At 65.8% G+C, this 457,912-nt stretch carries 428 protein-coding genes, 8 tRNA genes, 1 other RNA gene and 1 riboswitch (2 of these 438 only partly in view); of the genes, 297 read left to right on the plus strand and 140 right to left on the minus strand.

Going from position 1 to position 457,912, the window contains the following annotated elements; genetic code table 11:
* Both ASC63_RS10580 and ASC63_RS10585 read right to left on the minus strand, forming a co-directional pair.
* Nucleotides 1-554, minus strand: partial view of a TIGR04282 family arsenosugar biosynthesis glycosyltransferase gene (locus tag ASC63_RS10580; protein ID WP_082487506.1) — the 5' portion only. Its footprint begins 121 nt before the window's first position; 554 of the gene's 675 nt are visible here — the first part of the coding sequence; the start codon lies at nt 552-554; its stop codon lies off the left edge, out of view.
* On the minus strand, nt 551-1,216 hold the full coding sequence (locus ASC63_RS10585) for a glycosyltransferase family 2 protein (RefSeq protein ID WP_055812874.1): 666 nt from the start codon (nt 1,214-1,216) through the stop codon (nt 551-553). Before ASC63_RS10585 ends, ASC63_RS10580 begins: the two co-directional genes overlap by 4 nt.
* A 140-nt stretch (nt 1,217-1,356) precedes the next feature.
* On the opposite strand from ASC63_RS10585, the gene ASC63_RS10590 reads away from it, so the two are divergent.
* From ASC63_RS10590 to ASC63_RS10690, 21 genes are all read left to right on the plus strand, one after another.
* Nucleotides 1,357-2,088, plus strand: coding sequence for a response regulator transcription factor (locus tag ASC63_RS10590; RefSeq protein WP_055812877.1), 732 nt, complete (start codon nt 1,357-1,359; stop codon nt 2,086-2,088).
* On the plus strand, nt 2,085-3,233 hold the full coding sequence (locus ASC63_RS10595) for a sensor histidine kinase (protein ID WP_055812881.1): 1,149 nt from the start codon (nt 2,085-2,087) through the stop codon (nt 3,231-3,233). The genes ASC63_RS10590 and ASC63_RS10595 overlap by 4 nt, the downstream gene beginning before the upstream one ends.
* A 222-nt stretch (nt 3,234-3,455) precedes the next feature.
* Nucleotides 3,456-4,508, plus strand: coding sequence for a TerC/Alx family metal homeostasis membrane protein (locus ASC63_RS10600; protein ID WP_082487507.1), 1,053 nt, complete (start codon nt 3,456-3,458; stop codon nt 4,506-4,508).
* Nucleotides 4,505-5,332, plus strand: coding sequence for a PP2C family protein-serine/threonine phosphatase (locus tag ASC63_RS10605; RefSeq protein ID WP_055812884.1), 828 nt, complete (start codon nt 4,505-4,507; stop codon nt 5,330-5,332). Before ASC63_RS10600 ends, ASC63_RS10605 begins: the two co-directional genes overlap by 4 nt.
* An 11-nt stretch (nt 5,333-5,343) precedes the next feature.
* On the plus strand, nt 5,344-6,705 hold the full coding sequence (locus tag ASC63_RS10610) for an FHA domain-containing protein (RefSeq protein ID WP_055812886.1): 1,362 nt from the start codon (nt 5,344-5,346) through the stop codon (nt 6,703-6,705).
* The gene (locus tag ASC63_RS10615; protein ID WP_055812888.1) at nt 6,705-8,336 is read left to right on the plus strand and encodes a serine/threonine-protein kinase; all 1,632 of its coding nucleotides are present in this window, start codon (nt 6,705-6,707) and stop codon (nt 8,334-8,336) included. Before ASC63_RS10610 ends, ASC63_RS10615 begins: the two co-directional genes overlap by 1 nt.
* A gap of 59 nt (nt 8,337-8,395) precedes the next feature.
* A complete protein-coding gene (locus ASC63_RS10620) occupies nt 8,396-9,037 on the plus strand; it encodes a hypothetical protein (protein WP_442915068.1) in 642 nt (213 codons plus the stop codon).
* Nucleotides 9,038-9,155: 118 nt separating this feature from the next.
* Nucleotides 9,156-14,447 (plus strand): Ig-like domain-containing protein, encoded by a 5,292-nt coding sequence (locus ASC63_RS10625; protein ID WP_157487655.1) that lies wholly within the window; start codon nt 9,156-9,158, stop codon nt 14,445-14,447.
* Nucleotides 14,448-14,494: 47 nt separating this feature from the next.
* Complete coding sequence (locus ASC63_RS10630; protein WP_055812896.1) at nt 14,495-19,810, plus strand: Ig-like domain-containing protein; 5,316 nt, start codon at nt 14,495-14,497, stop codon at nt 19,808-19,810.
* Nucleotides 19,811-19,925: 115 nt separating this feature from the next.
* Nucleotides 19,926-25,316 carry an Ig-like domain-containing protein gene (locus tag ASC63_RS10635; RefSeq protein WP_157487656.1) on the plus strand — a complete coding sequence of 1,797 codons (5,391 nt, stop codon included), beginning with the start codon at nt 19,926-19,928 and terminating at the stop codon, nt 25,314-25,316.
* A 25-nt stretch (nt 25,317-25,341) separates the two neighbouring features.
* On the plus strand, nt 25,342-26,310 hold the full coding sequence (locus ASC63_RS10640) for an AAA family ATPase (RefSeq protein WP_055812901.1): 969 nt from the start codon (nt 25,342-25,344) through the stop codon (nt 26,308-26,310).
* 5 nt (nt 26,311-26,315) lie between these two features.
* The gene (locus ASC63_RS10645) at nt 26,316-27,608 is read left to right on the plus strand and encodes a DUF58 domain-containing protein (protein ID WP_055812904.1); all 1,293 of its coding nucleotides are present in this window, start codon (nt 26,316-26,318) and stop codon (nt 27,606-27,608) included.
* Entirely contained in the window at nt 27,605-30,037 is a 2,433-nt protein-coding gene (locus tag ASC63_RS10650; protein ID WP_055812907.1) for a transglutaminase family protein, read from the plus strand. Before ASC63_RS10645 ends, ASC63_RS10650 begins: the two co-directional genes overlap by 4 nt.
* A 7-nt stretch (nt 30,038-30,044) precedes the next feature.
* Nucleotides 30,045-30,674 carry an FHA domain-containing protein gene (locus ASC63_RS10655; protein ID WP_055812910.1) on the plus strand — a complete coding sequence of 210 codons (630 nt, stop codon included), beginning with the start codon at nt 30,045-30,047 and terminating at the stop codon, nt 30,672-30,674.
* 175 nt (nt 30,675-30,849) lie between these two features.
* On the plus strand, nt 30,850-32,331 hold the full coding sequence (leuC, locus tag ASC63_RS10660) for a 3-isopropylmalate dehydratase large subunit (RefSeq protein ID WP_235492149.1): 1,482 nt from the start codon (nt 30,850-30,852) through the stop codon (nt 32,329-32,331).
* Complete coding sequence (gene leuD / locus ASC63_RS10665; protein WP_055812914.1) at nt 32,331-32,927, plus strand: 3-isopropylmalate dehydratase small subunit; 597 nt, start codon at nt 32,331-32,333, stop codon at nt 32,925-32,927. Before leuC ends, leuD begins: the two co-directional genes overlap by 1 nt.
* A gap of 1 nt (nt 32,928) precedes the next feature.
* The gene (gene murA / locus ASC63_RS10670; protein ID WP_200936845.1) at nt 32,929-34,299 is read left to right on the plus strand and encodes a UDP-N-acetylglucosamine 1-carboxyvinyltransferase; all 1,371 of its coding nucleotides are present in this window, start codon (nt 32,929-32,931) and stop codon (nt 34,297-34,299) included.
* Between the two features lie 43 nt (nt 34,300-34,342).
* Nucleotides 34,343-35,101 (plus strand): lysophospholipid acyltransferase family protein, encoded by a 759-nt coding sequence (locus ASC63_RS10675; RefSeq protein WP_055812915.1) that lies wholly within the window; start codon nt 34,343-34,345, stop codon nt 35,099-35,101.
* Nucleotides 35,067-36,224, plus strand: a complete 1,158-nt coding sequence (locus ASC63_RS10680) for an NAD(P)H-dependent glycerol-3-phosphate dehydrogenase (protein ID WP_055812918.1) — start codon at nt 35,067-35,069, stop codon at nt 36,222-36,224. The genes ASC63_RS10675 and ASC63_RS10680 overlap by 35 nt, the downstream gene beginning before the upstream one ends.
* Nucleotides 36,127-37,224, plus strand: coding sequence for a D-alanine--D-alanine ligase family protein (locus ASC63_RS10685; RefSeq protein ID WP_055812921.1), 1,098 nt, complete (start codon nt 36,127-36,129; stop codon nt 37,222-37,224). Before ASC63_RS10680 ends, ASC63_RS10685 begins: the two co-directional genes overlap by 98 nt.
* Nucleotides 37,225-37,252: 28 nt before the next feature.
* Nucleotides 37,253-37,633, plus strand: a complete 381-nt coding sequence (locus ASC63_RS10690) for a hypothetical protein (protein ID WP_055812924.1) — start codon at nt 37,253-37,255, stop codon at nt 37,631-37,633.
* A 42-nt stretch (nt 37,634-37,675) separates the two neighbouring features.
* Here the strand turns inward: ASC63_RS10690 and ASC63_RS10695 are convergent, their stop codons facing one another.
* Nucleotides 37,676-38,194, minus strand: a complete 519-nt coding sequence (locus ASC63_RS10695; RefSeq protein WP_055812926.1) for a DUF3515 family protein — start codon at nt 38,192-38,194, stop codon at nt 37,676-37,678.
* A gap of 19 nt (nt 38,195-38,213) precedes the next feature.
* On the opposite strand from ASC63_RS10695, the gene thiL reads away from it, so the two are divergent.
* Nucleotides 38,214-39,233, plus strand: coding sequence for a thiamine-phosphate kinase (gene thiL, locus ASC63_RS10700; protein ID WP_235492161.1), 1,020 nt, complete (start codon nt 38,214-38,216; stop codon nt 39,231-39,233).
* Nucleotides 39,234-39,274: 41 nt separating this feature from the next.
* Here thiL and ASC63_RS10705 read toward each other — a convergent pair whose 3' ends face one another.
* The gene (locus ASC63_RS10705) at nt 39,275-39,856 is read right to left on the minus strand and encodes an RsmD family RNA methyltransferase (RefSeq protein WP_055812932.1); all 582 of its coding nucleotides are present in this window, start codon (nt 39,854-39,856) and stop codon (nt 39,275-39,277) included.
* Nucleotides 39,857-40,051: 195 nt separating this feature from the next.
* Here ASC63_RS10705 and ASC63_RS10710 point away from each other — a divergent pair, with 195 nt between their 5' ends.
* From ASC63_RS10710 to ffh, 15 genes are all read left to right on the plus strand, one after another.
* On the plus strand, nt 40,052-42,331 hold the full coding sequence (locus ASC63_RS10710) for an ATP-dependent DNA helicase RecG (protein WP_055812935.1): 2,280 nt from the start codon (nt 40,052-40,054) through the stop codon (nt 42,329-42,331).
* Between the two features lie 90 nt (nt 42,332-42,421).
* Nucleotides 42,422-42,904 (plus strand): pantetheine-phosphate adenylyltransferase, encoded by a 483-nt coding sequence (coaD, locus tag ASC63_RS10715; protein ID WP_055812938.1) that lies wholly within the window; start codon nt 42,422-42,424, stop codon nt 42,902-42,904.
* Nucleotides 42,901-44,004, plus strand: coding sequence for an AAA family ATPase (locus ASC63_RS10720; RefSeq protein ID WP_082487511.1), 1,104 nt, complete (start codon nt 42,901-42,903; stop codon nt 44,002-44,004). The genes coaD and ASC63_RS10720 overlap by 4 nt, the downstream gene beginning before the upstream one ends.
* Before the next feature lie 5 nt (nt 44,005-44,009).
* Entirely contained in the window at nt 44,010-45,353 is a 1,344-nt protein-coding gene (locus ASC63_RS10725) for a DUF58 domain-containing protein (protein WP_157487657.1), read from the plus strand.
* Entirely contained in the window at nt 45,346-47,616 is a 2,271-nt protein-coding gene (locus ASC63_RS10730; protein WP_162242893.1) for a transglutaminase TgpA family protein, read from the plus strand. Before ASC63_RS10725 ends, ASC63_RS10730 begins: the two co-directional genes overlap by 8 nt.
* A 5-nt stretch (nt 47,617-47,621) precedes the next feature.
* Entirely contained in the window at nt 47,622-48,167 is a 546-nt protein-coding gene (locus ASC63_RS10735; protein ID WP_055812948.1) for a YceD family protein, read from the plus strand.
* Nucleotides 48,168-48,169: 2 nt separating this feature from the next.
* Entirely contained in the window at nt 48,170-48,373 is a 204-nt protein-coding gene (gene rpmF, locus ASC63_RS10740) for a 50S ribosomal protein L32 (RefSeq protein ID WP_055812951.1), read from the plus strand.
* A gap of 16 nt (nt 48,374-48,389) precedes the next feature.
* Nucleotides 48,390-49,097: a ribonuclease III gene (gene rnc, locus ASC63_RS10745; RefSeq protein ID WP_055815380.1), complete on the plus strand. Its 708-nt coding sequence runs from the start codon at nt 48,390-48,392 to the stop codon at nt 49,095-49,097.
* A gap of 9 nt (nt 49,098-49,106) precedes the next feature.
* The gene (gene mutM, locus ASC63_RS10750; protein WP_055812955.1) at nt 49,107-50,024 is read left to right on the plus strand and encodes a bifunctional DNA-formamidopyrimidine glycosylase/DNA-(apurinic or apyrimidinic site) lyase; all 918 of its coding nucleotides are present in this window, start codon (nt 49,107-49,109) and stop codon (nt 50,022-50,024) included.
* Between the two features lie 123 nt (nt 50,025-50,147).
* Nucleotides 50,148-50,849, plus strand: a complete 702-nt coding sequence (locus tag ASC63_RS10755) for a TetR/AcrR family transcriptional regulator (protein WP_055812958.1) — start codon at nt 50,148-50,150, stop codon at nt 50,847-50,849.
* On the plus strand, nt 50,846-51,820 hold the full coding sequence (locus ASC63_RS10760) for an aldo/keto reductase (protein WP_055812960.1): 975 nt from the start codon (nt 50,846-50,848) through the stop codon (nt 51,818-51,820). The genes ASC63_RS10755 and ASC63_RS10760 overlap by 4 nt, the downstream gene beginning before the upstream one ends.
* A 132-nt stretch (nt 51,821-51,952) precedes the next feature.
* Complete coding sequence (gene smc / locus ASC63_RS10765) at nt 51,953-55,564, plus strand: chromosome segregation protein SMC (protein WP_055812963.1); 3,612 nt, start codon at nt 51,953-51,955, stop codon at nt 55,562-55,564.
* Between the two features lie 24 nt (nt 55,565-55,588).
* Nucleotides 55,589-56,464, plus strand: a complete 876-nt coding sequence (gene ftsY, locus ASC63_RS10770) for a signal recognition particle-docking protein FtsY (RefSeq protein ID WP_055812966.1) — start codon at nt 55,589-55,591, stop codon at nt 56,462-56,464.
* A gap of 9 nt (nt 56,465-56,473) precedes the next feature.
* The gene (locus tag ASC63_RS10775) at nt 56,474-56,974 is read left to right on the plus strand and encodes a DUF2004 domain-containing protein (RefSeq protein ID WP_055812969.1); all 501 of its coding nucleotides are present in this window, start codon (nt 56,474-56,476) and stop codon (nt 56,972-56,974) included.
* 26 nt (nt 56,975-57,000) lie between these two features.
* Nucleotides 57,001-58,575 carry a signal recognition particle protein gene (ffh, locus tag ASC63_RS10780; RefSeq protein ID WP_055812972.1) on the plus strand — a complete coding sequence of 525 codons (1,575 nt, stop codon included), beginning with the start codon at nt 57,001-57,003 and terminating at the stop codon, nt 58,573-58,575.
* Between the two features lie 21 nt (nt 58,576-58,596).
* Here ffh and ASC63_RS10785 read toward each other — a convergent pair whose 3' ends face one another.
* The 6 genes from ASC63_RS10785 to ASC63_RS10810 form a co-directional block, all read right to left on the minus strand.
* Entirely contained in the window at nt 58,597-60,327 is a 1,731-nt protein-coding gene (locus ASC63_RS10785; RefSeq protein ID WP_055812975.1) for a dipeptide ABC transporter ATP-binding protein, read from the minus strand.
* Nucleotides 60,324-61,223 carry an ABC transporter permease gene (locus ASC63_RS10790; protein WP_082487513.1) on the minus strand — a complete coding sequence of 300 codons (900 nt, stop codon included), beginning with the start codon at nt 61,221-61,223 and terminating at the stop codon, nt 60,324-60,326. Before ASC63_RS10790 ends, ASC63_RS10785 begins: the two co-directional genes overlap by 4 nt.
* Nucleotides 61,220-62,203 carry an ABC transporter permease gene (locus tag ASC63_RS10795; RefSeq protein WP_235492176.1) on the minus strand — a complete coding sequence of 328 codons (984 nt, stop codon included), beginning with the start codon at nt 62,201-62,203 and terminating at the stop codon, nt 61,220-61,222. The genes ASC63_RS10790 and ASC63_RS10795 overlap by 4 nt, the downstream gene beginning before the upstream one ends.
* Nucleotides 62,193-63,824, minus strand: a complete 1,632-nt coding sequence (locus ASC63_RS10800) for an ABC transporter substrate-binding protein (RefSeq protein WP_162242894.1) — start codon at nt 63,822-63,824, stop codon at nt 62,193-62,195. The genes ASC63_RS10795 and ASC63_RS10800 overlap by 11 nt, the downstream gene beginning before the upstream one ends.
* A 121-nt stretch (nt 63,825-63,945) precedes the next feature.
* Nucleotides 63,946-64,626, minus strand: coding sequence for a response regulator (locus ASC63_RS10805; protein ID WP_055812984.1), 681 nt, complete (start codon nt 64,624-64,626; stop codon nt 63,946-63,948).
* Complete coding sequence (locus ASC63_RS10810) at nt 64,623-65,762, minus strand: sensor histidine kinase (protein WP_055812987.1); 1,140 nt, start codon at nt 65,760-65,762, stop codon at nt 64,623-64,625. The genes ASC63_RS10805 and ASC63_RS10810 overlap by 4 nt, the downstream gene beginning before the upstream one ends.
* A gap of 209 nt (nt 65,763-65,971) precedes the next feature.
* Between ASC63_RS10810 and ASC63_RS10815 the strand changes: the two genes are divergently transcribed.
* A complete protein-coding gene (locus ASC63_RS10815; RefSeq protein WP_055812990.1) occupies nt 65,972-66,667 on the plus strand; it encodes a hypothetical protein in 696 nt (231 codons plus the stop codon).
* Between the two features lie 28 nt (nt 66,668-66,695).
* Here ASC63_RS10815 and ASC63_RS10820 read toward each other — a convergent pair whose 3' ends face one another.
* Nucleotides 66,696-67,505, minus strand: a complete 810-nt coding sequence (locus tag ASC63_RS10820; protein ID WP_055812993.1) for a spermidine synthase — start codon at nt 67,503-67,505, stop codon at nt 66,696-66,698.
* Between the two features lie 254 nt (nt 67,506-67,759).
* Here ASC63_RS10820 and rpsP point away from each other — a divergent pair, with 254 nt between their 5' ends.
* Genes rpsP through rimM form a run of 3 tightly spaced genes read left to right on the plus strand, consistent with a single transcriptional unit; the run spans nt 67,760 to nt 69,124 of the window.
* Entirely contained in the window at nt 67,760-68,233 is a 474-nt protein-coding gene (gene rpsP, locus ASC63_RS10825) for a 30S ribosomal protein S16 (protein ID WP_055812996.1), read from the plus strand.
* Nucleotides 68,234-68,235: 2 nt separating this feature from the next.
* A complete protein-coding gene (locus ASC63_RS10830; RefSeq protein ID WP_055812999.1) occupies nt 68,236-68,472 on the plus strand; it encodes an RNA-binding protein in 237 nt (78 codons plus the stop codon).
* Between the two features lies 1 nt (nt 68,473).
* Nucleotides 68,474-69,124 (plus strand): ribosome maturation factor RimM, encoded by a 651-nt coding sequence (gene rimM / locus ASC63_RS10835; RefSeq protein WP_055813002.1) that lies wholly within the window; start codon nt 68,474-68,476, stop codon nt 69,122-69,124.
* Here the strand turns inward: rimM and ASC63_RS10840 are convergent.
* The 4 genes from ASC63_RS10840 to ASC63_RS10855 all read right to left on the minus strand — a co-directional run bounded on the left by ASC63_RS10840 (nt 69,095) and on the right by ASC63_RS10855 (nt 75,002).
* Nucleotides 69,095-70,828 (minus strand): FAD-dependent oxidoreductase, encoded by a 1,734-nt coding sequence (locus ASC63_RS10840; RefSeq protein WP_327063349.1) that lies wholly within the window; start codon nt 70,826-70,828, stop codon nt 69,095-69,097. The genes rimM and ASC63_RS10840 overlap by 30 nt on opposite strands.
* Complete coding sequence (locus ASC63_RS10845) at nt 70,825-72,933, minus strand: molybdopterin oxidoreductase family protein (protein WP_055813005.1); 2,109 nt, start codon at nt 72,931-72,933, stop codon at nt 70,825-70,827. Before ASC63_RS10845 ends, ASC63_RS10840 begins: the two co-directional genes overlap by 4 nt.
* A 20-nt stretch (nt 72,934-72,953) precedes the next feature.
* Nucleotides 72,954-74,360 (minus strand): MFS transporter, encoded by a 1,407-nt coding sequence (locus ASC63_RS10850; protein ID WP_055813008.1) that lies wholly within the window; start codon nt 74,358-74,360, stop codon nt 72,954-72,956.
* Between the two features lie 168 nt (nt 74,361-74,528).
* Nucleotides 74,529-75,002 carry a GNAT family N-acetyltransferase gene (locus ASC63_RS10855; protein WP_055813011.1) on the minus strand — a complete coding sequence of 158 codons (474 nt, stop codon included), beginning with the start codon at nt 75,000-75,002 and terminating at the stop codon, nt 74,529-74,531.
* Nucleotides 75,003-75,077: 75 nt separating this feature from the next.
* On the opposite strand from ASC63_RS10855, the gene ASC63_RS16125 reads away from it, so the two are divergent.
* Both ASC63_RS16125 and ASC63_RS10865 read left to right on the plus strand, forming a co-directional pair.
* On the plus strand, nt 75,078-75,419 hold the full coding sequence (locus ASC63_RS16125; protein WP_268765174.1) for a winged helix-turn-helix transcriptional regulator: 342 nt from the start codon (nt 75,078-75,080) through the stop codon (nt 75,417-75,419).
* A 162-nt stretch (nt 75,420-75,581) separates the two neighbouring features.
* Nucleotides 75,582-76,835 (plus strand): hypothetical protein, encoded by a 1,254-nt coding sequence (locus ASC63_RS10865; protein WP_157487658.1) that lies wholly within the window; start codon nt 75,582-75,584, stop codon nt 76,833-76,835.
* Between the two features lie 250 nt (nt 76,836-77,085).
* Here ASC63_RS10865 and ASC63_RS10870 read toward each other — a convergent pair whose 3' ends face one another.
* Genes ASC63_RS10870 through nirB form a run of 3 tightly spaced genes read right to left on the minus strand, consistent with a single transcriptional unit; the run spans nt 77,086 to nt 81,633 of the window.
* Nucleotides 77,086-78,237, minus strand: a complete 1,152-nt coding sequence (locus ASC63_RS10870; protein ID WP_082487514.1) for a uroporphyrinogen-III synthase — start codon at nt 78,235-78,237, stop codon at nt 77,086-77,088.
* Between the two features lie 4 nt (nt 78,238-78,241).
* Nucleotides 78,242-79,015, minus strand: a complete 774-nt coding sequence (cobA, locus tag ASC63_RS10875; protein WP_055813019.1) for a uroporphyrinogen-III C-methyltransferase — start codon at nt 79,013-79,015, stop codon at nt 78,242-78,244.
* On the minus strand, nt 79,012-81,633 hold the full coding sequence (nirB, locus tag ASC63_RS10880; RefSeq protein WP_055813021.1) for a nitrite reductase large subunit NirB: 2,622 nt from the start codon (nt 81,631-81,633) through the stop codon (nt 79,012-79,014). The genes cobA and nirB overlap by 4 nt, the downstream gene beginning before the upstream one ends.
* Before the next feature lie 226 nt (nt 81,634-81,859).
* Between nirB and nirD the strand changes: the two genes are divergently transcribed.
* The 12 genes from nirD to ASC63_RS10940 all read left to right on the plus strand — a co-directional run bounded on the left by nirD (nt 81,860) and on the right by ASC63_RS10940 (nt 91,046).
* Complete coding sequence (gene nirD, locus ASC63_RS10885; protein WP_082487517.1) at nt 81,860-82,270, plus strand: nitrite reductase small subunit NirD; 411 nt, start codon at nt 81,860-81,862, stop codon at nt 82,268-82,270.
* On the plus strand, nt 82,267-83,064 hold the full coding sequence (locus ASC63_RS10890) for a sirohydrochlorin chelatase (protein ID WP_082487519.1): 798 nt from the start codon (nt 82,267-82,269) through the stop codon (nt 83,062-83,064). Before nirD ends, ASC63_RS10890 begins: the two co-directional genes overlap by 4 nt.
* A gap of 72 nt (nt 83,065-83,136) precedes the next feature.
* Nucleotides 83,137-83,847 (plus strand): tRNA (guanosine(37)-N1)-methyltransferase TrmD, encoded by a 711-nt coding sequence (gene trmD, locus ASC63_RS10895; protein ID WP_055813025.1) that lies wholly within the window; start codon nt 83,137-83,139, stop codon nt 83,845-83,847.
* 34 nt (nt 83,848-83,881) lie between these two features.
* Nucleotides 83,882-84,367 carry an MFS transporter gene (locus tag ASC63_RS10900; protein ID WP_157487659.1) on the plus strand — a complete coding sequence of 162 codons (486 nt, stop codon included), beginning with the start codon at nt 83,882-83,884 and terminating at the stop codon, nt 84,365-84,367.
* Between the two features lie 171 nt (nt 84,368-84,538).
* Nucleotides 84,539-84,889 (plus strand): 50S ribosomal protein L19, encoded by a 351-nt coding sequence (gene rplS, locus ASC63_RS10905; RefSeq protein WP_055813033.1) that lies wholly within the window; start codon nt 84,539-84,541, stop codon nt 84,887-84,889.
* 74 nt (nt 84,890-84,963) lie between these two features.
* Nucleotides 84,964-85,707 (plus strand): signal peptidase I, encoded by a 744-nt coding sequence (lepB, locus tag ASC63_RS10910; protein ID WP_055813036.1) that lies wholly within the window; start codon nt 84,964-84,966, stop codon nt 85,705-85,707.
* Nucleotides 85,708-85,709: 2 nt separating this feature from the next.
* Entirely contained in the window at nt 85,710-86,372 is a 663-nt protein-coding gene (locus ASC63_RS10915) for a ribonuclease HII (RefSeq protein WP_055813039.1), read from the plus strand.
* A gap of 12 nt (nt 86,373-86,384) precedes the next feature.
* Entirely contained in the window at nt 86,385-86,708 is a 324-nt protein-coding gene (locus ASC63_RS10920; RefSeq protein WP_055813042.1) for a DUF2469 domain-containing protein, read from the plus strand.
* A 114-nt stretch (nt 86,709-86,822) separates the two neighbouring features.
* Nucleotides 86,823-87,179 (plus strand): YraN family protein, encoded by a 357-nt coding sequence (locus ASC63_RS10925; RefSeq protein WP_055813045.1) that lies wholly within the window; start codon nt 86,823-86,825, stop codon nt 87,177-87,179.
* Nucleotides 87,179-88,711, plus strand: a complete 1,533-nt coding sequence (locus ASC63_RS10930; protein WP_055813048.1) for a YifB family Mg chelatase-like AAA ATPase — start codon at nt 87,179-87,181, stop codon at nt 88,709-88,711. The genes ASC63_RS10925 and ASC63_RS10930 overlap by 1 nt, the downstream gene beginning before the upstream one ends.
* Complete coding sequence (gene dprA / locus ASC63_RS10935; RefSeq protein ID WP_055813051.1) at nt 88,708-90,042, plus strand: DNA-processing protein DprA; 1,335 nt, start codon at nt 88,708-88,710, stop codon at nt 90,040-90,042. Before ASC63_RS10930 ends, dprA begins: the two co-directional genes overlap by 4 nt.
* A 50-nt stretch (nt 90,043-90,092) precedes the next feature.
* Nucleotides 90,093-91,046: a tyrosine recombinase XerC gene (locus tag ASC63_RS10940; protein ID WP_055813053.1), complete on the plus strand. Its 954-nt coding sequence runs from the start codon at nt 90,093-90,095 to the stop codon at nt 91,044-91,046.
* 46 nt (nt 91,047-91,092) lie between these two features.
* On the opposite strand, the gene ASC63_RS10945 is transcribed toward ASC63_RS10940, so the two are convergent.
* Nucleotides 91,093-91,557 (minus strand): M23 family metallopeptidase, encoded by a 465-nt coding sequence (locus ASC63_RS10945; protein ID WP_162242895.1) that lies wholly within the window; start codon nt 91,555-91,557, stop codon nt 91,093-91,095.
* Nucleotides 91,558-91,712: 155 nt separating this feature from the next.
* Between ASC63_RS10945 and ASC63_RS10950 the strand changes: the two genes are divergently transcribed.
* The 11 genes from ASC63_RS10950 (at nt 91,713) to ASC63_RS11000 (ending at nt 101,980) form a co-directional block, all read left to right on the plus strand.
* Nucleotides 91,713-93,335, plus strand: coding sequence for a sugar porter family MFS transporter (locus tag ASC63_RS10950; RefSeq protein ID WP_268765152.1), 1,623 nt, complete (start codon nt 91,713-91,715; stop codon nt 93,333-93,335).
* Between the two features lie 210 nt (nt 93,336-93,545).
* A complete protein-coding gene (gene rpsB / locus ASC63_RS10955) occupies nt 93,546-94,475 on the plus strand; it encodes a 30S ribosomal protein S2 (protein ID WP_055813059.1) in 930 nt (309 codons plus the stop codon).
* A 45-nt stretch (nt 94,476-94,520) separates the two neighbouring features.
* Nucleotides 94,521-95,348, plus strand: a complete 828-nt coding sequence (tsf, locus tag ASC63_RS10960; RefSeq protein WP_055813061.1) for a translation elongation factor Ts — start codon at nt 94,521-94,523, stop codon at nt 95,346-95,348.
* A gap of 112 nt (nt 95,349-95,460) precedes the next feature.
* Nucleotides 95,461-96,189 carry a UMP kinase gene (gene pyrH, locus ASC63_RS10965; protein ID WP_055813065.1) on the plus strand — a complete coding sequence of 243 codons (729 nt, stop codon included), beginning with the start codon at nt 95,461-95,463 and terminating at the stop codon, nt 96,187-96,189.
* Between the two features lie 47 nt (nt 96,190-96,236).
* Nucleotides 96,237-96,791 (plus strand): ribosome recycling factor, encoded by a 555-nt coding sequence (frr, locus tag ASC63_RS10970; protein WP_055813068.1) that lies wholly within the window; start codon nt 96,237-96,239, stop codon nt 96,789-96,791.
* A 115-nt stretch (nt 96,792-96,906) separates the two neighbouring features.
* The gene (locus ASC63_RS10975) at nt 96,907-97,812 is read left to right on the plus strand and encodes a phosphatidate cytidylyltransferase (protein WP_055813070.1); all 906 of its coding nucleotides are present in this window, start codon (nt 96,907-96,909) and stop codon (nt 97,810-97,812) included.
* A 13-nt stretch (nt 97,813-97,825) separates the two neighbouring features.
* On the plus strand, nt 97,826-98,377 hold the full coding sequence (locus tag ASC63_RS10980; RefSeq protein WP_200936847.1) for a DivIVA domain-containing protein: 552 nt from the start codon (nt 97,826-97,828) through the stop codon (nt 98,375-98,377).
* A gap of 150 nt (nt 98,378-98,527) precedes the next feature.
* The gene (locus ASC63_RS10985) at nt 98,528-99,109 is read left to right on the plus strand and encodes a hypothetical protein (RefSeq protein ID WP_055813073.1); all 582 of its coding nucleotides are present in this window, start codon (nt 98,528-98,530) and stop codon (nt 99,107-99,109) included.
* A 51-nt stretch (nt 99,110-99,160) separates the two neighbouring features.
* Complete coding sequence (locus ASC63_RS10990; RefSeq protein ID WP_055813076.1) at nt 99,161-100,894, plus strand: cation:proton antiporter; 1,734 nt, start codon at nt 99,161-99,163, stop codon at nt 100,892-100,894.
* 33 nt (nt 100,895-100,927) lie between these two features.
* Nucleotides 100,928-101,227, plus strand: a complete 300-nt coding sequence (locus ASC63_RS10995) for a hypothetical protein (RefSeq protein WP_055813078.1) — start codon at nt 100,928-100,930, stop codon at nt 101,225-101,227.
* Between the two features lie 42 nt (nt 101,228-101,269).
* On the plus strand, nt 101,270-101,980 hold the full coding sequence (locus ASC63_RS11000) for an alpha/beta hydrolase (RefSeq protein ID WP_055815406.1): 711 nt from the start codon (nt 101,270-101,272) through the stop codon (nt 101,978-101,980).
* An 8-nt stretch (nt 101,981-101,988) separates the two neighbouring features.
* Here the strand turns inward: ASC63_RS11000 and ASC63_RS11005 are convergent, their stop codons facing one another.
* Complete coding sequence (locus ASC63_RS11005) at nt 101,989-103,044, minus strand: AI-2E family transporter (protein ID WP_055813081.1); 1,056 nt, start codon at nt 103,042-103,044, stop codon at nt 101,989-101,991.
* Nucleotides 103,045-103,075: 31 nt separating this feature from the next.
* The gene (locus tag ASC63_RS11010; protein WP_055813084.1) at nt 103,076-104,722 is read right to left on the minus strand and encodes a hypothetical protein; all 1,647 of its coding nucleotides are present in this window, start codon (nt 104,720-104,722) and stop codon (nt 103,076-103,078) included.
* 270 nt (nt 104,723-104,992) lie between these two features.
* Between ASC63_RS11010 and ASC63_RS11015 the strand changes: the two genes are divergently transcribed.
* From ASC63_RS11015 to ASC63_RS11025, 3 genes are read left to right on the plus strand one after another with little or no spacing between them, the layout of a single operon-like run.
* A complete protein-coding gene (locus tag ASC63_RS11015) occupies nt 104,993-106,909 on the plus strand; it encodes a hypothetical protein (protein ID WP_055813089.1) in 1,917 nt (638 codons plus the stop codon).
* On the plus strand, nt 106,909-107,874 hold the full coding sequence (locus tag ASC63_RS11020; RefSeq protein WP_055813091.1) for a tetratricopeptide repeat protein: 966 nt from the start codon (nt 106,909-106,911) through the stop codon (nt 107,872-107,874). Before ASC63_RS11015 ends, ASC63_RS11020 begins: the two co-directional genes overlap by 1 nt.
* Before the next feature lie 30 nt (nt 107,875-107,904).
* A complete protein-coding gene (locus tag ASC63_RS11025; RefSeq protein WP_055813094.1) occupies nt 107,905-108,705 on the plus strand; it encodes an SDR family oxidoreductase in 801 nt (266 codons plus the stop codon).
* Nucleotides 108,706-108,735: 30 nt separating this feature from the next.
* On the opposite strand, the gene glgB is transcribed toward ASC63_RS11025, so the two are convergent.
* Together glgB and ASC63_RS11035 are read right to left on the minus strand one after the other, a co-directional pair.
* Nucleotides 108,736-110,952 (minus strand): 1,4-alpha-glucan branching protein GlgB, encoded by a 2,217-nt coding sequence (gene glgB, locus ASC63_RS11030; RefSeq protein ID WP_055813097.1) that lies wholly within the window; start codon nt 110,950-110,952, stop codon nt 108,736-108,738.
* Nucleotides 110,949-112,919, minus strand: a complete 1,971-nt coding sequence (locus tag ASC63_RS11035) for a maltotransferase domain-containing protein (RefSeq protein ID WP_055815408.1) — start codon at nt 112,917-112,919, stop codon at nt 110,949-110,951. Before ASC63_RS11035 ends, glgB begins: the two co-directional genes overlap by 4 nt.
* Before the next feature lie 175 nt (nt 112,920-113,094).
* On the opposite strand from ASC63_RS11035, the gene glgP reads away from it, so the two are divergent.
* A complete protein-coding gene (gene glgP / locus ASC63_RS11040; RefSeq protein WP_055813099.1) occupies nt 113,095-115,656 on the plus strand; it encodes an alpha-glucan family phosphorylase in 2,562 nt (853 codons plus the stop codon).
* Between the two features lie 110 nt (nt 115,657-115,766).
* Here the strand turns inward: glgP and ASC63_RS11045 are convergent, their stop codons facing one another.
* Nucleotides 115,767-116,663, minus strand: a complete 897-nt coding sequence (locus ASC63_RS11045) for an alpha/beta hydrolase (RefSeq protein WP_055813103.1) — start codon at nt 116,661-116,663, stop codon at nt 115,767-115,769.
* A gap of 103 nt (nt 116,664-116,766) precedes the next feature.
* Here ASC63_RS11045 and ASC63_RS11050 point away from each other — a divergent pair, with 103 nt between their 5' ends.
* From ASC63_RS11050 to ASC63_RS16750, 4 genes are all read left to right on the plus strand, one after another.
* Nucleotides 116,767-117,195 carry a MarR family winged helix-turn-helix transcriptional regulator gene (locus tag ASC63_RS11050; protein WP_055813105.1) on the plus strand — a complete coding sequence of 143 codons (429 nt, stop codon included), beginning with the start codon at nt 116,767-116,769 and terminating at the stop codon, nt 117,193-117,195.
* Nucleotides 117,196-117,282: 87 nt separating this feature from the next.
* Nucleotides 117,283-117,468 carry a VOC family protein gene (locus tag ASC63_RS11055; protein ID WP_055813108.1) on the plus strand — a complete coding sequence of 62 codons (186 nt, stop codon included), beginning with the start codon at nt 117,283-117,285 and terminating at the stop codon, nt 117,466-117,468.
* A gap of 138 nt (nt 117,469-117,606) precedes the next feature.
* Complete coding sequence (locus ASC63_RS11060) at nt 117,607-117,822, plus strand: hypothetical protein (protein WP_235492321.1); 216 nt, start codon at nt 117,607-117,609, stop codon at nt 117,820-117,822.
* Nucleotides 117,823-117,893: 71 nt separating this feature from the next.
* Nucleotides 117,894-118,022 carry a hypothetical protein gene (locus ASC63_RS16750; RefSeq protein ID WP_268765154.1) on the plus strand — a complete coding sequence of 43 codons (129 nt, stop codon included), beginning with the start codon at nt 117,894-117,896 and terminating at the stop codon, nt 118,020-118,022.
* A gap of 64 nt (nt 118,023-118,086) precedes the next feature.
* On the opposite strand, the gene glgX is transcribed toward ASC63_RS16750, so the two are convergent.
* On the minus strand, nt 118,087-120,141 hold the full coding sequence (gene glgX, locus ASC63_RS11065) for a glycogen debranching protein GlgX (RefSeq protein WP_055813116.1): 2,055 nt from the start codon (nt 120,139-120,141) through the stop codon (nt 118,087-118,089).
* Nucleotides 120,142-120,159: 18 nt separating this feature from the next.
* On the opposite strand from glgX, the gene ASC63_RS11070 reads away from it, so the two are divergent.
* From ASC63_RS11070 to ASC63_RS11115, 11 genes are all read left to right on the plus strand, one after another.
* The gene (locus tag ASC63_RS11070) at nt 120,160-121,395 is read left to right on the plus strand and encodes a cysteine desulfurase family protein (RefSeq protein ID WP_055813119.1); all 1,236 of its coding nucleotides are present in this window, start codon (nt 120,160-120,162) and stop codon (nt 121,393-121,395) included.
* 74 nt (nt 121,396-121,469) lie between these two features.
* Complete coding sequence (locus ASC63_RS11075) at nt 121,470-121,775, plus strand: ArsR/SmtB family transcription factor (protein ID WP_055813122.1); 306 nt, start codon at nt 121,470-121,472, stop codon at nt 121,773-121,775.
* Nucleotides 121,776-121,806: 31 nt separating this feature from the next.
* Nucleotides 121,807-122,013 (plus strand): hypothetical protein, encoded by a 207-nt coding sequence (locus ASC63_RS11080; RefSeq protein ID WP_157487660.1) that lies wholly within the window; start codon nt 121,807-121,809, stop codon nt 122,011-122,013.
* Nucleotides 122,014-122,037: 24 nt separating this feature from the next.
* Nucleotides 122,038-123,141, plus strand: a complete 1,104-nt coding sequence (gene mnmA / locus ASC63_RS11085; RefSeq protein WP_200936851.1) for a tRNA 2-thiouridine(34) synthase MnmA — start codon at nt 122,038-122,040, stop codon at nt 123,139-123,141.
* Nucleotides 123,142-123,182: 41 nt separating this feature from the next.
* On the plus strand, nt 123,183-125,477 hold the full coding sequence (gene ligA, locus ASC63_RS11090) for an NAD-dependent DNA ligase LigA (RefSeq protein WP_055815411.1): 2,295 nt from the start codon (nt 123,183-123,185) through the stop codon (nt 125,475-125,477).
* Between the two features lie 211 nt (nt 125,478-125,688).
* Nucleotides 125,689-126,942, plus strand: a complete 1,254-nt coding sequence (locus ASC63_RS11095) for an alpha/beta hydrolase (RefSeq protein ID WP_235492188.1) — start codon at nt 125,689-125,691, stop codon at nt 126,940-126,942.
* 70 nt (nt 126,943-127,012) lie between these two features.
* Complete coding sequence (gatC, locus tag ASC63_RS11100; RefSeq protein WP_055813134.1) at nt 127,013-127,309, plus strand: Asp-tRNA(Asn)/Glu-tRNA(Gln) amidotransferase subunit GatC; 297 nt, start codon at nt 127,013-127,015, stop codon at nt 127,307-127,309.
* A 2-nt stretch (nt 127,310-127,311) separates the two neighbouring features.
* The gene (gene gatA, locus ASC63_RS11105; protein ID WP_055813138.1) at nt 127,312-128,859 is read left to right on the plus strand and encodes an Asp-tRNA(Asn)/Glu-tRNA(Gln) amidotransferase subunit GatA; all 1,548 of its coding nucleotides are present in this window, start codon (nt 127,312-127,314) and stop codon (nt 128,857-128,859) included.
* Entirely contained in the window at nt 128,859-130,361 is a 1,503-nt protein-coding gene (gene gatB / locus ASC63_RS11110) for an Asp-tRNA(Asn)/Glu-tRNA(Gln) amidotransferase subunit GatB (protein WP_055813140.1), read from the plus strand. The genes gatA and gatB overlap by 1 nt, the downstream gene beginning before the upstream one ends.
* A 79-nt stretch (nt 130,362-130,440) precedes the next feature.
* Nucleotides 130,441-130,581, plus strand: a complete 141-nt coding sequence (locus tag ASC63_RS16520) for a hypothetical protein (RefSeq protein ID WP_200936853.1) — start codon at nt 130,441-130,443, stop codon at nt 130,579-130,581.
* Between the two features lie 25 nt (nt 130,582-130,606).
* Nucleotides 130,607-132,160, plus strand: coding sequence for a DUF7059 domain-containing protein (locus ASC63_RS11115; protein WP_055813142.1), 1,554 nt, complete (start codon nt 130,607-130,609; stop codon nt 132,158-132,160).
* Here ASC63_RS11115 and ASC63_RS11120 read toward each other — a convergent pair.
* A complete protein-coding gene (locus tag ASC63_RS11120; protein WP_055813145.1) occupies nt 132,135-132,812 on the minus strand; it encodes a DUF1345 domain-containing protein in 678 nt (225 codons plus the stop codon). The genes ASC63_RS11115 and ASC63_RS11120 overlap by 26 nt on opposite strands.
* A gap of 40 nt (nt 132,813-132,852) precedes the next feature.
* On the opposite strand from ASC63_RS11120, the gene ASC63_RS11125 reads away from it, so the two are divergent.
* The gene (locus ASC63_RS11125) at nt 132,853-133,371 is read left to right on the plus strand and encodes a PaaI family thioesterase (protein WP_055813148.1); all 519 of its coding nucleotides are present in this window, start codon (nt 132,853-132,855) and stop codon (nt 133,369-133,371) included.
* 59 nt (nt 133,372-133,430) lie between these two features.
* On the opposite strand, the gene ASC63_RS11130 is transcribed toward ASC63_RS11125, so the two are convergent.
* The 3 genes from ASC63_RS11130 to ASC63_RS11140 all read right to left on the minus strand — a co-directional run bounded on the left by ASC63_RS11130 (nt 133,431) and on the right by ASC63_RS11140 (nt 136,518).
* Nucleotides 133,431-135,140, minus strand: a complete 1,710-nt coding sequence (locus ASC63_RS11130) for a long-chain-fatty-acid--CoA ligase (protein WP_055813151.1) — start codon at nt 135,138-135,140, stop codon at nt 133,431-133,433.
* Between the two features lie 24 nt (nt 135,141-135,164).
* Nucleotides 135,165-135,734 (minus strand): TIGR03086 family metal-binding protein, encoded by a 570-nt coding sequence (locus ASC63_RS11135; RefSeq protein ID WP_055813154.1) that lies wholly within the window; start codon nt 135,732-135,734, stop codon nt 135,165-135,167.
* Between the two features lie 124 nt (nt 135,735-135,858).
* A complete protein-coding gene (locus ASC63_RS11140) occupies nt 135,859-136,518 on the minus strand; it encodes an SDR family oxidoreductase (RefSeq protein ID WP_055813159.1) in 660 nt (219 codons plus the stop codon).
* A gap of 106 nt (nt 136,519-136,624) precedes the next feature.
* Here ASC63_RS11140 and ASC63_RS11145 point away from each other — a divergent pair, with 106 nt between their 5' ends.
* Nucleotides 136,625-136,927, plus strand: a complete 303-nt coding sequence (locus ASC63_RS11145; RefSeq protein WP_157487661.1) for a DUF6412 domain-containing protein — start codon at nt 136,625-136,627, stop codon at nt 136,925-136,927.
* Nucleotides 136,928-137,026: 99 nt separating this feature from the next.
* A complete protein-coding gene (locus ASC63_RS11150; RefSeq protein ID WP_055813166.1) occupies nt 137,027-137,821 on the plus strand; it encodes a YidC/Oxa1 family membrane protein insertase in 795 nt (264 codons plus the stop codon).
* Nucleotides 137,822-138,067: 246 nt separating this feature from the next.
* On the opposite strand, the gene ASC63_RS11160 is transcribed toward ASC63_RS11150, so the two are convergent.
* Both ASC63_RS11160 and ASC63_RS11165 read right to left on the minus strand, forming a co-directional pair.
* Nucleotides 138,068-138,319: a hypothetical protein gene (locus ASC63_RS11160; protein WP_055815414.1), complete on the minus strand. Its 252-nt coding sequence runs from the start codon at nt 138,317-138,319 to the stop codon at nt 138,068-138,070.
* Between the two features lie 164 nt (nt 138,320-138,483).
* On the minus strand, nt 138,484-138,993 hold the full coding sequence (locus ASC63_RS11165) for an EXPERA domain-containing protein (RefSeq protein WP_082487527.1): 510 nt from the start codon (nt 138,991-138,993) through the stop codon (nt 138,484-138,486).
* Between the two features lie 48 nt (nt 138,994-139,041).
* Here ASC63_RS11165 and ASC63_RS11170 point away from each other — a divergent pair, with 48 nt between their 5' ends.
* Complete coding sequence (locus ASC63_RS11170) at nt 139,042-139,674, plus strand: hypothetical protein (RefSeq protein ID WP_055813172.1); 633 nt, start codon at nt 139,042-139,044, stop codon at nt 139,672-139,674.
* Nucleotides 139,675-139,699: 25 nt separating this feature from the next.
* Here the strand turns inward: ASC63_RS11170 and ASC63_RS11175 are convergent, their stop codons facing one another.
* Nucleotides 139,700-140,704 carry an aldo/keto reductase family protein gene (locus ASC63_RS11175; protein ID WP_055813176.1) on the minus strand — a complete coding sequence of 335 codons (1,005 nt, stop codon included), beginning with the start codon at nt 140,702-140,704 and terminating at the stop codon, nt 139,700-139,702.
* A 57-nt stretch (nt 140,705-140,761) separates the two neighbouring features.
* On the opposite strand from ASC63_RS11175, the gene ASC63_RS11180 reads away from it, so the two are divergent.
* The 7 genes from ASC63_RS11180 (at nt 140,762) to ASC63_RS11210 (ending at nt 146,449) form a co-directional block, all read left to right on the plus strand.
* Nucleotides 140,762-142,039: a DNA polymerase IV gene (locus ASC63_RS11180; RefSeq protein WP_055813179.1), complete on the plus strand. Its 1,278-nt coding sequence runs from the start codon at nt 140,762-140,764 to the stop codon at nt 142,037-142,039.
* A gap of 9 nt (nt 142,040-142,048) precedes the next feature.
* Nucleotides 142,049-142,387 (plus strand): spore germination protein GerW family protein, encoded by a 339-nt coding sequence (locus tag ASC63_RS11185; RefSeq protein WP_055813182.1) that lies wholly within the window; start codon nt 142,049-142,051, stop codon nt 142,385-142,387.
* Between the two features lie 15 nt (nt 142,388-142,402).
* Nucleotides 142,403-142,513, plus strand: a riboswitch (TPP riboswitch).
* A 65-nt stretch (nt 142,514-142,578) separates the two neighbouring features.
* Nucleotides 142,579-143,247 (plus strand): ECF transporter S component, encoded by a 669-nt coding sequence (locus tag ASC63_RS11190; RefSeq protein WP_055813185.1) that lies wholly within the window; start codon nt 142,579-142,581, stop codon nt 143,245-143,247.
* A 4-nt stretch (nt 143,248-143,251) separates the two neighbouring features.
* Nucleotides 143,252-144,784, plus strand: coding sequence for an ABC transporter ATP-binding protein (locus ASC63_RS11195; protein ID WP_082487529.1), 1,533 nt, complete (start codon nt 143,252-143,254; stop codon nt 144,782-144,784).
* Nucleotides 144,781-145,575, plus strand: coding sequence for an energy-coupling factor transporter transmembrane component T family protein (locus tag ASC63_RS11200; RefSeq protein WP_055813188.1), 795 nt, complete (start codon nt 144,781-144,783; stop codon nt 145,573-145,575). The genes ASC63_RS11195 and ASC63_RS11200 overlap by 4 nt, the downstream gene beginning before the upstream one ends.
* Before the next feature lie 10 nt (nt 145,576-145,585).
* Nucleotides 145,586-146,140 (plus strand): AAA family ATPase, encoded by a 555-nt coding sequence (locus ASC63_RS11205; protein ID WP_055813191.1) that lies wholly within the window; start codon nt 145,586-145,588, stop codon nt 146,138-146,140.
* Nucleotides 146,141-146,188: 48 nt separating this feature from the next.
* On the plus strand, nt 146,189-146,449 hold the full coding sequence (locus tag ASC63_RS11210) for a hypothetical protein (protein ID WP_055815422.1): 261 nt from the start codon (nt 146,189-146,191) through the stop codon (nt 146,447-146,449).
* Between the two features lie 10 nt (nt 146,450-146,459).
* Here ASC63_RS11210 and ASC63_RS11215 read toward each other — a convergent pair whose 3' ends face one another.
* From ASC63_RS11215 to ASC63_RS11235, 5 genes are all read right to left on the minus strand, one after another.
* On the minus strand, nt 146,460-147,698 hold the full coding sequence (locus tag ASC63_RS11215) for a hypothetical protein (protein WP_082487531.1): 1,239 nt from the start codon (nt 147,696-147,698) through the stop codon (nt 146,460-146,462).
* Nucleotides 147,699-147,980: a metallopeptidase family protein gene (locus ASC63_RS11220; RefSeq protein WP_082487789.1), complete on the minus strand. Its 282-nt coding sequence runs from the start codon at nt 147,978-147,980 to the stop codon at nt 147,699-147,701.
* A 1,197-nt stretch (nt 147,981-149,177) separates the two neighbouring features.
* Nucleotides 149,178-149,253, minus strand: a tRNA-His gene (locus tag ASC63_RS11225).
* Nucleotides 149,254-149,304: 51 nt separating this feature from the next.
* Nucleotides 149,305-149,925 (minus strand): oligoribonuclease, encoded by a 621-nt coding sequence (gene orn, locus ASC63_RS11230; protein WP_055813198.1) that lies wholly within the window; start codon nt 149,923-149,925, stop codon nt 149,305-149,307.
* A gap of 10 nt (nt 149,926-149,935) precedes the next feature.
* Nucleotides 149,936-150,994, minus strand: coding sequence for a patatin-like phospholipase family protein (locus ASC63_RS11235; RefSeq protein WP_055813201.1), 1,059 nt, complete (start codon nt 150,992-150,994; stop codon nt 149,936-149,938).
* A 191-nt stretch (nt 150,995-151,185) separates the two neighbouring features.
* On the opposite strand from ASC63_RS11235, the gene ASC63_RS11240 reads away from it, so the two are divergent.
* From ASC63_RS11240 to ASC63_RS11250, 3 genes are read left to right on the plus strand one after another with little or no spacing between them, the layout of a single operon-like run.
* Nucleotides 151,186-151,626: a DUF6069 family protein gene (locus ASC63_RS11240; protein ID WP_055813204.1), complete on the plus strand. Its 441-nt coding sequence runs from the start codon at nt 151,186-151,188 to the stop codon at nt 151,624-151,626.
* The gene (locus ASC63_RS11245; protein ID WP_055813207.1) at nt 151,623-152,180 is read left to right on the plus strand and encodes a class I SAM-dependent methyltransferase; all 558 of its coding nucleotides are present in this window, start codon (nt 151,623-151,625) and stop codon (nt 152,178-152,180) included. The genes ASC63_RS11240 and ASC63_RS11245 overlap by 4 nt, the downstream gene beginning before the upstream one ends.
* Before the next feature lie 45 nt (nt 152,181-152,225).
* A complete protein-coding gene (locus ASC63_RS11250) occupies nt 152,226-152,486 on the plus strand; it encodes a thioredoxin family protein (RefSeq protein ID WP_055813210.1) in 261 nt (86 codons plus the stop codon).
* Here the strand turns inward: ASC63_RS11250 and ASC63_RS11255 are convergent.
* Nucleotides 152,483-153,118: a TMEM175 family protein gene (locus tag ASC63_RS11255; protein WP_055813213.1), complete on the minus strand. Its 636-nt coding sequence runs from the start codon at nt 153,116-153,118 to the stop codon at nt 152,483-152,485. The genes ASC63_RS11250 and ASC63_RS11255 overlap by 4 nt on opposite strands.
* 114 nt (nt 153,119-153,232) lie before the next feature.
* Between ASC63_RS11255 and ASC63_RS11260 the strand changes: the two genes are divergently transcribed.
* Nucleotides 153,233-153,305, plus strand: a tRNA-Arg gene (locus ASC63_RS11260).
* Here the strand turns inward: ASC63_RS11260 and ASC63_RS11265 are convergent.
* Nucleotides 153,267-154,616, minus strand: a complete 1,350-nt coding sequence (locus ASC63_RS11265) for an MFS transporter (RefSeq protein ID WP_082487791.1) — start codon at nt 154,614-154,616, stop codon at nt 153,267-153,269. The genes ASC63_RS11260 and ASC63_RS11265 overlap by 39 nt on opposite strands.
* A gap of 181 nt (nt 154,617-154,797) precedes the next feature.
* Here ASC63_RS11265 and ASC63_RS11270 point away from each other — a divergent pair, with 181 nt between their 5' ends.
* Together ASC63_RS11270 and nadE are read left to right on the plus strand one after the other, a co-directional pair.
* Complete coding sequence (locus ASC63_RS11270) at nt 154,798-155,652, plus strand: LysR substrate-binding domain-containing protein (RefSeq protein ID WP_055813216.1); 855 nt, start codon at nt 154,798-154,800, stop codon at nt 155,650-155,652.
* 61 nt (nt 155,653-155,713) lie between these two features.
* Nucleotides 155,714-156,535 carry an ammonia-dependent NAD(+) synthetase gene (gene nadE, locus ASC63_RS11275; RefSeq protein ID WP_055813218.1) on the plus strand — a complete coding sequence of 274 codons (822 nt, stop codon included), beginning with the start codon at nt 155,714-155,716 and terminating at the stop codon, nt 156,533-156,535.
* Between the two features lie 24 nt (nt 156,536-156,559).
* Here the strand turns inward: nadE and ASC63_RS11280 are convergent, their stop codons facing one another.
* Nucleotides 156,560-157,267 (minus strand): hypothetical protein, encoded by a 708-nt coding sequence (locus ASC63_RS11280; RefSeq protein ID WP_055813222.1) that lies wholly within the window; start codon nt 157,265-157,267, stop codon nt 156,560-156,562.
* 96 nt (nt 157,268-157,363) lie between these two features.
* Complete coding sequence (gene mgrA / locus ASC63_RS11285; protein WP_055815428.1) at nt 157,364-158,377, minus strand: L-glyceraldehyde 3-phosphate reductase; 1,014 nt, start codon at nt 158,375-158,377, stop codon at nt 157,364-157,366.
* A 225-nt stretch (nt 158,378-158,602) separates the two neighbouring features.
* Between mgrA and ssb the strand changes: the two genes are divergently transcribed.
* From ssb to ASC63_RS11305, 4 genes are all read left to right on the plus strand, one after another.
* Nucleotides 158,603-159,136, plus strand: coding sequence for a single-stranded DNA-binding protein (ssb, locus tag ASC63_RS11290; RefSeq protein ID WP_055813225.1), 534 nt, complete (start codon nt 158,603-158,605; stop codon nt 159,134-159,136).
* Nucleotides 159,137-159,203: 67 nt separating this feature from the next.
* Nucleotides 159,204-159,761: a DUF6993 domain-containing protein gene (locus ASC63_RS11295; protein WP_055813228.1), complete on the plus strand. Its 558-nt coding sequence runs from the start codon at nt 159,204-159,206 to the stop codon at nt 159,759-159,761.
* 50 nt (nt 159,762-159,811) lie between these two features.
* On the plus strand, nt 159,812-161,494 hold the full coding sequence (ettA, locus tag ASC63_RS11300; protein ID WP_055813230.1) for an energy-dependent translational throttle protein EttA: 1,683 nt from the start codon (nt 159,812-159,814) through the stop codon (nt 161,492-161,494).
* An 8-nt stretch (nt 161,495-161,502) separates the two neighbouring features.
* Nucleotides 161,503-162,000, plus strand: a complete 498-nt coding sequence (locus ASC63_RS11305; protein WP_055813233.1) for an acyl-CoA thioesterase — start codon at nt 161,503-161,505, stop codon at nt 161,998-162,000.
* 24 nt (nt 162,001-162,024) lie between these two features.
* Here ASC63_RS11305 and ASC63_RS11310 read toward each other — a convergent pair whose 3' ends face one another.
* Nucleotides 162,025-162,516 carry a DUF2231 domain-containing protein gene (locus ASC63_RS11310; protein ID WP_055813235.1) on the minus strand — a complete coding sequence of 164 codons (492 nt, stop codon included), beginning with the start codon at nt 162,514-162,516 and terminating at the stop codon, nt 162,025-162,027.
* A gap of 13 nt (nt 162,517-162,529) precedes the next feature.
* Nucleotides 162,530-163,030 (minus strand): Rieske (2Fe-2S) protein, encoded by a 501-nt coding sequence (locus ASC63_RS11315; protein ID WP_055813239.1) that lies wholly within the window; start codon nt 163,028-163,030, stop codon nt 162,530-162,532.
* A 156-nt stretch (nt 163,031-163,186) separates the two neighbouring features.
* Between ASC63_RS11315 and ASC63_RS11320 the strand changes: the two genes are divergently transcribed.
* The gene (locus ASC63_RS11320; RefSeq protein WP_055813242.1) at nt 163,187-163,711 is read left to right on the plus strand and encodes a sigma-70 family RNA polymerase sigma factor; all 525 of its coding nucleotides are present in this window, start codon (nt 163,187-163,189) and stop codon (nt 163,709-163,711) included.
* Complete coding sequence (locus tag ASC63_RS11325; protein WP_055813246.1) at nt 163,708-164,454, plus strand: anti-sigma factor family protein; 747 nt, start codon at nt 163,708-163,710, stop codon at nt 164,452-164,454. Before ASC63_RS11320 ends, ASC63_RS11325 begins: the two co-directional genes overlap by 4 nt.
* Nucleotides 164,455-164,462: 8 nt before the next feature.
* On the opposite strand, the gene ASC63_RS11330 is transcribed toward ASC63_RS11325, so the two are convergent.
* On the minus strand, nt 164,463-165,335 hold the full coding sequence (locus ASC63_RS11330) for an acyl-CoA thioesterase (RefSeq protein WP_055813248.1): 873 nt from the start codon (nt 165,333-165,335) through the stop codon (nt 164,463-164,465).
* Nucleotides 165,336-165,380: 45 nt separating this feature from the next.
* Here ASC63_RS11330 and ASC63_RS11335 point away from each other — a divergent pair, with 45 nt between their 5' ends.
* Complete coding sequence (locus ASC63_RS11335) at nt 165,381-166,058, plus strand: hypothetical protein (RefSeq protein ID WP_055813251.1); 678 nt, start codon at nt 165,381-165,383, stop codon at nt 166,056-166,058.
* A 22-nt stretch (nt 166,059-166,080) separates the two neighbouring features.
* Here the strand turns inward: ASC63_RS11335 and ASC63_RS11340 are convergent, their stop codons facing one another.
* The 8 genes from ASC63_RS11340 to pepN all read right to left on the minus strand — a co-directional run bounded on the left by ASC63_RS11340 (nt 166,081) and on the right by pepN (nt 175,800).
* Complete coding sequence (locus ASC63_RS11340; protein WP_055813254.1) at nt 166,081-167,736, minus strand: FAD-binding dehydrogenase; 1,656 nt, start codon at nt 167,734-167,736, stop codon at nt 166,081-166,083.
* Between the two features lie 75 nt (nt 167,737-167,811).
* Nucleotides 167,812-168,261 carry a globin gene (locus ASC63_RS11345; protein WP_082487533.1) on the minus strand — a complete coding sequence of 150 codons (450 nt, stop codon included), beginning with the start codon at nt 168,259-168,261 and terminating at the stop codon, nt 167,812-167,814.
* On the minus strand, nt 168,254-169,360 hold the full coding sequence (locus tag ASC63_RS11350) for a mechanosensitive ion channel family protein (protein ID WP_442915057.1): 1,107 nt from the start codon (nt 169,358-169,360) through the stop codon (nt 168,254-168,256). Before ASC63_RS11350 ends, ASC63_RS11345 begins: the two co-directional genes overlap by 8 nt.
* Nucleotides 169,361-169,418: 58 nt before the next feature.
* Entirely contained in the window at nt 169,419-170,090 is a 672-nt protein-coding gene (locus tag ASC63_RS11355; RefSeq protein WP_055813257.1) for a response regulator, read from the minus strand.
* A complete protein-coding gene (locus ASC63_RS11360) occupies nt 170,087-171,355 on the minus strand; it encodes a sensor histidine kinase (RefSeq protein ID WP_055813260.1) in 1,269 nt (422 codons plus the stop codon). Before ASC63_RS11360 ends, ASC63_RS11355 begins: the two co-directional genes overlap by 4 nt.
* A 10-nt stretch (nt 171,356-171,365) precedes the next feature.
* Nucleotides 171,366-172,238, minus strand: coding sequence for an ABC transporter permease subunit (locus tag ASC63_RS11365; RefSeq protein WP_055813262.1), 873 nt, complete (start codon nt 172,236-172,238; stop codon nt 171,366-171,368).
* Nucleotides 172,235-173,146, minus strand: a complete 912-nt coding sequence (locus ASC63_RS11370; protein WP_055813265.1) for an ATP-binding cassette domain-containing protein — start codon at nt 173,144-173,146, stop codon at nt 172,235-172,237. Before ASC63_RS11370 ends, ASC63_RS11365 begins: the two co-directional genes overlap by 4 nt.
* A gap of 113 nt (nt 173,147-173,259) precedes the next feature.
* The gene (gene pepN, locus ASC63_RS11375; RefSeq protein WP_055813268.1) at nt 173,260-175,800 is read right to left on the minus strand and encodes an aminopeptidase N; all 2,541 of its coding nucleotides are present in this window, start codon (nt 175,798-175,800) and stop codon (nt 173,260-173,262) included.
* A 99-nt stretch (nt 175,801-175,899) separates the two neighbouring features.
* Here pepN and ASC63_RS11380 point away from each other — a divergent pair, with 99 nt between their 5' ends.
* Genes ASC63_RS11380 through ASC63_RS11400 form a run of 5 tightly spaced genes read left to right on the plus strand, consistent with a single transcriptional unit; the run spans nt 175,900 to nt 179,746 of the window.
* On the plus strand, nt 175,900-176,889 hold the full coding sequence (locus tag ASC63_RS11380) for a DUF2332 domain-containing protein (RefSeq protein ID WP_055813270.1): 990 nt from the start codon (nt 175,900-175,902) through the stop codon (nt 176,887-176,889).
* Nucleotides 176,890-176,930: 41 nt separating this feature from the next.
* On the plus strand, nt 176,931-177,548 hold the full coding sequence (locus tag ASC63_RS11385) for a mycothiol-dependent nitroreductase Rv2466c family protein (RefSeq protein WP_055813274.1): 618 nt from the start codon (nt 176,931-176,933) through the stop codon (nt 177,546-177,548).
* Between the two features lie 9 nt (nt 177,549-177,557).
* Complete coding sequence (locus ASC63_RS11390; RefSeq protein ID WP_055813276.1) at nt 177,558-178,046, plus strand: ribose-5-phosphate isomerase; 489 nt, start codon at nt 177,558-177,560, stop codon at nt 178,044-178,046.
* An 11-nt stretch (nt 178,047-178,057) separates the two neighbouring features.
* Nucleotides 178,058-179,068 carry an Fpg/Nei family DNA glycosylase gene (locus tag ASC63_RS11395; protein WP_055813279.1) on the plus strand — a complete coding sequence of 337 codons (1,011 nt, stop codon included), beginning with the start codon at nt 178,058-178,060 and terminating at the stop codon, nt 179,066-179,068.
* Nucleotides 179,069-179,089: 21 nt separating this feature from the next.
* A complete protein-coding gene (locus ASC63_RS11400; RefSeq protein WP_055813282.1) occupies nt 179,090-179,746 on the plus strand; it encodes an FMN-binding negative transcriptional regulator in 657 nt (218 codons plus the stop codon).
* Here ASC63_RS11400 and ASC63_RS11405 read toward each other — a convergent pair.
* The gene (locus tag ASC63_RS11405; protein ID WP_055813285.1) at nt 179,736-180,224 is read right to left on the minus strand and encodes a Dps family protein; all 489 of its coding nucleotides are present in this window, start codon (nt 180,222-180,224) and stop codon (nt 179,736-179,738) included. The two genes, ASC63_RS11400 and ASC63_RS11405, sit on opposite strands and share 11 nt — an antisense overlap.
* A gap of 178 nt (nt 180,225-180,402) precedes the next feature.
* Between ASC63_RS11405 and ASC63_RS11410 the strand changes: the two genes are divergently transcribed.
* Together ASC63_RS11410 and ASC63_RS11415 are read left to right on the plus strand one after the other, a co-directional pair.
* A complete protein-coding gene (locus ASC63_RS11410) occupies nt 180,403-181,851 on the plus strand; it encodes a sensor histidine kinase (protein ID WP_235492199.1) in 1,449 nt (482 codons plus the stop codon).
* A 4-nt stretch (nt 181,852-181,855) separates the two neighbouring features.
* On the plus strand, nt 181,856-182,524 hold the full coding sequence (locus ASC63_RS11415) for a response regulator (protein WP_055813288.1): 669 nt from the start codon (nt 181,856-181,858) through the stop codon (nt 182,522-182,524).
* Nucleotides 182,525-182,549: 25 nt separating this feature from the next.
* Here ASC63_RS11415 and ASC63_RS11420 read toward each other — a convergent pair whose 3' ends face one another.
* The gene (locus tag ASC63_RS11420; RefSeq protein WP_157487662.1) at nt 182,550-186,296 is read right to left on the minus strand and encodes an SCO7613 C-terminal domain-containing membrane protein; all 3,747 of its coding nucleotides are present in this window, start codon (nt 186,294-186,296) and stop codon (nt 182,550-182,552) included.
* Between the two features lie 112 nt (nt 186,297-186,408).
* On the opposite strand from ASC63_RS11420, the gene ASC63_RS16525 reads away from it, so the two are divergent.
* Together ASC63_RS16525 and ASC63_RS16130 are read left to right on the plus strand one after the other, a co-directional pair.
* Entirely contained in the window at nt 186,409-186,567 is a 159-nt protein-coding gene (locus tag ASC63_RS16525; protein ID WP_200936857.1) for a hypothetical protein, read from the plus strand.
* A 109-nt stretch (nt 186,568-186,676) separates the two neighbouring features.
* Nucleotides 186,677-186,850, plus strand: coding sequence for a CsbD family protein (locus ASC63_RS16130; protein WP_082487535.1), 174 nt, complete (start codon nt 186,677-186,679; stop codon nt 186,848-186,850).
* An 88-nt stretch (nt 186,851-186,938) separates the two neighbouring features.
* On the opposite strand, the gene ASC63_RS11425 is transcribed toward ASC63_RS16130, so the two are convergent.
* Nucleotides 186,939-187,009: transfer RNA gene (locus ASC63_RS11425), tRNA-Gly, on the minus strand.
* A gap of 126 nt (nt 187,010-187,135) precedes the next feature.
* Between ASC63_RS11425 and ASC63_RS11430 the strand changes: the two genes are divergently transcribed.
* The 6 genes from ASC63_RS11430 (at nt 187,136) to ASC63_RS11455 (ending at nt 192,617) form a co-directional block, all read left to right on the plus strand.
* A tRNA-Pro gene (locus ASC63_RS11430) sits at nt 187,136-187,210 on the plus strand.
* Nucleotides 187,211-187,264: 54 nt separating this feature from the next.
* On the plus strand, nt 187,265-188,698 hold the full coding sequence (gene tig, locus ASC63_RS11435; RefSeq protein ID WP_055813295.1) for a trigger factor: 1,434 nt from the start codon (nt 187,265-187,267) through the stop codon (nt 188,696-188,698).
* A 152-nt stretch (nt 188,699-188,850) separates the two neighbouring features.
* Nucleotides 188,851-189,441 carry an ATP-dependent Clp protease proteolytic subunit gene (locus ASC63_RS11440; protein ID WP_200936859.1) on the plus strand — a complete coding sequence of 197 codons (591 nt, stop codon included), beginning with the start codon at nt 188,851-188,853 and terminating at the stop codon, nt 189,439-189,441.
* Between the two features lie 30 nt (nt 189,442-189,471).
* The gene (locus tag ASC63_RS11445) at nt 189,472-190,137 is read left to right on the plus strand and encodes an ATP-dependent Clp protease proteolytic subunit (RefSeq protein WP_055813298.1); all 666 of its coding nucleotides are present in this window, start codon (nt 189,472-189,474) and stop codon (nt 190,135-190,137) included.
* 142 nt (nt 190,138-190,279) lie between these two features.
* Entirely contained in the window at nt 190,280-191,554 is a 1,275-nt protein-coding gene (clpX, locus tag ASC63_RS11450) for an ATP-dependent Clp protease ATP-binding subunit ClpX (RefSeq protein WP_055813301.1), read from the plus strand.
* 31 nt (nt 191,555-191,585) lie between these two features.
* Nucleotides 191,586-192,617 carry a S66 family peptidase gene (locus ASC63_RS11455; protein WP_055813304.1) on the plus strand — a complete coding sequence of 344 codons (1,032 nt, stop codon included), beginning with the start codon at nt 191,586-191,588 and terminating at the stop codon, nt 192,615-192,617.
* A gap of 29 nt (nt 192,618-192,646) precedes the next feature.
* Here ASC63_RS11455 and ASC63_RS11460 read toward each other — a convergent pair whose 3' ends face one another.
* The gene (locus ASC63_RS11460) at nt 192,647-194,695 is read right to left on the minus strand and encodes a M3 family metallopeptidase (protein ID WP_055813306.1); all 2,049 of its coding nucleotides are present in this window, start codon (nt 194,693-194,695) and stop codon (nt 192,647-192,649) included.
* Between the two features lie 106 nt (nt 194,696-194,801).
* On the opposite strand from ASC63_RS11460, the gene ASC63_RS11465 reads away from it, so the two are divergent.
* Together ASC63_RS11465 and ASC63_RS16325 are read left to right on the plus strand one after the other, a co-directional pair.
* Nucleotides 194,802-195,413 carry a helix-turn-helix domain-containing protein gene (locus ASC63_RS11465; protein ID WP_055813309.1) on the plus strand — a complete coding sequence of 204 codons (612 nt, stop codon included), beginning with the start codon at nt 194,802-194,804 and terminating at the stop codon, nt 195,411-195,413.
* A complete protein-coding gene (locus tag ASC63_RS16325; protein ID WP_157487663.1) occupies nt 195,410-195,619 on the plus strand; it encodes a hypothetical protein in 210 nt (69 codons plus the stop codon). The genes ASC63_RS11465 and ASC63_RS16325 overlap by 4 nt, the downstream gene beginning before the upstream one ends.
* Before the next feature lie 88 nt (nt 195,620-195,707).
* Here ASC63_RS16325 and ASC63_RS11470 read toward each other — a convergent pair whose 3' ends face one another.
* The 4 genes from ASC63_RS11470 to valS form a co-directional block, all read right to left on the minus strand.
* A complete protein-coding gene (locus ASC63_RS11470) occupies nt 195,708-195,968 on the minus strand; it encodes a hypothetical protein (protein WP_235492207.1) in 261 nt (86 codons plus the stop codon).
* Between the two features lie 8 nt (nt 195,969-195,976).
* Nucleotides 195,977-196,423, minus strand: a complete 447-nt coding sequence (locus ASC63_RS11475; protein ID WP_055813315.1) for a GNAT family N-acetyltransferase — start codon at nt 196,421-196,423, stop codon at nt 195,977-195,979.
* Between the two features lie 113 nt (nt 196,424-196,536).
* Entirely contained in the window at nt 196,537-196,983 is a 447-nt protein-coding gene (locus ASC63_RS11480; RefSeq protein WP_055813318.1) for a GNAT family N-acetyltransferase, read from the minus strand.
* Nucleotides 196,980-199,580 carry a valine--tRNA ligase gene (valS, locus tag ASC63_RS11485; RefSeq protein WP_055813321.1) on the minus strand — a complete coding sequence of 867 codons (2,601 nt, stop codon included), beginning with the start codon at nt 199,578-199,580 and terminating at the stop codon, nt 196,980-196,982. The genes ASC63_RS11480 and valS overlap by 4 nt, the downstream gene beginning before the upstream one ends.
* A 106-nt stretch (nt 199,581-199,686) precedes the next feature.
* Between valS and ASC63_RS11490 the strand changes: the two genes are divergently transcribed.
* Together ASC63_RS11490 and ASC63_RS11495 are read left to right on the plus strand one after the other, a co-directional pair.
* Nucleotides 199,687-200,541 (plus strand): pentapeptide repeat-containing protein, encoded by an 855-nt coding sequence (locus ASC63_RS11490; protein WP_055813324.1) that lies wholly within the window; start codon nt 199,687-199,689, stop codon nt 200,539-200,541.
* 66 nt (nt 200,542-200,607) lie between these two features.
* Entirely contained in the window at nt 200,608-200,997 is a 390-nt protein-coding gene (locus tag ASC63_RS11495; protein ID WP_235492215.1) for a DUF6176 family protein, read from the plus strand.
* Between the two features lie 34 nt (nt 200,998-201,031).
* Here the strand turns inward: ASC63_RS11495 and ASC63_RS11500 are convergent, their stop codons facing one another.
* From ASC63_RS11500 to ASC63_RS11530, 8 genes are all read right to left on the minus strand, one after another.
* The gene (locus ASC63_RS11500; protein ID WP_055813329.1) at nt 201,032-202,255 is read right to left on the minus strand and encodes an HNH endonuclease signature motif containing protein; all 1,224 of its coding nucleotides are present in this window, start codon (nt 202,253-202,255) and stop codon (nt 201,032-201,034) included.
* A gap of 86 nt (nt 202,256-202,341) precedes the next feature.
* Nucleotides 202,342-202,467, minus strand: a complete 126-nt coding sequence (locus ASC63_RS16755; protein WP_268765156.1) for a hypothetical protein — start codon at nt 202,465-202,467, stop codon at nt 202,342-202,344.
* Nucleotides 202,468-202,581: 114 nt separating this feature from the next.
* A complete protein-coding gene (locus ASC63_RS11505) occupies nt 202,582-203,829 on the minus strand; it encodes an amidohydrolase (RefSeq protein ID WP_055813332.1) in 1,248 nt (415 codons plus the stop codon).
* Nucleotides 203,830-203,989: 160 nt separating this feature from the next.
* Nucleotides 203,990-204,493 carry a GNAT family N-acetyltransferase gene (locus tag ASC63_RS11510; protein ID WP_055813335.1) on the minus strand — a complete coding sequence of 168 codons (504 nt, stop codon included), beginning with the start codon at nt 204,491-204,493 and terminating at the stop codon, nt 203,990-203,992.
* Between the two features lie 39 nt (nt 204,494-204,532).
* On the minus strand, nt 204,533-206,167 hold the full coding sequence (locus tag ASC63_RS11515) for a dipeptide ABC transporter ATP-binding protein (protein ID WP_055813337.1): 1,635 nt from the start codon (nt 206,165-206,167) through the stop codon (nt 204,533-204,535).
* On the minus strand, nt 206,164-206,973 hold the full coding sequence (locus tag ASC63_RS11520; protein ID WP_235492217.1) for an ABC transporter permease: 810 nt from the start codon (nt 206,971-206,973) through the stop codon (nt 206,164-206,166). Before ASC63_RS11520 ends, ASC63_RS11515 begins: the two co-directional genes overlap by 4 nt.
* Complete coding sequence (locus ASC63_RS11525) at nt 206,970-207,911, minus strand: ABC transporter permease (protein WP_055815438.1); 942 nt, start codon at nt 207,909-207,911, stop codon at nt 206,970-206,972. Before ASC63_RS11525 ends, ASC63_RS11520 begins: the two co-directional genes overlap by 4 nt.
* Before the next feature lie 53 nt (nt 207,912-207,964).
* Entirely contained in the window at nt 207,965-209,620 is a 1,656-nt protein-coding gene (locus tag ASC63_RS11530; protein ID WP_055813340.1) for an ABC transporter substrate-binding protein, read from the minus strand.
* A gap of 127 nt (nt 209,621-209,747) precedes the next feature.
* On the opposite strand from ASC63_RS11530, the gene ASC63_RS11535 reads away from it, so the two are divergent.
* Nucleotides 209,748-210,350 (plus strand): TetR/AcrR family transcriptional regulator, encoded by a 603-nt coding sequence (locus ASC63_RS11535; RefSeq protein ID WP_055813343.1) that lies wholly within the window; start codon nt 209,748-209,750, stop codon nt 210,348-210,350.
* A gap of 29 nt (nt 210,351-210,379) precedes the next feature.
* On the opposite strand, the gene ASC63_RS11540 is transcribed toward ASC63_RS11535, so the two are convergent.
* From ASC63_RS11540 to ASC63_RS11610, 15 genes are all read right to left on the minus strand, one after another.
* Nucleotides 210,380-212,335 carry a nuclear transport factor 2 family protein gene (locus ASC63_RS11540; RefSeq protein ID WP_055813346.1) on the minus strand — a complete coding sequence of 652 codons (1,956 nt, stop codon included), beginning with the start codon at nt 212,333-212,335 and terminating at the stop codon, nt 210,380-210,382.
* Between the two features lie 11 nt (nt 212,336-212,346).
* On the minus strand, nt 212,347-213,483 hold the full coding sequence (locus ASC63_RS11545; RefSeq protein ID WP_235492218.1) for an ABC transporter ATP-binding protein: 1,137 nt from the start codon (nt 213,481-213,483) through the stop codon (nt 212,347-212,349).
* On the minus strand, nt 213,480-214,556 hold the full coding sequence (locus tag ASC63_RS11550) for an ABC transporter ATP-binding protein (protein WP_082487541.1): 1,077 nt from the start codon (nt 214,554-214,556) through the stop codon (nt 213,480-213,482). The genes ASC63_RS11545 and ASC63_RS11550 overlap by 4 nt, the downstream gene beginning before the upstream one ends.
* On the minus strand, nt 214,553-215,428 hold the full coding sequence (locus ASC63_RS11555) for an ABC transporter permease (RefSeq protein WP_055813348.1): 876 nt from the start codon (nt 215,426-215,428) through the stop codon (nt 214,553-214,555). Before ASC63_RS11555 ends, ASC63_RS11550 begins: the two co-directional genes overlap by 4 nt.
* The gene (locus tag ASC63_RS11560) at nt 215,415-216,446 is read right to left on the minus strand and encodes an ABC transporter permease (protein WP_082487801.1); all 1,032 of its coding nucleotides are present in this window, start codon (nt 216,444-216,446) and stop codon (nt 215,415-215,417) included. The genes ASC63_RS11555 and ASC63_RS11560 overlap by 14 nt, the downstream gene beginning before the upstream one ends.
* On the minus strand, nt 216,443-218,218 hold the full coding sequence (locus ASC63_RS11565; protein WP_082487543.1) for an ABC transporter substrate-binding protein: 1,776 nt from the start codon (nt 218,216-218,218) through the stop codon (nt 216,443-216,445). Before ASC63_RS11565 ends, ASC63_RS11560 begins: the two co-directional genes overlap by 4 nt.
* Nucleotides 218,219-218,464: 246 nt before the next feature.
* Complete coding sequence (locus ASC63_RS11570) at nt 218,465-219,619, minus strand: sialidase family protein (RefSeq protein WP_055813354.1); 1,155 nt, start codon at nt 219,617-219,619, stop codon at nt 218,465-218,467.
* Between the two features lie 43 nt (nt 219,620-219,662).
* Nucleotides 219,663-221,249, minus strand: a complete 1,587-nt coding sequence (locus ASC63_RS11575; protein WP_162242896.1) for an ABC transporter substrate-binding protein — start codon at nt 221,247-221,249, stop codon at nt 219,663-219,665.
* 24 nt (nt 221,250-221,273) lie between these two features.
* The gene (locus tag ASC63_RS11580) at nt 221,274-222,452 is read right to left on the minus strand and encodes a sialidase family protein (RefSeq protein ID WP_055813360.1); all 1,179 of its coding nucleotides are present in this window, start codon (nt 222,450-222,452) and stop codon (nt 221,274-221,276) included.
* Nucleotides 222,449-223,360: an amidohydrolase family protein gene (locus tag ASC63_RS11585; protein WP_200936863.1), complete on the minus strand. Its 912-nt coding sequence runs from the start codon at nt 223,358-223,360 to the stop codon at nt 222,449-222,451. Before ASC63_RS11585 ends, ASC63_RS11580 begins: the two co-directional genes overlap by 4 nt.
* A gap of 53 nt (nt 223,361-223,413) precedes the next feature.
* Nucleotides 223,414-225,027, minus strand: a complete 1,614-nt coding sequence (locus ASC63_RS11590; RefSeq protein WP_082487548.1) for an ABC transporter substrate-binding protein — start codon at nt 225,025-225,027, stop codon at nt 223,414-223,416.
* Nucleotides 225,028-225,104: 77 nt separating this feature from the next.
* Nucleotides 225,105-225,881 (minus strand): ABC transporter ATP-binding protein, encoded by a 777-nt coding sequence (locus ASC63_RS11595; RefSeq protein WP_055813369.1) that lies wholly within the window; start codon nt 225,879-225,881, stop codon nt 225,105-225,107.
* Nucleotides 225,871-226,782 carry an ABC transporter ATP-binding protein gene (locus ASC63_RS11600; protein ID WP_055813372.1) on the minus strand — a complete coding sequence of 304 codons (912 nt, stop codon included), beginning with the start codon at nt 226,780-226,782 and terminating at the stop codon, nt 225,871-225,873. The genes ASC63_RS11595 and ASC63_RS11600 overlap by 11 nt, the downstream gene beginning before the upstream one ends.
* Nucleotides 226,779-227,639, minus strand: a complete 861-nt coding sequence (locus ASC63_RS11605) for an ABC transporter permease (protein ID WP_055813376.1) — start codon at nt 227,637-227,639, stop codon at nt 226,779-226,781. Before ASC63_RS11605 ends, ASC63_RS11600 begins: the two co-directional genes overlap by 4 nt.
* 71 nt (nt 227,640-227,710) lie before the next feature.
* The gene (locus ASC63_RS11610; protein WP_055813378.1) at nt 227,711-228,700 is read right to left on the minus strand and encodes an ABC transporter permease; all 990 of its coding nucleotides are present in this window, start codon (nt 228,698-228,700) and stop codon (nt 227,711-227,713) included.
* A 277-nt stretch (nt 228,701-228,977) separates the two neighbouring features.
* On the opposite strand from ASC63_RS11610, the gene ASC63_RS11615 reads away from it, so the two are divergent.
* The 5 genes from ASC63_RS11615 (at nt 228,978) to ndk (ending at nt 235,562) form a co-directional block, all read left to right on the plus strand.
* Entirely contained in the window at nt 228,978-229,715 is a 738-nt protein-coding gene (locus tag ASC63_RS11615) for an IclR family transcriptional regulator (RefSeq protein WP_055813381.1), read from the plus strand.
* Between the two features lie 313 nt (nt 229,716-230,028).
* Nucleotides 230,029-233,376, plus strand: a complete 3,348-nt coding sequence (gene ileS / locus ASC63_RS11620) for an isoleucine--tRNA ligase (protein ID WP_055813384.1) — start codon at nt 230,029-230,031, stop codon at nt 233,374-233,376.
* Nucleotides 233,369-234,739: a bifunctional folylpolyglutamate synthase/dihydrofolate synthase gene (locus ASC63_RS11625; protein ID WP_055813387.1), complete on the plus strand. Its 1,371-nt coding sequence runs from the start codon at nt 233,369-233,371 to the stop codon at nt 234,737-234,739. The genes ileS and ASC63_RS11625 overlap by 8 nt, the downstream gene beginning before the upstream one ends.
* The gene (locus tag ASC63_RS11630) at nt 234,739-235,146 is read left to right on the plus strand and encodes a DUF4233 domain-containing protein (protein WP_055813390.1); all 408 of its coding nucleotides are present in this window, start codon (nt 234,739-234,741) and stop codon (nt 235,144-235,146) included. The genes ASC63_RS11625 and ASC63_RS11630 overlap by 1 nt, the downstream gene beginning before the upstream one ends.
* Complete coding sequence (ndk, locus tag ASC63_RS11635; protein WP_055813394.1) at nt 235,143-235,562, plus strand: nucleoside-diphosphate kinase; 420 nt, start codon at nt 235,143-235,145, stop codon at nt 235,560-235,562. Before ASC63_RS11630 ends, ndk begins: the two co-directional genes overlap by 4 nt.
* A gap of 39 nt (nt 235,563-235,601) precedes the next feature.
* Here the strand turns inward: ndk and ASC63_RS11640 are convergent, their stop codons facing one another.
* A complete protein-coding gene (locus ASC63_RS11640) occupies nt 235,602-236,201 on the minus strand; it encodes a vitamin K epoxide reductase family protein (RefSeq protein ID WP_055813396.1) in 600 nt (199 codons plus the stop codon).
* 313 nt (nt 236,202-236,514) lie between these two features.
* On the opposite strand from ASC63_RS11640, the gene ASC63_RS11645 reads away from it, so the two are divergent.
* Nucleotides 236,515-239,037 carry an Rne/Rng family ribonuclease gene (locus ASC63_RS11645; RefSeq protein ID WP_055813399.1) on the plus strand — a complete coding sequence of 841 codons (2,523 nt, stop codon included), beginning with the start codon at nt 236,515-236,517 and terminating at the stop codon, nt 239,035-239,037.
* Here ASC63_RS11645 and ASC63_RS11650 read toward each other — a convergent pair.
* Complete coding sequence (locus ASC63_RS11650; protein WP_055813403.1) at nt 239,025-239,300, minus strand: DUF4031 domain-containing protein; 276 nt, start codon at nt 239,298-239,300, stop codon at nt 239,025-239,027. The two genes, ASC63_RS11645 and ASC63_RS11650, sit on opposite strands and share 13 nt — an antisense overlap.
* A gap of 233 nt (nt 239,301-239,533) precedes the next feature.
* Here ASC63_RS11650 and rplU point away from each other — a divergent pair, with 233 nt between their 5' ends.
* The 11 genes from rplU (at nt 239,534) to ASC63_RS11705 (ending at nt 247,951) form a co-directional block, all read left to right on the plus strand.
* Nucleotides 239,534-239,842 carry a 50S ribosomal protein L21 gene (gene rplU / locus ASC63_RS11655; protein ID WP_082487554.1) on the plus strand — a complete coding sequence of 103 codons (309 nt, stop codon included), beginning with the start codon at nt 239,534-239,536 and terminating at the stop codon, nt 239,840-239,842.
* 34 nt (nt 239,843-239,876) lie between these two features.
* The gene (gene rpmA, locus ASC63_RS11660; protein WP_055813409.1) at nt 239,877-240,134 is read left to right on the plus strand and encodes a 50S ribosomal protein L27; all 258 of its coding nucleotides are present in this window, start codon (nt 239,877-239,879) and stop codon (nt 240,132-240,134) included.
* Nucleotides 240,135-240,218: 84 nt separating this feature from the next.
* Nucleotides 240,219-241,796 (plus strand): GTPase ObgE, encoded by a 1,578-nt coding sequence (gene obgE, locus ASC63_RS11665; RefSeq protein WP_055813412.1) that lies wholly within the window; start codon nt 240,219-240,221, stop codon nt 241,794-241,796.
* A gap of 9 nt (nt 241,797-241,805) precedes the next feature.
* Complete coding sequence (proB, locus tag ASC63_RS11670) at nt 241,806-242,588, plus strand: glutamate 5-kinase (RefSeq protein WP_055813415.1); 783 nt, start codon at nt 241,806-241,808, stop codon at nt 242,586-242,588.
* Between the two features lie 10 nt (nt 242,589-242,598).
* Nucleotides 242,599-243,867 carry a glutamate-5-semialdehyde dehydrogenase gene (locus ASC63_RS11675; RefSeq protein WP_055813417.1) on the plus strand — a complete coding sequence of 423 codons (1,269 nt, stop codon included), beginning with the start codon at nt 242,599-242,601 and terminating at the stop codon, nt 243,865-243,867.
* Between the two features lie 66 nt (nt 243,868-243,933).
* Nucleotides 243,934-244,179 (plus strand): hypothetical protein, encoded by a 246-nt coding sequence (locus tag ASC63_RS11680; protein ID WP_055813420.1) that lies wholly within the window; start codon nt 243,934-243,936, stop codon nt 244,177-244,179.
* A gap of 12 nt (nt 244,180-244,191) precedes the next feature.
* Nucleotides 244,192-244,794, plus strand: a complete 603-nt coding sequence (gene nadD, locus ASC63_RS11685; RefSeq protein WP_055813423.1) for a nicotinate-nucleotide adenylyltransferase — start codon at nt 244,192-244,194, stop codon at nt 244,792-244,794.
* Nucleotides 244,791-245,972, plus strand: a complete 1,182-nt coding sequence (locus ASC63_RS11690) for a hypothetical protein (RefSeq protein WP_157487664.1) — start codon at nt 244,791-244,793, stop codon at nt 245,970-245,972. Before nadD ends, ASC63_RS11690 begins: the two co-directional genes overlap by 4 nt.
* Nucleotides 245,972-246,349: a ribosome silencing factor gene (gene rsfS, locus ASC63_RS11695; RefSeq protein ID WP_055813429.1), complete on the plus strand. Its 378-nt coding sequence runs from the start codon at nt 245,972-245,974 to the stop codon at nt 246,347-246,349. Before ASC63_RS11690 ends, rsfS begins: the two co-directional genes overlap by 1 nt.
* A gap of 94 nt (nt 246,350-246,443) precedes the next feature.
* Nucleotides 246,444-246,516: transfer RNA gene (locus ASC63_RS11700), tRNA-Ala, on the plus strand.
* 85 nt (nt 246,517-246,601) lie between these two features.
* Nucleotides 246,602-247,951, plus strand: a complete 1,350-nt coding sequence (locus ASC63_RS11705; protein ID WP_162242897.1) for an MFS transporter — start codon at nt 246,602-246,604, stop codon at nt 247,949-247,951.
* 16 nt (nt 247,952-247,967) lie between these two features.
* Here the strand turns inward: ASC63_RS11705 and rimK are convergent, their stop codons facing one another.
* The gene (gene rimK, locus ASC63_RS11710; protein WP_055815445.1) at nt 247,968-249,158 is read right to left on the minus strand and encodes a 30S ribosomal protein S6--L-glutamate ligase; all 1,191 of its coding nucleotides are present in this window, start codon (nt 249,156-249,158) and stop codon (nt 247,968-247,970) included.
* Between the two features lie 25 nt (nt 249,159-249,183).
* On the opposite strand from rimK, the gene ASC63_RS11715 reads away from it, so the two are divergent.
* The 10 genes from ASC63_RS11715 (at nt 249,184) to ASC63_RS11760 (ending at nt 258,614) form a co-directional block, all read left to right on the plus strand.
* Complete coding sequence (locus ASC63_RS11715; RefSeq protein WP_235492219.1) at nt 249,184-249,666, plus strand: ATP-dependent zinc protease family protein; 483 nt, start codon at nt 249,184-249,186, stop codon at nt 249,664-249,666.
* Between the two features lie 50 nt (nt 249,667-249,716).
* A complete protein-coding gene (locus ASC63_RS11720) occupies nt 249,717-250,520 on the plus strand; it encodes an IclR family transcriptional regulator (protein ID WP_055813433.1) in 804 nt (267 codons plus the stop codon).
* 91 nt (nt 250,521-250,611) lie between these two features.
* Complete coding sequence (locus tag ASC63_RS11725; protein WP_055813437.1) at nt 250,612-251,829, plus strand: 4-hydroxybenzoate 3-monooxygenase; 1,218 nt, start codon at nt 250,612-250,614, stop codon at nt 251,827-251,829.
* Nucleotides 251,826-252,599 (plus strand): protocatechuate 3,4-dioxygenase subunit beta, encoded by a 774-nt coding sequence (pcaH, locus tag ASC63_RS11730; RefSeq protein ID WP_055813440.1) that lies wholly within the window; start codon nt 251,826-251,828, stop codon nt 252,597-252,599. Before ASC63_RS11725 ends, pcaH begins: the two co-directional genes overlap by 4 nt.
* Nucleotides 252,592-253,164, plus strand: a complete 573-nt coding sequence (gene pcaG, locus ASC63_RS11735; RefSeq protein ID WP_055813443.1) for a protocatechuate 3,4-dioxygenase subunit alpha — start codon at nt 252,592-252,594, stop codon at nt 253,162-253,164. Before pcaH ends, pcaG begins: the two co-directional genes overlap by 8 nt.
* The gene (locus ASC63_RS11740) at nt 253,157-254,623 is read left to right on the plus strand and encodes a lyase family protein (RefSeq protein WP_055813446.1); all 1,467 of its coding nucleotides are present in this window, start codon (nt 253,157-253,159) and stop codon (nt 254,621-254,623) included. Before pcaG ends, ASC63_RS11740 begins: the two co-directional genes overlap by 8 nt.
* Nucleotides 254,620-255,870 carry a bifunctional 3-oxoadipate enol-lactonase/4-carboxymuconolactone decarboxylase PcaDC gene (pcaDC, locus tag ASC63_RS16820; protein WP_200936865.1) on the plus strand — a complete coding sequence of 417 codons (1,251 nt, stop codon included), beginning with the start codon at nt 254,620-254,622 and terminating at the stop codon, nt 255,868-255,870. The genes ASC63_RS11740 and pcaDC overlap by 4 nt, the downstream gene beginning before the upstream one ends.
* Nucleotides 255,871-255,872: 2 nt before the next feature.
* Nucleotides 255,873-256,691, plus strand: coding sequence for a CoA transferase subunit A (locus ASC63_RS11750; protein ID WP_055813451.1), 819 nt, complete (start codon nt 255,873-255,875; stop codon nt 256,689-256,691).
* Between the two features lie 4 nt (nt 256,692-256,695).
* On the plus strand, nt 256,696-257,376 hold the full coding sequence (locus ASC63_RS11755) for a CoA transferase subunit B (RefSeq protein ID WP_082487560.1): 681 nt from the start codon (nt 256,696-256,698) through the stop codon (nt 257,374-257,376).
* Complete coding sequence (locus tag ASC63_RS11760; protein WP_235492220.1) at nt 257,373-258,614, plus strand: acetyl-CoA C-acetyltransferase; 1,242 nt, start codon at nt 257,373-257,375, stop codon at nt 258,612-258,614. Before ASC63_RS11755 ends, ASC63_RS11760 begins: the two co-directional genes overlap by 4 nt.
* Nucleotides 258,615-258,645: 31 nt before the next feature.
* Here the strand turns inward: ASC63_RS11760 and ASC63_RS11765 are convergent, their stop codons facing one another.
* Together ASC63_RS11765 and ASC63_RS11770 are read right to left on the minus strand one after the other, a co-directional pair.
* Nucleotides 258,646-259,665, minus strand: a complete 1,020-nt coding sequence (locus ASC63_RS11765) for a VOC family protein (RefSeq protein WP_055813456.1) — start codon at nt 259,663-259,665, stop codon at nt 258,646-258,648.
* A 101-nt stretch (nt 259,666-259,766) separates the two neighbouring features.
* Nucleotides 259,767-260,693, minus strand: a complete 927-nt coding sequence (locus tag ASC63_RS11770; protein WP_055813459.1) for a LysR family transcriptional regulator — start codon at nt 260,691-260,693, stop codon at nt 259,767-259,769.
* 133 nt (nt 260,694-260,826) lie between these two features.
* Between ASC63_RS11770 and ASC63_RS11775 the strand changes: the two genes are divergently transcribed.
* From ASC63_RS11775 to ASC63_RS11795, 5 genes are read left to right on the plus strand one after another with little or no spacing between them, the layout of a single operon-like run.
* On the plus strand, nt 260,827-261,822 hold the full coding sequence (locus ASC63_RS11775; RefSeq protein WP_157487665.1) for a fumarylacetoacetate hydrolase family protein: 996 nt from the start codon (nt 260,827-260,829) through the stop codon (nt 261,820-261,822).
* Nucleotides 261,815-262,807: a cyclase family protein gene (locus tag ASC63_RS11780; protein ID WP_235492223.1), complete on the plus strand. Its 993-nt coding sequence runs from the start codon at nt 261,815-261,817 to the stop codon at nt 262,805-262,807. The genes ASC63_RS11775 and ASC63_RS11780 overlap by 8 nt, the downstream gene beginning before the upstream one ends.
* Before the next feature lie 31 nt (nt 262,808-262,838).
* Entirely contained in the window at nt 262,839-263,975 is a 1,137-nt protein-coding gene (locus tag ASC63_RS11785; protein ID WP_055813465.1) for an FAD-dependent monooxygenase, read from the plus strand.
* On the plus strand, nt 263,972-264,985 hold the full coding sequence (locus tag ASC63_RS11790; protein WP_055813468.1) for an amidohydrolase family protein: 1,014 nt from the start codon (nt 263,972-263,974) through the stop codon (nt 264,983-264,985). The genes ASC63_RS11785 and ASC63_RS11790 overlap by 4 nt, the downstream gene beginning before the upstream one ends.
* On the plus strand, nt 264,982-265,968 hold the full coding sequence (locus tag ASC63_RS11795) for a fumarylacetoacetate hydrolase family protein (RefSeq protein WP_055813470.1): 987 nt from the start codon (nt 264,982-264,984) through the stop codon (nt 265,966-265,968). Before ASC63_RS11790 ends, ASC63_RS11795 begins: the two co-directional genes overlap by 4 nt.
* 27 nt (nt 265,969-265,995) lie before the next feature.
* On the opposite strand, the gene ASC63_RS11800 is transcribed toward ASC63_RS11795, so the two are convergent.
* Both ASC63_RS11800 and ASC63_RS11805 read right to left on the minus strand, forming a co-directional pair.
* Nucleotides 265,996-267,255, minus strand: a complete 1,260-nt coding sequence (locus tag ASC63_RS11800) for an MFS transporter (protein WP_055813474.1) — start codon at nt 267,253-267,255, stop codon at nt 265,996-265,998.
* 166 nt (nt 267,256-267,421) lie between these two features.
* A complete protein-coding gene (locus tag ASC63_RS11805; protein WP_055813477.1) occupies nt 267,422-268,648 on the minus strand; it encodes a multidrug effflux MFS transporter in 1,227 nt (408 codons plus the stop codon).
* A 187-nt stretch (nt 268,649-268,835) separates the two neighbouring features.
* On the opposite strand from ASC63_RS11805, the gene ASC63_RS11810 reads away from it, so the two are divergent.
* Nucleotides 268,836-269,681: an SDR family NAD(P)-dependent oxidoreductase gene (locus ASC63_RS11810; protein WP_055813480.1), complete on the plus strand. Its 846-nt coding sequence runs from the start codon at nt 268,836-268,838 to the stop codon at nt 269,679-269,681.
* Here ASC63_RS11810 and ASC63_RS11815 read toward each other — a convergent pair.
* Nucleotides 269,656-270,489 (minus strand): UbiA family prenyltransferase, encoded by an 834-nt coding sequence (locus ASC63_RS11815; RefSeq protein ID WP_055813483.1) that lies wholly within the window; start codon nt 270,487-270,489, stop codon nt 269,656-269,658. The two genes, ASC63_RS11810 and ASC63_RS11815, sit on opposite strands and share 26 nt — an antisense overlap.
* A gap of 71 nt (nt 270,490-270,560) precedes the next feature.
* Between ASC63_RS11815 and ASC63_RS11820 the strand changes: the two genes are divergently transcribed.
* The 5 genes from ASC63_RS11820 (at nt 270,561) to ASC63_RS11840 (ending at nt 276,699) form a co-directional block, all read left to right on the plus strand.
* Nucleotides 270,561-271,568, plus strand: coding sequence for a LacI family DNA-binding transcriptional regulator (locus ASC63_RS11820; protein ID WP_055813486.1), 1,008 nt, complete (start codon nt 270,561-270,563; stop codon nt 271,566-271,568).
* Between the two features lie 155 nt (nt 271,569-271,723).
* Nucleotides 271,724-273,376, plus strand: coding sequence for a glycoside hydrolase family 13 protein (locus ASC63_RS11825; protein ID WP_200936867.1), 1,653 nt, complete (start codon nt 271,724-271,726; stop codon nt 273,374-273,376).
* 58 nt (nt 273,377-273,434) lie between these two features.
* Nucleotides 273,435-274,823 (plus strand): ABC transporter substrate-binding protein, encoded by a 1,389-nt coding sequence (locus ASC63_RS11830; RefSeq protein WP_055813492.1) that lies wholly within the window; start codon nt 273,435-273,437, stop codon nt 274,821-274,823.
* 2 nt (nt 274,824-274,825) lie between these two features.
* Nucleotides 274,826-275,785, plus strand: coding sequence for a carbohydrate ABC transporter permease (locus tag ASC63_RS11835; RefSeq protein WP_235492225.1), 960 nt, complete (start codon nt 274,826-274,828; stop codon nt 275,783-275,785).
* Nucleotides 275,782-276,699, plus strand: a complete 918-nt coding sequence (locus ASC63_RS11840; protein ID WP_200936869.1) for a carbohydrate ABC transporter permease — start codon at nt 275,782-275,784, stop codon at nt 276,697-276,699. The genes ASC63_RS11835 and ASC63_RS11840 overlap by 4 nt, the downstream gene beginning before the upstream one ends.
* 18 nt (nt 276,700-276,717) lie before the next feature.
* Here the strand turns inward: ASC63_RS11840 and ASC63_RS11845 are convergent, their stop codons facing one another.
* The 3 genes from ASC63_RS11845 to ASC63_RS11855 are packed head-to-tail and all read right to left on the minus strand — an operon-like array spanning nt 276,718 to nt 279,936.
* Nucleotides 276,718-277,755, minus strand: a complete 1,038-nt coding sequence (locus tag ASC63_RS11845) for an FUSC family protein (RefSeq protein ID WP_055815461.1) — start codon at nt 277,753-277,755, stop codon at nt 276,718-276,720.
* The gene (locus ASC63_RS11850) at nt 277,755-278,864 is read right to left on the minus strand and encodes a winged helix DNA-binding domain-containing protein (RefSeq protein ID WP_055813497.1); all 1,110 of its coding nucleotides are present in this window, start codon (nt 278,862-278,864) and stop codon (nt 277,755-277,757) included. The genes ASC63_RS11845 and ASC63_RS11850 overlap by 1 nt, the downstream gene beginning before the upstream one ends.
* A 4-nt stretch (nt 278,865-278,868) precedes the next feature.
* Nucleotides 278,869-279,936, minus strand: coding sequence for an App1 family protein (locus ASC63_RS11855; protein ID WP_055813501.1), 1,068 nt, complete (start codon nt 279,934-279,936; stop codon nt 278,869-278,871).
* 177 nt (nt 279,937-280,113) lie between these two features.
* On the opposite strand from ASC63_RS11855, the gene ASC63_RS11860 reads away from it, so the two are divergent.
* The 9 genes from ASC63_RS11860 to holA all read left to right on the plus strand — a co-directional run bounded on the left by ASC63_RS11860 (nt 280,114) and on the right by holA (nt 291,175).
* Entirely contained in the window at nt 280,114-280,773 is a 660-nt protein-coding gene (locus ASC63_RS11860; protein ID WP_055813504.1) for a TetR/AcrR family transcriptional regulator, read from the plus strand.
* Nucleotides 280,774-280,874: 101 nt separating this feature from the next.
* Nucleotides 280,875-281,759, plus strand: a complete 885-nt coding sequence (locus tag ASC63_RS11865; RefSeq protein WP_055813508.1) for an ABC transporter ATP-binding protein — start codon at nt 280,875-280,877, stop codon at nt 281,757-281,759.
* Complete coding sequence (locus tag ASC63_RS11870; RefSeq protein ID WP_055813510.1) at nt 281,756-282,445, plus strand: ABC transporter permease; 690 nt, start codon at nt 281,756-281,758, stop codon at nt 282,443-282,445. The genes ASC63_RS11865 and ASC63_RS11870 overlap by 4 nt, the downstream gene beginning before the upstream one ends.
* Nucleotides 282,442-283,191: an ABC transporter permease gene (locus ASC63_RS11875; RefSeq protein WP_055813512.1), complete on the plus strand. Its 750-nt coding sequence runs from the start codon at nt 282,442-282,444 to the stop codon at nt 283,189-283,191. The genes ASC63_RS11870 and ASC63_RS11875 overlap by 4 nt, the downstream gene beginning before the upstream one ends.
* A gap of 70 nt (nt 283,192-283,261) precedes the next feature.
* Entirely contained in the window at nt 283,262-284,191 is a 930-nt protein-coding gene (locus ASC63_RS11880) for an ABC transporter substrate-binding protein (RefSeq protein WP_055813516.1), read from the plus strand.
* Nucleotides 284,192-284,233: 42 nt separating this feature from the next.
* The gene (gene leuS / locus ASC63_RS11885) at nt 284,234-286,861 is read left to right on the plus strand and encodes a leucine--tRNA ligase (protein WP_082487566.1); all 2,628 of its coding nucleotides are present in this window, start codon (nt 284,234-284,236) and stop codon (nt 286,859-286,861) included.
* 107 nt (nt 286,862-286,968) lie between these two features.
* Nucleotides 286,969-287,679, plus strand: coding sequence for a ComEA family DNA-binding protein (locus tag ASC63_RS11890; RefSeq protein WP_235492230.1), 711 nt, complete (start codon nt 286,969-286,971; stop codon nt 287,677-287,679).
* Nucleotides 287,676-290,108, plus strand: coding sequence for a ComEC/Rec2 family competence protein (locus tag ASC63_RS11895; RefSeq protein WP_055813522.1), 2,433 nt, complete (start codon nt 287,676-287,678; stop codon nt 290,106-290,108). Before ASC63_RS11890 ends, ASC63_RS11895 begins: the two co-directional genes overlap by 4 nt.
* Nucleotides 290,109-290,140: 32 nt before the next feature.
* On the plus strand, nt 290,141-291,175 hold the full coding sequence (gene holA / locus ASC63_RS11900; RefSeq protein WP_055815466.1) for a DNA polymerase III subunit delta: 1,035 nt from the start codon (nt 290,141-290,143) through the stop codon (nt 291,173-291,175).
* A 56-nt stretch (nt 291,176-291,231) separates the two neighbouring features.
* On the opposite strand, the gene rpsT is transcribed toward holA, so the two are convergent.
* Together rpsT and ASC63_RS11910 are read right to left on the minus strand one after the other, a co-directional pair.
* A complete protein-coding gene (gene rpsT / locus ASC63_RS11905; protein WP_055813524.1) occupies nt 291,232-291,492 on the minus strand; it encodes a 30S ribosomal protein S20 in 261 nt (86 codons plus the stop codon).
* A 160-nt stretch (nt 291,493-291,652) separates the two neighbouring features.
* Entirely contained in the window at nt 291,653-292,546 is an 894-nt protein-coding gene (locus ASC63_RS11910) for an NAD-dependent epimerase/dehydratase family protein (protein WP_055813527.1), read from the minus strand.
* A gap of 87 nt (nt 292,547-292,633) precedes the next feature.
* Here ASC63_RS11910 and ASC63_RS11915 point away from each other — a divergent pair, with 87 nt between their 5' ends.
* Genes ASC63_RS11915 through hemW form a run of 9 tightly spaced genes read left to right on the plus strand, consistent with a single transcriptional unit; the run spans nt 292,634 to nt 301,865 of the window.
* A complete protein-coding gene (locus ASC63_RS11915) occupies nt 292,634-293,599 on the plus strand; it encodes a siderophore-interacting protein (protein ID WP_055813530.1) in 966 nt (321 codons plus the stop codon).
* Nucleotides 293,600-293,646: 47 nt separating this feature from the next.
* Nucleotides 293,647-294,699, plus strand: a complete 1,053-nt coding sequence (locus ASC63_RS11920) for an iron-siderophore ABC transporter substrate-binding protein (RefSeq protein ID WP_055813533.1) — start codon at nt 293,647-293,649, stop codon at nt 294,697-294,699.
* A 4-nt stretch (nt 294,700-294,703) separates the two neighbouring features.
* The gene (locus ASC63_RS11925) at nt 294,704-295,693 is read left to right on the plus strand and encodes a FecCD family ABC transporter permease (RefSeq protein WP_055813536.1); all 990 of its coding nucleotides are present in this window, start codon (nt 294,704-294,706) and stop codon (nt 295,691-295,693) included.
* Nucleotides 295,690-296,721 carry a FecCD family ABC transporter permease gene (locus tag ASC63_RS11930; RefSeq protein WP_055813539.1) on the plus strand — a complete coding sequence of 344 codons (1,032 nt, stop codon included), beginning with the start codon at nt 295,690-295,692 and terminating at the stop codon, nt 296,719-296,721. The genes ASC63_RS11925 and ASC63_RS11930 overlap by 4 nt, the downstream gene beginning before the upstream one ends.
* Nucleotides 296,721-297,515: an ABC transporter ATP-binding protein gene (locus ASC63_RS11935; protein WP_055813542.1), complete on the plus strand. Its 795-nt coding sequence runs from the start codon at nt 296,721-296,723 to the stop codon at nt 297,513-297,515. The genes ASC63_RS11930 and ASC63_RS11935 overlap by 1 nt, the downstream gene beginning before the upstream one ends.
* 37 nt (nt 297,516-297,552) lie before the next feature.
* Nucleotides 297,553-299,403 (plus strand): translation elongation factor 4, encoded by a 1,851-nt coding sequence (gene lepA / locus ASC63_RS11940; protein ID WP_055813545.1) that lies wholly within the window; start codon nt 297,553-297,555, stop codon nt 299,401-299,403.
* Nucleotides 299,404-299,408: 5 nt separating this feature from the next.
* Entirely contained in the window at nt 299,409-300,056 is a 648-nt protein-coding gene (locus ASC63_RS11945) for a DUF1990 family protein (RefSeq protein ID WP_055813549.1), read from the plus strand.
* A 2-nt stretch (nt 300,057-300,058) separates the two neighbouring features.
* Nucleotides 300,059-300,640 (plus strand): DUF1990 family protein, encoded by a 582-nt coding sequence (locus tag ASC63_RS11950; protein ID WP_055813552.1) that lies wholly within the window; start codon nt 300,059-300,061, stop codon nt 300,638-300,640.
* Nucleotides 300,641-300,644: 4 nt separating this feature from the next.
* Nucleotides 300,645-301,865 carry a radical SAM family heme chaperone HemW gene (hemW, locus tag ASC63_RS11955; RefSeq protein WP_055813555.1) on the plus strand — a complete coding sequence of 407 codons (1,221 nt, stop codon included), beginning with the start codon at nt 300,645-300,647 and terminating at the stop codon, nt 301,863-301,865.
* Between the two features lie 7 nt (nt 301,866-301,872).
* Here the strand turns inward: hemW and ASC63_RS11960 are convergent, their stop codons facing one another.
* Nucleotides 301,873-302,253 (minus strand): DUF4870 domain-containing protein, encoded by a 381-nt coding sequence (locus ASC63_RS11960; RefSeq protein ID WP_055813558.1) that lies wholly within the window; start codon nt 302,251-302,253, stop codon nt 301,873-301,875.
* A 9-nt stretch (nt 302,254-302,262) separates the two neighbouring features.
* A complete protein-coding gene (locus ASC63_RS11965) occupies nt 302,263-302,688 on the minus strand; it encodes a DUF4870 domain-containing protein (RefSeq protein WP_082487805.1) in 426 nt (141 codons plus the stop codon).
* 163 nt (nt 302,689-302,851) lie between these two features.
* Between ASC63_RS11965 and hrcA the strand changes: the two genes are divergently transcribed.
* From hrcA to ASC63_RS16330, 19 genes are all read left to right on the plus strand, one after another.
* A complete protein-coding gene (hrcA, locus tag ASC63_RS11970; protein WP_055813561.1) occupies nt 302,852-303,874 on the plus strand; it encodes a heat-inducible transcriptional repressor HrcA in 1,023 nt (340 codons plus the stop codon).
* A 30-nt stretch (nt 303,875-303,904) separates the two neighbouring features.
* Nucleotides 303,905-305,011, plus strand: a complete 1,107-nt coding sequence (gene dnaJ, locus ASC63_RS11975) for a molecular chaperone DnaJ (RefSeq protein WP_055815471.1) — start codon at nt 303,905-303,907, stop codon at nt 305,009-305,011.
* A 19-nt stretch (nt 305,012-305,030) separates the two neighbouring features.
* On the plus strand, nt 305,031-305,759 hold the full coding sequence (locus ASC63_RS11980; protein ID WP_055813564.1) for a 16S rRNA (uracil(1498)-N(3))-methyltransferase: 729 nt from the start codon (nt 305,031-305,033) through the stop codon (nt 305,757-305,759).
* A 20-nt stretch (nt 305,760-305,779) separates the two neighbouring features.
* Nucleotides 305,780-306,148, plus strand: a complete 369-nt coding sequence (locus tag ASC63_RS11985) for a histidine triad nucleotide-binding protein (RefSeq protein WP_055813567.1) — start codon at nt 305,780-305,782, stop codon at nt 306,146-306,148.
* Between the two features lie 43 nt (nt 306,149-306,191).
* Entirely contained in the window at nt 306,192-307,205 is a 1,014-nt protein-coding gene (locus ASC63_RS11990; RefSeq protein WP_082487569.1) for a PhoH family protein, read from the plus strand.
* A gap of 3 nt (nt 307,206-307,208) precedes the next feature.
* A complete protein-coding gene (ybeY, locus tag ASC63_RS11995; protein WP_055813573.1) occupies nt 307,209-307,670 on the plus strand; it encodes an rRNA maturation RNase YbeY in 462 nt (153 codons plus the stop codon).
* Between the two features lie 8 nt (nt 307,671-307,678).
* Nucleotides 307,679-308,956, plus strand: coding sequence for a hemolysin family protein (locus tag ASC63_RS12000; protein WP_055813576.1), 1,278 nt, complete (start codon nt 307,679-307,681; stop codon nt 308,954-308,956).
* Complete coding sequence (gene era / locus ASC63_RS12005) at nt 308,953-309,846, plus strand: GTPase Era (protein WP_055813579.1); 894 nt, start codon at nt 308,953-308,955, stop codon at nt 309,844-309,846. The genes ASC63_RS12000 and era overlap by 4 nt, the downstream gene beginning before the upstream one ends.
* A gap of 110 nt (nt 309,847-309,956) precedes the next feature.
* The gene (locus tag ASC63_RS12010) at nt 309,957-311,759 is read left to right on the plus strand and encodes a sensor histidine kinase (protein WP_055813582.1); all 1,803 of its coding nucleotides are present in this window, start codon (nt 309,957-309,959) and stop codon (nt 311,757-311,759) included.
* The gene (locus tag ASC63_RS12015) at nt 311,756-312,433 is read left to right on the plus strand and encodes a response regulator (RefSeq protein ID WP_055813585.1); all 678 of its coding nucleotides are present in this window, start codon (nt 311,756-311,758) and stop codon (nt 312,431-312,433) included. The genes ASC63_RS12010 and ASC63_RS12015 overlap by 4 nt, the downstream gene beginning before the upstream one ends.
* A 90-nt stretch (nt 312,434-312,523) precedes the next feature.
* Entirely contained in the window at nt 312,524-313,285 is a 762-nt protein-coding gene (locus ASC63_RS12020) for an ABC transporter ATP-binding protein (RefSeq protein ID WP_055813588.1), read from the plus strand.
* Nucleotides 313,282-314,697 (plus strand): ABC transporter permease, encoded by a 1,416-nt coding sequence (locus tag ASC63_RS12025; RefSeq protein ID WP_055813592.1) that lies wholly within the window; start codon nt 313,282-313,284, stop codon nt 314,695-314,697. The genes ASC63_RS12020 and ASC63_RS12025 overlap by 4 nt, the downstream gene beginning before the upstream one ends.
* Nucleotides 314,698-314,817: 120 nt before the next feature.
* Nucleotides 314,818-316,110, plus strand: a complete 1,293-nt coding sequence (locus tag ASC63_RS12030; RefSeq protein ID WP_055813595.1) for an alpha/beta hydrolase-fold protein — start codon at nt 314,818-314,820, stop codon at nt 316,108-316,110.
* Nucleotides 316,110-318,617: a bifunctional lysylphosphatidylglycerol flippase/synthetase MprF gene (locus ASC63_RS12035; RefSeq protein ID WP_235492232.1), complete on the plus strand. Its 2,508-nt coding sequence runs from the start codon at nt 316,110-316,112 to the stop codon at nt 318,615-318,617. Before ASC63_RS12030 ends, ASC63_RS12035 begins: the two co-directional genes overlap by 1 nt.
* Before the next feature lie 167 nt (nt 318,618-318,784).
* Nucleotides 318,785-320,557 carry a 2-isopropylmalate synthase gene (gene leuA / locus ASC63_RS12040; protein ID WP_055813601.1) on the plus strand — a complete coding sequence of 591 codons (1,773 nt, stop codon included), beginning with the start codon at nt 318,785-318,787 and terminating at the stop codon, nt 320,555-320,557.
* A gap of 37 nt (nt 320,558-320,594) precedes the next feature.
* Complete coding sequence (gene recO, locus ASC63_RS12045) at nt 320,595-321,392, plus strand: DNA repair protein RecO (RefSeq protein ID WP_082487571.1); 798 nt, start codon at nt 320,595-320,597, stop codon at nt 321,390-321,392.
* Nucleotides 321,389-322,201 carry an isoprenyl transferase gene (locus tag ASC63_RS12050; protein WP_055813604.1) on the plus strand — a complete coding sequence of 271 codons (813 nt, stop codon included), beginning with the start codon at nt 321,389-321,391 and terminating at the stop codon, nt 322,199-322,201. The genes recO and ASC63_RS12050 overlap by 4 nt, the downstream gene beginning before the upstream one ends.
* A 21-nt stretch (nt 322,202-322,222) precedes the next feature.
* Nucleotides 322,223-322,918 carry a DsbA family oxidoreductase gene (locus ASC63_RS12055; protein WP_055813608.1) on the plus strand — a complete coding sequence of 232 codons (696 nt, stop codon included), beginning with the start codon at nt 322,223-322,225 and terminating at the stop codon, nt 322,916-322,918.
* Nucleotides 322,915-323,061: a hypothetical protein gene (locus tag ASC63_RS16330; RefSeq protein ID WP_157487666.1), complete on the plus strand. Its 147-nt coding sequence runs from the start codon at nt 322,915-322,917 to the stop codon at nt 323,059-323,061. Before ASC63_RS12055 ends, ASC63_RS16330 begins: the two co-directional genes overlap by 4 nt.
* A 102-nt stretch (nt 323,062-323,163) precedes the next feature.
* Here ASC63_RS16330 and ASC63_RS12060 read toward each other — a convergent pair whose 3' ends face one another.
* The gene (locus tag ASC63_RS12060) at nt 323,164-323,649 is read right to left on the minus strand and encodes an aminoacyl-tRNA deacylase (protein ID WP_055813611.1); all 486 of its coding nucleotides are present in this window, start codon (nt 323,647-323,649) and stop codon (nt 323,164-323,166) included.
* A 36-nt stretch (nt 323,650-323,685) separates the two neighbouring features.
* Here ASC63_RS12060 and dusB point away from each other — a divergent pair, with 36 nt between their 5' ends.
* From dusB to ASC63_RS12115, 11 genes are all read left to right on the plus strand, one after another.
* The gene (gene dusB, locus ASC63_RS12065; protein WP_055813613.1) at nt 323,686-324,876 is read left to right on the plus strand and encodes a tRNA dihydrouridine synthase DusB; all 1,191 of its coding nucleotides are present in this window, start codon (nt 323,686-323,688) and stop codon (nt 324,874-324,876) included.
* Nucleotides 324,877-324,879: 3 nt separating this feature from the next.
* Entirely contained in the window at nt 324,880-326,169 is a 1,290-nt protein-coding gene (locus tag ASC63_RS12070) for a deoxyguanosinetriphosphate triphosphohydrolase (RefSeq protein WP_055813616.1), read from the plus strand.
* A gap of 10 nt (nt 326,170-326,179) precedes the next feature.
* The gene (locus ASC63_RS12075; protein ID WP_055813619.1) at nt 326,180-326,698 is read left to right on the plus strand and encodes a DUF4282 domain-containing protein; all 519 of its coding nucleotides are present in this window, start codon (nt 326,180-326,182) and stop codon (nt 326,696-326,698) included.
* Between the two features lie 38 nt (nt 326,699-326,736).
* Nucleotides 326,737-328,626 (plus strand): DNA primase, encoded by a 1,890-nt coding sequence (gene dnaG, locus ASC63_RS12080; RefSeq protein ID WP_055813623.1) that lies wholly within the window; start codon nt 326,737-326,739, stop codon nt 328,624-328,626.
* 3 nt (nt 328,627-328,629) lie between these two features.
* Nucleotides 328,630-329,484: an ATP-binding cassette domain-containing protein gene (locus ASC63_RS12085; protein ID WP_235492234.1), complete on the plus strand. Its 855-nt coding sequence runs from the start codon at nt 328,630-328,632 to the stop codon at nt 329,482-329,484.
* A complete protein-coding gene (locus ASC63_RS12090; RefSeq protein WP_055813627.1) occupies nt 329,481-330,503 on the plus strand; it encodes a D-isomer specific 2-hydroxyacid dehydrogenase family protein in 1,023 nt (340 codons plus the stop codon). Before ASC63_RS12085 ends, ASC63_RS12090 begins: the two co-directional genes overlap by 4 nt.
* 96 nt (nt 330,504-330,599) lie before the next feature.
* Nucleotides 330,600-330,672: transfer RNA gene (locus tag ASC63_RS12095), tRNA-Asn, on the plus strand.
* A 123-nt stretch (nt 330,673-330,795) separates the two neighbouring features.
* Entirely contained in the window at nt 330,796-332,040 is a 1,245-nt protein-coding gene (locus tag ASC63_RS12100; RefSeq protein ID WP_157487667.1) for a sensor histidine kinase, read from the plus strand.
* Nucleotides 332,037-332,699: a response regulator transcription factor gene (locus ASC63_RS12105; protein WP_055813633.1), complete on the plus strand. Its 663-nt coding sequence runs from the start codon at nt 332,037-332,039 to the stop codon at nt 332,697-332,699. The genes ASC63_RS12100 and ASC63_RS12105 overlap by 4 nt, the downstream gene beginning before the upstream one ends.
* A 138-nt stretch (nt 332,700-332,837) precedes the next feature.
* Nucleotides 332,838-333,191: a hypothetical protein gene (locus tag ASC63_RS12110; protein ID WP_055813636.1), complete on the plus strand. Its 354-nt coding sequence runs from the start codon at nt 332,838-332,840 to the stop codon at nt 333,189-333,191.
* 73 nt (nt 333,192-333,264) lie between these two features.
* The gene (locus ASC63_RS12115) at nt 333,265-334,164 is read left to right on the plus strand and encodes a sensor histidine kinase (RefSeq protein ID WP_235492235.1); all 900 of its coding nucleotides are present in this window, start codon (nt 333,265-333,267) and stop codon (nt 334,162-334,164) included.
* A 9-nt stretch (nt 334,165-334,173) separates the two neighbouring features.
* On the opposite strand, the gene def is transcribed toward ASC63_RS12115, so the two are convergent.
* Nucleotides 334,174-334,740, minus strand: coding sequence for a peptide deformylase (def, locus tag ASC63_RS12120; RefSeq protein ID WP_055813639.1), 567 nt, complete (start codon nt 334,738-334,740; stop codon nt 334,174-334,176).
* Nucleotides 334,741-334,781: 41 nt separating this feature from the next.
* On the opposite strand from def, the gene ASC63_RS12125 reads away from it, so the two are divergent.
* The 7 genes from ASC63_RS12125 to ASC63_RS12155 all read left to right on the plus strand — a co-directional run bounded on the left by ASC63_RS12125 (nt 334,782) and on the right by ASC63_RS12155 (nt 340,899).
* Complete coding sequence (locus ASC63_RS12125) at nt 334,782-335,693, plus strand: DMT family transporter (RefSeq protein WP_055813642.1); 912 nt, start codon at nt 334,782-334,784, stop codon at nt 335,691-335,693.
* A 171-nt stretch (nt 335,694-335,864) separates the two neighbouring features.
* Nucleotides 335,865-337,148, plus strand: a complete 1,284-nt coding sequence (locus ASC63_RS12130; RefSeq protein ID WP_235492323.1) for a glycosyltransferase — start codon at nt 335,865-335,867, stop codon at nt 337,146-337,148.
* A tRNA-Ile gene (locus tag ASC63_RS12135) sits at nt 337,126-337,199 on the plus strand. Before ASC63_RS12130 ends, ASC63_RS12135 begins: the two co-directional genes overlap by 23 nt.
* 169 nt (nt 337,200-337,368) lie before the next feature.
* The gene (locus ASC63_RS12140) at nt 337,369-338,379 is read left to right on the plus strand and encodes a response regulator (RefSeq protein WP_055813645.1); all 1,011 of its coding nucleotides are present in this window, start codon (nt 337,369-337,371) and stop codon (nt 338,377-338,379) included.
* Nucleotides 338,379-338,759 (plus strand): response regulator, encoded by a 381-nt coding sequence (locus tag ASC63_RS12145; RefSeq protein ID WP_055813648.1) that lies wholly within the window; start codon nt 338,379-338,381, stop codon nt 338,757-338,759. Before ASC63_RS12140 ends, ASC63_RS12145 begins: the two co-directional genes overlap by 1 nt.
* On the plus strand, nt 338,756-339,154 hold the full coding sequence (locus ASC63_RS12150; RefSeq protein WP_055815479.1) for a response regulator transcription factor: 399 nt from the start codon (nt 338,756-338,758) through the stop codon (nt 339,152-339,154). Before ASC63_RS12145 ends, ASC63_RS12150 begins: the two co-directional genes overlap by 4 nt.
* Nucleotides 339,151-340,899 (plus strand): sensor histidine kinase, encoded by a 1,749-nt coding sequence (locus tag ASC63_RS12155; protein ID WP_055813651.1) that lies wholly within the window; start codon nt 339,151-339,153, stop codon nt 340,897-340,899. Before ASC63_RS12150 ends, ASC63_RS12155 begins: the two co-directional genes overlap by 4 nt.
* On the opposite strand, the gene fdxA is transcribed toward ASC63_RS12155, so the two are convergent.
* On the minus strand, nt 340,896-341,243 hold the full coding sequence (gene fdxA / locus ASC63_RS12160; RefSeq protein ID WP_055813654.1) for a ferredoxin: 348 nt from the start codon (nt 341,241-341,243) through the stop codon (nt 340,896-340,898). The two genes, ASC63_RS12155 and fdxA, sit on opposite strands and share 4 nt — an antisense overlap.
* An 89-nt stretch (nt 341,244-341,332) precedes the next feature.
* Between fdxA and ASC63_RS12165 the strand changes: the two genes are divergently transcribed.
* On the plus strand, nt 341,333-341,767 hold the full coding sequence (locus ASC63_RS12165) for a group III truncated hemoglobin (protein WP_055813657.1): 435 nt from the start codon (nt 341,333-341,335) through the stop codon (nt 341,765-341,767).
* 31 nt (nt 341,768-341,798) lie between these two features.
* Here ASC63_RS12165 and ASC63_RS12170 read toward each other — a convergent pair whose 3' ends face one another.
* Nucleotides 341,799-342,467 (minus strand): helix-turn-helix transcriptional regulator, encoded by a 669-nt coding sequence (locus ASC63_RS12170; RefSeq protein ID WP_055813660.1) that lies wholly within the window; start codon nt 342,465-342,467, stop codon nt 341,799-341,801.
* Nucleotides 342,468-342,543: 76 nt separating this feature from the next.
* Complete coding sequence (locus ASC63_RS12175; RefSeq protein ID WP_055813663.1) at nt 342,544-342,867, minus strand: hypothetical protein; 324 nt, start codon at nt 342,865-342,867, stop codon at nt 342,544-342,546.
* Between the two features lie 108 nt (nt 342,868-342,975).
* Here ASC63_RS12175 and ASC63_RS12180 point away from each other — a divergent pair, with 108 nt between their 5' ends.
* Both ASC63_RS12180 and ASC63_RS12185 read left to right on the plus strand, forming a co-directional pair.
* Nucleotides 342,976-344,667, plus strand: a complete 1,692-nt coding sequence (locus ASC63_RS12180; RefSeq protein ID WP_157487721.1) for a bifunctional 3'-5' exonuclease/DNA polymerase — start codon at nt 342,976-342,978, stop codon at nt 344,665-344,667.
* A gap of 70 nt (nt 344,668-344,737) precedes the next feature.
* Nucleotides 344,738-345,589, plus strand: a complete 852-nt coding sequence (locus tag ASC63_RS12185; RefSeq protein ID WP_055815481.1) for a DUF1684 domain-containing protein — start codon at nt 344,738-344,740, stop codon at nt 345,587-345,589.
* Between the two features lie 2 nt (nt 345,590-345,591).
* On the opposite strand, the gene ASC63_RS12190 is transcribed toward ASC63_RS12185, so the two are convergent.
* From ASC63_RS12190 to ASC63_RS12200, 3 genes are read right to left on the minus strand one after another with little or no spacing between them, the layout of a single operon-like run.
* On the minus strand, nt 345,592-348,432 hold the full coding sequence (locus ASC63_RS12190; protein WP_055813670.1) for an FtsX-like permease family protein: 2,841 nt from the start codon (nt 348,430-348,432) through the stop codon (nt 345,592-345,594).
* The gene (locus ASC63_RS12195) at nt 348,429-349,178 is read right to left on the minus strand and encodes an ABC transporter ATP-binding protein (RefSeq protein WP_055813672.1); all 750 of its coding nucleotides are present in this window, start codon (nt 349,176-349,178) and stop codon (nt 348,429-348,431) included. Before ASC63_RS12195 ends, ASC63_RS12190 begins: the two co-directional genes overlap by 4 nt.
* Nucleotides 349,175-349,801 carry a PadR family transcriptional regulator gene (locus ASC63_RS12200; protein WP_055813675.1) on the minus strand — a complete coding sequence of 209 codons (627 nt, stop codon included), beginning with the start codon at nt 349,799-349,801 and terminating at the stop codon, nt 349,175-349,177. The genes ASC63_RS12195 and ASC63_RS12200 overlap by 4 nt, the downstream gene beginning before the upstream one ends.
* A 268-nt stretch (nt 349,802-350,069) precedes the next feature.
* On the opposite strand from ASC63_RS12200, the gene ASC63_RS12205 reads away from it, so the two are divergent.
* Complete coding sequence (locus ASC63_RS12205) at nt 350,070-350,573, plus strand: DUF3145 domain-containing protein (protein ID WP_055813678.1); 504 nt, start codon at nt 350,070-350,072, stop codon at nt 350,571-350,573.
* Between the two features lie 138 nt (nt 350,574-350,711).
* Here the strand turns inward: ASC63_RS12205 and ASC63_RS12210 are convergent, their stop codons facing one another.
* The 6 genes from ASC63_RS12210 to aceE all read right to left on the minus strand — a co-directional run bounded on the left by ASC63_RS12210 (nt 350,712) and on the right by aceE (nt 358,349).
* Nucleotides 350,712-351,950 (minus strand): beta-ketoacyl-[acyl-carrier-protein] synthase family protein, encoded by a 1,239-nt coding sequence (locus ASC63_RS12210; RefSeq protein WP_055813680.1) that lies wholly within the window; start codon nt 351,948-351,950, stop codon nt 350,712-350,714.
* A 111-nt stretch (nt 351,951-352,061) separates the two neighbouring features.
* The gene (locus tag ASC63_RS12215; protein ID WP_055813683.1) at nt 352,062-352,310 is read right to left on the minus strand and encodes an acyl carrier protein; all 249 of its coding nucleotides are present in this window, start codon (nt 352,308-352,310) and stop codon (nt 352,062-352,064) included.
* Between the two features lie 40 nt (nt 352,311-352,350).
* Nucleotides 352,351-353,355, minus strand: coding sequence for a beta-ketoacyl-ACP synthase III (locus tag ASC63_RS12220; RefSeq protein WP_055813686.1), 1,005 nt, complete (start codon nt 353,353-353,355; stop codon nt 352,351-352,353).
* Nucleotides 353,356-353,376: 21 nt separating this feature from the next.
* Nucleotides 353,377-354,297, minus strand: a complete 921-nt coding sequence (locus ASC63_RS12225; RefSeq protein WP_055813688.1) for an ACP S-malonyltransferase — start codon at nt 354,295-354,297, stop codon at nt 353,377-353,379.
* Between the two features lie 92 nt (nt 354,298-354,389).
* Entirely contained in the window at nt 354,390-355,592 is a 1,203-nt protein-coding gene (locus tag ASC63_RS12230) for a PucR family transcriptional regulator (protein WP_157487668.1), read from the minus strand.
* A 30-nt stretch (nt 355,593-355,622) separates the two neighbouring features.
* Nucleotides 355,623-358,349: a pyruvate dehydrogenase (acetyl-transferring), homodimeric type gene (gene aceE, locus ASC63_RS12235; RefSeq protein WP_055813694.1), complete on the minus strand. Its 2,727-nt coding sequence runs from the start codon at nt 358,347-358,349 to the stop codon at nt 355,623-355,625.
* Nucleotides 358,350-358,557: 208 nt separating this feature from the next.
* Here aceE and ASC63_RS12240 point away from each other — a divergent pair, with 208 nt between their 5' ends.
* Entirely contained in the window at nt 358,558-359,028 is a 471-nt protein-coding gene (locus tag ASC63_RS12240) for a peroxiredoxin (protein ID WP_055813697.1), read from the plus strand.
* Between the two features lie 342 nt (nt 359,029-359,370).
* Here the strand turns inward: ASC63_RS12240 and ASC63_RS12245 are convergent, their stop codons facing one another.
* Nucleotides 359,371-360,294, minus strand: a complete 924-nt coding sequence (locus tag ASC63_RS12245; protein ID WP_055813700.1) for an oxidoreductase — start codon at nt 360,292-360,294, stop codon at nt 359,371-359,373.
* A gap of 102 nt (nt 360,295-360,396) precedes the next feature.
* Between ASC63_RS12245 and ASC63_RS12250 the strand changes: the two genes are divergently transcribed.
* The gene (locus ASC63_RS12250; protein WP_055813703.1) at nt 360,397-361,266 is read left to right on the plus strand and encodes a helix-turn-helix transcriptional regulator; all 870 of its coding nucleotides are present in this window, start codon (nt 360,397-360,399) and stop codon (nt 361,264-361,266) included.
* Between the two features lie 99 nt (nt 361,267-361,365).
* On the opposite strand, the gene ASC63_RS12255 is transcribed toward ASC63_RS12250, so the two are convergent.
* Nucleotides 361,366-361,438 (minus strand) — tRNA-Val (locus ASC63_RS12255).
* A gap of 134 nt (nt 361,439-361,572) precedes the next feature.
* Here ASC63_RS12255 and ASC63_RS12260 point away from each other — a divergent pair.
* Nucleotides 361,573-361,902: a YciI family protein gene (locus ASC63_RS12260; RefSeq protein ID WP_235492327.1), complete on the plus strand. Its 330-nt coding sequence runs from the start codon at nt 361,573-361,575 to the stop codon at nt 361,900-361,902.
* A gap of 18 nt (nt 361,903-361,920) precedes the next feature.
* On the opposite strand, the gene fliW is transcribed toward ASC63_RS12260, so the two are convergent.
* From fliW to ASC63_RS12280, 4 genes are read right to left on the minus strand one after another with little or no spacing between them, the layout of a single operon-like run.
* Entirely contained in the window at nt 361,921-362,304 is a 384-nt protein-coding gene (fliW, locus tag ASC63_RS12265; RefSeq protein ID WP_055813710.1) for a flagellar assembly protein FliW, read from the minus strand.
* Complete coding sequence (gene flgL / locus ASC63_RS12270; RefSeq protein ID WP_055813713.1) at nt 362,301-363,185, minus strand: flagellar hook-associated protein FlgL; 885 nt, start codon at nt 363,183-363,185, stop codon at nt 362,301-362,303. Before flgL ends, fliW begins: the two co-directional genes overlap by 4 nt.
* 2 nt (nt 363,186-363,187) lie before the next feature.
* The gene (gene flgK, locus ASC63_RS12275; protein WP_055813715.1) at nt 363,188-364,609 is read right to left on the minus strand and encodes a flagellar hook-associated protein FlgK; all 1,422 of its coding nucleotides are present in this window, start codon (nt 364,607-364,609) and stop codon (nt 363,188-363,190) included.
* 10 nt (nt 364,610-364,619) lie between these two features.
* Entirely contained in the window at nt 364,620-365,105 is a 486-nt protein-coding gene (locus ASC63_RS12280; RefSeq protein ID WP_055813718.1) for a flagellar protein FlgN, read from the minus strand.
* A gap of 350 nt (nt 365,106-365,455) precedes the next feature.
* On the opposite strand from ASC63_RS12280, the gene ASC63_RS12285 reads away from it, so the two are divergent.
* From ASC63_RS12285 to ASC63_RS12435, 30 genes are all read left to right on the plus strand, one after another.
* Nucleotides 365,456-366,286 carry a sigma-70 family RNA polymerase sigma factor gene (locus tag ASC63_RS12285; RefSeq protein WP_055813720.1) on the plus strand — a complete coding sequence of 277 codons (831 nt, stop codon included), beginning with the start codon at nt 365,456-365,458 and terminating at the stop codon, nt 366,284-366,286.
* Nucleotides 366,287-366,399: 113 nt separating this feature from the next.
* Entirely contained in the window at nt 366,400-367,251 is an 852-nt protein-coding gene (locus tag ASC63_RS12290) for a flagellin N-terminal helical domain-containing protein (RefSeq protein WP_055813724.1), read from the plus strand.
* 130 nt (nt 367,252-367,381) lie between these two features.
* Nucleotides 367,382-368,770 carry a flagellar filament capping protein FliD gene (fliD, locus tag ASC63_RS12295; protein ID WP_055813728.1) on the plus strand — a complete coding sequence of 463 codons (1,389 nt, stop codon included), beginning with the start codon at nt 367,382-367,384 and terminating at the stop codon, nt 368,768-368,770.
* Nucleotides 368,758-369,207, plus strand: a complete 450-nt coding sequence (gene fliS, locus ASC63_RS12300) for a flagellar export chaperone FliS (RefSeq protein WP_327063355.1) — start codon at nt 368,758-368,760, stop codon at nt 369,205-369,207. Before fliD ends, fliS begins: the two co-directional genes overlap by 13 nt.
* On the plus strand, nt 369,200-369,502 hold the full coding sequence (locus ASC63_RS12305; protein WP_157487669.1) for a hypothetical protein: 303 nt from the start codon (nt 369,200-369,202) through the stop codon (nt 369,500-369,502). The genes fliS and ASC63_RS12305 overlap by 8 nt, the downstream gene beginning before the upstream one ends.
* A gap of 160 nt (nt 369,503-369,662) precedes the next feature.
* Nucleotides 369,663-370,004, plus strand: a complete 342-nt coding sequence (gene flgB, locus ASC63_RS12310) for a flagellar basal body rod protein FlgB (protein WP_055813734.1) — start codon at nt 369,663-369,665, stop codon at nt 370,002-370,004.
* Nucleotides 370,004-370,393 (plus strand): flagellar basal body rod protein FlgC, encoded by a 390-nt coding sequence (locus ASC63_RS12315; RefSeq protein ID WP_055813737.1) that lies wholly within the window; start codon nt 370,004-370,006, stop codon nt 370,391-370,393. Before flgB ends, ASC63_RS12315 begins: the two co-directional genes overlap by 1 nt.
* 2 nt (nt 370,394-370,395) lie before the next feature.
* Complete coding sequence (gene fliE / locus ASC63_RS12320; RefSeq protein ID WP_055815485.1) at nt 370,396-370,701, plus strand: flagellar hook-basal body complex protein FliE; 306 nt, start codon at nt 370,396-370,398, stop codon at nt 370,699-370,701.
* Entirely contained in the window at nt 370,701-372,296 is a 1,596-nt protein-coding gene (fliF, locus tag ASC63_RS12325) for a flagellar basal-body MS-ring/collar protein FliF (protein ID WP_055813742.1), read from the plus strand. The genes fliE and fliF overlap by 1 nt, the downstream gene beginning before the upstream one ends.
* A complete protein-coding gene (gene fliG / locus ASC63_RS12330; RefSeq protein WP_055813745.1) occupies nt 372,293-373,312 on the plus strand; it encodes a flagellar motor switch protein FliG in 1,020 nt (339 codons plus the stop codon). The genes fliF and fliG overlap by 4 nt, the downstream gene beginning before the upstream one ends.
* Nucleotides 373,302-373,916 (plus strand): FliH/SctL family protein, encoded by a 615-nt coding sequence (locus ASC63_RS12335; RefSeq protein ID WP_055813748.1) that lies wholly within the window; start codon nt 373,302-373,304, stop codon nt 373,914-373,916. Before fliG ends, ASC63_RS12335 begins: the two co-directional genes overlap by 11 nt.
* Nucleotides 373,913-375,244: a FliI/YscN family ATPase gene (locus ASC63_RS12340; protein ID WP_055813751.1), complete on the plus strand. Its 1,332-nt coding sequence runs from the start codon at nt 373,913-373,915 to the stop codon at nt 375,242-375,244. The genes ASC63_RS12335 and ASC63_RS12340 overlap by 4 nt, the downstream gene beginning before the upstream one ends.
* Nucleotides 375,245-375,246: 2 nt before the next feature.
* Nucleotides 375,247-375,681, plus strand: a complete 435-nt coding sequence (locus tag ASC63_RS12345; protein ID WP_055813753.1) for a hypothetical protein — start codon at nt 375,247-375,249, stop codon at nt 375,679-375,681.
* Nucleotides 375,648-376,358, plus strand: coding sequence for a C40 family peptidase (locus ASC63_RS12350; protein WP_235492237.1), 711 nt, complete (start codon nt 375,648-375,650; stop codon nt 376,356-376,358). Before ASC63_RS12345 ends, ASC63_RS12350 begins: the two co-directional genes overlap by 34 nt.
* Nucleotides 376,355-377,800: a flagellar hook-length control protein FliK gene (locus tag ASC63_RS16135; protein WP_082487577.1), complete on the plus strand. Its 1,446-nt coding sequence runs from the start codon at nt 376,355-376,357 to the stop codon at nt 377,798-377,800. The genes ASC63_RS12350 and ASC63_RS16135 overlap by 4 nt, the downstream gene beginning before the upstream one ends.
* Before the next feature lie 51 nt (nt 377,801-377,851).
* Nucleotides 377,852-378,325 carry a flagellar hook assembly protein FlgD gene (locus ASC63_RS12365; protein ID WP_055813761.1) on the plus strand — a complete coding sequence of 158 codons (474 nt, stop codon included), beginning with the start codon at nt 377,852-377,854 and terminating at the stop codon, nt 378,323-378,325.
* Between the two features lie 13 nt (nt 378,326-378,338).
* Nucleotides 378,339-379,517, plus strand: coding sequence for a flagellar hook protein FlgE (locus tag ASC63_RS12370; RefSeq protein WP_055813764.1), 1,179 nt, complete (start codon nt 378,339-378,341; stop codon nt 379,515-379,517).
* Nucleotides 379,518-379,658: 141 nt separating this feature from the next.
* Nucleotides 379,659-379,967 (plus strand): flagellar FlbD family protein, encoded by a 309-nt coding sequence (locus ASC63_RS12375; protein WP_082487579.1) that lies wholly within the window; start codon nt 379,659-379,661, stop codon nt 379,965-379,967.
* Complete coding sequence (locus ASC63_RS12380) at nt 379,967-380,731, plus strand: motility protein A (protein WP_055813768.1); 765 nt, start codon at nt 379,967-379,969, stop codon at nt 380,729-380,731. The genes ASC63_RS12375 and ASC63_RS12380 overlap by 1 nt, the downstream gene beginning before the upstream one ends.
* The gene (locus ASC63_RS12385) at nt 380,728-381,630 is read left to right on the plus strand and encodes an OmpA/MotB family protein (protein ID WP_055813772.1); all 903 of its coding nucleotides are present in this window, start codon (nt 380,728-380,730) and stop codon (nt 381,628-381,630) included. Before ASC63_RS12380 ends, ASC63_RS12385 begins: the two co-directional genes overlap by 4 nt.
* 70 nt (nt 381,631-381,700) lie before the next feature.
* Nucleotides 381,701-382,600 (plus strand): flagellar motor switch protein FliM, encoded by a 900-nt coding sequence (locus ASC63_RS12390; protein WP_235492239.1) that lies wholly within the window; start codon nt 381,701-381,703, stop codon nt 382,598-382,600.
* A gap of 5 nt (nt 382,601-382,605) precedes the next feature.
* Nucleotides 382,606-383,322 (plus strand): flagellar motor switch protein FliN, encoded by a 717-nt coding sequence (fliN, locus tag ASC63_RS12395; RefSeq protein WP_055813775.1) that lies wholly within the window; start codon nt 382,606-382,608, stop codon nt 383,320-383,322.
* Between the two features lie 5 nt (nt 383,323-383,327).
* Entirely contained in the window at nt 383,328-383,831 is a 504-nt protein-coding gene (gene fliO / locus ASC63_RS12400; RefSeq protein WP_055813778.1) for a flagellar biosynthetic protein FliO, read from the plus strand.
* Entirely contained in the window at nt 383,831-384,682 is an 852-nt protein-coding gene (gene fliP / locus ASC63_RS12405; RefSeq protein WP_055813782.1) for a flagellar type III secretion system pore protein FliP, read from the plus strand. The genes fliO and fliP overlap by 1 nt, the downstream gene beginning before the upstream one ends.
* Entirely contained in the window at nt 384,682-384,957 is a 276-nt protein-coding gene (gene fliQ, locus ASC63_RS12410; RefSeq protein ID WP_055813785.1) for a flagellar biosynthesis protein FliQ, read from the plus strand. Before fliP ends, fliQ begins: the two co-directional genes overlap by 1 nt.
* The gene (locus ASC63_RS12415; RefSeq protein WP_055813787.1) at nt 384,957-385,715 is read left to right on the plus strand and encodes a flagellar biosynthetic protein FliR; all 759 of its coding nucleotides are present in this window, start codon (nt 384,957-384,959) and stop codon (nt 385,713-385,715) included. Before fliQ ends, ASC63_RS12415 begins: the two co-directional genes overlap by 1 nt.
* On the plus strand, nt 385,715-386,803 hold the full coding sequence (locus ASC63_RS12420; protein ID WP_055813790.1) for an EscU/YscU/HrcU family type III secretion system export apparatus switch protein: 1,089 nt from the start codon (nt 385,715-385,717) through the stop codon (nt 386,801-386,803). The genes ASC63_RS12415 and ASC63_RS12420 overlap by 1 nt, the downstream gene beginning before the upstream one ends.
* Before the next feature lie 51 nt (nt 386,804-386,854).
* The gene (locus ASC63_RS12425; protein ID WP_055813791.1) at nt 386,855-388,909 is read left to right on the plus strand and encodes a flagellar biosynthesis protein FlhA; all 2,055 of its coding nucleotides are present in this window, start codon (nt 386,855-386,857) and stop codon (nt 388,907-388,909) included.
* Nucleotides 388,884-389,783, plus strand: coding sequence for a hypothetical protein (locus ASC63_RS12430; protein WP_157487670.1), 900 nt, complete (start codon nt 388,884-388,886; stop codon nt 389,781-389,783). The genes ASC63_RS12425 and ASC63_RS12430 overlap by 26 nt, the downstream gene beginning before the upstream one ends.
* A gap of 26 nt (nt 389,784-389,809) precedes the next feature.
* A complete protein-coding gene (locus ASC63_RS12435; RefSeq protein ID WP_055813798.1) occupies nt 389,810-390,058 on the plus strand; it encodes a carbon storage regulator in 249 nt (82 codons plus the stop codon).
* 135 nt (nt 390,059-390,193) lie between these two features.
* Here ASC63_RS12435 and ASC63_RS12440 read toward each other — a convergent pair whose 3' ends face one another.
* Nucleotides 390,194-390,682, minus strand: a complete 489-nt coding sequence (locus ASC63_RS12440) for a dihydrofolate reductase (RefSeq protein WP_055813801.1) — start codon at nt 390,680-390,682, stop codon at nt 390,194-390,196.
* Entirely contained in the window at nt 390,679-391,497 is an 819-nt protein-coding gene (locus ASC63_RS12445; protein WP_055813804.1) for a thymidylate synthase, read from the minus strand. Before ASC63_RS12445 ends, ASC63_RS12440 begins: the two co-directional genes overlap by 4 nt.
* A gap of 87 nt (nt 391,498-391,584) precedes the next feature.
* Here ASC63_RS12445 and ASC63_RS12450 point away from each other — a divergent pair, with 87 nt between their 5' ends.
* The 9 genes from ASC63_RS12450 (at nt 391,585) to dhaK (ending at nt 400,130) form a co-directional block, all read left to right on the plus strand.
* Complete coding sequence (locus tag ASC63_RS12450) at nt 391,585-392,496, plus strand: LysM domain-containing protein (protein ID WP_157487671.1); 912 nt, start codon at nt 391,585-391,587, stop codon at nt 392,494-392,496.
* A gap of 90 nt (nt 392,497-392,586) precedes the next feature.
* Complete coding sequence (locus ASC63_RS12455; RefSeq protein WP_055813806.1) at nt 392,587-393,417, plus strand: Nif3-like dinuclear metal center hexameric protein; 831 nt, start codon at nt 392,587-392,589, stop codon at nt 393,415-393,417.
* A 57-nt stretch (nt 393,418-393,474) separates the two neighbouring features.
* Nucleotides 393,475-394,209 carry a zinc ribbon domain-containing protein gene (locus ASC63_RS12460; protein WP_055813809.1) on the plus strand — a complete coding sequence of 245 codons (735 nt, stop codon included), beginning with the start codon at nt 393,475-393,477 and terminating at the stop codon, nt 394,207-394,209.
* Nucleotides 394,210-394,223: 14 nt separating this feature from the next.
* Nucleotides 394,224-394,609, plus strand: an RNA gene (gene rnpB, locus ASC63_RS13865) — RNase P RNA component class A.
* Nucleotides 394,610-394,735: 126 nt separating this feature from the next.
* The gene (locus ASC63_RS12465; RefSeq protein ID WP_055813812.1) at nt 394,736-396,553 is read left to right on the plus strand and encodes a hybrid sensor histidine kinase/response regulator transcription factor; all 1,818 of its coding nucleotides are present in this window, start codon (nt 394,736-394,738) and stop codon (nt 396,551-396,553) included.
* 189 nt (nt 396,554-396,742) lie between these two features.
* Nucleotides 396,743-397,603 (plus strand): class II fructose-bisphosphate aldolase, encoded by an 861-nt coding sequence (locus ASC63_RS12470; protein WP_055813815.1) that lies wholly within the window; start codon nt 396,743-396,745, stop codon nt 397,601-397,603.
* Nucleotides 397,604-397,606: 3 nt separating this feature from the next.
* Nucleotides 397,607-398,410, plus strand: coding sequence for an HAD-IA family hydrolase (locus ASC63_RS12475; RefSeq protein ID WP_055813818.1), 804 nt, complete (start codon nt 397,607-397,609; stop codon nt 398,408-398,410).
* An 8-nt stretch (nt 398,411-398,418) separates the two neighbouring features.
* A complete protein-coding gene (gene dhaL, locus ASC63_RS12480; protein ID WP_055813821.1) occupies nt 398,419-399,069 on the plus strand; it encodes a dihydroxyacetone kinase subunit DhaL in 651 nt (216 codons plus the stop codon).
* 65 nt (nt 399,070-399,134) lie between these two features.
* A complete protein-coding gene (gene dhaK / locus ASC63_RS12485; protein ID WP_055813825.1) occupies nt 399,135-400,130 on the plus strand; it encodes a dihydroxyacetone kinase subunit DhaK in 996 nt (331 codons plus the stop codon).
* An 8-nt stretch (nt 400,131-400,138) separates the two neighbouring features.
* Here dhaK and ppgK read toward each other — a convergent pair whose 3' ends face one another.
* On the minus strand, nt 400,139-400,936 hold the full coding sequence (ppgK, locus tag ASC63_RS12490) for a polyphosphate--glucose phosphotransferase (RefSeq protein ID WP_055813827.1): 798 nt from the start codon (nt 400,934-400,936) through the stop codon (nt 400,139-400,141).
* Between the two features lie 37 nt (nt 400,937-400,973).
* Nucleotides 400,974-401,840, minus strand: a complete 867-nt coding sequence (gene map / locus ASC63_RS12495; protein WP_055813830.1) for a type I methionyl aminopeptidase — start codon at nt 401,838-401,840, stop codon at nt 400,974-400,976.
* 12 nt (nt 401,841-401,852) lie between these two features.
* Between map and ASC63_RS12500 the strand changes: the two genes are divergently transcribed.
* Nucleotides 401,853-402,041 carry a hypothetical protein gene (locus ASC63_RS12500; protein WP_055813833.1) on the plus strand — a complete coding sequence of 63 codons (189 nt, stop codon included), beginning with the start codon at nt 401,853-401,855 and terminating at the stop codon, nt 402,039-402,041.
* A 151-nt stretch (nt 402,042-402,192) separates the two neighbouring features.
* Nucleotides 402,193-403,326 carry a DUF1611 domain-containing protein gene (locus ASC63_RS12505; RefSeq protein WP_055813836.1) on the plus strand — a complete coding sequence of 378 codons (1,134 nt, stop codon included), beginning with the start codon at nt 402,193-402,195 and terminating at the stop codon, nt 403,324-403,326.
* 28 nt (nt 403,327-403,354) lie between these two features.
* Here the strand turns inward: ASC63_RS12505 and panB are convergent, their stop codons facing one another.
* Nucleotides 403,355-404,188 (minus strand): 3-methyl-2-oxobutanoate hydroxymethyltransferase, encoded by an 834-nt coding sequence (panB, locus tag ASC63_RS12510; protein WP_055813839.1) that lies wholly within the window; start codon nt 404,186-404,188, stop codon nt 403,355-403,357.
* Nucleotides 404,189-404,278: 90 nt separating this feature from the next.
* Here panB and ASC63_RS12515 point away from each other — a divergent pair, with 90 nt between their 5' ends.
* The 3 genes from ASC63_RS12515 (at nt 404,279) to ASC63_RS16335 (ending at nt 409,182) form a co-directional block, all read left to right on the plus strand.
* Nucleotides 404,279-405,619 (plus strand): glutamine synthetase family protein, encoded by a 1,341-nt coding sequence (locus ASC63_RS12515; RefSeq protein WP_055813842.1) that lies wholly within the window; start codon nt 404,279-404,281, stop codon nt 405,617-405,619.
* A gap of 24 nt (nt 405,620-405,643) precedes the next feature.
* Nucleotides 405,644-408,673: a bifunctional [glutamine synthetase] adenylyltransferase/[glutamine synthetase]-adenylyl-L-tyrosine phosphorylase gene (locus ASC63_RS12520; protein ID WP_055813847.1), complete on the plus strand. Its 3,030-nt coding sequence runs from the start codon at nt 405,644-405,646 to the stop codon at nt 408,671-408,673.
* A gap of 119 nt (nt 408,674-408,792) precedes the next feature.
* Nucleotides 408,793-409,182 carry a hypothetical protein gene (locus tag ASC63_RS16335; protein WP_157487672.1) on the plus strand — a complete coding sequence of 130 codons (390 nt, stop codon included), beginning with the start codon at nt 408,793-408,795 and terminating at the stop codon, nt 409,180-409,182.
* Nucleotides 409,183-409,348: 166 nt separating this feature from the next.
* On the opposite strand, the gene glnA is transcribed toward ASC63_RS16335, so the two are convergent.
* Nucleotides 409,349-410,773 carry a type I glutamate--ammonia ligase gene (gene glnA, locus ASC63_RS12530; RefSeq protein WP_055813852.1) on the minus strand — a complete coding sequence of 475 codons (1,425 nt, stop codon included), beginning with the start codon at nt 410,771-410,773 and terminating at the stop codon, nt 409,349-409,351.
* A 170-nt stretch (nt 410,774-410,943) separates the two neighbouring features.
* Between glnA and ASC63_RS12535 the strand changes: the two genes are divergently transcribed.
* A complete protein-coding gene (locus ASC63_RS12535; RefSeq protein ID WP_055813855.1) occupies nt 410,944-411,357 on the plus strand; it encodes an RDD family protein in 414 nt (137 codons plus the stop codon).
* A gap of 31 nt (nt 411,358-411,388) precedes the next feature.
* On the opposite strand, the gene ASC63_RS12540 is transcribed toward ASC63_RS12535, so the two are convergent.
* Genes ASC63_RS12540 through lipB form a run of 3 tightly spaced genes read right to left on the minus strand, consistent with a single transcriptional unit; the run spans nt 411,389 to nt 413,764 of the window.
* Nucleotides 411,389-412,093, minus strand: coding sequence for a DUF4191 domain-containing protein (locus ASC63_RS12540; protein WP_055813859.1), 705 nt, complete (start codon nt 412,091-412,093; stop codon nt 411,389-411,391).
* Nucleotides 412,094-412,142: 49 nt separating this feature from the next.
* Complete coding sequence (gene lipA, locus ASC63_RS12545; RefSeq protein ID WP_055815496.1) at nt 412,143-413,132, minus strand: lipoyl synthase; 990 nt, start codon at nt 413,130-413,132, stop codon at nt 412,143-412,145.
* Nucleotides 413,129-413,764: a lipoyl(octanoyl) transferase LipB gene (gene lipB / locus ASC63_RS12550; protein WP_055813862.1), complete on the minus strand. Its 636-nt coding sequence runs from the start codon at nt 413,762-413,764 to the stop codon at nt 413,129-413,131. Before lipB ends, lipA begins: the two co-directional genes overlap by 4 nt.
* Nucleotides 413,765-413,892: 128 nt before the next feature.
* Here lipB and ASC63_RS12555 point away from each other — a divergent pair, with 128 nt between their 5' ends.
* On the plus strand, nt 413,893-415,617 hold the full coding sequence (locus ASC63_RS12555) for a protein kinase domain-containing protein (RefSeq protein ID WP_082487583.1): 1,725 nt from the start codon (nt 413,893-413,895) through the stop codon (nt 415,615-415,617).
* Nucleotides 415,618-415,621: 4 nt separating this feature from the next.
* Here ASC63_RS12555 and sucB read toward each other — a convergent pair whose 3' ends face one another.
* The 3 genes from sucB to ASC63_RS12570 form a co-directional block, all read right to left on the minus strand.
* Nucleotides 415,622-417,127 (minus strand): 2-oxoglutarate dehydrogenase, E2 component, dihydrolipoamide succinyltransferase, encoded by a 1,506-nt coding sequence (sucB, locus tag ASC63_RS12560; protein WP_055813867.1) that lies wholly within the window; start codon nt 417,125-417,127, stop codon nt 415,622-415,624.
* Between the two features lie 72 nt (nt 417,128-417,199).
* Nucleotides 417,200-418,576, minus strand: coding sequence for a dihydrolipoyl dehydrogenase (gene lpdA, locus ASC63_RS12565; protein ID WP_055813870.1), 1,377 nt, complete (start codon nt 418,574-418,576; stop codon nt 417,200-417,202).
* 106 nt (nt 418,577-418,682) lie between these two features.
* Nucleotides 418,683-420,197, minus strand: coding sequence for a leucyl aminopeptidase (locus ASC63_RS12570; protein WP_055813874.1), 1,515 nt, complete (start codon nt 420,195-420,197; stop codon nt 418,683-418,685).
* A gap of 87 nt (nt 420,198-420,284) precedes the next feature.
* Between ASC63_RS12570 and ASC63_RS12575 the strand changes: the two genes are divergently transcribed.
* The 7 genes from ASC63_RS12575 to ASC63_RS12605 all read left to right on the plus strand — a co-directional run bounded on the left by ASC63_RS12575 (nt 420,285) and on the right by ASC63_RS12605 (nt 428,036).
* A complete protein-coding gene (locus ASC63_RS12575; protein ID WP_055813877.1) occupies nt 420,285-421,214 on the plus strand; it encodes a proteasome assembly chaperone family protein in 930 nt (309 codons plus the stop codon).
* Between the two features lie 51 nt (nt 421,215-421,265).
* Nucleotides 421,266-422,597 (plus strand): MFS transporter, encoded by a 1,332-nt coding sequence (locus ASC63_RS12580; protein WP_055813880.1) that lies wholly within the window; start codon nt 421,266-421,268, stop codon nt 422,595-422,597.
* Nucleotides 422,598-422,737: 140 nt separating this feature from the next.
* Nucleotides 422,738-424,099, plus strand: coding sequence for an RNA polymerase sigma factor (locus tag ASC63_RS12585; RefSeq protein WP_442915058.1), 1,362 nt, complete (start codon nt 422,738-422,740; stop codon nt 424,097-424,099).
* A gap of 75 nt (nt 424,100-424,174) precedes the next feature.
* On the plus strand, nt 424,175-424,876 hold the full coding sequence (locus ASC63_RS12590; RefSeq protein ID WP_055813886.1) for a coenzyme F420-0:L-glutamate ligase: 702 nt from the start codon (nt 424,175-424,177) through the stop codon (nt 424,874-424,876).
* Nucleotides 424,877-424,933: 57 nt separating this feature from the next.
* Nucleotides 424,934-425,959 carry a sugar-transfer associated ATP-grasp domain-containing protein gene (locus ASC63_RS12595; RefSeq protein WP_055813887.1) on the plus strand — a complete coding sequence of 342 codons (1,026 nt, stop codon included), beginning with the start codon at nt 424,934-424,936 and terminating at the stop codon, nt 425,957-425,959.
* Nucleotides 425,956-426,930 (plus strand): alanine racemase, encoded by a 975-nt coding sequence (locus tag ASC63_RS12600; protein ID WP_055813891.1) that lies wholly within the window; start codon nt 425,956-425,958, stop codon nt 426,928-426,930. Before ASC63_RS12595 ends, ASC63_RS12600 begins: the two co-directional genes overlap by 4 nt.
* The gene (locus ASC63_RS12605) at nt 426,927-428,036 is read left to right on the plus strand and encodes an alanine racemase (RefSeq protein ID WP_055813893.1); all 1,110 of its coding nucleotides are present in this window, start codon (nt 426,927-426,929) and stop codon (nt 428,034-428,036) included. The genes ASC63_RS12600 and ASC63_RS12605 overlap by 4 nt, the downstream gene beginning before the upstream one ends.
* A 74-nt stretch (nt 428,037-428,110) precedes the next feature.
* Here the strand turns inward: ASC63_RS12605 and ASC63_RS12610 are convergent, their stop codons facing one another.
* Nucleotides 428,111-428,347, minus strand: a complete 237-nt coding sequence (locus tag ASC63_RS12610; protein WP_055813895.1) for a DUF7455 domain-containing protein — start codon at nt 428,345-428,347, stop codon at nt 428,111-428,113.
* A 254-nt stretch (nt 428,348-428,601) separates the two neighbouring features.
* Between ASC63_RS12610 and ASC63_RS12615 the strand changes: the two genes are divergently transcribed.
* The gene (locus tag ASC63_RS12615; RefSeq protein ID WP_055813898.1) at nt 428,602-430,683 is read left to right on the plus strand and encodes a DNA gyrase/topoisomerase IV subunit B; all 2,082 of its coding nucleotides are present in this window, start codon (nt 428,602-428,604) and stop codon (nt 430,681-430,683) included.
* Nucleotides 430,684-430,688: 5 nt separating this feature from the next.
* Here ASC63_RS12615 and ASC63_RS12620 read toward each other — a convergent pair whose 3' ends face one another.
* Complete coding sequence (locus ASC63_RS12620) at nt 430,689-433,163, minus strand: DNA gyrase/topoisomerase IV subunit A (protein WP_055813902.1); 2,475 nt, start codon at nt 433,161-433,163, stop codon at nt 430,689-430,691.
* A gap of 190 nt (nt 433,164-433,353) precedes the next feature.
* Between ASC63_RS12620 and ASC63_RS12625 the strand changes: the two genes are divergently transcribed.
* Nucleotides 433,354-434,406 (plus strand): alkaline phosphatase family protein, encoded by a 1,053-nt coding sequence (locus ASC63_RS12625; protein ID WP_235492241.1) that lies wholly within the window; start codon nt 433,354-433,356, stop codon nt 434,404-434,406.
* A 45-nt stretch (nt 434,407-434,451) separates the two neighbouring features.
* Here ASC63_RS12625 and sepH read toward each other — a convergent pair whose 3' ends face one another.
* The gene (sepH, locus tag ASC63_RS12630; RefSeq protein ID WP_055813908.1) at nt 434,452-435,546 is read right to left on the minus strand and encodes a septation protein SepH; all 1,095 of its coding nucleotides are present in this window, start codon (nt 435,544-435,546) and stop codon (nt 434,452-434,454) included.
* A gap of 206 nt (nt 435,547-435,752) precedes the next feature.
* On the opposite strand from sepH, the gene ASC63_RS12635 reads away from it, so the two are divergent.
* A complete protein-coding gene (locus ASC63_RS12635) occupies nt 435,753-436,046 on the plus strand; it encodes a DUF4193 domain-containing protein (protein ID WP_055815499.1) in 294 nt (97 codons plus the stop codon).
* On the opposite strand, the gene ASC63_RS12640 is transcribed toward ASC63_RS12635, so the two are convergent.
* Nucleotides 436,043-436,513 (minus strand): DUF3093 domain-containing protein, encoded by a 471-nt coding sequence (locus ASC63_RS12640; RefSeq protein WP_055813909.1) that lies wholly within the window; start codon nt 436,511-436,513, stop codon nt 436,043-436,045. The two genes, ASC63_RS12635 and ASC63_RS12640, sit on opposite strands and share 4 nt — an antisense overlap.
* 38 nt (nt 436,514-436,551) lie before the next feature.
* Here ASC63_RS12640 and dut point away from each other — a divergent pair, with 38 nt between their 5' ends.
* From dut to ASC63_RS12675, 7 genes are all read left to right on the plus strand, one after another.
* Nucleotides 436,552-437,010, plus strand: a complete 459-nt coding sequence (dut, locus tag ASC63_RS12645) for a dUTP diphosphatase (RefSeq protein WP_055813912.1) — start codon at nt 436,552-436,554, stop codon at nt 437,008-437,010.
* Nucleotides 437,007-437,636 carry a DUF3710 domain-containing protein gene (locus tag ASC63_RS12650; RefSeq protein WP_055813915.1) on the plus strand — a complete coding sequence of 210 codons (630 nt, stop codon included), beginning with the start codon at nt 437,007-437,009 and terminating at the stop codon, nt 437,634-437,636. Before dut ends, ASC63_RS12650 begins: the two co-directional genes overlap by 4 nt.
* A 16-nt stretch (nt 437,637-437,652) precedes the next feature.
* Nucleotides 437,653-438,402: a DUF3159 domain-containing protein gene (locus ASC63_RS12655; RefSeq protein ID WP_055813918.1), complete on the plus strand. Its 750-nt coding sequence runs from the start codon at nt 437,653-437,655 to the stop codon at nt 438,400-438,402.
* A gap of 4 nt (nt 438,403-438,406) precedes the next feature.
* Nucleotides 438,407-440,779 carry an HAD-IC family P-type ATPase gene (locus ASC63_RS12660; RefSeq protein ID WP_055813921.1) on the plus strand — a complete coding sequence of 791 codons (2,373 nt, stop codon included), beginning with the start codon at nt 438,407-438,409 and terminating at the stop codon, nt 440,777-440,779.
* A 171-nt stretch (nt 440,780-440,950) separates the two neighbouring features.
* Complete coding sequence (acnA, locus tag ASC63_RS12665; RefSeq protein WP_055813924.1) at nt 440,951-443,761, plus strand: aconitate hydratase AcnA; 2,811 nt, start codon at nt 440,951-440,953, stop codon at nt 443,759-443,761.
* A 39-nt stretch (nt 443,762-443,800) separates the two neighbouring features.
* Entirely contained in the window at nt 443,801-445,729 is a 1,929-nt protein-coding gene (gene dxs / locus ASC63_RS12670; protein WP_055813926.1) for a 1-deoxy-D-xylulose-5-phosphate synthase, read from the plus strand.
* A 121-nt stretch (nt 445,730-445,850) separates the two neighbouring features.
* Nucleotides 445,851-446,180 (plus strand): YciI family protein, encoded by a 330-nt coding sequence (locus tag ASC63_RS12675; protein WP_055813930.1) that lies wholly within the window; start codon nt 445,851-445,853, stop codon nt 446,178-446,180.
* A 44-nt stretch (nt 446,181-446,224) separates the two neighbouring features.
* Here ASC63_RS12675 and ASC63_RS12680 read toward each other — a convergent pair whose 3' ends face one another.
* The 4 genes from ASC63_RS12680 to ASC63_RS12695 all read right to left on the minus strand — a co-directional run bounded on the left by ASC63_RS12680 (nt 446,225) and on the right by ASC63_RS12695 (nt 451,418).
* Nucleotides 446,225-448,360 (minus strand): 3-hydroxyacyl-CoA dehydrogenase NAD-binding domain-containing protein, encoded by a 2,136-nt coding sequence (locus ASC63_RS12680; RefSeq protein ID WP_055813934.1) that lies wholly within the window; start codon nt 448,358-448,360, stop codon nt 446,225-446,227.
* A 2-nt stretch (nt 448,361-448,362) separates the two neighbouring features.
* Nucleotides 448,363-449,559 carry a thiolase family protein gene (locus ASC63_RS12685; protein WP_055813937.1) on the minus strand — a complete coding sequence of 399 codons (1,197 nt, stop codon included), beginning with the start codon at nt 449,557-449,559 and terminating at the stop codon, nt 448,363-448,365.
* Between the two features lie 73 nt (nt 449,560-449,632).
* Nucleotides 449,633-450,829, minus strand: a complete 1,197-nt coding sequence (locus ASC63_RS12690; RefSeq protein WP_055813941.1) for an HRDC domain-containing protein — start codon at nt 450,827-450,829, stop codon at nt 449,633-449,635.
* Nucleotides 450,822-451,418, minus strand: a complete 597-nt coding sequence (locus ASC63_RS12695; RefSeq protein WP_055813944.1) for a DUF3000 domain-containing protein — start codon at nt 451,416-451,418, stop codon at nt 450,822-450,824. Before ASC63_RS12695 ends, ASC63_RS12690 begins: the two co-directional genes overlap by 8 nt.
* A 23-nt stretch (nt 451,419-451,441) precedes the next feature.
* Between ASC63_RS12695 and ASC63_RS12700 the strand changes: the two genes are divergently transcribed.
* On the plus strand, nt 451,442-452,614 hold the full coding sequence (locus ASC63_RS12700) for an alpha/beta hydrolase family protein (protein ID WP_055813946.1): 1,173 nt from the start codon (nt 451,442-451,444) through the stop codon (nt 452,612-452,614).
* A gap of 12 nt (nt 452,615-452,626) precedes the next feature.
* Here the strand turns inward: ASC63_RS12700 and ASC63_RS12705 are convergent, their stop codons facing one another.
* Nucleotides 452,627-453,070, minus strand: coding sequence for a SufE family protein (locus ASC63_RS12705; protein WP_055813949.1), 444 nt, complete (start codon nt 453,068-453,070; stop codon nt 452,627-452,629).
* A 27-nt stretch (nt 453,071-453,097) separates the two neighbouring features.
* Nucleotides 453,098-453,997, minus strand: coding sequence for a sulfurtransferase (locus ASC63_RS12710; protein WP_055815501.1), 900 nt, complete (start codon nt 453,995-453,997; stop codon nt 453,098-453,100).
* Between the two features lie 155 nt (nt 453,998-454,152).
* Between ASC63_RS12710 and zapE the strand changes: the two genes are divergently transcribed.
* The 4 genes from zapE to ASC63_RS12730 all read left to right on the plus strand — a co-directional run.
* On the plus strand, nt 454,153-455,211 hold the full coding sequence (zapE, locus tag ASC63_RS12715; protein WP_055813952.1) for a cell division protein ZapE: 1,059 nt from the start codon (nt 454,153-454,155) through the stop codon (nt 455,209-455,211).
* 137 nt (nt 455,212-455,348) lie between these two features.
* Complete coding sequence (locus ASC63_RS12720; RefSeq protein ID WP_055813955.1) at nt 455,349-456,593, plus strand: ammonium transporter; 1,245 nt, start codon at nt 455,349-455,351, stop codon at nt 456,591-456,593.
* Between the two features lie 72 nt (nt 456,594-456,665).
* On the plus strand, nt 456,666-457,508 hold the full coding sequence (locus ASC63_RS12725; protein WP_055813959.1) for an SMP-30/gluconolactonase/LRE family protein: 843 nt from the start codon (nt 456,666-456,668) through the stop codon (nt 457,506-457,508).
* On the plus strand, nt 457,498-457,912 hold the start of the coding sequence (locus tag ASC63_RS12730; RefSeq protein ID WP_055813962.1) for a tellurite resistance/C4-dicarboxylate transporter family protein. 659 nt of this gene lie beyond the right edge of the window; only the first 415 of its 1,074 coding nucleotides appear in the window; the start codon lies at nt 457,498-457,500; its stop codon lies beyond the right edge, outside the window. The genes ASC63_RS12725 and ASC63_RS12730 overlap by 11 nt, the downstream gene beginning before the upstream one ends.

Raw genomic sequence — 457,912 nt, forward strand, 5'->3', positions numbered from 1 at the left:
TCCAGGGAGCGCACAGTGTCGATGTCGGTCAACTCGGGTAGATCGCGTACCTGCAGTCCGGCATCCACGAGACGTTTGCGTTGGATGCTCCCCGTGTCGCGCCGGGACATTGGCACGCCGCGCACGAGGTCGCCGCGCGGCTCGGCAAGGGCGAGCGCCCAGAAGCCGCCGTCGGCGGCGGGCCCGAACCACGCGTCCGTGCCCTGCGGCCACGGCTCGAACACGCAGCCGAGGTTAGACGCTGCGATCTGCGGGGTATCCATTCCGATCAGCACTGTCGGCCCGGAACACGCGTCGAAAACCGAGCCGATTCGCTCGTCGAGAGAGCCCTGTGGCTGCGGCCACACTTCGTAATCCGAGGCCTCGACGGGCGGCTCATCGCCTTCGAAGAACAGGATGCGTCGTGTCGCAGGCAGAGTGTCGGCAGCGTTGAGGGTGTCCGTCAGGCTCGCGTGCGCGATGCGTGCGGCATCTGCGAGGCTGAACGGCGGGTGCAGTCTCGTCTTGACGCGTCCGGGCAGGCATTGCTTGGCGATGATCACGAGCGTCGTCATCGCGATGCCGTCAGGAGCCGTGACATGTCCCGCACCGCGGTGAGAGTGCCTCGAACGGTTCCGGTCACCTTCGATCGGCCGATTCGCGGATGATAATCCACGTCGATCTCCGCAATTCGCCAGCCGGCATCCGCTGCGCGCAGCACCATCTCCAGGGGGTATCCGCTCCGCCGATCCTGCAGGCGCAGCCCCAGAAGCCCCTCACGGCTTGCGGCACGCAGCGGGCCAAGATCGTGGAGTGATGCCCCGGTTATGGCGCGGAGACGATGGGCGAGTATGGCGTTGGCGAGGCGGGCATGCAGCGGCCAGGCACCGGCCGTGACGGCGCGACGGCGTCCCAGCACCAACTGTGCGACGCCTGCTCGTATCGGATCAACCACACGGTTCAGCTGCACGGGATTGAAGGAACCGTCCGCATCGCAGAATGCGACGATGGGCGCGGTCGCGGCCAGCAGACCCGCGTGGGCCGCGGCGCCGAATCCGCGCCGCGGCTCGAAGACCACGGTCGCGCCGTACTCTGTGGCGACCCGTGCCGAGGAATCCGTCGACCCATTGTCGACCACAATCGCGTGGAACCCTGCTGGCATGCGGCTGAGCACGCCGGGCAATGCGGCCTGCTCGTTTAGACACGGCAGGACGACATCCACGACGGCGATAGGCATGTCTCGACCTTATGAATGTGCGTGAGAGAGATCCCAGCAGAAAGTCTTACGATCCGGAAACGTGACGGCTCTCACGCAGAGTTCCCCTCCACCGTGGGGCTGCAGCCGCTCTAGTCTGAGGGAATGAGGAGTGCGAGTCGATGACGAACCCATCGCGGCCGGATGCGCAGCAGGCCGATCCACTGCTCGGTCGGCGCGTTCTCGTCGTGGAGGACGACCCGACGGTTCAGGAGGTCGCAAGCAGTTACCTGAGCGCGGCAGGATTTCTCGTGGACCGGGCCAACGACGGGTTCACGGCTCTGGAGATGGTGAGGCGCGTCGCGCCCGATTTGATTGTGCTCGACCGGATGCTGCCGGGCATCGACGGGGCGGAGGTATGCCGACGCATCCGCGAGCGATCGAGCACGCCGGTCATTCTGCTCACCGCGTTGGACGCAACGGAAGATCGCATTGTCGGCCTGGAGGCGGGCGCCGACGACTACCTGACCAAACCGTTCTCGCCGCGCGAGCTGGTGTTGCGTGTGCAATCGATCTTGCGTCGCAGTGTGACGGAGCTAACTCCGGAGGCCCCGTTCGAGCTCGGTCCGTTCCACCTCGACCCTTCAGCGCGTATCGCGGCGAAGAACGGTGATGAGCTGGCGCTCTCGGCACGTGAATTCGAGCTGTTCGCATTTTTGCTCAAGCACCCCGGGCAGGCGTTCGGGCGTGAGACGCTGTTGCGATCGGTGTGGGGCTGGACCTTCGGCGACCTTTCCACCGTGACGGTCGCGGTACGACGGCTGCGCGAAAAGATCGAAGACGATCCGACAAGACCCACCATCCTCCGCACGGTGTGGGGCGTTGGATATCGACTGGAAGTGACAGCATCGTGATTCCATTTTCCGATCTCGTCGCGATCCTTTCGATAGCGCTGGTGTGCGCCCTCGTGATCGGTGCTTTCGGCCTGGCGGTGTTACGCCTCGCGCGCCGCGCACCGTTGCTCGCCCAGCTCTGCGTCGTCGTGGCAACCGCCATCGTCTCTGTCACCGTCGGGATGATTGCGGTCGCACAGGAGATGTACCTGTCGCCACACGATCTGGTCGTCACCTTTTATGTCGCGGGTGTCGCCGCGCTGGTCTCGCTGGGGGTGGCCTTGGTGCTCGGGCGGGCCTTCACTCGAAACGCCGTTCGATTGCGTGAAATCACTCGCTCGATCAGCGAGGGGCAGCGCATCCAGTTCACAGCCGACGACAGTCAAAACGCCGAGTTCGGTGACCTTGCTGCCGACCTTGCCGAGACGAGCCGCAGACTTGCCGAATCCCGCGAGGAGGTAGCCGCGATGGATGCCTCCCGGCGGGAGCTGATCGCCTGGATCTCGCACGACCTTCGCACTCCTCTGGCCGGCCTGCGAGCGATGGCGGAGGCGCTCGAAGATGGCATGGCTGAGGACCCACAACGCTTCCACCGGCAGATGCGCCTCCAGGTGGAGCATCTCTCGGGCATGGTCGATGACCTGTTCGAGCTGTCGAAGATTCAATCCGGCACCCTGTCGCTCGCGCTTGAGCCGATTTCGGTATACGACCTGGTCAGCGATGCGGTTGCCGACGTTGCAACCCTTGCCGCGTCCCGGTCTATCACGCTGCGTGAAAGCACCGCGGAGGGCCTCAGCGTGCTCGGCGACGCCCGTGAACTCACCCGCGTGGTGGGGAACTTGCTGATGAACGCCATCCAGCATTCACCGGCCGGCGCCGAGGTCTCCATCAGCGCGCAACCGGATGGCGCGGGCAGCGCCGTGCTGTCGGTGCAGGACAGCGGAGGCGGCATTTCCGAGCACGACCTGTCCAAGATATTCGAGCCCGGTTGGCGCTCGAGTGCGGCCCGCGGCCCGGGGGATGCGTTCGGCTCCGCCGGCGCAGGACTTGGACTCGCGATAGTGCACGGCATCGTCACTGCGCATCAAGGGGCCATCGCCGTCAGAAACATCGCAGGAGGATGCCGATTCGACATCAGTCTGCCGGCAAACGGCCCGGAGTCTTGAGCCGGGGGAAGAAGCGCAGACTCACGGAGTGGGAGAGGCCCACAGCCACCGGTTAGACTTGCGCAATCGAAGGGGAGTATTCCGGAGGGCGCGCACCGTGCGCCCACGCCATTCTCGTCAGTACGGGTCGTGTCATCGCGGCCCCGGGGGCGGCGGCACCATCATGGGTGCGGGAGAGACTTTCGGGCCATCGCGCGTGAGCGTGCCCGAAGAGAGGAACCCATGGAACTCGCCCTTCCGCTCTGTTTCGAGATCACATCCTTCATCGTCCTGATTGTGATTCTTGTGGCGGACCTTGCCCTGATCATCAAACGACCGCACGTGCCGAAGCCGCGCGAGGCCGCACTGTGGATCTCGTTCTACGTAGCGCTCGCTCTCCTCTTTGCGTTGCTGATATTTCTGCTCGGCGACGCCGAGCACGCGGGGCAATTCATCACCGGCTGGATCACCGAATACAGCCTGAGCATCGACAACCTGTTCGTGTTCGTGGTGATCATGAGCCGCTTCAAGGTGCCGCGATCCTCGCAGCAAGAGGTGCTCATGGTGGGCATCGTGGTCGCGCTCGTACTACGCGGAATTTTTATTCTGGTCGGGGCTCAACTCATCGCGAACTTCGCCTGGATCTTCTATCTCTTCGGTGCATTCCTGCTCTACACCGCCGTTCACGGCCTGTTCGCGCACCCGTCGGACGAGAGCGAAGACAACGCAATCGTTCGGATGCTGCGACGCAGGCTGCGCATCTCCGAACAGTACGACGGATTCAAGCTGCGCACGACGGTGAACGGCCGCAGCATGCTCACCCCGCTCATCATCGTGTTCCTCGCACTCGGCACCACCGATCTGCTGTTCGCCCTCGATTCGATTCCCGCGATCTTCGGCATCACCACGAGCCCGTTCATCGTGTTCACGGCGAACATCTTCGCCCTCATGGGGCTGCGGCAGCTGTACTTTCTGCTCGGCCACCTTCTGGAGAAGCTGGCGTACCTCTCCTACGGCATCGCGTTCATCCTCGCCTTCATCGGCGTCAAACTGGTCTTTCACGCGATGCACGCGAATGCCGTACCATTCCTGAACGACGGCCGGCCTTTTGAGTGGGCGCCCGACATCGGAACCTGGACCTCGCTCATCGTCATTGTTGCGGCGATGACGGTTGCTACCGTCGCGAGTCTGTTGAAGTTGCAGTGGGATACCCGTCATGCAGGTAAGAATGGTCTAGAACAGAGTGACCCGCATACGGGGGGCGCACAGCAGTCTCAGGAGGAAAAGGGTCAGTGAACGTGAACGTCGAGGCAAGTGCACGCAGCGATGTGGGCAGTGTGCGCAAGGTCAATGAAGACAGCTTCGTGGCGAGAACTCCGGCATTTCTGGTGGCGGACGGGATGGGCGGCCACGCTCGTGGCGACAAGGCGAGCCAGGCCGCCGTGCGGGTGCTCGGAGAGTTTCTGCCGGCAGGATACGACCCCAGCCCCGACGAGGTGGTTGCGGCCGTACACGCTGCCAACGATGCCGTTCGTGCCCTCTCCACCGTTGATGACTCGGGCGTGGCCGTGGCCGGAACGACGCTCACCGGCGTCGTGCAGGTGCACGCCGACGACGAGCCGCGCTGGATGGTCGTCAACGTGGGCGATTCGCGGGTGTACAGCTGGGACGGCAGAACGCTCGGCCAGCTGACCGTCGATCATTCTGCCGTGCAGGAGCTTCTGGATGCCGGTGCGATCAGCGTCGGTGAGTCGCTCATCCACCCCGAACGCAATGTGATCACGCGCGCGCTGGGTGCCGATGACACCATTGAGGTGGACGTCTGGTTGCTGCCGGTGACGGGCACGCAGACGTTCCTGATCTGTTCAGACGGACTCTGCAAAGAGCTCGACGACGAGGCCATCGCCATGATTCTGGCCGATACCGGTGCCGGCCACACGGATGCCGCGAGCGTCGCCGACGCTCTGGTTGACGCCGCGCTCGAGGTTGGTGGGCGGGACAATGTGACGGTAATCGTGGTTGAATCGCAGGCGGGGGATGTCGCCGACGATCCGGATTCGACCCGGGACCGACCGGCGACCGCGCATGAATTCCTCGAAGACACCAGGCCGAGAGGGTAGGGGCGAGAGTCGTGCTTGAGGTTCAACATGCGGCAGCAGGGGGCTGGCTCGCGGTGGTTGCCGCGGGACGACTGCTGGTCGTGAACAGTCAGGATGCGTTCTCGACGGCAGACATCCGTGCGCTCTGGGATTCAATCGCGCGCCCGGACGGCCTGCGTACCTCGCTCGAATCGCTCACGAAGAAGGGACTGTCGGCCACGCCGCCGTTCGCCCTCGTGGAGTGGGAGGGCGACCCGATTGCCGCACCGGCGAGTGTGCGCTGCATTCTGCGCGGGGATGTGAGCCTCTCCCTCGACACCGTCGCCGGAGATCGCGACCTTTCCGGCGCAGCCGTCTCGACGTGGTTCGAGCAGTCTGTCTCCGGTGTCACGGGTTTTCGGTTGCAGTGCGGAGACGCACCGCAGGTATCCGACGCCGTGTTCCTGCCGTTGGCCGAGGGCGCCTCGTGGGTCAGCGGGCTGCGTCTGGGCTCATACGGTGAAGCGGATGCCGACCATACGGTTGTGCTGCCGCCTCGCGCAGCAGCCACACCAGCACAGGTGCCGACCGCCGAGGTGCCGGTCGTCGATGCAGCCGAACCACCAGCCGCACCCGAACCGACAGCCACGCCCGATTCGCACGAGGAGCGCGCGAGCGAGGAGACGATCGTCGAGGCTCCCTGCGCCGAGGGCGACGCGGCCCCGGGCGACGCGGTACGGGGTGACGCGGAGGCATCCATCGACGAGCAGTCCGGCTATGACCATCTCTTCGGCGCCACCCAGATGCGCAGCGTCGAAGACGCGGCCGTGCGCGCCGGCGAAGAAGCCGAGCCCGACGAGGTCGACGTGCAGAGCAAGAAGATCGATCTCCCCGCCTTCGTCACCGGGGCTGACCCGCTGGGCGAGGCGGAGGGCGATCACGACGGCCTCACCGTCTTCAGTGGAGACATCCAGAAGCTGCGCAAGGGCAGGAAGGCCAAGCGCGACGCGTCGGGGAAGAAGAAGGGTGCCGATGCGCCCGGCGAGGACAACGCCGCACCGGAAGCGCCGAAGAGTCCGGATTTCTACCTCACCCTCATGAATGGAACCAAGGAATATCTGGGGCAGCCGGTGCTCATCGGGCGCGCACCGAGCGTCAGCAAGGTCTCCGGCGGGCACATGCCGCGTCTGGTGACGGTCGGCAGCGCCGATCAGGACATCTCGCGCAATCACGTGCAGCTTTCCGTCGAGGGGGACACCGTGGTCGTGACAGATCTGCACTCGCGCAACGGCACGATAGTGGTGCTGCCCGGTAAGGCGCCGCAGAAGCTTCGGCAGGGCGAGCCGACCTCGGTGATAGTGGGCACCGTCGTCGACCTGGGCGGGGGAGTGAGCATGACGGTGTGTGAAGAGTGATGCGCCGGGCCGCCTCCCAGCCACCCGAGCTTCCCGGCTATGACTATGTCAAGGTTCTGGGCTCCGGCGGGTTCTCCGACGTGTTCCTCTATGACCAGCAGCTGCCGCGCCGCAAGGTGGCGGTCAAGGTGCTGCTCACCGAGGAACTGAATGCGGCCACGCGTGCCCAGTTCGTCGCCGAGGCCAACCTCATGGCGCAGTTGTCTGCGCACCCGTATATCGTCACGATCTATCACGCGGATGTCGCATCCGACGCCCGGCCGTATTTCGTCATGGAGTACTGCTCCGGCCCCAGCCTGGCCGACCGCTACAAACGCGATACCTTCAGCGTCGAGGATGCCTTGCGCACGGGGGTGCGCCTCTCCAGTGCCATCGCGACCGCGCACTCGGCGGGCATCCTGCACCGGGACATCAAACCGGCCAATGTGCTCACGAACGCCTTCGGCTGGCCGGCGCTGACAGACTTCGGCATCTCGTCCACCCTCGAGGAAGAGCTGCCGGTACACACCACCACGGCGGAGAAGATTCGGGAACAGGCCACTGACACCGGCACCGGGTCGGGCCAATCCGTGGGCATGAGCGTGCCGTGGTCACCGCCGGAGATGTTCGAAGACGAACCGCAGCCGGATGTGCGCAGCGACGTGTTCTCGCTCGCGGCCACGATCCACACCCTGCTCGCCGGGCGAACGCCGTTCGAGGTCGTCGGCCGCTCGAACGGAACCCTCGACCTGATCGGGCGCATCGAGCGCGGCGTGATCACGCCCATCGGGCGCGAGGACATTCCTCGGTCGCTCGTCGCCGTGCTGCAGAAGGGTATGGCCACGCGCCGTACCGACCGATTCTCCAGCGCGGTCGACTTCGCTCGTGCGCTGCAGCGCGTCGAGCTCGAGCTCGGTTACACGCCCACCAGCATCGAGGTGCCCAACCTCGTGGTCACGCCGGAGGCGCGCCCGGAGGGCGGAGAGGACGCCGACGAGACCCGGGTTCGCTCGGTCTCCACCATCGCGGTTCAGAAGCCGGGCAACACCGATAAGCCTGAGCGCCCCGTCGCCCGTGCAGCCGCGACACCCGTGCCCGAAAGTCCGCAGGAGTCCACTCGCCTGCGCACCCCGGTGAGCGTCGAACAGACGGTCATGCGGCCGCGCCGGGCGCCAGCCGAGGCAGAGGTGCTGCCGGCCGAGCACGCGCCCGTGACGGATGCCGCGCACGGAACCCGTCGCCTCGGCATCCTCATCGCCTGCATCGTGGCCGTGCTGCTCGTGGCCGGTGGGGTCACGGCCGCCGTACTTCTGCCCACGCTCGGCGGCGATCCGAAACAGACCACCGGCCCCGATCCGGTTCAGGGTGGTGGGGGCGGTCTCGACATCTCCACGATTCCCTCGCCGAAGAAGGGCACGGCAACGCCCAGCGCCGACGGTAAATCGGTGACGTTCGTCTGGACGAACCCGAAGCCGCAGAAGGACGACAAATACCTCTGGGCCGCGGCTGAGACGCCGGACAATAAGAACCTTGTCGTCGAACCGAAGGCCGTCGTGACGGGGGTGGTGCCGGGCTCGCGCGTCTGCATCAATATCGTTGTGCTGCGCGACGGGCAGACCTCGCCCAATCCGTTGAAGGTGTGCGACAAGTGAAACCCCTGAAGGTCGAGTTCTGCGGCGAGTGGTTCACCGTCGACGAGAGCCACGATTTCATGATCGGTCGCGAGGGCGACCTGGCCATCGACGACAACCCGTACCTGCACCGGCAGTTTCTGCGCATCTATAAGGATTTCGACATGTGGTGGCTGGGCAATGTGGGCAATCTGCTCTCCGCAACCGTCACCGACACCACCGGAACCGTGCAGGCATGGCTCGCGCCCGGCGCAAAGCTGCCGCTGGTCTTCCAGAAGATGCATGTCATGTTCAGCGCGGGTTCCACCACCTACGACTTCGCCATCCAGGCCGAGGACGACTACTTCAACACCTCGGTCTCGCTGAACACGACGGCGGGCTCCACCACCATCATGCCGGTGACGCTGACCGTCTCGCAGAAGCAGCTGATCCTCTCGCTCGCCGAAGACATCCTCACCCAGCAGGTGCCCGGTCGCGGCACCATGCCCACCTCGGCGGATGCCGCGAAGCGGCTGGGCTGGAGCATGACCACCTTCAATCGCAAACTCGACAATGTGTGCGACAAACTCGACAAGATCGGGGTCTCCGGGCTGCGCGGAGGCAAGGGCAAGCTGGCCAGCAACAGGCGTGCACGCCTGGTGGAGTACGCGGTGGCCACGCACCTGGTCAGCAACGAAGATCTACCCATGCTCGAGTGGCCGCGCGACACCGACGACGTCTGAGCGGCCCGAGGATTCCCGCCGCCCACGCTCTGGAACGCACCGGGAAGCCGTGTTAGCGTTGTCGAGGTTTTCCGCCGCCCCTTTCGGGGGGCGAACGAGCGGTCGTGGGGAGTGAGACGTGGGGGCGTTGTCGTCGTGGATGCGCGGGCGAAAGGCCCTCGCATCCGGCGTCGTGCTTGCCGTGCTCGCCGGTATCCCGGTGTCTGTGGCCCTGTTGCATCCGGGTTATCCGGTCACCGATGTGAATCTGAACACGCGTGACGTCTGGGTGACGAATGGTAAGTCGCTTCTGGGTGGACGTATCAATCATCAGATCGGCGAGCTCGATGCCAAGGTGAACGGCTCCTCGGGGCATCTGGACGTGTTACAGGATGGCGGGGCAACGTTGTTGACGGATGCCTCGCAGGGCACCGTGCAGGTCATCGATCCCGCGTTCGTGTCGTTGACGGAGAAGATCACGGTGCCGGTGGGTGCTCAGTTGGCGTATGGCAAGGACACGCTGGCGATCCTCTCGACTCAGGGAAAGCTGTGGGTGCTCGACACCTCTGAACACCTCAAGTTCGACGCGTCAACGACGACCGCGGATGCGAAGCTCGGCACGGATGCCCAGGTGACGGTGAGCAAGTCGGGCACGGTCTTCGCCGTGTCGCCCACGACGAAGAAGCTCTACACGATCGATACCCCGGGCGCCCAGGCGAAAACTGTCGCGTTTGCGGCACTCACGCACTATCAGCTCTCGGCGGTGGGCGATCATCCGGTGGTGTTGGACACCTCCGCCAATACCCTCCTCACCGAGAACGGCTCGGCCGAGAAGCTGCCGGCGAAGGGGCTGCGCATCCAGCAGGCGGGCCCGGACAGCGACACAGCCCTGGTGGCGACGGCGACGGGTTTGTTGCGGGTGCCGCTCGGCGGCGGCGACATCGCCACGGTTCCGGCACGGATCGAGCGCGGCATCACGAGTGAAAAGGATGTCTCCGCACCGGTATTTTTGAACGGTTGCGACTATGGCGCTTGGGCGGGCGCGCAGAAGTATCTCTACGCCTGCCAGGGCGGCAAAGCGGTGGCCCAGGCCATCGACCAGCCCGTGCAGGGCAGTGACCTGGTGTTTCGCGTCAACCATGGGGTGATTGCGCTGAACAACCTGGAGAACGGCAACGCCTGGCTGGTCTCCTCGAATATGCGACTCGTCAACAACTGGGCACAGGTGAATCCAGATGTCGTCACCAAAGACGGCCAGACCGGCAAGGAGCGCCCCGTCAAGGCGTCGTTCGAAGACGCCGTGGCGCATCGAACCACGGTGAACAAGCCGCCCGTCGCCGTCGCCGACAACTTCGGCGTGCGACCCGCGCGAACGACGGTGCTTCCCGTGTTGAGCAACGACACTGACCCCGATGGCGATGTGCTCACCATCACGACAGTCGATCCCGTCGAGGCCAGGCAAGGCAAGCTCGACGTGATCGACGGCGGCAGGGCCGTGCAATTCACGCCGGCGCAGACGGCATCCTCCACGGTCTCGTTCCGGTACACGATCACCGACGGGCGTCAGGCGTTCGCCACGGCGCAGGTCAACGTGACTCTGCGGCCGAACACGGTCAATGACGCCCCGGTCGCCACCAGGTCGAGCACCGCGACCGTCGAGGTCGGCCAGTCGATTCGCTACAACGTGCTGAACGACTGGATCGACCCCGACGGCGACGACGTCTACCTTGTCGGTGCATCTGCCACCACCTCCGACGCTGTACAGTTCACGCCGGACGGCTTCGTCACTTTCACGAGCAAGACCGGGCAGAGCGGGTCGAAAGAGGTGGCCTTCACGGTTTCCGACGGTCGCACCACCGCCAGCGGCAAGCTCACGGTCAATGTAAAGCCGGCGGACTCGCTCGATCCGGTGGCCGTGCCCGACTTCGCGACAGCATTCACGGGATCGAGCGTGGTCATCCACCCCCTCGAGAACGACCTCTCGCCGTCCGGCGGCACCCTCTCACTGCTGGGGGCCAAGGCCGATAACGGTACGGACGCCACCGCGACAGCCGACCAGGACCGCTCGACCATCAGTTTTGAGGCCAACGCGACGGGCGCCTACTACCTCACCTACACGCTTGCCGCAGGCTCCCACACCACGCAGGGTCTCGTTCTCGTCAACGTGAGCGATCCGCCGGCCTCGAAGAAGCCGCCGATAGCGGTCAAGGACACCGCATACGTGCGACCGGGGGAGCCGAGCACCGTCAACGTACTCGACAACGACGTGTCGCCATCCGGTCGCGTGCTCGTCGTGCAATCCGTGGCGAAGGGGGCGGATGCCGATTCCCTCAATGTCGAGGTGCTCGCGAATTCGGTCATCAGGGTGACGGCCCCGGGTGTGCTCGCGCGCCAGGTGCAACTGAGCTATACGATCTCGGATGGCTACGCCACCTCGACGGCGGGAATCACCGTGGTTCCGATCCCGCCGCTGGTCAATCACCAGCCGCCGGTGGCCGAGCCGGATGCCGTGACGGTGCGTGCCGGAGACGTGGCCACCGTGCACGTTCTCGACAACGACAGTTCGCCCGACAACGAGCCGTTCACCCTCGACTCCGCGCTGAAGAATACCTCGAAGATGGGCGCGGGAGCCGAGGCGTTCATCAGCAAGAAGGTCGTGCGCTATCAGGCACCGAACAAGGCGGGTGTCTACACGGTCGGCTATGGCATCACCGACAAGTTCAACCAGACGGCGACGGCGACGGTCACCTTCACGGTGCTTGCGGCATCCAAGGAGAAGGACAGGGCGCCGCAGCCCCAGGAGCTGACGGCGCGAGCATTCGCGGGAGCGGCCGTCGACGTGGTTATTCCTCTCGACGGGCTTGATCCCGACGGTGACTCCGTCTCGCTCGACGGGGTGCAGAGCGCGCCGACACTGGGCCGCATCACCAAGACGACGGCTACCTCGCTGACCTACCAGGCGTATCCGACCTCCGTGGGTACGGACACGTTCAGCTATGCACTCATCGACACCTATGGAAAGAGCGCGACCGGCACCGTGCACATCGGCATCGTGCCGAGGCCGTCGACCGTGAAACCGCCGACGGCCGTGGATGATCGTGTGGAGGTGAAGCCGGGCAAGGTTGCCTCGGTGCCGGTCCTGTTGAACGACTCCGACCCCAACGGCTACGTGATCAGCCTTCTGCCGAGGCTGCCCGAGGTGCAGGCTCCGTTGAGGGCGAAAGTTTCCGGCGGCAACGTGTTGGTGACGGCGCCATCGACCGAGGGCGCGTTTGTCATTCGGTATCAGATCAGTAACGGTCAGGGTGGTTCGGCGACGGCGTTCATCCAGGTGCTGGTGACGAAGGATGCCACACCCGTGTACCCCACCGCAGCCGACCATGTGATCGAGATCGGCCAGCTCGCGGGCAAGAGCAGCGTCGGCGTCGACGTGCTCGAGGGGGCGCTGAACCCCTCGGGACCGGTCGGCAATCTGACGGTGGCCGTCGAGGGCCCTCACGCGGGCGCGGCGAAGGTCGGCAACGATGGCACCGTCACCGTGACGCCGGGTGCGCACCGCATGGCCATCACCTACTCGCTCACCGATCCCGCGAGCAAGCTGGCCGGCAGGGCCTTCATCATCGTGCCGCCGAAACCCGGATCGGCCGACGCCTCCACCGCTCCACCGCACATCAAGCCGGGCCTCGCACAACAGGTGGTCACCATGAACGGTGAGAAGACCTGGAAGCTGTCACAGATCATCGACGTGCCGTCGGGGCGTTCCTTCAGCATGACGGGCGCGGGCGGAACGTCATCGTCCCACGGAACAGGTACCTCCCCGTACGTGAATGCGCAGACACTGACCTTCGCCGCGGCCAAGGATTACCGTGGGCCAGCCGCCATCACCTTCCGGGTCAATGACGGCAAGGATCCGGGAACGACGAAGGACCGCATTACCCTTCTGACCCTTCCGATCACCGTCGGAAGCCCCGACCAAAGCGATGTTCCGCCCACCTTCACGCCGCCGAACCTCACCATCGAGGCGGGCGAGAAACCTCAGACCATCGACCTGCGCAGCTCGAGCTTCCACCCCAACCCGCAGGTACTGAGCCAGCTCGGCTACCACGGCCTCACGGGAGCGACGAAGGACGTCGCGGCGAGCCTGAGCGGCTCCCAGCTCACGGTCTCCTCGCCCCTCGGCGTGCAGCCGGGTGCCACGGCGCGGCTGAGATTCACCGTGACATACAAGAACTTCTCAATTCCGGGTTCGGTCAATGTGCGGGTGGTCTCGTCGACCAGGCCGGTCGCCTCCCAAAAGAATGCGCCGCAACAGCGTGAGCTCAAACGTGGCACGGCCGGCGGCGTCACGGTGAACAATGCCGTCTCAGACAGCTACTGGATCAACCCATTCCCCGAGAAGCCGCTGGTCATTCTCGACGCCACCGCCGTCAGCGCGCCGAAGGGCGTCACCGTGCGGCACACGGCATCGTCGATCACCGTCGAGGCGGGTACCGCCGCTGCGGCCGGCCGCGTGAACATTCAGTACCACGTGCAGGACGCCACGAAGGACCCGCAGCGTGTGCAGATCGGCCAGCTCACCGTGAGCATCCACGATGTTCCCGATCAGCCGCCTGCGCCCTCGAATGTCAAGGCCTCAGACGCCCAGGCGACCATGCAGATCTCGGCGCCGCGCAGCGACAACGGCAAGGCGATCAACTCCTATCAGGTGGCGTGGAACGGCGGAAGCGCCACGACCGGAACCGGAACATTCACGGCCACAAAGCTGAGCAATGGAACGCGGTACTCATTCAAGGTTCGTGCGCACAACGCCGACGGCTGGGGAGCATGGTCGTCCCTCAGTGCAAGCGTCACGCCGTACGGCACGCCGAGCGCCCCGACGAACGTCTCCCTGAAGGGCTCCGACCAGTACGCGACGAGCCTCAGCATGACCTGGAGCGCACCCAGCGTGACCGGTGGCGGCCCGGTGCAGTACTCCTACAGTTTCGACAGCGGCAACTGGAGCACGTGGTCGACGGCGAAAACCGCGACGCGCAAGGCCGCAGTGGGAAAGCACTCATTCACAGTTCGCGCCAGGAACGTGGGCAGCGGAAAGGTCGGCCGGAGCGCGGCCTCGAATGTCTGGCAGATCAACAAGACGCCCGTGCCAAAGCGGGCGGTCACCATCGCCAAGGGTTCCTCTTTCGTTGGAAGCGGCTGCAACGTTGGCTGCTCGTATTACAAGGTCACAATCGCGCACTTTGCGAAGGGCTCCTACACGATTCACTATTATTGCCCTGGGCCGTCTGCCGTGTCGTACACCGACACGATCAAGGCGGGCAGCAACGGCTCCGGTTCCTTCAACTCCGAGAATGGCTCACACTTCCGGTGCGGTTACAACACCTACGTCAAGGTCGACGGCGTCACGAGCAACACCATGAATTTCAAACCGTGATGCACCGCGCTGACTGTGAGGCCGATTAAATGAGGGGATCCGGGGGAATGGTGTCTTCGTGGCTGCGCGGTCGCAAGGCCGTCGCATCCGCGATTGCGCTTGCATTGCTCGCCGGCGTGCCGGTGTCACTGGCCGTGTTGAATCCGGGCTTTCCCGTCACCGACGTCAATCTCAACACGCGTGACGTGTGGGTGACCAACGGGCACGAGCTGTTGGGCGGTCGCCTGAACCATCAGATCGGCGAGCTCGACGCCAAGGTGAACGGCTCGTCGAGTCACCTGGACGTGCTGCAGGATGGCGGGGCAACGCTGCTGACGGATGCCTCGCTGGGCACCGTGCAGATCATCGACCCCGCTTTCGTGTCACTGACGGAGAAGATCACGGTGCCCGTCGGAGCGCAGCTCGCCTACGGTGAGAACACCCTCGCCATCCTGTCGCCACAGGGCAAACTCTGGGTGCTCGACACCTCAGCGCATCTCACCTTCGACCAGTCGGCGACCCCGCCAGCCGTGAAGCTCGGCCCGGATGCCCAGGTGGCCGTGAGCAAGTCGGGCATGGTTTTCGGCGTCTCGCCCACGAAGAAGAAGCTATACACCATTGAGCACGTGGGGGCGGCGGTGACAAGCACGCCGATGCCTCTCGCGAAACACTTCCAGCTCTCCGCCGTCGGCGACCACCCGGTGGTGCTGAACACCGATGCCAATACCCTCGTCACCTCCGACGGCGCCGGCCACGCGCTGCCCTCGAAGGGCCTGCGCATCCAGCAGGCGGGCCCCGACAGCGAGGCCGCCCTGGTGGCAACGGGAACCGGACTGCTGCGCGTGCCGCTCAATGGCGACAAGCCGCAGACCATCACCGCGCAGCTGCGGGGCGCTGTCACGAGCGAGGACGCGGTCTCGGCACCCGTCTATCTGGGCGGCTGCGCGTATGGCGCATGGGCGGGCGCGCAAAAGTATCTCTACGCGTGCGACGGTGCCAAGCCCGTCGCACGTGACATCGACCAGGCGGTACAGAACAGCGAACTCGTCTTTCGGGTGAATCACGGCGTGATAGCCCTGAACGACCTACAGGACGGCAACGCCTGGCTGGTCTCCTCGAACATGCGCCTGGTGAATAACTGGGCGCAGGTGAACCCGGATATCGTCACCAAGGACGGCGACAAGGGCAAGGAACGGCCGGTCAAACAATCCTTCGAAGACGCCGTCGCGCATCGCACCACGGTGAATCAGGCGCCGGTCGCGGTAGCCGATTCGTTCGGCGTGCGCCCGAACCGCACCACGATTCTGCCCGTGCTCAACAACGACACGGATGCCGATGGTGACGTTCTCACCATCACGAAGGTCGACCCGATCGAGAAGGCACAGGGCCGGCTCGATGTGATCGACGGTGGTAGGTCGGTGCAGTTCACGCCCGCGTCGACGGCATCGACGACGGTATCGTTCCGATACACCATCACCGATGGCCGCGACGCCTACGCGACCGCCCAGGTGAACGTCTCTGTGCGGCCGAACACCGTCAACAAGGCGCCAGTGGCGACACGATCGAGCAGTGCAACGCTCGAGGTGGGCCAGTCCATTCAGTACAACGTGCTGAACGACTGGATTGATCCGGATGGTGACGCGATCTATCTGGTGGGTGCGGCATCCACGACAGCGGACACGGTGCAATTCACCCCGGACGGTTTCGTCACCTTCACGAGCAAGACCGGTCAGACCGGTTCGAAGCAGGTGACATTCACCGTCTCCGATGGCCGAACGAGCTCGACGGGCAAACTGCTGGTTGAGGTGAAGCCGGCCGATTCGCTCGATCCCGTCGCGGTTCCCGACTTCGCAACAGCGCTGACCGCCGAAGCGGTGGCCATTCACCCGCTCGAAAACGACCTGTCACCTGCCGGAAGCCCGCTCTCGCTCGTCGGCGCGAAGCTGAGCGAGGGTAAGGCGGCAACCGTCACGAGCGACCAGGGCACCTCGACCATCACCTTCAGCGCCTCGGCTCCGGGGGCCTACTACCTCACCTACAAACTGATCGCCGGCTCGCACTCGAGCGAGGGGGTCGTGCGGGTGGATGTCGCGAACCCGCCGACAACCAAGACACCGCCCATCGCGGTGAAGGACATCGCCTATGTGCGGCCGGGGGAGCCGAGCACGGTGAACGTGCTCGAGAACGATGTGTCGCCATCCGGTCGCGTGCTTGTGGTGCAGTCGCTCACCAAGGGGGCCGATGCCGATGCCGTCAACGTCGAGCTGCTGGCCAGTTCGGTCGTGCGCATCACGGTGCCCGGTGTGCTGGCGCGGCAGGTGCAGTTGAGCTACACGATTTCGGATGGCTACTCCACCTCGACCGCGGGCATCACCGTCGTTCCCATTCCGCCACTCGTGAACCACCAGCCGCCCGTGGCCGTGGATGACGTGGCAACGGTGCGCGCCGGTGATATCGTCACCGTGCCGGTGCTGGCCAATGACACCTCGCCGGACAACGAGCCGTTCACCCTCGATGCCGCCCTGAAGAGCACCGCCAAGGCAGGCAAGGGGGGCGACGCCTTCGTGAGCGGCACGTCCGTGCGCTACCAGGCACCGCAGAAGGCCGGGGTCTACAGCGTCACGTATGGCATCTCAGACAAGTTCAAGCAGGCGGCGACCGCCACGGTGACCTTCACCGTCACGGCCGCGAACGCGAAGACCAACCGTGCCCCGGTGCCGCAGGAACTCACGGCACGGGCATTCGCCGGCTCCGCCGTCGAGGTGGACGTTCCGCTCGACGGCATTGACCCGGACGGCGACTCCGTCACCCTCGACGGCATCAAGACCGCACCGGGGCTCGGCCGGGTGGCGGATGTGACGACCTCCTCGTTCACCTATCAGGCGTACCCGCTGTCGCTGGGTACAGACACTTTCACTTACACGGTGCGGGATGTCTATGGCAAGACCGCCGTCGGAACGGTGCACATCGGTGTGGTGCCGCGCCCGTCGACCGTGAAGCCTCCGACGGCCGTGGACGACAAGGTGGAGGTGAAGCCGGGCAAGACGGCGTCCGTGCCGGTGTTGTTGAACGACTCCGACCCCAACGGTTACGTGATCAGCCTGTTGCCGAAGCTGCCCGAGGTGCAGGCGCCTCTCAAGGCGAAGGTCTCCGGAGGCAATGTGCTGGTGACGGCGCCGCCGAAGGAGGGGGCGTTCGTCGTGCGCTACCAGATCACCAACGGCCAGGGGGGTTCGGCCACCGCGTTCATCCAGGTGGTGGTCACCAGGAACGCCACGCCCGTCTACCCGACGGCAGCCGATCACGTCGTCAGCGTCGGGCAGCTGACGAGCACGTCGACGGCGACGGTGAACCTGTACTCCGGCGCGCGCAACCCCTCCGGGTTGGTCGACGAGCTGAAGGTCGCGGTGGAGGGCGCACATGCCGACGCCGCGAGCATCCGCGGCGGCGGTGAGCTCGTCGTGAAATTAAGCAATCAGCGCTTCGCCGTCACGTACTCGCTCACGGACCCGACCACGGGGCTGGCAGGCAAGGCGTTCGTCATAGTTCCGCCGAAGCCCGGCTCCACGCCGCCCGACAGCGGTTCGACCGCCCCGCCGAAGGCGCCCACGGGAGCGCCGCGCATCAAGCCGGGTCTGGCACAGCAGATCGTGACGATGAACGGCACGAAGACTTGGAAACTCTCCGACATCATCGATGTGCCGTCCAAGCGGCCCGCGAAAATCGCGAGCGCGGGCGGGGCATCCGCAAGCAACAGCACCGTCTCGCCGTATGTCGATGCCCAGACCCTGAGATTTGCTGCGGCAAAAGACTACCGGGGGCCCGCCGCCATCACCTTCCAGGTGAACGACGGCCGCGACCCCGGCGAGAGCGCCGACCGCATCACGCTGTTGACCCTGCCCATCACTGTGGGCAGCGCCGACCAGAGCGATGTACCGCCCACCTTCACTCCGCCGGAGGTGAAGATCCAGGCCGGCGAAAAGGCGCAGACCATCGATCTGCGCGATTCGAGCTATCACCCGAACCCCGCGGTGCTCGCGGCCCTGAGCTATAGGGGCCTGGGCGGGCAGACGAAAGATGTCGCGGCCAGTCTCAGCGGCTCGGTACTGACGCTCTCCTCCCCGCTGGGCGTGCAGCCCGGAACCACGGTGAAGCTCACCTTCACCGTGAACTACAAGAATTTCTCCATTCCCGGATCGGTGACCGTGAAGGTCGTCTCCTCCGAGCGCCCGATGGCCTCGCAGAAGAACGCTCCCCAGACCAGGGAACTGCAGCGGGGCACGGCCGGCGGCGTCACGCTCGACAACGCCGTCGGCACTGACTACTGGATCAACCCGTTCCCGGAGACCCCACTCGTGATCATGGATGCGACGCTGGTGAGCGCACCGACGGGCGTCACCGTCTCGCACACCGCGTCGTCGATCAGCGTTCTCGCCTCAACCGCGGCGAAGGCGGGAACCGTGACGGTGCAGTACCACGTGCAGGACGGCACCAAGGATCCACAACGGGTGCAGATCGGCCAGTTCGCCGTCACTATCCACGACGTTCCGGACCAGCAGGGTGCCCCCACGGCGACCGCCGATGGGGACGGCGCCGCGAAGGTGAGCTTCGGCGAGCCGGGCAACAACGGAAAGGTGATCGACAAGTACGAGGTTCGGGTCAACGGCGGCTCGGCCGTCAGCTTCACCACGGCGGGAACTCACGGCATCGCCGTCACGAACGGCACCCCCACGACCTTCACGGTGAGGGCGCACAATTCGGACGGCTGGAGCGCGCTCTCGGCTGCGAGCAATTCCATCACCACCTACGGCACCCCGGCCACGCTGGGTGCGCCGAGCATCTCCGCGAGCGGCTACAGCCCGGCCACGCTGACGTGGAGTTGGGGCACCGCAGACACCCGTGGCGGATTGCGAACATATGAATGGCAGTTGGCCTTCAACGGCGCTGCCGGCGCGACCGGCCAAACGACGGCGAACTCGGCCTCGTCCGGAGGCGCCGGGGCCGGCGCGTGGCAGGCCCGCGTGCGCCAGCAGAACACGGGCGGCATCTGGAGCGAGTGGAGCGCGTGGTCCGGGGCGGCTGCAGTCTCCCCGCCACCGCCCACCGTGACCTTGGCAACGGGCAACCCCTCCGGACCGCAACCGGGCTGCAGCTCAGGATGCGAGTATTACCGCGTCTCGGTCAGTCACTTCCCGGCCGGCAACAATCACACGCTTTCGTACTGGTGCAATACAGACCACATCCGCACCATCAACAACTTCGTGGTCGACGGAAACGGAAATGGCTACATCGACACGCAGACGGCCCAGTGGCGGCCGTACTGCAACGGTCCCAACAGCCACGTGGAAGTCGACGGTATCTCCAGCAACTACGTCGACTTCTAGGGCCTCGACGATGCCGTGCGAGTGCTGACGCGTTGCCGGAGCGTGTTAGCGTTATCGAGGTTCTGAAAGCACCCCCGTTCAGGGGCAGTCAAGGTTTGTGAATTCGGGGGAGTTCGTGGGGGCGTTCACGTCGTGGCTGCGCGGGCGCAAGGCTCTCGCATCCGGTATCGTGCTCGCCGTGCTTGCCGGCGTGCCGGTGTCGCTGGCCGTGCTGCACCCGGGCTACCCCGTCACCGATGTCAATCTGAACACGCGGAACGTGTGGGTGACGAACGGTAAGGCGCTTTTGGGCGGTCGCATCAACCATCAGATCGGCGAACTCGACGCGAAAGTGAACGGTTCTTCGAGCCGTCTGGATGTGTTGCAGGATGGCGGGGCGACGCTGTTGACGGATGCCTCGCAGGGCTCGGTGCAGGTCATCGATCCGGCGTTCGTATCGTTGACGGAGAAGATCACGGTTCCGGTCGGCGCGCAGCTGGCCTACGGCAATGACACCCTCGCGATCCTCTCGACGCAGGGCGAGCTCTGGGTGCTCGACACCTCCACTCATCTCACCTTCGACCAGGCAGCAACCCCGCCGGCCGCCAAACTCGGCACGAATGCTCAAGTGACGGTGAGCAAGTCGGGCGTGGTGTTCGCTGTCGCGCCGAGCTCGAAGAAGCTCGTGACGATTCAGCGCCCCGGCGCCATGGTCACGACCGCACCATTTCCGGCGCTGAAGCACTACCAACTCTCGGCGGTCGGCGACCGTCCCATTGTGCTCGACACCGCCGCGAACACCCTCGTCACCGAGAGCGGCTCGGCGCAGAAGCTGCCGGCGAAGGGTCTGCGCATCCAGCAGGCCGGGCCCGAGAGCGAAATGGCGCTCGTCGCAACGGGAACAGGACTGCTGCGGGTGCCGCTGAACGGCGACAAGCCGCAGACGCTCGACGCCGAGTTGCAGAGTGCCGTCACGGGAGAGAGGAATGTCTCGGCCCCCGTCTACCTGAACGGCTGCGCATACGGCGCCTGGGCTGGCGCGCAGAAATACCTCTACGCCTGCGATGGCGCGAAGCCCGTCGCACAGGACATCGAACAGGCGGTGCAGGGCGACGATGTCGTCTTTCGCGTGAATCACGGCGTGATAGCCCTGAACAATCTGCAGGACGGCAACGCCTGGATCGTCTCCTCGAATATGCGGCTGGTCAACAACTGGGCGCAGGTGAACCCCGACCAGGTGACCAAAGACGGCGACAAGGGCAAGGAACGCCCGGTCAAGGCGTCATTCGAAGACGCTGTCGCGCACCGCGCGACGATCAACCAGCCGCCGGTCGCCGTGCCCGACACCTTCGGCGTGCGCCCGAATCGCACGACGGTTCTGCCGCTGCTCAGCAACGACACGGATGCCGACGGCGACGTTCTCACCATCACCAAGGTCGACCCGATCGAGGCCAGGCAGGGCCGGCTCGATCTCATCGACGGCGGCAGGGCGGTGCAGTTCACCCCGGCGGCAACGGCATCGTCGACGGTCTCCTTCAGATACACGATGACCGACGGCCGGAAGGCATATGCCACGGCGCAGGTAAACGTGACGCTGAGGCCGAACACGCTCAACGCCGCGCCGGTGATGACCCGTACGAGCACGACGACGGTTGAGGTCGGCCAGTCGATTCAGTACAACGTACTGAACGACTGGATCGACCCCGATGGTGACGCGATCTATCTGGTGGGCGCGGCATCCACGACGGCGGATGCCGTGCAGTTCACGCCGGACGGTTTCGTCACCTTCACGAGCAAGACCGGACAGACCGGCGCCAAGAAGGTGGCGTTCACGATCTCGGATGGCCGCGTCACGGCGACGGGAAACCTGGACGTCACCGTCAAGCCCGCCGACTCCCTCGACCCGGTGGCTGTACCCGACTTCGCGACGGCGCGCAGCGGCTCGTCGGTCACCATTCATCCGCTCGAGAACGATGTCTCGCCGGCGGGCAGCCCGCTCTCGCTCGTCGACGCGAGGCTCAGCGAGGGCGCTGCGGCGGCCGTCACCGTCGATCAGGACCGCGGAACCATCTCCCTGCACTCCGATTCCGCCGGGGCTTTTTATCTGACGTACACCCTGGCCGCGGGTTCGCACACGAGTAAGGGTGTCGTGCGCGTGGATGTGACGGAGCCGCCGACCACCAGGGCGCCGCCGATCGCTGTGAAAGACATCGCGTACGTGCGGCCGGGGGAGCCGACCACGGTGAACCTGCTCGAGAACGACGTCTCGCCATCCGGTCGCGTGCTGGTGGTGCAGTCCGTCAGCAAAGGCGACAGTGCAGACGCGGACGGGCTCAACGTCGAGGTGCTGGCCAACGCGGTCGTCAGAATCACCGCCCCCGGTGTCTTGGCTCGTCAGCTGCAGTTGAGCTATACCATCTCGGATGGCTACTCCACCTCGACCGCGGGCATTACGGTGGTGCCCATCCCCCCGCTGGTCAACCACCAGCCTCCCGTCGCCGAAGACGATGCGGTGACGGTGCGCGCCGGAGACATCGCCAGCGTGCCGGTGCTGGCCAACGACAGCTCTCCCGACAACGAGCCGTTCACGCTCGATGCGACGTTGAAGGACACCTCGAAGGCCGGCCCCGGCGGCACCGCCTTCGTGAGCGAATCCCTGGCGCGCTACCAGGCCCCGCGCAAGGCCGGTGTCTACAGCGTCAGCTACGGCATCACCGACAAGTTCATGCAGATCGCGGCCGCCACCGTGACCTTCACCGTCACCGCCGACGACGGCGTGAAGAATCGCCCACCGCGGCCCGAGGAGCTCACCGCACGCGCCTTCGCCGGCTCGGCAGTCGAGGTCGTCATTCCGCTCAACGGCATCGATCCGGATGGTGACTCGGTCACCCTGGACGGCATCGCGACGGCGCCGACGCTGGGCCGGGTGGCGGATGTGACGACCGCCTCGTTCACGTATCAGGCGTACCCGACGTCGCTCGGCACCGAAACCTTCACCTATACCGTGCGGGATGTCTATGGCGCCACGGCCACCGGAACCGTGAACATCGGTGTGGTGCCGAGGCCGATTACACCCAAGCCGCCGACGGCTGTTGACGACCGCGTCGAGGTGAAGCCGGGCAAGGTGGCTTCGGTGCCCGTGCTGCTGAACGATTCCGACCCCAATGGCTACGTGATCAGTCTGCTGCCGAAGCTGCCCGAGGTGCAGCTGCCGCTGAAGGCGACGGTTTCGGGCGGCAATGTGTTGGTGACTGCGCCGCCCCAGGAAGGCGCTTTCGTGGTGCGCTACCAGATCAGCAATGGTCAGGGTGGTTCGGCGACGGCGTTCATCCAGGTGCTGGTGACGAAGGATGCCACCCCGATCTATCCGACCGCGGCTGACCACATTCTCACCGTGCAGCAGGTGACCAAGAGGTCGAGCGTTCCCGTGGACGTGTTGAGCGGGGCGCATAATCCTTCCGGCCTCGCGGGTGACTTGACGGTCGCCGTCGAGGGTGAGAACGCGAATTCTGCTAGCGTCGCCGGTGACGGCACCGTGGTGGTGAAGCCATCCGACCACCGTCTGGCCATTACCTATTCGCTCACCGATACCGTCAGCGGGCTCGCGGGCAAGGCTTTCATCATCGTTCCGGCCAAACCCGGCTCGAAGCCGCAGCCGACGAAACCGGGCGAGAAGCCGAATACACCGAAGCCGTCGAACAGCCCTGCGCCGGTCAAGGCGCCCACCGCGCCGCCGCACATCAAGGCCAACCTTGCACAGCAGGTGGTCACGATGAACGGTGAAAAGACCTGGAAGCTCTCCGACATCATCGACGTTCCCTCGAAACGGTCGGCGAAGCTCAGCGGGCCGGACGGGGCATCCGCCACCAACAGCACGGTGACCCCGTATCAGGATGCGCAGACCCTGACGTTTAAAGCAGCGAAGGATTACCGCGGTCCTGCCGCCATCACCTTCGAGGTCAATGACGGGCGCGATGACGGCGCCACGACGGATCGCCTCACCCTGCTCACCCTGCCGATCACGGTCGGCAGCGCCGATCAGAGTGACGTCGCGCCCACCTTCACGCCGCCCGCGGTGAAGATCGAGGCGGGGGAGAAGGCGCAGACGATCGATCTGCGCGATTCCAGCTACCACCCGAATCCGAAGGTTCTCGAGCAGCTCAGCTATTCGGGACTCAAGGGCGCCACATCGTCGGTCGTGGCGAGCCTCGGCGGATCCATGCTGACCATCTCCGCCCCGCTCGGTGTGCAGCCCGGAGCAACCGCAAAACTCACCTTCACCATGAAGTACAAGGCGTTCTCGGTGCCCGGCTCGGTGAAGGTGACGGTCGTGTCATCGACCCGCCCCGTCGCCTCTCAGAAGAGTGCGCCGCAGCAGCTCGAGTTGCGTCGCGGCACCGCGGGCGGCGTGACGCTCAGCGATGCCGTGGGAACCGGTTACTGGATCAACCCCTTCCCCAACAAGCCGCTCGTGATCCTCAGCGCCTCAGCGGTGAGCGCCCCGAACGGTGTCACGGTGTCGCGTACGGCGTCATCCATCACAATGCAGGCCGGCACGGCCGCCTCGACCGGCCGGGTCAACATCCAGTACGTGGTGCAGGACGGTACGAAGGACAAGCAGCGCAACCAGGTCGGCCAGCTCACCGTCACCATCCACGATGTTCCGGATGCGCCGCCCGCTCCGAGCACCGTGAAGGCCACGGATGCGACGGCGACCATGACCATCGCCGCACCGAGGAGCGACAACGGCAAGACGGTGACGCAGTACCGAATCTCCTGGAAAAACGGGGGATTAGGCACGATGAACGGGCCGGGCACGTTCACCGCGACGGGCCTGACGAACGGCGACTCGTACAACTTCACCGTGCGGGCGGTCAACTCCGACGGGCAGAGCGCGCCTTCAGCATCGAGCGCGTCGGTGATACCGTATGGAACGCCGAGTGCACCCTCGAGTGCGACGATCAAAAACAACGGTGGGTTTGCGCCGACAACCCTGCACTTGGCTTGGGGTGCATCGAGCACCAGCGGTGGGGGAGCGGTGAGCTATCGGTACAAGTTTGCGACTGACCCATGGAGCGGCTGGACGCACGCGATGAGCACGAATACGCGCTCGGTCGGTGCTGGAACATACTCTTTCGAGGTGCAGGCGCGCAATGACGGCAGCGGAAAGACGAGCGGCATCGTGACGTCGGCGAAGTTCGGCGTCTCGAACAAGCCGCCGGACCCGCCGAAGAAGCCGAGCGCATCCGTCGTCAAGGGGCAGCCGAACAACGGCAGACACATGCTCTGTGCCAGCTATTCGAACGTGCCATACGACACCTACGTCATCACGCCGCTCATCAACGGTGACTCGGGCTGGGCGAGCTCCCGCTCCATCACCCTGAGCGGCAGCGGAACAGTCTGCAGCTACGGCACCCTCGGCAGGCGCAACAGCGACCTCATTCAGGTGGCTTTCAATGGAAAAGTCGACTTCACGGCGAGCACGACCAGCTGGGACTCGCTTCCGGTGACGAGTAATGGATTGTGATGAAACACGACAAGAAAGAGATGACATGGCAGTAACACAGGAACAGGCCGACTGGTTCCAGACCGCATTCACTCAGTTGGTCGGCAACGTCGACCAGGCAATCCTGGGCAAGCAGCACACCATTCGTCTCGTGCTCACCGCGATGCTCTCCGACGGCCATGTGCTGCTGGAAGACGTGCCGGGAACGGGTAAGACCGTGCTCGCCAAGGCGCTCGCGAACACGGTGGACGGCACGCACTCGCGCATCCAGTTCACCCCCGACCTGCTGCCCTCGGATGTCACGGGTGTGACCATCTATGACCAGAGCAATGGTCGCTTCGAGTTTCACCCCGGGCCGATCTTCGCCTCGGTGGTGCTGGCAGACGAGATCAACCGGGCCAGCCCCAAGACGCAGAGTGCGCTGCTCGAGGTCATGGAGGAGGGCGTGGTCACGGTCGACGGCGTCGGCCACCCCGTCGGTGCGCCCTTCGTGGTCATCGCCACCCAGAACCCCGTTGAGCAGGCCGGAACCTACTCGCTGCCCGAGGCCCAGCTCGACCGCTTTCTCATCAAGACCTCGCTCGGCTATCCCGACCACGACACGACGGTGAGCCTGCTCATGGATTCGTCGAACCGCGCACGCGCATCCGCCATCCAGCCGATCATCGCCTCCGAGTCGATAGTGACGATGGCGAAGCTCGCCAGTGAGGTGCACGTGGACGGTTCCGTCATGGGCTACGTGAGCGAGATCGTTTCGGCGACCCGCAACGACAAGGATGCCGCGCTCGGCGTGAGCATCCGCGGTGCGCTCGCGCTCGCACGGGCCGTCAAGACGTGGGCGATCGCCGCAGGCCGCACCTTCGTGACCCCCGATGACGTGCGTGAACTCGCCGAGCCGGTGCTGGCCCACCGCATCATCGTCGACCCCGAGTCCGAGTTCGCCGGTGTGACCGGAGCCGAGATCGTCGGTCGCGCCATCGTCGAGGTGGAACCGCCGGCATACCGGGCCGCCTGAACACGATGACCGACGCTCAGACACGAACACCGTCGCAGACGCTGCAGGCTCTGCGGCAACTGTGGCGCGCCATGCTGTCGGGGCTGCGCGGCCTGCTGGGCGTTTTCGCGCCCGCATGGGCCGCGATCAGGCGCGTGCTGGGGCCGGCCGCATCCGCCGTCAGCACCATCGGCTGGCTGGTGCTGGCCGCCGCGGCCGTTTCCTTTCTGCTGAGCATCGTGCTGGGCTGGGTGGAATTCACCTTCCTGGGCGCCACGCTGCTCGCCGGCTTTCTCATCGCGGTGTGCTTCGTCTTCGGGCGCTCCACGTACTCCGTGCTCATCGAACTGAACCCACGTCGCGTGGTGGCGGGTGATCGCGCCCTCGGCCGCATGCTTGTCACGAACTCGGGTGGCAGGGCGGTGCTGCCCACGCGCATGGAACTGCCCGTCGGCGCCGGCGTTGCCGAGTTCATGGTGCCGCGCCTGGCGCCCGGGGCAGAGAGCGAAGAACTGTTCGCCATGCCAACGCACCGGCGCGCCCTGATTCTGGCCGGGCCGGCCATCTCGGTGCGCGGCGACCAGCTCGGTATCGTGCGGCGCACCGTGAGCTGGACGGAACAGGTCGAACTCTTCGTGCACCCACAGACCACCCGCCTGCTCGCCACCGCGCGCGGCCTCGTGCGTGACCTCGAGGGCCAGACCAGCGCCGTGATCACCAACAGCGACCTCGCCTTCCACGCCCTGCGCCAGTACGAGGCGGGCGACGACATTCGCAATGTGCACTGGCGCACCTCCGCGCGCACCGGCCAACTCATGGTTCGCCAGTACACGGAGACCCGGCGCTCCCAATTGCTGCTCGTGCAGAGCGCCGAGACCACCCACTACGCCTCGGATGACGAATTCGAACTCGCGATTTCGGTGATGGCGTCGATCGGCAGCCAGGTGATTCGAGAGAAGACCAATCTCAACGTGGTCTGGGAGAAGGCCACGTTGCGCAATCGCAGCGTCACCGCGCTGCTCGATGATTCCTGCCGCATCCAGCCCGTCTCGGGCGAGCACGCGAGCCTGCGGGATTTCGTGCGCGCCGCGACGCGCAAGCTGCCGGTGCCGTCACTGACGGTCGTCGTGGTCGGTTCGCAGGCATCCACTCAGGAGGTGCGTTCCGTCTCGACGCTGTACGGCCAGGACACCGTGCTGATTGCCGTTCGGGTCGAGCTGGGAGCGCAACCGGCGCTCGCCAAAATCGGAGGAACAATGCTGGCCACCGTCGGCAAGCTCAGCGATCTTCCCGCCATTCTCGATCGGACCGGCCGATGAGCGCGACAGCTACCACGACCGCCACGACGACAGCCACGGGGCGCGGCGGCATCGGCGGCATCGGCGGCGCTCTCGCGGCCGTCTCCCGCAACACGTGGATCGATCTCGCGGTTGTGAGCGTGCTGAGCCTCGTCGCCATCGTGGGCTTCGAGCCGGCGTTCGGGCCATACAACTACCTACTGGCCGCGTTCGGCGGTCTCATCGTCGGCACCGTCGCCGCGCTGGGCTGTTATCTGCTGCGCATCAGTGTCCTGCCCACGGTTCTGGTGGCGTTGCTGCTGTACTTCGTGTTCGGATCGCCGTTGACCATGCCGGCACACACCATCGCCGGCGTGCTGCCGAGCGGCATGAGCCTGGCCGGGCTGGTGCAGGGTGCGGTGTTCGGCTGGTCCGACATCGTCACGCTGCAGACCCCGGTGCAGGCACCGGCCTACATTGCCGTGGTGCCATATTTCGCCACCTGGCTCGTCTCGCTGCTCTGCGTCAGCCTTGCCCTGCGGTGGCTGCCGCGCAAGCCGCGCACTCCGCTGCGTGCCAGTGTGCTGCTGATAGCGCCGGCCGCGCTGTATCTGGCGGGCATCCTGCTCGGTACCAGCGAGGCCTACCTGGCCGGCGTGCGCGGCGTCGCCTTCGCGTCAATTGCCCTGGTGTGGCTGGGCTGGAGGCGCAAGCAGCAGGGTGCGGTGGCCATCACGGTCGACGGCGCTGTCAGGCGGCGCAAGCTCATCGGCGTCGCTGTGGTGGTGCTGGGTGCCGTGGTGGTTGGCGGGGCAGGGGGAATCATCCTCGCGCCACCGGCGAGTTCGCGCTTCGTGTTGCGGCAGGAGGTCACTCCTCCGTTCGATCCGCTCAACTACCCGAGTCCGCTCTCGGGATTCCGTAACTTCACGAAGGCGGGCGCCAAGACCGATCTGTTCCAGGTCACGGGGCTCAGCGAGGGCCAGAAAATCCAGATGGCCGCGCTCGACAGCTACGACGGCCAGGTGTGGAGTGTTGCCGGCCCCGAGACGCAGACGAAGGGCTCGGGCGGTTTCGAGCTGCTGGGGCGTGACATTCCCCGGCCGCCGCTGTCGAAGGTGGGTGCGGCATCCGACCTCTCGTTCACCATCAGGGGCTATGACGATGTCTGGCTGCCCACCTCGGAATATCCCTCGACCCTGGACTTCACCGCCTTCACCGGCGTTGACCCCACGACGACGGTGCGCATCAACACCACGACAGGCACCGCGGCGGTGACCAGCGGTGTGAGCAAGGGCATGAAATACACGGTCGGTGTCACCGAGCCCGTGATTCCCAACGACAAGAAGCTGGCGGATGTGCCGGTAGCGCGTCTGCAGATGCCCCCGGTGTCGAATGTGCCGGACGTGGTCTCCGCCAAGGCCGAGGAGTATGCGGGCAGTGCCAAGAGTGCCATCCAGCAACTGCGCAACATCGAACGCTCGCTGAAGACCGTCGGTTATCTCAGCCATGGCCTGGCCAGCGACCCCGTGCCGTCGCGCGCGGGGGAGGGCGCCGACCGCATGGCCGAGTTGTTCTCCAAGGAGCCGATGGTCGGCGACCAGGAGCAGTACGCATCCGCGTTCGCGCTGATGGCCCGACACCTGGGCTACCCGGTGCGGGTGGTGATGGGATTCGCGCCCAAGGTGAAGAAGGGCGACACCGTCGTCACCGTCAAGGGCAGCGACGTCACGGCCTGGGACGAGGTCGCATTCGAGGGCGTCGGCTGGGTACCCTTCTACCCCACACCGACGAAGACGGATGCTCCGAAGGAGCAGACCACCAAGCCGAAGCTCGAACCGCAGCCCCAGGTACGCCAGCCGCCGCGGTCGAACCAGAAGCAGGACGAACTGCTCACCCCGGTGAAGATCAGCGACAAGAACCCGAAGGACAAGAAGAAGGGCTTCGAGGTTCCTGTCTGGGCATACTGGGTCGCGGGCGTCGTCGGCATTCCGCTGGCGGCATACTTCATTCCGTTCCTCATCATCGCGGGCCTCAAGCGAGCGCGTCGCCGCCGTCGACTGCGCACCGGGGCGCCGCATCTGCGCGCCGCCGGCGCCTGGGATGAACTCGCAGACGAATACGGCGAACTGGGCATGGAGATTCCCGGGAGGTCGACGCGAATCCAGACGGCGCTCTCCATCGACGCCCAGGCCGCCGAGCAGGGGCTCGCGCTGCCCGAGAACGGCCTGCAGCCGCTGGCGGCACACGTCGACGCCGCGGTCTTCTCGGGTGTCGAGGTGGATGAGCAGACGGCGAACGAACTCTGGCAGCAGGCGGATGCCGCAACGGCGGCCTCGCGCACATCCGCGGGCTGGTTGCGTCGTCGTATCGCGTCATTCCGATTCCGTCGGCGCTCGCGTCATGAGCGCAAACGTGCCCAGCGCCCGGGCAGAAGGGCACGGGCAGAGGCCGCCGCCTCCGCCCTATGATGATCGAGTGGACAAGCCAGGATTCATCACACCGCCGCCCGGGCTGATTCCTTCCAGCCCCACCGAGACCTCCGAAACGGTGCGCCTCACCGACCGCCGGCCGAGCCTGCCGGTCTTCGTGCCGGCCGGGCCGGGCGGCATTGCGCCGCCGGCCGCGACGCCGAAGCCGAGCGTGGAAGAGAACACGGTGCAGCCGCCGCCCCGGGATGCGGAGGCTGAGGCGCCAGCCGAGCAGCCCGCCGCCGTCGAACCGGAACCGCAGGCACCGGCACGGCCACCGCGTGCACAGGAGCGCACCAGCGCGCCGCCGCAGTGGAGCCTCACCCTGCACGACGGTTCGGTCATCCACGCCTCAGGCACGTTGCTGCTTGGTCGCGACCCGGGCCGGGTTGAGTCGTGGCAATCGGCCTCGCTCGTGCGCATCAACGACCCAGAGAAGTCGGTGTCGAAGACCCACGCGGCCATCGATTGCAGCGGTGACGAACTCTGGGTCACCGATCTGCATTCCACCAACGGAGTGGCCGTCTACGACGCGTCGGGCGAGGAAACCATCCTGGAGCCGGGCATCCGTTTCTCGGTGGCGCCCGGTGCAACCGTGGAACTCGGCCGATACCGCATTCAGGTCTACCGCCAATAACAGCTCTACCGCCAATAACAGCTCTACCGCCGATACTGCGGCGAAGTGATAATCTGGAACGGTGTTGTTCGGTCTGCTTCTCCTTAGCTGCCGCGACGAGTCCTAGTTATCCAGGCCTCCCTCGTCGCGGAGTTTGTTGTCGGCTGACCACCATTCATCCAAGGAGAACGAACACATGAGCATCGAAGCGGATATCGCACGCGTTTCGCACACACCGCCTTCCGAAACGCCGGCCTCGCGCACGCTGGCCGAGAAGATCTGGGCCGACCACCTCGTCGTCAAGGGCGAAGAGGGCAGCCCCGACCTCATCTACATCGACCTGCACCTGGTGCACGAGGTCACGAGCCCGCAGGCCTTCGACGGGCTGCGCATGGCCGGGCGGCCGGTGCGTCGCCCCGATCTCACCATTGCCACCGAAGACCACAACACACCGACGCTCGCCATCGACAGGCCTATCGCCGACCTGACCAGCCGCACCCAGATCGACACGCTGCGCACCAATTGCGAGGAGTTCGGCGTACGCCTGCACTCGCTCGGCGACATCGAGCAGGGCATTGTTCACGTTGTGGGGCCGCAGCTGGGGCTCACCATGCCCGGAATCACCGTTGTCTGCGGCGATTCGCACACCTCGACGCATGGCGCGTTCGGTGCCATGGCCTTCGGCATCGGCACGAGCGAGGTCGAGCATGTCATGGCCACGCAGACGCTGCCGCTCAAGCCGTTCAAGACCATGGCCATCACGGTGGAGGGCGAACTGCGCCCCGGAGTGACGGCCAAGGACATCATTCTCGCCGTCATCGCGAAGATCGGCACCGGCGGCGGTCAGGGCTACGTGCTGGAGTACCGCGGCAGCGCCATTCGGGCGCTCTCCATGGAGGGCCGAATGACGATCTGCAACATGTCCATCGAGGCCGGGGCACGTGCCGGCATGGTGGCTCCGGATGAGACGACGTTCGCCTACCTGAAGGGGCGGCCGCACGCGCCGGCCGGTCAGGACTGGGACGACGCGGTCGAATACTGGAAGACCCTGGTGACCGATGACGACGCGGTGTTCGACGCCGAGGTCTACCTCGACGCGAACGAGCTCGAGCCCTTCGTGACCTGGGGAACGAATCCGGGCCAGGGGGTGTCGCTGAGCGAGTCGGTGCCCGATCCCTCGAGTTACGCAGATGCCAACGACCGTTCCGCCGCTGAGCGCGCGCTCGAGTACATGGACATCGCGGCGGGAACGCCGATGAAGGATATTCGCGTCGACGCCGTCTTCATGGGCTCGTGTACGAACAGCCGCATCGAAGACCTGCGCGCGTTCGCATCCGTCATTCAAGGCCGCACCAAGGCCGAGGGCGTTCGCGTCATGGTCGTGCCGGGCTCGGCCCGCGTGCGGCTCGAGGCCGAAGCCGAGGGACTCGATAAGATCTTCACCGACTTCGGTGCAGAGTGGCGCTTCGCCGGTTGCTCGATGTGCCTGGGCATGAACCCCGACCAACTGGCTCCGGGGGAGCGATGCGCCTCCACCAGCAACCGCAACTTCGAGGGCAGGCAGGGCAAGGGCGGTCGCACGCACCTGGTCTCGCCGCTCGTCGCGGCGGCCACGGCCGTGCGCGGCACCCTGTCGAGCCCGTGGGATTTGCAGAACGCCGGAGAGGTGAACGCGTAATGGATAAGATCTCGACTCTCACGGGAGCGGCCGTTCCGCTCAAGCGATCCAACGTCGACACCGACCAGATCATCCCCGCGGTGTTCCTCAAGCGCGTTACCAAGACCGGCTTCGACGACGCCCTTTTCTACGCCTGGCGTCAGGATCCGGAATTCGTGCTCAACCAGGAGCCCTACCGCCACGGTGGCATTCTCATCGCCGGGAGTGACTTCGGCACGGGCTCCTCGCGTGAGCACGCCGTGTGGGCACTGCGCGACTTCGGTTTCACCGCGGTGCTCAGCCCGCGCTTCGGCGACATCTTCCGCGGCAACTCGGGCAAACAGGGCCTGCTGGCGGGGCAGATTTCCGAGGAAGACACGCAGCGCCTCTGGGCCGCCATCGACGCGCATCCGGGAATAGAGGCGACCGTCGATCTGGTTGCACGTACTGCCGCCATCGGTGATCTCACGGTTTCATTCGAGATCGACGATTACACTAGGTGGCGATTGCTCGAAGGGCTGGACGACATCGCACTGACCCTGCGCGACGAGGCGCACATTACAGAATTCGAAGCCCGTCGCGAAGCATGGCGGCCTAAAACATTGCCGGTGAAATAGTTTGAACACACTCGTGACGGATGCGTCGAAGGCAGGTGCCAGCGTGGGACTCGCCGGTGACAAGATCACGATCCAGGGGGGTCGGCCGCTCAAGGGGCGCATCGAGGTGCGCGGGGCGAAGAACCTGGTCACCAAGGCGATGGTTGCTGCCCTGCTCGGGGAAAGCCCGAGCACTCTGCGCAACGTTCCCGACATCAGCGACGTGCGCGTCGTGCGCGGGCTGCTCGAGGTGCACGGGGTCAAGGTCATCGACGGCGACGAGCCCGGCGAGTTCGTTCTCGACCCGGTGAACGTCGAGAGTGCGCACATGGCCGACATCGACGCCCACGCCGGCTCCAGCCGCATCCCGATCCTGTTCTGCGGGCCGCTGCTGCACCGTCTCGGCGAGGCGTTCATTCCCGATCTGGGCGGATGCCGCATCGGCGACCGCCCCATCGACTTCCACCTCGAGGTGCTGCGCAGGTTCGGTGCCATCGTCGAGAAGCTGCCCAGCGGCATCCGCATGTCGGCGCCGAACGGTCTCAAGGGCACGAAGGTCGAACTGCCGTACCCGAGTGTGGGCGCCACCGAGCAGGTGCTGCTCACCGCGGTGCGTGCCGAGGGCATCACCGAACTCAAGAATGCGGCCATCGAGCCGGAGATCATGGATCTCATCAACATTCTGCAGAAAATGGGCGCCATCATCACGGTCGACACCGACCGCGTGATCCACATCGAGGGCGTCGAGCGGCTTGAGGGCTACAACCACACGGCACTGTTCGACCGCAACGAGGCCGCCAGTTGGGCCGCGGCCGCACTCGCGACAGACGGCGACATCTACGTGGGCGGTGCACGCCAGGCCGAGATGATCACCTTCCTCAACGTGTTTCGCAAGGTCGGTGGCGCGTTCGAGATCATGGACGACGGCATCCGCTTCTACCACCCGGGCGGCGAGCTCAAGCCGGTTGTGATCGAGACGGATGTGCACCCCGGCTTCATGACGGACTGGCAGCAGCCGCTCGTGATAGCCCTCACCAAGGCACAGGGCGTCTCCATCGTGCACGAGACCGTGTACGAGCAGCGCTTCGGCTTCGTCGACGCGCTCGTGGAGATGGGGGCGACCATCCAGATTCACAAGGAGTGCCTTGGTGGCCACCCGTGCCGCTTCGGGCAGCGCAACTTCAACCACTCGGCGGTCATCACCGGCCCGAGTGTGCTGCACGGCGCCGACATCGAGGTTCCCGACCTGCGTGGCGGCTTCAGCCACTTGATCGCGGCGCTCAGCGCACAGGGAACATCGACGGTGAGCAACGTGGGCATCATCAGCCGCGGCTACGAAAACTTCATCACCAAGCTCCAGCAGTTGGGAGCGGACTTCGTTCTCGAAGGATAATAAAGTCGTGCCCCATCCTTCTTCAGCGCCCCAGTCTTCTTCAGTGCCGGGGGCGCCCCGGGTGCGTTCCGAACGCTCCCGCCCCTCGATCTTCTGGGTGCTCGCGTCGCTGGTGATCCCTGTTGTGGCCGTGATGGCCCGATTCCGGGTCGAGAATGCTGACAAATTGCCCAAGCATGGCGCGTATGTCATTGCGCCGAATCACTACAGTGAGATCGACCCGGTGATGGTTGGTGCCGTCGTGTGGAAACTGGGCCGGGTGCCGCGCTTTCTCGCCAAGGGCAGTCTGTTCCGAGTGCCGGTGGTGGGCTGGTTTTTGCGCACGAGCGGACAGATTCCCGTTGAGCGTGCGGGTTCCGCGCGCGGCAGCGAGCCGCTGAAGGCCGCCGAGCGCGTCGCTGACAGTGGCCAGCTCGTCATTGTGTATCCGGAAGGCTCGCTCACCCGCGACCCCGACCTCTGGCCGATGCGAGGCAAGTCCGGCGCCGCCCGCATGGCGCTGCAGCACAACATCCCGGTCATCCCCGTCGCGCACTGGGGTACGCAAGCGGTCATGGCGCGCTATTCGAAGAAGATCAGCTTCTTTCCGCGCAAGACCATACGCATGAAATTCGGCGACCCCGTTGACCTCTCCGCCTTTCGCGACAGGCCTATCGACTCGGCAACCCTGAACGAGGCAACGGCGGTGATCATGGATGCCATCACGCGGCTGCTCGAGGAGTTGCGCGGCGAGAAGGCTCCCGCGGATCGCTGGGACCCCTCGGCCCATGACCAGAAGGAGACCGGCCGTTTTGACGCCTAAAACCAAGCCAGCCCCGGCCCGCCGTGTCGCCGTTCTCGGAGCCGGCAGCTGGGGAACGACCTTCGCCAAGGTGCTCGCCGACAGCGGGGCGGATGTCACGATCTGGGCGCGCAGGCCGGAGCTCGCGCGCGAGATCAGCGAGGCCCGTCGCAACAGCGACTACCTCTCCGGCATCAACCTGCCGCGCAATCTGCGCGCGACCAGCGTGCTCTCCGAGGCGCTTTCCGGCGCCGAGCAGATCTACATCTCCATTCCGAGCCAGTCGCTACGCGAGAACCTCGCGGCCATCGTGCCGCAGCTGAACGAGTCGACGATTCTCGTGAGCCTCATGAAGGGCATCGAGAAGGCCACGGGAATGCGCATGAGCGAGGTGATCGCCGCGGAACTGCCGATCGATCCTGATCGCATCGCCGTGGCATCCGGGCCTAACCTGGCGCTTGAGATAGCTCGTGAGCAGCCGACGGCGGCCGTCGTGGCATCCAGCAGCCTGGAGACGGCACAGATGGTGGCGATGACGGCGAGCAACCCTTACTTCAAGTGTTTCGTGAACACCGATGTCATCGGCACGGAATTCGGCGGCGTACTCAAGAATCTCATCGCCGTCGCGATAGGCATCGTCGACGGCGTGGGCTACGGCGAGAACACGAAAGCCTCCATCATTACCCGCGGCCTGGTTGAGATGACGGACTTCGCCGTGGCATACGGCGGGCAGGCCGAGACTCTGGCCGGGCTGGCCGGGCTCGGTGACCTTATCGCCACGTGCGAGTCGTCGCTGTCGCGCAATAACACCGCGGGGCGCCTGCTCGGCCAGGGCTACAGCTTCGCCGATGTCGTGAAGCAGATGAACCAGACGGCGGAGGGTCTCGCATCCGTTCGCCCGGTACTCACACTCGCCGAGGCGCGGGGGGTGGAGATGCCCATCGTGCGTCAGGTGAGTCAGGTTCTGGCGGGTACGCTCGATCCGAAAGATATCGCGCCGCATCTCACCACGGATTCGGACGAGCCGCAAGGCGAAAGGACCACGGATGACGGACAAACTCGCGGTAGTTCTCCTGTTTGGGGGGCGTTCAAGCGAGCATTCCATCAGCTGCGCGACGGCGGGCGGGGTACTGGCCGCGATTGATCGCGACCGCTACGACGTCATTCCCGTCGGCATCACGCGCGACGGCGCTTTTGTTCTCGAGCGCGACGATGCCGAGGCATTCACGCTGAATCCGGATGCGCTGCCCTCCGTCACCGACAACGGCACGCGGGTGCGCTGGCCCGAGACCGCGACAAGCCGCGAACTCACGGTGCGCGAGGCCGACGGCACCGAGCGCTCGCTCGGCGCCGTGGACGTAATCTTTCCCATCCTGCACGGGCCGTACGGCGAGGACGGCACCATCCAGGGCCTGCTCGAACTCATCGATCTGCCGTTCGTCGGTTCGGGTGTGCTTGCGAGCGCTCTCGGCATGGACAAGCACTTCACCAAGACCGTACTGCAGGCCGCAGGCATCGAGGTGGCGCCCTGGCTCACGGTCACGAGCGGCGACTGGCAGCGCGGGCGCGAGCTGTGGCGCACGCGCGTCATGGGGCTGGGCCTGCCCGCATTCGTCAAACCGGCCCGGGCGGGCTCCTCGGTCGGCGTGAGCCGCGTGGACGACTGGAACCAGCTCGACGAAGCGCTTGCCATCGCTTTCGCCGAAGACGACAAGGTGCTCATCGAGCAGGCGATTGTCGGCCGCGAGATCGAATGCGGCGTGCTGCAGTCCCGCGACGGTGGGGCGCCCCGCGTCTCCGTTGCTGGCGAGGTGCGGGTGACGGGCCGCGACTTCTACGACTTCGCCGCCAAATACCTGGATGCCCCCGGCATTGAGCTGGTGTGCCCGGCCGAGCTCAACGAAGGCGAGCTGCGGGAGATGCAGCGCATCGCCGCGCGCGCCTTCGAGGCGATAGGGGCCGAGGGCCTCGCCCGTGTCGACTTCTTTCTCACGCCTACCGGTTTCATCGTGAACGAGGTGAACACGATGCCCGGCTTCACGCCGATCTCGATGTTCCCCAAGTGCTGGCAGGCGAGCGGCCTCGAATACCCGCGCCTGATCGACGAGCTGATCGAGTCGGCCCTGGCCTCACGCGGTCGCTGAGGCTTGGCGGCTGCTAGCGTGGCATCCCATGGTGGCTGACGACTGGATCGAGCATCGCCGCGGCGACCGCGAACTCGTGGGCTGGATCGTTCCGCGTGGCGAAGATTTCGTGGTGAGAGACCTGCTGGGTCGCCAGCGCGGTGGCCCCGTCGACTGGCTCACCGCGGAGGAGACGCTCGAGGAGCTCGGCATCGGATACCTCGCCGACATCTACATGCTCACCCTCGACGACGGCAGGGACCTCAGGGTGCGCATCGCCGAGGTGAGCCCGGCAGGCGTCACGGTCAAGAAGGACGATTTTGGCGCCGTGGGCGTGCCCCAGCTGTACTATTCGCTGGGCTTTCCGGCGCCACCGACGCTGCGTCCGATCCGAGCCGATGAGGCTGGCGTGCTCTCACCGGACTTCTGACGATTCCTGAGGCAATTGCCTACTGCTGAGTGCGTCCCGCACTCACGGAGTCGGCGCGGGGATCGGCGTGTTGGTGCCGTTCACGTCGGAGACATCGAGACATTTTCTCGTCTGCGGAATAGTTGAGATCGCGGGCTGCAGATCGGCCAGCACCGTCGAATCGGAGACCTTGGTGTGGTCGAGCACGATCTCGATGGCGGGGTTGCGACCGAAGGTCACGTAGCTGACGGCCTTCTGGTTGGAATCGTCGATGACCCAGTCGATGCCGAGCGCCGAGACGCACGGCAGCGTCGTGGGGCCAGGATCGGCCACCCCGCAACGCAGCAGAACGGATGCGGGCGTGCCCCACGCGCCGGTCGCCTGGGCGTCCGTCTCGCGTTTCGCGAGGCCGGCTACCGTGTCGGGCAGCCGCACCGTCACATCGGCGCAACGGGGCGAGCCCGCGTCTGCCGCGGGGGTGAGCGCGACGGTGGGTGCGCATCCGGCCAGCAGGGTGACGGTGGCGGTGGCTGCCAGAAGCAGGGCCGCACGAATGCGGCTCGGTCGGTGGATCACAATCATTCAGGCTACCGTTTGATGCATGACGAAGGCTGAGCGCGCGCACCCCTCTGAGCGCATGGAACCAGGGGCCACGATCGGCGAGGTCGCCGAACTGGAGACCCTGCGCCGCATCTTTCCGCGCCTTCCGGAAGCTGACTCGGCGCTCGTCGGCCCCGGGGACGACGCCGCGGTGCTCTCTGCGCCCGACGGCCGCTACGTCGTGACCACGGACATGATGATCCACGGGCCCGACTTTCGTCTGGCATGGTCGAGCCCGCACGACCTCGGCTGGAAGGCAGCCGCCACCAATCTCTCGGATGTCGCCGCCATGGGCGCGCGACCGACGGCCCTTGTGGTGGCCATCGCGGCGCCCACGAGCACGCCCGTCAGCGATCTCGAGGGCATCGCCGATGGGTTGCGGGAGGCGTGCGAGGCGCTCGCTCCCGGCTGCGGCGTTGTCGGCGGGGACCTGTCGGTCTCCGACACACTCACCCTTGCCGTCACGGCGTTCGGCGATCTTGAGGGAAGAGAGCCCGTGCTGCGCTCGGGCGCACGACCCGGCGACATCGTGGCCATCTCCGGCGAGCTGGGGCTGGCCGCCGCCGGGCTCCGCCTGCTGTTCGAGCGCGGAGTCGATTCCAGCGGGCAGCCGGATGCCGCGCGCGCCGCCGCGCTCGCCGCCGAGTTTCCTGCACCCATCGCCGCCCAGCTCGCCCCGTGCCCGCCGCTGGCGGACGGCCCGCTGGCGGCCATCGCGGGCGCCACAGCGATGCTCGACCTGAGCGACGGGCTCGCGCTGGATGCGCGCCGTGTCGCGGCGGCGAGCGGCGTGGCCATCGAGCTGCAGGCATCCGCGCTGGGGGAAGACGTGGGCCTGGCACTCGACGGGGGAGAGGACCACTCCCTGTTCGCGTGTTTTCCGCCGCATGCCGCGCTGCCGGGTGGATTTCGAGCCATCGGCGTCGTTACCGAGGGCGAGGGCGTTCACGTTGACGGCACGCGTTACGACCGGCCGGGCGGATGGGACCCGTACCGCGGCTGGGATGGTCGCGTCGGCTGAACGGCGGCCAGCGCGCGTGCGAGGTGGCGCGTGCGAGGCGCTCAGGCGGGGCGGGCCCACCAGAGCATCGTCTCGCCATAGGCGCGGCTGCGGTCGACCGTGAGAGAGGCGGGCCAACCGGGTTCGGGGGAGCGGGTGCTGCGCTCGACGAGCACTATCGCATCCGGCGCCAGCAATGGCCCGAGGGCGTCGAGCGCGCGCGCGAGCTCGCCCTCGTCGAAGTCGTACGGCGGGTCGATCATGGCCAGGTCGACGAGCACCGGGTATGTGGGCACAGCCGCACCCTCGAGATAGCCCTGTACACCGCTCGTGCGAACATCGATCGTGAGCGCCGAGGCGCGCGGGGCAGAGCGCAGTACCGCTGCAGCATTGCGACGGCACACCGCGGCGGCCGGAGCGTTGCGCTCCACCAGAACGACGGATGCCGCTCCCCGGCTCGCCGCCTCCAGCCCGAGCGCGCCCGACCCCGCGTAGAGATCGAGCACGTGTGCCCCCGCGAGGGCGTCCCGCGACTCGAGGGCCGAGAAGATGGCCTCGCGCACGCGATCGCTCGTGGGCCGGGTACCGGACTTCGGAACCGCGAGGGAGAGCGAACCCGCGAAGCCCGCCACGATTCTGGTCATGAACCCCACGCTATCCGACTGGGAATTTCGTGGATCCGCTCGGTCAGGGCCGCCCGTTCGCCCGGCTGCTTTTTCGGGCACCGGAAATTTCGCGCTAAACCGGACGAATCGCCGAGATCTTCCGGTTTAGCGCGAAACTTCCGGTCTGTGGTGACACGACAGGCGGGGTCGGTGGGCCCCCGTAGACTTTTGACCATGACCGCAGCACCCGCGCCCGCCGAGGGCGAGGCGGCGACCCCGGCCGCGGTTTCGGCACCGGCCCCGGGCTCCTTCGACCTCGACACGAGGCTCAGCGGAGCCGTCGGCGGGCGCACGGCGGGTGCCCTGCAGAAGGCCTTCGGCGCGCTGACCGTGGGCGATCTGCTCAGCCATTACCCGCGTCGCTATGCGCGCCGTGGTGAGCTCACGGCACTCTCCAAGCTTCCCATCGACGAGAACGTGACCATCGTCGCAGAGGTTCGCGAGGTGCGGGAACGGTCGATGAAGGCGCGGCGCGGCACCATCCTTGAGGTGCGCATCACCGACGGCGAGGGCTTTCTCACGCTCACCTTCTTCAACCAAGCGTGGCGTTCACGCGACCTCAAGCCGGGCGTGCGCGGAATCTTCGCCGGCAAGGTCTCCGACTACCGTGGAGCGCTGCAGCTCGCGCATCCCGACTACGAGCTCTTCGAAGAGGAGACCCCGCTCTCGGGCGCGAACACGGATTCCGCGCTGCGCTGGGCGCAGACCCCCATCCCGATCTATCCGGCGACCGCGAGTGTCGCCAGCTGGCAGGCGCAGAAGGCCATCGAACTCGTGCTCGACGGCCTTGGCGATGTGCCCGACCCGGTGCCAGCAGATGTGCGCACCGCGCGTGACCTGGTGCCGTTCCGCCGCGCTCTCGAACTCGTGCACCGCCCCGAGAAAGACGCCGATTGGCAGCGCGCCCGTGACGCGTTGCGCTTTCAGGAGGCGTTCGTGCTGCAGGCGGCGTTGCTCACCCAGAGGGCGGATGCGCGGGCGCAGTCCGCGACACCGCGCCGAGCGGCATCCGGCGGACTTCTCGAGCGCTTCGAGAAGACCCTGCCGTTCTCGCTCACGGGGGACCAGCGGCTGGCCGGCGAGGAGATCTTCAGTGACATCGGGCAGGATGCCCCGATGAACAGGCTTGTGCAGGGCGAGGTCGGTAGCGGCAAGACCCTGGTCGCGCTGCGGGCCATGCTCGCCGTCGCCGAGTCGGGCGGCCAATCCGCGTTGCTCGCGCCCACCGAGGTGCTGGCGGCCCAGCATCTGCGGTCCATCGCGGCGGTGCTCGGTCCCGAGCTGTGTGCCGAGCTGATGCCCACGCTGCTCACCGGGCAGCTCAGCACAGCCGAACGCAAGCGGGCGCTGCTGCGCATCGTCTCGGGGCAGGCGCGCATCGTCGTGGGCACACACGCGCTCATTGGGGAATCCGTCACCTTCTTCGACCTGGGCCTGGTGGTCGTGGACGAACAGCACCGCTTCGGAGTCGAGCAGCGCGAGGCGCTGCGATTGAAGGGCACAACGCCTCCGCATGTGCTGGTGCTCACCGCCACCCCGATTCCGCGCACCATCGCCATGACGGTCTTCGGCGACCTCGACGTCTCCACCATCGCCGAGCTGCCGCAGGGCCGTCAGGCGATCGAGAGCTTCGTGGTTCCGCTGGCGGAGCATCCGGGCTGGGAGCGGCGCATCTGGGAACGCGCGCACGAGGAGATCGAGCGCGGCCACCAGGTGTTCGTGGTGTGCCCGGCGATCAGTGCGACGGTACCCGAGGCGGGGTCGGTCCCCGAGCCTGCAGAAGGGCCCGATCGTGCGCATGCGGCGGGCGCTTCTGCAGGCTCAGGGACAGCAGGCGAGGGCCCCGCATCCGTCGAGGCGGTCGAGGCCCGACTACGTCGCAATCCGCTGCTGGGCGGCACGCGCATCGGAGTGCTGCACGGCAGGCTCTCCAGCGAGGAGAAGGATGCGATCATGCGTGCCTTCGCCGGCGGAGAACTCGACCTGCTGATAGCCACGACGGTGATCGAGGTCGGCGTCGACGTGCCGAACGCCTCCGCCATGGTGATTCTCGACGCCGACCGATTCGGGGTCTCGCAGCTGCACCAGCTGCGCGGCCGGGTGGGGCGCGGCGCCGTCGCCGGCCTGTGTCTGTTCGTCACACGCGCCGAAGCCGAGACCCTCGCCCGGGAGCGGGTCGAGGCGGTGGCAGCCACGCTCGACGGCTTCGAACTCGCGCAGGTGGACCTGGATCTGCGGCGCGAGGGAGATGTGCTCGGCACCACCCAGTCCGGGGGACGTTCCTCGTTGCGCCTGCTTCGGGTGGCCCACGACGGCGATCTCATCGCCGAGGCCAGGCAACTGGCACACGAGGTGCTGGAATCCCCGGGCGGGCTGGGGAGTCATCCGGCGCTCAAGGCCGCCATCGACCGGCGGCTGGACGACGCGGAACGCGACTTTCTGGCGAAGAACTGACACCGTGCCGGTGCCCACACACAGGGCTTCATCCACCGGATCGCCGATTGTAACGAAACGATAACCCCGTTCCGGCTATTCTGGAGATCTATGAACAGGATCGCCGTTGTCCCTGGATCGTTTGACCCCGTCACGCTGGGTCATCTCGATGTGATCGAGCGTGCGGCCGGGCTGTTCGATGAGGTGCATGTTGTTGTCGTGCACAACCCCGACAAGAACGCGTTGCTGCCCATCGCCCAGCGGGTTTCGCTCATTGAGCGTTCCATCGCCGACGCGGGTGTCGCCGGCACTATCGTCGTCGCCTCCTGGAGTGTCGGTCTTCTGGTGGACTACTGCACGGATGTCGGTGCACAGGTGCTGATCAAGGGCATCCGTTCGCAGATCGACGTTGCGTACGAGACGCCCATGGCCATCGTCAACCGCAATCTCGCCGCCGTGGAGACGGTTTTCATGCTGCCCGACCCCTCGCACGCGCACGTCTCGAGCTCACTGGTTCGGCAGGTCGCCGCGCTCGGTGGCGACGTTCGGCCGTATGTGCCGGCGGCGGTCTATGAATTCCTGCAGAAGACATGAACAGTTTCGCGGCGCAGGAGCCAGCCGACTTTCCCCTCTCCGCTGTGGGGGAAAGCACGGAGGAAAGCGCGGAGGAAAGAACCGGGGAGAGCGCTCGCATCCGGACCACAGTCGCCGAGAGTGATGTCACGATAAGCCTCGACCGCTTTCGGCGCGCCGCCGACGCCATCACGGCCAACGTCGAATCCGTCATCGACGGCAAGCACGATGCGGTGCAGACGGCGCTGACCGTGTTGCTCGCCGGGGGCCACCTGCTCATCGAGGATGTGCCGGGCGTGGGCAAGACCATGCTTGCCAAGGCGCTGGCGCGAAGCGTGGACTGCACGGTGAGTCGCATCCAGTTCACCCCGGATCTGCTGCCGAGCGATGTCACAGGGGTTTCCGTCTACAACCAGGCCGAGCGACGTTTCGAGTTCAAGCCGGGCGCGGTCTTCGCCAACATCGTGATCGGTGACGAGATCAACCGGGCAAGCCCGAAAACCCAGTCGGCACTGCTCGAGTGCATGGAGGAGGGGCAGGTAACCGTTGACGGCACCACCTACCCGCTGGGGAAGCCGTTCACCGTCGTCGCCACACAGAATCCAGTAGAGATGGAGGGCACATACGCCCTGCCGGAGGCCCAGCGCGACCGTTTCATGGCCCGCATTGCGATGGGGTACCCGGATGACGCATCCGAACTCGCCATGCTCAACACCCGGGACATCACCAACCCGCTCAGCCAGATCACTGCCGTCGTGACGGCGGATGAGTTGCGCGGCATGATGCGGGCTGCCCGGGCCGTGTTTGCCTCGCCCGCCGTCAAACAGTATGCGGTCGATCTGGTGCGTGCCACCCGCGACGACCGGGACCTGCGGCTCGGCGCGAGCCCTCGCGCCACCCTGCAACTCGTGCGAGCGGCCAAGGCGCGCGCCGCCCTTCAGGGGCGCGAGTTCGTGCTGCCGGACGATGTCGACGCCCTGGCTGTCTCCGTACTCAGCCATCGGCTGCTGCCCACCAACCACGCGCTGGGTCATCACCACGAGAGTTCGAGCGTGGTCGCCGAGATCGTGGAGCGCATTCTCGCGGCCACGCCGGTGCCGACAGGCGCCGGATCAGCCTGACTATCGTGTTTCGACGCGGTCGCGCGCGAATGCTCGTGCATGGGCCCCGCCCGACCGCACGCGGGTGGGCGATCTTCGCAGCAGGACTGGTGGTTCTCGCCGCCGCGGCCACGTGGGGGCGACAGGACCTGCTGTTGATCGGGCTCGCGCTGGCGCTGCTGCCGCTTGGTTCGATGATGATCGTGGCGCTGACCCGCCCGCGGCTTGGCGTGAGCCGCTCGATCTCGCCGGGGGTCATCGCAGCCGGCGACGAGGCGACCGTCTCCATGACGCTGACGAACCCGCAGGGGCAGCTCACGGCATCCACCGCGTGGCGTGATCTGATGCCGGGGGGCATTCAGGCGCAGCGGGCCGAGCGGCTGCGTCTGGCCGGGGCCTCGGGAACGCGGTTCCTGAACGGCACAGGGCCGCTGGCCGTGCAGCACCGCGTGCGGGCGAACGCACGCGGAATCTACGACATCGGGCCCATGGTGATCATGCGCCGTGACCCCTTCGGGCTGGCCGGATGCGAATACGCGCTCGGTCCCGTGAAACAGCTGGTGGTGACTCCGATCATCGACACGACGGCCGACGAGGAGCCCGTGACGATCGGTGGCGACGGCAGCGAGCACCAGGTGCTGCGGCGCACGAGTCCGGGCGCCGACGAGCTGATAGCGCGCGAGTACCGCAACGGAGACCCGTTGCGCCGCGTGCACTGGCGGGCCACCGCTCGCCTGGGCGAGCTGATGGTGCGCCAGGAGGAGCAGCGCAGCAATCCCGAGGCCTGGATCGTGTTCGATACGCGGCGTGCGGAGCCGGGCGAGGCGCGGCATCCGCTGGCGACGGATTCGACGGATGCCACCTTCGAGCGGGCGGTGACGCTCGTCGCCTCGCTCGGGGTGAAACTCATCAACGCCGGATATCGGGTGAATGTGCTCGAGACCGGCGCCGCGCAGTTGGCTGTGCGCGGTGGATCCAGCCGCAGCGGGCGCGCGGGGGGACTGGCGCCGGCATTCGAAATGCCGGGCGGGGAACGCTCGTTGCTCGTGGGACTGGCAGGAATCCGCCAGCGTCGCACACAGAACCCCGGCTACGCGGCGGAGCTGATGGGATCCCTGCATCGTGCAGGCGGTGCCGTGCCGGTCTTCGCGGTGATACTCAACGAATATGACGGCATGGCCGCGTCGCTGGCGCCGGTTGCGGCCGTCAGTGACGTCTCCGTGGCGTTTCTTCTCGACGCGGGTGCCGCAGACCTCGACACTCCGCTCACGGCGGCGGGCTGGCACTGTGTGCCGTTCGGGCACGGTGCCGAGCTCGGCACGGCCTGGCGGGCGGCCCGTTTCAGTCGGCAGGCGGTGGATCGTGTCTAGCGCGGCCGACACGCAGGGGCAGAGCCGGGCGTCGCGGGGGCAATGGCGCCTTACCGGTGTGCTCTATGTGCTGCTGCTCGCCGCGGCCGCCACGCTCACGGGCGTCTTCGCCGGGGCGGGCTGGTGGTGGCTCATGGCGTTCGTGGGCGGCCTGGTTCTGTTTGCCGGGGCCGGCCTGCGCGCCGCTGGAGTGTCGAGAAGCCTCAGCCCTGTGTTCAGTGCACTCATCCTCATCGGCACGCTCACGGCGATCTTCGGCGGCGGCGCGGGATTCCTTCTCGTCATTCCCACTCCGTCCAGCATCGCTCGGCTGCTCGAGCTCGCCGGCCAGGTGGTTCCGACCATCAGCACCCAGGGGGTTCCGGCCCAGCCGGTTGAGGAGTTGCTCTTCCTGCTCGCGGCGGGAACCGGGCTGGTGGCGCTCGCCCTTGAGCTTCTGGCCGTAGCGCTGCGCCTGCCCGCGATGGCGGGCATCCCGATTCTGATGGTGCTCAGCGTTCCGGTGATCTTTCTCGATGGCGGCATCAACCTGTTCTGGCTGGTGCTGTGCATCGCTGCATACGCCTGGTTGCTGCGTATCGACGTGCGGATGCGACGCTTCGCTCCCCGGGGCGCCTTCGCCTCGATCTCCGCGGCAGCTTCCGTCATCGTCGTCGCGCTCATCGTTGCGGTGACGGCCCCGGGATTCGCTCCGGACGGTTCGATTCCCTTCTCGGTCTCGGGCGTGATAGTCGGAAACGGTGTGAACCCGCTGATCGACCTCGGCAAAGATCTGCGCAGGCCCCAGGCCACAACGGTGCTGAGCTATTCGACGACGTCCACCGATCAGGCCTATCTGAAGCTGACGACGCTGGACAGGTTCACCGGGGCGACGTGGACGCATGCACGCAGCGAGACGAAGGCGCTGCCCGACGACGACAGCATCGGGCCCGCGCCCGGCCTGAACGATTCCGTGGAGCGCACGAAGATTCGGACGCGTGTTTCGGTCGGTGATCTGCGTAGCCCGTGGCTTCCCGTGCCATACCCCGTGCTCGGTGTTCACGGGCAGACCGGGGCGTGGACCTGGGCGCCGAGAGATCTCACGATTGCCAGCACGTCCGCCAGCGCAGGCCAACAGACGTATTCGGCGACGAGTCTGATAGTGAAGCCCAGCGAGGAGCAGTTGCGTGCGGCCAACAGCTTCATCCCGCAGTCGGTACGCGCCGATCTTGAGCTGCCGGGTTCGGTGCCCACGATCATTACCAAGGCCGCGGAGAAGGCGACGAAGGGCGCGACATCGGAGTACGAGCGCGCGGTGGCGCTGCAAAACTACTTTCGCAATTCGGGATTCGAGTACTCGCTGCAAACCCCGCTCGAGCAGGGCTATGACGGAGACGGCCTCGCGGTCATCGCCACATTCCTGACCAAGAAGTCGGGCTATTGCGTGCACTTCGCCTCGGCCATGGCTGTCATGGCGCGGGTGCTGGGAATTCCCGCCCGCGTGGCCATCGGATACCTGCCCGGCACCGGCACGGCCACCGATTCCAGCGGTCGCACCGTCTATACGGTCACCTCGGACGAATTGCACTCGTGGCCCGAACTGTACTTCGCCGGTGTCGGCTGGCTCGCCTTCGAGCCCACCGTGGGCCAGGGCGTGGTGCCGTCGTACACGATTCCGCAAAGCGACCCGTCTGGCCCCGCACCGACGAGCACGGCGACGGCGGGTGCGAGCGCACCGACACCGTCGACCGGCTCCAGGCTCCCCGATCAAAACGGGTCAGCGTCGACGCCCGGCGCCACCACAACGGATGCGACGCTGCCGGCGTTGCTCATCGTTCTCGCCGCGTTGATTCTGGCGTTGCTGCCCGCAGGCTCGCGGCTGATCGTGCGCAGGCGCAGACGCTCGAGAGTGATCACGGGAGAGCTGCCCGCGAGCGTTGCGTGGCGCGAGCTGCGTGATACCGCGCGCGATCTGCGCGCGCCGATGTACTCGACGCAGACGCCGCGTGCCTTCGCCGATCACATCGCATCGAGGCTGCGCGATCCGAATGATACGGATGCGTTGACCCGCGTGCGCGACGCCGTCGAACGCGAGGCCTTCGACCGGCAGGCACCCCCTGATACCGACGAGCGTCGCGCGCTCGTACGCGATCTCGATGCGGTCGTGGCCGGGCTCTACCGAGACGCCCCCACCATGGCCCGATTTGTCGCACGGTTCAGCCCGGTCTCGCTGGTTCCTGCGCTGCCGGGCTCTGACGGCTCGCGCTCAGCGCACAACGCGTAGGATTGATGGCCGTGAGCAGCTTTCGAACCACCCCGTACACCCTTGAGGTGCACGACATCATGCATCGTGCCGGCCAGATGCGCGAGCGTTCCCTCATCATGCCCGTCACCGAACGCCTCGGCGAGGGCCTGGTCAGCATTCCGGCCGGTTCGCAGGTCGACGCCGAGGTGCGGCTGGAGGCGCTGCACGACGGAATTCTGGTGACCGCAGAACTGCAGGCGCAGACATCCGGAGTGTGCGGCCGATGCCTGATCGACATCGAGCAGCCGCTCCAAGTCGATTTTCAGGAGGTTTTCGCGTATTCTTCTGACGAAGCTTTTGATTATGAGGTTCACGACGACCACGTGGATCTTGAACCTCTGATCAGGGATGCGGTGGTGCTTGCACTGCCGTTCCAGCCGGTGTGCCGGCCTGACTGCCCGGGTCTCGATCCCGAGACCGGGGAGAGGCTGGCCGATCAGCCGAATTACACCCCACGAGAAGTCATCGATTCCCGATGGTCTGCGCTCGCGGGATTCGAAGCCTCCGAAGACGACAGAGAAGAGAAGTAGCCATGGCCGTTCCGAAGCGGAAGATGTCCCGCGCGAGCACCCGTATGCGCCGCGCGCAGTGGAAGGCGACCGCACCGACGCTCGTCAAGACCGTCGAAAACGGCAAGGTGACGTACAGCCTGCCGCACCGTGCCAAGGTCGTCGAGGACTCCGCGGGCACCCCGCAGTTCCTCGAGTACAAGGGTCGCAAGGTCGCCGACGTCTAGTCAGGCGCATCACAGCATCCGGCGCGCTCCGCAGGGGGAAGACCCCGAGCGGGGCGCGCTGTTTGCGATTCTCGGCATCACCTTTGACGCGGAGTTGCTTGAGCTTGCGCTGACCCATCGCTCGTACGCATACGAGCACGGCGGCAGCCCGCACAACGAGCGCCTCGAATTTCTCGGCGACTCCATTCTGGGCCAGGCCGTCACGGTCAAGCTGTTTCGTGAGAACCCGCACCTCGACGAGGGCGATCTCGCCAAGCGACGCGCCAGTGTGGTCAGCACCGTTGCACTCGCGCAGGTGGCGCGCGCCATCGGCCTGGGTCCATTCATTCTGCTCGGCAGGGGTGAGGACGCCAGCGGCGGCCGCACCAAGGCGTCGATTCTGGCCGACACCGTCGAGGCGATCATCGGTGCGTGCTACATCGGTGCCGGACCGGATGCCGCAACCGCGCTGGTACTGCGGCTGATCGAGCCGCTGTTGGAGGACCCCACCCGCTTCGGCGCGGCCATGGACCCGAAGACGAGTCTGCAGGAGGCCTCGGCACACCGTGGCGCGGGCAACCCGGTCTATTCGGTCACGAACACCGGCCCCGACCACGACAAGACCTTCCACGCCACGGTGACGGTGCCCGGTCTGGTGACCGCGACGGGCGAGGGCACGAGCAAGAAGCACGCCGAAATGGCCGCCGCCCTCACCGCCTGGACGATGCTGAACAAACACGATTGAACGAACACAGTGCCGGAGCTTCCTGAGGTCGAGGTCGTGCGCGCCGGCCTTGAACCGGCGGTCACGGGCGCGCTCATCTCGGCCGTGGAGGTCTTCGAGCCGCGTTCGCTGAGACGTCACGACCCCCTCGGCGGCCCGTTCGCGGCCCAGCTCGAGGGGCGGCGGATGCGCGCGGCGGTGCGCCGGGGCAAGTTCCTGTGGTTGCCGCTCGAGCCGCGCATCTCGGCGCCGGCAGGGTCGGCGCCGAGGGCGCTCGTGGCGCATCTGGGGATGAGCGGGCAGGTTCTGCTGCGGCAGCCGGGGGCGAGCGATGACCGCAACACGCGCATCCGGCTGAACGTGGAGCATCCGGTGCACGGTGAGCTGCGCATCGACTTCGTCGACCAGCGCATCTTCGGCTCCATGGCCGTCGATGCCCTGGTCGCGACGGTGGACGGACGGGCGGGCGGTTTGGGCGACGACCAGGCTCTCGTGCCCCGCCAGGTGGCGCACATCGGCCGCGACCCGCTCGACCCCGCCTTCGACAAAGCCGCGTTCGTTCGCGCGTTGACGCTGCGATCGAGCGGCATCAAGCGCGTGCTGCTCGATCAGAGCCTGGCCAGCGGCATCGGCAATATCTACGCCGACGAAGCGTTGTGGGCGGCACGCATCCATTTCGAGACGCCGGCACGCTCGCTGAGCCGTACGAAGGCGCAGCTGCTGCTGGCCGAAATTCGCCTCGTGCTGACGAAGGCGCTCGCCGAGGGCGGAACCAGCTTCGACGCTCAGTACGTGAACGTGAATGGGGCATCCGGTTACTTCAGCCATTCCCTTAACGTTTATGGCCGGCAGAGCAAACCCTGTCCACGATGCGGAACGGCTATCGTGCGTGAGAGCTTCATGAATCGCGGCTCCCACTTTTGCCCGCGTTGCCAGCGCAACAGATAACGGCGCATGGTGTGATTTGAGCTATAGAAACCGCCATACCTTCACCGGGCAGTTTTGCGGGGAGGTCTGAGCGGACTCGTATCAACTGTATAGGTGTGAATCATTCTGCTGTACTGTCGATACATGACTTCTGGGCGGACGCGACTGTTAGATGCAGCTTCCAAGCTGTTGGTAGCCCAGCCCGCGCATGAGCCGAGCACTCGCGAGCTGTACGAGGCGTCGGGTGTCGCAGCCCCGACCCTGTACCACCACTTCGGGACGAAGGAGGGTCTGCTCGACGCAGTGGTGGAGCAGACGTTCGGGGATTACTTGCAGCGAAAGCAGGGCCTGCTCCGCACGGGGGACCTCATCGAAGACTTCGGCGCCGGGTGGGATCTGCACATCGAGTTCGGCCTCACGAACCCGACGCTGTATGCGCTGATGTACTCGCCCGGGCGCACGAGCGCCGCCGCCGCGACGGCAGACGCCCATCTTCGCGCTGGTCTGGAGCGGATGCGCGACGCCGGACTGCTTCGCGTCGATGTCGACACTGCGGCATCGATGACAACCGGCATGGCGATCGGCTGCGTCACGCAACTCAACCGGCAACACGGCTCCATCGATGACCCCGCGGCAGAAGCGACCCGCGCCGCGCTGATCGAACAACTCACCGGACAGCCGTCCGCCCGGACGACACCCGCCCAGGCCGCTCGCGTGCTGCTGCGCGAGTTGCCGAAAAGATCGCGGGTATTCACCACCGCTGAATCCGCCCTCTTCGGGCAATGGTTGCTTGCCATCGCGGAGGACGAGCCCACTACCCCGACACCTGAAGGAAACCGAGCATGACCGACCTGGATGGCACCGCTCAGTTCGATCCGACCCTCGCCATTGGAGACCTCGCCGTGCCCCGACTCGGGTACGGGGCCATGCAACTCGCAGGGCCCGGCGTGATCGGCCTGCCCGACGATCCGAACAGCGCGATCGACGTGCTCCGTTACGCCGTCGACCGCGGTGTACGGTTTTTCGACACTGCCAACGCCTACGGGCCTCGAACCGTGAACCAGCTGATCGGCCGCGCGCTGGCCCCGTTCGGCGATGACGTCATTATCGGCAACAAGGTCGGTGCGACACGGGGTCCGCGGGGCGAATGGCTCACTGACAGCCGTCCCGAAACTATCCGCACCCAGGTCGAGGACGCCCTCCTCGATCTCCGCACCGAACGCAGCAGCCTGACCTACCTCCGGCTCTGGGGCGACAGCGATGGTCGCGCCGGCTCCATCGGCGAGGACGTGCCGTTGGAAGAGTCCCTCGGCGTCCTCGTCGACCTACAGAACGAAGGAAAGATTGACCGCATCGGAATCTCCGGCGCCACCTCCGAGCTCCTCGCGCAGGCACGACGGGTCACGCGAATCACAGCGGTGCAGAACCGGTACAACCTCATCGACCGTTCCGGCGTCGAAGTCCTCGACGCCTGCGAACGCGACGGCATCGCGTTCGTGCCATACTTCCCACTCGCCACCGGCGGCCCCGACGGACTCGTCGCGCTCACCGCAGCTGCCCGCCGACTCGACGTCACGGAGTCCACCGTCGCGCTTGCTTGGCTGCTCAGACGCTCCTCGGTCATCGTCCCGATCCCCGGCACGAAGTCCATCGGGCACCTGGAGGACAACCTCCGCGCCGCCGCAGTCGCCGCGGAGCTGAGCGACATCGAGGTCGAGGCACTCACCGCCGCCGAGGACGAGACAACAGCCACCCTGACCGCGATGCCGGCCCGGATGCTCGACGCGCTACGACGACCAGGCGGCACGAACGGCTGACGACGACCCACAGAAACTGCGCGTCTGGCGTGCTGCCCGCGTGGTCAACAGCCCGCTCGCGCTGCCGGGGAGAACGGCCGGAGTCCGGTACCGTGTAACCAGGTATCGCGCAGCGACGAGGAAAGGCATCGGGTGTATCTGAAGAGCCTGACCCTGAAGGGGTTCAAGTCCTTCGCACAGCCGACCACATTTGCGTTCGAGACCGGCGTGACCTGCGTGGTAGGGCCCAACGGCTCGGGCAAGTCCAACGTGGTCGACGCTCTCGCCTGGGTGATGGGCGAGCAGGGCGTGAAGACGCTGCGCGGCGGCAAGATGGAGGACGTCATCTTCGCTGGCACGTCCACGCGCGGGCCCCTCGGCCGCGCGGAGGTGACGCTCACCATCGACAACGCGGATGGCGCCCTGCCGATCGAGTACTCCGAGGTCACGATCAGCCGCACGCTGTTCCGCAACGGCGGTAGCGAATACGCCATCAACGGTCAGAGTTGTCGCCTGCTCGACGTGCAGGAGCTGCTCAGTGACTCGGGGCTCGGCCGGGAGATGCACGTCATCGTCGGGCAGGGGCAACTCGACGCGGTGCTGCGGGCCAGTCCCGAGGAGCGCCGCGGCTTCATCGAGGAGGCCGCAGGCATTCTCAAGCACCGCAGGCGCAAGGAGAAGACCCTCCGCAAGCTCGAGGCCATGCAGACCAATCTCACCCGACTGAGCGACCTCGCCGGGGAGATCCGCCGCCAGCTCAAGCCGCTGGGCCACCAGGCGGAGATAGCCCGTGAGGCGCAGTCGATCGCCGCGATAGTGCGCGATGCCAAGGCTCGGCTGCTGGCGGACGAGGTGGTCACGCTGCGCACGGCGCTCGACGATCATGGACGCACTGAGAGCGAGCGACACAGTGAGCGCATCGTGCTGCAGGAGCAGCTGGAACAGAAGCAGTTGCGCATAGCCCGGCTGGAGCAGGCGCAGGTGGGTGACGCCGTTGATGTGGCCCGGCGCACGAGCTTCGGCCTCGAGTCGGTGCAGGAACGGCTGCGCAATCTCTACACGCTCGCCAATCAGCGGCTCGCACTGCTCGGATCCCAGGCAGACGACGGCGAGTCCACCCCGAGTGTCACGACCCAGATGGTCGATGACGCTCGCACGGAGGTCGAACGCCTGCGTGAGGTGGTCACCGCGGCGGAGGCGGCCTGGCAGCTGGCCCAGACGGCGACCCGCGGGGCGCGGTCCCGGCTCGACGGCATCGACGAGGAGATCGCCGCGCAGAGCGCGCTCGTCTCCCGTCACGACCTCGAGATCACCAAGCTCACCGGGCAGGCGGATGCCGCCGGCTCGCGCCTCGCAGCGGTGCGCGGCGAGGTGCTGCGGCAACAGAATGCGCTGGATGCCGCGACCGAACGTCGCGAGAGCGCGCACGCCGAATTCGTGCTGCGCGAGAGCGAGGCGGCAACGGCGGATGCCGGTGAGACCGACCTCGACGAGGCGTACGAGCTGGCGCAGAACACGGTGTTCGAGGCCGAGGCCGAAATCGAACGACTGCGCGAGGAGCTGCATGTGCTCGAGCGCGAACGTGACGCCCTCGCCGCCCGCACCAGCGCTCTCTCCTCCGCGCTCGACCAGAAGGACGGCTCGAGCGCGCTCGTGGCGGCGAAGTTGCCGGGCATCCGTGGCCTCGTCGCCGAACACGTGCAGGTGCAGCCCGGTTATGAGGCCGCCATAGCTGCAGCCCTCGGCACGCTGGCGGATGCCGTGCTCGCCGATGATCTGAGCGCGGGCATCGACGCCCTCCAGCGGGCAGAAGCCGAGCAGATGGGCCGCATCGAACTGCTGCTGGCAGATACCCCGCTGGCTGAGGCCGCCCGCGGCAGTCTCAAAGCCCCCGAAATCGCAACCGCTGATGACGGCGCCGTCCGCGCAACCTCCGTCGTCACCGCCCCGCCCGGCGTGCTCGGCATCCTCTCGCACGTCGTCATAGCCGACGACCTCGAGACCGCGCGGCGTCTTTGGGCCAGAGTGAAGGGCGAGCCCGCAGCATCCGTCACCGTCATCACGAAGGCGGGCGACGTGCTCAGCCGCTACGTGCTGCGCGGCGGCTCGGGAGCCAAGCGCAGTCGACTGGAGCTCGTGGCCGACCGTGACGCGGCATCCGATCGGCTGGGCGAGGTGACCTCGCTCATCGACCGCGCGAAGTTCGCGCTCGCCGAGCAGCGCGGTGTGCTTCAGGTGGCCAAGGAGCAATCGCAAGCGGCGCTGACCGCCCTGCGGGAGTTTGATTCCCGGCTGGCCGCACAGACCGAGCAGCTCAACCGGCTGAGGGTTCAGTTCGAGGCCTCGCAGGCGGAGTCCGAGCGACTTGAGGCGTCGCTGGCGCTGGCGAGCACCGCCGTGGCCGAGGCCGAGGCCGCTGCCGAGAAGGCGAAGGGCGAGCTGCAGACGGCGTCGAGCCGGCCCCGGCCGATCCTGGATGTGAGCGCTCGAGACGCGCTCTCGGCCGAGCTGGATGCGGCGCGCGAGGCGGAGGTCGAGTCTCGGCTGGCCGTCGAGACCGCGCGCGAGCGGGTGCGGGCCGAGCAGGCTCGTGGCGAGAGTCTGGCCCGCCGTCTCGAGGCCGATCGGGCAGCGGCCGAGGAGGCAGCCCGGCGGGCGGTCATCCGCCGTCACCAGGTGGATGCCGCCACCGCCGTGATCGAGGCGCTGCCGGCCGTGCTCGACTCCGCGGATCGCTCGGTTGCCGAGGCGCGCGTCGAGCTCACGACGGCCGAGGCCCAGCGGGCGAGCCAAAACGAGGAACTGTCGAGCCTGCGGCGCGAGGAGAGCGCGCTGCGCGAGCGGCTGCAGGCCATCACCGAGAACGTGCACGGGCTGGAACTGCAGATCTATGAGAAGAAGCTGCACCTCTCCGGTCTGCTGGAGCGCGCCGGCAGCGAGCTCGGTCTCGTGGAAGACGTGCTCGTGGCCGAATACGGGCCAGAGGTGCCGGTCCCTGTGGACGATCCCGCCGGTCGAGTAGCGAGCGCCAGCGAGAGTATCGAGACCCCCGAGGCACTCGAGACCCCGGGCACCGCCGAGGCGCCCGAGACCATTCCCTTCAACCGCGAACAGCAGCAGTCCCGTCTCGCCAAGGCCGACCGCAAGCTCGCCCAACTTGGCCGCGTCAACCCGCTGGCGCTCGAGGAGTTCGCCGCCCTCGAGCAGCGCCACAAGTTCCTTACCGAGCAGCTCACCGACCTCACGAACACCCGCAAAGACCTGCTGACCATCATCGATGAGATCGACGAGAAGATGCAGGCGATTTTCGCCAGTGCCTTCGACGACACGCAGGCGGCGTTCGCCGAGGTTTTCCCCATTCTCTTCCCGGGCGGAACCGGCAGCATCCAGCTCACGAACCCCGACGATCTGCTCACGACGGGCATCGAGGTCTCGGTGAAGCCCGCGGGCAAGAAGATTGAGCGACTCTCGCTGCTCTCCGGCGGGGAGCGCTCGCTGGCCGCCGTGGCCCTGTTGATAGCGATCTTCAAGGCACGCCCCAGCCCGTTCTACATCATGGACGAGGTCGAGGCCGCGCTCGACGACTCCAACCTGGGCCGGCTGCTCACGATCTTCGAGGATCTGCGCGAAACCAGCCAGCTCATCGTCATCACGCACCAGAAGCGCACCATGGAGATCGCGGATGCCCTCTACGGCGTCTCGATGCGCCAAGACGGCGTCTCCGCCGTCGTCGGCCAGCGCGTCGCCGAGCGCGAATCCGCCTGAGCCTGCGCGAATAGACTGGGCGACATGGCAGAACGCACCCCGTGGTCCCTTTCCGGCGCACTGCGCGGCATGTTCACGAAGAAGACGATCGACGCCGAGACCTGGGATGATCTTGAGGATGCGCTCATCAGCGCCGACTTCGGCCCCGACATCACCGATGCTGTCGTCTCCGAACTGCGCGCCAAGGTCGACCGCTTCAAGACCACCGACCCCGCAGATCTGCAACGGATGCTGCGCGAGAGCCTCGAAGAGCGCCTCTCCAAGCTGAATCCCACGCTCAAGCTCACCGACCGCCCCGCCGTTGTCATCGTCGTGGGCGTCAATGGCGTCGGCAAGACGACGACCATCGGCAAGTTCGCGAAGTTCCTGGGCACCTACGGCCGCAGCGTGGTCGTCGGCGCCGCGGACACGTTCCGGGCCGCAGCGGTGGAACAGCTCGCGACGTGGGCGGATCGTGCCGGCGCGCAGATCGTGCGGCCGCAGCAGCAGGGGCAGGATCCGGCATCCGTCGCCTTTCAGACGGTCGAATTCGCCAAGACGAACGAGATCGACGTCGCCATCATCGACACCGCCGGCCGCTTGCAGACCAAGGGCGGGCTCATGGACGAACTTGCCAAGGTGAAGCGGGTCGTCGAGAAGCAGTCGTCCATCGCCGAGGTGCTGCTCGTGCTCGACGCCACCACCGGCCAGAATGGCCTGGCCCAGGCGCAGGCCTTCATCGAGCACGCGGGAGTGACCGGCCTGGTGCTCACGAAACTCGACGGCTCAGCCAAGGGTGGCTTCGTGCTGGCCGTGCAGGAGAAAACCGGCATCCCCATCAAATTGGTCGGCCAGGGCGAGGGCATCAACGACCTCACCGGCTTCACCCCGCACGTCTTCGTGCAGCAACTCGTGGGTTAGGAGACACCGATGGCCATCGAGCATGACTACTTCGGCATCATCGACGAAGACGCGTCCGGCGCCCTGAGCTGGTCGGATGTCGTCGAGCTCGCCGAGCAGCCCGTCACCGTGGAACTCACGGCAGACGATGAGAGCGCCGTCAGCGAGACGGCGCTCAATTCGGCCTCGGCGATGCTGCTCGCGGTGGAAGGTTTCGACGCGCGTGCCCGAGACGCGCTGATCGCCCAGCTCTCTGAGCGGGGCTCCGCCACATCGAACTACATCGACACCCACATGGACGAGATGGGGGAGAGCCTGCTCGACCTGCTCGTGCACAACTCCGGCGATATTCCCATGGACGTGCTGCGGTCGCTGCAACTCGCGCGCATCGCTCTCTACCCCGAGCGTGACGACGAGGGCGAGGCCTTCGCGGTCTTCGACTACTCGATCAGCCCCGAAGACGTTCAGTACCTGCTCATGGTGAGCTTCGACATCCGTGGCAGCGTCGTGGCCATCGAGATGGAGAACTGAGCCGGGCAGGTTAAACTGGCTGCACCATGGCTACTTTCGGAACTTTGTCTGACCGTCTCGCAGACACCTTCAAGAACCTTCGCACCAAGGGCAAGCTTTCGGCGGCGGATGTCGATGGCACCGTTCGCGAGATTCGTCGCGCGCTGCTCGACGCCGACGTCTCGCTCGATGTCGTCAAGGCGTTCACCGCCACGGTGCGCGAGCGCGCGCTCAGCGACGAGGTCAACAAGGCGCTGAACCCTGCACAGCAGGTGGTGCAGATCGTCAACGAGGAGCTCATCACGATTCTGGGCGGCCAGCAGCGCCGGCTGGAGTTCGCGAAGAAGCCGCCGACGGTCATCATGCTCGCCGGCCTGCAGGGAGCCGGTAAGACCACCCTGGCGGGCAAGCTGGCCAAGTGGCTGGCGAAAGACGGCCACACGCCCGTTCTCGTCGCCGCGGACCTGCAGCGCCCGAATGCGGTCACGCAGCTGCAGGTGGTCGGTGAGCAGTCCGGCGTTCCCGTGTATGCGCCTGAGCCCGGCAACGGGGTCGGCAACCCGGTGAAGGTCGCCCGCGACGCCGTGAAGTTCGCCGAGCAGAAGCTCTACGACGTCGTCATCGTCGATACGGCCGGCCGTCTCGGCGTCGATGCCGAACTCATGAAGCAGGCGGCAGACATCCGCAAGGCGGTCGATCCCGACGAGGTGCTCTTCGTCATCGACGCCATGATCGGGCAGGATGCCGTCGCGACGGCGAAGGCGTTCCAGGACGGCGTGGACTTCACCGGTGTCGTGCTCACCAAGCTCGACGGTGACGCGCGCGGTGGTGCCGCGCTGTCCGTGGCATCCATGACGGGGCGCCCGATCATGTTCGCGTCGACGGGTGAGGGTCTCGATGACTTCGAGCCGTTCCACCCCGACCGCATGGCCAGCCGCATTCTCGATCTCGGAGACGTGCTCACCCTTATCGAGCAGGCGCAGGGTGCCTTCGACGAGGAGGAGGCGCGCGCGGTCGCCGAGAAGTTCGCGACAGACACCTTCACGCTCGACGACTTTCTGAAGCAGATGCAACAGCTGCGCAACATGGGCTCCATCAAGAAGATGATGGGCATGTTGCCGGGCGCCGGTGGCATGAAGCAGCAGCTCGAGAACTTCGACGAGAAGGAGATCGTGCGCACCGAGGCGATCATCCAGTCGATGACGAAGACCGAGCGCACCAATCCGAAGCTGCTGAACGGATCGCGCCGCCTGCGTATTGCCCGCGGTTCCGGAATGACCGTCACCGAGGTGAACCAGCTCGTCAACCGCTTCGAGCAGGCCGCGAAGATGATGAAGACCGTCGCGAAGGGCGGGATGCCCCAGGTTCCGGGCATGGGCCCGATTCCCGGCGCGGGATTCAGTGGCGGCCGCGGCAAGCAGCAGGCCAAGAAGAAGGGTTCGCGCTCGGGAAACCCGGCCAAGCGGGCGGCAGAGAACGCGGCGCTCGCGTCGGGGGAGAAGCCCGCGGGCAGCGCGGTTGCCGCCGGTTCAGGCTTCGGACTGGGCGGCTCGAAGAATGCCGCGAAGGGCGCTCCGAGCGAGGAAGAACTCGCCACGCTGCAGAAGTTCCTCGGGCGCTGACGCGGGAGTAGCGCCGTCGGCTCAGAGCGCGGCTGCTGCCGAGTTAAGCCGGGGGATCGCCGCCAGCAGCTCGCGCGTGTACGGATCGCTCGGGTTGTGCAGCACGTCGGCGGCGTCGCCCTGCTCCACGATGCGCCCGTCTTTCATCACCAGCACCCGATCGGCGACGTGGTGAATCACGCCGAGGTCGTGGCTGATGAACAGGTACGCGACACCAGTGGTCTTCTGAATATCGGCGAACAGGTCGAGCACCTGGGCCTGAATCGACACGTCGAGTGCGGAGACCGGCTCGTCGCACACGATGACCGCGGGTCGCGGGGCGAGCGCCCGCGCTATCGCGACGCGCTGCCGCTGCCCGCCCGAGAGTTGCAGTGGGCGCCGCTCGAGGTGTTCTCGACCGAGGCCCACGAGCTCGAGCAACTCGACACTCTGCGCGAGAGACTCACGACGAGAACGAACACCGGATGCGCCGAGCGCCTCGCGCAGAATCCTCGCCACCGTGTGCCGCGGATCAAAGGTGCTCAAGGCATCCTGGTAGACGGCCTGAATGCCCAGACGTGCGGCCCGCAGCGCGGGCCCGCGTAGCTCGGGCCACGCGCGGCCGCCGACCTCTATGCGTCCCTCTCCTGGCGTATCCAGCCCGAGAACCAGGCGGGCGAGAGTGGACTTGCCCGAGCCCGACTCGCCCACGATACCGAGGGTCTGGCCCCGGCGCAGGGCGAACGAGGCATTGGCCACGGCAACGTGGCTCTCGCCCGAGCGGGAACGAAACTCCTTCGACACGTGCTGCGCAGACACCACGACATCGGCGTCGCCAGCGTCACCGGTGCCACCGGCATCCACGGCGCCCGACGACCCGCGTGGCCGAACGGTCCATGCTGCACCGGACGTGCGCTCACCGTAGGAGCTCGGCGGCTCGGGGGAGAGTCGTGTGCCTTTGGACGCCGCCGAGGGAACCGCCTGCAGCAGCTGCCGAGTGTATGGATGCTGCGGTGAACGCAGCACTTCGCTGACGGCTCCTTGTTCGACGATGCGACCCGCCTGAACGACGAGCACGCGGTCGGCGATCTGCGAGACGACGGCGAGGTCGTGGCTGATCAGCAGCAGGGAGCGGCCTGCGTCGACAAAGCCGCGCAGCAGGGCGAGCACCTGGGCCTGCACCGTCACATCCAGCGCTGTGGTCGGCTCGTCGGCGATGATCAGTTCGGGATCCGCCGCGATGCCGGTGGCGATCAGCGCGCGCTGGCGCAGCCCGCCCGAGAGCTCCTGGGGTATCTGCCTGGCGCGTCTTCTCGCATCCGGTATGCCGACGGATGTCAGCAACTCGAGCACCCGGGCACGTCGCTCGGCCACGCTCAGGCTCGTGTGCTGGGCCAGTACTTCCTCGACCTCCTTGCCGACCTCGCGCAGCGGGTCGAGTGAGACGAGCGCATCCTGCAGGATGAAGCCGATGCGCCGCGCACGCAGGCTGCGCCAGCCCCGCTCGCGCACACGCAGCAGGTCGATGCCGTCGAAGGAGAGCTGCGCCGCCTGCACGGTGGCGCCGTCGCCCGGGAGACCAATCACCGTTCGCGCCGTGACGCTCTTGCCCGATCCTGATTCGCCGACGATGGCGAGGCACTCGCCCCGGGCGATGGTGAAGGAGACGCCGTGCACGACCTGCGTGAACTCAGCAGAGGAGCCGAACCCGACGTGCAGATCGCGCACCGACAGCAGGGGCGAAGGCGCGCCAGAGGCATCCGCGGCGGTCATCGTGACCGCCCCTCGAGTCGCCGCTGCAGCCAGTGACCCACGACCGTGACGCTCACGACCATGAGGGTGATGGCGAGGCCGGGAAAGATGCCGTACCACCACGATTGGCCCAGAAAGTTTCGGGCCGTCGAGAGCATGACTCCCCACGACGGTGCGGGCGGTGGCGTGCCGAGACCGATGAAGCTCAGGGCGGCGCCGGCTATCGTGGCGGTGCCGACGCCGATGGTGGCGAGCACCAGAATGGGTCGCAGCGCATTGGGCAGGATGTGCCTGAGCACGATGGCCGGCTCCCTCAGCCCGAGGGCACGCGCCGCGTCCACGTATGCGGCCTTACGGATGCCCAGCGTCTGCGCTCGCACCAGCCGGGCGAAGCTGGGAATTCCGGCCACCCCTATCGCGATGAGCGCATTGACCGTTCCCGCGCCGCTGACGGCAATCACGACGAGGGCGAGCAGCATCTCGGGAAAGGCCAGGCCGATGTCGATGAAGCGCATGACGACGGTCTCGACGAAACGATTGCCCAGGCCGGCGAGAATGCCGAGAATCGAGCCGCCGACCACCGAGAGCGCTATGGCCCCGAAACCGAGCATGAGCGATTCGCGGGCCCCGTAGACGATGCGACTGAACACGTCGCGGCCGTTCTCATCCGTTCCCAGCGGATGCGCCGCGCTGGGCCCCGCGAGCACGTGGGTGGTGACGGCGAGCGGGTCGCTCGTCGCGATCCACTGCGGAACTATCGTCGAGAGCGCGAGGAAGGCGAGAAAGGCCAGCGCAAGCACGACCGCGAGCGGCACGCCGACGCGAAACCGTCGCGAGCGCAGTGCCGTGGCCGGCGTCGAGACCTCCGGTGCGGCGAAGGACGAGGGCGCCTCGGTGGTGAGCAGATCGGATGTCATGCGAGCCTCCGAAGGCGCGGGTCGATGAGCGGGTAGAGCAGGTCGACCGCCAGGTTGGTTATCACGTACACGCCCGCCGAGAGTACGACGACGGCGATGACGATGGGCAGGTCTTTGCCGTTGACGGCGGCGAGGAGCAGCCGCCCCAGCCCTTGGCGGTTGAAGAGTGTCTCCGTCACGACGGCGCCGCCGAAGAGCCCTCCGACGAGAAAGCCGGCCATCGTTGTGAGCGGGATCAGCGCGTGCCGCAGCGCGTGCCGAACCCGCACATACGCGTCGGACAACCCTCGTGCCCTGGCGCTCTGGATGAACGGCTGGTCGAAGACCTCCTCGAGCGCGTTACGCAGCACCTGCGTGAGCACGGCTGCGAGGGGCAGCGCCAGCGTCACCGAGGGCAGCACGAGCGACTGCCAGCCCTTGTTGCCGATGGCCGGAAAGACGTGCAGGCCGTAGGAGAAGGCGCTGAGCAGCAGAATGCCCAGCCAGAACGACGGCATGGAGGCGAGCGTCAGGTCGATGGCGCTGGATGTGCCGCGAATCCAGCGGCGACGGTGCGCAGTCAGCGTCGCCACGACGACGGCGATGAGGATCGCCAGCGTTCCGGCCGTCACGGCCAGCTGAACCGTGCCGCCGATTTGCTGGCCTATCGCCTGCGAGACCGGCTCCTTGAGCTGGTACGACCGCCCCAGATCGCCGTGTACCAGCTTCCACAGGTACGTGCCGTACTGCACGTACCAGGGCTGGTCGAACCCGTACTCGTGGCGAATCTGCGCGAGCACGGCGGGCGAAGGGTTCGCCTGCTCCCCGCCGAGCACGGCGTATGCGGGGTCACCCGGGCTGAGGTAGATCGCGAGGAAGGCCAGTGTCGCCGCGCCCCAGAGCACGCCTATCGCGCCGACCACGCGCAACAGAACAGTGCCGGCGAGACCCCCTCGCCGTACCACCCTCAGCCCGGATGCCGCCGTCATCTCAGTTGCCACTCGTCCACGCGTCGAAGACGTATGGCGCCGGGTACGCGGTCTCGAGGCTCAGACCGTGCACGGTGTCTTTGTTGTATGCAACGACGCGCTGATCGTCGAACAAGGGGATCGCCGGGGCGAGTTCGATCAGACGCGCCTGTGCCTTTTCGTACAGTGCCGCCTGTGTGCTTGCATCCGTCGTCTCGCGCGCCTCCTGCACGTACTGGTCAACCTTCGGGTCCGACAGGCGCGAGGAGTTCAGCCCGATGCGTTGCGGCGTCGTGATGTTCTTCGAGTCGTACTTCAGCCACAGGATGTCCGGGGTGTTCGTTCCCCAGATGCCCGAGTTGATGTCGTAGTCGCCCGAGATGGTGCGCTCGCTCAGCTGTTGTGCCGTCGGGTACTGAATCTCGATATCGACGCCGAGCTTCTTGGCCTGGGCCTGAATCTGCTCGGCGATCTGCACGCGGTAGGCGATGGCGCTCGACGTCGGGTAGTAGGCGGTGAGGCGCTTGCCGTCCTTGGTGCGGTATCCGGCACTGTCGCGCTTCGTCCAGCCAGCCTCGTCAAGCAGCTGATTCGCCTTCGTCACGTTGAATGGAATGTCGTTCTTGGCGTAGTCGAGCGTGGACGAGGTCAGAAACCCCGTGGCCGTCTTGTACTGGCCGAAGAGCACGGATTTCACGATCTGGGCGCGGTCGATGCCCGTCACGAGTGCCTGGCGCACCTTCAGATCGTTGAATGGGGCCCTCGTGGTGTTGAGCCACCAGGTGAACGGATGCCCCGGCGTGGTCGCCTGCAGAATGCCGATGCTGGAATTCTGTTTGGCCGAGGCGATCGACTGCGCCGGAACCCAGTCGACGGCATCCACCTGGCCGGATGCGAGCGCGTTGTACCGCGTGGCATCCTCGGCGAGGATCAGCACGGTATACGTCTTCAGGTAGGCCGCACCCGTGTGGGTGCCGGGAGGACCCCAGTTGTACGCATCGTTGCGCGTGTACTCGACGCTCTGGCCCTTGGTCCATTTGACGAGCGTGAAGGGCCCCGTGCCGATCGGGTCGGCGCAGATGTTGCCCGGGGCATCCGCTATCTCCTTCGGCGAGACGACGCCGAAGAAGCCCTGGGCGAGCACCCGCAGGAAGGCGGAATACGGGGTGCTGAGGTGCACCTTCAGGGTGTCGGCGTTCACGACGGTCGAGCCGGCATACGGTGCGATGTACGAGGCCGACATCGGCGACTTGGTGGCCGGGTTGACGATGTAGTCGAGATTCGCCTTGAACGCGGCGGCATCCCACTTCTGCCCGTCACTGAAGGTGACGCCCTTGCGCAGGGTGAAGGTGTAGTCGAGGCCATCAGGGGAGATCGTCCACGACGAGGCGAGCCACGGCTCGAGCTTGCCGGTCTTCGGGTTCTCGTAGATGACGGAGTCGGTCAGCGGGCGAGAGAGCTCGGGCCCGTTGAGCCCGGCGTTCTCGGCTGGCGCGATGCACGGCGGCTCCTGCCCATTGGTGCCGATCGTCAGCGAGCCGTTGCGCACGGGCGTCGAGCTCTCCGACCCGGACGGGCCGGCGCCCCCCGCGCAGGCGCTCAGCAGAAGCAGGAGGGGAGCGAGGGCGAGAGCGGTCCAGGTTTTCTTGTTCACGAGGGTCATCCTGACAAGCGCGCGGCCCCGGCGGGCGAACATGACCGTGCGTGACCTTGTGTGAAGTAACACAGCATTCCGGCTTGACGGGATGCGCGCGGATGCGCGATAAGTGCCGCGCTTATGCAGGAGGGATGCCGTGCGGGGCCTCACCAGGCTGAATAAAACCGCTCTCGTACGCGAGAACGACGGCCTGGACGCGGTCCCGTACCTCCAGCTTTGCGAGCAGCCGGGCGACGTGCGTCTTGACCGTGGCCTCGCCGAGATATAGCCGACGCGCCAACTCCGCGTTCGACAGACCCTGTGCCAGGAGTCGGAGAACCTCCTGCTCACGCGAGCTGAGTGAGGCGACAGCGACGGGGAGCACATCGCTTGGCGACGGCAGCCGCACGAATCGCTCGATGAGCCGTTGGGTGACGGAGGGGGCGAGCAGCGACTCTCCGCGCGCCACGGCGTGCACGGCGGCAATGAGCTGCTCGCGCGGTGCATCCTTCAGCAGAAAGGCGCTCGCGCCCGCCCGCAGCGCCTCGTAGACATATTCGTCGGCATCGAACGTCGTGAGAACAAGAATCCTCGACGCCGAACCGGCCGCGCTGAGGCGCCGGGTCGCTTCGATGCCATCGAGCACCGGCATCCTGATGTCCATCAAGACGACATCAGGATGCGTGCGAGCGACCAGACGCACGGCCTCCTCGCCGTTCGACGCCTCCCCGACGACCTCGATTCCCGGCTCAAGGTCGAGGATCAGACGAAAACCGGTGCGCACGAGTTCCTGGTCGTCGGCCAGCACCACGGTCGTCATGCGAGCCTCGCGGGTAGCGGGATGCGCGCGGAAACCTGGAAGCCGCCATCCGGCGTTGGGCCGGTCGTCAGCGTGCCGTCGACCGAGGCGACCCGCTCACGAATTCCGATGAGCCCGTAGCCCGGCGCGGACGGTCGGCGCTTGCCCTGTCGTGAGCCGACGTTCGCGATGTCGAGTCGCAGCGCAGCCTCACCGCGAGAGAGATTCACCGTTGTGGCCACGAGCCCGGCGTGTTTGATGACATTGGTCAGGGCCTCCTGAACGATGCGGTAGACCGCAGCCTCGAGAGGCGCGGGGAGGAGCGTCTCGCTCGCATCCGCACGAAGCACCACAGGCAGCCCCGCGCTGGCCGCCGTCGCGACCAGTTCGTCGAGGGTAGCCCGCCCGAAGGCGGAGGGCACCGGGTCGTCATCGTCCCGCAGCGCCTGCAGCAGTTGCCGGATCTCGCCGAGAGAATCCCTGGCCGTGGATCGGATGGCGTGCAGGGGTGCGCGCGCCAGTTCGGGGCGCGCCGCGAGGGCGGCCTCGGCCGCATCCGATTGCACAGAGATCACGCTCAGGCTGTGAGCCACGATGTCGTGCAGTTCGCGCGCAATGCGCACACGTTCCTCGGCGACGGCGAGGCGCGCAGTGTCTCGTTCGCGCTGTTCGGCGTGCGAGACGCGTGTGCGCCAGAGCCTGCTGGCCCGCCCGAGCAACCACAGGCCCCCGAACAGCACGACGACGAAGAGATAGTCGACACCGTTGTCGATGCGTTCCTCGATGATCAGCTCGGCCACCAGGATCACACCGGCGAGAGCGGCCCGGCCTTCCGTGTAGGTCGACGCGGTGGAGTACATGACTATCGCGTACAACACGAGAGACCACAGGGATCCCGGCACCTCGGCCAGCAGGGACTGGGTGAGTCCGGAGACCACAAGGATGCCCACGGCGACGAAGGGAGACCGCACCCGCCAGGCGAGCGAGAGCGGTGCGACGATCGCCACCGGCAGCGTCACAGCCAGGGGCCCCTCGGCGGGATTTCCCGTCGCGGTACTGAGCACGGCGATCACGAGCATGATGATGGCCAGCGCGAGATCCGGCGCCGGGAATCCAGCGATCCTCATGCGCCATAACGCCGCGATGCGCTCGTGCATGGCCTCACTCTATTGCGCGCACGCCGAGACGGTCGTACGCATTTCGGCGGGGGCGCCTCACCCGAATTGCGGATGCCGGCGCGCCGCAATCCCACCAGGCTGCGGTGGCCGCTCGCCCTCGCGGACGACGCGCTCGACAGCGGTGCAAGAGCAGCCTCGAATCGTACGGGCCGGCGACACCGGCACAGCAGGCAACGACAAGGAGCATCATGAACAACGCACGGGAGAAAACCCTCCGCATCATCGGCGTGACCGGGCTCGCGGCCGGCCCCGCGAGTCTCATCGCTACCACCGTCATCCAATGGATGCTGCAATCGGGCGACTCGTCGGCGACGGTATTCGACGCCGTGCGGCAGAACCAAGGCCTCTGGCAGATCGCCGGTTTCCTCGCCGTGTTCGGGCCGCTGCTCTGGATCTGCGGTATGCCGAGCGCGATTGGCCTGGCACGTTCTCGCGGCTGGGTGATGACCCTCATCGGCGGAGTGCTCACCGCGCTGGGTCTCGCCGTCGCGATAGGCCACCTGGCCCTGTACTTCGGTGTGTTCGGTGATATCGCCCTCAGCGGTGTCTCCACCGAGGCAGCAAAGGCGATGGCTCGGGCCGACGACGCGAGCGCCCTCACGACGTTCCTTCTGCTGTCCTTCCTCGTCACGTTCTCTCTCGGTCCGATCGTGCTCACGCTGGGGTTGCGGCGCGCGAAGGTCGTGCCGGTATGGGTTCCTGTTGCGGCGATCGTGATGACGGTCGCCAACTTCGCTGGCGGGCCGATTGCGGGAACGGTGCAACTCGTCGCGCTCGTGCTGACCTTCGTGCCGATCATCGTGGCCGTCATTCGGCGACGGTCTAACTCACCGATCCCGGCGGCAGACGATTACAGCGCACTCCGCGTCGCCGATGCCGGGTAGGCAGGGCTGAGGCGGCGGTAGCGTCGGCCTATGCTTCGTCGTGGCGCACGAGGCCGTCGCGGGCGAAATCGGCGACCGCAGCCTCGGAGAACGTCTGTGCCGGGCGGGGCCACGACGCGGCCTGCGCAGCGAGGTCGGGCAGCTCGATCGGCCGGCGCGATGCGGCCAGAACGATATTGCCGTTGCGTTCTCCGGCGACGACCGCCTGCGGTGCGACGGCAACAACGTGCGGAAACAACGAGCTCAGCGTGACGGCAGCATCGTAAGTGAACGGCAGGCCATGCGAGGTGAGCGTGTTGACTATCACGACGCCGTCGGGGGAGAGGGCATCCGCGATCATCGAATAGAACTCGCTCGTCGAGACGTGGCGGGGGGCGATGCTGCCCGAGAAGACGTCGACCGTCACAAGATCCCACACGGCTGAATCGGTGCCCACGTGCTCCTCCACCGCGGTGCGGGCATCCCCGACAACGAGCTCGAGGTCGACGTCGGATGCCAGCGGCAGGTTTTCGAGTACGAAGTTCAGCAGATCACCGTGCAGCTCCACCACGCGCTGACGCGAACCCGTTCGCGTCGCGCCAACGTACCGCGGAACCGTCAGGGCGCCCCCACCCAAGTGCAGAGCGTTGAGGGGCCGGATGGCCGGGAAAGCCGCCTCGATCAGCCCGGCGATGGCCCGCACATAGTCGAGCTGCAGGTCGCGGGGATCCTCAGGGTTGACGTGGGATTGGGTGGTTCCGTCGATGACGAGAGAGAAGCCCCCATTCGTGCCGCGATTCGGCACAATGGAAGCGTTCACCTGGTCACTTGTGAGGGTCACCGACGTGGCCGATTGCATAACCAGACACTACGTGCTTCACCGTTGTCGCGTCCAACACGGCGCGCGGGATGCGGCGGCGAATGTGGCGCGCACCGCATCGAGCCTCGCGCGATTACCGCAACGGGTGCAAATCTGGCAGAATGGCCAGTCGAGCTACGTTTCGCCCGACCCTCTAATCAGGCATCCGAAACTCCCATAGACCTCCTGCCGAGTGTGCCCCCACGCTCACGGCAGTCAGTTCGAGAAAACATCCCATACAACACAGGAGAATTGTGGCTGTCAAAATCCGTCTGAAGCGTCTCGGCAAGATTCGCGCGCCGTACTACCGCATCGTTGTCGCCGACTCGCGCACCAAGCGCGACGGTCGTGTGATCGAGGAGATCGGTCAGTACCACCCCACCGAGGAGCCCTCGTTCATCAAGGTCGACTCCGAGCGTGCGCTGTACTGGCTGGGCGTCGGCGCACAGCCGAGCCCGCAGGTCGAGGCCATTCTCAAGCTCACCGGTGACTGGGGAACGTTCAAGGGCGAGAAGAACCCGAAGAACACGGTGAAGACCAAGGAAGAAAAGGTCGCCTTCGTCGCCGACGAGAAGAAGAAGCCGGTGCTGAAGCCCAAGGCGGAGAAGCCGGCCGCCAAGGCCGAGGCTCCCGCCAAGGCCGAAGCCGCCGAGACCGTGGCTTCCGAGAACGGGCCGAGCGAAGAGGTCGCGGCTGAAGCCGAGACCACCGAGACCGAGAAGGCCTAGTCTTGCTCGCTCCCGCTCTGCAGCACCTTGTCAAGGGGATCGTCGATCACCCTGACGACGTTCACGTCGTGGCAAAGAATTCACCCCGTGGCGAGGTTCTCGAGGTTCGTGTGAACCCCGAGGACCTCGGTCGGGTCATCGGCCGCTCCGGTCGTACCGCCAAGGCGCTGCGCACCCTCGTGGCTGCGCTCGCCGACGGACGCCGCGTGCGGGTCGACGTCGTCGACACCGACGCCTAAGGTGTCGGCGAAGAAAGAGCCCAGGACCCAGCTGCGGGTCGGCCGCCTCATGAAGGCCCACGGCCTCAAGGGCGGCATCAAGCTCGAGCTGTACACCGACGAGCCGAACGAACGTTTCGTTCCGGGCGCCGTGTTCTCGCTGCAGGTACCGAGCGGCACACAGTGGCACGGCAAGAGCATCGAGCTCACCGAGCTGCGCTGGTACAACTCCCACGCGGTTGGCTTCTTCAAGGGAGTCACCGACCGCACCGAGGCCGAGAGCCTGATCAAGGCCATTCTGTGGATCGATCAGGACCCCGCGCAGCTTCCGAGCGAAGACGACGCCTGGTACGACCACCAGCTCGTCGGGCTCGTCGCCCTGCGCGACGGCGTGAACGTGGGCGTTGTCTCCCGTGTCGACCACCTGCCCGCGCAAGACCTGCTGGCCATCGAGACGGATTCCGGCGAGGTGCTCGTGCCGTTCGTGAAGGCCATCGTGCCTGCCGTCGACATCGCAGCGGGAACCGTGACTATCACCCCGCCGAACGGGCTCTTCGAGGAGCTTCCCGACGAGGACAGCGATGCGGATCCGGCTGAGCCGGCCGCGACAGCGACAGCAGCGGCTGACGACGATTCAGACGACTCAGACGCCGATCGCGACAGGATCGCCTGAGGCGCTGAACCGGTCGATCAGTTCGGCGATGCGCCCCTTGCAGCCGCCGCACCCCGTGCCGGCGCGTGTCGCCGAGCCGACGCACGCGACGGTCGTGTTGCCGTCGTCGATGGCATCGTGGATGTGACCGACGGTCACCGCGTTGCACCAGCACACCGTCTCATCCGCTGATAGCTCGCCGGTCACCGTGGTCGAAACCTCGTCCGGTCCGTCGTGGCGTAGCAGGATGGAGCGATCGGCGGGCAGCTCGCTGCCGCGCTCGAACAACAGCATGAGCTCGGCCCCCGTGCGCGGCATTCCGACACTCACCATGCCCTCGAGCACCCCGCCGCGGGTCACCATCTTCACGTAGCGGCCGTGCTCGGGATCGGCCCACTGTGAGACCTGCCTGCGGGCTGCCGGATGCGCCGCGTCACCGGATGCGGCCAGCTCGCTGTTCTGCGGCTCCCTGTCCCACGGTTCCGGGTCCACGACGCCGGCCGAGACCACGTCGATGCCCTCCGCCTTGAGCATGACGATGGCGGGCCGTTCGGCGGCGAGCGCGGGCAGGGGCGTGCCGCCGACCGCCTCGCCGGCCAGGCGGCCGGCAAGCCACTCGGCCTGACGCCAACCCGGCCCGATCAGGCCGGAGGGCGCACCGTGCACGCCCTCGGCCGCGCCGTCATCGGGCCGCGCCGCAACGTGGGCGCAGTCGCCTATGGCGAACACATCGTCGTCGCCCCAGGAACGCAGTTCGGTGTCGACGAGGATGCCGCCGGCGGTGGGCAGGCCAGCGAGAGTTGCCAGCTCGGTGCGCGGGCTCACCCCACACGAGAGCACCAGCAGATCGCCGGCGATGATCTTGCCGTCGGCGCAGCACAGCGCCTCGAAACGTTGCGCGCCGCTGTTGTTGGAGGCGCTGTCGTCGCCGATGGCTTCGGGGCTGCCCAGCAGCACGCTTTCGGCCCGGCTGTGGGCTATCACCTCGATGCCCGCCTCGCGCAGGCTGTCGGAGAGCACGGTGCCGCCGCCGCGGTCGAGGTTGCGCGGCATCGGGTAGCCGCCGTGATGCACCACACTCACCTGGGCGCCCTGACCGGCGGCCGCGAGTGCAAGTTCGAGTCCGAGCACGCCTGCACCCAGCACGATGAGCCGCTGCCCGGCCTCGACGATGGCGCGCACGCGCTCGGCGTCGGCCAGATCGCGCAGCACCGTGACGCCGGCGGGCAGGCTCGGGTCGTGGGCTATCGCATCCGCGCCCGCACGCAGCAGCGACGGCCGGTCGCGCGCTGTTCTCTCGATGCCGTCGAGGGTGGGGATGTTCGCCCGGGAACCCGTCGCGAGCACGAGGCGGTCATACTCGACGCGCTCAGTGCCGGGCAGACCGGCAGTGGCGCCGGTGACGACGACAGTGACGTTGTGTGCCTCGGTGTCGATGGCCGTCACTCGGGCGCCGCGCAGCATCCGAACGCCGGCATCGATGGCCGCAGGCGTGTCGGTCACCGTCAGCGCAGCACGGTCGGTATGCCCCACGGCGTATTCGGCGATGAGCACCCGGTTGTACGCATCCGCATCTTCGGCACCGACCACTGTCACCTCCACGGTGCCGCCGCGCACGGAGGGCAGCAACTCCTCTACGAAGCGCGCGCCAACGGGCCCGTAGCCGACGAGCACGACGCGCAGCGGCCGGCTCATGTCGGGCCGGCTCATGTCGGGCCTGCTCATGTCAGCGCCGCCTCGCGCAGGGGGCGCACATGCACGGCCGTGGTCTTGAATTCGGGCATGCCCGAGATCGCATCCGTGGCATCCTGCGTCAGCAGATTGGCGCACTCATCGCCGGCGTAGTGGAACGGCAGAAAGACCGTGTCACGACGGATGTCGCTGCTCACCCGGGCGACGCAGCGCACGGTTCCGCGCACGTTGCTCACCTCGACATTCGCCCCGTCTGTGATCTCGAGTCGGGCGGCGGTTGCGGGATGCAGCTGCAGGCGTGCGCGCGGCTGTGCGGTGTTGAGTTCCTCGACGCGGCGGGTCTGCGAGCCGGATTGGTACTGCTCGAGTAGCCGTCCGGTAATGAGCGTGAGCATGCCGTCCCGGTAGAGCGGCTCGGCGGTTGCGTGGGGCGCAACAGCGACGATGCGCGCCTTGCCGTCGGCGTGCGCGAAGCGCTCGGTGAAAAGGCGCGGCGTGCCGGTCGATCCGGCAGGATACGGCCAATATGCGGGGGTTTCGCCATCCAGCAGGGCGTAGCTGAGCCCCGAGTAGTCGGCGATTCCCCCCGCGGATGCCCGGCACAGCTCATCGAAGACGGTCCCGGGGTCGGCGCTGAACGTCGATGGCGAGTTCAGCCGTTTGGCGAGCTCGTGCATGATCCACAGCTCGCTGCGCACCCCCGACGGCGCATCGATGGCTCGACGGCGGCGCAGCACGCGGCCCTCCAATGAGGTCATCGTGCCCTCCTCCTCCGCCCATTGCGTGACGGGCAGCACGAAGTCGGCCAAGGCGGCGGTCTCGGAGAAGAAGAAGTCGCAGACCACGAGCAGCTCGAGCGATTCGAGACCTTTGCGTACGCGGGCGGCATCGGGGGCAGAGACGACCACGTTGGAGCCGTGCACGAGCAGGCAGCGGATCATGCCGGGTCTGCCCAGGGAGTTCAGCAGTTCGACGGCAGGTACCCCTGGGCCGGGCAGCGTCTCGGGGTCGACACCCCATACTCGAGCCACATGCTCCCGGGCTGCCGGGTCGGTGATCTTGCGGTAGCCGGGCAGTTGATCGGCCTTCTGTCCGTGCTCGCGCCCGCCCTGGCCGTTGCCCTGCCCCGTGAGGGTGCCGTAGCCCGAATGGCTGCTGCCGGGCAGGCCGAGGATGAGGCTGAGGTTGATGGCGGCGGTGGCGGTATCCGTGCCGTCGACATGTTGCTCGACGCCGCGACCGGTGAGAATGTACGTGCCTCGGCCCGCGGAGAGGCGCCGGGCGAGTTCCCGCAGTGCCGCGACGGGCACGCCCGTCATGGATTGCACTCGCTGCGGCCACCAGGCACTCACGCTGGCACGCAGCTGGGCGAAACCGAGGGTGCGCTCGGCCACGTACTCCCTGTCGTAGAGCCCCTCGGCGAGAACGATGTGCGTGAGCCCGAGCAGCAGCACCAGATCCGTGCCCGGCGCGGCCTGCAGATGCGCGCCGGCGCCGTCCTCGGTGAGTCGCGCCGTCGCCGTGCGACGGGGGTCCACCACGAACAGCCCTCCCGCCGCCCGCGCCCCGGCGAGGTGGGCGATGAACGGCGGCATGGTCTCGGCCACATTGGAGCCGAGCAGCAGGATGGTCTCGGCCGCGTCCAGATCGGCGACGGCGAAGGGCAGGCCTCGATCGAGCCCGAACGCACGGGTTCCCGCCGCGGCTGCCGACGACATGCAGAACCGCCCGTTGTAGTCGATGCGCGAGGTGCCGAGTGCCACCCGGGCGAACTTGCCCAGTTGGTAGGCCTTTTCATTCGTGAGCCCGCCGCCGCCGAAGACGCCGACCGAATCAGCCCCGTGCACGCGCCGGCTGCTCGCCAGCCGCTCGGCGATAATATCGAGAGCTCGTCCCCAGCCGACGGGGGAGAAGCGTCCGTCGTCCCCACGCATCATGGGCTGCAGGATGCGTTCCGCCGAGTCGAGAAGCTCCGCCGAGGTCCAGCCCTTCTTGCACAGGCCGCCGCGGTTGGTGGGAAAGTCGCGTCCGCTCACCGTCAGTGTGGACGCGGAGGACGCGGCGGCATCCGAATTCGAGTGCAACGTCATGGCGCACTGCAGCGCGCAATACGGACAGTGTGTGTCTGTCGCCGTCATGGTGAGAGCAGGCTCGGCGCTCAGATGCGCTGACGCCCGGCCGCGGTGCTGCGACGCAGGTAGAAGACGACCGTGAGAGCGAGCATGATCGCGTATCCGGCGATGAACCAGGCGAAGCCGGTGGTGTACGAACCGGTCGACGATTTGGAGAGGCCGAGCGCCTGCGGAATGAGGAACCCACCGTACGCGCCGATGGCCGAGATCAGGCCGAGTGCAGCCGCCGTGGTGCGTTGCACCGTCACGCTGCTGCCGGTGATGTGCGCATCCGGTGTACCGGCGCGGGCCGCGAACACGGTCGGGATCATGCGGTAGGTCGAACCGTTTCCGATTCCGGATGCGACGAACAACAGCAGGAAGGAGGCCAGGAACAACCAGAAGCTGCCGAGCGGCAGTGTGACGATCACCAGAAGCGTGCCGAGCGCCATCGTCGCGAAGGAGACGACAGTCACGACCGCACCGCCGAAGCGGTCGGCGAGGCGCCCGCCGTATGGCCGGGCGAGCGAGCCGACCAGCGCACCCAGGAAGGCCAACGAGACGGATGCCGTGCCCACCTGCAGGGCGGAGAACGCAGGGAACTGGTCGGCGATGAGTTTGGGGAACACCCCGGCGAAGCCGATGAAGGAACCGAAGGTGCCGATGTACAAGAACGCGAGCAGCCACAGGTGCGGTTCGCGCACGGCGGCGATGGAGCCGGAGAAATCGACCTTCGCGCTGGAGAGATTGTCCATGTAGCGCCACGCCCCGAAGATCGCGAACAGGATGAAGGGAATCCAGATCCAGCCGGCGAGGGGGAGGCTGACCGCGCTCGCCGCGCCGATGGTGATGGCGATGGGCACGACGAACTGGGCGACAGAGGCGCCCAGGTTGCCGCCGGCCGCGTTGAGTCCGAGTGCCCAGCCCTTCTCCCGCTGCGGGTAGAAGAACGTGATGTTCGACATCGAGCTGGCGAAGTTGCCGCCGCCGAAGCCGGCCAGGCCGGCGGCGACGAGCAGCACCCAGAATGGCGTCTCGGGGTTGCCGACGCAGACCGCGAGCGTGATGGCGGGGATGAGCAGCAGGCCGGCCGAGATCATCGTCCAGTTGCGTCCGCCGAAGCGCGGCACCATGAAGGTATACGGAAAACGCAGGGTCGCCCCGACGAGACTCGGCAGTGAGATGAGCCAGAAGATCTCACCGGTGCTGAGGGTGAAGCCGGCCTGGGGCAGAAAGACCACCACGATGCTCCAGAGCTGCCAGACGACGAAGCCGAGAAACTCGGCGAAGATCGACCAGCCGAGGTTGCGTGACGCGATGGCCTTGCCGCTCGCCTGCCAGAACGCCGTGTCTTCGGGGTTCCACCCGTCGATCCAGCGGCCCGGCCGGCGTTCGAGAACGGTCGAGGGAGGGGCGGCGGTGTCGGTTGCGTTGTCGGTGCGCAGGCTGCTCATGGGCTCTCCTTGCATGGGTGTCTATGCGTATTCCGACGCTATTGAGGCCGTGTTACAGCGAGTGCGGCGACGCGTAAACGTTGGGTCTCCGAGTTCTCACACAGGGTTTCGCGCGTGCTGAGGTGGAATTAACGCGAGGGTTACCGAAAATCGGCCGCTGCGGCGGCGCTAGCGGCTGAGCCGGTAGATGTGCTCGACGACATCGCGGCCCAGGCCATCGGCATACGACGTCTCTGAGCCGATCTCCAGGAATCCGGCGCGCAACAGCACCGTGGCGGAGCCGAGATTGTGCACGGCGACCCGCGCGAGCAGCGGCCGGGTCGGATCGAGCTTCAGGAAAGCGCTGAGGGCTGCCGATGCGATTCCCTGGCCCCATCGCCCGGGGTCTATCCAGTAGGTGACCTCACGCTCACCATCCATGGTGAAGCTTCCGATCGTTCCCACGAGGCCGTTGCCGTTGTCGATGGCCCGCAGGACAACTGAGGGGTCGTTTCGGATGCGCTCATAGTGGGCATCGAACGCGCCCCGATCAGATGGGTCTGCCCGCGTGAACGCTGCCATCTCAACTGCCGCACGGTCCTGTTCCCACTCGAAGAGCAGATCGAGCTCGCCGTCTTCAAGCTCACGAAGCACTATCGTCATGCACTCAGCGTAGAGACTCGCTCAGACATCGAGCCGATAGCCGCGTTTGACCACGGTGGCGATGAGACCCGTATCCTGGGCGAGGGCGATGCGCGTTTCTCCCAGCTGCGCCGCCGTGTTGAGGGTGTCTCACAGAAGATGCTGGCTCATAGCCTCCGTGGGCTGGAGCGCGACGGTCTCGTGCGCCGCACCGTGTACCCACAGGTTCCGGTGCAGGCGGAGTGCGGGCTCACCGACGCGGGGCGCACACTGCTCGAGCCTCTCCGTGCGCTCGAGGAATGGTCGATCGAACACCCGGGCGATGTCTCTGCGTCGCGGGAAGCCTACGACCGCGTGGATTGTGGATTGATGACGAGAGCTCGCGGCGGTCATCCCGCTCCAGGGCATATACGCACGAGGTTCGTGGCTAATCGCTAATACGACCGTATAGATTGCCGGTTCTGCTGCCGTGTGCCGAGGGGCGCGACAAATGAGGCAACGAATACTGCTACGAGGAGGTTTCCTATGAGTCAACGCGCTATGTACGAATTAGGAATTCTGCGCTAATGTGCGACTTAAAGTCGAAGGAGAGGCGATTTCATGGGCGTGCGACGCAAGGCAGTCCTCATTGGCGCGGCACTCGTTGCATTGGCTCTTGCAGGGTCGCCACTGGCAGCGGGCGCAGCGACCCCTGAGCCCACGGCGACACCCTCGCCGAGCGACGCAAAGGCGGGTCTGACCAACACGTCTCCTGACCCTGCCACCGATGCGATGTTCCCTCCCTACCAGACTCAGTTTGCAGTTCTTAATGAGCCCTTGGCGGATCTCGTCAACACGTTCCCCGACATCGTCGGCAAGAGCGCCTGGGATGAGGTGTCAAGGACCGCAACGATGGACTACTACACCGGAGCGGAGCCCGCGGAAGAGTCGGCCTTCCTGGCTGCCACGCGTCGAATTGTCGTTCCGCCGCCGCTCAACCTCGTCTGGCGCCCGGTGGGCTGGAGCCTCAGTGCGCGCGGTTCTCTCCTGCAAAAGATCACCGGAAACCCCGACGCATGGACGTCCTTCTTTGGGTCGGCGCCGGAAAGCGGTTACATCGACGAGTCGGGTAACGTCCACGTGTCTTTGGCGGATCCGAGCAAGGTTCAATCGGCTCCGGCCCGGTCTGGGGTACTCCCGGATGGCTCCGCGTTCGTCGCCGATCCGCCGTCGAAGGTCGATTGGCAGGTTGGGCGCACTTCTGACTTCTCGCCTTGGAGCTCTGGTGACAGGATCACGGCCGGGATTTATGAGTGCACGTCGGGTTTCAACTGGAAGAAGTGGGGAACCGGCGAATATGAATATATGGGCATGACCGCCGATCATTGCGCCGTAGCCGGTGGCCTGACATGGAAGACGGCCGGGGTGTCGTGGGGCACGGGCGTGCAATCGGACCCCGTGAAGGATGCCATCTTGATGCGTGCGGCCAGCGGCTCCAGCTTCAACACGGCGACCGCCTACGTTGGAGGGGCCACCACCTCGGACTTGCGGCGGGTCTACACGTTCAGGGCTACGCCCATGTTCAACGACATCGTCGCCCTCAGCGGGGCGACCAGCGGCCTCGGTAACGGGAAGATTATAAAAACAGACTTCTCGGCCAGCGGAGTCTTTCCGATCGTTCTCGTTAACTACACCGGGTGCATGAGTGGAGATTCCGGTGGCCCTTGGCTCACCACCCAAGCCGGCACCGGGTATGTTGAAGCTTGGGGACAGCACGAAGGTAAGTTCCTCTACCAGGGAGCCTACTATTGCGGGTTCATGCCGCTGAACCCGATCAGCACAGCTCTTCAAGCATCGATCCTTATCAACCCCTAGTCAACCGAGGGCAGTCCCTCCATTCCAAGCGGCGTTCCCACAAAAGATGCCGACAGGACTTTCCCCTTTCCGGTTGCCGAGCCATTGACGGTCTGCGTTGCGCCAGACCGCATGGCCGCCGTAATCCAGGGTGCTCCCAGCGTGTGTGAAAAACTCGGCCTGACACAGAAGCCTGATTAGACGTAGATCGCGCTCGGTGCCGAGCTTGGGCCGCGGGGCGCAACCGGCTCACGGCGGATTAGTATGTCGCTCAGACGTCGAGCCGGTAGCCGCGTTTGACCACCGTGGCGATGAGGCCCGGCGTGCCGAGCGACTGACGCAGGCGGCTGAGGGCCACCTCCATGGCGTGGTCATCGGCTGGCCCCTGCAGCAGCGTCGCGAGTTGGCTGCGCGAGACGACAGCACCGCGGGCGCTGACCAGGGCATGCAGCAAGGCCAAGGGGGTCGGCGGCAGGTGAACGCCGGCGCCGGCGACTAGGGCCGTCGAACCGCGCAGTTCCACCACACCGTGGCGGGTCGTGACTCGCTGTACGCGGTGCTGCTCCAGATGCTCACACACGAGACGGATGAGAGCCCCCATGCGAAAGCGCTCCGGCTGAATCGGCTTGATGCCTGTCGCCCGCAGCGGTGCGGCCGTGATGGGGCCGACGGCCGCCGCTATCACGACGGTTTTCAGGGCTTCGACGAGGTCGGGCAGGCGCCCACCGGCCTCCGCCGCGGCGAAGAGGGCGTCGACGGCCGGTGCGCTCGTGAACGTCACGCAGTCGAGCAGTCCGGAGCAGACGGCGTCGATGAGGCGCGTCACGCGTTCGTCGTCCTCGGGCTGCTCCCAGCGATAGGGGGCCACGGTGAGCACAACGGGAAACGCCGCGCGCAGGCGATCCAGCTGGGCCTGATCGGTGTAACCGTGCAGCTGCACGACGATGGTGCGCGCATCCGGAAAATCGGTGAGGGCCCGGGTGACGAGCGACGCAGTGGTCTCGTCGTCGCTCATGCCGGCATCCGTGAGTCCGGCGGCGCGGATGCTGCCGCGCGCCTTGGGCCCACGCACGAGAATCGCGGATGCGCCGAGCGCGTCGGTCAGCGCGGAACCGAGCCCCGCGGCATCCGCCGTCTCGAACCAGCGGCGCATGCCGTAGCTGGTGGTGGCGAGCACGACGTCGGGTCGGGCGGCGATGACGGCCCTGGTGTCGTCGACGAGTGGCGCATCCAGTTCGGCGTGGGCGGTGCGCAGGGTCGGAGCGTGCAGCACCCAGGCGCCGCGGCGTTCGAAGGCGTCGATGAGATCTTCGCTGCGCCGGTCGCTCGTGACCCCGATGCGAAAGCCCTCGAGCTGATCGCGCCGAAAGCCCGGCACGGGAATGGGCGGGGAGCCCGGCACAGTAGACGGCTCGGCGCTCATGGGCTCACCCTCCCGAGCCCGCGGAGGCGGCGCTCGCCAGCGCACTGATCGCCTCGCTGTCACCGTCGTGCGCGAGCCGCACCACCTCGCCGATGACGAGCACGGCGGGTGAGGAGACTCCGCGGGTCGCCGCCTCGGTGAGGATGCTGCCGAGATCGGCGATGGTGGTGCGTTGCGCAGCGCTGTACCCGCGTTCGATGATGGCGACGGGCATCGCCGCGCTCATTCCGAAGCGCAACAGACCCTGGGTGAGCGAGGGCAGCGTTCCGATCCCCATAAGCACCACGATGGTACCGCCGAGGCCGGCGAGGTGCTCAAGCTCGGCGGGGCTCAAAGGGGCATGCCCCGAGACCACGGTGAACAGCCGGCTGATGCCCCTGTGGGTGAGGGGTATGCCCGCGGCGGCGGGCACCGAGATGGCGCTCGTCACACCGGGAATGACCGTCACGTCGATTCCGGCGGCACGACACGCGATGACCTCCTCGCCGCCACGCCCGAAGACGTATGGGTCGCCGCCCTTCAGACGCACCACGCGGGCGCCGGTCAGGGCGTGCCGCACAATGAGTTGCTCGATGCCTTCCTGCCCGACCGGATGATGTCCGGGCCGCTTGCCCACGTCGATGAGGCTCGCGTGCGGGGCGAGCCGGGCGAGGCCCTCATGCGGGGCGAGCCTGTCGTAGAGCACCACGTCGGCGTCGCGCAGGGCGGCCACGGCGGCCAGCGTGAGCAACTCCTCGCGGCCGGGGCCACCCCCGACGAGCCACACGTGCCCGGTCATCCTTGTGCCTGCCTCACAGGAATGCGCGGCCCGGCCAGCAGAACGGATGTGTGCTCCCGCTCGTCGGTCGTCGCCGGCCGCGACTGTTCGCGCTCCGGTACCCGAACAATGCTCGGGTCGGGTGTCGACGGTGCGTTCACGAAGGACCGGAACCGGCGCAGCCGCTCCGGATCGGCGAGGGTGGCCGCCCATTCGTCCTCATAGCCGTCGATGTGCAACGCCATCGCCGCCTCAAGCTCCTCGGCCAGCCCGAGCGAGTCGTTGACCACCACGTCGTACACGTGGTCCAGACCCCCGTCGAGGTCCTCCATCCACCGCGCGGTGCGCTGCAGGCGATCAGCGGTGCGAATGTAATACATCATGTAGCGGTCGATGAAGCGGATGAGCGTCTCATCGTCCAGGTCGCTCGCCAGTAGTTGCCCGTGTGAGGGCTGGAAGCCGCCGTTGCCCCCGACATACATGTTCCAGCCGGTCTCGGTGGCTATCACTCCCACATCCTTGCCGCGCGCCTCGGCGCATTCGCGCGCGCATCCGGAGACTCCGAACTTGAACTTGTGCGGAGCCCGCAGCCCCCGGTAGCGCAGCTCGAGCTGGATGGCCATCGACACCGAGTCCTGCACCCCGAAGCGGCACCACGTGGATCCGACGCAGCTCTTCACGTTGCGCAGTGCCTTGCCGTAGGCCTGGCCTGACTCGAAGCCGGCCTCCACGAGCACCTTCCAGATCTCCGGAAGCTGCTCCAGCCGTGCCCCGAACATGTCGATGCGCTGGCCGCCGGTGATCTTCGTGTACAGCCCGTAATCCGTGGCGACCTGGGCAATCACGGCGAGTTTCTGCGGCGTGATCTCACCGCCGGGAATGCGAGGCACCACCGAGTACGTGCCGTCCTTCTGCATATTCGCCATCGCCCGGTCGTTGGTGTCCTGCAGCGTGCCGCGGCCGGCATCCAGAATGTAGCCGCTGTTCTGGCTGGCGAGAATGGATGCGACGGCGGGCTTGCACACATCGCATCCGCGGCCGGTGCCGAAGCGTTCCACGATCTCCTCGAAGGAGGTCAGCTCGAGCACCCGGATGGACTCGAAGAGCTCCTGACGGGAGAGGGCGAAGTGCTCGCACAGTGCGTGCGAGACGGCTATGCCGCTGCGCGTGAGCTCCGCCTCCAGCAGTCGCTTCACGAGTGGCACGCACGAGCCACACTGCGTGCCGGCCCTCGTGCAGGCCTTGAGCTCGCCGAGATCGGTGCAGCCGGGTGCGCCGTCGACGCCGTTCACCGCGGCGCGGATCGTGCCGGCGGTGACGGTGTTGCATGAGCAGACCAGCGCGTCGTCGGGCAGCTCGAGTTTCGCGGGTGCCTCAGCACCGGCCGCTGACAGGAAGGCTGCGGGTTCGGCGCCCAACTCCCGGCCCACCATGGGTCGCAGGCTCGCATACGGCGTGGCGTCGCCGACGAAGATGCCGCCGAGCAGCGTCTTCGCATCGTCTGTCACGACGAGCTTCTGGTACAACCCGCGAGCGGGATCCGCGAAGACGATCTCGAGAGCGCCCTCTGCGGTGCCCAGCGCATCGCCGAAGCTCGCCACATCGACGCCGGAGAGCTTGAGCTTGGTCGCGTCGTCGATGTTCGTGAACTCCGCCGTACCGCCCCGCAGTCGGTCGGCCACGACCTCGGCCATGGTGTTCGCGGGGGCAACGAGACCGATGCACCGGCCCTGAATGCAGGCGACCTCGCCGATCGCCCAGATGTGTTCGTCGCTGCTGCGGCAATCGCTGCCCACCACGACGCCGCCGCGCTCGCCGATCTCCAGTCCGGCCTCGCGGGCCAGCTCATCGCGTGCCGCGATGCCTATCGCGAACACCACGATGTCCGCGTCGATCACCTGGCCGTTGCTCAGGCGAACACCGGTGACCACACCGTCATGATTCCGGATGTCACGGGGCCGGGTTCCCAGATGCAGCGCGAGACCCTGCGCCCGCATGATGCGCCCCAGGGCCTGCCCGGCACCCTCGTCGAGCTGTGCAGACATGAGCCACGATCCGGAGTGCACGAGCGACACCTCAGCCCCGAGACGCTGCAGGCCGCCGGCCGCCTCCAACCCGAGCAGGCCGCCACCGGCGACCACGACGCGGGCCGGACGGCCGAAGGTCGAGGCGAGGGATTCGGTCTCGGCGAGCAGCGCATCCACGTCGTCGATCGTGCGATAGACGCGAGCACACTCGCTGCCGGAAATCTCGGGAACGGGGGCACGCGACCCCGTGGCGAGCACGAGTTCGTCGTAGGGCAGGCGTTCGCCCGAGACGGTGGTCACGGTGTGGTTCGTGCGATCGATGGCGGTGGCGCGCTCGTTGCGGCGAAGAACGGTGTGCTCGTTCTGCCAGACCTCGGCGGGCAGCGTCAGATCGGCACCGCCCATGAGTCTCGTGCTGAGGGCGACCCGGTCGTACGGAGTGTGGCTCTCCTCCGAGAGCACCGTCACGCGCAACGCGCCTGCCGTGTCGCCGGCGCCGAGGGCGCTGACCAGACGGTGCGCTGCGGGGCCGCCTCCGATGACGACGATCTCGCGGGCGGGAGCGCGCGTGGCAACGGGAGAGGCGAGCGATTCTGCGTTGGTCTCTGGCATGATTCTCGTCCTCGTCCTCGTCCTCGTCACTCGCGTCAATCGGCTTGAGCCGAGCGTATGGGGGAGTGATTTCGGTTCGGTTTCGTCGGTGTGACCCCGCATTAACAAACCCCACACCGCGCAGCGACGCGAATGTGAGGCGGGTTTCACCGGGGCGAAACATTCCCGTGCCGGTGGGGAAACACGCGGCGCATAGCGTTTCGGGTATCGAGAAGGAGCGTGCGAGATGACGATGACGGTGAACCCCACGACGGTGCCCCCCACGACAGCGACCAGTGCAGCCGACGAGACGAGCGTCCGCGATCAGAGCGGCGCCTGGGAGCGCGCCTGCCGCATCGACGACCTCGAGCCGTCCTGGGGCGAGGCCGCGATGATTCGTGCCAAGCAGATCGCACTGTTCCTGCTGTCACCGCACGAGGTGTACGCGGTGGCGCATCGCGATCCGCACACCGGCTCCTCGGTGATGGCGCGCGGCATCGTGGGTTCCAAGGGTGACCGGCCCACCATCGCGTCGCCGCTGCACAAAGAGGTCTACGACCTCGGCACGGGGGAGTGTTTCACCGATCCCGAGTTGTTTCTGCAGACCTATCGCACGCGCGTCGTCGGCGGGTTCATCGAGGTGGAGGTAACCCCATGAGCCCGAGCGCGGCATCCACGACGCGTGCCCACGACGTGCCGGCCGAGGAGCGCTTCGAGCGACGGCTGGCACACACGCTGCAGGCGCCCGCACTCGTGGCCATCTCACATGGCACCTCGTCGCCGACCGGCCAGGCCGCCGTCGCCTCGCTGCTGGCAGCGGTCCGCGAAAGCCGCCCTGACCTTCAGGTCTCCGGCGGTTTCGTCGATGTGCAGCAACCGGATGTCGCCGCCACGCTCGCCGCGGTGGCAGACGCGGCGCCCGCAGTTGTGGTTCCCCTGCTGCTCTCCGCCGGCTTCCACGTGCACGTCGACCTCGTGAATGAGGTGCGTGGCACCGTCGGCCGCAGCACGGCTCTTTCGGCGGCGCTTGGACCGGATGACCGGCTCGTTACGGTACTGGTCAGGCGACTGCGCGAGGCGGGGCTGCGAGCCGGCGACGAGGTGGTCATGGCCGCAGCCGGATCCACGGATGCGCGCGCCGTCGCCGACTGCCTCGAGACCGGGCGGCTGCTGGCCGACCGGCTCGGCCGTGCGGTGACGGTGGGCTTCATCTCGGCAGCACGACCCTCTCTCGAGCGGGCCGTGCTGATGGCCAGGCAACGCACCCCCGGCGCACGCGTTGTCGTTGCCACCTATCTGCTCGCGCCCGGGTATTTTGCAGACTCCGCCGCACACCTCGGCGATGTCGTGAGCGCCCCACTGCTTGCCGTCGGTGAGGCGCCACCGCCCGAACTGGTGCAGCTCGTCGTGGCTCGTTACCGCGAGCTGAGCGCGTTTGCACCCCTTTTCTGAATGCCGATGACAGGGCTCTGAACGCCGTCGGGCGCCTCGGCTGACGCCGACGGCCGCGCATACAATCGGGGAATGCGCATTGACGTCGTGACGATTTTTCCCGAGTACTTCGACGCGCTCGATATCTCGCTGCTGGGCAAGGCGCGCTCGACCGGCCTGATCGATCTGGGCATACACGACCTGCGCGAGCACACCCATGACCGGCACCGCACCGTCGATGACACTCCGTACGGCGGTGGAGCGGGCATGGTCATGAAGCCGGAACCGTGGGGCGAGGCGCTCGACGGCATCCTCGACGGGGCTGCCGAAGGGCCCGGCGCTGACCCCGTCGTCATCTTCCCCTCACCGGCCGGAGAGCTCTTCACCCAGGCGACCGCGCGCGACCTCGCGAACGAGCAGCATCTGATCTTCGGATGCGGTCGCTACGAGGGCATCGATCAGCGCGTCGTCGACGACACGGCCCGTCGTGCCACGGTGCGCCTGATCAGCCTCGGCGACTATGTGCTCAACGGCGGTGAGGTGGCGGTACTGGCCATGATCGAGGCGATAGGGCGGCTCATCCCGGGTGTGGTCGGCAACCCCGAAAGCCTCGTTGAGGAGAGCCACGAAGACGGCCTTCTCGAATACCCGAGTTACACCAAGCCGGCACAGTGGCGCGGGCTGGATGTGCCGCCCGTGCTGCTCAGTGGCAACCACGGTGCGATTGCCGCCTGGCGCAGGGAACAGCAGTTGGAGCGCACCGCCCGAGTGCGACCCGATCTTCTGCCCCCGGCGAACATCTAGCCCGCATTCAGCAAGCCACGGCTAGCCTGAGTGCATGCTGCTTCGACGGATGTTCTACCGGTGGCAGGTCGTGGCCGCCATCGTGCTTCCGCTGTGGCTCGTCGTCGGCACGGCCATCTTCGGCGGCTCGGCCGGCGGGGCACTCTCGCTTCTTCTGGTGGCGCCGCTGCTCGGTGTGGCGATGCTTGCCGTTGCAGGCCTCATCTTCGCGCGAAAGTCCGTGCGCACGACCAAAGCCGTCTCGTGGTCGGATGTCGGCGTGCTCGCCGTATGGCAGGCATCCGTCATCGTCACAGGTCTTCAGCTGCCCGGTGCGGCCTGGTACGGCGCGCTTGTGCTGGTCGCCGGCCTCGGGGCATTCTGGCTGGCCGTGTGGGAGCTGGTCACCGAGACGCGTCGCCGGGTATCCGGGGCGATGGAGGCGTTCGCGCAGGCCGCCGCGCCGCGTCAGGCGTCTCGCCCGTCGCCGTCCGTGGCCTCGAACGGGCCCGTGATAGTGGTCGAGGAACACCGACCCTAGGCCGTACGGCGCCCACGCTTTGCCATGGAGAGCGAATCCATGGCAGAATTAGCGTTTGTGCCACGGCCGGGCTCTGCCACAGGGGAGCTGCGCGAATTACGTGGGCACCATTCCTTTTCGAAACTTAATCAGACGTAGTCGACCCGTGGCGGCTGCAGAGAGCGAAATATCATGAACCACATTCTCGACCAGGTGGACGCTGCCTCCCTTCGCAGCGACATTCCGGAGTTCCGTGCCGGCGACACCGTCAAGGTTCACGTCAACATCGTTGAGGGTACCCGCTCTCGTATCCAGGTCTTCCAGGGCGTCGTCATCGGCCGTTCGGGCGAGGGCGTGCGCGAGACCTTCACCGTGCGCAAGGTGAGCTTCCAGGTCGGCGTCGAGCGTACCTTCCCGGTGCACTCGCCCATCATCGACCACATCGAGGTCGTCGTTCGCGGTGACGTGCGCCGCGCCAAGCTCTACTACCTGCGCGACCTGCGCGGCAAGAAGGCCAAGATCAAAGAGAAGCGCGACGCGTAGGCGCCACGCAGCCACAAGACGTCTTTCACTGAGCTCCCGCCACCTAGAATGGTGCGGGAGCTCAGGGACGTTAAATGACAGATGACACGACGGCGACGCGCGCAGAAGGCGTGAATCGCGACAGGCGCAAGAGGCAGCGCAGCCTCAAACTCTTCCTTCGTGACATCCTCATCATCTTCGTCGTAGCAGTTCTCGTCTCCTTTCTCATCAAGACGTTCCTGATCCGCTCGTTCTACATCCCTTCCGGGTCGATGGAGAACACGCTGCAGATCAACGACCGCATCGTCGTCAATGAGCTCGAGCCCAATCTCGTGCCTATCTCGCACGGCGATGTCGTGGTCTTCCGCGATCCGGGCGGCTGGTTGCCGCCGAAGGTCACGACCCCGCAGAACCCGCTGGCCGCAGCCGTCGACTGGGCGCTCTCGGTGGTGGGCCTGTCGGCCTCCGACAGTGACGACCACCTGATCAAACGCGTCATAGGCCTGCCCGGCGACCACGTCACGTGCTGCAACACGCTCGGGCAGCTGAGCGTCAACGGTGTTCCGATCAAGGAGCCATACATTCTGCTGCCGGCAGGCGAGACCAACGCCTCGCATCCGTTCGATGTTGTCGTTCCGAAGGGGGACCTGTGGGTGCTCGGCGACAACCGCTGGCGTTCGCAGGACTCGAGCCTCAACCAGGGCCTGCCCGGCAAGGGGTTCGTTCCGATCACGGATGTCGTCGGTCGCGCCGTTCTCATCAGCTGGCCCGTGAGCAGGTGGTCGGTGCTCGACGACTACCCCGGCGTCTTCGCCGGCGTCGGCGAGACGAAGAAGTAGTCATGGTCGTCGCGGATCCGACCCTTCTCGTGGAGGCTCAGCTGCACGCCGGCGGTGCCCGCCTGGTGATCGGGTGCGACGAGGTGGGGCGTGGCGCACTGGCTGGTCCGGTTGCCGTGGGAATGGCTGTCGTGGACGTGTCGATTGGGCCGATGCCGACGGGCCTGCGCGACTCCAAGATGCTGAGCGAGAGGCGCCGGGAGACGATGGCCCCGCTCTGCTCCGAGTGGGTGCTGCACTCCGCGGTCGGTCTCGCCTCGGCCAACGAGGTGGACAGCCTCGGCATCACGGCGTGCCTGGGGCTTGCGGGCAAACGTGCGCTTGCCGCGTTGCACGCGGGGGGCGTGGATATTCTCGCGGCCACGGTGCTGCTCGACGGGCACCACGACTGGCTGAACCCCGCGTTGCGCTCGAGGCTGCCCGTGGTGACCCGAATCAAGGGCGACAGGGACTGCGCGTCGGTTGCCGCGGCATCCGTCATCGCCAAGGTGCACCGCGACCGCATCATGATCGCGAGCGACACCGATTTTCCCGGTTACGGTTGGGCGGGCAACAAGGGCTACGGAAGCGCGCAGCACCTGGCCGCCATAGCCGAGCTCGGGGCGACCGAGTTGCACCGGCGCACGTGGCTGAAGGAGCCTGCATTGCGCAGCCCGGCAGCATAGACTTGTCGAACGATGGATGAAGACGAGTTCGACGACTACGACCGCGAGGTCGAGCTGGCCCTGTATCGGGAGTACCGTGACGTCGTCTCACAGTTCAAATACGTAATCGAGACGGAGCGGCGCTTCTACCTGGCCAACGAGGTGGAGTTCGTGCGCAGGGACACCGAGCACGACTTCTATTTCGAGCTGACCATGAATGATGTGTGGGTGTGGGATGTCTACCGCTCCGACCGCTTCGTGAAGAGCGTGCGCGTGCTCACCTTCAAGGACGTCAATATCGAGGAGCTCTCCTCGAAGGACTTCGAGCTTCCCAAGGAACTCGCGCTCGACGAATAGGCTCCTCGCGTCTCCTCCTGCACCGCTCTTGATTCCGGCGAAAACTCCACGGATGCCGCCTCTGGCCATTCTGACCGGCTCGCCCTCCGCCACTCTCGGTGGTGGGAGGCACACATGGCGGCGAAAGACATTCTCGGCAAGCGTGGCGAAGACCTGGCGGCCGGGTACCTGACGGAGCACGGCTATCGGCTCGTGGCCCGCAACTGGCGGTGTCCGCAGGGCGAGATCGACGTGATAGCCGAGCTCGGCGGCGAGACGGTATTCGTCGAGGTCAAGACACGTACGTCGACGGCTTACGGGCATCCGTTCGAGGCCATCACTCTGAGCAAGCTGGCACGGTTGCGGAGGTTGGCCGCCGCGTGGTGCCGGCAGTCGGATGCGGCGGCCGGGCGCATCCGCATCGACGCGATTGCCGTGCTCGCTCCGCGCGGGCAGACGCCGACGATCGAGCATCTCCAGGGGGTGTACTAGTGGCGCTGGGCCGCACCTTCTCCATAGCTCTCATCGGAATGAGTGGCGCCGTGGTCGAGGTAGAGGCCGACATCTCCGCGGGCCTGCCCTCGTTTGTGATCATCGGTTTGCCCGACACGGCATTGGCCGAGGCACGCGACAGGGTGCGGGCGGCAGCGGTGAACTCCGGATGCCCCATCACCGGTCACAAGCTCACCATCAACCTGTCGCCGGCCGCGCTGCCCAAGCATGGCTCGGGCTTCGATCTCGCCATAGCGGTGGCGAGCCTGGCGGCGGCGGGCGATGTCTCGGCCTCCTCCGTGCAGTCTGTCGTGCACCTGGGCGAATTGGGGTTGGACGGCCGGCTGCGTCCAATGGCTGGCGTGCTGCCCGCCGTTCTCGCTGCGTTCCGAGCGGGCCAGAGAACGGTAATGGTTCCGGCCGGCAACGCCGACGAGGCGTCGCTCGTTCCCGACATGAGGGTGATTCCTGTTGCCTCCCTGCTTGAGGCGGCGATCTGGCATGGCGGCGAGTTCGAGCCCGTTGTCGTGGAGCCAATCATGGTGGCCGCGCCGCTCGCCGCCGAAGAGCCGACACAGGACCTTTCCGATGTCGTGGGCAACGAGGAGGCCATCAAGGCGTTGCTTGTCGCCGCGGCTGGTGGCCATCATCTCTTCATGCTCGGCCCGCCGGGGGCAGGCAAAACCATGCTCGCCGCGCGCCTGCCGGGCATTCTGCCCGACCTTGAAGGGGCAGCGGCGCTCGAGGCCACGTCGATGCGCTCGCTCGCGGGAGGCGTCGTCGGCGCGGACCTCATGCGTCGGCCGCCGCTGGAGGCGCCGCATCACACGGCGACCGCGGCGGCCATGGTCGGCGGAGGCAGCGGCCAGATTCGGCCAGGGGCCGCGGCGCGGGCCTCCCACGGCGTGCTGTTTCTCGACGAGGCGCCCGAGTTCGCCTCCTCGGTGCTCGACGTGTTGCGGCAGCCGCTCGAGTCGGGCACCATCAGCATTCACCGCGCCAATGCCGTCGCGCACTTTCCCGGCCGCTTTCAGCTCGTGATGGCCGCGAACCCGTGCCCCTGTGGGCAGTATGGGGCGATGGACTCCGAGTGCAGCTGCACTCCGAATCTGCGCAGGCGCTATCTTGCCCGGGTCTCCGGACCGCTGTTGGATCGCATCGACATCCAACTCTGGCTGCGCCGCATCACGGCCGCCCAGCTCCGATTGGCCGATGAGACCCGTATGACCAGCGCGGACGCTCGCGCGCGGGTCGTCGAGGCTCGTGCTGCCGCTGCCGCGCGGCTCTCAGACACGCCGTGGTCGCTCAACGGGCAGGTCTCGGGCCCCTGGCTGCGCGACCGCAGACGCCGCCTCGGCCGCATGACCACTGCCTCCCTGGATCGAGCCCTGGAACGCGGTGGCATCACCATGCGCGGTTATGACCGCGTCTTGCGCCTGGCCTGGACTGTCGCCGACCTGGCCGGCAGCACGGCTCCAACCGCCGAACACATCGGCACGGCACTCTACCTGCGACGAGGAATGACCCCATGAAGACATTTGGACTGGAAACGAGCCGAGTTCGAGCGCTGGTCGATGCTGTGGCGGTACCCTCGGCATCCGATGAGGAGTCGGCTGGACCCGAGCCGCGGGCGGGTGCCGAGCAGAACCCCGTTGAACAGAACACCGTTGAACAGAACACCGTCGAGCAGATAACCGCCGAACAGAGCACCGCCGAGCGATTCGCGCTCGGTGCCTGGTCGACGCTCGTCGAGCCCGGTGACGGCGACGCGGGCGTGCTCGTCGCCGCACTCGGGGGCGCGGCGGCATTGAGCGCCGTCATTGAACAGCATCCGGCCGAGCGAATCGCCGCGGCGATCGCCGAACGCGATGGAGAGCTGGCCGAACGCATCGTCACAGAGCTGCCGGAGGCGCTCGCCCGCTGGCGGCCGCGTCTGCAGTCAACCGCCACGGTGCACGCCTTCGAAATGGCGGCGCGCATCGGTGCGCGCCTCATCACCCCGGCCGATCCGGCCTGGCCGAGCGGGCTGCACGGCCTCGGAGCCCATGCGCCGCTCGCTCTCTGGCTGCGCGGCACGACGGATGCCTGCGAGAGGATGCAGAGATCCATCGCCCTGGTCGGCGCGCGCGCGGCAACCGGATACGGCGAGCATGTGGCGATGGAAGCTGCGGCCGGGCTCGTCGACCGCGGTTTCGCGATCGTCTCCGGTGCCGCCTACGGCATCGACGGAATGGCCCACCGATCGGCTCTGGCGAGCAAGGGGGACACGATCGCTTTTCTCGCCGGTGGGGTCGATCGCTTCTATCCAAGCGGGCACGACGCCCTGCTCACCCGTATCACCGAGCACGGGGCGGTGCTCTCGGAGATGCCCTGCGGGGCCGCCCCCACAAAATGGAGGTTCCTGCAGCGCAATCGGTTGATTGCTGCGGCGAGCCAGGCCACGGTCGTGCTTGAGGCGGGCCGGCGTTCCGGTTCTCTCAATACCGCAGGTCACGCCGCGGCCCTGGGCCGGCCCCTGGGGGCGGTTCCCGGGCCGGTGACGAGCCCTGCCTCCGCCGGCTGCCATCGTCTCATCCGCGATTACGATGCCGTGTGTGTGACTGGCCCTGCCGAGATGGCCGAATTGGTGGAGGGATTTACCGATGCCGAAGGCGCGCAGCGGCTCAATACCTCGATGTTGCGATCGGCGGAGGAGACCCGAGTGCTCGATGCGCTGAGTCGACGAAGCGCACGGCCTCTCAACGACATCGCGCGCCGTGCGGGCATGACCGTCGCCGCGGTTGGCTCGGTACTCGGCATCCTTCAGCTCGAGGGCGGCGTGGCCGAGCGCACCTCCGGCTGGATCATCGCAGCGAAACGATGATCAGGGCGTGGCGGTGGCACAAAACGGGGCAGTGAGGCGATGCTGGAGGAATGGAGATCGGGCGCGCGATAGACGACTTTACGTCGCATCTCGCCGCGGAGCGTGGCTATTCGCCGCAGACCGTTCGCGCCTATCGCTCCGACCTGACGGCGCTGCACGGCTTCGCGGCGCAACGCGGCGTCGCATCCACAGCTGAGCTCGACCTCGAGCTGTTGAGGGACTGGCTGTGGCAGGCGTCGCAAGACGGGCTGGCCAAGGCCACTCTCGCGCGTCGCTCCGCATCCGCGAAGAGTTTCGGCGCCTGGCTGGCGCGCACCGGCAGCATCAGCACCGATGTGTCATCACGGCTGCGCGCACCCCGACCCGACCGAACCCTTCCGCGCGTGATCAATCGGGAACAGATGGCGGCAATGCTGGCCGGACTCGCCGAGAACGCCGCGCAGCCTGGCGAAAACCGCCCGGGCGCACTGCGCGATCTCGCGATCATCGAGCTGCTATACGCCTCCGCCCTGCGCGTCTCTGAACTCACCGGGCTCGATCTCGACGACGTCGACCTCGACCGGCTCACAGTGCGAGTGCTCGGCAAGGGCTCCAAGGAACGAGTGGTGCCATTCGGCGTTCCCGCGCAGTCCGCGATAGTCGACTACGTGCGGCTGGGGCGGCCCGCGCTCGCCGCCGGACAGGGCACGCGGAACGGCTCCACGGCACTCGGGGGCCCGGATGCCACGCACGCCCTGTTTCTCGGCGCACGCGGGCGCCGGCTCAACTCCCGCACCGTCTACCAACTCGTGACAGGGCTGCTGGCGGATGTTCCGGGAACGGGTCCGTCAGGACCGCACGCGCTGCGGCACACCGCCGCAACCCACCTGCTCGACGGCGGGGCGGATCTGCGTGCCGTTCAGGAGATGCTCGGCCACGCCAACCTGGGCACCACCCAGATCTACACGCACGTCTCCACCGAGCGGCTCAAAGAGAGCTACCGGTTGGCGCATCCGCGCGCCTGAGGTCCCGTGTAGCGCAACCCCTGCGGCACTCTTCGCAGCGCATACCTCAATCCAGCGGCAGCAACACCGCCCGTGGCACCCCACCGAAAAAGAGCAACGGGGAGACGTACTCTCCCTCCCGTCGCACCCCGAAGTGCACACAACGTTGGTCGCAGTGCCCTCCGGATGCGACGCGGGCCACCTCCTCGCCTCGCGCCACCGGCTCACCCTTCGCGAGCGTGGTCTTTACCGGTTCGAAGCTGAGCAGCAGGCCATCTGAGCTCTGCAGCGTCAGCACCGGTCGCCCGGCGACCATTCCGGCAAAATACACCGTGCTTGAGGTGGGGGAATGGATAGCATCGGCGAGCTGCGCGGGCATGTCGATTCCACGATGCCCCGCCGAATAGTGCGTCTTCGGGGCCTCGAACCCACGGAGAACGCGCCAGGGCGGCGTGAGCGGCCAGGCCCACGCGGTTGTGGCATCCTGCGCGGCGGCGCCCATGGCGGCGGCGTCGGCCCGGGGAGTCGGCAAGCTCGTCCCAGGGCTTGCGTGCGCCGCGCTTGCTGCCCCGGTCACGCACAGGCCGACCGTGACGAGCAACGCCACTCGGCGTGTTCGCCGGCCGTTCCGTCTCCTGAACCGTGACGCATTCATAGCTCCTGATTGTGGTCGGCGATCGAGGCAGCGTGCGCCGAAGTGAGGCGTTCGGTGCACCGACGCGTGACGGGGCACTCTGTGCAGGAGGAGACAGCGCAGGAGAAGACACGGCGCGCGCAACCCCTTGCTCGTCGTTGAACGCGGAGTACCGTGAAAACGAAACGAAGGGGGCTCACGTGTCGAATTCAGATGCAGGTCAAGGTTCGAACGGCGCGGGGGAGGGCTCGGCCCCGTCGCATCGCGGAAAGGTTCTGGGCGTCACTCTGGCGGCTGCCCTCGGTGGTCTTCTGTTCGGATTCGATACCTCCGTCATCAACGGTGCCGTCGACTCAATCAAGTCCGACTTCCATCTTGGATCTGCCGCCGTCGGTATCACGGTGGCCATCACGCTCATCGGCTGTGCGATAGGTGCTTGGTTCGCCGGGCAACTGGCCGACGCGTGGGGGCGCAAGCCCGTCATGCTCCTGGCGGCCGTGTTGTTCGTCGCCAGTTCGATCGGATCCGGCTTCGCCTTCGCCGACTGGGATCTCATGGCATGGCGGCTCATCGGCGGCCTCGCGATAGGAATCGCTTCGGTGATAGCTCCCGCATACATCGGTGAGATCGCGCCTGCGAAGTACCGCGGCGGGCTCAGCTCGCTCCAACAACTCGCCATCACCCTCGGTATCTTCCTTGCCCTGCTCTCGGATGCAGCGCTGGCCGGCTCGGCAGGAGGCGCGGCAAAGGAATTGTGGTGGGGCCTGCCCGCCTGGCGCTGGATGCTCCTCGTCGGCGTCATCCCCGCACTCGTCTACGGCATTCTGTCCCTGACCATTCCTGAGTCGCCGCAGTTCCTCATCCGCAAGAAACGGAAGGACGACGCTCTTGAGGTCATCCGCAACGTCACCGGTGCATCCGACCCCCAGAAGCGCATGGATGAGATTGAGGAAAGTCTCGAGAACGAGAAGCGGGCAAGCTACCGCGATCTGCGCGGTAAGGCGCTCGGACTGCAGCCGATTCTCTGGATCGGTATCGGCATGGCGGCCTTCCAGCAGCTGGTCGGCATCAACGCGATCTTCTACTACTCGACGACGCTCTGGAGGTCTGTCGGGTTCAGTGAAAGCGACTCGTTCGTCACCTCGGTGATCACCGCCGTCATCAACGTCGTGCTCACCTTCGTCGCCATTTTCTTCGTCGACAAGGTCGGCCGCAAGAAGCTGCTGCTGATCGGTTCGGTCGGCATGTTTGTCGGACTCGTCGCCGCGGCGATCTCCTTCACCCAGGCCACCGGATCCGGTAACAACATCAGCTTGCCCCAGCCGTGGGGCGTGATCGCCCTGTTCGGCGCGAATCTGTTCGTCATCTTCTTCGCCGCGACGTGGGGACCCGTCATGTGGGTGGTGCTCGGCGAGGTGTTCCCGAACAAGATTCGTGGGTTGGGTCTCGGCATCGCCACGGCGTTCAACTGGATCTTCAACTTTCTGGTCACCCTGCTGTTCCCGATCTTCAGCCAGGCCGTCGGGCTCGGCTTCGTCTACGCGGCATTCGCCCTCTTCGCGGCGCTGTCCTTCTGGTTCGTGGCCGCGCTGCTGCCCGAGGTCAATGGGCTCGAACTGGAAGACAAGGGCAAGCTCGAGCGGGGCGTACGGAAGCCGCAGACGACCTCGTCCTGAGGCGCATCCGCGGATGATATGATTTCTGCTGCACCCCGCTTGCCGGGGTGACTACGCGTGCCTGCTTACGGCAACGCATCCTCCGGTCCCCGACTCACCTCGGGGCGGATGCGTGCCACGGCACCAGGAGTGGGGATCGACCGATCCCACACAGATAACCGATTGGTCTTCTCAGGTGCGCCCGAGAAGAACCGGAACAGGAGAACGGCCATGGCCGTCGTCACCATTCGCCAGCTGCTCGACAGCGGCGTGCACTTTGGACACCAGACCCGCCGCTGGAACCCCAAGATGAAGCGATTCATCCTTACGGAGCGCTCGGGCAGCCACATCATCGACCTGCAGCAGTCGCTTGCCTACATCGACAAGACCTACGACTACGTCAAGGAGACGGTCGCCCATGGCGGCACGATTCTCTTCGTCGGCACCAAGAAGCAGGCCCAGAACGCCATCGCCGAGCAGGCGCAGCGCGTCGGCCAGCCGTTCGTCAACCAGCGCTGGCTGGGTGGTCTGCTGACCAACTTCCAGACGGTCTCCAAGCGTCTTGCCCGCATGAAGGAGCTCGAGGAGCTCGACTTCGAGGGAACCACGAGTGGTTTCACCAAGAAGGAACTGCTGATCAAGAAGCGCGAGCTCGACAAGCTGCACAAGTCGCTCGGCGGTATCCGCAATCTCACCAAGACGCCGAGCGCGCTGTGGGTTGTCGACACCAAGAAAGAGCACCTGGCAATCGACGAGGCTCGCAAGCTCGGCATCCCCGTCATCGCGATCCTCGACAGCAACTGTGACCCCGACGAGGTGCAGTACCCGATCCCGGGTAACGACGACGCCATCCGCTCCGTCGGCCTGCTCACGCGCATTGTCGCGGATGCCGCGGCCGAGGGCCTGATCCAGCGTCACCAGAAGCCTGAAGATTCCGATGCACCCGTCGAGCCGATGGCCGAATGGGAGGCAGAGCTGCTCAAGGCTTCCGAGAGCGACAGCTCGCAGCAGGCCAGCGCTGAGACCGAGAAGGCCGCAGACGCCGACCTCGCCGAGGCCAAGGCGGATTCCGCCGAGGTCGCATCCGAGGCCGAGGCCGTCGTTGCGCCCGAGGCAGAAGCCGCATCCGAGGCAGAGGCCGCGCCCGCCGAGGCCAAGTAGCCCGGTCACCACATACATCTTCGAAAGACAAGGTTTTCAACCAACATGGCAAACATCAGCATCGCTGACATCAAGGCCCTGCGCGAGCAGCTCGGCACGGGCATGGTCGACACGAAGAAGGCTCTCGAGGAGGCCGACGGTGACCTCGAGAAGGCCACCGAGATCCTGCGTCTCAAGGGTGCGAAGGGCAACGCGAAGCGTGCCGATCGCTCCACGAGCGAAGGGCTTGTCGCCGCGAAGGAGAACGGAACAAGCGCCACTCTGATCGAGCTCGCCTGCGAGACCGACTTCGTGGCCAAGGGCGAGAAGTTCATTGCGCTGGCCGACAAGGTTCTCGACGCGGTAGTTGCCGCCGGTGCCACCACGGTGGCCGAGGCCCTCGCGGCCCCGGCCGGCGCGGGCACCGTGGCCGAGCTGATCGACGGTGAGGCCGCGATCATCGGTGAGAAGTTCGAATTGCGCCGCCTGGCGGTCATCTCCGGCGAGCACTTCGCCATCTACCTGCACAAGACCTCTAAGGATCTGCCCCCGCAGGTCGGTGTGGTCGTCGGATACAGCGGAGACGACGCAGAGACCGCACGCAGCATTGCGCAACACATCTCGTTCGCCAATCCTGAGTACCTGACGCGCGACGAGGTTCCTGCCGAAGCGGTCGAGAACGAGCGCCGCATCGTCGAGGAGATCTCGCGCAACGAGGGCAAGCCCGAGGCCGCACTTCCGAAGATCATCGAGGGCCGTCTGGGTGCCTACTTCAAGCAGGTTTCCCTGCTCGAGCAGGACTACGCCAAGGACAACAAGCTCAACGTCGGCAAGGTCGTCGCCGAGGCGGGGCTGAGCCTGTCGGGCTTCGCCCGCTTCAAGGTCGGCGCCTAAGCATCGTGCAGGGGTCCGGATCGCGCACTGCGATCCGGGCCCCTTTTTTCTGCGCGAACGCGCTCATCCCAGTACCTTAGAAATGCCCCTAACCGCAAAGGACGTTGAACGCATGTCAGAAGTCTCGAAACGACGCAGGGTCCTTCTCAAACTCTCCGGTGAGGCGTTCGGTGGTGGCAGCCTCGGCGTGAATCCGGATGTCGTCGGCTCGCTTGCGCGTGAGATCGCCCAGGCCGCGACCGACGTGGAAATAGCGATAGTCGTCGGTGGCGGCAACTTCTTTCGTGGGGCGGAACTCTCGCAGCGCGGCATGGACCGCGGCCGGGCCGACTACATGGGCATGCTGGGCACCGTCATGAATGCCCTGGCGCTGCAGGATTTTCTCGAGCAGGCCGGCGCGGCCACGCGCGTGCAGTCGGCGATCTCGATGACGCAGGTTGCCGAACCGTACATTCCGCGCCGAGCGGAGCGTCATCTGGAGAAGGGGCGAGTCGTGATCTTCGGTGCCGGTGCGGGGCTGCCCTACTTCTCCACAGACACCGTTGCGGCCCAGCGGGCGCTCGAGATCGGCGCCGATGTCGTGCTGCTGGCCAAGAACGGGGTAGACGGCGTCTACTCGGCCGATCCGCGCACCGACCCGACCGCGGTCAAGATCGACCACATCACCTACCAGGAGGCGCTGCAGCAGGGCCTCAAGGTCGTGGATTCGACGGCCTTCAGCCTGTGCATGGACAACAGTATGCCCATGCAGGTGTTCGGCATGCAGCCCGACGGAAACGTGACGGCGGCCATCCTCGGCCAGGAACTCGGCACACGCGTGTCGAATGACCGCGTCAACTAGACTTGCCCCCAGGGCACTGCCCACCTCTCATCCCCAAAGGAGTGACCGTGATCGCGGATGTACTTTCCGATGCGACCCAGCGCATGAGCAAGACCCTGGAAGCGGCGAAGGATGACTTCGGCACGGTGCGTACCGGCCGCGCGAACCCCCAGCTCTTCCAGAAGATCCTCGTGGAGTACTACGGCACGCCGACGCCGCTTGCCCAGCTCGCGTCACTGCAGAACCCGGAAGCGCGCACTCTGCTTGTGACGCCGTACGACAAGACGGCGCTCAAGGAGATCGAGAAGGCACTCGTCAACGTTCCGAACCTGGGTGCAAACGTCGGCAACGACGGCGAGATCGTGCGTGTCACCCTGCCTGAACTTACCGAGGAACGCCGCCGCGAGTTCGTGAAGATCGTGCGTTCGAAGGGCGAGGAAGCCAAGGTGTCCCTGCGCAACATCCGGCGGAAGGCCAAGGATGATCTCGACGCGCTCAAGAGCGAAGTCGGCGACGACGACGTGGCGCGCGGTGAGAAAGAGCTCGAGGCGGTCACGAAGACTCACGTCGACGCGATAGACGAGGCGCTGCGGCGCAAGGAAGCCGAACTCCTCGAGGTGTGAGGCAGCCGCCACCATGACACAGGATTCTTCGGGCGGTCGGGAGCCTTCGAACCCCCCGGCTAAGCGAGAGCGCGCCCGGCGTGAGCATCCCGGGCGCAGCGAGTTCAGTGCACAGATGAAGGCCACACGGGCCGACATCGAACGTCAGGTTCAAGTGCGGCGTGCTCAATTGGATGCCACGAACGAGCGCATCGAGGCGCGCACGGGGCGCAACCTCATTCTGGCGATTCTGATCGGCCTGGGTCTCGGGCTGCTCATGCTGTTCAGTCTCATCGTGATCAAAGAGCTCTTCATGGTCGTGGCCATGGTGTTGGCGGGGTTCGCCACCTTCGAGCTCGCCGGAGCACTGAAGGTCTCCGGGCGTCAGGTTCCGCGTATCCCGACCGTCGTCGCGTCCCTCGCGCTCGTGCCGGCGACGTATTACTGGCATGCCCAGGGGCAGCTGGCCGTGCTGGGCGCCGGCATCCTTCTCGTCTGGCTGTGGCGGCTGGCGGAAGGCTTGAAGCGCTCGCGCCGCATACCCTTGCCCGCGCTGCTGAGGGATCTGGGTGCAGGAGCATTCATTCAGGTCTATGTCGCATTCCTCGCCAGCTTCTCGGTGCTCTTGCTCGCGGAAGACGGTGGTCAATGGTGGACCCTGGCATTCCTGCTGGTGGTCATCCTGATCGATATTTCCGCGTACGCCAGCGGGCTGTTGTTCGGCAAGCATCCGATGGCCCCGACGATCAGCCCCAAGAAGACCTGGGAGGGCCTCGCAGGGGCCGCGCTGGTGAGCATCGTCGCCGGCATCATCCTCTCGACCTTCATGCTGGGGGAGCAGTGGTGGTTCGGATTCATCTTCGGCCCGGTGTTGCTCTTCACGGCGACGATGGGAGATCTTGCGGAGTCGCTGATCAAGCGTGATCTCGGTATCAAAGACATGAGTTCGTGGCTGCCCGGCCACGGCGGTTTCCTGGACAGGCTCGACTCGATCCTGCCCTCTGCCGCGGTGGCGTACGCCCTCTTCCTCATCCTGGGGTGAATGTTTTGACAGAATGGATCGCGTGAGTACATTTCCCCACGCCCGCAAATCCCGACCGGGCTACAACGTCGATGAGGTCGACGCCTTCCTGCAGAAGGCACGCCAGGCCTATGACGGCATCGATCGCGTTTCCCTGAGCAGTGACGACATACGCCACACGGCGTTCGGCATGCGTAAGGGCGGCTATGCGACCGCCGAGGTGGATGTCGCCCTCGAGCGACTGGAAGACGCGTTCGCGTCTCGAGAGCGAGATCTCGCCAAGCGCAGCGTGGGCGAACGCCAATGGCTCGAAACGGCACGCGAGGATGCCCGACAGATCGTGGCCCGCCTTGACCGGCCGGCGAAGCGGCGTTTCCGCCACACCGGCATCCTCAGTCTGGGTTACAGCATCCGGCAGGTCGACGACTTCGCCGAGCGCCTGAAGCTCTATTTTCACGACGGAAAGCCGCTGAACGTCAATGATGTCCGCGCGGTCGTTTTTCAGCCCCAGCGTGGCGGTTACCGCGAGGCGCAGGTGGACCTTCTGCTCGACAGCGTCACGAAAGTCATGCTGGCGGTTCGCTGAGACCCGGCGGTCTGCCTTGGCGAATCGAGCGAAGTCCGTTATGGTTTTGTGATCGTGGGTAGGCATTCTGGAGTGATAGTGCCCCTGACACCGTCAAATCCGGTGGGGGTGTCTCGTCGCAGACCCCATGTGCGGTCTCGAATTCCGCTGGTGCTGTTCTCATTCGTCGCCGCAATGGGCTTTCTGCTCGTGAATGTCGTCGACCCCTACGCCGGCGCAGTGGCCTCCCCGACGTTCAATGCGGCAGATCGATTCGCGGGTCAGGATGCGCAGACCTTTGTGGTCTCGGGGGTCGTTCAGGCGGCCTCGGTGAAGCGCGACAGCTATTCGGTGAAGGAACCGCCCCCGCCACCACCACCGCCGAAGGCCTCCACCTCACATTCATCAGGCGGCATTTCACTGCCGAACGTCGTACCCAATCCGGGCTCCGCGCAGGCATATGCACACACGCAGGTGCTGGCACGCGGCTGGAGCGAGCAAGATTTCAGTTGCCTGGTCGCCCTGTGGAACCAGGAGTCGGGCTGGCGTGTGAATGCCATGAACACGTCGATGGGAAGCAGCCCTTCCACTGCTCCATACGGTATTCCGCAGGCATATCCCGGGGGAAAGATGGCGTCGGCCGGAGCGGACTGGGCCACGAATCCGAGAACCCAGATCAACTGGGGTCTCGGCTATATCGCCGCACGAGGTACCCCATGCAGCATCTGGAACAGCTACGGCGGATCGTACTAACTTACGTGACGTGCTGACGGCGTGATCGGCCGACACCCCTAAGCTGTTCGCATGGAATTCGCCCTGATCGGGGTTGTGGCGATTGTCACGATCGTCGCCGTCGCGGCGTTCGCGAAACAGCTCGGGATCGCTGCACCGCTCGTGCTGGTCGTCGTCGGCATCGCGTTCTCGTTCATCCCCGGCGTGCCGCTGCCGTTCGCAGTGCCGTCCTGGGTGATCCTCTCGGCCGTGCTGCCGCCGTTGCTGTATTCCGCGGCCATTCAGGTTCCCGTCGTCGATCTGCGTCGAAACCTGGGGCAGATCTCGGTGCTCTCCGTGATCCTGGTGATCGTCACCTCCTTCGCGGTGGGCTTGCTGCTGTTCACACTGCTGCACGGCCTCGATCTCGGCGCGGCCATCGCGCTGGGGGCGATAGTGAGTCCAACGGATGCCGTGGCAGCGACATCCATCGCCAAACGTCTCGGACTGCCCACCCGGCTCGTAACGATGCTCGAGGGCGAGGGACTCGTCAACGATGCGTCGGCACTCGTGCTGCTCAAGGCGGCGATCGGCGCGACCGGGGCGGGAATCAGCCTGTGGAACGTGGCCGGCAACTTCGCCTTCTCGGTGGCGGTGGCCATCGTGATGGGACTCCTGGTCGGTTTCGTGACGGTGCGCGTGCGCTCCAGGCTGCGTGACTCGGTGCTCGATACGGCCATCTCGTTCGCCGTGCCTTTCATCGCGTACATTCCCACGGAGGAGCTCGGAGCATCCGGTGTGCTGGCCGTCGTCGTTGCGGGTATCTACTCCGGGCATCACGCCGCAAGTTCCTTCTCGGTGCAGACGCGTCTGAGCGAGAAGCTCAATTGGCGAACCGTGCAGTTCCTGTTGGAAAACGGCGTCTTCCTTCTCATGGGGCTTCAGTTGCGAACCATCGTCGGCAATGTTCCCGACAACGAATTCGGATTGCTGCAGTCGGTTGTCATCGCGCTGCTGCTCTGTGCCGTCATCCTGGTGATCCGGGTTATCTTCGTCGTGCCGCTGGAGTGGAGAATGGCGCGCACGCAGAAGCGAGTGACGGAGTCGGGCGGTCGCATAGCCTCCAGACTCGATGAGCTTCGTGGCAGACCGCAGCCGAAGGGCGAGAAGGGAGCACGTCGCTGGAGCCGTATGCTGCGGTTCTTCGATCGCCGGGAGGCCGATCTTCAGGACATCGTCTCCGATCCGGCGAACTGGAGAGGCGCCGTCGTGCTCAGCTGGGCCGGCATGCGTGGGGTGGTCACCGTTGCCGCGGCTCAATCCCTCGACGGCGATACGCCGTATCGGCCGCAGCTCATCCTCATCGCGTTCACCGTTGCGATCGTCACACTGATCCTGCAGGGCGGAACGCTGCCGTGGCTCATTCGTCGACTCGGTATCCGCGGTTCGGACATTGCCGCGGATCGGCGCTCGCTGGCGCAACTGATTGATGAGATGAGCGAGTCGGGTCTCGCAGCCCTGGAGACGGAGATTCCCGAGAACGACGGGGAGAAGGCCGATGCCGATGTGATCGAGCGTGTGAAGCAGGACACGCTGTTGCGTAGCGCGGCGGCGTGGGAGCGCGCTGAGCGAGCGGAAGTGGACGATCCGGAGTCTGGCCCGCATTACCAGTACCGTGCGCTGAGAAGCCGTGTGATAGCCGCTGAGCGTGCCGCTCTTCTGGATGCACGCAGCAGGGGCAGCTATCCCTCACGGGTGCTGTGGCGTGCCCAGGAGCTGCTGGACGCCGAGGAGGCACGCCTGGCGCAGGGCTTCGGGAGCGCGTGAGGGGCGGGCATCCGTCGATCTAGACTGGTATTCATGCCACGCAGTAACCGACCCCGGGGGCGTCGATCGTCTTCGGCCGACGAGGGCGAACTCGAATTCTCGAGCATGACGACCGGCTGGCGTCGAGTCGAAACCCGGCGTGGCGTCTCGTGGAATGTGCAGCCGGTCTCGGCCGTGAAGGCCGTCAAGACCTATGTCTGCCCGGGCTGCGGCCTCGAGATCACACCGGGCGGCGCACACCTCGTGATCTGGCGGGCGGATGGAGTGCTCGGCGACGCTGCCGATCTCGCCGCCAGGCGGCACTGGCACACGCACTGTTGGAAGATCGGGTAGGGAGCCCCCCACGTGACAGAGACACTCGGCTCGAGCGATCCCGTGGAGATTCGTGGCGGCATCGAGTTGCCCGCGCGCCGTGAAGACATCGAGTTGCACACCAGCGACGGCCTGCGGCTGGTCGGCGAGCTTGCCCTGCCGCAATCCGGCGAACCGGTGGCGACGCTCGTGACGCTGCACCCGCTGCCCACGGGCGGCGGGTTCATGGATTCGCATATTCTGCGCAAGGCGGCCAATCGTCTTCCGGCGCTGGCCAACCTGGCGGTGCTGCGTTTCAACTCCCGCGGAACGCATTCGCCGCGCGGCACCAGTGAGGGTCGCTTCGGTGACGGTGTCGACGAGCGCCTCGATGTTGACGCGGCCATGCGATTCGTGCAGGAGCGCGGCCTGCCGCACCCGTGGCTGCTCGGCTGGTCGTTCGGCACGGAACTCGCCCTCAAATACGGCAGAAAGCAGCCCGTCGACGGAGTGATCCTGCTCTCACCTCCGTTACACAGAACCACGGATGCCGACCTCGAGTCCTGGGCGAATGATCCGCGCCCGCTCATCGCGCTGATACCGGAGCACGACGACTACCTGCGGCCCGCAGAGGCCGCCGAACGCTTCTCCGTGGTGCCCGGTGCCACGCTGATAGCGGTGGCGGGCGGCCGTCATCTCTGGGTGGGGGAGACGCAGACCCGACGGGTGCTCACGGAGATCGTGGCTGCCGTCAATCCCGCGGCGCTGCCGCTGCCGACAGAGATCACCGCCTAGCGGCGTGCCTACAACTCATTCTGTCGGGGAATGACCACCTGCTTGATGATCAACAGGATGGAGGCGGCGACAGGGATGGCGATGAGTGCGCCGAGAATTCCCAGCAGGGAGCCACCGGCCAGCGCGGCGATCACGACGATGGCGCCGGGAACGGACACTGCGCGATTCATGATGTTCGGGCTGAGCACGTATGCCTCGACCTGCATGTAGATGATGTAGTAGATCGCGGCGACCAGAGCGGTGAGCGGAGAGGAACCGACACCGGGAATCAGACAGGTCAGCACGATGATCACCGAACCGGAAAGCGTGCCGACGAGAGGGATCAACGAGAACAGGAACGCCACGACGGCGAGCACGGCCGTGAACGGCGCCCCGATGATCGTCAGGAAGATGAAGCTGAGCACACCATTGCAGAGTGCCAGCGCCACTTGGCCCATCACGTAGCGCCCCACCGACTGGGTGATCTGTTCGCTGATGTCCGCGAAACGCGCGCGCTTGGATGCCGGTACCAACTGGTACATGCCACGTTTGATCGACGGCAGCGACGCCGTGAAGTAGATGGTGAGGATCACGATGATGAGACCACCGAACGCCCCGCTGACGATCGAGAAGCCGACGGCGAGCACTCCGCTGGCCAGCCCGGAGATCTTCGAGGGGTCTGTCACGAAGGCGGTGATGCTGTTGATGACGGAGTCGACGTTCTCCTTGCCGAATTGGTGGTTCAGCGCCCCGATCCAGTCCTGCTTCTGAACCGTGTCGACGATGCCGGGAATCTGGCGGACCAGTTCGCCGATCTGTGTGGTGATGATGGGCACGATGGCCAGCAGCACCCCGACGAATGCCGCGAGAACGACGACGAGCACGGTGAGGATCGCCGCCCAGCGCGGAAAGCGGAGCTTCTCCAGCAGCGTGATGGCAGGGTCAAGGCCCAGTGAGATGAACAGCGCCGCGCCGATGTAGGTGATGATCGTCGTGAGGCTGACGATCGAGGTCAGGATCAGAAAGCCGAGCCCGACCCCCAGCGTGCCAACCAGGCCCAGACGAAATGCGTTCTGAATCTTCATAGTGTTCCCCGTCCCCCGGTGAAGTCGAACGTCAGCTCGGTTCTGCAGTCGCCTTCTCCGCCTGCGTCAATACCCCGCGCAGGGATTCGAAATAGCCGGCAACGGCATCTCGCTCGATCCTAATCTGTGAGAGCCGATCTTCGGCATCCGCCACGAGGGTTCGCGTTCGCTGTTCGGCCTCTTCGATCAGGGCGTCGGCGCGCTCCTGCGCCAGTGCGACGATCTCGGATGCTTCAGACTGCGCCTGGGCGCGCGCCGCTTTGACCTCGGCACGGGCAGCCTCCTCGACGCTGTCAGCCTCTGTCCGCTTCTCGGCGGCGTGGCTCGTGGCCGCGGACAACTGCTCGTTGGCGTCATCGAGGTATTTCTGCGTCTGGGACACGGCCTCCTGGTGTCGGGCGAGGTGCTCCTTCTCGGCCTCGTCCCGGCGCGACTTGAGTTCGATGTCGAGGTCGATCCTGGCCTGCTCGATCTCGCGAGTGCGCTTGTCAACGTCGTCATATGCCACCGTGCGCATCGACGAGAGCTCGGCCTCCAGGTCGATCCTGGCCTGTTCGCTGGAGCGAACAAACTCTGCTCGCGCCGTGTCGATCTCCTGCGTGAGCTCGGCTCGGGCCTGTTCGGCCTCTTTCGCCAGATCGGCGCGCAGCTGCTCGGCCTCAGCCGTTGCCGTCGCTCGGCCCTGCTCGGTCTCGGTGGCAAGCGCCGCGGCATTCTGTTCGCGTTCGGCGGCCAGGGCCGCCCGGGCCTGTTCGGTCTCATTGGCGAGGTCGGCTCGGGCCTGAGCGATCTCACCGGCGAGATCGGCGCGTGTCTGCGCCGATTCGGCGGCCAGGTCGATTCGAGTCTGTTCGGCATGTTTGGCCAGATCGAGCCGGGTCTGCTCGGTCTCGGCGGCCAGATCGTGCCGACTCTGCTCCTGTTCGCTCGCGAGAGCGATGCGGGCCTGTTCGGATTCGTGTGTCCATTCCGAGCGCTGCTGCGCCAGTTCACGTGCGACGCGCGCGCGCGTCTCTTCCGTTTCGCGAGAGAGCCCCTCTGCCTCGTCGCGCGCGGAGGCGGCCGTTCGGGCAGCCACTACCGTCATCTCAGCCGCCTCGCGCTCCGCATCGGCGCGCAGGGCGGCGGCCTCCCTCTTGCTCGTCGCTCGCAACTCCGCAGCCTCCGTGGCTACCGCACCGCGAATCGCCGCCGCCTCGCGCAAGGCATCCTGAACCAGCGTTTCCTTCTCGTTCTGTGCCTTGACGAGAATCTCGTGCGCCTCGATGCGAGCGTCTTCGAGGGTGGTCTCGGCGCGCGCCTGGGCGTCGGAGAGCGCACGCCTGGCCTGTTGCGCGGCGGTCTCGCGGATCTTCTCGATCTCGGCTGTCACAGAACCGCGCAGCTTCTCGGCGTCGATGTCGGCCTGGGCGATCAGGCGTGTCGATTGCTCCTCGGCTACGCGCAGGGTGTTCTCGAGTTTCGTGCCCAGACCGGAGAAGGTCGGGCTGCCGACCTCTTCGATCTCCGCGTTGAGTTCATCGATACGCGCGGAAAGTCGTTTGATCTCTTTGCTCGAATCGGCGCTCTGCGTGTTCGCCTTGATCAACTCGCGACGAAGGTCCTGAACGGCCCTCTCGACCTCGTCTTTGTCATAGCCTCGGAATACCTGCGTGAACTCTGCGTCGTCGGTAGCCACTGTTTCTCCCGGTTCCTGGGTGTGCAGGCGGGGATCAGCCCTGCAAGTCTGAGACGATTTTAGTCGCCAGCACCCTCCGCCGCATCCGCGGTGCGCCAGACGGTCGATACAGGCCGCGTTTAGGCGGCACTCAGACTCGCCCGGTATCGTTGACTGTCTTTGTTGTTGCCATTCGCCGTGCGACCGTTTTCCGATGATCGTTCGCCTCGCGCATCCGCGCCCCGCCAACCGGGAGCGGCCCCTAGGAATGGCACCACAGGAAGGGTTCAAGTGCGTTTCGTACTCGCAATCGTGGCGTTCGTCGTCGCGGCAGCCATGATCGGTGTGGGCCTCGCCCAACGAACGGTATGGGCGCCTTCCAGCGACATCAGCGTCGAGACGACGGTTGCCGGCGGTGCCCCGTTCACGGTCATCGACGGCTCCGTCCTGAACTCGCACCCGAACCAGCAGACGCTCACGGTTTCCGGCTCTTCGAAGGCCTTCGTGGCATACGGCCGCACCGATGACGTGCGGGCCTGGCTGGGCGATCAGCCCTACGCGAACCTCACATACAACGCGGCAGACAACGTGCTGAGCTCCAAGCTGGTCAAGCCGAAGGCGCAGAACTCGACGCCCGGCGACAACTCGACGCCCGATCCGACCAGTACGACACCCACCAGCTCACCGCCGGCCAGCACAGCATCGACGAGCACCGCGCCAGCGACGTCGACGCCCGCGCCGAGTGAGGCCGCGGCCACGCCCGCACCGAATCCGGCGGGATCCGACCTCTGGCTGGAGGAATACACGGGCACGGATGCCGCGGTCACGCGCATGAACATCCCCGACGACGTGAGCGTCATCATCGCCAGCGACGGAACGGCACCCGCGCCCGACAGGGTGCGCATCCGCTGGCCCGTCGACACGGCAACGCCGTGGGCCGGCCCGCTGATCGCGGGCGGCGTTCTCGTGCTCCTCCTCGGCTTTGTGCTGCTGTTTCTCGGACTGAACAACATTCGTCGCTCGCGCGGCCCGCGTCGATCGAGCGGCCCCAAGATGCCCAAACTGCCCAAGGCCCCGAAGTATCGGCCGAGCAAGGTCACGGAGTCCAGCCGTCGAGGCCGGCGTTCACGGCCGCGCCCTCGGCGGAGAATGGTTGCGGCGTTCTCGACTCTCGGGCTCACGGCGCTGCTGCTCTCGGGGTGTTCAGCCGATTACTGGCCCGATTTCTCCGCCGGTTCGACGCCGGTCGCGACGCCGACCGCGCTGAACACGGATGCTGCATCACTCGGTAAGAACGCACCGTTGCCGGTGGTCACCGTGCCGCAACTGCAGAAGATCGTCGCAAAGGTCTCCACCCTCGCGGCCACCACGGATTCCAACCTGAAGTCTGCAGACCTGGCCAGTCGATTCGCAGGCCCCGCCCTCGCGCTGCGCACCGCGAATTACGCCGCACGCGCCAAGAATTCGAAGATTCCTGCTCCCGCCGCCATTCCGGCCGGCCCGCTTGAAGTCTCACTTCCGCAGGCGACGGATGCGAAGACCTGGCCGCGTGTGGTGGAAGCCGTGGTTCAGAACACGGGAGACGCGAAGCAAGCGCCCATCGCCCTCGTGCTCGTGCAGCAAACGCCGCGAGAGAACTACCTGGTGAACTACGCAATAACGCTGGAACCGCACACCTCGCTGCAGGACCTTGCCCCGGCCAGCATCGGAACGCCTCTCGTGCAGCCGGACTCGAAATTCCTGCTCATGCCACCGGCCCAGATCGCCAGTGCTTATGAAGACATCCTGACGAACGGGGACAAGAGCAAATACGCACCGTTGTTCGACGAGAAGAAAGACCTGCTCGCCGTCGATGTCGGTGCCGCATACAAGGCCAAGAAGAAGGCGGCCCTGTCCAAGACGGCCTCGCTGACCTTCAGTAGTGCTGTCGGCACGGCACCGCCCATCGCGCTGGCCACCAACGATTCGGGAGCCATAGTGACCGTTGAACTCACCGAGAGCGAAACGCTCAAGGTGGTCGAATCCGGGGCCGAGGTGAACGGTGGTGAGACGGCGGCTGCGTTGACCGGAAAGACCACCAGCAAGACCGGTTTCGTATCGACATACGGTTATCAGCTCATGTTCTACGTTCCGCCGGCCGGATCGACCAAGAAGATCACGCTGCTCGGCTTTAGCCAGGGCATCATCGCAGCTACGGAGTTGAAATAGTGAGTAACGTTCCCCCCTCGGTCGGCAACCTGCGCGGAGCCGTCGATCTCTCGTCCCTCGTGAACAGGGCTGCCGCGCCGGCATCGGGCACAGCCGCGGCACCGTCGACAACGGTTCCGCTTCCCGGTCTGGTTTTCGAGGCGACCGACGCCACGTTCAACGATTTTCTCGACCTGTCGATGACGGTTCCACTCATCGTGGAGTTGTACTCGCCGAGAAGTGAACCCGGTACGCAGTTCTCGGTGACCCTCCAGCGTGTGGTGACCGAGTACGCGGGGCGTCTCGTGCTTGTGCGCGTCGACGCCGATGCCAATCCGCAGCTCACGCAGGCCTTCCAGACGCAGGCCGTTCCCACCGTCGCGGCCCTCATCGGAGGCCGCCCGGTCGCCCTGTTCAGCGGCACGGTTGACGAGCAGCAGCTGCGTGAGGTCTTCGATCAGGCGCTTCAGCTGGCCGCCCAGAACGGCGTCACCGGCGCGGCGGTTGTCGAGGGGTCTCCGGATGCCGGCACCGAGGCATCCGCAGAACCGGCGGAAGAGACGCCGACGCCGCTGCCACCGCACCACGCCGAGGCGTATGCGGCCATCGAGCAGGGCGACTACGACACGGCCATCGAGGAATACAAGACGGCCATCGCCCAGGATCCCCGTGACACCATGGCGGTTGCGGGGCTTGCCCAGGTGGGGCTGCTGGCCCGGCTGAAGGGTACGGCGGCCGCGCAGATTCGTGCCGCCGCCGCCGAGGCGCCGAGCGATCCGCAGGCGCAATTGCTCGTTGCCGACCTCGATGTCTCGGGCGGCCACCTCGAGGATGCGTTCGGTCGCCTGCTCGACCTGTTCCCGAAGCTCGACAAAGACGCGAAGGACGCCGTTCGCGTGCGCCTGCTGGATTATTTCGAGATCGCCGGTGTGGATGACCCTCGGGTGGCCAAGGCCCGGTCTAGGCTGGCGGCGCTGCTCTACTAATCCGTTCGTCGCCCGCAGGGAGTCCCACAGGTGTCACGTGTTCTTGTCGTCGGAGGAACAGGACTGGCCGGACGCGCAGTCGTCACCGAGGCATTGAGCCGTGGCCACCAGGTCGTCGTCGCCAGTCGTCGCGTTCCCGCCGAGGGGAGCGAGGCTCGGCTCGATGGCGCCGAATATTATGCGGTCGACCTGGTTGCGGCATCCGGATTCGACGAGGCGCTCGAGGGTGTCGACGTGCTCATCGACACCACGAACGGCATGTCCCGCTCGTCGCGGGAAGTCTTCACGGTCGGTGCCCTTAATCTGATGCATGCGGCGGCCCGCTGGGGAATCGAGCGCGCGGTGCTGCTGTCGATAGTGAATGTGGACCGCTCCAACTACGTCTACTACCGGGCCAAGACGGCTCAGGAGAACGTGTACAGGCAATCGCTGCTGGAGACGCGCGTGGTTCGGGCGACGCAGTTTCACAACCTCGTCGGGTCGATCTTCAAGGCGGGCGCCCGCCGCGGGCTGATACCTGCCTTCTCGGGCATCCGGCTGCAACCGATCGACGTGGCCGACGTCGCTCGCATCCTCGTGGATACGGCGGAGGGCGTCGGACCGGCCAACACGACGTTCACCGTTGGCGGCCCTGAGGTGCTCGGCATGCGCGACATGGCGGTGCTGTGGAAGCACGCCGTCGGCTCCCGTGCGCTGATCGCACCGCTGCGCATGCCCGGCGAACTCGGTAAGCTCTGGCGCTCCGGTGGCGCGCTCGTGATCGAGCACTCGGTCGGGCAGACAACGTTCTCGCAGTGGCTGGCGGCGCAGACCGCGTCGCGCACGCCATAGTCGCTACCGTCGCCGGTCACCGCGCCGGGGTTACCGTACCGGGCGCAGCCAGAGTGCTCCGAGCGGTGGCAGCGTCAGCTCGGCGGATGCCGGCCGTGAGCCCCACGGTTCCGCGCTTGCCGTGACCCCGCCCAGATTGCCGACACCGGAGCCGCCGAACTCGGCGGCATCCGTGTTCAGGGCCTCCTCCCAGCGCCCGGCGAAAGGCAGACCGACCCGGTAGTTGTCGTGTGGAACCCCGGAGAAGTTCATGATGGCCACGAGTGGCTTGCCCTCGCGATCCCAGCGCAGGAACGAGACAACGTTGCGTTGCGCATCGCCGCCGTCGATCCACTCGAAGCCGCCGGGCTCGTTGTCCCGTGCCCAGAGCGCGGGAGTGTCGCGGTAGACCCGGTTCAGCTGTGCGACGAGCTCGAAGAGGCCGCGATGCGCCGGCTGGTCGAGAATCCACCAGTCCAGCCCGCGTTCCTCGCTCCACTCGCTGGGCTGGCCGAATTCCTGACCCATGAACAGCAGTTGCTTGCCGGGGTGCGCCCACATGAAGGCGAGATAGACGCGCACATTTGCCAGCTGCTGCCAGTGATCTCCCGGCATCTTGCCCAGCAGGGAGCCCTTGCCGTGCACGACCTCGTCGTGGCTGATCGGCAGCATGAAGTTCTCGCTGAACGCATAGACGAACGAGAAGGTGATCTCGCTGTGGTGGTAGGCGCGGTACATCGGGTCTTCCTGCATGTACTGCAGCGAATCGTGCATCCAGCCCATGTTCCACTTGATGCCGAATCCGAGCCCGCCGCTTGAGGTGGGCGCCGTCACGCCGGGCCAGCTCGTGGACTCCTCGGCGATCATGAGGGTGCCGGGGTTGCGCTTGTACGCGGTGGCCGTCACCTCCTGCAGCAGCGCGATGGCCTCGAGGTTCTCGCGCCCGCCGTGGATGTTCGGTTCCCACTGGCCGTCTTCGCGCGAGTAGTCCAGGTAGAGCATGGATGCCACGGCGTCGACGCGCAGACCGTCGACATGGAATTCCTCCAGCCAGTACAGGGCGTTGGCGACGAGAAAGTTGCGCACTTGGCTCTGGCCGAAGTCGAAGACGTATGTGCCCCAGTCCTGGTGCTCGCCGCGGCGCGGGTCCGCGTGTTCATACAGCGCCTGGCCGTCGAAGCGGCCCAGCGCCCACTCGTCCTTGGGAAAGTGGCCGGGAACCCAGTCCATGATCACGCCGATGCCGGCCTGGTGCAGCCGGTCGATGAGATAGCGCAGGTCGTCCGGATGCCCGAAGCGGCTCGTCGGTGCGTAGTAGCCGGTCACCTGGTAGCCCCAGGAACCGCCGAACGGATGCTCCGCCAGGGGCAGGAACTCCACGTGCGTGTACCCGAGCTCGCCCACGTACTCAATGAGGTGGTCGGCGGCCTCCCGGTAGCCGAGCCCCGGCCGCCAGCTGCCGAGGTGCACCTCGTAGACGCTCAGGGGGCCGTCGTGCGGGTCGTTCGAGGCGCGGGCGGCCAGCCACGCGGCATCCGCCCATTCGTAGCTGCTGGAGCCGATGACGGATGCGGTGGCCGGCGGCACCTCCGTGAATCGGGCCATCGGGTCGGCTCTGCGCACCCATTCGCCATTCTGGCCGAGCAGCTCGAACTTGTATGTACCCGCGGTGAGGCCGGGCACGAACAGCTCCCATACGCCCGTGGGCCCCATGGAGCGCATAGCGTGCTTGGTGCCGTCCCAGCCGTTGTGGTCGCCTATCACGCGCACGGCACGGGCATGCGGGGCCCACACGGTGAACGCCGTGCCGCTCGTCGCCTTCTCGATGCCGGTGTGCTCGATGATGTGCGCGCCGAGAGCGCTCCAGAGCTGCTCGTGCCGGCCCTCACCGATGAGGTGCAGATCGAGTTCGCCGATCGTGGGGGAGTAGCGGTATGGATCGTCGTCGAGCCACGCCGGGGCATCCGGGTAGCGCGCCTCGATGAGGTAGTCCTGCAGGCCGAGCAGGCTGAACCCCTGCCAAATTCCGTGAGCCAGATGACTGAGCTCGATGCGGGCGCCAGTGGCGAGCACCGCCGTCACCTCGGAGGCGAGCGGGCGCAGCGCACGGATGACCGTCACAGGGTCGGCCACGCCAGCCGCGGCAACGAGATGCTGGCCGAGCACCGCGTGCGGGTCGTGGTGGGCGCCGGCGGCAACCGCGGCCAGCATCCCGTCATCGAGCTCTGGCAGGGCGAGGGCGGCGTGGCCCTCGGGAATGACGGTCATTGCTCTGCCTTCCTGGAGAGAGAGGGGCTCTGTCGAACGTGAAGAATATGCACCGGCTCGCCGAAGGCATCCAGCCGAACGTAGTTGTCAGCGCCCCAGATCCAGACGGCGCCCGTCACCAGGTCCTCGACCTCGAATGTCGCGCCGGCCCGGATGCCGAATTGCTCGACATCGAGATGCACGATCGTCTCGCGCACGGAATGCGGGTCGACGTTCGCGACGACGATGATCGCATCCGCCTCGCCGTCCGCCGTGAACGCGCCGTCGAGATACTTGCTGTAGACGAGAATCGACGTATCGTCGCTGTCGTGCACGTGCAGGTTGCGCAACTGCCGCAGCGCCGGATGCTCACGCCTGATGCGGTTCAGCAGCGCGAGAGCCGGGGCGAGCGAGCGGCCCTCTGCCTCCGCACGGGCGTAGTCGCGGGGGCGGAACTCGAACTTCTCGTTGTCGATGTACTCCTCGGCGCCCGCTCGAGCCACCGATTCGAAGAGCTCGAACCCCGAATATACGCCCCAGATCGGGGCCGCGGTTGCGGCGATGGCGGCGCGAATCCAGAACGCCGCAGGGCCGCCGAACTGCAGGTACTCGGTGAGAATATCCGGGGTGTTCACGAACAGGTTCGGGCGCAGAAAATCAGCCGTCTCGTGGGCGAGCGAGTCGAGAAACTCCTCGAGTTCCTCGCGCGTGTTGCGCCAGGTGAAGTAGGTGTACGACTGCTGAAAGCCCACCTTCGCGAGTGAATGCACGATGTCCGGCCGGGTGAACGCCTCGGCCAGGAAAATTACGTCGGGCTGCTCAGCGTTCACCGTGTGAATCAGCCACTCCCAGAAGTCCAGCGGCTTGGTGTGCGGGTTGTCGACACGGAAGATGCGGATGCCGAGAGCCATCCAGTGTCGAACGATGCGCAGCACCTCGGCGCGGATGCCTTCGGGGTCGTTGTCGAAGTTCACCGGGTAGATGTCCTGGTACTTCTTCGGCGGGTTTTCCGCGTAGGCGATCGAGCCGTCGGGCAGCGTCGTGAACCATTCCGGATGCGCCGCCACCCACGGGTGGTCGGGCGAGGCCTGCAGAGCCAGGTCGATGGCCACCTCGAGGCCGGCGGTCTTCGCCCTGCCGAGGAAGAACCTGAAGTCCTTCTCGCCGCCGAGTTCGGGGTGAATCGCATCGTGGCCGCCGTCGGTGGAGCCGATGGCCCACGGTGAGCCGGGGTCGTTGGCGCCGGCGGTCAGCGTGTTGTTCGGCCCCTTGCGAAAGGCCGTGCCGATCGGATGTATCGGCGGCAGATAGACCACGTCGAAGCCCATGGCGGCGATAGCGGGCAGCCGCTTCGCCGCGGTGCGGAAGGTGCCCGACTTCCACGAGCCGTCCGCGTTCTTCTTCGCCCCCTCCGAGCGGGGAAAGAACTCATACCAGGCGCCGACGCCGGCGCGGTCCCGCTCCACGAGGATGCTGCGGCTCGCCGAGAACGATTCGAGGCTCGCAAGCGGGCGAGTGTCCGCGGCTCGCTGCAGTTTTGGGTCAGAGAGCAGGGCGAAGCGGGTTTCGGGCGGCGTGGTCGCGTCGGCAAGCGTCGCCGCGGCCGCCGCGAACAGCCGCCGTTCGGCGGCCGGTCGCGTCTTGTCTACTGCGGCCGTGGCAAGCATCCGCGAACCGATGGCGTACATGACCTCCACGTCGATCCCCGCGGCAATCTTGATGCCCGCATCGTGCACCCAGGTGGCGAAATCGTCGGCGTATGCCCGCACGCGGTACGTCCACGTGCCCTGCTCGTCAAGCCGCACCTCGGCCTGCCAGCGATCGAGGCCCTTCGTGACAAGCGACATGCGGTGCTCGCTCGTGGTGCCTGCCGGGCTCGTCAGCAGCAGGGTGACCCCGATGAGGTCATGCCCCTCGCGGAACGCCGTCGCACGAAACGGCACCACCTCGCCTTCGAAGGCCTTCGCGGGCCAGAGTCCACCCTCCACGGCCGGTGTCACGTTCAGTATCGGTATGCGGCCGATCGCCGGTCTGAAGGCCGCGCTCGCGGCATCCGGTGCCGGCACGGCCGGCTTCGTCGTGCGTGCAGTTTCCCCAGTCTTTGCCACAACTTCGACCGTAGTGCCCTGCGCCCGAGTTGGCACGCTCGCATAGGCTGGGCGGGTGAAGGCAATCCGTCGACTTACCGTCCGTTCCGTGCTGCCTGAGGCGCTTGCCGCGCTGCGGGAATTGTCCGGCAATCTGCGCTGGTCGTGGCACGAGCCCACCCGCGAGCTGTTCGCGGCGATTGACCCCGAGTTGTGGCAGCAGACGCACCATGATCCGATAGCGGTACTGGCCGGCGCGAGTGCCGACCGGCTGCAGCAGCTGGCGGGCGACAGCGACTATCTCGACGCGCTCGCCCGGCAGCGTGACGAGCTGCGCGGCTACCTCGACCAGCCTCGCTGGTACCAGTCGCTCGACGAGCGCGCCCCGGCCTGCATCGCCTATTTCTCGCCGGAGTTCGGCATCGCCGCCGCGCTGCCGCAGTACTCGGGTGGGCTGGGGATTCTGGCCGGAGATCACCTGAAGAGCGCATCCGATCTGGGCCTGCCGCTCGTGGGCGTCGGGCTGTTCTATCGTTCGGGCTACTTTGCGCAGGCCATCTCGGCCAGCGGCTGGCAGGAGGAGAGTTATCCCGCGCTTGAGGCCGACGGACTGCCGCTGACGACGCTGCAGCGGGCCGACGGCAGCACCGTGTTGATCACGCTTGCCCTGACCGACGGCCGCGTGCTGCACGCCCGCATTCTGCAGGCCGCCGTGGGCCGTGTGCGCCTGCTGCTGCTCGACACCGATATCGACGAGAACGACGAGACGCTGCGCGCCGTCACCGATCGTCTCTACGGCGGCACGGGCGAACACCGGCTGCTGCAGGAGTTGCTGCTCGGCATCGGCGGCGCGCGGGCGGTGGAGGAGTGGGCAACCATCTCCGGCGCCCCGCGCCCCGAGATCTTCCACACCAACGAGGGGCACGCGGGTTTTCAGGGCGTGGAGCGTATCTCCCGCCTCATTGGCGAGGGGCTCGACTTCGGCCAGGCCCTGCAGCTCGTTCGCGCGAGCACCGTCTTCACTACGCACACGCCCGTCGCCGCCGGTATCGACCGTTTCGACCGCTCGCTTGTCGAGCGATACCTCACCGGCGATCTGCTGCCCGGCGTCTCCGCCGCCGATGTGCTGGCGCCGGGGGAGGAGAACTACGAGGGCGGATCGGCCGGGGTCTTCAACATGGCGGTCATGGGGCTGCGGCTGGGCCAGCACGCCAACGGCGTCTCCAAACTGCACGGTGAAGTCTCCAGGGGCATGTTCGGCGGGCTGTGGCCGGGCTTCGATGCGGCCGAGGTGCCCATCGATTCGGTGACCAACGGCGTGCATGCTCCCACCTGGACCGACCCGATGCTGCGGGCGCTCGCCGAAGAACGCTTCGGTAACCCGGACACGACAACGGTCGACTGGCGCTCGGATGCGCTCAGTGACGGTGACCTCTGGACGGTGCGCGGCCGCATGCGGCAGCAGATGGTCGACGACGCCCGGCGCCGCGTCACGGCCTCATACGGTCGCCGGGCGCCGGGCGGCATCGCTCCCGGCTGGGTCGCCGAGATGCTGGACCCGGCGGTGCTCACCATCGGATTCGCGCGCCGTGTGCCGACGTACAAGCGGCTCACGCTGATGCTGCACGATCCGGATCGCCTGCGCGCGATTCTGCTGAACGCCGAACGACCGGTGCAGCTGGTGATAGCCGGCAAGGCGCATCCGGCCGACGAGGAGGGCAAGCGGCTCATTCAGCAGATGGTGCAGTTCGCCGCAACGCCCGAGCTGCGTACCCGCATGGTGTTTCTGCCCGACTACGACATCGCGATGGCGCAGCAGCTCTATCCCGGCACGGATGTCTGGCTCAACAACCCGCTGCGTCCCCTGGAGGCGTGTGGCACCTCGGGCATGAAGGCGGCCCTGAACGGCGGCCTGAATCTCTCGATACTTGACGGCTGGTGGAACGAGTTCTACGACGGCGAGAACGGCTGGGCGATCGCCTCGGCCGATGGCGACGGCGACGGCGCTGAACGCGACGCAATCGAGGCGGATGCCCTCTACGATCTCATCGAGAACCAGATCGTGCCCCGCTTCTACGACCGCAACGCCGACGGGGTGCCCGAACGCTGGGTGCAGGCCATCCGCCATACGCTCGCCACACTGTCGCCGGCGCTGAGCGCCGATCGTATGGTGCGCGAGTACGTCGAGCGCTTTTATGTGCCCGCCACCGCACTGCAGCGCGCGCTACGTGCCGACGGTTACCAGCCGGCCCGCGACCTGGCCGCCTGGAAGGCACGCGTGAGCGATGCCTGGCCGGGCGTGGCCGTCGTTCACGTCGACGCGAACTCGGAGTCCCGGCTCGGCGAGGAATTGCGCGTGGACGCTCGCGTGCGCCTGAACGGGTTGACGCCCTCCGACGTGAGCGTGCAGCTCGTGTACGGGCGCACGGGCAGCGGTGACGAGCTCACGGATGCGCGCACGCACGAGCTGCAGCAGGTGCCTGGCAGCGAGTTCCCGGCCGAGGCGGACGAGCTCGAGTATCGAGGTACGTTGCCCCTCGATCACACGGGGGCCTTCGGCTACACGGTGCGCATCGTGCCCCGCAACGCGCTGCTCATCAGCCCCGCCGAGCTCGCCCTCGTCGCCTACGCCGGTTGAGGAGCGCGGTGGAACTTGGAGAATCGCGCCAGCGATTCGCGACCCCAGCACCGAGCGAGCTTGCGAGCGAGGGCTCTTACCCGCGGTCGTCTCGAAACCGCCCTCGTCGCCTACGCCTTCGGTAGGTGCCCCCGCACAAACGCTCCCGCTCGCGTGAGCGCCTCCTCTGCCTCGTCGAGCATCGCCGAGAACGCCTGGAAGACGTGCGAGACCTGAGGAACGACATCGAGGGTCACCGCCACCTCGTCCGACGCGGCACGCGCGGCCAGCCGTGTGGCGTCATCCAGCAGCACCTCGTTGGAGCCGGCCTGAATCAGAAGCGGCGGAAGACCGCTGAGGTCCCCGTAGATCGGGCTCACCCGCGCGTCGCGCGGGTCGGCGCCCGCCAGGTAGTCGTTCGCCCTGGTGCGCATGCCGGCGCTGGTGAGCGCCGGGTCGAGGTCGGCCTTCGTGCGGTTGCTGTCTCCGGTTCCCTCAAGATCGGTCCACGGGGACATCAGCAGCGCCGATGACGGCTGCGGCAGCCCCGCCTCCCTGATGGCCAGAAGGGTCACCACGGCGAGGTTTCCGCCGGCGGATTCGCCCGCCAATGCTATGCGAGACGGGTCGCCCTCGATCTCCAGCAGGGCGCGATAGGCGGCAAGGGCATCGTCGGGTGCAGCCGGAAACGGGTGCTCCGGAGCCAGACGGTAGTCGACGGTGATGACCTTCATCTGTGCCCGGCGGGCCAGGTCGGATGCGAGGCCAACGGATGCCGCGGCCGTACCCATGGCGTAGGCGCCACCGTGAAAATACAGGACAGTACCGAGGGGTTCCTGCCCGTCGATGGTGACGGTCACGACGGGAACGCCGCCCAGAACGCCCATGGTGGTCGTGACGTCGTTGGGTAGGGGGGCGTGCGTGAGCATCTGTTCGAGTACCGGGCGCTGCTCACGCAGCTCGCCGCCGATATCGAACGGGTTCGCCCGCATCATTTGATCGAGTGCTTCGCGCTGTTGCTGGGACATCTGGTTCTCCTTAGTCGAGTTGGGTGGACGTTCTGACCACCGTGAACTAGAATAGCACTAAGTAACTTAGTACTAATGTAAATCTGAAGGAAGACAGGAAATCATGGAGCTTCGTGCGGTCTTTGATGATCTGGTGCGGTTTGAGACCGAGCTGTGGAACGCGCTGGACTCTCTGCTGCAACAGCAAGCGGGGGTGTCGTTGGGAACCTTCAACGTGTTGTCGATCGTCGACGAGACCCCGTCGTGTCGCGTCAACGACATCGCCGAGAAGCTTTCGATAACCGTCGGTGGCGCCAGCCAGGCAGTGGACCGCCTGGTCAAGCGGGGGCTCTGCCTGCGCCAGCAGCATCCAAGCGACCGTCGGTCATCGATCGTGCAGTTGACCGATTCAGGCATGAACGCGTTCGTTCAGGCCGGCCCGGCGTTTGACGAAGGGCTTCGCACCTGGTTCGCGGAGCCAGTATCCGACGAGGCGCTGGGCGCTTTTGCGGATGCGCTTTCTGTACTGCGGAAGGCTGCCGCCACGCGGTAATCATCCTCGGAATTGCCTGGCGAGCAGTTCCTTGCCGGGCCGCAGGCGGGGCCCTAGTCTGTGCATGAGGATGAAAGAAGGCCCCACATGGCCACGGTACGCATTCGTTACATAGCCAATGACGTCGACGCGCTGCGCAAGGCCGGAGTGCACTTTCGCAATGACATCGTCACCGGCGTCGGCGGAAAGCAGATCCTGGTCGAGGGCCCGTCCGGTAACCCGATCGAGCTGTTCGAGCCCACCATTCCCGAGGCTCGCCTCGCCCGTGGCTGATCGCTATTCGCCGCGGAAGGGACTCTGATGGCCAAGCGACACGACGCTCTTGCAGAGCGGCTTCGAACCCTTCTCGCCGGCCGTGACGTGCGAGAAGTGAACATGTTCGGCGGACTCTCCTTCATGGTCGATAACAGGATGCTGGTCGCGGCCCGGCGCGATGGCGACCTGCTCGTGCGTATCGATCCGAGCCGGCATGACGAGCTCCTTCAGCACCCCGGAGCGCGAGACTCCATCATGGGTGCCGACCGCCCGATGGGACCCGGATGGATCACCGTGTCCGGCCTGCATCTCGAGACGGCTGAGGAGCTCGCCTTCTGGACCCAGATCGGTCTCGATCATCACTCCGCGTAGCTTTGTCGATCGCTCAGGGGGTGCCAGGCCGAGCCACGATTTCAGAGCGCAGAGAACTTGTGGGGTTCGAAATGTTCGACATCATCTTTGGCGCTTTCATACTTGCGCCGGAACTGCTGCCGCTTGTGATCGTGGCTCTCGCCAGCATTTGGTACGTGCGTGATCGCATCCGCCGCCGCACCATCGACAGACCGCGATAGGCGCAGGAGGCGACTCTGATGGTGCCCGAATCGGGTAGGCGCAAGAGGGCCTGCCCGCGGCCGCTCAGGCGCCGTTGGCGCGGTAGAGCTGCATGGAGGTGCCGGCGACGGAACGGGATGCGCCCGGCTCGCACGGCGTCGCATCCTCGTCGATCGGCACCTCGGTGGTGCTGTCCCACAGCAGCGTGTACGACTGCACGCCCTCGTGCACGGGCAGCGAGACCGTCACGTCGTCCTCGACACCGTGCACGATGAGCAGAACCTGGTTGGAGGCCTCATGCTCAGGCGTGCTCGCCACGAGGTATTGCAGCGTGCGGTTCTCGGGGGAGTTCCAGTCCTCGTCATCCATCAGGTTGCCGCCGCCGTCGAACCAGTTCATGTGGCTGGCGTTCTCGATGACCTCGCCGGCCACCGCGTATCGGCTCGGTCGCAGGGCGGGGTTTTCCCGTCGAAGCTCAAGCAGCCGTCGCGTGGTGTTGCGCAGTTCGGTCTGCTCCCGGCCGAGAAGCCAGCTCATCCACGTGAGCTCGCTGTCGTGACAGTAAGCGTTGTTGTTGCCGCGTTGGCTGCGCCCGAACTCGTCACCGGCCGTGATCATGGGCATGCCGGCCGACAAGAGCAGCGTCGCCATCAGGTTGCGCATGGCCTTGCGGCGTGTCTTCAGCACGCCTTCATCGGCGGTGGGGCCTTCGACTCCGTGATTGAACGAGTGGTTGTTGTCGGTGCCGTCGCGGTTGTTCTCGCCGTTGCCCAGATTGTGTTTCGTGTCGTATGCGGCCAGGTCGGCCATGGTGAAGCCGTCGTGCGCCGTGATGAAGTTCACGGATGCGAGCGGTCCGCGTTCCGGCGAGAAGGTGTTCGAGGAGCCCGCCAGCCGGGTGGCGAAGCCGCCGATGCCGGTGGGCGCGGCGCCGGTCGCGCGCGCCTGCGCGATATCCCCCAGCCAGAACGAGCGCACCCTGTCGCGGTAGCGGTCGTTCCACTCCGAGAAGCCGTCGGCGAAGTTGCCGGTCTGCCAGCCTCCGAGTCCCACGTCCCACGGTTCTGCGATGGTCTTCACGCCTGCCAGTTCGGGGTCGCTCAGAATGCCTGCGATGAGCGGATGCTCGCGCGAGTACTCGGCGTTCTCACCCCTCGCCAGCGTGGTCGCCAGGTCGAAGCGGAAGCCGTCGATCTTCACCTCGTTGGCCCAGTAGCGCAGCGAGTCGAGAACCAGCCGTCTCGGAACGTCGTTTGAAAAGTCGAGGGTGTTGCCGCATCCGGTCGTATCGATGTACGCACCGGTGTCGTCCTGGCGGTAATACGTGGAGTTGTCGATGCCGCGCAGGCTCGAGCGCGGTCCGCCCAGGCCCTCCTCGGAGGTGTGGTTGTAGACCACATCGAGAATCACCTCGAGCCCGGCCTCGTGCAGCAGCTTGACCATGCCCTTGAACTCACGCAGCACGGCTTCCGGACCCGCAGCCTGGGCGCTGCGGGAGGCGTACGCGGCATGCGGGGCGAAGAAGGCGAGGGTGTTGTATCCCCAATAGTTGGTGAGCCCCTGCTGCACGAGACGCTGCTCGGACACGAAGGCGTGCACGGGCAGCAGCTCCACGGCCGTAACACCGAGATCTTTCAGGTAGGCGATGGTGGACTCATGCGCGAGCCCCGCATAGGTTCCGCGCAGTTCTTCGGGCACGGCGGGGTTGAGCTTGCTGACGCCCTTGACATGCGCCTCGTAGATGACCGTCCGGTCGAGTGGGGTATGGGGCTTGGCGGAGTCGCCCCAGTCGAATCCGTCCTCGACCACCACCGAGATCCAGTCGCCCGAGCGGTTGCGCGTGAGGCCGCGGGTGTACGGGTCGAGCAGCAGCGTCTCGGAATTGAAGGAATTGCGGGGAGCCTTCGGCCCGGAGGCCCGAATCGAATATCGGCGGCCGGGGGAGAGCGTGCGGGAGCGGCCGGTCCACACATTGGCGTCGTCGCGGGTCATCGGAACGGTCTTGACCAGCCAATTGGGGTCGTCATCGTCGAAGATGCAGATCTCCATGGCATCCGCATTCGCCGAGAACACGCGCAACTCGCCGCCGCGCTGGGTGAGCTTCACGCCGAGATTCTTGAGGGGGTCGACGCTCGTCATGCGATCTAGAGTAATTGAGTGCAGGTCTATCTCGATCACGCAGCGACGACACCGATGCTGCCCGAGGCCATCGCGGCCTATGCCGAGGCGATGGCCGTGGTCGGCAACCCCTCCTCGATTCACAGCCAGGGGCAGCAGGCGAAGCGGATGCTCGAGGAGGCTCGCGAGAGCGTCGCGGCCTCGCTCGGCTGCGACCCCATCGAGGTGGTGTTCACCTCGGGCGGTACCGAGGCCATCAATCTCGCCATCAAGGGCCTGTACTGGGCGCGCAAGCCTCGCCCGCGCATCCTCGTTCCCGGCGGCGAGCATCACGCCACGATCGACACGGTCGAATGGCTCGTCGGTGCCGAGAACGCGGCGGCCGAATGGCTGCCGCTTGACGCCGAGGCGCGCATCCGTCTCGACGTGGCGAGGGCCGCGCTCGAGAACGACCCTGCCTCGATCGCTCTGCTCACCCTGCTGTGGGCCAACAACGAGGTGGGCACGATCCAGTCGGTCGCGTCGCTCGCCGCGCTCGCGGCCGAGCACGGGGTTCCGATGCACGTCGATGCGGTGGCCGCATATGGGCACCTCGCCATTGACTTCGCCGAACTGCGCGCCCACACCGGCAGCGGCACGGCCGGACTGGTCGCGCTGAGCGTCTCCGCGCATAAGATCGGCGGCCCCGTGGGCATCGGCGCGCTGGTACTCAGCCGACAGGCATCCGTCGTTCCGCTCGTGCACGGGGGCGGGCAGCAGCGTGACGTGCGTTCGGGAACGCAGGATCTCGCTGCCGCGGTGTCATTCGCGGTTGCCGCGCAGCACGCATCCGCTCGCCGCGTTCAGGAGTCGCACCGGCTCGCTCGGCTGCGCGATCGCCTGATCGCCGGAGTGCACGCCGCGGTACCGGACGCCCGCCTCAGCGGCCCCGCGGTCCCTGAGGCTGCCGAGGGGCCTGCCGCCGAGCGCCTGCCGATGAACGCGCACTTCACCTTCCCCGGCGCACAGGGCGACTCGCTGCTGTTCCTGCTCGACGCATCCGGGGTCTCGGTGTCAACGGGGTCGGCCTGCCAGGCCGGCATACCCGAACCGTCACACGTGGTGCTGGCGATGGGTCGCAGCGAGGCGGATGCGCGCGGCGCCCTGCGCATCACCCTCGGCCACACCACCACCGACGCGGATGTCGATGCCTTCCTCGCGGCGCTGCCCGCCGCCTACGCGCAGGCCTCTCGCGCAGGACTCGCCGACCGCACAACCCGCCTCGGCGCCCGCTGAGCTTGGCTTGCGCGGGCGGCCTTTCACCTGTAATGTAAAACTTACAGGTGCAAGATGAAAGTCGAAGGAGTGCAATGAACGCGACACAGCTCATTGCGCGCCTCGCGGCTATCGCCAACCCGCATCGCTTCCGCATCATCGCCACGCTGGCCGGCGAGACGCTGCACGTCAGCGAACTCGCACGGCGGCTCGGCATGTCGCGGGCGCTGCTGTACATGCATCTGCAACGGCTGGAGGAGGAGGGCTACGTGAGCGGTCATCTCGAGCTCTCCGACGACGGCAAGGCCATGAAGTACTTCGAGGTCGTCGATTTCGACCTCACCCTTGACGTGCCCGCGATAGTCGCGGCCGTCGCATCCGACACAGAAAGTGGGCAGTGACATGCAGTGGTGGGGTTTTATTTGGGTCCTCGTGCCCGTCGCCGGCATCGTGGGCTGGGCAATCAGGGAGAACGCGAAATACCGGGCCCAGGGCCGTTCTGCCGACTTGGCAGGAACATCCGAACTGAAGTCCGTCGTCGAGCAGAACACGGCCGTCAACAAGCAGTTGCTCGAGAAGCTCGACAGCCTCGAGGGCCGGCTCGCCAGCGTGGAGAAGACGCTGAACGACATCCCGTAGTGCGTGCGCGTTTACACTTGACCGGTGAAGGTTTTAGCGGCGATGAGTGGGGGAGTCGACTCCGCGGTGGCGGCGGCGCGCGCCGTCGAAGCGGGTCACGACGTGGTTGGTGTGCACTTGGCGCTCAGCAGGATGCCGGGAACGTTGCGCACCGGCAGTCGCGGCTGTTGCACCATCGAAGACTCCATGGATGCCCAGCGTGCCGCCAACCTCATCGGCATCCCGTACTACGTGTGGGACTTCTCCGAGCGCTTCAAGCTCGACGTCGTCGACGACTTCATCGCCGAATACTCGGCCGGCCGCACGCCCAACCCCTGCATGCGCTGCAACGAGAAGATCAAGTTCGCCGCGCTGCTGGAGAAGGCGCTCGACCTGGGCTTCGATGCCGTCTGCACCGGCCACTACGCGAGCATCGTGACGGATGCCGACGGCAACCGTGAACTGCACCGCGCGAGCGCGTGGGCCAAAGACCAGTCCTATGTGCTCGGCGTGCTCACGGCCGAGCAGATCGCCCACTCGATGTTCCCGCTCGGTGCCACCCCGTCCAAGGCCGAGGTGCGCGCCGAGGCCGCCGAGCGCGGCTTCAGCGTGGCGAGCAAGCCCGATTCGCACGACATCTGCTTCATTCCGGATGGCGACACCCGCGGCTGGCTCGCCGAGCGCGTCGGAGCCGAGACCGGAGACATCCTGGACCGTACGGGAAACAAGATCGGCGAGCACGAGGGCGCGCACGCGTTCACTGTCGGCCAGCGTCGCGGCCTGCAGATCGGCATGCCCGCCGATGACGGCAAGCCCCGTTTCGTGCTCGAGGTGCGCCCGGTGACGAACACCGTGGTCGTCGGCCCCAAGGAAGCACTCGACATCGCGCAGATCGCTGGCTCGCGCTTTACCTGGGCAGGGCAGGCGCCCGAGCATCCGGATGTGGCCTTCGACTGCGAGGTGCAGATTCGCGCCCATGCAGACCCTGTTCCTGCCGTTGCCGTCGTCGAGAACGGCGAGCTGGTGATCACCCCGACGACGCCGCTCAACGGTGTCGCGCCCGGCCAGACAGCCGTCATCTACATCGGCACGCGCGTGCTGGGCCAGACCACTATCGATCGCACGATCAGCGCGGTTCCCGTCGGCTGAAAAGCCGCGTGAATGTCGGCGGCTCTGCCTATGCTTGGTGCGTGGCGAATGAGACGGCAACCGAAGAACTGAGTCTCGAGCAGGCGGCCGGGCAGGCAGGCGAGCTCACCGAGCGCATCCTCGCGGCGCGTGACGCCTACTACGACCGAGATGCAGCGATCTACTCCGACCAGGAGTACGACGGCTTCATTCATCGGCTCGAAGAACTCGAGCGGCTCTTCCCCGAACTGCAGAGTCAGGACAGTCCCACCCAGACCGTCGGCGGTCGGGCCGAGACGACGCTGTTCGACCCCGTCACGCACGCCGAGCGCATGCTCAGTCTCGACAACGTCTTCTCCATTGAGGAGTTCGAGGCGTGGGCGGCCAAGACCGAGCGCGATTCGAATCGGCACGTCGACTATCTCTGCGAACTGAAGATCGACGGTCTGGCCATCAACCTGCGTTACGAGAGCGGAGTTCTTGTCAGCGCCGCGACCCGTGGCGATGGTGTGGTCGGCGAAGACGTGACCGACAACATCCGCTCCGTGAAGTCGATTCCGACCCGGCTGAAGGGCACCGGGCATCCGTCGATCGTCGAGGTGCGCGGCGAGGTCTTTTTCGAGGTCGAGACCTTCCGTAGGCTCAACGCCATGCAGGCCGAGGAAGGCGAGCGTATTTTTGCCAACCCCCGCAATGCCGCGTCGGGAAGCCTGCGACAGGTTCGCGAGAACAAGAGCCAGGCGCAACTCGACCGCATGTACCGCAGGCTCGAGGGGCTGTCGATGCTCGTGCACGGCATCGGTGCCTGGGCCAACCCACCGGTGGCGAGCCAGTCGGGCACGTACGAACTGCTCAAGACCTGGGGGCTGCCCACCTCGACGCATTATCGCGTCGTCGATTCCGCACGCAAGGCATCCGAGTTCATCGAATACTTCGGCGAGCATCGCGGCAGCGTCGAGCACGAGATCGACGGAATCGTCGTCAAGGTCGATGAGCTCGAGCTGCACGATGAGCTCGGCGCCACCAGCCGCGCGCCGCGCTGGGCAATTGCCTATAAGTACCCGCCGGAACAAGTGAACACGAAGCTGCTCGACATCGTCGTGAGCGTGGGGCGCACCGGGCGTGCCACGCCGTTCGCCGTCATGGAGAAGGTGCGGGTGGCCGGCAGTGAGGTGCGTCAGGCCACGTTGCACAACCAGGATGTGGTCAAGGCGAAGGGCGTGCTCATCGGCGACACCGTCGTGCTGCGCAAGGCCGGCGACGTGATTCCCGAGGTGCTCGGGCCGGTGGTGGAGTTGCGCGACGGCAGCGAGCGCGAGTTCGTGATGCCCGCAAACTGTCCGGAGTGTGGCACGCCGCTGAAGCCCGCGAAAGAGGGAGACATCGACCTGCGCTGCCCGAATGCGAAGAGCTGCCCCGCCCAGGTTCGCGGTCGCGTCGAACACATCGGCTCGCGCGGTGCGCTCGATATCGAGGCGCTCGGTGAGGTGTCAGCGGCGGCACTGACGCAGCCGCTCGTGCCCGAGGTGCCGCCGCTGGTGACCGAGGCCGGGTTGTTCGCCCTCACTATCGACGATCTCGTGGGCATCGAGGTGATCGTCAAGGACGCTGAGACGGGTCTTGAGCGGCTTGACGATGACGGCGAGGCCCGTCGGCGTGCGCCGTTCCAGCGGGTGACGCTCGAGTATCCACCGGAGGCCGACGGCCTCGATGCCGCGCAACGCCGCAAAGCGGGGCTCAGAAAGAACGTTCGCGTTGTGCACCCTTCGGCGCAGGCGGAGACCCTGCTGCGAGAACTCGAACTCGCCAAGACCAAGCCTCTCGCGCGTATTCTCGTCGCGCTCAACATTCGCCACGTCGGGCCCGTTGCCGCTCGAGCCCTGGCCAGCTATTTCGGCTCGCTCGACGCCATCCGTGCCGCGAGCCGTGAGCAGCTCGCCGAGGTCGATGGAGTCGGCGGCATCATTGCCGACGCCCTCATCGACTGGTTCACCGTGGACTGGCATCTCGAGATCGTGGACCGCTGGACGGCGGCCGGCGTGCAGTTCGCGACCCCGGGGCATCCGGGGCCGGGCGCTGCGGCTGCCGCAGGCGGCGTGCTGGCCGGGCTCACCGTTGTCGCCACAGGGTCTCTCGAAGGTTTCACCCGTGAGGGCGCACAGGAGGCGATAGTGGCTGCCGGAGGAAAGGCCGCATCGAGCGTCTCGAAGAACACCGATTTCGTCGCCGCCGGTCCCGGCGCCGGTTCCAAGCTCGCCAAGGCCGAGCAGCTCGGTATTCCGCTGCTCGATGCAGACGGATTCCGCCGACTTCTCGAAGGGGGTCCCGACGCCGTGCGCGACACGAAACCCCGGTGAACAGCGGTTTTCGTACCCCGAAGAGGGGGTGGAACGTCATGAATATCCCTCGCTTTAGGGCGGTAGTATCTAAAGCGTGCACGCTCCTCGGAGCGGGCAGCGATAATGCACTGCTCGTCGCTCTCGGAGGGACTCGGTCGGAGTGCTGGTCGGCGTTGCGGCAATACTCGCAGTGACCTCCGTTTTAGGAGGCGTTGGCGAGGTCGGTGTCGTGCCCGGAACATCCGACATTCCGCACGCTGTGGCCATCTCGCTCGCTGATGCGCCGACCGCGGGCAGCGGCGATTCGGTCTTCGGCACCAAGACCATGCTCGGCATTCTCAGCCAACTCGACCCCGCACGTATCTCGCAATACGTTCAGGGGCATTCGGATGCCGTCAGCACGCTGCTGGTGAATCCTCCGGCCGCCGCGAAGGTGGGGGCGGGATGGGCGGCGCTCGGCGCGCGCGAGAAAGACGCGCTCGTGAACGGCGCGCCCGGACTCATCGGAAACCTCGATGGTGTGCCGTTCTCCGTGCGCAACCGGGCCAACACGCTGGAGCTGAATCGCACGATCTCCGACATGGAGACGCAGCTCAAGGGCCACCTCGGCAAGGGGGTTCGGTTGCAGATGCAGCGCAGCCTTCAGACGCTGCGCAGCGTGCAGAAGGCCGCAACGACGCCCGCAGGTGGCGCCAGCCGGTCCCTGGTGATTCTCGATGTCAGTGGTGAGACGCGGGCCGCCATCGCCGTCGGCGACCTCGCTACAGCGCGGTTCGTCAGCTATCTCGTTCCGGGCATGTACTTCTCGGTCGAAGAGCAGGTCGTCGATTGGGCGAAGACGGCCGACACCCTCTACGCCGAGCAGAAGCAGTGGCTGCGTCGCTCCTTCGGATGCCGGGCGTGCGCGGGAACGCCGGGCGTCGCGACGGTCGCCTGGATCGGCTACCAGACCCCGCAGTTGCTCAACGTGGGCGGTTTGCAGCTCGCAACCGAGGGGTCGGACTATCTCGAACACGCGCTCGACGGCATCCGGGCGCTGCGTAGCGGCGACGAGCCCTATGTCACGATTATGGCGCATTCCTACGGCTCAACGGCGGCGCTGATGGCGCTGGAGCGGCACACCGTGGCCGTCGACGCACTGGCGTTGCTCGGTTCTCCGGGCAGCGACGCGCAATCCGTCGCCGATCTGAATGTCGCGAACAACAACGTGTATGTCGGCCAGGCGGGGTTCGATCCGGTCGTGCACACGGCCTTCTTTGGCAGCGACCCGGGATCGGCCTCCTACGGCGCCATTCCGATGGGCGTCAACGGCACGATTGACCCCTTCGGCGGCGGCGAGCTCGGCGCGTCCACGGGGCACAACGGCTATTTCGAGGCAGGCAGCGAATCGATGCGCAATCTTGCCCTGATCGGCATCGGGCAGGGCTCACTCGTGGCCTCCGGTACCGACACCACCACGCAATTGGCCGACGGCAAACGCTAGCGCGGCCAGCGGTGCGCATCACGCGAATAGAATTGAAGGCATCCACCCTCGCACTACACGACGGAGAAGCATGCCCGACATCAGCGCGGAGCAGGTTGCGCACCTGGCCGGCCTCGCACGAATCGACCTGAGTGCCGAAGAAATCCAATCCTTGACCACGGAACTCGGCCAGATCGTCGAATCCGTCGCCAAGGTGAGCGAGGTGGCGACGCCCGATGTGCCCGCGACGAGCCATCCGGTTCCGCTGGCCAACGTCTTTCGTGACGACGTGGTCGTGCCCTCTCTCACGGTCGAGCAGGCCCTCTCCGGCACCGCAGACCGTGACGGTGACAAATTTCGCGTGCCCGCGATTCTGGACGAGGAGTAGCCATGACCGACCTGACCAGACTCTCCGCCTCCGAACTCGCGACGTTGCTTGCCTCGCGTGAGATCAGCAGCGTCGAGGCCACCACAGCCCATCTGAACCGCATCGGCGCCGTCGACACCGACGTGCACGCCTTTTTGCATGTCGCCACGGATGCCGCGCTCGAGACCGCGGCGCGGCTCGACGAGCGACGCGCCGCGGGCGAGGCCCTCGGCCCGCTCGCCGGCGTTCCGATCGCCATCAAGGATGTGCTGGCCACCCGAGACATGCCCACCACCTCGGGCTCGAAGATTCTCGAGGGCTGGCTGCCGCCGTACGACGCCACGGTCGTGCGCAAGCTGCGCGACGCCGACCTCATTCCGCTCGGCAAGACCAACATGGACGAGTTCGCGATGGGCTCATCCACGGAGCACTCCGCGTACGGCCCGACCCACAACCCCTGGGACCTGGAACGCATTCCGGGCGGCTCCGGAGGCGGCTCCGCGGCGGCGGTCGCAGCCTTCGAGGCGCCGCTGGCACTCGGCAGCGACACGGGCGGCTCGATCCGCCAGCCTGCCGCGGTGACGGGTTCCGTCGGCGTGAAACCCACCTACGGCGGAGTCAGCCGGTATGGGGCCATCGCTCTGGCCAGTTCCCTCGACCAGGTCGGCCCGGTCTCGCGCACGGTGCTCGACGCCGCGCTGCTGCACGACGTGATAGCCGGGCACGACCCGCTTGACTCGACGTCGTTGTCTGACACCTGGCCGTCCATGGCCGCCGCGGCGCGCGCCGGCACTGCCGACGCCGCGCTGAAGGGCATGCGCATCGGTGTCGTGAAGCAGATCGCCAGCGAAGGCTTCCAGGCCGGCGTGAAGCAGCGCTTCGAGGAGGCCCTGGCGCTGTTCACTGCGGCCGGCGCCGAGGTCGTCGAGGTGAGCGCGCCCAGTTTCGAGTATGCGGTGGCCGCGTACTACCTGATTCTGCCCGCCGAGGCGTCCAGCAACCTGGCCCGCTTCGATTCGGTGCGCTTCGGCATCCGCGTGAATCCAGAATCTGGCCCCATCACGAGTGAGCGCGTCATGTCCGCCACGCGCGACGCGGGCTTCGGGCCCGAGGTCAAGCGCCGCATCATTCTGGGAACCTATGCGCTCAGTGCCGGCTACTACGACGCCTATTACGGCAGCGCCCAGAAGGTGCGCACCCTCATTCAGCGTGACTTCGACACGGCGTTCGGCCAGGTCGATGTGCTGGTGAGCCCGAGCGCGCCCACGACGGCGTTCAAACTCGGCGAGAAGATCAACGACCCGCTGGCGATGTACCTCAACGACATCACCACCATTCCGGCGAACCTTGCCGGCGTGCCCGGCATGGGTCTGCCCATCGGCCTCGCCCCCGAAGACGGTCTGCCCGTTGGCCTGCAGATCATGGCGCCCGCCCGATCGGACGCGCGCCTGTACACGGTGGGCGCGGCCCTCGAGCGGCTGCTGGAGGCGCAGTGGGGCCACACCTTGCTGAGCCAGGCACCCGAGCTGGCTCAGTCTGGGATGTTCGCACATGAAGAAGGAGCGCTCTGATGGCGAAGAAGGCCGAGCTGATGGACTTCGATGAGGCGCTGGCGAAGTACGAGCCCGTGCTCGGCTTTGAGGTGCACGTCGAACTGAACACCAAGACCAAGATGTTCTGCGGTTGCGCGAACGAATTCGGCCAGGGAGCCAACACCAACACGTGCCCCACCTGCCTCGGCCTGCCCGGCGGACTGCCGCAGGTGAACGGCAAGGCCATCGAGTCCAGCATCCGTCTGGGTCTTGCACTCGGCTGCGAGATCGCGGAGTACTCGCGCTTCGCCCGCAAGAACTACTTCTACCCCGACACCGCCAAGAACTTTCAGACCTCGCAGTACGACGAGCCGATCGCGTTTGAAGGCTCGCTCACGATCGAGCTGGAGAGCGGGCGCCAGGTGACGGTGGCCATCGAGCGTGCCCACATGGAGGACGACGCCGGCAAGCTCACGCACATGGGCGGGGCGACCGGTCGCATCCAGGGTGCCGAGTACTCGCTCGTCGACTACAACCGCGGCGGCGTGCCGCTCGTGGAGATCGTCACGCACATGATCGAGGGTGGCGAGGCGGATGCCCCCGAGATCGGTCGCACCTACGTTGCGGCCATCCGCGAGATCGTGAAGGCGCTCGGCGTCTCCAACGCGCGCATGGAGGAAGGCAACGTGCGTTGCGACGCCAACGTGTCCCTGCGCCCGCGCGGCTCCGGCGTGCTCGGCACGCGCACCGAGACCAAGAACGTCAACTCGCTGCGTTCGGTCGAGCGTGCGGTGCGCTACGAGATCCAGCGTCAGGCGGCCGTTCTGGATGCCGGTGGCAGCATCACGCAGGAGACCCGGCACTGGCATGAAGACACCGGCACGACCAGTGCGGGGCGACCCAAGAGCGACGCCGACGACTACCGCTACTTCCCCGAGCCCGACCTCGTTCCCGTCGCGCCCAGCCGTGAGTGGGTCGAGGAACTGCGGGCGACCCTGCCCGAGCCTCCCGCCGCGCGACGCAAGCGTCTGGGGGACGCATGGGGCTTCACCGCGCTCGAGTTCCAGGATGTCGTCAACTCGGATCTGCTGGATTCGGTGGAGGCGACCATTGCGGCCGGGGCGACCCCGGCATCCGCCCGCAAATGGTGGACGGGGGAGATCGCCCGCCTTGCCAACGCGCAGGGAGTCGACGCGGCCTCGCTGGTGTCACCGCAGCACGTGGCCGAACTCGTGACGCTCGTCGACGCGGGGACCCTCACCGACCGCCTGGCCCGCCAGGTGCTCGAGGGCGTCATAGCGGGCGAGGGCGCTCCGCAGCAGGTTGTGGATGCCCGCGGCCTGGCTGTGGTCTCCGACGACGGTGCTCTGATCGCCGCGATCGACGAGGCACTGGCCGCACAACCCGATGTGCTCGCGAAGATTCGCGACGGCAAGGTGCAGGCCGCCGGTGCGGTCATCGGCGCCGTCATGAAGGCCATGCGCGGTCAGGCGGATGCCGCACGCGTGCGCGAATTGGTTCTGGAGCGCGCGAACGCATAATTGGTAGCCGTCTGACAGCGAACCCGCGTAGGGTTGCGACAACGGAGCCACTCAGGCTTCCTGATGAGGGAGCGCAACGATGTCCGATAAGTCACCCAAGAAATCCTCGGCCAAGACGGCCGCAACGAAGACGCTGAAGGAAAAGCGCGCCGATAAGCACGCCAAGGCGGCGTCGAAGTCGTCCAGCGGCGACATCACGGCGACCACCAACAAGCGCTAAGCCGTTCAGGCGGTTGAATGGGGGAATGACTTCTCCCATTCAATCGCTTCGCTCAGATCTGACGGCCGCCGATTTCACCGTCGACGGCCTTGGTGCGCTGTGGGGTGAGGATGCCGCGGCAGCCCTGTTTCGTGGGCACCGTGTTCCCTCGGTGCGCGCCCTGGAGGCACGTCGCGACCGGGCCGGGCTGCTCGATGCGGCGGCAACGCTCGCGAGACTCTTCGTGCTCGGCCTGCCCGTTCGGTCAAACGAGCTTGAACGCGCATTGCCCTCCCTCGGATGCCGCGGCGCGGTCGAGTTGGGGTTGGTTGCCGTGGAGGTTTCTTCAGGCGATATGACGCCGCTGCTCGATCTGCGACCGTACGCGTTCACCGACGCGCGCGGCGCCGGCGAATGGTGGATAGCATCCGACCTCGGCGAACTCGCGCTCGGGCAGGCGATACCCGAGGCACACGTGCTGGGCGTGGGCGGAGCGTCGCTGACGCTCGCCAGTTTGATCATCGCCGACCCCGTGCACAGCGCCCTTGATCTCGGCACCGGATGCGGTATTCAGGCCATGCATGTTTCACGGCACGCACACCGGGTCGTTGCGACCGATATTTCGGAGCGGGCTCTCGAGCTGGCCCGCCTCAACGCCGAGCTGAACGGCATCGAGAACATCGAGTTTCGGCTCGGCAGCCTGTTCGAACCGGTGGCGGGGGAGCGCTTTGACCAGATCGTGTCGAACCCGCCCTTCGTCATCACACCCCGCGGCGACGGGGTGCCCGCCTACGAATACCGCGACGGTGGAATGGTGGGCGATGCGCTCGTCGCCGAGGTGATCCGGGGCACGGCAGCCCACCTGAACCCCGGCGGCGTGGCCCAGATGCTGGGCAACTGGGAGTATCACGGTGAGATGGATGCCTTCGAACGCCTCACACGCTGGCTCGACGGCACCGGTCTCGACGCGTGGATCGTCGAGCGCGAGGTGCAAGGCCCCGCGCTCTACGCGGAGACCTGGATTCGAGACGGCGGTACCCGGGCGGGAACGACGGAATTCGATCGGCTCTCCAACGCCTGGCTCGACGATTTCGGCCAGCGCCAGGTGACACGCGTCGGCTTCGGCTACGTGACGCTGCGACGCCCGCGCGCCGGCGAGCCCACCCTGCGACGCCTTGAACGCCTGGGTGGTGCGATCGGCGACAGCGCGACGGGCCTCGGCGTGCACCTCGCGGCGAGCCTCGCCGCGCACGACTGGCAGCATGCTCGCGGTGACGACGAACTGGCCGACGTCGCTCTGAGCCTCGCCGGCGACGTCACCGAAGAACGTCACTATTGGCCGGGCGACGACGATCCGACCGTGATGACCCTGCGCCAGGGCGGTGGATTCGGCCGGTCCGTGCCGCTCGACACCGGCCTTGCCGCGCTCGTCGGCGCCAGCGACGGTGAGTTGAGTGTCGCAGCGATCATTGCCGCGATCGCCGAGCTCCTCGGGGTGAACGAAGGTGAGTTGCGCGCCGAACTGCTTCCGCGCATCCGGCAACTGATCGTCACCGGATTTCTTCTGCCACCCCTCAGCCCAGGCCGACCACAAGGTTGATGGTCGTGGCAAGCACCACCGCGCCGAACAGATACGAGAGCAGCGTGTGCGAAAAAACGATCTTGCGCAGTTCGCTCGTCTGCAGGGCCGTGTCTGAGACCTGATACGTCATGCCCAGGTCAAAGGCGAGGTAGGCGAAATCGGTGTATTGCGGCGCCTCCTTCTGGTTGTAGTCGATGCCGCCCACCGGTTCGGTGTAGTACACGCGGGCGTAGCGCAGGGTGTACAGCGTGTGAACGAGTCCCCACGAGAGCGCGACGCTTGCCACCGCCAGGGCGGCGAGTCCCGCCCGCGCGCCGCCCTGTTCGGCCTGGCCGCGAATGAGCACGATGGCCACAGCCGCGAGGCTGGCCACACTGGCACCGAGCATGAGCAGATCACCGATGGCACGATTCGGATCTTCCCGCGTCGCGTGTGCCTTCGTGTCGTCGGGGTTGAGGCGCCAGACGATCAGCCACACCCATACAAGGTAGGTCAGACAGGCCGCGGCCCAGCCGGCAACGGGCGCGTACCACCACGAACTGAGCAGGCCGACGATCACCCCAACGACGATGAAGGCGAGCGCCATCGCGGCGAGCCGGCGTCGAGAGCGAGCATTGGTGATCAGATCGGATGCCACGTGCTGATCGTGCCACGCGGCGGCGGCAGGCATCAGCAGCCTCTCGGCGCGCCGAACGCATAGGATTTCTTGCATGGCAACCGCAGAGCATGCGCCCGAGCCCATTCGTGAACGAACGGTGCGCTGGCAGGATCCCCTCGTCGGTGCCGCGTTGATTCCCACCATGAGCGGCCTCGACTATGTACGTGGCATGATCGACGGTCGTGTGCCGCCGCCACCGATCGCCTCGCACATGAATATGCGCGTCGTGGCCGCAGAAACCGGTTCAACGACGTTCGAATTCGAGCCAGACGAGTCGCACTACAACCCGATAGGCACTGTGCACGGCGGCCTCGTGTGCACGCTGCTGGATTCAGCCGTCGGCTGCGCGGTGCAGACCACCTTGCCGCAGGGGCAGGGCTACACCTCGATTGAGATCAAGGTGAACTACCTGCGCCCCGTGTACGGCAATCTGGGCACGCTCACCTGCATCGGCACCGTCACGAAGCCGGGCCGCCGGGTGGCCTTCGCCGAAGCCCAGGTGATGGATGCCCACGGCGTGCTGCTCGCGACGGCGAGCAGCACGCTCCTGGTTTTTCCGCTGGTCGAGTAGCGACGAAGGAGCGTATCGAGACCCGTCGCCCGAGTCTCGATACGGTCGAAAAGCGCTCGCTACTCGACCCCCGGCGTGCGGGCGAGCAGCGCGTCGCGCACCTGGCGGCGCACCACCTTGCCGACGAGAGATCGAGGCAGCTCGTCGAGCTCGAATACGTGCCGCGGCACCTTGTATGCGGCGAGACTTTCGCGGGCCCACGACCGGATGGCGTCCTCGTCGAGTGAGGCGCCAGCCTCGAGTACCACGGCCGCCACGACGTCTTCGCCGCCGCGCTCCTGCGGCAGGCCCACGACCGAGACGTCGGCGATGCCCGGGAATGCGCGCAGGGCATCTTCGACCTCGCTCGGCGACACGTTGAAGCCGCCGGTGATGATGAGATCCTTGATGCGGTCCACGACGGAGACGTAGCCGTCGGCATCCATCGTCACGATGTCGCCGGTGCGAAACCAGCCGCCGTCGAGCAGCACGGCGGAGGTCTCCTCTGGCTTGTTCCAGTAGCCCGAGAACACCTGTGGGCCACGAGCGATGAGTTCGCCCTCCTCGCCCGGTGCACGCACCGTGTCGGTGTCGTCGGGATCGACCACACGAATCTCGGTGCTCGGCAACGGAAGCCCCACCGTTCCGGCGCGACGCGTGGAACCGACCGGGTTGGCCATGAGCACGGGGGAGCATTCGGAGAGTCCGTAACCCTCGACGAGGTATCCGCCGGTCTTCGTCTCCCACAGATCCACGATGGGCTGCGGCAGATTCATGGCCCCCGAGATGGCAATCTCGATGCCCGCCAGCGAAACCTTGCGCTCGGCCGCGGCGTGCACCAGGCGCTCATAGATGGGCGGAACGGCGGGCAGGAAGGTGGCAGGCCGCCTTTTCACCACATCGAGAACAAGATCCGGGTCGAACTTGGGGAACAGCACGAGCCGTGCACCCATGCTCATGGCGAAGGTGAGGCAGAGCGTGAGCCCGTACGCGTGAAACAGCGGCAGCACCGCGTAGACGACGGATGATCCGCGCTTGATTGCCGGAACCCAGGCGCGAGCCTGCGCCGCATTCGCTGTCACGTTGGCGTGCGTGAGCATGGCGCCCTTCGGAACCCCGGTCGTTCCGCTCGTGTACTGGATGAGCGCCAGATCGTCGGCGGCGGGGCGGGGAACGGACTTCTTGATGCGGCGATTGCCGAGCAGCTTCTCCCAGCTGATGGTGCCGCGCACCGAGGTCGTGAGCTGCCCGCGAGCCCTGCGGGCAGCGGGAACGGGCAGTCGAAGCGCGGCGCGTTTGCTGAGCGGCATCGCTCGCGTGATGTCAACCGAGACGACGGTTTCCACACCGAGGTCGGCCGGCAGATCCTGCACCATCGCGCTTGCCTTGTCCCACACGATGGCGAGATGCGCACCATGATCTTCGAACTGGTGGCGCAACTCCCGCGGCGTGTACAGCGGGTTGTGCTCGATCACTATCGCGCCCAGGCGCAGCACGGCGTAGAACGCCACGACGTGCTGCGGGCAGTTGGGCAGCACGAGGGCAATGCGGTCGCCCCTGCGCACCCCCGCGCGACGCAGGCCCTCGGCCGCGCGCTCGATCTGTTCGCCCAACTCGGTGTATGTCGTCGTCGCGCCGAAGAACTCGAGCGCCACATGCCTGCCGTAGCGCTTGACCGAATCCTGAATCAGGTGTGAAAGCGACCCGGTGGGCACATCGATGTCGTCGGGAACACCGGGAGCGTAGCTGGAGAGCCAGGGGCGATCGTCGTTGTCAGTCGTCACGCTCAAAGCCTACGCGTGGATGCGAAAGGGCTAGGCGGCGACGCGAGAATCCCTGCCGGTCAGCGCGAGCAGTTTCACCTGCAGCGGGGCGAGGTCCTCGACGGGAACAGGGGAGTTGAAGAGACCGCTGGCCTGAAGCGTGTCTTTCTGGGGGGCGAAGATGCTCCAGGCCGCCTCCACCAGCTCGTCGCCGAGGTCCTCGTCTGCCCCTATCGCGCGGGAAAGATCCCAGGTGTGCACAATGACGTCGGAAACCTGTTCGCTCAGGTAGTCGATGACGTCGACCGTGTCATAGGAGAGCTGAACCTTGGCGTGTAGATCCCTCGTCTGCCAGGCCTCCGTGGCCGCGTTCGAGTAGCGATCCCATTCCGCTTTCAGGTCATCGCCCAGGGGGTCGATGCGGGCCTGAGCCTCGCGCACAGAACGTCCGTCGAGAAGCAGCGGAATCCACTGCTGTTCTTCGATCACATGCGAGACCAGGGCGCGCACATCCCACTCGACGTCAGGCGTGGGCGCCGTCCAGTCGGTCACGCTCGCCACGCGCTCGCCGAACGTTCGGTGGGCCAGGGTTTGCACCTGCAGCCAGTCGATTTTTCCCATAGCTCGTCTCTTCGATTCGTGATGCCTGTTTTTGCCAACGCGTCGGCTGGACCGCTTGTTCCCGTGTTGCCCCGTGTGCCGCCCGATATGAGTGCTGGCTCGCCGTGCCGGGCGATCCGATGGCCTACGCCACAGCCTTCGAGACGGCCTCGGCAACAGGAGTCGGGCCTGAAGTGGCCTCCCATACCTTTCCGTGAGTACGCGGCTCGTCGAGAGCGGCGATGATCAGCGCAGCGACGTCCTCCCGAGAGATCGAGCCGCGATCGACGTGCTCGCCAAGGGTCACCTGGCCGGTCGGCGCGTCGTTGGTGAGGCCGCCGGGCCGCAGAATTGTCCAGTCGAGCTCGCTCTGCATGAGTGCGGCATCCGCGTCTCGTTTCGCCGCGACATACGCGGCCCAGACCTCATCGCCATCGTCGCCGATGTTCTGGTCGACGCCCCAGGCGGAAATCTGAATGAAGCGACGGATGCCTGCCAGGCGTGCAGCCGCAGCCGACTTCACTGAGCCGCCGTAGTCGACGGTGCGCTTGCGCTCAATTCCGGAGCCGCCGCCGGCGCCCGCGGCGAACACCACCGCATCCGCCCCGGCGAAGGCCTCGGCGAGTTGCTGTTCGCTGGCCTTCTCGATATCGAGAATCACACCCTCGCCGCCGAGGCGGTAGATGTCTTCGGCATGATCCTTGCTGCGCACAATGCCGACGAACTCATCGAATCGGTCATAGAGAAGATGCATGAGCTGTTGCGCGACCTGACCATGGGCACCGACGATTGCAATCCGAGACATGCTTCCATCATCCTCCTGAACCAGAATTCGCCCAACGCGAAATGGTCGCGCTGTGATGCCGGGCGATTGGTAGTCTCGGCACAACATATTTCTGGGAGGCTTGGCCGTGCAGCACATCGAGTTTCTGGCGCGATTCTTCGCAGCCGGCCTCGAGAGCGCTTGGGCTGGCACCTCCATCACGAGTGCTCTCGCAATCGTGGGCCTCATCGGCGCCATCGGCCTGACCACACTCGCTGTTGCCGTTGCGGCTCGCTTCGTCACGGCTCTGGTCGCCTCTCTGCAGCAGTCCGCGGCGCCGCGACACGCGGCGGCAGGTGCCGATCTCGGCACCCTGCTCAGTCAGAGCGATCCGGATGCCGATGGTCGCCCGCGCCCTCGAGCACCGTCGCGTTCCCTCGCGACCGCGTAGCGCGCGCTCGATCCACCCCGCTATTCGGGGAACTTCTGTGCGCGCCCGCGCGGTCATACGACATCACCCATTCGTATGACAGGCAAGGGAATACATCTCGTGGACATCTTTTCGTTCGGCCCCATCGCGGGCATTATGGGCGGCGCCTACGCGCTCGTCACGGCTCTGGGCGATATTCTCGCCCCGGTTTTCGGCACGGCGGCCGCCGCAGCCGCCATTGTGCTGCTCACGCTTCTGGTGCGGGCAGCGTTGATTCCGGTCGGCGTCTCGCAGGCGCGGGCCACCCTCACCCGGCAGCGCCTCGCGCCCAAGCTCGCCGAGCTACAGCGCAAGCACGGCAAGGATCGCGAGCGCCTGCAGCGTGAGACCATGGCGTTGTATGCCGCCGAGAAGGCCTCACCCTTCGCCGGATGCCTGCCCCTCCTCCTGCAGGCGCCGGTTCTGTCGATTGTGTACGCGCTCTTTTTGCACCCGAGCATCAACGGTCAGGCGAACGCGCTCCTGGCGCAGCATCTCGGGGGAGTGCCGCTGGGAACGGGGCTCGTGCAGCTGCTGGGCGCGGCATCCGGTGCGGTGTGGCCGTCGATCGTGGTGTTTGTGATCGTGCTCGGGCTGATCGCCGCGGTGGCGGCGGTGTCGCGGCGCGTGCTGGCCGTCGCACCCGTGGCGCCGACCGCAACGGCCTCGGCCGGCCAGACCGCTACGACGGCGACGCTGACCCGCGTGCTCTCCTATCTGCCGTTCATCACGGTGGTCTTCGCCGCCTTCGTGCCGTTGGCTGCCGCCCTCTACCTGCTCACGACGACCACGTGGACGCTGGCCGAGCGCCTCATCCTGCGCCGCGTGATCGGCGGCGCAACGCCGCCGAGCGAGTCGCGTATTGCCGCAGCCTGAACCTTGCGAAGCACCTGCTTACGGGCCGGTTCGAATGTCGGTGGTCGGGTATTGACTTGGTCCATGCAAGAGGCGCCGTCGCTGTTCGATGATTCCCGGCCCGAAGATCGGGTCGGGTTCGGCATCGCCATCCGCACCACCGACCCACCACCCTTCTAGACCGGGGATGCAGGACGGCGGCTGGCCATGCCCGGTGCCGGGAATCTCAATTTCTGCGAAGTCGGAGACGGTAGCGCGGTGAAACACTCAGTGGGAGGGAGTTTCATCGGGACCGTTCGGCTCGTCACAACCGCCGACCGTGTGTCCCTTTCCGCCTGCAGCGAAAGCGATGGCAAAGGCGACTCCGATCGCCAGGCCTATCGCGATACCGGCCCCGAGGTTGTGCATCGCGGTCCCCAGCGCTACTCCGATCGCCAGGCCGATCGCAATGCCTCCACCCCACCCTCCGTGCGTCTGCTTCCCGTTGGCGTCGTGTTTCTCGTTCTCCTCCTGTGTCATGACCTCCACGATACGAAACCAATGGATACGTGACATCCCTCGCTCGACGGAGGGCTCGCACCGTCGCCGTGGCGGCGCGGGCCGCTCAAGCCGCCCACGATCTTTTTCAATGGCGTGGGTCGAAGTCATACGTACCGATGTAGTTCACGCGCGGTGCGAAGTAGCTAGAACCGGCGCGCGAACGGGGCTGGGCGTCGCATCCGGATAAGCAGCAGGATCGGGATGAGCACGTACGGCAGGTTGAACGCCAAAAACTTCACCGGATTGGGGGTGACCCACTGGGCCTCGCCGAAAAACTCGACCCCGAACACGATGATGCCGGTGATCGAGGCGATCATCGTCGCGTAGATCACGCTGGGCAGCTGAATCCAGTTCCAGCCGCGAACCAGCGAGAGGACGAGTACGACGTAGAACGGCATGTAGACGAATGCCGAGAGCCCGGTCACGATGCGCATCCACACCGGTGGCGTCATGAACAGCGGATCGGTGTCGTGCACATACCACCAGTTCGAGTTCACGAAGAAGTTCGCCGACGGCTGCGAGATGTCCACGCCGATGGTCGGCAGCAGGTCGCTGATTAGCGAGGTGACGGTGAATGCGGAGAAGATGATGATGAAGAAGACGTCGATGGGGCGCTCACGCAGGCGCAGCATCCGAATATCGGTGGCAGGCATAATCCGCTCACTCTAGCGGCGCGAGCACGGCGATTCTATGCTGGCATCATGTTCGTCGAGGGCACCCTTCGATGGCAGGTCACCGAGGATTGCCCGTGGGACCTGCTCATGGCACTGTGCCTGCGCGATCTGGCCAATCTGACGGATGCCGGCTCGCCGCCCCTTCCGCCCGTCACGCCCTCGGTCGCGAGCGTGCGGGAGTCCGCCATGGCGCGAATTTCGCGCGTGCACCACACGGTGCAGACCGATACGGATGCCCTGCGCAGCCAGTGGACGGGATGGTGGCAGCGCACCCTCGTTCGCGAGGCGCGCCCCGTCGTCAGCCAGCTGCGCCCGCCGCACTTCACGATTTTCGATCGCGAACTTGAACTGCAGGACCTTGTCGAGGAGTTCTACGATGACGCCTTTGCCTGGACGAGCGCGCGTCACGACGAGTATTCCCGAAACGGCATACAAACGCGCCAGAGGTACTCCGCCGACATCGTTGACGTGGTACGGGAGCGCGAGCATGTACTGAAACGCCAGGCCGGATACTTTCGTCTCGACCTCTGTGTGCTGCCGCTGGCCACGAGCGGGGCGTGGATCGTCGCCCCGCACACCATCGCCATGAGCCAGAGCATGCGCGACGATTCCGCCGCGTTCAGGCGCTGGTTCACACCGCTCGTGCACGCGCTCGTCTGAGCGCGCACCCGAGCGAACGGGCGATCTAGGAGGGGCGCTTCTCGGGCGAAACGGTCTTCGCCGGGTCGCGCTCGGCCAGGTCGCCGATCGCGTCGTCGATGCGCGCGAGCACCGAAGCATCCAGCGTCACGCCGGAGGCCTGGGCGTTCGAGGCCACCTGCTCGGGCTTCGAAGCTCCGACGATGGCGCCGGCAACGTTCGGATTCGCCAGCACCCATGCCACAGCCAGCTGCGCCATGGTGATGCCGAGGTCGTCGGCGATGGGCTGCAGCTCCTGCACGCTCGTGAGCACCTCGTCGGTGAGGAAGCCCTTGATCGTGCTCGCCCCGCCCTTTTCGTCCGTCGCGCGGCTTCCCGCCGGCAACTCCGCGCCCGGCTTGTACTTGCCGGTGAGCACTCCTTGCGCCACCGGCGACCAGACGATCTGCGAGATGCCGAGTTCCTCAGAGGTGGGAATCACCTCGGACTCGATCACGCGCCACAGCATGGAGTACTGCGGCTGGTTCGAGACGAGCTGGATGCCCAGGTCCCGTGCCAGTGCACGCCCGGCCCGCAGCTGATCGGCATTCCATTCGCTGACGCCGATGTACAGCGCCTTGCCGGCCCGCACGACATCGGCGAACGCCTGCATCGTCTCTTCGATCGGGGTCTCGTGGTCGAAGCGGTGGGCCTGATACAGGTCGACGTAGTCGGTGCGGAGACGGGAAAGCGAGCCGTCGATGGACTCGAGAATGTGCTTGCGCGAAAGCCCGCTGTCGTTGGGGCCCTTGGGTCCCGTCGGCCAGTACACCTTGGTGAAGATCTCGATTGAGGCGCGTCGCTCGCCTTTCAGCGCGTCGCCGAGCACACTTTCCGCCGCGGTGTTGGCGTAAGCATCCGCGGTGTCGAAGGTGGTGATGCCGGCATCGAGCGCCGCGCGCACGCTCTGTGCGGCCACGTCATTCTCGACCTGAGAGCCGTGAGTCAGCCAGTTTCCGTAGATGATCTCTGAGATTTTGAGGCCGCTATTGCCGAGATATCTGAATTCCATTGTGCCAACGTTACGCGCTTTCGGGGTGTTGTCGGTTGCGGGTGAAAGACTGACGCAATGGGGCGAAACGATGGCAGCGAGCGGCAGGTGAGCGCGCCGGGTGTCGACGACGCCACAGCCGTGATCCTGCACGTCGACATGGACGCGTTTTTCGCGGAGGTCGAGCTGCTCGACAGGCCGGAGGTGCGAGGCAAGCCGGCGGTCGTCGCCCACGCGAGCGGCCGCTCGGTCGTGACGAGTGCGACATATGAGGCGCGGCGTTTCGGCGTGCGTTCGGCCATGCCTCTCTCGCAGGCGCTGCGGTTGTGTCCGGGTGCCATCGTGCTCGAGCCGCATCATGAGAAATATCGCGAATACTCTGCGCGGGTGATGAAGATCTTCGCGGAGGTGACGCCGCTGGTGGAGCAGCTCAGCATCGACGAGGCGTTCCTCGATGTCTCGGGCGCCCGACGCCTGCTCGGCAGCCCGGCGCGCATCGGGGAGCGCCTGCGCGAGCGCGTGCGAGACGAGACAGGGCTGCCGTGCTCGATCGGGGCCGCCGCCACCAAATTCGTGGCGAAGCTCGCCTCCGGCCGTGCCAAGCCCGACGGCATGCTCGTGATCCCCGAGGGCCAGACGCTCGCGTTTCTGCACCCGCTGCCGGTCGGCGCGCTCTGGGGGGTTGGCGTCAGCACGCAGGAATCGCTCACGCGGCTCGGGCTACGCACCGTCGGCGACCTGGCCGCGACGCCGCTGGCGACGCTGAGTAAGGCGGTGGGGCAGGCATCCGGCGGCAAGCTGCACGACCTGGCCAACGGCATCGACCCGCGACCGGTCACCACAGAGTCGCGTGAGAAGAGCGTTGGCCATGAGGTCACCTTCGAACACGATGTGACGGATGCCGAGGCGTTGCGCCGCGAGTTGCTGCGGCTTTCGACGCAGACCGCCGCACGGCTGCGACGATCGTCACTCACCGGGCGAACCGTGTCGCTCAAGCTGCGCTTCGCAGACTTTCGCACCGTGACCCGCTCGAGAACACTTGCTGAGCCGACCAGCGTGGGTCGGCGCATCTACGAAGAGGTGGTCGCGGCGTACGACGCCCTTCAGCTTCAGGGCGTGCCGATCCGTCTCATCGGCGTGCGGGTGGAACAGATCGAGCCCGACGGCGGCTCCTCACTCGCGCTCTGGGATCAGGACGAAGGGTGGCGTGACGCCGAGCGCACCATCGACCAGGTGAGCGCCCGCTTCGGGCGCGACGTGCTCGGCCCGGCCTCCCTGGTGAAGAAGGCCGGGCGGCGTGTGGGCGAGACCTCGGCCGTGTCTCCGGGCCTGTTCAGCGGGCCGCGCGACGGGTAGCGTTGGGCCATGACAAATCTTGCCGAGCGACTGGCCGATACCGTTTCAAAGCTCGGGGTGAAGACCGCCTACGGCGACCCCGTCGAGGTGAACGGTGTCACCCTCATCCCCGTCGCACTCGTGCAGTTCGGCTTCGGCGCGGGCAGCGACGCCGCAGGAGGCGACTCAGAGGAGGGCGCCAGCGGTGGCGGTGGGGGAGGTATGAGCATTCCGCTCGGCTCCTATGTGCGCGACATCAACGGCATGCGTTTCGAGCCGAACATCATCACTCTCATGGCCGTCGGCATCCCGTTCCTCTGGGTCGCGGGCAAGGCCGGTGCGCGCCTCATCAAGGCGCTCAAGCGCTAACGGCGGGCTATACTCGAAAACGAACACGGGAGTCCGGTGAGCCGGGCTGAGAGGAAGCTTCTCCAAGCTTCGACCGTCGAACCTGATCTGGATCATGCCAGCGCAGGGAGGCCAAAACACTCTCCGGTTCACGGCATTCGCCGCGAGCCACACCCGTGCCCTCATAACACTCCAGTGAAGGGGCACGAAAAGTGCACGCAACAACAGCATCACTTTCCACATCAACCCAGCCGAATGCAGGCAAACGTAAGCGTGCCTATCGGTGGCGCGTCGTCGATATTGTCGTCGCCAGCGTTCTCGGGGTCGCATCCGGCGTCATCTTCTGGGCCTGGGGACTCGCGTGGCCCTCACTGAGTGCCGTGCTCGCATTTTCACCCGGCCTCGACGGGCTTCTCGCTGGCGGCTGGATCTTCGCGGGTGTGCTCGGTGCGCTCGTGGTGCGCAAGCCCGGTGCCGCGCTCTACACCGAGGTCGTCGCGGCCGTCGTCTCGATGCTGGTCGGCACCCAGTGGGGTTTCTCCACGCTGATCTGGGGCATCGTCGAGGGGCTGGGTGCCGAGATCGTTTTCGCGCTCTTCCTCTATGGCAGCTGGCGCCTGGGCGTTGCGCTGCTGGCGGGCGCCGGAGCAGGTCTTGCCACCGGGCTGCTCGACACCAGCTTCACCAGCATGGCGGCGCTCGAGGTCGGGGTCAAAGCCATCTACATCGTCTCCGCCGTGGTTTCCGGTGTCGTCATTGCTGGTCTACTCTCCTGGCTGGCCGTGAAGGGTCTGGCCCGAACGGGTGCGCTGAGCCGCTTCGCCGCGGGTCGTGAGGCGCGCGCCGTGGAGGCGCAGGCATCCGGCTCGCTCGCCGCGTAGCGCCATGATCCATTCCGGTTCTGCCTCCACCCCCGTCGGCGGTGTGCGCATTCGTGCCCGCGGCTGGGGCTGGAGGCACGCCGGACGCCGCTCGATGGCGGTCTCCCGGCTCGACGTCGACATCGAACCCGGCCAGCGCGTGCTGCTGCTCGGCGCGAGCGGAGCGGGCAAGAGCACGCTGCTGCAGGCCCTGGCCGGCGTGCTCGGAGGCGATGAAGACGGTGACGAATACGGCGAATTGACGCTTGACGGCACCAACCCGGCGGATGCCCGCGGGCGGGTCGGAATGGTGCTGCAGGATCCCGATTCCCAGATTGTGCTCGCACGCATCGGCGACGATGTCGCGTTCGGGTGTGAGAACCTCGGTGTGCCTCGTGACGAGATCTGGCGACGGGTTGCAGAAGCGCTCGACGCCGTCGGCCTTGGCCTGCCGCTGAATGCGCCGAGTTCGGCACTCTCGGGCGGCCAGAAGCAACGGCTTGCGCTCGCGGGAGTACTGGCCATGCGGCCGGGGCTCGTGCTGCTCGATGAGCCGACGGCCAATCTCGACCCGGATGGCGTGCGCGAGGTGCGCGAGGCCGTCGAGCGTTCACTCAGCGCCTCGGATGCGACGCTCATCGTCGTGGAGCACCGCGTGGCCATCTGGCGGGATCTGGTCGACCGGGTGATAGTGCTCGACGCCGCCGGTGGTGTGCTGGCGGACGGATCTCCTTCGTCGGTGCTGACCGTGGAGGGGGAGCGTCTCGCGGCGGCTGGCGTGTGGGTGCCGGAGTTCCCGCCCGCTCGTCCCGTACGCCAGATCGCAGCGTCCTTCGCCGGCGCGTCGCTTCTACGGGCCCAGGATCTTTCGGTGGGCCGCACGCCGTTCGCGTCGAAGCACCCTGTGCCCGTGGCGGCCGGCATCGATCTCACGGTCGCGGCCGGGCGCGCTCTCGCCGTGACCGGGGCGAATGGCTCCGGAAAATCGACCCTCGCGCTGACGCTCGCGGGACTGTTGGCTCCTGTGGGCGGCGAGCTTGACGCATCCGCTCGTCTGGCGGGTGGTGCCGGAGCGTCGCCGGCACGATGGAAATCGCGCGAACTGCTCACGCGAATCGGCACCGTTTTTCAGGAGCCCGAACACCAATTTCTGGCGGCGACCGTGCGTGAAGAGTTGGCGATCGGGCCTCGAGCAGCCCGAACCGACGTCAGGCAGACGGCGGCTCGCGTGGACGCGCTGCTCACGCGCCTGCGGCTCGACCATCTGGCCCAGGCCAACCCGTTCACGCTCTCCGGCGGGGAGAAGCGACGGCTGTCGGTGGCGACGGCGCTGGCCACGCGACCCGGCCTGCTCGTGCTCGACGAACCCACCTTCGGGCAGGACTCGCGCACGTGGCGGGAGGTTACCGCGCTGGTAGCGGAGCTGCTCGACGAGGGCACCGCTGTGGTCGCGGTCACTCACGACAATGACTTCGTCTCGGCGCTGGCCGATGTCGAGTTGCGCCTCGACGGCTATGCGATCACGCAGCCCAGAGAATCCGTGGCGGTGCGTCGATGAGTTTCCTCACCCCCGAGATTCGCTCCAGCGCCGTTGCTCGCATCAACCCGGTGGCGAAGCTCATCGCCGCCCTGCTGCTGAGCATCGCGCTGTTGCTCTCCATCGATGCGGTGTCGGCGGGTGTCGCCCTGGGGCTGGAGGCGCTGCTTCTGCCGTGGGCGGGCCTTGGCGCCCGGCAGTTCTGGCTGAGAACAGCGCCGCTGTGGATTGCGGCACCTCTGGCCGCCGTGACGACCATCCTCTACGGCAACGATTCCGGCAATACCCTCTGGGCGTGGGGGTTCGTGACCATCACAGAGGGATCGCTCGCCCTCGGCCTCGCCATAGCGCTGCGGGTTCTGGCCATCGGTATTCCGGGCATTGTGCTCTTCGCCACGACGGACCCCACCGATCTGGCCGACGGACTCGCGCAGGTGCTTCGTCTGCCGAGTCGCTTCGTTCTCGGAGGCCTGGCCGGCCTGCGACTGGTGGGCCTCTTCATCGACGACTGGAGGGCACTGGGCATGGCCAGACGGGCCAGGGGCGTCGGCGACGGTGGCGGTCCACTCGCAGCGCTGCGCCGCCTGGTATCGCAGGCTTTTGCGCTTCTTGTGCTCTCGGTTCGGCGCGGCAGCAAGCTGGCCACGGCGATGGAGGCCCGCGGTTTCGGCTCGGATGCGCCGCGCAGCTGGGCGCGCCCCTCCCGTTTCACCGGCCGCGAGGCGGTGCTCATCGTCATCGGCGCGCTCGTGGCGGGCGTAGCGGTAGCCGTTGCCGTGGCGACGGGAAGCTGGCACTTTGTCCTCTCCTGATCCTGCTGCCATGGAAGCCATGCTCGCTCCGCTCCTCCAGGCGGTGCGGGTCGCCCTCGCGGCAACGCCAACATCGGTGATCCTCATCGACGGCCCAAGCGGCGCGGGCAAGAGCACGCTGGCCGACCGCCTGGTCGCGGCCTGGCCTAGGGCGCGGCATCCGGTGCTGGTGCGCATGGACGATCTCTATCCCGGCTGGGGCGGTCTCGAGGCGGGCAGCGCGCTCGTGCACAAGGAGTTGCTGCGGTCACGGGGTGAGGCTCGCACCGCGCGTTGGCAGCGTTACGACTGGGAGACGGCCGCGCCCGGGGAGTGGGTGAGGGTCGACGCCGAGCGCCCGCTCATCGTTGAGGGATGCGGCACCCTTCTGCGGGAGAACGTGCCGTTCTCTACGCTGCGGGTCTGGATCACCGCCGACGATGAGGTGCGCAAGCGGCGCGCCCTGGAGCGCGACCATGGCGGTTTCGATGCGCACTGGGATGAGTGGCAGCGTCAGTTCGATGATTTCGTCGCGCGCGAGCATCCGATCGAATGCGCAAACCTGGTGCTCGACGGCACAACATAGCGGCTTCGGTTGCGGGCCGGAATGCCCGCCTCGGTCTACCGTGGGATCATGAGCACTGCGGAGAACCAGGATCAGGAATACATCGTCGAGTACGTTGACGGCCCGCTTGCGGGACGCACCGATCGCCGCATTCTCGTGCGCGGAAAATATGACGAGCGTCTGGGCGCGATCGAAGCCGTCGACGGCCTCGAATCGACATTCTGGTACGTGGCGGGTGACAGCCGGGAGATTCAGGGACTGCTGCACGTGAAGTACAACTTCGACTCGCCGGAAAGCGATCCGGTCGAGCGCACCCCCGAAGACGAGTGAGGGCGGGCGCTCAGCCGCCCAGCGATTTCACGAATGTTGAGATAACCGGGATCGGATGCGACACGCGCCAGCCCACTCCCGGGTCTGAAAGCGTGCGATCCAGCGTGAGCGAGACCGTTGCTGCGGTGGCGCCGCTGAGTTCCACTTCTCCGACGGTGTGCCCCTTCGAAGCGGCGGTCACGGGCTTCAGCCTCACCGCATAGCGAGGCTTCGCCGAGCTCCAGCCGGTGATGGTGACGGCTCCATCGGCGACGGCGTGCGCGGTGTCGCCCCACGCGCTCGTGATCGTGGCGAAACTGGCGCCCTTCTTCACGAGCGTGATTTGATGAACGGATGCGCGCGCATCCGTGATCAGGGCGGTCAGCGCGCTCTGCAGGGTGTCCCAGTCGGGAATGCGCAGGAACGCACCGGTGAAGGTGAACGGCTTGTCATCGACCTTCACCGTCGCCGCGAACAGAAAGCACACGCCGGCCGCGTCGGTGTAGCTGCGGGAGATGCCCGTCACGCCGAGTTCGGGGTGAAACGCGGTGCTGTTCTCAATAACACGCCCGCCCGCAAGGGTGTCGACGGGGTGCGCGATGATGTCGGCGATGGTTGGGTCATGCATCGCGAGCGCGGCGAGATGCGCTGCGTCTGCCGCCGTGCCCACGCTGTTCTCGCTGATTCCGGATGCATCGGCTACGGCCGTCGTCTTCAGTCCGTTCTTGGAGAGCCACGCCTTCGCCGCATCGAGGTACGCATCTTCGTTGCCGAACGCCCACCGGGCCAACGAGTCGGCGTGGTTGTTGCTCGAGGCGAGAATCATCGCCTGCAGCATCTGCTTCTCGCTCCACGTCTCACCGAGCACGACCGGAACGGTCACGTCTCCCGCGGCACGGTGCGCGGAATAGAAGCCCACGTCGGCAGCGGTCATGCGAATCAATGCGCCATCGTGCTTCGCAGCAATCGGCTTGGCGTTGAGCACGACCAGCGCGGTCACGAGCTTGGTGACCCCGGCCAGCGGCACCGCGTCTTTCACGCCGGCCGCCGCGATAGCAGGCTTGTTCGGCGCAACGGCGATGGCGCTTGCCCCGTCCTTGGGCAGTACCGGTGCGGATGCCTTCGGCGCGGTCGAAGGAGCCGTCACCTTCGCCCGCGCCTCGGGCAACGGGCCCACCAGCGTGGCTGGCCCGTAGAGGCCCACGACGAGGATGACGATGGTGCCGACGGCGATACCCACGCCGCGACGCAGGGGGTTACGCGCTCTCATTCACGCCCAGCCCAGCTCGTGCAGGCGCGCATCGTCGATGCCATAGAAATGGCCGATCTCATGCACGAGCGTCACGTGAATCTCGTCGCGAAGACTCTCGAGGTCGTCGCAGATCGCGAGCAACGGCTCACGGTAGAGCACGATGCGGTCCGGCATCTCGCCGAAGCCGTACTGGCCACGCTCGGTGAGCGCAACGCCGTCGTACAGTCCGAGCAGGTCGAGGGTGCCGTCTTCGGGCCGATCCTCGACCACTATCACCACGTTCTCGAGCCCGTCCACCATGTCGTCGGGCAGGGCGTCGAGCTCGTCGGTGACGAGCTTTTCAAAGTCTTCAACGCCGAGTTCCAGCACGCCTTCAGCCTCTCATGAGGCATCCGGTCGGCGGCGCAGGCGAGCCGCACGGGCTAATTCATTGGGGTGAGTAACGGGGCTTGAACACGTTCTTGAGGTCAGTAAAACCCCGGTAAATCAACGAAGTTCCTGAATTGCACAGGGCCAATTCGAGGTGTTTTAGGGCCGAACTGTAGGCAGGGCTACACCTGATTCGCGTGGCACGAAGACTGCCGCAATGTGAAAGCCACCGCTCCGCAAGGCTACTGCGTCGGCCCGGGCGCATCGACCCCGATGAGGATGCCGCCGGCCAGACGCCGGAGATGGCGCGTTGGAAGCAATGCGCCACCATCTCGATTCCACATCCCTGCCAAGATCTCGTCGAACGCAGCAGGAGGCCGACCGCCACGCATACATCTCTTCAGAGGCGGGTTTACCGGCTACCCGAGCTGCGACTCGCCTCGCTCGGGAGGAGGCGAATGAGTATGGCGCGATGGGCGCTACGACCCGTCTTCCCTTTCGGCTCACTGCTCGGCGAGAAGAGCGGGTTCTTCCAGGGCGACATTTCGCCGTTAGACGCAAAGTGGGGGCTTTGTCTGACTCGAGATTTCTGGTTTGATCTGCACCGGGGTGAAAACGTGAGAAGAACCGCAGCGGCAATGCTCGTTCTCGTGGTCGGAATATCCCTGTCCGGCTGTATGACTAAGACCGTTTTGTTGACCTCATCCGAAACGGCTATTCCGCGATGTTCACCAAGTCCCTCAATCGACGTCACTGAGCTAGGGTCCAAAGTCCGTGCTCAGTGTGACGCAGCGGGAGCTGTGGTCATTTTCCCCGACGGAATGCAGACTATTGCGCCCGATATTTTAGGAGTGAACTCGAGATCAACCGGTTCACCGCACAGCACTTCGGACACATACACGACTTACAACCTGGGCATCTATGGTGTCGTGGCGGTACAAGTCCCGCGGCTGGGCGGCCAACCGTACTTCTGGGGATCACCGCACGGTCTGAAACTGATCAAAAAGCTGTACTAGCGCGTTCTCGCTTGGTCCGGCGTGCGGGACAACGGGATATAACGAAATGTAGGCATGCCTACATGAAATGCGTGATGTAGCTATGAAAATATGGCCGGACCGGGCATTTATTTGGGGTGAGTAACGGGGCTTGAACCCGCGACCTCCTGGACCACAACCAGGCGCTCTACCAGCTGAGCTATACCCACCATGTTCCCGACGGCGCCGAAGCGCTGTCGAAGACAACGAGAAAGATTCTATTACATCCGCGAGGCCCAATTCTCCACCACGGATGCGGCGACGGCCTGAGTCTGTTCGGTGGTCGGGCCGGGCTCGGCCACGAACGCGGCCCGGCGGTAGTATTCGAGCTCGCGAATGGACTCAAGAATGTCAGCGAGGGCGCGGTGGCCGCCGTCTTTGCCTGGTGCGTTGAAGTAGATGCGCGGGTACCAGCGGCGGGCGAGTTCCTTGATGGAGGACACGTCGACGTTGCGGTAATGCAGGTGTCCATCGACGCGCGGCATGAACTTGGCGATGAAAGCCCGGTCGGTGCCGATGGTGTTGCCCGCCAGCGGCGCCTGCTTGCCCGTCGGCACGTACTTGATGATGTACTCGAGAACCTGATACTCGGCGTCGGCCAGGCTGATGCCGTTCGGAATCTCCTCGATGAGCCCGCTCGTCGTGTGCATGTTGCGCACGAAATCGTTCATGTTCTCCAGCGCCGTCGAATCGGGCTTGATCACTATCGACAGCCCGGGGTCGAGAACATTCAATTCGAAGTCGGTGATGACCACCGCGATTTCCACAAGCTCGTCGACCTCGAGGTCGAGCCCGGTCATTTCGCAGTCGATCCAGACCAGTCGATCCGAGGAAGTAGCCATGCCTCAAAGTCTACTGTTTGCCTCCGACTGCTCCGGATGCCGACCCTGATCCGGGCAGAACGGCATGCGGGTTCAGCAATGATGCGTAGTCGCCGGCCTTCCACTTAGCCCAGTCCCAGACGTTGAGAAAGCGTTGCGCGCTTGTGTGTCCGCTGGTGAACAGCGTGGTCTTGTCCGCGGCGGAGAGTGTGAAATCGGTCGCGCTGAAGCCCGTCGTGTCGACGAAGACGGTGCGCGAGGCGAATGCGGGATCGGCCACGTGTACCCGGTCGTGCGCACCCATCATGGTGGCCAGCAGCGACTTGGCGAGTTGGAAGTCCGTGGCATCCGGGCTCCACGTGTCTGTGCTCACACTCGTTCGTGCGGAGAGCTTGACACCCAGGGTGGGCCAGCGTGATGCGGTGTCGTCATGCCTGTCGAAGATGTCGATGGGGTAGTTGGAGAGCATGCCACCGTCGGTACACACAATGTGACTGTGGCCGGTGATCGCCGGATCGACTTCCATGCGCATGGGCTCGAAGAAGAAGGGGATGGACGCGGATGCGCGAACCGCGTCGGCCACCGATTGCGTATCGGCATCGACGCCGAGGAGTGCCTCGTAGTCCCACGGAAGGCGCAGCATCAGCCCGCGCGACACATCCGAGACGATAACGACGAGCTTGTAGCGCCGCTCCGGGGGTAGCGCGCTGCCGGGATCGTCATCCTTCAGATCCGCCCAGGTGCGTACCCCGTGCGCGGCCAGCGTGTCGGCGATCCAGTTGCGTAGAAAATCGCCGAGATACATCCCCTCCCGCAACAGCAGGCCGAACGCCGCGCCGAGATGCGGGGCGTGTGCGAAGACTTTTGGTTCATCCTCAAACTTCGAGAAATCGAGTTCGTCCATGATCGTCTTGATCTCCGGTGGAGCGATACCCGCAGCCAGCAGCGAGGCCACGATGGCTCCCGCCGAGGTTCCGGCCACGCGTGCAAAGGTGTATGGATCGTCGCGCTCCACGAGGGCAGTGATGGCCCCCACCAGGCCGGAACCCTTCACCCCGCCACCCTCGAGAACGAGATCTGCAGTGGGCATGGCAGCACCGCCTCCTCTCGCGCGCCGAGGCCGCGCCGCCCGCGGTGATACACGCGCTACGGCTGAGAATCCTCCGACAAACGGATGCTGTCAAGAGGGTGCTGCTGCACGGTGGGCGGATGACATTTGTCACGCGCATCCGGGGACATCGGGCACTCTCCTCCGTAGCGCCGCGACCGTAGCGTGAGGGCATGAAATCACGACAGAGAACCATTCGCCGTCTGAGCGCCGTCGTTGGCGCCGTCGTCGCCGCACTCGTCGTCTGGGTGATTGCCGTGCCGATTCTCGGCATCGATCTGACCGTTCTCATGGCGGGTCAGTCGCAGACCGTCGGCGTACTTTCCATTGTCATCGTGGCGGCCCTCGCAGCGCTCGCGGCCTGGGGCGTGCTGGCCATCCTGGAACGGGCAGCCAGGCGACCGGGGCGGGTCTTTCTGATCATCGCCCTGGTCTTCGGCGTGCTGTCTCTTCTGGCGCCGGTCACCTCGGCGAACTCGGTGGGTGCCGGCGTCGTACTGTGCATCATGCACCTGGCGGTCGCGGCAACCGTGACGGCGACGCTCGTCGGCTCGGCACGCTCTCGTCGGGCGGCGCGCACGCAGAACGCGCAGGAAGGGCAACTCGTCTCATGATCGCCACCGCCGCGCCAACGGCTTCGTCGCTCTTTGGCTCGTTGACGGGCACCGTGCTCGAAATCGGTGCCGGTCGTGGCGCCAACTTCTCCGAGCTGCATGACATCGACTGGATCGGTCTCGAACCCAACGGCGAGCTGATCGACGAGCTACGGCGTGGTGCGGAGGCAGTCATGCGCAACCCGCGCGTGATCCGTGGCTTCGCTGAGAGCATTCCGCTCGACGACGCGAGCGTGGATGCCGTAATCGGCTCCTTCGTGCTGTGTTCGGTCGACGATCAGAAACGGTCACTCGAGGAGATTCGACGCGTGCTGCGACCGGGCGGGCGCTATGTCTTTGTCGAGCACGTGGCAGCGAGCCGTGGATGGAAGCGACGGTTTCAGCGCTGCGACGACGCTCTCTTCGCGCGCTCGCCGGGAGAATGCCACGTCGGGCGCGACACGCTCGCGGCCATCAAGAGCAGCTTCGAACGAGTGGATGCCACCGGTTACGTCGAGCGCGAAGCCCTCGGAATCGGCTGGCCGCACATCGCCGGCACGGCGTTCGCCGACTGAGTTCGTTCGCCGCGGCGTGAGGCACTCCGGTCGTAGACTTGGGCTGTGCAACTCGTGCTCTTCACCTCCGCGTTCTGTGAGCCGTGCATGCAGACGCGCGCCGTGCTCGCCGAGGTTGCTCGGTTGCTGCCGCAGGCGACAATCACGGAACTCGATGTGGTGCACGATGAGCGCGAGGCCGAGGCCGCAGGCATCCGCAGCACCCCGACGGTGATCGTGCGCAACGCTGCCGGTGACGATGTCTTTCGTGCCGAAGGCGTGCCCACCGTGCAGCAGGTGCTGGTCGCGGCAGCGAAAGGGCTTTAGCGGCTGCGGAACGGCAGCAGGTAGAAGAGCCCCAGCAGGATGCAGGCCGCCAGGGTCAGGTAGGGCGTCACCAGCCCCAGCAGCGCGGCCACGAGGTACACCGGGGCGGCGAGCACACCGCGCAGCAGGAGCGATCGCTGCTGCCGCAGGGTCAACGGTTCGCGCAGGAGATGCCGGCGGCGTACCAGAATGAGGTACTGCAGTGCGAAGAACACCAGCGACGTCACGAGGAACGAACCCGCGTAGACGATGGCCGCCAGATGCCCACCGGTCGGCGAAGTCAGGTACGTCGCGAAGAGCGACGTGCTGAACGGCAATGCCACGATGCAGAGCAAGAGCAACAGATTAGCCACGAGCACGGCGTGATCGGCGCCTTTCAAGCGCCGCAACGCGGCATGGTGGTTGATCCACATGATGCCGATCGCCAGAAAGGAGATGACATACGCCAAATAGTTGGGCCACAGTTCGGCGAGCTGGTTCGCGAGGCCGGCGCCGTCGCCTGGTTGCGGAACCCGCAGGTCGAGCACGAGCAAGGTTATAGCCACCGCGATGACGCCGTCAGAGAATGCCTCGACCCGGCCGATTCCATACTTTTCCACCGGCTGGCGGGTCGGCGCGCTGTCGCTGCTCATAAGCCATTAAGGCACAATTCCCGCACGCGGTGGCCGAACGCGCGGTCGCTTCTCTCCGTGCCGCGCATTGGCGGGTCTGTGAGAGCCCCGTCCTGTATCGTGGAATCGCATTTTGCCCCGATAGCTCAATGGATAGAGCAACGGCCTTCTAATCCGTAGGTTGCCGGTTCGAGTCCGGCTCGGGGCACAGTCCGGCATCGCCATCCACGGCGAAACGCGGTCGCCGCACGATGCGCACGAACGGATCGGCTCGTTTCATGCTCACCCGAATGCCAAGCTGACCGCGGCGGGCCAGCACGAGCGCAATCACTATCGCGGCGAGAGCGGGCAGTGCGCCCGAAGCGATCATCGCGGCGTGCGGCCCGAAGCTCTCGACCGCCCAACCCATGATCGGTCCGCCGATGGCCTGGCCGCCGAGCAATACGAGCACGTACAGCGACATCACGCGGCCCCGGATGCGCACATTCGACGACATCTGCACGAGAGAGTTCGCGGCGGTGATGAAGAGCAGGTTCGCGACACCGGTGCCCACCAGCAGCGCGCCGAAGGTCAACTCGGTGGGAGCGAGCGCCGCGAGAAGCTGAATGACCCCGAGCGCGGCAGCCCCTCCCACTATCGTGCGCAGCCGCACCGACATGCGCCGAGTGGAAAGCAGCGCACCCGTGAATGCGCCCGCGGCAACGAGAGCGTTGAACATTCCGTAACCCGCCGCGCCCACGTCGTACACCTCGGTGGCGAAGGAGGTGAGGAACACCGGCATGCTGAAGGCGAAGACCGCCAGGAACGCCATCATGACGATGGTCCAGAAGATCGCGGGTTTGTGCGCGACGTAGCGCATGCCCTCCGAAAGCTGGCCCTTTCCGCGCGCGGCGATCGGGCTGGCGTGCAGTTCGGAAGTGCGCAGCCGGAACAGATTCGTGACGACAACGGCGCATCCGACCGCATTGACGGCGAACAGCCATCCGGCGCCGATGAGCGTGATCAGCACACCGCCGACGGCCGGTCCGAGCAGACCGCCGAGCTGAAAGATCGAGGAGTTGATGCTGATCGCGTTGCGCAGATAACGCGGGCCGACGAGTTCGTTAACGAAGACCTGCCGGGCCGGGCTATCGATCACGGCCGCCAGCCCCTGCAGGAACGAGATGGCCCAGATCTGCCACACCACGATGGAGCCGGTGAGGGTGAGCACCGCGAGCGTTGCGGCGAGCAGGACCGCAGCGCTCTGTGTGCCGATCAGCAGGTTGCGCTTGGGAAAACGATCGGCGATCACGCCGCCGAACAGGCCGAAGAGCAACATCGGCGTGAACTGCATGGCGACGGTGATGCCCACGGCGGTGGCGCTGCCGGTGAGTTCGAGCACCAACCAGTCCATGGCGATGCGCTGCATCCAGCCCGCGGTGTTCTGCACCAGATTGGAGGAGGCGAACAACCGGTAGTTGCGCACCTTGAGCGCCACCAGCGTCTCGCGCCACGGCGGGCGCACGGTCAGAACGGGCATGGGGGCGGTCGGTGCCGCTGCGTCGGGGGGTGGGGGAGTCACGTAAAAGGATCCTGCGTCAAAAATGAGTTTCGTATGGCTGTCGGTTATGTCCGCGCTTTACAACGCTACGCGTGCCCGCTTTATTTCTGAACCCAATTGGAGCTATAACTAGGATTACGTTTTCGAATAGGAGGCCATCGTGTTCGACCCCGTTCTGCTGCGCTCGTTCCTCGCCGTCGCCGAGACGAGAAGCTTCACCAAAGCGGCGGCGCAGTTGGGCGTGAGCCAGCCCACCGTGAGCCAGCATGTGCGCCGTCTCGAAGAAGCGGCGACGCGGATGCTCGTGGCCCGCGACACGCGGGAGGTGCGGCTCACCGACAACGGTGACGCCATGGCGGGGTTTGCGCGCACGATCCTGGCCGCGCACGCCGAGGCATCCAGTTATTTCAGCGGTTCGGCGATGAAGGGCCGACTGCGCTTCGGCACCGCCGACGACCTCGCCATCACCCAGCTTCCGCGCATCCTGCGGCACTTTCGCCAGTTGCACCCGCAGATCAACCTCGAGCTGACGGTCGACCAGAGTGGGCCGCTGCACCGCAAGCTCAAGGGTGGCCAGCTCGATCTCATCTTTATCAAGCGCAACCCCGGCGAAACCGACGGAACGGTCGTCAGTCGCGACATTCTGGTGTGGGTGGGGCAGGAGAAGACGGTCATCGACGAGGGCGCGCCCGTGCCGCTGGTGGCGTACCAGGCGCCGAGCATCAGCAGGCAGGCCGCCATCGACGCGCTCGAGGCGGCCGGGCGCACCTGGCGCATCACGTGCAACACCCGTGACGTCAACAGCACCCTTGCGGCCGTGCGTGCGGGCCTGGGCATCGCGGTCTTTCCCCAATCGCTGATTCCCGACGATCTGGTGAAGGTCACGCGGCGCTTCGCCCTGCCCGACCTCGGCGAGGTCACCTTCAGTCTGCTGTCGAATCCGGTGGCGGCAAAGGAACCGATCGAGGCACTGACCGCCGCGATCATCGGGCGCGATCTGCGGCGACCGGCCTGAGGCCGGGTGTCGAGGCGCGCTCGTTCACACCGGTGAAACACGGCGGCGGTAGGGTGCCATTATGCGTGAGTTGCAGGCACAGATCATTCGCGAGCTGAACGTCAAGCCGAGTATCGAGCCGGCTGCCGAGATCCAGACGAGGGTCGGCTTTCTCGTCGACTACGCGAGGCGCACCGGCGCGGGGGGCTTCGTTCTCGGCATCAGCGGCGGCCAGGATTCCTCACTGGCGGGCCGGCTCTGTCAGCTCGCGGTGGAGCGGATCGCTGCCGATGGCGGCTCCGCAGAATTCATCGCCGTGCGGCTGCCCTACGCGGTGCAGCACGACGAAGACGACGCCCAGCTGGCACTCTCGTTCATCCGCCCGCAGCGAGTCGTGAGCTACAACATCCAGCGCGGCGTCGACGGAATCGAGGCCGAATACGCCGATGCGATAGGTGACGATATGAGCGACTTCACGAAAGGCAACGTGAAGGCCAGGGCGCGCATGATCGCACAGTATGCGATAGCCGGTCAGCGTGGGCTTCTCGTGGTCGGCACCGATCACGCGGCCGAGGCTGTCACCGGTTTCTACACGAAGTTCGGCGACGGCGGTGCAGATCTGCTGCCGCTCTCAGGCCTCACCAAGCGACAGGGCAAGGCGCTGCTTCAGGCACTGGATGCGCCGGCCCGGCTTTACGAGAAGGCGCCCACCGCCGATCTGCTCGATGACACGCCGGGCCAGACCGACGAGGACAACCTGGGGCTGAGCTACCAGGACATCGACGACTACCTCGAGGGCGCAGACGTCGCCGACGAGGTGGCCGAGGCCATCGAGACACGCTATCTGGCGACCGAGCACAAACGTCGCACACCGACGACACCGGCCGATACCTGGTGGCGCTGAACAGCGCCCAACTCTCGTGACGGTCTAGTCGGTCGCGTCAGGACCGGTCGGGCGGAAGCCCTGGTTCACCGAGACAGGCTCGGCCGTACGTACCGGCCCGGTGGATGCCGCGGCGGCGGGCGCCGGCGAGGCGAGGGGCGTGGTCGGCCGGGCTGCGGCATCCGGTGAGTGCTGCTCGTGGTGCTGCTGGGCGACCCACGCATCCTGCTGCGCGATGAGCGTGCGCTCCGTGTCGGTGTTCTCGTAGCGCCAGCGGTCGAGGTCGTTCTGGAAGATGCGGCGCGCCCTGCCCGGCTTGTTCTGCCAGTCGATCAGGCGCTCGCGGAACTCGGCGATGGCCGGATCGAGCTGGTAGCCGAATGTCGCCGAATTGCGCTTCATCTCGGCGAACTGGTGGCCCGCCCAGTTGGCGGCGGTTCCCGCACCGCGAATTGGCAGCAGGCGCACGAGGGTGTCGGCCTGGCCGACGGCGCGATCCGAGAGCACCTGCTCCTGCGGGGTGAGGGAGTTCCAGACGGACGCCTCGGTTGCGGCATCCACGAGCGCCGCGATGGCAGACGCCTTCTGCTCGCGTTCGGTGCGTGCCAGGAGCCCCTTGATGGCACCGCGTGAGATCCACGAGGCGAGGAGGCCGGAGACGATGATCGCGATTGCCAGAACGACGGCGCTGAAGATCACCGGCTGTGCGTCGGAGGAGGTGAACCAGTCTGTGAAGTCATTGAACCACTGCATGCAGGCATATTAACCCGGCGTTCGGCGCGCGCAGCGCAGGCAGGCCGACGGGTTGCGAATCTGCACAGCTGGCGCATGCTGTGACGACGTTCCAGGTCAGTCGCGTCCGGTGCCGGTGCCGTCGACGGCGTACGTTTCGATGGCCGTGAGCTCGTCCTGGCTGAGCGGCGCAGCATCCAGTGCACCGATGTTCTGCTCCAGCTGCGCCACGCTCGATGCTCCGATCAGCGCACTGGTGATCTGCGGATGCCGCAACACCCAGGTCAGCGCCAGTTGAGCCAGCGACTGGCCCCGTGCGGCGGCTATCTCGTTGAGCGCACGGGCACGATCGAGGTATGTCTGGCTGATCTGAGACTCGGAGAGGAACCGGCTGGTTGCCGCGCGCGAATCCGTGGGCACGGTGCCGTCGAGATAGCGGTCGGTGAGCATGCCCTGCGCGAGCGGGGAGAAGACGATGCCGCCCGCACCCACCTCATCGAGAACGGGCAGCAGCCCGTTCTCGACGTGACGGTTGAACATCGAGAAGCTCGGCTGGTGAATGGTGAGAGGAATGTTGTGTTCTGCGAGAGCTGCGGCCGCGGCAAGGGTCTGTTCGGGGGAATAGTTGGAGATACCCACGTACAGCGCCTTGCCCTGATGTACCGCGCTGGCGAGGGCGCCCATTGTCTCCTCGATGGGTGTCTCGGGATCGGGGCGGTGCGAGTAGAAGATGTCGACGTAGTCGAGGCCGAGCCGGCCGAGGCTCTGGTCGAGCGAGGCGAGCAAATACTTGCGCGAGCCGAAGTCACCGTACGGGCCCGGCCACATGTCGTAGCCGGCCTTGGAGGAGACGATGATCTCGTCGCGATACGGCGTGAAATCCTCCGCGAAGATGCGACCGAAGTTCGTCTCGGCACTGCCGTACGGCGGGCCGTAGTTGTTGGCGAGGTCGAAGTGCGTCACGCCGAGGTCGAAGGCGCGGCGCAGAATCGCGCGCTGTGTGTCGATGGGGCGTTCGTGCCCGAAGTTGTGCCAGAGGCCCAGGGAGAGTGCGGGCAGCTTGAGCCCGCTCCTGCCGCTGCGGTTGTAGCTCATGTTGTCGTATCGGCTGGAGGCGGGAACGTAGCTCATGTTCCCATCGTAGAAGAGCGGGGCACGCACCGACGCCCCTTCCTCCCCAGCTACGGCGCATCCCGCATTGTGCACAGATCGGTGGATGCCCGCCCTGCTCACCGTGCCATCACGCCACACTCGTGTGACGGGGCCCGACCTACCACCACCCCAACTGGCACACACCTGGGTTCGTCGGGCCCCGTCCCCGGTCAGTCGGCCGGTCGATATGCGAGGAGGAGCATCATGACAGACAGCATCACAGCCACCGGGCTGGTGGCAACGGAACTACGCGACACCACGACGAGCGAGGGACTACGCATCGTGAGTTTTCGCCTGGCATCGAGCCAACGTCGATTCAACAAGACCGAGAACGTCTGGGAGTACGGGCCCACCAATTGGTTCACCGTCTCGACGTTCCGGCACCTGGCCGAGAACATCGCGGCCTCCATCAAGAAGGGCGACCGCGTCGTCGTGACGGGTCGGCTGCGCATTCGCACGTGGGAGAAGGACGGCAAGTCCGGCACGGTGGTGGAGATCGATGCGGATGCGATAGGTCCCGATCTCATGTGGGGTACAGCCGCTTTCACGCGCGCCGTCACCTCGAGTTCGACCAGCACAGCCTCGACGAGTGCTGACGGGGCGAATGCAGACGCGACGACGGGTGCGGAGGCGCCGGCGGCGAGTTCTGGCTTCGATCCCGATGAGGGCAACGACGCGGCCACAAACGAGGCCACCGGGTGGGCCGTGACCGAGCAACCGACGCTCACGAGCGTGTAGCCGGCGCCCGCCGTCTAGAATCGAAGCCGCGTGTCACGACGGTGGCCGCGGCTCGAAGGGACGTGACATGGGCGCTCGGCACCGCTCGCCCAGGGGCACGCGCGCAGGGCTCGCCGCGCTGACGGCGCTGGCAGTGGCATCCGTTGTCGTCGCCCTCACCGGTTGTTCTGCGGCCGCGCCTGACGCGGGTACGACGACGTCGAACGCGTCAACGGGCCCGAGCGCGACGTTCACCGAGCGCCCGAAGTCAACCACGGGCCCCGTCGCCCCCGACGCGGGGGAGACACCGGCTCCGACACTGCGGCCGAAGCTCAGCGCGGCCGAGAATCTCGCCGCCTTCAATGCGGTCAACGAGCAGGTTCTCGTGGCGCACCCCAGCCCGGGCGGCCGGGACTTCATCGACGCGCTCGTCGCCGCGGGGTTCGAGAAGAAGAACATGCAGGTGACGCCCGACAAGACGTCGATCGACCTTGCGGCCGGCTCTGTGCAGTTCTCGGTGCTCTTCAACGACAAATGCCTCATTGGCCAGTGGGGGTCTGACGGCGTGGGCTACCACAGCGAGGTGGCGAGCGTGATGTCCACCGGCAAATGCCTGATCGGCAAGACCCGCCCCATCAGCTGGTAGCAGCCGAGGGGCGGCCTCGAGGCGTGTGGCGCGCCCCGTAGACTTGAATCATGGCCGAATACATTTACTCGATGGTCCGCGCTCGCAAGGCGGTCGGTGACAAGCTCATTCTCGACGATGTGACCATGTCATTCCTGCCGGGGGCGAAGATCGGCGTCGTCGGTCCGAACGGCGCGGGAAAGTCGACCATCCTCAAGATCATGGCTGGCCTTGACACCCCGAGCAACGGTGAGGCCAAGCTCTCGCCCGGCTACACCGTGGGCATTCTCATGCAGGAGCCGGTGCTTGACGAATCGAAGACGGTGCTCGAGAACGTGCAGGAGGGCGTCGGCGAGATCAAGGGCAAGCTCGACCGCTTCAACGAGATCTCCGCCGCGATGGCTGAGCCCGACGCCGACTTCGACACCCTGCTCGCCGAGATGGGCACCCTGCAGGAGGCCATCGACGCCGCGGATGCCTGGGACCTCGACTCCCAACTGGAACAGGCGATGGATGCCCTGCGATGCCCGCCGAGCGACGCCCGCGTCGACGTGCTCTCCGGTGGTGAAAAGCGCCGCGTTGCGCTCTGCAAGCTGCTGCTGCAGAAGCCCGATCTGCTGCTGCTCGATGAGCCCACAAACCACCTCGACGCCGAGAGCGTGCTCTGGCTCGAACAGCACTTGGCGAGCTATCACGGCGCCGTGCTCGCCGTGACACACGACCGGTATTTTCTCGACCACGTTGCGGAATGGATCGCCGAGGTCGACCGCGGCCACCTCTACCCGTACGAGGGCAACTACTCCACGTACCTCGAGAAGAAGCAGGAGCGCCTGCAGGTGCAGGGCAAGCGCGACCAGAAGCTCGCGAAGCGCCTCGCCGAAGAACTCGACTGGGTACGCAGCAACGCCAAGGGCCGCCAGGCCAAGTCCAAGGCCCGTCTCGCTCGCTACGAAGAGATGGCAACCGAGGCGGAGCGCACCAGAAAGCTGGACTTCGAGGAAATCCAGATTCCCGTCGGCCCCCGACTCGGCGCCCAGGTCATCGACGCGTCCAAGCTCAAGAAGGGCTTCGGCGACCGTGTTCTGATCGACGGCCTCAGCTTCACGCTTCCGCGCAACGGCATCGTGGGCATCATCGGCCCCAACGGCGTGGGAAAGACCACCCTGTTCAAGACCATCGTGGGCCTCGAACCGCTCGACGGCGGCACGCTCAAGGTCGGCGAGACGGTAGACATCTCCTACGTCGACCAGAGCCGCGGCGGAATCGATCCCAACAAGACGCTGTGGGAGGTCGTCTCAGACGGCCAGGACTACATTCAGGTCGGCAAGACCGAGGTGCCCTCGCGCGCCTACGTGTCGACCTTCGGCTTCAAGGGGCCAGACCAGCAGAAAAAGGCCGGAGTGCTCTCCGGTGGTGAGCGCAACCGCCTCAACCTGGCGCTCACGCTCAAGCAGGGTGGCAATCTGCTGCTGCTCGACGAACCGACAAACGACCTGGACGTCGAGACCCTCTCCAGTCTCGAAAACGCCCTGCTCGAGTTTCCCGGATGCGCCGTGGTGATCACTCACGACCGGTGGTTCCTCGACCGCATCGCGACCCACATCCTCTCGTACGAGGGCACCGAGGAGAACCCGGCCAATTGGTACTGGTTCGAGGGCAACTTCGAGTCCTACGAAGAGAACAAGATCGAGCGGCTCGGCCCCGACGCGGCCAAGCCACACCGCTCCGCCTACCGCAAGCTCACGAGAGGCTAGGGCGGCGCGTGACCCGGTTGCATGTGCCCATACCCCTGCGCTGGAGCGATTTCGACGCCTATGGGCACGTCAACAACGCCGAGATGCTGCGCCTGTTCGAAGAGGCGCGCATCCACGCGTTCTGGGTGACCGACGAGGGCGATGGCAAGGCCCAGGTCGACACGCTCGGAACCCCGCTCACCACGCGCGTGCTCGATGGCCGTCCCGGCGCAGCCACCCTCACGCTGATAGCGCGGCAGGAGATCGAGTACCTGCTGCCGATTCCGTACCTGCGCCAGCCGATCGACATTCAACTCTGGTTGGGCAGGCTCGGTGGCGCCAGTCTCGAGGTCTGTTACGAGGTACATTCCCCGCTCGAGGCATCCGACGACCTGATCTTCGCTCGGGCGACGACAACGATCGTGCTGGTGGATGCCGCAACGCAGCGCCCGCGCCGCATCACGGCAACCGAGCGCGCGGCCTGGGAACCCTACCTCGAGGCGCCCGTGGCATTCAGCCGGCGCTAAGACCCGGCTGTAGCTCCCAGTCGGCTACTTCGGCGTCTCGCTGAACGAGTTCTGCCACACTGCCCGGGCGCCGGACTCGCCGATCTGCACCACGAGCACGGTTGAACCGACGGCGACCGTCAGCGACGCCAGGGCGAGCACCACGGCGACGGTCCACCGGATGCTCCGACCGGGAGCCCGCTCAGCCCCCCGGCGCCGCACCAACCAGTACCAGAGCCACTGCACGAGCGCCACGATGAAGCCCGCGACGACCCACGGGTAGAGCGTGAGCCCGATGGCGGCATGGGCGGCGATCAGCGGAGTGGTGTGCACGCGCTCCTGCAACCATTGGCCGGCATCCGTCACGATGGGAATGAGGATGAGCACCACGAGTGCCAGCAGCGGCGTCACGATGCCGAGCCGTCGTCGCGCGGCGGGCCACACCGCCGATGCGAGTGTGCACAGCGCCGAGAGCGGCACGAGCACTACGGCGACGTGTACGAGCAGAATGTGCAGCGGCAGGCCGTTGAATTCCATGGATGCTTCGCTCTCAGGAGACGCTGACGTCGTCGCCGGTGACAGTGACGGTCAGCTTGTGCAGCGGGCTCGGCGCCGGCCCGCCCAGCACTTTACCGGTGGCGGCAGCGAAGCGCGATCCGTGACAGGGGCAGTCGAATTCTTTGCCAGCCGGTGCGACAGTGCAACCCTGATGCGTGCAGATGGCGCTGAAGGCGATGACCTTTCCGGCAGTCGGCTGCGCGAGCAGGATGGGCGCGCCGTTCAGGGTTGCCTTGGCCGTGCCACCGACGGGAATGTCGGAGAGCTTCGCCACGGCCGTTCCGCCGGAAGCGCCCGTGCCTGTGCTCGAGCCGCTGCTTGAGCCCGTACTCGGGCTCGCCGCGTCGCCTGAGCTCGCCTGCTGATCCGATCCGGCCGGCGTCTCCGCTCCACCCGGGGTACACGCGGCCAGAACCAGAGCGCCGGCTCCGATCGCGGAAGCCCCTCCGGCGGCGATGAGCGAGCGACGGGTGATGGATGGCGATTCGGTCATGATTCTCCCTGGCGTGCGCGGTCATGTCGACGGTACGGGTACGTTGACTCTGTCACCTGTATGCACGATGACGATGGGCATCCGGTTCAGATTCGCTGAGATCTTGACAGATTGAACTATTTGTCCGGCGCTACCGTGTCACTGTTGGAGGCTGTGATGGCGAACGACGCGACGCAGTTGCTGCGCGAGCTGCACGACCAGCACGCGCCCGCGCTGCGGCGATATGTTGTGCACCTCACTGGCGACCACGCGCTGGCCGACGACGTCGTGCAGGAGACGCTGCTGCGTGCGTGGCGCAGGCCCCGCGTGCTCGACCAGAGTGAGACATCCGCCCGTGCGTGGCTGTTCACCGTGGCTCGCAATCTGGTCATCGACGAGAAGCGCAGTGCTCGTGCGCGGCACGAGCTCTCCACCGATGAACCGCCCGAGGGCGACAGTGCCGACGACAACAGTGGCGACGATGCCGAGGCGCTGCTCGATGCCTGGCTGGTGGCGGATGCCCTCGGCGACCTTTCGCACGACCATCGCGCCGTCATCGTGCACGCGTACTACGGCGGACGATCTGTTGCGGAGGTGGCCCACGAACTCGATATTCCCGAGGGCACCGTCAAGTCGCGGCTGCACTACGGTATGAGGGCTCTGCGGCTCGCGCTTCAGGAACGAGGGGTGACGGGGCGATGACGCTGCGCAACGATCCCTTCGCCGAGTGGGATGCCGCCTACGTTCTGGGCGCGCTCTCGCCCTCCGAGCGGCGCGAGTTCGAGGATCACCTCGCGGGGTGCGCCGAATGCACTTCCGCGGTCGGTGAACTCACCGCCATGCCGGGACTGCTGGCGCGCGTGCCGGCCGACGATGCGCGGCAGCTGCTACTGCACCCGCAGTCGACGCAGCAGCACCTGCAGGCCTCCTCGTCCCCCGCAGATTCGCTGCCTCGACTTCTCGCGGCCGCTCGTCGCAGCCGGATGCGACGGCGCGCGTTCACCGTGACGGCCACCGTCGCCGTGGCCGCTTGCGCCGCGGCTGCGGCGCTGATCGTTCCTGGGCTCGTCACCGGAGCCGTCGATGGCGCCTCCTCGGCCGTCATAGCGATGAGCCGGGTGAACCCGTCAACGCTGAGCGCGGACATCCGTCTCGTCTCCGAACCGTGGGGCACCCGCATCGAGTCGAACTGCCACTACGGCGAAAAGCCCCCACCCAGCCCGCCGCCGGGCGGCAGTAACTACCCGACCGCCGGTATCGCCTACGCCATGTACGTCACCGATCGCTCGGGCGCCGAGACACAGGTGTCGAGTTGGCTGGCGCGGCCGGGTGGAACGGTGACGCCCACGGCCACCACGAGCCTGTCCCGAGCCGAGATCGAGTCCGTCGACATCCGTGCCGTATCGACGGGCGAGGTGATGCTGCGCAGCAGCTTCGGGCAGTAAGACCCCGGCTAGTGCCCCGACGGCACCCGCACCATGCCCTCCTGCGCCACACTGGCCACGAGAACGCCGTCGCGAGTGTAGATGCGGCCGAGCGCGAGTCCGCGCCCGTGGGTCGCGCTGGGGGACTCCTGGGTGTAGAGCAGCCACTGGTCGACCCGGCTGAAGCGGTGCCACCACATGGCGTGGTCCAGGCTTGCGGCCTTCAGGCCGGGCGTCACCCAGGCGATGCCGTGGCGGCGAAAGATCGATTCGAGCAGAGAGTAATCGCTGGCGTATGCCAGAGCCGCCCTGTGCAGGTTCTCGTCGTCGGGCAGGGTGCCTATCGCCTTGATCCACACCGCCTGGTGCGCGACATGGGCGCCGTTGACCCGCAGATAGATGGGGTCCCCGACATGTCGAATGTCGAACGGCCGGTCGTTGGCCCAGAATTCGGCGGCCGGATGCTCGACCCCGTTGAGCGCTTCGGCGGCGCTCGGCAGCGTCTCGGGGTGGGGGATATCAGACGGCATCTCGAGCTGGTGGTCGAGACCGTCGTCCTCATCCTGGAAGGAGGCGATCATCGAGAGGATGGGCAGGCCGCTCTGATACGCCTGCACACGCCGCGTGGAGAACGAGCGCCCGTCATGAATGCGATCCACCGAGAAGGTGATGGTCTGCTCGATGTCGCCGGGGCGCAGAAAATAGCCGTGCATGGAGTGTACGACCCGCTCATCGGGTGTCGTGCGCATGGCCGCGACGAGAGACTGCGCCAGAACCTGCCCGCCGAAGACCCGGCGTTGCGGGTTCCATTGCGACGGCCCCGTGAAGATGTCCTCGTTCGTGCGTGCCCCGGTGTCGGTCAGATCGAGGGCGGTCAGCAGCGATTCGAGGGGCTCGTGCATGATGTCTCCTTCGTGGGGCGCGTCACTTGGTAGTTTAGACAGCAGATGAGTCAGACATTCTCCCTCGTGGACCCCCTCGCCGTCGCCGATCTTCAGGCCTACGTCTCGCGGGCGGGTCGCGTCGAGGACGGTTCCGTGCGTCTCATCGCCGGCTCGGGCGTGCTCGCCGTATATTCGGCGATTCTCTACCCCCGTGGCCTGCTTGACCAGACCCCGACGGTTCTCGGCCTGCGCACCTTCGCAACCGACAAGGACGCCGTCTTCGATGCGGTGGTTCCCACCCGCTCGCTGCTCGACCGGCTGGCCCGTCTCGAGGGCACGCTCGGCGACGCTGACGGGCCCATCGGCATCCGCATGCCGCTGGAGGTCAGCACCGTCACCTGGGCGGGCATCTCGCCCCCGCGCGGTGGCTGGCGGCACGTGGGCGATACCTCCTTCGAGACGCTGGATGCCGCGGCTCGCGACGGCATCGAGACGATAGCCACCGAGATTCCCACCGGCACCGGCGAGCAGCTCGTGCAGCGGGTGCGTTCCGAGGTGTGGGGCCGTCCGCTCGACGACCTCGAATACGTGCCAGCCGGAGCAGCCTTCGCGGCGTTCAGCCTGGGCTTTCTGCACCCGGATGAGGCCGTCACCATCTATGAGACGGGTCCGTGGACGCGTCTGACCTCCCGCGGCGGCCACGTGCTCGTGCGCCGCCAGTCCTGGACCCTCAAGCGGTAGCAGTTCGGCTCGCGCGTGGCGGTCAGAGCGCCGCGACCGCGCGACCGGCGATGCGGCCCGAGAACAGGCATCCGCCCAGGAAGGTGCCCTCGAGCGAGCGGTAGCCATGCACACCGCCCCCGCCGAAGCCGCTGGCCTCACCCGCGGCGTACAGCCCGGAGATCGGCCGCCCGTCTGCCGTCAGTGCGCGCGCCGACAGGTCGGTCTCGATGCCGCCGAGCGACTTGCGGGTGAGAATGTGCAGCTTCACGGCGATGAGCGGACCGGCCTTCTCATCGAGCAGCTTGTGCGGGCTCGCCACGCGGATGAGCTTGTCACCCCGGTAGTTTCGGGCGCCGCGCAGGGCCGTGATCTGGGCATCCTTCGAGAAGTCGTTGTCCAGCTCACGGTCGCGTTCGCGGATGTGCTGCTCAACGAGCACGGTATCCAGCTCGTCGCCGGCCAGCCTCTGCATCCCCGCGAGCAGCTCGGGCAGCGTGTCGGCGACCACAAAGTCGGCACCCTTCTCTTTGAATGCCTCCACGGGAGCCGGGGCGCCGGGCAGAACCCGCCTGGCCAGCAGCTTGTAGTCCTTGTTGGTCAGATCGGGGTTCTGTTCGCTGCCCGAGAGGGCGAATTCCTTCTCGATGATCTTCTGCGTCAGAACGAACCAGCTGTGATCGTGGCCGGTTCTCCTCAGGTGTTCGAGCGTGCCGAGGGTGTCGAATCCGGGAAACAAGGGGATGGGCAGGCGCTTGCCCGTCGCATCCAGCCACAGCGAAGACGGCCCAGGCAGAATGCGGATGCCGTGCCGCTGCCACACGGGGCTCCAGTTCTCGATGCCCTCCACGTAGTGCCACATGCGGTCGCCGTTGATCAGGCGTGCCCCCGCGCGCTCGGCAATGCCGAGCATCAGTCCGTCCACGTGCGCAGGCACGCCCGACAACATGTGTGCCGGGGGAGTGCCGAGTCGCTCGGGCCACTGCGCGCGAACCAGCTCATGGTTGCCGCCGATGCCACCGCTGGTCACCACGACGGCCGGCGCCCGCAGCTCGAAGTCACCGGCGATGTCGCGGTTGCTCGCCTCGCCGCGCAGCGCGGCATCCGGTGCGAGCACCTCGCCGCGTGCGCCCACGACGGCCCCGCTTTCGACGATCAGTTCCGTGACGCGGCGGCGGTGCAGGATGCGAGCGGTGCCGTCATCCACCCCCTGACGCACCCGGCGCAGGAACGGCTCGAGCACGCCGGGGCCCGTGCCCCAGGTGATGTGGAAGCGGGGAACGGAGTTGCCGTGCCCGCCAGCGGTGTATCCGCCGCGCTCGGCCCAACCAACGACGGGAAAGAAACGCACACCCTTTCCTCGCAGCCAGGCGCGCTTTTCGCCCGCGGCGAAGTCGAGGTACGCCTCGGCCCACGCTCGCGGCCAGGTATCTTCCTCGCGGTCGAAGCCCGCGGTACCGAACCAGTCCTGCCGTGCGAGCTCGGCCGAATCGCGGATGCCCATGCGCCGCTGTTCGGGGGAGCCCACGAGAAAAAGTCCGCCGAAGGACCACCAGGCCTGCCCGCCGAGAGAGGCCGCAGGCTCCTGCTCGAGAATCGTGACGGTCTTGCCCGCATCCAGCACTTCGGCTGCAGCTACCAGCCCGGCAAGCCCGGCGCCCACGATAATGGCGTCGTCGCGCCGCACGTTCTCCGTCATCCGTCCAACTCCTTTGTCGCGGGTGATGTCTTTCCATGCTATTCGGCGAGACGTCCCACCCCCGACGGAGTGCGACTATTCGTCGAAAGTGTTCACCATGGCGTGTGCGGCACGGTCGAGATACGCCCAGAGCGTGGCGTCCTGCAGCGGCGGCAGCGTCAGCGTGTCAATCGCGACGCGCATGTGGTGCAGCCAGCGGTCGCGGGCATCCGGATTCACCGTGAACGGCACGTGACGCATGCGCAGCCGCGGATGCCCGCGCTGCTCGCTGTAGGTGCCTGGCCCGCCCCAGTATTGCTCGAGGAACATGCGCAGCCGCTCGGCGGCAGGGCCGAGATCTTCCTCCGGGTACATGGGCTTCAGCACGGGGTCGTCGGCCACGCCGCGGTAGAACTCGTCGACCAGACGCTGGAATGTCTCGTGACCGCCCACCTGCTCGTAGAACGTCTCGCCGAGTTGGGCACCACCGGAGCTGCCACGCAGGATGATCGGACTCGGCGCTGCGGGCGGCTCGTTGTCACTCATGCGGATTCTCCGGTTTCGTCTGGTGTGCGGGCGTCTGATGAACCGTCGAGATCGATCGTGGATCGACGGCGCCGGCGCGCGCGTTGCGGGCCGCCCTGCCTTTGAGCTTCTTCACGGGCGGCACCACGGTCACCGGCTTGGTGCGTGGCGGCCGGGCTCCGGTGACGCTGGTCGCGCCGTCGAATCCGGTGAGCACGACGGTGTTCAGCGCCGGCAGCTTCACATCGAGCGCGTCAACGGCCTTCTTCAGCCGTACCCGCAGCTCGCGCGCAACATCGTCTTTCGCATTCGTGCGGGTCTTGAGAACGATGCGAATGACGAGGGCGTCCTCCGAGATCGATTCCATTCCCCACAACTCGGCCTTGTCGAGTATGCGCGAGCGCCATTTGGGTGTGGCAACGAGCTCGTTCGCTGCCTCAAGCATCGCGTGCTGCACGGCGTCGACATCCGCGTCGTAGGGAATCGCGAGATCAATGATCACGCGGGCCCAGCCCTGCGACATATTGCCGACGCGCAGAATCTCGCCGTTGCGCACGAACCACAGCGTTCCATTCACGTCGCGCACCTGGGTGATGCGGATGCCCACCGCCTCGACAACACCCGTCGCCGGCCCGACGTCGACGACATCGCCGACGCCGAGTTGATCCTCGACAACCATGAACAGCCCGTTGAGCACGTCCTTGACGATGTTCTGGGCGCCGAAACCGAGGCCGGCGCCGAGGGCCGCGGTGAGCAGGGCGAACGAGCCGATGATGGTCTTGTCGATGGTGTTCACGATCAAGAGGATCGCGACTATCACCACTATGACGTTGATGATATTGCTCAGCACCGAACCCAGGGTGCGCGTGCGCTGAACGACTCGAACCGCAGCGAGCGGGGAGACCATGAGCGCCTGCGTGTCGTCGACGTTCTGCTTGCTTTTCACCCCGTTGACGATGCGGTCGACGACGTGTCGAATGACAACGCGCAGAATCCAACTGGCCAGGAACGCCACGATGATGATGATTGCAATGGTGATGAGCCGCCAGCCCCAGCCCCCGGCCGAGAAAGGTGCGCCGATGGCATTCCAGAAATCGGTCATCACGTTGGTCGCTTTCATAGGCATGCCAGTCTATCGGCGTGCCTCTGCGTGACCGCTGGGCGCGCCCTCTGCATCATCATCGCCGCACGAGCCCGTTCTCGTACGCGAAGATCACGGCCTGCACCCGATCACGCAGCCCGAGCTTCTGCAGCACCCGTCCCACGTGGGTCTTTACCGTTGATTCCGTCAGGAACAGGCGCGTGGCCAGCTCGGCATTGGTGAGGCCCTCTCCGATGGCAAGCAGCACCTCGCGCTCACGCGGGGTCAGCGCCGCCGCGGCATCCGGTGAGGCATCCGTGCCGGGCGCCGGTTCGGTCGGGAGTTGCGTCGAAAACAGTTCGAGCATCTTGCGGGTGACCCGGCCGGAAATGACTGCGTCTCCGCTGACGACCGAGCGGATCGCCCCCAGCAGTTCCGCGGGCCGGGCGTCCTTGAGCAGAAAACCGCTCGCGCCGGCGCGCAGGCCCCCGAAGGCGTATTCGTCGAGGTCGAAGGTGGTGAGAATGATGACGCGGCTCTCCGGTCTGGCCGCGATGATGCGTCGCGTGGCCTCGATGCCGTCGAGGCGGGGCATGCGCACATCCATGAGCACGACATCCGGCTGCTCGCTGGCTGCCAGCCGAACCGCTTCCTCGCCGTCGGATGCCTCGCCGACGACCTGCAGATCGGGCTCGGCATCGAGCACCATGCGAAAGCCCATGCGCACGAGTGCCTGGTCGTCCACCAGAAGAATGCGGATCGCGGTCATGCGTCGTTGCCCTCCCCGGCATCGAATTCGGCGCGAACCCGCCAGCCGCCGCCGTCGCGCGGACCGGAGGTCACGGTTCCACCATAGAGCGCGACGCGCTCCGCGATGCCGACCAGCCCACGGGCCGCGCCCTGGCCCGGCACGAAGGTGCCGCTGCCGTTATCCGAGACGGTGATGGCGACGGTCCGCGCGGCGTAGCGGATGTCGACGGCGACGGTCGTCGCATCCGGCGCGTACCGCAGGGCGTTCGTCAGCGATTCCTGCACGGTGCGGAAGACCGTGAGCTGGCGCCCCGGATCGTTCGGCGCGATACCGGTGACGGAAGATCGTACCGGCAGGCCGGCGGTGCGGAATGTCTCGATGAGCGCCGCAAGGCTGTCAGTTCCCGGCTGAGGGGCGAGTGCGTCGCCCGACGCGGATTCCTGCTCGGTGAGCACGCCCAGCATGCGCCGCATCTCGGTCAGGGCCTGGCGGCCGGTTTCGGCGACCTGGCGCATCGCCGCCTCCGAGCGTTCGGGCGCCGTGCCGGTCAGGGCCGCGGAACCATCGGCGAGTGTCACCATCACGGTGAGGCTGTGCGAGACGATGTCGTGCATCTCCCGGGCGATGCGCGCGCGCTCGGCCGCGGTGGCGAGTTGCGCCTGCTGGTCGCGTTCCCGGGCGAGCTGTGCGGCACGATCGAGCAAGGCCTCAAGGTAACGCTTGCGGTTGCCGATATTCACGCCGATGAGCACCGCCAGCAGCATCAGTACCGCCCACGTCGCAACAGGCGCGCTGCCGATACCGAAGTCGGTGGGTCGTGGCAGCGGCAGGAGTGAGCCGATGCTCAGTGCGGCGACCGCACAGGCGAGGCCGATCCACGCCGCGCGATTCGAGCGATAGACCGCCACGGCGTAGAGCAGGAAGCAGATTCCGAAGGCAAGAAGGCTGCCCTGCCAGGGGAAGGCGATGGTCGCGCAGAAGATCGACACTCCCAGGGCGGTCAGTGGTATTCGTCGCCGCAGCAGCACTGCCGCCACCGACACCGTGGCGAAGACGATGCCGAGAACGTCGAGCACGGCGGCGCCGGCATCTGAAGAGGGGCGTGCCGCGAGCACGATCGTGCCCACGAGAACGGGGATCGCGTAGAACGCGGTGATGAGCGAATCGGTGACCCACGGATGCCGGGCCCAGAACCGGCGGATGACGCCGGGCGGCCGGGGCAGACGCAAATCTCCCTCGGCCGCAGAAGCCGTGCGGCCGAGGGAGATCGCGGATTGCGCCATGCTCAGGACTTTACGCGTCCCGCCGCTTCAGCAGCACGGACGCGGTCGTCAGCAGCACGACGATCCAGGCCAGCAGCACAAGCAGACCCTGCACGCCGTCGAGAACGACGAGCCCGGCCGGCGGCTGGGCAGCGGCCTGCGCCGCTGCGCTGTGCCCGAGTTCGAACATCTTTCCGCCGGCGCTGGAGGGCAGGAACGCCATGACGTTCTGGATCCACTGCGCATTCGTGAGCGACGCGAAAATCTGCAGCACCAGCGGAACGACCAGCAAGAGACCAAGGGCCGTGGCGATACCTCCGGCGCTGCTGCGCAGGATCGCGCCGAAGGCGAGCGCCATCACGGCGATCAGGGCAAGGTAGCCCGCGCCGCCAAGCAGAGCCCACAGCACCCCGGGGTCGCCCAGGTGCGGCTCGATGCCTTTGCCCGAGAGGATCGGGATCGTCACAAGCGCGGTAATCGCGATGGAGACGAGCGCGACCACGAATGTCGTCAGGGCAAGCACGAGCGCCTTCGCGAACAGGGCGGGCAGCCGCGCGGGCACCGCCGCGAATGTCGAGCGGATCATGCCCGTCGAGTACTCGCCACTGATGATGAGCACGCCGAGCACGGCGGCAACCAGCTGTGTGAAGTTCACGCCGAGCGTCGCGACGTTGACCGCCAGGCCCTTTTGCGACTCCTCGTCCACGGTGCCGCCGGTATTGACCGTGAAGGCGAGCAAGATGCCGAAGCCGATGGTGAGCAGCGCGATGATGCCGAAGCACCACACGGTGGAGCGCAGCGTGCGCAGTTTGATCCATTCGCTTCGCATGACCCGGCCGAAGGTCACGCCGGTGGTGGCCGGCGTGCTGGGCACGTGGGTTGCGGGAGCTGTTGCCGTGGTCATCGGGAAACCTCCGAGTGGTATTCGACGTCGTCCTGGGTGAGTTCGAGATAGGCATCCTCGAGCGAGGCGCCGACGGGGGTCAGTTCGTGCAGCACGATTCCGGCCTGGGCGGCCGCCTCGCCGATCTGAGCGGATGCCAGCCCCACGACCTGAAGCTGGTCGCTGTCTGTGCTGGTCACCGTGACATCCGCGCCGGCGATTCGGCGGGCGAGATCGTCGGCCTGCGGGGTACGCACGCGCACGGAGGTGCCCTTCGCCGCCGCGAGAATCTCGCTGACCGGGGCATCCGCGATGATGCGGCCGCGCCCGAGCACGATGATGTGGTCGGCGGTCTGGGCCATCTCGCTCATGAGATGCGAGGAGAGAAAGACGGTGCGACCCTGCGAGGCAAGATACTTGGTGAGCTGGCGCACCCACATCACGCCCTCGGGGTCGAGGCCGTTGACGGGCTCGTCGAGGATGAGTGTCTGCGGATCGCCGAGCAGGGCAGCGGCGATGCCGAGGCGCTGGCCCATGCCGAGCGAGAAGCCGCCGACCCGCTTGCTCGCAACGGTCTCGAGACCGGTCATGGCGATGACCTCGTGCACGCGTGCCCGGCCGATGCCGTGGGTGGCGGCCATCGCCAGCAGGTGGTTGAAGGCGGTTCGTCCGGTGTGGATGGCCTTGGCGTCCAGCAGCGCGCCGACTTCGTGCAGCGGGGCACGGTGTTCGGCGTACCGTTTTCCGTTCACCGTGACGCTGCCCTCGCTCGGGCGATCCAGCCCCACGACGGTGCGCATCGTCGTGGACTTGCCGGCGCCGTTCGGGCCGAGAAAGCCGGTGACGAGTCCGGGTCGTACGGTTGCGGTGATGTTGTCGACGGCGGTCTTGGCGCCGTAGCGCTTGGTGAGCCCTTGTATCTCGATCATGTATTCCAGAATAGGAATAGATGCGCAACGACGGAGTCCCCCGCGCGGCGGGTTTAACGCGGCAGGGCCGTGGTACCGAGGTACCACGGCCCCTCCGATGGGGTCGTCAGCGGCTATTCGTCGCGAGCCTGGGCGCGCAGGGCGCGCTCGACGCCGGCGAGGTTCTCCACCACGAGGCGCCGCAGCGCCACGGGCTCTGGGTTCGCGTCGAGCCAGGCTCGGGTGGCCTCGACGAGGGCGCTGTTGGCCAGCGCCGCCGGGTAGAAGCCGTCGACGAGGTACTCGGCGATCTTGTAGGAGCGTGACTCCCAGACGCCCTGCAGCGCCTCGAAGTAGCGCGGCACGAAAGACTCGAAAACGCTCGTGTCCGCTGCCCGCTGAAAGCCGATGCCCGTGTAGCGCACCATGGTGTTCGCGGCCGTGTCCGCGTCGAAGACCGATGCCCACGCGGCGCTCTTGCCCTCGACCGTCGGCAACGCGGCAGCCGCCTGTGCGGCGAACTGGCCGCCGTTGGCGGTGTTGTCCGCGGCGCGGGCAGCCTCGATCTGAGCCGTGCCGGCCTTGCCGCCGGCTACGAGGGCGATCAGCAGCTCCCAGGCCAGGTCGGTGTCGATCTCCAGGCCGTCGAGTGTCGTGGAGCCGTCGCGCAGGGCGGCGATCGCACGCAGGTGTTCCTCGGTCGATGCGAGCGCGGCGAAGAACTTCACGAACTGGAACTGCGCATCGCTGCCCGCCTCGGCCTGCTGTGCGAGCTGCCACAGGGCGGATGCCGCCTCCTCGGCTGTCTGCTTCTGTCGCGCCGGTGCCACGTATGCCGTCGCCGCCAGCACGAGCTGGTTGAGCGTGGTGCGAATCGTGGTCGACTCGGTCTCGGTCGCGATGTTGTTGAGAACGAGGCGCACGTAGTCGCCGGCCGGCGTCTCGGCGTCACGCGTGGCATCCCACACGGAACCCCACACGAGCGAGCGGGCGAGCGGGCTCTCGATCTTCGCCAGGTGCTCGATGGCGACCTTCAGCGACGCAGCGTCGAGGCGGATCTTGGCGTAGGCCAGATCGTCATCGTTGATGAGCACGAGGTCGGGGCGGCCGAGGCCGACCAGCTCAGCGATATCCGTGCGCTCGCCGTCGACATCGAGTTCGATCCGGTGATCGCGCAGGAGCTTTCCCTCGCGCACGTTGTAGAACCCGATCGCGAGGCGATGTGGGCGAATGGTGGGGTAGTCGGCGGGAGCGCTCTGCAGGACCGCAAACGCGGTGATTGTGCCGTCGGCATCCGTCTGGATCTCGGGGCGCAGCGTGTTCACGCCCGCGGTCTCCAGCCACAGTTTCGACCAGCCGCTCAGGTCACGGCCGCTCGTGGCCTCAAGTTCGACGAGCAGGTCGCGCAGCTCGGTGTTGCCGTAGGCGTGCTTCGTGAAGTACTGCGAGACGCCGGCGAGAAACTCGTCCTGGCCCACCCAGGCTCCGAGCTGCTTGAGCACCGATCCACCCTTGGCGTAGGTGATGCCGTCGAAGTTGACCTGTACATCCTCGAGGTCGTTGATCGTGGCGACGATGGGGTGGGTCGAGGGCAGCTGGTCCTGGCGGTACGCCCAGCTTTTCTCCATGGCGGCGAAGGTGGTCCACGCTTCGGTCCACTCGGTGGCTTCGGCGGTGGCGAGCGTCGAGGCGTACTCAGCGAACGACTCGTTCAGCCACAGGTCGTTCCACCACTTCATGGTGACGAGATCGCCGAACCACATGTGCGCCAGCTCGTGCAGAATCGTCACGACGCGACGCTCCTTGATGGCATCCGTCACCTTGGAGCGGAAAACGTAGGTCTCCGTGAACGTGATTGCGCCCGCGTTCTCCATCGCGCCCGCGTTGAACTCGGGAACGAAGAGCTGGTCGTACTTCTCGAACGGGTAGGCGTAGTCGAATTTCTCCTCGTAATAGGCGAAGCCCTGGCGGGTCTTCTCGAAGATGTAGTCGGCATCGAGAAACTCGGCGAGGCTCTTGCGTGCGTACACGCCGAGCGGAATGGTGCGTCCGTCGCGGCTGGTCAGCTCGCTGTGCACGGACTCGTACGGCCCTGCGATGAGCGCGGTGATGTAGGAGGAGATACGCGGGGTGGGCGGGAATACCCAGGTCTTCGAGCCTTCGCCGGCATCCGTCGGCTGCGGCGTCGGCGAGTTGCTGACGAGCCGCCAGTGTGCGGGCGCGGTCACCGTGAAAGTGAAGACGGCCTTGAGGTCGGGCTGCTCGAAGACGGCGTACATGCGCCGCGAGTCGGGGACCTCGAACTGGCTGTACAGGTACACCTCGCCGTCGACGGGGTCGACGAAGCGGTGCAAGCCCTCGCCCGAGTTCGTGTAGAGCGCATCCGCCACCACTGTCAGCTCATTCTCGTCCTTGAGATTGCTGAGCTGGATGCGCACGCCATCGCTGACCACGGCAGGATCGAGCGTCTCGCCGTTCAGCGTTACCGAGTGCACGGTGTGCGTGATGGCGTCGATGAAGGTGGATGCGCCCGCCTTCGCACCGAAGCGAACGGTCGTCTCGCTGCGGAACGTTTCCGCCCCCTGGGTGAGGTCGAGCGTGACGTCATAGCTCTCGGTGCTGATGAGCGCTGCGCGCTCCTGGGCTTCGACGCGGGTGAGGTTTTCTCCGGGCAACGGTGCACTCCTTTGGCGCTGTTGATTGTTTTCGGCGACTCGTGATCGCCGCAAACAACCTTAGTCGCGCGCCATGCGCCCCCGTGTGAGAATGCGGTCATGGAACCCGTTGCGGAACGTGGTGCGCAGAACGAGCGCAGCACGGCTGATATCTACCGGCTCTTCGGCGAGGTGGAGGCGGATACCTCGCCGTTGTATCGCGAGTGGGCGCTGGGCGTTGCCGACGATCCGGAGGTCATCGCATTGATCGACGAACTGCCGCCACGCAAACGACAGGTGAATCTGGTCTTCGCTGCCGCGCGGTACCTCACGGTTCCCTGGGGTTCTTACTCCGTTTTTCGCGAATGGATGCTCGCCAACTGGCCGCGCGTACGTGCGGTGGCCGAGACTCACGCGACGCAGACGAACGAGGCAGGCCGATGCGCGGTGCTGCTGCCATTGCTCGCCCGCGTTCCAGGCCCCTTGGCCCTGCTGGAGGTGGGGACAAGTGCCGGGCTGTGCCTGTACCCTGAGCGATACTCCTATCGCTATGGCGGCGGCAGCACGATTGACCCGACCGACGGCCCGAGCACGGTGGTTCTCGACTGCGCCATCAGCGGCCCCGTTCCGGTGCCCGATCACCTGCCGCAGGTCGTCTGGCGGGCAGGCGTCGACCTCAACCCACTGGACGTGAACAACGCGGATGACATGGCCTGGCTCGACGCGCTCATCTGGCCTGAGCACGACGACCGCCGGGCACGGTTGAACGCTGCCGTTCAGATCGCCCGCGCGGATCCGCCGCAGATCGTGCGCGGAGATCTCAACGAGGCGTTGCCGGCGCTCGCGGCATCCGCCCCCGCCGACGCGACGCTCGTGGTGTTCCACACCGCCGTGCTCGCCTACCTGGTCGAGGCGGAGCGCAAGCGGTTTGTGCAGACCGTCACCTCGCTACCTGGCCACTGGATCTCGAACGAGGGCATCCACGTGACGCCGGGGGTAGCCGAACGGCTGGGTGACACGCATCCGCAGCCCGGCGAATTCGTACTGGCTCTCGATGGAGACCCCGTCGCTCTCGCCCAGCCTCACGGTCGCGCGCTGCGGTGGCTCTGAGGCGGGGACTAATCCGGGCCGCCGGTTGGTTAGATAGAGACATGACTGCTTCAGAGAAGACTGCCGTTGATTTCTGGTTTGACCCCTCCTGCCCGTGGGCTTGGATGACCAGCCGATGGGTCGGCGAGGTGGCCAAGCATCGCGATCTTGATGTCACCTGGCACATCATGAGCCTGGCGGTACTCAACGAGGACAAGGACGTCAGCGAGTCATACAAAGCGTTCTTCCCGCGTGCGCTGCGCTACACCCGGCTCGTTGCCGCCGTTCAGGAACTGCACGGGCAGGAATACGTGAAGCCGCTCTACGATGCGCTGGGCACCCGCATCCACCCCGGTGGCAGCAAGAACCCCGACGAGGTCATCCCCGCCGCGCTCGCCGAGGTGGGCCTTCCCGCCGGGCTTCTGCGCTACGCGGATTCCGACGAATACGACGAGCAGATGCGCGCCAGCCACTTCGACGGCATCAACCGCGTGGGGCAGGATGTCGGCACTCCCGTGATAGCCGTCAACGGCACCGCCTTCTTCGGCCCGGTCATCACGCCCGCGCCGAAGGGCGAGGAGGCCGTGAAACTGTGGGACGGGGTCGTGGCCGTGGCGAGCTACCCGGGCTTCTTCGAGATCAAGCGCACCCGCACGAGCGACCCCATCTTCGACCAATAAACTGGCCAGATGCGCATCCACATCGCCACCGACCACGCCGGCCTCGACTTCTCGAACCACCTGATCGAGCATCTGGGTGCCGCCGGCCACGAGGTCATCGATCATGGGCCGACCGCATACGACCCGATCGACGACTACCCGGCGTTCTGCATCAATGCCGCGAAGGGAGTCATCGCCGACCAGCAGGCCGGAGTGCAGGCTCTCGGTGTGGTCTTCGGTGGCTCGGGCAACGGCGAGCAGATCGCCGCCAACAAGGTGACGGGCATCCGCGCCGCTCTGGTCTGGAACCTGAGCACCGCGGAACTCGCGCGCCAGCACAATGACGCCAACGTCATCTCTATCGGCGCCCGCCAGCACACCGTCGAAGAGGCCACAAGCTTCATCGACGCCTTCATCGCCGAGCCATTCTCCGAGGAGGAGAGGCACGCGCGCCGCATCGCGCAGCTCGCCGAATTCGAGGCAACGGGCGACATCGCCGGCAAACACGTCGACCACTAACGGGAGGCACCATGCCTGAGGGCCATTCCGTTCACCGGATCGCGCGCCAGTTCGCGCGCAATTTCGTGGGCAAGCGGGTTGCGGTCTCTTCGCCACAGGGCCGCTTCTCAGAGGGTGCCACGCGCATCGACGGGCGCATCATGACGGACGCCCGCGCCGTCGGAAAGCAGATGTTCCTCGAGTTCGACAACGGTCTCTGGCTGCGTGTGCATCTGGGGCTGTACGGCGCTTGGGACTTTGCCGGCGAGATCACAACGGATGCGACCATCCGGTCGGCGGGCGGCCGCATGGGGCAGACGAACCAGCGCGGCACGGTGCTCGACGAAGCGTCTCTCGATGATGCCGACGGCGAGGATTCGGTGCACAGCATCGGCGCCCCGCGCAAGGCGCGCCTGCGCATGTCGGAATCCGAAAAGGAAGACGACAATCCCGACTTCACGTTTCCTCCCGAGCCGGTCGGTCAGGTGCGTGTGCGGTTGCTCACAGCGACGGCCGTTGCCGACCTCCGCGGGCCGACCGCCTGTGAGGTGCTGGTCGCCGAGCAGGTGCAGGCCGTCATCGACAGACTCGGCCCCGACCCCATCAACGACTCGGGCACCGAGAGCGAGCGGCAGGCGGCCGAGGATCGCTTCGTGAGCGCGGTGCGCCGCAAAGGCACGCCTATCGCGCTGTTGCTCATGGATCAGTCCGTGGTCAGCGGCATCGGAAACGTCTACCGGGCCGAGATGCTGTTCCGCGCCAGGCTCAACCCGCACACGCCCGGCAAACAGGTGCCCACCGACATCGCGGTGGCATTGTGGCGGGACTGGGTGTACCTGCTCGAACTCGGCGTGGCGACCGGCCAGATGATGACGATGGACGGGCTCGAGGGCGACGACTATGCAAAGGCCATGGCCAGCCGCGCGGACCGACACTGGGTCTACAAGCGCGAAGGCCTGCCCTGCCGCGTCTGTGGCACACACATCACCATGGAGACTATGGCGGCGCGCAAGCTGTACTGGTGCCCGAACTGCCAGGCGTGACCGGTAGATCAAAGGAACGACATGCGACAGAACCCCAGTTTCGCCCTCGGCGACACCGACGAGATCAAGCGGCTGATTCGAGAGAACCCGTGGGCGACCATCGTCAGCCAGACGGCGCTCGGGCCGGTCGCATCCCACTACCCGGTGCTGCTCGACGAGTCGCGCGAGGACATCTCCATCGTGAGTCACCTTGGTAAGCCGGACGATCTCATCCATGAGTTCGGCTCGCACGAACTGCTCGTGATCATCCAGGGTCCGCACGGCTACATCTCGCCGGGCTGGTACGACGCGAACCCCGCCGTACCGACGTGGAACTTCGTCGTCGCCCACCTCAGCGGGGTCCCCGAGATCCTCAGCGACGAGGAGAACTGGAACGTGCTCGGCCGTCTCGTCGACCACTTCGAAGACCGGATGCCACAGCCGCGACGTATGGCGGGCACACCCGACAACGAGGCATACGCTCAGCGTTTGCTCTCAGGCACGGTCGGATGGCGACTCACCCCGACGAGGACCGTGGCGAAGAGCAAACTCAGCCAGAATCGGCCCGTCGAGACCGTTGACCGAATTATCGACGGGCTGGAGGGTGATGGCGCGTACGCGAGCCCCGCCCTTGCCGCCGAAATGCGTCGCGTTCACGAACGCATCCGCGCAGCGAAGGACTCTTCGGCTACTCGCTGATGTGGGCGAACAGGAACCAACGGTCCTTGTCGAGTCCGCGGGCGATCTCGACGGCGACATCCTGGCTGGTCTGATCGAGTTCGTCCAGTTCGGTGACGGCCGTGTTCACGGAGGCGAGGGCCGCATCGATCTGGGCGATGACCTCGGTGATCGTGTCGTTCGACTGGCGGAAGCCCGCGGTCAACGGCTTGGTGTTGGTCTTGGCCGCGACGGTCTCGAGTCGCGCGTCGATCGGAAGGCCGAGGGCCACGATGCGCTCGGCGGCCAGGTCGGCCCACTCCTGCGCGTGCGCAACAATCGTGTCGAGGAGTTCGTGAACGCCGATGAAGTTGGCGCCGCGCACGTGCCAGTGCGCCTGCTTGCCGTTGACGACGAGGGCGGTGAGGTCGATGACTACCGGGCTGAGGAACTGCGCAACCCCGGCAGCGACATCCGGGTTCGAAACGCTCTGTGCAACGGTGGCGGTGGAGTTAGCCATGAGTGATCCCTTTCGCTCTTGTCGTATCGTTCTTGTCCTAGGCAACGCTACGCGGCCCGGGCTATTCCGCAAGCAAGCTGAGGCTCTGCTAACCCGTGACGTCACGGGGGATAACCCCCTGTCGAATCCGGATGCTGGCCCGGTTCTGTGCCCCGGCCCCGCTCACGAGACTGGAACCATGAGCACCGAAGAAACGCCCACGATGGGCTTCACATCTGACACGCTGGATGCCGTGATCTCCCACCCCCAGACTTCCAGCGTGCAGAACTCCCGGCCGCACTCGCGCGGATATCTGGCGCTCTGGCGGGGCGTGCCCAGGGAGTTGGGCTTTCTGCTGCTGACGTTGCCCCTTGTGTGGGCATGCTTCGTGCTGCTCAACGGGCTGTTCTGGGCGGGCATTGGCACACTGATTATCTACATTGGGTTCTTCCTGGTGGTTGCCGCGATGTATGTTGCGCGCGGCTTCGGCACCCTCGAGTTGGTGCGCCTGCGCTGGGCGGGCCGCGCCGAGATCGAGCCGCCGCGGTGGGTTCCCGAAAACAAGCCCGCCGGGTTCATCAGGGTGACGTTCGGCCCGTTCGTCAACGGTCACTACTGGCTCTATCTGCTGCACAGCTACCTGATCAACCCGATAGTCGGCACGGTGACGTGGGTGCTCTCGATCGTGTGGGTCGCCGGCGGGCTCGGCGGCATCAGCTACTGGTTCTGGAGTTCCTTCATTCCGAGTGACAACGATCATTTCTCTCTGTCGCACACCGTCTTCGGCGCGGTATTTCGAGGCGTGACTCCCGGCTTCGATCCCGTCGTCGGTGATGGAGTGCTGATGTTCGTTGGCGGGGTGATTTTCCTGCTCACCCTCCCGTTCCTGACCCATGGGCTCACTCTCGTCCACAACGGCATCGCCCGTGGCATGCTCGGTGCCTGGCGCTCGGAGGAACTGCAGCGCGAGGTCACCGATCTCAGCGCCTCCCGGGGAGCTGCCGTCACCGCCGAGGACCAGTCGCTGCGTCGGCTGGAGCGTGACCTGCACGATGGGCCGCAGCAGCGTCTCATCCGGTTGCAAATGGACCTGGCGAGCGCCGAACGCAAGCTCGATGCCGATCCGGATGCCGCCCGCGGCCTCCTGGAGGAGGCGCGGGGCCAGGCGCGCGACACCCTCGAAGAACTTCGGGCCCTCTCGCGTGGCTTTGCACCGCCGATTCTGCAGGACCGTGGCCTCATCACGGGCCTGGAGTCTCTCGCATCCCGCAGCACCGTGCCGGTGCACGTGGACATCCGTCTCGATGCCGCACTGCGGCTGCCGCCGGAGATCGAGCGCAGCGCCTATTATGTGGCCGCCGAACTGCTGACGAATGTGGCCAAGCACGCGAACGCATCTGAGGCTCGTCTGTACGCGGGGTTGCGTCGCGACCCCGATGGCGACACGACGTGGCTGGACGTGTGGGTCACAGACAACGGCTCGGGCGGTGCATCCGTGCAGAACGGTCACGGGCTGCGTGGGCTCGACGAGAGACTGCGCGGGCTGCGCGGCATTCTCGAGGTGCAGAGCCCGATCGGTGGGCCGAGTCTCGTCGGGGCGCACATTCCCGTGACCATGACGGCCGAAACCTCGCTGCCCCTATCCTGAGTGGGTGACCGCCGCAGATCCTTCGTCTCCCGCCCTCCGTATCGTTCTCGCCGATGACTCGGTGCTGCTGCGCGAGGGGCTGATTCGCCTCTTCGATGAGGCCGGATTCGAGACGGTCGGATCGTTCGGTGAGGCCGAGAGCATGCTCGCCAAGATCGAGCAGCTGCGCCCCGACCTCGCCGTGCTCGACGTACGCATGCCCCCCTCGTATCGCGATGAGGGCGTGCAGGCGGCGATCACGCTGCGGCGGCGCCTGCCCGAGGTCGGAATCTTGCTGCTCAGCCAGTACGTGGAGGGCACCTACGCACACGAGCTGCTGGCGGCTGGCAACGGTGGCATGGGCTATCTGCTCAAGGACCGGGTGGCCTCGCTCGATGAGCTGACGGATGCCGTCACCCGCATCGCGGCGGGCGGCACCGTGCTCGACCCGCAGGTCGTGCGCGAACTGCTGGGCCGCCGTGCCGACCCCATCGCCTCGCTCACGCCGCGCGAACGCGAGGTGCTCGAGCTGATGGCGGAGGGGCGTACGAACGCGGGCATCGCCACGCGCCTCGTGATAGGCGTGGGTGCTGTCGAGAAGAACGTCACTTCCATCTTTCAGAAGCTGGGCCTGGAAGATTCGGGCTCCGACCACCGGCGCGTTCTCGCCGTGCTCACCTGGCTGCAGCGCTAGCCCCGCTGTCGCGGGCCAGCGTTGCTCAACGCAACGACGAAATCGACCGCGCGAACGCCTTCACGTCCCTGATTCGCTTCTCGTACGTGGCGGCGAGCACTATCAGAATCACGCCCCCGATGCCGAGCCACAGCCACCACTGCACGGCCTCATAGGCTGCGGAGATCCACGGCCAGAGTTGCGCGATGGCGTGCACAACGAGCACCCCCGCCGCGATGAGCAGCGGCGCCTGCAACCGCTGCAGCACCGCGACGATGACGATGACTATGGCGATGATGCCCAGCGTTATCACCCGCCACAGCGGTGAGGGGCCGAAGTCGGCGAGCAACGACGGCACCAGAAGCACCGCCGTGGCAGGGCCGAGTTGCACCCAGCTTCCCGTCGAGTCCCGCTCGTCCAGGCGCACAAAGCCGGCGGCGCCGAGTGCAATCGCCAACGGAACTGTCGCGAACTCAAATGGATCGGCGTGCCCGGTGGTTATCGCGGCGAACGCCAGCACAGCCATCACGGCGAGAGAGACCCATTCGCTTGCGCGGCCGAGCGGTGCGCGCGCCAGCAGGACAGCGCCGATGTGAGTGGCGCCGAGTAGTCCCAGGGTGATGAGCAGACGAAGCGTCGGGTATTCACCCGAGAGAATCGCCGCGGCCTCCGGCACGGCGAAGGCCGCGACCGCCAGAACAACGAGCGATTCTGCGGCCCATCGAGGCGCGTTGCCTCGCAGCGCCCACACGGATGCCGCGATTGCCGCTGCGGCGACGCCGGGAAGAATCCACCCCTCGAGACCGAAGCCCGTATCGCCGCGTTCGGATACGAGCACGAGCGATCGAATCGTGCCGGCACCGAGCGCGGCGACGGCCCCGGAAGCTGAGGCAATGAGCGGGAGGCGCACCCCGCGCAACTCATGGGGGAGAACGGGGGAGACGAGCAGCAGCGCGGCGCCCACCGCGACGAGCACTACCGGCCGCGCCGGGGCATCCGCGGTCACCGAGAACACGCTCGGCAGAACGGCGAGGGCTGCCGCAGCTGTCGCCAGAGCATTGCGACCAACGAGCCCGTGCGTGAGAGGCGAGCGCCGCCAGCAGACCAACACCGCAAGTACAGCGAGCAAGCCGGCGACCGGCAGTGAATACGGCTCTGGCGCGGCCGTGCCGTGCCGACCGAGATACGACCACAGGCCGGCAACGGCCAGCGGCAGCGACAGCCACGCGACGTGACGCCACGCGCTGGTGGTGCGAAACACCCCGCCATGGCCGGCCGCGAGCAGCAGCGGCACAAGAGCGAGCAGCAGCAGGCACAGCCACAGGTAATCGGAGGCGACTGCGACTGCGGTCACCAGAATCACGAGGCTGACGAGCACCGTCGCAGCGTCCCAGGCGAGGCGCGCGGCACGTTCCCGGTCGAGCGGAAGTAGCACAAAGGCCAGAGCGGCAGCCACTATCGCGGCGAGCGGAAGAGCGGATGCCGCCGCGGCGTCGGAGGGCAGTGCATCGTTCGTGAGCTCTAATGCGAAAAGCGCGAGTCCAATCGGGGCTGCTGCGGCGAACACGACACGCTGCGGCCAGCCCGCACTACGCGGCATGAGCTGCCACAGCACACAGAGCAGACCGATCACACCGAGGGTGATCAGCCGCGTGCCGGTTGAGTCTGTTACGCCGTATCGCGTCGGGGTGAAGAAGACCCCGGCTGCGGCGACAACCAGCGCAACACCCGCGATGAGACTCAGGGCTGCGGCATCCGTTCGAGGCAGGATGCGGGGGGTCATGACCGCTAAAGCTGCCAGGGTGGCAGCGGTAGCCAGAACCGTCCAGAACGCACCGTCCGCCGACATCGCCCATGGGTCGCTGCCGACGCGGGAAAGCCATTCGGGCAGATTCGCCACGAAAACGATGCCGATGACCGCCGCGCCCCCGCTGAGAAAAGCGCCGATCCCGCGCCCGATTGAGGCGCGCGTCATGCGATGCACGAGCATTCGGGCAAGCACGACGAAAAAGAAGGCGATGATCGTGCTGAACGGCCAGACCGCCGTGCTGCTGAAGCCGACCGAGCACAACGCCAGAACCGCGAGAGCGCCGGTCGCGGCATACACGACGCGCGTGCTCACGGTGAGGGGGGTGCGCCATACGACCAGCGAGACGATGGCCGCAGCCGCTGCGCAGGCGAAGACGACGGATGCGATGGCTGTGCTCGAGAGGGCGCCCGCCGACAGCAGGGCGGCTGCAAGAAGCGCGACGCAGAACGCGAAGTACGTGTTCAGCCGCCCAAAAAACCAGAGTGCGGCCGCGAGCAGCACCGCGCCACAGAGCGGCGCGAGCACCGCACCCCAGCCAAGCCCGCCCAACACCATGCTGGTCGGAAAGTCGTGAGCGTCAAGAGGCCCGTAGCGCCAGCGGCTGCCGAGGCCTGTGAGCACGGCCAGATACGAGATCGCGCCCAGAACCAGAGCCGGCATGATCGCCAGTGCAGCCACCGCAGCAATCGGGATGAACGCGTCGAGTACCGCGCGGCGCACCGCGGCAAGGCGACTGTAGCGCGCCAACGCTGCCACGAGCACGGCGAGGGCGGCAGCGCAGGTGGCCGGCACCCAGACCAGGTCGCCGGCATCCACGGTGTCGAGCACCGGCACCACGACCGCAAGCACCAGCGTCAGGCCCGCGGCCATCGCCGCATAGCGATGCCAGAACGGATGCCCGCCGCGGTTGACCAGCAGAATCGCGATCCACAGCAGACTCAAGAGAAGGAAGGCCATGATCCGCACCGAAACGGAACCCGGGGTTGCGGCAATGGCGGCAGGTATCGCGACGCTTGTCGCCAGGAACCCGGCTACCCGAATGATCGTGCTCTCGGTCGGCCGCTCGCGCAACAATGGAGTAGTCAGCGAGAGTACGCCGACGGCGCCCAGCGCGGTCCACCCCGTTCCGACGGACTGCACGGAGAGGAGAACGCCGAGCACCAACAGGTAGATGCCGATCGGTGCGAGCGAGGCCCAGGCTATTCCGGGCACACGTAGACCCGTGACGCGATCGACGACCAGGAACACCAAGGACAGAATCAACAGGCTCATGCCGGTGAAGATCGACGCGTCGACATCGCCACTTCCGAAGAGCCCGTTGGCACGCACGAGCCACACATCGAGCAACAGCAGCACGATGGCGACGATTGCTATCCCTTCTGCTGTGCCGCGTAACCGGCGCACGCGCAGCATCCAGGCAACGCCGAAGACAAGGACGCTCGCCAGCGCCGTCATGACCGCGCGCACCTCGACGGACGCGATCACGTACGCAATGAAGAGGAAGAACGCGGCAGCCACCGACACGAGCACGACGCCGAGCGTCAGCAGCAATACCTGCACACTCGAACGCCGGGGCACAGTCACGGCGTCCAGCGGAGCGGATGCGGCGGCCGCCGGGGGAGCGGATGCGGCCACCGCCCGGGGAGCCGGTGAAAGAGCGATCGCCGCCGCAACAGTCGGCGCTGCTTTCTCCGGTGCCGGTACCTGTGCCTGCGCCAGGGCTGCGGCGGCAGCCACCTGCTCAGCGCGCATCCGTGTGATGACCCGCTGGCGCTCCTCCTCCGACTGCACCAGACGCTGGCCAATTGCCAGCAACTCGGATGCGCGTGGTACCGAGAGGTCCAGCCCGCACCCGGAACACACCGGGCTCCGCAACGAGGTGAAGCATGCCGGGCACACGGTCACATCCGTGAAGAGACCCGGGTTCTGCGGCCAAATGCGGCGCGCATGCGGCGAATCGGCTGGCCCTTGTGCGTCAGTCATGGTGCCACTCTGGCAGAGAACCGCCGCAGGTCGAGGGTCATTCGTTCACAGTGTGGAGAACACGTGCGGGAGCGCCCTGTGCACGGTTGCTGCCCCCGGGTAGCGTGTAGCCATGTTGATCTTCGTTATCGTGCTCCTCGTCATCTGGGCCATACTCGCCGTGCTTGGGTTCGCCATCAAAGGCCTGATTTGGCTGGCGATCATCGGCCTCATCCTTTTCGTCGCGACCGCGATCATCGGCTTCATCAGGAGAGCAGCCCGCCGGAAGTAGCCATCCGTATTTGACTCAGACTCTTCGCTGATGTCAACCCCCTGACGCCGATCGCTTGAGGGAGTTGACTCGGTTGTGCAGTGTCAATTCATAACGACAGGAGGTCACTATGGGTGCCGATGACAAGATCGAAAACGCGGCCGAGAAGGCAGCCGGCAGCGCCAAAGAATCGGTCGGGGATGCCACCGACAATGACAAGCTGAAGGCCGAAGGAAAGAAGGACCAGGCCAAGGCTGACGTGAAGCAGGCTGGCGAGAAGATCAAGGACGCATTCTCCGAGTAACTTCACGTTCTCGTACCGCGTTGCCCCGGGCTGGCTCAGCTGGCCTGGGGCAACGTTTGCGTTATCCCGGGTGCGAGACCGCATTGGGAGGGGATGACGGGAATCGAACCCGCACCATCAGTTTGGAAGACTGAGGCTCTACCATTGAGCTACATCCCCGCAGCGCTTCTTTTGGGGAGGCGTGCTGACCAATCTTATACATTAGACTTGCCAAGGTCATTTCGCCTCGCAGCTCGCCGACGTGTTCGCGCGTGGTATCTGGCCATGCGGGTTGTGGTTTGAATCCGGGGCGTAGCTCAGCTTGGCTAGAGCGCCCGCTTTGGGAGCGGGAGGTCGCAGGTTCGAATCCTGTCGCCCCGACACGAATCCATTTTTCGCAGGAAACACATCCGACAAGCAGGAGAATCCAACAACGTGAAGACGACGGTCGAAAAGCTCAGCCCCACGCGTGTGAAGCTCACCCTCGAGGTGACGCCCGAAGAGCTCAAGCCGAGCATCACCCACGCCTATGGACACATCGCCGAGCAGGTGAACATTCCCGGCTTCCGCAAAGGCAAGGTGCCGCCGGCGATCATCGACCAGCGGGTCGGTCGCGGCGAGGTCATCCAGCACGCGGTCAACGAAGGACTCGACGGCTTCTTCCGCACCGCGGTTGAGGAGCAGGAACTGCGCACCCTCGGCCGCCCCGAGGCCGACATTGTCGAGTGGCCGAGCGAGAAAGACTTCTCCGGTGACCTGAAGCTCACCATCGAGGTCGATGTGCGCCCCGAGGTCACCCTGCCCGACTACGCCGGCATCGAGCTCACGGTTGACGCCGTCGCGGTCACTGCGCTCGAAGTTACCGACGAGCTCGACAACCTGCGCAGCCGCTTCGGCACGCTCGTCACCGTCGATCGCCCCGCCAAGACCGGTGACTTCGCCCAGATCGACCTGGTCGCCGTCATCGGTGGCGAAGAAGTCGACACGGCGAACAGCATCTCTTACGAGATCGGCAGCGGCGACCTCATCGACGGCATCGACGAGGCGCTCGACTCGCTCAGTGCCGGCGAGACCACCACCTTTAAGGCGCCGCTCATGGGTGGAGACCACGAGGGCGAAGACGCCGAGATCACCGTCACGCTGATCGCCGTCAAGGAGCGCGAGCTTCCGGATGCCGATGACGACTTCGCGCAGATCGCCAGCGAATTCGACACCATCGACGAACTGCGCGCCAGCCTGCGCACGCAGGTCGAGAAGTCGAAGGCGCTCGGCCAGGGCACCGAGGCTCGCGACCAGCTCGTCGACAAGTTGCTCGAGCTCGTCGAGATTCCCGTTCCGGAGAAGCTCGTCGAAGACGAGGTACACCGTCACCTCGAGAATGAGGACCGTCTCGAAGACGACGTGCACCGTGCCGAGGTCGCCGAGTCGAGCGAGAAGACGTTCCGCACGCAGATTCTCCTCGACGAGGTCGCCCAGATCGAGAAGGTCAACGTCAGCCAGGACGAGCTCACGCAGTACCTCATCCAGGGCGCCGCGCAGTACGGCATGGAGCCTAACGAATTCGTCAAGGTGCTCAGCGAGAATAACCAGATTCCCGCCATGGTCGGCGAGGTCGCCCGCAACAAGGCGCTGGCGATCGTGCTCGGCCGGGTGAAGGTTGTCGACAGCAAGGGCAAGCCGGTTGACCTCTCCGAGTTCATCGCGGTTCCTGAGGATGACGCAGAGCAGCTCATCGGTGACATCGAAGCTGACGAGGCGGCAGCATCCGCCGACGCCGAGGAGGCTCCCGCCGAGAAGCCGGCGAAGAAGCCCGCAGCAAAGAAAGCTGCAGCCAAGAAGCCTGCCGCGAAGAAGTCCGCGAAGGAATAGTCGCAACACGATGAAGCGGGCCGGACGTCGAAAGACGCTCGGCCCGCTCTCGTTTTGCCGCTTCGCTCTGCCCACGGCGAACATAGCCATGTCGCGGGGGTCGCCTCCGATAGATTCGATTCCGACGCAACAAGGGAAACGGAGCGCGACACATGGCCGATCAGGCAATGCCCAACAGTGTTTTTGACAGACTGCTGAAAGACCGCATCATCTGGCTGGGCTCCGAGGTGCGTGATGAGAACGCGAACGAGATCGCGGCCAAGCTGCTGCTGCTCGCCGCGGAGGACCCGCACAAGGACATCTCTCTCTACGTGAACTCGCCCGGTGGTTCCATCACGGCTGGCATGGCCATCTACGACACCATGCAGTTCGTGCCCAACGACATCGTGACAGTCGGCATCGGCATGGCGGCATCCATGGGCCAGCTGCTTCTGACGGCCGGCACCAAGGGCAAGCGCTTCATCACGCCGAACGCGCGCGTGCTGCTGCACCAGCCCCACGGCGGCTTCGGTGGCACGGCCAGTGACATCCAGACGCAGGCACAGCTCATCCTCGACATGAAGAAGCGCCTCGCTGAGATCACTGCGGCCCAGACCGGCAAGAGCGTCGAGCAGATCAACGCCGATGGTGACCGAGACCGCTGGTTTACTGCGAAGGAAGCCCTCGAATACGGTTTCGTCGATCACATCCGCGAGACGGCACTGGATGTCGCCGCGGTCACCGCCGGCGAGGCCGCACACTAGGCGCGCGAAGAGACGAACAGGAAGAAACACATGGAAACCCCCACCTTCACCGCTGCCGGTCGAGTCGCGATGCCCAACTCCCGCTACATCCTGCCGACGTTCGAAGAGCGCACCGCCTACGGCTACAAGCGTCAGGACCCCTACGCCAAGCTGTTTGAGGACCGCATCATCTTTCTCGGTGTGCAGGTCGACGACGCCTCGGCCGACGACATCATGGCCCAGCTGCTCGTGCTCGAGAGCCAGGACCCGGATCGCGACATCGTCATGTACATCAACTCGCCCGGTGGCTCATTCACGGCTATGACGGCGATCTACGACACGATGCAGTACATCCGTCCGCACATTCAGACGGTCGTTCTGGGCCAGGCCGCATCCGCCGCCGCGGTGCTGACCGCCGCCGGCACTCCCGGCAAGCGTCTCGCACTGCCGAACGCGCGCATCCTGATTCACCAGCCCGCCGTCGGCGAGGCCGGGCAGGGCCAGGCATCCGACATCGAGATCCAGGCGAACGAGATCATGCGCATGCGCACCTGGCTGGAGGAGACGCTCGCAGCGCACTCCAACCGCGACCAGGAGCAGGTGCACAAGGACATCGACCGCGACAAGATTCTCTCCGCGGCTGAGGCCCTCGAGTACGGTCTCATCGACCAGGTGCTCACCAGCAGGAAGAACCTGCCGGCGGCTCTGGTCAAGTAGCGTCCAGTCGAAACGGCGCGTCGCCCGTCGGTGACGCGCCGTTTCGCTTTATGGTCGGTGCTGCCGCACGTTGTCGTCGGCACAAGCTAGGCTCGAAACAACTACCTGTTCTTCGTAGACCGGTTATCAAGGAGAGTGACGGATGGCACGCATTGGGGAGAGCGCCGACCTGCTCAAGTGCTCCTTCTGCGGCAAGAGCCAGAAGCAGGTGCAACAGCTGATCGCCGGACCCGGCGTCTACATCTGCGACGAGTGCGTCGAACTCTGCAACGAAATCATCGAAGAGCGCCTGGCGGAGTCGGGCGAAGAGGCGAGCAGCGAGTTCGAGCTGCCCAAGCCCAAAGAGATCTTCGGGTTCCTGGAAGAGTATGTGATCGGGCAGGAACCCGCTAAGCGCGCTCTCGCCGTCGCCGTCTACAACCACTACAAGCGTGTGCGTGCACGCGCGGCCATCGGCCCGGCCGACGTCATCGATGACGTCGAGATAGCCAAGAGCAACATTCTTCTCATTGGTCCCACCGGCTGCGGCAAGACCTATCTGGCTCAGACTCTCGCCAAGCGGCTCAACGTTCCCTTCGCTGTGGCGGATGCGACGGCCCTGACCGAGGCCGGTTACGTCGGCGAAGACGTCGAGAACATTCTGCTCAAGCTCATTCAGGCAGCCGACTACGACGTGAAGCGCGCCGAGACCGGCATCATCTACATCGATGAGATCGACAAAATCGCCCGCAAGGCCGAGAACCCGTCGATCACCCGCGACGTTTCGGGCGAGGGTGTGCAGCAGGCGCTGCTGAAGATTCTCGAGGGCACCGTTGCGTCGGTGCCCCCGCAGGGTGGGCGCAAGCATCCGCATCAGGAATTCATTCAGGTCGACACGACGAACGTGCTTTTCATCGTAGCCGGCGCATTTGCGGGGCTTGAGGAGATCATTTCGCAGCGTGCAGGCAAGAAGGGCATCGGCTTCGGCGCCCCGCTGCACACGAAGGGCGACGAGGTCAACCTGTTCAGCGAGGTGCTGCCGGAGGACCTGCACAAGTTCGGGTTGATCCCCGAGTTCATCGGTCGGCTCCCGGTCGTGACCACCGTGACGCAGCTGGACCAGGAAGCCCTGATGCAGATTCTCACAGTGCCCAAGAATGCCCTCGTGCGCCAGTACCAGCGCATGTTCGAGATCGACGGCGTGGAGCTCGAGTTCGAGCAGCCCGCGCTGGAGGCCATCGCCGACCTTGCCGTGCTGCGCAAGACTGGTGCCCGCGGGTTGCGCGCCATCATGGAAGAGGTGCTCGGGCCGATCATGTTCGAGGTGCCCTCCAATGACGGCGTTGCCCGCGTGGTCGTCACCCGCGAATCCGTGCTGGAGAACGCCGCACCGACGATTGTGCCTCACCGCCCCCGTCGCGCGGAAAAGTCCGCTTAGGGCGCTTCGGCAAGCTCAGCGACCGACTACCGTGCAGATTCTGAAGCCAGCGCGTCTTCGCGCGGGTGACCGGATCGCCGTCGTCGCGACTTCCTGGCCAGGCTCAACGGTCTTCCCCGCGGTCTATCGTGCCGGCCTCGCAAGTCTGCGCGACCGCTTCGGACTTGAGGTCGTCGAGTACCCCTCGACGAGCTTCACTCCGGATGCCGCGTCCGCGTCACCGGAAGCGCGGGCAGCCGATCTCAACGCGGCCTTCGCGGACCCGTCGATCGCCGCGATAGTCACCGTCATCGGCGGAGATGACTCGGTGCGGATTCTGCCACACGTCGACGTGGAACTCGTGCGCACGCATCCCAAGATTCTGCTCGGCTATTCGGACACGACGACGCAGCTGTTCTGGCTGGCCCAGCAGGGACTCGTGACCTTCAACGGCCCGAGTGTGATGGCAGGCCTCGCCCAGCTCTCGAATCTGCCCGGGCTGGAGGAGCACCTTCGATCGGTGCTGTTCGAGCCCACGTCCGTGCTCGAGTACCGACCGTATGACTATTGGGTCGGAGACTATCCCGATTGGCGCGAGCAGGCCGGTACGCAGGTGGGGGAGCGCCGTCGGCACGAGGGCTGGCGCTGGCTGCAGGGCACGCGCCCGGCGGCCGGACGCCTGACCGGCGGGTGCATCGAGGTGCTCGACATGATGCTCGCCACACCATGGTGGCCGGCACCGCAATTCTTCGATGACCGGATTCTTTTCGTCGAGACCTCGGAGGACAAACCCACGCCCGCACAGGTGGGCTATTGGCTGCGCAATTACGGTGCACAGGGCATCCTGAACCGTATCTGCGGTCTCGTCGTCGGTCGGCCCCGCGGCTACAGCGTGAATGAGAAGGCACAGCTCGACACGATCGTGCTCGAGAGGCTCGCGGAGTGGGGCGCAACAGATATTCCGGTGCTGACGGGTGTCGATTTCGGGCACACCGATCCGCAGATCGTGTTGCCGCACAATGTGCTGGCCGAGCTCGACCCAGAGGCCGGAACGTTCAGGCTGCTCGAGGCCGCGGTGCTCTAAGCGCGCTTCGGCACGCTCAGCGACCGGGGCTACGCGTCGAGGCCGCGGCGCTTCAGCAGGGGTTCGATGACGGCGTCACGACCGCGGAAGTCTCGGTAGGCCTCGAGCGGGTCCTTCGATCCACCGACGCCCAGTAGGCGGGCGCGGAAGCGTTCGCCGTTCTCGCGGTTCAGGCCGCCGTTCTCCGTGAACCACTCCACCGTGTCTGCGTCGAGCACCTCGCTCCAGATGTACGAGTAGTAGCCGGCGTCGTAGCCACCTGAGAAGGTGTGTGCGAAGTAGGTGCTCGAGTAGCGCGAGGGAACCGCCGGGTTGTCGAGCCCGACGACGGCGAGGGCCTGAGCCTCGAAGTCGGCGACATCCGTCACCGCGTCGTCGGCCGTGATCGAGTGCCACGCCTGGTCGAGCAGCGCCGCGCCCAGGTACTCGCTCGTCTTGAAACCCTCGTTGAAGCCCTCGGATGCCTTCAGCCGGTCGACAAGCTCCTGCGGCATCGCTTCACCGCTCTGGTAGTGCCGGGCGTAGTTGGCGAGCACCTCGGGCCACAGCATCCACATCTCGTTCACCTGGCTGGGAAACTCCACGAAGTCGCGGTACACGTTGGTGCCTGCGAATTTGGGGTAGGTGACGTGCGCGAACAGGCCGTGAAGTGCATGCCCGAACTCGTGGAACAGCGTGTTGACCTCGTCGTAGCTGAGCACGGTCGCCTCGCCGGCTGCAGGCTTGGGAACGTTGTGGTTGTTGAGCACGATGGTGGGCGTGTCGAGAAGCGTCGACTGCGAGACCAGCGAGTTCATCCAAGCCCCGCCCCGCTTGGAATCGCGGGTGTACAGGTCGTAGAGGAACAGGCCCAGCTGCGAGCCGTCGTCATTGAAGACCTCGAAGACCCGCACGTCCGGGTGGTAGCCGACGAGATCGGTGCGCTCGGTGAAGGTGATGCCATAAAGCCGGTTTGCCGCGAAGAACACACCGTCGCGCAGCACGCGTTCCGACTCGAAGTACGGCTTCATGGCGGCCGTGTCCACGTCGAACGCGGCCTTGCGGGCCTTCTCCGTGTACAGCGCCCAGTCCCACGACTCGATGGTGATGTCGTCGCCCGATTGGGCCGCCTGGCGCTGCAGTTCCTCCTGCTCGGTGCGGGCATTCCGGGCGGCGGCGGGTGCGAGCCGTCCGAGCATGTCGGCGACCGCCTGCGGGGTCTTGGCCGTCTCATCCGCTGTCACGAAGGCGGCGTGCGAGTCGAAGCCGAGCAGGCGGGCGCGCTCGGCGCGCAGCCGGGTGATCTGCAGTACGACCTCGCGGTTGTCGTTCTCTCCGCCCCGGATGCCGCGGGAACGCGACGCGGTCATCACGCGTTCACGCACGGCCCGGTTGCTGAGGCTCGCGAGCAGCGGGTGCCCGGTCGGCAGCACCAGGGTGATGAGGTACTTGCCGTCGAGACCGCGCTCGCGCGCAGCCTCAGCCGCTGCGGAGATCTCGCCCGCATCGAGGCCGTCGAGCTCGGCGACATCGTCGATGACAACCGCCAGATCGTTGGTGTCGCTGAGCAGGTTCTTCTCGAAACGGGTCGTCAGGGTCGACAACTGGCGGTTGTATTCCTTGAGCCTGGCCGTGCCCTTCTCATCGAGACCGGCGCCTGCCAGTGTGAACTCGGTGTAATAGCGCTCGACGAGGTATCGCGACTCGGAATCGAGGCCGAGATCGTCGAGCTGATCGTGAACGGTCGAAATGCGCGCGTACAGAGCCGGATTCAGCGTGATCGAATCCTGATGCGCAGCGAGCAGCGGCGCGAGTGTCTCTTCGAGATCGTTGGTGAAGTCGGAACTGTCCGCCGAGCTCTTGTTGAAGAAGACTTCGGCGACCCGCATGAGTGTCTGGCCGCTGCGCTCGAGCGCGAGCAGTGTGTTTTCGAAGGTGGCGGCATCCGGATTGGCGGTGATGGCTTCGACCTCGGCGAGTTGTTCGGCGAAGCCATGTTCAAACGCCGGCTCGTAATGCTCGTCGCGAATCTCGGCGAACGGTGGCAACTGATAGGGGAGTGTGCTCGGAGCGAGGAAGGGATTAGTCGAATCGGCCATTGTGCAAGCCTAATCGGGAGCCCACGAACCGCAAAGAGTCCGTTGCAAAGAATGTATTGCAAAGAATCTATTGCAAAGAAAACTTTGCATTGCTATTCTGAGTTTCATGAACACGACCCCAGACGAGACGCCGTTCAGCGCTGACCGCACCATCGACCTCGAGTCGCTCAAGGTGCTGGCCCACCCGTTGCGCGTGCAGATCATCGATGTTCTGTCGATGTACGGCCCGCACACGGCGAGCGGACTGGCCGAGCGGCTGGGGGAGTCCAGCGGTGCGACCAGCTACCACCTGCGGCAGTTGGCCAGGCATGACTTCGTTCGCGAGGTCGTCGACCGGGGAACGGCCAGGGAACGCTGGTGGGAGCGCGCGCCAGGCGGCATCAGCCTGGATGCGCGCAAGGTGGCCGACACCGAGGCAGGGCGTGCGGCCGCATCACTCGTCGTTCGACAGTGGCAGTCGAACCGTGACATGGCTCTCGCAGAGTTCATCGACCGGGGTCTCGACGTGCTGCCGGGTGACTGGATGGACGCCAGCGCGATGAATACGGCGAATGCTCGGGTCACCGCCGAGCAACTCGACGAGCTCACCAAGAAGATCAGTCGGATCACCGACGAGTTTGTCGAGATGCATCGCGGCCAGAACCTGCCCGGCTCCCGGCAGATTCAGGTGCAATTCAACGCATTTCCGCTCATTGACGGAGAGGAGACCCCGAAATGACCGCAATGACTGCTACCCGACTCTTATACGCAAACGCCCGGCCAAGCCGCATCGATCGCCTGATCATCCGCGCCGGCTTAGTGCTGCTCGCGTGGGGGCGCCGCCGCGCCGCCCGGCCCTCTCGCCCTGACTTCGCCGGCCAACAGGCACGTGTCGAGGCCAGCCGCGAGGAGATGCTGCGTCGATTCGGCTCATGGATGCGGTGAACCGCGTCGCGAGTCCGCCCAGTTCGCTCGGAGCGGTCTTCGGCGCGCGAGTGGTGCTCTCGGCCGACGCTCAGGGCGCGCGCGAAAGTTAGTCTTCGTCGAACGGGTCCGGTACGGATTCGCCCGGCTGGGTGATCGTCGCGGTGTCCTCATTGGGGTTGTACCGGATGATCGTGCCGTCGTCCAACTCGATGACGGGCTTGCGCTCCAGCCAGGTGAGCGTCCAGCGCCAGGCGGAGGTGTTGGTATCCAGCGCCTCCAACTCCTCCTCGACGGCATGCACAGCAAGCGTGACGACCTCGGGAAGCGAGGTCGGGATCTCGCCGCCGACCGGCCAGCGTGTGCCCATCTGCATGATTAGAGCGCGATCTCGTAGGTGACCCACGGTGTGCGTTTGCCGACCGTGTCGTAGAGATTCTGCGCGGCTTCGTTGTCGGATGCCGACACCCACTGCACCACCCCGAATCCGCGTTCGACGGCGAGAGTGCGCACCGCGTCGATGAGGGCCGTTCCGGTTCCCTGCTCGCGCGAGTCGGGGGCGACGAACAGGTCGTCGATGAAGAGACCTCGGTCACTGGCGAGCGGCCGGGTGAACTCCCGGAAGTGTGCGAGGCCGATCAGGGTGCCTTCGCCGTCGACCGCGACGAGTGCGTTCTCCTCGTGGTTGGCGTCGTTCAGCCAGGTCCAGACGCGTAGCGCCTTCTCGTCGGTCAGCGGAGTGTCGTAGAAGGCAGCGAAGCCCTCATAGAGCCCTAGCCATGAGAAGAAATCGCCGTCGGCGAGTGGGCGGATGGTGATTGACATGGCTGCCTCCTGTAACTGATCCCCGCGGGCCCGTCATACTTTCCTTCTGCGACACTACCGTGCAGGGCGCCCTTCAGACGAAGTGTACGTCTGGGAGTCGGAATGCATCAGGATTACGGGTTGAGGTCGTAGGTGACCCAATCGGTGCGAGTCGCGACGCGGTCATACACGCGCTGCGCCGTCTCATTGTCGGCCGCGGTGATCCAGCGCACCACCGATCGGCGCTCTGCAGCGGCGCGTTCGCGCACGGCCTCGATGAGCGCGGTGGCAGCCCCGCGACCGCGCGCATTCTGCGCGACGAACAGGTCATCGAGATACAGGCCGCTTGTGCCGCTGCTCGGCCTGGCGAAGCCTCGATAGTGGGCGAGCCCGATCGGCGTGTCGGTCTCGTCGACGGCGAGGAAGGCGCGCAACTCGTGCGTCGCATCCGTGAGCCAGCCCCACACGCGCAGGGCCTTCGTGTCGGTGAGTTCGAGCTCGTAGAAGGTGTTGTAGCCGGCATACAGCTCGAGCCAGGCGAAGAAGTCGTCGCTGGAGACCGGCCGAACCTGCACGCTCACTTCGCCGCCTCCGGCGTCTCGGCCAGCACGATGTCAGTGACGGAGAGTTCCGCTGACTCGGCGAACGTCAGGCTCGCAATGCGACCGACGGCGCTGAGGTCAACGGCCGCCTCGCGCAGCGCGGCAAGTTGCTCGGCAGGCGCGGTGATCGTGGCGCTCGTGATAGGCGTCTTCTGCGAGACCTTGGCATCCGTCTTGGCACGGCGGATGCTCGTGAGCGCCTCGCTCGCGAGCCGCAACACCGCCAGATGCTCACGCCCCGCATCGCCCGGCTCGCTCGGCACCGGCCACTCGGCCGTGTGCACGGAGGAGTCGTTGAACCACGACCAGGACTCTTCGGTGGCAAACGGCACGAACGGTGCAAAGAGGCGCAGCAGGGCGGAGAGGGCTGTGCGCAGGGCGGTCACGGCCGACTGCTGGCCGGCGGTGTCGCCGTCCTGTCCGTATGCGCGCTCCTTGACCAGCTCGAGATAGTCGTCGCAGAACGTCCAGAAGAAGGTCTCGGTGACCTCGAGGGCGCGCGCGTGGTCATACTCGTCGAAGGCCTTCGTGGCCTCGGCGACGACCCGGTCGAGGTTTTCGAGCATGCTCGCGTCAAGCGCAGTCAGAATGGGCCCTTCGGCAAGCTCAGGGACCGGAAAACCGAGGATGAACTTGGCGGCGTTGAGAATCTTGATCGACAGCCTGCGCCCGATCTTGATCTGCGTGGGGTTCTGCGGATCGAAGGCCGCGTCGGTGCCGAGGCGACTCGACGCAGCCCAGTAGCGCACCGCATCCGAGCCGTGCTGCTCGAGAATGTCGGCGGGCGTGACGACATTGCCCTTGGACTTCGACATCTTCTTGCGGTCGGGGTCGACGATGAAGCCCGAAAGCGCGGCGTGCTTCCACGGCGCGGTGCCCTCTTCGAGCTGGGACCGCAGCATCGTAGAAAACAGCCAGGTGCGAATGATGTCCTGGCCCTGGGGACGCAGGTCATACGGGTACACGGCGTCGAACAACTCCGGGTCGCGCTCCCAGCCGCCCGCGAGCTGCGGGGTGAGGGAGGAGGTCATCCACGTGTCCATCACGTCGACCTCGCCGATGAAGCCGCCTGCGACACCGCGCTGGGACTCGTCGTAGCCGGGCGCGGCATCCGCTGCGGGGTCGACGGGCAACTGCTCGTGCGCAGGCAGAATCGGGCTGTCGAAAACCGGGTTGCCGTCGCCGTCAAGCGGGTACCAGACCGGAATCGGCACGCCGAAGAAGCGCTGGCGGGAGATGAGCCAGTCGCCGGAGAGGCCCCCCACCCAGTTCTCGTAGCGCACGCGCATGAAGTCGGGGTGCCAGTCGAGGCCCGCGCCGAGCTCGATCAGGCGAGCACGCAGTTCCTCGTCGCGCGCGCCGTTCGTGACGTACCACTGCCGGGTCGAGACGATCTCGAGCGGCTTCTCGCCCTTCTCGAAGAACTTGACCGGGTGCGTGATGTTCTTCGGCTCGCCCTCGAGATCGCCGGATGCGCGCAGTAGCTCGACGACGGCCTGCTTGGCCGAGAACACGGTCTTGCCGGCAAGTTGGGCGTAGGCATCCTGGCCGGCGGTCGTGGAGATCCACTCGGGCGTCTCGCTCACGATGCGCCCGTCGAAGCCGAGAATTGCGCGGTTCGGCAGATCGAGTTCGCGCCACCACACCACGTCGGTGATGTCGCCGAAGGTGCAGATCATGGCGATGCCGCTGCCCTTGTCGGGCTGCGCCAGATGGTGGGCGAGCACCGGCACCTCGACGCCGAAGACGGGCGTGGTGACGGTGGTGCCGAAGAGCGCCTTGTAGCGCTCGTCGTCCGGATGTGCGACGAGCGCAACACAGGCCGGCAGCAGTTCCGGCCGGGTCGTCTCGATGTGCACGGGCCCACTTGCGCCGTGGAACGCCAGGCGGTGGTAGGTACCGGGCTGGTCGCGATCCTCGAGCTCGGCCTGGGCGACCGCAGTGCGGAAGGTCACATCCCAGAGCGTGGGTGCCATGGCCTGGTAGGCCTCGCCGCGCTCGATGTTGCGCAGAAAGCCCAGCTGCGAGGCGTGCAGCGACTCGTGCCCAATGGTGCGGTAGCTCTGCGTCCAGTCGACCGAGAGACCGAGGGCGCGCCAGACCGCCTCGAACTGCTTCTCGTCTTCGACCGTGAGCCGCTCGCACAGCTCGATGAAGTTGCGGCGCGAGATGGGCTTCTGGTCGGCGGCCTTGCTGCTTTTGTTGTCTCCGCCCTCGAACGGCGGAACGAAGTCGGCCTCGTAGGGCAGGCGGGGGTCGCAGCGCACGCCGTAGTAGTTCTGCACCCGGCGCTCGGTGGGCAGGCCGTTGTCGTCCCAGCCCATCGGATAGAACACGTTCTTGCCGCGCATGCGCTGGTAGCGGGCCACGACATCCGTGTGTGTGTAGCTGAAGACGTGCCCGATGTGCAGCGAGCCCGATGCGGTGGGCGGGGGAGTGTCGATCGAATAGATCGCGTCGCGGTTGAGTCGCTCGCGGTCGAAGCGATACGTGCCGTCGTTCTCCCAACGATCGCCCCACTTGCCTTCCAGCCCCTCGAGTGCGGGCTTGTCGGGAACGCGTTCGGGGTTGGTCATGGCTCTGCCTTCGTGTCGCTATATGCGGCACCGTGTCTCGGGGTGCCTAAGTGTGGGGGATTGAATCAAGCTTAAGCGACAAGGGCCTGCATGCGAGAATTGGCGGATGCTCGCATCCACCGATCTGCTCGCGAAGGACCCGCTGAAGGCGGACTGCGCGAACTGTTTCGGCCTCTGCTGCGTGGCGCTGGCGTTCTCCCGCTCGTCGGACTTCGCCATCGACAAAGATGCCGGCGAGCCGTGCGTGAACCTGCAGGAGGACTTTCGCTGCGGCATCCATTCGCGGTTACGCGAGAGCGGTTTCAAGGGCTGCACGGTCTACGACTGTTTCGGAGCCGGCCAGAAGATCTCGCAGACGACGTTCGAAGGCCGCAACTGGCGGGAGGAGCCGGATTCTCGGGATCAGATGTTTGCCCTGTTGCCCGTGATGCGGCAATTGCAGGAGCTGCTCTGGTACCTGCGTGAGGCGATGCGGATGCCCGAAGCGAGCGCGCTCCAAGGCGAGCTCGAGCGGGCGTACACCGAGACCGAGCGGTTGACTCTCGGAAGCGCGGAAGATCTTCTGGCTCTCGATGTGGATGCGCAACGGGATGCCGTGAACGTGCTGCTGACCGCGGCGAGCGAACGTGCAAGGGCCGACGCGCGCCCGGCGGATGTCGCCGCGCTTCCGCGAAAGGTGCGCCGTGGCGCGGACCTCATGGGGGCGGCACTCGCGGGCCAGGACCTGCGCGGAGCGAATCTGCGTGGCGCCTATCTCATCGCCGCCGATCTGCGCGGGGCGAACCTCGGCGCCGTCGACCTGATCGGTGCGGATATGCGTGATGCGGATGTGCGCGGTGCCGACCTCTCTGCGGCCCTTTTCCTCACACAAACACAGGTCAATGCAGCCAATGGAGACGCGGCCACCCGGCTGCCGACCGGACTCGAGCGCCCGGGGCACTGGATTAGGGAGGACGACTGAATGACCACGCGAGAACCGTTCACGCCGTTTCGGCCTGAACCCCGGGACGGTTTCCCCGGGCACCCGATGCCTTCCTCCGTGCCAGCGGGATTGCGCCTCGAGCTCAGCCGCGCGCGGATTGTCGAGGACAAGGAAGAGGAGTTCGACGAGTGGATGGCGGTGCTCAACGACCGCTATCCGGAACACGAGGCGGCACTCTCGAACGAACGCCAGGTGTTCGAAGCAACGTTCAAGCACCGCGAAGCCGACGGGAGGTTGTGGATGTATCACCTGAGCCTGATGGGCGCCGATGGCGGCGGTCTCGACGAGTCCCTGCCGTTGGACGCCGCGCATGCCGCATACAGTCGTCGGGTCAAAGAGCCGGGCTGGGAAGAACTGACGCCAGCGTTCATGCTGACACCTCAGCACATCGGCGAGATCATGGCGCACTGGGGTCGAACCGGATCAATCGGCTGAGAACCGCTGCGCCATGCACCGTGCATCCTGGCTCTCAGAACGGTGGCGGGTCGGTGGTGCGGGTGGCGCCGGTGGGGGTTGTCCACCTCAGTCGCCCGTTGCTGTCTCTGTCGAGGTTCCACCTCGTCTTGTGTTTGAGCCGGTGGTGGTGGCGGCAGAGGTGGGCGAGGTTGTTCGCTTCGGTGGTGCCGCCGTGTTGCCACGCGGTGGTGTGGTCGATGTCGCAGTTCTCGGGGCGGCGGTTGCAGCCGGGGAACACGCATCCGCCGTCACGGGCGGCCAGCCAGCGGCGCATGTCGGCCGGGACCCGGTAGCTGGTGCGATCCACATCCAGGATTGCGCTGGTCACCGGATGCGTGAGAATACGGTGAAAGGAGGGCGCCTTCGCGGCCATGCGGCGGGCCGTGTCTGCATCGATCGGGCCATAACCGTCGAGGAATCCGGGTTCGTCGCTCTCGCCCATCGCCGTCAGTACGGGAACGGTGATACTCACGGTGGCGCCGACTTCGGAGGCTGTGCCGTCACCGGTGAGGATCTGCCCGGCAACATCGGCCCGCAACTGGGCCAAGGTGCGTTGCTCATCGGGCTGGGCGAACAGGTGCCGGGCATTCGCGTCGATGCCGGCGAAGGCCCGGTGGGCGACGTCGGCCGGCAGAAGCGCACTCAGCCAGGCCATCCCGTCTGGTGCTGCCTCCAGGTAGATGCGGCGGTCGGCCATTGCCCGGCGGTGCCGGTCAGTCAACGACTCATCATGCAGTTTCTCGCGCAGAGCACGTGCCCGCAGGCGCAGTTTGGCGGCGGTGAGCGTTTCAGCCAGCGGGGTCAGCGTGTCATCGAAAACAGTAAGAACCTCGGCATCCTCAGGCAACAGGGCGGCCTGTTCGGCGATGATGCGAGCATTCTGATACGAGATTTCACCGGCACGGAACAGCGCCCACAACCTCGGCAGCCGGGTGCGCATCGTCTCGGCCTCAGCCGCCTGCGCAGCCACGACAGACTCGGCGAGCCCCAACCCGGTGGCGAGTTCGGCGATAGCGGCCCGGCGGGCGAACTCGACCGCCTCACGACCGGTGCCGCATCCGGAACCAAGAAACACGTGCGGAAACGCGACCGCCTCAGCCACCGTGTCACCGATAGCCGCCAATTGCTCCGCCATCGCTAGGGCAGCACCACGAGCTGCCACTTCGGCGCGCGCGATGCCGAACCCGACCCGATCTTCGGGCTTGGAATCATCGAACAGCGACGGCGCCTCTTCCATGAACCAAGTCAATACCCGACCACCGACATTCGAATGGACCCCGGCGAGAAAGCGACGAGGTCCATTCGGTAGTGATTCAGTAGCGCTTAGCGGCTCTTGCGCGGCTTGATGAATTCCGTTTCGGTCTTCTCCCGCTTCTGCGCCCGCTTGTCTTTCAACGACAGCTGCGCGGCCTTCTTCGTCTTTTCTCCACGAGGCGATTTACCAGCCATTTTCACTCCGCTTCCCTTTGTCAGATGGCGTGCTTCCGATGACCATAGCCCACTTCGCAGGGGAAAGCATCTTTCCTCTGATCAGCAAAAAAAGTTGCGACTCTCACGAGCGAATCAGTTCGAGAACCATTCCAATGCGGCGACGGACAGTGCAGCGATGCCGGTGTCGAGCGTCGGCCGGATGACCGGCGCGAAATGCGGAGAGTGGTTCGAGGGAATGTCGCTGTCAACACGGTCGGCCGCGACGGCAGCAGCATATTGCTGGGCGTCCACGCCACCGAGGATCCAGTACACGAGTGGCGCGCCAGCAGCCGTTGAGAGCTCTCCGACGTCTTCGCTGCCGGTGACCGCCCCCGGGTCCAAGACGCGCTGCTCGCCGAACGCGGTGCGGAACGCGCCCACGGTGCGCTCCGTGGCATCCGGATCGTTGACGAGCACCGGGAACGTCTCCTCGGTGACGATCTCGGGCTCCCGCTCCGCCCCGGATGCCGCCGCCTCGGCGTACACAATTCGGCGCATCGCTCCGAGTACCCGCTCGCGCACCGGCACGGTAGCCGTGCGGATGGTGACACCCAGGGTCGCCTCCTCGGGAATGATGTTGTTTTTCGTTCCGGCATGCAACTGGCCGACGGTCACGACAGCCATGTCACTGCCGGCGATGTCGCGGGAGACCACGGTCTGCAGCCGCATAACGGTCGCCGCTGCCATCACAATCGGGTCGATCGTTGTCTCGGGTCGCGACCCGTGCCCTCCTCGACCGAACATGCGTATGCGCAGGGAATCGGCCCCGGCGAAAGCTGAACCGGGATGCGCGCCGACCAGGCCCGCCGGTGCGGGACCAACGTGCTGGCCCAGCACAATATCGGGGGTGGGCACGCGCTCGTACAGCCGGTCGTTGATCATCTCCAGCGCGCCCCCGCCATACTCCTCGGCCGGCTGAAAGAGAACGACGAGAGTGCCCGACCACTCCGCTTTGTGATCGAGAAGCAACTCGGCCGCGCCGAGCAGACAGGTGACGTGCACGTCATGTCCGCAGGCGTGCATCACGGCAACATCGTGGCCATCCGGATCCGTCGTGCGAGCCGTGCTCGCATAGTCGAGGCCGGTCTCCTCATGCACGGGAAGCGCATCCATGTCCGCACGCACAAGCACGGTGGGCCCCTCGCCGTTTCGTGCGACACCGACGACGCCGGTCTGGCCGATACCCGCGGTCACCTCGAAGCCCAGTTCCCCAAGACGTGCCTCGACGATCCCGGCGGTGCGGTGTTCGGCGAACGACAGCTCCGGATGCGAGTGAAGATCCTTGTAGGTCTCGACGAGCCGATCGGCGATCGTTTCCGCATCGTGCAGCACTGCATTCATGAAGCGTTCCCCTGTTCTGATGAACTCTGCTCGCTGTCGCTCTTTACTCTAGGACGGAGCGACGGAGCGCGATACTGTCAAAGTCATGGCCGACGGCGGCGTGGCAACCGAGGCATCTGCGCGAGAATTACCGCCACGTTCTTGAGTTGACCGACCCTCCCTAACGCACGAGGCGCACCTCGGCGAGGTCGTTGAGCTCTGCATCGACCCGGCGAATGCCGCTGAGGGCGAATCCGTTGCGGCGGTAAAACGCGTGGGCGCGGGGGTTGTTCTCGGCGACCCAGAGTTGGGCCGGGCGATCGTCGAGCACAGCGTCGAGGAGCGCCTGGCCCGCGCCGGTACCGTGATGAGCGGTGAGCACATAGATCATGTACAGCTCCGTTTTACGCAGCGCGTCGTCGCCGACCGACGGCCCGGAGAACGCGACCCCGATGACCCGGTCTTCGAGCTCAGCAACGCGCAAACATCTTCCGGGTGCAGGATTCTCCGCACTGCGCGTCCATTCGGTCCACTGCCGTCGGCGTTGCTCGAGCGCTTCGGCGCCGTAGAACCTTTCCGGCAGCAGATGTCCGTACGTATCGCGCCAACCGTGCACGTGCACGGCGGCCAGGTCCTCAACGTCATCCGGTCGAGGTTCGCGGATCAGAGGAGCGGATGCCAGCATGTCGTTCAGAATACGGTGCTCGCCACGTCTGACGTCAGCTCAGAACGCTCGGTGCAGGGCGGATGCGAGCAGTCGCTGCGTGTACGGATGCTGCGGCTCGGCAAACACCGCCTCCGCGGCCCCGGTCTCGACGATGCGGCCCTGGCTCATCACGGCGATCGTGTCGCTGACATGCCTGATCACGCCCAGGTCGTGGGAGACGAAGAGGTAGCTGACTCCAAGGCGCTCTTGCAACTCGTCGAGCAGGTCGAGGACCTGCGCCTGCACCGATACGTCGAGCGAGGAGACGGGCTCGTCGCAGACGAGCACCCGCGGGTGCGGCGCTATCGCGCGCGCGATCGAGACGCGCTGGCGCTGGCCGCCCGACAGGCCGCTCGTGCGACGGCGCAGGAGGTCGGGGCTGAGCCCGACCGAGTGCAACAGTTCGGCGATGCGGTCGCGCTCGCTGCTGCCGTGCTTACCGGGCCGCGCGCTGCGACCGCTGCTCAGCGCATCGGCGAGCAATGCACCGACCGTCCAACGAGGGTCGAAGGAGGCCAGTGGATCCTGGTAGATCGCGCCGATCAGGCCGCGCCGGGCTCGGCGCTGCGATTCGGGCAGCGGGCTCCACGGTTCGCCGAGGAGTCGCACCTCGCCGGCGTCGGGGGCGGTGAGGCCGAGGGCGATGCGGGCGATCGTGCTCTTGCCTGATCCGGATTCGCCGACGAGGCCGAGTGTCGTGCCCGGTGCGATGGTGAGAGTGACGTCGTCGACGGCCTGGAGGGTGCGGAATCGCTTGGAGATGGAGAGAAGTTGAAGGGCTGGCTCGTACGTGTCGTGCTTTTCGGTCGCTGAGCCCGCGAGCGAGGGAACCCCTCGAGTCGAAGACGCAGTCAGTCGTGTTCCGCGTGGATGCCGACCCGGCACCGCGCGCAGCAGCGCCTTCGTGTACTCGTGCTGAGGCGCGCCCAGCACCTCGGCGGTCTCTCCCGTCTCCACGATGCGACCGGCGCGCATGACAGCCACCCGATCCGCTACCCGCTGAACCACCGAGAGGTCGTGACTGATCAGCAGCACGGCCGTGCCGCGGGAGCGCAGCCCGTCGAGCAACCCCAGAATCTGCTCCTGCACGGTCACGTCCAGCGCGGTCGTCGGCTCGTCGGCAATGAGCAGCGGAGGATCGAGCGCCACGGCCGACGCGATGAGCGCCCGCTGGCGCAAGCCGCCAGAGAGCTCGCCCGCCCGCTGCCCGGCACGCAACTCGGGATCGGGCACGCCCGCGTCCGCCAGCAGCTGCAATACGCGCTCGCGGCGCTGACCGGCGGAAAGCGCGGTGTGCAGGCGCAGGGCGTCGTCGATCTCGCGACCGACGGTGCGCAGCGGGTCGAGCGAGCCGAGCGCATCCTGCAGCACGAAACCGATGCGGGCACCCCGGATGCGCCGCCACGCGCGCGCCGACTGCGAGACGAGCGACTCACCGCCCAGCGTGAGGGCGTCCGAGCGCAGCAGCGCATTCCTGCCGGTCAGTCCTATGAGCGTGCGCGCGGTCACGCTCTTCCCGGAGCCGGATTCGCCGACCAGCGCCAGGCACTCCCCGGCGCGAATCGAGAACGAGACGTTGTCGACAACGGGGGAAGCGTCACGAGAAAAACGCACCGACAGCTTCGAGACGGTGAGCAGGGCATCCGGTGTCATGAGTTTCTCGTTCTGCTCTGCAGCGATCGGCCCAGCACGGTGGCCGTTGCCGCGCTGAGCACGATGACCAGCCCGGGAAAGAAGGTCATCCACCAGGCAGTGTCGATGTAGGTGCGGCCCGCCGAGAGCATGGCGCCCCACTCCGCGGTCGGCGGCTGTGCACCGAGCCCGAGATAGCTCAGCGACGAGGCCCAAACAATGGACTGCCCCACCCCGAGCGTCACGAGCACGAAGAGCGTGCCGCCCACATTGGGCAGGATCGCACGGGAGAGCCGCCACCACGGCGTGCGGCCGAGCACGAGGGCCGCCTCGACGAATGGCGCGCCACGCACCGAAAGCATCTGGCTGCGGATGATGCGCGCGTAGCCGGGCGCCGTCGCCAATCCGACCGCGATGGTCGAGGTCACGATGCCGGGCCCGTAGACCACGATGAACAGGAGCGCGAGCAGCAGCCCGGGAAAGGCGAACATCACCTCAACGACGCGGGTCGAGCCAAAGTCGAGCCATCGCGGACCGAGCCCCGCGGCCGCGCCGAGCACGGTCGCCAGCACCATGCCGATGGCCGTCGCCGAAACACCGATCACGAGCGATGGCCCCGCACCGTGCACGACACGCGTATACAGGTCGCGGCCGGATTCGTCTGTGCCGAACCAGTGTGCGAACGACGGCGCCTCAAAGGCCTCGCGTGGGTGAATAGCCAGCGGGTCCCCGGATGCGACGAGGCCGGGCACCACCGCACACAGCAGCAGCCACGCGATGATGAGAATACAGATCACCTCGGTGGCGGACGGACGGAACCGCTTCACGATGCCCTGCCCCTCAGCCGCGGGTCGGCGACGCGATCCAGAAGATCGGATGCGACGGTGACCAGGCAGTAGGCCAGCGCCACGACCAGCACGATGCCGCTCACGAGCGGCACGTCTCGGCTCTGCACGGCGCTCAACAGCGAGCGGCCGATTCCGGGGCGGGCGAAGATCGTCTCGACGACAACCGCGCCGCTGATGAGCGAACCGAATGCCCAGCCGGAGAGGCTGATCGCCGGCAGTGCGGCGTGACGCAACGCGTGGCGCCACAACACGCCACCCCCCGATTCGCCGCGAGCCCGAGCCGTGAGAACGAAAGGGGAGTGCAGCGCATCCAGCAGCGATTCGCGCATGACCTGACCGAGGAATCCGGCGAGCGGCACGGCCAGGGTGAGCGCGGGCAACACGATCCCGAGTGGGCCGGGAACATTGACGGCGGGCAACCAGCCGAGCGTGGAACTGAAGAGCAGAATGAGCACCGTCGCCAGCCAGAAATGCGGCACGGCGGCCGCCACGATCTCCATGCCCGAGCCGATCGCCCACGCCACGCGACCGCCGCGTACCGACCAGGTGGCCAGGCCGAGTGCGATGACCCAGGCCACGGCGAGCGAGACCACGGCAAGCGTGAGCGTGCCCCCGAGCTGTTCACCTATCACGTGGGCCACGGTGTCGTGCAGTGAATACGAGCTGCCGAAGTCGCCGACGGCGTATCGCCCCAGCTGACGCACGTACTGCACGAACAGCGGCAGGTCGAGACCGTACTCGGCGCGTGCGTGAGCGAGCGCCTCCGGGCTGGCCTGCGAGCCGGGCCCGCCCAGAATGGCCTGCGCGGGGTCACCCGGAATGAGCCGCATCGCGAAGAACGTGACCGTCGCGGCGGCCCAGAGCACGAAGACGAGTCCGGCGAGACGAATCGCCAGCCACGGGAGCAGTCGCCGTATCGAACGCGCGGCCGGGGCCGACGTCGCTGCGGTTACGGCTCCCGCCGCCAGCGTCACCGACGCAGCCAGGCGTCGTAGAACAGCGGGGTCGACACGCTCGGCAGCGCGCGCATGCCCACAACGGAGTTGCGCAGCAGATAGTGGTTCTGCTGGTCGTACAACGGCAGCAGGTAGTAGCCCTCCAGCACCGTCTTCTGCGCCTTCGCGTAGAGCGCGGCTCGCTCGGTCGGATTCGAGACCTCCGCGGCCTTCTGCAGCGTGGCATCCAGCGACGGAATGTTGACCTGGGCGAGATTGGCGAAGTATCCGCTGGGAGCCGGCGTGATGCTGCTGGAGTCGTACAGGATGCGAAGCACGTCGGGCCCGACCTTCGTGTATGGCGCGCTCACCGCGTTGTACTCGTTTTTGGCGAGGGCGGTGTACCAGCTGGAGAGGTCCATGGGCTCGAGTTTCACTTCGAAGCCGACCTTCTTGGTGGTCTGCTGAATCTGCTCGAAGAGCGACTGTTCGGCCGGGATCGACTGGTTAGTGCTCACGGGGAAGAGCACCGTGAGGCGCTTGCCGTCCTTGATGCGGTATCCGGCGCTGTCCCTGGTCTTCCAGCCGGCGGCATCCAGCAGCGAATTCGCCTGTTTGGGGTCGTAGTTGAAGAGTTCGGGCTCGGAGACGCCCAGCGGTTCGACGCTCGAGAGCGGCGAATAGGAGCGCTTGGCGGTATCGAAGAACAGGCTCGTGATGCCGTCATTGACGTCGGCAGCGCGAATGAATGCCTCGCGTACCTTCACGTCGTTGAACGGCGCCTGGCCCGAGTTCAACTCGATGCGATTGGATGCGCCGGGTCGCGGCGCGTTCAGCTCGGTGAGCGTCTTCGCCTTGGTTGCGGCCACAATCGTGTCGGGCTGCGCGTTGTCTATCACGTCAACCTCACCGGCCTTGAGCGCGGCGTAGCGCGAGGCCGAATCGGGAATGAAGCGCCACACGATCTTCGACAGGTACGCCTTGCCACTGTGCTTCGCGTCAGCAGGCGGGGAGGTGTAGTCGTCGTTGCGCACCAGCGTGATGGAGTCCTGCTTCTTCCACTGCGTCACGATGAAAGGGCCGGTGCCCACGGGGCTCGTGCAGTTCACCTGCTGGCTGCGCTTCAGAGCGGTCGGCGATTCAATGGCCAGCCAGGGCTGCGTGAGCGACTCCAGCAGAGCGCTGTCGGGCGCGCTGAGGGTGAAGCGAATGACATCGGCACTCACGATCTCGGTTGACTGCACCTTTCCGAGCGCCAGATATCCGGTAGAGGATGCCGTGGCGGGGTCTTGCACGTGATTCACGTTCGCCTGCACGGCCGCCGCATCGAGCGGGGTGCCATCGGTGAACTTCACCCCCTGCTTGAGCGTGAAGTCCCAGCTCAGGCCGTCCTTCGCCTCGGTCCACTTCGTTGCCAGCCACGGGATGATCTCACCCTTGCTGTTCTTGGAGACGAGCTCTTCGAGGTATTGCGTGGCCACGAGCGCCTGCGGGTAGTTGCCGCCGACGTGCGGGTCGAGGCAGGTGGGCTCGGCGTCCCCGCTGGCGTAGGTGAGAGTTCCGCCGCTGACGGGTTTGTCGCTGCCGGCGCTCGTCGACGACTGCGGCGCGCAGCCCGTCAGTGCGAGGGCGGCGACACCGAGGGTTGCGACGGCAAGGAGGGTGGTACGGGGGAGCAGGCGTGCAGACATGGGTCCTCTGTGTGGTGGGAACTGCAGGGCGAAATTGTGCTGCGCGATCCGAAGCGGCTGTGGTTCGGTGATCGCACCGGAGTGCATTATTGTACTGAGACCAATAATAGTCACGAATGGAGATGACGTGAGAGCAGCGGATGCCCGTCCTGGCCGCAAGCGCGTCTCCTCGCGCGCGATGCTCGAAGAGGCGGCCTGCGAACTGTTTCTCGAGCAGACGTACGCCGGTACGACCGTCGAGCAGATTGCGCAGCGCGCCGGTGTGAGTCGAAACACCTTCTTCAACTATTTCGATGCGAAGAGCGATGTGCTCTGGGCCGGTGTCGACGACAGCACGGAGCGGCTCAGTGAACAACTGGCCGCCGAATTGCCGCACACGCCGCCGATGCGGGCGGTTCGCAATGCATTCCTGCGCACCGCTGCAGCGCTGAGCCCCGGCGCCATCCCTCTCGCCATCACCCAGTGGCATGCGATGGGAGTCGCCGCGGAACTGCAATCGTCGGGGCTTCCGCGGTTCCTGCGCATGGCATCCGTTGTCGAACGCTTTCTGAACGAACGCACCGGTCTGGATGCCGTCGGCCGTTTTCCGGCGCAGCCCGCCGCGTTCGCGGTGGTGGCCGCGGCCGTCGCCGCGAGCGGAGTATGGGCGCGCGCAGGCGTAGCAAGGCGCGAGCTGCAGAGCTACGTCGCCGAGGCGATAGACCCGATCTGTGACGGGTTCGAGGCGTAAACCCCGGCCGTCACCTCTCGCATGGGCACCTACTCATCAACGGGCTGTTCGATGCCGTCGATCTCGGGTCCGTTGGGCGGCATCTGGTAGCAGTGGGCGGTCATCCGCGAGTCGGGTGCGGCCTCGGAGGGGACGCAGTCGGGCCAGTAGCGCTCGGGTACGCGCCCGCTGACGAGATTGCGGTAGTGGAACCACATGGGCAAAATGCCCGGCCACTCGATCATCGTGCCGGTGCCGCCGCGGAATCCTTCCTCGCGCCGCCCCAGATCGGAGATCTTGATGTCCGGCGGGTAGACACTCAGCAGCCTGGTCGGCGCCGGCGGCTCACCATCTGGGCGATCGACGACGGATGCCCAGCCGCCCTTCCAGTCGTATGTTGCAAAGTAGTGTTCGTCGATGGTCACGCTCCACAGGCGCCAGATTCCGCCCTCAAGCACAGCCTGGTCGTTGGGGTACATGCCGGAGTGAAAGCCGCCCATGTAGAACTCGGGCCTCGAACTGGCGGGGTCCTTTGAGGTGCGCGGCTGGAACAGGCGCGTGCGCAGATTCGTGGAGCGGCCATCATGGGAGACGTGGATCACCGGTTGCGTGCGCCAGTGGAAGGACACGCTGCCGCGCGCCTTTGGCGCAGGCCCCCAGCTCGCATTGACCGCGCCCATGATGCGGTCGCGGCCGAGGTAGTACCCCGTGAACGGTGATTGCTTGTTGCCGTTCACGGCGAAGATCGCGCCCATCTGCGTCCACTGGAAGTCGTCAATATACAGGCCGTAGGCCGAGGAGACATTCTCGGTTCCGTCGTAGGCGTGCGAACGAGAGAGCCGTCGCTCGAGGTCGGCCAGATCGATCGGCTGCGGATGCGCCGGCGGCGCTGCGTCGGCAGGCACCGTCTCGAGAAACGAGGGAATCTCGGTGTTGGTTTGGGGTGTGGCCCCGGCTGTGCCGCCGTGTGCCCACCCCTGAAAGTAATCGGCATGCAGGATCGGGGTGAGGTTGAGTTCCTGGAGCTTCCAGAGCCCGCCTTCTTTGACGAAGCGGTTACGGAACACCGTGAACTCCCACGAGCCCTGGCGCTTGTCGGCATCGGCGAGCATGCCGATCTCGATGCCGCGGGTGGTGGCCTCCTGACCACCAGGATGCAGCTGAACCATCAGGTCGAATATCGGGCGGTCATTGAGGTGGCCGTGGGTGAGACCCTCCGGCCCCATCCTCTCCATGGCCTGGCGCACGCCTTCCGGCCCCGAGTAGTCGCCGGCGCCGGCGATGTGGACGGTGCCTGAATCGGTGAAGAGATCGACTACGTCGCTCCACATTCTGCGGTCGACGTAGTAGCCGTACGCATTTTGAATGTTGCGCACGGCATCCTCGTCATTGAGCAGGTCGACTCTGTGCGCCAGCTCGGCGGCGCTGGCCGCTGTGGGTGGGGCGGCACCTATCGTCGGCGGTATAGGCACACCGGCCTCGTCGGCGGTGAAGTGCGCGGGAATGATCGGCAGGTCTTCGCCGCCGACGTTGGTCCAGCCTTCGGCGTATTCGCCTTCGTACTGGGGGTAGTAATGCAGCAGCGAGATGCGCCAACGGCCATCCTGGAGAACATACTCGTTCTCGTAAAGGCCTCCCTCGATTCGCGCGGAGCCGGCGCCGTCGCCCAGAAAGCGCAGGCCCATCCAGCGGGCCTTGGCCGTGTAGCCGTCGACCGAAAGGTTCACCAGCGGTTCGTCGATGACTTCCGTGTGCAATGAACCCGGCAGCAGACCGTCCATTGCGCCGGCAGTGCTCGCCAACCATGCAGCGATTGCACTGTGCCCGGTAATGGTCTGCTCGCCCCAGCGCACGATCCCGTTGACGGAGAACAGCGCGGCCATCGCCTTCCACTGCCCGAACTGACTGAGCTGGGCGTAGCTGCGCTGTACATTCTTGACCGCGCGCACCGACTCAACGCGCTCGACATCCCGTGCCAGCGCGTTCAGTGCGACTGATGTGTTCATGCCTGTTCCTCCTACTGCAGGTGGGGTGCCACATCGCTGTGCGCGACGGGGGTCGTGCGTGCCGTTTCGGCTGGTCCGGATGTGCGGTGAATGGATGCGCGCAGGGATTCGACCGAGATCGTCGCCGGGTCGTCGAGCGGAAAGTGACAGGCGGCCGAGTGCCCCGGACGGTGCTCGATGAGTTGCGGTGCAACCTCGGCGCACACGCTCTCGGCGCGAGGACACCGCGTGCGAAAACGGCAGCCGCTGGGCGGGTCCAGCGGAGAAGGCGGTTCGCCCTGCACAGGCACCGGGCGTTGTGCGATACCCGTTTCTGGGTCCAGCCCGGGGATCGAGTCCAGTAATACTCGGGTGTAGGGGTGCAGGGGCGCGCGGTAAAGATCCTCTGACGGTCCGATTTCGACCAACTGGCCGAGATTCATGACAGCGACCCGGTCGCTCACGAGCTTCACCGTCGCAAGATTGTGAGCGATGAATAGATACGACAGCCCGAGCTCGACGCGGAGTTTGTCGAACAGGTTGATCACTTGCGCCTGAATGAGCACGTCCAGTGACGAGACCGCCTCGTCGGCAATGATGATCTTGGGGTTCAAGGCGATGGCGCGAGCGATCGCCACTCTCTGAGCCTGACCGCCGGAGAGTTCCATGGGACGGCGGCGCAGGTAGATGTCGGGATTCAAGCCCACCAGGTCGAGAAGCTCTCGCACTCTTGCGCGTCGCGCGGCACGGTTCATGCGAGTGTGGCCAAGCAACGGCTCTGCCACCACATCCTCGATGCGCCAGCGGGGGTTAAGCGACCCAAAAGGGTCCTGATAGATCATCTGGATGTTTGCGCGAGCCTTTTTCAGCTGCCGCTTCGTCATGCCCACCAGATTCTCGTTCTGGAAGATGACCTCGCCGGTGCGCGGTCGCTCAAGTTGGATGATCGAGCGAGCGAGCGTGGTCTTTCCTGATCCCGTCTCGCCGACGATCCCGAGGGTCTCGCCCGTCATGAGATCGAGCGAGACATCCGACACCGCGTGAACGACGCCGGACTTGATGCCGCCCGGACCGCGGCTGACGAAATCCTGAACGAGCCTACGCACCGATAGCAGAGGTCCGCCCTGTGCCGAAATGGTGGGTATCGGCATCTGATCAACGCTCGTCACGAAAAGCTCCCGTTGTTCGTCGGCACACCGGTCGGGGTACCGGCATTCGTTTTACTCGGCGCGAGATAAGGGTTCCAGCACGCATACTTGTGACCCGGTTCGTGCTCCGATAACGGCGGTTGGATTGCACAGTGATCTGTCGCACGACTGCACCGGGAACGGAAGGCGCAACCGACAGGCAGGGCGCTGAGATTCGGTGGCTGCCCGCCGATGACCGTCAGTTCTGTGTGCGGCGGCACATCCAGTTGCGGGATCGCCTCCAGCAGTGCCTTGGTATATGGCATTCGTACGTTGCGGAAGAGGGTTGTCGTTTCCGAATGTTCGACGACCTTGCCGGCGTACATCACCATCACGTCGTGGGCGTAGCTGGCGGCGAGCCCAAGGTCGTGACTGATCATGACGACTGCCGTGCCCAGCCGCTCCTGCAGATCGACGAGAAGCTCCATGATCTGGGCCTGCGTGGTGACATCCAGGGCTGTCGTCGCTTCATCCGCGATCAGGACCTTCGGATTTGCCGCTAGCGCGATGGCTATCATGACGCGCTGACGCATACCGCCGGAGAGCTGGTGCGGATACTCGTGATAGCGGCGCTCCGCGGCGGGCATTCTCACCATCTTCAACAGTTCCACCGCGCGGGATTGGACCTCTTTGCGATCGATGCGAACGTGCATGCGGATCGCTTCACCGATCTGCGCCCCGACGCTCATCGTCGGGTTGAGCGACCGCGCGGGATCCTGGAACACCATCGCGATATCGCTCCCGCGAATGAGGCGCATGGCCTTCTCGCTCATGCCGATCAGTTCGGTCTCGCCGAGCCTGGCGGACCCCGTGACGAACGCACTCGGGGGAAGCAAGCCCATCAGTGCACGAACACTCACCGACTTGCCCGAGCCGGACTCACCGATAATCGCGAGCGTGCGACCCGCCTTGACCTCGTAGCTCAATCCGTTCACGGCATGCACTGGCGTGCCCGCACGCGAGAAGGTCACCCGCAGATCGTTCACCGTGAGTACGGCTCGGGGACGCGTTTCGGGGAGGGCTGCGACGTTGGTCATTGTCGCCGGCGTATTCATCGGCTGCTTCTCTCGTCTCGTATGTTCTCGCCGAGCAGGTTGAACGACAGCACCGTCAGACACAAGGCGACACTTGGCCACAGCACTTGGAGCGGTGCTGCGGTCAACGCCTGCTGGCCTTCGTAGATCATGTTTCCCCAACTCGGATCGGGCAGGGGGATGCCCAGACCGAGAAAGCTCAGAGCACCCTCAGCCACGATGGCGATACCCATGCCCAACATCGTGAAGTTGAGCAGTTGCGGGGCGATGTTCGGAGCGATGTGGCGCAGCAACACTCGCCACGCGGGGCTCCCGCTGAGTTCGGCTGCCGGAATGAACGGCATGCTGGTGACGCCCAGGGTCGCTGAGCGCGCCAGGCGCGCTACGGCGGGAATACTGAACGCGGTCAACGCCAGAATGGTGGTCGTGACGCTCGGGCCGAGCCCCTGTGCAATCGCAATGATCAGCACGAGCGAGGGGAACGCGATCACGATATCCAAAGCCCGCATGATGATCGAGTCGGTTCGGCCGCCAATGTATGCGGAAATCGCCCCCAGCCCACCCCCGATCGCCAGACCGATGGCATTGACCGCGATTGCAACGAAGAGGGAGGAACGGCCGCCGTAGACCAGTCGCGACAGGATGTCGTTGCCATTGACATCCGTGCCCAGAAGGTGCCCCGGCGAACCAGGTGGCAGCGAGCTGTCCAACACGCTGCCGCCGATCGGTGCAGGAAGGGGGAGCACGAACGGGCCGATGAAGCACACCACCAGGATGAGCAGCACGAAACCCGCGGGAATCCATACGACCAGGCGGTGACGCACGTTCGCCCCTCTCATTCCTTTGATCGTCGGAGTGAGAATGGGGGCGATGGAGGCGTCAGCGACTGCCATAGCGAATCCTTGGATCGAGAACGGCGTACATCAGGTCGACGACGAGATTGGCTAGAACGGCTACCGCCGCGAAGATGAAGACGCAGATTTGCACAACGGCGGTGTCTTGTGAGCGGGCGGCTTCCAGAAGCAGCATTCCGAGGCCAGGCATGGCAAAGATCTGCTCGATGATCACCGTGCCGCCGATCAGGCCACCGATGTTGAGCCCGACGAGGGTAATCAATCCGAACGAGGAGTTGCGGAAAGCGTGACGCCAGAGAACCCGCCAGGGGCCAGCGCCTTTGGCGCGTGCCGTCTCCACGTAGTCCGCCGAGTTCATCAGCTGCACGAGATCGCCCCGGAGGAATCGTGTGTAGAAACAGGCATGCGGAATGGCCAGGGCAAGCACGGGCATGGTCACTGAGAGCAGGTTGGGAACAAACCCCTCCTGCAAGGGCGTATACCCCAGTGCGGGCAGCATCCGCAGGAAGACCGCGAATACCAGCACGAGCAGGAGCGCGATCACATAGTTCGGAATCGCAAGCACGGGCATTGAGATAACCATGACGACGCGGTCGAAGATGCCGCCGGGCTTGCGTGCGGCGCGCAATGCGACAGGCACCGATATGAGGAGTGAGACGACGAACACCAAAACAACGAGTTCCACCGTGACGGGCAGGCGCTCGGCGAGAAGGCTGTTGATCGATTGCCCGCTGACTTGCGAGTGGCCAAGGTCACCGCGGAAGACAGCGAACAGCCAGGAGAAGTAGCGTTCGATGGGGGGCCGATCCAGGCCCATTTTCTCGCGAAGGGCTGTGACCTGTTCTTCGGTGGCGGACATCCCCGCCAGGCTGCGTGCGGGGTCTCCCGGCATCGCTGCCAGCAAAGCGAAGACGAGCACACTGATCACGAAGAGAACCGGGATCGCGATGAGTAGCCGTCTGACCACCAAGCGCACCAAGGGAGAGCCGGTCACCCGGCCGAGGAGCGATGAGCGCCCCTCGGGCCGGATAGCCAGACTGAGTGTGGAACTTGTCACTCGGGCGCCACCCACACCTGGTCATAGAGCACCCCAGAGCGCACAGCGAGACCGGGTATCGGCGTAGTCAGGCCGGGACCATGGACTCCCTTGCGTACGACCTGTGCCGGCGAGAACGCGAATCCGAATGGCCCGTAGGCGTTGTCTGAAATGATCTGCGCGGCCTCCTTGTACAGGGTGTCGCGTTTACTCGGATCGACTGTTGCCTGAGCCTGGTTGAGAACGTCATCGAGCTTTGTCGTCAGTCCTCTCTTCTTGGCGTCCGCAGCGCTTGTTGCGCCCTTGGGCAGCGGGGCGCCGCTGTAGGGCGAGAGCGAACCGAAACGGGCCGTGACTCCGATGCCGGTTGCGGGATCGAACGCGCCGGCGGTCTGCAGATATGCCGTCCACTGGCCACTCTTGAACGTTGTGATGGTGTCACCGAGTGCCTGGGTCCTCAGGCTCACGTTGATGCCGGCCTTGGTCCACTGGGTTTGCAACGCTTGCACGAATGCGATCGCGACCGGGCTGTTGATGGCATCCAGCTTCACCGTCAGACCACCGATCTCCTTGACGAGGGCCTTGGCCTTTGCGAGGTCATATGTGCGGTAGTTGGGCACCTTCGGGTTATAGAAAAGACCTCCAGAGGCCGTGAACGACTGGCTGGGATCGCCCTGTCCCTTGAACAGTCCCTTGTTGATCGGGTCGTAGTCGGTGGCGTAGTAGATTGCCTCGCGGGCACGCTCGTCATTGAATGGCGCGATCCGAGTGTTCAGCTGCACCACGTACGGTGATGTCGGTGGATCTATGACGACGTTCAATTTCGGGTCATGCTGCGCTTGGGTGATCAGCGGCACCGAGCCGAGGCCCTCAATCGCGCCGGCCTGCCCGGCCTGCAAGGTCTGATATGAGACCTGGTCACCGGCTACCGCCTGAAACGAGAGCGTGTCGAGGTAGGGCAACTTCGGCTTGAAATAGTGGGGGTTGCGCTTGAGGGACAACTTCTGGCTCATCGTGTCACTGACGATGATGAAGGGCCCCGCACCGATCGGCTCCTCCTTGAACTTCTGCGCGCCGAGTTTCGCATAGCCCGTCGGCGAGGCCATCCAGTTGAGGCTCATGCCCGGCAAGCCGTTGACGAAGGCACCGTTGACCGCGGCGAAGTGAATCTCAATGGTGAGATCGTCTACCACGCGGATGGCGCCGAACAGCTGTTCCACGGCGACCTTGTCGTAGTCCGCCGGCAGAGCGCTGATGATGCTTGTTCTGAGTTGGTCACTGATCTTGGCGGGGGTGAGCGTGCGATTGAGGACGAGATTCGGAACGCCGGTGGAGCCCGAGCTCAGGTCCCGGATCCAGTTCCAAAGCACTGCGTCGGCGTTCAGGGGACTGCCGTCGGAGAACGTGATTCCCTTGCGAAGCTTCAGCGTGAAGACGAGACCGTCTTTGGAGTATGAGGAACTCTCGGCCTGATTCGCCTCGACGCGTGCATTCTTTCCATCTTTGTCGGCATTCAGCTGAAAAAGACCGCCAAAAGTCGACGTGTACTGCGGCAGGTTCGCCGAGACGCTGTTGCTGGTTGCCGGATCCAGCCCGGTCTGCCAGTTGCCCGCGAACGAGGCTTCGAGAAGAACCTTCAGATCGCCTCCGGAACGAGGGGTGCCTGCGTCGCCGGTATTGTTTCCTGCCGGAGCCGGGGAGCCTCCGGCAGTGCAACCGGTGACGGCGAGGCCGAATGTCACCAGCAGCGCGGCAGCGCCGAGCACGCGTCTGGCTTTTCCATTCGCGCTCATCTCAGGACTCCCTGTCGCTGAAGACGGGCAACTGTGTCGAGCGTGGCTGTGGGGATAAGCGCATCATCGATGATGGGCATCCGAGAACCTCCTTGTGTTCGGATTATGCAATTTAAGTTCATAGTACGGATACTGCTTGGGGTTGTCTACTCAGGAAAGCTGAAATTCAATCGACTGTTCAGTTGGTTCAACGAGTTCACAGTTCGAACAGAGTAATTGCAGTGTGAACGAACAGCAACCGGGTGATCATTCCAGAACGAAGATGCTGCGTGCGATGTGACGCACACCACCGTTGGCCTGCAGCGGGTCGTGCCGACTGTTGAAGTAGTAGAGAGCGCCGATTTTTCCCGGCTCTACCTCGAAAGCGTTGGGATACCCCAGGTCCCAGCTTCCGCCGTCATCTCGCACGATGATCTCGGGCCCCCAGCTCGCGCCGTCGTCCTCGCTCACCACGGCTCGAATGCCGTACGGCTTCAGGCGATAACCGTAGACAACGACCAGGCGGCCGTCCTCCATCGCCACGAGGCTGCCCGGAGCGCCGAAGTCATTGATGCGCGAGAGAAATTCCCACGTGAGTCCTCCGTCATCGCTGAAGTAGAGCTCGCTCCACATGACACCGGTTGGATCGCGCTGGCAGCGCAGGGTACACAGGATGCGTCCGCTGGGCAGCATGGTGCCTCGTGGATAGAACCACCGGTGACCACCAAAGCGATAGGTGCTCTTCCAGCTTCCTTCCGCGGCCGCGTAGGGATCTTCCTTCGGCGTGATGAAGGAGAGAAAGTGGAACCCTGTGCCGTCATCGGTGCTCGCGTAGACCAACGGCCTGCGGTTCCATCCGTCCTCGCTCACCAACGTCAGGAACAGGAGGCAGCGTCCATCCGGCCGCACCGTCGCCGAATTGATGGCCGAGAGCGAATGCAGCCCGTCGAGGGGTAGCTCGGCGGCCGGCGTCCAATTGGCTCCGGCATCCTTCGACACCCGAACGAACGCGCGAGACTCCGGTTTGCCGAAGTCGGTGCTGCTGTTGCCCACCAGCACATCGCCGTCCAGAAAGTTGAACGGGCCCCATCGCGACAGGTCGGAGTGCTCGCCGGATTCCGCCGCGGATACGCGCGGATATGCATCGAATTCGGGATCACCCCAACTCTGTCCGCGATCGAGCGACCGCACCGTGACCATGCGGCTCGCGCGGCCGCCGCGCTCTCCGAGAAGATCGTGGCTGACCTTCGCGGCGTCGCTGTAATCAGCATCCAGTGACATGAAATTGGCGACGAGCTCGCCGGAGCCCGTTTGCCAAAAACCCATCGTGTATGGCCAGGCGCAGAACTCGTCGTCACGGCGATACACGATCGTGTGGTCGACGTCTTTGGCTGGATGAGGCGGGGCGAAGGTACGAATCATCGATGTTCCTCTTTCGGTGGGTTGAGCAGAGCGGATCGGGGCGCTATTGTGCAGGCGTCATCGTCAACCACGGGCGGCGCTCTGCCATGACGCGTGGCGCATCCTGACCCTTCCAATTCGCCGTGCTGATGGTGGGGAATGCGCCGTTGTACCAGGCGAGCGGCGCGTAGAACATCAGCTCTTCCGCGCGAGCCTGCATCGCCTTGAATGCGACGCCGCGCTTCGACTGGTCGGTGGTAGCAAGCGCGGCGGCCGCGTTGGCGTCAATCTGAGGGTCGCAGATTCCCGAAGGGTTGCGGCCGATGGCCCCAGCCTTGTTGCATTCGTACCAGTTGGCGATGCCCAGGCTGGGGTCGGGCCCGATCGGTCCTCTCACGAATGCGAGATCGAAGTCGTGTTGCTTGTACAACTTGTCCACATAGGCTGCGCCGCCCACGCTGTTCAGTTCGAGCTTGATCCCGACCTTCTGGAGCATTGATTGAGCCATCTCGACGACCGACACGATGTCGTGTAGCGCGGTGATGTAGAGAGCCTTGATGGTAAATCGGGTACCGTCGGGCCCGCGCTTGAGGCCAGCTTCATCGAGAGCCTTGTTGGTTGCATCGACGTTGTATGGAAAGTCAGTGTCGAAATTAACGTCCGGGTTCACCGCCCAGTCCAACGACGGGGGGAAGAAGCCTTTCGCCGGTGTTCCCAGACCGGCCAGCGCCGTCTTCACGAGAGCCTTGCGGTCAATCGCCGAGAACACGGCCCGGCGCACCGCAGGATCCGCAAGATATTTGTTCTTCGCGTTGAACATCATGTGCACGTCTTGAGGGAACGAGCCGGATTCAAGAAGCTTGGTGTTCTTGTCCTTGGAAACGCGAGCCTGGGCAGCCGGGTCTAGGACGACCTCGTCAACCTCGCGGGCGAAGAGGGCCTCTGCGCTGGTGTTTCCGTCGGCGATGACCGTGTAAATGGCGTGGTCTACCTTGACCTTGCCGCCCCAATAGTCGGGGTTCTTCTTGAGGGCCACCTCCGAGCCCGGAGTGTACGTGTCAAACATCATCGGACCGGTGCCGATGGGCTTCTTGTTCGCCTTGTTGGTGAGATAATCGGTGCCCTCGTAGATGTGCTTCGGCAGCATGAACTCAGACGAGACGACGGCAATCAGCGGACCATACGGCTCGGTGAGATGAATGACGACGGTGTTCTTTCCATCGATCTCGACCGAACTGATCTTTTTGGTGAGCTCGGCGCCATAGACCTGCAAGGGCACTATCTCGTCGAAGTTGAACTTGACGTCTTCGGCCGTGAACGGCTTGCCGTCGTGCCACTTCACGCCCTGGCGTATCTGCAGTGTCAGCGTGAGGCCATCGTCGCTGAGTTTCCAGCTCTTTGCCAGCGCCGGGCTGAACTTGCCGTCAGCCGACAGAAAGATGAGCGGATCCAGGATCTGTGCACTGAAGAGCAGCGGCGCCGTTCCGACGGCTAGCTGCGCGTTCAGCCCGAAGTTCATCGGGTCGCCATGCACTACGCCTACCCACGCGCGCTGCTTGCCGCTGTCTCCCGCGGAGCACCCGGATAGTGCGAGCACGCTCGCCATCAACACGGCGATTATTGCGCCGGTCCGTTTTCTGGTGATTCTCATGGTTGTTCTCCTGTCTCTCTGCATTCACGGTGTGAAGATGGTGCACGCGATGTGGCGCACGCCCCCGTTCACATCGATGCGGTCGTTCTTGAGATTGATCCAGTAATGAGTCAGCAATAGGCCGGGTTCGATTTCGATGACACGGGGGTAGCCGAGATCCCAGCTTCCGCCGTCATCGCGCAGGATCATTTCCTGTCCCCACGTTCTGCCCTGGTCTTCGCTCACCCGATACCGGATGCCCGGATTCGGCTGAAGGCGATAGCCGTAGACGCAAACGAGACGGCCGTCGCTCATCGGAACCAGGTCGCCCGGAGCCCCCCAGTCGTTGACGCGGCTCAGCCAATGCCACGTGCGCCCGCCATCGAGACTTTCGTGGATCTCGACCCAGAAGACTCCGCGTGGATCACGTTCGTAGCGCACCGAAGCGAGTACTCGGCCATCCTTGAGCACCACTACCCGCGGGTAGATGTGTTGTGCAGAGGCGAAGCGGCCGCCCGGCCAGTACGCGGACTTCGGCGTCTCTTCGACTATCTCGCCGAGATGAAGAAACTGAACGCCGTCGGGGCTGGCGTATACGACGAGCAGCGGGCTTTGCGCGCCCGGCGCCCACGCCTGCACACCGAACAGCATTACCCCGTCGTCGCGCACCGAGTACATGGACGTACCAGGCATGGAGACACCCGGGAAGTCCCAGTTGGGCAGCACGTTGTGTGCACGCCACGTGCGACCGCCATCGGTCGATGCGCGAATCCATGCGGCACGATGGTCGCCGCCACCCATGAGCGTGGGGATTCCGCCACCCATGACCAGCGTGTCGCGGCTGGTGAAATCTAGTGGCGGCAAATTCGACCAGTCCGCGGCCTCGCCGCCGGGAAAGTCCTTTTCTTCCTTAATGGACATGTCGAAGACCGAGACGATTGAGTCCTGGTCCCAGGTTCTGCCATTGTCGGTTGAGCGAATGACGACGATCTCACCGGGCGCGTGCACCAGGTTGTAGTGATTGACATCTTCGTAATTGCTCGGCACCCGCTTGAAGCCGGCGACGAGACTTCCGTCAGCGGTCTTCCACAGGCCGCAATAGTAGGGCCAGGCAGCAAACTCGTTCTCGTTGCGGTAGACAATATGGTGTTCGACGTCTGCGGCCCTCTGCGGCGGCCAGCCGGTCTTGACGAGTACCTGCGTCGAGTGTGCCGTGGCATTCATGCCGAGTAGATCAGGGCGGCGTTGTCGTGCAGAAAGTTGCGTGACTCGTCGTCGGTCAGGAAGTCGGTCGCAGCGCGCGCCATAGCGGCCTTCTCGGTGTAGTTCCAGAGCATGCTCTGGCCGATGTCGGAACCCCACATGACTCGGTCGGGGCCAAAGCTGTCGACCATTCGCCGCATCAGGTGCGCCGGGCGCACCTTTTCTGCGGCCAGGCGCTCCATGTTGATCTCGGTGATCTTGAAATAGACATTCGGTACTTCCTCGAAGAGCGCGATTGTCTGGTCAATTCCGAAGTGCGGGGCGCCTGGCAACACCACATCCGTGCCGACCTTATTCGCGAGACCTACTTCGTACTGAGTCATCCCGAACGGCATTCCGCCGTGGTCGAGCAGAATCGGCAGGTTCGGGAACTGTTGCGCAATGATTTTGATCAGCGGCAGAAGGTAGGGGAGCTGGTTCATGAACAGAATCAGCGTGATCGGTGTTCCCAGCTCGGCACAGGCCTTCCAGATCTCCATTGACTGCGGGGAACTGATCCACGCGGTGTCCAGGATCCAGGGCCGGGTGTGCGCCATGCGAAAGCCGCGCACATTGTCATTCCTGACCAGCTCACGGTACTGATCCGGGGTAGCGGGATCCTGGGGATCAAGTATCACCACTGGATGCAGACGGCCGGGGTACTTTCGCGCAGAGTCGAGAATATAGCTGTTGTCATAGCCATAGAGATGACCCCGTTGAACGAGACAGGCTTCGGCGACGTCGTGCTCGTCCATCATGGTGATCAGTGCTTCGACCGTGACGGTGAAGTCAGGCTGTTTCGGCGTTGGCAGCTCGGGTCGCAAAGCCTTGGGCTTGTACGTACCCGGGTCATCAGAAATCAGATGCGCGTGTGTGTCGAACAAAGGCATATTCATACTTTTCAGCTTTCAGTTGATCGTCGAAATTGAGTGAGCGCCGCGTTTCACTTGGTCGGTGTCATCGTCAGCCACGGCAGACGATCCGTCATGGGCAGGGACTTGGTGCGCCCTGTCCAGGTCGAAGTGCTGATGGTGTTCAACCCGACATTGGTCCACGCGATCGGCGCGAAATACATCAGGTTCTCGGCACGTGCCTGCATGGTCTTGAAGGCTGCGGCCCGCTTTTTCTGATCGGTCGTGGCCAGCGCGACGGCGGCTGCGGCGTCGATCTCCGGGTCGCAGATTCCCGAGGGGTTGGCCGATATCGCATTCGTTTTGTTGCACACGAACCAGGGGGAGAGGCCGAGGCTCGGGTCGGGCCCGATATCGGCCCTCACGATGGCGAGATCGAAGTTGTGTTCCTTGTACAGCTTCTGGCTGTACACCGCGCCTCCGACTCCAATGAGCTGAGTCTTGATGCCGAACTTCTGGAGCATCGATTGCGCCATCTGCACTATTGCCGCGACATCGGTAAGCGTGTTGATGTAGAGCACCTTCAGGGTGAATCGGGTGCCGTCAGATCCGCGCGGGAATCCGGCCTCGTCGAGTGTCTTGTTGATCGCGTCGGCGTCAAAGGGAAAGTCTTTGTCAAAGTTGACATCGGGATTGTTTGCCCAGTCCAAGGACTTGGGGAAGAACCCGTTTGCCGGTGTGCCGATCCCCGCCAACGCCGTCTTGACGAATTCGTGACGGTCCAATGCCGAGAACAGTGCACGGCGAACACCGGCATCCTCGAGATACGTGCTCTTCGCGTTGAACGTCAGCCTCTCGTAGTACTGCACGCTTCCCGTCGAGAGGAGCTCGGTGTTCTTGTCTGTGGAGACCCGAGCCTGTTGCGACTGATCCAGGGTGGCCTCATCTATTTCGCCGGCGAACAATGCGGTAGCGCGAGAGTTGGGATCAGCCATGACCGGGAAGATGGCGCGGTCTACCTTGACTTTGCCGCCCCAGTAGTTCGGATTTTTCTTGAGCGTGATCTCCGCACCGGGCGTATACGTATCGAACATCATCGGGCCGGTGCCGATAGGGTTCTCGTTCGCCTTATTGGTGACGTAGTTGGTGCCCACATAGAGATGCTTTGGCAGCATGAACTGGGCCGAGACGGCCGCGAGCAGCGGACCGTAAGGCTGGGAGAGGTGCACGACAACCGTGTTCTTTCCGGTGATCTCGACCGAGCCGATGCGTTTGGCGAGCTCGGCGCCATAGGCCTGCAGAGGCACAATCTCGTCGAAGTTGAACTTGACGTCTTCGGCCGTGAACGGCTTTCCGTCGTGCCATTTGACACCCTTGCGTATCTCCAGCGTCAACGTGAGTCCGTCGTCGCTGACTTTCCAGCTCGTCGCCAGCCCTGCAGTGAGCTTGCCTTCTGCGGACTGGCGAATCAGGGAGTCAAAGATCTGCGCACTGAACAGAATGGGGTAGGTGCCGTTGGTGAGCTGAGAATTGAGTCCTCCGATCATGGGGTCTCCATTGACCGCGCGAACATACGGACGCTTGGCCTGCGCGGCTCCGGCGTCTCCGCCTCCGCTGGTGCCACCAGAGGTGCATCCGGTTATCGCGAGCGCACTCGCCATAAGTACGGCGACTATCGCGCCGCGCCGTGTTTTCAGTATTTTCATGATCTCTTGCCTCTCTGCATGAGCTATTCGTGCGTATCTACTTCGGTGATGGTGCGTTTGTCGCCCGTCGAGGGCGTCTATGTGAGTACGGGGGATGCTGCCAGCAGTGTTCGGGTGTATTCGTGAGACGGGTTCGAAAAGATGAGGTCCTTGGTGCCCTCTTCGACGATGTGCCCGGTCTTCATGACGTAGACGTAGTCGGCGACCTTCTTGACCACAGGAAGATCGTGGGTGATGAAGACATAACCCACGCCGAGTTGTTCCTTCAGATCGGCCATCACGCGCAGAACGCCTGCCTTCACAGATGCGTCCAGCGCCGAGACGGCCTCGTCCGCCACAATTATTCGCGGGTTCAGGGCGATTGCCCGGGCGATAAGCACCCGCTGACGCTGGCCACCGCTGAGCTCATGAGGAAAACGATCAAGGAATGGCTCAGCAGGCGTCATGCCCACCAGTTGGAGAACTTCGACGACTTTCTCGCGGATTCCTTGTCGGGTCTTCGCGATCGCGTGAAGCCGGATCACCTCGCTGATGGTGCGCTCAACGTTCTTGCGGGGGTTGAGCGATCCTGCCGGATCCTGGAGGACCGCCTGCACGCTGCGCCGGAACATCGTGCGTTCCATCGTTGACATGGAGGCCACGGGGACGCCGTCGAGTTCCACGCTGCCCGACGATGCCGGGATGAGATCGAGCAGCATGCGCGCGAGTGTGCTCTTACCGCTTCCGCTTTCTCCGACGATCGCGACGAACTCTCCGGGACGCGCCCGCAGCGTCGCGTCCCTGACGGCCAGTACCGGTGTCGAAGTGCGCCCTCCGCGAAAGACCTTGGACACATTCTTTGCTTCAAGAAGCACGGGGGACCTCCGCGGTGAACTCGCGACGCAGCGACGGTGGGATCGAGTACAACTCCGTGCCTTCGTTCGTGAGACTGCGAACGCTTCGCAGCAGCGCTTGGGTGTAGGGATGTTGTGGGTCGTTCATAACGCGTTCCGTCGGTCCTTCCTCGACTATCCGGCCGGCGTACATGACGTAGATGCGGTCGGTCATCCCCGCGACAACCGCAAGGTCGTGTGAAATCAACACCAGCGAGGTGCGAAGCTCGGCGACCGTTTCGTCGAGTGTGTGAAGCACGAGCTGCTGCACAGTTGCGTCGAGTGCGGTAGTGGGCTCGTCAGCGATGATCAGCGCTGGGAGTTTCGCGATGGCGATGGCTATCAGCACCCGCTGACGCATTCCGCCACTCAGCTCATGCGGAAAGTTGAGGGCGATCTGCTCGGCATTCTCTAATCCGGCCTGCCGCAGGAAGTTGTTCGCAGCGCGCATGCGGGAGCGTCGATCGCCGCGGTCTCGACTACGGGGGATCGACTCCGCGACCTGGAGTCCTATTCGCATTGTGGGATTTAGAAACGTCAGGGGATCCTGAAAGATCATGCCGACGCGCTCGCGTCGGACGGCATCCCACGCCGTGCGCGGCGCGTCCACCATTTCGGTGCCGGAGAAGCGGATCGAACCGCTCACCCGTACGCGCGGCGATGTGGGCAACAGCCCGGCGATGGCGCGGCCTGTGACCGACTTGCCTGAGCCGGATTCGCCGACGAGGCCTACCCGTTCGCCGTCGTGCACCACAAGATCCACCTGACGAACAGCCTCGATTTCGCTGCGCTGCCCGGTAGGCAGCATGACGCGGAGGTTCTTCAACTCGACGAGCGGTACGCGGTTGTCCGAGGTTTCAGTTGTCTCGTTCGGGCTACTCATTTCACCCTCCCAACGGTTGGGTTGAACGCATCGTTGAGACCATCACCGAGAATGTTGACGGCCAGCACGACAAGGAAGATGCAGCAGCCGGGGAAGACGGCAAGCCACCAGCCGTCACGCATATACGACTGCGCGGAATTGAGCAGTGCTCCCCAACTGGGACTGCTTGGGTCACCGATGCCGAGGTAAGCCAGGCCCGACTCGATGAGAATGGCACGTCCAACCGTCATGCTGGTGGCCACGAGCACAGGTGGCATCGCATTGGGGATGACGTCTGACCAAATGATTCGTACACCACGGAAGCCCGCGGCGCGCGCGGACTCGACGTACCCGAGTTGCGAGATTCGCATGGCCTCGGCCCGCACTATTCGGGCGACGCCCGGCCACATCGTGATGGCCAGGATCGCGACGATGATGGAAACGTTCGAGCCGAGCAAGGCGGCAGCGACCAGTGCGAGAACGATTCCCGGAAGCACCTGGAAGAACTCGGCGACCTTGACCATCACCACGTCGATTGCGCCACCGTAGTAGCCGGCAAGGCCGCCAATGACGAGGCCGAAGGACAGGCACAATATGGCGACGCTGAAGCCCACCAACAGGGAGACCTGGCCGCCGTACACCATACGTGCGAGGTAGTCTCGGCCGAGCATGTCGGTTCCGAGTAGGTGTTCTCCGCCGGGTGGAAGAAGTTTCGTGAAACTGGTCGCTACCGGGTTGGTGACGAATAGCGGCCCGATCACTGAGACAAGCACGAAGAACACCAGCAGCGGAATGAAAACGAGCGTGGAAGGTTTGCGCAGGAACGTGCGCCATGCCCCGCGCTCCCCGCCTCGAGCACTGTGTTTCACACGAGACATTGCAACGGGCTCCGTCGGTGGTGCTGCGCTTGGTGGCGGAGCGGACGTTCCGACCGCGCTTTGCTGGGTCATCAGACCGTCACCTCGTCCTTCTTCTTCGGGGCGAATCGGGCACGCAGCCGTGGATCGACCAGCCCATACACAATGTCGGTGAGAATGTTGATCACGATGATCGTTACTGTCAAGATGACGGCGACACCCAGAATCACCATGTTGTTCTTGCGCTCGATCGCGTCGAGAAAGAGGAGGCCCATGCCGGGCCACCCGAATACGCGCTCGACCAGAACCGATCCGGCGAGCACAAATCCCAGGCTGTACCCCACGACCGTGACCATTGGGAGCAGCGCGTTCGGCAGCGCATGTCGCCACAGCACTCGCCGCGATGACAGCCCCTTCGACCGTGCCGTGTCGATGAAGTCTTGCCCCAGTGACTCGATCATTGCTGCCCGCATGATGCGCGTTTTATACGCCAGTTCGCTCGTGGCCATGGTGATGACCGGCAGTACCAGGTACTCCAGACCGATCCCCGGTTGACCAAAGCCGTTCTTGCCCTGGGTCGGCAACCACCCGAGCCCAATGGAGAACGTCAGGATCAACAGCATGCCGAACCAGAAATTCGGTATGGAGAACAGTCCGACGGCGAAGCCCGAGATTCCGCCATCAAGCCAGCGCTTACGGGTTCGGGCCGCGAGGGACCCCAGCACGGTGCCGCCGACAGTGGAAATGATGAAGGAAGGAATCGCGAGAGCAAGCGTGTTTCCCACGCGGCTGAGGATGATATCGAGCACGGGCTCTGCGTTCGTCGAGAAGGAGTATCCGAGATGCCCCGTCAACACATTGCCGAGATAGATGAAGTAGCGCTCCCACACCGGCTTGTCGAGCCCATAGGCCGCAGTGAGCTGTTCACGGAATGCGTCAGACAGCGGCACGTCGCCGACGAGCGCCTGAACGGGATCGCCGGGAGCGAGTTGCAGCAGAAAGAAGAGCACGGTGATCACGGCGATGAAAAGAATGAACGACGAGAGCACTAGTCGGCCGTAGTAGAGAAGCCGCGCCTTCATTGGAGAACTCCCGCTATCGGCCGCGTCATCGTGCCGCTGCTGTGACGGCCGGTACTCGTCGAAGCGGATCGGGTTGCAGGCATCATGCGTTTTCTCCTTTGAAACGGCACCTCGGTTGCACGATTCAGTTGTTCGGATTGTGCAATTCCTGTTCATAGTACGGATAGAGGTTGCGCTTGTCTACACAGGTAGCCTGAAATTGTTTTGTGACCGAACTCGTGCATAATGTTCATAATTCGGAATTTTCGGTTGCACTGTGAACCAATGAGGGGGCGCGATGACCACACTTGCCGTCACCGATCGTGGCGCGATTCAATCGATCGATCGGGCGGCGAATGTGCTTGCACTCTTCGATCAGCACACGCTTTCGCTGACGCCAGTGCTTGTCTCAGAGCGGTTGGGACTCAATCGCACAACCGCGCACCGTTACCTTCAGTCGCTGCAAAGTTCCGGATTCCTCAGTGCCTCGTTCGGGCCAGGACCGCTGCTCGACCAGTTGTCAGCACTCGTGTCGACCCGACAACAGATCATCACGCTGGCTCCCGAGGTCATGCGGCGGCTGTCGGACCGTACCGGACTCACCGCGGTGCTGAGCTTTCAGGGCCGCTCGGGTGCCGTCGTGACGCTCGTTGAAGAGGCGGGTGAGGGCACCATCGTCCTCACCGTGCGCATCGGGACCGTGCTCGAGATCAAGGCCGCCCAGTCGCGGGTGCTCCTGGCGTTCCAGTCCGATCCCAGCGTGATAGCTCGCGTGCACTCCGCGCTCGCGCCGGCTGCCGCACGAATGGAAGAGAGTGAACTCGCGAGGGTGCGTCGAGAGCATGTTGCGTGGGCCGATCTGGATCGCATGGGACTCGCATCCGTCGCGGTGCCTGTCTTCGGCAGCAGTGATGTACAGGCTGCCATGGGCTTGCTCGGCACGACTGCGATGCTCTCGCCCTCTGATAAGCCAACGGAGCGCTTGGCGCTGCTCCAAGAGGCTGCAGAGGCTCTCAGCGGCATGGTTGCCACGTAAAGCACGGCAAACAGAGGTGTGCTCTCTCGGCGAACCGCGGCCGGATAGAGCATAAGATGTGGTGTAACGATTGTGATCCGGTCATCACCGGGGAGTCTTCGGAAGAACGGTGAGGCATCCGCCAGCGGGCGCTGAACCCAGTAGAACCGAACGGGTCGGGCCCGTCAGAGCCTATGAACAAGCGGTCGCTCACGGTGGCCGGATGCCGCCAGCCGGCATCCGCAGATCGAGAGCGGCAAGCGGGGTGGTACCGCGGCATCCGTTTTCTCCGGATGACGTCCTCGTGCAGATTGCTGACCTGCCCAGGAGAGACATGCCGTACCCCAAGTCTTCAGACTCTGACTCGAACGCCCAGGCGCCGGGCGTCGTACCGTCTCCCAACTTTCCCTCGATCGAGGCCGAGGTGCTGGAGTTCTGGAAGCAGGACGCAACCTTTCAGGCATCCATCGACAACCGCGAGGGCGCGCCCGAGTGGGTCTTCTATGATGGCCCACCCTTCGCCAACGGGCTGCCGCACTACGGGCACCTGCTCACCGGGTACGCGAAGGATCTCTTTCCGCGCTTCCAGACGATGCGCGGCAAGCTCGTGCACCGTCGCTTCGGCTGGGACACGCACGGTCTGCCCGCCGAGCTGGAAGCCGAGCGGCAACTCGGCATCACCGACAAGAGCCAGATCGAGCAGATGGGCATCGGCGCGTTCAACGCCGCCGCCCGCGAATCCGTGCTGCGTTACACGCAGGAATGGCAGGAGTACGTCACCCGACAGGCACGCTGGGTCGACTTCGAGAACGACTACAAGACGCTCGATACCGACTACATGGAGAGCGTGATCTGGGCGTTCAAGCAGCTGCACGACAAGGGGCTCGCGTACGAGGGCTACCGCGTGCTGCCGTACTGCTGGCGCGACCAGACGCCGCTCTCCAACCACGAGCTGCGCATGGACGACGATGTCTACAAGATGCGCCAGGACCAGACCGTCACGGTGACATTTCCGCTGGTGGGGGAGAAGGCCGAAGCGCTCGGGCTCACCGCCGTGCGGGCGCTCGCCTGGACCACCACGCCGTGGACTCTGCCGACGAACCTGGCGCTCGCCGTCGGGCCGGCCATCGAGTATGCCGTGGTGCCTGCGGGGCCGAACGGGGCCGCAGACGGGGCCGAGGCATCCGAATACCTGCTCGCGGCCGAGCTCGTGGGCAACTACGCGAAGGATCTCGGCTACGACAGCGTCGAGGAGGCCGTCGCGGCCGTCTCGCGCAGCGTGACCGGAGCCGAGCTCGAGGGTGTGAGCTACGACCGGCTGTGGGATTACTACGCGGATGCCGACACCTACGGCACCGAGAACGCCTGGCGCATCCTCGTCGACGACTACGTTTCGACGGGCGAGGGCACGGGAATCGTGCATCAGGCCCCGGCATACGGTGAAGACGACCAGCGTGTCTGCGAGGCCAATGGCATTCCCGTGATCATCTCGGTCGACGAGGGGGCGCGCTTTCTCGCATCGGTCACCGATGTCGCGGGCCTGCAGGTCTTCGAGGCCAATCGGCCGCTGATCCGGCTGCTGAGGGAGAACGACCGGCTGTTGCGCGAGGCCAGCTACGAGCACTCCTACCCGCACTGCTGGCGCTGCCGCAACCCGCTCATCTACAAGGCGGTTTCCAGCTGGTTCGTGCGTGTCACCGAATTTCGCGACCGCATGGTTGAGCTCAACCAGCAGATCGACTGGGTGCCGGAGAACGTCAAGGACGGTCAATTCGGAAAGTGGATCGCCGGCGCACGGGACTGGTCGATCAGCCGCAACCGTTACTTCGGCTCCCCGATTCCGGTGTGGAAGAGCGACAACCCCGACTTTCCCCGCACGGATGTCTACGGCTCGCTCGCCGAGCTCGAGACCGACTTCGGGGTGCTGCCGCGCAACGCCGACGGCGAGCCCGATCTGCACCGCCCGTATATCGACGAGCTGACCCGGGCGAATCCGGATGACCCGAGCGGGGCATCCACCATGCGGCGCATCCCGGATGTGCTTGACGTGTGGTTCGACTCCGGCTCGATGCCGTTCGCACAGGTGCACTATCCGTTCGAGAACCGAGAGTGGTTCGACTCGCACAGCCCCGCCGACTTCATCGTCGAATACATCGGACAGACCCGCGGCTGGTTCTACCTGCTGCACGTGCTCTCGACGGCGCTCTTCGACCGTCCAGCCTTCAAGCGCGTGATCAGCCACGGCATCGTGCTGGGCAGCGACGGCGCGAAGATGTCCAAGTCGCTGCGCAACTACCCCGATGTGAACGAGGTATTCGACCGTGATGGCTCGGATGCGATGCGCTGGTTCCTCATGTCCAGCCCGGTTCTGCGCGGTGGCAACCTGGTGGTGACCGAAGAGGGCATCCGTGAGGGCGTACGACAGGTGATGCTGCCGCTGTGGAGCACGTGGTACTTCTTCTCGCTGTACGCGAATGCGTGCGGATACGAGGCGGTGCTTCGCACCGATTCCACCGACGTGCTCGACCGCTATCTGCTGGCGAAGACGCGCGACCTCGTCGCCGACGTGACAGCCGATCTTGAGGCACTCGATAGCACCATGGCCGCGGCCAAGCTGCGTGACTTCGCCGATGTGCTCACGAATTGGTACGTGCGACGCTCGCGCGACCGATTCTGGGTGGGGGTTGCCCCGTCGACGGGCTCAGGCGCCGATGCGAGCGATCCAGCACGCGAGGCCTTCGACACGCTGTACACCGTGCTCGAGACGGTCACCCGCCTGGCCGCTCCGCTGCTGCCGCTCGTCTCCGAGCGCATCTGGCAGGGGCTCACCGGCGGCCGCAGCGTGCACCTGACGGACTGGCCCGAGGCCGAGGCGTTCCCCGCGGATTCCGCACTCGTGACAGCCATGGATCGGGTTCGGCTGATCAGTTCCACCGTTCTCGCCCTGCGCAAGCAGGCCGGCCTGCGTGTTCGCCTGCCGTTGGCGCAGCTCACGATTGTGGTGGCAGACACCGCGGCGCTCGCACCGTTTGAGGCGATTCTGCGCGATGAACTCAACGTGAAGGCCGTCGAACTGGTCGAGCTCGGTGACTCGAGCGCCGGCGAATACGGCATCACGAGCAAACTGACGATCAACGCGCGCGCGGCTGGTCCGCGTCTCGGTCGAGACGTGCAGCGGGTCATCCAGGCCGCGCGTGCGGGGGACTGGTCCGAGTCCGACGGCGTCGTTACCGCCGGGGGCATCGCGTTGCAGCCGTCGGAGTACGACCTCGTGCTTGACGCGGGTGCGGCAGGCGGTGCTCTCGCGCTGCTCGAGGCCGGTGGCTTCGTGTTGCTGGAGACGACGACAACGCCGCAACTGGAGGCGGAGGGGCTCGCTCGCGACGTCATCCGCGCGGTGCAGGACACCCGCAAGGCCGCGGGGCTTGACGTGAGCGATCGCATCCAACTTTCGCTCAGCTTCTTCGACGAGTCGGATGCCGCGGCGGTCGCGTCGGCCGCCGAGGTAGACATCGCCGGTGAGACTCTCGCGGTGGAACTCAGCATCACGGCGGCTGCCGAATCGGTCGAGCCGTCGCTCGCAGCCGGGGTGTTCGCTCAGGAGTTCGAGGCACAACAGTTCGCCAATCGCGGACGCTTGATCGTCGCTGTGAAGCGCGCAGAAGGGAATTCGCATGACTGACGAACCGCAGGAAGACGATTTCACCGCCGCAGGCGACGCCGTCTACGAGACGCTGCTGACGCGTCTCGGTGAGGCGAATCCGCAGCCCCGGCTTGACGCCACCCGCCGTGCCGTTGAGCTGCTCGGCGACCCGCACCGCGCCTACCCGATCATTCATGTGACCGGTACGAACGGCAAGACGAGTACGAGTCGCATCGCCGCGAGCATCCTGCGTGCATACGGGTTGCGTGTCGGCCTGTTCACGAGCCCACACCTGGTGCGCTTCAACGAGCGCATCATGATCGACGGCTCGCCGATCAGCAATGAGGCGCTGGCCCGCAACTGGCAGGACATCGCACCGTATATAGAGATGACGGATGCCGCGCTCGAGGCGGAAGGGCAGGTGCGGCTCACCTTCTTCGAGGTCATGACCGTGCTCGCGTTTGCGTGCTTCGCGGACGCGACGGTTGACGTCGCGGTCATCGAGGTGGGCATGGGCGGGGAGTGGGACTCGACGAATGTCGGCGACGGTCAGGTTGCCGTCTTCACTCCGATCTCGCTCGATCACATGGCTCGACTCGGCAACACGGTTGCCGAGATCGCCCGCACCAAATCGGGCATCATCAAGCCGGCGGCCGATGTGGTCAGTAGCGTGCAGACGCCCGAGGCGCTGGCCGAGTTGAAGCGTGCTGCCGAACTGAGCGAGTCCACTCTTGCCGTGCAGGGTGTGGCCTTCGATGTGGTGTCGACGGATGTCGCGGTGGGCGGCCAACTGGTCACGGTGCGTGGGCTTGCGGGCACCTACGAGGCACTGTTTCTGCCGTTGTACGGCGACCATCAGGCGCAGAACGCCGCGGTGGCCGTAGCCGCCGTCGAGTCGTTTCTCGGGCGCGGCACACAGCCGCTGAAGCATGACCTGGTCGAGGAGGGGTTCGCGACGGCCACCTCGCCGGGGCGCCTGCAGCTCGTCGGCACCGACCCGACCGTGCTCGTGGATGCCGCCCACAACCCGAGCGGGGCGGCCTCGCTCGCCGCCGCGCTCAAGACCTACTTCGATTTCGACGAGATCGTCGTCGTACTCGCTGTTCTCGCCGACAAGGATGCACACGGCATCGTCGACGAACTCGCCCCCGTTGTCACGCGATTCAATGTGACGCAGTCGCGCAGCGACCGCGCGCTCTCGCACGAAGATCTCACCGAGCGGGTGATGCACTGGACCAGGCCCGATATGACCTTCGAATACGACGACCTCTACAGCGCTCTCGATGACGCACGGGCCTGGGCGGGTGCCGCGCCGCGCCGCGCGGTAGTCGTGACGGGCTCCATCGTGCTCACCGGCGAAGCCATGGCCATCGCCGAGGATCGCGGCTGGAAGGAGAGTTGATGGCGGCGCAGGGTCGCGTGCGTGCCCGGCCTCCGGCTCGGCGCTCGGTGCAGCAGAGCCTTGGCTCCATCGTGCTCGGTTTTGAGGTCATCATCGTCTTTCTCGGTGCACTCGTCATCTTCGGACTCAAGGCGGCACCCGCCGCGTGGGCGCTCGGCGGGGGAGCGGCCATGGTGGTGGCGATGGCGGTCACCATCGCCCTGCTGCGCTACCGCTGGGGCTTCGTGGTCGGCTGGATACTGCAGCTGATCGTGATCGCATCCGGATTTCTCGTCGGCATGCTCTTCATTGTCGGCATCATCTTCACCGCCCTCTGGGCATACTGCATGATCACGGGAGCGCGGCTGGATCGCCAGACGCCTCCCGCGCCACCTGAAACACCCATCGAAACGGAGAACCCCACATGAGCACACCCGTCGAAGAAACCCTCGTTCTGGTTAAGCCGGATGGCGTGGCCCGCGGTCTGACCGGAGAGATTCTGCGCCGCATCGAGGCCAAGGGCTATGCACTCGTCGATCTGCGGATGCTGCAGGCCGACCGTGATCTGCTTTCACAGCACTACGAGGAGCACCAGGGCAAGCCCTTCTATGAGCCGCTCGTCGAGTTCATGGAGAGCGGCCCGATCGTCGCGATCCGCGTTGCAGGAGACCGCGTGATCGAGGGCTTCCGCTCGCTCGCCGGCACGACGGACCCGACCACCGCCGCTCCCGGAACCATCCGCGGGGACCTCGCCCGCGACTGGGGCCTCAAGGTGCAGCAAAACCTGGTGCACGGCAGTGACTCGCCCGAGTCGGCCGCCCGCGAGCTCGCCCTCTGGTTCTAGCGCTACCGTGCCCTGAGCTTGCCGAAGGGCCAGGAACGGCTAGATGTTGTGCAGCCAGTCCAGCTTGATTTGGGCCAGAACAGCCACTATCGCGTAGCAGACGATGGTGATGAGGGGCACCCAGCTGTAGAGCGCTCCCGCGACACGCCGAACGGATGCCGGTACGGGTATATTTCCCGTCTTCAGGTTGTAGAGCGTTACGGCTAAGAATGTCGGGATCGTCACCGACCACGTGACCATGCACCACGGGCACAGCACGAAAAGCGCGTAGATGCTCTGGTCGATGAGGAAAATCACCAGCACGAGGGCTCCCAGAATGCCCAGGTTGAAAAGAATCCAGAACCATCGGGCGAAACGCGCTTTGGCGAGTATTCCGACGCCGACAGCTATCACGGCGGGCCAGCAGGCGACGCCGATGAGGGGGTTGGGAAAGCCGAGAACGGCGCCCTGCCATGAGTTGAGGTTCTTCGAGCACCCGATGAGCACGCTGAAGTTGCAGGAAAGCTGGGCCTGCGGATTTTCGAGCAACGCGAATTTGTCGAGCGTGAGTGCGAACGCCGCGACGAAACCGATGGCCCCGGCGATGATGAGGAAGATAGCGAGAACGGTGGGGCGCTTGGACGGCTCGGTCAGGGTCACTCTCGGATTATGGCATAACCGGGTTTTGGGATCGCTGCCAATGACGGCGTCGCACCACGGGGCATGCGATAATGGAACGCAAGTCTCCCGGGCCGCGCCCGGCGAGACGCCAAAGAAGGCTTTTTGGGCGTGGATCGCCCTGTGACAGCTTGGTCGACAGTGACCAAGACGACATCGACCAGACGATGTGACCAGAGCCGTGAGCCGGTCGCATCAGTAAAGGATTCGTGGGCACCCGCACACAACGGGACCCGCACGAGAGAGTAACCGGATGGGCGGCGCGGCCTCCATTCGGCCGAGGAGTGCACCAGAGATGGTGGAAAAAGACAACACAACGAACAATTCGAGCGGGAACGACGGGCAGAAGCCCGCAGAGAAGAAGCGGGGCCGTCTCTTCGGCGCCCGCAAGGGATCGCGCAAGACCGAGTCGGCCGCTGCCGCTCCGGTCGCGACGCCTCCTGCTGCGCCTGTCGCGGACGCCCCCAAGGCGGATGCCGCTGCAGCCCCGGCACAGGAACAGCCGGCCCAGACCCCTGAGGTGAAATCCGAGAAGGTCGAGAAGTCCGACAAGCTCGAGAAGAACGCGCCGGCCGATCCGGCGCCGGCGGTTGCCACGCGACCTGCAACGTCGATCCTGTTCCAGGCGCCCGACATCAAGCCGCTTCCGCCGCTTCCTCGTAACGAGCGCGACGACGATGACGACGAGGGCTCCTCGACGATTCGCCGTCGCGCGCGCCGTCGCCCGGGCGACGAGAACCGCTCCGGAGACGATGACCCGGCCAACACGGTGATCAAGGTGCGGCGCCCGCGCGAACAGCGTGAGCCCGAGCTCATCACCGAGCCGCAGCGCATCAAGGGCTCCACGCGACTCGAAGCCAAGAAGCAGCGCCGTCGAGACGGGCGCGATGCCGGCCGTCGTCGCCCCGTCATCACGGAGGCCGAGTTTCTCGCCCGCCGTGAGTCCGTAGACCGCAAGATGGTCGTGCGTGAGAAGGACGGTCGCATCCAGATCGGCGTGCTCGAGGACAGCGTGCTCGTGGAGCATTACGTCGCAAAGTCTCAGGAAGCATCCCTCATCGGGAATGTGTACCTCGGTCGCGTGCAGAACGTGCTGCCCAGCATGGAGGCGGCGTTCGTCGACATCGGTCGGGGCCGCAACGCCGTGCTCTACTCGGGTGAAGTCGACTGGGAGGCCGCTGCGGAGAACTCCGCCGACGGCAAGAGCCAGGCCCGCCGTATCGAACTCGCTCTCAAACCCGGCGACAAGGTTCTCGTGCAGGTCACCAAGGATCCGGTCGGCCACAAGGGAGCCCGGCTCACGAGCCAGGTCTCGCTTCCCGGTCGGTACCTGGTCTACGTTCCCAACGGCTCCATGAACGGCATCAGCCGCAAGTTGCCTGACACGGAACGTGCCCGGCTGAAGAAGATCCTCAAGGAGGTGCTGCCCGACAACGTGGGCGTGATCGTGCGCACCGCTGCCGAGGGTGCCACCGACGAGCAGCTCACGCTTGACGTGAACCGGCTGACCGCCCAGTGGGCCGCCATCAGCAAGCAGGTCGAGAACGTCTCGGCACCCACGATGCTGCACAGCGAACCCGATCTGCTCATCAAGATCGTGCGCGACGTCTTCAACGAGGACTTCCACCAGCTCGTCATCGACGGCGACGAGGCTCGCGGCACCATCGAGAACTACCTCTCGCAGGTGGCACCCGATCTGGTCGAGCGCGTCGAGCGCTACGAGGGCACAAAGGACTCCTTCGACGAGTTCCGCATCTCGGAGCAGATCGAGAAGGCGCTCGACCGCAAGGTGTGGCTGCCCTCCGGCGGCTCGCTCGTCATCGACCGCACCGAGGCGATGACGGTCGTCGACGTGAACACCGGCAAGTTCGTCGGCTCGGGTGGCAACCTCGAGGAGACCGTCACCAAGAACAACCTCGAGGCGGCCGAAGAGATCGTGCGCCAGCTGCGCCTGCGTGACATCGGCGGCATCATCGTGGTCGACTTCATCGACATGGTGCTCGAGACCAACCGCGATCTCGTGCTGCGCAGGCTCGTCGAGTGCCTCAGCCGTGACCGCACCAAGCACCAGGTGGCCGAGGTCACCTCGCTCGGGCTCGTGCAGATGACCCGTAAGAAGCTCGGACTCGGCCTGCTCGAGACCTTCAGCGAGCCGTGTGAGGTCTGCGCTGGTCGTGGCGTGATAGTGCACCACGATCCCGTGACCAAGCACCGTCAGACGCAGCAGCCCCCGGTGGAGCGCCGTCGCGGCAAGGGCGGATCGGGCAACGGTGGCGGCAGCAGCCAGGCCCCGTCAGTTGCGCCGCACGCCATCACCGACGACGCGAAGAATGCGCTCGCGCAGATCGCAGCGAGCACGCTGGCCGCGCACGCAGCAGGCACGGCGGAAAAGGTTGAGCCGGCCGCCGCGGCCGACACGCAGGCACCGGATGCCGCTGCCCCTGCAGCGAAGACCACGCAAGCCGCCTCGCGTTCTCGCGGTCGTCGCTCGTCACGGGCATCCGCACCTCAGGGTGAGCAGTTGCCCATCGCATTCGAATCCAGCGATGAGTCGGCCACGCAGGCCGATGCTACGCCGCCCACGGAGCAGCGCACCGAGCACGTGGCGATTCTGGACATTTCTATCGACGTTCCGGTCAGAGCCAAGCGGCACGTGAAGACCAGCGAGGCGGAGCACCTGCTCGACTCGGTTCTTGAAGCGCTGCCGCAGCCCAAGCAGCCCGGCCAGGGCCGGAGCCGCAACCGTCGCGTGACGACGGCGGCGCTGTCCGGAGGCGTGGTAGCGGGAGAGGCGCGCGCGGCCGATCAGTCGGAGTAGCGGCGGTCTTTTGCCCGCACGCGCAGCCCGCTGTCGCGCAAGGCAATGACGAGTTCGCGGCCCGTGACGGGCGTTGCTCCGGCGGCCACCAGATCGGCGTAGCGGCGCTCGGGAACGTCGTAGTGGTCGAGGTCGAAGGCACGCGAAGGGATGGCGTTCTCCGCGGCGAAGGCGTGCAGTTCCTCCAGCGAGAAATCGCTGACAAGGTGGGAGAAGTAGGTGCCGTGCGCCGGCCACGCGGGCTGGTCGATCAACACGGTCATGCCGCGAGTTTATGCGCACAACCGGGCCAGGCCGGGGCGGGATGCCTCGAATTGACCGGGGCAGCGCCATCGAGTAAAGTTGACCGTTGGTATGTGTCGGGCATCTCCCGCACCTCGACCAAGGTTTTCTGGAGAATGCAGGGCACGCATGTGCGGCCCTGCGAAACCAGTGACATCCTGAAGAACGTCAAGGATCAGAATCTCTCGATCCCCCAGAGAAGTAGGTACGTAAAGTGGTTTACGCAGTTGTGCGCGCCGGTGGTCGGCAGGAAAAGGTCGAGGTCGGCACCATTGTGACGATGGACCGTATCAAGGCCGACAAGAACGGCAACGTCGAACTGGCCGCCGTGCTGCTCGTTGACGGTGAGAAGATCACCTCTGACGCCACATCGCTGGCCAAGGTGACCGTGACCGCCGAGGTGCTGAACGACCTTCGTGGACCGAAGATCGTCATCCAGAAGTTCAAGAACAAGACTGGTTACAAGAAGCGCCAGGGGCACCGTCAGGAGCTCACGCGCGTCAAAGTCACCGGCATCAAGTAAGCACAGTCAAGAAAAGCGTAGCGAGGGATAACTCATGGCACACAAAAAGGGAGCGAGCTCCACTCGTAACGGTCGCGACTCGAACGCCCAGCGCCTCGGCGTGAAGCGCTTCGGCGGCCAGGTTGTCGGCGCGGGCGAGATCATCGTCCGTCAGCGTGGCACGCACTTCCACCCCGGCGCAGGCGTCGGTCGTGGCGGCGACGACACGCTGTTCGCGCTTGAGGCCGGAGCAGTGCAGTTCGGCCAGAAGGGCGGCCGCAAGGTCGTCAATATCGTGGCGGCTGCCAACTAGTTCTTTGCATCACTTCCAGGGGCGAGCTTCGGCTCGCCCTTGGTGTTTCATCCCGCAATCACCCACCCAAGAAGGAGCGAAGCCATGGCCACGTTCGTTGACCATGTGACCCTCCATCTGCGCGCCGGAAACGGCGGCAACGGGTGTGTCTCTGTCAAGCGTGAGAAATTCAAGCCGTTGGCCGGGCCCGACGGTGGCAACGGCGGCCACGGGGGGGACATCGTTCTTGTCTCCGATTCGCAGGTCACCACGCTGCTGGGCTTCCACAGAAACCCGCATCGCTCGAGCGACAACGGCGGTTTCGGCATGGGTGACCACCGCAGCGGTCACACGGGTGAGCAGCTCGAGCTCGCCGTGCCGATCGGCACCGTCGTGAAAGATGCTGACGGCAACGAGCTCGTCGACATGAGCGAGCCGGGCATCCGCTTCGTCGCAGCGCCCGGCGGGCAGGGCGGGCTCGGCAATGCGGCTCTTGCCAGCACAAAACGCAAGGCACCCGGCTTCGCGCTGCTGGGCACTCCCGGCTGGGAAGGCGACGTACTTCTCGAGCTCAAGACCGTGGCAGATGTCGCGCTCGTGGGTTACCCGTCCGCGGGTAAATCCAGCCTCGTGGCCGCCGTCAGCGCAGCGAAGCCGAAGATCGCCGACTACCCGTTCACGACACTGCACCCCAACCTCGGGGTCGTGCAGGCGGGCGAGACTCGCTACACGATCGCCGATGTTCCCGGGCTCATCGAGGGCGCCAGCGAAGGCAAGGGCCTGGGTCTTGAGTTTCTGCGCCACGTGGAGCGCTGCAGCGCGCTGCTGCACGTGCTCGACTGCGCCACGCTCGAGCCGGGTCGCGACCCGCTCTCCGATCTCGACGTGATTCTCGGCGAACTTGCCGCATACCCTGTGCCCGAGGGCCAGACGCCGCTGCTTGAGCGCCCCCAGCTGATAGCCCTGAACAAGATCGACGTGCCCGAGGGGCGTGAACTCGCCGAATTCGTGCGCCCCGAGCTGGAGCAGCGCGGCTACCGCGTCTTCGAGATCTCCACGGTGAGCCACGAAGGGCTGCGCCAGCTGAGCTTCGCGCTCGGCGAACTCGTCGCCCGTTCGCGAGCGGATGCCGTGATCGCCGAAGCAGAGAAGCCCCGCATCGTGATCCGTCCGAAGGCCGTTGACGATAGTGGCTTCGTTGTGCGCGTCGAGGGTGGCACCTTCGGCAACGTCTACCGCATTCTCGGCGCGAAGCCCGAACGTTGGGTCGCCCAGACCGACTTCACCAATGATGAGGCCATCGGTTTTCTTGCCGACAGACTCGCCAAGCTCGGGGTCGAAGAGCGGCTCTTCAAGGCGGGGGCCGTGGCTGGTTCCACCGTCGTCATCGGCGAGGGTCGCGGCGTGATCTTCGACTGGGAGCCCACCCTGACCTCCACCGCCGAGCTGCTGACGGCGCCGCGCGGTATGGATGCGCGACTCGACGACAAGAATCGTGCCACGCGCAACCAGCGCCGCGAGGAGTACTTCGAACGCATGGACGCCAAGGCCGAGGCCCGCGCTGAACTCGTGCGCGAACGCGAGGCCGGGCTCTGGAACGATGTGATGAGCGAGGAAGACGTGCTCAACGGCACCGTGAACGAAAAGACTGAGACCTCTGAGAAGTCTGAGAACGAGGAGTAAAACCGTACGATGACGATCCGTGACCGCAGCGAGGTCCCCACGGCGAGACGTGTTGTCGTCAAGGTCGGATCCTCATCCATCAGCGGTGAGAATGCCGGACAGATTGCGCGGCTCGTCGATGCCCTCGCCGAGGCTCACGGTCGCGGGGTCGAGATCGTGCTGGTGTCATCCGGCGCCATCGCAACAGGCATCCCCTTTCTGGCGCTCACCGAGCGGCCGACCGATCTTGCCACGCAGCAGGCTGCTGCTGCGGTTGGCCAGAACGTGCTGATCTACCGCTATCAGGACAGTCTCGATCGCTACGGCATCGTGGCAGCACAGGTGCTGCTGACAGCGGGCGACCTCGACAATCCCACGCCGCGCAGTAACGCGCAGCGCGCCATGGATCGTCTGCTCGCCCTGCGCATCATGCCCATCGTCAACGAGAACGACACCGTCGCCACCCATGAGATTCGTTTCGGCGACAACGATCGCCTGGCTTCGCTCGTCGCACGCCTCGTGAACGCCGATCTGCTGGTGCTGCTCTCCGACGTTGATGCGCTCTACACCAGGCCTCCGCAGGAGCCCGGTGCCGAGCGCATCGACGTTGTGGCATTCGGCGATGAGCTCTCCGACGTGGAGATCGGCGAAATCGGTAACGCCGGCGTGGGTACCGGCGGCGCGCTCACGAAGGTCTCGGCCGCCCGTCACGCGGCCGAAGAGGGAACAGCGGTGATCTTCACCGCTACCTCGCTCGTTGCCGAGGCACTGCGCGGAGAAGCCGTCGGCACCTGGTTCGAGCCCGCCGGATAGACTTATTCTCATGTCTGTAAACGTTCTGGGCCAGCTGAGTCTGACCGATCGTCTTGCCGCCGCGCGCACCGCATCGCGCGCACTCGCCGGTGCCACCAGTGAGGTCAAGAATCGCGCGCTGGCCGCGATAGCCGATGGCGTTCGTGCCCACGCGCGCGAGATCATCGACGCGAATGCGCTCGACCTCGCGAACGGTCGGGAGAACGGCCTCAGTGCCGGGTTGCTGGACCGGCTCACGCTCACCGAATCGCGGCTCGATGCACTCGCCGACGCCGTGCTCGAAATCGTGGCGCTGACCGACCCCGTCGGCCAGTCTGTGCGCGGGAGTACCCTGCCCAACGGAATCAAAATCAGCCAGGTTCGTGTTCCATTCGGGGTCGTCGGAGCCATCTACGAGGCTCGGCCGAATGTAACGATAGATATTGCCTCCCTGGCCATCAAGAGCGGAAACGCGGTGATTTTGCGCGGAGGAAGCGCCGCGCTCAACTCCAACCGTGTTCTCGTCGGCGTGATTCAGGAGGCGCTCGAGAAGGCCGGGCTTCCTGGCGACGCCGCGCAGACCATCGACGATTTCGGGCGCGAGGGGGCCACCGAACTCATGAGGGCACGCGGTTATGTCGACGTGCTGATCCCGCGCGGCAGTGCCGACCTCATCCAGACCGTGGTGCGCGAATCGACCGTGCCCGTCATCGAGACCGGCGCGGGAGTCGTGCATATCGTGCTCGACGCCAGCGCAGATCGCGACTGGGCCGTCGAGATCGTGCACAACGCAAAGGTGCAGCGCCCCAGCGTGTGCAATGCGGTCGAGACCGTGTTGGTGCATGCGGATGCGGCGGAGCGGGTGCTGCCGGCGGTGCTCAGCCGACTCGCGGCATCCGGTGTCACCGTGCACGCTGACGAGCGCGCTTTCTCGTTCTCTGCCGACGCGGTGGAGGCGAACGAGGAGGACTGGTCGACCGAATACATGAGTCTCGACATCGCCGTGAAGGTCGTGGATTCCCTGGACGAGGCGATGGATCACATTCGCCGGTACTCGACCAAGCACACGGAGTCGATCATCACGAACGACCTGGGCAACGCGGAGCGTTTTCTCGCCGAGGTGGATTCGGCCGTGGTGATGGTGAACGCCTCTACGCGCTTTACCGACGGCGGCGAATTCGGCTTCGGCGCCGAAGTGGGTATCTCCACTCAGAAACTTCACGCACGCGGTCCCATGGGACTGCCCGAGCTGACCAGCACCAAATGGATCGTGCGTGGCGCGGGTCAGGTGCGACCGTAACTGCCGCAGCCCGGTAGAATCGCGGAAGGCGCTTGTTCATGGTGCGCCGACGAAAGGGAAAATGATATGTCAGTCGTGACGGCCGTTGTCGCCGCAGCAGAGGCACACGCTCCGCTGATCGCGCCCATCTGGGTTTTCGGCGTCGCTCCGATTGTGCTCTTCACCGCCCTCGGTTTCGTCATCTGGACATACCGTGACGTCGCCAATCGGCACAGCCACAAGGCAGGGCCGGATGCCGCCGGTCACGCCGGTTCTCCCGGCGCGACCACCCACGGTGCCGGTCACCCGCACCCCGCCGAGTCCGCCCACTAGACGCGCTCGCGTATGGTGCAGCCGACGCAGGGGCGCCCACGTATCGGCGTGATGGGCGGCACGTTCGACCCCATCCATCACGGCCACCTCGTGGCTGCGAGCGAGGTGGCGCAGTCATTCGATCTCGATGAGGTCATCTTCGTGCCAACGGGGGAGTCGTGGCAGAAGGGTCCGGTTTCGCCCAGCGAGCACCGTTACCTGATGACGGTCGTCGCGACGGCCTCCAATCCGCAATTCACCACGAGCCGGGTCGATATCGATCGGGGCGGCCCGACCTACACGATCGACACTCTGCGCGACATCCACGCCGAGAGGCCCGAAGCCGAGCTCTTCTTCATCACCGGTGCCGACGCGATAGCCCAGATTGTGAGTTGGCACAATGTGGATGAGCTGTGGGAACTCGCGCATTTCGTGGCTGTGAGTCGTCCGGGACATGAACTGAATGTTTCTGGATTGCCGACTCGGGACGTAAGCTTGTTGGAGGTTCCGGCCCTGGCAATCTCGTCAACCGACTGTCGGAGCCGGGTGAGCAGGGGATACCCCGTCTGGTATTTGGTACCGGACGGCGTGGTTCAGTACATCTCCAAACACCATCTGTATCGGAGTGTGGCATGACTGTGTGGCAAGATGGCCCGCCACTGACACGGCGGGAAGCGCGCGAACGCGAACGCGCCGCGGCCCTTGAGACGGGCGCGCAGGTGCCTCGTCGCGCCGCAACCACCACGCCGACGACGGCCGGCGACGAGCCGGAGGTTTCCACCCCGTTCATCCACGAGCCGCCGACGGCTGCCTCGACTGACCAGCAGGCGGCTGCACCGAGCGACCAGGAGTTCTCCCTGCCGGTACGCCCGCATCTTCCCCGCTACGAGACCAGCTTCGATGATCTGCTCACTCGTGAGGCGGCTGCTGGCCACGAGGGCCAGAGTGCCGATCAGGCCGACGTCGAGGTCGACGAGAAGACGCAGCCAGGCATTCTCGATCACCGGTCGCGGTCTGAGAGCACCGACTATTTCAAGCCGACACCACCGAGCGATTCTCCGCAGCCCGTGACGGTTCCTGTTGCCGTGGTCGAGGAGTCAGACACCAGACCGCCTCAGCCCGAAACGGTGGTGCCCGAGCGCACGCTGACCCGTCGGGAGCTTCGCGCCATGTTGCAGGCGCAGGAGGCCAATCTGCAGTCGCGGTCCGCCGAGTCGGGTGCCGACGACGAGGTCGACGGCGTCGACGACAGCGCCGCCGGTGTCGACGAGGTCGCTCCTCTCCCCGCCGCGTCTCAGCGTGCTGCCCCGCTCTCGACTCCCGTGTCGTCCCAGCGCCCCGTGGGTCACTGGTCGACCGCTGGCGACGCCAATGAACAGGGCCTTCCGTTCGACCAGGTCATAGCCCAGCATGTCGATTCCGCGGGTTCGGGAAGCGCGACGAGTTCGCTGATCCTTCCGATGATTCCGAGCGCACCGGATGCCACCGGTCCGCTCACGAGCACCGGCGAGATTCTGGTGACGGGATCCATCGACCTGCCGCGCAGTCTCGGCGCGACGGGACAGCATCCTGATCGGTACGATTCTGCCGCCATGGATCGTATGTTCGATTCCGAGACCGATGTGAACACCTCCACAGTCGCCCCGATCCGCGCGAGCCGCGCGGTGAGCACGCACACGTCCACCCGGGGGGTGATCGCCCCGCGTAAGAAGCGTGGTGGTCGCAGCCTCATCATCCTCGCCGTCACCGCGGGCATTCTCGCCATTGGCGTGATAGCCCTCGTGGTCGCCGGCTTCGTCTTTAAGGTTTTCTAATCACTTCTTCACTGAGAGCACGCGAAATTCTCGCGATCGCCGCGTTGGCCGCCGACGACAAGGGCGGCGAAGAACTTGTCGCATTGGATGTCTCGGGCCCGCTTCCCCTGGCCGATATCTTTCTGCTCGCCACCGGTCGCAATGAGCGCAATGTGATGGCCATAGCCGCCGAGATCGAAGACAAACTCAACGAGACGGGCGTGAAGACGCTGCGTCGAGAGGGTCGCGCAGAAGGCCGCTGGATTCTGCTGGACTTCGGCGATCTCGTCGTGCATGTCTTCCACGAGGAGGATCGTATGTACTACGGGCTCGAACGACTCTGGAAGGACTGCCCGGTTCTTCCCCTCGAGCTTCCCGTGCGCGAGGGTGCCGAGTAATTACAGATGCCACGCGGGGCCCAGTCTCGGTTTAGCCAGCCGCGTCTGATGTAGTAATCTAAACAGGTTGCTTCCGAGGCTTCTCGAAAGAAACGGGGCTGTGGCGCAGCTGGTAGCGCACCTGCATGGCATGCAGGGGGTCAGGGGTTCGAATCCCCTCAGCTCCACATTTGTGCAGGCCCCGCTCGTTTGAGCGGGGCCTTTGTCGTGCGGCACTTGCCACACGCATCCGATACCCCCTTTACTAAGACCGTGACAACTCTGCAGCGACGAGTTTTGCTCGTCGCAATACTCGCCTCGTTCGTGGCATTCCTCGACGGCTCGGTCATCAACGTCGCATTGCCGGCGATCTCTCGTGAGTTGGGCGGAGGCTTGCCGCTGCAGCAGTGGGTCGTCGACGCGTACCTCGTCACACTGGGCGCGCTTATTCTCGTTGCTGGTTCGCTTTCGGATGTCTTCGGTCGCCAACGCGTGTTGCGGGTCGGGCTCGTCTGGTTCGGGCTCGCCTCACTGCTGTGCGCGGTTGCCCCGACCGGGGTGTTTCTCGTTGCGGCTCGCGCGCTGCAGGGGGTGGCTGGCGCGCTGCTCGTTCCGAGTTCGCTTGCCATCATCATCTCGAGCTTCTCCGGCGCGGCCCAGGCCAAGGCGATAGGCCAGTGGACGGCATGGACCGGCGTCGCCTTCGTTGCTGGGCCGCTCGTGGGAGGGGTCTTCGTCGACACCCTCTCGTGGCGATACGTCTTCGCCATCAACGTCGTCCCCATCGTGGCCACGTTGTGGCTCATGCGAGGATTGCGCGGCCAGGATGTGCGCACGGGCGGGCGCATCGATTATCTGGGCGCGATACTCGGCGCGGTGGGCCTGGGTGGCGCGGTCTTTGCTCTGATCGAGCAGGGCCAGTACGGCTGGGCCGCCCCCCGGGTATGGATTCCGCTCGTCATAGGCCTTGCCTCCCTGGTGGCGTTCGTGATCGTCGAGAACCGATCCGCGGCGCCGATGTTGCCCTTTGTGATCTTTCGCGTGCACAATTTCTGGGTGGGCAACGTGGCGACGTTCCTCGTTTACGGCGCCCTGGCATTCGGGCCGCTCATCGTGACGCTGTACCTGCAGCAGGTGGCGGGGTACCCGGCAACGGCCGCCGGCCTCGCGTTGATTCCGCCGACGCTTGTGATGCTTCTGCTCTCCAGCTACTTTGGCGGCCTCGCCGGGCGGCACGGACCGCGCCTGTTCATGGCGCTCGGACCGGTTGTCGCGGCCTGCGGCTTTCTCACCATGATGCTTATGGGGAGGGAGAACGTCGTCTACTGGACCGAACTGCTGCCCGGCGTGCTTCTCTTCGGGCTGGGGCTCTCGATGACCGTGGCACCGCTGACATCCGCCATTCTGGGTTCGATCTCGGCTGCACAGGCGGGCATCGGTTCCGCCACCAACAACGCCATTTCCCGCGTTGCCGGGCTGATCACCGTGGCCTGTGCAGGGGTGATAGTCGGCGAGCACCTCGATCACGACGGCCTGGTGCGCGCGCTCATTGCGACGGCCGCCCTCATGGTGATCGGTGGGCTCGTCTCAGCGATAGGAATTCGCAACCCGCGCCACGAGTGATGTGACGCTCGACGGTTCATTCCCCAGGTATCGGCTCCCTGGGTAGCTTGCGCACCTTTGCGCGCCGTCGACGCCGCTCGGGAATCATGGAGCGCATCTCTTCGAGCTTGCCGAAACAGAGCAGCCGGTCTCCGGCCTCCAGCTCGACGCCGCCCTTCGGATTGGGAATGACCGTTGCGCCTCGATGCAGGGTGAGAACGGTGATGTCACGTTCCCCGAGACCGGAGTCCCGCATCCGCTTGCCGACGAGGTCGGCGTTGCCGTGCACGAGCAACTCCGCCACACCGTAGCCGGTGGAGACGCTGAGGCGCTGACGCACGTCGATCTCGGGAAAGGCCACCTGATTGGCGATGAAGTCGATCACGGCCCCGGCGACATCCAGCCCGGTCGCGGTCTCGATGCCCTCGAGCCCGGGTGAGGAGTTGACCTCCATCACGAGAGGCCCGTCGTTGCCCTCGAGCATGTCGACCCCCGCGATGCGCAGCCCCATGATTTGGGCAGAGCGCACCGCCGCCTGCTCGTATTCGGGGGTCAGCTCGACGGCTTCGACGGTGCCGCCGCGGTGCACGTTCGAGCGGAACTCGTCACCGCTGGCCACACGGCGCATCGCCGCCACGACCCGGTCTCCGACGACCAGGGCACGGATGTCGCGGCCACGGCTCTCGGAGATGAAGCTCTGGATGAGCACGTTCTGCTTCGTGGAGTGGAGGGTCTCAATGATCGCCTCGGCGACCTTCTCTTCCGGGGCGAGGATGACGCCGATGCCCTGGGTGCCCTCCAGGAGCTTGATGACGACGGGTGCGCCGCCGACCCGCTCGATTGCGAGCCGCACATCGGCGCGGCTGTGCACGAATGCCGTTGCAGGCATCGCGATGTTGTGACGGGAGAGAATCTGGCTCGCGCGGAGCTTGTCGCGTGAGTTGCTGATGCCGTTCGCAGTATTGGGCGTGTAGACGTCCATCTGCTCGAACTGACGCACGACAGCGGTGCCGAAGTAGGTGATCGAACTGCCGATGCGCGGCAGCACCGCGTCGTAGTCGGAGAGCAGCTTGCCTCGGTATTGCAGATCGGGTTCGGCACCGGAGAGGTCGATGGCGAAGCGAAGCGTGTCGAGTACCTTCACGCGGTGGCCACGTTGCACCGCCGCCGCGCGCAGGCGCTGCGTGGAGTATGCCTGCGGGGCGCGCGAGAGGATGGCGAGTTTGATCGGATGCTCCTGCCAAGATGGTGGGGTGAGAGACGACTCCCATTCAAGCACCATCGTCGGTTGGCGAGAATGGCTGAGCCTGCCCGGAATCGGTGTGCCCTGGATCAAGGCCAAACTCGACACGGGCGCTCGTAGCTCGGCACTGCACGCCTTCGACATCGAGGAGATGGATGGTGGCGATCGGGTGCGTTTTCGGGTGCAGCCGTGGCAGCGTTCGAAGGAAGACACCGTGATCGTCGAGTGCCCCGTGCATGATCGCCGTCTGGTGCGCAGTTCCTCGGGCCACAGCCAGGAGCGCATCGTCGTGCTCGTCGACGTGCAACTCTTCGGCCGAACCGTGACGGCCGAGACGACCCTGAGCAATCGCGATCAGATGGGTTTTCGTATGCTGATCGGGCGCGAGGCGTTGCGCCAGGGCTTTATCGTGCACCCCGGCAAGTCCTTTCTCGCCGGGCGTGCACCGCGTGAGATTCGGCGACGCAACCGCGGTCGCGAACAGCTGTCGTGAGCCGCCGCCGCGGTACCGCCGAAACAGCCGATTCAGGACCGTGAGAAGCAATGTCAGGCAAGCCAGCACAGTCAACCGGGCCCGAAGGCCAGGAGGGGTTCGGCGATGACCGATCGGTCGCCGCGCGGCTCTTTGCGATCATCGATGCCTTCAGTGCGCCTCCGGCGGCATCTCTCTCGTTGACGGCGATCGCGCAGCGTGCCGCGCTGCCGTTGTCGACCACGCATCGAATGGTCGCCGAGTGGGTGGCCTGGGGAGGACTGGCGCGCCAGGAAGACGGCCGTTACAGTCTGGGGATGCGGCTCTGGGAGGTCGGCGTGCAGACTCCCACCGCGCGCAATCTGCGCACCATAGCGTTGCCGTACCTCGAAGACCTTTATGAGGCCACGCGTGAGCACGTGCACCTCGCCATTCTTGACGGGCACGACGCGTTGTACGTCGAGAAGCTCTCAGGCCATCAGGCCGTGCACATCATCTCGCGAGTCGGCGGTCGGCTGCCGCTGCACGCCACGGGCGTCGGACTCGTTTTGCTCGCGTTCGCTCCACAGGAGACGATCCATGCCTACCTGGCCGCGCCGCTCAAGCGTTTTCTGCCCGGCACCGTCACCTCTGCGTCGCAGCTGCGCAGACGCATCGCCGCGATACGGGCACACGGTTTGGCGTTCATGTCTGAGGAGATGACGGCGGGATCGAGTTCCATTGCCGCGCCGATTCGCGATAGAACGGGCCAGGTGGTGGCGGCGGTCTCGATCGTGACCCACACCACCGCTCGCCCGGATGCTGCGCACGAGCAGGCTGTGCGCGACGCGGCACAGGGAGTCAGCCGGGCACTGGGATACCGCAGGTCGAGCTGAGTAGACTTCCACTGAGTGGAAGTGCCACCATGAGGTGTCTCCTGTCCCGTCAGACTGGGGTCATTGCCCACCATCGTCGCGAGGGAACTGCATGTCTGCCGAAACCACACGTGTCGCCATCATCGGCGCCGGACCGGCGGGACTTCTGCTCGGGTGGGCCCTACGTCGTTCCGGCATCGACGCGATCATCGTGGAGAATCGCTCCGTCGACTACCTCCTCGCCCGGGTGCGCGCGGGCGTGCTGGAGCAGGGCTCCGTCGAGACGCTCACTCGGCTCGGGCTCGGCGAACGCCTGGCATCCGAGGGCATGATTCACGACGGCATCTACCTGCAATTCGCCGGTGAGCGCCACCACGTCGATTTCAACGAACTCATCGGGCGCACCGTCACCGTCTACGGACAGCAGGCCGTCGTGCGTGACCTTCTCGAGGCGCACGAGGCCGATGGCAGTACCATCTACTTCGAGGCGACGGATGTATCGGTGCACGACATCGAGTCCCGCTCGCCCCGCGTCACCTTCGGCCACGAGGGCGAGGCGCACGAGATCACGGCAGACTTCATCGTCGGTGCCGACGGCTTCCACGGCGTGTGCCGCCCCGCCATACCGGCAGAGGCGATCACCATGTATGACCGCAGCTACCCGTACGCGTGGCTGGGCATTCTCGCATCCGTTGCCCCGTCGACCGATGAACTCATCTATTGCCTGCACGAAGACGGTTTCGCCATGCACTCCATGCGTTCGCCGCAGGTCTCGCGACTGTACCTGCAGGTGGATCCGAGCGAGTCGATCGACGAATGGTCGGACGCGCGCATCTGGGATGCTCTGCAGTCGCGGCTCGGCGTGCCCGGCTGGAGCCTGCACGCGGGTGAGATCACCGAGAAGTCGATCACGCCGATGCGCAGCTTCGTGGCGTCGACGCTCAACCACGGCAGTCTCTTCCTCGCCGGCGATGCCGGTCACATCGTGCCGCCCACCGGCGCCAAAGGGCTCAACTCGGCCATCTCCGATGTGACGATGCTGGCGGATGCGCTCATCGCCCACTACGCAAACGATGACACCGCACTCACCGGCTACAGCGACGCGGCGCTGGCCCGGCAATGGCGCACGCAGCAGTTCTCGCAATGGATGACGCAGATGCTGCACCGTCACCCCGGCGACAGCCACGAACTGCAGTTCGACTACCGCAGCCAGCTCGGCCAGCTCGATTACACGACACACTCGCTTCACGCCATGCGCTCGCTTGCCGAGCAATACACAGGATTGCCGTTGACCACAAACGGCAGCACGAGAGGAAACATCGCACTATGAATCTGCCCAGCCAGGAGGAGATCAGCGCCGAGATTCTCGCCATCGAAGACGAGGCCAGACGGGCCGTCGTTGCCGGTGGTAAGCCGGAGGTGCACCCGCGGCGCGACTATGCGCCGTATCGCAGTTCCGTGCTGCGGCATCCGACCCACGAGCTTGTGCGGGTCGACCCGGAAGAGGTGGAAAGGGAATCGCCCGCGTTCGGCCACACCGATGTGAACGTTCTGGAAAGCGACCTCACCATTCAGCACTCCGGCGAGCCGCTGGGGGAGCGCATCACGGTCTCGGGGCGCGTTCTCGACGGTGAGGGGCGAGCCGTGCGCAACCAGCTCATCGAGATCTGGCAGGCGAACTCCAGCGGGCGTTATGTGCACAAGCGGGACCAGCATCCGGCGCCGCTCGACCCCAACTTCACCGGAGTGGGCCGCGCCATCACGGGCGATGACGGGGAGTACCTCTTCACCACCATCAAGCCCGGCCCGTACCCGTGGAAGAACCACACCAATGCGTGGCGACCGGCGCACATTCACTTCTCCCTGTTCGGCTCGGCCTTCACGCAGCGCCTGATCACCCAGATGTATTTTCCGGGTGACCCGCTGTTCGCCCTCGACCCGATCTACCAGTCGATCACCGACCCGGCCGCACGCGAACGCCTGATCGGGCACTACGACCACGAGCAGAGCGCGCCGGAGTTCTCGCTGGGGTACGTTTGGGACATCGTGCTGACGGGGCCGAAATCAACCTGGATGGAGAGCGAGGAAGCTCATGACTGACACCGTGTCGTCGAAGGAATTTGTGCAGACACCGTCGCAGACTGTTGGACCGTTCTTCGGCTACGCGCTGCCCTATGAGGGCGGCCCGAATCTCATCGCCGCGCATCTGCCGCAGGCCATTCGCTTTCACGGCACCGTATATGACGGTGCCGGGGAGCAGGTTCCGGATGCGATCGTCGAGATCTGGCAGGCCAACGAGCGTGGCGAGATCGTGCGCGAGCAGGGCAGCCTGGAGCGTGACGGATACACCTTCACGGGATTCGGTCGCACCTCGGTGAATCTCGCCGGTCACTTCACCTTTACCACAGTGAAGCCCGGCGCCGTCGATGGCGGCGCACCGTACATCCTCGTCACGATCTTCGCGCGCGGGCTCATGCATCACCTGTTCACGCGGGCGTATTTTCCCGAAGATGCCGAGGCCCAGGGCGGGGACGCTGTCTTGAGCGCGGTTGCCGCCGACCGGCGCCAGACACTCGTGGCCGTTGCCGATGGCGAGAACTCGTATCGCTTCGACATTCGGTTGCAGGGCGACGGTGAGACCGTGTTCTTCGATTTCGATGCCTGATTCGACACATATCGCTTCGGCACACGCAGAATCGACGTTCGGCTACAGCGTCGGGCTGCTCGATCCGATCGTGCACGGTACGGATGCGACGCGGCTCACCGATGATGCAGCCTGGCTGCAGGCGCTGGTCGACACCGAGCTGGCGCTGACTCGGGCGCTGATCCGCGTGGGTCTTGTGCCGGAATGGATGTCGGAGGTCGTCGACCGGCTCGATGACCCGGCATGGCTGGGCTCCAGCATCGATCTGGCCCAGATCGCCGCGCATTCCCGCGCGGGCGGCAACCCGGTGATTCCCTTGGTGAAGGCGCTCGGCGCCGCCGCGGAGGAGTTGCACCCCGGCGCATCCGACCATATTCACGTCGGCGCTACCAGCCAGGACATCGTGGATACGGCAACGATGCTCATCGTCCGGGGCGTGGCCAGGGAGGTGTTGGGCGCGCTCTCGTCGCTCGCCGATTCGCTTGCGGGGCTTGCCGATACGCATCGCCGCACCCCGATGGCCGGCCGTACGCTCGGGCAGCAGGCCTCCCCGATGAGCTTCGGGCTCGTGGCCGCGCAGTGGCTGGATGCGGTGCTCACCGTGCGCGCGCGTCTCGACCACGTGAACGACGAGCTGCCCGCACAACTGGGCGGAGCGGTCGGCACGTTGTCGACGCTCACGGATCGGGTCGCTTCGCGACTGCCGCAGAAGGGCCCCGACACCGTCATCGATGAGATAGTTGCGGGCTTCGCCGCCGAACTCTCGCTGCGTGCGCCGAGCATCACCTGGCATACCGATCGACTTGCCGTGACCACCGTTGCCGACGCGCTGGCCTCCGTCGCGGGCGCCGTCGGTGCCTTCGCGCTCGAGGTGACCGTGTTGGCGCGTACCGAGATCGCGGAGCTCTCCGAACGACTGGGTGCGGGTGAGGGGGGCTCCTCCGCGATGCCGCACAAGCGCAATCCCGTCACAGCATTCCTCATCGTCTCCGCCGCACGGCGGGCCCCTGGGCTGCTGGCGACGCTGCACGGCAGCCTGCTTTCCGAGGATCAGCGCCCGAGCGGCGCCTGGCACGCCGAGTGGCCGACACTGCGCGATCTCGAAAGTCTCACCGTCGCGGCGGCGCAGGCGGCGGCATCCCTCGCCGATCGTCTCGAGGTCGACACCGAGCGCATGCGGGCGAACCTGGAGATCACCGACGGGCTCATCTACAGCGAACGGGTCAGCACGATTCTCAGCGAGGCGCTGGGCAAGCGCGCCGCATTCGAACTGGTGGAGGCGGCCTCCCACGAGGCCCTTGACACGCATCGCCCGTTGCAGGTTGTACTGTCTGGCCGTCTGGCCACCGATGGCCACGACGAGAGCTTGCGCGCGCTCATCTGGAAAGCGTTTGAGCCCGACGGCGCACTCGGCCAGAGTGACCGCATGATCTCCCGTGTGCTTGAACGGCACACCCGTGAAAGGACGGCAACCCCGTGAGCCAACCGACGATTCGCTGTTCCATTGTGCCCGTGCACAGCGGCGCGGCCGACGCGCAACTGCTCGTGCTCGGGCCCTCCCTGGGCACGACGAGCGAACTCTGGGACGGTGTCATCGGCCTGCTCTCGCAGAACTACCGGGTGCTGCGCTTCGACCTGCCCGGGCACGGCTTCAGCCCGGCGGCCACCGAATCGTTCACGGTGGGCGAGCTGGCGGATGCCGTGGTCGGCCTGGTCGACTCCATCGGCGGCGGCGCCTTTCACTACGCCGGGGTGTCTCTGGGCGGTGCCGTGGGGCTGCAGCTGGCGCTGCGGCATCCGGAGCGGTTGCTCAGCCTCAGCGCTCTGTGCACCGGAGCGCAGATCGGTGAACCGGATGCGTGGCTCGCCCGGGCGGCCCAGGTGCGTGCCAGCGGCACCGCATCCGTCGTCGCCTCCAGCGCTCAGCGTTGGTTCGCCCCCGGCTTTCTGGAAAGGGACCCCGCCGCCGGAGGGGCCGCCCTCGACAGGCTGCTGCAGATCGACGACGAGTCGTACGCGCTGTGCTGTGAGGCGCTGGCCGACTACGACATCACCGCTCAGCTGGGGCAGATCACTGCCCGCACGCTGAGCGTTGCCGGGGAGACAGACCAGGCGACGCCGCCCGCCAAGCTGCGTGAGCTGGCCAAGGGCATCGCCACCGCCCGCTATGCGTGCATCGCGGGCGTCGCTCATCTGCCGATGCTGGAGCGGCCGCGCAAGGTTGCGGCCCTCATTCTTGAGCAGGCGCAGTCAAGCTTCGAGGGGGCGCTTGCGGCAACCGCCACGCAGACCCACGCTGCGGGCATGACTGTGCGCCGCGAGGTGCTCGGTGACGCACACGTGGATCGGGCGAACGCGGCCATCACGCCCGAGACGGCCGATTTTCAGGACTTCATCACGCGCTATGCGTGGGGCGAGGTGTGGACTCGGCCCGGCCTAGACCGCCGCACGCGCAGTTTTCTCACCATTGCCGCACTGGTGACCGGTGGCCACGAGAACGAGCTCGGCATGCACGTGCGCGCCGCGCTGACGAACGGGCTTACCCGGGCGGAGATCAGCGAGGCACTGCTGCACGTGGCGATCTACGCCGGTGTTCCCGCCGCGAACTCGGCCTTCGCCGTCGCGCGTGAGGTCTTTGCCGAGATCGACTCATCATCCACGACACCGGCTTCTTCCACACCGACTTCATCCACCCCGACGTCATCCACACCGAGCCAGGAGAACTGACCATGGACAAGAGCTATGCCTCGGCCGCGGAGGCCGTCGCCGACATCGCCGACGGCTCATCGCTCGCGGTCGGAGGCTTCGGACTTGTGGGCGTTCCGATCGTGCTGATTCGTGCACTGCTTGCGCAGGGAACCGGCGACCTCGAGGTGGTGTCGAACAACTGCGGAGTAGACGGCTGGGGTCTCGGCGAGTTGCTCTCCGAGGGCCGCATCTCTCGCGTGATCGCCTCGTACATCGGCGAGAACAAGGACTTCGCCCGCCGCTATCTCGGCGGGGAGCTCGAGGTCGAGCTCACGCCGCAGGGCAGCCTCGCGGAGCGGCTGCGCGCCGGGGGAGCGGGAATTCCCGCCTTCTTCACGGCCAGTGGCGTCGGCACCATGGTTGCCGAGGGTGGGCTGCCCTGGCGATACGGTCCCGGCGGCGAGGTGGCCATTGAATCGCCGGTGAAGGAGACACGCACCTTCACCTCGCTCGGCAGCGAGAAGGAGTACGTGCTCGAGCAGGCCATCGTCACCGACTACTCGCTCGTGCGAGCCGCCAAAGGCGACCGCCATGGCAACCTCGTGTTCGAGAAGGCCACGCGTAACTTCAACCCGGTTGCAGCCATGGCCGGGCGCATCACCATCGCCGAGGTTGACGAACTGGTCGAGCCGGGTCAGCTCGACCCCGACGAGATTCACCTGCCGGGCATCTATGTGCACCGCGTGGTGCAGTTGACCGCCGAGCAGGCATCCGATCTGCCGATCGAGAAGGTCACCACGCGACCACGACCCACAGGACAGCGACCAACAGGACAGCGACCAACAGGACAGGAGGGCTGACACCGTGGCACTGACACGAAACGAAATGGCGGCGCGGGCCGCCCAGGAACTGGCCGACGGCGAATACGTGAACCTGGGTATCGGGCTGCCGACCCTGATTCCGAACTACATTGCCGACGACATCACCGTCGTTCTGCACTCGGAGAACGGCGTGCTTGGCGTGGGCCCGTACCCCTGGGAGGGCGAGGCGGATCCCAAGCTCATCAACGCGGGCAAGGAGACGGTGACGGTCAACCCCGGCGCGGCCTACTTCGACTCGGCCACGAGTTTCGGCATGATCCGCGGCGGCATGATCGACGTCGCTGTGCTCGGCTCGATGCAGGTCTCCGTGGTGGGCGATATCGCCAACTGGGCGGTGCCGGGCAAACTCATCAAGGGCATGGGCGGTGCCATGGACCTCGTGCACGGCGCGGACAACGTGATTGTGCTCATGGAGCACGTGACGAAGACCGGCGAATTCAAGATCGTGAACGAGTGTTCGCTGCCGCTGACGGGCAAGAAGGTCGTGACCCGCATCATCACCGATCTCGCGGTCATCGACGTGACGCCTGACGGTCTCGTGCTGCGCGAGATAGCGCCGGGACTCAGCGTGGATGAGGTGCAGGCGGCCACCGGGGTGACGCTCATCATCGAGCAGGAGCCGACGGTCATCCACACGACGCTGGACGGGCAGGAGCAATCGTGAGTAACACAGCGTCGAGCCAGACCGTGCTGCGCGATGTCGTCATCTGTGAGCCGTTGCGCACGCCGATCGGGCGTTTCGGCGGCATGTTCAAGACCGTCGCACCGGTGGACCTCGCATCCACGGTCATTCGCGCGCTCATGGAGCGCACCTCACTCGACGGTGATGTCGTCGACGACGTGATCTTCGGGCAGGGGTATCCGAGCGCCGAGGCGGCGCCCATCGCCCGCGTGGCAGCCCTCGACGCAGGCCTGCCGGTGACGGTCGGCGGGGTTCAGCTCGATCGCCGCTGCGGCTCGGGCCTGCAGGCAATTCTCGATGCCTCGATGCAGGTGCAGACCGGGGCGAGCGACGTGGCCATTGCCGGCGGTGTCGACTCGATGAGCCAGGCGCCGCTGTACACCGTCGGCTCACGCTGGGGCATCGCCGGCACGGCGGGCGTGCTGCTGCGGGATGCGCTGGGGCGCGCCCGCGAGACGGCCGGCGGCAGAAACTACCCGGTTCCCGACGGCATGCTGGAGACGGCGGAGAATCTGCGCCGCGATTTCTCCATCAGCCGGGAGGATCAGGATGCGCTCGCGCTGCGCTCCCACCAGCGGGCCGTGCGCGCCGCGGCCGAGGGCCGCTTCGACGACGAGATCGTCGCCGTCACCGTGCCGTCTCGCAAGGGCGACCTGATCATCGACAAGGACGAGACGCCGCGGGCAGACACGACCCTGGAGGCCCTCGCCGGGCTGCGGCCGATCCTGGTGAAGAAGGATGCCGCATCCACCGTCACTGCAGGCAACGCCAGCGGCCAGAACGACGCAGCTGCCGCGTGCATCGTCACCACGCCGGAGCGGGCGGCCGAGCTCGGCCTCACGCCCATCGTGCGCCTCGTGGGCTGGGCCCGCGGGGGAGTCGAGCCCTCGCGCATGGGCAACGGGCCCGTCGTCGCAGTGGAACGGGTGATGCGGCGCACGGGGTTGAGCCTGGCCGAGATGGACCTGATCGAGCTGAATGAGGCGTTCGCCGCGCAGGTGCTCGCGGTGGCCCATCAATGGAACTTCACTGAGAAGGACTGGGAGCGCACCAACGTGAACGGCTCCGGAATCTCGCTCGGGCATCCGGTTGGGGCGACGGGGGCGCGCATACTCGCCACCGGCTCACGCCAACTGCAGCGTGACGGGGGCCGCTACCTGCTCGAGACGATGTGCATCGGTGGTGGCCAGGGCCTCGCCGCGATCTTCGAGCGGGTCTGAGCGGCGCATCCGGTGGCGAGCCGGCGCGCGCTTAGCCCAGCCCGGGCTTCGCGTACGGGTTGATGAGGTCGTTCTCGGTGCCCGGAAGCACGCCCTCTTCGGTGGCGCTCGGGCCGTCGGCCGGCGGGAACGATTCGGTCATCGACATGGGCATCTGGCTGTTGCGATAGAAGTTGTTCGAGCCCTGCGCGGGGTGCCACTCGTAGGGCTCCCAATCGGGCACATAGTTGCGGTATCCGCCGGTGTTCACCTCGACGCGGAATGTCGATGGGTCGCGGAAGTACAGGAAGTTCTGCTCACCGATGCCGTGGATCGAGGGGCCGTATTCCATGGGCGTGCCGTTCTCCATCAGGATGTCCGCCGTGCGAAGAAGGTCTTCGCGCGTGTCTACCCAGTACGCAAAGTGGTTTGCGCGCCCGGCACGACTCGATCCGTCGAGCACAACGCCAAGGTCGTGAGACTTCTCGTTGGTGGTCAGCACGGTGAACACGCTCGTGCCGCCATGCTCAAGGGTGGTGTGTGCCATGATGCGGAATCCGAGTGTCTCGCTGTACCAGGCCGCGAAGCCCCGTACATCACTCGCGGCGATGGTGACATGGTCGAGGCTGCGAGGGGCAACGCCGTCGCGGCTGCGGCGGGCCGGGCGATCCGGATACGTGGAGGCATTGTCTCCCTCGCCGTGAAAGCGTTCGACCTCCCAGAACAGCTCCATCGTGTGCCCGTACGGTCCGGTGAAGGTGTAGGAACGGCCGTGGCCGAGCTTTGACTCCGTCCAGGTGCCGACGATGCCAGCGGCCTCGATGCGTCGAGCCGCCTCTTCGAGCGCGTCGGCGCTCTGCGTGCGCCAGGCCATAACCTCAAGTGCTGGCTCCGGGCCCTCTGCTATCACCAGGCTGTAGCGGTAGTAGTCGCCCCAGTTCCGCAGGTATACGGCGCCATCGGCGCGGTCCGTGACCTGCATGCCGATCTGTTCCTGGTAGAAGGCGACGGATGCCTCTACATCGGGTGTCGCGAGGCGAACGTGGGTGAGTTGGTTGAGCAGCTGGATCATCGTTGGTCCTCCGAGCGGGATCATGGGTGGAATATGACCACTGTGCCGCGTCGAAGGAGTATTGGGAACGCTTATTTCTTGATATCGGAAATAACCGGCATTTATACCGCCGGCGCAGCTTGCAGACCCGCGCGCTCGACGGCGAGCGGCAGCAGTGAGCGCAGCCAGACATGCTCCGGATCGCGTTCGTGAACCGGGTTCCACCAGAAGGTCTCGGTCAGGGGCACCACGTCGAACGGGCACTCGAGCATGCGCATCCGACCATCCTGCACCATATTTCTCGCCACCGATTCCTGCACGAGCGCGATGCGGGTGCTGCCGGCCAGCAGCGAGGGCAACGCGAGAAAACTTGGGGTCACGATCTGCACCCGGGGTTCGATGCCGAGCATCTGCATCTGCTTCGAGGCGGGCGTGTACTCGCTCGGTCCGCTGAAGGTGAAGACCCACGGCAGCTGGGAGAGCTGCTCGAGTCGCAGGCTCTCACCCACCTCGGGGTTGTGTGCGTCCACGATGCACACCCAGCGATCGCAGAACATGTCCTGATGCGGAATGTTGAGGTAGCCGTGCGGCATGAAGAGACCGTCATAGTCGCGCAGGGAGTCCGGTGCATTGGTGACAGCAGGGGTCGTGATGCTGTGAAAGCGGATGCGCACGCCCGGTGCCGCCTCGGCGAGCACCTCCGCAAGCCCTCCGCCCAGAACGGACATGCCGTAGTCGGAACTGAAGATGGAGAACTCTCGTGTCGAGGTCGTCGGGTCGAATTCGGCCTGGGCAGAGAAGATCCGCTCCATGCTCAGCGTGGCCGAGTATGAGCGATCCAGCAGCTGTGCGGCGAGGGGAGTGAGCTCGTAGTTGTTGCCGCGCCTCTCCAGCAACTCATCGCCGAAATGCCGACGCAGTCTGCCGAGGGCGGCGGAGAGCGCGGGCTGGCTCATGTGCATGCGCTCGGCCGCCCGGCTCACGCTGCGCTCCTCGAGCAGTGCCCGCAGGGGGAGGAGCAGATTGAAGTCGACATTGCGCAGCTGCATGGAGTCAAGATATCACCGACGGGGATACTCGATATAAGCAACATCATCTTGCCGAATAACGCCCGGGACGGCAGAGTGAGGTCATCGGGCGTGCTCGTCCGTTGGCATGCACACCGAATCAAGGAGCCCCTCTATGACCGAATCATCACAGTGGGCTCTGGGATACGTCGCGGGAGTGGACGGTTCGTTCACGGCACTGGCCGTGGGTGAGCAGGCACGCGATCTGCGCGCCGATGCGTCGAGCTTTGCCGGTCTCGACCTCTCCACGCCCGAGGCCAGCCAGCTGCTGCTGCGTGACTGGCACGCCAACCGCACGAAGCTCGAGGCTCTGGCCGCGGATACAGCCAGTGGTATCTGGCTGCCGCTGGCATCCGTCACGCCGCTGGCACCGCTCGTGCCGCGACAAATTCTTCAGGCCGGAGCGAACTACCGCACGCACGTCATCGACCTGGCGGTCAGCCACGCGGACCTCTCCGGTGGCCGCACCGAGGAACAGGTGCGGGCCGAGACCGCCGCGATCATGGATGAGCGCAAGGTCAATGGCATCCCGTACTTCTTCATCGGGCTTCCCTCGGCCGTCACCGGCCCCAGCGACGAGGTGATGCTTCCGGCTTATTCGGAGCGCCACGACTGGGAGCTGGAATTGGCCGCCGTGATTGGTTCGACGGCCTTTCGTGTTAGCCCCGAGGAGGCTCTCGATCACGTCGCCGCATACACGATAGTTAACGACCTGACCACCCGCGACCTCGTCTTTCGACGCGACATGCCCGAGATCGGCACTGACTGGTTTCGTGCCAAGAACGCGCCCGGCTTTCTGCCCCTTGGGCCGTGGCTGGTACCGGCGGAGTTCATCGATGACCCGCAACAGCTCACGCTCACGTTGCGCCTGAACGGTGAGGTGATGCAGAACGAATCGTCCGAGGACATGCTGTTCACCGTCGCCGAGCTCGTCTCGGCCGCCTCGCAAACCACTTCATTGGAGCCGGGGGATCTCATTCTCACCGGCAGCCCTGCAGGAAACGGCGCGCACTGGGGCAGACTGTTGCGCGACGGCGATGTCATGGAGAGCACCATCACTGGACTGGGAAGCCAGCGAACTCGCGTTGCAGGGGAGGCGAACCGTGGCTGAGAAAGCGGCACACCTGCCCCCGCTCGACCCGAGGAATCCGCTCGCCGCCATCGAGTCGGCCGCCGACGCGTACCGCAACTGGGGGCGCTGGGGCGAGGACGATGTGTGGGGCACCCTGAACTTCATCGACGAGGCCAAGCGCGTCGAGGCGGCCGGATTGATTCGTCGCGGCACCACCTTCTCGCTTTCGCAGCTCTTCGACACCGACGGCCCGCAGAATGGCTGGCGTCGGCGCACCAACCCGGTGCACACCATGCTCGACACCGGGGTAGACGCGGCCCGCGGCAACCAGGGTTTTCCGCATGGGATCGGCGGGGCAGACGACGTCGTGTTCATGCCGCTGCAGTCATCAACGCAATGGGATGGCCTCGGGCATATCTTCGATCGCGGTCGCGCCTGGAACGGTCGGGACTGCGGTGAGGTGGTCACGGGTGAGGGCGACCAGGTCACCGGCATCGAGAAGACGCGTGACCGCTTCGTCAGCCGCGGCGTGTTACTGGATGTTGGCGCGCAGTTCGGCGAGAACGGTGAACTTCCCGACGGTTTCGCCATCACCCCTGAGCACCTCGATGCGACGATCGAGGCACAAGGGGAGTCGTCTCACATCGGCACCGGCGACATCATGCTGGTGCGCACGGGCCGGCTCGCCCGTGCTCGACGTGACGGATGGGAGGAATACGCCGGCGGTCCTGCCGCCGGGCTGTCCTTCACGACGGCCGGATGGCTACACGGGCACGAGGTTGCCGCGGTGGCCACCGACACCTGGGGCTTCGAGGTGCGCCCGAACGAGTTCGACGACGCCTTCCAGCCGCTGCATCAGATAGCCATCCCGAACATGGGTCTGTTCATCGGCGAGTTGTGGGATCTCGACGCCCTCGCGAAGGACTGCGCCACAGATGGTCGTTACGACTTCTTTCTGACCGCGGCTCCTATTCCGTTCACCAAGGCGGTCGGCTCACCGGTGAACCCGATAGCCGTCAAGTAACTCGTTCATCCCCACTCAAAGGAGAGTAAAAATGCCCGCAGCCAACCGCGTCCTGGTCGTCGGAGCCGGCATCGCCGGCACCGCGAGCGCCACCTTCCTGGCCGAAGGCGGCGTCGAGGTCGATCTCGTCGAGAAGAACGCTGAGGTAAGCGCGCTCGGCTCCGGCATTACGCTGCAGGGCAATGCGCTGCGCGTCTTTCGTCAACTCGGCGTGCTCGAGCAGATCGAGGCGCACGGCTACGCCTTCACTACCGTGGGCCTGCGTGCACCTGACCCGCAGGGCACGTTGCTGGTGGAGATGCAGGATGTGCGCACCGGGGGAGACGAGCTGCCCGCCACGGTCGGCATGCCGCGCCCGGAGCTCGCCCGCATTCTGGTCGAGCGCGCCATCGACGCCGGAGCGAACGTGCACTTTGGCGTGGAGGCGACGCAGCTCGAACAGCATGACGACGGCGTCGACGTGACCTTTTCTGACGGCAGCACGGCCCGTTATGACCTCGTCATCGGGGCCGATGGGCTGCACTCGCAGGTGAGATCGCAGATCGGAATCGACACGAAGCCGGAGCCGACCGGCATGGCCATCTGGCGCGTGTTCACGCCGCGCCCCGACAGCGTCACGCGCACCGATCTCATCTATGGCGGCCCGAGCTACATCGCGGGTTACTGCCCGACCGGCGAGAACTCGCTCTACGCGTACATCGTTGAGACCGCGGATGCGGCGAACTTCGCCCTGAGCGGCCCTGAGCGCGTGGAACGGATGCGTGCGCTCAGCGAGGCATACCACGGGCCGTGGGACGACATCCGGCCGTTCATCACGCCCGAGCGCGGTGTCAACTACACCTTCTTCGAGGCTCACGTCGTCGATGCACCGTGGAACCGCGGATGTGTTGTCATCATCGGCGACGCGGCGCATTCCTGCCCTCCCACGCTCGCGCAGGGCGCCGCCCAGTCTCTGGAGGACGCGGCGGTTCTGGCCGAACTGATTCTGGGTGCCGATGGTCTTGACGAGGGTCTGTGGCGTTCGTTCACCGGTCGACGGGTGGCGCGCGCGAGAACGGTGGTCGAGGCATCCGTGCAGCTCGGTCAATGGCTCATCGACCACGACGAGAAGGCCGACGTGCCCGGCCTGATGGGGCGCATCAGCGCGCTCGTGACGGAGCCGGCATGAGCGTGCCACGCGTGGTGGATGTGCACGCGCACGCGCTCTTTCCCGCCCTGCAGGACATCGTCGTCGACGGCGACCCTGCCGGATTCGAGGCGCACCAGCGGCTGGAGTTTGTTCGCAACGGCGCCGAGTCCATGGCCGCGTCGGGGGCGATGGTGGGCGCGTGCTTTCCCCAGCTGACCCAGCTGGATCGTCGCCTCGCCGACATGGATGCCGCCGGCGTCGATGTGCAACTCGTGTCGCCTTCGCCGTCGCACTACTACCCGTTTCTCGGCGAGTCTCTGGCACGCACCGTGGCACGCGCCGCCAACGAGGCAGTGCGCGACCTCGTGGCGCAGGCCTCAGACCGCCTCGCCGGGCTGGGACTGGTGCCGTTGCAACATCCGCGCCTGTCCGTGGAGCTGCTCGAGCACGCCGTTCTCGACTGCGGGCTGCGCGGCGTGGAGATCTCGTCTTTCGCCCCGGGCGTCGAGCTTTCTGATGAGCGACTGGAACCGTTCTGGGCGCGGGCGGCCGAGCTCGGCGCTGTGCTCTTTCTGCACCCCTTCGGCTGCTCACTCGACGAACGACTCGACCGTTACTACCTGTCGAACACGGTGGGGCAGCCGGTGGAGAACGCTGTGGCGCTCTCGCACCTGATCTTCTCCGGTGTGCTCGACCGACACCCCACGCTCACGGTGATAGCGGCTCACGGTGGCGGATACCTGCCCACCTTTCTCGGCCGCAGCGACCACGCCTGGCAGACACGGCCCGAGGCGAAGGGTTGCGCGAATGTGCCCTCCAGCTATCTGCGCCGGCTTTACTTCGACTCGCTGGTGCACACCCCGGATGCGGTGCGTGCGCTGGTGGCGGCGGCCGGCGCCGATCGCGTGCTGCTCGGCAGCGACTATCCCTTCGATATGGGGGTCAGCGATCCGGTGCAGCGCCTGAGCGCGGCCGGGTTGTCTGAGCAGGATACGGATGCCATCGCCGGCGGCAACGCGGCGCGCCTGAAAGTAGGGATCGAACGATGAAGATTGCCAGTTGGGTACACGACGGAGCCGAGCATGCGGGCGTGATAGTCGACGACCTGGCCTACGCGCTGCCCGAAGGGACCAGTGTGCTCGACCTCGTGCGCGGTGGCCTCGAGACGGCGCTGCAAGCCGGGCGTGCCGCGGTGGGGACCGCCGAGCCCGTTCGGCTCGCCGAAGTGCGCCTGCTGCCGCCGCTGCAGCCACCCGCCATGCGCGACTTTGTGGCCTTTGAGGAGCACGTCGAGGGCATGGTCAAGGGCGGCTCGCCAGACAATGTCGTCGGCGCCGAGTGGTACCAGGCGCCCACCTTCTACTTCACGAACCCGCACACCGTGCGGGCGACCGGCGATGACATTGCGGCGCCGGCCGATAGCCATGCGCTCGATTTCGAACTCGAGGTTGCCGCCGTGATTGGCGCCGTCGAGGGCAGCGATGGCGTGAGTCTCACTCCATCGGCCGCGCATCGGCACATCTTCGGCTACATGATCTTCAACGACTGGTCCGCTCGTGACCTGCAGAATCGAGAGATGAGGGTGAGTCTGGGCCCGTGCAAGGGCAAGGACTTCGCCAACACGCTCGGGCCGTGGATCGTCACCGCCGATGAATTCGAGCAGCTGCATGACGACGAGGGTTTTCTTCCCATCGCCATGTCGGTCTCGATCAATGGCATGGAGTACGGCCGCGACCTGCTCTCGAACATGGGCTGGCCGTTCGCCGAGCTCGTGGCATACGCCTCGCGTGATTCGAAGGTGGTGCCCGGCGATGTGCTCGGCTGTGGCACGGCAGGCACCGGCTGCCTCGCCGAGGCTTGGGGCCGCAGCGGCTCGCAGACCCCGCCCCCGCTGCAGCACGGCGATGTCGTGCGTATGGATGTCGAGGGCATCGGATTCATTGAGAACCGCGTCGTCGCCGGCGTCGCACAGGCGCCTGTCGCGCCCGCTCGCGTTCGCCCGCGCAACCGGGTGCGGGGCTCGCAGCACTGAGAAGTGCTGGCGAGCCCCGCCATCCGATCAGTTGGTCGCGACGGCCAGCTCCGGCTGTGGAACACGCACGAGCACGACGCGCATGATGATCATCGCTATCAGGCTGAGTACGCCGATGACGGCTATCGCCGGCCCGAGCCCACCCGTCAGGGCCGTGAGCGCGAGCACGATCAGCGGCGTGATGAACTCGCCGAAGAACAGCGCAGCCGTCCACAGCCCGGTGCCTCGGCCGCGCTGCTCATAGCTCAGCCGGGTGATGGCCCACGTGACTAAGGTCGGCAACATGATGCCGGTGCCGAAGCTGGTGATCACCGCTCCGATGACCGCGACGGGCACGGATCCGCTGAAGGCGACGATGAGCATCCCGACGCCGGCGATGCCGAATGCGAGGGGCAGCAGCAGCTTGACGCCGTGCCGGGCTATCCAGCGGAACAGGAATGCGCCGATAGCCGTTGCCAGGGAGGCAAGCGCCGTGGCGATGCCTATCGTGGCGGTGGAGGTGACGCCGAGACCGTCGAGCACGTAGGGCAGTTCGACGATGAGCGTGTAGAAGACGACGCCGCCGAAGATCGAAACGCCCGAGGGCAGGAACAGGCTGCGCCAGCGGATCGGCTCGAGCTTCCTGGCCTGGCGTTCAGCGCCGTCTTCAGATTGCTGTACCGGCCAGATGGCCCCGAGCATGAGCAGTGCCACGATAATGCTGACGGCGTAGAGCCAGAACGGGGTACGCCAGCCCGCCGCGCCGAGCGCGCCGCCCACCGCGAAGAAGACCGTCGCGGCCAGCGCCGTGACCATCGCCTGCAGACCCAGGTACCGGTTGCGCTTGTTGCCGTGGAAGTAGTCGGCGATGAGTGTCGTGCAGCACGTCATGATGAACGCCTCGGTGATGCCGACACCGACCCGGCTGAGCACGATCATGTTGAGCGTGTCGAGCCAGAGCGGCATCGTGCCGAGCACGGCGTATGCGAGCAGCGCCCAGATCAGCACGCGTTTGCGGCCGAGCTTGTCGACGATGGCTCCCGCGAAGGGCGCGAGAATGGCGATCATAAGCGCGGGGATGGTGAGAATGAGGGGAACCAGCGCGTCGGCTCCCGGAGAATTCACGAATTCCTTGCTCAGAATCGGCAGGATCGGGGCCAACAGCACGGCGCCGAGGATCGGCAGGCAACTGCCGATCAGAAGCAGCGTGCCCTGCAGCTTTCCTGCAGGCCTGCCCGTCTTCGGATTGATCGTGGATTCGGCGATGGCAGTTACGCCGGGGGAACCGCCTACGACATCGTTCGTCATTGAACACTCTCCATATATGAAGGGGCACCGGCGCCATTCGGGTCGTGGCACCGGTGAGCGGCATCGTTGCCGTGCTACCTGCCACTGTGGCGCGTCGGGCGCATATCAGGGAAGACGATGTTTCTTATAAGCAATATCGCCGCGATGAATAGTCGGCGACCGCCGCTCAGTCGAGTTCGGAGTGGTGAGCCCGACCGTAGCCGAGGCCGCACAGGGCAATGAGGACACAGCTCAGCGTGACAACGGCAAGCGGAACCAGACTCGTCTCGCCGGCGAGGCCGACCAGGGGCGCAACGGTTCCCGCCACGAGGAACTGTACGCATCCGAGTAGGGCCATCGCGGTGCCGCGCGCGCCGATCCCGGCGACGGCGAGTGCGGTGCAGTTACCCATGATGAAACCCGCGCCCGTCGTGATGAGAAAGAGCGCTGGCAGAATGATGACGGGTTGCGTGCTTGCGGTGAGAGCGGCGGTGACCAGCGTGAGCGAGGCCACGAGCTGTGCCGTCAGGCCGATTGCGGCGAGGGTGGATGCCTTCACCCGCCCGACGAGCCAGGCGCTCAGTGATCCCGCGATCACGATTCCGACCGCGTTGCAGGCAAAAACGAGGGTGAACTGGCCCGGCGAGAATCCGAGAATGCGCTGCACCACGAACGGTGACGCCGAGATATACGCGAACATCGTGCCGAATCCGAACCAGAAGGCCAGGGCATAGCCGAGAAACCTCCTGCGCGTGAGGATTCCGGTTGCCGTACGCAGAAACTCACGGAAGCCGCCGGTATGGCGTGCTGACTGTGGCAGAGTCTCGGGAATGAGCGAGAGCGTTCCCGCCAGGAGCAGGATCGCGAACACCAGGATTGCCCAGAAGATGGCTCGCCACCCAGCCCAGCCCAGAACGAGCCCGCCGAAGAGGGGGCCGAGTATCGGGCCGATTCCCGCGATGAGCCCGAGCAGGCTGAATACCCGTGCGGCGGCCGCGCCGCTGGTGAGATCGGCGGCTATTGCGCGGCCTATCACGATGCCTGCGGCACCGCTGATGCCCATGACGATGCGCCACAGAATGAGCAGCTGCACCGTCGGCGCGGTCGCGCACAGCATCGCGCTGATCACCAGCAGCGCCATACCGCCGAGCAGCAGGCGTCGCCGCCCAAGCCGGTCGGAGAGAGTGCCGAGCAACAGCTGGCCGAGTGCGAGCCCCACGCTGAACGCGGTCAGCGTCAGCTGGGTCCACGCTGCCGTCGTCGTCAGTTGTGAAGCCATGGTGGGCAGCGCCGGCAGATACATGTCGGTGCCGACCGGCCCGATGGCTCCGAGCGCGCCGATGACGATGAGGATCGGCAGCGTCAGGCGCGGTCGCGCCGGGCCGACCGCAGCGGCCTCACCGATCACACGCACACCAGGTCACGCCGTATTCCGGTAGCTCAGCCTCGAGCATGCGCGCGTTGCCTTTCTCGCTCGACCGATCAGTACATCCTCGACCTTATCGGCAAGCGATGTCTCGGGAACTCGTCAGCCGCGGGGGCACGGACCGGGTACGGTGAGAGTCCTTCCCAGATCTATTCGCAGAAGGGCCATTGACATCATGACCGACACCGGTACATCCGTGGTTCCACTGGCATTTCCGGGCCTTACCGGAAAGACGATAGTCGTTACCGGCGCTGCCAGAGGACAGGGCGCCGCCGAGTCGCTCGCGCTCGCATCCAGCGGTGCTCACGTAATAGCGACGGACCTGGGGGAGGAAGCGGATCGGCTGTGCGATGCGGCAGCTGCGCTTTCTGGTTCGGTGACGTACCGGCGCCTCGACGTGGCATCCGAGACCGAGTGGACGGAGCTCGCGTCATGGCTGGCCGATCGAGGCCGGGTGCACGGACTTGTGAACAATGCCGGCGTGGCCTTTCGCGCGCGCCTCGGTGATGTTGCCGTGTCGGACTGGAACCGTGTCATCGGCATCAACCTCACCGGCCCGATGCTGGGGATGCAGGCGCTCGCGCCCCTCATGGGCGTCGGCGCGTCCATCGTGAATGTGGGTTCGGCAGCCGCCGTGACACCGCACCATACTGTCGCGTACACGGCCAGCAAATGGGGCCTACGAGGGCTTAGCGGCGTGGCTGCGACCGAATACGGCTCGCGCGGCATCCGAGTCAACCTGGTGAATCCCGGCTATATCGAGACGCCCATGATGGCATCCGCACCCGCCGTGATGACCGACGCCCAGCTGGCTCTGACCCCCCTCGAACGCACCGGCCAGCCGGAAGAGGTGGCCGCGGTCGTCGCCTTCCTGTTGTCGGATGCCGCCTCATACGTCACGGGAGCGGAAATACCTGTCGACGGCGGATTCACGTCGTCGATGGGCGTCAAATACATGTCAGACGTTATCGCACGGGCCGCGGAGCACGACGCGGCTACGCCAGCATCGACGTCCCCGTGAGCGCGAGCATCACCACATCCACGATGGCCCCCGCCATGATCAGGCGCATCAGCAGGCGGGTCGGGCGTCGGGCGAGGGTGAGCACGATGCCTGTCACCGCCATGGCCAGTCCCAGAGCGAAGCCGATCACCAGAAGTGGATTTCGCAGAGATCCCTCGCTGAACGCCACGAGGCCGCCCGCGACCGCGAGGCACACGAACGCCGCGATTCCGGATGCCCGCGCCCCCATCACATGCGGCAGCCCCCGGATGCCGGTGCTCCGGTCATCCTCGAGATCCGGCAGCACATTGGTCAGGTGGGCGGCCGCTCCGAGAAGCGCGCCGGCGGCGAGAACCCACGCCGCAGGCATCCGCGGCGGAACGAGGCCGAGGGTCGCGACGGCGGGCAACAGCCCGAAACACAACAGATATGGCACGATCGAGGCGAGTGTGGACTTGAGACCGAGGTTGTACGCCCAGCCCATGCCGAAGCAGAGCAGATTGGCGATCGCGGCGGGCGGTCCGAGCAGCAGGGAGAGGGCGACGGATGCGGCGGCCGCGACGAACGCCGCACGCCGCACCACGGCGGGAGAGATCTGCCCGAGCGCGGTGGGCTTGTCGCGGCGATTCACCGCGGCATCGCGCCCGGCATCCAGCCAGTCGTTGGAGAAGCCGATGGAGAGTTGCCCGCACAGCACCACCAGGCCGAGCACGATGAGGCGCCACCAGGAATAGGAGACGGCGACGCCCAGCACGGTCGCCACGACGGTCACGACGATGGTCGGGCCGGGGTGGCTGGAACGCGCCAGCGCGATGACTCGATTCGCCATCCCCTCATCGTAAGCGCCCACGATGTAAAAAAGTTGCGCACAATTGCGGTGCTCTTGCGTAGAATGTCGCCATGTCCCGACGACTGGCCGAGGTTGCCCGCAAAGTAGGCGTGAGCGAGGCCACGGTCAGCCGTGTTCTCAACGAGAAGCCGGGGGTGTCAGAGGCCACGCGCCAGGCGGTGCTCACGGCGCTGGATGTTCTCGGCTATGAGAGGCCGACCAAGCTGCGCGGTGAACGTGCGCGGCTCGTCGGCCTGGTCTTCCCCGAGCTGCACAATCCGATCTTTCCCGCCTTCGCCGAGGTGATTGGCGGAGCTCTCGCCCAGAACGGCTACACCCCCGTGCTCTGCACCCAGACCGCCGGGGGGATCTCCGAATCCGACTATGTGGAGTTGCTGCTGCAGCAACAGGTCTCCGGGGTTGTCTTCGTGGGCGGTCTCTACGCCCAACTCGATGCACCGCACGATCATTACGCCAGGCTGGGTGAACTCAAACTGCCGACCGTGCTCGTCAACGCCCCGGTGCCGTCTCTGACCTTTGCCACGGTCTCCTGCGACGACGCGGTGGCCACCGAACAGGCCCTGAACCACCTGCGCCAGCTGGGTCACACCCGCATCGGTTTCGTTCTGGGTCCGCGCGATCACATGCCCTCGCGTCGCAAACTCGCCGCGGCCGAACGCATCATCACAGGCTGGGGCGAGACGTTGCCACCGCAGCACATCGCGCATTCCTTGTACTCGCTCGAGGCCGGCCAATCGGCGGCGACCCGACTCCTGCAGACGGGGGTGACGGCCATCGTATGTGCGAGCGATCCGATGGCCCTCGGCGCCATCCGCGCCGCCCGCCGCGCGGGGCTGAGTGTGCCGGGTGACGTCTCCATCGTGGGCTACGACGACTCGGCGCTCATGAACAGCGTCGATCCGCCGTTGACCACGGTGCGTCAGCCGATCGAGCCGATGGGTCGCATGGTGATCGAGCTGCTGCTGCGGCAGATCTCCAGCGATTCGGCCATCACGGACGAGCTGTTCTTCGAGCCTGAGCTCGTGGTGCGCTCATCGACGGGGCCCGCCGTTCGCTAACCATGCGCCAGACGGCGCCGCGCAAACGCGCGCAATTTAACGCAAGCCATTTACCAGAAGTTTAGTTCTTGCGTCATTTTGTCGAGAAGGTTACATTTGGCCACACGGCGCCGCGGCCAAACGATTCCGCTCGCCGAACGCGAAGGGAATCGTCCGTGGAAGACCCACTCTGGTGGCGTAGTGCCGTCATCTACCAGGTGTACATTCGCAGCTTTGCGGATGGCGATGGTGACGGTACCGGCGACCTGACGGGGGTGCGTGCGCACCTCGGCTACCTGCGTGATCTCGGTGTCGACGCCCTCTGGTTCACCCCGTGGTACGCGTCGCCGCTCGCCGATGGCGGATACGATGTCGCCGACTACCGACAGATCCACCCCGCGTTCGGAACCCTCGCCGACGCGGAGACGCTCATCACCGAGGCGCTGGACTACGGCATCCGCACGATCATCGACGTGGTGCCCAACCACGTCTCCGACCGGCATCCGTGGTTCCAGGCGGCCCTGGCGGCGGGGCCGGGATCACCCGAACGTGAGCGGTTCTGGTTCAGGCCGGCCGCGGCGGAGATGCCCAATCACTGGGTATCCAACTTCTCGGGTGACACCTGGACGCGCACGACGAATGCGGACGGAACACCGGGTGAGTGGTACCTGCATTTGTTCACCCCCGAACAGCCGGACCTCAACTGGAATCACCCGGATGTGCGCCGTGAGCACGAGGAGATCCTGAAGTTCTGGTTCGATCGCGGCGTCGCGGGGGTGCGCATCGATTCGGCCGCGCTGCTGGTGAAGGATGCCGCGCTGCCGGAGGTGCCGCAGCATCCGGCGCCCGGTCAACACCCCAACACCGACCGCGACGAGTTGCACGACATCTACCGAAGCTGGCGCAGCGTCGCCGACTCCTATGCCGGCACCCGTGTGCTCGTCGGGGAGATCTGGCTCCCCGACATCGATCGATTCGCGATGTACCTTCGCTCGGACGAGCTGCACACCGCCTTCAACTTCGACTTCATGGCCCGGCCGTGGAACGCCTCCGAGCTGCGCGAATCCATCGACGCGACGCTGGCCGCGCACGCTCCCGTCGGAGCGCCCTCGACCTGGGTACTCTCCAACCACGACGTCACGCGCCCGGTGACGCGCTACGGGCGCCAGGATTCGTCGTTTGCGTTCGCGACGAAGCGCGTCGGAACCCCGACCGACCTCGAACTGGGCACGCGCCGGGCCCGCGCCGCCGCGCTGCTGAGCGCCGCACTGCCCGGTTCGCTCTACATCTACCAGGGCGACGAGCTCGGACTGCCCGAGGTGGAGGACATCCCGCACGATCGGCTGCAGGACCCCATGCATTTTCGCTCGGGAGGACTCGACCCGGGGCGTGACGGATGCCGCGTTCCGCTGCCATGGCGCGGCATCCGCTCGCCATTCGGTTTCAGCCCTGAGCCGGCCGCTGCCGGGTCAGCAGCAGCCGAACCGTGGCTGCCGCAGCCCGCGGCGTGGGCCGAACTGACCGTGCAGGCGCAGCAGAGCGACCCTTCCTCGATGCTGTGGCTGTACCGCGAGGCGCTGCGGGTGCGTCGTCGTGAGCCTGGCCTCGGCGATGGCCCGCTGACCTGGCTGCACTCGCAGCCGGACGTGCTCGCTTTCAGTCGGGGCGACAGCTTCCTGAACGTGACAAATCTCTCGCAGGCCCCTCTCGAACTTCCCGAACACCTGAGCATTCTGCTCAGCAGCAGTCCGCTGAATGCCGGCCTGCTTCCCCCGGACTCCACCGCGTGGCTGCGCACATCATCCCAGCCACGGGAGAAGCGCCCATGACGGGCGTGCTCACTGCACCAACACACCCTCTACACCTGCACTGAAAGGAATAAGGACGATGAAGTCTCACAGAAGAATCGCCGCTCTCGCGGTCATGGCCGTGGCCGGGGCGAGCATGCTCGCAGGCTGCAGTTCGTCGGGCGGTGACAACGGCGGCGACGGCACGGTCTCGCTTGTCGTTGCCCCCGTGTTGCCCGGCGCAACCGCCGACGCGCTCAAGGCGCTGTCGACGCGCGTGAAGGAGTTCAACAAGAAGAATCCGAAGATCACCGTCAAGGCCATCGAGTATCAGTGGACCGGCACGACCTTCGCGGCCGAGCTGGCCGGTGGAACACTGCCCGACGTCTTCAACGTTCCCTTCACCGACTCGAAGACGCTGGCCAACAACGGCCAGCTTGCCGACATCACCAAGCCGTTTAACGACACGGCCACCGCCAAGAAATGGAACAAGAACGTTCTCTCGGTGGCGACCGGCGACAACGGCAAGATCTACGGCGTTCCGTGGGGACCGTATGCCATGGCGTTGTCCTACAATCGGGAGATCTTCACCAAGGCCGGTCTCGACCCGAACAAGCCGCCAACGACACTCGACGAGATCCAGCAGGATGCGAAGACCATCTCCGAGAAGGTGCCCGGTGTCGCCGGCTACATGCAGATGACCAACGGCAACAACGGTGGATGGGAGCTCACGACGAACACCTATGCGCTCGGCGGTCGCATGGAGACGGTCGGCTCTGACGGCAAGGTGACGGTCAACACCGATAACGCCCAGACCAAGCAGGCCCTGAGCTGGCTGAAGAAGCTGCGCTGGGACGACAATTCCATGGGCAGCAACTTTCTGTGGGACTGGAGCGGCATCAATCAGGGCTTCGCCTCCGGAAAGATCGCCATGTACATGAGCGGCTCGGATGTCGTCGGCTCGCTCATGCAGGCCAACGGTCTCGATCCGAAGAACTACGGTGTGACGACGTTCCCGGTCGACTCGTCTAATGCCGATGCGGGCATCCTGTCGGGTGGCAACGTCGACGTCGTGAATGTGAAGGACACGCCGGAGCAGATCGCCGCCGCGGTCAAGTGGATCGACTTCTACCGTACGGAGCCGAACGTCGACAAGGCGGCAGCGGAGGCGAACGCCAAGGCGCTCGCCGCGGGCAACCAGGCGGTCGGCGCGCCGACGCTGCCCGTGTTCGACAAGGCCACGTGGGAGCAGAACCAGCAGTGGATCAAGCCCTACGTGAACGTGCCGGCAGACAATGTGAAGCCGTTCACCGACGGAATCTGGAACCAGAAGATCGTGCCGGAACCGTCGGCGCACACCCAGGACCTGTACGGTGCGCTCGACGCCGTCGTGCAGGCGGTGCTCACCCAGCGCAACCCGGATGTCGACTCCATGTTGAAGGGTGTCGACACGAAGATCCAGGCGCTCATCGACGCCGACAGCAAGTAGTCGTGACAGCACAGACAACGGTGAGACGATCGGACCGCCGGGGTACCTCCCCGGCGGGCCGCCGTCGCCACAACCCGGTCACCTGGGTGCAGCGTGGCGGACTGACGACGCTGCTGTTCCTGCTCCCGCTGCTGATCATCTTCGGAGTCTTCTCGTGGAACCCGATAGTGCAATCGGTCATCATGAGTTTCCAGAAGACCAACCTCGTCACAGCACCGGCCTTCGTGGGCTGGGACAATTTCGTCGCGGTCTTCCACGACCCGGTGTTCTGGCTCGCGGTTCGCAACACCGGCTACTTCGCCGTGCTCGCCCTGCTCTTCGGCTATCCGCTGCCCCTCATCGCGGCGGTGCTCATGAGCGAGGTCAAGCGCATGAAGGGGCTGTACAGCGTTCTGGCCTATCTGCCCGTGATCATCCCGCCCGTCGTCTCCGTGCTGCTGTGGAAGATCTTCTACGACGCATCCCCGACCGGAGTCTTCAACTCGGTGCTGGCGGTCTTCGGAATTCCACCACAGCCGTGGATTCAGGATGTCGCCACCGCCATGCCATCGCTCGTGCTGCAGGCGACCTGGGCGGGAGCCGGTGGGGCGATCATCATCTATCTCGCCGCGCTCACCGGCGTCTCCCCGGAACTCTACGATGCGGCCGAGGTCGACGGAGCGAGCATCTGGAAGAAGATCTGGCACGTCACGCTGCCGCAGCTGCGCGGCATCCTGTTCATCACCTTGATTCTTCAGGTCATCGCAACGGCCCAGGTGTTTCTGCAGCCCTATCTCTTCACGGCAGGAGGGCCCGTCAACTCGACGACGACCATCCTGCTGCTGATCTACCAATACGCGTTCACGAACAGCCTCGGCGGCGCCTACGGGCAGGCCACGGCGCTGAGCCTCATGCTCGCCATCTTTCTGGCGATCCTGTCGATCGTGTACTTTCGCATCACCGCACGATGGAGTGACAATTGACGACCTCGGTATTGAAGCGCGTGCGGGTGCAATCGGAGGCGGATCGCGGCATTCTCTCGGGCACGGATTGGCGCAGGCCGCCGGTGCGCGCCTTCGGCAGCGCGGTGCATGTCGTGCTGCTGGTTCTGCTCGTGCTCGTCGGACTGGTTCCGCTGTTGTGGCTTCTGAAGTCGGCGGTCACAACCACCCAGGACACGCTCACCCAGCCGTTGGCGCTGTTTCCACATGGAATCGAATGGTCGAACCTGTCGAAGGCCTGGAACGACGTTCACATCGGCGACTTCTTCTTCAACACGATCGCCATGGCGGCCGGGGAGTGGGCGGTGCAGATCGTCGTGGCCACGACCGGCGGCTTCGTGCTGTCTGTCCTGCGGCCGAGGTACGCGAAATTCGTGGCGGGACTCGTGCTGGCCACCCTCTTCGTACCGGCCGTGGTGCTGCTCGTTCCGCTCTACCTCACGATCCTGCATCCGCCGTTGATCGGTGCTTCGATGATCAACACCTACTGGGCGGTGTGGCTGCCCGCCGGTGCCAGTGCATTCAATGTGCTGTTGGTGATGCGGTTTTTCGACAGCCTGCCGCGTGAGGTTTTCGAGGCTGCGCAGACGGATGGTGCCGGAACCTTTCGGCTGTTCTTCTCCATCGTGTTGCCGATGTCCAAGCCGATTCTCGGCGTCGTCTCGGTCTTCGCCATCACCGCGGCGTGGGCGGACTTCCTCTGGCCGAACCTGGTGCTCACCGACATCTCCGTGCAGCCGCTCTCGGTGCGACTGCCGCAGATCGCCTCAAGCACCGACCTCGGGGTCTACCTTGCGGCACTGGCGATAGCCACGATGATCCCCGTGGTGATCTTCCTGATCTTCCAGCGCACCTTCCTGCGCGGCGGCGGGCTGGGCGGGGCCGTCAAAGGGTGAGGCGCGGGCGCCACGGGGTCATTCGCCCAGGATCTCCTCGCGCACGCGTCGCAAATCCTCCATGAGCGAGCCGATGAGAATCCAGTGTGTGCTCTGCGGCAGCATGACAGACAGTGGCGCGGTGAGGGCGGGAAGCTCCGCGGTCGTTGCCTCCGGCTCCATGCCGTCGGATTCCTTATGGCGCACGAGCAGGCGCAGATCGTGGGCCGCTCGGGTGATCTCGGATGAGATGGCCCGCACCGCCGGTTCCGTGCGCAGCCCATCGTCGTAGTGGTCTCGGAGGGCTCGTGTCATGCCCAGCACGCGGGTGATGAGAGGTGTGAGCCTGGCCAGCAGCTCGGCGTCTTCAGCGAGCACATCGCGGTGCCGGGACCGGCGGGGATTGAGTTTCAGACTCTCTTCGCCCTGCTTCAGCGCGGCATCCGCCTTGGCCTGCATGGGCCGCAGCAGGCGCGCGGTGATGAGCAGTTCCTCGAGCTGGGCTGGCTTCTGCGCGCTGATCAGGGCGGCGGCGAGTCGCTCCAGGGTCGCGGCGATCTCGTTGGCCAGGCGCATCACGGATTGGTGGGCCGGCGCGAGCAGAACCGGGGGCACGATGGCCACGTTCACGATGATGCCGATGATGGCGCCGATGATCGTCTCGACGATGCGGTCGAGCGCATAGTTCGGAGTCGACGTTCCTATCGACAACACGAGCATCGCGCTGATCGGCACCTGGTTGGCCGTGCCGGGGGTGAGCCTGAGCACCCAGCCGAGAAATATCGCCACCACTATCGCCAGCAGGACTATCCAACTCGCGCCGTGAAAGACCAGGGTGATGGCGTAGGCGACGAGCACGCCCACTATGACCCCGAGGGAGCGTTCGATGGCCTTGCCGAGAGTCTGATTCACACTCGGCTGCACCACCAGAAGGGCAGCGATGGTCGCGAAGACCGGCAGTTGGCCGGGCAGAAGCAACTCCGCCACGATCCAGGCGAGAACCGTCGCGACGGCGACCTTGGCGACCTGCAGGAGGGGCAGGCGGCTTGTCGCCCGCACAGTGGTGGTCAGCCGCATCATGCCAGCGTAACCGTGGCCGGCATGCCGAGAAAGCGGCCGTATCTCGTCGCCGCACGACCGAAACCGCGGTGCTGCCAGGCGAGGGCATCGCCGAAGAGTTCCGCGCTCAGGGCTGTCTCGCGGGAGCCTTGCGTGCGGCGCCAGGTTCCGACGACTCGGCCGCCCGCGACAATCGTGGCCTGGAAGACACCGTTGTTGCCCGGAACGATCCGGGGCGCGAATTCATCGGCGAGTACGAGCGACCGGTCCTGGTAGCCCAAAAGATATTCGTCGAAGCCGGGCAGCGCGTACACGGACCTCTTGCCGCCGGGCATCTTCGACGGTGTCGTGTCGGCCTCCGCCCGTGCCATCCAGTACGACGTGCCGTCCACCACCAGCTCGCTCAGCTCGTCGGCGGCAAGTGCGAGGCCCTTTGTGGCGTCGGCGACGGTGGTCTTCGACCACCAGGCGAAGTCTTTGAGGGTAGCCGGGCCGTGCCCGCTGAAGTAGCGCAGCACGAACTCGCGCAGCGCCTCATCGGGCTCCAGGCGCCGTGGCGACGCCACCCATTCGTCGAGCAGAACCATCGCCTGTTGGTTGCGATGTGTCGGCCCCCAGCAGACCAGCCCGGTCTGGGCGAGATACCAGAGCAGATGGTAGCCGCGCTGGCCACCGGTGGTGATTCCGGATGCCTCGAACAGCGTCATCAGTTCGCTCCGCCCGAGCCGCCTGCCGCCGCCCAGCGCCCCGATCACGAGATCGCGGGCGCGGGAGAGCGTCTGCTCGTCGAGTTCGAGTTGGCGCCTGCGGGTCACGGTGGAGGCGAGCATGCGCGCCGAGGTGAGCGAGAGTATCCAGCCGAGATCTTCTGCCGCCACCATATGCAGGGTTCCGCGCATGGGCCATGAGCGAACTATCTCGCCGTCGTCGAGAGCCGAGATGACGTCGCTGAGCCGGGATCCTCGGGTGCGCAGCCCGACGGCCCAGCAGGCCGCGGCAAAATCCTGCGCCTGCAACGCCAAAAGGTGTCGCACGCTCGGCGTGGCCGAGGCGGTGCCGTCACCACTGATGCGCTGGGAGGCGAGTCGAAGGCGAATGAGGTCCGCTGCCGAGGCGTTGGTGGGCATCGACTCAGCTGAGCAGGCCGAGCTCGGAAAGCTGGTCGCAGAGCGCGGAACCATCCCCGGCGAAGACCCACGGGGTAGCACCCGTCTCGGATCGATCGATGGCCTTCGACCGGCCGCCGGCCAGCACCGCCTCGCCGGGGGAGAGCTGACGGATGGCCACGGCCGCGACACTCGACGGATGATTGCGTGCGAACTCACCGTAGATGTCTTCGTCGTGCTGGCCGTCATCGCCGACGAGCAGCCAGCGCAGCTTCGGGAATTCCGCTGCAAGCCGCTCAAGACTGCTGCGCTTGTGCTCCGTTCCGCTGCGGAACCAGCGGTCGTGGGTCGGCCCCCAATCGGTGAGCAGCAGCGGACCGGCCGGGTAGAGATTGCGGGAAAGGAATCGAGTCAGCGTCGGCGCGACATTCCAGGCACCCGTCGAGAGATACACCACGGGCGTGCCGGGATGCTCCTCGGCGAGACGTTCGAGCAGAACCGCCATGCCGGGGGTAGGCACGCGCGCATGCTCGTCAAGCACGAAGGTGTTCCACGCCGCCAGCAGAGGCCGCGGGAGAGCGGTCACCATCACGGTGTCGTCGACGTCGGAGATGACACCGAAGCGGGCGGCGGGGTCTACGACGAAGATAGGCGCCTCGGCAACCGTCACCGCATCATCCGTTGTCATGCTCGCGGTGTGCCAGCCGGGCGCGAGCTCGATCGGTAATACCGCGTCGATGACGCCTCCCCGATCGGGCCGCACGGTGTGCACGCTACCGTCAATATCCACCGTGACCGACACGTCATTCACCGGAACGCTAGTGAAACTGCGCCAGCCCCGGATGCTTTCCACACGTTGCCGATTCTTGCGTTCGGCGCGGCTGCCCGGTCGCGGCTCCTTCGCCAGCAGAACCCGGCCCAGTACGCGCACCCATGTCGTCGAGCCGTAGCCGGTATACGGCACAACCGTCGAGAGAAAACCACGCTTGCGCGCACGTCTGGCCCTGAAGTCGTGGAACAGGTCTTCCATGCGCGCCGCACGATGCACGATCGGCGCGGGGAGCGCGTCGTACGGGTCGGTGGAATCGGCCATTGACTCAGTCTGGCATGCGGAGCGAAATGAGGATTACTTACCGACGCGCCTTAAAGTGCCGACAGTATGAGGGAATATCAGAATATGATCCAAGCAATGCGGCGGGTTATGCCAAAGCAGGGCTGATTTGACCCCACTCGACGTAGAGTGGGTACGCATTTCGAAGGAGTAGCCCTAGTGCCCAACAACAAGAACTCGCTTGGCGACGCCCAGCAGGTCCTTCCGCTCGTCAGAACAGAACCCATCCAGGAGCGCAGCGCCGCTCGCGTGGACGCCCTGCTGGACGCCGCTGCAGAGGTGGTGGATGAGATCGGTTTCGACCGGCTGACGACAGCCATGGTCGCGGAGCGCGCCGGCGCATCGATCGGCACCGTCTATCGGTATTTTCCCGATCGTATCGTGCTGCTGCAGGCGCTGCGGGATCGGGCGATAGATCGCTATCGGGATGCGATAGTCGAGCGCATTGCCGCGGATTCTCCGGCCAATTGGGTCGACGCCGTCGACTCGGCCATCGACGCGTTCGTCTCGATGTTCCGCACCGAACGAGGATTCCGCATCATTCGGTTCGCGGATGCCGAACGAGGTCCGCTCTCACCGGCGGAGCCACCGCGGGTGGGATTCTTCTCGCTGCGATTTGCAGACATCCTCTCGGCGGAATATGTACTGCCGACCGCGAAAGATCTGCAGTTCCACCTGGAGATCGTGGTCGAACTCGTCGACTCGCTGGTCAACCGCGCGTTTCTGGTGGACACCGCCGGAGACGAGCGATTCATCGCGGAGGCTCGCGTCGTCGTGCGCCGGTACCTGGACGCCCGTTACGGCGAAAACGAGGCCTGACACGCCGAGCGGCCTTTGCGAAATACCGCGAATGATGTTTAAGTAGTTCGGTAGATGCGAGGGCAAATCGCATCATCCTCTTCCAGGAACGAGCCGACCGCATGATCGAGTTCAGATCGGTAACGAAGCAGTTCCCCGATGGCACGGTAGCCGTTGACGACTTCAGCCTGGTGATTGAATCGCGCAAGACCACCGTGCTCGTTGGCTCTTCGGGCAGCGGCAAGACCACGATTCTGCGCATGATCAATCGCATGATCGACCCCACCAGCGGTTCGATCCTGATCGATGACCAGGACATCGGCACGCTCGAACCGGTCGGCCTGCGACGCAGCATCGGTTACGTCATGCAGAACTCGGGGCTGCTGCCGCATCGCACGGTCGCAGACAACATCGCGACGGTGCCGCGGCTGCGCGGAACCGCCAGGCGCGAGTCCCGGCAGCAGGCGCTGGAACTGATGGACACGGTTGGACTGGATCGCGGCCTCGCCGACCGTTATTCGAGCCAGCTCTCGGGCGGCCAGCAGCAGCGCGTCGGGGTGGCGCGCGGATTGGCCGTCGACCCGAACATTCTGCTCATGGACGAGCCCTTCGGAGCCGTTGACCCGCTCGTGCGCTCCGAACTGCAACAGGAACTGCTGCGGCTGCAGAGCGAACTCGGCAAGACCGTGGTGTTCGTCACCCACGACATCGATGAGGCGTTCCTTCTCGGCGACCAGGTCGTCATCTTCCGCACCGGAGGAATCGTGGCGCAGAAGGGCACTCCCGCCGAGATCCTCTCGAATCCCGCGGATGATTTCGTCGCCAGCTTCGTCGGAGCCGACCGCGGAAAGCGTGCGCTGCATATCGAGAGCACGGCCCAGGGCTCCCTGGTCATCGACAGCGAGGGGCGGCCGGCCGGCGTGCTGGCATCCGTCGCCGCTTCTGAGGCAAAGGCCGGGCCCGTCATGGGCACGGGTGCTTCGGCGCAGGGTGAGCCGGGCTCGTGACCTGGCTGTGGTCGAATTTCGACCTGGTCTGGCAGCTGACGCTCGATCACGTCGCGCTCAGCGTGCCTCCGATCGTCGTCGGATTTCTGCTTTCCCTGCCGATCGGCTGGCTGGCGAACAGGCGCAGGGGAGCCCGCCGCACCCTGCTGCCGATCGGGGGCATCCTGTACGCGATCCCCTCCCTGCCGCTGTTCGTCCTGATGCCCAGTCTGATCGGCACGAAGATTCTGGATCCCATCAACGTGGTGATCGCGCTGTCGATCTACTCGCTTGCCCTGATGGTGCGCACCTCCGCGGATGCTCTCGCCTCCGTCGACCCTGATGTCAGGCAGTCCTCAACCGCCGTCGGGTTCTCCGCATGGCAGCGATTCTGGCAGGTCGAACTGCCACTGGCCGGCCCCGTGCTTCTCGCCGGTGTGCGTGTTGTCTCGGTGAGCACCGTGAGCCTCGTGAGCGTCGGTGCGGTGGTCGGCGTGAACAATCTCGGATACCTCTTTCTCAACGGCTTCCAGCGCGATTTTCCTGAGGAGATCTTCATCGGGATCGTGGCCTCCGTGCTCATCGCGCTCGTCTTCGACCTCGTTCTGGTCGGCATCGGTCGGGTGCTGATGCCATGGTCCCGGGCTACGGCCCGCTCACGGCGTCGACGTCAGAGAGCGGCGGCAGAGGCGGTGAGCGTCTCGTGAATGCCTTCCTCGACGCCTTCGCCTGGATCTTCGACCCGGCCCACTACAGCGGCTCGAGCTCGATTCCGCTGCGACTCGGAGAGCATGTCAGCTACTCGCTGATCACGCTGGTCATCGCCGCCGCAATCGCGCTCCCGATCGGCTTTGCCGTGGGCCATTTCGGTCGGGGCACCGCGTTGAGTGTGCAGGTCTCGGGTGCCTTGCGCGCACTGCCGACCCTCGGCCTGGTGATCTTCCTTGCACTGGTTATTCCCGGACCCCTCGGTCTGGTACCGCCGTTGATAGCCCTCGTCGTTCTGGCCGTGCCGCCGGTGCTCGCCGGTGCGTATTCGGCACTCGCGGCCGTCGATCGGGCCACGATCGACGCCGCCCGCGCCGTGGGAATGACCGAATGGCAGATCCTCTGGAAGGTGGAGATTCCGCTCGGACTCCCGCTGATCATCGGCGGCCTGCGCTCCGCGACGTTGCAGATCATCGCGACCTGGACCGTTGCGGCGATCCTCCCGCTCGGAGGGCTCGGACGATACCTCTATGACGCACTCGCGGTACGCGATTACCCGCAGATGCTCGCCGGATCGATCCTTGTCATAGTGCTCGCGCTCGTCGTTGACGGTCTGTTCGCACTCGTGCAGAAGGCGGTCGTGCCTCGCGGGGTCACACAAGGGCGAACGTCAGAGGTTGGAGACAGAATACAGAGGCGGCGCCGCACGGTACCCGGATCAATCGGGAATGGTGTGGCCGGCTGAGAGGTTCAGTCGAAAGTGCGATTCAATCCCAAGAGAATATGAGGCAACCATGTTGGCAGGAAGAAGTGGCATGTTGGCACGAAGAAGAGGCCTGATTGCCGCCGGAATCATCGCGATAGGCGCTATCACGCTCGCGGGGTGTTCGTCAGGCAACCCGCTCGACAGTTCCAGTTCGGATGGTGGTGGCGCATCCGCCGGTTCGACGACCATCACCGTTGGCTCGGCCGCGTTCCCCGAGAACGAGATCATCGCCGAGGTCTATGCCCAGGCGTTGGAAGGAGCGGGCGTCACCGTCAAGAAACAACTTAATATCGGCCAGCGCGATGTGTATCTGGCCGCCCTCAAAGACGGTTCGATAGACCTGATTCCGGAGTACTCGGGCAATCTGCTGCAGTACTACTCGAAGGACTCGACCGCCCAGACCAGCGAAGATGTCTTCGCCGCGCTCAACGATGCGCTGCCTTCGGGCTTCGAGGTTTTGAACCAGGCAAAGGCCCAGGACCGCGACTCGTATAACGTGACGAAGCAATTCTCCGAGAAATACAACGTGACCTCCCTCGCCGACCTGTCGAAGGTCACCGAGCCGCTGACCGTCGGCGCGAACTCGGAGTTCGCCACCCGCCCGTATGGCATTCCGGGGCTCAAGAGCGAATACGGCGTGAGCGCGAAACTGCTGCCGATCAGCGACAGCGGCGGTCCGTTGACCACGAAGGCGCTCGACACCAACCAGGTGCAGCTCGCCGATATCTACACGACCACGCCATCGATCAAGAACTACGTCACGCTCGACGACCCGAAGCACCTGATCGTGGCGCAGAACGTCGTGCCGCTGATCAACTCGAAGAAGGTGACCGACAAGGTCAGAGACGTGCTCAATAAGGTCTCCGCGGCACTCACCACCGACGATCTGATCAGCTTCAACGAGAAGAGCAGCGGCGACGCCAAGGAAGCCTCCGACAAGATCGCCAAGGACTGGCTGGACTCCAAGGGCATCAAGTAGCTCCTCGTACGCGCATCATTGGGTAATCTGGGAAGCCGGGCTATGCCCGGCTTCCCCCCATTGACAGTGAATGAGAGTCCCGTGACGAACGAGCACGATTCCGCCGAGCATCCGATTCAGGGCGCGCACTACGACTTCGCGGCCATTCAAGAAAAATGGCTTCCCATCTGGGACGAGCTGAACCCGTTCGCCACGGGCGGCGACGACGACAAGCGACCGCGCAAGTATGTGCTCGATATGTTTCCCTACCCGTCGGGCGATCTGCACATGGGCCACGCCGAGGCGTTCGGATTCGGCGACTTCGTTGCCCGGTATTGGCGCCAGCAGGGATTCAATGTTCTGCACCCGATCGGCTGGGACTCCTTCGGGCTGCCCGCCGAAAACGCGGCGATCAAGCGCGGCATCGATCCGCGTGGCTGGACGTACAGCAACATCGACCAGCAGAAGCGGAGTTTTCGTCTCTATGCGCCGTCGTTCGACTGGGATCGCGAACTGCACACCAGCGACCCCGAGTACTACCGCTGGACACAGTGGCTGTTCCTGAAGTTGTACGAGAAGGGCCTGGCCTATCGCAAGGCCAGCCAGGTGAACTGGTGCCCCTTCGACCAGACCGTTCTCGCCAACGAGCAGGTGATCAACGGGCGCTGTGAGCGTTGCGAAAACCTGGTCACGAAGAAGAAACTCACGCAGTGGTACTTCCGCATCACCGACTACGGTGACCGCCTGCTCGACGACCTGAACCAGCTCGAAGGGGCCTGGCCGTCGAAGGTGCTCAGCATGCAGCGCAACTGGATCGGCCGCTCGACCGGTGCCGATGTGCACTTCGCCATCGAGGGACGTGACGAAGCGGTGACGGTGTACACGACCCGCCCGGACACGCTGTTCGGTGCCACGTTCATGGTCGTGGCGCCCGATTCCGATCTTGCTGCCGAGCTCGTGGCTGATGCCTCGGATGCCGTTCGGGAGCGCTTTGAGGGCTACCTGGAGAAGGTGCGCGGTACCACCGAGATGGATCGGCTGAGCACCGACAGGGAGAAGACCGGCGTCTTCCTCGAGCGTTACGCGGTGAATCCCCTGAGCGGTGAGCGGCTGCCGATCTGGGCTGCGGACTACGTGCTGGCCGACTACGGCCACGGCGCCGTCATGGCCGTGCCCGCTCACGACCAGCGTGACCTCGAGTTTGCGATGAAGTTCGAATTGCCCGTGCGCGTGGTGGTGGACACGAACGCTCCGGTGACCGGGGTCATCCCCGTCATTCCAACCGACCCGGCGACCGGCGAGGCACTCGAGCCCGACGATCTGCCGTCTCTCGACCCTGCGTCTACCGGTGTCGCGCTGACCGGCGTCGGTCGCCTGGTCAACTCCGGCCCGTTCGACGGGCTGAGCAAGGCCAACGCGATAGCCAAAATCACGGAGGCGCTGCAGGCATCCTCCCTGGGCGCGCCCACCACCAACTTTCGTCTGCGTGACTGGCTCATCTCGCGCCAGCGCTATTGGGGCGCGCCCATTCCGATCATCCACTGCGAAGCCTGCGGCGAGGTTGCGGTACCGGAGGACCAGCTTCCGGTGCGGCTTCCCGCGGCGGAAGGCCTCAACCTGCAGCCCAAGGGCACCAGCCCGCTGGGGGCGGCCGAGGACTGGGTCACCGTGTCCTGCCCCCGCTGCGGTGGGCCGGCAAAGCGCGACACCGACACCATGGATACCTTCGTCGACAGTTCCTGGTACTACCTGCGCTACCTGTCGGCGAAAGACGACACGAAGGCGTTCGATGTTGCCCAGGTCGAGAAGTGGGCGCCCGTCGACCAGTATGTCGGCGGTGTCGAGCACGCCATCCTGCACCTGCTGTATTCGCGCTTCATGACGAAGGTGCTTTTCGACGAGGGCTACCTCAGTTTCACCGAGCCGTTCACCTCCCTGCTCAACCAGGGAATGGTGCTCATGGACGGCTCCAAGATGAGCAAGAGCAAGGGAAATCTGGTCGAGTTCGCCGATGAATTGCGAGCGCACGGAGCGGATGCGCTGCGCGTGACGCTGGCGTTCGCAGGCCCGCCCGAAGACGACATCGACTGGGCAGATGTGTCCGCCGCCGGTAGTGCCAAGTTCCTTGCACGCGCCTGGCGCGTGGCCAATGATGTGGCCAGCGACCCCGATGTGGATTGGAAGGGCGGCGACGTCGGCCTGCGCCGGGTGACGCACCGTTTTCTCGCCGATGCCCCAGGTCTCGTGGAGTCGTTCAAGTTCAATGTCGTTGTCGCCCGGCTCATGGAGCTGGTGAACGCCACGCGTAAGGTCATCGATTCGGGCGCGGGCGGGGCCGATGCTGCGGTTCGCGAGGCTGCCGAGGCCACGGCGCTCGCGCTCAACCTGTTCGCGCCCTACGCTGCCGAAGACATGTGGTCGATCCTGGGTCATGAGCCGGCCGTGGCGCTGGCGCAATGGCGCAAGGCCGATCCGACACTTCTGGTCGACGAGTCGGTGGTCGCCGTCGTTCAGGTCGACGGCAAGGTGCGTGATCGCTTGGAGGTCTCCCCGAAGGTTTCGCCCGCCGAGCTGGAGGAACGTGCGCGCGCATCCGCCGCGGTTACGCGCGCCATCGGTGACAGGCAGATCGTGAACGTGATTGTTCGTGCGCCCCGTCTGGTGAACATCGCGACCAAGCCCGTCGGCTGACCGTCCGGCCTCGATCCCGGTACTGCACAGGCGGTCGCCTGTAGCGCTTGTGCACAGCTGGGCGCCTCTGACTGCTCTGTCGGTTTTGGGGGCTTTAACCTGCCGGAGTGGACGCCGAAGAATCGAGTGACGAACTCTCTTCGCTGGCGCCCACGGCCCGACGCATGCCACGCGGGGTGCGCCTGCGTATCGGCGTGGGGGCTGGCATCGTGTTGCTTATCGCTGCGCTCGTGATAGCAGTGGCCGTCTCGGCTCTGGCCCCGCATGGCAGTTCACAGACCGTCACGGCCGTGACCGCGGCCTCCGGTGCCTCGTCACGAGCGACGGATGCGCCGGGCGCTCCGGCGCGCACCGACGGCCCCAGCTCGCCGCTCTTTGTGCACGTGCTCGGGGCCGTGAAGAACCCGGGACTGTTCCAGTTGCACGACGGCGCCCGGGTCGTGGACGCCGTGGCCGCCGCCGGCGGATTCACCAGTGACGCGGAGCAGGGCGGCGTGAACCTCGCACGCGTGGTCTCAGACGGTGAACAACTGGTGGTGCCGAAGGTCGGTGAGAGCCCACCCGCTGCAGGCGGTGGGGGAGGCGTTCCCGGTGGTGCGGGCGGTGCTGGCGCTTCGGCGCCCGGAGCCAAGATCAATATCAACACCGCAACGGCCTCGCAGCTTGAGGCGCTGCCGCGAATCGGCCCCGCGATGGCGCAACGTATCGTGGATTGGAGAGGCACCAACGGTCGCTTCAGCACGGTCGATGATCTTTTGAGCGTCACCGGCATCGGGCAGAAGACGTTCGACGGTCTCAAAGATCTGGTGACCGTGTGAGCATCGACCTGCGACTCGGCCTGCCCGCCGTGGCCTGCTGGCTGGTCTGTGGCGTCTTGGTGGCGCTGCCTGGGCAGGCATTCGCGGCGATGCTGATGCTGTGGGCGGCGGCACTGGTGAGTGCCGTGACATTGTTCCTTCTCCGGGCACGAATTCGGGTCGCTCGCGTGGTGGGCGTGCTCTGCGTTTCCCTGGCGGCGGCGTCCCTGGGCGCCAGCGCGGTCTGCGCGACGGCGCCGGCCCGCCGGCCAGCGGCGCTGGTCGCCGCCACCGGCGGTGGTCGGGTGGTGACCGCGTTGATGCGGGTGGACTCGACGCCCGTCGCGTCCGCGGCATCCGGCTTCGCAGACGCGGAAAAGACCAGGCGCCAGTTTCGCGCAACGATGACTGTCGTGCAGAGTGCCGGGGTCGAGTACCGGCTCTCTGCACCGGCGCTGGTGTTCGTGTCGCAGCGCGCGGGCGCGCGCGTCGCGCCGCTGCAGATCGGCTCAACGATCCGGCTGCGGGCGACGCTGAAACCGCTGATGCCGGAGGAGGGCACCGCGTTCCTGGTGTTCGGCACCAGTCCTCCGGGCGCCGTCGGCGACCCGCCGTGGTGGCTGTCGTGGGCGAACGAGCTGCGCTCGTCGTTCTCTCGTGCCTCAACGAGCCTCCCCGGCGAGGGCGGCGAACTTCTTCCGGGGCTCTCGATAGGCGACGTCAGTGCGGTCAGCGATGGCCTCGACGCGAATATGAAGGCCAGCTCGCTCAGCCATCTCACCGCTGTCTCCGGCGCGAACTGTGCAGTGATCATCGCGGTGATCATGATGCTCGGAGCGGCGCTGGGGCTGCGCCGCGGCATCCGCGTGGGCGTGGCGTTGTTCACCCTTGCCGGCTTCGTCGTGCTCGTCACGCCGGGCGCGAGCGTGTTGCGTGCTGCGGTCATGGCAGTGATAGTGGTCACCTCGGCAGCGGCCGGCAGACCCGGGCGCGGTGTGCCCGCGCTGGGGGCCGCCGTCATAGTGCTCCTCGTGCTCGATCCTTGGATGTCCCGCAACTACGGCTTCGCCCTCTCGGTGCTGGCGACCGCGGGGTTGCTGGTGCTCGCGGCACCCCTGGCCCAGAGGCTTTCGCGATGGATGCCACGCATGCTGGCCATGGCCATCGCGATTCCACTGGCCGCGCAGCTTGCGTGCCAGCCCGTGCTCATTCTGCTGAATCCCGCGATCCCGCTCTATGGCGTGGCCGCCAACATGCTCGCCGAGCCCGCCGCACCCGTTGCCACCGTGTTGGGACTTATCGCCTGCCTGCTGCTGCCGTGGCTGCCGGGCGTGGGCTTCGCGTGCGCGCAGATTGCCTGGCTGCCGGCGTCCTGGATCGCCGCCGTGGCGAACGTCTCTGTCGAACTGCCGGCGAGCCAGCTGCCCTGGCTCGGCGGTATCGCCGGTGTCGGCGTGCTCACGGTGCTGATGGTGCTGCTGTTCATCGTGGTGTTCCGGCCACCGGGGCGCCGCGGGCGCCGGGCCGTGGCATCCGCAACGGTGCTGCTCATCGTGTTCCTGGGCGCATACGGTGGCACGCTGATCGGCGGGGGCGTCGGCCGCGTCCTGGCGGTGCCGCACGACTGGCAGATCGCCGCGTGTGACATCGGACAGGGCGATGCCGTGCTGGTGCAGAGCGGCGAACTGCACGCGCTCATCGACGTCGGGCCCGATCCGAGGCCGCTAGCTTCCTGCCTTCAGACCCTGGGCATCCGACATATCGATCTGCTCGTGTTGACCCATTACGACCTCGATCACGTGGGCGGATTGGACGCCGTCATAGGCATGGTGGGCGTCGCACTCGTCGGCACGCCGGAGGGGGCGCAGGATCAACGCAAAATCGATGCGCTGGTCTCCGGTGGCGCGGATGTGCGACGGGCCTCGAGCGGAGACCATGGCACTCTCGGCGCGTTACGCTGGGACATTCTCTGGCCGCAAAGCGGTTCCCAACGTATGCAGACGGGCAACGACGGATGCGTGACGATCCAGTTCGATGGCGCGGGCATCCGCTCGCTGTTTCTCGGCGATCTGGGGGAGGACTCGCAGAACGCGCTGCTGGCCACCAGGCGCGTCAGGCCTGTCGACGTGGTGAAGGTCGCCCACCATGGCTCCGCCGACCAGAGCGAGGAGATGTATCGTACCCTCGGTGCCAGGCTCGGCGTCATCTCGGTGGGAGCGCACAACAGCTACGGGCATCCGACGGATCGGCTGCTGGGTATCCTGGCGCGGGTCGGCACGAGGGCGCTGCGCACCGATAGGCAGGGCATGATTTTGATAGCCCCTGTGCCTGGACGGCCCGGCGAGCTCACCGTGTGGAGTCAGCGACAGGACGCGGCCCCCGACGTCGGATCAGTTGTGCAGACGGGCACCCGGGCGAGCCCGCAAGGGAACGCGGTGGTCGGCGGCTGAAGCTAGGCTTGTGCGCGAGAAGAAGGAGTGTGGTGGCGGCGCGAGGCGGTAAGAGCTCCAGCGGCACGGCGAAGGCCGCGGCATCGATTCCGCAGCTTTCATGGGACGGCACTCGTGCGGCTCCCGTCGTGTTGGTCTCAGGCACCGAGACGGTGCTGGCCGACCGGGCGATGCGGGCATTGAGGGATCTGCTCAAGGTCGAAGACCCGAGTCTTGAGGTCAGCGATATTCTCGCCAGTGACTATGCGCCGGGGGAGTTGCTGACCCTGGCCAGCCCGTCGCTCTTCGCCGAGCCACGCCTGATTCGCGTTGACGCCGTCGAGAAGTGCACCGACGCGTTCCTGAGCGAGACGCTGGCGTATCTCAGCGACCCGGCCGAGGGTGCGGTGGTCGTGCTGCGGCACGCGGGCGGGGTGCGCGGCAAGAAGCTTCTCGATGCGATTCGTTCCGGGCTGGGCGGCGGCGTCGAGGTGGTGTGCGCCGAGCTCAAGAAGGACAGCGACAAATACGAGTTCGCCCGTGCCGAGTTCGCCCGCGCCCAGAAGCGCATCGCACCGGGCGCGTTGCGCGCCATCACCACAGCGTTCGTCGACGACCTGGCCGAGCTCGCCGCAGCGTGCCAGCAGCTCATCTCCGATGCCAGCGAGGAGATCACTGAGGCCACCGTCGACAAGTATTACGGGGGTCGGGTAGAGGCCAACGCGTTCCGGGTGGCGGATGCCGCCATAGCCGGCCGTCACGGAGAGGCTCTGGTCACCCTGCGGCACGCGCTTGCATCCGGGGCGGATCCCGTTCCGATCGTCGCGGCGTTCGCGAGCAAGATTCGAACCATGGCCAAGCTCTCCGGCGCGCGTGGGGCATCCGGCCAGTTGGCTCGGCAGTTCGGCCTGGCACCGTGGCAGGTTGAACGTGCACAGCGTGATCTGCGCGGCTGGGACGAGGCCGGGCTCGGCAGATGCATCGAGACTCTCGCCGCCACGGATGCCGCCATCAAGGGCGGCGGTCGGGATCCGGTGTTCTCCCTCGAACGCCTGGTGCGCGTCGTCAGCGCACGCGGCGCCGTTTAGATACGCAAAAGCCCCCGCCGCGATGGCGAGGGCCTGAGCTTGCCGAAGGGCGAGACCTAGAGGCTCGCAACCTGCTTGGCGATCGACGACTTGCGGTTAGCTGCCTGGTTCTTGTGGAGCACGCCCTTGCTCGTGGCCTTGTCGAGCTTCTTGGCTGCGACCTTGAGCGCGCTGACGGCCTTGTCCTTGTCGCCTGCCGCAACGGCCTCGCGCGTGGCGCGAACCGCTGTCTTGACCTCGCTGCGGACGGCCTTGTTGCGGTCCTGCGCCTTCTTGTTGGTGCCGATGCGCTTGATCTGCGACTTAATGTTTGCCACGGGTGATTCCGTCTTTCGTTAGGGGTGATTTTTCGTGATGTACCGCTCGGCGAGAGAGGGCGCCAGGCGGTTCGATTCGTGCGGTCTCAACCCACACGCAAGCCAACAGGAGACTTTACCAGTAATCCGTGTGAGACGACAATTGACGTCTCTGGCGGCCTCACGCGCGTGGCGCGTACGATCCGTTGCTGAGTTCCTCGAGAAGACTCGGAGAATTCGGCTCCCAGCCCAGGTCGATGCGGGCGCCCGTGCCCGTCGACTGCTGGTCGAGCAGTAGTGCGTCGGCGAACGCGGCGCCGAGTCGCTCGCGGGTCGCATCCGGCGTCTCGGGCTCGACCCCGCCCGCAAGAGACGCGGCTGCCGCGGCCGCCTCGCCCAGTTCGCGCACGGTCGGATTCTGGCCGCTGGCCCCGATAAAAAGGGCGCCTGCGGTGGCGTTCTCGTAGGCCAGAACATAGAGCGCGGCAAGGTCGTCGACGTGCACGGTGGTCCAGTGCTGGCTGCCGTCACCGATGAGCCGCAGGCTGCGCGCGGCACGCTCGCCACGCGGCGCGTTCGCCACGAGGTTGGGCAGGCCCGCCCCGTGCCCGTAGACAACGGCGGGTACCACGACGATGCCCCGGATGCCTGCGGCGGCGCGCACGCGCTGCTCGATTGCCGGGCGCCACGCGGTCAATGCCGGGGGCTGCTCCAGGGAATCCTCCGTAATAGCGGGGTTGGTGCCGAAGGTCCAGATTCCACCCGTGTGAATGTACGCCTTGCCGCTGCCGGCGAGTGCGGAGATCACGGTGTCGGCGACGGCCGCATCGACGGCACCGGCATCCTTGTCTCCGGTGTTCGCGGTGTGGATCACACCGTCGCTCTCGGCCACGGCGCGGCCGAGCATAGCCGTGTCGGTGATGTCGCCGACAAGGGCAGTCGCCCCGGACGCCTCGACAATGCGCGCCTTTTCGTCAGAGCGCACCAGTGCGGTGACCTCGTGGCCCTCCTCGAGAAGTCGGGTGAGTACTGCAGTGCCGATGAAACCGGTCGCACCGGTGAGAAATACGCTCATGCAGACAGTCAACACCATCCCTCTTCTCCCGGGGACGTCGCCAATGTCGGTTGACAGATCTTAGGTAAGGCATGCCATACTTAGGCTGTGCTTACCTCGACAGTCGAACCTTCGACGGCCGCCCGAACCCGCCCGAGCTATTCGACCTTCCCGGTCTCGGTCGTCCGACTGCAGCGGCGCTCCGAGTCGTTTGTGCGCGTTACTTTCGGGGGCGGCTCGCTTCGCGATTTCGGTACCACGGGCCTCGATCAGCGCATCAAGGTGATTTTGCCGCTTCCCGGTATCGGGGTCAGCGCCTTTCCCGATGGCATTGACTGGTACGCGAGCTGGCGGGCGCTGCCAGAGCAGCTGCGCAATCCCATTCGCACGTACACGGTGAGGGCGGTGCGCCCCGAGGCGGCGGAGATCGACGTAGATTTCGTGCTGCACGGCGATGGAGGCCCGGCATCCCGATGGGTTGCGGGGGCAGCCGTTGGCGACGAACTGGCCATTGTGGGCCCGCATGTCGAGGCCGAAGACCCACTCTCGGGCGTCGAATGGCGGCCGGGCGACGCACGTACCGTGCTGCTCGCCGGTGACGAGACGGCGGCTCCGGCGGTCTGCTCGATCCTTGCCGCCCTGCCGCGTGAGACCCGAGGCTCTGCATTCATCGAGGTTCCCTGTGCCGCAGACATCGAGGTGACGGATGCTCCCGCGGGCGTCACGGTGACCTGGCTGCCGCGTACGCACACTCGGCGCGCGCACGGCGTTGCTCTCTCGGATGCGGTGCGCGAGTGGACGGCGCTGCATCTCGCCGGACGCGCCGCGGCAGGAAGCGTCTCGGCAGTGAGCGCAACCGAGCAGAACGACGAAGACGACATTGACATCGATCACGGCATTCTCTGGGAGGTGCCGCAACAGCGGTCGACCGACGATGGTCTCTATGCCTGGCTCGCGGGTGAGGCCGGCGCGATCAAGTCGTTGCGTCGCTTTCTCGTCTCCGAGAGCGGCATCGACCGACGCAGAGTTGCGTTCATGGGCTATTGGCGCGCCGGTCGCGCCGAACTCAACTGAGCCCCCGACACCGCCCCGACCCTCGACACCACCCGATAAGCCGTCCGATGAAAGGTACAACTGTGCGCCAGAACCGAGTCCGATCCCGAAGTGTGGCGCTGCTGGCCGCGGCGATGGTGGCCGTGGTGCTGACCGGATGCGCCACCGGCCCCTCCGCGACCGGCCCGAGCGCCGCATCCGATTCGCAAGCGAACTTTCCCGTCATCATCTCGGGTGCACTCGGCGACGCGGTGATTCCGGCGAAGCCGAAGCGTGTTGTCACCATTGGCTGGGGCGCCGCAGACACCGTGATTTCGCTGGGCACGATCCCGGTCGGCATGGAGGCGGCGACGTGGGGAGGCGACAAGGACCAGTATTTTCCGTGGACACGGGCCGCGATCGAGGCGAAGGGTGACGCGCTGCCGACCACGTTCAACGTCTACCCGGAGATCGATGTCGAGAAGATCCTCTCCCTCACCCCGGACCTGATTCTCGCGCCGCAATCGGGTCTGACCGCAGAGCAGTTCGCCACCCTGTCGAAGATCGCGCCGACGGTGGCGTACCCGAAAGAGGCGTGGCGCACCAGCTGGACCGATGAGATCTCGATCATCGGCAAGGCGCTCGGGCAGAGTGCCAGGGCCGCTGGCCTCACCACGAGCATCAAGGCGACCATCGCCAAGGCCGCGGCTGCGCATCCGCAGTTCGCCGATGTGAGCTTCGCCTACGTCTATTCGGCCGAGCCCGGCCAACTGTCGCTGTATCAGGCGGGCGATCCGCGGGTCGATCTGCTTTCCGGTCTCGGTCTCGCGCTCGATCCGACCGTGGCGGCAGTTCCGCTCACGAAGGGAAGCTTTTCCTCCACCGTCGGCCTGGAACGCGCCGATCTGCTGAAGAATGTCGACGTGCTCTTCACCTGGTTCAACGATGCCGCCAACGAGAAGAGCATCGAGGCGCAGCCGCTGTTCGCGCAGATTCCCGCCTTCAAGCGCGGGTCGTACGTGGCCAGCGTCGACAACCAGCTGGGCATGGCCTCGAGCATGATCACCCCGTTGAGCGTGCCCTGGGCACTCGACAAGTACATTCCGATGATCACGAAAGCCGTCGAAAAGGTAGGTAAGTAGGCCCATGCGAGCGTCCCGGCTCGTCACCGGGCTGCTTCTCGCGCTCGTGCTCTTAGCGCTGATGGTGCTCGTCAGCCTGGCCGTCGGCAACAAGTACGTGCCGCTGCCGGATGTTGTCGGTGCACTCGCGCATCCGGGTCACAGCTATGCGGATGCCGTCATAGCCAGCCGCATTCCTCGCACCCTGCTCGGACTGCTCGTCGGTGCGGCACTGGCGGTCGCCGGCGCCATCATGCAGGGGATCACCCGCAACCCGCTCGCGGATCCGGGACTCTTCGGTGTGAACATCGGCGCGGCCGCCGCCATCGTGACCGGCATGGCCTTTTTCGGGCTCGGCTCGGCAGCCACGAGCGTCTGGGTCGCGCTTCCGGGCGCCTTCGCCGCCGTGGTGATCGTCTACCTGATCGGTTCGGGGCGCGGGCGTGCAACGCCGGTGCGGCTGGTGCTGGCCGGCGTTGTGGTCTCCGCGGTTCTGGCCGCGTACATTCAGGCCATCACCCTGAGCCTGCCGACGGTCTTCGAGGTCTATCGCTTCTGGGTCATCGGCTCGCTCGCCGGTCGCGACCCGCAGCTCGTGACGGCAATTCTGCCCGTCGTCATCGCCGGGCTGGTGCTGGCGTTCACGCTGGCCGGCTCCCTGAACGCCCTGGCCCTCGGCGACGACACGGCTCGTGCGCTCGGCGCGCACGTCGGCCGCACTCGCATTCTGGGCGCCCTGGCGACGACGCTGTTGTGTGCCGCATCGACCGCCGCCGTCGGCCCGATAGCCTTCGTGGGGCTCGCCGTTCCGCACATCGTGCGTGCCTTCACCGGGAGCGACCATCGGTGGCTGCTGCCATACAGCCTCATCGTTGGTCCCTCGCTGCTGCTCGCCGCCGATGTGATAGGGCGTGTCATCGTGAGTCCCGCCGAGTTGATGGTCGGCATCGTGACGGCGTTCGTGGGTGCCCCTGTGCTCGTGCTCGCGGTGCGGCGCATGAGGGTCGGAGCATGAGCGGCGGGGTGGTGCGCGTGGGGCGCCGGGTGAGCATCCGGGTGCGCCGCGGTGCACTGGTCATCGCCGGGCTGCTGATAGTGGCGATTGTTCTCGTCGCCGCCCTGACCCTCACACTCGGCGAATTGGGGATTGCCCCCGGCGACCTGGTGCCGACCATCTTCGGTGCGGGCACCGGCCGCGACGAGATAGTCTTCGGGGCCTTCCGCGGGCCACGCCTTGCCGTCGCCGTTCTCGTCGGCGCCGCATACGGGGTATCAGGAACCTTGTTTCAGACGGTGACGCGCAATCCGCTCGGCAGTCCAGACGTGATCGGCTTGACCTCCGGTGCCGCCGCGGGCGCCGCTGCATTCGGGCTGTTGTGGACCGGAATACTGCCTATGCCGGTGGGCGCACTGCTCGGCGCCTGCGCCGCCATGGCGCTCGTCTGGCTCGGCACGGGGCGCGGGTTCTCCTCGCCCGCGCGCATGTTGCTGATTGGCATCGGGGTCTCCGCCGTCTCGCTCGCCTTTGTGCAATACGTCATCGCCAGGGCCGGGCTCGAGCAGGCCACCCTGCTCGCCGCCTACCTCAACGGCAGCCTGTCATCGCGTAGCTGGAGCGACGCGGCGATCATCGGCGTCAGCGTCGTGGTACTTCTGCCACTGGCGCTCCTGCTCACCCGGCGGCTGCAGCTCATGGAGATGGGCGATGAACAGGCGGATGCCCTCGGTGCGCGCAGTGCCGTCACGCGCGGGCTGGCCATCCTGCTGGCTATCCTGCTCGCGACGGCGGCGGTGAGTGTTGCCGGTCCGATCGCCTTCATTGCGCTCACCGCCCCGCAGATCGCGCGTCGTCTCGCTCGTACCGCGGGACCACACATCGTGCTCTCGGCGCTGATGGGGGCATTTCTGCTGGCGTTGGCCGATCTGGTGACCCAGCAGTCCCCGTTCGTCGTGCAGTTGCCCGTTGGCATCGTCACCGCCGCGATAGGCGGAATCTACCTCGGCTATCTGCTGGTCGCGGAATGGAAGAAGGGAACCGTCTGATGCAGGCATCCGCACCCGTCACCGCTCGCCTGGCCGCGCGCGGTCTGCGCCTGGCCTATGACAGCCACGTGGTCGTAGAGGATCTGTCCATCGATATTCCGGATGGCGGCTTCACGATCATTGTCGGCCCCAATGCCTGCGGCAAATCCACGTTGCTCAAGGCACTCTCACGCACGCTGAAGCCGACGGCGGGAGAGGTGCTGCTCGGTGGCAAGCCCATCGAGTCATTCAAGAGCAAGCTCGTGGCGCGCGAGGTGGCGCTGCTTCCGCAGAGTCCGATAGCGCCCGAAGCCATCACGGTGCGCGACCTTGTCGGCCGCGGCAGGTATCCGCACCAGGGACTGCTACAGCAGTGGTCCGCCGCCGACGAGCGGGCCGTCGCGGATGCCCTTGCCGCGACAGCGAGCACCGAGCTCGCGCACCGTCACGTCGCCGAGCTTTCGGGCGGGCAGCGCCAGCGGGTGTGGATGGCCATGGTGCTGGCCCAGCAGACCGAGCTGCTGCTGCTGGATGAGCCGACCACCTTTCTTGACATCGCCCACCAATACGACGTGCTTGAGCTCTGCTCCCGGCTGCATGCTGAGGGTCGCACGCTCGTCGCCGTACTGCACGACCTCAACCAGGCGGCGCGCTACGCCAGCAACTTAGTGGTCATGAAGGAGGGCCGCATCGTGGCGTCGGGGGAGCCGACCCGGATTCTCACCGCTGAACTCATCGATGAGGTCTTCGGACTGCCGTGCATCGTCATCCCCGATCCGGTGACGGGCACTCCGATGGTTGTCGCGCGGCGGTGAAAAGCCGGGCGGTCGAGCATGGGAGAATGGCTGAACCATGTCACCACGAGCTCTGAAGGCCCTTGAGCCCGCCGCGACTCCTCCGGCCCTCATCCGCAACTTCTGCATCATCGCGCACATCGACCACGGCAAGTCCACGCTGGCCGACCGCATGTTGCAGATCACCGGCGTGGTCAGCGACCGCGACATGCGCGCCCAATACCTGGACCGCATGGACATCGAACGCGAGCGCGGCATCACCATCAAGAGCCAGGCGGTGCGGATGCCGTGGCAGCTCGGTGCCAACACCTACGCCCTCAACATGATCGACACACCCGGGCACGTCGACTTCACCTACGAGGTGAGCCGCTCGCTTGCCGCCTGCGAGGGCGCCATTCTGCTCGTGGACGCCGCTCAGGGCATCGAGGCGCAGACCCTCGCCAATCTCTACCTGGCTCTCGAGAACGACCTGACGATCATCCCCGTGCTCAACAAGATCGACCTGCCCGCCGCCGACCCCGAGAAGTACGCCAAGGAACTGGCCAGCCTCATCGGTGGTTCGCCCGACGACGTGCTGCGCGTCTCGGGCAAGACCGGCGCCGGCGTCGAGGATCTGCTCGACCGTCTCACCGAACTCGTTCCCGCCCCGAGCGGCGATGCGGATGCCCCCGCTCGTGCCATGATCTTCGACTCCGTCTACGACTCATACCGGGGCGTCGTCACCTATGTGCGCATGATCGACGGAACGCTGGCGCCGCGGGAACGCATCCAGATGATGTCGACGAGGGCAACACACGAGATTCTCGAGATCGGTGTGAGTTCGCCGGAGCCGACGCCCAGCAAGGGTCTCGCGGTCGGCGAGGTCGGCTACCTGATCACGGGCGTGAAAGACGTGCGCCAGTCCAAGGTCGGCGATACGGTCACTACCGCGTCGAAGCCGGCCACGAAGGCGCTGCCCGGCTACACCGAGCCGTTGCCGATGGTGTTCTCCGGTCTCTACCCGATTGACGGCAGCGACTATCCCGAACTGCGGGAGGCGCTCGACAAGCTCAAGCTGTCGGATGCCGCCCTCGTCTACGAACCGGAGACATCCGTCGCTCTCGGTTTCGGTTTCCGTTGCGGCTTCCTCGGTCTGCTGCACCTGGAGATCGTGACCGAGCGGCTCGATCGCGAATTCGGCCTCGACCTCATCACGACGGCTCCGAGCGTGATCTACCAGGTCACCACGGAGGACAAGAAGACGGTCACCGTCACGAACCCGAGCGAGTTTCCCGGCGGCAAGATCTCCAGCGTGACAGAGCCGATAGTGAAGGCCGCGATCCTGGCGCCCAAGGACTACGTCGGCGTGATCATGGAGCTCTGTCAGGGGCGCCGCGGCACGCTGCTCGGCATGGACTACCTCGGTGAGGACCGGGTCGAGATCAAGTACACGATGCCGCTCGGCGAGATCGTCTTCGACTTCTTCGACCAGCTCAAGAGCAAGACGGCCGGATACGCCTCGCTCGACTACGAGCCGGCGGGAGAGCAGGAGGCCGACCTGGTGAAGGTCGACATTCTGCTGCAGGGAGAGCAGGTCGACGCGTTCAGCGCCATCGTGCATCGTGAGAAGGCGTACGCGTACGGTGTGCTCATGACCGGCCGGTTGCGTGAGTTGATCCCGCGCCAGCAGTTCGAGGTGCCCATCCAGGCGGCGATTGGTGCACGCATCATCGCACGCGAGAGCATCCGGGCCATGCGCAAGGATGTGCTGGCCAAGTGCTACGGCGGTGACATCACCCGCAAGCGCAAGCTGCTCGAGAAGCAGAAGGAGGGCAAGAAGCGCATGAAGATGGTCGGCCGCGTCGAGGTGCCGCAGGAGGCCTTCATCGCCGCGCTCTCCGGTGACGTGGAGAAGAAAGACAAGAAGTAGCGCTGATGCGTCGCTCAACCTTTACGGACGAACCGGTCACCTATGGTGCCGTGGGCGGAACGCAGGCGCCCGATCTGCTCTATTACCCGCCGAAGGGGTACCGCCCGCTGGAGAGATCCGTGCGGTTGGGTAGCGGCACTGAACGTTTCGAGACGGCATCCCGACTGGCGATGACCTGGGGAATCCAGCGTGGCAGCGGCATGCGTGTCGTCGAGACGCACGAGGGTACCGGCGAGCAGTACACGGGGGTGCGCTTCAACGCAGACGGCAGCCCCGCCGCGGTGCAGGGCGGCGGCGATCACGAGGCACGGTTCGGTGAGGACGGCACGCCGTACATCACCAATGGCATGACGGCGGTGCTGAAGATTCCCGTCTGGCCCCTGACCTTCTCGGCGCCGCTTCGCGTGGTGTACGTGATCGACGAGGCTCGGCGGGTGGGCTTCGCCTATGGAACGCTGCACGGGCATCCGGAAAGCGGCGAGGAGTCGTTCGTCGTGGAACACCGCGACGACGACTCGGTATGGCTTGTCGTACGCGCCCTCTCCCGGCCGGCGACCTGGTATTACCGCCTTGTCGCCCCTCTCCTGCGCCTGCAGCAACGCCGATTCACGAAGCGCTATCTGCGGTCGCTGCTGCCGACGCGAGTGGCGTAGGGGTGACACGCGACGAGTTGCCGCTGGAGGCGCGCTCGTTCAGTCGGGGTGTCGAGGGCGTGAGCCGCCCCGACCGCCTTGCCGAGTCCCTGCGGGCCGGATTTCGTGTATTCGAGCGTCGGGTGCTCATCGGCACGGGGAATGATCGCTGGAATTTTGCGCGCAGGGAGGCGCTGAGCTGGGGAATCAAGCGCCGCAGCGGTTTCACGGTCGAACGGCCCGGACGTGAGAACGGCGATGATCGGCGGGTCGTCGCGAGAGACAATGCCTGGATCGCTGTTGCGATCGGACCGGTACGTGTTCGTGAACCCGTGCGCGTGGTCTGGGCCGTTGACGACGAGAGCAGAGCGGGCTTCGCCTATGCAACGCTCGCGGGACATCCGGTCAGCGGAGAAGAGGCGTTCATCGTCGAACGAGGTGCCGATGACACGGTGTGGCTGAGGATACGCTCGGTGTCCCGTGCCGGAGACGGAGCGTGGCGACTGCTCTATCCGTTGCTTCGCCTCGCCCAGGGGCTCGCACGGTCACGATACTTCCGCGCGTTGGCCGGCGTCATCGGCGACGCGCAAAGCGGACGAGAATAGACGGATGCCCTCCGCACTTCCTCTCGGCGACCCGGCACCCTCAGACGGGCTGCTTCCGGCCTTGGCGGCCGTCGGTGCAGACGCCCGCAACTTCGGGGTGTACCTGCACGTACCGTTCTGCCGCGTGCGCTGCGGTTACTGCGATTTCAACACCTATACGGCCACCGAGCTGCGTGGCGCGAAGCAGAGCGACTACGCCGACGAGGCCTCCGAAGAGGTGCGCTTTGCGGCGCGCGTGCTCACAGCGTCCGGGGTGCCCGAGCGCCCGGCATCGACCGTGTTCTTCGGCGGCGGAACCCCCACGTTGCTGCCCGCCGCCGATCTGGCGCGGATGCTCGGCACTGTTCGCGACACCTGGGGGCTCGTCGAGGGCGCCGAGGTGACCACAGAGGCGAACCCCGATTCGGTGGATGCGGCGTACCTGAGGGCGCTGAAGGATGCGGGCTTCACCCGGGTCTCGTTCGGCATGCAGTCGGCGGTGCCGCACGTACTCGCCACACTCGAGCGCACCCACGATCCCGAGCGCGTTCCGCTCGTCGTGCAGTGGGCCAGGGACGTCGGCCTGGACGTGAGCCTGGACCTCATCTACGGCACACCGGGGGAGAGTCTCGACGATTGGCGCATCTCGCTCGAGCACGCCATTGCGCAGCAGCCCGACCACCTGAGTGCATACAGCCTCATCGTCGAAGACGGCACGAAGCTGGCGAGGCAGATTCGCCGGGGCGAGGTGGCGCGGCCCGACGATGATCTCGCGGCAGAGCAGTATGAGCTGGCAGACCGGATGCTGGCCGAGGCCGGATTCGAATGGTACGAGGTGAGCAACTGGTCCACCGGCACTGACCACCGCTCCAGGCACAATCTGGCGTACTGGCAGGGGCACGATTGGTGGGGCATCGGTCCCGGCTCACACAGCCATGTCGGCGGCGTGCGCTGGTGGAACGTCAAACACCCGGCCGCATACGCTGCGCGGATCGCCGGAGGCGAGTCGTCGGCCGCGGGGCGCGAGACCCTCGATGATGAGACGCGTCAGGTGGAGGCGATTCTGCTGCAGACGCGCATTCGTGACGGTTTTGAGATCGCCCGGCTGAACGCATCCGCCCGCCGTGAGGTCGCTTCTCTGATCGCCGAAGAACTCATCGACGCAAAAGCCGCCCTGGCCGGCTCGATAGTGCTGAGCCTGCGAGGGCGGCTTTTGGCCGATGTGGTGGTGCGTCGGCTGACCTAGTGCGGGCTCAGCTCACGAACTTGATGGACATCGGGTAGGTGTATGCCTCACCCTTGTTCGCGGCAACGGCGGCGATGATGCTGAAGACGATGACGACGATACCGACCGCTATCACGACGAAGATTCCGATGATGACGAAGATCAATATGACGCCGATGATCGACGCAATCAACATTGTGAGCTGAAAGTTCAGTGCCGTCGCCGTGTGCTGGCGCACGAACGGTCCGCGATCCTTGAGCACCAGATACCCGATGAGCGCAGGCAGGAAGCCGAAGATGATGCCCCCGAGGTGGATGAGCGTCGCCCAGAGCTTCTCGTCGGCCGGGTTCAGAGGCGCGTTCTGCTGGTACTGGTTCGCGGGAGGCGGCGGTGGAGTGGCGTTTGACATCTCTCGAGGCTACTTGATGAAACGGAAGTTGACCGGGTAGCGGTATGTGCCGCCGCCGTTCACCTTCACGCCGCCGAGAATCGGGAACAGGATCTGTACCACGAGCAGTGCCAGATAGAGCAGGGTGCCGATGAGCCCGCCGATGAGCGGCACGAACAGCAGTATCGAATTCACGATGAGCAGGGCGACCCACGCGATCACCATGGTGATCTGAAAGTTGAGGGACTCCTTGCCTTCCTGGTCGGTCAGACGGCCGCGATCCTTGCCGATGAGCCAGATGATCAGGGGCGGAATCCAGCTGAGCACGCCGCCGAAGTGCGACCACATGGCCCACTGCTTGTCTTCGGCTGCGGTGAATGGTGCGGCGGGAGCGATCGGCTGCTGGGGCTGCCCAGCGGGCTGCTCGTACGGGGGCTGGGCGTTTGGATCGGTCATCATCATGCCTTTCAGACGGATGGTGTGCGAGATCGCACCGCTCGTGCGGTATCCAACAAGGTACTGCCTGTGAAGCAGCCGTGCAACGCTGTTTTTGGTCGGACGCGATATGATTAGCACTCAGACTGACCGAGTGCTAAGCAACGCGGGATCGGAGGGGCGAATGGTTTCGGATCGTAGCCTCGAGGTTCTGCGGGTCATCGTTCAGGACTATGTGGCCTCACGGGAGCCCGTCGGCTCCAAGACCATCGCCGAGCGGCATCCGTTCGGAGTCTCCGCCGCGACCATCCGCAACGACATGGCTGCGCTCGAAGAAGAGGAACTGATCGCGGCACCGCACACCTCGTCGGGTCGGGTTCCGACAGACAAGGGCTATCGGCTGTTCGTTGACCGCCTGGCCGACGTCAAGCCGCTCTCCTCGGTGCAGAAGCAGGCCATCGAGGCCTTTCTCGGCGAATCCGTCGATGTGGATGATGTGCTCGCGCGTACGGTGCGGCTGCTCTCTCAGCTCACGCACCAGGTTGCGCTCGTGCAATATCCCTCGGTGTCGCGTTCGCGGGTGCGGCACATCGAATTCGTCACGCTCGCGCCCCGACGCCTGCTCTCGGTGCTCATCGCCGAGACCGGTGCGGTTGAGCAGCGTGTGATCGAGACGCCCGTGGATGTCGACGACGCTCTTCTCGCGCGACTGCGCGCCTCTTTCAACTCGCTGACGGTCGGGTTGCCGCTGGCGGATGCGGCGGCCGCCCTGCACGAGGTGCACACCGATTTTGCCCCGGGCCACCGCGAGGCGGTCGCGGTGATCGTCGAGACGCTCGTCGACCAGATCGAGGCGAACCGCCAGGAGAAGCTGTTGATGGCGGGTGCGGCCAACCTGGTGCGTACCGAGCACGATTTCACCGGCAGTATCTTTCCCGTGCTCGAGGCCATCGAAGAGCAGGTGATCCTGTTGCGGCTCTTCGGCGAGATGGCCGCCGACCAGCATGGCGTCTCGGTGAGCATCGGCCGTGAGAACGCGCCATTCGGGCTCGCCGAGACATCCGTACTCACCAGCGGCTATTCTTCCTCGAGCGGCATTGTGGCCCGGCTCGGGGTGCTCGGCCCACTGCGCATGGACTATTCCAACAACATGGCGGCCGTGCGTGCCGTCGCCCGTTACCTGTCACGCCTGTTCGGCGAGAACTAAATCACGCAACACGAGAAGGAAATGCCATCTGTGGCCGACCACTATGAAGTTCTGGGCGTCGAGCGCGACGCCTCGCCCGAAGCGATCAAGAAGGCCTATCGCCGTTTAGCGCGTGAGCTGCACCCTGATGTGAATCCGAGTGCGGATGCCTCGGAGCGGTTCAAACTCGTCACGCACGCCTACGATGTGCTCAGCGACCCGCAGCAGCGGCAGAACTATGACCTGGGCGGCGGGCAGCAGGGCTTCGGCGGCCAACAGGGCTTCGGCGGCTTCGGCGACATCTTCGAGACCTTCTTCGGCGGAGGCGGCGGCAGCCGCGGTCCGAAGTCCCGCAAGGAACGCGGCCAGGACGCCCTGCTGCGCGTGGAGATCGATCTCGACGAAGTCATCTTCGGCACGCACCGCGACCTCGAGGTCGACACAGCGGTGACCTGCGAAACGTGTAACGGCAGTTGCTGCCAGCCGGGCACAGCCCCTGTCACCTGTGACATCTGCCACGGCACCGGGTCGATCCAGCGGGCCGTGCGCTCACTGCTCGGCAATGTGATGACCTCGAGCCCGTGCGGCACCTGCCGTGGTTACGGCACCGTCATCGCCACGCCCTGTGCCACCTGCCAGGGCCAGGGACGGGTGCGCGCCCGTCGAACGGTTCCCATCGACATCCCTGCCGGTGTCGAAACCGGGCTGCGACTGCAGATGCCCGGCAGTGGTGAGGCCGGCCCCGCGGGCGGCCCGAACGGAGATCTCTACCTGGAGATGAAGGTTCGCCACCACGACATCTTCAGCCGCGACGGCGACGATCTGCTCGCCACGCTCGAGGTCGAGATGACGGATGCGATCCTCGGCACGAGCGCCACGGTGAAAGCCCTCGACGGGGATATCGAGGTGGAGGTGAAGCCGGGCACCCAGAGCGCCGAGGTGCTCACCATCAAGGACCGTGGCGTCACGCACCTGCGTGGCAGCGGACGGGGAGACCTCAAGATCGGTATCCAGGTGATCACGCCCTCCAAGCTGGACCACCGTGAGCGCGAGCTGCTCAAGCAGTTCGCTGACGGCCGCAAGCAGCAGGCGCCGGCGCTGGCGCAGTTCCAGCAGGGGCTGTTCGCCAAGTTGCGGGACCGCTTCCTGCGCGTCTAGCAGGCTGCCTGTAGCGGATATGAGTTCCCTCTTTCTGCGTGACGACCTCGAATCGGCGGATGTCGGTTCCCGCGTCTCGCTGCTCGGCGCAGAGGCCAAGCACGCCGTCACCGTGAACCGCACCCGTCTCGGCGAGGCGGTCTCCATCGGCAACGGGCGTGGACTCGTGGTGAGCGGGTCTGTTGTGAGTGCGTCGCCGGCGGAACTGGTGCTGCAGGTCGCGGAGGTGCGGCACATTCAGAAGGCCGAGATCGGCATCCATCTTGCGCAGGCGCTCGCCAAGGGGGGCCGCGACGAGATGGCGGTTCAGGCGGCAACCGAGCTCGGCGTCGATGGAGTGATTCCCTGGGCGGCGGCACGCTCGGTCTCCCGCTGGGAGGGCGCCAAGCTCGACCGCGGGCGCGAGAGATGGACCAGTATCGTGCGCGAGGCGACAAAACAGTCGATCCGGGCGTGGCTGCCCGAGGTGCATGCTCTTGAGAGCACGGCGCAGCTGGCCGGGCGGGCATCCGCACAGCGTGTTGTCGTGCTGGAGCCGACCGCATCGACGTCACTGAGCGCGATAGTGCCGGATGGCCGGCAGATCGTTCTCGTGGTCGGGCCAGAGGGTGGCATCTCACCGAGTGAGCTCGAGGCCTTCGCCGCGTCCGGTGCGGAGGCGATGTGTCTCGGTTCCGGCGTTCTGCGCACCTCCACGGCGGGGCCGGCCGCTCTCGCCGTGCTCAACGCGGCGCTTGGGCGCTGGTGACGCCACGTTAAGATAGTCGTATGGCCGAGGACGAGCGTTCGATATTCACGCGGATCATCGCGGGGGAGATTCCCGCCGATGTCGTGTTCGACGGTGAGCGCGTCATAGCGTTCCGCGACATCAATCCGCAGGCGCCTGTGCATCTGCTCGTCGTGCCCAAGACCGAGAAGTACCGCAACGTCACCGAGCTCGCCGCGGGCGATCCAGAGCTTCTCGCCGAGATCGTCTCCGTGGCGCAGCGGCTCGCCGACGAGCAGACGAACGGCGAGTACCGGCTGATTTTCAACACGGGCGCCTCGAGCGGGCAGACCGTCTTCCACGTGCACGCCCATTTGCTCGGTGGCGGCACCGACGGCGCTCTGAGCGAGGGAACCCTTGGCAAGCTCTGAGGTACCGCCGAGCGAAGCCCGACTGCACGTCGACGGCGTCGAGATGGTGCGCCTGCTCGGACCGCAGGATCGACTGCTGACGACCATCGAGAAGCAGTACCCTCTTGTCTCCGTGCTGGTGCGCGGCAACGAGATCACACTCAGCGGTGATGCGACACAGGTGGATGCCGCCTCCCGGCTCATTGGCGAGCTGCTCACCCTCGTGCGCGGCGGGCAGGAGATCGCCCCCGATGACGTGGCGTCGTCGGCGCGCATCCTCGGCACGGGCGACGGGCAGAGCCCCGCCGACGTGTTCGGGCAAGCGATCCTGAGTTCGCGGGGCAAGAGCATCCGCCCCAAGACGCCCGGGCAGAAGCAATACGTAGACGCGATAGACAACAACACCATCGTCTTCGGTATCGGCCCGGCCGGAACCGGCAAGACCTATCTCGCCATGGCCAAGGCCGTGCAGGCGCTGCAGCGCAAAGAGGTCGAACGCATCATTCTCACCCGGCCCGCGGTGGAGGCCGGCGAACGTCTCGGCTTTCTGCCCGGCACTCTCACCGACAAGATCGACCCCTATCTGCGCCCGCTCTACGATGCTCTCAACGAGATGATGGACCCCGAGATCGTGCCCAAGCTGCTGGCGGCAGGCACCGTTGAGGTAGCGCCGCTGGCGTACATGCGTGGACGTACGCTCAACAACTCCTTCATCGTGCTCGACGAGGCGCAGAACACCACGCCGGAGCAGATGAAGATGTTCCTGACCCGGCTCGGGTTCGGCTCGCGCATGGTGGTCACCGGCGACATCACGCAGGTGGACCTGCCGACAGCGGCCAGCGGGCTGCGGCTGGTGACGCGCGTGCTCGATAACGTCGACGACATCCACTTCGCCCGGCTCACGAGCGACGATGTGGTGCGGCACAACCTGGTCGCTCGCATCGTGGATGCGTACACCGAGTACGACGCGCAGCGTCAGGCCCAGCACTATGAGCGGGAACAGGCGCGTGAATTCGCCAACCGAACCGAACGGCGTGCGGGAACTCCGCGCGACCGGCTGCCGAAACGAGGGCGCTGAAGAATGTCGATCGAAGTCAACAACGAATCGGCGATCGCCGTTGATGAGGCGGCGCTGCAGCGTCTTGCCGTGTTCGCACTCGACGTGATGCACGTGCATCCGGATGCCGAACTCGCGATAGTGCTGGTCGACGAGGCGGCCATGGAGCAGTTGCACGTGCAATGGATGGATGAGCCCGGCCCGACCGATGTGCTCAGCTTTCCCATGGACGAACTGCGGCCGGGCACCGAGGAGCAGCCGACACCGGCAGGACTCCTCGGCGACATTGTGCTGTGCCCCCAGGTGGCGCAGGCGCAGGCCGAAACGGCCGGCCACGGCACGATGGACGAGTTACTGCTGCTCACGACTCATGGTCTGCTGCACCTTCTCGGCTTCGATCATGCCGAGCCCGAGGAGGAGAAGGAAATGTTCGGCATTCAGCGCGACATCCTCGTCGGCTTCGCCATGAACGAACGACGACGTTAGCAAGAGCCATGCTCGTTGCAGTGGTGTTCATCGTCGCCCTCCTGCTGGTCGCCTTCGGCGGACTGATGGCCGCGGTCGATGCGGCGATCTCGGTGCAGTCCCGCGTCGACATCGCCGAGCTGGCCGAAGGCTCCCGCTCCGCGCGGTCGCTCACGGCCATCTCCGCAGATCCAGGCGCGCACCTCAACGCCATCAGCTTCATGCGCATCACCGCGGAATCGACGGCAGCCGTGCTGGTGACCCTGGCCTTCTCCACGCTGCTGGAGCAGTGGTGGCTCACGCTCATCCTCTCCGCGCTGATCATGACGGGCGCCTCTTTTGTTCTGGTCGGTGCGAGCCCGCGCAGCGTCGGTCGCATGCACTCGCGGGCGGTCTTGCGGCTGACAGCGCCCCTTGTGCACGCGCTGCGCGTTTTGCTCGGGCCGCTCGCCGATGCCCTCGTGAGTCTGGGCAACAGGGTGACGCCGTCGCGGGCGCGGTCGTCGGTGGTCGCATCCGAGGAACAATTGCTCAGCATCGTCGACGAGGCGACGGCGCTCGATGTGCTCGAGGAGGACGATCGCGAACTCATCCATTCGATCTTCGAGTTCAACGAGACCGTCGTGCGTGAGGTCATGATTCCCCGAACCGACATGGTGACCATCGACGCATCCGCCTCGCTCGAAACCGTCATGGGGCTGTTGCTGAGCAGGGGGATCTCGCGCATTCCCGTCGTGAACGGCGACCCGGACGACGTGACGGGTATCGTGTATCTGCGCGACGTGGCTCGCCGCAGCTTCGAGCGGTCGAGCGACTCCGCCGAGGTGACGGCAGGATCGCTGGCGAGGACGGCGCTGTTCGTTCCCGAATCGAAGAAGGCGGATGCTCTGCTGCGGCAGATGCAGCTCGAATCCAACCATCTCGCGATGGTCGTCGACGAGTACGGCGGCATCGCCGGATTGGTCACGCTGGAAGACCTCATTGAGGAACTGGTCGGCGATATTTCCGATGAATACGACCGCGACGTCGAGCTCGTTCAGCAGCTTGGTGATGGGCGCTATCGAGTCAGTGCGAGACTGGCTGTAGACGAACTCGGCGAATTGTTCGGCCTGGAGCTCGACGATGACGACGTGGATTCGGTCGGTGGCCTGTTCGCCAAGGTTCTCGGGCGCCTGCCGATTCCCGGCTCGGTGGTCAGTACCGATGGATTGATTCTGACGGCCGAGCGCACCGAGGGGCGGCGCAAGCGGCTCAGCACGGTGATAGTGCAACGAGAGACGAGCAACGTGGGAGAACAAGAACAATGAGCAGTTACCGTGCGGGGTTCGTATCGTTCGTCGGCCGACCGAATGTCGGCAAGTCCACACTCACGAATGCCCTGGTGGGCGAGAAGGTGGCCATCACGAGTTCCAAGCCGCAGACCACCAGGCGCGCGATCCGCGGAATCGTGCATCGCACGGGCGGCCAATTGATTGTGGTCGACACCCCGGGCATCCATCGTCCCCGCACCCTGCTCGGCGAACGGTTGAATTCGCTCGTGCAGTCGACGCTCGCCGATGTCGACGTCATCGGACTGTGCGTTCCGGCCAATGAGAAGATCGGTCCGGGCGACCGCTTCATCAACGAACAGTTGGATGCCTTTCCGCGGGCCAAGAAGGTGGCCATCGTCACCAAGATCGACGCGGCCAGCCGACCGGCGACGGCGGGGCAGCTGCTGGCGATCTCGCAGCTGCGCGAATGGGAGGCGATAGTTCCGATCTCGGCGACCAGTCACATCCAGCTCGACACGCTCACCTCCGAGCTGATCAAGCTGCTGCCGACCTCGGAGCACGCGCTGTACCCGGCCGATGCGATAACGGACGAGTCGCTCGAGTCGCGCATTGCCGAATACGTGCGCGAGGCCGTACTCGAAGGGGTGCAGGACGAACTGCCGCACTCGCTGGCGGTTACCATCGACGACATCGTGGAGCGCGACGACAAGGAACTCGTCGAGGTGTACGCGAACTTGTTCGTGGAGCGTGACAGCCAGAAGGCGATAGTGATAGGAAAATCGGGCGGTCGCCTGCGCGACATCGGCGTGCGTGCCCGTCCTCCGATCGAGCAGCTTGTCGGCAAGCAGGTCTTCCTCTCGATCAGGGTCAAGGTTGCCAAGGACTGGCAGCGCGATCCGAAGCAGCTGGGGCGCTTGGGGTTCTAGTCGCTGCGTGAGCGGCTGGTCGGTCCCTGCGCGTGTCGAAGGCTACATCCGAAGAATGATTTCGGATGCCTGCGGCGTCCCTCTGCGCCCTCACCACATACGGTTGAGGGGTGTTGGAGAGACTCATACCCTTTCGCTGGCTGCTGGAGCCGGTCATCGGAGTGCTCTTTCTCACGCTGTGGCTGCTGGCCCAGCTCGGTCAGGACGTTCGAGGCACCATCACGATGGTGTTTCTCTGCGGTGCCATCGCACTCTCGCGCATCGCTCCATCGACGGCGCTGGGCATTGCGGCTCTCGGGGTGCTGCTCGACCTGATCGATGTCGTCGCTCTTCCCACCAGTGGTCAGTGGTGCGGGTACCTCGCTCTGCTGCTCGCGGTGACCGGCATCGTCTCGCACGGGCGCCCCGTCACGCGATGGCTGGCTCTCGCGGGCGCACTGCTTGTAGGCCCCATCGGCGCGTACCTCCTGCTTTTCGCGGCCGAATCGAGCATTGTTCCCGCCGCTCCCGGTGGGGCGGGCGCGCTCGTACGTACCGTGCTTGTCGTGCTCATGCTCTCCATCGGCCAGGTGATGGCGTGGCTGCTCGGCTTCGTCGTCGGTCGTCAGCGCCTCACCCAGCGCTCGGCGGGCTCATCCGTGCTGGTGTGGCTGGCCCAGTCCGGGGGCGCCGTCACCCCACAGGCCGCCCCGGGAAGCGACGAGCCGGTGCTCGTACGTCGGCTGAGCCGCACGCAACTGGTGCTCGACGTGGTGATAGCCGCGGCGTTCTTCCTGTTGGCCGCAGTGGGAGTCTTCGGTCAGAGCGCTCACGCTCTGCTCGTTCTGCTCGGCTTGAGCATTGCCCTCGCCCTGCGCAGGCTGTCCCCACCCGTCGCGCTGGGCGTCGCCTGGTTCTCGGCGATAGGACAGATGCTCGGCGGGGGCGGCATTACGCCGGGCGATGTCGCGATTCTTGCCGTGTTATATGCCACCTCGGCATACGGGGATCGAATCACGCGTTGGGCGGGCCTGATCTCGGCCGGCGTCGGTGCGATAGTCGCCGCGTTGTATCTCACGCTCACGAGTGCGCTCTCACAGACGATGTTCTCGGCAGTCTCAAGTCGGCTCGGCGAGTTGGCGCTGCAATTCGTCTTCCTTGCCGTCGTCAGCGCCACGGTACTGGGCCTCTCGTGGGTGCTGGGGCTACTCGCCCGCACCTGGCGAAATGCGCGCGTGAGCAGGCGCGCGCAGATTGCGGCGGAGGAGCAGCGGCAGAGGGCTCAGCAGAGCGTGGTTGTCGAGCAGGAGCGCAACCGCATCGCGCGTGACATGCATGACGTTGTCGCGCACTCACTCGCGGTGGTGATAGCCCAGGCCGATGGCGCCCGATACGCGAGGCACGCCGACCCGGAATCGGTGGATGAGGCCCTGAAGACCATCTCGACGACAGCGCGCGAGGCGCTCGGCGATGTGCGGCTGCTGCTCGGGGAACTGCGGCACAGCCAGGGATCGGGCCCTCAGCCCGGAATCGACGATCTTCAACGGCTCCTCGAACAGCTGAACCATGCCGGTTTGCCGGTAGCGTTCACGCAGGAGGGGGTGCCGACGCCGTTGGGCGGCGGACTGCAGATGGCGATCTATCGCATCGTGCAGGAGGCGCTCACGAATGCCCTTCGACACGGAGACACGAATGAGGAGGCACAGCTGGTGATCGACTGGAGGCAGGACGGCGTGAAGCTCACGGTGATCAACAGAATGCCGCTGGTGCCGGCACTGCCGAGCGGCGCGCGCGGCGGGCACGGCGTACCGGGCATGCGCGAGAGAGCCACCCTCGCCGGCGGCTGGCTGAGCGCCGAGCCGGGCAACGGCCTCTTCACGGTGAGCGCGTATTTGCCCTCGGCCGTCGGCCCGCACCCCGGGACGCTCGCGTGAGCGCGGCGGCAATCACGGTTGCCCTCGTCGACGACCAGGCGCTGTTTCGCGCCGGAATCCGCATGCTGGTGAGCTCCCAGCCCGACCTCGAATTCGTCGGCGAAGCGGGAAACGGCGTCGAGGGCGGGCAGCTTGTGGAACGGGTCGCGCCGGATGTCGTGCTGATGGACATCCGAATGCCCGTCATGGACGGAATCGCTGCAACCGAGTCGATCATCGCCTCGGCCACGCGCCGGGGGGTCGACGCGCCACGCATCATCGTGCTCACCACCTTCGATCTGGACGAGTCTGCGGCGCGTGCCATTCGCGGTGGTGCGAGCGGCTTCGTGCTGAAGGATGCCGAACCCGAGTTTCTACTCGCAGCCATCCGCACCGTGCACGCGGGCAACGCGGTGATTGCCCCCGGTGCGACACGGGAGTTGTTCGAACACTTTTCGAGAACACCGGCGGCCGCCACGCCAGCGGTACCCGCCGAATACGGCGCGCTGACGGCGCGCGAGCGGGAGATATTCTCGCTTGCCGCGCGTGGCCTGAGCAACGCGGAAATCGCGGGCGCGGAGTACCTCAGCGAGGCGACGGTCAAGACGCACATCAGCCGCATTCTCAGCAAACTGTCGCTGCGTGATCGCGTGCAGCTTGTCGTCTACGCCTTCGGGCATGGTCTCACGGGCTGATCGCCATTCCAATGCAGTCATTCGCAGGAGTGACAAGGATCATCACCCAGCCCGATTCGCCTCCCACCGTCTGATTTCTAGCGTGGGAGCATGGAAATCAGCACAGTAGACATCGGCCTTGTTGCACGCGTTGCAAATGCCACCAAATCCTATGGGGTCGGCGCGAACGCCGTGACGGCCCTCGACGACGTCTCAATCGGCATCCGCAGCGGTGAATTCACGGCAATCATGGGTCCGAGCGGCTCCGGCAAGTCGACTCTCATGCACATCATGGCCGGGCTCGATACGGTCAGCAGCGGGCGGGTGTGGCTCGGCGACACCGACATCACCGGCATGGGAGACCGTCAGCTCACGGTGCTGCGTCGGCGTCGAGTCGGCTTCGTGTTCCAGTCGTTCAACCTCGTACCGACGCTGGATATCGAGGGAAACATCATGCTTCCGTTCGAATTGGACGGGCGCAGGCCTTCAGCCGCCGAACGCGAGTGGGTCGACCACCTGACGGGCACCCTCGGCCTGTCGGACCGGCTGCGGCATCGCCCGCACGAACTCTCCGGCGGGCAGCAGCAGCGCGTGGCCATCGCGAGGGCTCTCGCCACCAAGCCCGACCTCATCTTCGCCGACGAGCCCACCGGCAACCTCGACTCGCGCACGGGCCATGAGGTGCTCGCGTTGCTCGCCGCCGCGAGCACGAGCTATGGCCAAAGCATCGCGATGGTCACGCACGACCCGATTGCGGCCAGCCATGCCGATCGCATTCTGTTCCTGGCCGACGGCCGGGTGGTCAATGAGCGTGCGCGCTCCAGCGCCGAGGACATCTCCGGATACATGCTGGCGATGGAGCGCCGCTCATGAGCCGCGGATTCGCCTCACTGGCTTCGGGCGCCCGGGAACACCGGGCCAGCATTCTCGTCTCCGCCCTCAGCTCGGCGTTCGGCGTGACGCTGCTGCTGGCCACGGGGGTGCTGTCAACCTATATTGCGCAGGATTCCGTCGGAGAACACGGCTCCGTGCAGCTCATGCTCACGATCGTCGCCATGGTCTTCATCGTGATAGCCGTCTACGTCGGTGCCATCGTGACGACCAACACCTTTGCCACGATCATTGCCGGCCGCACACGCACCATTGCACTGCTGCGGCTGATCGGGTCGAGTGCGGCTGCTCAGCGTCGCGCTGTCGCGGGCGAGGGCTTTCTCGTCGGTGTTCTCGGTTCGCTGACCGGGGCGGCCGTCGGCGTCATCGCCACGATGATCGGGGTAGCGATCCTGGTCTCTTCCGGAACGCTGCCCGATCTGTCATACAGCTTTGTCTCGCCGCTTCTTGTGCTGCCGGTGGTCATAGTGATCCTGAGCACGTGGCTGGCATCCTGGATCGGGTCGCGCCGGGTGCTCTCGGTCAGCCCGATGCAGGCCACGGGTAACGCCGAAGAGCCCAGTCGCGAGCAGAGCGTGGGGCGCACGGGCCGCAACATTCTCGCGATAGTGCTGATGGTGATCGGCTTCGGATTTCTGGCACTGGGCATCATGATCGGGCTCGTCTCGCCCCTTGGCGTGTTAGTGGGACTCGTCGGCGGTGTCGTCTCGTTCACCGGCCTGGTGTTCGGCGCGCACCTCGTGATGCCCCCGGTACTGCGGTTCACCGGTTCGCTACTCGGCAGATCGGCGCCGGCACGCCTGGCGGCGGCCAATGCCGTGCGCTACCCGGAACGCAGCTCGCGCACGACCATCGGGCTCGTCATCGGCGTCACGCTCATCACCATGTTCGCCGTTGCTGTGCAGAGCTATCGCACCATCGTGTTCGCCGGAGCGGCCAATGACCCCGAGCTGTACCAGGGGACCGGCCAGGTGCTCGATATCACCACCTCTGTCTTCTCGGTGCTCATCGGTTTCTCGGCGGTGATAGCGGCCGTCGGCATGATCAACAATCTCTCGCTCAGTGTGCTGCAGCGCTCGCGTGAACTGGGGCTGCTGCGGGCGCTCGGCTTCAGCGGCGGTCAGGTACGAGCGATGATTCTGGCGGAGAGCGTGCAGATGACGGTGGCCTCGGTGCTGGCCGGGCTCGTGCTGGGGGTCTTCTATGGCTGGGCGGGCGCACAATCCCTGTTGGGCTCCATTCAAGGGGGGCCTGGATTGGTGGCCCCGAGTGTGCCCTGGCCTGTCGTGGCGCTGGCGGTTGTGGGCGCAGCGGTGCTTGCGGTGTTGGCATCCGTAGCACCGACCAGACGGGCGACGCGTGTCTCTCCGGTTGTCGCGCTCGCCGTTGAATGAGAAGAAGCTGAACATTCGACAGAGAGCCCCCGTGAGTTGTGGACGTGAAGGCTATCCGTAGGCTGAGAAGCATCGTGCAGCCCGAGAATGGAGTTTCCGGTCCGTGAAAGGTTTGCCCCGATGATCGCTGGTCTGCTCGCCCTCAAGATAGCGTCCACCGCTTTTCTCATCCCGCTGGATGTCGCGGCAGCGGTCCTGTTCGTCTATCTGCTGGTGCGCATGCCGCCACGTCGGCTGCTGCTGCAGTCGCTTGTCGCTCTCGTGCTCGGCGCCATTGTCGGATACGTGACGTGTTGGCTCCTTGCCGATGTGTGGGATGTGTTCGGGGTGCCGTTGACTCTGGTGACGCGCATCTGGGCGATCCTTGCCTTCGTCGGGGTCTTCGTGGCTGTTGCCAACCTGTGGGGGAGCCGCTGGTGGCGCAAGGTCATCGCGGTGCTTGCCGTGCCGATCTTTCTTCTCACGTCTGCGGCAGCCATCAACGTCGACTTCGGTGCATACTCCACGGTGAAAGAGGCGATGGGCCTGACCGCCTATCGCGCGCTGGCCCATCACGAGGTGGCGGGAAAGTCCGGGGTGATGGATCCGCATCTGGGCGCCGACTGGAGAGCACCGGCGGGAATGCCCGACGCAGGCACGGTGGGAGCGGTGACCATCCCTGCCACCATTTCCGGGTTCAAGGCACGAACCGCGGACGTCTACTTTCCGCCGGCGGCGCTCGTTGCGCATCCGCCGGTGCTGCCGGTGCTCGTGCTCTTCGCAGGACAGCCAGGCCACCCGAGCGACATGCTTCTGGCCGGAAAGGCGACCGCTGACCTGAACGCGTTCGCCGCCGCCCATCACGGTCTCGCCCCGATTGTCGTGGCGCCCGATCAGCTCGGTTCTCCCGACCGCAATCCGATGTGCGTTGACTCGCCGCTGGGAAATTCGGAGACGTATCTCACGGTGGACGTGCCGAAGTGGATCAAGAGTCACCTCAAGGTCAGCTCGAGTGCCAGATACTGGGCGGTCGGCGGATTCTCGCAGGGCGGCACCTGTGCCACACAGTTTGGCTTTGGGCATCCGAATCTGTTTGGGTCGGTCATTGACATCTCGGGCGAGATCGCACCGACCATCGGCGCGGCGACCGTGGCGAAAGGCTTCGGGGGCTCCGCGGCCGCCTACGACGCGGCCAAGCCGCTCACACTGTTGGCGCGCCATGCGCCATATGCCGACAGCTGGGCCTTTTTCGGAGTGGGGGCACTCGACGCGAAATACACGCGGTACGCGCTTGCCCTGCAGGACGGGGCGAATGCCGCGGGAGTGACCACGACGCTGACCCGTTCCCCGAACACCGGTCACGACTGGAATACCGTGAGGTATTTGCTGAAGCTCGCCATCCCCGCTGTCTCTACGCGCCTGGGCCTGGGCTGATGAGCATGCGTGCTCGGGTGCATCCGACGCTCGGGTTCCTCGGAAACCTGGTGCGCACGCATCCGTTTACGTCGAGCTATGTGCTGGTGCTCATCGTCATCGCCGCCGCGACGCCGGCGTTGGCCCAGCGGCATCATGGCTACCGGCTCGGTGTGGGTACCGGCTATGAGCCCTTCATCGAGCAACATCAGTGGTGGACGCCGCTGACCAGCTTCGTCTTCACCAATACGGCGGCGGAACTCGTACTCGTTCTCGCGGTCGCGGCCATCGTCGTCGGCGTGGCGGAGTCGCTCATGGGGTGGCGCCGTACGCTCATCGCGTTCGTGGTGACGGGAGTCGCCGGAACGGTGGCGGGCATCGGCCTGCAGGCACTGGGAAGTCACGGCAACGAACTGTGGTCGCACCGGGTGATAGAACTGGCCTCGCTCGACCCCCTGACCGCCATCGCCGGCACCATCATGACGGCGAGCGGATTCGCCAGTGTGCTGTGGCGACGCCGGATCCGCGTGCTGACCCTTCTCATCTCCCTCGTCTTTCTGCTCTACTCGGGCCAGCCGTCAGACCTCTACCGGCTGCTCGCCGTGCTCATCGGCCTGCTGCTCGGCATGGTGATGCGCTCGCAACGGCATGTGCTGGCGTGGACCCGCAGCTCCCATCACGAGATTCGGGTACTGATGGCGTCAGTGGTGGCGATCTCGGCCATCGGCCCCGTCATTGCGTTGCTCGCCCCCACGCGCTTTGGCCCGCTGGCGCCCGTGGCCATGCTGATCAGCGACAGCGTTCCCGATGCGGGGGGAGTGCTCAACATGTGCCGTGTGACGGATGTGACGAGCAGCTGTCTGCGCGATCTCACCCTGGAGCGCATCGACAGCCCCGGAGCGGTTCTCGTCTCGATCGTGCCGCTCATTGCGCTGCTTCTGGCCTCATACGGGCTCGTGCGCTCGAGGAGGTTCGCCGTGTGGCTCGCGGTGGCGGTGAACCTGTTTCTCACCGTTCTCGGCGCTGTCGCGTTCGGGCTGTTCCCCGCGCCGGGATCGCGGCCCGGCCTGGCCCACACTCCCGCGCGGTACTGGGAGGTGGCGTTGGCTCTCATCGTGTCGATGCTGCTGCCGCTGCTGATAGCCATCGCCCTGGTCGTCTTGCGCAGGCACTTCACATTGCTGGCGTCGCGGCGTCGCATCCGGCAATACGTGCTGACCGTGATCATCGCGGGCGCCGGCCTCGCGGCGGTGTACGTCGGGGCGGGCTGGGCCGTGCGCGATTCGGCGTTCACGCGCGCGGTCAACCTGGGCGACCTGCTGGCGGACGTTGCCGAACGCTTCGTGCCCCTCGGCTTCGTTCGGCACGCGCCAGTGGATTTCTTGCCGAACACTCCGCTGGGGTTTGCCCTGTATCACGGTGTCGGCGCGGTCTTCTGGGCGATAGTGGTGCTGGCCGCGATTCGACCCCTGCTCGACACGCCGGCGCGCGAGCACGGTAGTGACGTCGCACGCATCCGCACCCTGCTTGAAACCGGCGGGGGCGATGCGCTGTCGTTCATGGCCACCTGGCCGGGTAACTCCTACTGGTTCGACGCCGCGGGAGACACCGCCGTCGCCTATCGCGTCGTGGGTCGAGTGGCGCTCACCGTGGGCAGCCCGTTTGGTTCGGCGGCCTCGACGGAGAAATCTATCGGTCGATTTGCGCAATTCTGCGATGACAACGATTGGATCCCGGTCTTCTACAGCGTTCCGAGCGAACTCAAGCAGGTGTTCGACTCGATGGGGTGGGAGAGCATGATCGTGGCCGAAGAGACCGTGATCCGGCCCCGGGAGTGGAGCACCACCGGCAAACGCTGGCAGGACGTGCGCAGCTCCATCAACCGTGCCCAACGCGCGGGCGTTCGTGCCGTGTGGTCCTCGTATTCCGCTCTCTCCCTGACGCAGTCGGCGCAGCTGGCTGAGATGTCAGAACAGTGGGTGGCCGAGAAGGAACTGCCCGAGATGGGCTTCACGCTCGGTGGACTCGACGAACTGCGCGACCCTGCGGTTCGCCTCATGCTGGCCGTCGACGAGGCGGGGTTGGTCGAGGGCGTCACCAGTTGGCTGCCCTCGTATCGAGACGGTGTGGTGATCGGATGGACCCTCGACTTCATGCGTCGTCGCCCCGACGGCATCAACGGGGTGATGGAGTTTCTCATCGCCTCTGCTGCAGAGCGAATGCGCGACGACGGCATCGAATTCATGAGTCTCTCGGCCGCCCCCTTGGCGCACACGGGGGGCGTCACCAGCGACGCGGCGTCCTTCACCGACCGCATTCTCGGCTACCTGAGCACGTCGCTGGAACCGGTCTACGGTTTTCGTTCCCTGCTCTCGTTCAAGCGAAAGTTCCAGCCCGAGTTTCACCCGCTGCTCATGGCGTATCCGGATGCCGTCGCGCTTCCGACGATAGGCCTGGCACTCGCGAGGGCCTACCTGCCGACCGTCTCCATCGCGGAGGCCGCCACGCTGGTGCGTGGCCGCGCGTAGGGTGCGTCCCGCCGGGAAGGCGCGGCGCGCATCCGCTGGTGGTATTCTCTATTTTGTGCCGTACGGTTTGCTCCTCCTTAGCTGCCGCGACGAGTCCTAATTCAGGCCTCCCTCGTCGCGGAGTTTGTCGTTGGCTGACCACCATTCGCGAGGAGAAGTAGAAGACCATGAAGAACAATCAGGCGCCGAGCGCCATGCCGATTCACAAGTACCGTCCGTACCACGAGCAGATTCGCGTCGAACTGCCCGACCGCACCTGGCCTGACAACCGCATCACGGCGGCACCGCGCTGGTGCGCCGTCGATCTGCGCGACGGCAACCAGGCGCTCATCGATCCGATGAGCCCCGAGCGCAAGCGCATCATGTTCGATCTGCTGGTCTCTATGGGCTACAAGGAGATCGAGGTCGGTTTTCCGAGCGCCAGCCAGACCGACTTCGATTTCGTGCGCAGCCTCATCGAGCAGAAGGCGATTCCGGATGACGTCACCATCCAGGTGCTCACCCAGGCGCGCGAACACCTGATCGAGCGCACCTACGAATCGATCGTCGGTGCGAAGCAGGCCATCGTGCACCTGTACAACTCGACGAGCGTGCTGCAGCGTCGCGTGGTCTTCCGCGAAGACAAGCAGGGCATCATCGACATCGCCCTCAATGGCGCGCGCATCTGTCGCGCTATGGAGTCGAAGGCGCCCGGCACGACCATCTACTACGAGTACTCGCCCGAGAGCTACACGGGCACCGAGCTCGAGTTCGCGGTGGACATTTGCAACCAGGTGCTGGAGGTCTTCGAGCCGACGCCCGAGCGCAAGGTCATCATCAACCTGCCGTCCACGGTCGAGATGGCGACGCCGAACGTCTATGCCGACTCGATCGAGTGGATGTCGCGCCGCCTGAATCACCGCGAGAACGTCATCCTCTCCCTGCACCCGCACAACGACCGCGGCACGGCCATCGCCGCCGCCGAGCTGGCATACCTGGCCGGAGCCGACCGCATCGAGGGATGCCTGTTCGGCAACGGTGAGCGCACCGGCAACGTGGACCTGGTCGCGCTGGGCATCAACCTGTTCACGCAGGGCATCGACCCGCAGATCGACTTTTCCAACATCGACGAGGTCAAGCGCACCGCCGAGTACTGCAACCAGCTGCCGGTGCACGAGCGCAGCCCCTGGGCGGGTGACCTGGTTTTTACCGCGTTCAGCGGTTCGCACCAGGACGCCATCAAGAAGGGCTTCGAGGCGATGGCAGCGGATGCCGCGGCGCAGGGAACCACGGTCGACCAGCTCGAGTGGGCGGTACCGTACCTGCCCGTCGACCCGAAAGACCTGGGCCGCAGCTACGAGGCGGTGATCCGCGTCAACTCGCAATCAGGCAAGGGCGGCGTCGCCTATCTGCTGAAGACCGACCACGCGCTCGACCTGCCGCGCAAGCTGCAGATCGAGTTCTCGGGTGTGGTGCAGGCCAAGACGGATGCCGAGGGCGGCGAGGTCACCAGCGACCAGATCTGGGCGATCTTTCAGGACGAGTACCTGCCGTCGCGCGACGCCAACGAGAGGTGGGGGCGTTTCGAACTCGCGGGCATCCGCACCGCCAGCGATCTGAACGGTGCGCTGTCGCTGTCTGTCTCCCTGCGCGACGGCGACGAGGTCTCGTCGTTCGAAGGTGCCGGCAACGGCCCGATCGATGCGTTTCTCGGTGTGCTGAGCCAGCGCGGTGTCACGGTGAAGCTGTACGACTACGTGGAGCACGCCATGTCGGCCGGCGGTGATGCGGTGGCTGCGGCCTACGTCGAACTCGACGTGGACGGGCGCCGCCTGTGGGGCATCGGCATCGACGCGGACATCTCGACGGCATCGCTCAAAGCGGTGATCTCGGCGACGAACCGTGCCGTGCGCCTCACGAGCGGACAGCAGAGCACGGCCGCGCAGACTGTGGGCGTGTAGCGGCGCATCCGTCAGCTTCGCGGGGGATAATCGAGGCGTGCCTGTTTACCGTGATGAGGGCGTTGTGCTGCGCACCCACAAGCTGGGTGAGGCAGATCGCATCGTGATCATGCTCACGCGCGCGCACGGCAAGGTGCGGGCGGTGGCCAAAGGAGTGCGGCGCACCGGCTCCAAGTTCGGCGCCAGGCTGGAGCCGTTCATGGTGGCCGATGTTCAGTTCTACGAGGGTCGCAGCCTCGACACGATCACCCAGGCCGAATCGCTGGGGTCATACGGAGCGACCATCGCCGACGACTACGCGAGCTACACGGCCGCCAGCGCGATGGTTGAGACCGCCGACAAGCTGAGCGACGCGGAGGGCTCCCTGCAGCAGTACCTGCTGCTGGTGGGGGCCCTGCGCTCGCTGGCGCGGCACGAACACGGGCCCGGCATGACCCTCGATTCGTATCTGCTGCGGGCGTTGTCGATGGCAGGCTGGGCGCCGAGTTTCGAAGATTGCTCGCGCTGCGGTGCCCCGGGCCCGCACGACTCGATTGTTGTGCAGCTCGGTGGGGTGGTGTGCGCCGACTGCGCGCCAACGGGCGCACCGCGGCTGGATACCGCCACGATCGAACATCTGGGAGCCCTGCTGACCGGTGCGTGGGGCGTTGCGGACGCCGCCGACGAAGGCACGCGCTCGCGCGCCAGCGGTGTCGTCGCCGCATACACGCAGTGGCACCTCGAGCGTGGCCTGCGTTCCCTGCAACATGTGGATCGTCGTGCGTCAACGGCAGACGAGAGAACCGCGCGCGCGAACGCCCGTTCGGCCCCGACGCCGGCGGCGGATATCGCGTGAGGCAGCCGAAGCCGTACACGCACCGCGATGCGGTCGCGTTCCGTCCGCTGGACTGGACAGGTGTGTACCCGCCCGCGATGCCGGCATCCGCTGTGCCGGATCATGTGGCCATCGTGATGGACGGTAACGGCCGCTGGGCGAACCGGCAGGGGCTCACTCGCATCGAGGGGCATCGCGCGGGGGAGGCATCGCTGCTCGATGTGGTGGCCGGTGCCATTCAGATCGGCGTGAAGCACCTGAGCGTCTACGCTTTCTCGACCGAGAACTGGAAGCGTTCTCCCGACGAGGTGCGCTTTCTGATGGGGTTCAACCGCGATGTGCTGCACCGCAGGCGCGACCAGCTCAACGAGTGGGGGGTGCGCGTGCGGTGGGCCGGGCGGAGGCCGCGGCTGTGGGCATCCGTGATCAAGGAACTGCAGTTCGCCGAGCAGCTGACGGCCGGCAACGACGTGCTCACCCTCACGATGTGCGTGAACTACGGGGGTCGCACCGAGATCGCGGATGCCGTGCGCGCGCTGGCGACGGAGGTCGCCGCGGGCAGGATGAAGCCCTCGGCCATCACCGAGAAGTCGATTGCACGCCACCTCTACGCACCCGAGCTGCCCGACGTTGATCTGTTCGTGCGCAGTTCGGGGGAGCAGCGCACGAGCAACTTCATGCTCTGGCAGAGCGCGTACGCCGAGATGGTGTTTCTGGACCGGCTGTGGCCGGACTTCACCCGTGCCGACCTGTGGGAGGCCGTCGCACTGTACGCGAGCCGCAACCGCCGCTTCGGTGGAGCAGTCGACACCCCCGGAATGAACGGCTAGACACGTGCGTTGCACGGCAGTATGAGCACTCCCATCAAAGTAGACATCTGGTCAGACATCGCATGCCCGTGGTGTTACATCGGCAAGCGCAAGTTTGAGACCGGGTCTGGCATCTTCGCGGAGCGCGGCGACGGCCGCGAGGTGGAGGTCGAGTACCACAGCTATGAACTCTCGCCCGATACCCCCGTCGATTTCGACGGCAACGAGACGGACTTTCTGGCCGCTCATAAGGGAATCGACCCGTCGCAGGTGGGACAGATGCTGGAACGCGTCACGGGCATCGCCTCCGCCGTGGGTCTTGACTACGACTACGACATCCTGAAGCACACCAACACGGTGAAGGCCCACCAACTCGTGCACTACGCCAAGGCACACGGCCAGCAGTTGCAGGCGAAGGAACGCCTGCTCAAGGCCTACTTCATTGAGGGAAGGCACGTTGGCCGCGTCGAGGACCTTGCAGACCTCGCGGCCGAGATCGGCCTGGACCGCGCGGATGTCGTTCGCTCGCTCGAGGAGGATGAATACCTTCCCGGAGTACGCGCCGACCAGGAGATGGCCCAGGAGCTCGGCATCCAGGGGGTGCCCTTCTTCGTCATCGACCACAAGTACGGCGTCTCGGGCGCACAGGAGTCTGACACCTTCGACCAGGTGCTCGAGCAGGTCTGGACCGAGCGCGACACGGATGCGGCCGACGAGTCCGAGGAGGCCACCGCATGAGCGAGACCCTCGAGACGGATGCGGCGGCAACCCAGCCGAAGGCGCCCGCGGCCGCGTCGGGCCTCACCATTCTCGGCAGCCCCGACGCGACAGCCTGCGAGGGCGATGCCTGCCTGGTCCCGGGTGCCGCCCCGCGGGATTGACGTGGTTGCGGAGATCTAAGGTGACTCCCCGCGCCGCGGCCTGACCCGCCGGTGTGTCGTGTCTGGGCTCTGCGGTTCGGAGAAAGGCACGCGAAGGCCCGGCTACTCGGGGTCGGTGATGTCGGCGACGGTGGCGTCGAGGGCCGCCACGAGGGCGTCCGCGTCGACGTATGCACTCAGGCCGTGCTCGCCGGCGCCGAGGGCCACGCGCGGGCCCGTGACGAGCACGTCCGCGAAGACAGGCCACGCGGTCGTGCTGCCGAGCGGGGTGATGGTGCCACGGGCGTAACCCGTCGCGCCCAGGGCGACGGCGGCATCCGGCAGTGAGAGCTTGTTGACGCCGACGACGGCGCGCAGTTTCGGCCACGAAATCTTGCGACCGCCCGGTACGAGCGCGAACAGGAAGGTGCCGTCACTGCGCTTGACGACGAGTGTCTTCACTATCTCGCCAGGGTCGATTCCGAGCAGTTCTGCAGCCTCGTGCAGGCTGGACGCTGCGGGGCGCTCCACGATGGAGATCTCGAGACCGCGGGCGGCGGCATCCGCCTCGACGCGGTCTCGTTCGGACGGCACAGGCGCCTGAGTCATGGCACGGCTCGCTTTCTGGGACAATTGGAAACAGAGATGACTTCCACCGCAACGATAAACCCCTCGCCCCAGCTGACCATCGGCCCGTTGGTGCTCGACGCACCCGTCGTGCTGGCCCCCATGGCGGGCATCACGAATACGGCCTTTCGGCGGCTGTGCCGCGAGTTCGGGGCGGGGCTCTACGTGAGCGAGATGATCACCTCCCGCGCGCTCGTGGAGCGCACCCGGGAGTCGATGCGGTTGATCAGGCACCACGAATCCGAGACGACCCGGTCGATCCAGCTCTACGGCGTGGACCCGCAGACGGTGCGCGAGGCCGTCACCATGCTCGTCGCCGAAGACCGCGCCGACCACATCGACCTGAACTTCGGATGCCCTGTGCCCAAGGTCACCCGCAAGGGCGGCGGGGCAGCACTGCCCTGGAAGCACGAGCTGTTTCGATCCATCGTCGAGGCGGCCGTGACGGCGGCCGGCGACATCCCGCTCACCATCAAGATGCGCAAGGGCATTGATGGCGACCACCTCACCTACCTCGAGGCGGCCCGCGCCGCAGAGGGCGCCGGCGTCTCCGCCATCGCCCTGCATGCACGCACCGCCGCCGAGTTCTATTCGGGCCAGGCCGACTGGTCGGCCATCGCCAAGCTCAAAGAGACTGTCACGAGCGTGCCGGTGCTGGGCAACGGCGACATCTGGTCGTCGGCCGACGCCATCCGCATGATGGAGGAGACCGGCTGCGACGGTGTGGTCGTCGGCCGTGGCTGCCTGGGCCGTCCGTGGCTCTTCGGCGACCTCGCTGCGGCGTTCCGCGCACGCAACGGTGAACTCGATGCGGAAGCCGCCTCTGCGGCCCAGGCGCATCCCTCGCTCGGTCAGGTCGCCGCCGCCTTTCGTCGCCATGCCGAACTGCTCGTCGAGTTCTTCGAAGACGAGGATCGCGGCTGCCGCGACATCCGCAAGCACGTCGCGTGGTACTTCAAGGGCTACCCGGTCGGTGGGGAGTTGCGGGCGAGCCTGGCGACGGTGCAGTCTCTGGCCCAGCTCGACGATTTGCTCGGAACGCTGGATGCGACGCGGCCCTATCCCGGCGAGGGGGCGGAAGGCCCCAGAGGGCGCGCGGGCACGCCGAAGCGGCCGGCACTGCCCGACCGCTGGCTGGAGAGCCACGAGCTTGCCGGCCAGGAGCGCCACAATCTCACGGAGGGTGAGGGCGACACCAGTGGAGGCTGAGCTGTGAACTCGCTGCCCCGCGGCGATGCGGGAGCCGGCGTGCTGGCGGTGCCGAGCGAATACTCCGAGCGTGATCGTGAACGCGCTCTGCCCGAGCAGCACTCGAGTCGTCGCAGCGACTTCGCCCGTGACCGGGCCCGCATGCTGCACTCGAGCGCACTGCGCCGCCTCTCTGCGAAGACCCAGGTGCTCAGCCCCACGGCGGGAGTCGACTTCGCCCGCAACCGGCTGACGCACTCACTCGAGGTGGCTCAGGTCGGCCGCGAGCTCGCCGCGAGCCTCGGGCTCGATCCCGACGTGGTCGATACCGCCTGCCTGGCGCACGACATCGGACATCCGCCGTTCGGACACAACGGCGAGCGTGCGCTGAACGCGTGGAGCGCCGACATCGGGGGATTCGAGGGCAACGCCCAGACCCTGCGGCTGCTGACCCGGCTCGAGCCGAAGGTCTTCGGTGCAGACGGCCGCGCATACGGCCTCAACCTCACCCGGGCGAGCCTGGATGCGAGCTGCAAATACCCGTGGCCGTCGAGCAGCTCGGTGGCCGATCCGAGCGGCAGGGCCAAGTTCGGCTTCTACGCGGATGACGAGGCTGTGTTCGACTGGCTGCGCGCCGACGCGCCCGATCGCATCCGATGCGTAGAGGCTCAGGTGATGGATCTCTCCGACGACATCGGCTACTCGGTGCATGACTTCGAAGATGCGGTCGTGGGCGGCTACATCGATGTGCGGGCCCTCGGGCGGCGGGCCGGTCACGACGAGCTCGTCGACTCCATGTACGAGTGGATCGGCGGCGAGTTCGAGCACGCCGAACTCATAGCGGCATTCGATCGACTCGATTCGATGGATGTCTGGCTCGACGAGTGGGACGCGAGCCGGCGCACCCAGGCCCGGCTCAAGAATCTGACCAGCCAGCTCATCGGGCGCTTCGCGGCGGCGGCGACCCGCGCGACCCGGGCCGCGTACCCGCAGTCGAGCCTGGTTCGCTTCGCGGCCGATGTTGTCGTGCCCACCGAGATCCAGGCGGAGATCGCCGTGCTCAAGGGCATCGTCGCGGCCTTCGTGATGTCCAAGAACACGCGCCAGCCGATCTATGCCAAGCAACGCGACGTGCTGACCGAGCTTGCCGACGTGCTGCTGCACGAGGGACCGCAGCATCTCGACGCCGGTTTCGGCGAGGACTGGGCGGCCGCCACAGACGATGCGGCCCGCAAGCGGGTCGTCGTCGACCAGGTGGCCAATCTCACCGATCAGTCGGCACTGACGTGGTACGAGCGGCTGGTGCGCGGCTAGGGTTGACGCCATGAGCAAGCCCACGAATTCCGCGGATGACGGCGCCCCCGATCCCGAGGCGACCCCGGAGACCGCGACGCCGGCAACCGAGAAGACCGAACCGCTGCCGGCAGGGACGACGCCGAAGGTTGAGGAGCCCGCGGCGGGGGAACCTCTCGCAGAAGACCCGACCTCGCCTCGGCTGTCACCGGCGGCAGTCTTCGCGGACCGCCTCGACGACGGCGGATTCTTCGCGGCGCTCTTCGACGTGACCTTCACCAAATACGTGACCCGTCGCCTGGCCGGCCCCGTCTACATCGTGGGCCTCGCCGTCATCGCGCTGAGCGCGATCTACGGCATCATCACCAGCCTGGCGACCGCCGTGGCCACCCATTCCGCATGGGGCGTTCTGCTGTTCCTCTTCGGCCTGCTGCTCACGGTGGTGGGTGCGATGCTCGCCATCCTGCTGCTGAGGGTGTGCATCGAGATGTTCGTGGCCATCGTGGCCATTGCGGAGAACACCCGGCCGCGCGGGCGTGACCGGCGGTAGCGGCATCCGCATCTCGTCTGCCTCAGTAGACTCGACACATGGCAGGCCGGATTCGTCAGAGCGACGTCGAAGAGGTCAAAGCCCGCACCAACATCGCCGACATCGTGGGCGACTACGTCAGCCTGAAGTCTGCGGGCGTCGGGTCGATGAAGGGCTTGTGCCCCTTTCATGACGAGCGCAGCCCGAGCTTTCACGTGCGCCCGCAGGTGGGCTTTTACCACTGCTTCGGATGCGGCGAGAGCGGCGATGTCTACTCCTTTCTGCAGAAGATGGACCACGTCACCTTTGCGGAGGCCGTGGAGCGCCTGGCGGGGCGCATCGGCTTCGAGTTGCGCTACGAAGATGGGGGAGCCGCGCCCGAGCAGGGCAACCGAGCCCGCATTCTGGCCGCGAACACGGCGGCCGAGGAATTCTTCACGCAACGGCTGTCCTCCCCGGATGCCGAGATCGGCCGTCGGTTTCTCGGCGAACGCGGCTTCGACGCGGCCGCCGCAACACTCTTCGGCGTGGGATTCGCCCCGAAGAGCTGGGACGAGCTGACCAATCACCTGCGTTCGCGCGGGTTCTCCACCGAGGAGATCACGGCCAGCGGTCTGGTGTCGAGCCGCGACGGCGGGGGAGTCTACGACCGGTTCCGTGGCCGCCTGGTGTGGCCGATCCGGGATGTGACGGGCCAGACCATCGGCTTCGGCGCGCGCCGGCTGCTCGACGACGACAAGGGCCCGAAGTACCTCAACACGCCCGAGACTCCCGTCTACCACAAGGCCCAGGTGCTTTACGGGCTCGACCTCGCCAAGCGCGAGATCTCGCGCAGCCAGCGCGTCGTGGTGGTCGAGGGATACACCGACGTGATGGCCTGTCATCTGGCCGGCGTCACGACCGCCGTGGCGACCTGTGGCACCTCCTTCGGCGTCGATCACATCAAGGTGCTGCGTCGGGTGCTCGGCGACGACTCCGGCGTCGGCGAGGTCATCTTCACCTTCGATCCGGATGCCGCGGGCCAGAAGGCCGCGATGCGCGCCTTCACGGAGGAGCGCCGCTTCGCCGCCCAAACCTACATCGCCGTGGGCCCGGAGGGCCTGGACCCGTGCGATCTGCGGCTGCAGCGCGGCGACGCGGCGGTGCAGCGCATGATCGACACCAAGAAGCCGATGTTCGAGTTCATGATTCGCCAGGTGCTCTCGCGTTACGACCTCGAAACGGTGGAGGGCCGGGTGTCGGCACTGCGGGCCGCCGCCCCCGTCGTCGCGGAGATCCGCGACCCGTCCCTGCGGCCCGGGTACACGCGCGAGCTCGCACGCATGCTGGGCATGGATCTGCCTGAGGTGACGCGCGCGGTCGCATCCGGCCACTCGACGCAGGCGGCGCAGCCGACGACACAGCAGACGCGCGCCGCCAGTCGCGCAGGCGAGCAGGGCGCCGGTGCCGACGAGCTGCAGGTGCACACCGAGAGCGGGCCGACGCTCTTCGAACTGCAGACCGACCCGGGCACCCGGCTCGAACGGGACGCGCTCATGGCGCTTCTGCAATATCCGGCGCTGGTCGGCACAGAACTCGCACAGCGCGCCGTGCACTCGGGCTTCGACAATTCGACGCTCGCCGTCGTACGCGACGGCATAGCCGGTTGCCTCGACGCGCTCGAGAGCGCCGACTGGCTGACCAGGGTGATGGCCGAGGTACCCGCCGCCTTCGGCACGCTGGTGCGCGAACTGGCGGTTGCGCCCATACCGGAGCGCAGCGAACGCGAGCTGACCGCGTACGTTCGAGGCGTGGCATCCGCCCTCGTCGACAAAGACCTGACCCGCCGCAAGCGCGAACTGCTCGGCCAGCTACAGCGCGCGGATGCCGGTGATCGCGACGCATACAACACCCTGCAGCGAGCGCTCATGCAGGTCGAAGCCGAAAGACGCAGCCTGCGCGAGGAGTAGCACGTGAAGAATGTGGTTCGCCGGGAGGGCTTGACCGTGAGCGATCTCTCGGTCGAGTATCCCGCCCACGGCGCGAGCGCCGCCTGCGTGGCGCTGCGCGGGGTGAGTCTCGTGGTGCGCCCGGGCGAGATCGTCGGGCTGCTCGGCGAGAGCGGCTCGGGCAAGAGCACGCTGGCCAAGGTGCTCTCGGGCCGTGCCTCCGACGCGTATGCCGGCGACGTTGCCCCTCGGATCACCGGAGGCGAGGCCACCGTTGCGGGTTTCGCCATGCGTCGGCTCTCCCGGCGCAAGCGGCCCGAGCTGACCTTCCATGTCGGTTATCTGCCGCAGGATGCAGCCTCCCGGCTGCCGTCGTCGCAGACGGTCTCCGAGATCATCGCCGGGCCGATCTTCGATCGCGACAAGCACTACAACCGGCAGGCGGTGGGTCAGCGCGTCGCACTGCTCGTGGATGCCATGCGCCTTCCGCTGAAGATTCTGAAGTCGTATCCCTATGAGCTCAGCGGAGGGCAGCGTCAGCGCGTCGCCATCGCTCGCTCGCTCGTGCTCGGCCCGAGCGTGCTCATCGCCGACGAACCGACCGCGGGAATCGATGTGACGGTGCGTGACGCCGTTGTCGATGTTCTCGGAGGCCTGGCGCAGGAAGGCGGCTTCTCGGCGCTCGTGATCAGCCACGACGCTACGGTGCTGCGCGGAGTCACGACGCGGGTGGCGGTTGTGCAGCGCGGCAAACTCGTGGGCCTCGGGCCGTTCGACGAGTTGCTGGCTTCTCCCGAGCATCCGTATGTGGAATCACTGGCGCAGGCGTTCGCCGGCAGCCACAATGACGAGCCGGCACCCGGCAGAATGGAATCATGAGCATCCACGAGCAGACCTCCGTGCGCAGTTCCCACCAACACCGAGCGGTGCTCTCCACCGCCGTTGAGGCACTCCCGGCGGGCGAACGGCCGCATCCCGGCCCGCTGGCCCTGCTGCCCAGGCCCAATGCGCTGTTCTCAGACGCTGTGGCGGCTGGAGGCGGCCAGGTTGAGGAGCTCTCCGCAGACACCCGTGCGCTGGTCTGGCTTTCCACGCAGGGCGCAGAGCAACTGGCCGACGCGCTCGACACGAACCCCCAGATCGAATGGGTGCAGCTTCCGTGGGCGGGCGTCGACGGCTTTGCCCACGTGCTGGCGGCGAAGGCCCGGCCCGGGCTGCTCTGGACGAGCGCGAAGGGTGCCTACGCCGAGCCCGTCGCCGAGCACGCCCTCACGCTTGCTCTGGCCCTGCTGCGGGTGCTGCCAACACGGGTGCGCGCCACGAGCTGGAGCAGGGTGCCCGAGGGACGTTCGCTCTACGGGCTCAACGTCGTGATAGTCGGTGCTGGGGGCATTGCCATCGAGCTGTTGCGTCTGCTCGCGCCTTTCGATGTGACCACGACGGTGGTGCGACGCTCGGCGGCCCCGGTCGCCGGTGCGGACCGCACCGTGGCATCCGATGCTCTCGACGATGTGCTGCCCGAGGCCGATGTCGTGTTTGTAGCCGCGGCGTCGACCGCGGAGACGGCCCAGATGTTCAGTACCCGGCAGTTCGCGCTGATGAAGCCCGTCGCACACATCGTGAACATCGCGCGGGGGGCGCTCATCGACACGGATGCGCTCGTGACGGCACTGAACGACGGCGAGATCGCCGGGGCCGGACTCGACGTGACCAAGCCGGAGCCGCTGCCCGATGGCCACCCGCTCTGGGACGTGCCGAACTGCATCATCACCCCGCATTCGGCGGACACGCCCGACATGACGGCCCCGCTGCTTGCCGAGCGGATTCGCCTCAATGTCGAGGCTTTCTTAGGTGACGGCCGCTTCGTCGGTGTCGTGGACCCGCTCGCCGGGTACTGAGACGCAGAAGACGACACCCGAAACGGCACCGGATGCGGTGCCACGATTTGGTCGCACACGAACCTTTGCTAAAGTGTCTAAGCACCACAACGCCATTCCTCGATAGCTCAATTGGCAGAGCAGCCGGCTGTTAACCGGCAGGTTCTTGGTTCGAGTCCAAGTCGGGGAGCGAAGCCCCCGGTCCTCCACGACCGGGGGCTTTCTCATGCCCATCGCGTACTCCCGGCGGAGTATACGAGGAGGCTTCCCGCGGGCGATGCGCCGCGGTGCGTGCTCTGGCTACCATGAGGGAATGCCGAGTACAGAGTGGGGATCCCAGCCATGGAGCGGTGGGCCGCCCTGGGTGGGCAACACACGGCATCCGGGACCATGGGGCGGCGTGCCGCGGGACCCCGGGCGACACCGACGGGTTCTGCGCTGGGTTCCCGTAGTTGTCTCCGCGTTCGTGCAGTTGCCCGGCCTGATCGTCACCGCGGTGACCGGCGCGGAACCGCTGACAACCGTGGCAGTCGCCCTGGCGTTTGCTGCCTCCTTCGTGTTGCTGCTGTCGCGCCGGTACCCCGGCCCGGTAGTGGCGGGCATCGCCGTGTTGTGCCTTCCGGCGCTCTGGCTCGTGCATGGACCGCCCGTCTTCATGCTGCCGCTCGCCTTCGCGGTCGTGCTGGGCGCGGTGCGCGGTGCGCGGGTCTGGGTATGGGCGACGGCGGCAGCCCTGGCCGTCGCCGCCGCGGTCGTTCCGTGGGCCTTCCTGGCCAGTCCGTGGGTGATAGCGCGTGGCCTCGGCATGGTGCTCTTCCTGTGCATCCTGGCCGGTGTGGGCGAATCCGCCCGAGGGCGTCGTGAACATTACAGGGAGATGTCGCGGCGCATTGCGAACCAACGTGCTTCGGATACCGAGCTGGAACGCATCCGCATCGCCCGCGAACTGCATGACGTTCTGGCACACTCCCTCTCGCAGATCAGCGTGCAGGCCGGCGTCGGCCTGCATCTCTTCGACAGCCAGCCCGAGCGCGCCCGCGAGTCACTTGCGGCCATCAAGGGCACGAGCAGCCGCGCGCTCGAGGAGGTGCGCGGGGTGCTCGGCTTTCTGCGTGAGGACGGCGAAGAGGCGACGCGCACCCCGGGGCCGGGGCTCGACCGGCTCTCCGCCCTCGTGGCGTCCTTCGACGCCTCCGGGCTCACGGTGACCGTGCGCAACGAGCTGGGCACTCACCTTTCCACCGCGGTCCAACTGGCGATCTACCGCATCGTGCAGGAGTCCCTGACCAATGCCTCCCGCCACGCGGCGGCGACACGGGCCGAGGTGCGCCTGCAAGCGGTCGACGACTTCTCGGTGGTGACGGTTGTGGACAACGGGCAGGGGCCGGCGGAGGGCTATCGGGCGGGGCGCGGCCTGCTCGGCATGCGGGAGCGCGCCGAGCTGCTCGGTGGAACCCTCGAAGCCGCCGCCCGCGACGAGGGCGGCGGCTTTCGGGTGCAGGCCCGCATTCCCTCGCGCATCGGGCAGGCCGGCGACGACGAGCGGCGCACCCCGTGATCCGTGTCGTGCTCGCCGATGACCAGATGCTGGTGCGCGCCGGATTTCGTGCACTGCTGGAATCGGAGAGCGACTTCGAGATCGTGGGGGAGGCATCCACCGGCGAGCAGGCGGTTGCGCTCGCGCAGCGCGAACACCCCGATGTCGTGCTCATGGACATCCGGATGCCCGACGGCGACGGACTGTGGGCGACCGAGCAGATCGTGGCAGAGCCTTCTCTGGCCGGAACACACATCGTGATAGTCACCACCTTCGAACTCGACGAGTATGTTGCGCAGGCGATCACGGCGGGCGCGAGCGGCTTTCTCGTGAAGCACGCGGAGCCGACCGAGTTGATTCGAGCCGTTCGAGTGGCGGCAGCCGGCGACGCGCTGCTCTCGCCCGGGGTGACCAGACGGCTGCTCGAGCGCATCGCCGGAGGCATGAAGGCGCCGCCGTCGACCGAGGCGTTGACGGCGCTCACCGACCGCGAGCGTGAGGTACTCGCCTTGGTAGGCCAGGGCCTGACGAACACAGAGATCGCCGCAGAACTGTTCCTGAGTCCCCTGACGGCCAAAACCCACGTCTCCCGCATCATGTCCAAGCTGGGCGCCCGCGATCGCGTGCATCTGGTTGTGGTGGCCTACGAGACCGGTCTGGTGCAACCGGGCTGGCAGTAGGCATCCTTTGCCGTCGGGTACTCCCTGGGGAGCAGACACAATCACTCCGCCGGGCAGATTCGAGACGCGAGGCAATCGGCGAGTCTGGGAAAAGGGCACAGACACCGTGCTCGCCATCGAAGGAAAAGGACAATCACCATGTTCACCGCACTCGCAACGACAACGGCATCCGCCGGCATCGCCGCCGCTCACTGGGGCGGTCCCTGGGCGGGCGGAGGCGGCTTCGGCTGGCTCTTCCTGCTCATTCCGCTCTTTTGGATCGCGGTCTTCGTACTGCTGTTCACCTTCATCGGGCGGCGGCGGATGCGCGCGTTCGGCCCCGGCTACGGTTACGGCCGCGGCTACGGTCACCCCGGCCTCGGCGCGCCCGGCGACGGCACCCGCTCGGCCGAGCAGACCCTGGCCGAGCGCTTTGCCCAGGGCGACATCGACGAGGTCGAGTACCGGGCCCGGCTCGAGGTCATTCGTGCCAGCCGGAGCAACGGCGCATAAGCGCGAATTCGGGCAGGCGGTAGAGTCTCCTCTCGGGCGTGGCGTATTCGCCTCACCCGGGAGGAGACATTTCGTGAACGGCTGGCTTGACGAGAACTCGACGGGACTGCTGTTGGCTCTCGCCATCACCGCAACGGTGCTGCTGATCGCCGCTGTGCTCTTTCTGGTGCTGTGGCTCAGGGCACGGAGCGCCGCGTTCGACCGGGAGGAGACCGAGTGGACGCGCATCGATCGCGAACTCGACCTCGCCGAGCAGCAGGGGCGGCTGCGCATCATCCGCGAGCTTCAGGATGTTGCGGTGCAATCGCTGTCCAAGCTCATCACGCAGGCCGAGGGGGCCCGGTACGCGGGAGAGAGCGACCCTCAGGCTGCGGTTCGCGCCACGGCACTTCTGGTTGAACGGGGGCGCGTGGTTCTGGGCGACATGCGCCGGGTTTTGACCGTTGTGCGCGAGGGAGAGGCCGTCGCCGCACCGCGACCCTCCCTGCAGTCGGCACGCGATCTCTTCAGCGTGATGCGCGAGACGGGCCTCGAGATCGCCTTCGAGGAGTCCGGGGAGCGATTCGAACTGCGGCCAGGCGCGGAACTCGCTGTCTTTCGCATTCTGCAGGGAACGCTGGAGAACACGCTCAAACACGGCGGAACCGGAACGAGGGTGCGCGTGGGATTCACGTGGACCGCGGAGGGCTTGCAGCTTGCGGTCGATGACGACGGCATCCGGGCCACGGCGCGACGGGCCGGCCTGCACGGCGACGATCTCAATCGGGAGACGCAGTACACGATCGATGAGGATCTGCGCTCGCTCACCGAATCGATCACGGGCGCAGGACTCACCGAGATGCGGGAGCGGGCCGCGCTGTTCGGCGGCGTGCTGAACGCCCAGGTGGTGCCCGGTGTCGGGTTCTCGGTCTCCGTCGTGTTCCCGGCGCTGCGCTTTCACAACGGCATTCACGGCGTGAACCTGGGGCGTTAGGAAGACGCCTCAGTCTTCCAGGTGGTCGACCCCGGGCAGCCAGCTGAGTCCGGGGGTTCCCCAGCCGTTCTTGCGCAGCGCCTTGGCCGCGGACTTGCCGTGTACATGGTTCAGCCGGTCCACGTAGATGGTTCCCTCGAGGTGGTCGTACTCGTGCTGCAGGATGCGTGCCAGCCAGCCCTCGGCGCGCAGCTCGTACGGCTCGTTGTCGAGGCCAACGGCCCGCAGGATGGCGCGTGGCGAGCGACGCAGCGGGTACCGCTCGCCGGGGAAGGAGAGACAGCCCTCCGATTCTTCGTCTTCATCGGGCTCGCCGGTGGGCGTCGGGCTGATCCACAACTGCGGGTTGATGGCGACACCCTCGTGGTGCCGCTCCTCGGCATCCGTCCAGGCGTAGACGAAGAGTCGCAGGCCAACGCCGACCTGCGGCGCGGCCAGGCCCACACCGGGCGCGGCGGCCATGGTCTCGGTCATGTCGGTGACAAGCGTGCGCAGCCGATCATCGAAGTCCGTGACGTCGACGGCGGCTTCGTGCAGAACGGGTTCTCCGGAGATACGGATGGGAAGGACGGCCATTCGTACAAGAATATCGGACGGAATGTCTGTAGGGTTCTCACGTGAGCGGGGATCTTTTCGAGACGGCAAGCCAGCTCGCTCTGGAGCCGAAACAGTTTCTCGGAATTCCCATAGCGCTCACGGGGGCCGTCTTCCTCTCCATCGGTGCACAACTGCAGCACCGGGGAGTGACCAAGGTCGAATCGACGAATCCCGGCGCCGGCGGCGGCCTCAGCCTGCGTCAGCTCGCCCTGCTGCTCGCCCGGCCATCGTGGGTGATCGGCACGCTCATGCTGGGCCTCGCTGTCGTCTTCCAACTTGCCAGTCTGGTGCCGTCACCGCTGATAGTGGTGCAGCCGCTCGGCGCCGTCGCTCTCGTGATCACGGCCATCATCAATTCGAAGGTCACCAAAACCGCGCTCAATCGGCAGTCGATCATTGCCATCTCGCTGTGCGTCGGCGGCGTGGCGCTGTTCGTGCTCGTTGCGGCCTTCACCGCCCGCGACCTGCCGGTGAACAACAACCAGCTCATACTCATTCTGCTGATCCTGGCCGGCGTACTCGTCGCCTTCGGCGTGTTCTTCGCCCTGCTGCGCAAACGGTTCAAGGCGATCTTCTACATCATCGGTGCCGGTGTGCTCTACGGATTCGTCGTCACACTGGCCAAGACAGTGATAGCGCGTATCACCCAGGGTGACGTCGACTGGTTGCTCGTGGTCGGGGTCATCGCGCTTCTCGCTGCGGCCGGCGTCGGCGGCTACTTCGTGCAAAATGCCTACTCTTCCGGCCCGCCCGACCTGGTGATAGCGGGGCTCACGGTGATAGATCCGCTCGTGGCCGTCACCATCGGCATCGTCATCCTGCAGGAGGCCACGCAGGCGCCGTTGTGGGCGGGCATCGCCTTCGTGGTTGCGGGCGCCATAGCGATCTGGGGCGTCTTCCTGCTGGCCAGACATCATCCGCAGATTTCCTGAGCCGAATGGTCAATGTGCCGACGACGCGCGTCATTGACCTGCGTGCGCGGGGCTATCGGCTTAGACTGGGCCATTGAATCAGCGCACCGGCACTGAAGCGCAACCTCAGAACTTGATGACCGGATGCCTCTGACCGCTACACACACGTAGGGAACACGCCACTTGTCCGATTTGCGCGACCCCGATCAGGCTTCCGTGCCGGAGCCGGATTCTTCCGCTCACAAGCCGCTGACCATCGTCATCGGCGCCGACACCTTCTCGCCCGACGTGAACGGTGCCGCCCGCTTTGCCGAGAGGCTGGCATCCGGTCTGGCGGCCCGCGGTCACGATGTGCACGTCGTTGCGCCGGCCGCCTCACGCAAGCACGGCACGTGGACCGAGACGTACGAGGGCCAGGACATCACCGCCCATCGTCTGCGCAGCTACCGCTGGTACCCACACGACTGGCTGCGTTGGGCTGTGCCGTGGCGCATCAAGCAGAACAGCGCACGCATTCTCGACGAGGTCAAGCCCGACGTCGTGCACTTCCAGTCGCACATCGTCACCGGGCGCGGCTTGTCTGTGGAGGCCGAGAAGCGCGGCATCCGCATTATCGGCACCAACCACTTCATGCCCGAGAACATGCTCGAGTTCACCGGCATCCCCAAGCCCATGCAGGAGTGGGCGATAGGCCTGGCCTGGCGAGCCGCGCGGCGCAGCTTCGTTCGGGCCGAGGCGGTTACGTCGCCCACCAAGAAGGCCGCAGAGTTTCTGGAGAAATACACCGGACTCACCGGGGTTCACGCGATCTCCTGCGGCATCGATGCCGACAATTACACGCCCGATTTCGAGCCGCGTACGGCCAACCGCATTGTCTTCGTGGGCCGCGTCACGGGTGAGAAGCAGATCGACGTGCTGCTGCGCGCCATGACGCTGTTGCCGGCCGACCTCGATGCACAACTGGAGATCGTGGGTGGCGGCGACCAGAAGAAGAATCTCGAGCACCTGGCCGAGACCCTCGGCATCGCCGACCGGGTCACGTTCACCGGCTATGTGACGGATGACGAGCTGCGGCAGGCATATACTCGCGCCACCGTGCTGGCGATGCCGTCGATTGCGGAACTGCAGTCGATCGTCACGATGGAGGCCATGGCATCCGGCCTGCCGATAGTGGCAGCCAACGCCATGGCGCTGCCCCACCTGGTGCACGATGGCGAGAACGGCTACCTGTTCACGCCCGGCGACGCCGCAGACCTGGCCGATCGCCTGGAGCGCGTGCTGCGGGCCCCGGCAGAGCAGTTGAACGCCATGAAGAGCGCGTCGTTGAAGATCGTGGCGGCCCACGACATCAAGCGCACTCTCTCGACCTTTGAAAGCCTGTATCGTGGTGAGCCGGTGGCCGATCCTGTGATGGATGCGGGTTCGCCGGTGCCGACTGCTGAGAAGCGGCCGGGGGGCGGTAGCTCAGCTGGTTAGAGCACTCGACTCATAATCGATCGGTCACGGGTTCAAGTCCCGTCCGCCCTACAAGTTAATGCGCCCCGCCTCACATTGCGGCATTTCGTGCCGAGAGTAGCGGGTAGCGCCCTGTAACAAACAGGGTGTCCCACCACCTTGATTGGGGGCGTAAACGCACCCGGTCGAGTACCGTCATCCGCATAGAGTGGGGTGACTTTTGATTCGAGCAGGGGGCTTGATGTCTGATCCCTACCGGGTGCTGGTGATCGAGGACGACCTCGACGTGGCGCTCTACACGAAGACCGTGCTGGAGAAGCGCGCCGGATGCGAGGTGCTCTCCATCTCGGACCCTTCGCTGGTTCGTGCTGCCGTCGAGCGGTTGCGGCCCGATGTGGTGATCACCGATATCGAGATGCCGGGAGCATCGGGGCTCGACCTCATCTCCGAGATTCGCGCACAGCAGCCCGGAACGCCGGTGATAGTCATGACGGCGCACGTCTCCGTCGACTATGCGGTTTCGGCCCTGCGCAACCAGGCCGACGAGTTTCTGACCAAGCCGATCGCATCCGCCGATCTGGTTTCGAACGTCACCCGCCTCGCCGAGGCGTCGCGCGAATCGCGCGAACGGGAGGGAGCAGCGCAGGTTGTTCTCGCCATCGGCGCGCACCCGAATGATGTTGAGATCGGCGTCGGCGGCATCCTGGCCGCACATCGCTCAGCTGGCGACGAGGTGATCATTCTCACCCTGTCCAAGGGGGACCGGGCCGGCGGCGTGCGCGTTGCCTGGAACGAGGGTTCGGCATCGGCCGAGACGATAGGCGCGCGGCTGGTGCTCGAGGACAACGGCGAGACCGCGCTGAGCGGCTCGGAGCCGACGGCCGGGGTCATTCGCCGCGCCGTCGAGGAATTCAAGCCGGCCATCGTGTACGTGCACAGCAAGCACGATCGCAGCCCCGACCATCGTGCCGTTCATGAGGCGGCGCTCGAAGCCACCGGCAAGGTGCGCACCGTCGCCTGCTACCAGTCCTCGACGGCGACGGTGGAGTTTCGTCCGACGCGCTTTGTGACCATCGACGGCTTCATCGACACCAAGGTCGCCATGCTCGGCCACTACGCGATAGACGAGACCGAGCGACCCAGGTACCTCGAGGCCGAGTTCACTCGCGCCGTCTCGCGGTACTGGTCGCGCTTCGGCACGGGAACGCACTGCGAACCGCTGGAGCTCCTGCGCGATTCGGCGGATGTCTGATGGCCACCGCAACGCTGAACTCCGACCGGGTTAAGGTGCTCGTCGTCGACGACAGCGAAGACCTGCGCGGGCTGCTTCGCGCCCACTTCGAGCATGCCGGATGCGACGTCACGGTTGTCGAATCCGCCGAAGCCGCCATCGAGGCATATACGGCCGACGACCATGATCTTGCCGTCATCGACCTGTTGCTGCCCGGGATGGACGGTTGGGCGCTCACGGAGCGCATCGGCGTCGACCGCCCGGACTGTCCCGTGGCCATCACGTCAGTACTCGACGCAGACGACTATCCACCGTCGAAGGGCGTGCTGCCGAAACCCGTGAACCGCGCAAGCGTGCGCGATGTTCTGCTCAAGTGTGTTCCTCGATGGGTGGCGCCATGAATGAGACCGGCTCGGTGAGCGTGATCATCGCCGACGATGACCCTGACATCCGAGCGCTCGTGACGATCGCCACGACCCGCGCCGGCCTGAACCTCGTGAACGCACTGGGTGACGGGGAAAGCGCGTGGAACGCCATCCGGGATCATCGGCCGGATCTGGTGGTGCTCGATGTGTCGATGCCCGGCAAGAGCGGTGTCGAGATCAGCCGTCTGATCAGGGGGGAACAGTCGCTCAACGGCACAGACATCCTGCTGCTCTCGGCGGCGGTTTCCGAGACCGAGAAGCGTACCGGAATCGATGCCGGAGCCGATGAATACGTGATCAAGCCGTTCAGCCCGCGCGACCTCACCGAACGTCTGAGCGCGTATGCCGAGCGCATCAGGGCGCGCGCGTGAGCCTGGGGCAACTCACCCCTCGATTGACCCTCGGAGCACCCTCTCCGCTGTTGAAGCAGTCCCCGACGGCGGCACTCTTCGCGTTGGCCGTCGTGGTCAGCGTGCTGATGCCGGCCACGGCCATCACCAATCTCGCCGGCTTCGTCATCGGGGCAGCGCTGGTCACGGTCGCGACGGTTCTTGCGGCTGTTCTCACGACCAACCCCGGGTGGTGGCGATTCGCTCTGATCGTGCCCGCCATCGATTTTCTGGCGCTCGGCGCTCTGCGTTACGGAACGGGCGGCCCGACCTCGATCTACGTCTCCTTCGTCATTCTCCCCGTCATCTGGTTCGCGGTTGAGGAGGGAAGGCGCAACGTTCTCTACGCCACGATCGGCACGGCAATCGCACTGTTCGTGCCCGCCGTGGTCGGCGACCATATGCTGGGCGAGCCGGCCGGCTGGATGCGCGCGATCCTGAGTCCCATCGTCTTCGGCGTGGCCGCCGGCGTCGCGAACGAGGTTTCGCGGCAGTCGAGGCACAGGCTCGACTCGCTCAGCCGTTTGGCGGACGAACGCACAGAGATGCTCGACGAGAGCCTGAGCCAGGCGCGTTCGCTGGCCGCAAGCGAGGCGCATCTGCGTGAACTCGAGTCTTTGATGCGCAATGTGTGGGAGGCGGTCAGCGAGCAGTCCGTGATAGGCACCTCCCTCACGGGCGAGATCGATGTCTGGAATCGCGGCGCGACCTCGATGCTCGGTGTCACCGTGAACCCATACCGGGACGCCCGATACATGGAGGAATTCCACCTCGGCTCCGAGCTCGATGCGCGTGCGGCGAACCTGGAGTTCCTCGGCACCGAGACCGTGGCGAATCCGCGTTTCGCGGTGTTGGTCGATGGCGCGCGACGCGGCGAGGCCGATGCGGGCGAGTGGACGTACGTCGACGTGGAGGGCGGGCAGATACCCGTTCACCTCTCCGTCACCACACGAGTGAACGATGAGGGGCAGCCAATGGGCTATCTGTTCATCGCGCGCGACCTCACGAAGGAGCGGGAGGTCTCCAGGCTCAAGGATGAGTTCGTCGGCCTCATCTCCCACGAACTGCGCACACCGCTTAGTTCGATTCTCGGCTATCTGGAGCTCATGCGAGACGATGATGAGGATGAACTCTCGGCCAGCCAGCTGCAGTATCTCGGCGTGGCCGAGCGCAACGCGAACCGGCTGCTTCGTCTCGTCGGCGATCTGCTGTTCACCGCCCAGGTCGAGTCTGGAAAGTTCCAGGTGGAGCGCAAGGCGACCGAATTGGGCTCGATACTGCAGGCATCCGTCGAATCGGCGCAACCGGTCGCTGCGACCGCCGGAGTCTCACTGCAGGTTCAGGTGCAGGGCGAGGCCGTTGTGCAGGGCGACACGGTGCGGCTCGGACAGGCCCTCGACAATCTCATCTCGAACGCACTCAAGTTCACCCCGCGCGGCGGCTCCGTGACCCTGGGTCTTGCCGTGAACGGGGCGGATGCCGTTATCTCGGTTGCCGACACCGGCATCGGCATTCCTGCGGCAGAACTCGACCAGCTGTTCGCCCGTTTTTTTCGCGCCACCACGGCCACACGCAACGCGGTTCCGGGCGTCGGGCTTGGCCTCGTGATCACGCGAGCCATTGTGCATGCGCACGGCGGTGAGATGTCCGTTACGAGCCAGGAGGGCGCCGGAACGACCTTCAGCATGGTGCTGCCGCTACGACAGTTGACGGTCGTGCCCGACTAAGCGGATGGACGCGGCGGGAAGGCCGCGACCAGTGGGGTATCCGCACCGACCGGCCCGATCTTGGATGCACCGCCCGGGTTGCCGAGCGGCGCGTTGCGACCATCGAGCACATCGGTGAAGAAGCGCGCATTGTCGTGGGTGTATTCGGTCCAGGCGGGGGGAAGATCGTCCTCATAGAAGATCGCCTCGACGGGGCACACGGGTTCGCACGCGCCACAGTCGATACACTCGTCAGGATTGATGTAGAGGGAGCGGCCACCCTCATAGATGCAGTCGACGGGGCATTCATCGACACAGGCGCGATCCATCACATCGATACACGGTTCGGCTATCACGTACGTCATGGCGCTCCTTGTGAACTGATTAAAACTAATGTACTCCGGTTAAATGGAAAGCCAGAATCTTCGTCCACTTCCTGAAAGGCAGGTCGAGCGTGAGCGGGAGTGAGGCTGCGCTGCGCGACATCGCCGACCGAGACGACATCTCGGTGCTTGTCCGCTCGTTCTATGAGGCGGCGTTCGATGATGCGCTTCTCGGACCGATCTTCGCCGAGATCGCCCACATGGATCTCGACGCCCACATGCCCATCATGTGCGACTTCTGGCAGACGGTGTTGTTTCGGGCCGGCCTTTACCAGCGCAATGCACTCACCCTGCACGTTGCCCTGCACGAGCGGGCGCATCTCGAGCAGCGTCATTTCGATCGGTGGCTCGTGCTCTGGAATGCGACGGTTTCGCGACTCTACGCGGGGGAGAAGGCCGAGTTGGCCAAGCTGCAGGCGGCGCGTATTGCCGGCTCCATTCACCGTCGGCTGCAGGGGGAGTCCGGCAGCGACTTCGTGAGTATCCATCGGCGACCGACCGTCTAGTGCACGGGCAGAGTGAGGCCGCTCGGCGTTGCTAGCCCAGCGTGCCGCGCAGGGTGACGGTGCACAGTTCGGGCTGTACGAACGGATGCAACTCGGCCTCGCCACTGTCGTGGCCGGTCTTCTCAAGCGTGCCCTGAATGAGTCCCCGGTGCACTGAGCACACGACGCTGGGATGGTCGAGTGCTGCCTCCCGGAACGGGCAGGAAAGCAATTGGATGGTGTGCCTGTCGTCGTCGCTTTCGAGCTCTGGCTCGAAGCCCAACTCGTCGAGCAGGGTGACGAGCGGGTCGACCGAGCGTGCAGTCGATGGTTGCGTATGTTCGGGAACGAGGGCTTGTGCCCACTGCTGGCCCGCCTTCACGGATCGGGCGCGACCGCCGTCGGGATCCGTCGCCAATGCGCCGGCGAGCACCTCGATGAGCTGTCGATGCACCGTGGACTGATGCACGGCCGGCATCGCGCGGTAGACGACGCGAGGGCGTCCGCGCCGCCCTTCGCGTTCGACGTCCCGCCGAATGAGATGGGCCGATTCGAGCTGGTCGAGGTGAAAGCGCACGGTGGTGATGTGCAGGTCGATATGCTCGGCGATCTCGGATGCGCCCAGCGGCACCGCGGACGCGGCAATGAATTCGAGCACGTCTCGCCTGGTGCGCGAGGCAAGCGCACTGTGCTGAGCACCGCCGTTGGAGACTATCGTCATCGTTTGAGAGTACCATTCTCCGCTAAATGAACCCAGATCTTCATCGTCGGCAACGCCGGGCGCAACGGCTCGGGGATTAGGCCGCGAGTTGGTTCAGTGGCACGTCGGCATAGCCGGGAAGACCCCCGTAGTACCCCGTCGAGCCGGGAAAGCCGACATGACCCGGGAACGCCGGTGCGCCCGGGTAGCCGGGGTTGGTGCGATAGCCATGGTCGAGACGCTGCAGCAGACGGTTATCAATGACGGTGCCCAGATAGTTGCCGTCGCGATCGACGGCGTCGTTGTCGTCCCAGGGAAACCAGCCGATCCATTCACCGGTGGTGTCGAACAGGTATTTGCCGTCGTATGCGGTACGAAAGGCGATCCAATTGCCCGCCATGTCGTAGAGAAAAGTAGTCACGGTCGGGTCCGCCCTCTCATCTGTAGTCGACAGGAGTATAGCTGAATTATCCTCGAGTTCTGTGATCTGCGCAATGGTGTCGGTGCCGAACGCGAGAATAGACGGGTGTTGATAGCCCTCCTGCGTGCATCCGGCCGCAATGCTGTTGCCGTGCAGATCGATGAGCACGGAGAGATGCTCGACACCCCGCAGCAGGTGGCTGCCAGCGACCTGGCCGCGTTCGTGGCGCGCATGGAACAGAATGACCCACGCTGGGTGTGGCACGACACCTCGGTCTGGTATCCACGCCTGCTCAAGGCGGGAGTGCGCGTGCGCCGCTGCGTCGACCTGCGGCTCTGCCACGTCATATTGCGGGCGTCCTCGCTCTGTGCCGACTCACCGTTGGCGTTGGCGCCGCCCTCCGCGTGGGATTCCGGTGCAGCAGCGGTGATCGAGGCCACGGCACTGCCCCAGACGGCGCTCTTCGACCTGGATGCTTTCGATGACACCGCAGAAGAGGCTCCCGACGACACCATCGCCGAGTACGCACGGCAGAGTGCGACAGTCGCCGCATCGGCCGGTCCCGGGCGTTTGCGGCTCCTGCTCGCGGCGGAATCGGCGGGCGCCTTGATCGCCGCCGAACTGCGCCATGCCGGTCTGCCTTGGCGAGTCGACGTGCACGACCGCCTGCTCACGGAGCTTCTGGGAAGTCGGCCGACGCCCGGCACCCGCCCGCAGCGGCTCGAACAGCTTCTGGGGCGCGTGCGAGCCGAACTCGCGGCACCATCGCTCAATCCGGATTCACCAGGGGAGTTGCTGAAGGCGCTGGCGCGCGCAGATTTGAACGTGACGAGCACGCGCTCCTGGGAACTGAAAAAAATCGAACACCCCTCCATCGAGCCGTTGCTCGAGTACAAGAAGCTCGCGCGGCTTCTGAGTGCCAACGGATGGGCGTGGATGGAGGTCTGGGTGCATAATGGCCGCTTTCACCCCGACTATGTGCCCGGCGGCGTTGTGACGGGTCGCTGGGCCACGCGAGGCGGCGGTGCGCTGCAGCTTCCCAGGCAGGTGCGTGGGGCGGTCGTTGCAGACGATGGATGGAAGCTGGTGGTGGCGGATGCGGCACAGCTGGAACCACGCATCCTCGCCGGCCTCGCACACGACATGGCCATGGCCGACGCCGGGCGCGGCACAGACCTGTACGCGGGAATCGTCGACTCCGGCGCTGTCGACACCAGGCCGCATGCCAAGGTGGCGATGCTGGGGGCCATGTACGGCGCGACCACGGGGGAGAGCGGGCGCCTGATGCCCGCACTGACCCGCGCCTTTCCCCGGGCTATCCGGCTGGTGGAAGACGCGGCTCGCGCGGGTGAACGCGGGGAGATCGTGACCTCCAGGCTCGGCCGTAGTTCGCCGCGGCCCTCGGCGGCGTGGGGTGAGACGCAGGCGCGGGCATCCGGCGTGGATGCGACACCGGCCGACGAGCGGCGGGCACGCGGCCAGGCGCGAGACTGGGGGCGCTTCACCCGCAATTTCGTGGTGCAGGCGAGCGCCGCCGAGTGGGCGCTGTGCTGGATGGCGCAGCTGCGCACCCGGCTGACGGCGCTGGCCGCGCCCGGCTCTCGCGTGGAGCACGGGCCGCATCTCGTCTATTTTCTGCACGACGAGGTGATTGTTCATACGCCCGCTGAACTCGCGCCGGATGTCGCTGCGGCCGTTGTAGACGCGGCGAACGCGGCCGGGCGGCAGCTCTTCGGGGATTTTCCCGTCGATTTTCCCGTGACGACGGCCGTCGTCGATTCCTACGCCGAGGCGAAGTGAGCTCAGCGATACGGGAAGAAAGCTGTGTCGAAGTTGGTTGTTGTCGGTGGCCTGAAAGAGGATGGACACCATGACCGACACCGCCACAGCAGCCACCGACCCGCGCGCGCTTCTGGCCGTCTACCGAGAACGTCGTGACCTTGCGGTGACGCAGCCGAAGGGCAGTCTCGCGCTCGTGAACACACAGTGGATCACGGGTGACGCGGATGCCCCGGGCCAGCCGGTGTGGGGCATTCCCGGCCTGTGGTCGCCGCTGCCTGCCGGGCAGTCCGGGCTGAAGGTCGAGGCAGCAGCATCCGACAACATCGTCGTCGACGGCGTGCTCGTCGACGGCTCAGCGGTGGTGCGCGGTAAGGATGACGCTGCGCCCGGCGAGGTTGTCTTCAGCGACACCGTCACGGGCTTTGTGATTGCCGGCGACGAGGGCTACGCCCTGCGGGTGTGGGATGCGAATTCGGAAGAGATCCAGAAGTTCGGCACGATTGACGCCTTCGAGTACAACCCCGAGTGGGTCATCCAGGGCGCCTTCACGCCCAATGACGGGGGAGTGACCGTCGGCTTCGAACACCTCAAAGACGATGGCAAGACGCGCGAGATGGTTGTGCCCGGTGAGATCACCTTCTCGAAAGACGGGGTCGACTACAACCTGGCCGCGTTCAGGGCCGGTCGTGCACTGCAACTCGTCTTCGCGGATGCCACGAGTGGCGACTCCACGTACTCTGTCGGCCGCTTCCTGTTCGTGGCGCCAAATTCTGATGGCACCATCACCCTCGACTTCAACCGCGCCGTGCTGCCCCCCTGTGCGTTCAGCTACAACTTCAACTGCCCGATGCCGCCGAAGCAGAACCGCTTCACGGTGCCGATCGAGGCCGGCGAGAAGAACGTGCTCACCACAGAAGGCACCCTCCTCCACGCCGAGTAGGACTATTCAATAGCCGCCCGCCGAAAGTCACTCCGACCGCGCCCGGTGAACACCCACGTCGCCCCGGCGATCACCAACGGCATGAGCACCGCCGTCGCACCGATCTGCAGCCACGGCGCAGTGAACGTCGTTCCCGACCCCGGCAGCGTCAGCGCGAGCGCCGGCACAAGCCCAACGGCCGCACCGAGCACGGCTCCCGTCCCCGTGAGCACCACCGCCTGCCAGAACCCGAATCCGCGCCGCACGCGCGGGCTGGCCCCGACGGCCGTGAGAGCCGCCTGGTCCTTTCGACCATCGGCTCGCGCGAGCCCGATCGCCACGGCAGCCGCCCCAATCGCTATGAGGCCGGCAAGCCCGAGCAGCGCCCAGGCCCACGCTCCTGCAGAGGCGGCCGGACCGCGCTCGACGTCGGTGTAGAAGCCGCCGGGAACGCCGACGATCACGTCGATCGCCTGGTTAAGTGCGTCGATTTGGTCCTGCGTCACCGGGGTCTTCGTCGAAGCGAGCACGAGTTGATCGTTATAGTCGAGCCCGAGTGAATGCGCGGTGGCCGGTGAGATGAAGATTCCGTAGGGCAGCGAGTGGGTGGTCTTCTGCACGACCGCATCGATGGTTGTCGACTTCGTCGCGGGCGGAGGCTTCTCTCCGTTGGATTTGGCCCAATAACTCGTCGGCCACCAAGAAATCGTGACGTGATGATCGTTGACGTATTGCGGATGTAGAGCTACAGCGCCATGGCCGGCGAGCGCAGCGAGAGCATCCGCGCTCGGTGTCGTGCCGATTACGAGCGCAAGGTCGCCTGCGTCGCCGACCCATATCTGTCTGCTGCCATCGCCTGACATATCCGAACGCGCATAGTGGTCTTCGCACCTCCAGTCCGCCTGCGCCTCTTCATAGGCCTTCGTGCCGGGCGTCACGGCGTCAGCGTTGTAGTTCGCACCGGTGGACGCCGCCGGACATTCATTCGCTGCGGGGATCGTCAACGCGGGTAAGAGTAGTCCCGGGTCGGCCGGGGGAACTGAAGGATCAGAAAAGCCAAGGCTCGCGGGATCTGGAACGGCTTCCAACGAGGCAACGTGTGCGACGTCGAGACTCGACCGCGTGGCAGCGACGACCTCCTGTGCATTCACCGTCTTCTCCCCGCTCGCCCCCCAGTAATTCAGCGAGAGGCGTGCCTGGCCGGGTGCCGCTCGATACTGATAGTTCGCACGGTTGGTCGTCTCCGAGCTGCTGATCATGGCCATGGCGAAGACCGCGACGAACACGGTTGTCATCACGACGGCGAGTGCCGGAACGCTGCGCCCGGGATTACGGGCCGCGTCCCGGGCCGCGAGACGGCTGGCTACCCCGGCGCGGGAAAACAGCCGTGCGAGAACCCGCAACATCAGGCCGCTGCACAGAATGAGCCCGAGCTGAATGAGGATCGGGCCGCCGATGAGCATTCCTGTGATGACCCAGCTCAGCGGGCCGGACTTTCCGCCGGTGTTCGCCGAGACGGGTGAGAACAGCAACGCTCCGCCAGAGATGCCCATCACGAAACCAACCACCACGAGGATGAGGCCGAAGACCGGTCGCCGACGCCTGATCGGTGTCGGTCGTCTGGCGCCGCGCAGCGCAGCGACGATGTCGATGCGGGAGGCCCGAACCGCAGGCACGAGGGCCCCGATCCAACCGATCACGATGGCGGCGAGGGCGATGCCGATCATGGCGGGCCACCACAGGTGATATCCCCAGTATCGGGTGGCGTTGCCGTCGACGGTGAGCACCATGAAGAGCGACCCAATACCGATCCCTGCCCCGACCCCAATCACCCCACCGACTGCACCGAGCACTACACCGTTTGCCGTGATGATCGAGAGCAGCGTCGAACGCGGCGCGCCGACGCTCGCGACTGTGGCCAGTGAGCGCTCCTGTGCCCGGGCACCGACCATGAAGGCCGCTCCCGCAAGGAGCGTGACTTCCAGCAGCGCGAAGGCCACGATGATGCCGGCCATCACGAACTGAATACTCAGGGAGGAAGAACCGCCGAAACTGCCGTTGTACTCACTCGGTTTTGGCGGATCCAGAAGCACGGCTCGGGAGTAGACCAAAGCCCCCTGCTTGTTCAGCGCCTTTACTCCGCTCCAGTCGATCACCGTATCGGGAAGATAGGCGGTCGCCTGGGGATTCTTCAGAAGATCACTCGTGTCGCCGAACGCGCTGGGCAGACCATAGAGTGTCTCGGTTGAATCGGCATGGGCGCGATCGTCCATTTCCCCGACTACCGTGACGGTGCGTGCGACGGGTGCGAGAAGCTCGACATGACCGCCAAGTTGTACACCGAGGCGGCTCAGTGCGCCGGAGGTGGCGAGCACCTCGTCCGCTCGGTTCGGTGCACGACCGTCGATGATCGCGTACGCACCCCCGAGCGTCTTGTCCCACGTTTCGCCTTCTTGGGTGTTCATCGTTCCAACGCCACCCCTGGTCTTCAGGGTGACGGCAGAGTCGGCTACGGGGATCAGCCGGGTTCCCGCCGGGAAGAGCTCGTCGAGCGTGCGGTGCCCGGACCGTGCCGGTGTGGAGGAGGAGGCTTCGCCGGATGCCCAATTGTTCGTTGTTGGATCCTGCTCGAGGCCGGCATTGGGGTCCGCAACGATTTGCACGGAGGCCTGCGTGTGTCCGAGTTCGATGGTGAGCTTCTCGCTTGTCGTGGCAATCGTGCTTGGGAGTACCAGCATCACCGCGGCCATGCCTGCGACCGGTAGCGCGATGAGCGCGACGATGAGTGCGCTGCGGCCGGGGGAGCGCAGGCTGGAGCGGCGGGCGATGCGCAGGGAAATGCGCAGGCGAGCGAGCCGGCTCATGCGGTGTGCCGACCGGAGAGAAGGGATTCGGCCGTGTCGGAGACACCCGTCTCGATGATGCGCCCATCGCGCAGAAAGACGATGCGGTCTGCCCAGGCCGCGTGGCGGGCGTCGTGCGTGACGAGGATGCCGCCGGCACCGGCATCCACTCGCTTGCGCAGCATGCGCAACACGACCTCGCCCGTGGTGGAGTCGAGCGCGCCGGTCGGCTCGTCGGCGAGAATGAGCCTGCGGGTGCCCACGATGGCGCGGGCGATGGCCACGCGCTGCTGCTGGCCGCCCGAGAGATCATCGGGGAATCGGTCGGCGCGATCCTCGAGTTCGACCGCAGCCAGTGCCTCAAGCCCGGCCGTGCGCGCTTTGCGGGCCTTCCAGCCGTCGAGTTCCAGCGGCAGCGTGACATTCTCCAGCGCGGTCAGTGCGGGGATGAGGTTGAAGTCCTGAAACACGAATCCGAGCGAGCGCCGTCGCAGCATCGCGATGCGCGAGGCAGACATGTCGGAGATCCACTGGCCGTCGATGATGACCTCACCGCTCGTCGGCGTAGTCAGCCCGCCCGCAATCGTCAGCAGCGTCGATTTGCCCGAGCCGGATGCCCCCATCACGGCCACCAGCTCTCCTCGCGACACCGTCAGATCGATTCCCGCCAACGCCGTCACCGACGTTTCCCCCTTGCCGTAGTGCATGGCGACGCCGTCGAGGCGCAACAACTCGTCGGTGCCGACGGCGACGCGTGCCGCGCTCATCGCGCGTTCTCGCCCTCGCGCTCGGCTGCGGTCTGTTTGACGGGTCGCCCGCGTTTCGGCGTCTCGGTGCTCAGAGGCAATGCCTCGGCGACACCGGCGGCGGATGCGCGTGCCAGCCGGGTCTCGGAATGGTCGAGCCAGCGCACCTCAGCCTCGGCCTGGAAGATGAGCGAATCCATCACGAGCAGCCCAGCAAGGTCTTCGGCAGACTCCGGGTCATCGGATGCGTTCTTCGCCTTCGTCAGATCCTGCAGCATGCGCAGACTCGCCGCCCGCTGCACCTGGATGACATCGGAGATATTGATGCCGGGTAGCGTCACGGCGATGGCCAGCTTGATCGCGAGTTCATCACGGGTGGCGGCGGAGCGCATCACGGGGGAGCCGAGCCAACCGGAGACCTCGGCCGTGCCGGCATCCGTTATCGCGTAGTACACATGGCCTTCGGTATCGGTGTTGGCCTTGGCCACGAGACCGTCGCGTTCAAGTCGATCGAGGGTGTTGTAGATCTGGCCGACATTGAGCGGCCAGGTGGAACCGGTGCGACGGTCGAACTCGCTGCGCAGCTGATAGCCGTAGCACGGCCCCTGGTTCAGAATGGCGAGCAGGCTTTGGCGAATGGACACGATTCCTCCGTTGCAACGCGTGCCGAGTATGTGGCTACGCAGTATTTAGTAACACAGTATAGATATACCGGGAATGCATGCACCATTCGCAACGGGCACGGCGTGTCGCTGAATAACAGCCTTGTCATTTGCACGCTGACTGAGGCATAATTCGTAGTAGCGACGCGAGTCGTCACAATTTCATACCGTTTCCATTCATACCGTGTCGCAAGGCATCCGTTCGTCAGGTCGTTGGGGAAGACGCACCACAAACGAACGGAGAGAGATCATGGCGGCACAGGTAGCGCGAGGGGTGCTTTACGTGCACTCCTCTCCTCGCGCGCTCTGCCCACACATTGAGTGGGCTGCAGGGCGCGCCATTGGTCGCGCCGTGAACTTCACGTGGGACGAGCAGCCGGTGCTCAAGGGTTCGCAGCGTGCCGAGTTCTATTGGGAAGGGCCTCCGGGAACCGGCGCGGCGATCGCATCCGCTTTGCGTGGATGGGAGCACCTGCGTTACGAGGTGACGGAAGACGCCGGCCTGGGCAATGATGGAGCCCGCTGGCTGCACACACCAGACCTCGGCATCTTCTTCGCCCAGACCGACACCGCGGGCAATGTGGTGATTGCGGAGGACCGCGTTCGTTATGCCATGGAGGTGGCCGGAACGAACGCCCTCGAACTGCACCGCGAGTTGCGCCTCGCGCTCGGCCAGGCGTGGGACGACGAGCTCGAGCCCTTCCGTTACGCCGGCGACGCCACGGCCGTCACCTGGCTGCACCAGGTGGGCTGATCGTGAGCTAGCGAGAACACTGACCTCCCAGGGAGGAGACGCGACAGGCGGTTCTCCGCGACTGCGCTTTTCACCTTGGTGACAAGAAAAGACCCCGACCGGTGGCTTCCCGGTCGGGGTCTTTCTTTGTGTTCAGTCTCAGACGGAGCGGATGGCGATGACGGCGTTGTGGCCGCCGAAGCCGAACGAGTTGCTGATCGCCAGCAGGTCACCGGCGGGCAGCGCGCGTGGCGAGGTGACGACGTCGAGCGGGATGGCGGGATCCTGCTCGGTGAGGTTGATCGTCGGCGGCGCAGTGCGCTCGTGCAGCGCGAGGATGGTGAAGATCGCCTCGAGCGCGCCGGTGCCGCCCAGCAGATGACCGGTCGCACCCTTCGTCGCCGAGACCGGAATGTCGTGGAGCCGATCTCCGAAGGCCACCTTGAGGGCGGCGTACTCGGCGATGTCACCGACCGGGGTGCTCGTCGCATGGGCGTTGATGTGCGCGACGTCGTCGGGACTCGCGCCCGCCTGTTCGAGCGCGAGCGCGACAGCACGCGAGGCGCCGCGTCCTTCGGGGTCGTTCGCCGTGATGTGGTACGAGTCTGCTGTGACGCCGCCGCCGGCCACCTCCGCGTAGATTCTGGCGCCGCGGGCGAGCGCGTGCTCCTCCGTCTCCATGACGAGGCTTGCTGCACCCTCGCCCATCACGAATCCGTCGCGGTCGACGTTGTACGGCCTGGAGGCGGTCTCGGGCGAGTCATTCCGCTTGGAGAGCGCCTGCATCGAGGAGAAGGAAGCGAGAGTGATCGGGTGGATGGCCGACTCGGTGCCACCGGCGATGATCACGTCGGCGAGGCCCAGCTGCAGGTGTTCGTACGCATTGGCGATCGATTCGGTGCTCGAGGCGCAGGCGGATGCGACGGTGCGGGCGAAGGCGCGCGCATGGAAGCTCATGGAGATGGCAGCGGATGCCGCGTTCGGCATCAGCATCGGCACCGTCATGGGCAGAACCCGGCGGGGGCCTCTCTCACGCAGGGTGTCCCAGGCGTCGAGGAGGCTCCACAGTCCGCCGATGCCGGTCGCGTAGTCGACGCCGAGTCGCTCAGGATCCACCTCGGGAGCTCCGGCATCCGCCCAGGCCTCACGAGCGGAGATGACCGCAAACTGTGAGGAAGGGTCGAGCCGCTTGGCTTCCGGGCGCGCGAGAACCTCTTCCGGCCGCACCTTCGCCTCGGCGGCGAAGGTGACGGGAAGCTCGTACTGGTCGATCCAGTCGTGGGTCAGCGAGTGCACGCCGGACTCGCCGGCAAGCAGGGCCTTCCAGGTGTCGGCGACGTTTCCGCCGAGGGGAGAGCTGGCGCCCAGCCCGGTGACAACAATTTTCTTGGGGGTCATGACGGTAACTCTCCGTGGGTCAAACAGAAGCGAACGCGATGGCAGTCGTGCTGATGACACGCGACGGCCGCCCGGAGAACCCGGACGGGCCGCGCGTCACAAAGATGATGCTTAGGCCTGTGCCTTGACGATGAAGTTGACGGCGTCGCCCACGGTCTTGAGGTTCTTAACCTCTTCGTCGGGGATCTTCACGTCGAACTTGTCCTCGGCGTTGACCACGATGGTCATCATCGAGATCGAGTCGATGTCGAGGTCGTCGGTGAACGACTTGTCCAGCTCAACCGTGTCGGTTGCGATGCCAGTCTCGTCGTTGATGAGTTCGGCCAGGCCGGCAAGAACTTCTTCGGTGGACAATGCCATGTTGTTTCTCCTTGGTGGTGTCGTTTGACCGTGAACAATCTTACGGGAGGACGACGACCTGCGCGCCGAACACGAGGCCTGCCCCGAATCCGATCTGCAGGGCGAGTCCGCCGCTGAGTTCCGGATGCTCTTCGAGCAGCCGGTGGGTCGCCAGCGGAATCGAGGCGGCCGAGGTGTTACCGGTCGTGGCGATGTCGCGGGCACGCACCACGCTGTCGGGCAGCTTGAGTTGCTTCGCGAGCTCGTCGATGATGCGCATATTGGCCTGATGGGGGATGAACGCCGACAGCTGGTCGCTCGTGATGCCGGCTACGACGAGAGCCTGGGCCGCGACCTTCGCCATGTCCCAGACGGCCCAGCGGAAGACCGTCTGGCCTTCCTGGCGCAGCGTCGGCCATTCGACCTCACCGCGGCGGTACTGCTGAATGGTGCCGTTCATGCCTATCGTGTCCCACTTGGACCCGTCCGAACCCCACACCGTCTGGGAGATGCCCGGGGTGTCGCTCGGACCTATTACCGCGGCCCCTGCACCGTCGCCGAGGAGGAAGGAGATGCTGCGGTCGGTGGGGTCGACGATGTCGGAGAGCTTCTCTGCCCCGACCACGAGCGCATAGTTCGAGACGCCCGACTTGATGAGGGCGTCGGCCTGGGCTATCGCGTATGCATAGCCGGCGCAGGCGGCGCTGATGTCGTACGCCGCCGCGGGGCTGGCCTTGACCCGCTCGGCGAGCAGTGTCGCCATGGACGGGGTGGGCATTGTGTTGCTGATGGTGGCCACGATGACCAGATCGATGTCGGCGGCGTTGATGCCGGAGCGCTTGATGGCCTCGAGTGAGGCATCCGTTGCCAGGTCGACCGCGAGAATGTCCTGGCTGGCCCGCTTGCGGGTGATGATGCCGGTGCGCTGCTGGATCCACTCGTCGGAGGAGTCGATCGGGCCGATGAGGTCGGCGTTGGGCACCGTGAGATCACCCCTCGCTGCGCCAACGGAAAGAATACGGGTGTACCGAGCACCGTCGGAGGCCTTGATCTGTGGGTGAGTCATCGTGTGCTTTCTCTGGGTTCTCTAAGCCTGCGCGTCGATCATTTCGAAGGCGGCGGCCAGATCATCGGGGGTCTTGACGGCCACCGTGGGCACGCCACGCAGGCCGCGCTTGGCGAGGCCGGTAAGCGCTCCCGCCGGGGCGAGTTCGATGACGCCGGTGACGCCGGATGCCGCAAACGCGTCCATGCACTTATCCCACCGTACCGGGGAGGAGACCTGACCGACGAGCAGCTCCACGAATCGCCCTCCGTCGGTGACCGTCGTGCCATCGTGATTCGTCCAGATCGGGAGCGTCGGGTCGGATGCCTGCAGCCCGGCAGCGAAAGTGCGCAGGCCGTCCACGGCGGGTTGCATGTAGCGCGTGTGGAAGGCACCGGCGACCTGCAGCGGAATCACCCGGGCGCGCGTTGGCGGATTCTCGGCGAGAGCAGCCAGGGCGTTGAGCGCCCCCGCGACGACGATCTGTCCGCCGCCGTTGTAATTGGCAGGGGAGAGGCCGAGCTCGTCGAGACGGGCAAGCAGCTCGGTCTCGTCGGCGCCGATGACGGCGCTCATGCCGGTCGGCTCCAGGGCGGCGGCATCGGCCATGGCCCTGCCCCGCTCTCGAACGAAGGCGACGGCATCCGTCTCGCTCAGGATGCCCGCACCGGCGGCCGCGGTGAGCTCACCGACGGAGTGGCCGGCGATGCCGGCGATGCGCTCACGGCGCCCGTCGCTCAGGAGCGCAGACAGCGTGAGCAGCCCTGCGGCCACGATGAGAGGCTGGGCGACGGCGGTGTCGCGAATCGTGTCGGCATCGCTCGTGGTGCCGTGGGCCACGAGGTCGATGCCTACGGCATCGGAGATGCCGGTGAGCTGCTCGCGAAAGCGGCTTTCGGCCAACCATGGTTCGAGGAATCCGGGAGTTTGGGAGCCCTGACCCGGGCAGACGATGACGATCACCGTCTTAGTCTGCCAACGGATGTGGCTTCAGCCGTGTCGACGCTCCACGAAGTATTCGAGAAACGTTTGTGGGGATTGAACAGCAACGGTGATCAGCGCCCGGTGGGTCGCGCCGTGGCATCCGGCTCGTTGATGGAGCCCAGGATGAGGGCGGCCTGCAGAATGAGGGCTTCCCGGGCTCCGGTGGCGTCCCAGCCGATCACCTCGGAGACGCGCTTGAGGCGGTAGCGCACGGTGTTCGGGTGCACGAAGAGTTCCCGGGCCGTAGCCTCGAGCGAGCGGCCGTTGTCGAGATAGCACCACAGCGTGGTGAGCAGTTCGGTGGAGTGCGCCTGCAGCGGGCGATAGATGCGATTGATCAGGGTGGCGCGGGCCAGGCCGTCTCCGGCGAGGGCACGTTCGGGCAGCAGGTCGTCCGCATGAACGGGCCGGGGGCAGTTTCGCCAGCCCTTCGCCACGGCGAAGCCCGCCAGGGCGGCCTTGGCGCTCTTGGAGGCGTCGACCAGCGTGGCGACCTCGTGGCCGAGCACCAGGTGCCCGGCACCGAAACCCGGCTCGAGTTGGGTGGCGATCTCCATGAAATTCACCAGGGGAGCCGCGCCGATCGTGTCGTCGGGCTCGTCGCCGCTCGGCCAGGCGCGCCCTATCACGAGCACCAGCCGGCTGCCCTGCACACCGATCAGAACGTCGGCGGACATGTGCCTGGCGGTGCGGCGCAGCTGGTCGACATCGAGCATCTTGGGGGCCGTGCCCACGAGCACACTGACCTCGCCGTGACCGTGCCAGCCAAGCGCGGCGATGCGGCTCGGCAACTCGTCGTCGTATTCGCCCGTGAGAATCGAGTCGACGACGAGGGCCTCGAGGCGAGCGTCCCAGAGGCCACGTGCCTCGGCGGCGCGGGCGTAGACATCCGCGGCGGCGAACGCTATCTCACGCGAGTACAACAGAATCGCCTCGCGCAGAGACTCACCGCCGTTCTTGACGCGGTCTTCCACCACCTCCACGGTCACGCGAATGAGTTGCAGGGTCTGCTGCAGGCTCACGCTGCGCAACAGCTCCCGAGGGGCCGCACCGAAGACATCCGCCGCGATCCACGGGGTGGACCGTGGGTCGTCGAACCAGGAGATGAACGAGGAGATGCCCGCCTGCGCCACCAAACCGACGGCGGACCGCCGCCCCGGCGGCATGTCGCCGTACCAGGGCAGCGTGTCCTCAAGCCGCTTCAGCGTGGCCGTCGCGAGCTCACCGGAGATCTTACGCAGCCAGGTGAGCGTCTCGTCTTTTGTTTTCGGCACGGGCGTCTTCCGCGCGGATGCGCTGATCGCTTAGCTCTCGCCACCGGCGGTGCCGGTGGTTCCCGCGTTCACGTCGTGCAGGCGATACTTGTCGATGGCCTGCGCGGGTGCGTTCGGGTCGACCTCGCCGCGGGCCGCCAGCATCTCGAGCGCGCGAACCACCATGGAGGGTCCGTCGATCGTGAAGAAGCGTCGGGCGGCCGGACGCGTGTCAGAGAAGCCGAACCCGTCGGCACCGAGCGTCGCATACTCGCCGGGGATGAACTGGCGAACCTGGTCGGGAACCGCGTGCATGAAGTCGGTCGTCGCCACGAACGGGCCGGCGGCATCCGCCAGCTTGCTCGTGAGATACGGCACGCGCTTCTCACCGCCGGGGTTCAGGAAGTTGTGCTCCTCGGCCGCGAGACCGTCGCGGCGCAGTTCGCCCCACGAGGTGACGGACCAGACATCGGCAGAAACGCCCCAGTCCTGCGCCAGCAGTTCCTGGGCCTCGAGTGCCCACGGCACGGCTACACCGGATGCCAGCAGCTGGGCCTTCGGCCCGCCGCTCTGGCCCTCGCGCAGGCGGTAGATGCCGCGTACGACACCCTCCACGTCGAGCCCTTCGGGCTCGGCGGGGTGCACAATCGGCTCGTTGTAGACCGTGATGTAGTACATGACGTTCGGGTCGGGATGCGTGCCGCCGTACATGCGGTCGAGGCCGGCGCGCACGATGTGCCCGATCTCGTAGCCGTATGCCGGGTCGTAGGAGACGACAGCGGGGTTGGTCGAGGCGAGCAGCGGGGAGTGGCCGTCGGCGTGCTGCAGGCCTTCTCCGGTGAGGGTGGTGCGACCGGCGGTGGCACCCACGATGAAGCCGCGCGCCATCTGGTCGCCCGCGGCCCACATGGCGTCGCCCGTGCGCTGGAAGCCGAACATGGAGTAGAAGATGTACACCGGGATGAGCGGCTCGCCCTGTGTGGAGTATGAGGTGCCGACGGCGGTGAACGCCGCGAATGCGCCCGCCTCGTTGATACCGACGTGCAGGATCTGCCCTTGGGCGCTCTCTTTGTATGCCAGAAGCAGTTCGCGGTCGACCGAGGTGTAGTGCTGGCCGTTCGGGTTGTAAATCTTCGCGTTAGGGAAGAACGCGTCCATGCCGAACGTGCGCGCCTCATCCGGAATGATCGGCACGATGCGGTTGCCGAAGTCCTTCGAGCGAAGCAGGTCCTTCAGCAAGCGAACGAAGGCCATCGTGGTGGCGATCTCCTGCGTGCCGGAACCCTTCTTGGCGATGGCATACGCCGAGTCGCCGGGAATGTTGACCTGCTCGTAGGCGACGCGGCGCTCGGGCAGGTAGCCGCCGAGCGCACGACGGCGCTCGTGCAGGTACTGGATGGCCTCGTCCTGCTCGCCGGGGTGGTAGTACGGCGGAAGGTAGGGGTTCTCCTCGAGAACAGCGTCCGTGATGGGAATGCGCATGGCGTCACGGAAGGTCTTGAGGTTGTCGAGCGTGAGCTTCTTCATCTGGTGAGTCGAGTTGCGACCCTCGAAGCTCGGACCCAGGCCATAGCCCTTCACCGTCTTCGCCAGGATGACGGTGGGCTGGCCCTTGTGCTCGGTGGCCGCCTTGAAGGCCGCGTACACCTTGCGATAGTCGTGACCGCCGCGCTTGAGGTTCCAGAGCTGGTCGTCGGTGTAGCCCTCGACCATCTTCAGCGTGCGCTCGTCGCGTCCGAAGAAGTTCTCGCGAACGTAGGCGCCGCTCTCGGCCTTGTACGTCTGGTAGTCGCCATCCCGTGTGACGTTCATGAGATTCACCAGTGCGCCGTCGGTGTCGTTCGCCAGCAGGGTGTCCCACTCGCGGCCCCAGACAACCTTGATGACGTTCCAGCCGGCACCGCGGAAGAAGCTCTCGAGCTCCTGGATGATCTTGCCGTTGCCGCGCACCGGTCCGTCGAGTCGCTGCAGGTTGCAGTTGATGACGAAGGTGAGGTTGTCGAGACCCTCGTTGGCGGCCACCTGGAGCTGGCCGCGGCTTTCGACCTCGTCCATTTCGCCGTCGCCGAGGAATGCCCAGACGTGCTGGTCCGAAGCATCCTTGATGCCGCGGTTCGTCAGGTATTTGCTGAGCTGTGCCTGGTAGATGGCGTTGATCGGGCCAAGGCCCATCGACACGGTGGGGAACTGCCAGTACTCCGGCATCAGACGGGGGTGCGGGTAGGAGGAGAGGCCGTTCGGTGCGTGCGACTTCTCCTGACGGAATCCGTCGAGTTGGTCTGTGCTCAGGCGCCCCTCGAGGAAGGAACGGGCGTACATGCCGGGGGAGGCGTGGCCCTGGTAAAAAATCTGGTCGCCGCCACCCGGGTGATCCGGCCCGCGGAAGAAGTAGTTGTGACCCACCTCATAGAGGGCGGCCGACGAGGCGTAGGTGGAGATGTGGCCGCCAACGGAGATGCCGGGGCGCTGCGCGCGGTGCACCGTGATCGCCGCATTCCAGCGAATCCAGGCGCGGTAGCGACGTTCGATATCTTCGTCACCGGGAAAATCGGGCTCGTTCTCGGGCGCAATGGTGTTGACGTAGTCCGTCGTCGGAACCATGGGAACGCCGAGCTGGAGCTCCTTCGAGCGCTTGAGCAGGCTGAGCATGATCTCGCGTGCCCGCTCGTGCCCGTGTGCTGCAACCAGCGCATCCAGGGATTCAGACCATTCTGCGGTCTCCTCCGGGTCCGAATCGATGTTATTCACCGAATACGGGTCCTGGTCGTTTACAGTCACCCTCAACCTCTTTCTTGAGTGGGATAGGTCGTAGCGGATGCCATGCCTCGGGTTACGAGGCGCGGGCGGCACCAATATCAGCCTAGCCATTTCGCGAGGCGCGCGACGCCACATTGGCATGCTCGATTGGCATGCTCCGCTTGCGGGTCTAGGCTGTGTGCTCGTGCGTGGATGTGTACGCGCGCGCCTGTGCGGAAAGGAAACGCTGATGGCACTGGAGAACGACACCCAGGCTCCCGACTTCGAATTGCTCAGCCAACACGGCGAGACGATTCGGCTGAGCGACTTCAACGGCAAACGTGCCGTCGCGCTCGTGTTTTTTCCGCTCGCCTTCTCAGGCATCTGCACGGGGGAGCTGTGTGAACTGCGCGACAATCTTGCCCTGTTCCGCTCCGATGAGGTGGAACTGATCGGAATCTCGGTGGATTCCAAACACACCCTGCGGGCCTGGGCCGAGCAGGAGAACTACCAGTTCACCTTGCTCGCCGACTTCTGGCCGCACGGCGCTGTCGCCAAGGAGTACGGCGTCTTTCTGGAAGACAAGGGTTTCGCGAACCGTGCGACGTTCCTCATCGACGTCAACGGCACCATTCGCGCCAGTTTCATCACGGCGCCGGGCGAGGCTCGCTCGTTCGAGGCGTATCGAGCGGCGCTCGAAGAGCTCGAGCCCGCCGCGTAGGTTACGCAAAAAGCGCCACAGGCCACATCCACTACTCTCAATCCATGAGCGCGTTTTTCGTCATCCCGCTCCTGATTGTCCTCGCGCTGCTTGTGCGGATCTACGTGGACGGTCGGAGGCGCCGTGCTCGTCGGCGGGCGGAGGAAGCCGGCCAGCGAGAATAGGCAGCCGTTGGCATGACATTCAGGTGCCGACTGAACCGCAACACATCGGCGTCGCCTGTGCGCTTGTTCCTGGCCGCTGCATTCGAAGACATGCTGGTGGTCTCTTTCGAGGCCACGCCGGCAAACGCTCGCTGGGAGCCGATCCGGCGGCGGCTCGCTTTCGCAGGCCCGGGGGTTGTTAGAGGTATGTGACGCCGGTGAGCTTCTCTGCGGCGCTCCAGAGATGCTTGCCGACGGTGGGTTCTTTCGCCTCTTTCGATGTTTCGACGCGGGCCACGTTGCCCTTGCGTTCTCCGCTTCCGCTGGGGCCGTAGAAGTCGCCGCTGCGGACGCCTGGCGCTGTCGCGGCATGGAGCTGGTTCAGGGCGCCTTGCTCCGTGGGTTGTGTGGCGACCGCGGAGAAGATCCGGCCCATCATCTGAGCCGCGGCACCGCGGTCTTTCCACGCACTGTCGATGAAGTTCGAGCGGGACAATCCGGGGTGGGCGATGGTGCTGAGGATCGGTGACCCGATTGCGCGGAGTCGACGATCGAGTTCGATTCCGAACGTCGTAGTGGCGAGCTTCGAGGCTCCGTATGCCCGGTTCGCGTTGAAGCGTTTCTCCCACTGAAGGTCATCGAAATCGAGATGGGCGCCCTTATGGGTGATGGAGCTGAGCGAGACGATGCGTGGTCCGTGACCGCGGGCAACCGTGTCGAGCAGGAGTCCCGTCAGAGCGAAGTGGCCGAGCATGTTGGTTCCGAGGTGGAACTCGAACCCGTCAACCGTGCTATGACGGCCAGCGAGGTTCTCGGCACCGGCATTGTTGATAAGAAGGTCGATAGCTTCGAACTCTGCTGCAATTATCGCCGAGAAGGTCCGCACAGAAGCGAGTGAGGCGACGTCGAGGGTGTGAACCTGGAGTCGTGCTCCCGGCACCTCCGCGCGAATGCCGTCCGCGGCGGCCTCGCCGCACGCGGGCCTGCGGACGGCCAGGATCACGTGGGCCCCGTGCCGGGCGAGTTCGGTGGCGGTGACGAGTCCGAGCCCGGAGTTCGCGCCAGTGACGATGGCAGTGCGTCCGGTCTGGTCGGGAATGTCTGATGCGGTCCAATGAGTCATAGTTGCCGACGTTACGAAAGAACTCCAGCACCTCCGTGGTCCCGCCTTGCCTAGGTCTGGAAAGACGACTCTGAGCTGGCCGTCGGAGACGAGAATGGTGCAATGACCATCGAATCGTCACCCGCTCGTGAACTCGGCCTGTTCCTACGTTCTCGGCGTGAGCAGACGACGCCGGCGCAGCTCGGTCTCGAGCCGGGCGGTAGGCGCCGCGTCGCAGGCCTTCGACGCGAAGAGGTCGCCGCGCTGGCCAGCCTCAGCACGGACTACTACCAACGCTTGGAACAGGGCAGGAATGCCCACCCGTCCGACGCGATACTCGACTCAATAGCCGAGGCCTTGGATCTCGACGACGCCGAACGTGCGCACCTGATGCGCCTGTCCCACGCTGCACGAAACCCTCCGGCGAGGCCCCGACGCCGCCCTGCCCGTGTGCCGCGGAATGCCCGCGCCCTTCTCGACTCGACAGAGCTGCCAGCGTTCATCGTCAGTGAGCACCTTGACATCCTTGCCTGGAACCCGCTTGCCGCGGAACTCCTCGGCGACCCGGAAGAACTGCCACCCGCGGAACGAAACGTGTTGCTCACCTTTTTTGAGAACGAGGCGCAGTTGCGCTTCGCCGACTGCCGCGCCATGGCGATCGAATACATCGGGATGCTCCGATCCGCCATCGCCAAGGACCCCGAACACCCCCGCGCCATCGCGATCATCGGCGCACTATCCGTACGAAGCGCCGAATTCCGCACCCTCTGGGCTCGCCACGATGTCCGGGACCACGTTGAAGGAGGAAAGACCATTCGCCACCCTCGAGTCGGCGACATCGACGTCGAATGGGATACCTACAGCCTCGCAGGCGGAGTCACCATGATCGTCATGACACCGCGACCTGGCCATGAAGACCGCCTGCGGCTGCTGGCCCTGCTTACCCCGGCGCGCTCAGCTGTCACGCTGCCCACCAATGCCCACACAACCTGACGCAAATAGGCCCGGCCGGTCAACGCACTCTCGATCTTGGCTGCCCGTACGTAGAAGCTGCCGCTCATTCTCGGGCGACATGACCGGGACGTTTTACCGTGGGCCCTACCGGGATCGAACCGATGACATCCACGGTGTAAACGTGGCGCTCTACCAGCTGAGCTAAAGGCCCATCGCATGACGCGATGCCTTGTAATAGTACAAGCTAATCGACGCACACCGATGCGTGTCGAATCGGCTCTCACCTGTTCGACGTATGGGTGTAAGGATCCGACCAGGATGCAAAGGAGACGAAAAGTGAAATTCATGCTGACGATCTATGGCAACAGCGAGGCGTGGGATGCGTTGACGGCTGCCGATATCGACGAGCGCGACCGCGTGCACAAGGCGGTTCATGACGAACTCAGGGCCTCGGGGGAGTTGCTCGCCAGTGGCGAGCTCGACAACGATGTCGCGAAAGTCGTGCGAACAGAACGCGGCACAGTGAGCGTCTCGGATGGCCCTTTCACCGAGGCGAAGGAGATGGTGGGCGGCTACTACCTGGTGGACTGCACCAGCCTCGACCGCGCGGTCGAGATTGCCGGCCGTTTCACCGAGGCGGAGTACGCACCGATCGAGGTGCGCGGCCTCGTGTGAGCCAGGGCAGGAGCTGCGTCAGGCCGCGCGGGCGGCGAGTTCGGCCCGCAGGGGCCACTCGTCGCCTTCGAGGATGATTTGTGCGGCGACACCCGTGTGCGCGTTGACGACGATGGGGGCGAGCAGGTTGACGGTGACGCCGCCATCGCCGGGGTTCGCGACGACGAGCAGGAGTACCTCCTGGGGGTCGCTTACGCCCAGCGTGGCGCACTGTTCATCGCTGAGAACGGGGGAGTAGTCGGCGAGGTAGGCCGCGGCATCCAGCACGAACAGACGTATGCCGCTGTCAGCATCCGCGGTGAGCGCGAAGAGTCCGCTGCTGCCTTCCACCTCGGTGAGCGTGAAGTCGGTCAGGGGCTCGAGTCCGAAGGGCGGCTCGACGAAGATCAGCTGTGCGCTCACTTGAGGAAGTCCATCAGGGTCGGTTGCAGAACACGGGCGGTGACGGCGAGGGCTCCCTGGTAGGTGACCGTCTGCGTCTGGAGATCGAGGATCGCCTTGGCAAGATCCACGTCCTCGACCCCGGATCTCTGGGCCTCGAGGGAGATCGATTTTTGCATGTTCGCCTCCTGGGCTTTCTGGACCTGGGATTGTCTGGTGCCGACGGATGCCTGCACCGTGAGCATGGAGTTCATGCGGTCATCGATCTCCGTCAGCCGCGGCTGCACGTTCGTGCCCGAGCGCAGGTCGGCGGCGACGTTCGTGAGTAGCGCGAAGACCGAGTCGGTTCCCGTGCCATAGACGGCAGTCCCGTCTGCATCCACCTGCACGGTTGTCGATGCGTCGATGCGGCGCTGCACCGTGCTGCCGGGGGTTCCCGTGAAGGTGAAGTCCGGGTTGAACGCGACGCCGGCATCCGAGTTGCCCGCGAATATTGTGCGGCCCTGGTAGGTGGTGTTGGCCTGCGCCAGCAGCGACTGCTTGAGGCTGTCGATCTGTGTGGCTATGGCATCCTTTGCTGCCTGGTTCATCGAACCATCGTTGGCGCCGCGCACCACCAGGTCGCGCACGCTGTGCATGATCGCGGTGCTGGAGGACAGCGTGGAATCCACCATCGTGAGCCACGAGTTGCCATCGGAGATATTGCGCCCGTACTGGGTGTTTGCGCTCACCTCGGAGTGAACGCTCAGCGACGCAGCCGTGCCACTCGGGTCGTCCGAGGGTTTGGTGATGGCCTTCAGGCTCGAGGCACGATCCTGCATGAGAGCCATGGTCGTCATATTGGCCTGCAGATTGCGATGTGCTGAGGCCATGAGGGTCTGGTTGGTGACGCGGCTGATCATGGTTACCTCCCGACCAATCCGGTGTGGTTGATGAGGGTGTCGAGCATCTCGTCGACCGCGGTCATCATGCGAGCGGCACCCTGATAGGCATGCTGGAAGGTGATCATATTCATGTTCTCTTCGTCGGTGTCGACGGATGCGTTGGCGAGTTGCATCGACGTGGCGTTCGTTGAGGCGATTCCGGCCAGAGCGGCCTGCTGAGCGTCGGTCTTGGCCGCGACGCCGATTCTCGTGACGATCGTCGACCAGGCCTTGTCGGGAGAATTGGCCGCCATGCCGATCTGGGCGATCGCGTCGGCAATGCTGCCGTCGTATCCGCCAGCGCCTGCGGCGCCCGTTGCAATGCCGTCTGCAATCGTCGGAATGACGGTAAGGCCGAGAGCAGCGGGAAGACCGCCGGTGAATCCGAAGAAGTCACCACCGGCTGCACCGGTCTGGGTGACCCCCGTGTTATGCACGGCATTCACGGCCTCCGCGAGCTGTTCGGCGAAGTCGTTGTAGGACTGCGCAGCCTCCGCCAGCGCACCACCCGTGCCGCCGTTCGTTGGCGCGAGAAGCGAAATGTTGCCGGCGATGGCCCCGCCGTCGAGCGCTATCGCTTTACCAGGCAGATCCTGCCATTCGAGGTGCACGGGAGAGCCGGCGACGCCGGCGAGTTCGCTTGAGCCGATGGCGACAATGGTGCGGGCCTTGTCGCCCGAGACGAGAGCATTGCCTGCCACGAGCACCTCGACGGTGCCATCTCCCACGTCGCGCACCGTGCCCCCGACGAGCGCCGAGAGGCTGGTCGTAAGCTGAGTGCGCTGATCCAGCATCTCGTTGACCGAGCCGCCGGCAGCCACCGTCGAGCGGATGCGCCCGTTCAACTCGGCGATCTGGGTTGCGGCGGTGTTCACCTGTGTGGTCAGGGCATCAACCTTGCCGCGGGTCTCTTTCCACTGATCGGAGACCGCGCGATAGCCCTGGGCGATTTGGGCGGTCAGGGCACCGGCCTGCTGCAGCAGCACCCCGGCCGTCGCGGGCTTGTCGACGTTGTTGGAGAGCACCTGCCAGGCGGACCAGAAGCTTTGAAGCTGGGTTGAGATGCCGTTGGCGCCGGGTTCGTTGAGGCTGGTCTCGAGTGTGCCCATTCCATCGGAACGTGCGTTCCAGTACCCGCTCGCCGAACCGGCGGTGCGCACGCGGGCATCGAGAAAGCTGTCACCGAGACGGGTGATGCTGTCGACCGAAACACCCTGGCCCGGCGTCACACCAGCGGAGAACAACCCGGTGCTGGCGACAGGCCCGATGGCAGAGGTGTTGACACGTTGGCGGGTATAACCCTCGGTGTTCGCATTGGCGAGGTTCTGCCCGACAACGTCGAGACCCTGGCGCGCCGCGACCAGGCCGGTGTATGCGGTGTTCAGCCCGCTGAAAGTACTCATTGTGGCGGCCTCACATGCTCGCGTCGAAGAGTTGGGCGTTGTGAGTGGAGATATCGGATGTGCCGCTCGCGTCGTACGTGCGGGCTTCCTTCTCGGCGCCGGCCAGCATCTCCTGCGTACTGCGCACCGCCGCCCGCAAAAACTGCTCGTTCACGTCGCGCAGCGCTCTAATCTCGGCGGTCAGTTCGGTCATCGCCTGCAGGTGCGCTGAGAAGATCTCCGCCCATACGCCTGCGGGAGCATTGGCGACGAGCTCGCGCAGGGTTGCACCCTCATCGGTTCCCCACTGCGGGGCAAGCGCCGCGACCTCGACGGTGCGTGCGAGCCCCGTCGTGCGCAACCGTTCCATCACCTGCTCCACCTCGCGGGTGGCGTGCTGTACCCAACGAGTCTTGCCCGCGGTGAGGAGCAGCTGCTCTTCTTCGAGTTTGAAGGTCAGCAGTTCCAGCAGCTCGCGCTCGCGCCAGAGCAGCGTCGACAGTTCCTGAGCGCCCACGTCTCCTCCAGCCCTGTGATGGCGTTGAACGGCGATGACCGGTTGGTCCGCCATTTGTCTCGTCCAGCAATCACTATCGGCGGGCCTGTCCCTCATGTTAGTGAGACCGTGCGCTACTGGCTGGGAATGAACGGGGAAGCGTATGCACCCCGGACTGGGGACGGCCCTAACCCCGTAGTGGGGGCGTGAGAAACCTTCAGAGTTGCTGAGAGTTCGTAAAGATAGGACGTGAGCGAACGACAACCCGAAGTCACCGCCTGAAATACCCGAAAGCATCGCCCGAGCACCGCCGCACGAACAGCTTGCCCCTAAAAACCGTCCGCCTAATTTAAGCGCCCAGGGGTCCTGTCGTGAATCGAGCTGAACGCAACACCATGGTTGTCGAGAACCTGCCATTGGTTGGGTATCTGGTCTCCGACTTGTGTGCCAGGGCAACGCATCTCTCGCGTGACGACATGGCATCCGCCGGCGCGGTGGCTCTGATTACCGCGGCCGACGCCTTCAAACCCGAACTGGGCATTCCCTTTGGGGCATACGCGCGCAAGCGCATTCTCGGCGCATTCGCCGATGAGATGCGCTCCAACGACTGGGCCACCCGATCCGCTCGCCGCCGCATCAAGGAGACGCTCTCGGTGCAGGAGACCCTGACCGCGGCGCTGGGCCGCACGCCCAACGTCGACGAGATCGCCAATGCCCTCGGCGTCGAGCGCAGTGTTGCGACCGATGCGCTGGCCGACGCCGCTCGCACCCTCTCCTCACTCGACGAGGCGACGGCCGACTTTCTGGCCTCCACGACTCCGCTGCCTGAGGAGACGCTGCTCGAGGGCGAGCAGTTGCGTTTTCTTCGTACGGCCGTCGCTGCGCTCCCCGAGAAGATGCGGTACGTGGTCGAACAGATCTACTTCGAGGACCGTTCCGTCAAGGAGATCGCCGAAGAGCTGGGGACCACGCATTCCGCGGTCTCCCAACAGCGCGCCGAGGCGATCCGCCTGCTGCGCGATGGAATGGGCACGCACTACGCGGATTCGGATGAGACGGCGTACGTGCTCGAATCCCGCATCTCGCGGGCCAGCCGGGATGCCTACCTGGGCCGCGTCGCCGAGCAAGCCGCGACCGGCCTGTCGCGGATCACCGGCGCGGGCACGAGCGGCATCGGAACCATGATGAGCCGGGCGGTCTGATCCGCAAAGATTTTGCATCGGGTTCCTAACGCCTCGGGCGCGGATGCCGATAGCTACAGATGTCGGGCCACGGATGGACCGGCTGTTTAGACCCAATCACGGAGGAATTCATCATGGGTATGCAGATCAACACCAACGTTGCGGCGCTCAACGCCTACCGCAACCTGTCCAACACGCAGAACAGCCTGTCGAGTTCGCTCGAGAAGCTGTCGAGCGGTCTTCGCATCAACCGTGCGGCGGACGACGCGGCCGGCCTGGCCATCTCGGAGGGCCTGCGTTCGCAGATCTCCGGCACCCAGGTCGCGGCGCGCAACGCGCAGGACGGCATCAGCGTCATCCAGACGACTGAAGGTGCGCTGACCGAGGTTCACTCGATTCTGCACCGCATGCGTGACCTGGCAGTTCAGGGCGCCAACGACTCGAACAACGCGACGTCGCGTGCGGCGATCAAGGGCGAGGCCGACCAGCTCGGCCAGGAGCTCGACCGTATCACCAACGGCACGAACTTCAACGGCATCAACCTGCTTGATGGCTCGGCGGGCACCGCCGGCGTGATGAAGTTCCAGGTCGGTACGGGTGGCACGGCCAATGACCAGATCAGTGTCACGCTGGGCAGCCTCACCACCTCGCTCGGCACGCTGTCTGACCCGGCCGCTGCCGCTGGTTTCGATGTCACGGATGCCACCGTGGCGCAGACGACCATCGGCACGATCGACACGGCCATCGCGGCGGTTTCCACCCAGCGCGCCAACCTCGGTGCCGTGCAGAACCGGTTCCAGTCGGCCATCAACAGCCTGAACGTCTCGGGTGAGAACCTCAGTGCTGCTGAGAGCCGCATTCGCGACACCGACATGGCGTCGGAGATGGTGAACTACACCCGCTCCAACATCCTGTCGCAGGCCGGCACCGCGATGCTCGCGCAGGCGAACCAGTCCAACCAGGGTGTGCTGCAGCTGCTGCGCTAACCCGTTCACGTTGGAACGGTAACAACCGTCCGACGGCGGTCGGGGAGGAACTGGACCTCGTCTTCGACCGCCGTCGGTCACCGCTTTTCGTATTCATCATTCGGTATTCAGCTTTTCGAGAGGGCGCGCCATGACCACCGGCATCGACGGACTCGTCAGCGGCCTCGACACGACGTCCCTGATCAACTCCCTCATGCAGGCGGAGGCCGGACCGCAGACCCTGCTGAAAAACAAGGTCACCTCCACCAACTCGCTCGTCACAGCACTACAGACCCTCAATTCGAAGTTCGCGAGCATGACCGATCTCGCGACGGCCGCGGCAAAACCGACTTCCCTCAATCTCTTCACAGCCACCAGCAGTTCCGCCGGGGTCACCGTCACGGCAGGCCCCACGGCCGCCGCCGGATCCATCGACGTTGTCGTCAATGCTCTGGCCAAGTCGCAGGTACTCGTTACCGGTGCGATGACCAGCTGGCCGAGCAGCCCGGCGACCCTCACCATCGTGGGAGCCTCGGGAACGCAGACCGAGATCTCGGCCGCCTCGAGTTCGTTCGACGACGTCGTCACGGCCATCAACACATCCGGTGCGGGGGTTTCGGCACTCAAGGTCGCGGCCGGCACTGATCCGGTGACGGGCACCGCCCAATACCGCCTTCAACTTTCCTCGACCACGACCGGCGCCGACTCCGCTTTCACGCTCTACCAGGGCAGCGCCGCCGAGGTCACGGCCGGAACGGCCACCGACGTGGCCAGCCTCGCGGGCTCGGCGGTCATCAGCACAGCGCAGGACGCCCGCATCACGCTCTGGGCGGGTACCGCCGCCGAGCAGTCCGTGACCTCTGCCACGAACACTTTTGCCGATCTGCTCCCCGGCGTGACGGCTACCGTCGGCACGGTCTCGGCCGACCCGGTCACCGTGACAATTGCGCGCGACTCGGCGGCGGCGACGAAGGTCGCCAGTACCTTCGTCGATAAACTCAACGACATCTTTGCCTTCGTGGCCGCGCAGACGGCGACCACGACGTCGACGGACAGCAGCACCGGCGCGAGTACCGTGAGCGGCGGAACGCTCTCCGGGGAGAGCTCGGTGCGTGATGCGACCCAGAGCCTCCTCAACGCGGCGTCGGCGCCGATCAACGGCCGCTCGCCGTCGGAGATCGGCATCACCATCACGAAAGACGGCAACTTCACCTTCGATGCAGATGCCTTCGCTGCGGCCATGGCGGCTGATCCCGCCAAGGTGGAGTCCATGCTGCAGGGCATCGCCAGCAATGTGGGGACCGTGGCGACGGCGATCTCCGACAAATACACCGGCACGCTGACAACGACCATCACGGGGCAGCAGTCGGTCATCAAGGACCTGAACACGCAGATCTCCGACTGGGACAGCCGCTTGGCCGACCGCCGGGCAACGCTCGAGAAGACCTACGCTGCCCTGGAGGTCTCGCTGAGCGGCCTGCAGTCGCAGTCGAGTTGGCTCACCGGTCAGATCTCCAGCCTGCCGAAGTGGCCGAGCTGATGACCATGACGATGGGCAGCGACGCGCGACGCGCACAGTACGCGAGAGACGCGGTTCTCTCGGCGAGTCCGGCGCGATTGCTGACGATGCTCTACGACCGGCTGCTGCTCGACCTGGGCCGCGCCGAGCAGGCGCAGAATGAGTCGAATTGGGCGGTGGCCACCGAGAATCTGCTGCATGCCCAGGCGATCATCGCGGAGTTGGCATCCTCTCTCAAGACGGATGCGTGGGACGGTGCCGACGGCATCCTGGCTCTCTACGACTACCTGATGACGTCGATGATCAACGCGAACATTCATCGCGATGCCGTGCGCACCCGCGAATGCATCGAACTTCTCGAGCCTCTGCGTCAGGCGTGGCACGAAGCCGCCGCGGCGCTGCCCGCGCAGCCGCCTGCACGCGGCGCCTCTGCCGGTGGGGAGCTCGGAATTGCCTGAGCAGCCGCCGAGCGGCGCAGAGTGGGCCGAGATACTGACGAGCATGGAGCGCGAACTCGCGCGTCTGCAGCAGGAACCGGCTGCCGCTGCCGTGCCGTGGACCGTTCCGGCAGCGGCAGGCCCCATTCCACCCGAGCTTGCCGATCGTGCACGCGCTCTCGCGGCCGCCCAACGGGATGTCGCCGGCGAGCTCGAGCGCGAGCGTGCGGCCACGGCACGTCACCTTTCGGCGCTGCGCTCCATTCCGGGCGTCGCTGCCCGCGGCGGCGCGGTATACCTCGACGTCACCGGCTGAGCCGGGCGAGGCATCCGTCGTCAATGGCGTGATCGGCAACAAAGTCTGCCCGTTTGGCTAACCGATCGGTCTACGCGGCCGAGAGCTATGGGGGAGCATGGATTGCTCATCATGAGGCCACGGATCGGCCGCACCGTCCCTTCGTAAGGAACGAGTAGACGTGCTCAATTCCGTGACCTCCGCCGCCCTGTCGAGCGCACTCGACGGCCTGGCGCTGCGGCAGAAGGCGATAGCCAACAACATCGCCAATGTGAACACCCCCAATTTTCATGCTGAGCGGGTGTCGTTTGAGGATGCTCTCGCCGCCTCGGTCCAGGCCGGTGACGGCACTGCCGCGGCGACCTCCCAGCGTTCGCTGGAGCCCACCCGGCTCAATGGCAACAACGTGAACCTCGACACCGAGACGCTCTCGAACATCGACACCGTGCTGCGCTACAAGTTCGCCGCACAGGCCGAAGGCAATCTCTTCAATGGCGTTCGTGCCGCGATGAGGACGAACTGATGACCTTCGACGCGATAGGCATTGCCGGAACCGGCCTGACATTGCACCGCAAGTGGCTCGATGCCATCAGCGACAACCTCGCCAACGCGAACAACGCCTCGGCAACGAGCGGGCCGGCATTCCAGGCTCGCTACATCATGGCGCAGGCCGGCGAGGGAACCTCCGGAGCCTATGTGGCGGGAACTGCCTACGGCGATGCCAACGGCGTCATCGTGAACGACCCGAACAACCCCCTGGCAGACGCCGACGGCAATGTGCGATATCCCGACGTCGATATGGCCGAGCAGATGGGCGAACTCATCATGGCGCAGCGCGGCTACCAGGCCAACGCCGCCGTGGTCGACCGTGCCAAGGAAACCTACGAAGCAGCACTCCAGATCGGGAAATGACCATGCCCATTGATGCCATCGGTTCCATTCAGGCCCTCGCGGGGGCGGGAGCAGTCACGCCGAGCATGTCTGCGGCGGCGAGCGACGGCTCGGGTTTCGCGACGGCCCTCACCGGCGCCGTCGACAACCTGCAGTCCCTGCAGTCCACCTCCGACTCGCTCGCGATCACGGCAGCGACAGGGGGCCTCGACGACATTCACAGCGCCACCATCGCGGCGACCCGTGCCCAGGTGAGCATCGAACTGGCTGCGGCGATGCGCAACAAGGCCGTTGACGCCTTCAACGAGATCATGAGGATGCAGGCCTGATGCCGGCTCCCGTCAGCTCAGCGCTGCGCCGTCTCGGCGCCAGCATTAAGGGCTTCAGCATTGCCCAGCGCACGATCGCCATCATCGGTGTCGCCGTGCTCGTCATGGGCTCGATTGCGCTCGCCAGCTGGGCGATGAAGCCGTCGTACACGCCCCTGTTCTCGGGTCTGAGCGGCGCGGACGCCAACGCCGTCGTCGAGCAGTTGCGTACCGACGGAGTGAGCTACGAACTCGCCAACGGCGGGGCCACCGTGCTCGTGCCGGAGGCCAGCGTGTACGACGAGCGCCTCAAGGCGGCCGCGGCCGGACTACCGTCGTCGAGCACGGGCGGCTACGCGCTTCTCGACAAGATGGGCGTCACCTCGAGCGAGTTTCAACAGTCGGTGACCTACAAGCGTGCCCTCGAGGGCGAGCTCGCTAAGACGATCTCTGCCATGAAGGGCGTGCAGACGGCGTCCGTGCAGCTGGCCATTCCCAAGGACACGGTCTTCTCGTCGGAGAAGAAGGACCCCACGGCATCCGTCTTCGTGGAAACCACCGCAGGGGTGACGCTCACCACCGAGCAGGTTCAGGCGATTGTGCACCTCACCAGTGCGTCGATCGACGGCATGGCACCCACGGATGTCGGCGTGATCGATTCCCGGGGCACCGTGCTCTCCGCGGTCGGCACCGGTGTAGCGGGCAGCGCGGACCAGCAGGCGGGCGACTACCAGGAGCGCGTGCGCACGGCGGTGCAGACGATGCTCGACAAGGTGGTCGGAGCCGGCAACGCGACGGTGGTGGTCGCCGCGGATGTGAACAAGGAATCCGCCACCCGCACCGAGAAGAGCTACGGAACGCCCACGAACGCGCCGGCGCTGAACGAATCCAGCAAGAAGGAGACGTACAAGGGCACCGGCGGAACGTCGGCGGGCATACTCGGACCCGACAACATCGCCGTGCCCTCGGGCGGCTCGAGCGACGGCAGTTTCGATTCCGAGAGTGTCACCAAGAACAACGCCGTCGACACGGTCACCGAGACGCGCACGATTCCTGCCGGTGCCATCTCGCGCCAGACCGTCTCCGTGGCCGTCGACTCGAAGGCCGCTCGCGACATCAATGTCAACGACCTCACCTCGCTCGTCACGGCCGCGGCCGGTGTCGACACCAACAGGGGCGACACGGTCTCGGTGAAGGTCGTCAACTTCAACACGGCGGCGGCCAAACAGGCGGCCGCGGCACTGGATGCGGCCAAGAAGCAGGAGGCGGCAGACCAGTTCAGTGGCATCCTGCAGACCGGAATGATCGTGCTCGGCATCGTTCTGACACTGGCACTTGGCCTGATCCTGTACGCGCGTCGTTCTCGCCGGCAGCACCGCGAGGCCGTCGAGGACTGGACACTGACGGATGCTCCGGCGCCGGCGATCGACGCCGCCGCACCGACGCTGCCGCTCACCGCCTCCTCGCCCTCCGAGCTGCCGACCGCAATACTCGGCACCGGCACGCCCTCCGACCTCGATCTGAAGCGCGCCGAGATCAGCGCGCTTGCCGAGCAGGACCCCTCTCGCGCCGCCGAATTCCTTCGCGGGCTCATGGATGATCGGCAGACCGTATGAGCGAGGGGACGACGGTACTGACCGGCACCCAGAAGGTCGCTGTGGTGCTGATGAACATGAGCCACGAGCAGGCCGCGCAGGTGATGCGCGAGTTCTCCGAGATCGAGGCCGAGGAGATTGCCGCGGAGCTGGTGCGGTTGCGCAAGGTGGACTCCGCTGCCGCCGAACAGGCGCTTCTCGAATTCCACGACCTCACGGTGCAGGGTGGCTGGCAGTCGCGCGGCGGGCGTGACTTCGCCACGGGCTTGCTCGAGGCATCCTTCGGCGCGGAGAAGGCAGCCGGCGTGATGAGCAGGGTCGCCTCGTCGATGGCGGGCAAGGCCTTCGAGTTTCTCGACGCGGCCGAGTCCGGCCAGATTTCGAGCCTGCTCGATGGCGAACTTCCGCAGACCATTGCGCTCGTGCTTGCGCACCTGCGGCCGGACCAGGCATCCGCAGTACTTTCGGCGCTCGTTGACCCGCTTCGCACCGATGTGGCCCAGTGCATCGCCACGATGGGCACGGCAACTCCCGAGGCGGTCAGCGTCGTCGCCGACACCCTCAAGGTGCGCGCCGGAGCCGTCGTCTCCCCGCGGGATGCCATCGAGATCGTGGGCGGCGTGCAGCCGCTGGTCGAGATTCTGAACCGTTCGGATGTCGCGATGGAGCGGGCGCTGCTCGACGGACTCGACGAGCGGGATCCCGCCCTCGCTGACGAGGTGCGTTCGCGCATGCTGACCTTCGCCGACATCGTGAAATTCGAGGCGCGTGACGTGCAGCAGGTGCTGCGCGGCATAGACGCGAATGTGCTCGCCACGGCCATGAAGGGTTCGACCGAGACCGTCACCGAGGCGATTCGCACCAATCTTTCGGAACGCAATCGCGAGCTCCTCGACGAGGAGATCGACGCGTTGGGGCCGGTTCGCGTCTCCCAGGTGGAGGAGGCGCGCGCCGAGGTCGTTCGCTCGATTCGCGACCTCGAGGCACAGGGCATTATCACCGTGCAGCGCGGCGACGAGGAAGAATATGTCGACTGACGCCGGTTTCGCGAGCCTTGCCTTTCCCTCCCTGCGCGACAGGGGCAGGGAGAGCATCGAGGCGCGGGCGCGCGTGAGCGGTCACGCCGCTGGATACGCCGCCGGGCTGAAGACCGCGGCCGTCGAGCTTGCCGAGCGTGCGGCGGCCCTCGAGGCCGACGCGCAGCGCACGGCGCTGGAGAACGCACGTCGCGTCGAGGCCGCGCTGGCCGCGCTGGATACGGCCGCCCGGGCCCTCGATTCGCGGCTTGCCCCCGTACTCCTGGATGCGCAGAGTGTGCTCGCCGCGGCGTCTGTCGACATCGCTGAGGCCATCATCGGGCGGGAACTCGCCACCACCCCCGACTCCGCGCTCTCTGCGTTGAAGAGGGCCCTCGATCATGCCGAGGCGGATGCCGTGGTCACGGTGCGTATGAGCCCCGCCGATCTCGCCTCGCTTGACGAGGAGACGCGCGCCGCCGTGGCCGTCGGAGTCAGGCTGCAGGCAGACGCGGCAATGGCATCCGGTGATGCCGTCGCCGAGTTGCCCAACGGCTACCTCGACGCGCGCATCGGCGCGGCGCTGGACCGGGTGCGCGCGGCTCTCGCGGAGGGAATCTCATGAGCCCGACGGCCACCGCCTGGCGTCCGCGGGCCGAGAACTTCGGCGCTGCACTTGCCGCAGCCCGCCCGGAACGCGTCGGAGTGGTCTCGTCAATAGTGGGCCTCGGCGTCGAGATCAGTGGCCTGCACGGTGCGATAGGCGATGTCGTGCGCATCGGGGACGGCGTCGGCGTGGAAGCCGAGGTCGTTGCGGTGACCCGCGACAGCATCCGGTGCATGCCGCTGGCCAGGATGGGCGGCCTCAACGCCGGCGCGCCCGCCCGGTCGAAGGGAACACCTGTACTGGTGCCGACCGGCGCCGGGCTCTTCGGGCGGGTTCTCGACGGGCTCGGCCGCCCCATTGACGGCAAAGGGCCGCTCAAGACAAGCGCGATGGTGCCGCTGGACCACGAGACGCCGTCGGCCATGCACCGCGCCCGCATCGACACGCCGCTGCAGCTCGGCGTGCGCGTGCTCGACACGCTTACTACCGTGGGCAAGGGCCAGCGCATGGGCCTGTTCGCCGGATCCGGCGTGGGTAAGTCTTCCCTTCTCTCAATGATCGCCCGGGGAACGAGCGCCGAGGTCTCGGTGATAGCCCTCGTGGGTGAGCGCGGCCGCGAGGTCCGCGAGTTTCTCGAGGATGACTTGGGGCCCGAGGGGCTCGCGCGTTCGATTGTGGTCGTCTCCACCTCGGACGAGCCCGCCCTCATGCGTCTGCGTGCGGCTTTCGTGGCCACCCGCATCGCTGAGTCGTTCCGCGACGAAGGCAAAGACGTCATGCTCATGATGGATTCGCTCACCCGTGTGGCGATGGCGCAGCGGGAGATCGGCCTCTCGGTGGGCGAGCCGCCCGCAACCCGGGGCTATCCACCGTCGACATTCGCTGTTTTGGCACAGCTGCTCGAGCGCGCAGGCACGGACGAGCGCGGTTCGGTCACCGGCATGTACACGGTGCTGGTCGACGGAGACGACCACAATGAGCCGGTCGCCGACTCCGCGCGTTCGATTCTCGACGGCCACGTCGTGCTCGACCGCAAGCTCGCGGTCGTCGGTCACTTTCCCTCCGTGGATGCCCTGGCCTCCATCTCCAGGGTCGCCTCCCGCGTCAATTCCCGCGAACGCACCGCCGTCGCGGGCGTTCTGCGCCGGGTGCTTGCCGCTCGGCGGTCCGCACAGGACCTGCTCGATGTGGGCGCATACCAGCGCGGCACCAACCCCCTCGTGGACGCGGCCCTCGATCACGAGGCGGCCATCGACGGCTTTCTGCGCCAGGGGATGGACGAGCAGGTGGCCGCGGATGTCGCCTGGGCGCGCCTGACCGCGCTGACCGAAGGGATGGGGATCTAGAGATGGCACGCGCCTTTTCTCTCGCCGGTCTGCTGCGGCTGCGCCACCTGCAGCAGGAGCAGGCCGAGGCACGCCTGTCGGGGGCACACGCGATACTGCGCGAGAACGCCGAACGTCGCAGCCGCACGCGGGCCGCACTCGGTGCGACACCCATCGATGCATTTGACGTCTCGACGCTCGACGCGATAGCCGCGGCGCGAGCATCCTCACGCAGCATGGTGGCCGACCTCGACGCGCTGCGACAGACCCAGCAGGCCGACGTCGATGCCGCCCGTGCCGTCTACGAAGAGGCCCGTGCGCGCTCGATCGGCCTGGAGAAACTGCAGACGCGACACGCCGTCGCGGTGGCGAACGAAGAATTGCATGCCGAGCAGGCCGTGATAGACGAGATCGCCTCGACGTCATGGCACCGAGCGACCCCGGAGGCGACGCGATGACCGTGATGGAAGCCGTGGGCTCGATGCAGCAGATCCAGTCCACCCTCACACAATTGTTCGGTCCGAAAGATGTCGCGAGCAGCACGAGCGCGTCGGCAACCGCCGGCGGCGCGTCGGCCAGCGCTACCGCGTTCGCCCAGGCGCTTTCAGGGGCGCAGGGCGCATCGACGGGCATCGCGAACCCGGCCGGAGCCACGGGTAACGACGTCGTCGCCGACGCGAAGAAGTATCTGGGCGTTCCCTACGTCTTCGGGGGAGAGGACGCGTCAGGTGTCGACTGCTCCGGACTCGTTCAGCGCGTCTTCGCCGATCTCGGCGTGAGCGTGCCCCGGGTCGTTCAGGATCAGGCCACGGTGGGCACCGAGGTGCCCTCGCTCGCCCAGGCGCAGCCCGGTGACCTGATAGTGCTCAAGGGCAACGATCACATCGTGATCTATGCCGGCAATGGCAAGGTCATCCACGCGCCCAGCGAGGGGCGCAACGTGCAGATGGTCGACAACTGGCTCACCGATGATCAGATCGGAACGATCCGGCGCATCGTGCCATCCACCGCCTCGTCCGTGGCGTCGTCCGCGGCCTCCGCGAGCTCGTCGGCGGCCTCGCTGTCGACGTCGTCCGATTCAACGAGCCTCATGGCCGCCCTCCAGGCCGCCATGGCGACGGGAACACTGTCATGAGTCTGCCCATGCCCTCGCTCCCGGTTCAGCCGGCCGCGCCTTCCGTTCCGCCCGCGTCGAGTGCCACGCGATCAGACGGCCACGCCTTCGGCGCCGCTCTGCGCGATGCTCTCGCGCCGGGCAATCAACGTCGCGACGACGCCACCGCGCCGAAGTCGCCCCGGCACGCGAAGACGTCCGATCACCACAACGACAATGCACAGGCCACCACGACGGATGCGGGCGTGGCCTCCGCGGCCGCCCCGGCCGCGCCTGCACCGACTTCTCTCGGCATGCCTGTTCCCGGCACTGCGACGCAGGCGGCGGCATCCGCAGCTGCCACGGTGGTCCCCGTCCCGGTCGCTGAGCCTGCCGAAGCGTCCGGGACGACGCCAAGCGTGCCAGCAACAGTCGCTCCGGCCGCGGGCGGCGTGACGGCGACGGCCTCGATCACCCAGGCGCCGGCCGCACCCGCGGCCCCCGTCGCGTCACCTCCGTCGAGTCGCACGCCGTCGGTCGTGCCAGCACTCGCTGCACAGACGGGCATAGTACAGACAGCCGCCGTGCAGCCGGGCGCAGCAGGAGCATCCACAGCATCGGCATCCGCCGGACCGTCGACCGCCCCCGTTGCCTCCGCGACCGGAGCATCTCCTTCACCGGCCGCGCCGACCGTGCCTGTCGGCGCGGCGTCAGCGGCGGCGAGTGCACAGCCGCAGGCAACAACCCCGAGCGCAACAACCGCACCGGTTGCTCCTGCGGCACCCGCGGCTGCGGCTGCGCCGACCCCGCATACGCCCGCGGCTGGCCACGCCCCGACGGTACCGGCCGCCGTGCCGGCGACCGCGGTGTCGAACACTCCTGTTGTGGCCGCCGAGCACGCCCAGGCGGCGCCGATGCCGACAACCGGCATCGCAGCGGATGCCGCAACAACGCAGCTCCCGCCCGTCATGCCTGCAGCGCCGTCGGCCCAGCCACTCGTGACGCCCGCACCCGTGGCATCCGCCCCGGCACCCGCGCCGCCGACTCCGACACCGCTCGCGCCCCAGATTGCCGCACCCCTCTTCACTCTCGCGGGAGCGAAGCCCGGTGATCACGTGCTCACGGTCTCCGTCACGCCGGATGCCCTCGGCCCCGTCACCGTGCGGGCGCACGTCGGCACCGACGGCGTGCGCGTCGAACTCTTCGCGCCGAGCGATGGCGGACGGGACGCGCTGCGCGGGATTCTGAACGATCTGCGCCGCGATCTTGCGGCTGGCGGCATGAACGCGCAACTGAACCTGTCGTCGCAGAACCAGCCGTCGGATGCCGGGGGACAGGCGGCGGCACGCGACCGCCCCGTACCCGGTCAGACGGCCGACGGTAACGCCGACACCAACCCGCGAACGGCCGAGCCGCCGCATGTGCGTGACTCTCACGCACGTCACGCGCTCGCCTCGACATCCACCATTGACGTTCTCGTCTGAGACCCACGACCCTCCAGCCCGCTGGAGAAGCCAGCAGAGAAGAGACCAGTAATGCCCATCGATACCGTGCCCCCCGTGACCAACGGCATCTACGCGACGCCGCCGACCCGCGCGCCCAAGCAGAGCCTCGACGCCGAGGCCTTCATGAGCCTGCTCGTCGCCCAGCTGAAGAACCAGGATCCGAGCTCGCCGATGGACACCGGCCAGATGATTCAGCAGACCACCCAGCTGGCCATGATGGAGCAGATGACCCAGCAGACCACGACGAGCAACGAGAACTTCTCGTTGCAGATGCGCATCGCCGCATCGGCCATGGTCGGTCAGACGGTGACGTACTCCGGCAAGGACGGCGAGACCGTCAGCGGAATTGCGAGCGCCGTGTCGTTCGCTGGCCCGGTTCCCCAGGTCACCGTCGACGGCGTGGACGTTCCGCTCGACGTCATCTCGGGCGTGAAACACACGCCAACCACCGCAGAAACCACTGCTCCAGCAGACACCACGACTCCCGCAACAACCACCAACTGAAAGGCAGCACCTCATGCTTCGCTCACTGTATTCAGGCATTTCGGGCCTGCGTTCGCACCAGACCATGCTCGATGTCACCGGCAACAACATCGCCAACGTCAACACGACCGGGTTCAAGTCCTCCTCGACCCAGTTCCAGGACACGCTCTCGCAGCTGCAGCAGGGTGCCAGCGGCCCCCAGGCCACGATCGGCGGCACCAACCCGGCCCAGGTCGGACTCGGCGTGCAGGTCGCGGGCATCGCCACCAACTTCACCCAGGGGTCGGCCCAGGCCACGGGTAAGCCCACCGACATGATGATCTCCGGAGACGGATTCTTCACCGTGAAGGTCGGCAACGAGACCCTGTACACCCGCGCCGGATCGTTCAACCCCGACTCCGACGGGCGCCTCGTGACCCCGGATGGCGCGATCCTGCAGGGGTGGCCGGCCGTCAACGGCGTGGTGTCGACCGGCGGAGCCACCGGCGACCTGACGCTGCCGCTCAAGGCCGTGTCTCCCGCAGCGGTGACAACCACCTCAGCGGTCACCGGCAACCTGCCCTCGGATGCCGCGGTCGGCACCGAACTCGTGCGCGACATCAAGGTGTACGACGCGGCCGGAAAGGCCAGCAACCTGACACTGACGTTCACGCGGAATGCCGCAACGGGCTGGGACATCTCGGCGAACGCGGCCGGCGGCGCGGCTGTCACCGGCTCGGTGACGTTCAACGCCGATGGAACGCTCAACACGAGCGCCCTCACCCCGGTGAATGGGATTGCCGTCGATCTTGCCGGCCTCACGGGCTATGCGGGAATCACCACGGTGAGCATCGCCGAGCAGAACGGCCGCGCCGCAGGCACGCTGGACACCTTCACCCTTTCCAAGGACGGCACGCTCATCGGCACCTTCAGCAATGGAGACACCGAACCTATCGGTCGCATCGCCCTGGCGAACTTCGTGAACCCCGGCGGCCTGGAGAAGGCGGGATCCTCGGCCTACCGTGCCACCGTCAACTCCGGAACCGCGGCGCTCGGAACGGCCGGTGCAGACGGACTCGGTCAGCTCACCGCAGGCAGCCTCGAGATGTCGAACGTCGACCTCTCGCAGGAGTTCACCAACCTGATCGTCGCCCAGCGCGGCTTCCAGGCCAACGCCCGCATCATCACGACCTCAGACGAGGTGCTGCAGGAACTGACGAACCTCAAGCGATAATTCGTTCTTTATCGCTGACAACTGTCGGCCGCCCACGATGCCTAACGGCAACGCTGGGGCGGCCGACAGTACTGGTTAAGCGCAGATCGGCGGAGCCGGTCGGGCCAGGAAGGCTGGCGCTAAGAATTCAGGGATGAGCGCATGATCGTCGTTACTCGACTCAATGACAGTCAATTTGCGGTCAACCCTGACCTCATAGAACGCATCCACGCGCATCCCGACACCACCCTCGTCATGGTCGACGGCGCCACGTACATCGTGACCGAGACCATGGCCGAGATCATCGAGATGATCGCGGGCTATCGGGCTCATGTCATTGCCCTGGCCCGTGCGCTTCCCATTGAGGTCGAGCAGCCGCTGAACCAGCGACCCGGCCTGGTCGCCGTACCGGATGCCGCCCCGGTGGTTGACACACATCCGACACCGCTTCCTCACGCAAGGGGGATCTGATGGATCCGGCAACCCTCATCGGCATGGTGCTCGCGTTCGGCGCGCTCGTGACCATGGTGGTCATGGACGGGGCGAGCATCACCTCGCTGTTGATTCCTGCCCCCATGATCTTCGTACTCGGGGCCACGGTGGCCGTCGGCATCGCGAGCGGCACCATCAAGGACGCGCTGCTGGCCGTCAAGGCGCTCCCGCGCGCGTTCAAGGGCAAGGTAAGCCCGCCGCAGGCCATCATCGACCAGGTGGTCTCGCTCGCCGAGACGGCGCGCAGGAACGGCCTGCTTGCCCTCGAGCAGGAGGCGGAGGGCGTCGACGACCCTTTTCTGAAGGATGCCCTGCAGAACATCGCCGACGGCACGGATGCGGAGGAATTGCGCATCATGCTCGAAGACCAGATCGCGACCCAGGCGCGCTCGAATCGCACGGCCGCAAAGTTCTTCGCCACGATGGGCGGCTACGCGCCGACCGTCGGCATCATCGGCACGGTTGTCTCGCTCACCCACGTTCTGGAGAATCTGGACAGCCCGGCGACCCTCGGGCCCGCGATTGCAAGCGCATTCGTAGCCACCCTGTGGGGGCTGCTCTCGGCCAACTTTCTCTGGCTTCCTATCGGCGCACGCCTCTCGCGGCTCTCTGAGCTGGAGGTGGAGCGTATGACGCTCCTGATGGAGGGCATCCTGGCGGTGCAGGCAGGCAGCCAGCCCCGTCTGCTGGGGGAGCGACTGCGTGCGATGGTACCGGCATACGCGCTGCCGCAGGCCGCATGAGCGCCCGGGGGCGTCGGCGCCGCGGGGCCGAGGCCGAACCCGAACACGACACGAGCGAGCGCTGGATGGCGTCGTACATGGACATGGTCACCGTGTTGATGTGCATGTTCATCGTGCTCTTCTCGATGTCGGTCGTCGACAAAGACAAGTACCAGGAGTTGAAGAACTCCCTCGCCACGGGATTCGGCACCACCAAGACCGAGAAGATCGATTCGGCAACCGGTGTCGTGGTTCCGCCCGAGAAGCTGCACGACAAGGCGCAGGGTTTCACCGACACGAAGACCATCGATACCGCGCTCACGGATGCCGAACTCGCGGCCAAAGAGCTCGACGCTCTTACCGCTCTTGAGGCGAAAATCCACGCGGCACTGGCGAAGCAAGGCCTGGCGAGCGCCGTCGACCTCGGGCTCGACCAGCGCGGACTCACGATTCGCCTGATCGGCTCGGAGACGTTCTTCGCCACGAACAAGGTCGACCTCACGCACAAGGCGATCCAGGTGTTGGATGCCGTCGCCCCTCCGCTCGCAGCCACGGTTTACGACGTGTCAGTGGAGGGACACGCGGATTCCCGCACGGCTTCCTACCCGTTCCCTACCAACTGGGAACTCTCCACGGGGCGTGCCACCCAGGTGCTGCGGCACCTGGTGGAGACCGGCGGGGTGAAGCCGCAGCGGATCGCGGCGGTCGGTTACGGGGACAGCCGGCCGCTGGCATCCGGCAGCTCGGATGCCGCGCTCGCCAAGAATCGGCGGGTCGATATCGTCGTGCTCTCCCAGCAGCCGGAGGAGGTACGCGCACTGATCCCCGGCATTCTCAAGCAACGTCAGGCCGCCGCTGCGAAAGGGGCCGCTGCGAAAGGGGCCGCGACGGCAGGCACGGCGCAGCCCGGCGGCCCCTAACAGGTGCGCGCCCGGGTGCGCGCGAGGTGTTCGCCTAACCGCACGGGTCGGGCGGCCGATAGTGTGCTGCGTGACGGTCCAGGAACACGCGGTATCGGGCGCGCCCATCAAAGCGCCCACGGTGGCGGAGGTCTATGACTTCCGCCGACCCACCACGCTCGCCCGCGAGCACTCCCGCGTGCTCGAGCTGGCCTTCGAGACCTTCGCACGCCAGTGGGGTACACAGCTCACCGCCAAGGTGCGTGTTGTCACCCAGGTCTCCTGCGAACAGGTGATCATGTCGGCGTACGACGAGTACGCCGCGGGGCTGCCCGCGCAGACCGCGATGGTGCTGTGCGAGATCACCGACACCGAGCCCAAGGCTGTCTTCCAGTTTCCCACAACGGCCGCCCTGTCGTGGGTGTCGCACATGCTCGGCAGCAACGGCGTGCAGACCATGCCCGAGCGTAAGTTCACCCCGCTCGAGCAGGTGCTGATACGCCGCCTGATGGACGATGCGCTCGAGGATCTGCGCTACTCGCTTGGCTCCCTGCTCGTGAACGGCGTGAGCGTCAACGGTATCCAGTACAACTCGCAATTCGCCCAGGCGGCGGCGACGGGCGATCTCATGATCGTTGCCTCCTTCACGATTCGCATGGGTGAGGAACTCACGCCCGCCACACTGGCCATTCCCGCCGAAGTGCTGCTGCCGCAGCTCGGCCAGGCGAATCCCGTCAATTCAACGCTGGATGCCCGGGAGCTGGTGCAGGCGCAGATCGCACATGTGCCCGTCGAGGTCTCGCTGCAGCTGAAGCCCGCCATGGTGCGGCCCAGCATGATTCTCAATCTCGCGGCGGGCGACCTGCTGCCGCTGCCACACCCCCAGCACCGTCCGTTCGACCTCGCGGTTGACGGGCTGCCGCTTGCCCGCGCCGCCGTCGGAGCAAACGGCTCCCGGCTCGCCTGCGTCGTCGTCACATCCAAGGAGTAATCGAAATGACCACAGCAGTTCAGCCGGCTCTCGGCCAGAACCTTCACGAAGCCGCCATCGACGCGCTGCTGCGGCAGCTGCCCTCGGCCGAGCCGCTCGAGGCGCGACGCCTCGAGGACAGCGCGGCGAGCGTCATCGTCGGCTCAGCCGTTGTCGCATCCTTCGTCGGCGCGACGTCCGCAGATTTTGCGATAGCCCTGACCGATGGCGACGCGCTGGCGACGGCGGCCGGAGGCGACGGGCCGTCTGTCTCGATAGTGGATGTGCTGCACCCGGCGCTGGAGGCGGCATCCGCTGTGCTCGGCACCGGCGTTCTTGGGGCCGGCATTCTCGAGGAGGCTCCCGCCCTGTTCTCCGACCCGGAAGCGACGGTGTTCGAGCTGCTCGCGGCCGGCGAGAGCGCGGGCTGGGTCGCCATTCGGCTGCGTGAGAACGGAACCGTCGCGCAGAGCACTGCCTCCGACGACCGGTCCGTTGTGGGCAAGCTCGGCCGCATCAGCAACGTCGAGATGGCCCTGACGGTGGAGATCGGTCGCACCCGCATGTCGGTGCGCGACCTGCTCGCGCTGGAGCCGGGCGCGGTCATCGAGCTGGATCGGTCCGCGGGCGCACCCGCCGACATCCTTCTCAACGGCAGGCTCATCGCGCACGGGGAGGTCGTCGTGGTCGACCAGGACTACGCCGTGCGCATCACCTCGATTCTCGATGTGGCGGACATCTAAAAAGCATGGACACCGTCTTTCTCGCCTTGCGGGTAGCACTGTCGCTCGCGGCCGTGCTCGCCCTGCTCTGGCTGCTGCAGCGCCGTTTGGGCAAGCGCGGCGGCAAGCGCGCGGCGGCGGGGAGCATCACGGTGGTCGGCCGACAGAGTGTGGGCAGGCGTGCGAACGTCATCATGGTCGACGTTGACGGCACCCGACTGCTGCTCGGCGTGACCGACCAGACCGTGAGCGTCTTGCACAGCGCCGACGTTCCCGAGGAACGCTCCACGGCGGACGAGTTTGCGCAGTCTCTTCAGGAGGCCACGATGCCGGCGCGCTCGATCGCCGCGCACTCCGCAGCAGTTTCGAGTGGCACCACGGTTCCAAGCGGCACGGGGGAACCGGGGGCTTCTCCGGTCGCCATGCTGCGCCCGCGGCGTGATCGCAGTGCTGTGGGCAAGCTGGGCGGCTCCATCCTGTCCCCGGCCACCTGGAAGCAGACGGGCGCCGCCCTGCGGCAGAGCCGGTGATGGTTCAGTCGGGGCGTCTTCGGCTGCCCACGAAGCTCACCCGGCTGGCTCGCCCTCTCGCGCTGGTCGCCGTGGCACTCGTGTGCATCGCCGTGATGGTTCTCGTGGCCGCCACTGCCGCTCACGCCGCGCCGATCGATCCCGCCCCGCCGACCACTCCGACGCCGCCCGCGGACCCGGGCGGTCTCTCCATCTCGATCAACGGGCCGAACGGCAAGCCCGCCGACGCTATAGTCACCCTGCTCGGCATCACGATGCTCTCCGTTGCCCCGGCACTGCTCATGATGATGACCTCGTTCACCAAGATCTTCGTGGTGCTGGCCATGACCCGTAACGCGCTGGCGCTGCCGTCGATCCCGCCGAATCAGGTGCTCGCGGGCCTTGCGCTGTTCCTGTCACTGTTCATCATGGCTCCGGTCATCTCAGACATCAACACTCATGCCCTGCAGCCGTACATGAACGGGCACATGACGTTCGACGCAGCGGTGCAGGCGGCATCCGGGCCCCTGCGCACCTTCATGCTCGCGCACACCCGCGAGGAGGATCTCGCCCTGATGACCAGGGCCGCGCACCTGCCGAACCCCGCAGATGCCGCCAGCGTGGACATCACCACTCTGATTCCGGCGTTCATGATCTCCGAACTGCGCGCCGCGTTCATCATCGGTTTCGTCATCTTCGTGCCATTCCTGGTGATCGACCTCGTCGTGTCGGCCGCACTCATGTCGATGGGCATGATGATGCTTCCGCCCGTGATGATCTCGCTGCCATTCAAGATCCTGCTGTTCATCCTCGTCGACGGATGGGGACTGATCATCCAGTCGCTCATCACGAGTTACCAGGGGAGCGGCTGATGGACACCAACGCCGTCATGGACATCGGCATGCAGGCTCTCCTCGTCGCGGCCAAACTTGCGGCGCCCATTCTCATCACGGCGCTTGTCGTCGGCTTCGCCATCTCCCTGCTGCAGTCGATCACGCAGATCCAGGAGGTGACGCTCGCGTTCGTGCCGAAGGCCGTCGCGGTCGCCGTGGCGCTGCTCGTCGCCGGGCACTGGATGATCTCCGAGATCGTCTCGTTCACGAATGAGATGTTCGCCCGCATTCCTCATCTGCTCGGCGGTGGCTGATGGACTTTCACCTCGACGTGGGCTGGCTCGAGGCCGTTCTGCTCGCCTGCGTGCGGATGACCGCCTTCATCATGATCGCCCCGCCGTTCTCATCCAACGCCTTCCCATTGCGCATCAAGGGGATGCTCGCGGTCGGCCTGTCCCTCGCTGTCGCGCCCACCGTGACGCACGACTTTGTCTCGCCCGACACCGGCGGGTTCCTCGTGGCGCTCGTGGTGCAGGCCGTCATCGGTGCCGCTCTCGGCTTTCTCGTCATGCTGGTGTTCGCTGCCGTGCAGTCGGCGGGCAGCCTCATCGACATGTTCGGCGGCTTCCAGATGGCGCAGGCGTTCGACCCGCAATCCATGATCAACGGCGCACAGTTCACTCGACTGTTCCAGATGACGGCCATCGCCCTGCTGTTCGCCTCCGACGGCTACCAGCTCATCATCGGCGGGCTCACTCGCAGTTTCACGGCGATACCGCTCGGAGGCGAACTCAATCTCACGCAACCTGTTGCGGCCATGATGAACGCCGTCACCCAGATGTTCCTCGCCTCGGTACAGATCGCCGGGCCGCTCATCGTCGTGCTCTTTCTGGCGGATGCCGGCCTCGGCCTGCTCACGCGCGTTGCCCCCGCGCTCAACGCCTTCGCGATGGGCTTCCCGCTGAAGATCCTGCTCACGCTCATGCTCGCCGGCGTCGTCTTCGTGGCCATGCCGCGCGTGGTGGCGTCGTTGACCGGCAATGCCGTCGGAACTCTCGTGGGGGTGAACTGATGGCTGATTCTGATTCCGGTGAACGCAGCGAGGCCGCGACCCCCAAGCGCATGAAGGAAGTGCGCGACAAGGGCCAGCTCTCCACCTCGAAAGACCTGACGGCCTGGCTCGGCGTCGGCGCCGCCGCACTCATGATGCCGGTGACCATCGCGACGGCCGCCGCGGCAGGCACCGCGCAGTTCGTCACGGTGCGCACCGCCATAACCGAGGCGGACCCGATGCTCGCCGTTCAGGCGCTCGGCGACGGCCTCGGTTCGATTCTCGGTACCATCTCGCCGATTCTCCTCGTGGTGGTGATAGCCACGCTCGGCGGCTCGGTCCTGCAGGGCGGCATCCACCCCAAGAAGTTCAGGGGCTCGTTCGAACAGTTCAATCTGGTGGGCGGTGTCAAGCGGGTCTTCGGCACGCGCGCCCTGTGGGAGGGCGTGAAGGCGCTGCTCAAGACCGCGGTGCTCGGTCTCGTGCTCTACTCGGCGATCCAGTCGCTCATGCCCGTGCTCATGGGCGCCGGTGGGCTGCCGGTGACCGCTTTGCTCGACGCGGCCGGAGAGGGAGTCGCGACGATGTTGCGGGTGGCTGTGATGGTCGGGCTCCTGCTGGCCGTTGCCGATGTGTTCGTGATCATCAGGCGAAACCGCAAGAAGACCCGCATGACGAAGAAGGAGATCAAAGACGAACACCGCAGTTCAGACGGTGATCCGATGATCAAGTCGCAGCGCCGCTCGAGACAGCTCGCCATGAGCCGCAACCGCATGATCGCGGCGATCTCCGGTGCGGATGTCGTGCTCGTCAACCCGACACACATCGCGGTGGCCCTGAAATACGAGCCGGGAAAGTCGGCGCCCCGTGTTGTGGCGAAGGGGGCCGGCATCATCGCCGCACGCATCCGCGAGCAGGCCGAGACCGACCATGTGCCCATGGTCAAGGACATCGCCCTGGCCCGCGCCCTGCACTCCTCCTGCGAGATCGGCCAGGAGATTCCGCTCGAACTCTACAACGCCGTCGCGCGCGTGCTCGCGTTCGTGATGGCTCTCAAATCCCGCGGCGCCTCGAGAGGCATGCACGCCATGACCGCGGCCGCCGCATGACCGGGCGCACCAGAACGATTCAAGCCGAATCATCCATCAAGGGGAACTGACATGAAGACACGAAATCTCGCGAAGCTCGCGGTGCCTGTCGGCGTCGTCGGCATCATCATGCTGCTCATCATGCCGGTGCCGGCATGGCTGCTCGACTTTCTCATCATCATCAACATCCTCTTCGCCCTGGTCATCCTGCTGACCACCATGTTCGTCAAGAAACCGCTCGACTTCTCCGTCTTCCCCTCGCTGCTGCTGGTCGCGACGCTGTTCCGGCTCGGTCTCAACGTCGCATCGACCCGGCTGGTGCTGGGGGAGGGCTACGCCGGCCAGGTGATCGCCGCGTTCGGGCATGTGGCCGTGGGCGGCTCGATGATCATCGGCGCCGTGGTGTTCCTGATCCTGGTCGTCATCCAGTTCGTGGTGGTCACCAAGGGCGCCGAGCGCGTTGCCGAAGTGGGCGCGCGCTTCACCCTCGACGCCATGCCCGGCAAGCAGATGGCCATCGACGCCGACCTGAACGCCGGCCTGATCACCGATACCCAGGCGCGCGAACGCCGCGCGGGAGTCGCGGCCGAGGCCGACTTCTACGGTGCCATGGACGGCTCGAGCAAGTTCGTCAAGGGTGACGCGATAGCCGGCATCATCATCATCATCATCAATATCGTCGGTGGAATCGCCATCGGCATGGTGCAGCGCGGCATGGACATCGGCGACGCCATCAACACCTACACGCTTCTGACGATCGGTGACGGTCTCGTCACGCAGATTCCGGCGCTGCTCATGGCGGTCTCCACGGGCATGATCGTGACCCGCTCGAATGTGGACACCGAGATGGGCTCGAGCGCATCCGCCCAGCTGACGCAGTCGCGCATGGCGTTGACCATTGCCGGATGCGCCGCGATAGTACTCGCGCTCATTCCCGGCATGCCCATGATCCCGTTCATTCTCGTGGGCGCATTCCTCATCATCGCCGCGCAACGCATGGACAAAGCGCGCCGGACAAAACAGGCTGCAGAGGAGTCCGCTGCCGCCGCAGGCAAGGGCACCTCGCCGTCGGAGACCACCGACGACCTGATCGAAGCGATGCGGGTGCACGCCGTGGAGATCCAGCTCGCGCCGGATCTCGTCGACCTCGTCTCGGGCGCATCAGAAGATCTTCTCGGTCGGGTGCGCGCGCTCAGGCGCAAGATCGCCATGGAGCTGGGCGTGGTGGTGCCGCCCGTGCGCACGCGCGACAGCGTGGACCTGCCCCCCTCCACCTATGTGATCCGCATCGCCGGGGTCGAATCGGGCCGCGGCATCGCTCCCGGCGGCAAGGTGCTGGCCCTCGGAGAGAACCTCGACGCGCTGCCCGGCACGGCCACTATCGAGCCGGTGTTCGGGCTCAACGGCAAATGGGTGCCCAACGAGATGCGGGCCGGCGCCGAAATGACCGGCGCAACGGTGATCGACAGGGTTTCCGTGCTCGTCACGCACCTCTCCTCGATCGTCACGGCGAATGCGGCACGACTGCTGACGCGCGAAGACGTGCGCGTGCTGACGGAGGGGGTCAAACAGATCAACCCCTCGGCCGTCGACGAGCTGGTTCCCGGCATCCTCTCCCTGGCGGAGGTGCAGCGCGTGCTGCAGGGCCTGCTCGTGGAGCAGATTCCCATCAACGACCTTCCGCGCATCTACGAGGCACTGCTGTTGAGGGCCAAGGTCTCCACCGATCCGGAGGGTCTCATCGAGGCCGCTCGAACGGCCCTCGGACCCGCCCTGATCGCGCAGTACCTCGACGGTGCACTGCTGCGCGTGATCATGATCGACCCGCTGCTGGAACAGAGCCTGCTCGAGGGAATGCGGCCGTCGGAAACCGGCACCCAGATCGTCATGGATCCCGCCCGCATCGATGCGGTGCTCGGTTCGCTGCGCACCGCTGTCGCCCAGGTTGAGGCGCAGGGGGTGACGGCCGTGCTCGTGTGCGCACCTGCGCTGAGACCGGCCATCCGCCGTCTTGTGGCGGGCCAGACGGGTGGAATGCCCGTGCTCTCCTATCAGGAGGTCACCTCGGCCGCCGTGAATATCGAGACCGTGGGGGTGGTTCGTGTCGCCGAGATTGCTGCAGCTTGAGGCGCCGTCCCTGCACGCCCTGAGGGAGCGCGTGCTGGCCGAGCACGGACCGAACGCCCGGGTGATAGCCGCAGAGAAAGTCACGGTCGGGGGCATCCGTGGCTTCTTCGCCCGTCACCACTATGAGGCGACGGTCGAGGTCGACGGTGAGAGCGAGGGGGAGCGCGCATCCGGTGGTCACGTGATGTTCGACCTGCCGAGTCGGGTCGGTCTTGCGGCCCTGCTCGAGAGCGCGGACGGTGAGGAGGCCGCGTTGCATGCGGCCTCCACCACCCCCACGCTGTCGACCCAGGCACCGGACTTCGCGGCGCTCATGGACAACCTCGTCTTCAATACGGCGTCGGGCCCGGATGCGCACGCGGCGTTTCCCGCGCCCCCTCCCGTCGTTCCCACACTCGCGGCGGCGGCCGGTGACCTGGTGGTCATCGTTGGCGTGGCGGAGGCCGCCCTCGCGGTCGCCCGTTCCATGGCGACGCTCGCCGGAAGCAGCGATGTACGCCTCGCGGGGGCGCTGGCGGCTTCCACGAACGATACCGTCGTCGACAGGCGCACAGCGACCGCGGCACGCGCCGAGGGCGTTCGCGGCGAACAGTGCGTGTACGTGGCGTTCGGAATCACGCCCGGCGTCGGAATCTCCCGATCGGCCGTGACCACCCTGACGCGTATCGATGCCGATCAGCTCTGGCTCGCCGTGGATGCCGGTCGCAAGCTCGACGACACGGCCCGCTGGGTCACCGCCATCGCCGCCGCGACGCCGGTGCATGCGTTGGCCGTCTCGGGAGTGTCGGCGACGGCGACCCCGGCTACCGTCAACGAACTCGGTATTCCGGTCGGCTGGGTGGACGGCGCGCCCGCTGCAGCGACACGGCTGTGAACCCTCGGCTGCGATAGGGTGGCCGAGTGCTGGTATTGACGAGAAAACCGGGGGAGAAGATCCTCATCGGTGACGATATCGTCGTGACGGTACTCGAGTCGCGGGGCGACGGCATCCGCATCGGCATCGATGCGCCTCGCGGCATCAGCATTCAGCGCGCAGAGGTCATCAAGGCCGTCGCCGAAGCCAACCTTGAGGCGGCGCATGCCGATGTCGACGCCGAGGCAAAACTGCGCTCACAGCTCGGCCTGAACCGCCCGAGTGACAGCGAGTAAGTGAGATACTGAACACATGGAAACGTTTGAGTGGGCCTATCTGCTGGTATTCATGGCCGTCGGGCTCGTTCTCGGCGTCATGGGCGCCGTGGCCATGATCAAGGCCCCGTACCGCAAAGACTGACCGGCAGAACCTCAGGCGCGCACGTAGCTCGTGAAGCGGTAGCGCAGGCCGGTACGCGACTCTATCCAGCCGTTCGTCGGCTGTGCCGCGGTCACCGCCCATTCGGCCCCGATAACCGGCGCCATGGTGTCTCCATTGACGTCGAGGTCGATGTCTGTCACCTCGAGCCGATCGGCGAGAGCAATGGTTGCCGCATAGAGCTGCGCGCCACCGATCACCCAGATGTTGTCGTCATCGACGGCGAGCGCCTGCTCGACGGATGCCACAGCCTCGGCACCCTGCGCCTGCCAGCCCGGCTGGCGGCTCACCACGACATTGCGCCGTCCCGGCAGCGGCCGAAAGCGCGGCGAGAGTGAGTCCCAGGTGCGGCGGCCCATCACGACCGTGGCGCCGGCAGTGACCTGTGTGAAATGCGCCAGGTCTTCGGGCAGGTGCCACGGCATGCCGCCGTCTCGGCCAATGACTCCGTTGGTCGTCTGGGCCCAGATGAGGCCACTCACACCGCAACCGCGCCGCGGATGGCGGGATGATGCTGGTAGTTCTCGAGAGTGAAGTCCTCGAACTCGTAGTCGAAGACGTGTTCACGCTTGTTCGCAATACGCAGTGTCGGCGCGGGGTACGGCTGCCGGCTCAGTTGCTCGGTGACCTGTTCGACGTGGTTGTCATAGATGTGGCAGTCCCCGCCCGTCCAGACGAACTCGCCCGGCTTCAGTCCCACCTGTTCGGCGATCATCATCGTCAGCAGCGCGTAGCTGGCGATGTTGAAGGGAACACCGAGAAAGAGGTCGGCACTGCGCTGGTACAGCTGGCAGGAGAGTCGTCCGTCTGCGACATAGAACTGGAACAGGGCGTGACAGGGCGCCAGGGCCATCTGCGGAATGTCCGCGACGTTCCAGGCCGAAACGATCATGCGCCGCGAGTCGGGGTCGGTGCGCAGCGTCTGGATCACCTGCGAGATCTGGTCGATGTGATCGCCGTTCGGCGTCGGCCAGGAACGCCACTGCACCCCGTAGACCGGGCCCAGCTCGCCAGCGGCATCCGCCCATTCGTCCCAGATGGTGACGCCGTGCTCGCGCAGCCAGCCGACGTTGCTCTCGCCGCGCAGAAACCAGAGCAGCTCGTAGGCGATGGATGGGAAATGCACGCGCTTGGTGGTGATGAGGGGAAAGCCCTCGGCCAGGTCGAAGCGCAGCTGGCGACCGAACACACTGCGCGTGCCGGTTCCAGTGCGGTCGGACTTGGCCGCGCCGGAGGCGAGCACCTCCCTCAGCAGGTCCTCGTACGGCGTGGCAATCTGCGGCGTCGTCGATGTCATCCCCACGATGGTACGACGCCGGCGCCCCCTGCCGCGCGCGCCGGGCCGCACTTTCGCGTCCCACTAGTATTCGGTGGTGGGGGAATCATGAACACGAGCCTGAGGCGACGCATCGCCGCTATCGGCATCGCCGTCGCTTTCACGGCCACGCTGGCCGGATGCTTCCCCGTCGCCACGAAAGCCGCCGCGCACGTGAAGCACGGCCATACCGCCGAGGCCACCCCATCCGCATCCTCAACCCCGACGCCGTTGCCGACAGCCCCGACCGCGGCCCCGGATCCGGCGGCCTCGCGTGCGGCAACCCCTGAGCCGGTCAGCGCACCGGCGCCCGCCCCGACGCTGACTCCCGTTCCGCACGGAACGGTCGTGGCACAGGCAGATGTGGCCTCCCCGAAGGGGAGCATCCATTTTCACTATCGCATTGTCGCGAACGGCGACAACACGTACTCCGCGCAGTACTCCGGCTTCACGTCAACGATTCCGGTGCCGGTCTCTGTCACCCTCCTCGATGTTGCGCCGCGTGTCGGCGATGGACTCACGTACCACGGAGTCGGTGACCATCGACTCGGCGGCCCGACCGCTGCCGCTGCACCGGCGTCATCGGCTTTGCTGGGCGACACCAGCCAGCCCTCCTACCTCGGTACTCTCGTGACCTACTCGTCGGCAGCCTCTGCTGACGGCGTTCCCTTGGAACTCGGACCGAACAAGGTTCTGGCCGTGAACAGCGTGCACTGGAGCATCCCGGTGCGTACATCCAATGTGCGCCCGGTCGACGCCGGCACGCGCGCCTATGCCTCGGGAAAGGTCACGGCGCAAACCGCCAGTGGCGCCCCGAAGCGTTACCTCATCGCCCCGGGCGACGTCACCTCCGTGGTCGCGCAGCGTTTCGGCATTTCGATCGCCGACCTCATCTGGCTGAACGCGAATCTTCAGGTATTCGGCGACCAGCAGTACCTGTACAAGGGCACGACACTGAATCTGGACCCTGACAGCCTCTGACCGCCTCTGACCGCCTCTGACGGGCTGCGGACAACGACGCAGCCCTGCAGCGAAATCCGCTGGCATCGGCAAGCAAGTAGGCTCTGTGATGTGCCTTTCACTCTCGCCGATGTCAATGCCGTGATCGAACGGCTCTGGCCACTTTCGGGCGCCGAAGACTGGGACGCGCCGGGGGTACTTTCAGGAGATTTCACGGCTGAGATCGGCTCGATCCTGCTTGCCGTCGACGCGGTTGCGGAGACCGTCGACGAGGCCATCGACTCCGGTCACGGGCTGCTGCTGAGCCACCACCCGTTGCTGCTGCGCGGCGTCAAGACCGTGGCCGAAAACCGCTACAAGGGAGCGCTGCTGGCCAGACTCATCCGCGCCGACTGCGCCTTGATCGCCGCCCACACGAACGCGGACGTTGTCGCCGAGGGAACATCCGCCGTGCTCGCAGACAGGCTGGGCCTGCTGCAGACGCAGCCGATAGTCCCGTCCGCGGCGTCAGACGCCTCACCGGGTACCGGCATCGGTCGGGTCGGTATTCTCACCGAGCCCACGACGCTGGGCCGTCTTGCCCGCAGCCTTGCGGAGATCTTGCCGGCGACGGCATCCGGGGTGCGGGTCGCGGGCGACTTCGACGCGCCCATCAAAACCGTCTCACTGTGCGGTGGGGCCGGTGACGCGTATCTCGCTGAGCCTGCTGTGACCGCATCGGATGTCTACATCACGGCCGATCTGCGCCACCACCCCGCATCGGAGGCCAGGGAACAGGCGCGACTCGGTGGCGGGCCCGCTCTGATCGACGTGTCCCACTGGGCGAGCGAATGGTTGTGGCTCGACACCGCCGCCCGGCAACTGCGTGAGGCGTTGCCCGGCATCCGTGTCGAGGTGAGCGAGCTGCGCACCGACCCCTGGGATTTCGCCGTCGTACAGTAGTCAGCACCCCTCTCAGCCTTCAGACAACGCCACATCGTCATCAACGTCAGGACCGCCGTGAAAGCAACCCCCGCCGAACAAAACGAACTCTTGCGCCTGCAATCGATCGACACGGGCCTGCAGCGCCTTGATCATGCGGCCAGAAATTTGCCCCAGGACGCCGAACGCACGGCGCTCGAGCCGCAACTGGCGACCGTTCGAGCCAAACATGCCGCGCGTACGGGTGAGCTGGAGGACGCGCGCATCGAGCTGCGGCGCGTAGAGTCCGACGTCGAGGTGGTCGAGGCGCGCATCGACCGCGACTCGGGCCGGTTGCAGCAGACCGCGTCGGTCAAGGACATTCAGGGCCTCGAAACCGAACTGGCGTCGCTGCGCACCCGCCGCTCCGATCTGGAGGAGATCGAGCTCACGGTGATGGAGCGCATCGAAGAACTCGAGGCCACCCTCGCCGACATCGACGAGGAGCGCACGGCACTCACGGCACAGTTTGACGCGCTCGAATCGGCCAGAAGCCAAGAATTGGGAGTGCTCGACGCGCGGCGTGCCGCGCTCGGTGACGATCGCGAAACGGTGCTGCGCGGTATCCCGACCGAGCTTGTCGCGTTGTATGAGAAGCAGCGTGCACGCTACGGAACGGGCGCGGCACTGTTGCAGCGCGGCGTCTCCCTGGGCAGCAACACCGCACTGAACGCGAACGACCTCGACACCATCCGCCGCGCGGCGCCCGACGACGTTGTGCTCTGCCCCGAGAGCAGTTGCATTCTCATCCGCAACGAGGAGTCCGGCCTGTAGTCTTGAATCTGGAATGGGCCGGCAAGACGGTCGCGTCATTCGTGTCGCAAGGCACAGATGCCGAGGAACGTCCGGGCTCCGCAGAGCAGGATGGTGGGTAACACCCACCCGGGGCAACCCGCGAGACAGTGCCACAGAAAACAGACCGCCGCTGAATCTGGCCTTCGGGTCGTGTTCGGGGGTAAGGGTGAAACGGTGGTGTAAGAGACCACCAGCGGCCAGGGTGACCTGGTCGGCTCGGTAAACCTCGTCCGGAGCAAGGTCAGACAGGAAACTATGAGGCTGCTCGTCTCGTTTCCGGGTAGGCCGCTAGAGGGCTGCGGCAACGTAGTCCCGAGAGAGATGGCCGTCCAGCGCTTTCGAGCGTGAACAGAACCCGGCGTATCAGCCGGCCCATTCCCTTACCCTCGCGTGCGACGGAGATCGCTCATGCTGGCGTCGTGGCCCCTGAGGGAAGAAGATGGAGCTGCGGGCCTCGCAGCCTGATGCGTCGCAGCGCCCGCACCTGATTCCTCAAGGGTGAGTGATGAGACCACATACGACGGCCGATCCGGAGCGCCTGCGCGCGCAGCTGCGCACCTTGTCCGCAATGGCGACCGATCTGGCGGGGCAGTTCAGCCTGCAGCCTCTTCTCGAGCGGATTCTGCGGCACACGATGGAACTCCTGAACTGTGACAGCGGCTCGATCTGCACCGTCGATGAGGCAGCGGGCGTCTACCGCAAGGAAGTCGACCTCGGCGTCGGTTGTCTCGAGGGGCAGACCTTCCCGCTCAGCGAAGGGGTCACGGGTGAGGTCGTGCGGGTGCGCGGCCCGGTCATCTTCGACGAATACGCCGAGGTGAGCGGCGGCCATATCCCCGAGGACGAACGCGAAGCGCTGCACGGGGTGATAGGCGTTCCGATCAGGTGGAACGGCATCGTCATCGGCAGCTGCGTCATTTTCAGCCGGGATCCGCAACGGCGATTCACCCAGGAGGATGCGGCGCTGCTCGAGCTCTTCGCGACGCACGCCGCCATAGCGATAACCAACGCGCGCCTGCACGCGCTCGCCACGGATCGGGCGAGCGAGGCGGCCATCATGGCGGAGCGCGAGCGCGCGGTCCGCGACGTGCACGACACCGTCGGACGGGGGCTCGCGGCGGTGCTGCTGCACCTGGATGCCGCCGAGCGCGACCACGCCGAAGCCCGGGACCCGAGTGCCGAACTCTCCCGTGCCCGGATCGCGGCCGGCTCTGCCCTCACCGAGACGCGCCGCACCGTACTGGGACTCGGCCCCGCGCTGTTGGACGGGCATTCGCTGGGCGAGGCGATGGCGCTCGAGCTCGCCTGGGTCGAATCGACGACGACCGTCACGAGCCGACTGGTGGTGATCGGCGAGACCCGCGCACTTCCCCCGGAAACGGTGCGCCAGCTGTTCCGGATCGTGCAGGAATCGCTGACCAACGTCATCGAGCACGCCCGTGCTTCCCACGTGCGGGTCGGACTCGTCTACGGCGGCGATGCTGTCACCGTCCTCATCGAAGACGACGGACGCGGATTCGACGTGGCGACGATGAACGAGGCAATTGCGAACCCTGCGGATCGCCCGCTGGGACTCCAGGGTCTGTTGGCACGCGCTGCTCATCTGGGCGGGTTCGTCACGGTTGATTCCACCGTCGGCTGGGGTACCAGGGTGCGGGCTGAATTCCCTGTGGCGGGCGCTGCGGTCATGGGGGCTGCGCACCCTCGATGGCAGGTGCTCGTCGTGCATGAAAGCCCGATGGTGCGTGCCGGTCTGGTTCGCATGCTCGGGCTCGCGGAACCGGATATCCAGGTCGTCGGGGAGCTCGGGGAGTCCTCCCAGGTCATCGACGCGTTCGAGCTGTTGCGTCCGCATGTCGTACTCGTGCACCTCGCGATGCCCCACGTCGACGGTGTGCGTCTCACCTCCTATCTGCGTGCGCTGGATTCCGGTGCCGCGGTCGTCATGCTCGCCGACTCGGCGAATGATGAGCGCATTCGTGACGCGGCCGCGGGCGGGGCCGTCGGTTTCGTGACAGCCGACGTCGACGCGCCGGGGCTTGCACGCGTGCTCGTCGCGGCCGCCAGGGGTGATGCACCGATGGCGGCCGAACTCTTCGGCAGTCTTGCGTTGGTCTCGATGAGTGCGCTCGATGAGGAGGGACTCACGGCTCGCGAGCAGGAGGTGCGGACTCACCTCGAGCGAGGTCTTGCAGACAAGCAGATCGCCGGCCTGTTGAACATCTCCGTGAAGACTGTCGAGAAGCATGTCGGTGCGATTCTGCGCAAGACAGGCGCGGCGAATCGCACGGTACTCGCCGTGCGAGCGGCACTGAGGCGTTGAAGCACTGAGGCGTTGAAGCACTGAGGCGTTGAAGTACCGAGGCGTTGAAGTACCGAGGCGTTGAAGCACCGAGGCGTTGAGGCGCGCTGTCCGGATGGAGGGAATCCCTACCCGATGGTGGGAGTAATCCTCATGGTGCCGTGGTCATCCTCAGACTTAGGGTGACCTCAGGCGAACGAGGAGGTTCCCGTGTCAGTCGTGTCTTTGAAGGAGATCGTCGATCGGGCGTTCGATGCGCGCTACGGTGTGCCCGCCATCAACGTGGTGAACGACCTCACTCTCGAAGCCGTTCTCGCGGGCGCCGTCGAAGCGCGCTCGCCCGTCATCGTGCAGACATCGGTCAAGACGGTCAGATCGATCGGATCGGCCGTGCTCTTCGGAATGTGGACCTCGATGACGGCCGGAATCGAGGTTCCGGTCACACTTCATCTCGATCACTGTCCCGATCGCGCCGTGATCAGCGAGTGTCTCGAGCGTGGCTGGAATTCCGTGCTCTTCGACGCATCGACCCTCGACGTGGCAGAGAACCAGCGCCAGACGGTCGAGGTCGTCGCCGAGGCGCGTCGTTATGGCGCGCATGTCGAAGGCGAGATCGAGGCCATCCGGGGCGTGGAGGACGGAATCGGCTCCGACACCGAATCGGTGCGGCAGAGCCTGCAGACCGCACTGGGTTTCATCCGCGAGACAGGGGTCGATGTGTTCGCGCCCTCCATCGGCAACGCCCATGGTGTCTACTCCCGCACGCCTCACCTCGATTTTCAGCGGGTCAGCGACATCGTCGAAGCCACGGGAGTGCCCATCGCCTTGCATGGCGGCAGCGGTATGACGGATGCGCAGTTCGCCGATCTCATCTCGCGCGGCTGTGCGAAGGTCAATATCTCGACCGCCCTCAAGATCGAGTTCATGCGCTCGAGCCTCGCCTTCCTCAAAGGCGCTGAGGAGCGCGACAACTGGGATCCGCCGTCGTTCTTCAGCGACGTGCGCTCCCATGTCGTCGCTCTCACAACGGGCCTTGCCACCACGTTCGGCAGCGCCGACAAGGCGTGGTGAGACGTGCCACACCTCCTCTTCGACTGCGACGGCGTGCTGGCCGACACCGAGCGCAACGGCCACCTGCCCGCGTTCAATCAGACCTTTGCCGAGTTCGGTGTGCCGGTGCACTGGAGCGACGCCGCCTACGCACGGAAGGTCCTGATCGGCGGCGGCAAGGAACGCATGGCAAGCGTCGTGACGGCCGAACTCGCGGCCGAGATCGGCCTGCCCGACGATGAGGATGCTCGGCGCGAGGCGATAGCACGATGGCATCGACGCAAGACCGAGATCTACACCGAACGGGTCGAGCACGGCGAGCTTCCGGCCCGGCCGGGCATCGTCCGCATCACCACGGCCGCGGCGGCAGCGGGCTGGGGCCTGGCCGTCGCGTCGACGTCGGCCGAAGCATCCGTGCGCGCCGTTCTCGTTCATGCCGTCGGAGAGGAGCTCGCCGCACGCTTCTCGGTCTTCGCGGGCGATGTCGTACCTCACAAGAAGCCGGCGCCGGACATCTATCTGCTGGCCCTGACCGAACTCGGCATCAGCCCGGACGAGGCGATAGTCGTCGAAGACAGCGGCAACGGGCTTGAAGCGGCCCTCGCGGCCGGACTGCGCACCATCATCACGGTGAGCGCCTATACGACGGACGACGACTTCGACGGAGCCGCCCTCGTTGTGAGCTCCCTGGGAGACGATGACGAGCCGGCGACCGTCATCGACGATCCGCTTGTCCTCCGCCCGGGCCACGTCGTCACCCTCGACGAGCTGAACACTGTTCTCACCCGCCCGCGACCGGCCCGAGCGGCCGACGACGAGACCCGATAGGAGAAGTGATGTCGACCCGGAGCTTCGCAGACACCGAATTCATCGTGCGCACCATCGCGCAGACGGCCGTTGACAACGAGAAGGAGTTCGGTGAGCTGGATGCCGTCGTGGGCGACGGCGACTTCGGATTCTCTCTCGCACGCGGCTTCGAGATCGTGCTCGCGGACTGGGACGGTTATGACCGCGGCGACATCGGCACCTTTCTGCAGAAAATTGCCGTCGTCATCACGGGTCGCATCGGCGGAACCTCCGGTCCGATCTGGGGAACAGCGTTTCTGCGGGCGGCCGCCATTGCCAAGGGGCGACAGGATCTGAGCGGCGACGATATGGTGGCGATCCTGCGCTCGGCGATGGACGGAATCAAGGCACGAGGGGGCGCGGAGCTCGGCGATAAAACGCTCCTGGATGCCCTCGCACCGATGACGGAGACGATCGCGGCGGGCCTCGCCAAGGGGGACGGGGCTGACGCGATAGTCGCTGCCGCCGCGTCCACCGCGCGCGATGCCGCCGACGCGACAACAACGATGCAGGCGCGCCGGGGTCGTGCCGCGTATACGGGAGAACGCAGCATCGGCTCCCCGGATCCAGGCGCGGTCGCCGTCGCCGTCATCCTCGAACGACTCGCCTCGGAATGGACTGGACGCGATCAGACGACCTGACGGGGCTGGCCCGCCATGGCAGATTCACCGCGCAGATGTGCGCCGATGGACAAATGGAGAGAGAAATGAAGAAGTTTGTCAATGACCCGTTGAAGTATGTTCCCGAGATGCTTGCCGGGATTGCGCTGGCCAATCCGGACACGCTCCGATATGTGCCCGAATACAACCTCATCATGCGCACCGATGCGCCGCGGGAGGACAAGGTCTCGATCATTCAGGGTTCCGGGTCCGGGCACGAACCGGCTCACGTACTCACGGTGGGCAAGGGCATGCTCGACGGCGCCTGCCCGGGCGATGTCTTCGCCGCGCCGCCCATGGACTACGTCTACGAGACGACGAAGCTGTTGGCGTCGCCGAAAGGCGTACTCCTGCTGGTGAACAACTACACCGGAGACCGTATGGCTTTCGACATGGCGCAGGAGATGAGTCTTGCGGACGGGGTGAAGGTGAAGACACTCTTCATCGATGACGACGTCTCGGTCAAAGACTCCACGTATACGGTTGGCCGCCGCGGGGTCGCCGGCAACTTCTTCGTGATGAAGGCCGTCGGTGCCGCGTCCGAAGCGGGGGCCGAACTCGAGGAGATCGTTCGCATCGGCGAGAAGGTCAATTCCGTCACGCGCACCATGGGGCTGGCCCTCACGGCGTGCACGCCGCCCGCCAAGGGCTCGCCACTCTTCGAGCTCGGCGAGGACGAGATCGAGATCGGTGTCGGCATCCATGGGGAGCCTGGCCGGCGGCGCGCACGGATGGCGCCGGCCGATGAACTTCTCGATGAGCTCCTCGATCCTGTCGTGGCGGATCTGCCATTCGAGAGCGGTGATCGGGTTGCGCTCATGATCAACGGTTTGGGGGGAACGCCGATCAGCGAGCTTTACATCCTCTACGGACGCGCACACCAGCTGCTCACCGAGCGTGGCATCACGGTCGCTCGCAGCTACGTCGGAGAATACTGTACATCGCTCGACATGGCTGGGGCGTCCCTCACCCTCGTTCGACTCGACGACGAGATCGACGGGCTTCTTGCCGCCCCCGCGGAGATCGGAGCACGCATCTTCTGAGGGTCTGCTCAGGCGCGCTGTCTCAGGTGCCCGCCCTTGCCACGCAGCGGCGCGTCATTGGCCGCGAGCGAGGCGGCACCCAGAATACCGGCGTTGTTGCGCAGCACCGCGGGCAGGATAGGCGTCTGCAGGTGCAGCAGCGGCAGGAACTCGTCCGCGTTCTTCGACACGCCGCCACCCACGATGAACAGATCGGGGGAGAGCAGCTTCTCGAGCTCCGTGTAGTACTTCTGCAGCCGGCCGGCCCACTTCTCCCAGCTCAGGTCGTCGCGCTCCTTGGCCGAGTATGCGGCCTTGCTCTCGGCGTCGTGGCCGTCGAGCTCGATGTGACCGAGTTCGACATTGGGAACGAGCAACCCGTTGTACAGCAGCGCCGTGCCGATACCGGTGCCGAGCGTCGTCACGAGCACGACGCCGGGCTGGTTCGCTGCCGCGCCGAAGCGAGCCTCGGCGAAGCCCGCTGCATCCGCATCGTTCACGAACTGGATATCGACGCCGAGGGCCTTCTCGAACAGGGACTCGGCCTCGAGCCCTATCCACTTCTTCGAGACGTTCGCCGCCGACATGGTGCGCCCGTTGCGCACGACGGCGGGGAAGCAGACACCGACGGGAACGTCCTTCGCGATGCCAGAGAGGGTGGTGAGGATCTCCTTGGTGACCTCCACGATGTCGTCGGGCTTGCCCCCGTCGGGTGTCGCGATCTTGACCCGGTCGCTGAGCAGTTCACCCGTGTCGAGGTCGACAACGGCTCCCTTGATTCCGGTTCCGCCGATGTCAATGCCGATGGCCGTCGTCTTCGAAGTCATGCCACAAATCTATCGTCTTGCGACAGATCTCATTGCTTTACGCCAGCGTGAGCACGTCCGCGCCGCGCTCGGTCACCACGAGCGTGTGTTCGAACTGTGCAGTGATCGACTTGTCGCGGGTCGTGACCGTCCAGCCATCCGGCCACATGTCCCACTCGTGCGTGCCTAGGGTGAGCATCGGCTCGATGGTGAAAACCATTCCCGGTTGCATCTTGGTGTCGTACAGCGGCGCCGAGTCGTAGTGCGGAATGATGAGCCCCGAATGGAACGCCTCGCCCACGCCGTGCCCGGTGAAGTCGCGCACCACGCCGTAGCCGAAGCGTTTGGCATAGGACTCGATGGCGCGGCCGATCACGTTGACCTGGCGGCCGGGCGCCACGGCCTTGATGCCGCGGTTCATCGCCTCGCGCGTGCGTTCGACAAGCTGCGTCACCTCGTCGGATGCCTGGCCCACGATGAAGGTCTGGTTGCTGTCTCCGTGCACCCCGTTCTTAAACGCGGTGATGTCGATGTTCACGATGTCGCCGTTCTCGAGAACGGTGTCGTCGGGAATGCCGTGGCAGATCACCTCGTTCACGGAACTGCACAGCGACTTCGTGAAGCCGCGGTAGCCGAGCGTGGAAGGGTATGCGCCCTGGGAGACCAGATAATCGTGACCGATGGCATCCAGCTCATCCGTGGTGATTCCGGCGACGGCGGCCTGGCCGACGAGTTCGATCGCGCGTGCGGCGATGCGGCCGGACTCGCGAATGAGCTCGATGCGCTCGCTCGTGTACACATCGCTGCCCAGAAACGGCGAGGGGCCGGGCTTGCCGACGTACTCGGGCCGGGCAATGGATGACGGAACCGAGCGCATCGGCGAGAGGCGGCCGGCGACAAGGTGACCGGAAGAATCCTTGGGCATAGGATCAAGCTTATGGCCGAGGACATCGAACACGAGTACTGGTACAACGCCAAGACCGGCGCGGTCGAGCAGGGCTTCCAGTCACCCGCACAGGACCGCATCGGTCCGTTTGCGACGCACGAGGAGGCGTCTCACGCGCTCGACAAGCTGCGTGAGAACAGCGCCAAGTGGGCCGAGGAAGAGGCAGCGGAGGACCGCTAGCGTCACATTCGGGGTGCCTTCACACCTTCGGCTGCTATCGTGCAGGGGCTGGCATCTCGTCGGCACTTCAGGGAAGACATCTCGTCGATCGCAGGGCCCTTCATGGCCCCGCACACACCCGTCTCCTCTCTGAGTCACTCAGAGGAGCATCATGTCCCCGTTCGTGTCCGATTCCGACTTCGCCACCGTGTCCCTCCCGCTCGGCACCTCCGCCGTGATCTATTGCGAGGGCCAATTCGGCAAGCAGGATGGCAAGACGGCCAACGGCCTGGTGCGCTACTCCGAGAAATACACCATCCTCAGCGTGATCGACAGCGAGCAGGCAGGGGCGGATGCCGGCATGGTGCTTGACGGCGTCACCAACGGCATTCCGGTGCACGCGAATCTGGCCGAGTCCATCGCCCATGCTTCTCACATGCCCGATTACCTCATCTTCGGCATGGCCCCCTCAACAGGGTTGCTCTCGCCGACACAGCGTATGGCGCTCCTCGACGGCATCGCCCGAGGCATGCACATCGTCAACGGCCTGCATGAGTTTCTGAACGACGACGCCGAGTTCGTAGCCGCCAGTATCCTGGCCGGCGTGACCATGACGGACATCCGTCGCCCCAAAGACAAGAAGGACCTCAAACAGTTCTCGGGTCGCATCTTCGACGTCGACTGCCCGCGCATCGCCGTGCTGGGTACCGACGGTGCTATAGGAAAGCGCACCACGACGACGTTGCTGGTGCAGGCACTCAACGCGCGAGGCATCAAGGCGGTCATGGTCGGCACCGGCCAGACCGCATTGATTCAGGGCGCAAAGTACGGTGTGGCACTCGACGCTCTCGTTCCGCAGTTCTGTTCAGGAGAGGTCGAGGCACAGGTGGTGGCGGCCTACGAGATCGAGAACCCCGATGTGATTGTCGTGGAGGGCCAGGGCGCGCTCAGTCATCCCGCTTACCTCACCTCCGCCTACATTCTGCGAGGCAGCCGCCCACAGGCGGTCATCGTGCAGCACGCGCCCAAGCGCGAGTCTCTCGGCGACTTTCCCATGCTGAGCATGCCGACCGTGGCCAGCGAGGTGAAGCTCATCGAAACCTTCGCCGACACCAAGGTGATAGGCATCACGGTCAATCACGAGAATATGAACGATGCCGAGATCAGCGTGGCCATCGACAACATCGAACTCGAGCTCGGCCTGCCTGCCACCGATCCGCTGACCCGCCCCATTGATCTACTGGTCGACATGGTTCTTGCGGCCTTTCCCGCGCTTCAGAAGACTCCGGTCCCGAGCGGTCGGTGACCGGAACCGCCACGACTCTGTCGGGGCGCTATTCGTAGTTGTGCTCGGCCGACGGGTACTGTCCGCCCTCGACGTCGGCCTTGTATCGCGCCGCGGCGTCGCCCAGGATGGCCTTCAGGTCGGCGTACTGGCGCACGAACTTGGGGATACGACCGGTGGAGAACCCCGCCCAGTCGGTCCACACGAGAAGCTGTCCGTCGACATCCGGTCCGGCTCCAACGCCGATGGTAGGGATGCGCAGTTCCTTCGTGACGACGGCGGCGCTGGTGGCCGGCACCATCTCGAGAACCACGGCGAATGCCCCCGCATCCTCAACCGCGTGAGCATCCGCAAGAAGCTGCTCCATCCCCTCGCCGCGTCCCTGAATGAGATGGCCCCCGAGACCGTGCTCGCTCTGCGGGGTGAAGCCGATGTGCGCCATCACGGGAATGCCGGCGTCGACGATGCGGCGAATCTGTTTGGCGCTGCGCACCCCGCCCTCCAGCTTCACGGCGTGCGCACCGGTCTCCTTCATGAAACGCACCGCGGTGTGTAGCGCCTCGAGCTGGCCGGCCTCGTAGGAACCGAACGGCATGTCGGCGACCACGAAGGCCCGGGTGACGGCGCCGGCCACGGCGCGCGTCAGCGGAATGAGGTCGTCAACCGTCACCGGCAGCGTCGTGTCGTAGCCGAGCACATTGTTGCCCGCGGAATCGCCGACGAGAAGAAAATCGATGCCTGCGGTATCGAAGATCTGGGCGCTGAGCATGTCGTAGCTCGTCAGGCCGGTGATCTTGATGCCCTGCTCTTTGGCGGACTGAAAATGCCGCGTGCGCACGCGCTTCAGGTTCGGTAGCGAGATGGGATTCGACTGCTCTGCCATGCGCACAGTCTAAGGCGCCCGCAACGGCGCTTGGAGACGAGGAAAATCGGTCGAAAACCAGTAGCCTAGGGACAACACGAAAGGGGAACGATGGACAAGCAGCGCGACTTTGTTCTTCGCACCATTGAGGAACGCGGCGTCAAGTTCGTGCGGCTCTGGTTCACCGACGTGATAGGTACGCTCAAGTCCGTGGCGATAGCGCCTGCCGAGGTCGAGGGTGCGTTCGCCGAAGGAGTGGGAATCGACGGTTCCGCCGTCGAGGGTCTCACCCGGTCGTTCGAGGCCGATGTGCTGCTGCATCCGGATCCTGCGACGTTCCAGATTCTGCCGTGGCGCGGCGAGATCGACCCGACAGCGCGCATGTTCTGCGACATCACCACGCCCGACGGTGAGCCCGCCGTGGCCGATCCGCGCAATGTGCTCAAGCGCACGCTCGAGAAGGCGGCGGAACGCGGATTCACCTGCTACACGCATCCGGAGATCGAGTTCTATCTGCTGAAGTCGTCGGTGCTCGACGCGGACGGCCAGCCCACCCCCGTCGACTCGGCCGGATATTTCGATAATGTGCCCGGTGGCACGGCGCACGACTTTCGCCGCCGCTCGGTGCGCATGCTGGAAGACCTGGGCATCTCTGTCGAGTTCAGCCACCACGAAAGCGGGCCAGGCCAGAACGAGATCGACCTGCGGTACGCGGATGCACTGACGACGGCCGACAACATCATGACGTTCCGCACGGTGGTCAAAGAGGTGGCGATCGAGCAGGGCGTCTACGCCACGTTCATGCCCAAGCCGCTCTCCGGCCAGCCCGGCAGCGGGATGCACACGCACCTGTCGCTCTTCGAGGGCGATCAGAACGCCTTCTTCGAGGCGGGCGCGCAGTACCAGCTCTCCAAGATCGGCCGGCAGTTCATTGCGGGGCTGCTCAAGCACGCCCCCGAGATCACCGCCGTCACCAACCAGTTCGTCAACTCGTACAAGCGGCTGTGGGGCGGAGACGAGGCCCCGAGCTTCGTGTGCTGGGGTCACAACAATCGCTCGGCGCTCGTGCGGGTGCCGCTGTACAAGCCCAGCAAGGGGCAGAGCTCACGGGTGGAGTATCGCGCGCTGGACTCGGCGGCGAACCCCTACCTGTCGTTCTCGCTCATGCTCGCCGCAGGGCTCAAGGGCATCGAGGAGGGCTACGAGCTTCCGCCGGAGGCAGAGAACAATGTGTGGGCGCTCAGCGACGCGGAACGCCGCGCGCTCGGCTACAGCCAGTTGCCGGCGAGCCTCGATCATGCGATCTCGCTCATGGAGGGCTCCGAACTCGTGGCGGAGACCCTCGGTGAGCAGGTGTTCAACTTCGTGCTGCTCAACAAGCGTCAGGATTGGCACGACTACCGGGACCAGGTGACACCGTTCGAGTTGCGATCCAACCTCCGCATGCTGTGACGCGCCGCGACCGCACCCTTACTCATGGCTCGTGACCCGCTCTCGCTGACCGCCCTGGCCGGCGTGGGATTCGCGCAGCTGAGCGTGGTGCGTGAGCGGCTCGAGCAGTTACGCGAGGCATCCGGTCTGACGCAGCAACAGGCCATGCCGCTGTTCGCCGGTGCGGCAGATCCGGATGCCGCGCTGGGCGCCGTGCTCGAGTTGTTTCGTTCCGCCCCGGATGTCATCGCCCCCGTCTTCGACGACTCCGACGCCACGAGGCGCCTGCTGCGCGTGCTCGGCGCATCCGACGGAATCGCCGAGTTCTTTCACCGGCATCCGCAGGAACTGTCGTGCCTGGCCGCCGAGATCACGGCGCTGCCCGGCCCCGAGGAACTGAGAATCGATCTGCTCGACGCCGTTGACGCGCACGACGGCATCGCGGCCGCGACCGACGTTGAGGAGGACGCCTGGTGCGCGCTGCGGGTGCGCTATCGGCGGCGATTGGCCCAGATCGCCAGTTTCGACCTGGAACAGGACGACCAGGTCGGCGGGCTCGATGCCGTGGCCGACGCACTTTCCGATCTCGCGGCTGCGGCCATCGAGGCATCGCTCGCGGTGGCACGAGCGCAGACAATCGGCTCCGGTCCCGGGCGTTTCGCCGCGGAAGAGGTGCGTGCGACGCGCTTTTCGATCATCGGCATGGGCAAGGCCGGTGCCGCCGAACTCAACTACGTCAGCGACGTCGACGTGATCTTCGTCGCGGAGGGCGATACGGCCGAGGCGGAAGAGCCAGGAGGCCTCAGCAACGCGCGTGCCGTCGACATCGCCACGCGACTTGCCGTGCTCACCATGCGCGGGGTCTTCGCGCCCGCCATCGAGCCGGGCCTGTGGGATGTCGACCCGAATCTGCGCCCTGAGGGAAAGAGCGGCGCCCTGGTGCGCACCCTCGACTCGCACGTGGCGTACTACGAGCGCTGGGCCAAGACCTGGGAGTTCCAGGCGCTGCTCAAGGCGCGACCGCTGGCCGGCGACATGGGGCTCGGTGAGCGCTATGTCGCAGCCCTCGCGCCGCTCGTCTGGAACAGCTCCTCCCGCGAGAACTTCGTCGAGTCCGTGCAGCGCATGCGCGAGCGGGTGACCGACAACATCCCCGACGACGAGGTGAACCACCAGCTCAAGCTCGGGCCGGGGGGCCTGCGTGACATCGAGTTCACGGTGCAGCTGTTGCAGCTCGTGCATGGTCAGAGCGACGATCGTGTTCGGCAGAGCGGCACGCTGCCCGCACTGGCCGCCCTCGCCGAATACGGCTACATCGGCCGGGTCGAGGCCGCGGACTTCGCGCAGGACTACCGCAGCCTGCGACTGATGGAGCATCGGCTGCAGCTGCGCTACCTGCGTCGTACGCACCTGATGCCGCGCGATGAGGGGGATCTGAGTGTGCTGGCGCGCGCATCCGGCCTGGCAACGGGCTCGCACGCGCTGCTGGAGAAGTGGGCGAGCATCAAGCAGCGTGTACGCGGCCTGCACGAACGGTTGTTCTATCGGCCGCTGCTCTCGGCGGTCGCGGCGATGCCGAGCGAGGAACTCAACCTCACGAACGCGCAGGCCGAGGCCCGGCTCGCCGCGATCGGCTTTCGTGATCCGGCGGGGAGTCTCACGCACATTCGGGCGCTGACCGGCGGAGTCTCGCGCCGGGCCGCCATCCAGCAGCACCTGCTGCCGGTGATGCTGCAATGGTTCGCCGACGGCGCTGATCCCGACTACGGTCTCGTGACGTTTCGCCGGCTCAGCGAGGGCCTCGGCTCCACGCACTGGTTCCTGCGCATGCTGCGCGACTCGAGCGGGGCAGCGCAGCGTCTGACGCGGGTGCTCTCGGGTTCTCGTTTCGTTGGCGAGCTGCTCGGACTCATCCCAGCCTCCGTCGCCTGGCTCGAAAGTGAGGAAGACCTGCGACCGCGTTCGCGCGCGGTGCTGCGCGAAGAGACCCGAGCCATTCTCGCCCGTCATGACAGGCCGGATGCCGCGGCAACGGCACTGCGCACCGCCCGCCGCCGCGAGGTGTTGCGGCTCGCTTTCGCCGCGATCCTCGGTTCCAGCACCGTCGAGGAACTGGCGCGAGGCCTGAGCGATATCTCGGAGAACATCATCGAGGGGGTGCTCGGCTCCATCAGGGGCGCGCTTGACGGAGCGAACGAGTTCGAGTTCGCCGTGATAGGCATGGGGCGCTTCGGAGGCCGTGAACTCGGTCTCGGCTCGGACGCCGACGTGATGTACGTGTTCAGGGCGCCCGAGGGGGCGACGGATGCGGCGCACACCGCCGCGAAGACCATCGTGAGCGAGCTGGTGCGCCTCACCGAGGACAACGCACTGCCGCTTGATCTGGACATCGATCTGCGCCCCGAAGGCAAGAATGGGCCGTCCGTGCGCTCCCTCGACTCCTACCGCGCGTATTACGCGCGCTGGTCGCTCACCTGGGAGGCCCAGGCACTGCTGCGGGCGAGGGGGGTCGCGGGGGACGAGGCGCTGCAACGCGACTTCGAGTCGCTGGCCGACGAGATTCGCTACCCCGCCGCGATCGATGAGCATGCGGTGCGCGAGGTGAAGCGCATCAAGGCGAGGGTCGAGAATGAACGGCTGCCCCAGGGCGCCGATCCGGCCCGACACCTGAAGCTCGGCCGCGGCTCGCTCAGCGACGTGGAGTGGCTCGTACAGCTGCAGCAGCTGCAGCACGGCGCGCACATTCCTGACCTTCGAACCACGTCGACCCTGGATGCCCTCGCCGTGTGCGCCGCCAACGATCTCATCGACGACGAGGATGCGCTCAAGCTGCACGAGGCATGGATCTTCGCCTCGCGTGCGCGCTCAGCCATGACCCTGTGGACGAACAAGACCTCCGACGTACTTCCGGTGGATCGCCTGCAGCTCGATGGCGTGGCACGCCTGCTCGAGTACCCGCCCGGATCGGCCTCACAGCTGGAGCAGGACTATCTCGCCGTCACCCGGCGGGCTCGCGGTGTCTTCGAGCGCCTCTTCTACGGCATCGAAGACCGCCCGGAGCCGTCAACGGGCTAACCGCATCCGTCAATTGAGAGGCCCCGGCCACCGGGGTGGACCGAACGGTACACAACCGTGATTCTGTGGGTGGGTCGGCACCAATAAGCTGACACCACAACAGAGACGAAGGAGGCGCGATGAAACGTCATGCCATCGGTGCAGTGGCAGTGCTCGGGCTACTGACCGGATGCGCCACCGCGCCCGCCGCATCTGTAACCCCCGCGCCAACGGTGACGATCACGACATCCCCGGAAGCACAATCCCCCCGAGAGGCACAGGTGGGCGACTCGCTGACATCCCTGGAGGCCTGGGACGTTTGCTTCGCTCACACGACCACGCAGGTCCAGTCCGACCTCACCGAGTGGAGCCGGTACTCACCTGACCTCGTCGTTGAGCAAAGCACCGGGTTCATCGTCACGATCAAAGGCGTGCGAACAAGTATGGGAAAAGACTTCGGAACGGTGACGTGCGAGGTCGAAGGCCGAGTCGGCGGGGTCGTCATCGCGAGCTGGAAACGGACGATCTAAAGCACAGAAGTGCGGAGGCAGCGAGAAAACGCCGGGGAACAACCGGCCAACATCTCCGCGCGTGGCGTGACCTGGAAAGGACGAGTCCGCACGAACTGCCGGCATTTCTGTTCGGCTGTGCGTGCGGACTCCCTGCGGACTAAACCCGCTTCTGTCCAGTGATCAGCTACACACCGTAGTACAGCTCGTACTCGAAGGGGTGCGGGCGCTGGGCGAGAGGCTTGATCTCCTTCTCACGCTTGTAATCGATCCACGTCTCGATGAGCTCCTGGCTGAACACGCCGCCCGCGGTGAGGAAGTCGTGGTCGGCCTCGAGAGCGTCGAGCGCAGCCTCAAGCGTGGCAGGAAGCTGCGGAATGTTCTTCGCTTCCTCGGGGGGCAACTCGTACAGGTCCTTGTCAACGGGCTCGTGGGGCTCGATGCGGTTCTTGATGCCATCGAGGCCGGCCATCAGCTGCGCAGCGAACGCCAGGTACGGGTTGCTGGCGCCATCCGGCACGCGGAACTCGATGCGCTTGGCCTTCGGGTTCGTTCCCGTGATCGGGATGCGGATGCACGCCGAGCGGTTGCCGGCCGAGTACACCAGGTTGACGGGCGCCTCAAAGCCGGGCACGAGGCGACGGAACGAGTTGACGGACGGGTTCGTGAACGCGAGCACCGCCGGGGCGTGCTTGAGCAGGCCGCCGATGTACCAGCGCGCCAGGTCTGACAGGCCACCGTAGCCGGCCTCATCGTAGAACAGCGGCTTGCCGTCGCTCCACAGCGACTGGTGGGTGTGCATGCCCGAACCGTTGTCGCCGAAGAGCGGCTTCGGCATGAAGGTGGCGGTCTTGCCCCACTCGTTCGCCGTGTTCTTGACGATGTATTTGAACTTCAGGATGTCGTCTGCCGCGGCGACCATGGTGTCGAAGCGGTAGTTGATCTCCGCCTGTCCGCCGGTGCCGACCTCATGGTGTGCACGCTCCAGGATCAGGCCGGCGTCGATCAGCTTGAGGCTGATGTCGTCGCGCAGGTCCGCCTGCTTGTCCACGGGACTGACGGGAAAGTAGCCGCCCTTGAACGGGGTCTTGTTGGCGAGGTTGCCGCCCTCTTCGGCACGGCCCGAGTTCCAGGCGCCCTCCTCGGAGTCGACGCTGTAGAAGCTGGAGTGCTGGTTCACCTCATAACGCACGTCGTCAAAGATGTAGAACTCGGCCTCCGGTGCGAAGAACGCGGTGTCGGCGATGCCGGTGGATGCCAGGTACTTCTCGGCCTTCTTGGCCACCTGGCGCGGGTCCTTCGCGTAGATCTCGCCGTTACGCGGGTTGTAAATGTCGAAGACCATGATCAGCGTGCGCTCGGCACGGAACGGGTCGACGTAGGCGGTGGAGACATCCGGAATCAGCTGCATGTCAGACTCGTGAATGGAGGCGAAGCCTCGAATCGACGAGCCGTCGAAAAGCTGCCCCACCGAGAAGAACTCCTCGTCGACGGTCGCGGCGGGAATGTTGAAGTGCTGCTGGACACCGGGAAGATCGGTGAAGCGAATGTCGAGGAATTTGACATCCGTGTCCTTGATGAAGGCGAGCACCTCGGATGAATCACGGAACATGTGGATGGCTCCAAATGGCTTGTTGGGGGCGAAGGATCGCGCCTGCGACCCTGTGTTGACGGTAGACCCGCGGAATTTCCCCGCGGTATCGCAATTGTTTCCGTCATGTTACGCGACGGACGACTGCGTAAACTCGATGGGTGAGCAATTCCGCCCGATCGACCGACTCAATGACCATCGCCCCGTCCCGGTTTCCGGGGGAGCGGCTGGGAATTCCCGAGCACGGTCGGGGTTCGGTGGCCCGCCCGGGCAGACGCATCGGTGCCCTCGCCATCGACTGGGCCATCGCCACGCTCATCTCCTACGCGTTCTTCTCCGGCCAGTCCTGGCTGACGCTGAACTCGTGGGCGACGTCGAGTATTTTTGTCGCAATGCAGATCGTGTTCATTCCGACCATCGGGGGCGGCATCGGCCATCGTCTCGTCGGACTGCGCGTTATTGCGCTGCGCGGGGGATGGGTCGGCCTGTGGCGCCCCATCGTGCGCAGCATCCTGCTGGGATTCGTGATCCCTGCGCTGGTCTGGGACTCCGATCAGCGCGGCTTTCACGACAAGATCGCCGGAACCGTACTGATCCGCGCCTAGCGCCCTGCTATGGGCAGCCAGCGCCTGACAGCTAGGCGCGCTTGGCCCGCACCTTGCGCGGGTCGATGCCCTTGGGAATCGGCAACTGGTTGCTGGTGAGCGACTCGAGCCGGTTGCTGATCGCCAGCACCTCTGCCTTGGTGAGAAGCGGCTTGATCTTGGCGAGACGGCGCGAGACCTTGTGCAAGGGCACGGAGTCGGCATCCGGCCCGACGCTCAGCGTCGTCAGGGGCACATTGGGCAGCACCTTGGAGACGCGGCGACGCTCCTCGTCGACCATGCGCGTCGTGCGGCTGCGCGGACCCTCGCTGATCAGCACGACGCCTCCACGACCGACGGCGCGGTAGATCGCATCCTGCGTCTTGCCGTTGACCGCGATGGGCATCTCGCTGCCACGCCAGCCACGTTTGAGCGAGCTGCGCAGCACGGCGCCCACAGCACCCGCCTGCCCTTCGATCTGGGAGTATGCGGCCTTCTCGGCGCGACGTCCCAGAATGATGAGCGCCACCAGGATGCCGGCCATCACGCCGGCGACGATCCACAGCACCAGAGTGAAGATGCTGCCCTCGGAGAACAGCAGCGACACGATGATGCCGACGATGACGGGCAGTGCGAAGCCACCACCGATGTACCAGATCGCCCGCTTGTCGTAGCGGCGTGTCATCTGGAACACCTGCCACATCTGCTTGATGCGGCCGGGTTCTTTCGTCGCGGAGGAATCCTTGCTGCGTGCCATGTTGTCTAGGATACCGACTCGTCGGCGCTCCGGATGACGCTGTTCGCGTTCAGGAGACAGCCTGCGCGAAGCCGAGCGAGGCATCCGCAAGCGGGCGCAGAGCCTCGGGTATCTCGCGGCCCTTGGCCTGCATCGATTGCGCCCAGAGTCGGCCGGCGCGATACGACGACCGCACGAGCGGGCCGGCGAGAACTCCGAGAAAGCCGATGGACTCGGCCTCGGCCTTGATGTCCAGGAATTCCTCGGGATGCAACCACCGGGCCACCGGAAGATGGCGCGGTGAGGGGCGCAGATACTGCGTGACGGTGATGATGTCGCATCCGGCGTCGTGCAGGTGCTGCAAAGCCTGGCCGATCTCGGCACGCTCCTCGCCCATGCCCAGGATCAGGTTGGACTTGGTGATGAGGCCCGCTGCGCGCGCCTGAGTGAGCACGTTCAGCGAACGCTCATAGCTGAACGCCGGACGGATGCGCTTGAAGAGGCGAGGTACGGTCTCCACGTTGTGCGCGAAGACTTCGGGACGCGCCGAGAACACCTCACCGAGCAGATCCGGGTTGCCAGAGAAGTCGGTTGCGAGAATCTCCACGCCCGTTCCCGGTGCCTGCGCGTGAATCTGCCGAACGGTCTCTGCATGCAGCCACGCGCCTTCGTCGTGCAGGTCGTCGCGGGCCACACCGGTTACGGTGGCGTAGCGCAGCTTCATCGACACGACCGACTCGGCCACCCGGCGCGGCTCGTCGGTGTCATAGTCGGCGGGCTTTCCGGTGTCGATCTGGCAGAAGTCGCAACGGCGGGTGCACTGCGAGCCGCCGATGAGGAAGGTCGCCTCGCGATCCTCCCAGCACTCGTAGATGTTGGGGCAGCCGGCCTCCTGGCACACGGTGTGCAGATTCTCGTCCTTCACGAGCTGCTGCAACTGCTGGTACTCGGGGCCCATGCGGGCCCGGGTCTTGATCCACTCGGGCTTGCGCTCGATGGGCGTCTCCGCGTTGCGGATCTCGAGGCGCAGCATGCGGCGCCCCTCGGGTGCCGCGCTCACGCGACGGCCTCCCACACCTCGGTGAAGCGCGCCTCGACGAGCGGGGCCACCTCGGCCGGGGTGACGGTGCGGCCCAGAACGCGGCTGATCGAGGTGATTCCGGCATCCGGGATGCCGCAGGCGACGATCTTCTCGTACGCCTCGAAGTCGTTAGAACAGTTCAGGGCGAATCCGTGCGTGGTGACACCGGAGGCGACCCGGATGCCGATGGCGGCGATCTTCTCGTCGCGCTCGCCTCCCACGATCCACACCCCTGATCGCCCTGCCACCCGCACGCCGCCGACGCCGAGTTCGGCGAGCACGTCGATGAGGATTCCCTCGAGGGTGCGCACGTAGCCGACCACATCCACCGGCTCCGGCAGGCGCACGATCGGATATCCGATGAGCTGGCCTGGACCGTGCCAGGTGATCTTGCCCCCGCGGTCCACGTCGATGACGGGAGTACCATCCGTGGGTCTCTCGGAGTCCTCGGTGCGTTTACCCGCCGTGTACACGGAGGGGTGCTCAAGGAGAATGACGGTATCGGGCGCCAGCCCTGAAACCACGGCAGCGTGCAGTGCACGCTGCTGGTCCAGAGCCTCGTTATACGGCACGGAGTTGGCGCTTAGCCCCGCGACGACAAAGTCGGTCACCTGTTCAGCCTATCCGGCGTCGGCGACTGCACAGTCCGCCGTCGCCGGATGTTTCCCACAATTACGCCGCAATCCTCCCGTGCCGCCGTGCCCCGCAGCGAGGATTGCCGCATGACCAGGTTTTCTCCATGAGACGACGAGCCAGAGGCGATGCGCGACACGCGAGCGCGTCCTCGGCAGCGCCCTCGACTGATTCATTCATCGGGCCCGACCGCATGACCGGCCCGGATGCCGCCGTCGACTGGCAATGGCTCGCCGGCTATCGCATCGTGCGCAAACTCGGGCAAGGCAGCAGGGCTGCCGTGTACCTCGGGCATGCGGGCACCGCACCGGGCCATGCACGCACTGTCGAGACAACCGTGGCGGTGAAGGTCTTCGAGCCGCACGTGAACCGCGAAAGCGTCGATCTCGAGATCGAGGCGCTGACCGCGGTCTCCTCGGGGGCATCCGCACGTCTGAGCGCGGGTTCCGCACACATTGTGCGGCTGCTCGATGTCTCGATGTCCGCGTTGCGACCGCGGTGCCTCGTGCTCGAAAGGCTGGGCGGCGGCTCGCTCGCCGCACTTCTGGGGCGAGCACAGCCGTTGAGTGCGGGCATGGCCGTCACGGTGCTCGTTTCGGTCGTCCGCGCATTGGAGCAGCTGCACCGTGCGGGTTTCGCACAGGACAGGATCGCCCCGGCAGGCGTGATCATCGATGGCACCGGTCGCCCCGTGCTCGTCGGACTCGGCCATCTTCGCCGCCTTCCCACCCAGTCGGATGCTGCTGCCGCAGAACGCCTGGCCGACTACGCCAGGTTCGCCCTGCTCGTCACCCGGGTGTTCGACGCCGTCGGTGATGCGTTGGCGCGCGATCGCGGCGAGAAGATCGCAGACTGGCTGGCAGCGCTGCCCAGTTCAGATGGCAGCGAGAATCGTCGGAGCGCCGAGGAGATACCTGCTGAGATCGAGGATCGGCTGTTCGCGGTGGCCCGGCCCCGTGCGCTCACCGCTCACCCGAGCGCGGAGCGCAATCACGATCCTGGGGCCGCACACGAATCGGCACGTGGCGACGATGGCGAGCAGAGAGCGGCCGACACGCTACGTCGGAAGGCCCGTGCCCACCGTGGCCGCCGTGCTGCCGTGATCGTGGCACAGGGCGAGGCCGAGAAGGGAGCAGGCGATGCGGCGCCGCGAGAGACGCTCTCACGGTCGCTGAGACGATTCGTTGGCGCTACGGTCGAGGCCGTGGTCGCGGAAGGCGTGATCCGGCACGTGCGTGCGCGGCTCGGCGCGGTGCTGCGCGCTCGGCGACGCCCGCTCATCGTCGGTGGTGGCATTGGGGGAGTGCTGCTCGTACTCGTTCTCGCCCTGACGCCACCGGGTGCTGCAGTCGACAACGCTGCGGCCAACGAATCGCACGGGAAATCGCACGGCGAGCCGCGTTCCAGCTCAAGCCCGGCTTCGTCCGCAGACCCCCGCGCGACCGCGCGCGCCGACCCACAGACCGCGGCCATTGCCGCCGGCGACCCCGTTGCCGCAACGGAGGCCTTGCTCACGCGGCGAGGTGCGTGCCTGCGTACCGTCTCACTCGCCTGTCTGGACGGCGTCGACCAGATCGCGTCGCCGATCCTCGACGCGGACCAGAGCCTGATCGGCCGTCTCGTCAACGACTCCGACGCGTCGCCGGGGCAGGATTATGCCGACTTCACGGTTTCGCTCATCCAGCGCAGTGGCGGGTCTGCGCTGATAGCGCTCGCGCCACCAGTCGGCGGCTCGGGTACGCAGTCCGGCACAGAAACGCCGAAGCCGGCCTCTGCCCTCGTGATCGAGGGCGAGACCGGCTGGCGGTTACGAGAGATCTTGACGAACTGAGCCTCTAGATACCGAGGTTCGCCTCGAAGTCCGCGGCCTCGAGCCGCGCCTTGACGGCGCCGAGGAAGCGCGCGGCATCTGCACCGTCGACGATGCGGTGATCGTACGACAGCGCCAGATAGACCGTGGAGCGAATCGCAATGGCATCCGAGCCGTCGACCGAGACGACAACCGGGCGCTTCGTGACCACGCCGGTGCCGAGAATGGCGACCTGCGGGAGGAACACGACGGGCGTGTCGAACAGCGCGCCTCGTGAACCCGTGTTGGTCACGGTGAACGTTCCACCGGACAGCTCGTCGGGCTTGAGCTTGTTGTCGCGCGTGCGCTCGGCGAGATCGGCGATCTCCTTCGCCAACCCGGCGATGTCCAGTGACGACGCATCACGGATGACCGGCGTCAACAGGCCACGCTCGGTGTCCACTGCCATGCTGACATTCTCGTGGTCCGGGTAGACGATGGTGTCACCGTCAATGGTCGCGTTGACCACCGGGTATGCCTTGAGTGCCTCTGCGGCGGCCAGCGTGAAGAACGGGAGGAAGGAGAGCTTCGCACCCGTCTTGGCGAGGAAGTCATCCTTCACCCGAGTGCGCAGCGCGGCAACGGCGGTGACATCCACCTCGACGACGGTGGTGAGCTGCGCGGACGACTGCATCGAAATGACCGCACGCTCCGCAACGACCTTGCGCAGTCGTGACATGGGCTGGGTGGTGCCACGCAACGGCGAAACCTCGAGCGGCGCTGCTGGTGCGGCAGCCGGGGCGGTCGTCTGCGGCGCAGCCTCGGCGGGAGCCTGGGCGCTCAGGATGTCTTCCTTGCGAATGCGACCGCCGACTCCGGTACCCGTGACCGTGGAGAGGTCGACGCCCTGCTCGTTCGCGAGCTTACGCACGATAGGGGTGACGTAACCGGCGCCGCTGGAGTGCGATGGCGCGCGAGCCGGCTCCTCGGCAGACTCAGGAGTAGCAGCGGGCGCAGGAGCAGCAGGGGGCGCCGCGACCGGTGCCGGAGCAACAGGAGCGGCGGGCTGCTGCTCGGCAGCGGGAGCCGGTTCTGGCGACGCGGGCGCCGGGGGAACCACGGGAGCTGCCGCGGCAGGAGCCTCAGCCTCTTCGGCAACCTCGGTCGATGGCGCCTCGGGGGCAGTCTCAGCGGCAGGCGCGGTCTCTGGCTCCGCAGGAGCGGCAACGTCGGCAGCGGGTGCGGCCTCGGCGGGCGCCGGTTCAGCAGGAGCGGCCTCCGCTGCGGGAGCCTCCGGCTCACCACCCTGGGCGGATCCGTCACCGATCTTCGCCAGGATGGCGCCGACCTCGACGGTCTCGTCCTCCTGCACGAGGATCTCCTCGACGACGCCCGCGATGGGCGACGGAATCTCGGTGTCGACCTTGTCGGTCGAGACCTCCAGCAGCGGCTCGTCGACCTCCACCCGGTCGCCAACGTTCTTCAGCCAGCGGGTGACCGTGCCTTCCGTTACACTCTCGCCGAGTGCCGGGAGGCTGACGGATTCGCTCATGAGATTGTCTCCTTCAAAACCAAATTCTTCATAGTTAGCCTAATGCAGTGGGGTGTTGTGCGCCCGCGGCTGCTAGATCGTGTGCAGCGGTTTGCCCGCGAGGTACAGGAAGGCCTCGCCGAGCGACTCGTTCTGGGTGGGGTGCGCGTGAATGAACGGCGCAACATCCTCGGGGTATGCCTCCCAGTTGACGACAAGCTGTGCCTCACCGATGAGCTCACCGACGCGAGCACCGATCATGTGCATGCCGACGACGGGGCCGTCAACGACGCGCACGACCTTGACCGATCCGTTCGTGCCGAGAATCTCGCTCTTGCCGTTGCCGGCAAGGCTGTAGTCGTAGCTGGAGACCTTCTCGGCGCCATACTTCTCGACGGCCTTCGCCTCGCTCAATCCAACGGATGCGACCTCAGGGTCGCAGTAGGTCACCTTCGGAATGTTGACGTCCTCGACGATGATCGGGTTCAGGCCCGCGATCTCCTCGGCGACGAAGATGCCCTGCTGGAACCCCCGGTGGGCCAGCTGCAGCCCAGGAACGATGTCGCCGACGGCGAAGACGCCGGGAACGTTCGTGGCCAGGCGCTCGTTCGTGAGCACGAAGCCGCGATCCATCGTGATGCCGGCCTCCTCGTATCCGAGGTTCGCTGTCACCGGTCCGCGGCCGACAGCCACGAGCAGAATGTCGGCCTCGACAGTGTCGCCGTTCTCGAGCGTGACGACAACGCCGTCATCGCTCTGCGTGACGCCGGAGAAGCGCACACCGAGGCGGAAGTCGATGCCGCGGCGGCGGAATGCGCGCTCGAGCGACTTGCTGATGGACTCGTCTTCGTTCGGCACCAGGTGAGGGAGCGCCTCAATGATCGAGACCTCCGAGCCGAAGGACTTCCAGACACTCGCGAACTCGACGCCGATGACGCCGCCGCCGAGCACGGCTACGCGCTTCGGCACGAAGTCGAGCTGCAACGCCTGCTCGCTCGTGATCACGCGGCCGCCGATGTCCAGTCCCGGCAGTGAGCGGGAGTAGGAGCCGGTGGCCAGAATCACGTTCTTGCCCACGATGTCGTCTTCGCCCACGCGCACCGTTGTGGGGGAGACAAGACGCCCCTCGCCCTCGATGACCGTGATGCTGCGGCGTGCCTTCACCAGGCCCTGCAGGCCCTTGTACTTCTTCGCGATGATTCCCTCGCGGTATGCGGTGACGCCGGCGATGTCCACACCCTCGAAGGTCGTGTTGATGCCGTACTTTGCCGAATCGCGGGAGAAGTCGGCGACCTCGGCCGCGTGCAGCATCGCCTTGGTCGGAATACATCCGCGGTGCAGACAGGTTCCACCGACCTTGTCCTTCTCGATCAGGCCAACGGTGAAGCCCAGTTCGCTGGCGCGCAATGCCGCCGCGTAACCGCCGCTTCCGCCACCGAGCACCACAATGTCAAAATTCTGTTCCGACACCTACGAAACTCCCTTGTGCATCAGGTTCTGTGCACGCCCCCTTTGTCGGCATATTTCTCCGACTGAAGAACGTGATGGGCAAGCTTTTCTCGCCCATACGACCTTACTACTGTCGGGAAAAATCCTCGGCAAGACTCAGCAGCGCGCGAACGCTCACACCCGTCGGTCCCTTGCCCGTGAAACCAGAAGGGGAACCCGGGCCCTTGGCCGGGCCGGCGATGTCCAGATGTGCCCACGGAATGCGCGGTGCCGACTCGTCGTCCGAGACACGACCCACGAATTCCTGCAGGAACACTCCGGCCAGGAGCATCCCTCCCGCCGTGACGCCGGGATTCGCGTTGGCGATGTCCGCGACGTCAGAGTTGAGTGAGGCACGCAGTTCATCGGGCAGGGGCATCGGCCAGAGCAGTTCGCCGCTCGCGGATGCCGCGTCACGCACCCGTTGCACCAGTGCGTCCTCGCCCATCACCGCCGCATAGCGCGTGCCCAGGGCCACCATCGCCGCTCCGGTGAGCGTTGCAACGTCGACTATCGCATCCGGGTGCTCCTCGCTTGCGGCCGAAAGACCGTCGGCCAACACGAGCCGGCCTTCCGCGTCGGTGTTGAGCACCTCCACGGTGCGTCCACCGCGAATGTGCAGCACGTCGTTGGGGCGCATTGCGCTCCCTGACGGCATGTTCTCGGCGATGCACATCCACGCGGTGAGGCGCACCGGAAGCGCGAGCTCGGCGGCGGCGAGCACAACGGCAAGAACGGTGGCGGCACCGGTCATGTCGTACTTCATGCCGACCATGGGTACGGGCGGCTTCAGCGAGATTCCGCCGGTGTCGAAGGTGATTCCCTTGCCGACGAGTGCGAGATGCCGTTGTGCCGAGGAGGGAGAATAACTCACCTTGACGAGGCGAGGGCCGCGACTCGACCCCTGCCCTACGCCGAGAATCCCACCGAAGCCATCTTCGGCCAGACGCTGCTCGTCCCAGACCGTCACCTCGACGGGCAAGTGCTCCGCCGCTTCGAGGGCGGCATCGGCGAGCGTCTCCGGGTACAGATCCGATGGAGGCGCATTGACGAGGTCTTTGACCAGCGCCACAGCGGCTGCGCTGGCGCGTGCCCGGGCGAGCGCTGCATCCGCGTTGCCGAGATCGCTGTGCACGGTGATGGCCCTGGGCGGCCGAGTCGCGGGCGAGGCCGCCTGGCTGCGAAGACCCTCATAGCTGTAGGCGCCGAGCGCCGCACCCTCGAGCACCGCCTGCAGCTGGGTGTTCGTCTCGAGCGGCAGCGCGATCGCCACGGCGTCGACGCCCTTCAACTGGCGAACGGCGGAGCCCAACGCGTAGCGCAGTTCGTCGGGGGAGTGCGTGGCAGGCACGGCTATCACGGCGAGTGCGGGACCGCCGTCCATTCCCGGCAGACGCACCAATTCGTCTTTATGGCCGGTGAAGCCGACAGCGCGCAGTTGCTGAGCAACTCCGTCGAATGAATCCGAGGCCCACAGCACCGGTCCGGCCGCCTCGTCGGCGCCGGCGGATGCGGCTATCACGACGAGCGGAGCATCCGGCTCGGTCACGACGGGGGAGGAAACGACAGTCAGGGTGGGAACGCTTATGCGGGGCACAGTCATGCTTCGAATCTAGCTGTTCGCTCTGGGCGTGGCTCAGCGGGCGTCTTCTGCGGGCCTCGTGCAGAGACCGACGATTAGAGTTAATGCATGCGCGAACCCAGCGAGTTGTATGAGTTGAACCCCGACATCGACAGGGTTCCCGAGGGCCTGCACCTCGTCGCCGGCCTCACGGGTTTCGCGGACGCCGGCTCGGGAGTCACCCAGTTCAGCAGCCATCTGCTTTCCACTCTTGAACACACGGATGTCGCGACGTTCGACGCCGACATTCTGCTCGACTATCGCGCACGGCGGCCCACGATCTACTTCGATCAGGATCACCTCAGCGACTACCAGCCGGCGACCCTCAAGCTGTATCTCGCGTATGACGAGTTGCACCAGCCCTTCCTGCTTCTGACCGGGTTCGAGCCCGACTTCCAGTGGGAGCGCTTCACCGCCGCCGTGCTCGAGCTGCTCGACCGTTACAAGGTGAAGAGCGCCACGTGGGTGCACTCCATTCCCATGCCCGTGCCGCATACCCGGCCGATAGGTCTCACCGTGAGCGGCAACCGCGCCGAGCTCATTGAGAGCATGTCGGTGTGGCGGCCGCACACCCAGGTTCCGTCCAACGCGCTGCACCTGCTCGAATACCGCATGCAGCAGCTGGGCTATCCGATCGCCGGCTTCGTCCTCCTGATTCCTCACTACCTGGCCGACACCGAGTATCCGGCGGCCGCAATCACCGCGCTGGAAAGCATCGGCGCCGCGACGGGTCTCATCTTTCCGACGGACAGCCTGCGACAGCAAGACAGGGACTTCATCGCGAACATCGACGAACAGGTCGCGGCGAACGGTGAACTGGGTCGGCTTGTCGGCACCCTCGAGGAACGCCACGACGCCTACATGGCGGACAGCCCGATCCATTCGCCGCTGACGGATGTCGACGGCGAACTGCCCTCTGCCGACGAGATAGCGGCCGAACTCGAGAACTTCCTCGCGTTTCGTCGACACGGTGATGACGAGACGGGTACCGCGCGCTGACGTGCCCGTCAAGGGTTTTTTGGTCGAGACGGAATTGGCTAGATTAGTCAGGTGAACTCCCGACGATCCTGGCTGATCTTCGGGGTCGGGGTTCTGGCCTATCTCATCGCCGTCATGCAGCGCACGACGATAGGCGTTGCCGGTGTCGCGGCCACCGATCGCTTCCACAGCACGGCGTCGGTTCTGTCGACCCTGGCCGTGCTCCAGATCGTCGTCTATGCCGTCATGCAGGTTCCCGTCGGCGTGCTGATCGACAGGGTCGGATCGCGATGGTTGATGGCCGTCGGAACCGCGCTGATGGTCGTGGGTCAGGTGACCGTGGCCATTGCGCCGACGATAGGCGTCGCGATTCTCGGACGCGTGCTGGTCGGTGCCGGAGACGCGACGGTGTTCACCTCCCTGATGCGGCTCACGAGTTCCTGGTTCCAGGGCCGCATTGTGCCCCAGCTCTCCCAGTGGATAGGCAACATCGGTCAGTTCGGCCAGGTGCTCTCGGCCATCCCGTTCGCACTGGTGCTGCACCAGGCCGGCTGGACCACCGCGTTTCTGTCTGCGGCATCCCTGTCGGTCCTGGCTTTCATCGGCATCGTCATCGTCATAACGGACCGGCCGAAGAGTTCACGTGAGGGTCCGCGGCCGGCGAGCTGGCCCGAAGCATTGCGGGCGCTGCGGGTGAGCCTGAAACGACCGGGCACCCAACTGGGGTTCTGGTCGCATTTCACCACCCAGTCATCCGGCACCGTCTTCAGCCTGATGTGGGGCTTTCCCTTCATGGTCTACGGGCTCGGCTACGACGCGGGGGATGCGGCCGCCGCTCTCATCGTGATGGTGGCTGCCGGTGTGATCGTCGGCCCCCTTCTCGGACTCATGACTGCGCGCTTTCCCCTGCGGCGCAGCAACATCGTGCTCGCCATCGTGCTGCTTGTCGGAGTGGCCTGGGCCTTCGTGCTGCTCTGGCCGGGCACGCCACCGTTCTGGCTGATCGTGCTTCTGCTCGTGGCGATGGGGATCGGCGGCCCCGGATCGCTCATCGGCTTCGACTTCGCGCGAACGTTCAATCCCCTGCACAGCCTCGGCTCCGCGAACGGCATCGTGAACGTCGGCGGCTTTCTGGCGAGTTTCGTGATGATGTTCCTGATAGGAATCGCCATGGATACGCAGAATGCGATTCGTGTGGCTGGCGGGGCGGCATCCGATCTCTACGCGCTCAGTTCCTTTCGCTGGGCGTTCGCCATTGAATACGTCGTGATAGGAATCGGAGTCGTTTTTCTTGTGCGCGCCAGGCGGCGCACACGGCGCCAGCTCTCAGACGACGAGGGAATAGAGGTGGGGCCGCTGTGGGTTGCACTTGTGGAACGATGGCGCAGGCGGAGCTCGTCGTGAAGTGGCCCGGGCCGGTGGCAGGGTTCAACTCGAAAGCATGCAATAATTGATTCTGGACCCGTTCATATCCTGGGTGCGATCGATCATGTATCGGTCGCGATTGAGACTCAGGACTTGACATGGGTCTTAGTAATGTTCACATGCAACCTGAGCCTGGCCCCTCCCGCGCTTCGAAAGTATCGCCTGTGCCCGGTCTGAAAGGTGTTCCCATGGCAACCACGACAGCAAAAAAGACGGCGGCTGCGCCGTCGAAGACATCCACTGCAACGAAGACCACCGCGGCAGCGAAGAAGGCTCCCGCCGCAAAGAAGCCGGCGGAAACGAAGAGTGCCGTCACGACGAAGACCGCCGCCTCCAAGGCACCCGTCGCCGAGTCCGCGCCCAAGGGCCGCGCCCGTAAGAAGGCTGGCTCGAGCGATGAGCCCACCAGCGAGATTTCCGAAGACGAGATTGATGCCGCCGCGGTCGACGCCGACGATGACGACGACTCGGGCAACGGTGGCACCACCGAGCCGCTGCCGACAGGCGCGCTCGTTCTGCGCGCGGTCGACGAAGATGACGATATTCCGGTCTACTCGGCCGCCATCACCGGCGCCACAGCCGATCCGGTCAAGGACTACCTGAAGCAGATCGGTAAAGTCGCTCTGCTCAACGCGGCCGAAGAGGTCGAGCTGGCCATGCGCATCGAGGCCGGCCTGTTCGCCGAGGACAAGCTCGCCAACACGTCGAGTATGAGCAAGGAACTCACGCGTGAGCTCAAGTGGGTCGCCCGCGACGGGCAGCGTGCCAAGAGTCACCTGCTGGGTGCAAACCTGCGCTTGGTTGTCTCTCTCGCCAAGCGTTACACCGGACGGGGCATGCAGTTCCTCGACCTGATCCAGGAGGGCAATCTGGGCCTCATCCGTGCGGTCGAGAAGTTCGACTACACCAAGGGCTTCAAGTTCTCCACCTACGCCACCTGGTGGATCCGTCAGGCGATCACCCGCGCGATGGCCGACCAGGCCCGCACCATCCGCATTCCGGTGCACATGGTCGAGGTCATCAACAAGCTGGCACGCGTGCAGCGCCAGATGCTGCAGGATCTCGGTCGTGAACCCACGCCCGAGGAGCTGAGCCGCGAGCTCGACATGACCCCCGAGAAGGTCGTGGAGGTGCAGAAGTACGGGCGCGAGCCCATCTCGCTGCACACCCCGCTCGGCGAGGACGGCGACAGCGAGTTCGGTGACTTGATCGAAGACACTGAGGCCGTCGTTCCGGCCGACGCCGTGGGCTTCACGATGCTGCAGAAGCAGCTGGAGAGCCTGCTCGACTCGCTCTCCGAGCGGGAGGCCGGCGTCATTCGCATGCGCTTCGGACTGGGCGACGGCATGCCCAAGACTCTCGACCAGATTGGTGACACCTTCGGGGTGACGCGTGAGCGCATCCGTCAGATCGAGTCGAAGACGATGGCCAAGCTGCGCCACCCCTCGCGGTCGCAGTCGCTGCGCGATTATCTTGAGTAGACACCGGCTCGAGTAAACACGGGCCCAGGAAGGCCTGTGATGTGGCAGTGGTGATCAGGAGAGGAACGCAGCGCGATGGTCGCTGAAGCGAACCCGGGCAAGAGCCTCGAGACAGAGATCGACGGCGTTCGTTATCTCAGAATCCCGCTCAAGACCCGATTGGTCGGGCCGGATGACGACATCGTGGAGATCGTGACGACCTTCGCCGACGGCAGCCTGGAAGACGGCGACATCCTGTTTGTCACCGAGAAGATCGTCGCCATCACCCAGGGGCGTTCCTATCCGATGGATTCGATCACACCGCGCAAGCTGGCGCTGAGGCTCTCGAAGTATGTTGTCAAGACGCCATACGGCATCGGACTCGGCATGCCAGAGACCATGGAGATGGCGCTGCGCGAATGCGGTACGCCGCGCATCCTGCTCGCCGCAGCGGTCTCCGCCGTCACCAAGTTGTTCGGACGCCATGGAGACTTCTATCGCGTCGCGGGGCCCAAGGCCCGTGGAATCGACGGACCAACCAGCGGCACCATTCCGCCGTACAACTCCCAGGTCGTTCTGGCTCCCGATCGCCCACGCGCCGCGGCGGCACGCCTGCGTGCCGCTCTCTTCCGGCCCGTGGATGTGTTCGTCGTGGACATCAACGACATCGGCGGCAACGTGCTCGGTTCGACGGTCGATCGTGCCGGTGATCGCATGGTGGAGCGCATCCTGAAGGACAACCCGCTGGGACAGGGCCACGAGAGCACGCCGATGGGCATCATTCGCCGCGTTCGGTAGCAGCAGCGGGCACCCACCGCGCGAACGACGAGTACAGACGACACGAAGGATCATCGAATGGCCCGCATGCACCTCGGAGTGAAGAATCGAATCGGCTTCTTCATCGAGCGGGCCAAGGGTCTGAACCTGCGCTCTGTGGCGGAGCGCGCGCGCATTGCGGCACAGCAGCACGGTCGCTGGGCCCCTGCGGTCTTCCTCGACATGATCTGGTCGGCGGCGTTTCGCGACACGGCATTCAATGACTATTTCGAGCTCGATTTTGCGATGCTGAATCGCGCCGAGCGGCGCACGTTCATGACCTCGCCCATTTCGAACCACATCGCGATGAAATACGACGCGGTGTCGAAACGCTCGCTCTTTCACGACAAGATCGCGTTCAATCACACCTTCGGTGCCTATCTCGGCCGGGAGTGGCTCGACCTGCGTACCAGCACGCCCGACGACGTGCGAGACTTCGCGCAGCGCTATGAGTTCGTCATCGGCAAGGCACCGCTCGGCCAGGCGGGGCAGGGCGTCGAACGCTATGTCGTTGCCGAGGTGACCGACTGGGAGGCGTTCTTGACGGAGCTGCGAGACAAGGGCCAGATCCTGCTTGAGGAGAACATCACCCAGCATCCCGATCTCGCCGCCGTCTGCCCCGGAACGGTCAACACGACGCGGGTCAACACCTTTTTCGACGGCACCGACGTTCACATACTCTCGTGGGCACAGAAGTTCGGCCGCGGTTCCGTGAGCGATCAGCCCATCTCCGGCGGCTTCTACACGATGCTCGACGAAAACGGACACTCCTTCGGCGTGGGGCACACGGGCAAGAACACGAACAGCTTTCCGACGCACCCGGAGTCCGGCGTCTCGATCCCCGATTTCCAGCTGCCGCTCGTCGAGGAACTCAAAACGCTGATCGGCGGGATCGGCCGCCTCGTGCCCGAGATGCCGTATGTCGGCTGGGACTTCGTCATCGGCGCGGAGGGTCCTCTCGTGGTGGAGGGAAACTGGCTGCCGGGCATCTACGAGCACAAGCCCTCGGTGACAGGCATCCGCAGGGGAACCCGCCCGCGATTCGAGAAGATCATCGGCGCATGAGCCATCCTCCGCGTCAGGGCGGCGGCATGACCGGCCTGCCCGTGCGGGCGGTCCCGTTCCGCGAAGCGGAGATCGATCTGGAGCGCCTCGCGCAGAACGTCGCCACTGTGCGCGAGGGATTGGGCGAGCCGCTGTTGGTCGATGTCGGTGCGGATGCCTGGGGCCACGGTCTCGCTGTCGTGGTGCCGGCGCTCGTCGAGTCGGGGATAGATGCCTTCGTGGTGGCCCGGGTCGACGATGCGGTTCAGCTCCGCGCGCTGGCTCCCGATGCCCTCATCATCACGACCCAGCACGCCTCCGACGAGGGTTTCGACCGCGCCGTATCTCTGAAGATCACGCCGGCGGTTCGCTCCCGCTCCGAATACCATCGCAGCGTCGCCGCGGGGGTGCGGGCCCTGGTGTTGGTAGCTGATGGCGGCAGTGGCATCCCGGGATTCGATGACACCGAACTGTCGATCATGATTGCCGACGCGGCCCGCCTCGGAATAACGGTTCTCCCTGCCGTGGCTCCCATCGGTGCTGAACTCTTCGGAGTCAGCGAAGGCGACGACGTGGATGCTCTGCCACCCGTCATGCGTCTGTGGGCGCCCGTCACGGCCACGAAACGGGCCGGCATCGATGAGGGCGTCAGCTACGGTTACACCTACCGCACCGCGAGCGAGACCACGCTTGCGCTCGTGCCGCTCGGCTACGGCGACGGACTTTCGCGCGCGGCGAGCAACACGGCCACAGCGGCAGTAGACGGCGCAACGCACACCATTGCCGGCCGGGTGGCGATGGACGCGTTCATGCTCGATCTCGGCGATGTCGCTGCACCCTCGCTCGGCACGGAGGCTACCGTGCTCGGCGACGCGTCTCGCGGTGAACCGACCGCTGTGCAGCACGCACGCACGCTGGACACGCACAGTGCAGAGATCACTACGCGATTGAGCGCTCGCGTACACCGCTACGCGAAAGGGGAACCCGCATGAGCGCTCCGCTGGTTGAGGCGGTCATCAATCTCGATGCGCTGAGCGCCAACATCGATCATCTGCGTTCGACGGTCGCTCCCGCAGAACTGATGGTCGTCGTCAAGGCGAACGCGTACGGTCACGGGCGTGTGAGAGTCGCCCGACACGCCGTGTCGCGTGGCGTGCGCGCCATTGGCGCCCTTGACCTCGACACCGCACTTGAGCTGCGCGAGGCCGGAATCGGCGACGAGGTCACCATCCTGTCGTGGCTCTACCCGCCCGGCGAAGACTTCGCCCCGGCCATCCGCGCAGGAATAGATCTGGGGGTCTCGAGCGTCTCCGAGTTGGCTGGCATAGCGGATGCCGCGCGAACACTCGTGCACACTACTGGTTTCGTCGCGCCGCGCCTGCACCTCAAACTCGACACCGGCCTGCACCGCAACGGCGCCACAGACGCAGACTGGCCGGCGCTCGTCGACGCCGCGGTGAGACTGGAGCGCGCCGGACTCGTGCGCACGCACGCCGTGTGGACGCATATCGCTGAGGCATCCGAGGAGGAAGACACCCTGTCGCTCGAGCGCCTCCTCGACGGCGTTTCCGTTGCGCGCGAGCTCGGCGCGACCGTCGCGGTGCGGCACCTGGCCGCGAGTTCGGCCGGGCTACGGCGCGCAGATGTACGGCTCGATATGGTGCGAATGGGCGGCCACTGCTGGGGCATACCCTCTATCGACGGGGTGACACCCGCCGAGATCGGCCTGACGCCCGTCATGTCGCTGCGCGCCCAAGTGCTCGGCTCGCGTGTTGCAGCCGATGGAACAGCACACGCCTGGGTCTCCGCCGGCTACGGCGACGGTGTGCCGCGCAACGTTGCGGGCAAGGTAGAAGTTTCGGTGGGTGGCGTGCGGCATCGCATCGTCGATGTTCAACGCGACAGCCTGACACTTAAGGTGACCGGCTCGGATGTCAGCGTCGGCGATCAGGCCGTGTTGTTCGGAGACGGCAGCCTCGGTGAGCAGACGGTGCGGCAGTGGGGGGACCTCACTGCAACACTCGGCGACGAGATAGCCGCGCGCATCGCGGCCAGGGTGCCTCGGCGATACGTCGGCGATTCACCGGAAACGACCTGACCGCAAACGAGCAACGGGATCGCCTCAGCGATCCCGTTGGTCGTGCGTCGTGCGCGAACTCGCGCGCTGTGGCTTCAGGCGCGCTGTTCGTCGAACAGGCGGCTGGACTCATCGTGCCAGCTCGTAGCGATGCTCGAGAGCTTCTCCTGATGCTTCTTGGCGTGGTGGGCGCAGAACAGCAACTCGCCGTTGGCTACCTCAACACGCACATAAGCCTGCGCTCCACAGGCGTCACAGCGGTCTGCCGCCGTGAGCTGGGGGCCGGCAGGAAGTTCGTCGACCGCACCGTTTTCCGCGGTAATCGTAGACATCAGATTTTCCTCCTCACCCCGAACCGTTCAACTCGGTTACCTCAGTCAAGCACGTTCGCGCCGTGAATATGCCATTGAGGCCGGTATTTTCGCTCACCGCGTAGCCTGTGCACCGACTTACCGGTCGGCTCGCGCGCGCACGGGTGTCGATGCCGCTGGCAGCGCCGATCCCTGACTACGCTTGAGTTCTGGCCGCACGCAGTCCGCCTTATATTCGAAAGCTGCGCGGCGTACACAGCGTGCAGGGAGCATTGGTGGCGAGTTCGGACTATTCCGCGAGGCATCTGTCGGTACTCGAGGGGCTGGAGGCCGTGCGTAAACGGCCCGGCATGTATATCGGGTCCACCGACTCCCGAGGCCTGATGCACTGCCTCTGGGAGATCATCGACAACTCCGTCGATGAGGCCCTGGGCGGTCACGGCAACGACATCGACATCGTGCTGCACTCCGATGGCAGCGTCGAGGTGCGTGACAAGGCCCGCGGAATCCCCGTCGACATCGAGCCGAAGACCGGGCTCAGCGGCGTCGAGGTGGTCTTCACCAAGCTGCACGCCGGCGGCAAGTTCGGTTCGGGCTCGTACACGTCCTCCGGCGGCCTGCACGGCGTGGGCGCATCCGTCGTCAACGCGCTCTCGGAGCGACTCGATGTCGAGGTCGACCGTGATGGCAAGACCTGGGCCATGTCCTTTCACCGCGGTGAGCCCGGCATCTTCGCGGATACCGATGGGGTGAGCCCGGATGCCCCGTTCACGCCGTTCGAGAAGAAGAGCGAACTGCGCGTGGTCGGCAAGGTCGCGAAGGGTGTCACGGGCACACGCATCCGGTACTGGGCGGATCGGCAGATCTTCACCAAGGGCGCCGAGTTCCAGACCGAGGACATGCTCGGGCGGGCCCGGCAGACCGCCTTCCTCGTGCCCGGCCTGAAGCTGCACATCACCGATGACCGCGGCGAAGAGAAGCTCGTCGAGGAGTTCAGCTACCAGGGCGGAATCTCCGAGTTCGTCGATTTTCTGGCACCCGACACCGCCATCACCGACACGTGGCGCCTCACGGGCGACGGCACCTTCACCGAGACGGTGCCCGTGCTCTCCGACAGCGGCGCCATGATTCCGACCGAGTTGCAGCGTGACTGCCAGGTCGATATCGCCCTGCGTTGGGGCACGGGCTACGACACCGTCATCCGCAGTTTCGTCAACATCATCGCCACGCCCAAGGGCGGCAGCCACCAGGCCGGCTTCGACGCTGGCATGCTCAAGTTCCTGCGCCAGCAGGTCGAGCAGAACGCGCGCCGACTGAAGGCGGGCAACGACAAGCTCGACAAGGACGATATTTTCGCCGGGCTCACCGCCGTGCTCACCGTGCGCCTTCCCGAACCGCAGTTCGAGGGCCAGACCAAGGAGGTACTCGGAACTCCCGCCGCCCGCGCGATAGTGGCGCAGGTGGTGGCGAAGGCAATGGGCGAGCGTTTCTCCTCGAGCAAGCGCGACGACAAGGCCCAGTCCGCCCTGCTGCTCGACAAGGTCGTCGCCGAGATGAAGTCACGCATCTCTGCCCGCGCGCACAAGGAGACGCAACGGCGCAAGAACGCGCTCGAGACCTCGTCGCTGCCCGCCAAGCTCGTCGACTGCCGCTCGAACGATGTCGGCAACAGCGAGTTGTTCATCGTCGAGGGCGATTCCGCGCTCGGTACGGCACGGCGAGCCAGGGACAGCGAGCACCAGGCGCTGTTGCCGATCCGCGGCAAGATCCTCAACGTGCAGAAGGCATCCGTCGCCGACATGCTCGGCAACGCCGAGTGCGCGTCGATCATCCAGGTGATCGGTGCGGGTAGCGGCCGCAGTTTCGACCTCTCGCAGGCGCGTTACGGCAAGGTCATCATCATGAGCGACGCGGATGTCGATGGTGCGCACATCCGCATTCTGCTGCTCACGCTGTTCTTCCGTTACATGCGGCCGATGATCGAGGAGGGGCGCGTCTTTGCTGCCGTGCCGCCACTGCACCGCGTCGTGGTCGTCAACCCGGGCAGCAAGCCGAACGAGACCATCTACACCTACTCCGAGGCGGAGCTCACGAAGGTGCTCGCCGGGCTGAAGCGCAGCAACAAGCGCTACCAGGAGCCCATTCAGCGCTACAAGGGGCTCGGCGAGATGGATGCAGACCAACTCGCCACCACCACCATGGATAGGGCGCACCGCACGCTGCGGCGGGTGCGTGTTCCCGACGCCGAGCAGGCGGCCACGGTGTTCGAACTGCTCATGGGTAACGACGTGCCCCCACGCAAGGAGTTCATCATCGACAGTTCCGACACGCTCAGTCGCGAGCGTATCGACGCTTAAAACCCTTACGCGCCGACAGACGTTCCTATGGCGCCGATGGCGCTGTCGAGGGGCGTGCCGGATGCGTCGCGCTTCGCACCCGATTCGGGCAGCGTTCGCGTCGCCCCGTCAGCTCCCACCGCACGCGCGGGCGCCGGCCCGACCCAGGCGAGCGCAAGCTGGTTCTCACCCCGGATGAAGCGCTGGGCCCGAACGCCGCCGGTTGCGCGGCCCTTCGCGGGAAATTCTGAGAAGGCGCTCACCTTCGCGCTGCCGGGGTCCACCCCGAGCAGCGTCTCGGAACCCGACGCGACGGTGGCGACGACGGCGCTCTCCTGTTCTTCTGCGGTGACGCGTCCGAAGAAGATGGCATGAGCATCCGCGCCGAGCTTGATGCCGGCCATGCCGCCGGCGGTGCGACCCTGTGGACGCACCGCTCCCGCGGAAAAACGCAGTAGCTGGGCGTCGGACGCCACGAACACGAGTTCATCGCCGTCGCGCGAGTGCACGGCGCCCACCACGGCGTCGCCCGACTTGAGCGAGATGATCTCGAATTCAGGCCGGTTCGCCCAGTCGCCCGGCGTGACACGTTTGACGATGCCCTGTGCCGTGCCGAGGGCTATTGGTTCGTCGGCGCTGAGCGAGACGATCGCGAGCACACGCTCCAAGCGATCGGTGAGCGCGAGATAGGCACCGACCTTGACTCCGGCGCCCAGCTGAATGGAATTGGCCGGCATCACCGGCAGGTCGACGGGGGAGAAGCGGATGATGCGGCCACGGTTCGTGACCGCCCCGATCTCGGTGCGGCTCGTCGTGGTGAGCGAAGAGGCTATGGCGTCATGCTTGCTGCGGCGGGCCGGGGCCATGATGCGCTCCAGCGCTCCGTCGTCGTCGGGCTGGGCATCCACGCGGGCGATGCGCCCGGTGGCGCTGAGGAACACCCTGCAGGCCGTGTCGGCGACCTCGAGCACGGGCGCGCCACGCTTCGAGCCCACTGTGGCGATCGACGGACGCGCTTCGGTGAGCAGGGTGCGACGTGGTGTGCCGAACTTCTCGGCGACCGCCTGCAACTCGTCGGAGACCAGTTCCCGGATGCGCGCCTCGCTCGCCAGCAGGTGCTCGAGCGCCTCAATCTCGGCGCGCAGCTTGTCGCGCTCGGCCTCGAGTTCGATGCGCTCGAATCGGGTGAGTCGGCGCAGGCGCAACTCGAGAATGTACTCAGCCTGCAGCGTGCTGAGGTCGAAGACGTCGATGAGGCGACTGCGGGCCTGGTCCGTGTCGTCGCTCGTGCGGATGACCTGGATGACCTCGTCGATGTCGAGGATCGCGATGAGGAGGCCCTCCACGAGATGCAGGCGATCGCGCCGGCGGGCCAGACGGTACCGGGATCGCCTGGTGACGACCTCGATGCGGTGGTCCACGTAGACCTGCAGCAACTCGCGCAGGCCGAGCGTCTGTGGGCCGCCGTCGACGAGAGCCACGTTGTTGATCGAGAAACCGTCCTCGAGCGGCGTGTAGCGGTAGAGCTGCTCGAGCACCGCCTCGGGGCTGAAACCGGTCTTGATGCCAATCACGAGACGCAGGCCCTTGCTGCGGTCACTCAGATCCGTCACGTCCGAGATGCCGCTGAGCTTCTTGGCGGTGACGCCGTCCTTGATCTTCTCGATCACGCGCTCCGGGCCGACCAGGTAGGGCAGCTCCGTGATGACGAGACCACTCTTGCGGGCGGTGATCGACTCGACCGCGACGCGGGCGCGCGTCTTGAAGCTGCCCCGGCCGTTGAGGTAGGCGTCTTTAATGCCGGCCAGGCCGACGATGGTGCCGCCGGTCGGCAGGTCCGGGCCCGGCACGAACTCCATGAGGTCCTCGAGCGTGGCATCCGGATTCGCCAGCAGGTGCCGGGCAGCCCCCACCACCTCGATGAGGTTGTGCGGGGCCATATTCGTGGCCATGCCCACCGCGATGCCGCTGGCTCCGTTGACGAGCAGGTTGGGAAACGCCGCGGGCAGCACTTCCGGCTGGGTCAGCTGGTTGTCGTAGTTGGGCACGAAGTCGACGACGTCTTCGTCGAGATTCTCGGTCATGGCCAGCGCCGCGGCGGCCAAGCGAGCCTCGGTGTACCGTGCGGCCGCGGGCCCGTCGTCGAGCGAGCCGAAGTTGCCGTGACCGTCGATGAGGGGCACCCGCAGGGTGAAGTCCTGGGCCATTCGCACGAGCGCGTCGTAGATCGCGCTGTCTCCGTGCGGGTGCAGCTTGCCCATGACCTCACCCGTGACGCGAGCGGACTTCACGTGACCGCGGTCGGGACGCAGCCCCATCTCGGCCATCTGGTACAGGATGCGACGCTGCACGGGCTTGAGCCCGTCGCGCGCGTCGGGGAGGGCACGGGAGTAGATCACCGAATAGGCGTATTCGAGGAACGATCCCTGCATCTCCGTCGTCACGTCGACGTCTTCGATGCGTTCGGTACTGACTGCTGTGGTGTCGTCTGTCGGGCTCATTGAGTCATTCTTGGGTGGCGGGCCATTCGGTGTTGCCGGCTGTGTCGCGGGGCACAAGCGAGCGGGTCCAGTCGCCTATGGCAAACTGAGCCCGATGGATCTCATGCTACCGGCGCCGTATTCCCACGGATTGAGCCTTGCCGACGTTCTGCCAAGTTCCTTGGCATCGCTTCATGGCCAGAACAACGCCATGAGCCTGCCACGAACCGAGCGCACGGTGGTGATAGTCGTCGATGGACTCGGCGCGGCAGCCCTGCGTGCACGCAGCGGACACGCCAGGTACCTGAGCGCCCGGCTGTCGAAGACGTCCACGCTCGCCAGCGGATTTCCCACAACGACGGCCGCAGCCCTCGCAACGCTGTGCACCGGGGTGACTCCGGGCAAGCATGGATTGGTCGGCTATCGCGTGTTCGACGCCGCACACGACCGCACGGTCAACCAGCTCAACGGCTGGGACGATCGCCTCGATCCGGCACGCTGGCAGCGGTATCCGACGATCTTCGAACAGTCGTCGGCCCAGGGGATACCGAGCTATGCAATAGCCCAGGCCCGCCACAGCGACTCGGGGTTCACCCGTGCCGTGCTGCGCGGCGCGCAGTATGTGCCGGCCAATCGCATCTCCGACCGTTTCGCCGCCGCCCGCGCGATCCTGGATCGCGGTGGCAAGGCGCTCATCTATCTCTATGTGCACGAGCTCGACGTCGCCGCCCACGCGCACGGCTGGCAGTCGGATGCCTGGCTCGCGCAGTTGGAGACCCTCGATTCCGAGATGTCCACCCTCGGCGCAGGGCTGCGCGCGGGCGAGTCTGCGCTCGTCACCGCCGATCACGGCGTGCTGGACGTGCCGCGCGAGGCCCAGATACTCTTCGATACCGTGCCCGAGCTGGTCGCGGGGGTGCGCCACGTCGCCGGCGATCCGCGCTGCCTGCACCTTCATCTCGAACCGGGCGGCACAAGCGGTGACGCCGATTCCCTCGCCGAGCGATGGCGCGACATCGAGGGGGATCGCGCCTGGGTAGCCACGAGGAGCGAGGCGGTCGCCGCGGGCTGGTTCGGCGCCGAGGTCGACGCAGAGGTGCTGCCGCGCATTGGAGACGTCATGGTGGCGGCACGACGCCGCGTGACCTACTACGACTCACGCGAAACGAACACGGCCAGCCGCGACATGATCGGCCAGCACGGCTCGTTCAGCGACGAGGAGACTCGCGTGCCCCTGATTCGTCTGGGCGGCTACGAGCGGTAGCTCAAGAAACTCAAGCCAGCGAGAGCCTCACGCTCTACAAGAGCCTCAAGCCAAGTCGTCGTCGGTGCGCGCACCGAACACAATCTCGTCCCAGCTCGGCATAGACGCTCGCCCCTTCTTGACCGGGCCCGTCGCCGACGCGTTCGAACGGGCCTGCAGACCTGGTGACGTCTCGTGCGAGACCGTCGATCCGCCGTCGAGTTCGTCGAAATCATCGAGTGGCACATCGATCAGGCGTGGTCCCGAGGGGCGTTCCACGGTGTCCTCGTCTGCCTCCGAGTAGCTCGCCGACTCTCGCTCGCCGCGGCGTTTGCGCAGCGCTTCGAGCAGATCGGCGGTCTGGTGAACGTCTTTCTTGCCGTCGTCGGCCGACCTCTTGATGGCGGTGACGGCTATCGAGTTATTGGATGCCGGCGCCGAGCGAGACAGCGAGACCTGTTCGAGAATCGCCGCGGAGTCCGGAGCCGAATTCTCGGGGGAGTCATCCACGAAGGTGAAGGCTCCGCTGTCGAAGCGCGAGTCATCCGGTTCGTTCGAGCGCGGGCTCACCACCCGAAGCCGAGGAATCAGGGCGCCCTGCAACTCTCCCTGCTGGGAAAGCGTGGTGGCCTCGGAGTTCAACGGCGACAGAGCGTGCTTGCGCGTGTCGAAGCCCCAGCGGGCGTCATGGTCGATCTCGTCGGCGGTGAAGGCCAACTTGACGACCCAGCCGCTTTCCTGCTCTTTCCAGCTTGCCCAGCGCTCACCCGACGCGCTCAGCGACGCCAGCCGTTCGCGGATCACGGTGCCGAATGTCGCGGACTCGCCGAGCGGGTCGACCTCGGCGGTCGTGTGCACGGGAACGCTCAGGGCGGATGCAACGATATGTTCGCGCTCGGCGAGAATCGGCCCCTCGAAACGCTGGATGTACTCCAGCGACGCACCGGTCAGCGTCGCGACATCGGCCGCGGACATGCCGGAACGTATATGTGCCTGAACCTCGCGCGGTGAGAGCTTGGGCCCTGTCTGCTGCGATTCTGGCCTGTTTTGGCGCAATCGCGACTGCATAACCTCGTCGATGGCGATGCGGTAACGTTCACCGTCGTCGCTCGCGGCGAGGAGAGCACCGTTCTCTACTCCGATGACTGTCAAATCCTGCATGATGAAACGCCTCCACAGCTCTCCCTGTACGTGGCAAGGATGTCATGATGGCTGCGGTTTTCCGGGGAATACGACAGGCGCGTCACAAGTTGATGATGCAACAGGAGACGGCAGGCAAATCAGTGGTTTGCTATTCGTCCCCAATTGATGCAAACTATGGCCGCCGTATCGCATGGATCGGCAGCCGAGGCGAGAAGTGGATGGGCATGGCAACGGATTACGACGCACCGCGTAAAACCGAGGACGACTCCGAGTCGATCGAGGCGTTAAAGGAGCGGGTTCCGGACAAGATGTCCGGTGTTGTCGACGTGGATGACGCAGACAACCCCGGCGGGTTCGAGTTGCCCGGAGCAGACCTCTCCGACCTCGATCTCGACGTGGTTGTGCTGCCTCCCCAGGCTGACGAGTTCACCTGTGTGAACTGCTTCCTGGTGAAGCACCGTTCGCAGATCGACCACCAGACCAAGCTCGGACCGATCTGCTCGGAGTGCGCCGCCTAAGCGGCGTCGGCGTCACCCTTCGCCGAAGAACGACGAGCCTCACCAAGAGCCCGGACCAGTCGGTCCGGGCTTCGTGTTGACAGCAGCCAGTACGGCGCCGGGTCCGAGGCATCCAGGATAGGCACCTTGACGACTGGCTTGATCCAGCCGCGAATGAGCAGCCACGCGCGCGCATCGAGGCGCTGTCCCCGCTCAAGAACCGCGTCTTCCGCCCCGTATCCGTGTGGTTCACCGATGAACTGCAGGGGAATGCTGGCGCGGCCCGCACGCAGCGAATCGCCACTCACCTCGATGAGCGGGGCGGACGCGAGGAGCATCCCGACGCATCCGGCGTAGAGCACGATGGCGACGATCACCCCTGCGGTGAAGTTGATGGGTGCGAAGACGATGAGGCTCGCCGGTATGACGAGAGCCGTCGAAATGTACAGCCACGGTGCGGCCCAGAGCCGTTCACGATACAGAACCATGGCTCTATTCGATCAGATATCTGCACTACCCTCGACACGTGACCGATTCCGTTGACATTCCGATCATCGCGACCCGTGTTCCCGCATACGCGCATCCCGGTGATGCCGGCGCGGATCTGTGCGCAGCAGAGGCCGCAACGCTTGCCCCGGGCGACCGTGCGACCGTGGGCACGGGCACCTCGATTGCCCTGCCCGAGGGCTACGCGGCATTCGTCGTACCTCGCAGCGGTCTCGCCGCACGTCACGGCATCACCATCGTGAACTCACCCGGCACCGTGGATGCCGGCTACCGCGGCGAGATCCGCGTGACGATTCTGAATACCGACACCACGATGCCGTACGCTATCGCCGTCGGCGATCGAATCGCGCAGCTGATCATCATGCCGGTGGTGCAGGCACGGTTCGTTCCCGTGCAGCAGCTTCCGGAAAGTCACAGGGGCGAGGCCGGATTCGGTTCCACCGGATACACCGTTTCGCAGTCAGGAGAACACGCGTGAGCGATATCGTCACGGGCGACGATGCCAACTGGCAGAAGTCGGCACCCGAAAACCGCGAACTGGACGGACCACTCGACGAGAGTGAGGCCAACCCGGTGCGGCCGTACGTCGACCTCGGCGGAGTCAAGATTCTGCCGCGAGAGGGTCTGCACCTTCGCCTCGAGGTCGAGGAGGAGAGCCAGCGCGTTGTGGCCGTCGGGCTGGATTATGCCAACTCGAGCCTGCAGGTGCAGCCATTCGCCGCACCGCGTTCGAGCGGGCTCTGGCACGAGATTCGCGCGCAGATCGCCGAGCAGGTGGAACGCCAGGGCGGCCGCACCTCGGAGCGCGACGGGGTCTTCGGCCCCGAACTGGTTGCCGAAATTCCCGTTGCCACCGCACCGGGATCGCCGGCGGAGACTCGACTGGCCCGGTTTGTCGGTGTGGACGGCCCGCGCTGGTTCCTTCGCGGCGTGATCGCGGGCGAGGCTGCGGTGCAGCCCGAGGCCGCCGCACTTGTTGAAGACCTCTTTCGCAGCATCGTCGTGGTGCGTGGCAACACTCCGATGCCGCCGCGGGATCTGATTCCGTTGCGGATGCCCGACACGCCTGCCGGCGCGTTGCCCGACGCCCCTGCCTCCATTTGAGCCAGGTACGACATTCATGACCGACAACGACCAGGAATCGAGTCCCGAGCCGAGCCGGCGCGGTCCTTCCGACGTGCCGACCGCACTGGGTGAAGGCCTGGCCGCGGCCGCGAGAAAGTCCGGGCTCGGGCAACTCACCGACTCCGATGTGCCGACCGGACGTGCCATGCTCGGTGCTCTCGGTGGCGTGCGGGGTCTCGCCGAGACCATTCTGCCGGGCCTTGTCTTTCTGATCATCTACACCTTCACGAAGAATGTGCCGCTCTCGCTCGGCGCCTCCGTCGCCGTCGCGGTGGTCTTCACGGTGATCCGGCTGATCGGGCGCACGCCCGTCACGCAGGCGATCGCCGGCCTTCTCGGCGTGGCGGCATCCGCAATTCTCGCGTTGCTGACGGGGCGTGGCGAGGACAATTTCATACCGGGGCTGCTCACCAACGGTGCATTCGGCCTGGCGTTGCTCGTCTCAATCCTCGTCGGCTGGCCGTTGATAGGCCTCGCCGCCGGATTTCTGATGGATGTCGGTGTGAGCTGGCGTGCGAATCGTGCGCAGTTCCGCATCATGCAACTGGTCACGGTGGTGTGGCTGCTCATGTTCGCGGCGCGCCTTGCCGTGGAACTGCCGCTGTACTTCGCGCACAATATCGAGGGTCTCGCGATTGCCAAGCTGTTGATGGGGCTTCCGCTCTACGCTCCGTTGCTGCTCGTGACCTGGTTCGTCGTGCGAGCCGTCTTCGCGCCGACCAAGCCAACGAGGGCCGAGTCCTAAGGCCATGGCGCAGACGCCGGGCCGGGACGGCCTGACCAGCGCGCAGGTGGCAGAGCGCCATGCCTCGGGCAGGGGCAACGATGTCGCCCAGCCCACCTCTCGAACCGTTGCAGACATTCTGCGCGAGAACGTCTTCACGCTGTTCAACGGCATTCTCACGGCGTGTTTCATCGCCATCGCGCTGCTGGGTGATCTGCGCGACGGCTTCTTCTTCGGCGTGGTCGTCGTCAACGCGCTCATCGGCATCGTTCAGGAGCTGCGCGCCAAGATCGTGCTTGATAAGGCTGCGCTGCTCGCCGCGCCCGAAGCCACCGTCAAGCGCGACGGAGTCGTGACGAGCGTGCCCCTCGCCTCGGTAGTGCTCGACGACCTGTTGGTGCTGCGCCCCGGCGATCAGCTTCCGGCGGATGCCCGCATCGTCGAGAGCGTCGGGCTCAGCATCGATGAATCCCTGCTGACGGGGGAGTCGGAGCCCGTCGTCAAAGACGTTGATGCCCAGGTGCTCTCCGGATCACACGTGCTCGCGGGCACCGGCTACGCGGTGGTGACGGCCGTCGGTGCCGACTCCTATGCGCACAGGCTCACTGCCCAGATTCGCAGGCATTCGCTTGTGCATTCGGAGTTGCGGCACGCGACCAATCGCATCCTCGTCTATATCTCCTGGATTCTCGGCCCGCTCATTCTGATCACGCTCGTCGGTCGAATTTTCACCTATGGCGGCTGGCACGAGTTGTGGTTGCAGGATCGGTGGCGGCACGCGGTGGTCGACGTGGTGGCGAGCGTGGTCGGCATGATTCCCGAGGGACTGGTGCTGTTGATCAGCCTGGCGTTCGGGGTGGCCGCCGTGCAGCTCGCCCGGCGCAAGGTGCTCGTGCAGGAACTTGCAGCCGTGGAGGTGCTCGCCCGCGTCGATGTGCTCTGCCTCGACAAGACCGGCACCCTGACCACCGGGGAACTCACCTTTGATCGAATCGTGGAGTTGCCCGGCGTGCCTCTCGAATCCTCTGAACTCGCTCTCGCGGCGTTCGGTGCGGATGATGCGGCCAATGCCACCGCACGCATCCTCTCCGAGCATTTCCGGGCCGAGGGCATTCAGGTCGAGCGCCGCGTGCCGTTCTCCTCGAGCGCCAGGTTCAGCGGCGTCTCGCTCGTGGTCGACGGGGTCACAACCGGATGGCTGCTCGGCGCTCCCGAGAGGCTGCTCGAAGCGCATCCTGCGGAACTGGCGCAGGCCACTTCTCTCGCGGCCCTGGGGCACCGTACCCTCGCGCTCGTACGCTGTGCCGACGGCCTGCCCGATTCGACGCTCCTGCAGCCCGAGGCACCGAGCCTGACGCCGGCGGCGCTGATCGCGTTTCGTGAGACGGTGCGCGCCGAGGCACCCGCGACGCTACGCTATTTCGCCGAGCAGGGCGTGCGCGTGGTCATCATGTCGGGAGACAGCCCCGTCACGGTCTCTGCCGTTGCCGACTCCCTCGGCCTGGGCGGTCGGACCGCCGACGCTGCTGCTCTCGCCGACGAAACGGCGCTGCAAGAGGCTCTCGGCGATACGAATGCCTTCGGTCGCGTCGCACCGGAGCAGAAGAGATCCGCCGTGGAGATTATGCAGCGCCTCGGGCACACCGTCGCAATGACCGGAGATGGCATCAACGATGCCCTGGCGATCAAAAGCGCCGATCTCGGCATCGCGATGGGAACCGCTTCCGCGGCGACCAAGGCCGTTTCACGACTTGTGCTGCTCGACGACCGCTTCGACCGCCTGCCCGACGTGCTTGCGCTCGGCCGCCGGGTCATAGCGAACGTGGAGCGCGTCGCCAACATCTTTCTGGCCAAGACCGTCTACGGCATCGTGCTCGCACTTGTCAGTGCCATCGTGCTGTGGCGGTTCCCCTTTCTGCCCCGGCAACTCACCCTGGTCTCGACCCTGGCGATAGGCATTCCGTCGTTCGTTCTCGCCCTCACTCCCAACCGGCGCATCTACCAACCGGGTGTGTTGCGCCGGGTGCTGCTGTATTCCATTCCGACGGGATTCATCGCGGCGGCAACGTGCATCATCGCCTACATTCCCCTGCACAGCACTTTGGCCCCGGATGCCGCACGCAGCGCGACAACGCTCGCCCTGTTCTGCGTCTCCCTCTGGATCGTCTGTGTGCTCGCCCGCCCGCTGAGCTTGGCCCGCATTGCCCTGCTCGCGGCGATGGCCATCGCCTTCCTACTCGTGTGCGTGCTGCCGTTCACGCGCGCATTCTTCGAGATGACGGTGTTCGTCGACGCGGCGTTGGGCTATGCCCTCGTCGTCGGGATCGCCGGTTCACTCGGCATCGAGTTCTTCTATCGCTTTGCCCGCAGACACGGTCTGGTCTTCGACAGAGTCTGACGTTTCGATGATAGAATTTATCTCGACGTCAAGATAAATTCTTGGCCGCGGTCTGGCGCATGTCGCCGCACGGCACTTAGGTTAGCCTTGCTGGCACGCATACTGTCCGGCCGCGAATATTGAGGAACAGGGCCGGGTCATCCGTCGCCCGTCAATGAGGAAGAGGGCGCTGTGTCTGCAGTAGACAGTTTTGGGGCGAAGGACACACTGACGGTCGGCGCTACCGACTACGAGATTTTCCGCGTTGACGCGGTAGCCGGGCACGAGAAGCTCCCGTTCAGCCTCAAGGTACTGCTCGAGAATCTGTTGCGCACCGAAGACGGCAAGAACATCACGAAGAGCCACATCGAGGCTCTCGGCAACTGGGTTCCCACCTCCGAGCCCGACACCGAGATTCAGTTCACCCCTGCCCGCGTTGTCATGCAGGACTTCACCGGCGTGCCGTGCATCGTCGACCTCGCCACCATGCGCGAGGCCATGGCCGACCTCGGGGGAGATCCCGAGAAGATCAACCCGCTGGCTCCCGCCGAGCTCGTCATCGACCACTCCGTCATCGCCGACCTCTTCGGCACCGAGAACGCGCTTGAGCGCAACGTCGAGATCGAGTACGAGCGCAACGGCGAGCGTTACCAGTTCCTGCGCTGGGGCCAGACGGCTTTTGAAGACTTCAAGGTGGTGCCGCCGGGAACCGGCATCGTGCACCAGGTCAACATCGAGTACCTTGCCCGCGTCACGTACACGCGCAGCGTCAACGGCGTGCTTCAGGCATACCCCGACACGCTCGTCGGTACCGACTCGCACACCACCATGGTCAACGGTCTGGGCGTGCTCGGCTGGGGCGTCGGTGGCATCGAGGCCGAGGCGGCCATGCTCGGCCAGCCCGTCTCCATGCTCATCCCCAAGGTCGTCGGTTTCAAGCTTGCGGGCTCCATCCCCACCGGTGTCACGGCAACGGATGTCGTACTCACCATCACGGAGCAGCTGCGCCAGCACGGTGTTGTCGGCAAGTTCGTGGAGTTCTACGGCGACGGTGTCGCCGAGGTGCCGCTTGCCAACCGCGCCACTATCGGAAACATGAGCCCGGAGTTCGGCTCCACCGCGGCGATCTTCCCCATCGACGACGTCACCCTCGACTACCTGCGCCTGACCGGTCGCAGCGACGAGCAGGTCAAACTCGTCGAGGCATATTCGAAGACTCAGGGCCTCTGGCACGATCCGTCGGTCGAGCCCGCGTTCAGCGAGTACCTTGAACTCGATCTCGCTACGGTCGTTCCGTCGATCGCCGGGCCGAAGCGCCCCCAGGACCGCATCGTGCTCAGCGGCGCGAAGAGCCAGTTCGAGAAGGATCTCAACAACTACGCCTCGGCCGACCACGATCTGGTCGACCTGGAGACGTCCGAGTCTTTCCCGGCATCCGACCCGCCCGGAAACAGCCCCGAGAGCGAGCACAGCCACCACCACCACACGCACGTGAGCCACGCGCCGCAGACGGCGTCGAAGCCCACGGATGTCTCAATGGATGGCTCGACGTTCACGCTGGATCACGGCGCCGTCACCATCGCCGCCATCACCTCGTGCACCAACACGTCCAACCCCTCGGTGATGCTCGCCGCCGGCCTCCTTGCCCGCAACGCGGCCAGGAAGGGCCTCAAGGCCAAGCCCTGGGTCAAGACCACGCTCGCGCCCGGCTCGAAGGTCGTCACCGATTACTACGCCAAGGCCGGCCTCACCGACGATCTCGAGGCGCTCGGCTTCTACACGGTCGGCTACGGCTGCACCACCTGCATCGGCAACTCGGGTCCGCTGGCCGACGAGATCTCGGCGGCAATCAACGACAACGACCTCGCTGTCACTGCCGTGCTCTCGGGCAACCGCAACTTCGAGGGTCGCATCAACCCCGACGTCAAGATGAACTATCTGGCGAGCCCGCCCCTGGTTATCGCCTACGCCCTCGCCGGCTCGATGAACTTCGACTTCGAGTCGGATGCGCTGGGAACCGACAGCGACGGCAACGACGTCTTCCTCAAGGACATCTGGCCCGATTCGGCCGAGGTGCAGCGCACCATCGATTCCTCGATCGACACGGAGATGTTCACGCACGAGTACTCCAGCGTGTTCGAGGGTGACGAGCGCTGGCGCTCGCTTCCGACTCCGGCCGGCAACGTCTTCGAATGGGACGAGAAGTCGACCTATGTGCGTAAGCCTCCGTACTTCGACGGCATGACGATCGAGACCACTCCGGTCTCCGACATCGCCGGGGCGCGCGTGCTCGCCAAGCTCGGCGACTCCGTCACCACCGATCACATCTCGCCCGCCGGTTCGATCAAGGCCGACAGCCCCGCCGGTCATTACCTGAGTGACCACGGCATCGACCGCAAGGACTTCAACTCTTACGGTTCGCGCCGCGGCAACCACGAGGTGATGATTCGCGGTACCTTCGCGAACATCCGGTTGCGCAACCAGCTGCTGGAGGACGTCGAGGGCGGATACACCCGCGACTTCACGCAGCAGGGAGGCCCGCAGTCGTTCATCTACGACGCCTCGGAGCGCTATCAGGCCCAGGGCACGCCGCTCGTGATCCTTGGCGGCAAGGAGTACGGCTCCGGCTCGTCGCGCGACTGGGCGGCGAAGGGCACGAGTCTTCTCGGCGTTCAGGCGGTCATCTGTGAGAGCTTCGAGCGCATCCACCGCTCGAACCTCATCGGCATGGGCGTCGTCCCGTTGCAGTTCCCGGATGGCGAGAGCTGGGCATCGCTCGGACTCGACGGCACCGAGAGCATCAGCATCACGGGCCTGACGAAGCTCAATGACGGCAATACGCCGAAGACCGTGCACGTTGTCGCAGAGCCCACCGTCGACTCGCCCGCGGGCAAGGCGACGGTCGAATTCGATGCGGTCGTTCGCATCGACACGCCGGGAGAGGCCGACTACTACCGCAACGGCGGCATTCTGCAGTACGTGTTGCGCTCACTTGTGGCGTAGTCCATTGCACGTGCAGACTGCGCGCATAGACTCGAAACCATGAGCATCCTCGAGTCGATCCATGGTCCCCGTGACCTGGATCGACTCACGAAGAAGCAGCTGGTCACGCTCGCAGCGGAGATCCGCGACTTCCTCGTGGCGAACGTCTCGAAGACCGGTGGACACCTCGGCCCCAACCTCGGAGTCGTCGAGATGACGATGGCCATCCACCGGGTTTTCGATTCGCCGCGCGATGCTGTTGTTTTCGACACGGGGCACCAGTCATATGTGCACAAGTTGCTGACCGGACGGCAGGATTTCAGCCATCTGCGTCAAAAAGACGGCCTGGCAGGGTATCCGCAACGTTCCGAGTCCGAGCACGACATCGTCGAAAGCTCACATGCCTCCAGCTCGCTCTCGTGGGCCGACGGCATCTCGCGGGCCTTTGCCATGACCGGGCAAGACGACCGGCACGTCGTGGCGGTCGTGGGGGATGGCGCTCTCACGGGCGGTATGACGTGGGAGGCGCTGAACAACATCAGCGACGACAACACCCGCAAGCTCATCATCGTCGTCAACGACAACGGCCGTTCCTATGCCCCGACGATCGGGGGAATGGCTCGATTCCTGAATACGGTGCGCACGAGGCGTGGCTATCGCGACCTGTACCACCGGAGTCGGCGTCTCTTCGATCATCTGGGCACACCCGGTCGCGCCTTCTACCGCGGGGTGCGTGGGGGTTTGCACGGCTTCCTCAGCCGTTTTACCAACAATGAGGCCCTGTACTCGAACCTCGACATCAAGTACATCGGCCCCATCCAGGGTCACGACATCGAGGCCATGGAAGAGGCGCTGCGCCAGGCCAAGGGCTACGGCGCGCCGGTCATCGTGCACGCCATCACCCAGAAGGGGCGCGGCTACGAACCGGCCCTGCGCGACGCGGCAGACCAGTTCCATGCCGTCGGGCAGATCGACCCCGAAACAGGTGAGCCGATCGGTGAGCCTGGCTCGGCCTCGTGGACCGATGTCTTCGCCGAGGAGATGCTGCACCTCGCCGAAAGCAATGATCGCCTCGTGGGCATCACGGCGGCGATGCTGCGCCCCACCGGCCTTCACCTCTTCGCCGAACGATTCCCCACCCGGGTGCACGACGTCGGCATCGCCGAGCAGCACGCCGTGACGAGCGCGGCCGGCCTCGCGTTCGGCGGCATGCACCCCGTCGTGACCATGTATGCCACCTTCATGAATCGCGCCTTCGACCAGGTAATGATGGATGTCGCGCTGCACCACGCCGGTGTCACGTTCGTTCTCGACAGGGCCGGTGTCACCGGTCCGGACGGCCCCAGTCACCACGGCATCTGGGACCTGGCCATTCTGCAGGCCGTGCCGCACATCCGCATCGCCGCGCCGAGGGATGCCCCGCGTCTGCGAGAAGAGCTCGCTGAGGCCGTCGCCGTGGGCGACGCCCCCACCGTGGTGCGCTACCCCAAGGGTGGCATCGGCTCAGACATCCCCATGCTGCGTCGACTCGATGACGGCGTCGATGTGCTGACAGAGGCCGAGGGCAAAGACGTGCTGATCGTCGCGGTTGGTCCCATGACCCGACTCGGGCTCGAGGTCGCAGAGCGCCTTGCGGCGCAGGGCATCGGGGCAACCGTCGTCGATCCGCGCTGGGTCATCCCCGTGCCGAAGAGCGTCGTGACGCTTGCCGGGGAGCACCGCATCGTGGTCACGATCGAGGACGGCATCCGCGTGGGTGGCATCGGAACCCGCGTTCGACAGGATCTTCGTGCGGCCGGCATCGACACCGCCGTCGATGAACTCGGCCTTCCCGACGAGTTTCTGGAGCACGCCGGGCGTGATCAGATCCTGGCGGATGCCGGGCTCACGGCGCAACAGATCGCCCGCGATCTCGTCGCGCAGGTACTCGGCAGCAGGATCCCCGTCGCGCGGCCGCTGGCGCAGCGCATGAAGAGCAGCCACGGCTGACATTTTTTCGCTCTGGCACGCGAATGTCGAATCTTCCCCTCACCGAACGACGCTCTGACGTATCGGGCGTCTCGCCCGATCATGAAAATCGACACTGAGAAGTAGAACCGAGGAGAGAACCATGCGATACATGCTGTTCATCTGCACCGACCCGACCGGAGAGGAATACACGCCGGAGGGCGACAACATTCAGGAATGGGTATCCGAACTCGACGCACGCGGCGCCGCGGTGATCGGCGACAGGCTGCGACCTGCTGCAGACGCCGTGACCGTGCGTGTGCGCGGCGGTCGCCGTCTCGTCACGGACGGTCCCTTCACCGAGTCGAAGGAGCTGATAGCCGGCTTCGACGTTATTGAGTGCGAGACGCTCGATGACGCGCTCGACATCGCCGCGCGGCATCCGATGGCGCGCTTCGGTCGAGTAGAGGTGCGGGCGTTCTGGCCCCTGTGATTGAGACGCGGTAGCGCCCCGCGCGAGAGCGGGGCGCTGCCGTCCTATTCCGTGCCGCGAATCAGCGGGTGATGGAAAGTATCGCCGAATGCGCGCTGGCTGGCACCGACTCGGTCGAGATACGGCGTCACTCCGCCCATCTGGAACGGGTAGCCGGCGCCCAGGATGAGACACAGGTCGATGTCCTCGGCCGCGTGCACAACGTCGTCCTCGAGCATGCGGTGCACCTCGTCGGCCAGGCCGTCTTCGACGCGGCGCAGGAATTCTTCGCCCGTCATCGGGGAGGTTCCGCCCGCGACGATCTGAACGGCCTTCTTATCGAAGCCTTTGATCTTGCCCTTGGAATCACGCTCGAGAACCGTGCCGTACTCGGCAAGTTTGTGCAGGTTCTCGCTGGCGAAGAAGCGCTCGGGGAAGGCGGCATGGTGAGTGTCGAGCACGTGGGCGCCGACCTTGAGGCCCACCAATTCGAGAAGTTCGAACGGTGACATCGGCAGTCCGAGTGGGGCGAGTGCTCCATCAACCACCTCGAACGGCGTTCCGGTGTCCACCGCGTGCATCGCTTCGCCGAGCACCTTGGCGAGCACGCGATTCACGACGAATCCGGGAGTATCTCTGGTGATCACGGCGTTCTTGCGCAGCGTGGCGGCGATCACCATGGCTGTCGACAGCGTTGCGTCATCCGTTGCCGGTGCGTTGACCACCTCGATCAGCGGCATGACCGCCACCGGGTTGAAGAAGTGAAAGCCGATCAGACGCTCGGGGTTCTTCAACTTCGCACCGATCTTCTCGACCGACAGCGATGAGGTGTTTGTGGCGAGCACGGCCTCGGGGGAGACGTACTGCTCGATCTCGGCGAAGACGTTCTGCTTCACCTCGAGTTCCTCGAAGACGGCCTCGATGACCCAGTCGGCATCGGAGAACTGCGCTTTGTCTGTCGTTCCCGTCACGAGTGCCTGAAGTCGGTTGGCCTCATCGGCGCTGACACGCCCCTTGTCTTTGAGCTTGCCGATCTCATCGTGGATGTATGCCACGCCCTTGTCCACGCGCGCCTGGTCGAGGTCGGTGATGACAACGGGCACCTGCAGGCGGCGCACGAACAGCAGAGCGAACTGGCTGGCCATAAGGCCTGCTCCGATCACGCCGACCTTGCTGATCTTCTTCGCCAGGGCCTTGTCAGGCGCGCCTGCCGGTCGTTTGGCGCGTTTCTGTACGAGGTTGAAGGCGTAGATGCTCGCGCGGAACTGATCGCCGGAGATCAGTGTTGAGAGCGCCTCGTCCTCTCGCTCAAAGCCTTCGGCCTTCGTGCCGCTCTTGGCGGCCTTGAGGAGCTCCAGGGCGGTGTACGGGGACTTCGGGATGGTTCCGATACGGCCCTCGAGCATCTTGCGGGCGATGCCTGTGGCGGCATCCCACTTGACCATGCGTTCCACCTTGCCGGGCTCGTTCGGTCGCTTGACCTTCGTGGCGCCCGTGATGACGCCCTCGGCCCAGCGAATCGAATCCTCGAGAAAGTTCGCGGAGTCGAACATGACATCGGCGATGCCCAGCTCGAGCGCATCGGCGCCCTTGAGCGTGCGATTGTTCTTGAGCGGGTTCTCGATGACGACCTTGAGCGCATTCTCGATGCCGATGAGGTTCGGCAGCAGGTATGCACCACCCCAGCCGGGAATAATACCGAGGAACACCTCCGGAAGCGCGATGGCGGGCACGTTCGCGTCGATGGTTCGGTAGTTCGAGTTGAGCCCGATTTCGAGCCCGCCACCGAGCGCGAGCCCGTTGATGAAGCAGAACGAGGGCACGCCCATGTCACCGAGCTTGCCGAGCACGTGGTGGCCCAGCTGCGCCATCTGCTTCGCTATCGCCTTGCTCGGAATGTCGCTGACCTTGCTCAGGTCGGCGCCCGCCGCGAGAATGTACGGCTTGCCGGTGATGGCGACGCCGGAGATCTCCCCGCGAGCCGCGCTTTCGCGTACGCCGTCAAGTACTGCCTCAAGTTCGATGAGCGTCGCCGGACCAATGGTGTTCGGCCGGGTGTGGTCGCGGCCGTTGTCGAGCGTCACGAGCGCGAGTGGCTTGCCTGCGCGCAACGGCACATCCCGCACGAACGAGTGCGTGACGACCTCATCGTCTGAGAGCGCGAGCAGGGAGCTGAAGTCGATCGTCGAGTAGTCGGTCATCGCTACGCCTTTCCGTTCCAGTTGGGGTTCTCCCAGATGACGCTGCCGCCCTGGCCAAGGCCGACGCACATGGCCGTGAGCCCGAACCGCACCTCGGAATGTTCAGCGAACTGTGCCGCCAGCTGAATCATGAGGCGAACACCGGATGCCGCGAGCGGATGACCGATGGCGATCGCCCCGCCCCAGAGGTTGACGCGGGGGTCCTCGTCGTCGATGCCGAAGTGGTCGAGGAACGAGAGCACCTGAACGGAGAACGCCTCGTTGAGCTCGAACAGGCCGATGTCGTTGATCGACAGGCCGGCCCTGCGCAGCGCCTTCTCGGTGGACGGCACCGGACCCAGTCCCATGATCTCCGGATCGACGCCGGCGAAGGCGAAGCCCACCATGCGCATCTTCGGCGTGAGACCAAGCTCCTTCGCCGCGTCACCGCTGGCGAGCAGACTGACCGTGGCCCCGTCAGTGAGTGGCGACGAGTTGCCGGCCGTCACACGCCCGTGCGGGCGGAACGGGGTCTTGAGGGTGGCGAGCCCTTCCATCGTGGTCTCGGGGCGCATTCCCTGATCCTCGGTCGCCAGGCCCCAGCCAGCCTCACTGCGCAGCGCGACAGGAATGAGATCGGGCTGGATCTTGCCGGCCGCGTATGCGGCGGCGACCTTCTGCTGGCTGAGCATGCCAAAGCGATCGGCGCGCTCCTTGGTGAGATGAGGAAAGCGATCGTGGATGCGCTCGGCGGTGTTGCCCATGTTCAGCGCGTCGGCGCTGACCATTCTCTCCGAAAGGAAGCGGGGGTTCGGGTCCGCGCCGAAGCCCATCGGGTGATGCCCCATGTGCTCTACGCCTCCGGCAATGCCCAGATCGTATGCACCGAAGCCGATGCCCGATCCGATGGTCGTCACACTCGTCATGCCGCCCGCGCACATGCGGTCGATGGCGAAACCGGGAACCGACTTCGGCAGGCCGGCGAGCAGCGCCGCCGTGCGACCGAGGGTCAGGCCCTGATCGCCCTGCTGTGTCGTGGCGGCAACGGCCACCTCGTCGACGCGATCCTTCGGCACATTCGGGTTGCGCTCGAGCAGCCCGATGATGGCCTTGACCGCCAGATCGTCCGCGCGGGTGTTCCAGTACATACCCTTTTCGCCAGCCCGTCCGAACGGGGTACGAACCCCGTCGACGAAGACGACTTCAGCTCTCTCGGCCACGATGCCTCCCTATTGTGAATCGCTTCCGATCCTAGGGTTGGTGGCTGAGAGCGACCGTATCGTTTGCCTGAATCTACGAATCGGATTCGGAGGCGGCCTGCGCCTTTTGGCTGGCTTCCACAAAAGCTGCGCCGAGCGCCTCTGCACAGCTGTCGATCTGCCAGGGGCGGGCATCCGCTGCGACAAGGGCGGCGGCAATCGAGGCGGTGTCGAATTCGGCGGGCGGCGCCCAGCACAGTCGTCGCAGCGTCTCGGGAAGCAGGAGGTTTTCGACCGGGATGGCGCGTTCCTCGGAGATCTTCGATAACACGAGTCGTGCCTGCTTGAGGCGCGCGTCCGCTTCGGGGTTGCGATCAGACCAGGAGCGGGGAGGCGGGATGCTCTCGCCGTGTGCGCGCAACACGGGAAGATCACTCGTACTCATGCCGTTCTCGATCGCGGCCCACCAGCGATCGATATCCGTGCGACTCGCGCGACCGTTGAACGCCTTCAACTCCGCGAGTTGCTTCTTGGTCGTCGGCATGGCGAGCGCCGCGGCGGTCAGCGAGGCATCCGGTACGAGTCGACCGGGGGAGAGATCACGCTCACGCGCCAGCTCGTCGCGGGAACGCCAGAGTTCGCGTGCCACCGCCAGCGAACGCAAGCCCTTGATGGCGTGCACCCCCGAGAGGCGACGCCATGGCTCGGCCCGCGGTGGTTTGACCGCGCGACTCAGTTCCGCCTGGAACTCCTGGTTCGCTATCTCGGTCTTGTCCGAATCGTCCAGCAACCCCACCATGACGTCGCGAAGATCGACCAGCAACTCCACATCGAGTGCCGCATATGTCAGCCACGACTGCGGCAATGGGCGCGTCGACCAGTCGGCCGCCGAGTGTTCCTTGGCGAGGTGGATGCCGAGCAGCTGCTCAACGACGGTGCCGAGGCCGACGCGCGGCAGGCCGAGCAGTCGCGCGGCGAGTTCGGTGTCGAAGATGGTGTGCGGATCGAGACCGACCTCGCGCAGGCAGGCCAGGTCCTGGCTTGCAGCGTGCAGAATCCATTCGTCGTCGGCGAGTGCGGCATTGAGCTCATCGAAACGACCGATGGCGGGAGGATCGAACAGAAACGTGCCGGCCTCGCGCCGATAGATCTGGATCAGGTACGCCCGTTGCGAGTAGCGAAAACCGGATGCCCGCTCCGCGTCCACCGCGAGAGGCCCGGTACCCGCGGCCAGGGTTTCGATCGCCGCGAAATAGCCTTCGCGGGTATCGATGGTCTCGCGCTCAGCCACGCTTGGTTCTCCGCGTGGAGAGCAGGCTCACGCCTTCGCCTGTCGGAGGCAGGCCGGCGAGCATGCAGAGCAGCTCGCCCCACCCCGCGACGTGGCTGCCGACATCCGTCTCGAGGGGGGTCCAGGAGGCGCGCAACTCGATCTGGGCACCGTCTCCCTGGCTGGCGAGTTCGCCGAAGCCCGTTGAGATGATCTTGGTGGCGGTTCCCGATGCCGCCGTGTATTTCGCGTCTCGTGCGTTCAGTGCGTCGACGAGCCACGACCACGCAACATCCGCCAGAAACGGGTCGAGGCCGATCTCGGTCTCGAGAGGCGCCTGCGCGAAGCACACGACGCGGAAGCGACCGCCCCAGGCCTCGGGCTCGTCGGGATCGTAGAGCAGGATGAAGCGGCCGGTGCCGAGCTCGGAGTCGCTGCCGTGGCGCGACGGGCGAACATCCGCAGACAGCGCAACCGAGTACGGGGCGAGCTGGCCGGGCGCGGGAATCTCGTTGACGACGAGCTCCGCACGGGTCTCGATGCGCTTGATCGCCTCCAACGCCGCGGTGAACTCCGCGGGAATGCGGGGCGCTGAAGGTGTATTGGACACGTTAGGAAGACTAGAGTTTCCTGATGGTCGAACCACGGAGGCACGCCGCTGGATGGGGTGTTCTCGGTGTTGCACTCGGCGGTCTCCTCGCCGCGATCGGCGCGTCGCTGTACATCACGGGCAGAATCGCGCGCACCGTCGTCACGCCCCCGCGCAGCCACAACTACGACATCAAGGTGCTCGGCCGCGACGAGCCCAAGGGCACCATCACCCTGTCCATCACCGGTGACACGACGTTGCCGGGGCGGTACGGCCTGTTCTTCGAGCAGGACCGTGGCTATCTGCGCGTCGGCGATGTGGTGCGCACGGGCGACACGAGCGTGACGCGCGCGGTCGAGTCCGTCGCCTTCGCCGACTCGCGCGTATCCGCCCGCGCCCGCTGGTCGGGGGCGTACTACCTTGCGCCCGAGGAACTCGGCTTTGCGGTGCAGAGCGTGCAGGTTCCCGGCACCCTCGGTGCCGCACCGGCGTGGCTGTTCCCTGCCGAGGCGCAGAAGCCCGCGCCCTGGGTCATCGTGGTGCACGGTCGAGGCGCCAGCAGGCAGGAGGGGCTGCGCGCGGTTCCTGTCTTTCGAGCGAACGGATACGCGTCGCTGCTCATTTCATACCGCAACGACGGCGACGCACCCGACAGCCCCGATGCCCGCTATGGCCTCGGCGGCACCGAGTGGCGCGACGTTGAGGCCGCCATTGAATTCGCGCTCCATCATGAAGCGCGCTCCATCGTTCTCATGGGATTCTCCATGGGCGGCGCCATTGTGCTGCAGACCGTCACGCGCTCCGTACACCGGAGCATCATCCGCGCAGTCGTGCTCGATTCGCCGGTGATCGACTGGGTCAACACCCTCGAGTTCCAGGCCGAGCTTCTGCACGTGCCGCCCGTCATGGCCGAGGGTGCGATGCGCATCCTCGGTTCGTCGTGGGGCAACGCGCTCACCGGCCAGAGCGAGGCGATTGACCTCGCCAGCATGGATTTCGTTAATCGGGCGGCGGATCTGTCACTGCCTATTCTGATCATGCACAGCGACGACGACGGCTACGTGCCATCGACGGGGTCACGCGAGCTGGCCGTGGAGCGGCCGGATATCGTGACCTTGGTCTCGTTCACGCACGCCAGGCACACGCGGCTCTGGAACTACGATCCCGAACGATGGAACGGCGCCATCACCGATTGGCTGGGCGAGCTGCCCGCCTGAATCTCTTCTGCGCTACAGAACTGCGGCCTTCTGCGCCACCTGGCGCTTGGTGCGCCCCAGCATGCCGCCCATTCCACGAATGCGCAGCGGCGAGACCGCCTGGGTCAGACCGAGCATCTGCGAGTAGTCGTCGGGAACGGCGAGCACCTCCTCGACGCTGAGACCGCTCAGCCCCTGCACCAGAATCGACGCGAAGCCGCGCGTGGTCGGCGACTCACGCGGCGCGGTGGCGAAGAGATGCACGATGCGCTGCTCGTCGACCTCCACGAAGATGAAGACGGGCGACTGGCATTCCTCAACACGCTCGAACAGATCGGGATGATCCGCATACCGCTCGGGAAGTTCAGGAAGCTCGTTGGCGAACTCGAGAAGCAACAGCAAACGGTCGGCTTGCTCGAGTTCGAGAAAGCCGTCCCGAATCTCAGCGAGAGCAGGGGCGAGCGAGGTGTCAGACATCAACTCCAGTATCCCACCGCGGCAGCATCAGCGTGCGCGGAGCTCGCCACGTTCGGCACCGATCGCAATGGGCACACGCACGGCGCTGCCCCACTCGGTCCAGGAGCCGTCGTAGTTGCGAACGGTTTCGAATCCGAGCAGGTGCTTGAGCACGAACCACGTGTGGCTCGATCGCTCACCGATGCGACAATAGGCGATCACATCGTCGCCCTCGGCAAGGCCTGCCTCGTCCTTATAGATGGCCTCGAGTTCGGCGCGACGCTTGAAGGTGGCATCCGGTGCCGCGGCACGCGCCCAGGGCACGGATGCCGCCGTCGGAATGTGCCCGCTGCGCAGCGATCCCTCGGTCGGGTACCCGGGAATCTCGGTGCGCTCACCGCTGTACTCCTCGGGGCTGCGCACGTCGATGAGTGGCTTGCCCAGATGTGCAAGCACATCCTCTTTGAACGCCCGGATGTCGCCATCGTTGCGCTCCACTACCGGGTATTCGACCGGGGCCGGCGTGGGCACATCCGTTGTCAGTTCGCGGCCGTCGGCGATCCACTTATCGCGACCGCCGTCGAGCAACCGCACATCCTCGTGGCCAAAGAGAGTGAACACCCAGAGCGCGTAGGACGCCCACCAGTTGTTCTTGTCTCCGTAAAGCACGACAGTCGTGTCGCGAGCGATGCCCTTGGACGAGAGCAGCTTGGCGAAGTCCTCGCCCTGCACATAGTCACGCTCGACGGGATCGTTGAGGTCGGTGTGCCAGTCGATCTTGACGGCGCCGGGAATGTGGCCTGTCTCATAGAGCAGCACATCTTCGTCGGATTCGACGACGACGAGGCCGGGCGTGCCCAGGTGATCCTGCAGCCATTCCGCGCTGACCAGGCGTTCGGGGTGAGCGTAGTCAGCGAACTCGGGGGACGGATCACGATCGACAGCCATCATTACCTCCAGGTACGCGCCTCATGGCGCGTGCGAAATTGTTTCGGGGTCGGATTAGGCTAATAAGCGCCTGGATCCATTATCGAACTTACGCACCGCACGCGTACGCGTACACGGATCCGTAAGACTTCGACACAAAGGTGCCCTCCGCGCATATGAGTTCAGACCAGCCGGAAACAACGCTGCACCTCGTCGACCGTGCACCAACCATCACCGGCGCGGAGATCGCCGCGGAGCTGGTTCCGCCACCACAGTTCGCGCACGCCAGTTTTGCCGGTTACCGGCCTGACCATGACTACCCGTCGCAGGCCGCAGCCGTCGAGGCGCTCACGCAGTTCGCGAGTGTGTGGCAGCCGTCGAGGCCCACCGGGCTCTTCGGCTGGGGGCGCCGCAAGGCCGAACCGTTGCCCGGGGTCTATCTCGACGGCGGCTTCGGCGTCGGCAAGACGCACCTGCTGGCCGCACTTTGGCATGCCGCTCCGGGGCCCAAGTTCTACGGAACCTTCATCGAGTACACGGCCCTGGTCGGTGCTCTCGGGTACGCGGGGGCGGTCAAACTGCTCACCGGTGCCACCCTCATCTGCATCGACGAATTCGAACTCGACGACCCTGGCGACACCATGATGATGACCCGGATGTTGGGCCAACTGGTCAACACCGGCACCCGTATCGCCGCGACATCCAACACCCCACCGAACTCGCTGGGGGAGGGCCGCTTCGCCGCAGCCGACTTCCTGCGCGAGATTCAGGCGCTCTCGGGCCATTTCGAGACGATTCGCATCGACGGGCTCGATTACCGCCGTCGCGACACGGAGGGAAACGCGCTCGCGCTCGACGATGCCGCGCTCGAGGCGACGGCGACCGCGCTCCTGAGGCGTGGCACCGCCGTCACGGTGGACACCTTCGACGGCGTCATCGCCCACCTGGCCACCGTGCACCCCTCGCGGTACATCAAGCTCATCTCCGGTGTGCAGGTCATCGGCCTCACGGGAGTGCACGAATTGCACGACCAGACCGAGGCGTTGCGGCTCGTTGCATTCATCGACCGGGTCTATGACGCGGAGATCCCGATTCTCGCCTCCGGCACGGCGCTGAGCGAGATCTTCGACGCGGAGATGCTTCAGGGTGGCTACCGCAAGAAGTACCTGCGCGCCGTCTCACGCATGATCGCGCTGACAACGGGAGAACTGCCGCCGCATGATGACGCCGAGTAGGCGCATCCGCTAACGTTCGAAACGCGATGTTAACACCGGCAGTGTGGCCGTAACGGGCGCGAAACACGACGGCCCATCGATCGAAATCTGCGAACGCCACACTGGCGGCACGTTATATCTCGACCCGAGGAGTCCACATGTTGTTACATGCCGCAGCCGCCTATGACGCCAAGGGCAGCATCGATGCCCTGTGGTTGCTTGTCGCGGCAGCCCTCGTGCTGCTGATGACCCCGGGCGTCGCCTTCTTCTACGGCGGCATGGTGAAGGCCAAGAGCGTCATCAGCATGATGATGATGAGTTTCGGGGCCATGGCCCTCGTCGGTGTGCTCTGGGTGCTGTACGGCTACGGAATGGTGTTCGGTACGCCTCTGATTCCGCACTGGCTCGGCGACCCCTTCTCCGCCATGGGCCTGCAGAATCTGGTCGGCGGCAAGGGTGGTCCCGATCTCGGCGGTTTGGCGTTCGCCGGATTCCAGGCCACGTTCGCCATCATCACCGTCGCTCTGATCTCGGGCGCGATAGCCGACCGCGCGAAGTTCGGTTCATGGATGATCTTCGCCGGCGTCTGGGTGACCCTCGTCTACTTCCCGGTGGCGTACTGGGTATTCAACCTGCAGGACGGATGGGCACCCGCCCTCGGCGTGAACGACTTCGCAGGCGGCACCGCCGTTCACATCAATGCCGGTGCGGCGGGACTCGCCCTCGCACTCGTACTCGGCAAGCGCGTCGGCTTTCAGAAGGGTTTCGGCAAACCGCACAACGTTCCGCTCACACTTCTCGGCGCCGCTCTGCTGTGGTTCGGCTGGTTCGGTTTCAACGCCGGCTCTGAAGCCGCCGTCGACGGCATCGCGGCGCTCGCCTGGATCAACACGCTCGCCGCTCCCGCTGCGGCCACCCTCGGCTGGCTCATCGTGGAAAAGATCAAGGATGGCAAGCCGACCGCGATCGGGGCGGCCTCCGGTGCTGTCGCCGGCTTGGTTGCCATCACGCCGGCGTGCAACATCCTGACTCCGGGCTGGGCCCTTCTGCTCGGCGTGCTCGCCGGGGCGGTCTGTGCGCTGGCGATCGACCTGAAATTCAAGCTCGGGTTCGACGACTCGCTCGACGTGGTGGGCATCCACCTCGTCGGCGGTCTGCTCGGAACGCTCTACATCGGCATCTTCGGTACCGGCATCGGCCTCATCGACACCGGCTCGTTCAAGCAGCTCGGCGTTCAGGCCCTCGCCGCCTTCGGCGTCATGATCTACTCCTTCGTCGCGGCCTGGATCATCGGTACGGTCATTCAGAAGACGATCGGCTTCCGCATCACCAACGAAGATGAGGTCGCCGGAGTCGACACCTTCGTGCACGGCGAAGAGGGCTACGCGCTCGAAACGGTTTAGCGCGGTGTCCCGCCGACGGTCGCTCTCGAGCCTCCGTCGGCGGGATTGCTGCGTGGCGGCCACAATGGAGGCATGAGCGCCTACGAGCAGATCACCGATCCGGTTGCCTATCACGCCGAGGGGCCGGTGTGGTCCGAGCAGTGGGGCGGCCTGCGCTGGGTCGACATGCTCGCCGGGGATATTCTCACGCTGCGCGGCGACGGCACGATCGATCGCATGCACGTCGGAACCGTTGCGGCCTTTGTGCGTCCCCGACGCTCCGGCGGATACGTGGTGGGTCTCGAACACGGCATCGGGCTCTCCGACGATGTGAACGCACCACCGGTCGCGCTGCCGCCGATGTGGTCCGATCCAGGCATCCGCATGAATGAGGGCGGATGTGACGCGGCCGGCAATCTCTACGCCGGCTCGATGCCGTACGACGTGACGCCAGGTGCTGCCTCGCTGTATCGGATCGCGCCCGACGGCCTCGTCGAGACGGTGCTGGGCTCTGTCACCATCTCCAACGGCATCGACTTCTCGCCCGACGGGAGCCTGGCCTATTACAACGACTCGCAGACTCGCCGAACGGATGTCTTCGACGTCATCGACGGACGGCTCACGAACCGGCGCCCCTTCCACGACGGCAACGGCGGCACGCCTGACGGCCTCTGTGTCGACTCTGAGGGGAATGTGTGGGTCGCGCTCAACAGCATGGGCGCGGTGCGACTGTATTCACCGTCGGCCCAGGTCATGGCCGAGATCGAGCTGCCCGTGCGCCTTGTCACGGCGTGCACGCTCGGCGGTGCAGACGGGCGCGACCTGTACGTGACGACGTCACGGGAGAATCTGGAGAATCCGGAGCCCGAGGCGGGCGCCGTCTTTCGGCTGAGGGCAGATGTGGCGGGCAAAGCGGTGCTGGCTTATGCGGGATAGCACCACGCGCGAACTGCGTTCCACCGTCACGCACGTCGTGCGGCAGCTTCCCCCCGGCGCATTCGCGTTCACGATGGCGACGGGAATCGTCTCCACTGCCTTCGGCATGATCGGCTGGACCGCACTCTCCATCGCACTCCTGGTGATCGCCATCGGCGGGGGAGTCGCACTCGTCGTGGCACAGGCGTGGCGGCTCGTCGCCTATCCGCGTAACGTCGCCGCCGATGCGCGCAACCCGGCCGTGGCATTCGGATTCCTCACCGTCGTCGCGGCGATCAACGTTGTCGGTGTGCGGCTCTACTCTGCCCAAGTGCCGACGGCGACCATCGTGCTGGCCATCATCAGCGTGCCTCTCTGGGTGCTGCTCGTCTACGGGATCCCCGCAACTCTCATGCTTCGGCGGC

The organism is Leifsonia sp. Root112D2 (assembly GCF_001424905.1).
Lineage (GTDB): Bacteria > Actinomycetota > Actinomycetes > Actinomycetales > Microbacteriaceae > Root112D2.

Bases quoted from the DNA above. Each gene is read 5' to 3' on its own strand.
- ASC63_RS10585 (WP_055812874.1), bottom strand. From the start codon at position 1,216: ATGCCTATCGCCGTCGTGGATGTCGTCCTGCCGTGTCTAAACGAGCAG.
- ASC63_RS10590 (WP_055812877.1), top strand. From the start codon at position 1,357: ATGACGAACCCATCGCGGCCGGATGCGCAGCAGGCCGATCCACTGCTC.
- ASC63_RS10600 (WP_082487507.1), top strand. From the start codon at position 3,456: ATGGAACTCGCCCTTCCGCTCTGTTTCGAGATCACATCCTTCATCGTC.
- ASC63_RS10615 (WP_055812888.1), top strand. From the start codon at position 6,705: ATGCGCCGGGCCGCCTCCCAGCCACCCGAGCTTCCCGGCTATGACTAT.
- ASC63_RS10620 (WP_442915068.1), top strand. From the start codon at position 8,396: ATGATCGGTCGCGAGGGCGACCTGGCCATCGACGACAACCCGTACCTG.
- ASC63_RS10630 (WP_055812896.1), top strand. From the start codon at position 14,495: ATGGTGTCTTCGTGGCTGCGCGGTCGCAAGGCCGTCGCATCCGCGATT.
- ASC63_RS10640 (WP_055812901.1), top strand. From the start codon at position 25,342: ATGGCAGTAACACAGGAACAGGCCGACTGGTTCCAGACCGCATTCACT.
- ASC63_RS10645 (WP_055812904.1), top strand. From the start codon at position 26,316: ATGACCGACGCTCAGACACGAACACCGTCGCAGACGCTGCAGGCTCTG.
- ASC63_RS10650 (WP_055812907.1), top strand. From the start codon at position 27,605: ATGAGCGCGACAGCTACCACGACCGCCACGACGACAGCCACGGGGCGC.
- leuC (WP_235492149.1), top strand. From the start codon at position 30,850: ATGAGCATCGAAGCGGATATCGCACGCGTTTCGCACACACCGCCTTCC.
- leuD (WP_055812914.1), top strand. From the start codon at position 32,331: ATGGATAAGATCTCGACTCTCACGGGAGCGGCCGTTCCGCTCAAGCGA.
- ASC63_RS10680 (WP_055812918.1), top strand. From the start codon at position 35,067: ATGACCAGAAGGAGACCGGCCGTTTTGACGCCTAAAACCAAGCCAGCC.
- ASC63_RS10685 (WP_055812921.1), top strand. From the start codon at position 36,127: ATGACGGACAAACTCGCGGTAGTTCTCCTGTTTGGGGGGCGTTCAAGC.
- ASC63_RS10690 (WP_055812924.1), top strand. From the start codon at position 37,253: ATGGTGGCTGACGACTGGATCGAGCATCGCCGCGGCGACCGCGAACTC.
- ASC63_RS10695 (WP_055812926.1), bottom strand. From the start codon at position 38,194: ATGATTGTGATCCACCGACCGAGCCGCATTCGTGCGGCCCTGCTTCTG.
- thiL (WP_235492161.1), top strand. From the start codon at position 38,214: ATGACGAAGGCTGAGCGCGCGCACCCCTCTGAGCGCATGGAACCAGGG.
- ASC63_RS10705 (WP_055812932.1), bottom strand. From the start codon at position 39,856: ATGACCAGAATCGTGGCGGGCTTCGCGGGTTCGCTCTCCCTCGCGGTT.
- ASC63_RS10710 (WP_055812935.1), top strand. From the start codon at position 40,052: ATGACCGCAGCACCCGCGCCCGCCGAGGGCGAGGCGGCGACCCCGGCC.
- coaD (WP_055812938.1), top strand. From the start codon at position 42,422: ATGAACAGGATCGCCGTTGTCCCTGGATCGTTTGACCCCGTCACGCTG.
- ASC63_RS10720 (WP_082487511.1), top strand. From the start codon at position 42,901: ATGAACAGTTTCGCGGCGCAGGAGCCAGCCGACTTTCCCCTCTCCGCT.
- ASC63_RS10735 (WP_055812948.1), top strand. From the start codon at position 47,622: ATGGCCGTGAGCAGCTTTCGAACCACCCCGTACACCCTTGAGGTGCAC.
- rpmF (WP_055812951.1), top strand. From the start codon at position 48,170: ATGGCCGTTCCGAAGCGGAAGATGTCCCGCGCGAGCACCCGTATGCGC.
- ASC63_RS10755 (WP_055812958.1), top strand. From the start codon at position 50,148: ATGACTTCTGGGCGGACGCGACTGTTAGATGCAGCTTCCAAGCTGTTG.
- ASC63_RS10760 (WP_055812960.1), top strand. From the start codon at position 50,846: ATGACCGACCTGGATGGCACCGCTCAGTTCGATCCGACCCTCGCCATT.
- ftsY (WP_055812966.1), top strand. From the start codon at position 55,589: ATGGCAGAACGCACCCCGTGGTCCCTTTCCGGCGCACTGCGCGGCATG.
- ASC63_RS10775 (WP_055812969.1), top strand. From the start codon at position 56,474: ATGGCCATCGAGCATGACTACTTCGGCATCATCGACGAAGACGCGTCC.
- ffh (WP_055812972.1), top strand. From the start codon at position 57,001: ATGGCTACTTTCGGAACTTTGTCTGACCGTCTCGCAGACACCTTCAAG.
- ASC63_RS10785 (WP_055812975.1), bottom strand. From the start codon at position 60,327: ATGACCGCCGCGGATGCCTCTGGCGCGCCTTCGCCCCTGCTGTCGGTG.
- ASC63_RS10790 (WP_082487513.1), bottom strand. From the start codon at position 61,223: ATGACATCCGATCTGCTCACCACCGAGGCGCCCTCGTCCTTCGCCGCA.
- ASC63_RS10805 (WP_055812984.1), bottom strand. From the start codon at position 64,626: ATGACGACCGTGGTGCTGGCCGACGACCAGGAACTCGTGCGCACCGGT.
- ASC63_RS10810 (WP_055812987.1), bottom strand. From the start codon at position 65,762: ATGCACGAGCGCATCGCGGCGTTATGGCGCATGAGGATCGCTGGATTC.
- ASC63_RS10815 (WP_055812990.1), top strand. From the start codon at position 65,972: ATGAACAACGCACGGGAGAAAACCCTCCGCATCATCGGCGTGACCGGG.
- ASC63_RS10820 (WP_055812993.1), bottom strand. From the start codon at position 67,505: ATGCAATCGGCCACGTCGGTGACCCTCACAAGTGACCAGGTGAACGCT.
- ASC63_RS10840 (WP_327063349.1), bottom strand. From the start codon at position 70,828: ATGAGCAGGCCCGACATGAGCCGGCCCGACATGAGCCGGCCGCTGCGC.
- ASC63_RS10845 (WP_055813005.1), bottom strand. From the start codon at position 72,933: ATGACGGCGACAGACACACACTGTCCGTATTGCGCGCTGCAGTGCGCC.
- ASC63_RS10850 (WP_055813008.1), bottom strand. From the start codon at position 74,360: ATGAGCAGCCTGCGCACCGACAACGCAACCGACACCGCCGCCCCTCCC.
- ASC63_RS10855 (WP_055813011.1), bottom strand. From the start codon at position 75,002: ATGACGATAGTGCTTCGTGAGCTTGAAGACGGCGAGCTCGATCTGCTC.
- ASC63_RS10865 (WP_157487658.1), top strand. From the start codon at position 75,582: ATGGGCGTGCGACGCAAGGCAGTCCTCATTGGCGCGGCACTCGTTGCA.
- ASC63_RS10870 (WP_082487514.1), bottom strand. From the start codon at position 78,237: ATGAGCGCCGAGCCGTCTACTGTGCCGGGCTCCCCGCCCATTCCCGTG.
- cobA (WP_055813019.1), bottom strand. From the start codon at position 79,015: ATGACCGGGCACGTGTGGCTCGTCGGGGGTGGCCCCGGCCGCGAGGAG.
- nirB (WP_055813021.1), bottom strand. From the start codon at position 81,633: ATGCCAGAGACCAACGCAGAATCGCTCGCCTCTCCCGTTGCCACGCGC.
- nirD (WP_082487517.1), top strand. From the start codon at position 81,860: ATGACGATGACGGTGAACCCCACGACGGTGCCCCCCACGACAGCGACC.
- ASC63_RS10890 (WP_082487519.1), top strand. From the start codon at position 82,267: ATGAGCCCGAGCGCGGCATCCACGACGCGTGCCCACGACGTGCCGGCC.
- trmD (WP_055813025.1), top strand. From the start codon at position 83,137: ATGCGCATTGACGTCGTGACGATTTTTCCCGAGTACTTCGACGCGCTC.
- ASC63_RS10900 (WP_157487659.1), top strand. From the start codon at position 83,882: ATGCTGCTTCGACGGATGTTCTACCGGTGGCAGGTCGTGGCCGCCATC.
- rplS (WP_055813033.1), top strand. From the start codon at position 84,539: ATGAACCACATTCTCGACCAGGTGGACGCTGCCTCCCTTCGCAGCGAC.
- lepB (WP_055813036.1), top strand. From the start codon at position 84,964: ATGACAGATGACACGACGGCGACGCGCGCAGAAGGCGTGAATCGCGAC.
- ASC63_RS10915 (WP_055813039.1), top strand. From the start codon at position 85,710: ATGGTCGTCGCGGATCCGACCCTTCTCGTGGAGGCTCAGCTGCACGCC.
- ASC63_RS10920 (WP_055813042.1), top strand. From the start codon at position 86,385: ATGGATGAAGACGAGTTCGACGACTACGACCGCGAGGTCGAGCTGGCC.
- ASC63_RS10925 (WP_055813045.1), top strand. From the start codon at position 86,823: ATGGCGGCGAAAGACATTCTCGGCAAGCGTGGCGAAGACCTGGCGGCC.
- dprA (WP_055813051.1), top strand. From the start codon at position 88,708: ATGAAGACATTTGGACTGGAAACGAGCCGAGTTCGAGCGCTGGTCGAT.
- ASC63_RS10940 (WP_055813053.1), top strand. From the start codon at position 90,093: ATGGAGATCGGGCGCGCGATAGACGACTTTACGTCGCATCTCGCCGCG.
- rpsB (WP_055813059.1), top strand. From the start codon at position 93,546: ATGGCCGTCGTCACCATTCGCCAGCTGCTCGACAGCGGCGTGCACTTT.
- tsf (WP_055813061.1), top strand. From the start codon at position 94,521: ATGGCAAACATCAGCATCGCTGACATCAAGGCCCTGCGCGAGCAGCTC.
- pyrH (WP_055813065.1), top strand. From the start codon at position 95,461: ATGTCAGAAGTCTCGAAACGACGCAGGGTCCTTCTCAAACTCTCCGGT.
- ASC63_RS10975 (WP_055813070.1), top strand. From the start codon at position 96,907: ATGAAGGCCACACGGGCCGACATCGAACGTCAGGTTCAAGTGCGGCGT.
- ASC63_RS10980 (WP_200936847.1), top strand. From the start codon at position 97,826: ATGGATCGCGTGAGTACATTTCCCCACGCCCGCAAATCCCGACCGGGC.
- ASC63_RS10990 (WP_055813076.1), top strand. From the start codon at position 99,161: ATGGAATTCGCCCTGATCGGGGTTGTGGCGATTGTCACGATCGTCGCC.
- ASC63_RS10995 (WP_055813078.1), top strand. From the start codon at position 100,928: ATGCCACGCAGTAACCGACCCCGGGGGCGTCGATCGTCTTCGGCCGAC.
- ASC63_RS11005 (WP_055813081.1), bottom strand. From the start codon at position 103,044: ATGAAGATTCAGAACGCATTTCGTCTGGGCCTGGTTGGCACGCTGGGG.
- glgB (WP_055813097.1), bottom strand. From the start codon at position 110,952: ATGACCGTCATTCCCGAGGGCCACGCCGCCCTCGCCCTGCCAGAGCTC.
- ASC63_RS11045 (WP_055813103.1), bottom strand. From the start codon at position 116,663: ATGTCCCAGCAACAGCGCGAAGCACTCGATCAAATGATGCGGGCGAAC.
- ASC63_RS11050 (WP_055813105.1), top strand. From the start codon at position 116,767: ATGGAGCTTCGTGCGGTCTTTGATGATCTGGTGCGGTTTGAGACCGAG.
- ASC63_RS11055 (WP_055813108.1), top strand. From the start codon at position 117,283: ATGGCCACGGTACGCATTCGTTACATAGCCAATGACGTCGACGCGCTG.
- ASC63_RS11060 (WP_235492321.1), top strand. From the start codon at position 117,607: ATGCTGGTCGCGGCCCGGCGCGATGGCGACCTGCTCGTGCGTATCGAT.
- ASC63_RS16750 (WP_268765154.1), top strand. From the start codon at position 117,894: ATGTTCGACATCATCTTTGGCGCTTTCATACTTGCGCCGGAACTGCTG.
- glgX (WP_055813116.1), bottom strand. From the start codon at position 120,141: ATGACGAGCGTCGACCCCCTCAAGAATCTCGGCGTGAAGCTCACCCAG.
- ASC63_RS11075 (WP_055813122.1), top strand. From the start codon at position 121,470: ATGAACGCGACACAGCTCATTGCGCGCCTCGCGGCTATCGCCAACCCG.
- gatC (WP_055813134.1), top strand. From the start codon at position 127,013: ATGCCCGACATCAGCGCGGAGCAGGTTGCGCACCTGGCCGGCCTCGCA.
- gatA (WP_055813138.1), top strand. From the start codon at position 127,312: ATGACCGACCTGACCAGACTCTCCGCCTCCGAACTCGCGACGTTGCTT.
- gatB (WP_055813140.1), top strand. From the start codon at position 128,859: ATGGCGAAGAAGGCCGAGCTGATGGACTTCGATGAGGCGCTGGCGAAG.
- ASC63_RS16520 (WP_200936853.1), top strand. From the start codon at position 130,441: ATGTCCGATAAGTCACCCAAGAAATCCTCGGCCAAGACGGCCGCAACG.
- ASC63_RS11115 (WP_055813142.1), top strand. From the start codon at position 130,607: ATGACTTCTCCCATTCAATCGCTTCGCTCAGATCTGACGGCCGCCGAT.
- ASC63_RS11120 (WP_055813145.1), bottom strand. From the start codon at position 132,812: ATGCCTGCCGCCGCCGCGTGGCACGATCAGCACGTGGCATCCGATCTG.
- ASC63_RS11125 (WP_055813148.1), top strand. From the start codon at position 132,853: ATGGCAACCGCAGAGCATGCGCCCGAGCCCATTCGTGAACGAACGGTG.
- ASC63_RS11135 (WP_055813154.1), bottom strand. From the start codon at position 135,734: ATGGGAAAAATCGACTGGCTGCAGGTGCAAACCCTGGCCCACCGAACG.
- ASC63_RS11140 (WP_055813159.1), bottom strand. From the start codon at position 136,518: ATGTCTCGGATTGCAATCGTCGGTGCCCATGGTCAGGTCGCGCAACAG.
- ASC63_RS11160 (WP_055815414.1), bottom strand. From the start codon at position 138,319: ATGACACAGGAGGAGAACGAGAAACACGACGCCAACGGGAAGCAGACG.
- ASC63_RS11165 (WP_082487527.1), bottom strand. From the start codon at position 138,993: ATGCCTGCCACCGATATTCGGATGCTGCGCCTGCGTGAGCGCCCCATC.
- ASC63_RS11170 (WP_055813172.1), top strand. From the start codon at position 139,042: ATGTTCGTCGAGGGCACCCTTCGATGGCAGGTCACCGAGGATTGCCCG.
- ASC63_RS11175 (WP_055813176.1), bottom strand. From the start codon at position 140,704: ATGGAATTCAGATATCTCGGCAATAGCGGCCTCAAAATCTCAGAGATC.
- ASC63_RS11180 (WP_055813179.1), top strand. From the start codon at position 140,762: ATGGGGCGAAACGATGGCAGCGAGCGGCAGGTGAGCGCGCCGGGTGTC.
- ASC63_RS11185 (WP_055813182.1), top strand. From the start codon at position 142,049: ATGACAAATCTTGCCGAGCGACTGGCCGATACCGTTTCAAAGCTCGGG.
- ASC63_RS11195 (WP_082487529.1), top strand. From the start codon at position 143,252: ATGATCCATTCCGGTTCTGCCTCCACCCCCGTCGGCGGTGTGCGCATT.
- ASC63_RS11200 (WP_055813188.1), top strand. From the start codon at position 144,781: ATGAGTTTCCTCACCCCCGAGATTCGCTCCAGCGCCGTTGCTCGCATC.
- ASC63_RS11205 (WP_055813191.1), top strand. From the start codon at position 145,586: ATGGAAGCCATGCTCGCTCCGCTCCTCCAGGCGGTGCGGGTCGCCCTC.
- ASC63_RS11210 (WP_055815422.1), top strand. From the start codon at position 146,189: ATGAGCACTGCGGAGAACCAGGATCAGGAATACATCGTCGAGTACGTT.
- ASC63_RS11215 (WP_082487531.1), bottom strand. From the start codon at position 147,698: ATGAGAGCGCGTAACCCCCTGCGTCGCGGCGTGGGTATCGCCGTCGGC.
- ASC63_RS11220 (WP_082487789.1), bottom strand. From the start codon at position 147,980: ATGGTGGACGGGCTCGAGAACGTGGTGATAGTGGTCGAGGATCGGCCC.
- orn (WP_055813198.1), bottom strand. From the start codon at position 149,925: ATGGCTACTTCCTCGGATCGACTGGTCTGGATCGACTGCGAAATGACC.
- ASC63_RS11235 (WP_055813201.1), bottom strand. From the start codon at position 150,994: ATGCCCACTGCAGATCTCGTTCTCGAGGGTGGCGGGGTGAAGGGTTCC.
- ASC63_RS11240 (WP_055813204.1), top strand. From the start codon at position 151,186: ATGAAATCACGACAGAGAACCATTCGCCGTCTGAGCGCCGTCGTTGGC.
- ASC63_RS11245 (WP_055813207.1), top strand. From the start codon at position 151,623: ATGATCGCCACCGCCGCGCCAACGGCTTCGTCGCTCTTTGGCTCGTTG.
- ASC63_RS11255 (WP_055813213.1), bottom strand. From the start codon at position 153,118: ATGAGCAGCGACAGCGCGCCGACCCGCCAGCCGGTGGAAAAGTATGGA.
- ASC63_RS11265 (WP_082487791.1), bottom strand. From the start codon at position 154,616: ATGCCCGTTCTGACCGTGCGCCCGCCGTGGCGCGAGACGCTGGTGGCG.
- nadE (WP_055813218.1), top strand. From the start codon at position 155,714: ATGCGTGAGTTGCAGGCACAGATCATTCGCGAGCTGAACGTCAAGCCG.
- ASC63_RS11280 (WP_055813222.1), bottom strand. From the start codon at position 157,267: ATGCAGTGGTTCAATGACTTCACAGACTGGTTCACCTCCTCCGACGCA.
- mgrA (WP_055815428.1), bottom strand. From the start codon at position 158,377: ATGAGCTACGTTCCCGCCTCCAGCCGATACGACAACATGAGCTACAAC.
- ssb (WP_055813225.1), top strand. From the start codon at position 158,603: ATGACAGACAGCATCACAGCCACCGGGCTGGTGGCAACGGAACTACGC.
- ASC63_RS11295 (WP_055813228.1), top strand. From the start codon at position 159,204: ATGGGCGCTCGGCACCGCTCGCCCAGGGGCACGCGCGCAGGGCTCGCC.
- ettA (WP_055813230.1), top strand. From the start codon at position 159,812: ATGGCCGAATACATTTACTCGATGGTCCGCGCTCGCAAGGCGGTCGGT.
- ASC63_RS11310 (WP_055813235.1), bottom strand. From the start codon at position 162,516: ATGGAATTCAACGGCCTGCCGCTGCACATTCTGCTCGTACACGTCGCC.
- ASC63_RS11315 (WP_055813239.1), bottom strand. From the start codon at position 163,030: ATGACCGAATCGCCATCCATCACCCGTCGCTCGCTCATCGCCGCCGGA.
- ASC63_RS11320 (WP_055813242.1), top strand. From the start codon at position 163,187: ATGGCGAACGACGCGACGCAGTTGCTGCGCGAGCTGCACGACCAGCAC.
- ASC63_RS11325 (WP_055813246.1), top strand. From the start codon at position 163,708: ATGACGCTGCGCAACGATCCCTTCGCCGAGTGGGATGCCGCCTACGTT.
- ASC63_RS11330 (WP_055813248.1), bottom strand. From the start codon at position 165,335: ATGCACGAGCCCCTCGAATCGCTGCTGACCGCCCTCGATCTGACCGAC.
- ASC63_RS11335 (WP_055813251.1), top strand. From the start codon at position 165,381: ATGAGTCAGACATTCTCCCTCGTGGACCCCCTCGCCGTCGCCGATCTT.
- ASC63_RS11340 (WP_055813254.1), bottom strand. From the start codon at position 167,736: ATGACGGAGAACGTGCGGCGCGACGACGCCATTATCGTGGGCGCCGGG.
- ASC63_RS11345 (WP_082487533.1), bottom strand. From the start codon at position 168,261: ATGAGTGACAACGAGCCGCCCGCAGCGCCGAGTCCGATCATCCTGCGT.
- ASC63_RS11350 (WP_442915057.1), bottom strand. From the start codon at position 169,360: ATGAAAGCGACCAACGTGATGACCGATTTCTGGAATGCCATCGGCGCA.
- ASC63_RS11355 (WP_055813257.1), bottom strand. From the start codon at position 170,090: ATGACCGCGATCCGCATTCTTCTGGTGGACGACCAGGCACTCGTGCGC.
- ASC63_RS11360 (WP_055813260.1), bottom strand. From the start codon at position 171,355: ATGGCGCAATCCGCGATCTCCCTCGGCCGCACGGCTTCTGCGGCCGAG.
- ASC63_RS11365 (WP_055813262.1), bottom strand. From the start codon at position 172,238: ATGACCACGGCAACAGCTCCCGCAACCCACGTGCCCAGCACGCCGGCC.
- ASC63_RS11370 (WP_055813265.1), bottom strand. From the start codon at position 173,146: ATGATCGAGATACAAGGGCTCACCAAGCGCTACGGCGCCAAGACCGCC.
- ASC63_RS11380 (WP_055813270.1), top strand. From the start codon at position 175,900: ATGGAACCCGTTGCGGAACGTGGTGCGCAGAACGAGCGCAGCACGGCT.
- ASC63_RS11385 (WP_055813274.1), top strand. From the start codon at position 176,931: ATGACTGCTTCAGAGAAGACTGCCGTTGATTTCTGGTTTGACCCCTCC.
- ASC63_RS11390 (WP_055813276.1), top strand. From the start codon at position 177,558: ATGCGCATCCACATCGCCACCGACCACGCCGGCCTCGACTTCTCGAAC.
- ASC63_RS11395 (WP_055813279.1), top strand. From the start codon at position 178,058: ATGCCTGAGGGCCATTCCGTTCACCGGATCGCGCGCCAGTTCGCGCGC.
- ASC63_RS11400 (WP_055813282.1), top strand. From the start codon at position 179,090: ATGCGACAGAACCCCAGTTTCGCCCTCGGCGACACCGACGAGATCAAG.
- ASC63_RS11405 (WP_055813285.1), bottom strand. From the start codon at position 180,224: ATGGCTAACTCCACCGCCACCGTTGCACAGAGCGTTTCGAACCCGGAT.
- ASC63_RS11410 (WP_235492199.1), top strand. From the start codon at position 180,403: ATGAGCACCGAAGAAACGCCCACGATGGGCTTCACATCTGACACGCTG.
- ASC63_RS11420 (WP_157487662.1), bottom strand. From the start codon at position 186,296: ATGACTGACGCACAAGGGCCAGCCGATTCGCCGCATGCGCGCCGCATT.
- ASC63_RS16525 (WP_200936857.1), top strand. From the start codon at position 186,409: ATGTTGATCTTCGTTATCGTGCTCCTCGTCATCTGGGCCATACTCGCC.
- ASC63_RS16130 (WP_082487535.1), top strand. From the start codon at position 186,677: ATGGGTGCCGATGACAAGATCGAAAACGCGGCCGAGAAGGCAGCCGGC.
- ASC63_RS11440 (WP_200936859.1), top strand. From the start codon at position 188,851: ATGGCCGATCAGGCAATGCCCAACAGTGTTTTTGACAGACTGCTGAAA.
- ASC63_RS11445 (WP_055813298.1), top strand. From the start codon at position 189,472: ATGGAAACCCCCACCTTCACCGCTGCCGGTCGAGTCGCGATGCCCAAC.
- clpX (WP_055813301.1), top strand. From the start codon at position 190,280: ATGGCACGCATTGGGGAGAGCGCCGACCTGCTCAAGTGCTCCTTCTGC.
- ASC63_RS11460 (WP_055813306.1), bottom strand. From the start codon at position 194,695: ATGGCCGATTCGACTAATCCCTTCCTCGCTCCGAGCACACTCCCCTAT.
- ASC63_RS11465 (WP_055813309.1), top strand. From the start codon at position 194,802: ATGAACACGACCCCAGACGAGACGCCGTTCAGCGCTGACCGCACCATC.
- ASC63_RS16325 (WP_157487663.1), top strand. From the start codon at position 195,410: ATGACCGCAATGACTGCTACCCGACTCTTATACGCAAACGCCCGGCCA.
- ASC63_RS11470 (WP_235492207.1), bottom strand. From the start codon at position 195,968: ATGGGCACACGCTGGCCGGTCGGCGGCGAGATCCCGACCTCGCTTCCC.
- ASC63_RS11475 (WP_055813315.1), bottom strand. From the start codon at position 196,423: ATGTCAATCACCATCCGCCCACTCGCCGACGGCGATTTCTTCTCATGG.
- valS (WP_055813321.1), bottom strand. From the start codon at position 199,580: ATGACCAACCCCGAACGCGTTCCCGACAAGCCCGCACTCGAGGGGCTG.
- ASC63_RS11490 (WP_055813324.1), top strand. From the start codon at position 199,687: ATGCTCGCATCCACCGATCTGCTCGCGAAGGACCCGCTGAAGGCGGAC.
- ASC63_RS11495 (WP_235492215.1), top strand. From the start codon at position 200,608: ATGCCTTCCTCCGTGCCAGCGGGATTGCGCCTCGAGCTCAGCCGCGCG.
- ASC63_RS11500 (WP_055813329.1), bottom strand. From the start codon at position 202,255: ATGGAAGAGGCGCCGTCGCTGTTCGATGATTCCAAGCCCGAAGATCGG.
- ASC63_RS16755 (WP_268765156.1), bottom strand. From the start codon at position 202,467: ATGGCTGGTAAATCGCCTCGTGGAGAAAAGACGAAGAAGGCCGCGCAG.
- ASC63_RS11505 (WP_055813332.1), bottom strand. From the start codon at position 203,829: ATGAATGCAGTGCTGCACGATGCGGAAACGATCGCCGATCGGCTCGTC.
- ASC63_RS11510 (WP_055813335.1), bottom strand. From the start codon at position 204,493: ATGCTGGCATCCGCTCCTCTGATCCGCGAACCTCGACCGGATGACGTT.
- ASC63_RS11515 (WP_055813337.1), bottom strand. From the start codon at position 206,167: ATGACACCGGATGCCCTGCTCACCGTCTCGAAGCTGTCGGTGCGTTTT.
- ASC63_RS11530 (WP_055813340.1), bottom strand. From the start codon at position 209,620: ATGTCTGCACGCCTGCTCCCCCGTACCACCCTCCTTGCCGTCGCAACC.
- ASC63_RS11540 (WP_055813346.1), bottom strand. From the start codon at position 212,335: ATGAACACATCAGTCGCACTGAACGCGCTGGCACGGGATGTCGAGCGC.
- ASC63_RS11550 (WP_082487541.1), bottom strand. From the start codon at position 214,556: ATGAATACGCCGGCGACAATGACCAACGTCGCAGCCCTCCCCGAAACG.
- ASC63_RS11555 (WP_055813348.1), bottom strand. From the start codon at position 215,428: ATGGCAGTCGCTGACGCCTCCATCGCCCCCATTCTCACTCCGACGATC.
- ASC63_RS11565 (WP_082487543.1), bottom strand. From the start codon at position 218,218: ATGAGCGCGAATGGAAAAGCCAGACGCGTGCTCGGCGCTGCCGCGCTG.
- ASC63_RS11570 (WP_055813354.1), bottom strand. From the start codon at position 219,619: ATGATTCGTACCTTCGCCCCGCCTCATCCAGCCAAAGACGTCGACCAC.
- ASC63_RS11575 (WP_162242896.1), bottom strand. From the start codon at position 221,249: ATGAGAATCACCAGAAAACGGACCGGCGCAATAATCGCCGTGTTGATG.
- ASC63_RS11580 (WP_055813360.1), bottom strand. From the start codon at position 222,452: ATGAATGCCACGGCACACTCGACGCAGGTACTCGTCAAGACCGGCTGG.
- ASC63_RS11585 (WP_200936863.1), bottom strand. From the start codon at position 223,360: ATGCCTTTGTTCGACACACACGCGCATCTGATTTCTGATGACCCGGGT.
- ASC63_RS11590 (WP_082487548.1), bottom strand. From the start codon at position 225,027: ATGAAAATACTGAAAACACGGCGCGGCGCGATAGTCGCCGTACTTATG.
- ASC63_RS11600 (WP_055813372.1), bottom strand. From the start codon at position 226,782: ATGAGTAGCCCGAACGAGACAACTGAAACCTCGGACAACCGCGTACCG.
- ASC63_RS11605 (WP_055813376.1), bottom strand. From the start codon at position 227,639: ATGTCTCGTGTGAAACACAGTGCTCGAGGCGGGGAGCGCGGGGCATGG.
- ASC63_RS11610 (WP_055813378.1), bottom strand. From the start codon at position 228,700: ATGAAGGCGCGGCTTCTCTACTACGGCCGACTAGTGCTCTCGTCGTTC.
- ASC63_RS11615 (WP_055813381.1), top strand. From the start codon at position 228,978: ATGACCACACTTGCCGTCACCGATCGTGGCGCGATTCAATCGATCGAT.
- ileS (WP_055813384.1), top strand. From the start codon at position 230,029: ATGCCGTACCCCAAGTCTTCAGACTCTGACTCGAACGCCCAGGCGCCG.
- ASC63_RS11625 (WP_055813387.1), top strand. From the start codon at position 233,369: ATGACTGACGAACCGCAGGAAGACGATTTCACCGCCGCAGGCGACGCC.
- ASC63_RS11630 (WP_055813390.1), top strand. From the start codon at position 234,739: ATGGCGGCGCAGGGTCGCGTGCGTGCCCGGCCTCCGGCTCGGCGCTCG.
- ndk (WP_055813394.1), top strand. From the start codon at position 235,143: ATGAGCACACCCGTCGAAGAAACCCTCGTTCTGGTTAAGCCGGATGGC.
- ASC63_RS11645 (WP_055813399.1), top strand. From the start codon at position 236,515: ATGGTGGAAAAAGACAACACAACGAACAATTCGAGCGGGAACGACGGG.
- ASC63_RS11650 (WP_055813403.1), bottom strand. From the start codon at position 239,300: ATGACCGTGTTGATCGACCAGCCCGCGTGGCCGGCGCACGGCACCTAC.
- rpmA (WP_055813409.1), top strand. From the start codon at position 239,877: ATGGCACACAAAAAGGGAGCGAGCTCCACTCGTAACGGTCGCGACTCG.
- obgE (WP_055813412.1), top strand. From the start codon at position 240,219: ATGGCCACGTTCGTTGACCATGTGACCCTCCATCTGCGCGCCGGAAAC.
- proB (WP_055813415.1), top strand. From the start codon at position 241,806: ATGACGATCCGTGACCGCAGCGAGGTCCCCACGGCGAGACGTGTTGTC.
- ASC63_RS11675 (WP_055813417.1), top strand. From the start codon at position 242,599: ATGTCTGTAAACGTTCTGGGCCAGCTGAGTCTGACCGATCGTCTTGCC.
- ASC63_RS11680 (WP_055813420.1), top strand. From the start codon at position 243,934: ATGTCAGTCGTGACGGCCGTTGTCGCCGCAGCAGAGGCACACGCTCCG.
- nadD (WP_055813423.1), top strand. From the start codon at position 244,192: ATGGTGCAGCCGACGCAGGGGCGCCCACGTATCGGCGTGATGGGCGGC.
- ASC63_RS11690 (WP_157487664.1), top strand. From the start codon at position 244,791: ATGACTGTGTGGCAAGATGGCCCGCCACTGACACGGCGGGAAGCGCGC.
- ASC63_RS11720 (WP_055813433.1), top strand. From the start codon at position 249,717: ATGTCAGGCAAGCCAGCACAGTCAACCGGGCCCGAAGGCCAGGAGGGG.
- ASC63_RS11725 (WP_055813437.1), top strand. From the start codon at position 250,612: ATGTCTGCCGAAACCACACGTGTCGCCATCATCGGCGCCGGACCGGCG.
- pcaH (WP_055813440.1), top strand. From the start codon at position 251,826: ATGAATCTGCCCAGCCAGGAGGAGATCAGCGCCGAGATTCTCGCCATC.
- pcaG (WP_055813443.1), top strand. From the start codon at position 252,592: ATGACTGACACCGTGTCGTCGAAGGAATTTGTGCAGACACCGTCGCAG.
- ASC63_RS11740 (WP_055813446.1), top strand. From the start codon at position 253,157: ATGCCTGATTCGACACATATCGCTTCGGCACACGCAGAATCGACGTTC.
- ASC63_RS11750 (WP_055813451.1), top strand. From the start codon at position 255,873: ATGGACAAGAGCTATGCCTCGGCCGCGGAGGCCGTCGCCGACATCGCC.
- ASC63_RS11765 (WP_055813456.1), bottom strand. From the start codon at position 259,665: ATGATCCAGCTGCTCAACCAACTCACCCACGTTCGCCTCGCGACACCC.
- ASC63_RS11770 (WP_055813459.1), bottom strand. From the start codon at position 260,693: ATGCAGCTGCGCAATGTCGACTTCAATCTGCTCCTCCCCCTGCGGGCA.
- ASC63_RS11775 (WP_157487665.1), top strand. From the start codon at position 260,827: ATGACCGAATCATCACAGTGGGCTCTGGGATACGTCGCGGGAGTGGAC.
- ASC63_RS11785 (WP_055813465.1), top strand. From the start codon at position 262,839: ATGCCCGCAGCCAACCGCGTCCTGGTCGTCGGAGCCGGCATCGCCGGC.
- ASC63_RS11790 (WP_055813468.1), top strand. From the start codon at position 263,972: ATGAGCGTGCCACGCGTGGTGGATGTGCACGCGCACGCGCTCTTTCCC.
- ASC63_RS11795 (WP_055813470.1), top strand. From the start codon at position 264,982: ATGAAGATTGCCAGTTGGGTACACGACGGAGCCGAGCATGCGGGCGTG.
- ASC63_RS11800 (WP_055813474.1), bottom strand. From the start codon at position 267,255: ATGACGAACGATGTCGTAGGCGGTTCCCCCGGCGTAACTGCCATCGCC.
- ASC63_RS11810 (WP_055813480.1), top strand. From the start codon at position 268,836: ATGACCGACACCGGTACATCCGTGGTTCCACTGGCATTTCCGGGCCTT.
- ASC63_RS11815 (WP_055813483.1), bottom strand. From the start codon at position 270,489: ATGGCGAATCGAGTCATCGCGCTGGCGCGTTCCAGCCACCCCGGCCCG.
- ASC63_RS11820 (WP_055813486.1), top strand. From the start codon at position 270,561: ATGTCCCGACGACTGGCCGAGGTTGCCCGCAAAGTAGGCGTGAGCGAG.
- ASC63_RS11830 (WP_055813492.1), top strand. From the start codon at position 273,435: ATGAAGTCTCACAGAAGAATCGCCGCTCTCGCGGTCATGGCCGTGGCC.
- ASC63_RS11845 (WP_055815461.1), bottom strand. From the start codon at position 277,755: ATGCGGCTGACCACCACTGTGCGGGCGACAAGCCGCCTGCCCCTCCTG.
- ASC63_RS11850 (WP_055813497.1), bottom strand. From the start codon at position 278,864: ATGCCCACCAACGCCTCGGCAGCGGACCTCATTCGCCTTCGACTCGCC.
- ASC63_RS11855 (WP_055813501.1), bottom strand. From the start codon at position 279,936: ATGGCCGATTCCACCGACCCGTACGACGCGCTCCCCGCGCCGATCGTG.
- ASC63_RS11865 (WP_055813508.1), top strand. From the start codon at position 280,875: ATGATCGAGTTCAGATCGGTAACGAAGCAGTTCCCCGATGGCACGGTA.
- ASC63_RS11880 (WP_055813516.1), top strand. From the start codon at position 283,262: ATGTTGGCACGAAGAAGAGGCCTGATTGCCGCCGGAATCATCGCGATA.
- leuS (WP_082487566.1), top strand. From the start codon at position 284,234: ATGCCCGGCTTCCCCCCATTGACAGTGAATGAGAGTCCCGTGACGAAC.
- ASC63_RS11910 (WP_055813527.1), bottom strand. From the start codon at position 292,546: ATGAGCGTATTTCTCACCGGTGCGACCGGTTTCATCGGCACTGCAGTA.
- ASC63_RS11920 (WP_055813533.1), top strand. From the start codon at position 293,647: ATGAAAGGTACAACTGTGCGCCAGAACCGAGTCCGATCCCGAAGTGTG.
- ASC63_RS11925 (WP_055813536.1), top strand. From the start codon at position 294,704: ATGCGAGCGTCCCGGCTCGTCACCGGGCTGCTTCTCGCGCTCGTGCTC.
- ASC63_RS11930 (WP_055813539.1), top strand. From the start codon at position 295,690: ATGAGCGGCGGGGTGGTGCGCGTGGGGCGCCGGGTGAGCATCCGGGTG.
- ASC63_RS11935 (WP_055813542.1), top strand. From the start codon at position 296,721: ATGCAGGCATCCGCACCCGTCACCGCTCGCCTGGCCGCGCGCGGTCTG.
- lepA (WP_055813545.1), top strand. From the start codon at position 297,553: ATGTCACCACGAGCTCTGAAGGCCCTTGAGCCCGCCGCGACTCCTCCG.
- ASC63_RS11945 (WP_055813549.1), top strand. From the start codon at position 299,409: ATGCGTCGCTCAACCTTTACGGACGAACCGGTCACCTATGGTGCCGTG.
- hemW (WP_055813555.1), top strand. From the start codon at position 300,645: ATGCCCTCCGCACTTCCTCTCGGCGACCCGGCACCCTCAGACGGGCTG.
- ASC63_RS11960 (WP_055813558.1), bottom strand. From the start codon at position 302,253: ATGTCAAACGCCACTCCACCGCCGCCTCCCGCGAACCAGTACCAGCAG.
- ASC63_RS11965 (WP_082487805.1), bottom strand. From the start codon at position 302,688: ATGACCGATCCAAACGCCCAGCCCCCGTACGAGCAGCCCGCTGGGCAG.
- hrcA (WP_055813561.1), top strand. From the start codon at position 302,852: ATGGTTTCGGATCGTAGCCTCGAGGTTCTGCGGGTCATCGTTCAGGAC.
- ASC63_RS11980 (WP_055813564.1), top strand. From the start codon at position 305,031: ATGAGTTCCCTCTTTCTGCGTGACGACCTCGAATCGGCGGATGTCGGT.
- ASC63_RS11985 (WP_055813567.1), top strand. From the start codon at position 305,780: ATGGCCGAGGACGAGCGTTCGATATTCACGCGGATCATCGCGGGGGAG.
- ASC63_RS11990 (WP_082487569.1), top strand. From the start codon at position 306,192: ATGGTGCGCCTGCTCGGACCGCAGGATCGACTGCTGACGACCATCGAG.
- ybeY (WP_055813573.1), top strand. From the start codon at position 307,209: ATGTCGATCGAAGTCAACAACGAATCGGCGATCGCCGTTGATGAGGCG.
- ASC63_RS12000 (WP_055813576.1), top strand. From the start codon at position 307,679: ATGCTCGTTGCAGTGGTGTTCATCGTCGCCCTCCTGCTGGTCGCCTTC.
- era (WP_055813579.1), top strand. From the start codon at position 308,953: ATGAGCAGTTACCGTGCGGGGTTCGTATCGTTCGTCGGCCGACCGAAT.
- ASC63_RS12020 (WP_055813588.1), top strand. From the start codon at position 312,524: ATGGAAATCAGCACAGTAGACATCGGCCTTGTTGCACGCGTTGCAAAT.
- ASC63_RS12025 (WP_055813592.1), top strand. From the start codon at position 313,282: ATGAGCCGCGGATTCGCCTCACTGGCTTCGGGCGCCCGGGAACACCGG.
- ASC63_RS12030 (WP_055813595.1), top strand. From the start codon at position 314,818: ATGATCGCTGGTCTGCTCGCCCTCAAGATAGCGTCCACCGCTTTTCTC.
- ASC63_RS12035 (WP_235492232.1), top strand. From the start codon at position 316,110: ATGAGCATGCGTGCTCGGGTGCATCCGACGCTCGGGTTCCTCGGAAAC.
- leuA (WP_055813601.1), top strand. From the start codon at position 318,785: ATGAAGAACAATCAGGCGCCGAGCGCCATGCCGATTCACAAGTACCGT.
- ASC63_RS12055 (WP_055813608.1), top strand. From the start codon at position 322,223: ATGAGCACTCCCATCAAAGTAGACATCTGGTCAGACATCGCATGCCCG.
- ASC63_RS16330 (WP_157487666.1), top strand. From the start codon at position 322,915: ATGAGCGAGACCCTCGAGACGGATGCGGCGGCAACCCAGCCGAAGGCG.
- ASC63_RS12060 (WP_055813611.1), bottom strand. From the start codon at position 323,649: ATGACTCAGGCGCCTGTGCCGTCCGAACGAGACCGCGTCGAGGCGGAT.
- dusB (WP_055813613.1), top strand. From the start codon at position 323,686: ATGACTTCCACCGCAACGATAAACCCCTCGCCCCAGCTGACCATCGGC.
- ASC63_RS12075 (WP_055813619.1), top strand. From the start codon at position 326,180: ATGAGCAAGCCCACGAATTCCGCGGATGACGGCGCCCCCGATCCCGAG.
- dnaG (WP_055813623.1), top strand. From the start codon at position 326,737: ATGGCAGGCCGGATTCGTCAGAGCGACGTCGAAGAGGTCAAAGCCCGC.
- ASC63_RS12090 (WP_055813627.1), top strand. From the start codon at position 329,481: ATGAGCATCCACGAGCAGACCTCCGTGCGCAGTTCCCACCAACACCGA.
- ASC63_RS12100 (WP_157487667.1), top strand. From the start codon at position 330,796: ATGCCGAGTACAGAGTGGGGATCCCAGCCATGGAGCGGTGGGCCGCCC.
- ASC63_RS12110 (WP_055813636.1), top strand. From the start codon at position 332,838: ATGTTCACCGCACTCGCAACGACAACGGCATCCGCCGGCATCGCCGCC.
- def (WP_055813639.1), bottom strand. From the start codon at position 334,740: ATGGCCGTCCTTCCCATCCGTATCTCCGGAGAACCCGTTCTGCACGAA.
- ASC63_RS12140 (WP_055813645.1), top strand. From the start codon at position 337,369: ATGTCTGATCCCTACCGGGTGCTGGTGATCGAGGACGACCTCGACGTG.
- ASC63_RS12145 (WP_055813648.1), top strand. From the start codon at position 338,379: ATGGCCACCGCAACGCTGAACTCCGACCGGGTTAAGGTGCTCGTCGTC.
- ASC63_RS12150 (WP_055815479.1), top strand. From the start codon at position 338,756: ATGAATGAGACCGGCTCGGTGAGCGTGATCATCGCCGACGATGACCCT.
- fdxA (WP_055813654.1), bottom strand. From the start codon at position 341,243: ATGACGTACGTGATAGCCGAACCGTGTATCGATGTGATGGATCGCGCC.
- ASC63_RS12170 (WP_055813660.1), bottom strand. From the start codon at position 342,467: ATGACGATAGTCTCCAACGGCGGTGCTCAGCACAGTGCGCTTGCCTCG.
- ASC63_RS12185 (WP_055815481.1), top strand. From the start codon at position 344,738: ATGACCGACACCGCCACAGCAGCCACCGACCCGCGCGCGCTTCTGGCC.
- ASC63_RS12190 (WP_055813670.1), bottom strand. From the start codon at position 348,432: ATGAGCCGGCTCGCTCGCCTGCGCATTTCCCTGCGCATCGCCCGCCGC.
- ASC63_RS12195 (WP_055813672.1), bottom strand. From the start codon at position 349,178: ATGAGCGCGGCACGCGTCGCCGTCGGCACCGACGAGTTGTTGCGCCTC.
- ASC63_RS12205 (WP_055813678.1), top strand. From the start codon at position 350,070: ATGGCGGCACAGGTAGCGCGAGGGGTGCTTTACGTGCACTCCTCTCCT.
- ASC63_RS12210 (WP_055813680.1), bottom strand. From the start codon at position 351,950: ATGACCCCCAAGAAAATTGTTGTCACCGGGCTGGGCGCCAGCTCTCCC.
- ASC63_RS12215 (WP_055813683.1), bottom strand. From the start codon at position 352,310: ATGGCATTGTCCACCGAAGAAGTTCTTGCCGGCCTGGCCGAACTCATC.
- ASC63_RS12220 (WP_055813686.1), bottom strand. From the start codon at position 353,355: ATGACTCACCCACAGATCAAGGCCTCCGACGGTGCTCGGTACACCCGT.
- ASC63_RS12240 (WP_055813697.1), top strand. From the start codon at position 358,558: ATGGCACTGGAGAACGACACCCAGGCTCCCGACTTCGAATTGCTCAGC.
- ASC63_RS12245 (WP_055813700.1), bottom strand. From the start codon at position 360,294: ATGACTCATTGGACCGCATCAGACATTCCCGACCAGACCGGACGCACT.
- ASC63_RS12250 (WP_055813703.1), top strand. From the start codon at position 360,397: ATGACCATCGAATCGTCACCCGCTCGTGAACTCGGCCTGTTCCTACGT.
- ASC63_RS12260 (WP_235492327.1), top strand. From the start codon at position 361,573: ATGCTGACGATCTATGGCAACAGCGAGGCGTGGGATGCGTTGACGGCT.
- flgL (WP_055813713.1), bottom strand. From the start codon at position 363,185: ATGATCAGCCGCGTCACCAACCAGACCCTCATGGCCTCAGCACATCGC.
- flgK (WP_055813715.1), bottom strand. From the start codon at position 364,609: ATGAGTACTTTCAGCGGGCTGAACACCGCATACACCGGCCTGGTCGCG.
- ASC63_RS12290 (WP_055813724.1), top strand. From the start codon at position 366,400: ATGGGTATGCAGATCAACACCAACGTTGCGGCGCTCAACGCCTACCGC.
- fliD (WP_055813728.1), top strand. From the start codon at position 367,382: ATGACCACCGGCATCGACGGACTCGTCAGCGGCCTCGACACGACGTCC.
- ASC63_RS12315 (WP_055813737.1), top strand. From the start codon at position 370,004: ATGACCTTCGACGCGATAGGCATTGCCGGAACCGGCCTGACATTGCAC.
- fliE (WP_055815485.1), top strand. From the start codon at position 370,396: ATGCCCATTGATGCCATCGGTTCCATTCAGGCCCTCGCGGGGGCGGGA.
- fliF (WP_055813742.1), top strand. From the start codon at position 370,701: ATGCCGGCTCCCGTCAGCTCAGCGCTGCGCCGTCTCGGCGCCAGCATT.
- fliG (WP_055813745.1), top strand. From the start codon at position 372,293: ATGAGCGAGGGGACGACGGTACTGACCGGCACCCAGAAGGTCGCTGTG.
- ASC63_RS12335 (WP_055813748.1), top strand. From the start codon at position 373,302: ATGTCGACTGACGCCGGTTTCGCGAGCCTTGCCTTTCCCTCCCTGCGC.
- ASC63_RS12340 (WP_055813751.1), top strand. From the start codon at position 373,913: ATGAGCCCGACGGCCACCGCCTGGCGTCCGCGGGCCGAGAACTTCGGC.
- ASC63_RS12345 (WP_055813753.1), top strand. From the start codon at position 375,247: ATGGCACGCGCCTTTTCTCTCGCCGGTCTGCTGCGGCTGCGCCACCTG.
- ASC63_RS12350 (WP_235492237.1), top strand. From the start codon at position 375,648: ATGGCACCGAGCGACCCCGGAGGCGACGCGATGACCGTGATGGAAGCC.
- ASC63_RS16135 (WP_082487577.1), top strand. From the start codon at position 376,355: ATGAGTCTGCCCATGCCCTCGCTCCCGGTTCAGCCGGCCGCGCCTTCC.
- ASC63_RS12365 (WP_055813761.1), top strand. From the start codon at position 377,852: ATGCCCATCGATACCGTGCCCCCCGTGACCAACGGCATCTACGCGACG.
- ASC63_RS12370 (WP_055813764.1), top strand. From the start codon at position 378,339: ATGCTTCGCTCACTGTATTCAGGCATTTCGGGCCTGCGTTCGCACCAG.
- ASC63_RS12375 (WP_082487579.1), top strand. From the start codon at position 379,659: ATGATCGTCGTTACTCGACTCAATGACAGTCAATTTGCGGTCAACCCT.
- ASC63_RS12380 (WP_055813768.1), top strand. From the start codon at position 379,967: ATGGATCCGGCAACCCTCATCGGCATGGTGCTCGCGTTCGGCGCGCTC.
- ASC63_RS12385 (WP_055813772.1), top strand. From the start codon at position 380,728: ATGAGCGCCCGGGGGCGTCGGCGCCGCGGGGCCGAGGCCGAACCCGAA.
- fliN (WP_055813775.1), top strand. From the start codon at position 382,606: ATGACCACAGCAGTTCAGCCGGCTCTCGGCCAGAACCTTCACGAAGCC.
- fliO (WP_055813778.1), top strand. From the start codon at position 383,328: ATGGACACCGTCTTTCTCGCCTTGCGGGTAGCACTGTCGCTCGCGGCC.
- fliP (WP_055813782.1), top strand. From the start codon at position 383,831: ATGGTTCAGTCGGGGCGTCTTCGGCTGCCCACGAAGCTCACCCGGCTG.
- fliQ (WP_055813785.1), top strand. From the start codon at position 384,682: ATGGACACCAACGCCGTCATGGACATCGGCATGCAGGCTCTCCTCGTC.
- ASC63_RS12415 (WP_055813787.1), top strand. From the start codon at position 384,957: ATGGACTTTCACCTCGACGTGGGCTGGCTCGAGGCCGTTCTGCTCGCC.
- ASC63_RS12420 (WP_055813790.1), top strand. From the start codon at position 385,715: ATGGCTGATTCTGATTCCGGTGAACGCAGCGAGGCCGCGACCCCCAAG.
- ASC63_RS12425 (WP_055813791.1), top strand. From the start codon at position 386,855: ATGAAGACACGAAATCTCGCGAAGCTCGCGGTGCCTGTCGGCGTCGTC.
- ASC63_RS12445 (WP_055813804.1), bottom strand. From the start codon at position 391,497: ATGACATCGACGACGCCGCAGATTGCCACGCCGTACGAGGACCTGCTG.
- ASC63_RS12450 (WP_157487671.1), top strand. From the start codon at position 391,585: ATGAACACGAGCCTGAGGCGACGCATCGCCGCTATCGGCATCGCCGTC.
- ASC63_RS12465 (WP_055813812.1), top strand. From the start codon at position 394,736: ATGAGACCACATACGACGGCCGATCCGGAGCGCCTGCGCGCGCAGCTG.
- dhaL (WP_055813821.1), top strand. From the start codon at position 398,419: ATGTCGACCCGGAGCTTCGCAGACACCGAATTCATCGTGCGCACCATC.
- dhaK (WP_055813825.1), top strand. From the start codon at position 399,135: ATGAAGAAGTTTGTCAATGACCCGTTGAAGTATGTTCCCGAGATGCTT.
- ppgK (WP_055813827.1), bottom strand. From the start codon at position 400,936: ATGACTTCGAAGACGACGGCCATCGGCATTGACATCGGCGGAACCGGA.
- map (WP_055813830.1), bottom strand. From the start codon at position 401,840: ATGCCCAAGGATTCTTCCGGTCACCTTGTCGCCGGCCGCCTCTCGCCG.
- ASC63_RS12500 (WP_055813833.1), top strand. From the start codon at position 401,853: ATGGCCGAGGACATCGAACACGAGTACTGGTACAACGCCAAGACCGGC.
- ASC63_RS12505 (WP_055813836.1), top strand. From the start codon at position 402,193: ATGTCCCCGTTCGTGTCCGATTCCGACTTCGCCACCGTGTCCCTCCCG.
- panB (WP_055813839.1), bottom strand. From the start codon at position 404,188: ATGGCAGAGCAGTCGAATCCCATCTCGCTACCGAACCTGAAGCGCGTG.
- ASC63_RS12515 (WP_055813842.1), top strand. From the start codon at position 404,279: ATGGACAAGCAGCGCGACTTTGTTCTTCGCACCATTGAGGAACGCGGC.
- ASC63_RS12520 (WP_055813847.1), top strand. From the start codon at position 405,644: ATGGCTCGTGACCCGCTCTCGCTGACCGCCCTGGCCGGCGTGGGATTC.
- ASC63_RS16335 (WP_157487672.1), top strand. From the start codon at position 408,793: ATGAAACGTCATGCCATCGGTGCAGTGGCAGTGCTCGGGCTACTGACC.
- glnA (WP_055813852.1), bottom strand. From the start codon at position 410,773: ATGTTCCGTGATTCATCCGAGGTGCTCGCCTTCATCAAGGACACGGAT.
- ASC63_RS12535 (WP_055813855.1), top strand. From the start codon at position 410,944: ATGACCATCGCCCCGTCCCGGTTTCCGGGGGAGCGGCTGGGAATTCCC.
- ASC63_RS12540 (WP_055813859.1), bottom strand. From the start codon at position 412,093: ATGGCACGCAGCAAGGATTCCTCCGCGACGAAAGAACCCGGCCGCATC.
- ASC63_RS12555 (WP_082487583.1), top strand. From the start codon at position 413,893: ATGAGACGACGAGCCAGAGGCGATGCGCGACACGCGAGCGCGTCCTCG.
- sucB (WP_055813867.1), bottom strand. From the start codon at position 417,127: ATGAGCGAATCCGTCAGCCTCCCGGCACTCGGCGAGAGTGTAACGGAA.
- ASC63_RS12570 (WP_055813874.1), bottom strand. From the start codon at position 420,197: ATGACTGTGCCCCGCATAAGCGTTCCCACCCTGACTGTCGTTTCCTCC.
- ASC63_RS12575 (WP_055813877.1), top strand. From the start codon at position 420,285: ATGCGCGAACCCAGCGAGTTGTATGAGTTGAACCCCGACATCGACAGG.
- ASC63_RS12585 (WP_442915058.1), top strand. From the start codon at position 422,738: ATGCAACCTGAGCCTGGCCCCTCCCGCGCTTCGAAAGTATCGCCTGTG.
- ASC63_RS12590 (WP_055813886.1), top strand. From the start codon at position 424,175: ATGGTCGCTGAAGCGAACCCGGGCAAGAGCCTCGAGACAGAGATCGAC.
- ASC63_RS12595 (WP_055813887.1), top strand. From the start codon at position 424,934: ATGGCCCGCATGCACCTCGGAGTGAAGAATCGAATCGGCTTCTTCATC.
- ASC63_RS12600 (WP_055813891.1), top strand. From the start codon at position 425,956: ATGAGCCATCCTCCGCGTCAGGGCGGCGGCATGACCGGCCTGCCCGTG.
- ASC63_RS12605 (WP_055813893.1), top strand. From the start codon at position 426,927: ATGAGCGCTCCGCTGGTTGAGGCGGTCATCAATCTCGATGCGCTGAGC.
- ASC63_RS12610 (WP_055813895.1), bottom strand. From the start codon at position 428,347: ATGTCTACGATTACCGCGGAAAACGGTGCGGTCGACGAACTTCCTGCC.
- ASC63_RS12620 (WP_055813902.1), bottom strand. From the start codon at position 433,163: ATGAGCCCGACAGACGACACCACAGCAGTCAGTACCGAACGCATCGAA.
- ASC63_RS12625 (WP_235492241.1), top strand. From the start codon at position 433,354: ATGAGCCTGCCACGAACCGAGCGCACGGTGGTGATAGTCGTCGATGGA.
- sepH (WP_055813908.1), bottom strand. From the start codon at position 435,546: ATGCAGGATTTGACAGTCATCGGAGTAGAGAACGGTGCTCTCCTCGCC.
- ASC63_RS12635 (WP_055815499.1), top strand. From the start codon at position 435,753: ATGGCAACGGATTACGACGCACCGCGTAAAACCGAGGACGACTCCGAG.
- ASC63_RS12640 (WP_055813909.1), bottom strand. From the start codon at position 436,513: ATGGTTCTGTATCGTGAACGGCTCTGGGCCGCACCGTGGCTGTACATT.
- ASC63_RS12655 (WP_055813918.1), top strand. From the start codon at position 437,653: ATGACCGACAACGACCAGGAATCGAGTCCCGAGCCGAGCCGGCGCGGT.
- ASC63_RS12660 (WP_055813921.1), top strand. From the start codon at position 438,407: ATGGCGCAGACGCCGGGCCGGGACGGCCTGACCAGCGCGCAGGTGGCA.
- dxs (WP_055813926.1), top strand. From the start codon at position 443,801: ATGAGCATCCTCGAGTCGATCCATGGTCCCCGTGACCTGGATCGACTC.
- ASC63_RS12675 (WP_055813930.1), top strand. From the start codon at position 445,851: ATGCGATACATGCTGTTCATCTGCACCGACCCGACCGGAGAGGAATAC.
- ASC63_RS12680 (WP_055813934.1), bottom strand. From the start codon at position 448,360: ATGACCGACTACTCGACGATCGACTTCAGCTCCCTGCTCGCGCTCTCA.
- ASC63_RS12700 (WP_055813946.1), top strand. From the start codon at position 451,442: ATGGTCGAACCACGGAGGCACGCCGCTGGATGGGGTGTTCTCGGTGTT.
- ASC63_RS12705 (WP_055813949.1), bottom strand. From the start codon at position 453,070: ATGTCTGACACCTCGCTCGCCCCTGCTCTCGCTGAGATTCGGGACGGC.
- ASC63_RS12710 (WP_055815501.1), bottom strand. From the start codon at position 453,997: ATGGCTGTCGATCGTGATCCGTCCCCCGAGTTCGCTGACTACGCTCAC.
- zapE (WP_055813952.1), top strand. From the start codon at position 454,153: ATGAGTTCAGACCAGCCGGAAACAACGCTGCACCTCGTCGACCGTGCA.
- ASC63_RS12720 (WP_055813955.1), top strand. From the start codon at position 455,349: ATGTTGTTACATGCCGCAGCCGCCTATGACGCCAAGGGCAGCATCGAT.
- ASC63_RS12725 (WP_055813959.1), top strand. From the start codon at position 456,666: ATGAGCGCCTACGAGCAGATCACCGATCCGGTTGCCTATCACGCCGAG.